Here is a 461373-nt window from a genome sequence, read left to right as displayed (position 1 = left end):
AAAATTATAATGTTAATAATTTATTATTAGTGAATAGATTATAAAAAGTTGAAACATGATTCTTAACTATTACATTTTTTTAAATGAATTTCTCTAATACTATTTCGTCCATTATAGGGATTCCATTCTCAGCAACCATTGGTATTTGTGGTTTAATTAGTCTCGCTTCGTTTACGGCATAGGGAATTATTTCTTTTATTCTGTAGCCCAGTTTTTGATAGAACTTCAAAGCATTTATATTATTATTAGTTGTTATTACTCTAATATTAAACTTACAATTTTTATACGCTAATCGTTCCAAGAAATTCATTAATTGTGTACCGATACCTCTATTTTCAATCACACTATCCAAAGAAATGATTTCAATCGTTTTATCCTTAATAATATATGTTAATAGTCCAGTAATCTTTTCATCTTCCATATAAATTAGACCTGGTAACTCAGCACAATTATATCTCCCAGAAGAAACAATCATTTCTGAAGATCCCCAATGTTCATTAAAGAATTCAATAACTGATGCTCTATTCTGTTCGTTTATTGCTTCAATCATAAAATCCTTCCTCTTTTTTGAATTTGTATAAAGATAATTTATCACTAATTTCTGCCTCACCGTACTTTATAAATCCTAATTTTTGATAGAATTTATGATTTAACACATTACCATGCGGTGTATATACCGTCCATAGTGGAACATCTTGATAAATATTAAAAATTCTTTTAATTGCAGCCGTACCATAACCTGAACCTTGTATTTCAGGATCTATAAATAATTTATAAATATGAATTCTCTCTTTCGGAACTACTTTTAAAACAACAGCACCGACTATTTTTTCTTTATCGTAAATCGTATAAAATTCATCGTTCTTAATGCTATCCAATAATATTTGCTCAGTTTCACAATACGGATTCGTTTCATGATCCTGGTATTTATCAAAATCAGTTATAAATGCTCTCTTTTGAATATTTAATAATACATCAACTTCTGAATGCTTTGTTCGCTCCAGTGTAATCATATAAAATATCCTTTCTTAAGAAATATAGCACAAATTATTAGAATATTCCTATAAATAATTTGTGATTTTTTACATTTAGGGTTAAAATAAATTAACCGGTTTATTTCAACTAACTTAGGAGGCAGCTATGACACAATTTCAAGTTAATACGTTCGAACAATTAAAATGTATTTCAGATGAGTTACGTATGAGAATTTCTATTTTATTGATTGAAAAAGAAATGACAGTTACTGATATATCTAAAAAGTTAAATATTCCTAAAGCAAAAATCTTTTATCACATGAAAGAATTAGAGAAACACAACATGATTGAAATGACACAACAAATTCCTGAAGGCAGCAACATACTAAAATATTACCGAGCCACACACAACGGATTTAATGTCAATCCTGCATTAATTAATAGCGATAATATACATCCATCCAAAAAAATCATAACAGAACAACTAAATAGAACGGTTCAAGTATTAAATCAATTTGGAATAATTGAAGATAATCAATATGTTATCTCAACTACACAGCAAATTAGAATTGATAAAAGTAACGTTACAGCATTTAAGGATGCATTTAATCTCTTGGTTAAAAAATACAGTAAACCAATTGATAATGAAGATAAACTGGAGGGAAAAGAAGAAAATTTATCAAAAAACTATTATATTAATCTCACAGCATTTGAAATAACGAAAGATATATTTGAATAAAATGAGGTGATTCAATGACTTTAAGTCCTTTTCATCGATTATTAATAGGACGAATTTTTACAAATGCAGCAGATAGTATATATTTTATTATTTCATCACTTTATATATTTGAAATTACACAAAGTCCATTGATATCAGGTTTTACAACATCTGCAATGTTAGCGGTGAAATTCATTCAATTATTATATGGACCAATAATAGATCACTTTAATGTAAAAAGAATATTAATTTTCTCTCAGTGTTCACAATCAATCTTAATGATGATATTAGGTATTTTTGTGATGAATCAGAACAATCACTGGCTATTAATCATTATATTAGTAGTTCTTTCAATGTTATGTGGTGAAATGTCATATCCAATTAGTAATAAACTCGTACCACAATTGTTATCTAAAGAAGAATTGGTAAAAGGAAATGCACAGATGACGTTTGCGAATAATACCTTAGATATCGTTTTAAATACTGTAATAGCTGGGTTGTTTATCACAATGAGTGCTGATACCTTCTATTTGATTAGTGCCATGTTATTCTTATTTGCTGCACTTTCATATTTTCAGATACCAATGGTTAAACAAACAAAAATATATGATAATACAAAGTTTAATTATTTCAAATCATTACACTCTGGCATTAGAATAGTAGCATCATCATTCATTTGGATATTTATTATTGGTGCTTTTTCTGTGAATATTGGTATTGGTATCGTTTACGGTGCGTTACCTACATTAGCTCATGAAATTGAAAATCCAGTCTATTATGGTCTATTTTTAGCAACAATGAGTATTGGTATGATACTCTCAACTTTTATAGCAGGTCAATTTAAGTCTAAACCACTCGGGAAATTAATGATATTTCTATTTGTAACAGCTGGGTTAACTATACTGACCGGATTTTTCATTTCTTTACCATTCTATTTAATTTTTTACTGTATAAGTTGGATTATTGTTGGAATTGCTAATATTCTACTCGTTTCTGTTAACCAAAGTATTATTCCGAATGAATATTTAGCGAGAGTTAGTTCTGTCTCTAATAGTGTAGGTATATTAGGGTTACCCTTAGGTTCAATACTTGCTGGTATACTATTGGAGTATGTAAGTGCTATACAACTTATTTCATTGTCTGGCATATGTTATTTTGCACTTTCATTACTCTGGTTATTGATTCCAACACTTCGCAATCAGAAAGAAATAAAGTATATTGCGAGTACTGACTTTGGTATAAAAATAACAAAATAACCAGAACATCAGTTCTAATTATTTTATTTACTCTTTAAAATAGTATTTGTAGATAAGTTTATAGTGGTGGCTAGCCCTAGGGGGTGATGCCTTTGATTTTGTTTGTTAGGTGTTTCTCCTGAAAAGGATAACATGACTGATTTTGAGTTATTGAGTATAATGTTGATGATGTTTGCAATCATTATACCGCTCATTATTAGACTAAATGACAAAGACAAAAAATAACCACTCATAAGCTGGACATAGCTGAGTGGTTATTGAGCAAAAAAATAACTTAGGCTGGTCACCGTATAAACGGATCTACAGGAGGAGTATTACCGCACTCCTCTTTTCATTTACATTTTACAATGGATAGCTTATAAGTACAAATATATTAAAATACGCTTGAGTAATGCAATACTTCATAATCTACTGACATACCCATTTTTTCATATAACCCTTGTGCTTTCACGTTATCTTCACCAGTTTCTAAACATACATATCTTGCATTATTTTCTTTTACGTATTCAAATGATTTTTCAATTAATTTCTTACCTGCTCCACTTGAACGATGATTTGATTGCACAAACAAATCATTATTATTTTATCAAAAATTATAAAGGTGAGTTGTATTTAGACCTTAATAATAGTAAACAGATAATACGTTATATATGCATAAAGTAATACTAAATCTTAAAAGGATATTATATTTCAATCCAAAATCTATTCGTTACGCCACTATCTTCTCTTATATACGATTGATCTTGTACACCACCATTGTTTAATATTACTTTTCTACTCGCAATATTTTCTTCATCACATGTAATAAGTGCTTTTTCTACATTCAAAGATTTCAAAAATTTTAAGGACTCATTTAGAATCTTTGACGCATAACCTTGACCTCTCAAGTCAGGTCTAACTCCATAACCAACATGGCCACCATAATTCATTAAAAACTCATTTAAGTAATGACGTACATTAGAAGAACCTATGATTTTACCATCCTCAATTAAAAATAATGTAGAATTTAATACTTCATATGATCTTTCACGTTCTTCTAAATTATTGATAAAGTCTTGAAAAGATTTATATCGTTTAAAGTTTGTAGCAGATGGTACAATACTTTCCTGTTCTTCTCCCCAAGCATTAAAATATTCCATAAATAATGTTTCATCATTAATCGTCAGTCTTCTAAATTCCATCTTATTAATCTCCTATTATAATCAGTTAAGAATTCTCGAATACATTTCTGATACTTTCACACGTACATCATTTTCATCTAAATAATAATATTCATCAATTGTATTACTTATAAAATCATAACATTCTAGGTATTCATGTAATTCTTTATACAAATAATATCTTCGTTCTTCTATTTCTTCTTCACTAATTAGGAAATCGAAGATATCTCTATAATATTTCACAAAAATACTGATACTGGTGTTTTGTTTTAAAAAATCTTCAATCCAATTTAATAAAATTACCTCATCATCCATACATACTCCTCCTTAAATTATTTTTATCTAAACAAAAATACATTACCTTTCTCTAACACGTCATCAAAAGATGAGTCCATTTCAAAACCTAATGATTCGGCAGTTTTAATTGATGCAATATTATTATATTGTGTTTGTGCAACAAGTTTATACTTACCTTCAGTTATTTGATTTACGTGTTTAATGATTTCATTCGCCGCTTCTTTTACAAAACCTTTACGTGTTTTATCTGAATTAATACGGTAGTATATATTTAAATAAGTATTATCAAGAATTGTTTTAAATTTTAATCCACATGCGCCAAATATTTTTTGGTCTTCTTTATCTATTATTGCATAATATCCAAAACCATGTTGTTCATGGTGTTTTATCCATTCTTTTATACCATTCTTAAAATCCTCAATATCAGTATCAGGACCTTTCGGATTATATAGTTGATTAGCGGGATTATTATGAACTGCGAATAATTCAGGTATATCTTCAAGTGTCGGTGTTTTAATCAGTAATCGTTCTGTTTCTAACATAATTGATCTCCTTTTTTATAAAACATCATCAATATTAATATCAATTCTTTTTAATTGTTCTTCGAAAATTTCTTTCTTCAATATACCGTTTTCTACTTCTTCATTTGTAAAATCTTCTTCCTCAAAAACTTTACATCCATCATTAACCCATTGCTTTAAATATTGTTGAAATGCCCAGTTTAATTGACTTTTGGGTAAGACAATGGCTTTGTGTTCGACTTCAAAATCCTCACTATATCCATATTCAAATCCACAACATGAACAAATGTTATAAGATGGACTACCACCAATTCCATATGGAGGTTCATCTATTTTATCGTATCCACATACGGGATATATATAATATTTCAATTTTCTTATTCCTTTCTCATTAACTTGATCGCGTCAAACTTTCGCTTATTATCCTCATCTTCTAACCATTCTTTTATTATCTCCGCATAGTTATACTTCATATTATTTTGGTGTATACCTTCTGCATTATGTGTATGTATTACATGTGTGAGCATTGTGTCTTCGTATAAATCGAAGTATGGAATCATTTTTATTCTTGATTCATTTAATACTTCATCATAATTATGTACAATGTGTCTATATTCCACAGACCAATTACCGTTTTCTTCGACATTTAAGATTGCATAATTCGACTCTTTTCCTTTGGTTGTAGAAACCGCACCAGGATTGATTATCTTTCTTTCATCCCCAATACCTATTTGTCTCATGACAGGTTGGTGAATATGACCGTATATAGCAACTTTAGCATCAGTATGTTCAAACAATTTTGCAAAGTTTTCTGAAGGTGCTTCTACCACTAAATCTCCACCATTAAATTTATTCGGTAAATTATGTGACAGATGAAATTTTACGCCATATACTTCTTTTTCAACTGTCATTGGTAAATTGAACATAAAGTTTATTTGATCTTCACTTATATTATCAAATACATACTTCACTAACATAAAGATAAATATTTCTTCCGGATCGTCGTAATTAATTGTGTCGTATTCTTCAATAACACTTGTAAAGCACCCATCCCAATTTCCTTTTACAAAAGTTGTTGTATTCGAATCAAGTAGTAAATCTAACAAATCTGAAGTTCCCGGGCCAGGCATAAATAAATCACCTAGAAACCAAAATTCATCTACGCCATTTCTTTTAGCATCTTCTATCACTTCTCTAGCAGCAGTAGTATTACCGTGTATGTCTGAAATAAGTCCGATTTTTTTCATAATTCATTCTCTCTTTCTCATGTCTTAAAATTTCAAAACAAAAAATATAATATCTCAATTAATTATCATATATTCACAATTTCAAATGATATCGAAAATATATTTCACCTTTACTACCTGTTATTAATTCACTTTTTTCAAATCCCAGACTTTCAAATAACTTTTGTGAATTTATATTATAATCAAAAACTTTACTTACTTTTATTTCTTTATAGTCATTATACTTTGCAATTTTTAAGAGTAACTTCATGGCACGTTTAGCTATCCCTTTACCAACATATTTATCTTCACCAATAATTATGGGTACAGTAGTTGGTGAAAGTGTTATATCTCCAATGGGTTTCCAATGTTTATCCAGTATTTCGATGATAAACACAGTACCTTTAGCATTTAAATCATTGTACATTCTTCTAATTGTCAACTCGTTATAACCTGAGACTTTTATACCTTCTGAACCAAGTAATACTCTCCGATTGTTATACCATTTTTCAGCATATTTTATATCTTTATCAATATTTAATAATCTTAATCTTAATCTCATCTGTGGAACCATAGATTCACCTACAATAATTTACTCATATAATATTCATCATAAAATTTCTCATTAATTTTAAGTGATTTTCGTTTTGTGCCTTCTATTTCAAATCCACTTTTCTGATATAATTTAATGCCTGCTTCATTCTCTGTTACGACTGTTAATTCTAATCTCGTTATACCGACAGTTTTAGCCCACTGTTCAACCGCTTCAAATAACAAAGTCCCAACACCTTGCCCTCTGACTTCTTGATGTACGCCTATTACTAAATACGCTGAATGTTTATTTCGAAATGAAGTATTGCCTATCGCGATGAGATAACCACATAATCCATCATTATCAGCAACTAATAATGTGCTATTAGATTGATTATTAAAATGCTCAATCATTTTCGTTTGTTTCTCCACACTATTATTACGCTCTCCCGGTTCCATTAACATAAAGTCAGATGTCGATTCTACATGTGCTATTAAATTCATTAATTGTTCAGCGTCATTAATTGTCGCATGTCTTATGATCATTTTGAACCTCCCAAAAAGTGTTTAATCGTTTTTACAAACAATGTTGTTTCCTCAATATCCGGAAAATGAGCACTTTCTTTAAAGTATTCAACCTGGTAATTTTTTAACTTCGATTGTATTAATTCTGTTGTTGCTATACCAGTATTCTTATCAAATATTCCAGTAATGATTAACGTAGGAATATCGAGAGATGTGATTTGTTCAAGTAGATTTTCACTATTTAACGATTTCACAATTTCATTATAGAATATCCCATCATTAACTAAACCACTTTCTTCCCACAACTTACGATTTAGAATAGCATAATTAGATTTATGAAATAGCAGTTGATCTGTTTCTTCAACACTAGCAATTGACCAGGCATATTGTATAGATTGATAGATATCGTGGTTTTGTAAGTAATCATTTATTAATTTCCTATTTCCATCATTAAAGACTGATAAGAAACCAGAAAGTTGAACTAAATTACTGATGGATAATGTAATTAATGACGGAGATTCTAATATTATTTTAAGAATATGTTGTGGGTGGGTCACAGCATAGTGTAATGCCAACTCACCTCCAAATGAATAACCATGTATATTAAACTGATCAATTTCTAGTTCGATTCTTAATGACTCTAAATCATTAACTAACTGTTTAATATGAATAGTACTAATATCATCAACTTTATCACTTCTACCACAGTGGCGTTGTTCATAATATATAATAGGCATTTTTTGCTCAAGTTCTAGACCAGAAGTACGCTCGAATGTATAATGATTACCTCCTGGACCACCATGAACGATAATTAAAGGGATTTGATTTTGATAATCTCCAATAATTTTTACCCAATGATTACATTGATTAATATTTATGATATGTTCACCTTGTAACATATTATCACCTCTTTTTATCTTCCCACTCACTTCTCAGCATGCCCATTTTAATTGCATCATAATACTGTCCATCAACTATTCTGGCATCACGAATTCTGGCTTCTTCTATCATTCCTACTTTTTCAGCTAATTTCATCATACGAACATTCCCAGACCATGTTGATATCCCGATACGGTGTAAATCACTATGATTAAAGATATAATCAACCCATTGCTGGAATGCAGAAGTACCATAACCTCCACTCCAATATTCAGGATTGAAAATGACGATTCCTATCTCCATCCAATTTGTTTCTTCACTCACCCAATTTGCATGAAGAGTCCCAAGAAATTGTCCTTCGTGGATGATATACATTGATTTCGGAATACCTTGATAGACATATTCTATATTCAATGGCTTGTTCATATATTTCTCTTTTGTTAGCTCCGTTGTTGGTCTCGCATAATAAGTTCCATTCCATTTGGCAGATTCTTGTACTTCATCTTCAAATAACCAATAATATAAATCAGCAATAAATTTTTTATTTGGTAAAATGATAGATACTTTATTAGACATATTGACCTCCGGGTTTATTAATTTTTTGAACAAGCGTACTATTTTAGTTTTTTTATTTACGATTGTTCGTTTGCTCTCGAGCTAGCGAATAATTTTGATTTTTTTATCTCGTATGTTCGTTTACTCACCAAATTTTTATCAATTTAACTTTATTCTGTATATTCTGCTTCCAATTGTGGTTTATGATACACTGCCATTGCTGTTGTTAGTTTTTTAAAACCCAACTTATTATAGAACGCTTCATTTCCTGTTGTTGATATCAAATGGATACACGATAATGATTCAAATTGATCTAATAATTGCTGCACGAGATTTCGAGCAATACCTTGTCCTTGATAATTCGGATGTACAACAACATCATAAATTGCTGCATTAAATACGCCATCAGATAATGCCCTCGCAAATCCAATTACTGTTTCATTGTCTTTCGCAATCATATAATGTGAGCTATTATTATATATTTGTTCAACTTTATTTAAATCATGTCCCATCCATCCGACACTATGATAGACCGCTACTAATTGTTGATACTCATCTTGTTTGATTTGAGATGTATATTGTATGCTACTCATAATCATCACCTACTTAACATATTATATTAATGATATATTATTATCAGATTTTTCAAAAGAATGAATCAATAATATTAGTTAAAAAAATAACCAGCCAGCGCTGGTTAATCTACTGCATTTTCTAATATTGTAAACGTCTTATTGTAAGTATCGAGTTCAGCCTGAGCACCATAAGGTAATATCCCTTTCGGTTCATTATGGCCAAAGCTTGCATTATAAAATACCGGTAAATCTTCTCTGTCGTTTTCTTTAAGTATCTTTTGAAAGACTGCTTTAATTTCTTCATAATAAACCCCATCTTGTGGTCTACCGATAATCATCCCATTGATTATTTTAAAGATTCCCATCACTGCATACGTTCTGATATATTGCTCTAACACTTCAGGATGTGTGTGTCTTTCTGATGTTTCAAGGAATAGAATCGCATCTTTAAATGCTGATAATTCGGGAAAGTATTTCGTTCCTTGTATATGATTTAACGATTCAACACAGCCACCTATTAAGTGTCCTTGAACTTTACCTACGCCATTAATCACTTCGTACCCTGTATTTAGTAAATTTTCTCGTTCAAAATCTTTGGCAATCTCATCCCATAACAATCCAAATTTACGCACAGTTTCTGAAGTATAAATACGTCCAACTGGATTATCAGTAAAAAGTAAATTTAATATTTGACTGATTGTATATTCATCCATCTTTACATTTTCAGCAAAGTCAGTAAGTAGTGCGGGGCCATAATACGTTGTTATACCATGCTGATAGAAATAAAGATGTTGTACTGTCGTATCAGAATAGCCCATAAAAATTTTGGGATTTTGTTTAAACGCTTCTACATCTATATACGGCATAATACGCACTGATTCGGTACCGCCTATTGTACAAATAATTGCTTTAACTTCTGGATCTAACACTGCCTGATTGAAGTCTTCTGCCCTTTTTTCAGGATGTGCATATAAATATTCTGAACCTTTTAATGCATTTGGCATTACTTTATATTTTAATCCAAATACAGATTCAAGTCTTTCTAAACCCTGCTTCGTTCTCCATATGAAATCATCCTCGCCGGCCATGCCACTAGATAAAGATACAATGGCGATTGTATCACCTTTTTTTATTTTTTCTGGTTTTATCATCATGTCACCTATTTTTCATATTTGTTAATAACATTTTATATTAAATTCTGAATTTTTAAAAGTCTTTGTAAAAATTTATTACTAAGGACTTTATTTTTAACGTATAATAATTATTTTGCATAGTTAAATTTATTCAAAATAAAAACAGCTAATGCGCTGTTTTAAGAATTTATCGTAGCATAATATTTCATTGCTTCACTCATATATTCCGCAAGTCCTTCGCCATACTGATTGATGTTATTAGTAAATCGGTCATCAATTATATACATATCACCTAATCCATAAAAGGCATCTCGTGAATAAGTTCCAAAATTTTTATTTAGAAAGTGATAAAATTTTTCAGTATGCTGCAAGACTGTTTGGTCTTCAATAGGTTTATCTTTTAATTGATTAAATGTCACGAATATATCTATCCATTCCTGTGAAAGTTGATCTTTACCATCATCTGAAAGCTGGTTAATTTTCTTTTGTGATATATTTACTGCCTTATCCCCATACTTCTTTCGAGCTTCTTGTTCATACTGGTTATCGTTAAAATTAATGCCTTTAAATTTTTCTTCAGGTGTCATCTTCTTACCCTCTTTTTTTCTTTTTATTGTTTGGTCGATTAGTGTAATCATTGAATGAATCTGTTGTTGTTGCGCTTCCAGTCTTGTTCGTTGATCTGTAAGGACATCTATCATATTTGCATTGTTCTTTAAAAGGGCTTTGATTTCATTTAGTGATAGATTATTTTGCGATAGAGCATTATGTGTTGAAGCCTGTCTAAATCTAAATCATTATATTCACGATATCCGTTATCCTTTTTATTTGGACATAGTAATGCGATTTCATCATAGTAATGCAAAGTTCTTATGCTTACACCTGTTAATTCAGATACTTTTTTAATATTCATATCCTACCTCCTCACAATATTACTTTAAACAATAACGTTACGTCATGGTCAATATATAAATTTAGTTTCTGATATAAATATTTTGAAGTGATATAATATATTAAACATTTTATTAAGATCTTATTTTGTTCAAGGAGCTTTGATTATGCGTAAACGTCTTACAACACTACTTACAGAACGTGCACCGATTCTACCTGAGAAAGTCGCAGACAATGATTTAAAAATTAACAAAGAGCCGATTATTTTAGTCCATGGTTTTGCAGGATTTGCAAGGGACAATACACCGCATGGGTTAATGCCTTATTGGGGTGGTTTAAAAGTTAATATAACTTCTACATTAAATATTGAAGGCTATAATATTTATGAAGCGAGCATAGGTTCTATGACCTCGAGTTATGACCGCGCTGTTGAATTATATTATTATATAAAAGGTGGTCGTGTAGACTATGGTGCTTTTCATAGTAAGAAATTTGGGCATCATCGTTTCGGTAAGACATATGAGGGCATTTTTCCAGATTGGCAGCCAGGTAAAAAAGTGCATTTCATAGGTCATAGTATGGGCGGACAGACAATTCGTATATTAGAGCATATGTTACGTTTTGGTCGTCCTGAAGAAGTAGCCTATGCAAACGCCCACCATTTAAAAGTTGCTCCTCTATTTATAGGTGGACAAGATAATATGATCAATACAATTACGACAATTGGCACACCTCATAATGGAACATATATTGCAGATCGATTAGGTAATAAGAATTTGATTAAATCATTCTTTTATCGTCTTGTTGAGAACGAAGGTTTAGCAAGCTTTAAAGTAGACTGGGGCTTTGGTCAATGGGGGTTACGTCAACAAAAAGGTGAAAGTTACTTTGCATACATTAAACGTGTTAGAGCGAATAAGCTTTGGCAGACTACTGATAACGGCTTTTATGACTTAACATTAAAAGGCTCAGAGGAAATCAATAACAAGCTTTCAATCAATCCCAACATTCGATATAAAAGTTATTCGACTGTTGCTACACATAAAAGTTTCTTCACGAAATATCAAATTGCAAATGTTGGGATGTTTGCCCCTTTCTATCTTACGGGTATGATCAGTACAATATCAGGAACACCAGAATGGTGGGAAAATGATGGACTTGTCCCAGCAATTTCTGCTGAAGGTCCATTCACCGAACCTAAATCTTACAACAAAAAGGTGATGATAGATCGTGGTGTATGGCATGTTGTACCTAGAATGTATGGCTGGGATCATATGGATCAGATTGGCGGCAATATGACAAATTTACTTCATACGCCAGGAGAATTAATTGATTTCTATCGGACACTCGTTAAAGAACTCGTTTTATTTGAAAAATAAAAACCTAGGTCATTCCTAGGTTTATTCTTGTGGGATATTCCATGTCTCAAGATTTTCACACATGTCCCAGAACATATATTCATAATAGCTTGTTTTTACGATAATTTCTTCTAGCTCTGCTAATTCCGCTTCAGGTTTACCTTCAGTTAACTCATCCATCAATCTAATTGCATCGTTTGTTAAATCAGTAAATTCTTCTCCAGAATAAGTTTCTACCCACGCATGATAAGGGTTTGATTGTGATAATCCACCTTTTTCCGCTAAAGACTTTCCAATAAAATTATAACTCCATGCACATGCAAGTAGACATGCAACTACATGTTCTGCACCGCCTCTTTGTGCATGATTTAGCATATAACTCGTATAAGCAGTGTTTGTAGCAGCAGAGTCAGTTGCTTCAAGTTCATCAGAAGATATGCCATATGATGCTGCAAACTTACGATGTAAATCCATCTCCATGAATAATGTACCATGCAATAAATTAGCAAATGTACTCATTGTAGATAAATCTCTTGATTTCGCACTTCCAATTGCCATTAATTTTGCATATTCAATCAAATAGACATAATCTTGTTTCAACCAATGCTGGAACTTTTCATTTGAAAGTGTCCCATCTCCTAAACCTTTCACAAAAGAATGCTCTAAATAAGAACTCCAAATTGGTTCTACTCTTTTCCAAATTCGTTCTGTAAACATATTAATCCTCCTAAAAAATACCTATACACGTAAGGTATAGGTATCATCCCACTTCCCTACGCTGGTGTTAACCATCAGGTTCAAAGGGTCGGAATTTTCCTCTCAGCACAAATTGTGCACCCCTAGTGTATAAGTATAGTATTTACTATAAGTATAACAATGTTTTAACAAATTACAAAATGCCGCTTGGCTCCTCTGGAAGTATTTGTCCTCCGTCTACTACAATACTTTGACCCGTAATATATTTAGTTTCTTTTGATGCAAAGAACACTGCAGCATATCCGATATCTATCGGTTCACCGAGTTCATGCGTTGGCACAATCGCTTTAGTTCCTTCTAAGTAATTTTCACCTTGTGCTTTTAAGCCTGCTGTTAATATATTACCGGGTTGAATTGCATTGATAGTAATACCATACTTTGCATATTCTAATGCAGCACTTCTCATAAAGCCTAACTGACCCGCTTTTGATGCACCATAATGTGCCCATCCTGGGTAACCCGTAATTGGACCGGTCACAGAAGATGTAAGAATGACACGACCATAACCCTTTTCTTTCATCGCTAATAATGCTTGTTGCGTTATATTAAACATCCCTTTTAAGTTAATATTAAGTGTCTTGTCCCAATCTTCCTCAGTCATGTCTTCAATCATCACCTGTGGAAAAATCCCTGTATTTGAACATAATATATCCAATTTACCATGCTCATCAATAATTTCTTTGATGATTGCTTTACAACGATGCTGATCAGTTACATCTAATTTAATAAATTGACCTTGCACATCCTCTGATGCTTTTTGACCATTCTCCTCATCAATGTCAGCGATAATTACGAATGCCCCAGCCTGATATAAAGCTTCTACAATACCACGACCAATACCATTTGCTCCACCAGTAACTAATGCAATTTGATTAGATAAATTAAACATTTGATCTCCTCCTTTTCCTTAAATATAACATGTATCATAAAATAATACATGTAAGAAAGGAGAGATGCTTTAAGAATGTTAAACACAAGATAAAACCATCAGATAATTATCCAACAGTTGCTTTATATGCTTCTACAAATGCTTTTGCTTCCTTTCGATTCACCTGATCAAACAGCCACGATTCACCGTTTTTTTCCATTATCGCGATACGGAATGGGACTGTTGAGATACCGCTTTTGATACTCTTAATTTCATCTAATAAAAAAGTATCCTTTACTTCAGTTCCTGACAAGGGACCCTGTGCTTCAAAAGTTATGACGTTATCATATAAATTTAATTTACCTGGTACTAAAGTTGATCGATATAAAGACATCGATGCATTGACACTCAAGATATGTTTAGTCAATTTATCCACTCCTTCCATTTATTTATATTATATATTATCAGAGAATAGATTTATAGCGAAAGTAATAGCGATATTGTGTATTTTAGTTAGTGATTCCGCTATTACTCTATACTTTTAGCGGTATCTCACTCTTCATACCTTCGATGCCGCTATTACTCTATACCTTTAGCGGAATCTCACTCTTAATACCCTCGATTCCGCTATTACTCACTACCTTTAGCGGTATCTCACTCTTCATACCTTCGATTCCGCTATTACTCACTACCTTTAGCGGTATCTCACTCTTCATACCTTCAATTCCGCTAAATCTCTGCCAGCAAATAAAAAAAGACCAACCCTTCACTCGGGATTGGTCAAAAACTTACTATACTAATTTCCAGATATCAGTTGCATATTGCTGGATTGTTCTATCACTTGAGAATTGCCCTGATTTCAGAATATTCATCAAGCTCATTTGATTCCATTTCTTCTTATCCTGATATGTTGCCATCGCAGTTAAGTGAATATCTACATAAGAATTAAAGTCTTTTAATAAGAAATATGGATCATTATTTGTAAGTACATGATAATATAAATCGTTAAATGCAAAGTCTCGTCCAAACTGTTCGTTTTTAAGTGCATCCATCGCACCTTTAACACGTCCATCTGTTTGATAGATAGCTTCCGCCTGATATCCACCATTGTTCTGGTAGTTAATCACTTCTTCTGAACTTAATCCAAAGATAAAGATATTTTCCTTACCTACTAATTCAGCGATTTCAACGTTTGCTCCATCCATCGTTCCAAGTGTCACAGCACCATTCATCATCATCTTCATATTACCAGTACCAGATGCTTCCATAGATGCTGTAGAGATTTGTTCAGAGATTTCAGCAGCTGGCATAATATCTTCTGCAAGTGTTACATTATAGTTTTCTAAAAATACTACTTTAATTCTGTTATCTACATCAGCATCATTATTGACTACTTGTGCTACAGAATGAATTAACTTAATAATTTCTTTTGCAATATGATAACTTGGTGCGGCCTTCGCGCCAAAGATAAATGTTCTTGGCTGTATTTTAATTGATGGCTTGCGTTTAATTTCATTATATAGATAAATAATGTGTAATACATTCAGCAATTGACGTTTATATTCGTGCAGGCGTTTAACCTGTACATCAAATACTGAATTTTCATCAACTTCGATACCAGTCTTTTGATAGATCACTTCTTTTAATACGCGCTTATTCTCTAACTTTACATCAGCTAATTTATTTAAGAATGATTCATCATTATAATAACGCATTAACTGTGTTAATTCCTGTGGTGATTTATGCCAAGCATCACCTATTGCTTCATTGATCAAATGTGTTAAACCAGGGTTTGCTGTCATTAACCAACGACGGTGCGTAATACCATTTGTTTTATTATTGAATTTTTCAGGTTGTATCTTATAGAAATCATTAAATGTATGATCTTTAATAATTTCAGAATGAAGTGCTGCAACACCATTTACTGAGAACGAACCCACGATAGCTAACTTACTCATATGCACGACATCATTACTAATTACTGCTAAATCAGCTATTTTATCGCGCATTTCTGGATGTTTCTCATATACTTCACGACAGAATCTTTCATTAATTTCATTAATAATCATAAAGATTCTTGGATTTACCTTTTGAACTTGACTTACTGGCCATTTTTCTAATGCTTCCTGCATGATTGTATGGTTGGTATAAGCAAATGTCTTAGTAACAATCGACCAGGCTTCATCCCAACCTAATCCTTCTTCATCCATTAGAATACGCATGAGTTCAGGGATACCGAAAGTAGGATGCGTATCATTAATTTGAATACAATGATATTCATGGAACTGCGTCACAGGTAAATCATATTTTTCTTTAAATTGCTTAATTAATGTCTGAATCGTTGATGATACTAAGAAATATTGTTGTTTTAGACGCAGGAAACGACCTTCTTCAGTCGAATCATCCGGATATAAGAATCCTGAGATACGTTCAACATTCTGCATATGTTCTAATCTATTTTTATAATTGCCATGATCGATGATGTTTGATGGTAATTCAGCGCTCCACAATCTTAACTGGTTCACAACGTCATTGTCATATCCCACTACACCCACATCATATGGGACAGCTAATACTGTTTCCTGATTGTGATACGTGAATTTAAAATTACCATGCTCATCGACTTCACTTGATACTTCACCACCGAAGTTAACATGCACCGCTTCATCTATTTTACGTGTTTCCCAAGGATATACTTCTTGTAACCAGTTATCTGGTAATTCAATTTGCGTACCATTGACGATGCGTTGCTCAAATAATCCATAACGATAACGAATACCGAAACCATTACCTAAATAACCAAGACTCGCGATAGAATCTAAGAAACAGGCTGCAAGTCGTCCTAATCCACCATTACCAAGTCCAGCATCATTTTCTTCACTATATACTTTTTTAGGATCTCTTCCTAATTCAGTTAATACTTCGTTACAAACATCTAACAATCCTGCATTTAGTAAGTTACTTTCAATTAAACGACCAATTAAAAATTCCATAGATAAATAGTTGATTTGACGTTTTTTTCTTTCTATATTAGTTTTTTTCGTTTCAACACTCGCTTGGTTGATTTCATCTTTTAAAATTGAACAAATCGCATAGAATAAATCTGTATCTGTCGTATCTTCTAATGTTGTATTTCTTTTGTTCGTTAATTTCATCTCCAGGCGTTCACGGAATTCTGTTTTTGAATAAGTTTTCATTGAAGTCTCCTTAATAGATCTCTATATATTTTTGAGCTGAAGCATCCCAGCTATGATTTACTTTGGCAATATTCTTAATTAATGATTTGTACTCTTCTTTATTTCTATAGATTGCTAATGAAGCATATAAGCGGTCCAGTAATTCATGTGCATTATAATTAGCGAAACTTAAACCAGTACCCTCATGTGTCACATAATTAAATGGCATAACAGTATCTTTTAATCCACCTGTTTCTCTAACGATTGGTATTGATTTATACTGAAGTGCTATCAACTGACTTAACCCACATGGTTCGAATAATGATGGCATAATAAAGAAATCACTTGCAGCATAAATTTCTCTTGAAAATGCTTCATTAAATCCAAGATGTAAACTCACCTTATCAGGATACTTATCGCTTAAATAATGGAAATATTGTTCATATCGATAATCACCATTACCTAAAATAACAATTTGAACATCTTGCTGAACAAATTCTTCTAATATACGCATAACAAGATCGAGTCCCTTTTGTTCAACCATTCTTGTAATAACCGCGTACATAGGGATATCTTTATTGACTGGTAAATTAATTTTCTCTTGTAAAATTGTCTTATTCTCTTGTTTTTTAGGAATTGAACTTTTGAAATTAACCGGTATTGACGGATCTTTCATTGAATGATAATCATCAACATCAATGCCATTCACAATACCTATTAAATCATGGTGACGCATATTCAGCAAATCTTCTAAACCTTCTCCGTAATAAGGTGTCTTTATTTCATCAGCATAGCTTGGAGAAACCGTTGTAATCTTATCTGCATGGAAGATACCAGCTTTAAGTAAATTTAACATGCCGTTCCATTCAAAGCCTGCAAAATGTGTTCTATCTAAGTTAAACACATCTTCAAAAGCGTCGTACATCAGCAAACCTTGATATTTAATATTATGGATGGTAAAGACAGTCTTAATACCTTCTACCGGTCGTTTAATGTTACAAATTGCTACAGCTGCACCTGCTTGCCAGTCATGTCCGTGTAATACATCAGGTTTATAATCACTGCGATACATAAATTCTATTACTGCATTTGAAAAGAATACAAATCTTTCACAGTCATCTTCATATCCATACATACCATCACGACCGAAATACTGTAAATTATCAACAAAGTAATACTTAATGCCTTCTAATTCTAAAGATAAGATACGTGTATATTGAAAACGCCAGCCAACAGGTGTCTGGTAAACCATTTCTTCTTCTAGCATATCTCGATACTCTTTTTTCAAGCTTGCATACATCGGTAAAATGACACGAACTTCACATTGATTCGTTTGATTTAAATATTTTGGAAGACTACCAATTACATCGGCAAGTCCTCCAGATTTAAAGAATGGTGTACATTCTGAGGCCACAAACAATACTTTTTTCATTATTATCTTCCAACTTTCTGTTAAATTGTTTGTCGTTTGGCAACTACAAATGGTTTATCTGTCGATCCAATTAACTTTTGATGTTCATTAACCGTAACATCCTTATCAAGTATTACATTTTCAATGTAAGCATCTTTATGAATGCAGCAATTTGTCATTATAATTGAATTTTTAATCACTGCACCTTTTTCAACTTCTACACCACGATATAAGATACTATTTTCAACATGGCCTTCAATCACACACCCGTTAGCAACAGTTGAATTTTTAACGATACAGCCATCTTTATACTTTGTAGGTGGTTGATTAGAAATCTTAGTTTTGATACGGTTTTCTTTCATAAATATTTTCTTATATTTATCAGGATCTAAAATATCAAGATTACACTTGTAAAATGCTTTTAAAGAATTGATATACATCGTTGTCTCTTCAATATCAAAAAACATAATATTTAATTCATGCATACGTTCCTGAATACCTTGAACAAAGAAACTATCTTTATAATTTTGAATACAGAAATCCATAATTTCAAACAATTTATCTTTCTTCACGATATAAGTACCTGTAAAAATATGATGATTTTCCTGATCATGATTTAAAAATGTAACACGATCGCCATCTGTATTGACGCGTAACAATGGTTGATGCATTTCTTCCAAGTGCTCTTTTTGTTCTGTAATCAGTGTAATATCAGCATCACTTTCAATATGATGTTTAAAAGCTTCTTTATAATCCGTATTGGCAATAAATTGTGACCCTGAAATAATAACATCTGTTGCTTTTGATCTTGTAAAGAAATCACGGTTATTATGGAAATGACGCAAGTCACCACGAGAAATATCTGTCGGATCATGCCAATCAGGAGGTAAAACGAATAAACGAGATTGTCTATCATCTAATCCAAAGTTATCACCATTTTCCAGATGATCCATTAATGAACGATATTTCTGATTAACAAATAGAGCAACTTCATTTGCACCGCTATTTACCATATTCGATAAACTAAAATCTACAAGACGATAACGTCCTGCAAATGGAACACTTGCACCATTTCTAAAATAAGTTAATTCTTCTAAAAAATCATGTTCATTTTCGATATTGATTAATCCCATTAATGATCTCATTATTTCGTACCCCCTGTGAACTTGCTTAAATTATCTGGTCCAACTACAATTGGTTCTTCACTAGTATTGCCATCTATTACAGTGCCATCAGGAATATTTATTTTATCCATGATAATCGCCTTATCAATTTTACAGTTTTCACCGATTACTGTTTTAGGGTGAATAATAGAGTCTTTAATGAAAGTACCATTACCAACCGTTACTTCACTAAATAAAACGGAGTGTTCAACGTGACCAAAGATAAAAGATCCAGGACAAATTAATGAATCAGTTATATTAGCCTCACTACCGATAAATTGAGGTGGTAAATTAGCTTCATGAGAAAATGTTGGCCATGTTTTACTATTTAATAATTCAGATAAATCTTCATTTAATAAATCCATATTAGCTTCCCAATAAGACTGAATTGTCCCTACATCTTTCCAGTATCCATCAAAACGATAAGCATATAATAATTTATTATCCGCTAACATTTTTGGAATGATATCATTCCCGAAATCATGTTCAGATTGTGTATCTTTTTCATCTTCAACTAAATATTCACGTAATACTTTCCAGTTAAAGATATAAATGCCCATAGAAGCTAGATTATTTTTAGGAACTGCTGGTTTCTCATCAAACTCATAAATTTTAAGATCATCTTCCGTGTTTAAAATACCGAATCGACTTGCTTCTTCAAAAGGTACTTCGATTACAGAAATCGTCGCGTCTGCATTCTTTTCTTTATGATGATCAAGCATTGCCTGATAGTCCATTTGATAAATATGATCTCCTGATAATATTAATAAATATTCCGGATCATATTGATCGATAAAATGAATATTTTTTGTAATTGCATCAGCTGTTCCTTCAAACCATGAAGCACCAGTCTGATTAGCAAACGGTGCAAGAACTGTAACGCCACCATCAAGTTTATCAAGAGACCAAGGTTTACCCATACCAATATGGCGATTTAACATTAAAGGTGCATATTGCACGAGTACACCTACTGTATTAATATTTGAGTTCGTTAAATTACTTAATGTAAAATCAATGATTCTATATTTCCCCCCGAAAGGTACTGCTGGTTTTGCCACATTTTTTGTTAATTGACCTAACCTTGTACCTTTACCACCTGCTAATAACATACCAACAATTTCTTTAGCCATTTTGAAATCCCCTATTCTTAAATTATTTATAGTTTTCTTGCAAAAAATCCTTTACTTAGATTAATTTTTTCGCTCTTTAACTTTCTTATAAATAACAAAACCTAATGGTGGTATTTTCCCTTGTATCGAATGATTTAAACCATGCATAGGGTTTGGATTACTAAATAAATATTTTGATATTATCTGATTTGATCCGCCATATTGCTTAGCATCTGAATTAAATAACTCACGATATTTTCCTGGTTGTGACACACCAACTTTGAAATCATAATACACTTCAGGTGAGAAATTTAATAGTACGATGAGTTCAGTACCATCTTTTGCTCGACGGATATAACTTAATAATCGCTGCTCATTATTATCTGCATCAATCCATTGGAAACCATCGTGACTATAATCCTGTTCAAATAATGCTTTTTCTCTTAAATACAATTTATTAAAATCTTTTATGAAACGTTGTAAGCCGCTATGTACCGGATAATCGAGCAGGAACCAGTCAACTTGTTCTTTATCTTTCCATTCAGCATACATTCCTATTTCACTACCCATAAAATTTAGTTTCTTTCCTGGTTGTGTCAATTGATAGCCATACAATAATCTATATTGTGCAAACTTTCTCCATTCGTCACCTGGCATTTTATCAAGCATTGATAATTTACCATGAACAACTTCATCATGTGAAAAAGGCAATATATAATGTTCATTATATCGATACATCATCGGAAAATTGAGATGATTATGATGGCTTTGTCTGTCTTCCGGAGCTACTTTTAAATAATCTAATGTGTCATGCATAAATCCGAGATCCCATTTATAATCAAACCCAAATCCGCCATCTTTAACTGGTGTTGTAATAGACGTAATATCTGAAGAATCTTCTGCTATCATAATTGCATGTGGTACAGCTTTATGGATTTCATCATTTAATTTCTTTATAAAAGCTACCGCTTCTTTATGTTCATTTGTTCCTTCATCGTTATAAATCTTTTCATGATCTTCATGGTTCTCAAAATTGAGGTCTGTCATACTATGCACTGCATCAACTCTTAAACCATCAATATGATATTCCGTCAACCAGAAAATAGCATTTGAAATTAAAAAGCTCTGAACTTCTGTACGACCAAAATCAAAAGTTAATGTGCCCCAACTACGCTTTTCAGCGCGGTACATATCCTGATATTCAAATAATGGTGTACCATCAAACATGCGTAATCCATGTTCATCCTTACAAAAGTGTGCGGGTACCCAATCAAGAATGACACCGATATTATGCTGGTGACATTGATCGATAAAATATTTAAAATCCTGAGGTGTGCCAAATCTTGAAGTCGGTGCATAATATCCAGTTACCTGATAGCCCCAGCTTAAATCAAAAGGATGTTCAGTTATCGGCATCAGTTCAACATGTGTATAACCCATTTTAACTAAATATGGAACGAGCTTTTCTGCCATTTCAATATATGAAAAGTGCGTTTTATCGGTATAAGTATCTATCGTATCTTCTGGTGTTCGCTCAACATTATGCTTTTTCCATGTTCCGAGATGTACTTCATAAATATTCATCGGAGAAGATAGATGATTATATTGCTTACGTTTATTCATCCATTGCTCATCCTGCCAATTATAATCAATATCACGAACGATTGAAGCTGTAAGTGGTCGTTTCTCTGCATAAAATGCATAAGGATCCGATTTTAAAAACGGTTCTCCATTCCGAGGTGTTATTTTGTATTTATATGCGGTATTCTCCTGTACTTTGAACGTTCCTGAATAAATACCACTATCCTCAACTCGAGTTAGATTAAAATGATTCCCTGTCCAATTATTTTCATCTAATGCAACTGATACTTCTAAAGCATTTGGTGCCCAGACACTAAATGTCGTTTCTTTAGTCTCCGGTTTATAATGTGCACCTAAAAACGAATAAGATTGATAGTGTGTTCCCTGGTGAAATAAATATTTGTCTAAATCTGTTATCATGCCCTCACCCCTTACCGCTTCTATTCTCTATCTTTTATTATATGATAATTTTGTAAATATTACGTCAATTAGTGTAAATTAACCCAAAGAAATCATTACAATCGTGTTAACTTGTATGGCGTTAACCATAATAAAATTTATAACACAAATGCTTATATATTATTAGTATACATCTGTCATCATAATTTTAATAATAATATCATTTTATTTACTAATATCTGAAAAACTCGATATAATAATCGTATCAGGAGGTTGTTATGAGCACAGCATATATTGATGATTTTCAGATTATCACGTTACATTATGATTTAGTCGAAAATCCACAAAACTATTTTAAGACGATTCAACTTGTCAGCAATAAATTTGTACATAATCTCGATTTAATTGAAACGAATCATTTTGAAAATCATTCTTACTATAAGTTTAAAACAGATAGACCCATAGATATTTCAGATAAATTTTTTATTCATATCAAACAGTTAAAAATACCTGTAATCTTAGGTAAAGTTACCCAAACGGATACGTTTGAACAAATGTTTGATGCCCGTGAACATGAGTTTGGTGCAATTGTTCGTGACAATAAAACAACATTTACAGTGTGGTCGCCAGTTGCAAAAGTGATTAAGCTCAATATTAATGATAAGAGTCATACGATGGAGAAATTAAAAGATGGTACACACCGTATCACTTTATATGGAAATTACCATCTCCAAAGTTATCATTATGATGCATATATTAACCACCAATGGATTCAGGTAAATGATCCATACTCTAAAGGTTTGACATTGAATGCTACTGAATCTGTCGTTATCGATTTTAATAAAACGAACATCGACGGTTTCAATGACCTATCACGACCTGAAACAATGCAGAAAGATGCACTTATTTATGAAGTACATGTAAGAGATTTTACGATGCATCCTAATAGTGGGGTTTCTCCAGAGAAAAAAGGTAAATTACTTGGATTAGTCGAACCCCATACAACGACTGCAACAGGTGAATCAACAGGGTTTGATTACTTGACTCAATTAGGTATTACGCATGTAGAATTATTACCTATCAATGATTTTGCGCGTGTTGACGATGTGGAATTTGAAAAAGCATATAACTGGGGCTATGATCCTGAATATTTTCAGACAATCGATGGCAGTTATTCAATACAACCTACTAATGCCGCAAAAAGAATTCAGGAATTAAAACATGTTGTCCATGCATTTCATGAAAAAGGTATTGGCGTCATTTTAGACGTAGTATTTAACCATGTATTCTATATGCCGAATTCAAGTTTTGATAAACTCGTGCCAGGATATTACTTTAGATATCATGAGGACGGTATATTAAGTAACGGAACAGGCGTCGGTAATGACACAAAGACAGAACGTATAATGATGCGTAAGTTCTTTGTTGATACGATTAAATACTACATCCATGAATTTAAAATTGATGGGTTTCGATTTGATTTAATGGGAACGATTGATATTGATACTATGCATGAAATTAAATCTGTTGTCATGCAGGATAATCCAAATGCATTTTTACTTGGTGAAGGCTGGGATCTCGCTACAGCACTTCCGAAAGAACTTAAAACAACACACGAAAACGCATATAAACTTCCAGAGATACATTTTTTCAATGATTATTTTAGAGATACATTAAAAGGTAATAACTTTAATTTGATGGATCGAGGATATTTTAATGGTGGTGGCAGGTATTATGAAAAAATGTTCAATATATTTATTGGACGCAAAGGCGAGTTACCTGTGAACCAAACTGTGAACTATGTAGAAGTTCATGATAATCATACATTATTTGATCGCATCAACTATACAAGTAACAAATCTTTAGCAGAAAAAAATATGATCCATCAGTTAGCAACCGTCTTTACAATTTTATCACTGGGTACTCCGTTTCTTCATGCCGGCCAGGAATTTTACAGAACTAAATATGGCCATGGAAATACGTATAATTTAAGTGACTTCATCAACCGTATTGACTGGAATCGACGCATAAAATACAAAAAAGATATCAATCTGATAAAAAGAGCCATTCAAATTAGAAATGAACATCGCATTTTTAGATCTAAAAATATCGATAAAATCAATAAACGCATTATACCATTTGAATTAGAACATCCTTTGCTCGGTATTTTATTATTTGATTCAAAGTCCGAACTCATTTTACTTTTTAATCCAACACCATTACATCACATCGTCAACCTACCAAGAATGGGTGAATTTAAAGTCATCCTTTCGAACTATAATGAGGACATTGCAATTAAAAACTTTTACGACCTCAGTCCTTTTGAATATGTTGTATTAAAAAAGAAATTATAGGGAAAAGTCCAATAGAAATTAATTGTAAACGATATCATTACCTGTTTTAATAAAAATATGATGATTATTAAGGAGATGGAAGCACATGTCAGTTCGTGATTTATGGGAATCAAATATTGAAAACAGTTTAATTACACAAGAAGTTTATTCGGCCACTTCTGAAGCATTAAAAGAAGATGGCTATGTCGGTGCACTTGCATTCGGTACAGCAGGTATCCGTGGGAAAATCGGTCTAGGTCCGAATCGATTAAATAAATACACAGTTCAAAAAGTTGCTACAGGGCTTGCAAAATATTTAAATGAGGTGAAAAAGGATGCTACTGTCGTTATCGCTTATGATACACGTCATTTTTCGCCTGAATTTTGTGATGTGATTGCATGCGTACTTGGTAGTTATGGCGTGAAAACATTCATGTTTGATCGTTATCATACGACGCCTGAACTTTCTTACTGTGTAAGACACCTTAAAACAGATGCAGGTGTGATGATTACTGCTAGTCATAATCCTCCAGAATACAACGGTATCAAGATTTATGGGCCGGATGGCGGTCAGTTAGCATTAGAAGGTGCTGCAAAAGTAAGTGAATTTATTGATAAGATTGATGATGTGTTCAATTTACAATCTGAAGCTAAAGACGAATTAATTAATAAAGGTTTAATTGAATACGTAGAAACAAACGTTATTGAATCATATAAACAGGAAGTATTTAATTTAGTTGAAAGTATCCCAGCTTCAGACTTAAAGGTTGTATTTACGAGTTTACATGGGACAAGCGTTCCGATCGTGCCTGAGATTTTAGATGCACTGAACTTCACACAATATGAAGTCGTAAAAGAACAGGCTGTACCAGATGCAGATTTCTCTTCTGTAAAATCTGCAAACCCGGAAGATCACGATGCTTTTGATATGGCCATTGAATATGCTAAAAAAAGCAACGCTGATTTACTGATTGCGACGGATCCAGATGCTGATAGAATGGGTATTGTTGCTCAAGTTGATGAACAATTCCACTATTTTAATGGTAATCAAATTGGTGCATTACTTCTAAATTATAGAATTCAATCAACACAAGACACTAAAAATCGTGCAGCAGTAAAGTCTATTGTGACAAGTGAATTAGGTAAAGTCATTGCAGAACAAAATAATGTGAAAATGTTTGATGTGTTGACTGGCTTTAAATTTATCGCAGAAAAAATTGCTTCTTTTGAAGCAAATAAAGATTATAATTATATCTTTGGATATGAAGAAAGTTACGGATATATGGCTGGACCTTTCGTACGTGATAAAGATGCAGTACAAATCGTTCCATTGATTATTAAACATGCGAGCGAACTAAAAAATGAAGGTAAAACAATTGTTGATGCAATGAGTGAGATATATGCTAAATATGGCAACTATCAGGAAAAATTATTCTCACATACATTTGAAGGCCAAGAAGGTAAAGGCAAGATTGATACAATCATGAGTGAAAACAGACAAAATATACCTTCTGAAATTGCTGGATATAAAGTGATTAAAACTGAAGATTTCTTAGCGCAGACAAGCACTACCGCAGAAGGTATCACGAAATTAGAATTACCGCCAGCAAATGTATTAAAGTTCTACTTTGAAGAAGGATGGATTGCACTACGCCCATCTGGAACTGAACCTAAAATTAAATTATATGTATCAATGATTACAGACGAGATTGATACCATTGCTGAAAAAATTAACAATGAAATATTTGATAAGTAATACATTTAAAAATAAAGAGGCTGGGACAGTAGTGTTCTGCCACAAGCAAAAACCGAACAAAACTAATAAATCGCTCTTTGATTTATAGTTTTTGTTCGGTTTTTGTCGTAGTGGCAACTGCTGTGCCGCCGTTTAAGCTGTTAAACAGAAGAGGGCTAAGACTTATGTCTCACCCTCTTTATTTCGTAGGTTCAAACTTAAAGAAGTTTAACCACTCTATATCTTTAGATATAAAGATATAGATTACCATGATAATGATAAAAGTAATATGTAGAGGAAAGACATCCATTTTTAAGTCATTCATTTCACGATATGTTACAAAAAGCTTAAATGGAATTGTCATGATAATTAAAAAACGAATAATGTAAAAAAGCATCACTGTTTCTGGTGAAAAATATAAAGCGATGAGCTCAAATATGACAAATAGATTATATATTGTGTAATAACTGATTGAATCAACAAAAACTTTATAGAAATTATTCGTACGATTCAATGCCACCATTTGAATAAGAAAAGTAATAAATATTGAAATTAACGAGAAAATAGCCCCACTTACAGTCATTCTTAGTCCTGATTCAAAATTAAATTGCGTAGAATGAAATGCACCTAGTGCAAATATTAGCAGTAAATAGACGATAAAGTTCAGTACTGCAAAGAAAAAATATTTACTGCTTTTTGGATTATCAATAATTTTAATCGGCATTGCGATTGTTCTATAAACATAGTTAAAGAAAGAGTCGATTTGGTAATCAAACTCTTTAATAGGTCGTTTGACTTGCGCAATCAATTTATTTTTAGAAAATTTTTCATTATCCTTTATTTCAGTGTCTATTCTTTTTTTCCCAGCCACAGGTGTTGGATTCTTTATAAATTTATTAATATGTCCCCATTTGTCTGCCAAAATCTTCACCTCATAAAAAACTGTTTAATGTAAGTATACATTAAACAGTTTTTTTAACATTATAAAGTGTCACGCCATTCTGTTAAGCCGTCAATATCACTTGCTTCAATTTTGTTCATTTCTTTTGCGACTTGAATTAACGTATCAAAATCACTTAATGTGTAATATTCATAACCACTCTCTGCTAAACGTTCTTTACCTTTAGATAACTGATAGCTAAATATCGCTACAATCCCTAAAACTTCAGCACCATGCGCTTTTAAAGCATCAGCAGCATCGATTGCTGATCCACCAGTAGAAATTAAATCTTCTACAACAACGACTTTCTGCCCACGATCAACTTGTCCTTCAATCTGATTGCCTTTTCCATGTTTCTTACTTGAAGAACGTACATAGCTCATCGGTAAGTTCATCTTTTGAGCAACAAAAGCAGCATGGGGAATACCAGCTGTTGCAGTTCCAGCTAAAACTTCTACATCGCTGAAGTGTTCTTCGATCAATGTTTTTATACCTTCAGCAATTTCATCTCTGACTTCAGGGTAACTCATCGTTAAACGGTTATCACAATAAATCGGACTTTTAATTCCTGATGACCATGTAAATGGATCATTTGGTTGTAGAGATACTGCTCCAATTTCTAATAATGATTTCGCTATATTTTTACTTAACATGATTTTCCCACGCTTTCTTTATTGAATAATATTTTTCTACAGGATTATCGTCTTGAGTGATTGATCTACCAACTACAATATGCGTTGAACCATTCTCTTTAGCGAATTCCGGTGTCGCCACTCGCACTTGATCTCCAACAGCATCAGCTAATGTTCTAATCCCTGGAGTTACTTTTAAAAAGTCTTCACCTAAAGCATCTCTTAACATTTTACTTTCATTAGCAGAACATACAACACCATCTAGACCAGCATCACGTGTTAATGTTGCGTAATTTAATATGCATTCATCAATTGTTAGCGGTATACCTTGTTCATTTTGCATTACTGCTTCCGATGTACTTGTCAATTGCGTTACAGCTATTAATTTCGCTTCACTTCCTGCATCACGCAATCCATTCATCGCTTCCTGCATCATCTTTTTTCCGCCTGCAGCGTGCACATTCACCAATTGTATATCTAGTTTTCCTAATCCTAACATGGCTTGACGCACGGTATTAGGTATATCATAAAGTTTTAGGTCTAAAAATATTTCATGGCCTTGACTACGAATCACTTTCACAATTTCCGGACCATTCTGCATAAATAATTCCATACCGACTTTCACAAATAACGGTTCATCAAATGGTTTTAAAAATTCATTTACTTCATCCATATTTTTAAAATCTAATGCAATAATCGGTTTATGAAACATTTATTTTGCCTCCAATAATTGATGCGTTCTATTTTTTAATTCATGAATATGGTTTACACCAAGTTTATCTAAATAATCTGGTAAATTGTTAATGATATCTATACATACATTAGGATTCTGGAAGTTTGCTGTACCTACTGCAACAGCATCAGCACCTACAGAAATAAAGTCAATTACATCCTGTGCATCAGTAACGCCACCCATTGCAATAATCGGGAATTCAGGTAAGGCTTTACGCACCTCATAAACCATACGCATTGCTACCGGTTTGACTGCAGGTCCACTCAGTCCTCCGACAACATTGGCAATAATCGGAGCACCTGTTTTTTCATTGATACGAAGACCAACAAGTGTATTTATCATAGTAATACCATCAGCATATTCAGCAACAGCTACTGCCATTTCTACGATATTCGTAACGTTCGGTGATAATTTAACATATACGGGTACATGAGAGACTGCTTTAACTTTTCGTGTTAATTCAGCTGCAGTTTTTGGGTCTGTTCCGAACTGTATACCACCCTCTTTTACATTTGGACAACTGATATTCAACTCTAAAGCTTTAACATTTGGTGATTGTGAAATCTTTTCAGCAACCTCAACATAGTCTTCTTCTTTTGAACCCGCAACATTTGCTATAATCGGTGTTTCAAATTGTTCAAGCCATTTCAATTCATGTGCAATAATATGGTCAACACCAGGATTTTGTAACCCAATCGCATTGATCATACCGCTTGAAGTTTCAGCAACACGTGGTGTTGGATTCCCAAAGCGCATCTCAGGTGTTGCAGCTTTTATCATTATGGCACCTAGTTCATTTAAATCATAAAAGTTCGCAAATTCTTTTCCGAATGCGAAACAGCCGCTAGCAGGCATAATCGGATTTTTTAAATCTAATCCTGGTAATTTAACATTTAATCGACTCATAGGGCTAACGCTCCTTTCTCAAATACAGGACCGTCTGTACATATTTTTACATAACCTTCTTCATTATCAGCTTTGCATACACATGCATAACATGCACCGATACCGCACCCCATTCGCTCTTCAAGTGATACATATCCTGGCGTATCAGGTAATGCGTTTTCTATCGCTTTTATCATCACAATTGGACCACATGTATAAAAAGTATCATAAGTCTGAGGTAATGCTTCAATAACATCAGTGACAAATCCTTGCGTACCGAAAGAACCATCGACTGTTGCGATATGTGTTTCACCTAAAGCACTAAACTGCTCCAGGTAAAACATATCTTCTTTTGATTGGAAACCTAATACATGAATTGTTTTAATACCACGTGCATTTAATTGTTTCGATAATTCATATAAAGGCGGAACACCTATACCTCCGCCGATAAGTAATGCAGTATTTCCTGCTGCATCAACAGGGAAACCATGTCCAAGTGGTGCGAGAATATCAACAGTATCACCTTGTTTTAATTGTGATAATGCTTGAGTACCTTTACCATCTGCACGATATAAACAAGTTAATGTATGTTTAGATTGATCAACTTCGCAAATAGAAATGGGACGACGTAGCATAAACTCAGAAGAATTCCCTATTCTAATATGAACAAACTGTCCAGGTGTTGTCATTTCTTTCGTAATTTGACCTTCAAGTACAATTTCAAAAATATTTTTTGCGATACCTTGTTGACTAACGACTCTCATTTCTTCCTGCATTGTGATCCCTCCTACATTTGATTCATATTAAATGTCATACTCTCAATCACTTCAATTAATGCACGTGCAGTATCTAATGATGTTAGGCATGGTACACCATTATCAACAGAATCACGTCTTATCTGGAAGCCATCACGTTCAGTTTGCTTACCATTTGTCATTGTGTTAATAACAATTTGAACATGTCCATCACGAATAACATCTAATAAGTTAAATTCTGTACCTATCTTACTTACTTCTACCGCCGGAATATTATTCTCTTTTAATAGTTTAGCAGTGCCACTTGTTGCCATAATACGGTAGCCAATTTCATGTAATCGTTTTGCAAGGCCTAGCGCTTCCTGTTTGTCTTTATCTGCTACAGTGATTAATGCTGTACCATGATCTTTTACCTGTAATCCACTTGCTACTAATCCTTTGTATAATGCTTTTTCAAGCGTTTTATCTTTTCCCATCACTTCACCAGTTGATTTCATCTCTGGTCCTAATGTAATATCAACATTTTTAAGTTTTGAGAAACTAAATACAGGTGCTTTTACGAATACACCATCTTTGAATGGTACTAAACCTTCTGTGTAACCTTTATCCAGTAATGACTCTCCTAAAATACCTTTCATTGCGATATTTGCCATCGGAACATCTGTAATCTTACTTAAGAATGGAACTGTACGAGATGCACGTGGGTTTACTTCTAATACATAAACTTCTTCATCCGCAATAACAAATTGTATGTTTAATAATCCTACGATTTCTAATCCATGCGCTAAGCGTGTCGTGTAGTCTACTAACGTATCGATTTGTTTTTCAGTTAATGTTTGTGGTGGGTAAACTGCGATTGAATCACCAGAGTGAACCCCAGCACGTTCAATGTGTTCCATAATACCTGGAATCACCACTGTCTTACCATCACAGATGGCATCCACTTCAATTTCTTTACCTGTTAAGTAACGGTCAATTAATACCGGATGTTCTGGACTTGCTTTAACCGCTCTATTCATATAATCCACAAGTTCAGGCTCATTATATACGATTTCCATCGCACGACCACCTAATACATATGATGGACGAACGAGTACCGGATAACCGATAAAGTTAGCATTATCTACCGCTTCTTCTACAGATGTTGCCGTTTTACCTAATGGTTGAGGAATTTCAATTCTTTGCATTAACGCTTCAAATTCTTTACGGTCTTCAGCACGGTCTAAATTTTCTAAAGAAGTTCCTAATACTTTTACACCGTATTTCGTTAATTTTTCTGCTAAGTTGATTGCTGTTTGTCCACCGAACTGAACGACTACACCTTCAGGTTGTTCAAGGTTAATAATGTTCATAACATCTTCTTCAGTTAATGGTTCAAAGTATAATTTGTCTGAGATAGAGAAGTCCGTTGACACAGTTTCAGGGTTATTGTTAATGATAATCGCTTCATAACCCATTTCACGAATTGCCCATACAGCATGCACTGTCGCATAGTCAAATTCTACCCCTTGACCGATACGAATAGGTCCAGATCCTAATACGATGACTTTCTTCTTATCACTTACGATAGATTCATTTTCAGTTTCATATGTACCATAGAAGTATGGTGTATTCGATTCAAATTCTGATGCACATGTATCAACCATCTTAAATACTGGATTGATATTATTAGCTTGTCTTAAATCATAGATTTCACGTTCAGTCATATTCCAGCGATGTGCAATAACACGGTCGCTAAAGCCATATTTTTTCGCCCATTCTAAACGATCAATATCGCCGATATGTTCTTTTAGGTCATGCTCGATATCTATAATATGCTGGAATTTATTTAAGAAGAAGTAATCAATCTTCGTCCATTCATGAATATCATCTAAAGAAATGCCACGACGAATTGCTTCACCAATAAAGAATAAACGCTCATCATCTTGCTCTTTAATACGTTTTTCAATAAAATCTAATTCGAAGTTTTCACCGTTCGGTAATCCTAAATGGTGTACACCATATTCTAAAGAACGAATTGCCTTTAATAATGACTCTTCGTATGTACGTCCGATAGCCATGACTTCACCAGTTGCTTTCATTTGTGTTCCGAGTACACGCTCACCTTTTTCAAATTTATCAAACGGGAAACGTGGAATTTTAGATACAACATAGTCAAGCGCTGGTTCAAATGCTGCATAGCTTGTACCTGTTACCGGATTTAACATTTCATCTAATGTTAGACCTACCGCTATCTTCGCTGCAAGCTTTGCAATTGGATATCCTGTTGCTTTTGAAGCTAAAGCTGACGAACGAGATACACGTGGATTAACTTCGATAATATAGTAATTAAATGAATGTGGATCTAATGCTAACTGTACGTTACATCCACCTTCAATTTTTAACGCACGAATGATTCTTAATGATACGTCACGTAACATGTGATATTCTTTGTCGCTTAATGTTTGTGAAGGTGCTACTACGATTGAATCCCCTGTGTGAATACCGACTGGATCAATGTTTTCCATATTACAAACTACGATTGCATTATCATTTGAGTCTCTCATTACTTCGTACTCAATTTCTTTATAACCTGCGATTGATTTTTCAATTAAACATTGTGTAACGGGTGAATATTTCAAACCATTCGTTACGATTTCAATTAATTCTCTCTCATCGTGACAAATACCGCCACCTGTACCACCCATCGTAAATGCCGGGCGTACAATTACTGGGTAACCAATTTCATTTGCAAAATCAACTGCCTGTTCAACCGTATTCACGATATCACTTTCAGGAACCGGAACATCTAATTCGTACATTAAGCTTCTGAATAAGTCTCTATCTTCTGCCTGGTTGATAGAAGATAATTCTGTTCCTAATAGTTTAACGTTGTTTTCTTTTAAGATACCCGCTTCTTCTAATTGAACAGCCATATTTAAACCTGTTTGTCCACCTAAAGTCGGCAGTAATGCATCGGGTTGTTCTTTACGGATAATACGCGCAACGAAATCTAATGTTAATGGTTCGATGTAAACTTTATCTGCAATTTCTGTATCTGTCATGATGGTTGCTGGATTTGAGTTCACAAGAATAACTTTGTATCCTTCTTCTTTTAAGGCAAGACATGCTTGTGTGCCGGCGTAGTCAAATTCTGCTGCTTGGCCGATAATAATTGGACCTGATCCAATCACTAGAATTGTTTTAATATCATTACGTTTAGGCATTATTTTGCACGCTCCTTAAAGTTAGTCATTAAATCAATAAATTCATCAAATAAGTAGTTCGGATCATGTGGCCCTGGAGATGCTTCAGGGTGATATTGTACTGAAAATGCTGGTAATTTTTTATGTTTGACACCTTCAACTGTACCGTCATTTAATGCAATGTGTGTAATTTCTAAATCTGTGTTTGCAATCGAATCTGCGTCAACTGCATAGCCATGGTTTTGTGACGTGATTTCAATCTTACCTGTTGCTAAGTTTTTAACTGGGTGGTTCGCGCCTCGGTGACCGAATTTTAATTTAAAAGTCGTTGCGCCACACGCTAAGCTGAATAATTGATGTCCTAAACAAATACCGAAGAATGGTACTTTTCCTAAAATTCCTTTAATCATTTCAATGCCTTCAGTCACAACTTCTGGATTACCTGGTCCGTTTGAAAGCATTACGCCATCCGGTTGTACACGTAAGATTTCTTCAGCAGTAGTAGTGTAAGGCATTACAGTCACATCACAACCACGTAAGTTTAATTCTCGAACGATATTTTCTTTTTTACCAAAGTCAATCAGTACAACACGTAAGTCACTACCTGTTGAGATATATGGTGTTTTTGTAGAGACTTGTGCGACTTCATCTGTAGGTAACTCAGTTGTTTTTAATGATGCAATCGTTGCATCAACTTTAGAAGCATCATTGATAAGTGCAGCACGTAAGACACCATGCTGTCTAATGATTCGAGTTAATTGACGTGTATCAACACCGTCAATACCAGGCACATCATAACTTTTTAATGTTTCATCAAGGCTTGCAGTATTTCTAAAGTTACTTGGAAAATCACATAATTCACGAATAACCATCGCCTTTAAAGATGGATTTAATGTTTCAAAGTCATCTCTGTTAATACCATAATTGCCGATTAACGGATAAGTGAATGTAATAATCTGTCCTGTATAAGATGGATCAGACAATGTTTCCTGATAACCTGTCATCGCAGTGTTAAATACGATTTCTCCAACTACTTCTTTATCGCTACCAAATGCATAGCCATTAAATACTGTACCGTCTTCTAATACTAAATATTTTTTATTACGCATGGTGTGCCCCCTCATAAGCTAATTGACCTTCTACAAATGTCTTCGTTACGTTACCGAATACTTTTTCGCCGATAAATGGTGTGTTACTTGATTTTGATAAGAAATCCTCAGCTTTGATTTCATATTCTTGTTCTAAATCAATTACTGTAATATCTGCAATACCACCAACTTCTAATGGTTTGCCATATGGTAAGTTAAATACTTTACCAGGTTTTACTGCTAAATAATCAACTAATTGTTGTAATGACCAGTCCCCGCTTTTAACGAACTTTGTATATAATAACGGGAATGCTGTTTCGCTACCAACGATACCAAAAGGTGCTTTCGTCATCGGTTGTGCTTTTTCATCAGCAGCGTGTGGGGCATGATCTGTTGCGATAAAATCAATCGTGCCATCTAATAACGCTTCAATTAACGCGTCATGATCTTCTTTTGCACGTAACGGTGGATTCATTTTAAGAATCGCGTCATCTTTTGTGATTACTTCTTCATTCAATAATAAGTGATGTGGCGTAACTTCTGCAGTGACTTTAATACCTGCACGTTTCGCATCACGTATAACTCGGACACTTTCTTTACTTGACACGTGACATACATGGTAATGACAATCCGCGGCTTCTGCCAGTAACACGTCACGAGCAATTTGAACCGCTTCACAAATTGAAGGGATTCCAGGAATATTTAATGCTTTACTCACTTTACCTTCATGCATCGCACCGCCATAAATCAGTGAATTATCTTCACAATGTGCAACAATCGCCATATCAAGTGCTGCTGCTTGTTGCATCGCTTCATACATTACTGAAGCAGTTTGTACGCCGACACCATCATCTGTAAAAGCGAATGCACCATGTTCTTTTAATGCTTTAAAATCAACAAGTTCTTCACCTTTTTGTCGCACTGAGATAGAAGCATATGGTAATACACGAACTTTCGCATTCTTTTCAATTGAAGCGTTTAATGCGTCCAGGTTTTCTACTGAATCTGGTACTGGACGCGTATTCGGCATCGGGCATACAGTTGTGAATCCCCCACGTGCTGCAGCTTTTGTACCTGTTTCAATCGTTTCTTTATGTTCGCCACCTGGTTCACGTAAATGAACGTGCACATCGACAAAACCTTGAGATACAAACTGTCCGTTTAGATCGATAATTTCTGAATTATAGACATTTAGTTTTTCACCGATTTCAGTAATCTTTCCATCTTCAATTCTAATATCTCGCTCTGTTAATTCACCATTGATTAATATTTTGCCACCTCTAAGTAATGTTGACATTGTATGCACTCCTTGAAATATGATTTATGTTTATTTTACAATTTTCTTATTCTTATTACACGTTATTACTGATTTCCTTCAATGACTTGAGATAATACACTCATTCGAGTATATACACCGTTCTCCATTTGTTTAAAGATTCTCGCTTTCGGTGCTTCCACGAGGTCGCTTGCTATTTCAACATCGCGATTAACTGGCGCAGGATGTAAAATGATTGCATTATCTTTTAATTTGTCATAACGCGCTTGATTAAGACCAAATCTGTTATTATACGCTTCTTTTGTAAACGATGATGCTTTATCATGACGTTCATGTTGTACACGAAGTAACATGCATACATCCACTTCTTCTATCACATCATCAATATTTACGTAATCAGCGGGTATTGATTTATCGATCCAGGCTTCCGGTGCTACAAATTTAACATCTGCACCTAAACGAGTTAAAGCATCGTAGTTACTTCGTGCAACACGTGAGTTCAAGATATCTCCGCAAATCACTACTTTTAAACCATCGAACTTCCCGAACTCTTCATAAATCGTCATCAAATCTAATAAACATTGAGTTGGATGCTGTCCTGACCCGTCACCACCATTAACAATTGGTATATTTAATCCATCTAACTGTTTATAGTAATCATTCTCTGGATGACGGATGACTAAAACGTTACATCCGATACTTTCCAGTGTTTTGCATGTATCATAAAGACTTTCACCTTTTGTTACTGACGAAGTACCAGTTTCAAACGGTATCACTTGCATACCTAATTTACGTTCTGCCACTTCGAATGAACATTTTGTGCGTGTAGAGTTTTCAAAAAATAAGTTTGCTGCATAAATTTCAGAAAAATTTGCGACATTACCATTTTTTATATCGATTGCACGTTGAATCGTAGTCATGATTGCTTCGTTAGATAAATCTGTGATCGAGTGTAAATGTCTCAAAGTAAATAGCCCCTTTTTATTTTATTGTATTTTTTTAGTAATCTTCATGTGTTTTTGATTCAGGCAAGATAGCGTTTAATATAATACCTGCAAGTGCTGCTAACGCCATACCTTCAATATTTAAATGAATTTGATTCACTGTTAAATCAATGTGGGCTTTACCAATCCCTAAAACTAAAATGACAGAAGCGATGACTAAGTTTCGCTTATCGCCAAAATCCACTTTCGATTCAACGAGCATACGTAAACCACTTGAAGCGATAATACCGAATAACAGGATTGACACACCACCCATTACTGGAGTTGGAATACTTGATACAAGTGCTGTAAATTTACCTACAAATCCTAAGATAAGCGCAAGGACTGCTGCACCACCGATCACCCAGATACTATAAATTCTTGTAATCGCAAGAACGCCAATGTTTTCACCATAAGTTGTACTTGGTGGTCCACCGATCAGTGAAGCGACCATTGTTGAAATTCCATCACCCATTAAACTGCGATGTAATCCAGGATTTTTAAAGAAGTTACGTCCTACAATTTTATTAATTACGATTTGGTGACCAATATGTTCACTAACCGTTACGAATACGATTGGTAACATAATCATTATCAATACCCAATCAAACTGTGGTTCATAATTAACATATGGTAAATATACTTTCGGCGCTTCAAACCATTGTGCTTTTTCTATACCTGTGAAATCTACTACGCCTAGAAAGATAGAAGTTATATATCCAACAATTATTCCAATAAGTACCGGGATAATTGATAAGAAACCTCTCACTGCCACAGAAAAAATAATTACTGTTAACAGTGTAATCAATGCAATACTTAAATATGTAAGGTTATAGCCCTTCATTGCACCACTATCTGTATACATTGCCATATTAACTGCAACTGGTGCTAATCCTAAACCAATGACCATAATCACCGGTCCAACTACAACTGGTGGTAAAAGTTTAAGTAACCAATTGACTCCAACCATTTTGATTATCAGTCCGATAATAACGTACATTAAACCACTCATGAAAAGAGCCATTAACATTTCACCCATCTCATGGGTTTTAAGACCCACGATAATTGGTGTGATGAATGCGAAACTTGAGCCTAAATAGGCAGGAATTTTTCCTTTTGTAATTAATATATAAAGTAACGTACCTAGACCAGATGCAATTAACGCAGCTGACACTGGTAATCCTGTTAAATAAGGTACTAATACTGTGGCACCAAACATTGCAAATAAATGTTGCGAACTCAGTAAGAACCATTGACTTGCTTTCGGTTTTTCGTGTACATCGAGTACTGGTTCAACAGTTCTTTCGTAAATTTCTTCATTTGTAGAATTCATAATTTCCTCCCTTTTTACCATTAAAAAAGTCTCTTTGCACATGCAAAGAGACTTAAGTGTCTATTACTCACTTAAACCCTTTGCAGGCGTCTCGCACCAACTTAAAAGAGTTATTTAATATAAACTTGTGTTCGTTCATCGACTTCATCTAATAAGACTATGACTTCTTCTGAAGTTGCCGTTGGAATGTTTTTACCGATAAAATCAGCGCGTATTGGCAATTCACGATGTCCTCTATCTACAAGCGTTGCCAAACTGATACGTTTTGGACGCACATGATCTAATATTGCATCAAGTGATGCACGAACTGTTCTACCTGTGAAAAGAACATCATCAACAATCACAACATGCTGATTATTCATATCAGTATCAATCTCGTAAGCGATAACATCTGAACTGATGCGATCAGTCTTATCATCACGATAATTTGTTACATCTAAAATACCTGTAGGTACTTTAACACCATCGATACGTTCAATTTTTGACTGAATACGGTTAGCAAGATAAATGCCACGCGTACGAATACCTAGTAGTACCAGATTATCTGCGCCTTTATTATTTTCAAGGATTTCATGCGCAATCCGTGTTAACGTACGGTCAACCGCTTTATCATCCAGTACGATTCTTTTATCCACATTAATTCCCTCCTCAAAAAATCCTCACGTCAAATAGACGTGAGGATTCCTCGACGCCTTTTAAGCCTCTCTGGACTTAATTAAAAGCATTAACGTGTGATTTATTACATTTAATAATAGCACTATTAATTTCAATGTCAATCATCATAGAAAAATTACATTTTATTTTCTCAGTTTCGTTAAGATTTCTTCAAAATATTCAGGTATTGGCGCTGTACGTTCAATGTATTCACCAGTAACTGGATGTTCAAATCCAATTACACCTGCATGCAACGCTTGTCCATCAATATCCATCGTTTTCTTCGGTCCATATTTAGGGTCGCCAACTAACGGGAAACCAATGTGCTTCATATGTACACGAATTTGGTGTGTTCGTCCAGTTTCTAATACACATTCTACTAAAGTATATTTATCAAATGTTTCGATTACATTGAAATGTGTGACTGCCTGCTTGCCATTATCTACAATCGCCATCTCCTGACGATCACGCACATTACGACCAATCGGTGCATCAATTGTACCAAATTCATGTGGAATGACACCGTGCACTAACGCAGTATATTTACGCGTTACAGACTTATCAACCAACTGTTCTACAAGTCCACGATGTGCGATATCATTTTTAGCAATCATAAGTAATCCAGATGTATCCTTATCAATACGATGAACGATACCAGGACGGATCTCGCCGTTAATGCCTGATAGATCTTTAATCGCATACATCAATCCATTTACTAAAGTACCATTCGGATGACCAGGCGCCGGATGCACTACCATACCTTTTGGTTTATAGACAATTGCAACATCTTTATCTTCATAGTAAATTTCAATACCTAAATCTTCAGCTTGCAAATCTATTTCCTCTACAGGTTTTTCAGTAACAACGATTTCATCGTCCAAGCGAAGTTTATAGTTCGCTTTCACAGGTTGTCCATTAACGATTACTAAATCTAGTTTGATCCAGTCCTGAATTTGGTTACGAGACCAATCTTCATTCATATCTGTTAAGTAGCGATCAATTCTTGTCCCTACTTCTTCTTCTTCAATTAAAAAATTATATGTTTCCATTACTTTTCTCCTCTTTTTGGTTAAATAACATGTCATAGAGTAAGACAATTACACCAATTGTTAAACAGCTATCAGCTACATTAAAAATTGGAAAATCATAATTGATAATTTTCGTATCAATAAAATCTACAACATTTCCACGTATTAGACGATCAATAAAATTACCGATAGCACCAGCAAAAATTAAAGTTAAGCCAAGCTGCATTATCGGATTAAACATTGCTTCTTTATAATAAAAGAAAGCAATCGCTACTAACACGACAACTGTAATTATATAAAAGAAAGTCATTTGATTTTGTAACATACCCCATGCAGCACCATGGTTTCTATGTGATGTAATTTCTAAAATATCACCGATAATAGAAATACTGTCACCGATTTTCATTGTTTTAACAATAATATATTTCGTTATCTGATCCATCGCGATTAAAAATATCGCTAAAATAGACATCAATGTTAGGTTATATCGCTTGTTCATAATTTCACTCCAATCTTTAGTATTTTAACACATTTTTATGAGTAAGTCTGTTTTTGTTTTTGAATGTCAATATTAGTTTACATAATATAATTATAATATTTTATTTTAAAAATTTTTTTAAATGATTACGAAACAAGTTAATGAGATTAACAATTAAAAATCCCGAACGCACTTACATCAGTACGCTCGGGAATCACTATATTATTTACTTTCTAAAACACTTAAACATCTTGGACATACATGTGGGTGTTCATGATCTCCTGCTGTAATTTCAGTTGAGTAATTCCAGCATCTTTCACATTTTTCACCGTCAGCACGTTCTACTAATACGTTTAAATTTGTATATTGCGTACCAACAGCACTATCACTTACTTTAGCCTGTGAAACGATAAACAATTGATGTAAGTTATCAAATGATTGAAGCAATGCTAAATCATCAGCATTTTCAGTAAATACAGTAACTTTTGCTTCTAAAGGTTTTCCGATTACTTTTTCATTACGTAAGTTTTCAATACCTTTTAGCACATCATCACGAAGTTCTAAGAATCTAGACCATTTCTCAATTAATGTCTGATCCACATCATGAACTGCAGGCATATCCGTTAAATGAACACTTTCTTCAGTAACGTGTGGTGTGTGACTCCAGATTTCTTCTGCTGTATGTGGAATAATTGGCGCTAAAACTTTCGTTAAAGAAGTTAATACTTCATATACTACCGTCTGCATGCTACGACGAACGTGACTATCTGCTGCTTCGATGTAAAGAATATCTTTACCGTAATCTAAATAGAAGTTACTTAATTCAACATTGATAAAGTTTTGTAATTCCTGATAAATATCAAGATAGTCGTTATTTTCATAATGATTATGTGCATTGTTTATAAAATTATACAATTTATTTAACATAAACTGATCGATTTCTTTTAAATCTTCATAAGCAACTGCATCTGTTGTAGGATTGAAATCATTTACGTTTCCTAATAAGAATTTAAATGTGTTACGGATTTTACGGTATACTTCTGATACTTGTTTTAAAATATCATCAGAAATACGTACGTCTGCTAAATAGTCTACAGACATTACCCATAGACGAATGATATCAGCACCCATTTGTTTTACGACTTTTTCAGGTAGAATTGTATTTCCTAATGATTTACTCATCTTACGGCCTTGTCCGTCCATGACGAAACCATGAGATAATAATTTCTTATATGGTGACATACCGCGTGTAGCAACAGCTGTAGTGATTGATGAGTTGAACCATCCACGATACTGGTCACTACCTTCAAAATACATATCGGCAGGGAATGTTAATTCAGGTCGAGCTTCTAACACACCACGGTGACTTGAACCTGAATCGAACCATACATCCATAATGTCTGTTTCTTTCGTGAATTCGCCATTAGGACTACCAGGATGCGTAAATCCTTCAGGTAATAAATCTTTCGCTTCTCTTTCGTACCATACGTTAGAGCCGTGCTCTTCAAATAAAGTTGCAATATGTTCAATTACCGCTTCATCCATAATGATGTCACCATTTTCTGCATAGAACACAGGTAATGGCACACCCCAAACACGTTGACGTGAAATTACCCAGTCTCCTCGGTCACGAATCATATTATAAATACGCGTTTTACCCCATTCCACTTTAAATTCAGTTTCATCGATCGCATTTAAGATATCCTGACGCACTTTATTGATTGATGCAAACCATTGTGGTGTTGCACGGAAGATTACAGGTTTTTTAGTTCTCCAGTCATGAGGATATGAATGCGTGAAGAAATCTAATTTTAATAATGCTCCAACTTCTTTTAAACGCTCAGTGATCACTGGATTCGCTTTATCATAGAATAATCCTTCAAATTCTCCAGCTTCTTTTGTAAATACACCTTTATCATCAACTGGTGAAATAACCGGTAAGTCATATTTTTGTCCGACGATAAAGTCATCTTCACCATGACCAGGTGCAGTATGAACACAGCCAGTCCCAGCATCTGTAGTAACGTGATCACCTAAGATGATGATTGATTTTCTGTCTTCAATTAATGGATGCTGTGTTTCAATCAACTCTAATTCTGAACCTTTAAATTCTTTTTCAAGTACAACACTTTCTTTATCCCAGCCAATTGCTTCACATACACTATCAAGTAATGCTTGCGCCACGATATATGTGTTACCTTCAATCGTTACTTGTACATACGTTAACTCTGGATTTAAAGAGATCGCAACGTTAGCAGGAATTGTCCAAGGTGTAGTTGTCCAGATTACAAATTTAACACCAGCGTCTACGATGCCACGCCCATCAACTGTATCAAATGCAACATAGATAGATGCAGATTTTTTATCCTGATATTCAATCTCCGCTTCTGCTAAAGATGATTCACTAGATGGAGACCAGTAAACTGGCTTCTTACCTTTATAGATATAACCCTTTTTAGCCATATCTCCAAATAGACGAATTTGTTCTGCTTCAAATTTTTCCTGTAAAGTAATATAAGGATTTTCCCAGTCGCCATTAACACCAAGTCGTTTGAAGTCTGCTTTTTGTAATTCAACTTGTTCTAATGCATATTTGCGACATAATTCACGGAATTCAGCCGTTGACATTTCTTTACGATTAACACCTTTTTTAGTTAAAGCTTGTTCAATCGGTAAACCGTGCGTATCCCATCCAGGAACATAAGGTGTGTAAAAACCATTCATCGCTTTATAACGCGTGATAAAATCTTTAATAATTTTATTTAAAGCATGTCCCATATGAATTTGTCCGTTCGCATACGGTGGTCCATCGTGTAGAATATACGGTGTTTTACCTTCATTTTTCTTTAATAATTTTTCATATAGATTTTTTTCATCCCAGCTACTTTGAATTTGAGGTTCCTTGTTAGGTAATCCACCACGCATTGGAAAATCTGTTTTTGGCATTAATAGTGTGTCTTTATAATCCATTATATATTCCTCCTGAAAAAATAAAAAACACTTAAGCTGATTGCTTCAGGACGAACGAATCCGCGGTACCACCTGAATTAACTCAACTTAAGAGTTCTCTTTAATATATTTAATTGAATATAGACTGATCTTATCTATTTATCAATGATTAGGCTCCCACTCACCCTAATTCGCTGTGCATGTCATCAATAGATACGGTTCTATATGATTATTTTGATTATTCTTTATACTATCACGTTTTTATTCATTTGATAAGTGAAAATAAATAATAAATAAAATTTCTTAAATTATTCTTCTTCTAATGGTTTCATTTCTAAATCATAATTTAATAAATGATCCCAGTCTTCACTCTTCAGAAGATCTAATTGCGCCTCCACCAACATTTTAAAACGCGCTCTAAAAATTTTTGATTGACGTTTCATATCTTCAGTCTGAAAAGCAATTTCTCTCGCTTGCTGCATCGCATCTTTCTTTATGAGTTCTGCGTGATTCTTTGCATCCTGGATAATTACATCAGCCTGCATACCAGCACTTGCTTTAATTTCGTCACCTGCTTTTTGAGCAACGATTAAAGCTTCTGAGATGGTATTTTCAACGTTTTTAAATCGCGTGATATTCTCATCTTTATCAGCAATTAATTGCTCTAACATCTTTTTTTCTCGACGCATTCTTTCAAGTTCATCACTTAAAGATTTCAAATAATCTCTTACTTCATTTTCATTTAACCCTTTATGCACTATATTAAATGATTTATTTTGAATTTCTTCCGGACTAAATTTCATAATGTCACCTCATATTTATTTAAACATCGTACCATAAGTTATGCGAATCTTATCCTTCTTCGTACGATCTCCGATTGTTTCTATTCTACCACGACCATATCCTTTTATTGAAATCAAATCATTCGTTTCAACATTGAAACTTGTCTTGTCAATAACAACATGATTCACTTTTACGTGCTCAGCTTCAATATGTTTTTGTGCGATACTACGTGATTTATTAATCATTAAAGCCACAATATTATCAAGACGTAAACTAGAAACTGTTGACTGATTTGAAGTGAATGGTTCGGAAGTATCTACCATTGCTTCTCTGTCAATTTCAAATAACTTAATACGAGAACCTTTTAATTTCGTTAAATTCTGAAATACAAAGTCTTTTAAATGTGAAGCAATTACAAACTGAATCTTGTCCCCAACGAGTATATCACCTAATAAATCACGTTTGAAGCCGATAGACATAAGTGCACCTAACACATTACGATGTGTTAATGTTACAAATTTATCAGCATATTTAATTTCGATGATTGATAATTCAAAATCCTCAGGACTCACTTCATGATAACCAGGATAAATTAATGCGCGCATACGCTCACGCTCACCACGCCCGCCATTAAAAGATACATTCAGTTCCGTTCGATTAACAAGCGTCGTTAAAATAAACTGCTGACGTGGATCTAAAAAATGCGTTAGAACAGGTGAATACTGAGATTCTGCCCGTTCTACTAAATTTTCTAAATACTTTACAATCTCTATTTCTTCATTTCGAAAATGCTGATATAAATTCATAATATCCTCTTTTACTTTGACATGAAAAAAATCTCATAGCAATGAGATTTTTAAGATTATGCGAAATACGGTATGATAGCGTTAAAAATTGCAGCTAAACCAACTTGTAAAAACTTTAGGAAAATAAGCGCTGCAATGCTTGAAATATCAAACATACCAATCGGTGGTATCATACGTCTGAATGGTTCTAAAAATGGTTCATAAATTTTACCCATCCATTCACCAATTACAGATTCTCTTAATCCTGGAACCCAAGACATAAAGAAATATATTATCATCCCGATTGTATAAATATCAATTGCTTTAAGAATAAAGTTCATAATCAAAATTACTATTTCTAAAGTACTCATTAAAACTCCTCGTGTTCATTATAATCTTCTGGTGCTTCTAACATTTCAGTGATTGATCCAGCTACTTCAACATTATCAGGTGTGCATAAAAAGATGTCTGCACCAATACGTTGAATGTCCCCACCAATCGCATAGACAGTTCCACTTAAAAAATCAATGATACGTTTTGCAGAAATTTTATCGATACGTTGCAAGTTAACAAGTGTCGCACGACGATTTTTAAGTTCATCTGCAATATCTTGTGTATCACTAAAAACGCGTGGTTCAAATAAACACACTTTAGAGATACTTGATGACGGTTGCTCATGCATATTCACAACATTGTTTTGACTCACTTTGCGCTCATTCACTTTCACTTTAGATTTTACAGGTTCAGGTTTCGTGCGATACACCGTTTCTTGCTTGACAATCTTTTTATCTGCTTTGTCATTACTTGCCTGAATTTTTTCTCTTTCAACTGATTCTACAGCTTTTTTCGGTGTGTTGTCTTCATATACGACTTCTTCTTCATCTTCATAAACGAAGAATCCTTTAAATACATCTTTAATAGCCATAAATTCCCTCCTAACCGACGAGTTTCGTTCCTATACGAATAAACGTCGCACCTTCTTCTATCGCGATTTTGTAATCATTACTCATTCCCATTGAAGTTTCAGTACATGGTGCATGTGGTAATGCCAATTCTTGAATTTTAAGTTGTAATTGCTTTAAATGTTTAAAGTAAGCTCTAATTTCTGTTTCATTGGCCTCAAGTGGTGCCATTGTCATTAAACCTACTACTTCAATGTTATCATATTCAGCTAAACTTTGGGTAAATGATTGTAATTCTTCCGGTTTAATACCATGCTTGCTATCTTCTCCACTTACATTCACCTGAATAAAACATTTCACTTTTTTATCTGCGCGTTTTTGAATTTCTTTAGCCAAGCTCATTCTATCTAATGAATGTATATAATCTACCTGATTGATGACTTCTTTAACTTTTCTCGTCTGTAAAGACCCTATGAAATGCATCGTCACGTTGTCGATATTATCTTTTTTTTCAATAAATCCTTCGATTCGATTTTCACCTAAATCTTTAATTCCAGCAGATATAGCTTCTTTCGCACGTTCTGTTGAAACATACTTTGTTACTGCAATAATTGTCGGCGTTTGATGATAAGGTGAATTTGCCTTACTCTCTTCAATATCTTTTAAGATAACTTCTAGATTATCCTTAACTTCCATATTAATCCCTCGTTCCAATATATGCTAACATTCTACCTGTTTTACCTTTTTCTAAACGATATGAGAAAAATGCTTCATTCTCAGTTGATGTACATCGTGTTGTGATTGTTATGTTTTCTTGTTTAATTCCTGCATTCATCGCAATACGTGCATTAATTTCCTGTAGGTTAATATCAAACATATTATTCTCATTGATTTGGAAACAATCTTCTAGTTCTAAATTTAGTTCAGTAAATTGTCGTTTAATATCATCATTCACTTCATAACAGGGTGCAGTGACTGACGGACCAATGATACATTTTAGATCATCTATATTACCAGTATATGCTTTTATAAGTCGGTCAACGATTAAACCGACTGTACCTCGCCAACCTGCATGTCCCAATGCTATAAAGTCATCTTTAACACTATACAGGTAAACTGGTACACAATCTGCAAAACACATTGTTAGTAGTATACCTTTTTCATTCGTATATAAACCATCTACGTCTAACCATTTAGGTGTAAGCTCTAAAACATTTGTCCCTTTGTCTTCTAAAAATACTTCCTGAATATTATTGCCATGCTTTTGAATCGGAAAGACCCAGTCACTCGTCTTAAATCCAATTTCATTCGCTACTAATGCCTGATTATGATGGACATTAAACGGCGCATCATCGATATATAACGCCATGTTTAAACTACCCTCAGGATACTCACTAATCCCACCATGTCGACTCGTAATACCAATCACTTTATTGTAATCATTTGATACGTTATATGTATGCTTCATTCTTTGAAATGGTTCCATTAAGTGCCTCCAAAATGGCATATTATATAAAAACCGAACAAACAGAAATCAAAGAGCGACTTATGTTTGTTCGGATGTATTGTCAATCAATTATTTATGTGAATTATCTTCTACGACGACGTGTACCACGGTCTTTTAAGAAACCTGGAACATCTAAATCATCTCTATTTGATTCTCTTTCAGGTTGTGCTTGTTGTGGTTGAGAAACTGATTCTGAGCGTGTCTCACGTTGTGGTTGAGGCGTTCCAAAACCAGTTGGAGCTACACTACGTGTCGGTTTGTCATTGAAACCAGTTGCAATAACTGTTACAACGATTTCATCTTGTAATTCTGGATTAATCACTGTACCAAAGATCATATTAACATCTTCGTCAGCTGCGTCCTGAACGATATCAGCTGCTTCTTGTGCTTCGAATAACGTTAATGATTCGCCACCAGTAATATTCATTAATACCCCTTGAGCACCTACGATAGATGTTTCAAGTAATGGAGAAGAAATCGCTTTTTTCGCTGCTTCGATCGCGCGGTTCTCACCACTAGATACACCGATACCCATTAAAGCAGAACCTTGGTTACTCATAATTGTCTTAACGTCTGCGAAGTCTAAGTTTACTTCACCAGATACTGCGATTAAATCAGAAATACCTTGTACACCTTGACGTAATACATTATCTGCTTCTTTGAATGCTTCCATCATTGGCGTTGATTTGTCAACGATGTCTAATAAGCGATCATTTGGAATAACGATTAATGTATCTACTGCAGCTTTCATTGCTTCAACACCCGCAGCAGCTTGTGTTTGACGTTTACGGCCTTCAAAAGAGAATGGACGCGTAACGACACCAACTGTTAAAGCACCCATCTCTTTAGCAATTTTAGCTACAACTGGTGCAGCACCTGTACCAGTTCCGCCACCCATACCGGCAGTTACAAATACCATATCTGCGCCCTGGATTGCATCTTCAATTTGTTCACGTGATTCTTCAGCTGCTTTCTTACCGATCTCAGGATTTGCTCCAGCCCCTAAACCACGTGTTAATTTTTCACCGATTTGGATTTTAGAAGTTGCTTTAGATAAGTTTAAAGCTTGGCCATCAGTATTGATTGCAATAAATTCTACATTGTTCATACCGTGATCGATCATTCGGTTTACAGCGTTATTACCGCCGCCCCCTACACCGATTACTTTTAATGTTGCTAAGTGATTAAAGCCCTGTTCAAATTCTAACATTCAATTTTCCTCCTATATAATTGTGGCCAATTATTATTCAAATAATGATTTCATAATTTTTTTCATTACACTTGGTTTTTCATTTTCATCTTTTGGTTGTTCAAAAGTACCATCTTCACGTTCAACGCGTGCGCTGATCGTTTTAGATGTATAAGTTTCTGTTTCAACACCTTTGTTCGCTTTACGTTTAAAGAATCCGTCAAATCCTTTTGATTTTGGTTTCTCTTCCACGTACTCTTCAACATACTCCTCTTCAGAAGTAGTTTCATGATTATTAATTGTAACATAATCTAATAGTTCATCAAAGCTAATACCACTATTGATTGTAGAAATACTTGAAGAAAATTCTGGCTTTCTAATTCCCATTTGTTGTGGGACATGAATTCTCACTTTTTCACTCACCATATCAGACAATAATTCTTTAATGCCTAACATGTTAGCAGTACCACCAGTTAATACAAAGCCACCATTAATTTTATTCAAGCCCATTTCCTGTAGTAAATCAAAAACTTCAAGAAATATTTCTTCGACACGTGCTTCAACGATATCGCTTAAATCTTTTTGGTTAAAGCTCATCGGTTCATTAGTGTCTACTTGATTTACAGTGAATACATCTTGTTCAGAAGCTAAATCATAAAACGCATGTCCATACTGTTCTTTAACTTTCTCAGCCTGATCAAAAGTTGTATTTAACGCTTGTGCAATATCATTTGTAATCTGACTTCCTGCCATTGGAATATTATCAGCGTCAAACAAGTTGCCACGTTCATAATATGCCACCTGAGTTAACTGGTCACCAATATCAATGACTACTGCACCAAGTTCGACTTCAGTTGGCGTCAAGATATGTTTATAATTATATGCATCAGAATAAACATCTAATACATGTACACCACAACTTTCAACACATTTCAATGTATTAATTAAAACTGAACGATTTGTTGTGATTACACCAGCATCAACCGATAAACTTTGCGTTGCAATCATTTCTTTCGGATCACTTACTTCATGTAAGTCATCAACTTTAAACATTTTCGGGAATACACCGATAATTTCAATTTCATTAGAAGTGTTTTTTGCACGAATGCCATCTAATACTTCTTCAATATGCTCTCCAGTAATTTCAGTTGATTCACCATTAAATGTAATTTCATGTTCAATATCATGAATTTCAGAATGAATAATTGGCATTTTTAAAAATACATCTTCAAACTCGATGCCTGATGCAATTTGTGCTTTTTTAATCGTATCTTTAATCGCATGACTTGCAACATCAAAATCATCAATCATACCTTTTTTTATACCATCAGTAAAAGTTTGACCTGTACCTATCACATTAATGCCATTATGAAACTTTTCGCCTACAACTACCTTAACGCTCGATGATCCAATATCTATAGAAACATAGTAATGTTCTTCCATCGATAGGCACCTCCTATTTATGTTTGTTTAACATACACTATCAATATTACATTATAGACTTTATTCAGAAAACTATAAACGCTTTTTTTCAGAATAAAATAATTTTTTTATAAAGTTTAATACAATATATTTTTCATATTAATTTGATGTGTTACTTTGTTTTACGTCATTTAACTGCTTTTGTAAATCTTGTACTGCTTTTTCAACTTTTGCTTTCTCTTTTGCTTCACTTGCTTTCATTTCTGATTCCATTTCTAGTCGTCGTGTTTCAGCTTTCTTTGATTCATATGGAATAAATACAGCGCCGACTTCTAAATCAATTATGCCTGGTTTTATCATTTTACCAGATTCATCGCGTTCAATGTTTTTAGCCATACTTGGATAGTAATCAAGTTTATCAGACATAGTCCTTAAATCTCCAATAACTTCAATACCATCTTTCATAAACATTTGAATACGAGCTGAAGACTGTTCATTTGGAACAAAGTTAATTTCTGAAATTTGATTAACAATCGCCGGTTTTGTATGATTTAATACTTTAACGAGTTGGTTTAATTCTTTTTTTCCAAAATTATTGATTAATGGTGCGTCACTCGGTCTATTAAAATTCATTTGATGTATTATCTGACCATTTTCTAAGACAGGGTGAAATTCGCTTCCGTCTGGTATCACTCCGATTACATTGTATTCATCAACAAAGATTGATACATTATTCGGAAAATGTCTTTTTACAGTCGCTGATTTTACACCATCTAAATATTCAATATTACTTGATATTTCGCCTGTATCTAAACTGTATATTCGGTCACGATTTGAAATTTGAGCTTTCTTTAAAATAGTTTCATTGCTATTTAGTACCGTATTATTGACAGACACTTTGTTCACGTAACTAATATTTGTAAACATGTACAGTAAAATTAATGTAACTACTGCTACGATTGATAAAAATATTGTAAGCTGTATACGTTGTCTTCGTTTGCGACGTTTCTTCTTTTCCTCTACATAGTGAGGTGTTTCTATAATCTGATCTTCCATAGCCTATTGCAGCAACTTCACTTGTTGAATGAAGTCTTCTCCTCTAACTTCATAGGTCGGATATTGGTCCCAGCTGGCACAAGCTGGGCTTAACAGTACCGTATCGCCTGCCACAGTTTTACCTTTGGTTTGCACTACTGCATCTTTTACATCATCGCAAACTGAATATGGTATATGATGTAATTCTGCAAATGCCTTTAATTTTTCAGTCGTCTGACCAAAAATATACATATGTTTTACATTACTGACATGTTCATCTAAATCTTCAAAACCATTCCCTCTATCTAAACCACCACATAGCCAGTGAATCGGAGCGTGAAATGCATCCAGTGCAAAAGTAGTTGCTAAAGTGTTTGTTGCTTTTGAATCATTAAAATATTTAACATTTTCATGTGTCATCACAAATTGTAATCGATGTTTAATGCCTTCAAAAGACTTCAGCGTAGCAATAATACTTTCATTTGGAATGTCACTTAGTTTAGCAGCCGCAATACTTGATAAAATATTTTCAAGATTATGTTTACCAGGTAACACCACTTCATCTACCCCAATTATAAATTCATCCTGAAAATAAATTTTCCCATCGACAATATAACTTCCGTTGACTTTTTCTTCTGTACTGAAATAAATAATCTGACTATCAATTTTAAAATTATTAAGTAGCTCTTTTTGCTTAAAGTTAAAAATTAAATAATCTTCTGCAGTCTGATTTTTTACGATATTTAATTTTGCACTGACATATTCATTTTGCGAGCCATGATAATCCAGATGCGCTGAATAAATATTAGTAATTAAAGCAATATGTGGTTTAAAATGTCTGATGCCCATCAATTGAAATGATGATAGTTCTGTTACTAATGTATCTTCAGACTTAGCATTTTGTGCAACTAAAGATGCAACAAAGCCGATATTTCCACATAAAAGTCCTGTTTGATTACTATGCTTGAACATATCACCAATCAATGACGTTACAGTCGTCTTTCCATTTGTTCCTGTTATACCGATGATTTTGCCTTCATTAATCTCATATGCAAGTTCCACCTCAGTAATAATTTGAATATTACGGTCAAGTGCTTCTTGAATAAAAGGAATACGATAAGGTATACCTGGATTCTTTACGATAAGATCAATACCGTCTAATAACTCAATTGGATGATGTCCACTTACTACTTTAATTTCAAGCGCTTCTAATTCTTTCGCTTCATTCGTTAAGCTAATATCCTTGCCATCATTCACAGTTACTTTCGCTCCAAGTAAATGTAATAACTTCGCAGTTTCATAACCACTTTTCCCGAGACCAAGTACCAAAATATTTTTTCCCTGATAACTTGTAATATGCTTCACTTAATTCACTCCTAAATAAATCCCAATTAATCCAGAAATAATACCGACTGTCCAGAATACAATTACTATTTTCCATTCAGACCATCCACCTAATTCATAATGGTGATGTAATGGACTCATTCTAAAAATACGTTTACCAGTTAATTTGAATGAGGCAACTTGTAACATTACTGATAAGGTTTCCAGTACAAACATCAACCCGATAAAAATTAAAGTTAATTCTTGATTTAACATGATAGAAACAGTAGCAATTACGCCTCCTAAAGCAAGTGAACCCGTATCTCCCATAAATAATCTCGCTTTATATTTATTATAAATTAAGAATCCACATAAACTACCGATAAGAATCGCTAAGTAATACATCATGCCCTGGCTCATCGTGTGATGTGCTAAATAGAAATAACAACTAAATGCAATGATAGACAATCCTGTTGCCAGACCATCTAAACCATCTGTTAAGTTTACAGCATTTGAAAAACCAACTTGCCAAAATATAATAAACACAACATAGAATATTGATAAAGGAATTCCGATATCTGTAAATGGTAAATTAATTTCATTTGATAAAGAAAGTAAACCGAGTCCATTACTTACAACGTAAAATAAAACTGCAATTAATATCTGGAATAAGAATTTTTGTTTTGATGTTAAACCTTGATTATTTTTCTTTACCACAATGATGTAATCATCTATAAATCCAATTAGCCCAAACCCTAAAGTTACTAAAATCAATAATATAATCGGCCCTTTGTCATCAACAAAAAATGTAGCAATAATACTTAAAAGAATTGTACTGATTAAAAATGTTAATCCACCCATCGTTGGTGTACCACTCTTTTGTTGATGACTTTTCGGACCTTCTTCTCTAATGGACTGTCCGAATTTCATTCGTTTGAGTAATGGGATGAACAAAGGGACTAAAATTGCAGTTAATATAAAACTTGCTACTCCAAAAATTAATGCATTCATATTTTTCACATATCAGTTTGATAACTGATTCCTTTCTATTCCGTAGTATTAGATTCTGTAGAAATTGTTTCGGTTGCTATTTCTTCTGTCGTATTTTCTTCTGTTGTATTATCATTTGAGCTTTGACTAGTTTTTTTATTCTTTTTCGTCTCAGTTTCAAGCTGTTTTTTTAATGCTTTTTCTTCATCCTTTTTATTTGCATCAATAATATTATCATAGGCAGGTGATTGTTTTAAAGGATCAAGTGAGTCCATCGAAACCATTACTTTATCTCCTTTTTTAACAGCAGTATCTGGTGTAATTGACTGTCTTACGACATAACCATTGCCATCAAACTGAACCTTGATTTCTGTTAATTGTTCAAATATCAATAAATCACGTTTTGACCATGACGTCATATCGGGCATTGTTATTTTTCCGTCAGTAAGTAAGAATACTTTGTCACCTTTTAACAATTCTGTCTGATGCGGCGTTTGTCCAGTAACTTTATTACCATCACCAATCACAACGGGTACAAAGCCGCTTCCTTCAATTACTCCACTTGCTTTATCGACATTTGATCCAATTACATCTTCCACTTTTGAAGATAACTTTTTACCTTTATCTTTTGTAGCACCAACATCTAAATATTTCAAAGTATTTTCCATCAATGGCTTATAACCTTTAGATACACCTAAATTATAAGCTTCACCAGCATTTTTTTGAGCTAGAGACATACCATAATAAATAATTACTCTAGGTTTTTTTGCAGGCGCATACCCCATAAAACTTACCATATAAGGCTGATAACCTTTTACATAGCCACCATTTTTCGTATCCGGGACTTGTGCCGTACCCGTTTTACCGGCAATTTTATAATCGTCAATACGGTAATTATAGGCATGCATTTCAGAACCGTAAACTACATCATATAAAGCTTTCATCGTTTTATGCGCTGTCGTTTTTGAAATTGGTCGGCCAATCACTTTTTTCTTACCTTTATAGACAACGCTTTTATCAGGACTAATAATATCTTTTACAAAATACGGACTGAGCATATTTCCATCATTAACAATTGCAGTTTCCGCCTGTATCATCTGGGCAGGACTGACAGTTGTCGATTGTCCAAATGCTGAAACTTTCTTACTTAATTCATCACCCCAGGAAATATGTCCGGTAACTTCTGAATCAAACAGTGAGTTTGTGGATTTGCCGAATCCAAACTTTTCGTAGTAGGATTTCATCTTATCCGTTCCAACGTCATCCTGAAGTTTCATCATTAATACGTTAGAAGATAACTGGAAACCTTTATTCATCGAAATCATGCCCCACCCAACATCATTCCAGTCAGAAATAACACTTCCAGCAACTTCTCTTTCACCTGACTTAAACTTTTCATTTGGTTTATACTTACCTTCTTCAATTGCAGCTGCTAAACCATAAGTTTTAAATGTTGAGCCAGGTTCATATGTATTTTGATAAAGATCATTCGCCCATTTATCACCAAAATTTTCTCGTGTTTGCGGATTAAAAGTTGGTCGCTGACTATAGCCAAGAATTTCACCGGTATTAGCATCTGTTACAACTGCAAATAAATCTTTAGGTTGGTATCGTTTCACCATCAGATCAAGTGAATCTTCAACAAATATTTGGATATTTTTATCGATTGTCAACTTAACATTATCACCATTTACAGCAGGTATTACATTACCTGATTTAGGTAGAACATATTGCCAAATATCTTGTTTATAACTCGTTTTACCTGCTTTACCTGAAAGGTAAGTATCAAATATCTTCTCGGTCCCCATCATACCCTGGATTTGATTAGTCTCTGAATTCTTTTCAGCATAACCTATTAAATGAGATGCAAAATTGCCATTAGGATAAAATCGTTTTTTTTCAGAGAAAAATGTTAGTCCTGGTAACTTTAATTGTTCAATTGCTTTCTTCTGATTAAATGTTAAATCTTTACCTGCTTTTCCAAACTCGACTTGAAACGCTTTTTTTGTGCTAAGTGTTTTCAAGATTGATTTATAAGGCATATCAATTATTTTGCTTAATGCTTTTGCAGTTTTCTTTTTATCTACGACATGACGAGATGGCTTACCTTTCTGACTGATTCGTTTGTCGAGTATAGCAACAAGTTTATATGATTCTATGTCTTCAGCAAGGACCTCACCATTACGATCAAGTATTTTCCCTCTTACAGGTTGATTAACGATACTGCGTACATATTTTTCACTTGCTCGCATTGATAAATCTTGTCCGCTGGAGTGCCCAGTAACCATGACAAAAGAATATTTCAAAATCAATGAAAAAAAGAGCAGTCCGAATAACATTACTAAAAGGACCGCTCCTATTTTATTTTTTCTTATTTTTAACTTAGTTCGTGACATCTTTTTGCACTACCTTTACGTTATCATTATTCAACTCAGTCCGAACGACTTCGCTTTACTATAGACACGTTCATAAGAAGATTGTTTCATCGCTTCTGAATTTAACTCACCATTTACAGATTTTTGATGAACAATTTTTTGTTCAATTGCAGCAATCTTACTATTTGTATGATACGCGTCATATTTTAAAGATAGCATATAAATACTAACTAAAGCAATCAATGTCACCAATGATAAATATACTAATTTCTCTAATTTAGATAACGAAACAACATGGGATTTTGTAACTGTTTTTGTTTCAACTTTGGGTTGTGCTTGTGTCTGTTCATAATAATTTGGATTGATGTATTCTACTGCCATGTTGTCACCTCTTATTTTAATATTTCTACGACTCTAAGTTTTGCGCTGCGTGCTCTATTATTCTCTTCTAGTTCTTGTTCTGTCGATACAATCGGTTTCTTATTAATACGTTTTAATTTCGGCTTGTACTCATCCGGGATAACCGGTAAACCTCTAGGAATATCAGGACCTTTTTCATACTCCTGAAAAACTTGTTTACATAGTCTATCTTCTAATGAATGAAAGGTAATAACTGAAATTCTTCCACCCACATTAACAGAATCAATCGCTTGTTCAATCGACTCTTCAAAAGCACCTAGTTCGTCATTTACCGCAATTCTTATGGCCTGAAAAACTCTTTTAGCAGGATGTCCGCCTGTTCTTCTGGCTGGTGCTGGAATTGCGTCTTTAATAATTTCAACTAAATCAGATGTCGTTTCAATTGGCGTTGTTTCTCTCATATTTTCAATTTTTCGAGCGATTTGTTTAGAAAATTTTTCTTCACCATAACGAAAGAATATTGAAACTAACTTTTCATAAGGCCATTCATTGACTACTTCATATGCTGAAAGCGTTTGTGATTGATCCATTCGCATATCGAGCTTCGCCTCCTGGTGATAACTAAATCCTCTTTCTCCAACATCAAGTTGCGGACTAGAAACCCCTAAGTCATAAAGAATGCCATCTACTTTATCAATATTAAGTTCATTTAAGATAGCTCTTAAATTCCTGAAGTTATCTTTAACGAAAGTTACTTTATCTAAATGATCTTTCAAAATGATGTGTGCATTGTCAATCGCTGTCTGGTCCTGATCAATTGAAATCAATCTACCATTCGTTAATTGCTTGACTAAATAAAGACTATGACCCGCTCCACCTAATGTACAATCAACATATATACCATCCGGTTTAATATTAAGTTGATCGACCGTTTCTTCTAATAACACAGTAATATGATGGAACATGTTTACCTCCTATAAATCAAAATCAATTAACTCTTCAGCAATTTCTTCATAGTGCTCTTCAGTATCTTCGTAGAAATTATCCCAGCTATTTCTGTCCCAAATCTCAATTCGAGTTGAAACGCCTATCACTGTACATTCCTTAGATAAACCAGCATATTCCATTAAATTCTTTGGAATATTAATACGTCCTTGTTTATCTAATTCTACTTCTACTGCACCAGAGAAGAATAAACGCATAAATTTTCTGGCATCTCGTTTAGTTATTGGTAAAGTTTTTAATTTTTCTTCAATTCTTTTCCATTCATCTAAAGGATAGCCAAACAAACACTTATCAAGGCCACGAGTAATAACAAAATGTTCTGTTAATTCATCTCGGAACTTAGCAGGTACAATCATGCGACCTTTGGTATCCAATTGATGTTGATATTCACCCATGAACATAGTCATCACCTAGCCTTAATATAAATTTACCACATCCCACCACTTTCCTCCACTAATTATACAAAACTTTTTTATTTTTTATATGAATACGCAAAAAATCCCCCCACCACGCTAAAAAACGGTGGTGGGGGGAAATCCCAAATATAAAGTTGTAATAAGAAGGTATATCATCTATGGTTTCAAAATCGTATGATCGAACGTGTAGTTATCGATGTTATCAATAACTTCATCCAATATGTTAAAACCATACGTATTGATAAACTGAAGAGGATGCATCATTCTCTCCTGTAATCCTCCACTAGGGTTCATCATGTTGCCGATAGCGTTCAACGCTTTAAAATCAATATCATGATGACGTTTAATATCTTGATGATAGCGTTTCTTAAAATATTCAAACTGACGTTTATGATAATTCAAATTATCCTGTAACAATTGCTTTGTCTCCATTGGAATATCTAATAATTGCATCGCTTCATAATCCACTTCAAGATTTGCAATCGTTTCCTGCATTTGACTGAGCAAAAGTCTATTTTCTTTTGAACCTAAAAAATCTTTCTGAAACTTCTCAATACCATTATGGTAAAGCGAATCAATCGTTATATTAAAACGTCGCATATCCTTTAATAACTTATCATTTGTATAAGTGATACGCATACGTGGGACCACTGGAGGCATTTCAACTTTTGCGAAATCAAAAACCTGCTTTAACTCTCCCCAGTATTTAATTTCCGAAGGGCCACCGACAAATGCTAATGTATTAAATAGCATTTCTTCCATCAATGGACGAGTAACAACATTATTACTGAATAAATGTGGTGCTACTTGTATTTTAGCTCTAATTTCAGCTTTAGTAAAAGTGGCATCCGATTTAGAAAGTTTATATTTACCATCCTGGAACTTTAGTAACTGACGTTTGCCTTCAAATGACATAAATAAATGAACATTTGTTTCAGTTAAAATTTGACGTTCTCCGATAAGGGATTCCATCTTCTCTTGTCCATTTCTAAAAGCTTGATTGATTGCTTCATGGTGATCAAACATCCACACAAGTATGTCTGTTTCCAGCGCACGAACTTCTTTGTTCTGGCTATCAATTAACAGTAAACCATAGTCTTTAAATAACGTATGAATAATGTATTGGAAATGATCCGTCCAGTTTTCTGGCAGATTATTTAAAAGTTTATAAATCGATTTTGTTGAATGAGTTTCTGTTAAACTCGTAATAAAGCGGTCAATCGTAAATTTTAATGCTTCCTGTTCAAAGTTAAGTACAGATACACTATCTGTTACTTCTTCAGTTGGATAATATTTAATTTTATGCACGTTATTTTCCGCTGTAAATACATTAATATGATTCACTTCATCAAAATCATGATCTTCACCTGCAATCCAGAATACAGGTATTATCTCAGTACCTAGTTTCGTTGATTGCTCTTTTGCAAGAATAATTATAGAAATAATTTTATGTATTGTATACATTGGACTGACAAACAGTCCTGCTTGTTGCCCACCGATGACAACTTTATTACCTTCGGCTAAAAGATTGATATTTTCACGTTGTTTTTCACTTAGTTCAAACTTCGACATATATTTCTCAATTACTTTTGAAAGCTCAGATTCAAGACCATTTGATTTATTGTTCATACGCAATTTATAACTTTCATCTTTTGTTACATCATATCTATATTGTGATAACACATCATCCTGATGTGTGTAGCGCTCTATAAAAGTCCCTTTGTTATCTGCTAACTGCTTAATTATCTCCACTTGTCTACACCTCGCATTTTATCATTATTTAGTATAATGATATTCAAGCGCAAATACAATTTTACGGCTTACTCAAAAAAATAAGTGTATCGCAAAAGCGATACACTTATAAAAAAATTATTTAGAAACTACTTCTTTACCATTGTATGAACCACATGATGGACATACACGGTGAGATAATTTCATTTCGCCACATGATGGACATTCAACCATACCAGGTACTGATAATTTGAAGTGTGTACGACGTTTTCTTTTCGCTGTTTTAGATGTTCTTCTAAAAGGAACTGCCATTGTATTTTGCCTCCTATCGATCTAGTTTTCAGACATACTGTCTTTTAAAGCTTGAAGTTTTGCAAGCCTTGGATCAACCTTAGGCTTTTCATCTTCTAATTGACTTTCATCAATTACTTCCCAACCTTTACCTTTTGTTAGCTCTAAATCAACATCCTCTTTTACCACACGTACAGGTTTATTGATTACAACTAACTCTTGAATAACGGGTGTTAAGTCTATAACACCATTCAAAATGGCATGTCTATTCTCATCATATTCAACATAATCGTTATCATCAAAATATTCTACTGATTGGATGTCGAATGGAACTTCCACATCTTCTAATGTTCTTGCACAAGTCATAACGAATTGTCCAGTTACATGTAAATCAGCTACTACTTCGTTTGACTTAGGTGTTAATTTACCTTCCACCTTAATAGGTGATATATCAACTAACTGTAAGCTAGATATTAAATGATTTAAGTTGATTTCTGATTCAAATGGATAACCACTATCACGGTGTTTTCTTAATTCAGCTAATGACCATTTCATATGGTTTCACCTCTTACAAACACAAAATTTATTTTACCTCTTTTAATAACAGTTTGTCAAGAGTTTTTCTTAACAGATATTTCTGTTACAATCATCATTATAAACTGATGGGAGGGGAAATACAATGAAGTCAATCGGAATTATTTGTGAATATAATCCTTTTCATAATGGGCATAAATATCAGATAGAACAAGTAAAAAAATTATACCCTAAAGCAAAAATAGTAGCAATCATGAGTGGACAATTCGTTCAACGTGGTGAACCAGCATTTCTAAATAAATTTATACGTACAAAAATGGCACTTGATCATGTGGACTTAGTTGTTGAACTCCCTCAATTCTATGCAGTAAGTTATGCAGATGACTTTGCTCGTGGTGGTATCATGATCGCTAAAAAACTCGGTCTCGAAGGTTTGTCTTTCGGCAGTGAAAGCGGAGACTTTAACAAAATTGATTTTGAGATAAAGTCACCCACACGTGAAGATATACGTACTGGAGCTGCATATCCAAAATTAATGAGTGCTGGTTTAAAATCAAATGATATATTAGCACATGCTTATTTAAAAGCTACGAGAGAAATATACCCTACCCTCACATTAATTCCCATCTCACGCATCAATAATAATTATGCAGATGAAGTTTTGACAGGTACAATTTCTAGTGCAACTGCAATACGGAAAAATTACTTTAATGATAATGACATTAAAGCGACAATGCCTCACAGTGAATTAATCGTCAATGCAGTCTCTTGGGAAGATTATTTTACACTATTAAAATATCGTATGCTATCCATGAATGTATTTGAACTTCAAGAAATATATACGATGTATGAAGGATTAGAAAATCGATTAAAGAAAGTCATTAGTGAAATTGAAACATTCGACGAATTAATTGAAAAGATGGTATCAAAACGATATACAAAAAGTAGAATTCAACGTTTACTTGTCTATATATTGTTAAATATAAAAGAAAAAGATGTTCCTCGATTAAAAGAAATTACAGCTATACGTGTATTAGGGATGAATGACACAGGACGAAAGTTAATTAAATCAATTGAAGATGTTGTAATCGTGACAAATGTAAACAGAGCGTCGCGTGATTACTTTGCTTTGGAAATAAAAGCTACTGAAATATATAACCTTATAAGTGGTAGCTCGATGACAGACTATAATACGCCAGTTATTTACAAGAGATAACGATAGGGACGCATTAGGAAAGCGGTTGTATTATCTAATTTCTATCGCTTACTCTGCCCCTTGCTTTCAACCTATTGGAAAGTATATAAAATTCAACTACTCCATCAAAAAACCACATCATATCCGGATGTGGTTTTTCAATATGATTTACTTTTCTTCTTCTGCTAATTGCTTATACTTTTCTTTTAGTGCAAGCTCAACATTTTTAGGTACAATACTCGAGACATCTCCATCATATTTCGCAACTTCTTTAACCATACTCGAAGAAATAAATGAATATTGGTTGTTAGTCATCATATATAGTGTTTCTATATCATCGTTTAATTTCTTATTCATACTTGTCAGCTGCATCTCATATTCAAAGTCAGATACTGCACGTAATCCACGTACGATTTGTTTAGCACCTACGCTTTCACAAAAATGCACAAGTAAACCTGAAAAATAATCAACTTTTACATTCGGAATATCTTTAACCGCTTCTTCGATGAGTGCAAGACGTTCTTCTATCGTGAAAAAACCGGTCTTTTTAGCATTATTTAATACAGAGACATGTATTTCATCAAACAATTCACTACTTCGTTGTATGATATCTAAATGTCCTTTTGTGATAGGGTCAAAACTTCCTGGTACTACTGCGATTGTTTTACTCATAATTACCTCTTAATATGATTAATTTTGTAATGCCATATGTTTCATTTTTTATCACTTCAAAGTCAAGCGTATCTATAGCTTCATTCTTCTCACATTCTATAAGGATTTGTCCATCCTCTGCAAGTAAATCAAATGCCTTAATCAATGGTAATGCTTCATTTACGATATTCTTTTGATACGGGGGATCTAAAAAGATCATATTAAATTGAATATCTCTTTTATTTAGAGCCTTTAATGCTCGCTTGTAATCATTCTTATAAATTTCGACTTCTTCGTCAAGAAAAGAAGTATTTTTCTTAATCATCTGTATTGCATCAAAACTACCATCTACAAAAATCACTTTAGAAAGTCCTCTGCTTATCGCTTCTACACCTAATCCACCACTTCCAGCAAATAAATCAAGTCCTATGCCATCCATCGGACCGAGAATATTAAACATCGTTTCTTTAATTTTATCTGTTGTTGGTCTTGAAGTTACTCCTTTTGGCGCAGTTAACTGAAATCGTTTATATTTACCACCAATAACACGCATATATTACTCCTTTTAAATTTAATATCACGGTTCTTTTCATGTATAATAATAATATCAATATATAAAGGAGAACCATAATGAAACAAGCTTTTATTTCGCTCGGCGAAGGATATAGTGATCTTTTCGAACTCGAGCAATTAATGAAATATAATCATGGTCGTACTGATTGTGTCTTATTTTTACATACGACTTTGGAAGAACAGCCTAAAACGTCCGTTGTACTGATTATGAATCCAACAGAAGATGGTAACTTCCAGGCGATGTATAGTATTTTTGAAGGGATAAATTATCCATATCCCGATAGTAACAAACGCTTTGAACTCGTAAAGTCATGGACTGAAAAATATCAGATTCCAGTAAAAGAATTTGATGTAAAAGCAAAGCATTTCTTTTATGAAGATGCACTTTATCATCAGTACTTAATTGGTGTGTTACGACTTCAACGTGTTATTAAACCGATGCATTAAGTTTATTATCACTTGAACTGTAGTCTGTCCTTAATTGTTTATATGGTGAGATAAGAACATTTGTCACAAACTTTAATTTTTCCAATTGTGAAAGTGTATGATCTAACTTATCTTCATTGATATACATTGCGACCCATTTTTCCTTACGATTGCTATGCACAATATGACCATATTTTCGAATTTGACGTTCATGTTTATGACTTTTCAAATAAATAATAAGTTGTTCTCTTTGAACTAATGTCATATGTTTCTTTCCTCTCATTCTGCTTTCTTTTATAGTATCATTTGTTCTGTTAAAATTAAAATAACAAATTTCAGTTGGAGGTACATATTTTGAAAAAAAATACTTTATTAAAAACAATCGCTATAACAGGTCTTACATATTCAGCAGCTGTTGCAGCTACTAAAATGACGAGTAAGCAAAGTGCACGCAATATTAAACCTTTCTTCAGCAAACGTTCACCGTACATATTTGCACATCGCGGAGGATTAAAACTTGCTCCTGAACATACGATGGCCGCATTTAACCAATCACATAAATTAGGCATTGACGGTTTTGAGATTGATATTAGATTAACGAAAGATAATGAAATCGTAGTACTTCATGATGCCCTTGTTGATCGCGTTTCAAATGGTTCTGGTAAAGTATGTGATCATACATTAGAAGAATTGAAGCAGCTTGACTTTGGCTATCATTTTAAAGATATCAATGGAGAATATCCATATCGTGGACATGAAGATGCTAAAATAGTTACTTTAAACGAGTTATTAGATGCTTTTCCTGATTTGCTCATCAACATTGATATTAAAGATAGCAAACAATCAACGCCTGGTAAACTAGCACCTGTGCTATTGTACCGCTTAATTCATTCTAAACAGGCCTTTGACCGTGTTTGCGTAACAAGTTTTGAAGATGAACAAACGTTACGTTTTAATGCGTATGCACATGATCGTGTTGCAGTTGGTGCTGGTCAAAATGAAGTTGCTCGTGCATATTATGCTTTTAATTCAGGGATGAAACATATGTATCAACCTAATGTGGATACGTTCCAAATACCGACACATTATCGTGGTATTCCATTAAATAATGAAAAATTCATTCAGTTTCTTCAAAATTTAAATATCGCAGTAGGATATTGGGTCATCAACAGTATCGATGAAATGGATGCTTTACTAAAAAAAGGTGTACACACTATCGTTACAGATCGCCCTGATATTGCAATGCATTTAATCAATGAGAAGTACAAAAAATAAGTTTAATTAATTAGATAAAGGAATGGCTCGATTAAGCCATTCCTTTATTTTTTATTTCATATATTTCTATACCTCGGTAATGCGTAATATTTTCAATTTGTAAACCCACAGCTTCAAACATTGATTCAAGCTGTTGTCTTCTGTTAAAAAAGAGATTAATTTTATAGTATAAAATAATTTTCCCTTTTTTCTTTATTATTCTTTGAAATTCTTTTATAAGTTCTTCTTTTTCAAGAAAAGTATCAAAAGGTTGATTAATTAATATATAATGAAACTTCTTATCTTTATAAGGCAATGCGTTACTGGAAGCTATTTCATAATTAAAATGAGGATATATATGCATTGAAGTTTGCAAATTTCGAATAGACTGATCCAGAATATAACCTTTAATATTTGTCTGATGGTCAATACTATTCACCCATTTACCGGTATGACATCCAATACATAATACTTTTTGATGATATTTTAAAGTTACATAGTTACCAAGAAATTTTTCAAATATCGGAACAAAAATTAAATCACTATTTTTAGCTTTAAATAAATTTTCATCAGGGCGGTTCAAAAATTTAATTTTCTTTTCCCATTTAGAAATGAGTTTCTTCTCATTTATCTCCATATAAACCTCCTAACTACATCCGCATCCGCTGCTGCATGTATGGGATTCAAAAAATGGATTACCTTTTTCTACCTTTACTTCTGCTGAAACTGATGTAGCAATTATGATAAGAACTTCATCCAGTAAAGTTTGTAATTGTGTTTCAAGAAGTTTCACCTGTGCCACTTCAGGGTGCATATCATATTCTTTTTTCTTCCTTCTTGTTTCAAGCATCACACGCTGATAATCAGGATGATAACGGCCAAATCGGTTTACTTCATCATAGCTTTCTTTTATACGGATGAGTTCTTTTTTTAGCTGCTGTACTTCTTCATTAATACTTAAGTCTAAAAATGCTTTTTTATATGCTTGATAAGACTCACTTTGAAGGATCATTTGATTTAATTCGTCTGCAAGATCCATTACTTCTATAAAATCTATATCATAAATCATAATTCCACTTCCTAATCTACTTGTGTATCTCTGTTTTCATTGTTAATAAAAATTAATGAATAATATGAACCAGAAATTCCTCCACCCATTTCATTGATATTTCTGTAAAGCATATTTTCTCTATGCTCATCAGAGTTTAACCAGCTATTGATTAAACTTGGTACATCATCAAAATTAAACGCGATATTTTGAGATAAATGCAAATAATTAATATCCAGTTTATTTAGTTCACTGCCGATTTCATCTTCAACCTGCTTTACTTTCTTTTGCTTTTCCCTATTTAAAGAAGCAACCTGAAATTGTGCTACATGATTGATTAATTCGTTTGTTTCCAGTGGCTGTCTTCCATTTATTTTACGCATATAATTCGTGATTTCAAACATTGTCAGTACTTTATTACTGTTAATTGCAACTTCATCTTTAGTATGAATTTTGTTATTTGCAGTCTTCTCTATCGTCTTACCTTTACTACTCATCGCATAGGGTTGCATCTGAACGAGTGTATCCGGCTCAATATAACGCATCGCCATTACTTTATTTGAAATTCTATCAATATAAACTTGTACAAAAATATCATCATATTGTATTAAAGTCTGTGTTTTAATATCTACCTCAGTTAACTGAAACTGATATTCTGACTGTTTTGTTTTGATTATGGGTTCACTTACAATCGCATTTCCATTAAAGATATTATCTGCACTTTGTCCAATTTTAAACGGATAACTTTTTGCATTTTTACCCGTTGCATAGGCCATTACAATTTTTTTATTAATGACACCAAGTATGTAATATTGATCTTTAAACTCATAAACAAAATTCTTATAATTAAAATTTGAATCATATATTCGTTTTGGATAACCATATTGTTCTGTAAACTGATCTATATTTTTACCGATGTAAACTCCAAGACCTTTACTAAGTTTTGGTCTTTTCACTGTATTTTTAGATGAAGGTTTGATATCTTCATTTGAAATCTTCTCTTTTGCGGGATTTTCTAATACATCAAATTTTAATGAAGGTGAATAAAATAAATAAAATAAAAATACACCCATTAAAAAAATTAGCAGAAGTTTAATTAAAATACTTTTCAAAAACACACCTTCTTTTTCTATTTCTTAACACTATTCTAACATTATTTGAAATGAAATGAATATTCGATTGCATCAATAACGATTTTATCTTAAAATTGAAGATAGAATGATTTAGGGAGGAACTTAGAATGGTATTCACAAATTCAGGGATTGAAACAATCGTAGCTGAACAATCTTTAATCCAGCATGTAATGAATAAACACGGTTTAGTATTAGGGGGACATTGGGATTTTGAACGTGCTACTTATGATTTAAAATATGAATTATCAGAAGGTATTTATTATTTACGTATTCCTGGTTACGCTATTGATGGTGATGTCGGCGCTAGAAATGCTACTTTGCAAATGATGGATCCATATTTAGGTAAACACTATTATCCAACTGGTGTCGAATACGGAGAAGATGAATATTTTAGTGATGCATTAGTTGAACATTGTAAACGTACGATTACTAGCATCTATAATGATATTAAAGCGATTCAAGCATAATTCTAGTTAACTAAGCGTGAACAAATTCATTTGTCTCACGCTATTTTTATTACCAAAGAAGAGGTGATGTCATGGTAAAAAAATGGCTGAATAAACGCACATTACTCATTATTTCTTTAATCGCTATTGCGATACTATTTTTATATTTTATTATCCCAATATCTATTCCTCTTATATCAGCTTTAGTAATTGCATTGATGATAGAACCTTTTGTTAAAATACTCGAGAAGAAAGTTGGAAGCAGAAAGTGGAGTGTTACAATCATTTACTCTACGATACTCGTTTCAATACTATTATTTACTTATTTCTTCTTAACAAAATTAATTGAACACATCATTCAATTCTCTAAAGATTTACCGAATAAGATGAACAATTTGATGGCAGTATGGGACAAGGTAGAAATAAAAATTTCTAAGATGATTCCAGAAAGTATCGCTTCATCTTTATTTGACGAGATCCAGAATTTCTTATTTTCAATGCAAGATTCTATTTTAAATTACTTTAATGTAGAACGCATAACTTCACTTGTTGCCAGTCTTCCAGAGACCTTTATCTCTGGCTTAGTATTTCTCGTTGCTTTATTTTTATTTATGTTAGAAATACCTAAGATGCACCAATTTATTAAAAACCATATGTATGATACAACCTACAACAAGACAAGTTTTGTGTGGAATCGCGTTACGTCTTCCATCTTTGGGATGATGCGTGCTGCTGTAATTCTTTCAGGAATTACTTGGTTTTTTACGTTTATCGGATTACTATTTATTACACCTAAAAATGCCCTTGTCCTGTCATTTATTATTTGTCTAGTCGATCTATTGCCTATTATTGGAGCTACCGGCATAACGATACCATGGGCAATTTACGCATATGTGACAGGGGACGTTGGATTAGCGTTAAAATTAATCGTACTCTCAACATTTTTACTCGTACAACGTAAAGTATTAGAACCAAAAATTATGGGTAACGGTGTTGGACTTAGTCCTTTACCTACATTAATTGCAATGTATATCGGTTTAAAATTAATGGGATTTGTAGGATTCTTTATCGGCCCGATTCTGTTAATTATTATATTAACAATTATTGAATCAGGTGCTATAAAAACGAATATAAAAATTTAACTTCATCTATATCAAAAAAGATCATCTCAATTGAGATGATCTTTTTTAAAATCCTAATATTGCTTTAATTACAGAAGTCGTTTCGCCACCATGGTAGAATACATAAAGTAGTAGGTATACCGCTACACCGGTGATTGCTGTAAAAAACCAGATGATTGATGTGACCGGTCCAAATTTTCTATGAATATTAAGTTTATCTTTCAAGCCTGTATAGATATTTAATATTCCCATTACAGCACCTATCGTTGCTAAAGTAATGTGAAAAATTAAAAATACAGTATAATAAATTTTAATATTATCTGGCCCACCAAATGATGTATTGCCAATAAAAATTGTTCTTGAAGCATATATGATAAAGAAAATTGTCGCTGCAACACCTGCTGCGAGCATCACTTTTTTATGTGCTTCAATTCGTCCTTTAGCCACCAAATACCAGCCGATAGCGACCAGTATAGCACTGATGACAATAAATGTAGTACTGATTGTTGGTAAGATTGGTAAACTCATATTGTCCCCCTATTCAAATTCTCTGAAATAAGCATCTTGCTTTCTTTTTTCTTCTAAGCTCAGACGTGTAATTTCGTCAGGATCTAATCTTTCAGAACGAGACCAGTTGACGAAAATATAATAGAACATAAAACCAAAGAATATTTCTTGTAATACTTTCATGATTACTCCACCAGTTTGCTGATCATCTTTAGGTGTCATATTAGTAAAATATTGTGGACCGCTAATACCTGAATTTTGTAAAACATCATTTAATGTCCCTGTCGGCACACATAAACTCATTGCACTCATCCAGGCTTTCGGATCTGTATAAGTCTTATACATTGGATGCTGTGCAAATATAATCAATCCACATGATGGTGTAAGTAATACACCGATTGCAAAAATATATCCTAATTTCATTAGACCAGATAACTGTTTCTTCGTTTCACCTTTTTGATTAAAAATCGGATACCACATTGTAAAAGCAGTAATCGATAATAAAATCGTATATAGTGAATGTGGTGTTGCATTTTGTTTTAAAAAATCTAGTACAATCGGTAAATGGTACAATGAAAAGAATGCATTGAAAGTAACCAGGGCAATAATTGGTCGTGTCATAAATTGAAATACGGGCTTAACATACGGAAGATTGATTACATATTCTATTAAGTAATTCGGAATTGCAAAATAGAATAACGGCATCATAAGTAAATACAAGACTGCCATCTGTAACATATGAAAGCTAAAAATAATATGACTCAGTAAATCAATTGGTGCACCTTTCATGATATAAAGCAGAATCATTAAGAAAATGAATAAAATCCCTTCTGATTTCTTGAGAGGACGTCCGCCCGGGATATCTTTATACCACTTCACAGTAATTAGAAAAAAGACAATGGTTGCAAATATGATTGCAACTAAGAAAAATGGACTCCAGTTTGCTAAAAATCCAAAAATTGAGATAGATCGAATACTACCCATATTATCACTCCATAAAATATACTGTTACCATTATAACGTAAATTATGTCAGTTAAGTGGATAAAATTTATCAAATTCTTGACGAAATCGTGATAAGAAAAAAACTGAGACAAAGTGTCTCAGTTTTTAAATATTTACTTTAATAATGGCTCACCTAACCAAGTGATATATAATGCCATTACTACAAACGTCCCGGCAATAAACAAACCAGAAAGCATCATTAACTTAGCTGCCCCATGTCCTGGATGTTTCATATGCATGAAGTAATAAAACTGCAAGATGACTTGAATTAAAGCCATTAATAATACTGCAGGAATAACGAATTCTTTACTTAATCCAGCTGCTACCATTGCAAAAGCAATTAATGTTAAGAATATCATAACAGCAAATGTTGTTACCTGCATTCTCATTTCTTCAGTTCTTGTTCTTTTTTCGAAATTATAACGTTCCTGATTAAACTTTAAGTTGTGGTTAGTTTCATTTGACATTATCCTAACACCCCTAACAAGTAAACTACTGTGAAGATAAATACCCACACGACATCAATGAAATGCCAGTATAAAGCAGCAGTATTGAACTTCGCAGCGTTGTATACACTTAATCCACGTTTCATATTACGGATGATTAAAAGTGTAATCCATGTTAAACCTATAATTACGTGGAAACCGTGAGTTCCTACTAAGAAGTAGAAAGCTGAACCGAACGCACTTGATCTAAATGTATGTCCTTGATGAATATATTCAGCGAACTCATAAATTTCTAATCCCAAGAATCCTAAACCTAAAATTACTGTAACAATAAACCATGTAATCATTTTACCGAAATCATAGTTTTTCATATGATAAAGTGCATATACACTCGTTAATGAAGATGTTAATAATAACATCGTCATTACAAATGCTAAAGGTAAATGGAATAAATCTTTAGCTAATAGATGATCTTCACTCGGTACATGATCTTTTAAAGCTAAATAAGTAGCGAATAAAGATGCGAATAATGCAGTCTCTCCACCAAGGAATACCCAGAATCCTAATAACTTATTTTTACCTTCTAAAGAAGCTGTTTCAGGATGACTTGGCCATCTTTCAACCGTCATTTTCTCTTCGTGATGTGCCATTATTTAACACCTCTTTCGTACTCAATTAACTCATCTTTAGTAATATGATAACCTAAATCATCTTTTAGTGAACGCGCAATCATTGCGCCTGCTGTAATCGCTAAACCTAAAGTTAATACAAATGGAGCCCAAGGTTGAGCTGGTAAATCTTTTACTGCATCTAACGCCCATTTTTGACCATCAGCTAAGTATAAAGCACCAAAAGCTGCTACAAATAATCCAAGTGATTGCATAAATGGCAAGATTGAATTATTAGGCATATGAATATCACCTAAAGATTCTGCAGGTAAAATCTCACCGTTACCTTGTTTTTTCTCTAAATCAAATGCATCTAATCCACGCACAAGTGGTGTTTGAGCAAAGTTATAGAATGGAACTGGTTGTGGTAGTGACCATTCTAAAGTACGACCATCGCCCCAAGCGTCACGACCAACTTTTGGCGCTTTAGCTAAAGTGATTACTACGTTGATTAATAAGATAATTACTGCGACAGCCATTGTTAATGCACCGATAGTAGATACTAAGTTAAATGTATCGTAACCTTGACCAGGTAAATATGTGAATACACGTCTTGGCATACCCCATAAACCTAAGAAATGTTGTACTAAGAATGTTAAATGGAAACCAATAACGAATAATACAAAAGAAATTTTACCTAATTTTTCACTTAAAATCTTACCGAACATTAATGGGAAGTAGAAATGGAATCCTGCAAGTAATGCGAATACTACCCCACCTACGATAACGTAATGGAAATGCGCTACGATAAAGTAAGAATCGTGATATTGATAGTCAGCTGGCGCCGAAGCTTGCATTACACCAGTAACACCACCCATAACGAATGATGGGATAAATGCTAATGCATAAAGCATCGGCGTTGTAAATTCGATACTACCGCCCCAGATTGTTAATAACCAGTTAAAGATCTTAACACCTGTTGGTACTGCGATTGCCATAGTAGCTACTGCGAAAATTGCATTTGCTGTTGGACCCATACCTACTGTGAACATATGGTGAGCCCATACCATGAATCCTAAGAAACCGATTAATACTGTAGCGAATACCATCGCTGAATAACCAAATAGTCGTTTTCTAGAGAATGTAGAGAAAATCTCTGAGAAAATACCGAACGCTGGTAATACTAAGATGTATACTTCTGGATGACCAAAGATCCAGAATAAATGTTCCCAGATAATTGTATTACCACCTTGTGAGACTACGAAGAATCCTGTACCGAACATTCTATCGAAAATTAATAAGAATAATCCGATTGTAAGTGGTGGGAATGCGAATACGATTAATACTGAAGCAACAAACGTTGTCCACGTGAATAATGGCATACGCATATAAGTCATACCAGGTGCGCGCATATTCATAATTGTAACGATAAAGTTAATCCCTGCAATTAATGTACCGGCACCAGAAATTTGTAAACCTAAAGCATAGAAATCAATACCGTGTCCAGGTGATGCTAAAGATAATGAAGCATATGATGTCCAACCTGCGTCAGGTGCTCCACCTAGGATCCAAGATAAGTTTAAGAATATTCCACCAAAGAAGAATAACCAAAAACCTAATGCATTTAAGAATGGGAATGCTACGTCACGTGCACCAATTTGTAAAGGTACTGCAGCGTTCATAAATGCGAATAACAACGGCATAGCCGCTAAGAAAATCATTGTTGTACCATGCATCGTAATTATTTCATTAAATAGACCTGCTGAAACAAAATCATTTTCAGGAACAGCAAGTTGAATTCGAATAATCATTGCTTCAATACCACCCATGGCAAAGAATAATCCACCCATGATAAGATATAATATTGCAATTTTTTTATGGTCAACTGTTGTTAAATATTCCATAATTAAACCACGTTTTTTTTGTGTAGCCAATTGTGTAACCTCCCTTTATTTATTACTCTTCAACTTTTCGTTCCATTAAGTATTTAGCTAATGCATCGATGTCTGAATCAGATACTTTATACGCACCAGTCATTTTATTCCCTGGTTTGTATTTTTCAGGATCTTTAATCCATTTTTTTAAGTTTTCTTCGTTATGTTCTAAAACGCCAGCAACTGTTGTTCTTTCTCCGAAAGTTGTTAAGTTAGGCCCTTTTGCTCCTTTACCAGTTGGCGTTACTGCGTGACAACCTTGACAAGATTGTTTAAATACTTCTTCACCTTGTTTAGCATCAGTTGTTGCTACAGGTTTTTTCACATCCTGCATTTTAGATACCCAAGTTTTAAAATCATCTTTAGACATTGTTTTAACTTTAAAGTCCATTAATGCATGTGATGGTCCACATAACTCTGCACATTTACCATAGAACATATTTTTAGCATCTTTAGCTTTATCACCATCAAATACTAAATAGAATTTATTGATGTTCTCAACATTCGTATCCATCTTACCACCAACTGCTGGAATCCAGAATGAGTGTTTAACATCTGCTGAATGCAATTTGAAATAAACTTTTGTATCCGTCGGTACAACAAGTTCTTGGCTTGTCACAATCTTTTGGTTTGGATATTCAAATTCCCACCAGTAAAGATTTGCAGTTACATCGACTATGATTTCTTTATTTTTTCCTTTTGCATCTACTTTATCCATTGCTTTTGTATCAGCTAATTTAAAAGTAAGCATAACCGTAGGAATCGCTAAAATTATTAATAAAATAATTGGAATTGCAGTCCAAATAATCTCTAACTTATGATTACCGTGCACATCTTTCGGTACAAAATTCTCTCCAACTTTACTACGTCTGAATTTTACTACTGCTAAAACGAAAATAACGACAACAACTGCAATAACAAATAGCATGATGTAAACCGCTAACATCATTAAGTTGAATTGATCTTTTGCAACTTCCCCAGCTGGACGTAAAGCTGATAAATGTGGTTCACCACAACCAGCTAAAGTCATTAATAATAATGAAATTAAGCTCATCAACTTTACATTCTTAAATTTGTTTTTCATTAAATTCTAACCCCTCTTTCACCATTCATAATCAAATCATTTGAATTAATGTAACTACTACTATCATAACAAAAAAGATCATCAAATAGTTTAAAGAATAAATAAACATTGTCATTGCCCATCTGTTTTCTTTAACATTTGACTTAAACCCTGATACAGCAAGCAAAAGCCAACCAAGATTTAAGATTGTGGCAAGTACTATAAAAATAGTTCCTAGTTCATCCATTAAAAATGGTGTTGGAAGAAGTAAAGCAACCCAGAAAAGCATTCCAAGTCTAGTTCTTTCAAAACCTTTAACAGATGGCAACATCGGTATCCCCGCCATAGCATATTCTTCTTTACGTTTGATAGCCAGCGCATAAAAATGTGCCGGTTGCCAAATAAACATAATGACGAATAACATCCATGCTACCTTTGAAAGATTAGGATCAATTGCAGCCCAACCCACAAGTGGTGGAATCGCTCCTGGAAAACTACCTATTATAGTATTTGACACTAAATGACGTTTAGACCAAACAGAATACATCACCACATAACCAAATATCCCTAAGAATCCGATTATTCCTGTTTCAATATTTATCATGAAAAGTAAAACTTCTCCGATGAACATCAATAATAAACTTAGCTGGAATAGTGATTGAGAAGCAATTTTCCCAGTAACACTTGGCCGTTCCTGTTTACTTGGCATAATGCGGTCAATATCTTGATCATAAAAATTATTTAATGCACAACTTCCTGCCATAATAAGTGTGGATCCCGTAAGCATCGTTAATAATTCAGGAATGCTATTTAAAAATGAACGTTGTGTCATCATGATAGCAAGAAATGCTCCCGCAAACGTCGGTATCAAATTTCCTTGAACGAGACCTAGTTTGACAATTGCTTTGACATCTTTAAATGTCAATCGCGTTTGTTCGACCGATTTGACGCTCTTTAAGACTTGTTCATTTTGCATTTTCACCCTCCTTTAACAATACTAACGCATATAATAACAATAATATATGAAAACTGTCACATTTTCTATACATTTTCGAAATTAAATTGTGACATTTTTCTATTTCTCTACAATCATAAATAATTCACGAATGTGACACATTTACTTTAAGGTTAGATTGTTATACTATATCTTAAGTATATACTGAAGTCGCGATGTAATAAAGTTTACATTTACACTTCACGAGCATAATGATAATTAGAGGTGAAGGTATTTGTTAAAAGAAAAGAATTTAAAATGGTTATCTTTGTTTACGACCTTACTGATGATCCTTGTTCAAATCGGTGGTGCACTAGTAACGAAGACAGGTTCTGCAGACGGATGTGGCAATAGCTGGCCACTTTGTCATGGTAAGTTTGTACCGACTCATATTCCTATGGAAACATTAATTGAACTTGCACATCGTGGTGTGTCTGGTCTTGCTTTGATTTCGGTAACGTGGCTTGTTGTTTTAAGCATTAAATATATTGGTCATAAAAGAGAAACAAAATTTTTATGCTGGATGAGTATCGGATTTATTTTTGCACAAGCTTTAATCGGTGCAGCTGCTGTTATATGGCAACAAAATGGATTTGTATTAGCATTACATTTCGGAATTTCATTGATCAGTTTTAGCTCTGTGTTTTTACTCACATTATTAATATTTGAAGTAGACCAAAAGTTCGATGCTACAAAATTAGTGATACATTCTCATTTAAGAAGACATACAATAGCATTAACGAGCTTTATTTATATTGTAATTTATAGTGGTGCCCTTGTACGTCATGAAAAAGCTAGTCTTGCATGTTTGAGCTGGCCACTTTGTAAACAAGGACAAATCCGTTTGCCCGAAACATTTTTTGAATGGGTACAGATGAGTCACCGTACACTAGCTTTTATCTTATTTATCTGGTTAAGTTACGTTGTTTGCCATGCCGTAAAAAATTATAGTCAGTATCGTGTTATTAAATATGGCTACTTAATCGCATTTTTATTAATTTGTTTACAAGTAACGACAGGTGCGTTGTCAATATTTACGATGCTAAATTTATATGTGGCATTATTACATGCATTATTTATTACATTATTATTTGGTTTACTGTGCTATTTCTTACTTCTCATTTCTCGTGCAACGCAAAAATAACCTGCCGCGGCAGGTTATTTTTTTGTGCAATTTTTTAAGCCTCTGAAATTTCCACTAATAAATCTGTCGTTTGTATACTATCCCCTGTATTAACATAAACTTTGTCTATAGTACCTTTGAATGGTGCTTGAATTGTCGTTTCCATCTTCATCGCTTCAGTAATAATTATAGGTTGACCTTTCGTTACAACATCACCTTCTTTTACTTTTACGTCACCGACTGTTCCTGGCATTTGTGCACCGATATGACTTCTATTTTTCGGATCTGCTTTAGGAATTGTTGCTAGACTAGGTTCAACGTTTGTATCCTTAACATATACTTTACGACTCATACCATTAAAGTCGAAGTAAACCCATCTATATCCATCTTCATGAACATGTCCTACACTAATTAAATTCACAATCAATGTTTTACCTTCATCAATAGCTATTTCAACTTTCTCATTTTTACGCATTCCATAGAAGAATGTTGGTGTATCTAGTAACGATACATTTGCAAACTTTTCATGTGTTGCAATGTATTGTTCATAAACTTTTGGATATAAGGCATAACTGATAATATCTTGTTCTGTTACTTGTTTATGCTGTTTTTCCTCAAGTTCATTGCGTAACAAATCGAAATCAACCGGTGCTAATAATTCACCAGGACGAACATCGATACTTTCAATATCTTTCAGTACTACTTTCTTAAGTGCTTCCGGGAAACCATTCACTGGTTGGCCAATCTCACCTTTAAAGAACGATACAACAGATTCCGGAAAATCTAATGTTGCCCCACGCTCAATAACTGACGTTTCATCTAAGTCATTTTGAACCATGTATAAGGCCATGTCTCCTACTACTTTAGATGACGGTGTAACTTTAACGATATCCCCAAACATTAAGTTAACGCGTCTATACATATCTTTAACTTCACTGAAACGTTCTCCTAAACCTAAACTCTTTGCCTGCATCCCTAGGTTAGAGTATTGACCACCAGGCATTTCATGTTTATATATTTCTGTATGTGGTGATTTAATATCACTTTCAAAATCTTTATAGTAGTGACGTACGCCTTCCCAGTAATGCGATAATTTTTCCATACCATCAATGTCAGCTCTCATTTGACGCGTTTTACCATTTAATCCATAGAATAATGTATTGGAACTTGGTTGACTTGTTAACCCACTCATTGCTCCAAGTGCTGTATCTACGACGTCAACACCAGCTTCTATAGCTCTTGAATAAAGCATGACACCATTTCCACTCGTATCATGAGTATGCAAATGAATCGGCATATTTACAGTTGCTTTCAATTCACTTACAAGCTCAAATGCAGCTTCTGGTTTAAGCAGACCTGCCATATCTTTAATCGCTAAAATATGGAATCCTTCGCGCTCCATTGCTTTTGCCATTTTTTTATAATAATCTAGCGTATAAATGCTTGAACGTTCTGGGTTTAATATATCACCAGTATAACAAATTGCGCCTTCAGAAATCTTACCGGCTTTCAGAACCGCTTCATTTGCCACTTTCATTTGATCTAACCAGTTTAATGAATCAAATATTCTGAATACATCGATTCCAGCTTTCGCACTTTCTTCTACGAATTTTGTTACTACATTGTCCGGATAATTTTTATATCCAACAGCATTGGAAGCACGGAGTAACATCTGGAATAAAATATTCGGTATAGCTTTACGTAATCGCTCAAGACGTTGCCACGGATCTTCTTTCAGAAAATTATACGCTACATCAAATGTAGCTCCTCCCCACATCTCGAGAGAAAAACTATCCTTTAGATAATGACTAGTCATCGGTGCTACTTCTAAAATATCTTTCGTACGGACACGTGTTGCAAGTAATGATTGATGTGCATCACGAAACGTTGTATCTGTTATTAAAACATCTTTTTGATCAAGCAACCATTGTTTAACATATTCAGGTCCATGCAAATCTAATAACTGTTTCGTTCCTGATTCTGCACTCGGTTCCATTTTTTCAATATAAAGTGGCTCGAAATTAGGTTTTTCTTTTTTCTCAACACCTGGAAAGCCATTCACAGTCACATTTGCAATATATTCTAACGTCTTCGTACCACGGTCACGCGGTGTTTTAATCTCAAATAGTTCTGGCGTATCATCGATAAAATTCGTTGTATAATTGCCACTCACAAACTTAGGGTGTTTCACGACATTGATTAAAAACTGCAAGTTCGTTTTAATACCACGGATACGCATTTCACGTAATGAACGTATCATTTTTTCTTCTGCTTGTTTAAAAGTAATCGCTTGGGTAGAAATTTTTACAAGTAAAGAATCATAATAAGGAGAAATTTCAGCTCCCTGAAAACCATCACCGGCATCTAAACGCACACCAAAGCCTCCGGTAGAGCGATATGCCATAATTGTTCCTGTATCTGGCATAAAATCATTCAATGGATCTTCCGTCGTAACACGACACTGAATTGCATAACCTAATGTAATAATATCCTCCTGCTTCGGCATAGCAATGCGCCCATCATGCATGTTCTCACCGTCAGCAATCAATATTTGTGTTTTTACAATATCAACACCCGTTACCATCTCAGTTATAGTATGTTCAACTTGAACACGTGGATTCACTTCTATAAAGTAAAAATCATTCCCGCTCACTAAAAATTCTACAGTACCTGCATTTATATAATTGATCTTTTTCATCAACTGAACAGCTGCTTCACAAATGCGCATTCTTAAATCATCATTTAAACCAACAGAAGGCGCAACTTCAACTACCTTTTGATGACGACGCTGTACTGAACAGTCACGTTCAAATAAATGAACCAGATTACCATGCATGTCTCCAAGTATTTGAACTTCAATATGTTTTGGTTGTTCAATATACTTCTCTAGGTAAACTTCTGCATTACCAAATGATTTTAATGCCTCTGACTGGGCACGTTGATAGGCATCTTCCAATTCTTCCTGATTGTTAACGATGCGCATCCCTTTTCCGCCACCACCAGAAATGGCTTTAATAATTATAGGGAAACCATATGAATCTGTAAATTCCTTTACTTCTTCAAAAGAAGTAACAGCATCCTTCGTACCAGGAATAATCGGTAATTCTGCCATTTCTGCTGTCGCGCGTGCTTTCACTTTATCTCCAAACATATCTAAATGTTTCGTTTCTGGACCAATAAATATAATACCTTCTTCAGCACAACGTTCAGCAAAAGTCATATTTTCACTTAGGAAACCATAACCAGGATGAATTGCATTTGCACCACATTTTTTTGCTATTTCAATAATTCGTTCGATATGAAGATAACTTTCAGTCGGACCAATATCCTCACCAACTAAATAAGACTCATCCGCTTTGTATCTATGAAGAGAACCTTTATCTTCTTTTGAATAAATTGCTACAGTTGGTATATCTAGTTCGGTTGCTGCGCGGAAAATCCTTATTGCGATTTCTCCACGATTTGCTACGAGTAACTTTTTAATGTGTTTCATACAATTCCTCCTCGGCTTATTATGTTATCCTTTTCACATATATTATATACAATCCTTTACCGAAATAAAATTGTTAAGTCATATTATACATAAAATATTCATTTGCGTCATACTAATATTACAGTGTGTTATACTCATGCAATGTTTTTACATCAATGATTAATTCAAAAATGCATGTGTCAAAAGACACATGCATTCTTGTAAACGTATTCATTTTTTTGAATAAAATTTATTGTTCTAATGATTTCTTTTTCACATCTTTTGCAGCCATTAATAGTAATCCAATTGCTATTGATAAGCTTAACAAACTTGATCCACCATAGCTTAAAAATGGAAGAGGAACACCTGTTAATGGAATTAAACCAGATATACCACCAAGATTAATAAAAGCCTGAATTCCGATATAACTTGCGACACCTACGCATATAAGTTTATAAAAAACAGTATCTGCAAGTGCTGCATACATAAATCCTTTATATACGATAAAGAATAATAACGAAATAATGATGATGACACCAACGAGCCCTAATTCTTCAGAAATAACTGCAAAAATAAAGTCTGTATGGGGTTCAGGTAGATAACCAAGTTTCATCACACCATTTCCTAAACCTTTACCAAATATACCTCCATTACCAATCGCCATTAACGAGTTGGATAAATGGTAACCAGCACCCTCTTCATCTTTAAAAGGATTAGCAAGCACCTCAAAACGTTGCTGTTGATGCGTCGCTAAAAACTTACCAGTGATTAAAAACATACCACTCATAATAAGGACCACAGCACCACTTACTAAACCTATCATAATCATCATGGCACGAAATGCGATACCTGAATATAAAAAGATACAGCCGATTATCATTAAGATTATCATTGTAGATCCAAAGTCATTCTGGATTATAACAAGTCCTGCACAAATACCTACTAAAACAAGTGGTGCAATAATATCCCAGCTCATCTTTTCAAGATTTTCTTTCTTATCATAAATATATGCTAAATAAATAATTACAACAATCTTAAGTAATTCTGAAGTTTGTAACTGCATAAAACCCAGAGGTAACCAACTTTTAGCACCGTTTACTTCTACGCCAAATAAACGCGTAAAAAGTAATAGAATCATTATCGTGATAATCGAGAATTGTTGGACGCGTTTATTTTTAATAATTTTAATGGACATGAAATAGGCCATAAAAAAGACGATACCAAAACTCAAGATAATTGTAACCAGCTGTCTAATATAAAAATAAGATGCATTTACTGGACGACCACCTGTCAACGTCCCACGCGTTGCGGCGACCATACTAGCGCTATATATCATAACGAGGCCAATGAGTACGAGTGCCACATAACTTAAAAGTAGTGGAAAGTCTACATACTTTGTATATTCTTTTATATAATCAATAAAATTTCTTATGTGTTTCAAAAGAATCCGCTCCTGAAATAAAATTAAGTCTAAAGCAAACGCTCTAGACTTTAGACATTTGTGAAGGCATCATGTAATTTAGATAGTTCTTTCTCGAGAGCAGATAAAATCTTTTTGCCTTCATCTTTTTCAATTAATCCGATACGTGTTGCAAAATCTACTTCACGACTTAAACCGAACATCTGTGTATCTAACACCTCTTCATAAAGAGGACATTGTGGCATTGTTAAATTGTCCATTTGAACTTTAATCAACTGCAAAATTTTTTCTGCATCTTGATTGAGTTGGTCATATGCCTTTTGTTTGTAATCTAAATGGTCACGCATAGCATACACCTTCATTTCATTATTCTTATACTTTAAAATTCTATATGACAAGTCCTTAAAAATCAAGCATTTACTTAAATAGAATATGGTATTATAAATATGAAAGGGTGATAGTATGATTATACAGATTAAAGGGAAAGTAAAATTCAATATTACATTAGATCCATCTACTTTTATCTTTGATGATCGTAAAGTTGAAATGGAAGCACTATTACAAGGTAAATCCTCAGGAGAAGAAGCAATAACCTTCCAGGATAATTATGAATGGAACCGTGAAATACTAGAAGGTGGTTCAAAACCTCCGACGCTTGTATCTGAAAAGAAATTTAAGAAACAAGCTTTACTTGAGGGAACATTTTTAATGAACATGCATTCATTTATTATTAATGCAGAACCAGATAGTGACGCAACAAAAGTCGAATTATCGAATGAAGATACTAAAGTGCAAATTACTTTAGATGAATTGAAGGTGTTATACTTCCAGTTTTCTAAAGACGGTAAACGTTTATACGACGATGGCATGGTAGATGCTTATTTATATAACGACGAACTTAAATTAATCATGAAACACGTTACAGGTATTGCGTTAATTTAATTTATAAGATAATCATTCGAAATTTATCATCACAAAAAGAAGCTCAAGACTTTCGTCTTAAGCTTCTTTTTGTTGTCGCTCTTTATGCAATCGATATCGATACAATCCAAGTACAATCGCTGCAATGATTAAACTTTCACCGACAGGTAAAAATACTGCCAGGAAGTTTAATATAATACAGCCCAGGAATAATAGAATATATATGACCACGTTTTGCCAAGGTTTTAACTTTCTCGCAAATCCTAAATTATAAACGATTGCACTTAATATAAATATCGCTATCAGCAAATACCACATGCCAGTCTCTGGATGTTTATCAACTGCAAAAAGTTTAGCAAGAAATGACATTCTTTGTTCAGGATCTACGCTCACTTGCGCATTTCCGATCATAAAATTCATTGATTACTCCTCCTCTTGCATCGCTGCTTTTGCTTTCTTTTGCTCTCTTTCACGTTGAGATTTATCTAACGTTTTCTTTCTTAAACGAATTGATTCAGGTGTAACTTCAACTAATTCATCTTCATTTAAATATTCTAAAGCTTCTTCTAACGTTAAAGTTCTTGGTTTTTTCATTGTTGTTGTTTGTTCTTTAGTAGCACTTCGAATGTTATTAGCAGCTTTTACTTTAGTGATATTTACTGTTAAGTCATTATCACGTGAATTTTCACCAACAATCATACCCTCATATACTTCAGTTCCCGGTTCCATAAAGTTTACACCACGGTCTTCTAAAGCTAAGATAGCATATGTTGAAGCTACCCCTTTATCCATAGAAACTAATACACCATTACGACGTCCGCCGATACGACCTTTTAATAATGGACGATATTCATCAAATGTGTGGTTTAAGATACCATAACCACGTGTCATAGACATGAACTCAGTACGGTAACCGATTAATCCACGTGCAGGTACATTGAAGATTAAACGTGTTTGACCATTACCACTGTTAACCATATCAACCATTTCACCTTTACGTGTTCCTAAAGATTCAATTACAGATCCAGTATTTTCTTCCGGTACATCAATTTGAACGCGTTCATATGGCTCATATTTCTTACCATCGATTTCTTTTACGATAACTTCTGGTTTAGAAACTTGTAATTCAAACCCTTCACGACGCATGTTTTCGATTAAGATAGATAAATGTAATTCTCCACGCCCAGAAACAGTCCAGCTATCAGGTCCAACAGACTCAACGCGTAATGATACGTCTGTCTCAAGTTGTGATTCTAAACGGTCCTGAATATTACGCGCAGTTACAAATTTACCTTCTTTACCTGCAAACGGAGAATTGTTAACTGAGAAAGTCATTTGTAATGTAGGCTCATCGATACGTAAGATCGGTAAAGCTTCCGGAGTATCTACTGGAGTAACCGTTTCACCTACGTTAATGTCTTCCATACCAGATACGGCAATTAAATCACCAGCATATGCTTTTTCAACTTCAACACGTTTTAAACCGAAGAAACCAAAGATTTTAGTAACACGGAAATTTTTAATTGTTCCGTCAATCTTTATTAACGAAACTTGTTGTCCTACTTCCATCGTTCCACGGAATACTCGGCCAATACCGATACGACCAACATAATCATTGTAATCTAATAAAGCAACCTGGAATTGTAATGGCTCGTCACGGTTATCAACTGGTGCTGGTACATAATCGATAATCGTTTCGTATAAGCTTTGCATGTTTTCATCTTGAGTCGACGCATCAAGACTAGCAGTACCATTAATTGCAGAAGCATATACTACAGGGAAATCTAACTGTTCATCATTTGCTTCTAATTCAATAAATAAATCATATACTTCGTCTAAAACTTCTTCAGGTCTCGCTGAAGGTTTATCTATTTTATTTACTACCACTACAGGTTTTAAATTTTGTTCTAATGCTTTCTTTAATACGAAACGTGTTTGAGGCATAGTTCCTTCATATGCATCTACAACTAAACATACACCATCTACCATCTTCATGATACGTTCTACTTCACCACCGAAGTCAGCATGCCCTGGAGTATCCAGAATGTTGATACGCGTTCCTTTATAATCGATCGCTGTGTTCTTTGCTAAGATCGTGATACCACGCTCTCTTTCGATATCATTCGAATCCATCGCACGTTCTTCAACATGTTCATTTGAACGGAATGTACCTGATTGTTTTAATAATTCATCAACAAGGGTAGTTTTACCATGGTCAACGTGGGCGATAATTGCAATATTACGAACATCTTCTCTAAAATTTGTCATTAATTTGTTTCTCCTTAATCGAACTACAGTTTATTATGTAACTGTGATATTATATCATATTATAGGTTAATTATATATCGATAAATTCCAGATTCAAAATATAAGGGGTGTTTTTTTTGAAAAAAAGTAAGTTACCGTTTTTACTGCTCGCAATTTTTGCTGTGATTATGTTAATCGTTTTTAGTATTGGTTTAGCTGAATTAAATTATTTACTAATTGTTATTTCAATTGTTTTATTCATTGCAACTTTTGGATATGGATTTACACTAAAAAGTCAATACCGAAAAAATGATTGGTTATAGTAAATTTGTAAAACTGCAAAGGTATCTTTGCAGTTTTTCTTATATTTTGAATCAAATTTAATTTTCTGTACAATTATTTATTTAAAAATTGAAATGCTGCAATTTGCACACAATTCAATGGTCTATTATATTATCACTGTATTGATTCTATTTAGAGGTGATAACATGATATTAAAGCCAAGACAAAAGAATAAACATCTTGCTTATTTAGAAGCTTTAGAAGGAAGAATTGAATTTTCTGAAGAACAGTTAGAGAGATTAGCATTACTGCGCAATATCGAAAGATTAGAAATTGAATTTGAAACTTTTCTAAATCATTTAAATACCGATTATTTTGATATGATATGGCAATTTAATTATTCAGATTATCATGTTGATGCATTAATCAATGTCATATTAGTATCTGAATCTGCAATCTATCTTTTTAAACTCAACAATTATTCTGGCCCTCATTATGTCAATAATGAAGGCATTCTGGCACACTACATTACTGAACATCCGCAGTTGGATATATTACAGTTAAACTGTGTAAAATATTCGATATATTCAATATTAGATACTAAATACAAACATTTACCAATATATATTAAATGTGTGTGCATGGATGAAACGTTTGAACTTGATTCCAATTCTGATCACTATCCATTTCTTTTTAGACACGATATCATTCCATATATTAATAAAATCAACAAAATGAATAAAAAAAAAGCACTCAGAACGGTGAGTACTTAAAAAGTGCACATATTGAGCCAATCCTCAACAAACAATCTGCTTATAGTACAGGGATTGTCTGTCCAAAATGTAAAGCATTAAATCACATTTCAAAATACAAATCACTTGCATATTGCGGCCAATGCCAGACGATACATACTATCGATGAAATTTTTAATTATACTTTGAATGCATTAATTCAAATTCACTCAGATCAATCGATTACAAAGGCAAAAATACAAAGATTTTCTGATTATTTCTTTACGAATTATCAATTACAAAAACTATTTCCAAAATCCAAAAAGAAACAAATAAAACAAATTATCGTTTAGAAAATCTTCCTTGATGAATTTTTTCTAATTCTAATTTAAACGGACTAAGATAATCATTCATAATTTCAGTATGAAGCGACTTATTCGCTACAACTATAGAATTTGCAGTTAGTAAATTAACCGGTTCTCCTAACTGATTTGTTACGATACCACCAACTTCTTCAACAATAATCAATCCACCTGCAAAATCCCAAGGGTGTAAGCGAAGTGTAATATATGCATTTATCTTGTTTGATGCTACATACGCAAAATCTAATGCAGCAGAACCATAACTTCTTGCACTGCGTGAATCTCTGACAAGCGGGATATAAATATCTCGCGTAAAATCTTTCGTTAACCAATTTGGGTTCATAGAAATAATAGACGTCGCGAGTGGTGTTTCTGTTATATTTTCTAACTTTACACCGTTTTTGTATGCACCATATCCAGCACGCGCTTCAAATAATATGTCTCGCATAACATCATAAACAACACCTGCATATTTTTCACCATCAATAAATATACCGATAGAAATCGCAAAATTTTCTTGTTGATGGACAAAATTTAATGTACCATCTATCGGATCTATAATCCAGATGACGCCGTTTAAATTGTCGATATCTTTTCCACTACCCTCTTCACCAATAATTCGATGGTCCGGATATGTATCTTGTATACGATCAAAAAGAAATTTTTCTGTTGCTTTATCCATATTTGTAACAAGATCATTTGGGTTTGATTTTGTTTCTATTAAAAGTGGTTCATTTAATTGTTTGCGGATATTTTCTCCAGCCTGCAATGTGATATCTTTTAAAAAATTATAAAGTTCCATAAGCACTCCTCCTGTTCCATATATTATACACAAGAATAAATATATGCAAAAATGTTTTATCTTTATGTTTTTTCATGTAATCTTGTATTTATCATGATTCATTTGAATTAAAATTAAAAATAAGCTAGGTTTCTATGGTTAAATATACTTTTACAAAAAAAGATTTCGATGTTTTTAATATTGATGGCCTTGCACCACGTATGGAAGCATTGATTGAAACGACACATCCTAAGCTAGAAGCTCTAGGAGAACACTTTAGTGCATATTTAAGTGAACATACAGATGAAACTTTCTATCCACACGTTGCCAAACATCTACGCAGAAAAACTAATCCCCCAATTGATACATGGGTTGCTTTTGCTACGAATAAACGTGGGTATAAAATGTTACCTCATTTTCAAATTGGATTGTTCGGCAGTCATGCATTTGTATTATTCGGTATTATTTATGAGTCCCAGGATAAAGAACGTATGGCGAAAAAATGGAAGAAACAAATCAAAACAATTCAAGAATTAGGTGATGAATATATCATTAAAGGCGATCATATGAAAGAAAATTATGATCTCATTAAAGATATAAAAAAGAAAGATATCGAAGCTTATATCGATCGGCTTATTAATGTCAAAAAAGGTGAATTAATGTTTGGTAAGGTGTTCTTTCCTAATGATGCTGCTTTAATATCTGATAAAGCATTTATTCAGGAAATTGAGAAAACATACTTTGAATTATTACCTTTATATCAATAAAAAAAACGCCCGAGGCGTTTTTTTATTGATTACGATTATTGTAGCTATCACGACGTTCGTTAACTGCTTCTTTTGTATTATCAACATAAGTTACACGATCACGATCACCATCAAGATTGTTATCAAACGTATTATGTTCATTTGATGCGTTGAAATCATGATCAACATTTGAATGATTTTTCTGCTCTATTACCGTATCACGCTCAGTATCAACTGTACGATTGTTGTAGTTTACTTCACGTTCTTTAGTAACATCAGCATCATATACATAATCATTATTACGCTCACGTTCGATTGTTTCGTCACGTTCAACATAAGTAGGTGCAACATTGCGTTTTCTCTCAACTGTTTCTACTTCACGATGATCTTCATAATAATCATTATTAGTAATTACTTTATCTTTACGTGCAAATAATAAAATTGCTGCGATAAAGAAAAATAAAGGAATAAATCCTAAAATGATTGTTAAGAATAATGGTGCAGTCAGTAATCCTGCTAATAATAACATAACACCAGCTAAAATACGCTTTTTCATTTTAAGTAATCCAATTAAACCAAATAGTAATGGTAAAATTGTGTATGCTACAATCCCCCATACACTCTTTATCATTAATGGAACTAATTCATCTACTGACATGTTTGCTTCATTTAACGAATTTTGAAAATCAGGATTTTTACCAAATTCATTATTTAATGCTTCTTTTAATTGTGTAACAAACTCCGGATTATTACCGTTCACTAATAATTGATAAAGACCAAAGATAGAAAGTGCTAATAATGGTAACCAAGCTAACCACCCAAAGATTTTTTCCGGAACGCGACTTACAGGTTTAACTGTTTGTGTGTATTCTCTACGACTCATATGTTCATCTCCTTATAACTTTACTTAAATATTCTATACCCTACTATAACCTATATATGCATGAATTTAAAAATAAAACAAAAAAGTAAGACATCAGCCTTACTTCTTGTTAATTCAAACTCATCTTAAATTTTAAAAATAGTTCATTATATCTCTTAATATTCTCAAATCCTAAATCTTCGTAAACTTCAAGTTTTTCCTGTACTGACTTACTTGGATAAAAGCGTTCATCTTCTCTCGTTTCTTTATCAAGTAATTTATAACTTGCTGTGTTTGGAGTAGCATAACCAACCCATTCAGTATTCTGCTTACCAATTTTTGCATCTAATAAAAAATTAATAAATTTATGTGCACCATCGACATTTTGTGCAGTTTTAGGAATCACCATATTATCGAACCATAGATTTGATCCTTCTTTCGGTACAACAAAATCTAAATTTTCATTTTCAGTCATAATATCAGCACCCATACCACTCCAAACAACTGCAACATCTGCTTCTTTTTGAACCATCATTGTATTGATTTCATCACCAACAACACCTTTTACATTCGGTCCTAATTTTTCAAGCTTTTGTTCAGCTTTTTCAAGTTTTTGTGGATTTGTTGCATTTAATGACTCACCCATGCTATTAAGTGAAAAACCAAGTGCTTCACGGGCACCATCAACGATGAGTACATTATTTTTAAGACGTGGGTCCCAGAGACTATCCCAACGCGAGAAGTCAATCCCTTTTGTTTTATCAGGATTATATAATATACCTACAGTTCCCCAGAAATATGGAATCGAATATTTATTACCTTTATCAAAATCAAGATTCATAAAATCTGGATTAATATTTTTTAAGTTTGGAAGTTTCTTATGATCTATCGGAATAAGAAGTTTTTCTTCTTTCATCTTCTGAATCGCATATTCACTTGGTACAGCAATATCATAATGTGTCCCACCATTTTTAATTTTTGCGAGCATTGATTCATTAGAATCAAAAGTTTCTAAAATTACACGAATGCCATACTTTTTTTCAAACTTTTTAAGTAATGCCGGATCGATATATTCTCCCCAGTTATAGACATAAAGTATATTACCTTTACCACTTTTGGGTGGTGGATCGATAAACTTTGCTGAGAAAAGTAAAAGTACAGCAACTGCCAGTGATATAAGAATTAACTGCATCAATTGCTTCATTTCACAACACCTGCTTTCACTTTTCTTCTTTTATCATTGTTATTTGAGATTAAGTAATAGATTACAATGATTGTCATCACAATTAAGAATAGTAATGTACTGATTGCATTAATCTCCATAGAAATACCTTTTCTCGCCATTGAATAAATTTCGACTGATAGTACACTAAAACCATTACCAGTAACAAAGAAGCTTACTGTAAAGTCATCAAGACTATAAGTTAATGCCATAAAGAAACCAGCGATAGCGCCAGGTAATATATGCGGAATGACAACCTTTGTAATCGTCTGGTAAGTACTTGCACCTAAATCATAGCTTGCATTGATTAGTGATTGATTCATATCGTATAACTTCGGTAATACTAGTAGTACGACAATCGGAACACAAAATGCGATATGTGATATCAACACAGACCAGAATCCTAAGCCCATACCTGTATAGTGACCGATTACAGTAAATAGAATTAAAAATGATGACCCGATAACGACATCGCTACTCACCATCAATATATTATTTAAAGTAAGTAAACCAACTTTTAATTTTTTATTTCTCATGTAGTGAATACCTAAAGCACCACATATACCTATAACTGTAGAAATACTTGCTGCAATTAATGCAACAGCTAATGTATTAACGATAATGACCATTAAACGCTTATTTTGAAATACAGCTATATAGTGATCTAATGTAAATGATTTAAAATGATTCATATTTCCAGCGGAATTGAATGAATAAAACATTAAGTAGAATATTGGAAAGTATAAAATGAACAATGCAAATGCTAAAAATATTTTAGATTTTAGTTTCATTTGACATCCCCACTTCCCTCTTTTGACTTTGTAATAATCATGACTAACGCCATAGCTAAAATTAAGAATACAGCTATTGTAGAACCCATACCGTAGTTTTGTGTGACAAGAAATTGTTCTTCAATCGCTGTACCTAAGTTAACGACTTTGTTTCCGGCAATAAGACGCGTAATCATAAATAGACTTAATGCAGGAATAAATGTCACTTGAATACCTGTTTTTACACCTTCCCATGATAGAGGCATAATTACTTTTCTAAACGTTGTCATCTCATCTGCACCTAAATCGCGTGATGCTTGTAATAAGTTTTCCGGAATAGCATTCATACTATTAAAAATTGGTAATATCATAAAAGGAATATAAATGTATACCGACACAAAGATAAATGCCGTGTTAGTAAATAATAAACTCGTTGCGGGAAGGTGCATCCAGTTCAATAAATCATTGATGGTACCTTGCTTACTAAAAATACCGATAAAGGCATAAGTTTTTAATAAAAGATTAATCCAGGTCGGCAAAATAATGATAAGTAGCCAGAACTGTTTATTTTTTGCTGTGCGTAAAACCATTGCAATCGGATAAGAAATGATGAGACATAACAGCGTAATTATTACTGCATACCAGATTGAACTGAGTGTCATATTAAAATACGACATCGTAAAGAAATCTTTATAATTTTCTAAAGTAAAATGACCACTATTGTTTGTAAAACTTGTATAGAAAATCATCACTAGAGGCGCAATAATAAATATAACAATCCAGATTAAATAAGGAATAAGAAAATATTTTTTTGCTTTTTCCATATTACACCTCGTAAGATTCGATACGTGCATCAAATTCTTCTTCAGTTTCTCCAGGTAGCATAATATGTATTGCGTCCTCATCAAATGTTAGACCCACATATTCTCCAGGTTTTGCACTTTTTGTTGATTGAATAATCCACTCATTTCCAGCCTCATCAAAACAACAAATTTCATAATGCACACCACGAAATAATTGTGAATCTACGACTGCTTTAACTTTACCTGCATCAGGCGTAGTGATTTCAATATCTTCAGGACGAATGACAACATCTACTTTAGCATTTGGTTGAAAGCCTTTATCAACACAAGCATATTCATTGCCATACATTTCAACAACACAATCGCGTTTCATTACACCAGAAACGATGTTTGATTCTCCTATAAAATCTGCAACATATCGATTGATTGGTTCGTCATAAATGTCAGTTGGTGTACCACTTTGCTCTATTCTTCCTTTGTTCATAACGAAGATATAATCACTCATTGCTAGTGCTTCTTCCTGATCATGTGTAACGAAAATAAATGTCTTACCAAGACGTTGCTGTATTTCTCGTAATTCATATTGCATCTCTGTTCTGAGTTTTAAATCAAGTGCTGATAATGGTTCATCAAGTAGTATAATTTCTGGCTCATTAACGATAGCGCGTGCAATAGCAACACGTTGACGTTGCCCACCACTCATGTCTTTTATTTCACGATTTTCAAAACCATCTAGTTTTACTAACTTTAAAGCATCCATTACGCGCGTTTGCACTTCATTATTATTTACTTTTTTGATGCGTAATCCATATGCGACATTTTCAAATACATTTAAATGAGGGAATAATGCATAATCCTGAAACACTGTATTAACACGTCGTTTATTCGCAGGAATATCATTAATACGATTACCTTCAAAAAATATATCACCTGTCGTTGGCTTTTCAAAACCAGCAATCAACCGTAAAATTGTTGTTTTTCCACAACCTGATGGTCCGAGTAATGTATAGAATTTACCTTCTTCAATTTCAAAATTAATATTATCCAGAACTTTGTTTACGCCGTATGATTTAGATACATTGTTAAATAGAATAAAATCTTTCATGACACACTCCTATAAATATGATTCAGTTGCGACGATTAATACACGTGCATCTTTTTTATATCTGTTAAATAACTGATGTGATTCATTCGCTTTAAAATAAAATGATTCACCACGACGTGCTGTATACTCTTTTCTACCGATTCTGATACTTGCTGTTCCGTCTAACACATAAATAAAGCTATCTGAAAGACTTGGCTCAAACTTTTTGTATTCTGAATCAGGTTTTAATGTAATTATAACAGGCTCCATATCAAATTCGTTTGAATCTGGAACTAGCCACTGAATTAAATAGCCATTATCATATTCATCATATATTGTCTGTTCAGATTTAGGATAATAAATGCGCTGCTCATGCATCTTCTCATTAAAGAAGTCTGATGGTTCTGATCCTAAAACTTCAAGTATATTAAAGAATGTCTCCATAGACGGAGAACATAAATTACGTTCAAGTTGAGAGATATATCCTTTTGATAAATCAGTTCTTTCCCCTAGTTCTTCCTGCGTTAAATTCTTTTGGCGTCGTAAATCTTTTATTTTTTTCCCTATATCCATGTATTCACACCTTAGTTTAATAATTGTAAACAATTTGTTTAATAACGTTTTAAATATAGCAGAAAAAAAGGCATAAAACAACAGTAATACTAAATTTTTAATTCAGAATTACACTTTGAAAGTTTTTTCGTTTGCAGTTTGTGCTTCTTTAAAGCGTTTCGTTACAACATATCCGTCATAATTAGAAACTTCTTTAAATGCTTTATAAATTTTGTTTTCATCTGATTTCATAGGTGCGATCTTTTTAAATGCTTTATATACTGCAGCATAATCATCAGTCTTCACTTTAGATTCATAAGCATCTTCAATAAGTGCTAAAAAATTAACCACATCAATGATTTCTTCCTGTGTCCATTCCGGATCAATTGGATAACTATAGCTCATTTTGCTTCCTCCGTTAAAAAAAGCACTATTCATCTCTGAATAGTGCTTAATATTTTGTAAAAATAAATTACATAGTATGAATTGGATTACCTAAAGCTACTTCTGCAGCTTCCATTGTAATTTCACCTAATGAAGGATGCGCATGAATTGTTAATGCGATATCTTCAGCTGTCATACCAGTTTCAATTGCTAATCCTAATTCAGCGATCATATCAGATGCACCAGAACCAGCGATTTGAGCACCGATTAATAATCCGTCTTCTTTTAATGTGATTAATTTTAAGAATCCGTCAGTTTCGCCGATAGATAATGCACGACCATTTGCTGCATAAGGGAATTTAGAAGCTTTATATTCTAATCCTTCTTCTTTCGCCATCGCTTCAGTATAACCAACTGTTGCTAATTCAGGCTCAGTGAAACATACTGCTGGAATTGCAAGATAGTCAACTTCTGATTTTTCACCAGAGATAACTTCAGCTGCAACTTTTCCTTCGTATGATGCTTTATGCGCTAACGGAGGTCCCGCAACGATATCACCGATTGCAAAGATATTGTCTACTGAAGTACGTCCTTCTTCATTTACTTCTACTAAGCCGCGTTCAGTCATCTTCACGCCTAATGACTCTAAACCGATTTCTTCAGTATTAGGACGACGACCAACAGTTACTAAACAGTAATCTGCTTCAATTGTATGAGTTTCACCTTTAGCTTCATAAGTTACTTTAACACCAGTTTCGCTCTCTTCAGCTGATTTAGCCATCGCTTCAGTAACAATGTCTACACCTTTAGCTTTAAGACCTTTTTTAACTACTTGTGTCATTTGTTTTTCGAATCCGCCTAAAATATCTTTCGCGCCTTCTAGAATTGTAACTTTAGTACCGAAGTTAGCGTAAGCAGTTCCTAATTCAGAACCGATATATCCACCACCAACAACTACTAAGCTTTTTGGAATTTCAGTTAATGCTAATGCACCTGTTGAATCGATTACACGTTTGTTGAATTTGAAATTAGGAATTTCAATTGGACGTGAACCAGTAGCGATAATTGCATGTTTAAAAGTATACGTTTGAGATGCTTTTTCAGTCATAACTTTTAAGTTGTTTTGATCAACGAAATAAGCTTCACCTTCAACGATTTCAACTTTGTTACCTTTTAATAATGCACCAACACCGCCAGTTAATTTCTTAACAACGCCACCTTTGAATTCTTGCACTTTAGAAAAATCAACAGTAACGTTTTCAGCTTTAATTCCGAAATCTTCAGAATGTACAGCTGTTTCATATTTATGTGAAGCTGATAATAAAGCTTTTGAAGGAATACAACCAACGTTTAAACAAACGCCACCTAAACTACCTTTTTCTACAATTGTTACTTTTTGTCCTAATTGAGCTGCACGAATTGCTGCAACATATCCTCCAGGACCTGCTCCGATTACAATAGTATCTGTTTCAATAGGAAAATCTCCAACTACCATGTGCTTACCCCTCCATTAATAATAATTCTGGATTATTTAATAAACGTTTAATATGATTCATAGCGTTTTGTCCAGTTGCACCATCAATTTGACGGTGGTCAAAACTTAATGATAATGCTAATACTGGTGCTGCAACGATTTCTCCGTCTTTAACGATTGCTTTTTGAGCAATTCGACCAATACCTAAGATAGCAACTTCAGGGTGATTGATTACTGGAGTGAACCATTGTCCACCAGCTGAACCTATATTACTAATTGTACATGATGCACCCTTCATTTCGCTAGGAGAAAGTTTACCATCACGTGCTTTTACAGCTAATTCGTTAATTTCATCAGAAATAGCGAACATAGATTTACGATCTGCATTTTTAACAACAGGTACTAATAATCCGCGTTCAGTATCAGCTGCAATACCGATATTGTAGTAATGTTTGTGAACAACTTCTTCTGTAGCGTCATCTATAGAAGTATTTAATGCTGGATATGCTTTAAGTGCAGATACTAACGCTTTAACAACGTATGGTAAGAATGTTAATTTCGTACCTTGTTCTGCTGCAACTTCTTTAAATTTCTTACGATGATCCCATAAAGCTTGTACTTCAACTTCATCCATTAACGTAACGTGTGGTGCAGTGTGTTTAGAGTTAACCATCGCTTTAGCGATTGCTTTACGCATTGCAGGAATCTTTTCACGTGTTTCAGGGAATTCGCCTTCTGGTGCTGCAATTGGTTGTGGTGCAGCTTTTTCAGTTGATGCAGCTGGCGCATCAGCTTTTGGTGCTTCTGTAGCTTGAGTATTAGCGCCACCATTTAAGTAAGCAGTAATATCATCTTTAATTACACGGCCATTTTTACCAGTACCAGTAACCGCTTTAATATTTACACCTTGTTCACGTGCAAATTTACGTACTGATGGCATAGCGATAACACGACGATTTTCATCAACTTCTACATCTTGTGCAGGAGCTTGTGAAGGTTTTTCTTCTTTAACTTCTTCTGCAGCTTTTTCTTCTTTTGCTGGTGCTTCGTCTTTAGATTCAGAAGCTGATTCTTGTGCATGTGCATCATCAGAATCGATTGTAACGATAACGTCACCTAAGTTAGCTACTGTTCCTTCTTCAGCAAAAATCGTATTGATTGTTCCTGATACTGGAGATGGAATTTCTACTACTGATTTATCATTTTGTACTTCACATAAAATATCGTCTTCTGCGATGTTATCGCCAGCTTTAACGAACCACTTAACGATTTCACCTTCAAAAATCCCCTCACCAAGAGCGGGTAATTTAAATTCAAATGCCACAATAAATTCCTCCTAAGAATTAATTTTATAATCATAAAATTCATTTCAATAAATGATGAAAAGTAACATAGTTAAAACAATGTTACTTTTCATATTACCTTCTTACTCAATTTTAAAACTCAAATTAGAACTCTAATGTTTTTTTAGCTGCTGCAATGATGTCTTCTTTATTTGGTAACCAAACATTCTCAGCTTGCGTGTATGGATATGCCGTATCAACAGCTGCTACACGTGCAATTGGAGCTTCTAAAGATAAAATTGCACGTTCAGAAATTTCAGATACTACAGCTGCACCAACACCTGCTTGTTTTTGAGCTTCCTGAACCACTACAACTCGTCCAGTTTTTTCAACTGATGCAATAATCGTTTCGATATCTAATGGTTGAACCGTACGTAAGTCGATGACTTCGATTGAGTGACCGTCTTTTGCTAATTCTTCAGCAGCTTTCAATGATTCCTGAACCATTGCACCATAAGTAATGATTGATAGGTCAGAACCTTCTTGTTTCACTGCTGCTTTACCGATTTCAATTGTGTACTCTTCTTCAGGTACTTCTTCTCGGAATGAACGGTATAATTTCATATGCTCTAAGAATACAACTGGATCGTTGTCACGAATAGCTGAAATTAATAATCCTTTTGCATCATAAGGACTTGATGGAATTACTACTTTTAAACCTGGCGTTTGAGCTACTAAACCTTCTAAGTTATCTGCGTGTAATTCAGGTGTGTGGACACCTCCACCGAATGGTGAACGAATAACAACTGGTGCAGATTTCGTTCCACCAGAACGGAAACTTTGACGTGATAATTGTGCTGCTAATGAATCAAATACTTCGAATACAAATCCGAAGAATTGAATTTCCATTACCGGACGGAATCCAGTTAATGTGAAACCTACCGCTAAACCACCAATACCTGACTCTGCAAGTGGTGTATCGAATACACGATCTTCACCGAATTCTTTTTGAAGTCCTTCAGTCGCACGGAACACACCACCGTTGACACCAACGTCTTCTCCGAATACTAAAACGTTTTCGTCATTTTTAAGTTCAGTTTGAAGTGCATTTGTTATTGCTTGGATCATCGTTAATTGTGCCATGACTTACTTCGACTCCTTCTCTTTATAAATTTCATATTGCTCTTTTAAATGGAAAGGCATTTCTTCTGTATACATTAATTCGATTAATTGAGAAACAGTTTGTTTAGGTGTTGCATCTGCTTCTTTAATGGCATTTTTAATATCTTCTTTAGCTTTTTCAATAATTTCATTTTCTTTTTCTTCAGTCCATAAACCTTTGTTCTCAAGGAATTTACGGAATCGAACTAATGGATCTTTCTTAACCCATTCAGCATCTTCATCTGAAGTTCTATAACGTGTTGGATCATCCCCGGCCATTGTATGTGGACCATATCTATATGTGATTGTCTCGATTAAAGTTGGACCTTCACCAGCAATTGCTCTGTCACGTGCTTCTTTTGTTGCAAAGTAAACAGCTAATGCATCCATACCATCAACAACGATACCTGGAATACCAGCTGCAACTGCTTTTTGAGCTAATGTTTTAGCAGCTGTCTGTTTACTACGTGGTGTAGAGATTGCATAGTTATTATTTTGGATTACGAAAATTGCAGGTGCTTTGTATGCAGATGCAAAGTTGATACCTTCATAGAAATCACCTTGTGAAGTACCACCGTCTCCAGTATATGTGATCGCAACGGCTTGAGTACCACGTTTTTTTAGTCCTAACGCAACTCCTGCTGTTTGAATGTATTGCGCACCGATAATGATTTGAGGTGATAATGCATTCATTCCTTCAGGCATTTGAGAACCTAAATAATGACCTCTTGACCATAAAAATGCTTTTGTTAATGGCAGACCTTGCCAAATTAATTGTGGAACATCACGATATCCCGGTAAAATAAAGTCATCTTTTTCTAGGGCATAATGAGATGCTAATTGAGATGCTTCCTGACCAGCTGTCGGTGCATAGAAACCTAAACGACCTTGTCTGTTTAATGAGATTGAACGTTGGTCTAGCACACGTGTCCAAACCATTCTTTCCATTAATTCTACTAATTGTTCATCCGTTAATTCAGGCATATATGCATCATTAACTACATTTCCGTCTAAATCTAATACTTGAACCACTTCAAATTTTTCTTCGATTTCACGTAAATTTGAAACAGCGTCGAATGGGGCTTTTTTCTTAAGAGCCATTCTTTTCACCAAACCTTTCATAAATGTTTTAATTACATAATCTATCATAGCATATTTGTGTACTACAGATAAAGAAAAAGATATAAAAGAAAAAACAGCGTCACAACAATGGCTGTCGACACTGTATTACTACAATATTTTTACTGTTATATATCAGTAAACGCTTTCATTTTAACAATTTTGTCACAATACTTAGTTCTTATTTAATGTTTCTACAATCGGCTTTTTATTTTGTTCTACAAGTCGTGTTATCTTAGTATAATCATCCGTCTTTGTCTGAAACTGTTTATATAATTTAGAAACAACATTGATTTTTTCATTAACTACGTTTTTATCTAATGTATCTTCTTTTAGATAATTAAATAATTCATTCTCTTTATTAAGAATATTTTGATATGAAGTCATTAAATTTGAGTGTTTAGCATATTTCTCGTCTAGAGCAGAGACTAACTTCTCTACTTGTTGCTTTTGCGTTTTATCTTCTATTGCTTTTGCATCTTTCTTTGAATTATCAAAAATTTCTTTTGATTTTAACATAATTTCTGTTTCTTTTTTAGCGATTGCTTTACGTTCTGACGTATTTTTTATCAGTTGATCTGCAAGACCAGTCATCTCTCCTGATTTCGCTTTATTCACCTTATTAAATAGCTGCAATTTATTATTTTCTAGCTTCTCTAATTTTTCACTTACACTAACTATTTGCTGCTCTTTAGTATTTGCTTCATCAATTTTTTGATAAAAAGCTTCTAAGTTTGCTGTTTTGTTCGTACATGCTGCTAGTATTACAACAAAGAATACTAATATAATACCTTTTACACGCTTCATTAACATTGCCTCCTCTTATTTGCTTATAATGTTATATTTTTTTACATATTATTTCAATGTATATAATGCATTTGCCCTGATTATCTGATATATTTTATAATAATAAAGTGAGGAGATGTTACGATGCTAACAATGAACGACATCATTCGAGATGGCCATCCAACTTTGCGAGAAAAGGCACAGGAAGTTGAACTACCATTATCGAATGAGAACCAAAAATTAATCGATGATATGCTAGAATTTCTTAAAATGAGTCAGGATGAAGAACTCTCAAAAAAATATAAATTGCGTAGCGGTGTTGGTATAGCTGCGCCTCAACTTAATCATAATAAACGTATGCTTGTTATTTATTTTTATGATGAAAAAACTGAAAAATATGTTGAACATCAATTGATTAATCCAAAGATTATCAGTCACAGTGTTGAAAAAGCTTATTTACCTACTGGAGAAGGTTGCCTTAGCGTCGACGAAAACATTCCAGGTTTAGTTCATAGATATGCTCGTATTACTGTTAAAGCATTTAAACCTGATGGCAGCGAAGTAAAATTACGTCTAAAAGATTTTGCTGCGATTGTTGCTCAACATGAAATTGACCATTTAAATGGTATAATGTTCTATGATCATATCAACAAAGAAAATCCGATGGCAGTTCAGGACAACGCTATCGCAGTGCAATAAAAAAAATCTGTTAAAACTTTAATGTTTTAACGGATTTTTTGCATTAAATAAATTCGTCTTTTCTTTTTTCGTAGCGAATACCTACTTCTTCTAAATACGAAATTACTTCTCGCATCGTTTCTACATCCATCAAAACAGGATCATTAACATGTGGTGCTGTGTGCACTTCTACCGGATTAAATTTTTGATAAACAAAGTTCATAATGACTTCGTTATCTCTTCTGTTAAACTCAAGGTGATCTAATATTAAAGTTTCATGATTGGCAGCTCTACTAATGACTTTTTTTATATTTGTTATATTATCCATTTAATCTTCTCCTAATCTATCAGTTTAAAATGTTTAAATGCGTTTGTTAATCCTTCTTCATGTACATCTTCTGTCACATAATCTGCTACTTCTTTTAATGCATCTACTCCATTACCCATTACAATGCCTAGTCCGACACCCTGAATCATTTCCAGATCATTTAAACCGTCTCCGACTGCTATACAATCTTCTATCGGGATATTTAGAGTTTCACTAACCTTTTTTATGCCTTCAAACTTCGAACCGTTTACCGGCACAACATCACGGCTAACTTCATGCCATCTTATAAACTTTATTTTTTCGTATTGATCATCATAAAATTTATCTTCTTCTTCAGTATTGAAGATTAAGGTCTGATAGATTGGTTTATCGAGATAGTAATTTTTTTCGTGTCTTGGATGGTCAAACTTCAATGTACTAATACTTTTCTTTATATGCTCATGATATTCAATATTAGATACCATCTCAAGTTCATTTAAAAATACGAGTGGATGATTATTTGAACTTGCATCTTCCTCTAATTGCTTCAAAGTTTCCATATCTAATGGATTTTCATAGATTACTTCTCCATTCATCACCGCATATTGTCCATTAAATGAAATATAGTTTGTTATCCCGGTTTCTTTAATTACTTCTTGTAACATAAAAGGTGCGCGACCCGTAGCAATCGCTAATATATGTCCATTTTCCTGCAATTTTCTAATGGTTTCTTTCGTATGCTCACTCATCTCTTTATCGTCATTATACAATGTTCCATCAATATCAAAGAATATCAAATGTCGCTTCATGTGTAATCCTCCGTACAGTATATTTACCTTTAGTTTACCTTTTTGTACGCATTAATTCAAAAATGTATTATTATATATATGAAGAAGTTGCATGCAAAGACTTTACACTACCGTATTAATTCATGTAAGATAATAATACTTATACATTTAATATAAATGTCTTGTACGGTTTATGTTTAGCCCTAGACTCCTAGGGCATTCTTTATGTATATAATAATAAGGAGGCTATTTATTAATGGCAATTTTTAAAGTATTTTTTCAAGAAGACAAAAGTGAAGTAATTATTCGTGAGAACACACAAGTTAAATATTTTGAAGCAGTAAGCGAAGAACAAGTTAGAAGATATTTACTCGATCGTCCTTATAACATTGAATTTGTTCAGGAATTAAAAGGTGCTCACTTAGAGTACGAACAAAAAGCTGAAAATTACAGTGTGGAGACTATCTAAATGAAGCCTTTACAAAAAAATGAAGTTGGTGTATTCGCCCTTGGTGGAATGGGTGAAATCGGTAAAAATACCTACGCCGTTGAGTATCAAGACGAAATTATCGTTATTGATGCAGGTATCAAGTTTCCCGAGGACGAGTTACTTGGTATCGATTATGTGATTCCTGATTATACTTACCTTGTACAAAACCAGGAACGAATAAAAGGATTATTTATTACCCATGGACATGAAGATCATATCGGTGGCGTCCCTTTCCTACTAAAACAGTTGAACGTTCCAATTTACGGTGGACCACTTGCACTGGGTTTAATACGAAACAAACTTGAAGAACATGGTTTACTTCGTACTGCGCAGTTAAATCCGATTACAGAAGACAGTGTCTTTGAATTTAAACATTTAAAAGTGTCTTTCTATTTAACGACACATTCTATTCCAGAGGCATATGGTGTTATCGTTGATACTCCAGAAGGAAAAATAGTTCATACTGGTGACTTTAAATTTGATTTCACGCCAGTTGGTGAACCTGCTAATATTGCAAAGATGGCACAACTTGGTGAAGAAGGTGTGTTATGTCTATTATCAGATTCAACAAATGCTGAAATTCCTAACTTTACAATCAGTGAACGTGAAGTAGGTCAAAACGTAGAACAGATTTTCAGAAAATGTACAGGCAGAATTATTTTTGCTACATTTGCTTCAAATATATATCGTGTTCAGCAAGCTATTGAAGCGGCAGTTAAGTTCGATCGTAAAATCGTTATATTCGGCCGTTCTATGGAAAATAATATTAAAATCGGTACTGAACTTGGTTATATTAAAGTACCACCTGAAACATTTGTAGAAGCAAATAAAATTAATAGTATCCCAAAACATAAATTATTGATTTTATGTACGGGTTCTCAAGGTGAACCGATGGCTGCATTATCTCGTATCGCTAACGGAACACATAGACAAATCTCAATCATTCCAGATGATACTGTTATATTCTCATCTTCACCAATTCCAGGTAATACATTAAGTGTTAACCGAACAATCAATGCATTATATAAAGCTGGTGCTGATGTGATTCATGGTAAGCTATCAAATATTCATACATCAGGTCACGGTTCACAGGAAGAACAAAAATTAATGCTTAGATTAATGAAACCTAAATTCTTCATGCCGATTCATGGTGAATATCGTATGCAAAGTTTACATGGTCAACTCGGTATTGATTGTGGTGTAAATCCTGAAAATGTATTTATCCATGAGAACGGAGATATTTTAGCATTGACTAAAGACAGTGCTCGTTTTGCTGGTCGTGTACCATCGGGTAATATACTCGTTGATGGAAGTGGTATCGGTGACATCGGAAATGTTGTCATAAAGGACCGTAAAATATTATCTGAAGAAGGACTTGTTATTGTCGTTGTGAGTATTGACTTTAAAACAAATCAGTTGCTTAGTGGTCCGGATATTATTTCACGAGGATTCGTCTATATGCGAGAATCAGGTCATTTAATTTATGATGCAAGTCGCTTACTGAAAAAGAAAGTAATCGAGAAATTAAATTCTGGTGAAGAACTCGAATGGCATCATATTAAAAATGTCATTACTGAAAATTTATCACCGTATTTATATGAAAAGACGAAACGAAAACCAATGATCTTACCGATGATTATGGATGTTAATAAAAATAACGAACAACTTGTTGAACAAGAAACGACAAAATAAAAATAGACCCGCAAGGGTCTATTTTTATTTCGATAATTTAGTCATTAATAATCTTTTTCTCAAAACGATTTAAGTCATTATCATGGCCAATCATAATTAATATATCTCCATTTTCAATAACTACACTTGGATCTGGTGATACAATTATTTCTTTACCACGTTTAACTGCAATAATATTTAATCCATAATTTGCACGTATATCTAAATCAAGTATAGAATTGCCAGCTAGTGTTTCTCCGGCACGTATCTCAACGATCGAATGCTGATCTGAAAGTTCAAGATAATCCAATACAGAAGAGCTTGCTACATTATGTGCAATTCTTCTTCCCATGTCTCGTTCAGGGTGAACAACTGTATCTGCACCAATCTTATTTAATACTTTCGCATGATAATCATTTTGCGCTTTTGCTGTAACTTTTTTTACACCGATATCTTTTAAGATTAACGTTGTTAATATACTTGCCTGTATGTTATCTCCTATCGCAACGATCACGTGATCAAAGTTACGTATACCTAAACTCTTTAATACGTTCTCATCAGTAGTATCTGCAATAACAGCATGCGTTGCAATATCTGCATATTCATTGACACGCGCTTCATCAGAATCTATAGCCATTACGTCCATATCCAATGCATTTAATTCTTTAACAATGCTCCCACCAAAACGTCCTAAACCGATAACTACAAATTCTTTTTCCATACTACCCCTCCGTTATTTCTTCTTACCTTTAACATATTCAGTATCAAATACGAATAGTCTCAATAATAAATATAAAGAAGGAAGTAATAAAAGTAAACCTAAAATAAACACCACAACTAATCCAAATGCCATCGTTTCATTTACAACAGCTTTGTCCATATTGACATAAGGATATAAAATATAAGGTAACTTAGAAATCCCATACCCATAGAATGCAGAAGCAAATTGCAGAATGACCATGATAAGGCCTATTTCAAGATTTTTTTCAAAATAATATAACGCAAAAGCAATCAAGAAAAATACGATACTTAGTCCAAATAACCACCAGTATTGTCCTGTTGCAACATCGAAATGCTCTTTATTTTGCTGTCTTAAACTCAAAAATGTAAACTGACAAATTACAAGCATAGGTAATGCCCATATTAAAAACCATGTTCGAAGTATCTTATACGCAGGTCTATCTTTTGCTTTGTGTGCATAAACTGTTAAAAATGCTGAAGAAATATATAACACTGAGATGATACATAAAAATACAACACTCCATGCAAATGGACTCATTAATAATTCGAACCATTTCAATTCAACACCTTGAGCAGTCTTTGTGATAAAGCCACCTTCTGATATGGTTAATACTGTTGAAAAAGCTGCAGGAATCAGTAATCCTGAAATACCATATAAGGCTACCCATGCAAGTTTAGAGTCTTTCCCATACGTTTCAAATGCATAAAATGATCCACGTATTGTAAGCAGTATTAGCGCTATACTTACAGGCAGCAACAAAGTTGAACCGAAATAATAAGCTGTATCAGGGAAAAATCCTACAATACCTACGAAGAAGAACACTAAAAATACATTAGTAACTTCCCATACAGGATTCAAATATCTTGATATAACGTCTTTTAATTCATTTTCCTGTGATGTAAGTTTCGCATATAAAATAAAGAAACCGGCACCGAAATCAATTGCTCCTAAAATAACGTAACCAAATAGAAAAGTCCATAATACTAAAATACCAATATGTTGATAATCCATTATTTGGCACCCCCTTTGGCAAATTGCTCTACATCAAATTGTGCCGGCTTATCTTTATACATACGGAGTAATACGTAGCTACATGAAAAACCTAAAACAAGATAAAGTAATCCAAAAGCAACAAGCACAAGGCTCACACCATCTGCATGCGTAGCACCTTCAGCAACTTTCATATAACCTCGTAATAACCATGGTTGACGTCCCATCTCAGCTAGGAACCATCCAAATTCAATAGCTAACATGCACAGAGGTCCAGTTAAAGCAATGAGATATAGCATGAAATTATGCGTTGCTAACTTATTTTTAACTTTATTTAATATTACATATAGTACACTGACAGCAAAACTAAACATACCGAAGAACACCATAAGATCGAAGAAATAATGAATGATCAAAGGGGGTTGTTCATCTTTAGGTATTTCATCTAATCCTTTAACAGTCGTATCAAAACTGTTATCAGCAAGAAAACTTAACATACCAGGTATTTTTATTGCGCCTTTTACTTCCTGTGTTTTTTCATCAAGAACACCAAATAAGACTAAGTCAGCATTTTTATCACTTTCAAAATGCCATTCCATTGCCGCTAATTTTTCCGGTTGTTCATTGTGCAGGAACTTCGCTGATAAATCACCCGCTAATATCGTCAATAAACTAAAAATCAACCCTACAATCATCGCCATTTTTAAAGATTTCATGTGATAATCTTTATCTTCTGGAAATTTATTACGTAATAATTTTACGGCTGCTACACTTGCGATACAAAAAGCTATTGTCATTCCACCTGTTGTTACAACATGGAAAGAACGCACTAAAAATGAGCTATTTAACATTGCTTGAATTGGATCAATATCTACTAGCACTCCATTTTTTACTTTGAATCCTTCCGGTGTATTCATAAATGAATTTACACTTGTGATAAATAATGCGCTTAATGTTGAACCGATAATAATTGGTATATTAAGTAACCAATGTGTCCATTTATTTTTAAAGCGATCCCATGTATATAAATATATACTTAAGAAAATTGCCTCAAAAAAGAATGCAAATGTTTCCATAAAGAGTGGTAATGCTATAACCTGACCACCCAACTGCATAAAAGATGGCCATAATAATGACAGCTGTAAACCGATAATCGTTCCTGTAACAACACCTACAGCTACTGTGATTGTAAATGTTTTTGCAAAACGTCTTGCCATTGCCGTATATTTCGGATTATTATATTTTATGCCTAACCCTTCCGCAATCATTATCATCAGTGGCATTCCAACACCTATTGTGGCAAAAATAATATGAAAACCTAACGTCATCGCTGTTAATAAACGACTTAACACAACACCATCCATGTATATCCTCCTTTTGTGATTGTACTCACATTTCTTTAAGTTTAATACACCTTATAAGGAATATAAAGAGAAACGCCTAACAGTTTTGTGACAAATATGTGATCATCTTCGAACGATTTAAATTACATTTGACCATAATACCATTAATATTGATAATTCTGTCTGAAATCGCTATAGTATTTATAGTTATTAAAAAGTAGTAAAAGAGGTAATGATATGAATATTGAAATATACACACAAGATAATTGTCCACCATGCGAATTTATTAAAAACTACTTCAGACAATCTTCACTTCAATTTAAAGAAAAAAATATCAAAAATATGGCATATAAAATAGAGATGATTGATTACGATGCTTTGAGTACCCCACTTATAAAAATAGATGAAAAATTATTCTATACACCAGATATCGAAGCCATTGAAAAGTATATGGAGACTAAAAATGATTAAGTTATTAATGTATAGCATGATAGACCGCTTCGGAAAAAGTTTAGTACCATTATTCCATTCCAATCCCAAAAATGTTGATGTAGATAATATAACTATTAAAGGCTTGAGATTACACCATGCTCGACCGCTATCAATTGTACATATCTCAGATTTACACGTCGGCTTTCAGTATAATTATCATGATTTAATAGAACACATTAAAATAATCAATAAACTACAACCTGATATCGTCATGATTACCGGAGATTTATTTGATAATTTAGAAGTGTTTAAAGAAAATCCTAATGATTATATACCATTACTAAAAACAATTAAAGCCCCTTTAGGCGTGTACTTTTCTTATGGTAATCATGATCAGCGTACACACTTAACACATGATTTAGAAACAGTATTGACTAATAGTCATATAACAGTGCTGAATAACTTTGGTAAATATATTAATTATGATGGCGAAGAAATATATATATGTGGTACTGATGATATTCTTAATGCTTCCGGAAATATCGAACAGGCAATACGAAACAGAAATCATCCCAATGACTACACTATTACTTTAGTACACGAACCAGATTATGCAGATTTTGTAAAGAAATTCAATGTTGACCTCCAATTATCTGGCCATAGTCACGGGGGACAAATTTTTATTCCTATGCTTGGTGCACCAATTAAACCATCATTAGGAAGAAAATATTTAAAAGGTTTATTTAATTTGAAATATAAAAAACATAGCATGTATCTTCATGTTTCCCGTGGTCTTGGTAGTACACATCTGCCAATCAGGTTTTTCGCTAAACCTCAAATAACAAAAATCTATATCAAATAAAGAAGAAGCTGAAATGATTTCAGCTTCTTCTTTATTTTGTTGAATTATAGATAAGCATCTACTAAAGAGATTACTTCTTCTTGTGTTGAACTATTTAATGCCTGCTCAGCAAGTTTAGACATTTCAACTTGGCTTAAGTTTTTAATTTGGCGACGAGCACGTAAAATACTCGTCGCACTCATTGAAAACTCATCTAAGCCTAATCCTAATAATAATGGAATAGCTGTTGTATCTCCAGCCATTTCTCCACACATACCTGTCCACTTACCTTCTTTGTGACTCGCATCAATGACTTGTTTTACAAGTCTTAAAATTGCAGGGTTATATGGTTGGTATAGATAAGAAACACGCTCAGACATACGGTCTGCAGCCATTGTATATTGAATTAAGTCATTCGTACCGATACTAAAGAAATCAACTTCTTTAGCAAAGATATCAGCCATAGCTGCTGTTGATGGAATCTCAACCATGATGCCTAATTCAATATTATCGCTAAATTTAATGTTTTCCTTCGTTAAGTTAGCTTTTTCATCTTCTAAAATAGCTTTTGCTTCACGGAATTCGTTAATTGTTGCGATCATAGGGAACATGATACTTAAATTACCATGAACAGATGCACGTAATAAAGCTCTAAGTTGAGGTCTGAAAATTTCAGGTTGTGCAAGACATAAACGTATCGCTCTGTACCCTAAGAAAGGATTCATTTCTTTAGGTAAGTTTAGATAAGGTAACTCTTTATCTCCACCAATATCTAATGTTCTTACTACTACACGTTTACCATTCATCTCTTTTAAAACTTTAGCATACGCTTCATACTGCTCATCTTCAGAAGGCATAGTGTCGCGTCCCATATATAGAAACTCAGTACGATATAAACCAATACCTTCAGCGCCATTGTTTACAACACCAGTTAAATCATCAGGTGTTCCAATATTTGCTGCAAGTTCAACATGTTTTCCTTCAGACGTTACAGTTTTATCATTAACAAGTTGTTTAAGTAGTTCTTTCTCCTCAATAAATTGAGATTGCTTCTGTTTATAGGCTGTAATTGTAGCTTCATCAGGATTAAGAATCACTTCACCTTCGATACCGTCTACGATTACAAAATCACCTTGTTTAACTAGTGAAGAAATATTTTTTGTACCAACAACAGCAGGAATTTCTAATGAACGGCTCATAATTGCAGAGTGAGAAGTACGGCCACCGATATTAGTAGCAAATCCCTGAACAAAATCTTTATTTAATTGAGCTGTATCTGAAGGTGTTAAGTCTTCTGCAATAATTACTACTGGCTCATCAATTAACGTCGGATTTGGTAATGTAACGCCTAAAATGTGAGATAAAACACGTTTTGATACGTCTTTAATATCTGCTGCACGCTCTCTCATATATTCATTATCCATCGATTCAAAGATAGTAACAAAATTATTAGCTACTTCAGATAAAGCAGCTGCAGCGTTTGATTGATTATTTTTAATATTTTCTTCAATTGGGTTAATAAGTTCCGGATCTTCTAATACTAACAAATGTGCATCAAATATAGCAGCTTTGTCAGGTCCTAATGCAACTTCAGCATTATTTCTGATTTGCGTTAACTCTACTTTTGATTGATTTACAGCTGCTTTAAATTTTTCAACTTCAGCAGCTGTATCTGTAACTTTTTCATCTGAAAAAGATAAGTCAGGTTCAATCATAAGGTAGGCTTTAGCAATCGCTACACCATCAGATGCGCCTATCCCTTTAATGTGTTCCATTATTTACTTAAACCTTCTTTAACTAAAACATCAGAGATAGCTTCAATCGCTTCTTTCTCATCTGAACCTTCAGCATAGATCGTGATTTCAGCATCTTTGCCAACTCCTAAACTCATTACACCCATAATTGATTTTAAGTTAACTTTTTTTGCATTATACTCTAATTGAATATCTGATTCAAATTTACTAGCAGTTTGTACTAACATTGTTGCTGGACGTGCATGAATACCTGTTTCATCAATAATAACGTAAGATTGTTGTTCCATAATAAAAGTCTCCTTTGGTTGCATTTGCAACAGTTTATTTTATATATAACTTTATTAGTCTATACGATAGATAATATATCAAATAAATCCCTTAACTTCAATTAATTCAACGTATTATATTAGACAATTATCACTACAAATATCAAAATGTCTGAAACTTGTAAAATTTAAATTTTTGATTTACATTAATTCTCTTGCTACTTTTTCACATTTTTCAATATGTGCTTTGCCTAACTTTTGCATCATATAATAGCTTATTGTCCCAGAGACAGCTTGTCCGATAACCGGTACCCATTTCGATTGTTTCAGTACTTCTCTTCGAAGCAGTGTTTTAAATAAAACAGCTACTAATCCTTTAGTAATTTTTTTACCTATGAAATCGCTGCCTGTTTTAGCAGCCGAAAAAACTATTTTTTGTTTCATTTCATCACTATAACCACTCACTTGTTTATGGCTTAAACCATATACTGCATTAATTTCCTCAATAATATCTGACATTAATTTCATATCTGCAGTCACATCAATGCCAGGAATCGGAACAACTGCTGCTGCTGAACTCATTAACGATTTATTATGAATTAATTTTTCCGAGCGTTCACGACGATCAATTAAATCACTTTCATTTTTAGGAAGCTGATTAATTTCTTTCTTAACTTTTTGATCTTTATTCATAGCATTGGTCGCTATATTAATTGCTGAATTTAAAATACCCATATTATCACCTCTAAAATTTAATCAAATTTCTTAAGAGTATATTCCCTAAATAATTTAGTTTTAATCTAAAAGTTTTATTCTGATAAGATTTTAATTGTAATTACTTTTAAATATTTCGAAGCTTTATATTTATCAGTTGTTTTAAAGTCTTTAGGAAGACCCATAATTGATTCAATTTCAAATTGGCATAATGGCGTTAGCGTATCTGTTATCATTTTTTTAAATTGTTTTAACGGTACATTAGAAGCATTCGTCGATAAAATTAAATAACCATTATAGTTCACGAGCGGAACAGCAGCCTCTATGAGTTCATGATAATTATCTTTTACAGAGAATACTTTTTTCTTATTACGTGAAAAACTAGGTGGATCTATGATGATCGCATCAAATGTATTAAGATGACGCGCAAAATATTTCAATGCATCGAACGCATCTAAAGTATAAAACTTCTGAGATTCTAAAGGTAATTCGTTAATAGCGAAATTCTGTTCCATCAGTTCAATAGATCGCTTTGCAATGTCCACATTTGTAGTTTTATAGCTATTCGTTGCTGCAGCAATAGAAAAGCCACCCGAATAAGCAAATAGATTCAGGAAGTCATTTCCTTTCGTCTCAAGCTTCAATAATTTCTTACGTACATCTCGTTGATCCAGAAATAGACCGGTCATAGCACCGTCATTTAAATCAATCATGTAACTGAGATTATTCTCTAAGATCATTATTGGAAATTCAATAGTTTCATCAGTTATTTGGTGAGTCGTCACATTTTTATCATATCTAAGTTTTTCAAATATACTTTTATATTCAAAGATTTGTTGAATTGCTTCTACAATCACAGTTTTAAACTGATAGATTCCTTTTGAATACCACTGAATTAATAAATGTCCATCATAACTATCTATCGTGAAGCCACCTAATCCATCGCCCTCACCGTTGTATAGTCGAAATGCATTTGTATCAGTCGCATTGAATAAAGACGCTCTAAATTCTTTAGCAGTTTCAAATAAATTAATAAAGTATGATGTCTCTAAAGCTGATACATAGCCTTCACTAACTTTCCAGCCAAATCCTCTATTTTGTAATCCACAATAAAATGTACCTAAATGCTGGCCGGTATCACTTTGAACAATAAATAATTCTCCCTCATGGATATCATCTTTTTGATAAATATCATCATTTTCTATTAAAAGATAACCTTGTTTAAATTTTTCCTGTTTATTTTTTTTGAGTAATACGCTTTTCATGTTTGTACTCCTTTAGTTTGATAATTTTACTATAACACAAAAACGGCAGTTGCCATCAGAGGCAACTGCGTGATATATATTCGGAAAAATTAACTCCCATCCCCATGGGTTAATGTTTACTCTTTGATTATATACCGTATTGTTGTAGTACACAACAATAATTTCACAAATTAATTAAGCGGTGTGTTATATCACGCGTATTAATATCGTTTACGTATGTGAATAATATACAGCGGTACAACAAACATAAACATCATCAATAAAATAGGTGGGATAAACAGTGCTAAGTTTATACCTTTAAATACCATTAAATAAATACTCGTCACAATTTTTAGCGTCAAAAAAGAAATTGTAAAAAGTTGACCAAAGTATCCTTTTCTTTTGAAATGAATTCTAATAGAGAAATAAATATATGCTATGATAATCATCAGTAGTCCAACAAGATTAATCCATTCATAGAAATATTGCATTTTTACGACATTAAATTTACTTGCATCAAATAAGATATTACGATTATTCAGTTCAATAACTGTAATGACGAACATTAATGCACTAAGTAAAATTTCAATATGAAATGACCTTATCCATCTTGGACGTTTAAACCACGAAGGTATGTCTTCTTCTTCAAGATTAATTTTATCTTTAATAGAATTAATCGCTCTTTTAAAGCATAATATTATTTTTTCATCAACCTTTAACGACGTTGTTGATAGTTTTTCAATCGTTGAATTTGTTCCTTCCTGTAACTTCTGATTGATTTGTAAATCTCTTTTCTTTTTATTGCGGCGACTTAATTTTTCATGATCATCATTTTTTGTTGGTAATGTTCTTTTCAGGAAAACATAATTAAACAAACATAATGCTGCAATTAAAAGTAGTACTATAAAATAAAAGTTAATACTCATCACATCTAACGGTGATACTTTTTCTTTATTTAAATTATCATAGACAGCAAGTTGTGACATAAAATAAGCTATCCCGTATACTCCAATCAATACCACAAAATGAAATTTACGGTAATGCTCATTGAGTTTACGGCGATTAATCGTATAATAAACAAGAAAGATAAAAAATAATAAATAAAACAATGAAAATATACCATATACTTCAAATAAAAAGATGATGATTACAAGCAAAATGATACTTGCTGCTAAAAGATAATAGTATGCGATCGTTTTATCAAAAATGGTCGTTTCTTTAAGCTTTCTTGAAATATAGATAAATGATAAACCTATAATAATTAATAGAACGCCGTAAATAGCAGGATAATTTTTGATATAATGGCTTAATAGTTTAATTAATTCAAAAATATAAATATTAATAAAATCAAAAAAGTTATACATATGTAATTTATTGATATCTATATCTTTAAAATGCGCAATCTGATTGCCATGATAAATAATAAAAATACCCAAAAATATACTTATGGCAGCTATAAAGTAGCCAATTAGTATTTCAAAATGTGTTTTAATCCAGTTCATAATTCCACCTCTCTACCATTATATGAAAATACTTATTAAATGTCTTTTAAATCATAAAAAATCATCCTTAAGTATGAGAATGTTTAACCTATTTAATTCAGGGAATAAATAAAACATAACAAGTATAGGAGGTAGTTAGTATGACTGACAAATACGAAGAAATTAAAGAAGCTGCTGAAGAAGCAAAAGAAAATAATGATAAGCAAGAGCAAGAGAATGAAAATGGTGGCAACGAGCAAACAAAAGAAGATATCCAAAAAACATTTGAATAATAAATAAAGTCGCCAAATTGGCGACTTTTTTAAATACCTTTATTACCAATATCTGTTCGATAAAACAATCCATCGCTTTTAATATTTTCAACAAGTTTATAGCTATTTGACTGAGCCTCTGCTAAATCATGACCTTCTCCTAGAGCAATCATTACTCTGCCTCCTGTAGTGACCCATTCACCGTCTACTTGTTTTAAAGCCGATACAATATAATCTTGCTGATAATCATATCCTTTAACAACCGTTCCCTTATCATAATTACCCGGGTATCCCTTTGACGCAAGAACTACACCACATATCGTCTTATTTCTCCATACTAAATCAAGAGGTTGTTTTTGATCAACCGCTTCAATCAAATCAATGAAATCTGTTTCTAATCGGCGTAATAAAACTTGTGCTTCAGGGTCACCAAACCTTGCATTAAATTCAATGACTTTCGGACCTTCTGCAGTTACAATAGCACCAACATAAAGTATTCCGAAATAATTGAGTCCTTCTTTATGCATCGCTTCAACGATAGGATAAACAATTTCATTATTTGTGCGTTCGATTATTTCATCACTAATATGACTTACAGGGCAGTATGCACCCATGCCTCCTGTATTTGGTCCGTTATCACCATCATATGCACGTTTATGATCCTGAGCTATCGTATCAAACGGAATACAGAAATCATCGTTTACAAATACCATCAGTGAAAATTCCTCACCTTCAAGGTACTCTTCAAAGACAACTTTAGCATCCTTTTCTGTATAAAAATCATTAATAGCGTCAAAGGCAGTTTCATCATCCATTGCAACTACTACACCTTTACCAGCTGCTAATCCGTCATATTTAATGACGATTGGTGTTCCTTGTGCTTTCACATAGGCGATTGCTTCTGTTTTATAGTTGATTGTTTTATATTTTGCTGTCGGAATATTATATTTTTCCATTAATACTTTTGCAAAATCTTTTGATCCTTCCATTTGGGCTGCATTTGCATTCGGACCAAACGTCTTGATACCTGCTTCTGTTAAACGATCACTTAATCCATCAATTAATGGTTGTTCCGGACCTACAACGACTAAATCAATTTGATTGTCTTTTGCAAACTTCACAATTGCATCATGGTCATTTTCTGCGATATCAATGACTTTAGCTTCTTTTGCCATCGCTTCATTGCCTCGAATTACATATACCTCATCTACGCGTTCAGATTGACCAACCTTACGCGCTAAAGCATGTTCTCTACCACCAGAACCAATAACTAATACTTTCATAACTGCCTCCTAGTGTTTAAAATGACGAACGTCTGTCATAACCATTGTGATACCGAATTCATTTGCTTTATCGATTGAATCCTGATCTTTAATTGATCCTCCTGGCTGAACGATACATTTAATACCGGCAGCATGTGCTGTTTCAACAGTATCACTCATCGGGAAGAATCCGTCACTTGCCATGACTACATTATCATTTATTTCAATTGCACGTTCAATGGCAATCTTAGCTGAACCAACGCGGTTCATTTGACCAGCACCGATACCGACAGTTTGTTTTTCATTCGCTAAAACAATGGCATTCGATTTCACACTTTTTACTACTTTCCAGCCTAATTCGATCGCTTTCCATTGTGCTTCTGTAGGTTGTGTATTTGTTACAACACGCATGTCTTCTTTTTTAACGTTTAATAAATCTTTATCTTGTACTAAATATCCGCCAGAAACAGAAACAAATTCTTTTTCTTTATCTTCAATCGTCATATCAATTTCAAGTAAACGTAAATTTTTCTTTTGCGTAAGCACTGCTAAAGCTTCGTTGCTAAAGCTTGGTGCAATAATAACTTCTAAGAATATTGAATGCATAATTTCAGCAGTTGCTTTATCAACTTCACGGTTCACTGCAACAATACCCCCAAAGATACTTTGTGCATCCGCATCATAAGCATTTTGGAAAGCCTCCTGAATTGTACTGCCCGTTCCAACACCACAAGGATTCATATGTTTTACAGCCACTGCTGCAGGCATATCAAACTGTTTCGCTAAGAAAAGGGTAGCATCTGCATCTTTAATATTGTTAAAGCTTAGCGGCTTACCATGCAATTGTTTCGCACCTGCTAATGTATTATTTGCGTCACTCGTTTTTATGAATTCAGCCGCTTGATGAGGGTTCTCACCATAACGTAATGATTCTTTATTATTGCTAAAGAAGTTTACTATCGCTTCGTCATATTTATTTGTGTGAGAAAATACTTTTACCATTAATGATTTACGGAATTCGTAATCAACCGCATCTGCTTTAATTTTTTCAATTATTGTATTGTAATCTGACGGATCAACTACTGTAATAACATGTTTAAAGTTTTTAGCAGAAGAACGTAACATTGTTGGTCCACCAATATCGATATTTTCAATTGCATCCGCTTCAGTAACATCTGGTTTAGCTACCGTGGCTTCGAACGGATAAAGGTTTACTGCAACAAGGTCTATTGGGGCAATGTTATGGGCTTTTAATGCTGCAACATGTTCGCTATTATCACGATCCGCTAAAATACCACCATGAATTTTAGGATGTAATGTTTTTACTCTTCCATCCATAATTTCAGGAAAGTTAGTTAATTCGCTCACTGATTTTACGGGTATATTATTTTCTTCTAAAGTTTTTTTAGTTCCACCAGTAGAATATACTTCATAGTCATTTGCTACTAAATTTTGTGCAAATTCAATAATGCCAGTTTTGTCAGATACACTTAATAATGCTTTTTTCATTGTCGACTCCTTATTGAATCAATTTTTTTATTACTCTAGGGTACAATTCATATTCAAGATTTTGTACACGCAATTGTAAAGTAGCTTCGGTATCGTCTTCGTAAATCGGACAACTCATCTGATCTATAATCTTTCCAGTATCCATTCCCATATCGACATAATGCACTGTTGCACCTGTCACTTTAACACCGTATTGCAAAGCTTGTCCAACTGCATTCTTGCCCGGAAAACTCGGCAAAAGTGAAGGATGAATATTGAGTATTTTTCCTTCATAAACATCCAGCAAAGTTTCCCCAACAAGTTTCATATATCCAGCAAGAATTATCCATTCTACTTTATCTTTTTGAAGTTGTTCTAATATAGCTTTTTCGTAAGCAATTTTATTGTCATATTGTGCAAGCTCAAAGATTTGAATAGGGGTTCTAAATCTTCTTGCGCGTTCTATAGCAAAAGCTTCTCTTTTGTCAGTATATAGTCCAACTACTTCAATATCTGTTAAATAGTCTGCCTGAATATTTTCCATAATCTTTTCATAGTTAGAACCATTACCAGATGCAAAAATTGCAACTTTCTTCATGTTATACCCCCGTGATTTCTATCTCTTTATCACCTGAGACAACTTTACCAATCGTATAAATTTCTTCATTGAATTGAGATTGAATAATTGATTGAATTTTTTCAACTTCACTTTCATTCACGATAAAGATGAAACCAATACCCATATTAAAAATATTATACATTTCTAAAGCATCGATTTGACCTTTTTCCTGTAATAAATCAAAGATCGGTAATTTAGGTATTGAAGTAACATCGATTTCCGGATAAAAGCCAGCAGGAAATACACGTGGAATATTTTCGATAAAACCTCCACCAGTAACATGACACATGCCATTTACTTTTGCATTTTCTAATACTGCTTTAGCTGCTTTGACATAAATTCGCGTAGGTTCTAATACTGTGTCTAGAAGGGTTTTACCATCAGCAAACTCAGCATTTAAATCTAAATGATTATCTTTAATAATTTTTCTAACTAAACTATAGCCATTAGAATGAATACCGCTTGATGCTAATCCTAAAATAACATCACCTTCAGCAATTTTTGAACCATCGATGTATTCAGGTTTCTCAACAGCACCAACTGCAAATCCAGCAATATCATAATCTCCAGTGTGATACATATCGCCCATTTCAGCGGTTTCTCCACCGATTAATGCACATTCACTTTGTACACACCCTTCAGCTACACCTTTAACAATTTGTTCAACGATGACTGGGTCTACTTTATTTAATGCTAAATAATCTAAGAAATATAGTGGCATTGCACCTGTCGTTAAAATATCATTAACACACATTGCCACAGCGTCAATACCGATTGTATCGTGTTTGTCAGCATCAATTGCTAATCGTAATTTCGTTCCGACACCATCAGTACCTGAAACAAGTACAGGTTGCTTCATGTTTAACTGTGAAAGATCAAATGCAGCACCAAAGCTACCTAATCCACCAAGTACCTCTTTACGCATCGTCCTATCAACGTGTTTCTTCATTCTTTCTACCGCTTCATACCCAGCGTGAATATCTACTCCAGATTCTTTATAACTCTCAGCCATGGTTAGACTCCCTTCTTCTTTTTCTCTTTGTCTTCAGGTAATAAGTGATCAATAATTTCGATCGGATAATTTCCAGTGAAACAAGCGTTACATTCACCTTTTGAATCGAATTGACTAAACACTTCGTGCATACCTTCAACAGATAAATATGTTAATGAGTCTACTTCTAAAATGTCTTTAATTTCTGCTACACTTTTATCGGATGCGATGAGTTCGGCATGTGTTGAAACATCGATACCGTAATAGCAAGGATGAATAAGTGGCGGAGAAGAAATAGCCATATGTACTTCTTTTGCACCCGCATTTTTTAAAGTCTTCACAATAAACTTACTTGTTGTCCCACGTACGATAGAATCATCGATGACAACGACACGCTTCCCCTCAATGACGTCTCTAACTGGTGAGTGCTTCATACGTACCGCACGTTCACGTAGAGTTTGGTTAGGTGCGATAAATGTACGACCCACATAACGATTCTTAATTAATCCTTGTTCATTCGGAATACCAGATTCAATAGAGAATCCTTTTGCTGCTTGTAAAGAGGAATCAGGAACTCCGATAACGATATCAACCTCTATATTCATCTCTTTTGCAAGTTGTTTCCCTAAAGCTTTACGAACTTCATAAATCGAGTGTTTTCTGAATTCAGAATCAGGTCGAGCAAAATATACATATTCCATTGAACACATATGTGATTCAGTGTTCGTTGTATAAGTATCTTCTACTAAACCGTCATGAGAAAATACAAGTACTTCACCTGGTTCTATATCACGAATGTAATCAGCACCTATTGCTGTAAATGCACATGTTTCACTTGCAACACAATAAGCGCCGTCTACTTTTCCTAACATTAACGGACGTACACCATTACTATCACGTGCCACAAACATTTGATCCGGATGTAAAACTAAAAATGCAAATGCACCTTTAATTTGGTTTAGTGCAGCTTTAAAATTAGCTAATTTATTATTTGATTTCGCCTTTAAAAGTAGATGCCCTAATACTTCAGAATCGCTAGATGTCTGGAAGATTGCACCTTCAGATTCTAGTGCTAATTTAATTTGTTCTGCGTTTGTTAAGTTACCGTTGTGTGCTAAACCGATATCACCTTTAGAATGTTTAAAAATAAACGGCTGCACATTTGACAGTTCAGATGCACCTGTTGTTGCATATCGAACATGTCCAATCGCATGATTAAAATCACTTAATGAACTTAGTTTAACTTGACTGATCGCCTCTGGTAATAAACCCATACCACGTGCACCGTAAATATTCGACTCGTCAGAACATACAATACCAGCACCTTCCTGCCCACGGTGCTGTAATGAATGTAGTGCCATATACGTGAGGTCAGCGGCATTTGGGTGACCCCAAATACCGAAAACGCCACATTCTTCATTTAGGCCTCTGATGTCATACATGTTTCGATTGCCCCTTTCCAAGACTGACTGATTGTTTCAACACTTTCAGTAATTTCGCCTTGGTTTGTTTTTAATGTAAATGTATCTCCACCAAATGTTCCAATTTCAACTGCATTTTCAGGAACATAACCTTCTTTTGCGATTAAAATATAATTGCCTTGTGTTTCTGCAAATACTTCTGCGTTTGATGCATCCACTCGAGCATCAATTCCTGTATTAAAGTAAGCAGTGATTTGCGCTAATTTAATCGCTAATCCACCTTTACCTACTGCTTGTACGTGTGATAATTTACTTTCAGTAATCGCTTTACGAATTGTTTCTCCACGTTCTACTTCTTCTATTAAATTTATATTTGACGTTACGTGAGATACTTCATTGAATAATAATTTTTCAATCTGTGATCCACCGAAATCTGGTTTAATATCTCCAACTAAGTAAATTTTCTCACCAGCTTGTGGTTTGAAATCGTTTAAATAATTTACATCTTTAATTAATCCAACCATACCTACAACTGGTGTTGGGAAGATTGCATCACCTTTTGTTTCATTATATAAAGATACGTTACCTGATACTACTGGCGTATTAAGTGCAGCACACGCTTCGGCCATACCTTTAGTAGAATCAGCTAATTGCTGATAAATTTCAGGCTTTTCTGGATTACCATAGTTTAAACAATCTGTCATCGCAAGTGGTAAACTACCAACTGCAATTAAGTTGCGGTAGCTTTCCGCTACTACCATTTTTCCGCCTTCATATGGATTATTAAAGACATATCGTGCTTCACCATCAATTGTTGAAGCAATTGCTTTATTTGTGCCTTCCACACGCGTTACACCAGCTGATAAACCTGGTTTAATAATCGTATTTGCACCAACTTGTTGATCATACTGTGAATATGCCCATGTTTTAGACGCAATTGTTGGATGATTTAACAGGCGAGTAAATACATCTTTTGCATCAATGTTGTCATAGTTATGATCAACATCAGCAAATTCAGCTGCTTTACCTTCTAATACGTAAACAGGTGCTTCATCGCTTAACGGTTGAACAGGAATGTCTGCAAAGACTTCACCTTCATATGTTAAAACGAAGCGATCTGTATCTGTAACTTCTCCGATTACTGCTGCGTCTAATTCGTGGTGTTCAAATAAGTCTAAGAATTTTTGTTCCGTACCTTTTTCTACTACTAGTAACATACGTTCTTGTGTTTCTGATAACATCATTTCGTATGGTGAAATACCCGCTTCACGTGTAGGTACTTTCTCTAAATGTAAGTGAATACCGGACTCACCTTTTGCAGCCATTTCTGAACTTGAAGAAGTAAGACCTGCAGCACCCATATCTTGAATACCGACTAATTCTGGATAAGTAATCGCTTCAAGTGTTGCTTCCATTAACTTTTTACCTACGAATGGATCACCAATTTGTACAGATGGACGTTTCGCTTCACTTTCTTCACTTAACTCTTCAGATGCGAATGTCGCGCCGTGAATACCGTCACGACCAGTTTTTAAACCAACATAAATTACAGGGTTGCCAGTACCTTTAGCAGTTCCTTTTTGAATTTTGTCGTGATCAATAATACCAACACACATTGCATTAACAAGTGGGTTACCATCATAGCGAGAATCAAATTCAATTTCACCAGCTACCGTTGGAATTCCGATACAGTTACCGTATCCACCGATACCAGCAACGACACCTGAGAACAATCGTTTATTTTGTTTTTCGGTTAATTCACCGAAACGTAATGCATTTAATAATTGGATTGGACGTGCTCCGATTGATACGATATCACGAACGATCCCACCAACACCTGTTGCTGCACCTTGGTAAGGCTCGATTGCAGAAGGATGGTTATGAGATTCTACTTTAAATACTACAGCTTGGTTATCACCGATATCAACGACCCCAGCACCTTCACCAGGACCCATTAATACGCGTTCACCAGTTACAGGGAATTGTTTCAAGAAAGGTTTAGAATGTTTATATGAACAATGTTCACTCCACATTACAGAAAAAATTCCGATTTCAGTGTAGTTTGGCTTACGCCCTAATATTTCTACTACTTTATCGTATTCTGTATCTGTTAGGCCCATTTCTGCATATAACTTATTATCTTTAATCTCTTGTTCATTTGGCTCTAAAAATTTAACCATTCTTATTTCCCCCAACTTTCTAAAATTGATTGGAATAACTTCACGCCATCATCTGTACCTAATAATGATTCCATTGCACGCTCTGGGTGAGGCATCATGCCGCATACGTTACCTTCTTTATTCACAATGCCAGCAATATCTTCAATAGAACCATTTGGATTGTTTTTATAAGTTAAGATAATCTGATTGTTGTCCTGTAATTCTTTTAACGTTTCAGGTGAGCAATAATAATTACCTTCACCGTGTGCGATAGGATAGATGACTGTTTCGTCTTTATCATATTGATGCGTAAATTTCGTCTCATTATTAACAATAGTTAATAATTCATTTTGACAAATAAACTTATGACTTGTATTATGCATTAAAGCACCAGGTAATAATCCAATCTCCGTTAAAATTTGAAACCCATTACAAACACCTAATACAGGACGACCTTCTTCTGCTAAACGCTTAACTTCAGGAACAATCGGAGCAACGCGAGCCATCGCGCCACAACGTAAATAATCACCAAATGAAAATCCACCAGGAATTAATACACCGTCAAATCCTTCTAATGAAGTTTTTCTATAATCAACATATTCCGCTTCAAAGCCTGTGTTAAGAGCTGCATTGAACATATCTCTATCACAGTTAGAACCAGGAAATTCAATAACAGCAAATTTCATTATTTTGTCTCCTCATCTTCAATAATTTTGTAGCTGTACTCCTCGATAACTGTGTTTGCAAACAATTTTTCACTTAATGTATTTACAACATTCGCTACTGCCTGCTCACTTGCTTCGTCAACCGTCATATATAATACTTTTCCAACGCGAATGTCATCAACCTGTTTATATCCTAAATCGTGTACTGCACGTGTTAAAGCTTGGCCTTGAGTATCTAATACCTGTGGTTGTAAAGTGATGTGTAATTCAATTTTAGTCATGATTATAATGCCTCCAGTTTATTATAAAATTTAGTATATGTTTCAATTAGTGATCCAGTATCATTGCGGTAAACATCTTTATCGAAGTTCTCATTTGTTTCTTTATCCCAAATACGACAAGTATCCGGTGAAATTTCATCAGCTAACAATATATTGCCAACGCTATCTTTACCAAATTCAATTTTAAAATCAATAAGTTTTAAATTCATTTCATCCATTATCTTAATTAATGTTTCATTTACGATTAATGCCTGACGTTTTAATTCAGCGATATCTGCGTCATTTGCTAGACCTAATAACTTAACATGGTCATCGGAGATAAAAGGATCATTCAATGCATCTTCTTTGTAGTAGAATTCAACGAGCGGTTTTTCAAATGCCTGACCATTTTCAAAGCCCAGTCTTTTTACAATTGATCCTGCAGCAAAATTTCTTACAACAACTTCTAACGGAATAATCGTTACTTTCTTCACGAGTTGCTCCGTGTCACTCATACGTTCAATAAAATGACTATCAACGCCTTCTTTTGCTAATCTTTCAAAGAAATAACTCGTAATTAAGTTATTTAAGCGCCCTTTTCCTTCCATCTTATCTTTCTTTGCACCATTACCAGCTGTTACTTCATCTTTATATTTAATACGATAAATATTACTATCATCAGTATTGAATACGCGTTTAGCTTTACCTTCATAAATTAATGTCATGACATCATCTCCTCATATATAGGATAATACGTATCCTCTTTATCGTCTAATAAAAGGGTAATATGTCCCATTTTACGATTTTCTTTTCTCACTTCTTTGCCATACACATGAACATGCCATTCCGGATGATTATGGAAATAATGCTCCATAGCATCTAAATCTTGTCCTAATAAGTTATACATCACAGCTTTTTCGTGTAGTCTGATTTGTTTAGGTAATGTATAGCCAATTACTGATAGGATATGTGTATCAAACTGTGAATAATCACATGCTTCTATAGAATAATGACCTGAATTATGAGGTCTTGGCGCAATTTCGTTAACGTATAATTCACCAGTCTTATCAATAAAGAATTCAACAGTAAATGTACCAACAAAGTGAATTTTAGAGATAATTTTTTCAACTTCTGCAACTGCTGCATCTTTATATGCATGTTCCTTTTCAACTGTTGTCTTAAAAAGAATTTGATTACGATGAATATTTTCCTGTACAGGAAAATAAACAATTTCCCCTTGTATGTTTCGTGATGCCGTTATAGAAATCTCTCTATCAAGTTCGATCATTTTTTCAGCAACAAGTACTGCATCTTCTACCATTTTATATGCTTCATCCAGCTCAGCATCACTCTTTAATACAAGCTGACCTTTACCATCATATCCACCAAATACAGTTTTCAATACAATCGGATAGTCAAGATCGGCTATCGCAATATCAAGAGAAGCTTTAGAATCAACTTTATAGTATGGTACAACTTTAGCACCGCTTGATGCGATTGCTTCTTTTTCAGAAAGACGATTTTGCAAAATGCCAACAGTTTCATATCCTTGGGGAACATTGTTTTCACTACAGATTTCTTTTAATGTTTCTGCATTGATATTTTCAAATTCATATGTGATTACATCACTAACGTTGCTTAACGCTTTCAAACCTTTTAAATCATTGTAAGGTGATTCAATAAATTGATGTGCAACAAATCTTGCTGGACATGTTGGATCTGGATCTAAAATATTCACTTTAAATCCCATTCTCTGAGCGGACTGTGCCATCATCTTTCCAAGCTGTCCACCGCCAATGATTCCAATCGACTGACCAATTTTAAACTTATTTAAGGTCATGCTGCATCGCCTCAACTTTCTCTACTAATGAAGCTTCATATCGATCTAACTGCTCAATTAGCTTTGCATCTTTTAAGCTCAATATTCGCGCAGCTAGTATACCAGCATTTTTAGCACCCGCTTTACCGATAGCTGTTGTTGCTACAGGAATTCCACCCGGCATTTGTACGATAGAAAGTAATGAATCCATTCCTTTTAACGTCTTCGTTTCGATTGGCACACCAATCACCGGAACAGTAGTCATAGAAGCTACCATACCTGGCAAGTGAGCAGCACCTCCAGCACCAGCGATAATAATATCGATTTCATTATTACGTGCATTCTTTGCAAATTCAACCATTTCTAATGGGGTTCTATGCGCCGAAACAACTTGTTTAATATAAGAAATATCAAAATATTCTAACATTTCGCAAGCTTCCTTCATTGTAGACCAGTCAGAAGAGGATCCCATAATTACTGCTACCTTCACCTTTTATCACCCTTTATGAATTATTTGATAAACGCTTTAAATTAAGTGTATATTACTTATATAGCATAACAATTAGGGTTTGATTTTTCAATGTAAATTACGAACAATTACAAACTTTTTTATGAAAATATTAATATTCGTTCGTATTTTTGATTGTTTTTTTGCTATAATAAACTTAATCGTTCGAAAAAAAGATGGAGGGATTTTTTCATGACAGCAAAAGTGTTAGATGGTAAACAAATTGCGGTAGATTATCGCGCAGGATTAGCAAAAGAAGTAGAAGCGTTAAAAGCACAAGGCGTTACACCAAATTTAACAGTAATCCTTGTAGGAAATGATGGTGCAAGTCAAAGTTATGTAAATAACAAGAAAAAATCAGCAGAAAAAATTGGAATGTCATCTGAAATTATTCACTTAGATGAAACGACAACAGAAGAAACTTTATTAAACGAAATTGAAAAATTGAATAATGATGCAAATGTTCATGGTATTTTAGTACAAGTGCCACTACCTAAGCAAATTGATGAAACAAAAGTATTAGAAAAAATTGCACCAGAAAAAGACGTTGATGGATTTAATCCAATCAATATAGGTCGCTTGTATGCAGGTGTTGAAACATATATTCCATGTACGCCACTTGGCATCATGGAGATCTTAAAAAATGCTGATATGGATTTAGAAGGCAAAGACGTTGCAGTAATTGGACGTAGCCATATTGTAGGACAACCTGTTTCTAAATTATTAACTGATGCAAACGCAACGGTAACATTATTACACTCTCGTAGTAAGAATATGAAAGATGTATTAAAACGTTCTGACGTTATTGTTTCAGCGGTTGGTAAGCCTGGATTGGTTACTAAAGAAGATGTTAAGCCAGGAGCTGTTGTAGTAGATGTTGGTAACACTGTAGTAGATGGTAAATTAACAGGCGACGTGAAATATGATGAAGTAAGTGAAGTAGCCAGTGCAATTACACCAGTACCAGGTGGTGTTGGTCCATTAACAATTACAATGGTATTAAACAATACATTATTAGCAGCAAAACGCAGTATGAAGTAAATATAGACAAAAAAACTGGTACAAATGTACCAGTTTTTTATATTGTTATACTCATTTTTGGACCAAATGGTTCAAAGTGAACTTGGCTACGATCAATATTCATTTCATTGAATACTTCTAACATCGCTTCCATGAAAGCAACAGATCCACACATATAAATTTCCTCATTACCATTTATAATATCCGTTAATTTTGCTTTATTTAAACGACCAACAGATTCTGAATAATTGAAGAAAAATTGAACATTTTCTTTATTATGAAATTTCTTTATTTCTGCTTTAAATGGCACAGCGTCTCTATTATAAGCAGAATGTATGAATTTAATATTACGCCCTTTTTTATCTTCATCTTCTAGCATTGCCATAATTGGTGTCATACCTACACCACCACTGATTAATACGATATCTTTCTCTTGCGGTGCATCTACAGTAAACTCTCCTGCCGGTGCTGATAATAATAATTCATCTCCAACTTTTACATTATCATGTAAGTAATTAGAAACCATTCCTTTTTCACTGCCTGCTACATCACGTTTCACTGCAAATTTAATCCCTTTAGTAGAATCTACTGAACAAATTGAATAATGGCGTAATGCATCATTTTCTTCGTTTTCAGGATGTACTTTAACTGTAATATATTGTCCAGCTTTAATCGGTTGAACTTTAATATCATCAGAAATAACAGTATATGATTTAATTTCTGCACTTTCTTCTTTAATATCAATAACTTTAAACGGTTTAAAATCATGCCATTCTTCTTCTTCATATAACGCTTTTTCCATTTGAATAAAGACATCAGCGATAACGCCATATGTTTTCGTCCATGCATCAATAATTTCTGGTGTCGCTGCATCTCCTAATACATGACCAATCGCCCAAATTAAATTCTCTCCAACGATTGGATAATGTTCTTCTTTAATTTGTAAAGCTCTATGTTTATGTGCTATTTGATTAACATTTGGAATAATGGCTTCTAAATGATCAATATGTTTTGCTGCTGCAATTACTGTTTGAGCTAATGCAGTCTGTTGTCGGCCTAATTTTTGATTTGTTTTATTGAAAATATTCAGTAATTCCGGATGTTCTTCAAACATATGTTTATAAAATGCTGTAGTAATTGCGTCACCATGCTCTTCTAAAACCGGAATCGTTGCCTTGATAATACTTTTTGTTTCTTCTGTTAACATTTTTCTTCCCCCTAAAAGTAGTATTTAAAATATATCTTTAAAACACATCTATAATGTTACATCTATAAAGAGAAAAACTCAACCATAATCCTTTAATAATATTCATAAATTAGTAAAATATTAATTTTTTATTTGATAAAAAAAAGACTATAATAATGGTATGAGGAGAGGATTAACATGAAGCTTACTTTATACTCAGACTATTCTTTACGAGTACTCATGTTTCTGGCGAGATCTGAGCAACGTACACAAATAGATGAAATTGCAAAATTTTATAATATCTCTAAAAATCATTTAACTAAAGTTGTAAATAATTTAGGTACTTTAGGTTATATCGAAACTACCCGTGGTCGTTGTGGTGGTATTACGCTTAAGATGGCTCCTGATGAAATCAATATTGGCAAACTTATCAGAAAAACAGAAGAACATTTCAATATTGTTGAATGCTTTGATAGAGAGACGAATACTTGTCCAATTATTGATCATTGCGGTTTGATGAGTGTGTTAGGAGAAGCTTTGTCTGCATATTTAAAAGTGCTTGATCAATATACTTTAAAAGATATACTTGCGAAAAAAACATTTACACTATAAAAAGCACTAGGATTTCTCCTAGTGCTTTCAATATGTTTATAGGTCAATAAATTTATACAAACCTAACCAATATGCCGGAAGAATATACGCTTCACGGAATGCTTGATCTTTACCTGACTGATATTCATTCCATTTAAGTCCATCTTTACTTTTAACACCGACTACTGAAATATCATAGCCATAATCTTTATTTGCACGATCGTATGCAAGTTTCGTACGCGTTGCATGATAATCACTTGTAACTACTAACGCTGACTTTAAATTATGTTCTTTCATTAATTTTAAAGTTTCCGTAGCATTAGTCCAGGTTGATGTAGCCTTCATCTCTTTTATTATAGCCTTACTTGGTACACCCGCTTCTTCTACTGCTTTAACATTATTTAAACCATTTTTATCTTCAATTGCAGGTGAAATCATGACTTTAGGTGCATAGTTTTCTTCATAGAAACGACCTGTTTCAGTATATCGACCACTATCTCCACCATCAATCATTATGATTACATCGCTTTTCTTCGGTTTATCACCATGATCAACATTGTTATAACTCCATATTCCAATTCCCACTGCAATGATTGCTAATAATAATAACACACCGATAATACCAAGCAATTTCTTCTTCATTGATTTGTTCCTCCTGTTATCGATTTAACCATAGTTTTGGATATTGCCATAACTCATGTTCTGCTGATTTTCTACCTTCAGCTGTTTCTAAATAATTCTTACCTTTTAATTTCACAGACTGATGATAAAAGTTAAATAATGGATTAGTTTTCTCAAATGTTGAAACTAAACGTTTCATTTCATAGTCACGCCCAACAAGAATACAATCATCCATATTTTCATTATGCATAATTTCAGCAGCACTTATCGCTGAATCTTTCATAGAAACACTATAATATTCTGGAATGACGCTCGACTTATTAATGCCTACTTCTTTCAGTAATTGTAAACTATTAACATCATCATTGACAATAAAAGGCGTATATATAAGTTTACTTCCTGGATTTTTAACTAATAATTGTTTTGCAGTGCTTAATATCTCTTTATCTTGCTCAGGGTTATAAACCAATACACAATTACTTGATTTTATATGATCATTTATCGCTAGATGTTTGAATTGATGATGAAAGATTGTAAATACTAATGTACTTCCAATATATAAAAGAATGGTAAATATTAATAATAGTCGCCAAAAGTTTTTCATATAAAACCCACTTTCAACAGCTCATTTTTCACTTTATTCAAAAAAAAACTGAAACTTTCATTTCAGTTTTTAATTGGATTTATTTTTGAATAATTTTCTTAATTGAATCGCAAACAAATACAACATCTTCGTCAGTCATTAATGAAGCTGATGGTAAACATAATCCTCTTTCGAATAAATCTTTGGCAACATCTTCATCATGTGTATAATATTTTGTACCTTCAAATACAGGTTGCATATGCAATGGTTTCCATACAGGACGAGATTCAATATTTTCTTCAGCTAATTTAGCAATTAAATCATTAGGTTGAATACCTAATTTAACTGGATCAATCGTTAAAGCTGTTAACCAACGATTTGATTTCGTTTCTGCTAATTCAGGCATTAATTCAATACCATCGATATCGCCAATTTCACGCGCATAAATATCAAAGATTTCACGACGACGATTTACACGATCATCTAAAACTTCCATTTGTCCACGACCAATACCTGCACATACGTTACTTAAACGGTAATTATATCCAACCACGCTATGTTGATAATGAATAGCCTGATCACGAGCTTGTGTAGATAAGAAACGAGCTTTTTTCGTTAATTCATCATCATCTGTCATCAACATACCACCACCACTTGTTGTGATGATTTTGTTGCCATTGAATGAAAAGATTGAGAACTTACCAAAAGATCCTGATTTCTTTCCTTTGTATTCAGCACCTAAACTTTCAGCTGAATCTTCAATTACTGGTACACCGTATTCATCACATAATGCAAGTAATTCATCGAACTTCGCAGGTTGACCATAAAGGTTTACAATCACAACTGCTTTCGGTAATTTACCATTAACTTTCGCTTCTTTTAATGCTTTTTCTAATGCAACAGGAGACATATTCCATGTTTCGCGTTCACTATCGATAAATACAGGCGTTGCTTTTTCGTAGCAAATTGGATTTGCACTTGCAATAAATGTCAGTGAAGAACAGAAGACTGTGTCTCCTTCTTTAATATCTAACAATTTAATTGCTAAGTGAATCGCTGAAGTTCCAGAATTTAAAGCCGCACCTGAATGTCTTCCTACATAATTAGATACTACTTCTTCAAATTTATCTACGTTAGGTCCGAGAGGAGCAACCCAATTTTGATCAAATGCTTCTTTAACATATTTTTGTTCATTTTCACCGATATGTGCAATTGATAAATGTAAACGTTTATTCATTATAATGCCCTCTTTCATTTATTACGATTTTATTTTGTACCAGTAAATGCCGGTACTGTAGCATGCCCATCCTGACTAATATCTGACTGTTTAAATACTTTTACAACTGTTAAGTATATGATGTATAAATCTAGTATAAAACTTTGATGGTCAACATACCATACATCTAAATCAAATTTTTCTTCCCAACTGATGTTATTACGACCATTTACTTGTGCCCACCCAGTAATCCCAGGTCGAACTTCCATACGTCGTTTTTGATGTTCATTATATAATGGTAAATATTGCATCAGTAATGGACGAGGTCCGACTAAGCTAATATCACCTTTTAACACATTTAACAATTGAGGTAATTCATCGATACTGAGTTTACGTAATGTTTTACCGAAATCAGTTAAACGCTCTGCATCAGGTAATAATTCACCTTGTGTATCTCTCTCGTCAGTCATTGTACGAAATTTATAAATCTCAAATGGTTCACCGTTTTTACCAGGACGAGTTTGCTTAAATAATACGGGTGAACCAAGCTTTTTCTTAATCAGCACTGCAGAAGTTACGATAACAGGGCTAAGTAATACAAGTGCTGTCCCACTTACTGCGATATCAAATAGTCTTTTCATTTTCTATCTGCCTCTTTTCGAATTTCTTCATTAATGATATTGATTTGTTCTTTTTCTTTATCACTGATTGTATCAACTGGTTTTACACCACCGATGCCATTAGCAATGCCTATAACGCGTTTAGGAATATGGATTCGATCAACGATTACATCTCCCTCTTTTCCAATAATACCACCAGATACGATATGGATACCATTAAAATCCTTTTCACCTTTAATATCAGTAAAGAAATTAGAATTATAAGATTGATCTATACCATTTAGTAGGTCATTTGAAATTCGTACGTCTAAACGTAACACATTGATATCTTTTAAATGTGCATTTTTAATAAATCCTTTAGAGAAATTGCCGATGCCTCCGTCGATTGCAAGCGCACCATTTTTAAGGTATGGAATATATGAATCATCAATTACTTCAACTGCAGAAACCATCGAGCATAATACATCTATAGATTCTTCGTTCCATGCTTTAATTTTTTTACTATATTTTGGTAACATTTGATTTATCATCGTTACAAAGTTATCGACCTTTTCTTTATTACGTCCGTGTAAGAAGACATTATAGTTACGTTCTGTTAAACGTATAGCAAGTTTAATACCTATATTTCCTGTACCAACAATTAATACATTTGAATTCTTATCTTTAATTGTTTTGTAGATTAAAATATCTGCCGCTTCCATAGCTAAATCGTTAGGCTTCATTTCACGTAAACGACTTATTTGTATATTCTCTTGTGCAATCGTAATAAAATCTATATCTTGTTTTCTTTCAACATCTACATAAATATATTTTGCAGTACCATCAAAGATTTGAATTACTTCTGTCGCTATCGCTGGATTAGCGATTGAGAAACTCATACATTTCTGACCATTAATATATTTATCAGGTAATCTAAGAAAATCGGAACGATGATTAGAAGTTGTCGCTAGAACAATTGAATCATAACTTTGCGTTTTAAACTCTTCTCTTAATTTTAAGAAATCCATAGGTCACCTCATCTTCTGTTTACAAACTGACTTTTATTTTTCCAAATTTCATGTTTTTCATCTATTTTTTTGCCCCAATTTTTCATATAGAAAATTTTTGCAAATACGAGCAAGATAAATAAGTAGCCTGAAATTCTAAGACGTGAACCTGTACCTAGATTATCATTTGTTATTCCAATAAATAAAAACCAGATTAAACTTTGTGTTAATAACATTTTATCGATATATTCTAATGATTTTCTATTTTTATATATATAAAAGAAAATAATTGTCATAGGAATTGATTCTGTTAAGAATAATACAAGTGTACTAAAACCACGTACTTGAAAAGGTAATGGTCCTAATGCATTACTGATAAGACTATAAACATAACTGAATAAAAAGAAAATGTAATTCGGTTGATCCAGTGAAATATTCAACTGACTTGCACCAGCATACAGTTCTTGTCCGTTTTTACGATAATTTAAGGCATCAGCTAAGCTTAGACCTACAAAAGGAATTTCAAAGTCTTTTAACACAGTATAGTAAATTCCAAGTAATACAAGAACAGTGATCACTACAAGTCCAGTATTTGTAGATTTATTTTTGCGATTAAAGAAGATAAATAATCCTGCCGCACCTAAAAATGAGGCTGCCGCATAATCTCTATAACTAAATAATAGAAACATAGATAACAATATAGGTATTATTAATAAAACTTTTGCAATACTATTTGATTTTAGAAAAATAGCAAATAACCAAACCGTTAACAAGAAGAAATCAAATATCCAAATATCACGGATAATGGAAATGGTTGAAACATAGACGAAACTAATAAATAGTAACATCATCCCTAAAAACAAACTATAAAGATTCATTGCATGTCGATTACCAACTAATGTACGTATTAATAAATACGAAACAATCGCAAACAGTATAACACCTAAAAAGTTAAACATCTTTAAGTAAAATACATATTCTGTATTAAAGAGCTTTAAAACATAGCCTAATACAAGAACATGCACTGAAGTAAGAATGGCATTACCACCATTCTTAATTTCAAGTGCATTTTCTAAATAGAATACTCCATCATCACTACCACCTAAAATGGGGATAGCGAGACCATGGTATCCAGTAGCTAAGCTCACATAATACAAGGCGATGGTTATTAAAAACATTATTGTAATAAACGCTGTAAAAATTACAGCAGTTCGTATTTGACTTTTTTCCATTGCTTGTACTCCTACTCACTTATTTTGTTCGGTTATAATTAAAACTTCTTATTTGCTTCACCGATCACAAGTGCCTTAACATCATCATCAGACATTGACATTAATCGATCAATATCTGCCATTAACGCATCATAGTCTTTAGGTACTGCACGACCAACATAAATTTTTTCATGAACTTGATCTTCAGAAACCTCATTTTCATTCAATAATTCTTCGTACATTTTTTCACCAGGTCTTAATCCAGTGAATTCAATACCAATATCTTCAATTGAATAACCCGCAAGTTCAATAACATTTTTTGCTAAATCGACGATTTTAACTGGTTCTCCCATATCAAGTACAAACACTTCCCCACCATCAGCTAGTACTCCTGCCTGTATAACGAGTCTACTTGCTTCTGGAATCGTCATGAAATATCTTGTGATATCAGGATGTGTGACTGTTACAGGACCACCATTTTCAATTTGCTTTTTAAATAATGGAATTACTGATCCACGACTACCTAAAACATTACCAAAACGAACAGCAACAAATTTAGTTTCAGATCGTTTGTCTAAATTTTGTACAACCATTTCTGCCCAACGTTTCGTTGCACCCATGATATTTGGCGGATTAACTGCTTTATCAGTTGACACCATTACAAATGTTTTAACGCCAAATGCATCACTCGCTTCAGCAATATTTTTTGTGCCAAAAATATTATTTTTAATCGCTTCTTTAGGATTAGCTTCCATTAATGGTACATGTTTATGTGCTGCAGCATGGAAAACGATGTCTGGACGATATTTCTCAACAATTTTAAACATTCTGTCACGATCCTGAATATCGGCAATAACAGGTACAAAATTAATGTGTCCATCCTTAAAACGATTCTTCATTTCCATTGTGATGTTATATATACTATTCTCACCATGACCTACTAATAACACACGTTTCGGACCAAAGCTAGAAGCTTGTCTAACGATTTCAGAACCAATAGAGCCTCCAGCGCCAGTAATTAATATTGTTTTATTATTAATTTCATCTCGAATACCATCTGAATCTAATTTAACAGGATCTCGACCGAGTAAATCTTCTAAATCAATATTTTTAAGATGGGCAACTTCTTTTTTTCCTGTTAATACATCATCAATATTAGGCATTATTTGAACTTTAACGCCTGACTCAATACATATATCATAAAGTTCTTTTAATTTATATTGAGTCAACGATGGAATCGCTAGAATTACTTTATCAATATTATATTTATCGATCGAAGCACGTAAATCATTTCGAGAACCCATCACTTTAACACCGTTAATGACTTGCTTATATTTGTTAACATCATCATCTAAAAATACTACCGGCTTCATTTTCATAGAAGGTACATTTTCCATTTGGCGTGCGAGTGTTGTACCGCCTCGACCAGCACCAAATATTAATACACGTTCAAATTCTTCAGTATTCTCATTATTCTTTTTGAAAACTCTAAAGAAAATACGTGTTGCTCCAATAAAGACGATAAGGCATAACCAAATGATGATTACTGCACCAAAGATAATGTTGTTCGTTTCTTTCATCAAAGTTAAAACTAAATATGTTAATACTGTACCGACAAATACTGCTAATGTTACGGCATAAACAATAGATAATAATTCTTTAACACTTGCGTAAATCCATAATCTATTAAATAAATTAAATAAAAAGGCAAATAAGAGATAGGCTAATAATATCGATACAGCTGTTACTACAAAGTATATATTCGGCTCAGGAGTCGATCCTTTAATAATTAACCAGGCAAGAAATACTGAGCCAATTACTATTAAGGTATCGATTAAGACGAGTAGTAACGTTTTGAAATTCTTATGCATACAAAAAATCCTCTCTATAACTAATTATTGATAAACGTAATATTTATCTGTGTCATACTCGTCATTATTAAATACTATACCTAATAATTTAGAGTTTTCACTTACAGTTAATAAATCACGCGCTTCTTTAACATTGGATTTATTATTTTCTTGTTTATCAATAACTAATACCATGCCATCTACTTTTGCGGAAATAATTTGTGAATCAGTTACAGATAAAACTGGAGGACTGTCAAAGATTATTAAATCATAGTATGTGCATAATTCATCAAGCATTATGTCTAAATTTTTTGAGTTTAATAACTCAGAAGGATTTGGTGGGACAGGCCCAGCTGACATAATATCTAAGTTTTCTACTTCAGTTGGTTGAATAGTTTGTTTCAATGTGCTTTGTTCTGTGAGATATGTCGACAGACCAACAGCATTTTTTACTCCAAACGTATTATGAACAGTCGGTTTTCGCATATCTGCATCAATGAATAAAACCTTTGTATTATTTTGCGCAAATACACAGGCAAGATTTGCTGAAACTGTTGACTTACCCTCTTGTTGTACAGAAGATGTTACAAGTAACTTTTGTAATTGGCTACCTGGTGTCGAAAATGAAATGTTTGTTCGTAAAGTTCTGAATTGCTCTGACACAGGCGATTTAGGATCTTCTAAAGTGATTAATTTTCTAGCTTTTTCCGTTCTATTTTTTATCTTACTTTTACTTTTCTTGAACATAATAAAACTCCTTTGTCATTCAATGATTATTTGATATATGGAATGTTACCGATTACTGAAACGCCAATTTCACGTTCAACTTGCTCTGAAGTTTTAAGAGATACATCCATTAAAGCTTTAGCTAAAACATAGAATAGACTTAATAACAGACCTAAAGCTGCACCAATACCGATATTGATTAAAGGCGTAGGTTCAACTGGTTTTGCATTGCGGATAACACGTGCTTTAGAAGCAACTTTTAAGTTGTTTAAATCTAATGAGTTTTTTTCTACCATTGTCTTCGTAATTTCGTTTGCAATATCTACAGCACGTTTTTGTGAAGGGTTCTCAACTGTAATCGTTAATAATGTCGAGTTTTGAACAGCTGTTGCATCGATATCTTTTGCTAAATCTTCTGGTAATACATTAAGATTCAACTTATCTATTACCGGTAAAAGTGTGTCTGGTAATTTTGCGATACTTGCATATGTAGTAATAGATTGTAAGTTCGTTTGTAAATCTACAGCATCATTACTCTTGCTTGTACGCGTTTCTTGATTTACAAGTAAAGTAGCTTCTGACTTGTACACTGGTGTTAGTAAAAAATAAGAAATTGCTGCAGCGAGTAAAGCAAATAAAATCGTAACACCTAGAATAAATTTCCAACCTTTCTTTAATGCCTCAAAAATTTGAGTGAAATTCATGGTATCTTGCATTTTGTTACCTCCAAAAAGTTCTAATTAATTTTATAATCAATTTATTTTACCATAAGAAATTTATGTTTTTACTACATTTTAGAAATTTTGTTTATAAAATGTCTATTTCAAAATGAATTTACAAAAATTTTAAGTGATATTTACAAAAACTTTACAATAAGATATTCGTCGCTAACTATCCAAATTATTTTCAGTTGCATTAGCTACTAATCGATTTAAATATTTATGAGATACGATAAATACAATGATTGCCATTGTAAATTCAGAAATAAGTGTAGCAAATATAGCACCTTCCACTTTAAATATTGGAATTAATATAATATTTGCAATGAGGTTGATAATTGCAATAATCGCATTGATTCTCATCATTTTATATACCATATGTTGCGTAGAAAGTATTGTGCCATTTACCGCAGTAGCAAATTTAAATAATATCGCCAGACTCAATAGTTGAAGATAAAACACTGAATCTAAATATTTTTCTCCAGCCGTGAACAATATTAAGTACTTCGCTGTGAACCATATAAATACTATCCCTACTACACCAAGTAAAAATAATATAATCGAGCTTCTTTGATTAAACCTTTTTAGCTGAACTGGATCATGGGTTGCCCAGACATGTATTCGTGTATAAAAAATACGTCTAAATATTAAATCAGGAAACATAAATGCAAGTTGAATTATTGCAAATGCAGCATTGTATTCACCTACTGCTACTTTTCCAACTAAAAATGATAATAATAATACATTACTTTGATAATAAATAAAATAAAATATACCTATCAAACCGAAAGGATAAGTTTCTTTAAATGTTTCTAAAACTGTAGCATCTTCAGGAATCTTGGCATCTTGTAATACAGGCACTTTTATTTCGCGAGTATATAACTTTCTAACAACACGCCAAAAAGGAAAAATAGCAAGTATAGATAGAATTACAATATACCATCCTAATGCAATAATATCTTTGAATGTTAATACTGCTAGTACGGCTGCAAAAAAGCGTACAAAGTATAATAAGAAGTTGCTTAATGAAACAGCTTTAAAATTTTCTTCAATTTGGTTGATTGAATTGTTTATGGCATATATACCTTGCAAGAAAATATTCGGTACAATTAATAATAGAAAGTATTTTGTTTCAAAATCATACATTGGTGAGAATACAACTATTAAAAGTATTAACAAGGTGATCGTAAAGCTAATGGTAAATAATGAAATACATGCATTCACATAACGATATGCTCTTCTACCTTCTACAGCGAAACTTTTAACAATAAAATCTGCTACACCAAAGCCAATTATCACTGATAATATATTAATAAAAGTTAGACCTATACCAAAGATACCGTAATCTTCCTTAGCAAGATTACGTGCAAGGAGAATGTTCATGAGTAACCCCATAATGGCACCCATACCAGTGCCTAAAAACATCCAAACAAAATTCATTTTTTTCATCTAGAAAAAACTCCAATCACGTGCATATTAATTAAGATATGCCTGTTCATAATCCTTCATTACAGAATCTAAAGTGAAAGATTCAACCTTTTCCTTACTTTTATCACCCATATTCTTACGTAGATTATCATCTTTTAATAATTTAACAAATGCATAAGTTAAACTTTCATCATTTCCTTTTTCTACGATATAACCATTTTCATTATCATCTACTAAATCTACTAAACCACGTGTATCAGTTACAACACATGGCAAACCTTGTGCCATACCCTCCATAATACTTTTAGGTAAGCCTTCACGATGACTTAATAATGTCATAACATCAGAAATTTGCAATAAGTTAGGAACATCCCTTCTGAACCCTAAGAAATGTACATCTTTTAAGTGATTGTTAGTTTTATACTGTTCATATAATTCCAGATTTGGGCCAATACCAGCAAATAATAATACAGCTTCTGGTACTGCTTCCTTGATATTATTCCAATTTTGTAAAATAAACATTTGATTTTTATTGTCATTCATTTCAGCAACACAAATAATCACTTTGTCTGATGAAGACAAACCTAATTCAGTTCTCAAATTTAATTTCTCTTCATCTGTTAATTGTGGGTGATCAATTTCAACCCCTACACCTTTAATATGTATTAAATTGTCATTTGAAAACCCTAATCGTTTAGCTGTCACAGTATCTTCATTATTAGTAGTAATTAATAAATCAGTTTTTGCAGCAGTCATTTTTTCTAATGGAAAATACAACAACCAGTTCATCAGCGGCGCATCTTTAAAGAAATGAAATCCATGAGCTGTATAGATTAATTTCCCTTTCATATGGGCCGGTTTTGCTAAACGCGTTAAGAATGCTGCTATAGGTGTATGAACATGAACAATATCAAAATCTTCACTTTTCATCGTTTCTTTTAATATTTGATAACTTTTTAAATTATCTGTAGATAGTGGATTACGATTTATCGGTACTTCAATCGTATGTACACCAATTTGATCTAGCTGTTCTTTATGACCGCCATAATCTTCATTCGCTATAGCATAAACTTCATAACCTTTATCCATTAACATTTTCATATACGGCGTATGGAACGCAGTAAAATGACGAAATACATTCGCTGAAAATAATACCTTTTTCATTTTAATCCCTCTTTTATTAATGTTTTATCAATATCGCTACGATTATTTGCCCTTAATTTTTCTGTAGATAGGTAAAACGATACTAAATAATTTAATCGTATTTTTAATACCTATACCACTTATCAATAAATTTATACGTTTCGTTAACTTAGTATATGCATATTGACGCAAATAATCATGAGATTTTAATTCGGCTATTAATTGATTTCGCTCATTTCTATTTAATAGTGCACCATAGATGAAAGCAATAAAATATTTATTCGCTATATTGCACTTCAATTTAAATTCAGTGTTTTCATTCAATTTTATATCATGCTTTTCAAATAAATCATCAACGATTTTTGAAGCATATAGAGGATCAACAATATTTTTGTAACTCATCGTACCCGTAATTTGACCTGCTCGTTGTTGACGGTATTCTAATACCGCTTCATCAAAGTATGCAACTGACTTTGCTAAGGCAAATACAATCGGTGTCCACATCATATCTTCGTAATTCTTATTCCTAATAAAATAAAGTTCATTATCTTTAATAATTTTAGTTTTTACAAAAAATGGCCATGCATACCAACTAAACATCAATTCTTTATCTAAAATCATTTCTAAAACTTGCTTACCAGATAAACCTTTAAAATCTTCTGGCATAAATGGTCTTTTAACACGTTCATGTTTATTATCAAGCATATAAAAGTAATTATAATCAAATAGCACAATATCTGGATGATTATTTTGCTCAATAAAGCTAAAAATATCATCAAAAAATACTTTTGAATAAAAATCATCTGAGTCAAGCATTACAATGTATTCACCCTGTGCTGCGCGAATACCTGTATTTCTAGCAGCAGCTATTCCACCATTAGCCTGACTGATTATTTTAATATTTGAATGATTCTTTTTATAATCTTCTGCAATATGTAATGAATTGTCCGGAGAATCATCATTTACAATAATCATTTCATATAAATTAGGATCGACGTCCTGTTTAAGTATACTTTCTATAGATTCAGGTAAGTATTGTTCAACATTATAAACTGGCATAATTATACTTAATTTCATAAAATGCTCCTTATGTATTCTTTATCACTTTTGCAGGTACACCTACAGCAATTACATTTGACTGAATATCTTTTACGACACTCGCACCACTACCTATAGTGACCCAATCTCCCACACTTATCGTGGGATTCACCACAGCTGAAGCACCGATTTGTGTTCCTTCACCAATTTTGACAGCACCTGTTAAAGTAGCATTTGGAGAAATATGAGCATAATTATTTACAACACAATCATGTTCAACGATTGCCCCACTGTTAATGATCACCTGTTTATTTATTTTTGCATCAGCATTGATTATTGCGCCTGGCATAACTAAAGTACCACTACCTATTTGGGCACTTTTAGAAATAATCGCAAGCGGAGAGAGTAACCGAGCAAACATTTCATCTGTTAAATTTTCTCTTTCAATAATTAATTTACGAACTTTATTATTTCCAATGCCGAAGAAAAGCAATGCGTTTGTTTCTTTTACCATTTCAGAGATGTGATGTGAGTTGCCGTATAACACACCATTCTTTTCAAATCTTTTCTCAAAAGCATCATCAGCGATACCTACTATTGTATAGCCCAAGTGAGCAGCTACTTCCGAAACAACCTTTTTATGTCCGCTATTTCCAATAATGATTAACTTCATTACTTTTGTTTCCTTTTGTGATTTTCATATACTGCTTTAATAAAAGGTATTAATTCAGCTTTATCAAATAATGTATGCCATTCAAAATGACTTAAGTCAGGTGTAACAAAATCGAATTTTTCTAATGCGTCTCGATTTAAATTTGATAAATCACCATTTAATTTGTAAAAACGTGCATTATTTTCTTTCTCAAATTCATTCACCCATTCATAACTTGTCGTTACCACTTTTAAATTTAAAGCGCAATATTCAAGTAATTTCGTGGAAGTTTGTTTGTTAAATGGAAATACATCAGGAATATAATTCATACCATAGCGTGCTTTCGCTGCTGTTAAAGGTAGTTCTTCATATGGTACACGGCCAATGAAATGAACATTCGGCAACTCACCATAATCTTTTTCCAGATTCGGATCAGGTGTTCCGATTAAAATAATTGAAAGGTCACTATTTTTCTTAAACATTTCCAGCATCTTATTGAGTTCTCTTGATGGATCCATCGTACCTATGTATACAAAATCATATTCTTTTTCTACATCATTTTGCAGAAAGTATTGCTTGTTAATCCCCATATCTCTATATATAAATGGTTGATTATCTTTAAAATTAAAAACTTGATGCACCTTTTTATTTTGGAAAATACGACCATCAGGTTTTGCATTTAATAATTTTTTTAGGAAGTCTTTTATTTTAGCATTTTTTCCTACCGTTATCGTGTTATATTCATGAATCAAAGCTTGCTTGTTATTACGTTTACGGTCTAGTCCCATGACTTTCCAGACGATATCGTATTCTTCCGTAATTTGAGCAGCATCTTCTACAACATCAACCAAAAATTCTCCAGATTCATTTAAATAAGAAGCATAAGCACCGATTTCTGGCATATATGCTTTACCTTCATGCAAGATAGCTATTTTTATCACAAGTTAATCCTCCACACATTAGTTTTAAACTTAATTTATTATAGCATTATTTACATAGATATACATCAGAATTCCAATAAAATGGAACTTATGTTATATTGATAGACAAGATATAAAAGGAGGCATATTATGCACAAACAACTTAAAAATCTTTCTATTCTATTTTTGTCATCTACATTATTTCTTACTGCTTGTGGTGGGGATAACGAAGAAGAAAAAGCAATAGAAAAAGCTAAAAAGGAAGCACAAATCGCTAAAGACAAATTAAAAGAAAAAGAAGAAGAATTAAAAGCTGAAAAAGAGAAAAATAGCAAAAACACTTCTACCGAAGAAAAAACAAATGAAACTGTTACTACTGAAACGCCACAAAAAGAAACTAATGATGAACAAACACCGGAAGAAATAAAAACTTCAGTGGCAAATCGTGATGAAGCTATTCAAAATGCCGTATCAACCCGAAATAATGCATTACAAGCTGCTTTATCTGAAAGAAATGCAACGTATCAAAAAGCCGATGCATTATTAAATAGTAGTTCTAATGCAGATGCAGTAAGACAACACGAAGGTATGCGTGCAGAAGCTGACCGTATTTATGAAAATAAAGTAATCGAAATCAATCGTAATTATTATGGTCAAGTGAATGAAGCATATCGCCAATTTAAAGGTCAAATGAATGAAGTAATTAACCAGAACTCATAAAAAACAGAAACAGCGCTGCTGTTTCTGTTTTTTTATGGATTATAAATTTTGGATATTTCCATAGTTGTAGTATTTTACTTCCTTAAATTCATTAGGTACTACGTTTTTCGTATCAAAGATGACTTTATCTTTCATCGCTTTGAAATCTTCATCTTTTAATAATTTAAATTCAGAATGATCACTTAATACTAATACTAATGAACTGCCTTCTAATGCTTTATCGATATCTTTTTCAACCCAATCTAATTGCACATGTGGATCAAATGCAGATACTTCTAAATCTTTTTCAGCTTTAAGCATTTCATAGATGTCAAATGCTGGTGATTCACGAATATCATCAACATCACCTTTGTATGTTAAGCCGAAAACAGTGACTTTGTTACCACCAACTTTAGCTAGTGCTTTTTTAGCATATTCAACTACATATTCTGGCATAGAAACGTTAATATCACGTGATAATTTAATTAATTTAGCAACTTCAGGAGCCTCTGCAATGATAAAGTATGGATCTACTGCTAAACAGTGACCTCCAACGCCAGGACCAGGTGTATGTAAGTTTACACGTGGGTGTTTATTTGCCATAGAAATAACATCATGAACATTAATGTTTAATTTGTTACAAATCTTAGCTAATTCATTAGCTAATGCGATATTTACGTCGCGATAAGTATTTTCCATTAACTTAGACATTTCAGCAGTTTTAGCTTGTGTTTCAATCATTTCACCTTTTACAAAAATACCATATACTTTTTTACCAGCTTCCACACATGCAGGTGTGATACCACCGATAATACGGTTGTTGTATATTAATTCATGCATAATTTGTCCAGGTAATACACGTTCCGGACAGTGAACTAAATAAATATCTTCTCCAATAACAAAACCTTTTGATTCTAAATAAGGTTTTACAAAGTCATCCATTGTACGTGGTGCAATTGTAGATTCAACAATAACTGTATCACCTTTTTTAAGCAATGGTACGATACTTTCTACACCAGCCATTACGATCGAATTATCACAAGATTTGTGCTCGTCATCTTTATTTGGCGTTGGTACAGCAATAATATATACATCAGCTTCTTCAGGTTTAGTTGATGCTCTGAATTTACCACTCGCTATTACTTCATCTAAAGCTTCCTGAAGACCTGGTTCTTCGATATGAATTTGACCACTATTTAATTTATCAACTGCATCTTGTTTAATGTCTACTCCTAATACATCTACCCCATGTTTAGCGAACATAATAGAAGTAGGTAAACCTATGTAGCCTAATCCGATTGTTGTTAATTTCAAAATAAACACCTATCCTTTAGTTTACGCTTTGCGTATATTTTTCATATATTTACTTTTGAAAGAAGTTAAAAAGTTCTATGCGGTAAATATACTTTTCCAAACTTATGTTACATCATTATAGCTATAATTGCTACAATAATCTACTTATATATTTTTTATAAATCTTACATTATTATTTGTAAAATTTATTTTTTATAACCTTAAAATATGTTTATTGATTTTCAAAATTATGGCATATATTTTCGTCTTTTTGAAAATTTATTTTAGATACAATGTCCCCGCTTTAACCCATGACGCCGTAGTTGTTGGTTTGTGGTATAAAATCTCAATTTCATAAAATTGATTTGGTAATAGATGATACCCTTTACTTAAATCGACCGCATCAATAACTTCTTCTTTATTATCATTCAAAATTTTAACACTAATATAATTTTTACCTTTTGGATTGCTATATTTTGAGAAAAGTAAACCTTCTTTTTCTCTCTTGATATCCACTTTGTACTTTAACTTTTGAGTATCCTTTAAATTTACTTTAGGTATTAACACGTACATTTCTTCATCTAAATCAAATTTCATATTTGTTTCATTTAATATTCCACCATGTGCAGCAATCGTTTGTAATATCTCATTACGTTCATGATCATATAAAGTGCCGCTACCATTATCTTCAAAAAAGTTCAGTATTGGCCAATACGTATTGATAAGATCTTTATGGAATAAATTATTCATTCTAATTTCATGTGGTAAATGAAGTAATAAATTTAATGTCTTTCTATCATTTAAATAATTAAAGAAATCCATAACTTTATCTGTCTCTTTTACTAATTGACTATGCCAATTTCCCATTCTTGAATCAATATGGATAATATCTAGTAGTTCAATAAAGTTATCCGTATGAATATTTGTATGTGTTCTTTTTATATAGTCATTCGTCGCATCTACTACTTTATCATAACTTAAATCTTTTAATTGTTTATGATGGATATGTTCATATATATCTTGCATAGATAAATCTTTATTTAAGAACTCTTTTGGATAATCAAATTTTGCATTTGAAAATATAACACTTCTAAATTGTAATACATCATCCAATTCTTTTTCATATTTCTTTTCAAAAATCTCAGCAATGGGATGATTAAAAGTTGTACCTGTCCATTCGAACATATTTTTTGAATAGACTTGATCAACATCATTTACATTAAACTCAATGAATTCATGATTAATATTGATATTTTTTATTAATCTATTAACAATCATTTTGTCATTTTTATAAATTTGTCGTGCTCTTTTATCTTGAATACCATAGATATCTTTCATATACGTAAATGTGCCTACTTTGTTACCTAATGCTTTGGATAGCGCTAAAGTACATTTCGAATCAATCCCACCTGTAATACCAACTAGTAATTTATTATCACGTTCATTTAAAGCAATATTTAAATTTTTAACATGCTTTTTCATCTCTGATAATATTTCTTGATATCGATGATGATTAAAGTTTGGATTTGGAAAAACCCTTTCCGTTTCATTTCCAATTGATAATTTTAGTGAAGGGACAAGCTTATATACATCTTCATATCTAGAATAATCTAATGCATTAATGCGTTGATATTTTTTCTTTTTATTGAATAAATCACCGATAAGTTTGTCGTGTGAAGATACAACCATTAAGTCCGATGTATAATAAGGAGATCTGAAACCAGCAGCATCTGAAAATAATTCTACCAAACCACCCTTAACTTTGATGATAACAAATGAGCCATTTAACATATTTACATAATGGCTTTTCGCTGATAACTTTTCATTAAAGATTCCTTTCAATATATGATATGTAGAATCATTAGGTTTCATAATATCAATTGCATACCCTAATATATGTACCGCATCTTCATTATAAATATATGATTCGAAAGTTACATCTTCTGAAATATAAAGATGATAATCATTTGTTAAATTTACTTTAATCGGTACATTTTCATTATAAATTTCTTTATCCGTTATAATAAACGCTTTATGTAATTTAAAATTCTCCATTATTTTACTCCTTCCTATTAATCAGAAATGATTTCATGTATGATTCTAGTTAAGAATATTGGAAATTTATATTTCAAATTTTGATGTCCTTCATAATGTTGTAAATCTAATGCATATAATTTTTTTCTTTTAGTCAACATTGACATATACGGTCTTAAATGTTTTATATAATGCAAATCTTGATTCCCTGCATGTAAATAGAGTTTTGTTGATTCATTTAAATCAAGCATTTTTTCTTTAATATCTTTTTGAACCTTTTCAAAATCATCTTCACTTAAAAGAATATTATTTATAATCAGGTTTCTAGCTTTTTCATTTATTTCATTTAAATAGTCAAGTGGAAAATATTGAGGTGCACCTGCAATAATGTAACCTGCTTTTAATTCATTACCTATTAATATTGCACCAGTCCCCCCCTTAGAAGAACCTGCTATCATAGTATTCTCAATTAGAATATTATGTTTTTCCATAATTTCTCGAATTAGATTAACACAATCTTCCAAATAACTTGGCTCACTTTTAGTTCCATAATAATATGTTGGAATGTTTTCTACCTCATCCATAATATAAAGTTTATTACATTTTACGTTTAATAATGTTTTTATATAATTAAACTTAGCATTTTCTTGATAGGCTTCTCTACCACTAAAACCTGAAAGGACAACTATCAAATATGGAGAATTTTGTTCTGGAAGAAACATATATTTAATTTGATGTTGTTTGCCATCAAATTTACTTTCTTTTTCTTCTATTAATTTAGCAACACTCAATTGTTTTACTTTATTAAAAAACTTCATTTAATCATCCTTTGAAAAAAGAGCTAAAGAAATAAATGATTAAACTTATCTTTAGCTCTTAAATATATATTATCTAGCAATTAATATTTCCTCATTATTTATTTTCAATTTAATATGATCACTTGTTAAGTCTAGTTCATCAACCTTAATATCTTTCGACTTAATCAAAGTAACAGTTGAAGTTTCAGTACCATTATCTTTAAACTGCAAATGGTTGGTTAGATTAAATTTACTTGGACCTGTTGCATTAATTGCTTGTATTGGATCTTTATTTCCTTCTACTATTTCTGGTGCATTTCTATAATATGATTCGATAATAATTTTCTCATCATTTCTTGTTAATTCAAAAATATTTTCCGATAGTGATTTAACAGCCACTTCATGATGTAAATTATAGTTCTCTATAAAAGTATGATTATGATTAGAATTTCCTTCGTTAACAATAATAAACATTTCATAATCTTTTAAAAATAATATTGTTCGATATAATGAGGTGCCATCATTGAATCCTCTATTCCTACCCTTAACAATAAAATAATTTTTATGATCAAAGTATTTTTCTATCCAGATTTTCTGAGTATATTTATTATCTTTTTCTTTTTGATAGAACTTATTCTCAAGTTGTAAACTTGAATGTGCTCTAGGTGTAACAATATAACGTCTGATCGGACTTTTAGAGTAATCGAATTTCGCTCCATCTTCAATAAAATCAACACCATTGATACTAAAAGTAATACTTAAATCATCTGAGTGCTTATGTGTGATTGTACTATAGCCACATACAAAAGACATATAAATCTTGTTATTCAAATTTTGTTTTATTACCGCAATACCTGCTTCTTCGTCAACAAAGTTCATATAAATTGGTGTTCTTTCAGGTAAAGAAGTATGTCCTGAATCACCTATTGCTGGTAGTCTTCTATTTGGTTTTAGGAGGATGTTCATATAGTTATCTGCTGCTTCCATATGTTTAACAACATCGTTACCTAAAGTTTTATCATGTGCATTTAAATATTCTTCTATACCTACATACATTCTAAGTACCATATTATGATATTCAGGAGAGTTCTCTAAATGGCCACCTTTATAACTAAAACTTTGCCAAAATGTATCAACGACACGATAAAATCCTTTGTTAAATAATAATTCATCATTCATAACAAATCCGAGCATCATTAATCCTCTATCGACCATAATACCGTGATTATTCTTTCTATAATTAGCATCATCCATTAAATACTCAGCATGTTTATATAACAATTCAAAATATCTATCAGAGTTTACTTGAATCTTTTCCTTGTTTAAACTATATAATAAATGAATCAGAATTTGTGTTCTATTACCCACTGGATGATCATACCAAGTCATATCTGTACTCTTTCCACTTTCAACAAATGACATCCAAGATTCCGTAATTTCTTGTGCTTTAAGTAAGTATTTTTTTTCATCAAATTGATCATATGCTGCTAATAATTGTCCCACTATTCTTAAGCTTTGAAGATACAATTGATAACTTACATGATTTTTGTGATGGATATATGACCAATCAAATTTATCATCAAATTGAATCGGATCAAAACCCGGAAACGGAACAATTGTATTTTCTAATGCTAATTTGGCATATTTTAATGTTGATTTATTATATTTCGCTAATGGCAACACATCTTCTTTCTTTATGCTTCTAAAATGTTGTTGATTTTTTTGATGTGTTAATTCTGCTATAATTTTATTTTCTAATGAATCGATACGATTTAATATTTCTTTGTTATTACTAAACAATAAAATTCCTCCTTTAAGAAATAAAGTTATGAATCATTCTAATCGTTTGTTCTTTTGGTAGTGGATTGTGTCCTTCTTTCGGATGCTTATAGAAATAGAATTCAATATTAATATCTTGAATCCCTTTATATTTAGCAATGTTCTTCATAAAAGGATCAACATGACCTCTCATATCCGATATACATGCTCTATTTTGCATATATAAAATTTTTGGCGTATTTTTATATTTTGAGAAAGCTTGAGTCAGACTTAGTCTATACGCATATTTTTCTTTAATCTCATCTAAATTTAGATTGGGATATATCGTTTCTAACAATTTATTTACTGCAACTTCGTGATAATTTAATACATATGTTTGAGGATTATTCACTATTACTTTCGTTCCTTTTAACAATGTACCTAAGTAGATAGACATATAGCCCCCTGCAGAAGACCCATAAAAAGTAGTTTGTTCTTTTGAATAATTCATTGAATGAATAATTGCTTCTATTATAATAGCCATTTTTTCTAATCCAAATGAATCCATAGAACCTTGGCCCCAACCAATTTTCAATCCATTCCCATGAAGTGTTGGATCATCTATAAATAGACAACTAGCTCTAAAACTTCCTTTCCATGATGATCTTTGAAATAAAGGTGGTTTTTTCTTATTTGGATCAATTGCTCCGTTACTAAAGCATATTAAATTTCCATATTTCTCATTAAACTTTAAATGAAAATAATATTTTTTGTTTTCTAATATCACGCAAAAATCATCATTAAAACCATCTTGAAATTTATAATTTTGCAATGCCTCGAAATTAATCTCTAACATTTATTTCACCCCTTATAATTTACCTCTTTTTTAAGCTGAGCAATTGTTTCATTTAATTCAATATCCTGAGGTCGTTTAATACCATCATACAAGCTATAAATATCTAAAAATCTTGTGATAGCCTGATGTCTTTCTTCCGGTTTAATTCTATCAAACCTAACCATGTACCAACCTTTAACGTAAAAATTAAATCTTTCTGTCATGTAAGCATCTAATAATTTATGCTTTTTTAGGAAAGGGATACGTTCCGTCTCTAATTTGTAATATTTATCAAAGAATTTTGCGCCAATTGTATTCGTAACAGACCCTGATACAGCTGCATAATACATATGAACATATACATTCATCGCTTCCACTTTATTTGAATAAAGCATCAACTCCTGGAAGAACATTGTATCTTGTCCAGCAGCCCCTTCAACCATCCTAATATTATTATTTTCAATAATTGATTTTTTAACAATTAATGCCTGAATACTTTGCGCTCTTAAACCAGAATCTTTCATAAACTGATGCGTATTTTCTATCAACAATTGATTTTGATTATATTTTTTTATCGTTTGTGCAAAGTTGAAATTAGAGCGGCGCACGTTATCTTCTTTCATTATATTACCTACTACTAAATCTAAACTAGAATCACTCATTAATCGTTCAAATAATTTAGCATATCCGTCACCCATCGCCTCATTATCTGGATCTAGATATGTTATGTAAGGTGACGTTGCAAGTTCAATACCTACGTTTCTAGGTCGTGATGCAGAGCCTGATCCTTGCTCAAACGCTTTATAAACAATATGATTTGGGTATCTTCTTCGGATACGATTAATGATTTTTATCGTTTCTTCGTCCGTACTACCATCATTTATAAATACAATTTCCATTTTATTAAAAATACTAGAACGTCTTAAACTTGCAAAGCATTTATCTTCTAGGTAAACGCCATTGTTATGAATAGGAACGATAACACTTAATTTTTTAGATGACTTTGGCACGCGTCTGTTATTTTCAATTTCTATGTCATCAGCTAAATAACCATTGGCTAAAGCCTCTTTTTCTTCAATGTTTTTTAAGCTTGATAATTTAAACATCGTTAGTGTCTCATCAGAGAATTGATTGATCAGGTTATGGACTTCACCATTTCCTTTTTTAGTTACAAAATCAACTTCTACAAACTTAAACGGCGTTAACAAGTCCTCTAAATAATATTCTCCATAAACATTTTGTTTACTCATATATGTTATATAATCATATTCATTTAAATTAATTGTTGAGAGTTCTGATGCATTTACTAATGTTTTATCAACGTATAGCTGACGTTCAAAATTTTCTTTTACCACTTCACTATCTTCTATGTTTACCACTAAAATTCGATTATGTTCTTCCAAAAGTGGTGTATCTAAAACAATATTTTCAATATAAGATAAACGATGATAAGTTGTATGTTCTCTAAATACATTACGTATTGCTTTACCTTGGAATTCACGTAAATCTAATTCATTATAATTATTTACAATCGGACTAACATCAGCATTATTATTAATCATAAAAACATTTGGGAACTGATTATTAACGCCTACACTATAGTTAGATAACAACAGGTTACCAAAGGCTTGTAATTCAAAAATACGATTCGCAAACATCGTTTCGCTGTATTTTACAGAATTTAAGTTAATCGCCCATCTATATAATTTATGTGTATTCATTAAATCTTCATGATTCATTGGATAAGTAAGGTATGGAATATATTTTGCAGGGAATAGATAACGATCTTTCTTAAGATTTAAGTTTCTATCAATAATTGTAAACTCTTTTTCTGCATGAATTAAACCGTCTAAAATCATGCTTGTCTCTTTATTACGCGTCGGATATTTTGTTAGCCAGCTTCCAGCAAATAAAACTTCATCTTTAACTTTTTTCGCATAATCTGAACGCGTTCCAATAGGGTTATGGTAATAAGGGTTAATTCCAAACTGAAGACTGTGGACATTAACATGACCACATAATTCAACATACGTCGGTACCATCTCACTTGCACTAGTAAATACTACATCACATAATTCAGCAACATCTTTAAATAAGTTGTAATTGACGGGATCTTCTTTAGAATAAAATACTGTCTTTATTTTTCTGTCCTTAAATTTTTTAATGATGTTATAAATATCTTGTCTCAATTCACTGTTCGGGCTAGCGCTACCTTCCCAGGACATATCAATGCCTCGCCAACTCGTTGCATACATAAAATAATCAACATCTAATGAAGAGACTTTGTCAATATCATTATGTGAAATATATATTAGATCAGAAACATCTTTAAATGAATTATACAAAAACTCATCACAGATAATCGCCACTTTTTTACCCGACTTTTTGAAATAAGTACTTGGTTGAACTTTTTTTAAATTCGGAAAATATGATTCGACTTGATTAAAGAAGTCAATTTTAGCTTTTTCATCAACTAATTTAAAATAATTATGGAAAGAATGATAATCAGAGTCATTCAGTAAATGAAATTTTGCTAGATTATAATTCGTTTCCAGCATATCATAGTATGTTTTATATCTTTCAATTTTAGACATTTCTTCAAAATTAATATCTTCTACAGTTTGCTCAGTTTCAATTGCTTTCTTATCATCATTTACCACAACTAACGTCTCCTCTTCCATATTTGTCTTTGGATTCTTCCTAATTTAGAATTAGATAAATTATTATAAAGTTCTTCTAAACGTGCTTTACGGTCTTCTGCTTTATAAATTTGCTCCGTCAAAGCAATATTTTCATTGATTAATTTTTGTATGATACTTCGCGAAGTTTCTCTCTCTTCATCAAATAAACCGAGAAGATTATTAATTAAACTTGAATTAGTATCTAGTATAGGTTTAGTAAATTCAATTGAAGTGATATCAAAGCCATGTAAATTTTGTGCTTTAGTATAATAATATTTATTTCTATGATGGAAACGAACTAAATCTATTGATGGAAAAGCTAATACAATCGTTATAGGTTCATCACTAAAGTCTATAAATTGACTGAATTGAGATTTTAAATCAGAATCTTTGTAACATACATCTGTAGTAAGATTTTTAGCTATCATCGGCTCGCTCATTTTCTTTGAATAATGAATATCATCTTCATAAACGAAACCTATGAATTGAGATTTTTTATAAAGTCCTAAAGTCATTCTACCTTCTACTTCAAGCGCTACACGAGCTGTAAAACTACCTGTATTAAAAAAGAGCTGATAATCACGTTTCGCATTTATCATTTTATTAATAGGTACAACTTCGAAATGATCTAAGTTTACTTTAACCGTCAAAGGATCGATACTCGTTAATAAAATTGACGAAATAATTTTAATCCATCCTCTAAGCTCGCCGTTTTGTTCAATCAATCCCCAAACTTGTTCATCTATTTTTTCTGTAGTTATTACTTTTACTACTTTCTGATTAAGTTCACTCAATACACCAATCGCTTCAGATTTATCATCTACTGCTGTTATTAATTCATCTTCATTTTCCTGACATAAAATATAGAATGACAAATCTCTCGTCGCATATAATTCTAAAAGATTCATTATTTATTCTCCTTATTAATTAATTCAATCAATGATTTAATATTATTATCCCAAACAAGATGTTTCGTTGTATAGTCGGAACAATTATCACAATAATGTTCATACTTTTCTGAATCTAATTTGAATGTCTGAATGTTTGTAATAATATCATCGATACTGGCTTTCTCTTTTGCATAACCAAGAAAATTATTGTTAATCATCTCTGAAGCTATGTTACCTATATTTGTGATTACTGGAATTCCTAAGCTGATAGAGTCTATAATTTTCCCAGGTAAAATATTCATAAAAATATCATCTTCTATGAGTAAAGATAACGATAAATGCCTTGCTTTCATAAATTTTAAACATTCTAAACGTGGTAAAACGTCGTAAATCGTAACATGTTCTAAATTTAATTTGCGTACATTTTCTTTAAATTCATTTGCATGTAATCCATATACAATCGCATCAAATTTTATATTTAATTGATTCAATCGTTGTGCTATGGCTAAAAGTTCATCAGAATTTTGGGCAAATCCTAAATTACCAGAATAGAAAACTGTAAACTCTTCTACTTTTTTTGTTAATACTGAATTTAATTCTTCTTTATTTATACTGTTAGGTAAATATAGTAAAGGTTTATCTTTTCTTTTCATTCTTTTAAGAATATGATTTTTAAAACCTCGATGGTTATATATAATTTTTGCACTTTGATTATAAATATATCTTTCAAGATAATTAAGAACAGGCTTAAATAAATTAATCCATTTAATATTTAAAGCATAAATACTATCTGGCCATAAATCTCGGACATCTAAAATAATTTCAGCATCAATTTTCTTCCTAAGCGGTGCAATTGCAAGTGGCATAAATATATTTGGACTTGTAACAATAATACTTTCATAATGATTAGCGTTTTTATTAATGAACTTATACGTATGTAGCATAATCTCTATGTAATACATAATACGTTTAATATGAGATTTAGATTGTTTGTCTAATAACGTCTTAATTCTATAAATTTGACGCTTCTTATCATTGATATATGTATCATTCCAATATTCATCAGTCTTGTACATCGAAGCATTGGGATATGAAGGATCAGATGTCAGCACATCTGCTTCGATACCATTCTTATTTAATAATGTAAAAATATTTTTATACCGATTTGCGCCACTACCAATTTCAGGATAAAAATTTTGAGTAACCAATAAAACTCGACCCATAGAATAACTCCAATCATCTAAATAGTTAACGTGAAATTTTGTATATTTAATATATTGTTTATATTATACCAATTAATAAAAGATATTTATAACAATACATTAAAACATTAATTCAAAAATAATACCCGTAAATATAAACATTTACGGGCAATAATTTATAGGGCATTATAAACATCTAATAATTTTTGTTTTTCATTTTCCCAGTTATAGATACTTTTTATCACTTTACATTTTTCACTATATTGATCACGTAATGTCTCATCTGCAACAAGTTTATTTACCGCTTCTGCTATTTGATTGATATCGTGACTATCTACTGAAATACCGACACCTTGATCCACCACTGCTTTAACTTCAGGAAAATTACAACTCACTACTGGTACATGAGCCATAATATATTCAAACAATTTATTTGAGCTTGCAGAATAATGATTAAAACAAATATTTTGTAGTACCTGAAACCCTAAATATGCTTGTTTTGTATATGAAGGAAGTGCTTTGAAGTGAACTTTTTCAACAAATTTAATGCGATCACTTTCAGAACTTTGTGCCGCCATTTCTTTCAGTGTCTTCTCAAGTTTACCTGCCCCTAAAAATACAAGTGTACCTTCTTTAATTTGAGGCATCATTTCAATTAGAAGTTCTAAACCACGACCTTGCTGCAAACCACCTTGATATAATAATATCTTTTCTTCTTTCGGTAATCCTAGCTCAGCATGTAAGTCAACATCAGGTTTTTCTTCAATATCATATAATTCCGAATAATTATATAGTGTTTTTGGATAAAAACCGTATAACTCTTCATTCTTTTTCGCACGTGTATGATTTTCTACCATCATTTCATCAACAAATTTTATCATGAATGACTCAAAAAATTTTATCGTTTTAGGATTATAACCTGTTCTTGAAGTTTGAACTTCATGTGAATCATAAACTAACTTTTTAGGTTTCAATCTAAATTTTGAACAAATAATCCCCTGCGGTAGCGTATTTAAATCATTTGAATGATATATATCGGCATTATCTTTATAACCTTTAATTATCATTCGACCGATAATTGCTGCATTGACAATATTTTTACGAACTTTTCTAAGTTTAACGCTCAGCGCCATCATCAATAATAAAGATGCAAAGTATATTAACAGCATAAGATTAAAATAAAGAAGTGTAACGCCAATGACAGTACTTACTGTACCTACTTTTATCAGAAATGAATTTTTGTCTTTTTGATATGCTGTAATGAAAGAAGGATAGCGTTGCACACGCGATACTTTAAAGTTATCTTTCACGTTTTCTTCTTGTAATACTTTTTCATCTTTAGGATCATCGATCGCTATAAGATGTACATCAAAGTTATTATCAGACAACGCGGTGCACTCTCTATTCACACGAGCATCGTTCGTAAAATGATTCCAGACAAACATCGTAACTTTTTTCAATTCTCTTCACCTTCGAATTCACTTTTTATTATTCTATAATATTTTATCATATTATTCTAATTTACTAACGAATAAAGAAAACACAGGAAAAATTTTTACCTGTGTTTTCTTTATTTGTAATTATTAAAAAGCTGTTTGATTTTGGGATAATTTTTCAGCTTTCTTTTTAGCAATTTTTTCTGCCTTTGCTTCTTTTAAATATGGGAAAACATCTTTAAAAATATAATAACCAAAAGTTGAAGAATATGTATTTGTTAAGTGATGTCTATCTCTAACCATAATAACATTACCTTGAACCGGGAAACAATATTTACCTTTATTACAAATTAAATTTGTATAATCTACATATTTTACGTTTGGTTGTGCTTTCATTCTATCTATCCATGCAGCTCTTGGAGGTATGTGAGATTTAGGTACTGCACACTTAATTGATTTTCTACCATACTTTCTCAAACATTCAGGTATATTTACTTTAAAATAAGGAGTATCTCTTATAGCAAAAACTTTCATATTATTGTCAGCTAATTCTTTAAACTTTTCATTTATTCCTTCATCATGTCTATAACCATTTTGAGTATTATTCGCTTTTGTTAGAACCACTTCCGGTCTGTATCTCTTAATAGCAGGAATAATTTGTTTATTCCAAGCATTACAGCTTTCATAATTCTGTACTTTTGAGGTTGTTAATAAACATCCACTCTTTGTTGCATAAATAATACGAATATCATTTTGTTCAGCATATTTGTTCGCAGCAGCTAACCAGTGTGCAGAATGTGAATCTCCTAATATTGCTAAAGTATATTTATAATCTTTCACTTTTCCATACTTACAAACTTTTTTAGTAATTGATTCTCGTTTTCCAGCATGACAACCGTCTATAAAACCTTGATTATGATCCGTAAAAGCTTGCTTAGTATAAGGTTTTAATGATTTGAATGGATACCAATTTAACCTATTTTCGTATACTCCTGGATGTGTCTTCAAATTTTCAGTTGCAGCTTGAGATTCAGATTGTAGTCCAAAAAATGCTGTAAAAATAAATAAGCTGACTAATATAAATAATTTCTTCATAATAACTCCTTTTTATTAACTTATTTAATTTATATTATAATTATAATTTCAAAAATTGTATAGAAATTTTTGAAATTTACAAAAGTGATACAATTAATCTAAAATATTTTCGAGTTTTAAAAAAAGGAATTACTCAAGGTAACTCCTAAATTAACTTAGTTAGTTATAAAAATACTGTATTATAGTAGAAATAACTGTTCCTAAAGTTAATATAATAAATACAAAAATATTCCTATAATCCAAACTATTCTTTTCACTTTTTGTTAAGTAGCCTATTTGTTGTTTTGCAATCATTTCTCTTTTATATTCATTTTGTTCTTCTTTAGATTTGTTTCTGAATCCACGAACAAATCTTGTATATTTATTTATTATATCAGTTGTATTACCATACTCCACCATTTCACCATAGCTTAACCACAAAGCCTTATCACAAAATTTCTTAATTTGAGGTGTTGAGTGAGACACGAAGAATATCGTCTTTCCTTGTTTTTGGAAATCTTTCATACGTTCTAGACATTTGTTTGAAAATGTTTCATCTCCAACACTGAGAGCTTCATCTACAATTAATACATCTGGTTCCGTATGTATAGCGATTGCAAAACCTAATCTTGATCTCATACCACTTGAATATGATTTTATAGGTTGATATATGAACTTATCAAGTTCTGAAAAAGATACTATATCATCAAATCTTTCATTTATTTGTTGCTCACTTAAACCATGCATAAGACATTTCATTCTAATATTCTCTTCACCTGTCAAATCATTATTAAGTCCAGCTGATATTGCTATCAATGAACTTCTTCCATTGATTTGTATACTCCCAGTAGTTGGTTGTGTCACTTCTGCGATTAAATTACTTAACGTCGATTTTCCAGATCCATTCAATCCTATAATTCCTACAGATTCCCCTTCATTGACAGTGAAACTTATATCCCGCAAAGCATAGTATGGTTTTAATATATTTTTCTTTTTAAAACTAAACAAAGACAAAATCTTATCTTTTTTATTTGTGTTTAAATCATATACCTTAGAAACATTACGTACAATAACTTTTTCCATAATTTATCATTCCAATTTTATTATTTTATAATGTTATTTTATTTATAGATAATCAACCAGTTTATTTCTAAATTTATAATGTACTTGACTTCCAATAAATAATAATAGTAAACAAATCATCCAATAATATAAATGATCATGCCAACTTCCATAAACATTTACATGATCACGGATAAATGCTACACGATAAGTCCCTACTAAATAACCGAATGGATTAAAAGCGTTAATTTTAACCATTATAGGTGTTGCATTTTCAATAGCCCAAAAAATTGGGGTTACAAAGAAAGCCATACGCATAACGTTTTGTAGGATGTTATTGGTATCTCTAACAATAATAACTAATGTACTCATTATTAATGAAATTCCAAAAATTAGTGCATAACTCGCAATAATAAAATAGAAAAACCATAAATAATGCCAAATCGGCACTAGATGATAATACAATGATAGTAAGAATAAAATACTTGTTGTAATCATTAAATTAATTAATGTATTCGTAAAAGAGATTGATAATAATACACTAGACGGAAATTTCATCTTTGTTACTAATCCTAACCTTTGGTAAATCGCTAATGATCCTCCAATAATTGATTGTGATATAAACATCCAAGGAAACAGACCACTAATTAAATGAATAATAAACGGGACTCCTATAACATCATGACGAACACCACGAAGACCTAATCCAAAGACGACATAATATAAACCTACCTGCATTAATGGTTGCAATATATTCCAAAATACACCTAGATAATGATTAGAATATTTACTTTTGATATTATATATTGCAAGTTTTCGTATTAAATGAAAATGCAAAATTTGTTCTTTTATTAAGTTTAATAATTCTTTCAAAAGTAATTACTCCCTTTTACTTTGAAATTTAAAAACAAAGAAGATTGTCAATAGATTTCAATTCAATATTTAATACACTCGATAATATGCAACTTTTAATTTACAACAATTTAATTTTATTTACAATCATTTTCAACATTTAAAAACCTTTATATTGTAGCTTTGATGAAATATTGACGAATTTTTGTCTAAGTGTCTTATTTAATACTCATGTTTTGTATTCTAATCTAATTAGATTAGCATATTACATTATATCGAAAGATAAAAAGATATTATTTTTATTGTTATTTTACATAATTAGCTATATAATTTAATAGTTTATTAAACTAATTTGAGGAGCATAATATGAATAAGACGTTCAGAGCAATATTAATTTTACTCTCTTTGAGTTTAGTAATTGTACCTGTATCCTATGCTGCATATTTATATAGTACAACAAAAGGTGCAATTGATTTGTCGTTTAGCAAAAATAGTGATAAATCTAATTTGAGAGAAAAAGCTGTCGATCCTTCAATGGATCATATTTCTGTATTATTCTTAGGTATTGACGATAGCATTTCCAGAAGAGAAAATGGCCAGAAAGTGTCTGAAGCACGTACGGATGCAATGATACTAGCTACATTTGACCGTAGTAATAAACAAATAAGACTTGTGAGTATCCCTCGTGATACTTTAGCTTATATTCCTTCTGTAAAGCAATATGATAAAATTACGCACGCACATGCTGAGGGTGGTCCAGAAAGCTCTATGCATGCTGTTGAAAACATCTTTAATGTTCCTGTTGATTATTATGCACGTGTAAACATGCAGGCATTTGTTGATATCGTCGATGAATTAGGTGGCATTGAATTTAATGTACCATTTGATATCGATGAACCTACAAAATTAGATAAAGGTAGAATCAAAGTAAAAAAAGGAAAACAATTAATTAACGGTGATGAAGCACTTGCCCTTGTAAGAAGTAGACATGTGGATACAGACTTAGGCCGTGGCAAACGTCAAATGCAAATGATTGAAGCAATCGTTAAAAAAGCGAAAGATACCAACTCTATTTCAAAACTAGATGAACTCGTTGAAATTGTCGGCAATAATGCAAAACATAATTTAACCTTTGAAAATATTACATCATTGGCTTCCTACTATACTTCTAATGATGTAGAGTTCAAACAAATGCAGTTAAAAGGTACAGATTATATGTATAACGGTGTTTACTACTATAATCCAGTATTTGAACATATTTATAAGATATCTAAACTTCTACGCAAAGATTTACAATTACCTGAAGGGAAGAAATCGTCATTACTCGATTATAAAGTTATCGCTTTAAAAGGAAATTTAATACCATTAGAAAAGATTGACCTTGAACAAATTGAAAAAGATTTTAAACAACTGATGAAAGACAAAAAGAAGAAAAATAAGAAAAATAATACAATAGAGAATAAAACAAACGAAACTAATAATGAAAGTTCATCAAAATCTATAGAAACTGAAGCGCCAAAAACTGTAGAAAGTGCGCCTGTTACTGAACAAGCACCACCAGTAATAGAAGAGCCTGCACCTGCTCCTGTTATTACTGAGGCACCAGTAATTCCACAACAAAATAATAATCAGATAATCAATCAGGCACCCGCTACTTCAGAAGTTAATCCAAACAATTCAAATGGTAATTCTGTTACTAATACAAATATTATTAGAAGTGATATCAATGCAAATAGTAACAATCAAAGTGGTCAAGCACCACAAAACGTTGTGAGGCAGCCAGTAAATCAAAATAATACTGTTCCTCAATATCAACAATAAATTGGAGTGATCCTTTATGGCAACTCGTAAAACCTATGAAAAGTATGAACAAATTAACCAAATGTTTGATAAATTACAAGAAATCATTGCTTCACCTCGTGATTTATCAAATAAACGTAAAGACTTTTATTTTGTTGATGATTATCATCAGCAGAATTACGAAGCTTTGTTAATATATTATACTGATGCAGGAAACAATCCTCTTATGGACGGTGCATGCTATATATTAGCAATTCCAGCGATATTCAATCAAATTAATATTTTTGATTATGAAGTGCCATTAGATTTCGTATTTGATGGTGAAAATTTAAGTCAAACATTCACATCACTTGATGTATTTAATCAATACTTAATTGCAGCCGTTTTAGAAGTATCCAACATCCAGATCTTTACACCATCAGGGTATGCGATGGGCATGACTCACTGGGATATGAACCATATGCAATTATTTTGGCAATATACTGCAATATTAAAAATGCATTAAACAAATATAAACCACCACCAATTTCGATATATAAATTGATGGTGGTTTTTTTATTCAACAAAATTTTAAGAAAATAAAAAATGAATTTAATCCTTTAAACGTGTGCATATATTAATTTACATTATGAATTTAGTATTTCATATATTAAAGTAATATTACAATTCAAATCCTTTATATACTAATTGAATAAATGTCCCTATAATAGAAGAGAATGAAATTATGAATTAAATTGAGAAAGGAAGTACACATGGATAATAAATTTTATTACAAAACACCTGCACTAATGTTAATGATGTTTGCTGGTACAACAACAGCTGCTTATGCTGCAGAAAATGAGGTTGTAAAAAAAGACGCAATTGATAGCACGACAAACGAAACAGTTAATCCAAGTACTGCTAATGAATCAAAAGTTCCAGTTAATGTGATTACTACAAATGATTTATCAAATCCTGCATCTATTGCTGAACAATATTCATTAACTCAAGTAAAAAATAATACTGAAACAGCTTCAACTACACAACTAACAACTACGGAAACACCAACGGCTGAAGCAGTTACTACTGAAGCGCCTACTGTAGATACGACAACTACGGAAACACCAACGGCTGAAGCGGTTACTTCTGAAGTGCCTACTATAGATACGACTTCTACGGAAACACCAACGGCTGAAGCGGTTACTACTGAAGCGCCTAATGTAGATACGACTTCTACGGAAACACCAACGACTGAAGCGGTTACTACTGAAATGCCTAATGTAGATACGACTTCTACGGTAACACCAACTGTTGAAGCGCCTACTGCAGCTGTTCAACCTAAAAAAACAGCAATTACTTCAACTACAAAAACAAGAAGTTTAGGAACTACGGCAACAACTAAAGCAAAAAATATCGATTCTATGTCAGTTAATGAAGTCATAAAATATAATAACTGGACAGTTCCTGTGTATGAAAAAAGCTTTTTCAATTCACCAAAAATTGCATATCGCAATGGTGTCGCTAAACCGGAAGGTATCGTAGCACACGAAACAGCTAACCCTACATCTAAAATTGATGGTGAAATTGCTTATATGAAACGTAATTACACGAATGCTTTCGTACATGCATTTATCGATGATAAGCGTATCGTTGAAGTTGCAGATACTGATTATATTTCATGGGGAGCTGGTCCTGTTGCAAACCCCCGTTTCATCAACGTAGAATTAGTTCGTGTATATGGTAAAGAAGCATTTAGCCGCTCTATCAATAATTATGCAGATTACTTTGCTACAAATTTATTATATTACGGTTTACCGTTAGATAATGCTCACTATGATGGTAATGGTACTGTTTGGAATCATAAAGGCGTATCAAACTTCCTTGGTGGAACTGATCATACTGATCCAATCGGGTGGTTCCAGGCCAACAACTATTCTTTCGATGAATTCTACAATCTTGTTTCTGAAAAATATAATTATAAGTTAACTGGCAAGATGCCAGCCACACCTGTGCCAGCACCGGGTAACACACCACCTAAGGTGACTCCTGCACCAAACAATACGGGCAAAGTCGTCACATCGAATGAACGTCGTATTGCCAAAATTAAATGGCAAAATACGGATGTGTATACTTCAGTTGGTAACCCTGCGACAGCGAAAGCAGGTTCAAAATCAAACACCGCTTATTATGTAAACAAGAAAGCTGTGTTAGATGGTGTTACTTATTATTCATTAACTGACAATAAAAACATCCCACGTGGTTGGGTAAAAGCAAAAGATACAAAATCATTTTCGATTACTCCACCATCAAAAACGTCAAAAAGGTTTACATTAAATAGTACTGCTAAAAGTATTTATTCAACACCTTGGGGTAGTTCAAAACAAGTGGTTGGAAGTTTAAAAGGATTAACAGGAAAAGAATTTAAAGCTTCTCAATTTGTAAAAGTAGGTCAAACATCATATTATTTTGGCACAGTGAATGCTTTAACTGGCTGGGTTAATTTAAATCAAATGACCTTAAAATCAGTTTCTCCATCAAAGACTGCCGTTAAAATTACTGACATGAAAAATGTTAAATTAATTGGTCGCACAGATGCTAAGAATACTGTTTTATATACAGATATTAAATCTACAAAAAAAGCACAGACAAAGCCGGTTAATATGCAACTCTACATTAATCAGTCAGCAAAGAAAAATAACAAGCAATATTATGGTGTAGCCGATCCAAAAAATAAATTTTTAGGTTGGATCAGTGATACATTTATTAAAGAAAAGCAATTTAAAACAGTATCATGGACAAAGATGCCTTATACGATTAAGAAATCTTCAGGATATATTTATTCAATTCCTGGTGGTTCTAAATCTCAACGTATTAAAAAATTAAGTACATTATCTTCTAAAACTATACAAGTCATTCGTACAGATAAAGTTGGCAATGCTGTTTGGCATAAAGTATTATTAGATGATAAAACAACTGGATATGTTCCAGATAGCTATCTTTATTCACAAAATGTCGTAAAATTAAAAGCACCTGAAAGTTTAGAAGTTGCTGTTGCGAAACAATCTCGATTAAAAAATCCTGCACGTAATGCGGGCCCTAAAGTAGTATTCTCAACACCAGCAAGAGTATATAACGAACGTTTAGCAGAAGATAGCGAAATTAAAGCGAATATGGATACAAAAAATGCTTTAAATGATCCTGAGTTAAAGTATCAATTTTTAGATTTAGGGCAATCTGAAGGTATTTCAGCTAAAAATTTAAATAAACTACTTGCTGGAAAAGGTGTTTTAGAAAATCAGGGGGCTGCTTTTGCAGCTGCTGCAAAACAATTTAAAATTAATGAAATCTATTTAATCGCACATGCGCTTGTTGAAACAGGACATGGAAAAAGCAGATTATCAAACGGTCTAGGTATCAGTGACGATAATACGCGTATTATTGAAAATGCAACGAAGAAATACTATAATACTTATGGTACTAAAGCTACTGATAATAATGTAGAATTAGGTGGTATTGCATACGCTAAGCAAAACAGTTGGGATTCTGTTTCTAAAGCAATCATCGGTGGTGCAGAATACGTACGTAAAGCATATATTGACAACGGTCAGCGTACGCTTCATCAAATGCGCTGGAATCCAGAAAATACTGCAACACATCAATATGCAACAGATGTTAGATGGGCTGCTAACAACGCGAAAAATATCGCGCGTTTATATAAGTCATTAGGTCTAGATGGATTAAATTATATCGTTCATGAATATATCTAATGTTAAAAAAATAACCTTCCTAATAGTTATTAGGAAGGTTATTTTTTCGGCATTTAGGCTATATAATACTAAATTGAATATTTAAGTCGATTTACTAATAGCTGATGATTTACAATTAAAAACGAAATGGATCTCTAAGAGCAAATGAATGATATATTTTTTCAAGTAACTGAATCAATTCTTCAGACTCTGCAGAATTTAGCTCTCGCATAAAGCTACGTACAACTTTAGCTTTAATTTCTTCTGCACGTTCTAATGCTTTTTCACCTTGTTCAGTTGCAATTAAGACGGTAGATCTTAAATCATAAATACTCTGCTCTTTTTTTACAAAACCGTTATCAACTAATTTTTTTATTGCTCTCGAAACCGCCGTCTGTTCTTTATTTAACTTATAGATTAACTTTTTTTGTGTCATATTTTCTTCTGATGCAATAAGTTCTAGCATATATAATTGTTCACGCGTTAAAGTTACATCAGTTAATTCTGCAGAAGCAATTTCATCAATTTTAGAATCCATAAAATAAATTAATTGTCCAAATCTTTTAAGTCGCTTTTCATCCATGTTATTGTCTCCCAACTTTTTTCTTATATAGATTATAAGCCCAATTATTTAGTTTAGCAACGATATATAATGAATTAATAAAAAATTGTGGGCTATTTATATTTTATCATAGCATATTTAATTTGTAGATTTAATTCATAAGTGTGCAATATAATTAATTTTTTGTGAGAATATTTTTAAGGAGATTTTTTATGAATAAAGAAAGAGATCATTATTTTGATAATGCAAGATTTTTATTAATTGTTTTAGTAGTTTTTGGTCATTTATTACGTTCTTTCATAAATGAAAGCCATTTTTTACAAGCTTTATATATGTTTATCTATAGCTTTCATATGCCTGCATTTGTATTGATTTCTGGTTATTTTGCTAAAGGCATACATAAACCAGGGTATATCAAAAAAGTAACTAAGAAGTTATTATTACCCTATATTATTTTTCAAAGTTTTTATGCTTTTTATTATTATTTTATCGATGACGTAAACACCGTTGATTTAAATCCATTCGATCCGCAATGGGCGATGTGGTTTCTACTCAGTTTATTTTCATGGCAGGTCATGCTATTTATCGTAAAAGATATAAATCCTTGGGTTACCCTAATGGTTTCATTCATCATAGGAATAATCGTCGGCTATTTACCATTTATTAATAATACTTTAAGTTTATCAAGAACATTTGTATTCTTTCCTTTGTTTTTAATTGGGTATTATGCGCAACCAGAACAATTTAAATATATTAGAAATAAGAAGTATATTCCTGTTTCTATATTTATGTTGACGATTGTTTTTATTTTCTATATGTTAACAGATTTTAATTTTGAGTGGCTTTTCGGGAGCAAACCCTATATCAAACTTGAACATGAAGCTTCTGATCTGTATAGTGGCTTAAAACGTGCCATTATTTATGTAATCATTCTAATTAGCACTGCAAGCTTTTTAAATGTTGTACCGAACCGAAAACTTCCTCTAACGTATATAGGCTCAAGAACCATGTTCATTTATCTCTTACATGGTATGTTTATTGGGTTATTCAGAGCAAATAATTGGGGGAAATATTTTAATGATCATGTGGCTTCAATATTAATCTTTATGATTCTTGTTACCATCTTCTTAGTTTATACACTTAGTATGAATGCTACTAAAAAGATAACCTCACCGGTGGTAGAAATTAAAAAACCTCATTAGAGGTTTTTTTAATTTTGTAAATTTAATATGAATTAATTTTATTTAATATTTTTTATTTGTGAAGAAATATGTATAATTATTATAAGAGAGCACGAATATGTCTGATATAAATAAAATTACATATTGCTTTTAAATATGAATTTAAGGAGATTTTTTATGCGTTTACTTTGGCAAACACCAGAAGACAGAATTGCACTTTTAAAAGACCTTGTTAAACATGACAGCATCACAGATACTGAAGGTGAAGTCAACTTTCCTTTTTATATTAAACGGACACTAAAACAATTAGATTATTTTAAACAGCATGATTCACATATTAAATTAATTGAGACGAATGATCACAAGAATGCTGTAGCTGCAATGTATCGTTCACATGTAACAGATGATACGGTGATTATTATGAGCCACTATGACACTGTTGATACAAATGATTATGGATCATTTGAAGCATATGCATTCGATAGTGATGCGTTAGCAAAATCATTTGCTAATAACCTTAATGAATTTAGTGAGTATCATCAATCTGATATATTATCAAATCAGTATTTATTTGGACGAGGCATCATGGATATGAAATCTGGATTAATGATGCATTTAAGCATACTTGAAAAAGCAATCCATGAAGAATGGCCAATTAACATTATTTTATTAACTGTTCCTGACGAAGAAGTAAATTCCTCGGGTATGAGAAGTGCTGTTTCTGAACTATCGGAATTTATTGAACAGGAAAACTTAAAATTATTGCTGATCATGAATGGTGAGCCTGCATTTAGTCAGTTTCCACATGATGAAAATTATTATATTTATAATGGTAGCATCGGTAAAGTCATGCCATCTGTATTTGTTTATGGAAAAGAAACACATGTTGGAGAACCATTAAATGGACTTAGTGCCAATTATTTAATTAGTCGTATTAACTCTGAAATTGAATACAATACACAATTTCTTGAACGATATAAAAATGAAGAAACACCTTTACCTGTTAGTCTCTATTTGAAAGATCTAAAAGAAGATTACAATGTACAGACACCTTTTATGGCATCAAGTTACTACAACGTATTCATATTTGAACAAAGTGCAGCACATGTTTTTAAACTATTTAATCAAATCGTTGAACGTACTGTTGCAGAATGTTCTCGTGACTTAGGATTAGTATTTGAAACATCACCAAAAATAAAAGTAATAACTTTTGAAGCATTAATTAAATCTATGAAAAAGAAACATGGCTATGAAACTATCCATAATATTATCAGTAATACAGAACAATCTGATAATCGTCTATATGCTCAGACAGTTATTAAAGATTTATTGCTTTTAGATAACAGTAATGATTATACGGTCGTGACATACTTTAATGCACCTTATTATCCTTCTGTTAATAGCAGTCAAGATAAATTAATAAAATCAATTACAAAATATGCAATTAAACAAATGAAGAAACAGTTTAATCGCGAGACAACAAAAATTCATTACTTTAATGGAATTTCAGATTTAAGTTATGTTAACTATACACACGATGATAGTGATACTAATATATTTGCTGATAATACACCTGGTTTCAAAACACATTACGATATACCTTTTTCAGCTATGAAAAAATTAAAAGCACCAGTAATTAATATCGGTGCTTTTGGGAAAGATGCACATCAGTTAACTGAGCGTATTCATATTAAAAGTGTATCTGAAGAAGTACCTTTTGTATTAAATAAAATTTTCCACAAATTTTTTATCGACAAATAATAAATTCATTATAATCCTTAAAAACATTTCTAACGGTAATTGCTTAAGTGCAATTGCCGTTTTATTATTTTGGATTGTAAGTCTGCGAGTAACAGTGCTTTTTGATGTTGCTTATGTATAAAATTTATATTTTGAGGCACAATCAATTCCATATTATTTATAAAAAGTATTCTTGTCTGATCCTTCTTACCTTCAAAATGATAAATCATCTGATGCTGTATAAATAATTGAAAATGCGTTTTTGACTGATGGATTGGATAATACATCCATTGAATAGATGGTTCGATAATAATTGGAAGATGATGCATATGCCTGGTTAATACTTTTGCAGACTGCTTACGGGTTTTTATATTACTTCCAAAGAAAATTAATGTTTGATCCAATAACTTTTCTGGCCTTTCATCAACCATTCTAACTTCCCCACAAAAGGAATAAATTTGAGTCTTCCCTTCTGCTTCGGGACTTTGATAAATACACATATCAGTTGCACAAAGCGGCATTTCTAACATAATATTCACCTCTTATCAAATTATCATTTCTACATTATTATAATTAAATCCATCTAAATACTTCACTTTTTAATCAATTTTTGACAATAAAACTATATTTATTTAATAAACTAAACAATTATTATCGAAATGTTAATTTTTAATTAACAAAAATTTTGAATATACTTACTTCATCCGGAAATAAAAATAGAATATCTAGATATTCAATGGGGAAAATATGTTTGAAGAAACAAAGAATAAATATGAAAAGTTAATCTTTCACCTCATTCATAAATATCAATTAACTTATGACTTTGATGAGTTTTATCAAATGGCATTAATAAAACTTTGGGAATTAGATCAATCTTATGATTCCAACAAAACATCTAATAAAGATCACTATGTCTATACAAAACTCAAGTTTTTCTTTATCGATGAAATTAGAAAGTTATCTAAAAGAAATGAACGGTTTATCTTAATGAATGACGACATTATATATCATAGTAATCATTTCAATGATTCATATGATCATTTGACATTAAAAGAAATAAAGCATTATTTAAATCTTGAAGAATATCAGTGGCTGACGTTATTTTTGAAAGGTTATTCAATGAAGGAAATAGCAGATGAGATGAAGGTTAGTGTGTCTACAATAAAAAAATATAAGAAAAACGCACAAAAGAAGTTAACCTTCTTTTATCACAATCATTAAAATAAACTTCATTAAAAATCTATTGAATAATCAATAAATTTTTATGTTCAATATGCATCAAATTTAGTATAATAGCAATTAGCATGTTTTTAAGGAGGAAAAATTATGGCAGCTAAAGTTGGAGATATTATTGAGTTTCACGAAGGTAAACAAGGTATCGTTGAGAAAGTTAATGAGAATTCAGTGATTGTGGATTGTACGATTATGGAAAACTTCGAAAAATTAGAAATCCCTGAAAAAACTGTTATTAACCATAAACGTTATACAATCATTACAGAGGCATAAAATAATGAACATTTTAAAAAAGCCTATCTATGGTTTTTTAATTTTATTTACTATCTTTCACATTATATTGTTCGGAATGAGAAGTGAACATCAGGTGTTCTGGCATTTATATACCGGCTTAATGTTATTCTCTTCTATCGGTTATATCTTCTATGAACGCAATATTCATTCTAAGCGTTTATTAGACGCGATCATCACAGGTATTCTTGCAAGTTTTGTGATCGTTATATTATATACCTTCTTATCTTTCATAATGAAAGATATTACTTATTTTCATTTACTGAAAGTAATTGTAGGACTTGGTGTTTATGTAAAATGGCAGCTTATTATTTCATTATTTATATCTATACCGTTGCAGGAACTGTTCTTTCGTAATATGTTGCAAAATTATCTTGATGATCGATTTAATCAGTTTGTTTCAGCTTGTATCATCAGTTTATGTGTAACAAGCTTATTTATGTATTCCTTAAGTATTGAGTTATTGCTTTTCATCTTTTTAACTCAGTTTATTTTAGCTCTGAGCTATCATAATACGAAACGTTTGATTACACCTATTATAGGTCAAATATTTGCAATAATAATATTAACGCTCATCCATAGATAAAAAATCCTTAGTCACTAAGGATTTTTTTCTTTCTGACAAGTGAATATTCTTTTTCTTCGTAATAAGTGGATTCTTTTAATAAATAATCTTCTTCATATCTAGAAACATCTATAAATTCATATGAACATCCTTTGTTCTCAAAGGAGTCTGTACGTTCTTTAAACATCAGTTTTATATGTAGTAGCGACGAACTTTCTGGTAATTGAATAATTTCAGTGTATTCATGCTCAATACCCTGGGCTATATTATTTGTCAGTAATAAATGAACACCTTCTACACAAAAAATATCTTCTTCTGTAATTAAATCTGAGATTTGTCCATTATGTAATGCAATGACATAATCCGGACTCTCATTATCGTACATGTATCTCATCCAAGTTTTAATCGATGCCATTGGATTGGATGCAATCATTGTTTCATGATCTATTTGCACTGCTTCTGATAAAGCAATCACACCAATTTTAATACCTTTATATTGATGAATAATATATGGGGTATTAAAATACGGCTCTTTCGTAGATTCATTTAAAATATTGCATGATAAAAATGGAAATTCACTCATCGCATGTGCCCGGCTAAAATAATTAAAGCCTAAAGAAAAGTCTTTAATCGTAATATTAGTTGCATTAAATTTCAAAAGATTCATAAGTGATATTAATGGAATGCGTTTATATTCTTTTAAACCTGCATAATACTCACTCACTGGTGAACCTGTGATCAGCTGACCATTATTAATTAACAGAACTTGTCCACTTTGCCTAGCTAATTTAATATAAGTTGCTGCTTTATAAATATTAAATGTATTATTTTCTTGAAACATTGCACCTTTGATGTTATTTGTTGTTATAATATGTATATTAATTAATCCTTTTTTCATGCTTCCACCTCTTTGTGATATTATAGCATGATTTTTAATATGACTTTTTAAATTGGAGAAATATATGAATAATATCAAAAAATACGTCATTTATAATATCATAATTACATTGTTATTTTCGGCATTATTATGGTATTTATTAGCGCATAACGAAGAAGTACATCTTCGTGAAAACATAAAGAAATCTATCGGAATACATACGGAACAGGTTGATTCGTTTTTTAGTGAAACAACTTCTGCAGTTGAAAATGTCGCTACTACTGTTATCTATGAAAAAGATAAAGTAAATATCGATAAAAAGATACAAGTGCTTAAAAATCGTGACCACCGTATCATCAATATTTATGTTCTAGATTATAAAGCAACTGTTATCAACTCAAATTCTGAAGCAATGATTGGTAAAAAAATAGAATCCATGAAATTCTTCAATCATATTGAAAAAAGAACTTTGAATAATGTGGCGATTAGTGACGTTCGTAAAAATAATATGAATAAGAATGTCGTCTACATTACAAAAAATATTACAGATGAGAGAAAAAGTAATCTTGTTGTTGCAGAAATTGATATTAATACGATTGGTACAGTCATTGACTCTCTTCAAAAAGATAATACTGTGACGATTACAGATTTTAAAGATCATATCATTTTTCAGTCAAATCACCCCGTATTTACTAATATAAAAGAATCACAGAAATTTTTAAAAGTTGACTGGAATCTAACAATCAATTCAAATAAGAATGTTTATCGTGAAGTATTTGAAAAAGTTCTACTTGCAGCATTAGTATTTTCATTACTTATTGCGACATTACAACTTTTCTATCATAGCTATAAAGCACAGAAAGAAAGTGAATTATTACTTGCAGATATAAATTCTCAAAAGAAAGAATTGATTGGTCAACTTGCTGCTAACACTGCACATGAAATAAAGAACCCATTAACATCTATTAAAGGCTTTGTAGATCTACTGGAAATGCAATATGATACTAAACATGAAAATCAATATTTTAAAATTGTAAAAACAGAATTAGAACGTATCAATTTAATAGTCAGACAATTCTTGTTACTCGGAAAACCTACAAAACTTGATGTAGAAATTGTAGATTTAAGAGATATTGTGAGAGAGACATTAACATTTCTAGAGTATGACTTATCGATGAACAACATTCGAACGATAAAAAGCTATACCAATCATCAAACGCTAGTTCATGTAGCTGTCGACCAATTTAAACAAATTATCATCAACCTTATTCAAAACGCAAAAGATGCTATGGTGGAACATAAACAAGGGATCATTGAAATCAAGGTGGACCACACGCATAATCAAGCTATTCTTTCAATACGAGATAATGGAAGTGGCATGAATGAGGAGGTACTTGAACAGTTATTTAACCCATTCTTCACAACTAAAGTCACTGGTACGGGCCTTGGATTACCAGTCTCTAAAAGTATCATCGATGCAAATAACGGTGAAATTGAAGTAATTAGTAAAGTAGATATCGGTACAACATTTATTATTAAGCTGCCACTAATCTCTATTCCTTCTGAATATGATCAAAATAATAATAAAATTAAAAAAGACTAGCAAACAAATGCTAGTCTTTCTTGCTATCAAAATATTTTCTATTTATATTAAATATTATTATCCAATCATAATTCTTTCTTTTGGATATCTAAATTTATCAGGTTCTGCTTTACCACCGAGCATAATAATAAATGAGATTAATCCAACACGACCTATAAACATCAATGCCATAATGACCAGCTTACTACCACTTGTTAAATCGCCTGTTATACCAAGTGATAAACCACAAGTTCCAAAAGCACTCATCACTTCGAAGAAAATTGAAAGTAAATCGAATTTATCATTTTCAAAGAATAATATAAATAATAAACCTGCAAAGCAGATAATAGTAGCAAGAACCATTACAGCAAAAGTTCTTTGAATATCAATGGGATCAATTTCTTTATTGAATACTTTAATGTTTGTTCTACCATTACTATAATTCAGTAAAAACAAAATTAGTATCGCAAATGTAGTTGTTCTAATACCTCCTCCTACTGAACTTGGACTAGAACCGATAAACATGAGTCCCCCCATAAAAAAACGTGTGGCCTCTGTTAATTGATTTAAATCTATCGTCGTAAGACCTGCACTTCTAGTTGTTGAAGATTGAAATAATGCATAAAAAAGACCTTTATGCCATGAAATATTTTTAAAAGCGTTATTATACTCAAATAAATAAATAACAACTGTTCCGACAATAAACAATAAAAAATATGTACTAATCGTTAGTTTTGCGAATAAACTAAACCTGAAATTTGGAATTTTGTTTGTTAAATAAGTTTTTATTTCAATAATAACAGGAAATCCAATTGCCCCTAATACAATTAGAAACATCGTAATTGTTTGTACAAAATAATCGTCGGCGTAACTATTAAGTGAATCGCCTGTTATATCTAAACCACCATTCGTAGTTGCAGAAATCGATGCGAATAACCCATGGAATAATGCATCTTTTATTGAATCCATATCTTTATAGAAATAAAATGCTAAAAATAAGGCGCCCAGAATTTCTATAAATAACATCGCCTTCACAATTTCAAGAATCATTGTTACAACGCCAGACATCTTATTTTGATTATGATCCACCATTATTAGTTGTCTTTCACGCATCCCAATCTTCTTACCAAGAATAACCCATAGCAAAGTACCCATCGCCATAACACCAATACCGCCAAGATTAAGAATGACAAGGATGACACACTGACCAAAAGTCGAATAAGTTTCTGCAATAGACACAGGTGACAAACCTGTTACACTGACACCAGACACCGCAACAAATAAAGAATCAATGTAACTAATATCAACGTTTGGTTGATGTACATATGGCATACGGAGCAATAAGAAAGAAATGAATATTGCTACAAGATAATAGAGCACAATACCTTGTTGTGGTGTTAACTTTTGGAATAACTTGTTCATTATTTCACTTCTTTCTTAAATCAATGTAGATTTTATAACTTAATTTTAATATTTTTTTCAGCACCATTGCGAATGATTGTCAAAGTAATTGTATCCCCAATTTTCTTTTCATTAAATAGAATCTTTCTAAAATGAATTTTAGATTTAATTTCTTTATCATCTATTTTTTTAATAATATCGCCTAACTTTAATCCATTTTTCTCTGCTAAAGTGTTTGGTTCTATCTCCATAATTTCTACACCAGTTTGATCAGTCGGAGAGTTAGGATCATTAGGGTTGCTGTGCGTACCCACATCTTCAATCATAATACCCATTTTTGGACGATTTATACTACCTTTTTGTTCAAGCTCCTTTAATACTTTTTTTACTTCGTTCACAGGAATACTAAATGCAATACCTTCTACGCCTTCCATAGAAATCTTCATTGAATTCAGACCAATCATCTTTCCTTCTTTATTTAATAAAGGACCCCCAGAATTTCCTGGATTAATTGCAGCATCAGTTTGTAATACATGCATTTCCCAATCATAAATCTCATCACCATCAATGTCTACCGGTACATTACGTGATAAACCAGATATAATTCCAGAAGATGCACTTCCTGCAAACATTTGTCCTAAGGGACTACCTAATGCAATGACTTCTTGTCCAGGTTCCAAATGATTACTATTTGTCATCTCAATAACTGAGTTTATATTACCTTTAGGCATTGTAAGAATAGCCATATCAGTCCAGACATCATAGCCTATCATCTTTGCTTTTTCTTTCTTTCCTTCATAAGTCACTTCAATTGCATTAGCTTTTCCGACAACATGATAGTTTGTTAGTATATATGCTAAATTCTTTTCTGTTTTATAGATAATACCTGTACCAATCCCCACCTCTTCAGGCGCTTTCACTGCACTCTCAGGATCTATCGTCTCACTATCAGTAGCTTTTTGAAGATTTGTAATACTCACCACATTCTTAATATTTTTCTTAATTGCTTGTTCTGTAGAAGTTTTAACTTCAGATTGTTTAGATACTTCTTGTGGCTTCGAATTAAACAAGCTCATAAGTAATATACCGATCAATATTCCAGCAAGTGTACCCATCAAAATTTTTGGCAGTTGTGAACCAAAAGAACGATTTTCTTTACTATTTTTTAAATCGTCATTTATCTCATTTCTACTGAAAGATGCTTCTACTAATTCATTTTCCTCAGACGTTTTGTTTATATTATTTTCATGTTTTTGGGAATCATTAGTTTCAGGACTTTCTTCATTCTCAATTTGCTTTGTTACATCTACAGTATTTTCCTTATCAATCGCTTCTTCTGTAGCAATTGAATTACTGGTGATCAGTGATTCTTTATTTTCATTAATATGATTATCTTTGTCACTTTTTATTATTGTTTCATCCACAATTTCAATATCTTCTTTTGGTGCTATTTTTTCTAATATATTATCTTTTTTATGTAAATACGGATAAATCATTCTAACTTTCTGACCTTTAAAGAACAATCGTTTAGGTCGACTGTAATTTTTCTTTTTGATGACAATTTTATGTTTACGCTGCATGATTTCCTCCATAAAAAAACTTAGTGTATCTATTATAATATAGATACACTAAGTTTTATATGATATATCAAGTTTTTTATGCATTTGATTGTTTTTTCTTACCACTAAACCAACCTATTGCTAATATCAATAATAATACGCCCCAGAAAGTTAATTGCCATGGCATACTGTGTGGAAATTCGTGTGGCAAGATATGAATTGATTCATGGGCAAGTACCATCACGACTAACTTCACGCCAACCCAACCTACAATTGCAAAAGCTGCTGCTTCTAATGAAGGATTATCATGCAGAAGTTTTACAAACCATGTAGCTGCAAATCGCATAATAATTACTCCTAGCATACCGCCAGTGAACATCACTAAAAATTGTCCTAAGTTCATCCCACCAAATTGTGGTCCAACTTCTGGTAATGTTAAAGCAATTGCTATCGCTGCGAGCATTGAATCGATTGCAAATGCAATGTCTGCAAACTCTACTTTCGCAACTGTCATCCAGAAGCCACTGCCCTTTTTACTATATTTCTCTAGTTCTGCTTCTTCAGCTTCACTTGTGGCATCACCTGTCTTAAAATATTCATATAAATTTTTTATCGACATAAATAGTAAGTATGCAGCACCTAAAGCTTGTATTTGCCAAAACTTAGCAAGATAAGCGATCGCAAACAATGACGCAAATCTAAACACAAATGCTCCGAGTAATCCATAAAATAACGCTTTCTTTCTTTCTTCTTCAGGTAAATGTTTTACCATTACTGCCATAACGATCGCATTATCTGCTGCAAGTAATCCCTCTAAAACGACAAGAACTATTACAACCCACGCGTACGTTATCAATATTGACATATCCATCTTCTCACTCCGTATCATTAATAATAATGTTAATGACTGTATTATACGCTTTTAATACATTTTATATTGTAAATCTGCTTATAACAAACTGTATAACTTAATCTCTGGAAACTTATCCAGGAACCAGCGTGTAGCAAATTCGTTTTCAAATAAAAATACTTTATTCCCATATCGATCATCTACTAATATTGAACGACTTCCGTTCATACTATCTTTAATATCTTCTTCATTTTCAATCCAGCGTGCTATTTTACGTCCAACTGGTTCCATAATGACATCAACGTTATATTCATTTTTCATGCGGTGCTCGAATACTTCAAACTGAAGTTGTCCAACTGCTCCAAGTATAATTTGATTCGTATGCAGTGTTCTATAAAGTTGAATCGCACCTTCTTGTACAAGCTGCTCTATTCCTTTATGGAAATGTTTTTGTTTTAATACATTTTTAGGGCTAACTTTCATAAAGATTTCAGGTGTAAACTGAGGTAACTTTTCAAATTTAAATTTTTGATTCCCCCCTACGAGCGTGTCACCAATCTGGAAATTTCCTGAGTCATATAAACCGATAATATCGCCACTTACTGCATGATTCACCGTTTTTGTATCATCAGCCATAAATGATGTGGAACGAGATATTTTCATCTTTTTATCTGTACGTGTTAGTTTCACATCCATACCACGTTCAAATGCACCACTCACGACACGCATAAATGCAATTCTATCACGGTGTAAAGGATTCATATTTGCCTGAATCTTAAAGATAAATCCAGAAAAATCTGTTTCAAATGGAGATACAACTTCTCCTTCTTCTGTTTTACGTCCACTTGGCATCGGTGCATGATCAACATAGGCATTTAAGAAGTTCTGTACACCAAAGTTCGCTAATGCTGAACCAAAGAACACGGGTGTTAAATCTCCTGTTAATAATTTTTCATTATCGAATGTTTCACCTGCACCGTCAACTAACATCAATTCTTCAACTGCTTGTTCGAAAGCAGAATCATTTGAAATAGCATGCTCTTCAACAAGTTCGTAATCTTCATTTAAATGTAAAGTATTCTCTTCATCACGGAAAGGTTCAATCGTTTTCTCTTTACGGTCAATGATACCGAAGAATGATTGACCCATTCCAATCGGCCAGTTCATAGGATATGTTTCAATTTCTAAAGTCTTTTCAATTTCTTCTAATAATTCAAAGGGTTCTTTACCGACACGATCAAGCTTATTGATAAATGTAAAGATTGGAATACCACGCATCTTACAAACTTTGAATAACTTTAATGTTTGAGGCTCAATACCTTTAGCAACGTCTATTACCATGACCGCACTATCTACTGCCATTAACGTACGATACGTATCTTCTGAGAAATCTTCATGTCCTGGCGTGTCTAAAATATTGATTTTAAAGTTATCATAATCAAACTGCATAACAGAACTTGTTACCGAAATACCACGTTCTTTTTCAACATCCATCCAATCACTCGTTGCAAACTTACCTGTCTTTTTACCTTTAACTGTACCCGCTTCACGAATCGCACCACCGAATAATAACAACTTCTCTGTTAAAGTTGTTTTACCAGCATCCGGGTGAGAGATGATGGCGAACGTTTTTCTTATTTCTACTTCTTGTTTTAATGTCATATTTATACTCCTTATACTTCACTTGTCCACTGGGCGATAGATAAAGCCAGCTGATTTGCTTCTTTTTCGTCTAATATGTTAAATAAATGATGATACAGATGGTCAACTAATGCATCACCATAAATATCATAATCAAATTGAATTGAAAAGAATATATCCGGTACACTTACAAGAATTGTCTCTTCCTTTTTATTCTCATGTATATATACTTTGCATTGTAATGACTCACCATTATTCGTTCTTATTTTCATCCGTTTCTCTCCCATATTTTTCATATGCTGCTTCAAGACCAATTAAATCATCTCTATGCGGCACTTTTTTATAACCTGGCATTATCTGATATGGTTCACGACCTTTAGATGCAAGTACTATCATATCACCAGGTTCGCTCACCGCAATTGCATGACGTATGCCTTCAGCCCGATCTAAAAAAGAAATATATCGATTATGCGTAACACCTTTCTCTAATGCATCTGTTAACTTTTTAGGATCATCATTTGCCGGATTGTCCGGAGTGAATATCACATAATCAGCACGACAAGCAATCGCACCCATTTCAGGCGTCTTTGTTAAATCTCTTTCACCTGCCATACCTACTAGAAAAATAAGCTTTCCTTTCTTAAATGGTTCAACAGCATCAATTAACTTATTCATACCGTCAGGTGTATGTGCATAATCTATAATCAGATCAACCGGTAAATTTCTGTCTAAAACTTCCAGGCGACCTTCTACTGGATTTAAACGTTCAGTAGCCTGTGCTAGTGTCTCAATATCATGCCCTTGTGTCCACATCGCACATAGAGCTGCAAGCATATTATACACATTAAATCGACCAATATAAGGGCAACGAATTAGTGCTTTGCCATCCGGTGTCTGTAAATCAAACTGGATGCCCTCTAAGCTTTCATGTATATTCTCTGCTTTAAAATCACAGTCATTTTCAATTCCATATGTGATTATCTCTCTAGGAGAAGCAATGATAAGTTCAGATAAATAATCATCATCGCCATTGATAATAGCATATTTAGGTTTAGTATAATCATTGCCAAGTTGAGCAAACAATAAAGATTTATGAAATCCGTAACGTTCCATCGTCTGATGAAAATCTAAATGGTCTTGTGTCAGATTAGTGAATATTGCTGCATCAATATCAACACCATTTGTTCTGCCAAGCGCCAGACCATGACTACTCATCTCCATAGACATTGCCTTAGCACCTTTATGATATGCATCCTTAATATGTTGATTTAATGTTATTGTCTCTGGTGTAGAGTTAGAACCTTTAGCGACATCTTCGTTATACTGAAATCCATTTGTTCCTAAATAAGCTGAATTAATTTGTAAGGCTCTATGGATATGATGAATCATCGTGGCAACACTTGTCTTACCATTAGTCCCCGTCACACCATATGTCGTTAATTTCTGACTCGGAAAATCCATGAGAAATTGACCGAAGATATTTGCAACTTTAAGTGTGTCCTTAACAACAACCTGCCCAACATCCTGAGGTAATCCATCAATGAAATGATCAACAACAATCATTCTACAACCTTGTGCAATGACATTCGGAATGAATTTATGACTATCAACGGTATATCCATGACTTGCGACGAATACAGAATCTGCATTTGCCTGTCTTGAATCTACTACAATATTAGTAACTTGTTGAGGAAATTGACCATATATTTTCTTCGCTTTAATCACTTTCAATAGTTCTTTCGTATCCATTCAGTGACCTCCTTTAGTTCAATTCTTAATTATACACTTTTTTAAAACATTCGCCTATACAAGTTAAACATGTTCATTCAAAATAAATAAGCGTATAATAAAAATAAAATTAAGGGAGGTTATTATGTCAAAAGTAATTGTGAGTCAACTTTCAAAATCCTTTAATCATCAAAAAATACTTAATGATATCAGTTTTTCTGTAAATAGTGGTGAACGTATAGCTATAGTAGGCGCTTCTGGTTCAGGAAAAACGACACTTATACAATGTATGCTTGGTATATTAAAAAGTGATAGCGGTAATGTTACGATAGATGATCATTTTATGCCGCATCTTAATTCATTACGAAATATTGGTTATATGGCTCAGTCTGACGCATTATATGAAGATTTAACTGGTCTAGAAAACCTCAGATTCTTCGGTAAACTCTATCGATTGCATAAAAAAGAATTACAAGCAGCAATTGATAATGTAGCAAAAATTACTGAATTGACTTCACATCTCAATAAGCGGGTAGCTCAGTACTCTGGAGGTATGAAGCGCAGATTATCACTTGCAATCAGTTTATTACATCAGCCACAACTTTTAATTTTAGATGAACCAACTGTTGGCGTCGATCCGATATTAAAACGTAAAATATGGCAATCATTGATTGATTTAAATAGAAACGGTACAACAATCATCATTACTACGCATGTAATGGAAGAAGCTGAGGCATGTGATAAATTACTATTGCTGTATAACAGTGAAATGATTGGTTTTGGTACACCTCTTCGTCTTAAATCACATTATCAGGTCGATACAATCGAGGATATATTTATTAAAGTAGGTGAATTGTAGTGAAAATATTAACAATCGCACAACGCATTATCACCCAAATCATTCGTGACAAACGGACGTTACTGCTTTTATTTATAGCACCTATTATGTTACTTACTTTACTTCATTATATATTTCAAACAGTTGATGAAGGAGAAGCACGTGTTGGAATATATCATATTCCTGAAGAACTTAACCGACAGTTAATAGAGAATGATATAGAACGCGTCAAAATCAGTTCGACAAAAAATTTAAAAAATACGATTGAAGATAAAAAACTTGATGGCATTATTATTTCTAATAAAAAAGATATTGAAATTTATTATACGAATCTAGATCCAAACAAAAATATAAAGTTAAAATCAGCAATACAAGGATATAAAATTAAAACAAAATTTTCAAAGTCCCAAATTGTTATTGATAATATGCAACAGAAATTTGAAGATATTAATCAGCAGATGGATAAATTAAAAGATCAATTAAAAAAATTAGGTCCTTTATTAGATCGTATTGGCATAGATTTGCCACAAACTAATAACAAAGACAATCAGATAGTTGTTAATGAAGATGTACTTTTCAAGACGCACTACATTTATGGCGATAAAAATAGTAATTACTTTGATATGATCAATCCAGTATTGATTGCTTTCTTTATCTTTTTCTTTACATTCTTAATTTCAGGAATTACATTGTTAAAAGAGCGCACGACTGGTACATTAAATAAGTTACTTTCAACACCAATCAAAAGATATGAGATTGTAATAGGATATATGCTAGGTTTCTCTTTGTTTGGCACAATTCAAACTGTTATGCTAGTGCTATATGCAGTATATGTATTAAAAATGGAAGTAGCAGGTTCAATTTGGCTACTCATCATCAGTAACATTATACTTGCATTTGTTGCGCTTAGCTTAGGTTTATTTATCTCAACTTTTGCAAAATCAGAATTCCAAATGATACAATTTATTCCACTCATCATTGTACCTCAACTGCTGTTTAGTGGTATTATACCTATAGAGAATATGCACAAACCTTTACAAATCATAAGTTATATAATGCCACTTAAGTTTGGTGCAGATAATTTATCACGTATCATGTTAAAAGGACAAAGTATTGAAATTATCCCTAATATAATTGTTTTAATTTTTATGTTCATCTTTTTAATGATACTTAACATCGCATTATTAAAACGTTATCGCAACATATAACGTACTGATTTAACTTAATAGTATTGTTTTGTAAAGAATAAACAAAATTATTGTAATTTTTATGTAATTTTCAAGAAAAATTACCACATCAATGTGATAATAAGATAGCATTACAATAAATCAAATGAATCGGAGTGTCATTATGCTGATTAAAAATAAAAAAATACTGATTTTGACAGGTTCTTTCGGCAATGGTCATATTTCAGTGACAAATGCACTTGTTAATCAATTTAATAAAATGCACTTACCGAACGTTACTGTAATTGAACATGATTTGTTTCAGGAAGCTCATCCTATCATCAATAGCATCGCTAAAAAATATTATCTTAATAGTTATAAATATTTCAGAAGATCATATGAATATTTCTACTATGCAAGACCAGAGAGAACTGAATCTTGCTTTTATAAATATTATGGATTGAATAAACTTGTCAATCTTATCATTAAAGAAAAGCCGGATTTAATTCTCTTAACGTTCCCTACACCTGTTGTATCCATTTTAAAACGTGATTTCAATATTCATACACCAGTTTGCACAGTTATTACGGACTACCGTCTACATAAAAACTGGATAACACCTGACTCGGAACAATATTTTGTTGCGACAGAAGATTTGAAGCAAGAGTTAGTTGCAGTAGGTGTTCCTATTACAAATATTACCGTAACTGGCATACCTATCCATGAAAAATTTAATTTTTCCGTAGATAGAGATACATGGTTAACTGAACATGGTCTAGATCCAGAAAAGAAGACATTATTAATGGTAGCAGGTGCATTCGGGGTAATGGATGGTTTCAAAGAAATGCTTACTGCATTAGTTGATAAAAGTAATCACCAGTTTGTTGTTGTGTGTGGAAAGAATCAAACACTCGTAAACAATTTACAACAACATTTTAAAGGTAAAAATGTACTGGTTATGGGTTATACGCAGGAGATGGCTGAATGGATGTCAGCATGTGACCTCATGTTAACGAAGCCTGGTGGTATTACCATTACTGAAAGTTTATGTAAACATATCCCCCTTGTATTCTTTGATCCCGCACCTGGACAAGAAGGGGAAAATGCAGTTTATTTTAGCAATAAAGGCTATGCTCGTATTACCCATTCATATGCTGAGACAATTCATGTCACATTAGATTTATTAAATCATGAACGTGAGCTAGAACGCTTAATTCAAAATATGAAAAAAGATTACATTCCAAATTCTGCACAAAACATTTGTAGTTCTATTATCGAAATATTAAACGAATCACTAATCCACAATGATATTCAATCGAAAGCGAGATTATATGCGAGACTCTTCGCGAAGTAGATTTACAGGCAAAAACTTTTGGTTAATGATTTCGATTTTGTTTTTAATGGAATTTGCACGTGGAATGTATGTTTTGAGCTATCTCCCAGTATTGCCGACAACTAATTCAAAAATTACTGTTGGTATCGTTTCTTTTGCCATCACACTTCACTTTATCAGTGATTCGCTCACAAACTTTGGAATTGGATTTATGTTAAAAAGATTTGGTACGAAGAAAGTTTTAAATTTAGGATTTTTATTAGCATTTTTTGGTTTATCTATAGTGGTATGCTTCAATAACCCGATTGCACTAATTATTGCGGCAATACTGACAGGTATTGCTGTAAGTCCAATTTGGGTCATTATGTTAAGTTCAATTGATGATACAAAACGGTCAAAACAGATGGGATATGTTTATTTTGCATGGTTAGTCGGCATGATGGCTGGAATGATTGTTATGAACTTAATATTTAAAATCCATCCGACAAAATTTACTTTTCTCATGCCAGTATTTGTTTTGATTGCATGGTTGCTTTACTTTTTTGTGCATGTAGAAGTCTCATTTTTTGAGAAGAAGTCTATAAAGACACAATTTGCCCACATTAAACATGTTATGATGCGACACTTAGTATTATTTCCTGGTATTGTTTTACAGGGACTTGCCATAGGTATGCTTGTACCTATATTACCAATATACGCAATTAAACACCTTCATGTAACAACACTTGAATATACCTATCTATTAATTGCAGGAGGTATTGGTTGCACGATATCAATGCTATTTATTTCAAAATTTATGGATGAAGTTTCTAAAATTTATTCTCATATCGTTATATTAACTGGATTTGTCATCTTTGGTGTTGCTATATTTACTATGACGCAAATCAATAACTATTATCTGGTACTTATTGCAGCTGTGCTTATCGGTATCTTTTACGGCTTATTATTACCAGGATGGAATGCATTTATGGCGAGTCAGGTTGAAGCTAAATTGAAAGAGGAATCATGGGGTGTATTTAATTCCCTGCAAGGCATTGGCACCATGCTTGGACCTGTTATAGCAGGCATAATTACTGAAGTATTTCATAATACTAATTTTACTTTATTTACTTCAGCTAGTTTATTTTTAAGTCTTGCCTTATTTTACGGGATTTATTTTTTAAGAATGCATCATCAGAAAAACAGAGCTGATCATTAATGAATCAGCTCTGTTTTAATTTTTATTAGCTTGGTAATTAATTTTTGTATTTCTTAACGAGATCTTCTAAAAACGGAATAAGTTGATCTTTCATTTCTGAACGCATCGCGTATTCCATTGTTGTCTTAACAAATCCAATTTTATCTCCAACATCATAACGTTCACCTTCGAAATCATACGCATATACTTCATCATCTTCATTAACACGAGCAATTGCATCTGTAAGTTGAATTTCTCCACCTGCTCCAATATTCTGTTCTTCAAGATAATTAAATATATCTGGTGTTAAAACATAGCGACCCATAATTGCTAATCTAGAATCTGTCGTTCCTAATTTCGGCTTTTCAATTAAAGTATCGATCTCATATAAACGGCCATCCTGTGATTTGGATTCAATCATACCGTATCGTTCTGTATCTTCATATGAAACAGTTTTAGCACCGATTACTGATTTTTGTTTATCATCATAAACATCCATCAGTTGTTTAATTGCCGGTACTTCACCATCAACGATGTCATCACCGAGTAAGACAGCAAAAGGTTCTTCACCTATAAATTGTTTCGCTGTCCAAATTGCATGACCTAATCCTTGTGGTGATTTTTGTCTCACATAAAAGATATTCGCTAGATTCGTTGAATGCTGTACTTTCTCTAGTAAATCATACTTTCCTTTTTCTTCTAAGTTAAATTCCAGTTCCATTTGGGCATCAAAATGATCTTCAATCGCACGTTTATGCTTACCAGTTACGATAATAATATCTTCAATACCTGCTGCAACTGCTTCTTCAACTATATATTGAATTGTCGGTTTGTCTAAAATCGGTAATATCTCCTTTGGCATTGCTTTAGTAGCAGGTAAAAATCTCGAGCCGATACCAGCAGCTGGAATGACAGCTTTTCTAACTTTTGACATATGAGAAACCATCCTTTACTCAAATTAAATTTTCTATTTTATATTCAATCTATTATAGTTTAACATACTTTAATCAAGGATTAATATTAAGAATTTATAAATAATAAAAGGACAACCAAATAAATGGTTATCCTTCTATTAAGTAATATTATTTCTGATGTTCGTTTATAGATTTAACTGCCTCATGAGTTATGTCCTGACGATGCATATAGATGTTGCGTACAATTGTTTTTATGACTGCATATGTTGGAACAGCAACAAGTATTGCCATAAATCCTCCCAAATTACCAGCTGCTAAAATAACGGTAATAATTGTGAGCGGATGAATATTTAAAGATTTACCCATAATATTCGGTGTAATAACATTTCCTTCTAATTGTTGTGCAACAAACATAATGATGATGACATACACGACCATTACCGGATCTTGTATTAAAGCAATGATTATTGCTGGAATTATTGCAAGGTATGGTCCTAAGAATGGAATTAAATTCGTCACCATACCCCACATCGCTAAAATCAATGCATAGTCTAATCCAATGATTAGATAACCTATCAACAATAAAATACCAAGGATAACACTAACAGTAACTTGACCTTGTATGTATGATCTTAACGTTTTATCGATATCTTTAAATAAATTAACGACAAATAATTTTCTTCGTCCTGAAAATGGTGCAGCAACAAAAGGAATAAAACGATCATGATCTTTAAGCATATAAATTAAGAAGAAAGGTACTAAAATAATTAAAAATAAAGTCGAAATAAACTGAGTGATAAATGAAAATGCGTTTGAAACAATTTTTCCTGAAAAACTATTTAATTTTTCAATCCCATTATTGATACCATCCTTAACGTTTTCTGGTAGTTTTTCACGTTGATCTAATGCGATATTAACATAAGATTGAAATTCTTTTTGGATTGTTGGAAAATTATCTACAAAATTATTACCCTGTTTCATAATAATTGGTCCAACAAATGATAAAAATAGACCCGTTAATATAACGAGTGTTAACATAATTGTTGTTAAACTCTGCCATCGCTTGAGATTATATCTCTTCTCCAGTTTATCCTGAAATGGAACAGTTACATAGTAAAGAAAACCGCCTAGTAATAAAGGTAAGATAATCGACTTAACAATTACTATTATAGGGTAAAAAATATGATTAATTTCTAAAAAATACTTGATGATTAGAAATGATAATAATAATGCAACCCCAAATCTAAACCACACTTTTTTTGTCATAATGTCCTCCTAGAAATGATATAGTCTATTATACCCAAAAATAATGATATTATTAATTTAAAATAATAATTATATGAAAAGAGTTGATGATGATGAAAAACGGTCTTATAACACCATTTACTATGAATAGTGAACATTTAAATAGAACAGTAAAACTTGGCATATACTTTCCAGAAGATTACTCTCCATTCGTACAACACACATTGTTTATTTGTTTTGATGGACAGGATTTAAGTCAGATAGGAAGAATTCATCGTAAATATGAAACTTTAAAAGATGATTTTGATAACCCTTCAGTATTTCTTTTCGTACATTATAATAATGTTGATGAGAGAAAAGATGAATATCATCCAGAAGGTATACACCGTGAAAAATTCCAGAAATTTGTGTCTCAAGAATTGCTGGATTACATACAAGACACTTTTAATTTCGTGCATGATAAAAATAATACGATTGTTATCGGAGATAGTTTAGCAGCTAGTATCTCTTTAACACTTGCTATAGAATATTCTGAACTAACTTCAAAATGTTGTCTATTCTCTCCAATGATAACAGATAAAATATTAAATCAAATAAATAATCTTTCCCAAGAAAGAAAAAGCGAATTGAATCTCTATTTAATTGTAGGTAAAGAGGAAGATTATTTTAAACTATTGACTGGAGATTATGCCGATTTTTTAACACCAATTAGACAATTACATCAAGTGCTAATAGATAATAATATTTCACATTATTATGATGAATTGGACGGTGGACACACATGGAAAACATGGCAAAAAGAAATAGAAAAATGTTTAAATTATTACTTAATTTGAAATTCTGATATAATTGAATTATCAGAAAAAAAGGGGGATTCATTATGAAACTAGGCATTGTATTATACCCATCAAAAGCATATCAGGATGAAATCAATCAGTATCGTAAGCGCTATGATTCTCATTATGCGTTAATCACACCACATATTACGATTAAAGAAGCATTTGAGGTAGATGATCATGACATTGACGCTGTTACTGATAAATTAAAAGAGGTAGCAAAAACTATACAACCAGTAGAAATTAACGTAGAAAAAGTATCAGATTTTGCACCTACTCAAAATATCATCTATTTAAAAGTTAATCCAAATGAAAATCTCGTTAAGTTATTCGAATTATTGAATGATGGTTCATTCTATGGTACGAACACATATCCATTCGTGCCACACTTTACAGTTGGACAGGGTTTTTCTTCGCAGGAATTCGAAGACTTAAAAGGTCAATTATCAATGAAAGATGTTACACACTCTGAAGTTATCGATAAGATTAGTTTATGTTATCAATTAGATAATGATACATGGAATGTAAAAGAAACATTTAAATTAGGGGAATAAAAAAAAGCCATTTCGGCTTTTTTTATTTTTATCCAACGATATGATATCCACCATCTACATGAATATTTTCACCAGTAACCCCACTTGATAAGTCAGTTAATAAATATAATGCAGTTTTACCTACTTCAATAGTATCAACATTTCTTCTTAATGGTGCATGCGCTTCAATTTCTTTTAGTATCGTATTAAAGCTACCGACACCTTTGGCACTCAATGTTCTGATTGGTCCCGCAGAAATTGCATTAACTCGAATACCATCTTGTCCTAAATCAGATGCTAAATATTTAACGTTAGCTTCTAACGATGCTTTCGCTACACCCATTACGTTATAGTTAGGAACAGCAAATTCTCCGCCGATATATGTTGTTGTAACGATAGTTCCACCTTCACGCATTAACTTTGAAGCTTCTCTAGCGACAATTGTTAATGAATATGAACTGATGTCCTGAGCCAGCAAAAATCCTTCACGACTCGTATCGATAAAGCGACCACGCAAATCTTCCATATTTGCAAACGCGATAGAATGAAATACACCATCAATTCGTCCGAATTTATCTCCAATTTGTTTAAATGCATTAACAACATCATCATCACTCTGTACATCACATTGTATCATTTCTGCGTTCTGATTATTCTTAAAGTTAGGTAGCAACTTCTCTAATTCATTCTTACTTCTTTCTTTACGATACGTAAATACAAGTTTACAGCCAACTTCATCTAAAACTTGTGCGACCCCATATGCAATACTTCTTTTATTCGCTATCCCCATTATCACGTAAACTTTATCCTTAAAATTTAACATCATCGTTCTCCTTTATATGCAACTTCTAGTATCTAGTACTAATTTATTTAACTATAACATAAATCATTACTCAAAAAAAGCGAATCATATCTTTCCTTTAAACAAAAAACAATCTGGCCATGTCTCTATGGGACATGGCCAGATTGTTGATACTTAAAATAATTCTAATTCACGTTTTATTTCATCTACATAGTTTCTTTCACCAGTAACAATTAATCGGTCTTTAAAGTGAAGTTCCGTTTCACCATGTGGCACAATAGAATCATTTCCACGTAATATTCGCACAAAGATAATATCACCTGAAAATGGGAATTCACGTAATTGCATCTCATGATATTTTGTATTTAACATTTCAATTTCATATAATGAAGTTTCAACGTTAGATAAAAGATTTAACATGTTTGGTGATTCGATTAAACCTTTTAATAACGTTTTTGTACTTTGGAATTCACTGAATACTTCAATACCTGCTTCAGTTAACTTATCGTCTTCCTGCAATGTTTCTAAACGGCAGATTACACGTGGTACGCCTTCTTGTTTCGCCATTTCTGCAACACTTCTATTAATTGATTCATCATTCGCCGAACAAACAACAATGTCAAAATCAAACAGACCAGATGCAGATAATGCCTCGTAACTATATTCATCAAGTTCAATTGTTTCCAGATCCTGAATCGTTCTTTTATCGACATTATTCTTTAAGTAGAATAACGTCGGTAAATATAAATCTGATTTAAAGCTTTGCGCGACAGGTATTGATAACTGGTTCTTACCGATAAATGCCACTTTAATCGTTTTTTCTTCAGTAATTGCAACCGGGAAAGTCTTCTTAAATAATATAGGAACAATGACACAAGTGATTACTGCTGCTAATATTAAAGTACCACTTGTAGCACCATCAATTGTACCTAATCGTTCAGCGATTTTTGCCGAAGCGATAACAAGTGATAGCGTTGATGTCAGTAAGAATGAAGACGCAATAACTGTTTTAGTATCATACCACTTTTTTAATATTGCTATCGGAATGACTTTAGTTAAATAGAATGCAATTAATAAGAATGGAATAATAATTAATCCTGAAGGATCTTTAAATAAAGCTGGTATATCTAAATCAACACCTACCATAATAAAGAACATCGGAATAAAGAAGCCATATCCAAAAGAATCTAGTTTATTAACCATATCTTTATCTGGACCTAGAAGACTCACAACACATCCTGCTAAAAAGGCGCCTAATATATTTTCAGCACCTACACCTTCTGCAAGTGCAACGAGCAGAATAATTAAGGCAAATACTGCACGAATTCCAATTTGAGTGGTCCCTGCCATCAGTTTTTCCAGGAATGGCGCTTTTTTGAAATTCTTACCGGTAATATAAAATAATCCGGTAAATACGATTAATATGCCAATTAACCAAATCGGTGAATCGCCTTCAGCATAAAGCGTACCATATAAGGTTAATAATAAAATTGTGGCTAAATCAGCGATTACTGCTACCAACAATATGATTTGTCCAATTGTAGTCTGCATAATATTCATTTCTTTTAAGGTAGGTACTACCACACCTAAAGAAATGGTAGAAATAATAATGACCATCAATAATACATCGTCTATAATACCCGTCCATTTAAATAAATAAGCTGCAATAATCGACAGTATCAAAATGCCGGTAAATATCATTGATGAGATTACAATTGGGTTGGGTTCTTTTTGTTTTGCTTTTTTCTGTTTCGGTGATGATTTAAATGCTTTAAAATCAATTTCTAAACCACTTAAGAACATTAAGAATATAAATCCTAAAGTTGATAACATATTTAACATCGCTGTACGATCTACCCAGTTAAATAGAGACTTTCCTACGATAATACCCATCAATATCTCTGCGACAACTACCGGTAAGAAATTAATACGTAATCGATTTAGTAATATTGGTGTTAAGAAAGCACAAACGACAACAATTACGAGTGATAATAATTCTGCATGATTTCCCATCTTTTCCTCCTAAGTTAAATAACTCATAAAAGTGGTTGCTAATCCGAAATAGATTAACATACTGATAATATCATTGGTAGTAGATATAAATGGACCACTGGCAACAGCAGGATCTATCTTTAATCGATGCATCACTAAAGGAACCATTGCCCCGGCTAATGTAGCTACCGTCATTGCAATCGTTAAACTAAAACAGACAATCAACCCGAGCACTGGTGTTTTATATAATACGCAAATGATAATAAATAACATAACTGAGCAGCTTAACCCGGTAATAAATCCCGATCCCGCTTCTCGCAATGCTAATTTAAACTTACTTTGTTCATCAATCTCGCCTGTTGAAATACCACGAACTACAACGGCTAAGCTTTGTGTACCGGAATTACCTGCCATCCCACCGATAAGCGGAATAAATGCTGCAAGTAAAGCGACCTTACTTAATGTATCTTCAAATTGTCCTAATATTGATGCTGTGATCATTCCCATAACAGTTAATGCCATAAGCCATGGCAGACGTTTACGGGCTGTCGCAAACATAGAATCATCTGTAGAATCAATATCACTTACCCCGGCAAGTTTTGAGTAGTCTTCACTTGCCTCTTCATCAATAACGTCTAAAATATCATCGATAGTAATGATACCAAGCAAATGATTTTGATAATCTACAACAGGAATCGCTAAGAAATCATAGTCTTTCATAATATTAGCGACATCTTCCTGATCATCAGCAACATTCACGCTAATAACTCTCTCATTCATTATGTCTTCGATATATTCATCATTTTCTGCAACGATGAGATCTCTAAGAGAGATTACGCCGACAAGTTGTTTCTTTTCATTCAGCACAAAGATATAGTAAATCGTTTCCGCTTGAGGTGCTTGTTCCTTCAATTGAATCATTGCTTCACGCACAGTGCTTAGTGAAGATACTGAAATAAATTCAGTTGTCATCAAACCACCGGCTGTATCCTCTTCGTAATGTAACAGTGCTTTGATTTCACCTGCTGTCTCTTTATCCATGAGCAGAAGCAAACTCGCTATCTTCGTCTTTGGTAGCATCTTTAAAATATCAACTGCATTATCGAAAGACATCTCTTCAAACATGCTGCTTGCATAACGTGCGTCCATTTCTTCAAAGATGTGATCATATTCATCATCTTCCATTTCAGTTGTTTCCATAAATTCTGCAACTTCTTTTGGAGATAAATAATGATAAATTTTATCTCGATATTCATCACTGGACTCGGTGAAATACTCACCTTGATCATATGTATGAAGTTCGAGGAATTCTTCTCTAAACTGGTCTATATCACCACTCAACAATAGTTCATCTAATGCTTCTTTGTTATACATTTCTTCTTCTAAAACAACTTCTTCTTCTGACATAATCTCACCTCCAAAATACAATTTATTATAACATATCAAAAAAATGACTTAAATCTTTTGGTAATGATGACTTTATATTTATTTGATTACCGTAAATTGGATGTTTAAATCGGACTTCGTTAGCATGAAGTGCATGTCTATCGATTTTTTTGTCATTCCCATACAATGTGTCACCAATCAGTGAATGTCCTAATGTGTAAAAATGGACACGTATTTGATGTGTTCTACCTGTGTGTAGACGTGCTTTTACCAATGATATATTCATGAATTTATTATATTGAAGTAATTGATATTCAGTTCGAGCATTTTGACCATAGACACTAACCTGCCTGGTGATGATTGAAGTGTCACTTCTTTCAATCGGTATGCAAATATTACCTTTAGGCTTCATTTCACCAAGACATATTAATAAATAATGTTTCTCTATTTCATTCGTCAGCAAATGATGAATCAACTGATGTTTAGCAAATACTACAATACCACTCGTATTTCTATCAAGCCTGCTAACAGGATGAAGCACACTGTTATCAAATTTTTGTTCGAGATATCCATATACTGCTTCTAATAAACTATTATGTGGATGTAATTGAGAAGGTATTGTGTTCATAAAACTAGGTTTATTTACTATGATCATAAAAGAATCATCATATAATATTTCAATTGGAATGTGATTTGTTATTAAGTATGGACTTCTTATTTCCTCAGGAAGTCGCACAGTTAATGTATCATCCTGAGATATATTTGCTCTAACAGTTACAGGATGATTATTTACAAGTAAAGCGCCATTTTGTTTAATGGCGCTTAATGATTTCTTGCTATAACGCTGACTTTGTAAAAATATTTTTACAGTTGTGGCTTCTTTAATCGTGTATCTAATTTGAATCAATCGTTTGCGATAAAAGAATCATGAACTCTTTTCCAGAATGGAAAAGGCCTAAATCTTGCAAAACGAACTTTCTCATCTGCAACACGATATTGTATCGAAGCCACACCTTTATGATCTGCTGTCAGATGATCAAAAGTAAGTTGTAAAGTACTAGGATTAGCTGGAACAACCTTACAAGTATGATGCTTTGGTAATACTAAAGGAGATCCTACTGTACGAAACACCCGATTATTAATCGATGCTATTTCTGTTATTTGCATCGCTTCTAATGAAGGATGGATCAATGCGCCGCCGAGTGCTTTATTATATGCAGTAGATCCACTCGGTGTCGAAATGCATAAACCATCTCCTCTAAAACGTTCAAATTGATCCCCACGGATAAACAAATCAGCTACGAGTGTTGCTCCATTGTGTGTTTTCACTGTTGCTTCATTAAGGGCTAAATATCTTGAAGGTCTTCCTTCCTCATATCTAACAATAACTTCAACTAAAGGGTATTCTATGACTTGAAAAGAATCATTATTTATAGCAAGAATTAATTTTTCAACTTCGTGCGGTAGCCAGTCTGCATAAAAACCAAGATGTCCTGTATGTATTCCAACAAAACTTGTTTCACTCAATCGGTGACTATATGTATGAAAGGCTTGTAATAATGTACCATCCCCACCTACAGAAATAACGATTTCGGGTGTTTCAACATCTTCAGTCATATTAAAATCTTTCATAAATCCTGTCATTTTCTGTTTTAAAGCATTGCTTTTTGAATCACCTTTAGACAATATATTAAAGCGCATTCTCTCACCCTCTTAGTCTCTAATCTCACTACGTTGTTCTGAGTAAAACTTTTGAGCTTCTTTTATTTCTTCTCGAATTTCAGACATTTCTTCATCTAATAGATATGCTGCTTCTGCTGCACGCTCTAAACGATTTTGAATTTCTGGTGGATAGTCTCCTGCATATTTATATCGTAATGTATGCTCAATAGTTGCCCAGAAGTTCATCGCTAACGTTCTTATTTGTATTTCTGCCAGTATAAATTTTTGACCTGTTAATGTTTCAATTGGATATTTAATAATGACATGGTATGAGCGATAACCACTTTCTTTTGTGTCTTTAATATAATCTCGTTCTTCAACTACTTCAAAATCATGTCTATTTCGCAACATCTGTACAACAACATCTATATCATCTACGAATTGACACATCAGTCTAAGACCAGCAATATCGTACATTTCTTCACTTAAACGATCAAACGGAATACCTCGTGTATTTGCTTTCTCAATGATACTTGGTATCGGTTTAACTCTGCCGGTTACAAATTCTATCGGAGATGATTTACCTTCTGATTGAAATTGTTTACGGATACCCTTTAATTTAATTTTAAGTTCGTCGATTGCTTGTTTGTATGGTGATAAAAATAAATCCCATTGGTTCATAACAACACCTCATTCTATAGCTCAAATACCTCTTCAACACGTTCAACAAAAGGTTTACCATAATTAAAATTTCCTTGAATATTTTCAATGAGTTCATCAAATTCTTCTTTAAAATTAATCAGTTCAATTGTACCGTATAAAAACCACGGATATGATTCATAAGCTTTCATCATATGCCATGTCTCTTCAACAAATCGTAAATTAGCGAAGCTCTCGCCACCATCTAATAAATAAACAAATTGAAAATTATCACTATCTACCACCATTGTACCTGTGGCTGTTGCTTCAATTGGTGATTCTTCTGTAAATATCATCACTTTATTTTCTTCTAATTTAATTTCATTGACATGTAAATTCATTTTGTGTCATCTCCTTAACATGAATATTTTAACATAATTATTGTAAATGTTTTAATGATTCTTGATTTAGTCATGAATAGAATGTAATATACTTTACTTCATATATTATGTTGTACATAATTAAAATATATAAAAGGGGGTTCACCATGGAAGAACTTGAAATTGAATTCAAGAATCTACTTGACTATTCAACTTACGAAAAATTAAAAAACGCGTTATTTATCGATGCGCCGATGATTACGCAAACCAATTTTTATATCGATACGAATCAATTCGATTTAAAATCGCAGAAATGTGCACTTAGAATTCGTGATAATGGAGCATCTAAAATGATGACATTAAAAATACCACAAACAATTGGTGTCATGGAGTATTCTGGTGTGATTGATGAGCGTATCATAGATCAGGAATATATCGAACAACGTTACATCCCTGAAAATATTGAACAGCAATTAAAAAAAATGAATATAGCTGATAATTCACTTCGTGTATTTGGTGCGCTATCGACAGAACGTCGCGAAATAGAGTATAAATCCGGTCTACTTGTCCTTGATGCCAGTTATTATCTTGATACGAGCGATTACGAGCTGGAATATGAAGTAAACGACTACGAAGAAGGAAAAGTACACTTTGATGCGTTACTTGAATATTATAACATTGACAAACAAGAAACAATGAGCAAAGTGCAAAGATTTTATAACCACTACAGTAAACTTTCAAGCAAAATACTTTAAAATTGTAATATACATGCTATATTAGTATGAAAGTAAGGAGATGTCAGATGGATACGATTTATGATCGCATCGGCCAGGATAATTTATATCAAATGATAGATATCTTTTATTCTTATGTTAAAGAAGATGAACGTATTAATCATTTATTTCCTGGTGATTTTAATGAAACAGCTCGAAAGCAAAAGCAATTTTTAACACAATTTTTAGGAGGACCAACGCTCTATTCTGACGAACATGGTCATCCCATGATGCGTGCACGTCATATGCCTTTTGTGATTGGAGAATTTGAAAAAGACGCATGGCTCGAAAATATGACGAAAGCTGCATATAAAGTACCGATGGATGAAGATGTTAGAACATACTTATTGCAACGTTTAACACTTACTGCTGAACATATGAAAAATGTCGATTAAAGGATGAAGGTGATGTAGAATGGGACAACTACAATTAATGGTAAATCAAACGCGAGAACAATTATCGCCTAATAAAAAAATAGAGATCTATTCTTTCTTTGATCCTTTTTGTAAAGATTCTTGGAAACTTAAAGCAACTTTACGTAAATTGCAAATTGAATACTATCAATTCGTAGATATTAAACAAATTCTACTTCCTACTTTGAAAGTACTCACAAAATGCCAGGCACAAAGTACAACTTGCGATGATAATATCGCTTTAGCATTTAAAGCAGCTGAATTACAAGGAAGAAAGAAAGCAAATCTATTTTTGAACTTTATACAGAATGAAATAATGCCAAAACAAGATATAATCACAAAAGAATTGATTATGCATTGTGCGCAAAAAGCAGGATTAGATATAGAAGTCTTCACTAATGACATACGTAGTAATCATGTTACTTCCTCATTAAAGTGTGACCAACATATCGCGAATGAAATGGATGTCAATGTTACACCTACACTTGTTTTCTTTAACGAAAATTATGAAGATGAAGGATTAAAAGTTGAAGGTATTCACGCTTATCATATTTACACATATATCATCAATGAACTTGTAGAAACACCGATAGAAAAAAAGTTACCACCAACGCTTTCAGAATATATTCGTGATCAGGAAATGGTAAGTGAACATGAACTCGAAACTGTTTATGAGTGGCCACATCATATTTTGATGAATGAGTTACGAAAATTAAAGCTCCAGAATATTATTGAAGATGTTTATTATGATCATGATTTATTCTGGCGTTATAAATCACTATAATATATCACACAAAAACCGATATCGTATATGATATCGGTTTTTGTGTGTCTGTTTTTCCAAAGAATTTATTAGTACAGTTTCATTGTTTTTCATAACAGTTATTTGTGCACTTAAAATATAATATTAAAAAAACTCATAAAAAAAAATACCGTGTCTGATTACACGGTATTTAAACAAAGGGGATGGGAGAAATTTTTCACTCAAACAAAGGGGTATGTTTGGTATGTGATTAATTTCATGTACTTAATATAACACGTTATTTATTCTGTTTCAAATAAAATGGATACTGTTCACAAATTTGACATATTGTAAACGCATTCACTACTTATTTATTATTTTGATAACTTTATTAATCTTTCAAATTCATCTAATCTTTCTTCAAACACTTTACAAGCATTTTCAATAGCAGCGCTTGATGTCATATCAACACCAGCTTTTTTTAGCACTTCGATAGGATAATCAGAACTACCTGCTTTTAAGAAATGATTGATATAACGATCCACAGCAGGTGCGCCTTCTTCAAGAATTTGCTTGCTTAAAGCAAATGCTGCACTATAACCTGTTGCATATTGATAAACATAATAGTTGTAATAAAAATGTGGTATACGGCTCCACTCATATTGAATATTATCATCCGTTATAACAGCATCTCCATAATATTTCTTATTCAATGCAGCATACTCTTTATTTAATCGTTCAGCAGTTAATGGTTCATTATTTTCAACGATTGTATGGATGATATGTTCAAATTCAGCAAACATCGTCTGTCTGAATACAGTCCCTCTGAATCCATCTAATTGATAATTAAGTAAATATAACTTTTTCTTTTCATCTTCTAAATTTTTATACATATAATCTGCCAGTAATGCCTCATTACATGTTGATGCCACTTCAGCCACGAATATTGAATAACCTGACATATTAGACGGCTGATTCTTTCTAGAAAAATAGCTATGTGCACTATGTCCAAATTCATGCGTCAATGTAAATGTATTGTTTACATTATCCGTCCAGTTCATTAAAATAAATGGATTTGTTCCAAAAGTACCAGATGAATAAGCACCACTTCGTTTTCCTTTATTTTCGTAAACATCTACCCAGCGATTCGTTAATCCTTCTTTAATTACTTCAATATATTCACTACCCATCGGTTCAAGTGATGCCAGCATCCAATCTTTCGCTTCTTCATAAGTTACTTTGAATTCAACATCTTCTATTAAAGGCGTATACATATCATACATATACATCTCATCTAGACCTAATAATTCTTTACGTAATGCTGTGTAGCGATGTAATAATGGCAGATGATCATTAACCGTCTGAACTAACGTATCATATACAGACTCCGGTATATCATTGTTTGATAAAGCTTGATGACGAGCGCTTTCATAATTTCTTACTTTACTTGAAAATACGCTTGCCTTAACTTTTCCTGCGAGTGTTTGTGACAATGTATTATTAAACTCACCGTATTGAGCGTAAACCTCTTTATATGCATTTTCACGTAATACACGATCATCAGATTCTAAATAAGTAATATAGTTACCATGAGATAACGGTAATGAATTACCTTCTTTATCTTTTATGTTATCAAAAGTTAAATCGGCATTGTTAAACATACTAAATGTATTACTTGAAGCAGAAAGTGCTTCCTGAGCTTCAGCTAATATCAATTCTTCCTTTTCACTAAGAACGTGTTCACGTCGTTTATTAATTTTTTCAAGATCAAATTTAAAACGTTCTAACCCTTTATGTTCTGCAATAAATGTATTTAACTGTGATTCATCAATTGTCATCAGTTCCGGTAACATAAAACTCCAGGCAGATGAGAATTGACTTGCAAGTGTTGCAGCGCGTTGCTCAAAAGCAGTATACTTTGCATTCGTTGTATCTTCATCATGTTTAAGATGTGCATATACATAGACTTTACCTAATAGTTCATCAATTTCAGCATCTAATAATAATGCATTTAATAAAGTTTCACTTGAGGTACTTAGTTTACCTTGAAATGCTTTTTCTTTGCCAAGATACTCTGAAAGCTCAGTAAAGGCATTTTCCCACGCGTCATCGGATTTAAATATTGTCGTTAAATCCCATGTATTTTGCTCTTGTTGTTCGCTTCTTGTCATTAATTCTGTCATTTTAAATCCTCCATTTCATTAATACATTTAATTTTCTCATTTTTCAGTCATTAATGCACGCATTTGATTTGATATATGCTGATAAACTTTTAAGATGTGTAAAGCGAGTTCTGGCTGCGATATCAACAAGTTACTTTGTTCGGATAATTTTAAGCAATTCATCCATTTTTCAAAATCAAATTGTTGATTGTGAATCATCACCATCAATTCAACCTGCCATTCTATTGGATGTTTATCAATATAAATCTGTTCAGGTATTACAATGCGTAAGTATTCTGGAATATTTCTATGATCTATTCTCAGTTGATAAAGACCACTTAATGTGGGCTGCAGCACTGACTTTTTGGCTAAGCAATTTTGAATATGCTTTTTCGTTTCTATCTTGCTCAATACACGATGTGTCAACTTTAGCTGATTATCATTAATAATAGAAAGTATCGCTTCTCCATTTATAATCCTAATAATTTTAATTTCAAACTCATTATGATTCAGTACACGGATAATCTGTAAGGCAAAAAAAGATTTTAACTGCGTATGATATGCAAACAATACATTACTTGCTAAATGAATTAATGATTTTTGAAAGTGTGTAAGTTTCATTTGAGTATCATTGATTTTAATATCTTCAAATTTAGCAATCCATATTACTTCTACACCGATTGAATTGTAGCCAGACGTTCTTGTAACAATGTGAGAAACTGGTATTACTGACATCTGCAGTTCAAATGCGATAGAAGAAGTATGATAACAATCAGGTATCTGCTCAATTGATGACAAATAATATTCCATAAAACATGTAGAAGGATGAAACAAATCATATAGGCAATATTTACCTTCTATATGGGCCACTGTTTCTTTTTTGTATGTGTACATAAAACAATCTTTTAAAGTTTGATGTGCAAAATGTGGTAACTTAACTTTTCCTTTTTTTAATACAACAGGTCTGTTGCAAATTGGACAAGTGTATCGTCCTGGCAATGCACGATTTGCCTCAATTAATTCTCCGGCATCATTTAAAGCAACAAGCATAAAAAAGCACCTCCTACTTATATATAGTAGAAAGTGCTTAAGGTATTTTTTACAATTGTGTAAATATTGTAAATCACTACAATTTAAAATATTTTTGTACTTGATGTTTCACATTATGACTCATCACAACTTTTCCATACTCTTCAAGTTGTTCTTTAGAAATACGTGATTCATCAGCATACTCTAATACATGCGCAACATATGTATGTACTTCATCATCTGATAAACGTTCGTCAAACTGTACATAATAATAATATCTTCCTTCATGCATATAAAGCAGGTCTTCAATGTCAATATCAAGATGATCATCATAACTGAACTGGATAACATGCTCAAGATCAGCAAAGTGTGCAATAAATTCATTATCAAAATCATTTATTTCAGATGCTTTCATTAATAAATCACGTAATTCTTTTTCATCCTGAACTGATTTGTTTAAGAAATCGTTTACCTGATATTCAAGATTTTCAGGTGATTCATCATCCGGTAAATGTAAAACATCATCTTGTTTACTTTTTGTTACAACAAATTCAATACCTTTATCAAATGCATGGACTTGTATCCATAATGGTCCTTCAACAAAAAATTCTTCTTCTTCGTTGATTTCTTCCATCATAGACCAAAAGAATTCTTCACCAGCTTTACGGTTCGTCCATAAATCATCGCGTTTAAATCCTCGAGCCTCTATATCTGCATATGTTAAATAAAATTTTAATGTAGTGTCATTGACGCGTTCAATTCTCATGGTCTATTCCCCCTATCAATAGAATTGTAAGTCTATTGTACATTAAAGGGTATATCCTCACAATGAATAAACCTTAAAATGATACATAAAAAAGCTGTCAAATTCGTTCATGTGAACAAATTATGACAGCTTGTTAATTAAAATTAATCTACCATACGTTGTGCTTCTAATAATTGGAACGTACGCACTTTACGTGGTAAGAATCGTCTAATTTCGTCTTCATTGTATCCAACTTGTAAACGCTTTTCATCTAAGATGATTGGACGACGTAATAACCCAGGATTTTTTTGAATAATTTCATATAACTCCTGTAATGGTAATGCGTCAATATCAACATTTAATTTTTGGAATGTTTTTGAACGTGTAGAGATGATTTCATCTGTACCATCTTCTGTCATTCTTAAGATTGCTTTTATTTCATCAATTGATAAGTTTTCTGAAAATATATTACGCTCCGTATACGGAATGTCATGTTCTTGTAACCATGCTTTCGCTTTACGGCAAGATGTGCAACTTGGTGAAGTAAATAATGTTACCATACATCTCACTCTCCTAATTATGTTATTTATCGGTTAGATTATTATTTGCATAATTTATCTTAAACGCTTAGTTATATTTACCCTATACGTGTTAACTTAAACATTGTCAAATAATAAAACTTAAAAATAATTATAAAATTATATTAAGCAATCTAATGTTAAGATAAATGCTATAGAAGTTTGTTCTAACCTGATATTGTTATTATATTATCTGAACATTAAAATTTAATGAGAATTCTCTAATAAAATGAAAATAATTATCTGAACATTCAATCATAAATCACTCAAGATAGTCTCACAAAATTTTATTATTTACTCTTACACTATACACCTTATAAATCCTTATTACAATACGTTTTCATTAATTTTCATTTTTGTCACATAATAAATTAATCATAATATTTATGATATCTGTTTATTTATTATATCCGTTTATATAGTACAATATACTTACTATTATTAAAGGAGTTTTATATATGCAAACATTATTTTCAGGAATTCAACCGAGCGGTGTTCCTACAATCGGAAACTACATCGGAGCATTGCAACAATTTGTTGAAATTCAAAATGACTATGACTGCTACTTTTGTATTGTTGATCAGCATGCGATTACTGTACCACAGGACAAAGCAGCATTAAGGAAAAATATCCGTTCACTGGCAGCACTTTATCTTGCCAGTGGATTAGATCCGGAAAAAGTAACGCTCTTCATTCAATCAGAAGTACCAGCTCATGCACAGGCAGGCTGGATGCTGACAACGATTTCAACAATTGGTGAACTAGAACGTATGACGCAATTTAAAGATAAGGCAAAGGATCGTAAAGAAGGTATTCCTGCAGGATTATTAACTTATCCACCACTTATGGCTGCGGATATATTATTATATGGCACACACATCGTTCCTGTCGGTGATGATCAGAAACAACATCTTGAATTAACGCGTGATCTCGCTGAACGATTTAACAATAAATATAATGATATATTTACGATTCCGGAAATTAGAATGCCTAAAGTCGGTGGACGCGTGATGAGTTTACAGGATCCAACGAAAAAAATGAGTAAATCTGATAGCAATACGAAAGGATTTATTTCTCTCCTTGATCCACCGAATACAGTAGCGAAAAAAATCAAAAGTGCTGTTACTGATTCTGAAGGCATCGTAAAATATGATAAAGAAAATAAACCTGGTATTTCTAACTTACTAGGTATTTATTCAATCTTCTCCGGTAAAACGATTGAAGAACTTGAAAGTAAGTATGAAGGAAAAGGTTATGGCGACTTTAAATCAGACTTAGCAGACGTTGTAGTCGCATTTATCACACCATTCCAGGAAAAATATGAATACTATATGAATTCACCAGAGCTTGATGAAATACTTGACCGTGGTGCTGAAAAAGCAGCATTTAAAGCAAATAAAATGCTTAAAAAGATGGAAAACGCAATGGGTTTAGGCAGAAAAAGAAAATAGATAATTAAAAAAAGCACATCACTGAAATTCAGTGATGTGCTCTTAATATTGTAACTACTTTTTACCTTCGATTGTAACTTCTTTTAATGTAGTATCTCCAGCAAACTTATGTGTTACATAATTTTTCACGTAAGGTTGACGAAGACGTGCGGTACCTCGTTGATACATAGGGATGATTGCGGCATCTTCTAAGAATAAATTTTCAGCTTCTTGTAAAGCTGTCCAGCGTTTTTCTGGATCTGCTAATAATGGACCTTTTGCATCTTTAACTAATTTATCAAATTCTTTGTTTGACCAATCCATTTGGTTATGTGGACCGTCAGTTACGAACATATCGATAAATGTCATTGGGTCTGGATAGTCAGGACCCCAACCAGCAAATGATAATTCATAGTTCTTTTTAGATTCTAAAGCTAATTTTTGTTTAAATGGTTGTTGTTTAATCTTTAAAGTGACACCTGGTAAGTTAGTTTCTAATTGTTCTTTAATATACTCAGCATCTTTTTTAGATGTATCAGCATCATATGTTAAGAATTCAAATGTAAACTTGTCTTTACCTAATTCTTTTTTCGCTTTTTCATAGTACTTTTTCGCTTCATCTTTATCATAGTTTAACGGAGATTTAACTCCATCAATATAATCTTTACCGTCTGGACCTTTAACGAATTCTTTAGGCATTAAAGTATCTACAGCTACAGAACCGTTGTTTAATAAAGTTTTTACGTATTTATCTTTATCGATTGCTTTCGCTAAAGCTAAACGTAAGTTTTTGTTTTGTAAATCTTTGTTTTTAGATTGGTTAATACGTACGAAATAAGTAGATGCATCTAATTCATTAATAAAATGATCTTTATACTTTGCATCATTTTTGTATTTATCTACATTTTCAGCACTTAAAACTACAGAATCAATTTTCCCAGTTGTATATAAGTTTAAAGCTGTTTGTGTTTCTTTAACAATTTGGAAGTTAACTTCTTTTAACTTCACTTTATCTTTATCCCAATACTCTTTGTTTGGAGTTAACTGGAAATTTTTCTCAGTATTCCATTCATTTAATACGAAAGGACCGTTGTATAATGTGTTATCTTTTGTTGTACCGTATTTTTCACCTTTTTCTTTAACGAACTTTTCGTTTTGTGGTAAGAAAGTACCGAATGCTAATAACTCTTGGAAGTAAGGAACATTTGTTTCTAATTGAATCTCTAATGTGTTATCGTCAATTGCTTTAACTCCTAACTCATCAGGTTTTGCTTTACCTTCCATGATTTTGTTAGCATTTTTTAAATCTGCCATAATATATGCATATTCAGCACCTGTTTTAGGATCGATTGTACGTTTCCATGCATATTCAAAGTCTTTCGCTGTTACTGGGTCACCATTAGACCATTTGGCATCTTTACGTAATTTGACTGTCCATGTTTTACCGTCTTTAGACTTTTCAGGATCTCCTTCTGCAACACCAGGAACGGCTTTATCATCTTTATCTAAAGTGTAAAGTCCTTCCATTACTTGGTTGAATACATCAAATGATACTTGGTCAGTTGCCATTGACGAATCCATAGATGGAATATCTGATGATTGTGCAAAGTTTAATACTTGGCTGTCTTTGCCGTCTCCACCAGCAGATTTTTTATCTCCGCCAGAGCCAGAACAAGCTGATACAAAGCCAGTTAAAGCTAATAATAAAACTAAAAACCATTGAAAATTCTTTTTCATTCAACTTCCCCCTACATATAAATTATTCAATCTGCTGTTTAGAATATTCAGAAGATTTGTATTAATTATATTTTATATTTCACGGTATAGCAATACTTTTTTTATACATTTTTTAATTTTTTTGAATATTTTATTATTTTATATTTATTCACATTCTTTTATTAAGTATAACTTTAAATTTCTTTCTGAATGCCTTTATGACGGTAAGTTATATTTCTTATGTTTTGTTAACATTTATAAAGTATGTTTTTTCCTTTTTATTACTTTTTATAAATATATAAAGATTTATGCATAAAAATAAAGGACAATGAGATTAATGCTTCTCATTGTCCTTTATTGTTTAATAATTATGATTATAAGATTTCTTTAATGCTTCGTATTCTTTCGGTGAGCAATATACGTAATGATCTGGAGCAACTTCACGTAACTCTAATACATCGTCTGCAGTATACGCATGAACATCCGGGTTATAAGTTTTACGTACGCGCGTACGCTCTGATTCCGGATCTGGTAATGGAATTGCAGATAATAATGACTTCGTATATTCATGAAGTGGATTGTTATAGATCGCATCCGCTGGTCCTACTTCAACTAATTTACCGAAATACATTACACCGATACGGTCTGAAATGTATTTAACCATTGATAAATCATGGGCGATAAACAAGAATGTAATGCCACGTTCATTCTGTAATTTCTGCATTAAGTTTACAACCTGCGCCTGAATAGATACGTCAAGTGCTGAGATTGGCTCATCGGCAATAATAAACTCTGGTTCTACTGCTAATGCACGTGCGATACCGATACGCTGACGTTGTCCTCCTGAGAATTCATGTGGATAACGGTTAGCATGTTCTTTTGATAAACCTACTGTCTCAAGTAACTCGTAAACACGATTTGCACGATCTTGTTTATTCTTTGCAAGTTTATGAATATCAATACCTTCAGCAATAATATCCATAACTTTAAGTCTCGGGTTAAGTGATGCATATGGATCCTGGAAGATCATCTGCATACGACGATTAAACTTCAATAAATCTTTCTTATTTTTAATCGACTGAATATCAGTCCCATCAAAGATAACTTCTCCGCCTGTTGCATCATATAACTTAATCAGTGTACGTCCTGTTGTTGATTTACCACAACCTGACTCACCTACAAGACCTAAAGTTTCACCGCGATAAATATCAAATGTGATATCATCGATAGCTTTTACTTCATTTTTCTTGCCAACGTTAAAATATTGCTTTAAATTTCTTACTTCAATTAATTTTGTTTTGCCTTCAGCATATGGTTTAATCCTCGCTGCTTTTTTTTCTGCTTCAGTAAGTTTAGTTTTATTCAATTCAGATGCACTATATTGTGACGCATCTTCTTTAATTGCATCTTCACTTACCTGAATTGGACCATCCTCAATTGTATGTTCTACTGTATGATCTACTACAGGTTCTGTCGTATGTGTAACAGTTTTTTCAACTTTAACATCTTGTGTTGTATTTCCTGTATCGTCAATTACTTTAACGCGACCTTCTGTATTGTTATGAACTCTATCGTCTCTCATTAGAAGCTAACCCCCTCAACACGTTTTGGTTCTGCATAGTCACCAGGCATAGGGCGCAGCTTTTGTTTAACCATTTCTGGCGGTTCAACTTTAGGTGCTTGCGGATCCATCAACCAAGATTTCACAAAGTGTGTATCTGAAACCTGGTACCAAGGTGGCTCCTGTTCAAAGTCAATTTGTAATGCGTAATCTGAACGTCGTGCAAAGGCATCACCGACTGGTGGTTTAATTAAATCTGGTGGTGTACCAGGAATAGCAATTAATTCTGTATCCTGATGAGTATCTAAACTTGGCATAGATGATAATAATCCCCAAGTGTATGGATGTTTAGGATTGTAAAATATTTCATCTACTGTTCCTGTTTCAACAATTTGTCCACCATACATTACTGCAACGCGATCTGCTACGTTTGCAACTACCCCTAAGTCATGTGTAATGAAGATAATTGAAGTATCAATTTTCTTCTGTAAATCTTTCATCAATTCTAAAATTTGTGCCTGAATTGTTACGTCAAGTGCTGTTGTAGGTTCATCAGCAATTAGAATTTTCGGGTCACATGCTAGTGCCGTTGCAATAACGATACGTTGACGTTGTCCACCAGAGAATTGGTGAGGATAGTTATTGAAACGACCTTCTGGATTTGGAAGTCCTACTAAACGTAAAATATCTAATGCACGTTCTTTCGCTTCTGCTTTAGATAACTTTTGATGTTTAATCAGCGGTTCCATAACTTGCTTACCAATTTTCATTGTCGGATTTAATGAAGTCATTGGATCCTGGAAGATCATCGAAATATCTTTACCACGCACTTGCTGCATTTCTTTTTCTGATAGCTTTGCAATATCTTTACCATCAAACAAGATTTCTCCTTCTTTAATACGTGAAGGTGGTGATGGTAACAATCTCATAATCGCTTTCGTCGTTACTGATTTACCTGAACCAGACTCTCCAACGATTGCTAATGTTTCTGCTTTATCTAAGTGGAAATCAACTCCACGTACTGCCTGAACTTCCCCCGCGTTAATATCGAAGGAAACTTTTAAATTCTTAACTTCTAAAATTCTTTCTGCCATTCTAATTTCCTCCTTTATTTACGCATTTTCGGATCGAATGCATCACGTACACCGTCACCAAATAAATAGAAACATAAGATTAATAATGATAATACTGCAGATGGAACAAACATTTGATATGGGTGAATCAATAACATTTTACGACCATCGTTTACTAATGCCCCAAGTGATGTCATCGGTGGCTCTAAACCTAAACCGATGAAGCTTAAGAATGCTTCGAAGAAAATCGCTCCAGGGATAGAGAACATTGCCGTTACGATAATTGGTCCTAATGTGTTCGGTAAAATATGTTTGAAAATTAGACTTCCGTTAGAAGCACCTAATGTTCTTGACGCTAAAATATATTCTTGCCCTTTTAATTTTAAGAATTGTCCACGCACGATTCGGCTCATTCCAATCCAGCCCGTTAGTGACATGGCTAAGATGATTGTCCATAGACTACCACCGAAGAGAATTACGAATAAAATCATGATGATTAAGTTAGGAATCGATGCAATAATCTCGATGATACGCTGCATCAATGTATCTACCCAGCCACCAAAGAAACCTGAAATAGATCCATAAGTAATCCCGATAACAACGTCTAAGAATGCTGCTACGATACCAATAAAGATAGAAACTTGTGTACCTTTCCAAGTACGTGTAAAGATGTCACGTCCAAGCGAGTCTGTACCAAACCAATAAGCTTCTTTAACATTCTTAGATTCATAAACATCGAAACCATCTTTATCTTTACCATCGAAAGGTAAGAATCCTACATCTTTAAGTGCCATAATTTTTGGCGGTAAGTTTGAATGGTCAACGTTTTGTGCACGATACGTATGACCACTGATCATTGGTCCGATAAATGCCATTAACGTCAATAAGATTAAACCAATTAATCCAAGGATAGCTGCTTTGTTAGCTTTTAATTGTAACCATGCATCCTGCCAGAATGTTTTCGATTCACGCTCAATTTTTTCTTCATTGATTTCGTCACGATTTGCTAATACAAATGAACCAGGAGGTGTCGCTAAATTTTGATTTAAATTTGCATGACTAACATTTTCTTCTACTTCATTAAATTTTGCCATTAATCTTTACCTCCTTGTACACGGATACGTGGGTCAATGATGCCGTATAAAATATCAACGATAAATAATACTGCTACGAATAATGCACAGATAAATACTGTAAGTGCCATAATAACTGGATAGTCATTCATTTGAATAGAACGCACGAATTGATCTCCAAGACCAGGAATACCGAAGATCGTTTCGATCGTAAGTGCTCCTGTTAAGATACCAACTGTCATTGGACCAATTAATGTAATGATAGGAATTAATGCATTACGTAATGCATGTCCAAATAATACTTTAGAAGTTGAATTACCTTTAGCACGTGCTAAAGTAATATAGTCTGAACTTAAAACCTCAATCATTTCTGAACGGATATACCTTGCGATAGTTGCAATAACACCCGCTGATAGTGCAATGGCTGGTAATACTGCATAATCAAATCCTTCCCAACCTGCAACCGGGAACCATTGTACTTTAACTGCTAAGAAATATTGTAATAAAACGGCTAAAACGAATGATGGTACTGAGATAGCAAGTACAGAGAATACAGTTGCTAAGTAATCCACCCATGTATTTTGTTTCACTGCAGCAATAACGCCTAATATAATCCCAAGCGTTACACCGATGATCATTGCGTAAAGACCAATTTCAGCAGATGGTCCAAGACGAGGAATAATTAATCCTAATACGTCTTTATTATCATATTGGAATGATACTCCGAAATCACCTGTTGCTGCTTTCTTTAAATAATTAAGATATTGCACTCCTAATGGATCGTTTAATCCATATTTTTCATTCACGATTGCTTTCTGTTCAGCTGATAACTTTTCATCGTTAAACGGTGAACCAGGCATTAATTTCATTAAGAAGAACGTAGCCGTTGTAACAATGAACAATGTTAAAAGCATATAAGAAATTCGTTTAATCGTATATTTTAACATGCACTTCTTCCTCCTTATAATCATATAGCGCAAAATCATTTTTTGCTCTAATACTATAATAACTAAATTTTCTCATAATTCATACAACTTTTTTTATTTATTTAAAAAGAAGGATATAAGTTGCATATCCTTCCTTCTAAATTGGTTTCAAGATACTATTTCTTAATTTCAGTTTCTTTGAATGAATAATCTCCAGCAAATTTATGAGAAACAATGTTTTTCACGTATGGTTGCGTTAAGAATGCGCCACCACGTTGATAGATTGGAATAATTACTGCATCATTTAAGAATTCAGTTTCAGCATTTTGTAATGTTGTCCAACGTTTTTCAACATCTGTTAATAATGGACCATTCGCTTCTTCAATTGCTTTGTCATACGTTTTTGAAGACCAGCCAGTTTGGTTATGTGGACCGTCAGTTACAAACATATCTAAGAAAGTCATTGGATCTGGATAGTCAGGACCCCAACCACCTAATGATAATTCATAGTTACCTTTAGATTCTAAATCTAATTTTTGTTTGAATGGCTGTTGTTTAATTTTTAATGTTACACCTGGTAAAGTTGATTCAATTTGTTCTTTAAAGTATTCAGCATCTTTCTTAGAAGACTCTTGGTCGAATGTTAAGAATTCAAAAGTGAACTTATCTTTACCTAAAGCTTTTTTCGCTTTTTCATAAGAAGCTTTTGCTGCTTTTGCATCGTAGTTTAATGGAGATTTAACACCATCAACATAGTCTTTACCTGCTTTGTCTTTAACAAAGTCTTTTGGCATTAATGTGTCAATTGCTACAGAACCATTATTTAAGTTGTTTTTAACGTATTTTTCTTTATCGATAGATTTCGCTAAAGCTATACGTAAATCTTTGTTTTGTAAATCTTTATTTTTTGTTTGGTTCATTCTAATGAAGAATGTTGAAGCATCTAATTCTGTAGAATAGTTTTTATCATTTTTGTATTTATCGATAAATTCTGCAGGTAAACCGACACGATCAATTTTACCTGTTGTAAATAAGTTAACACCTGAGTTAGCATCTTTTAAAACTTTGTAAGTAATTTTATCTAATTTTACTTTATCTTTATCATAGTATTTATCATTTTTCGTTAAAGTAAATTTGTCTTCAGTTTTCCATTCGCTTAATACGAAAGGACCATTATATAATGTATCTTTTTCTGTTGTACCGTATTTTTCGCCTTTTTCTTTAACGAATTTTTCGTTTTGAGGTAAGAAAGTACCGAATGCTAATAATTCTTTGAAATAAGGCTTAGATTTTTCTAATTCAAATTCTAAAGTTGTATCATTAACTGCTTTAACACCTAATTCAGAAGGTTTCATTTTACCTGTATTAACAGCTTCTGCATTTTTTAAGTCGTACATGATGTAAGCATATTCTGCAGCTGTTTTTGGATCTAATGCACGTTGCCAAGCAAATACGAAGTCTTTAGCTGTAACAGGATCACCATTTGTCCATTTTGCATCATCGCGTAATTCTACTGTCCATTTTTTACCGTCAGCTGAAATTTTTGGTTCACCTTTAGCAATTGCAGGAACCGCTTTGTCATCTTTATCTAATGTATATAGACCTTCAATCGTTTGGTTATATACATTGAATGATACGGCATCAGTTGCTAAAGATGAGTCCATTGTTGGGATATCACTTGAAGCAACTAAACGTAATGTTTTATCGTCGCCACCAGCAGTATCACCAGAACCACCTTTTTTACCTGAACATGCAGCAAGTACCATAGTAATTGCTAGAAATAAAACTAATAAAGATTTTACCTGTCTTTTCATTTCTTTCCCCCATTTCTAAAAATGCCTCTGTTAATTTTCAGAAGATTAACTTTATTATAAATGTTATAGTAAATAAATAGCAATAACTTTTTATACATTTTTCTTAATATTTTTAATACTTTTTATACATGTATAGTGCACTAAAGCGTTGAATTATATGTATATTTATACTTTATTGTGTATATAAAAATTTCATTAATGTTGTTGTTATCAATAATTGTAATATATTTTAAAATGATTATTCATTTTTATAACATTTTATATGCATTTAAAGAAATAAAAGATATAATAAATAAAGTTAATACAGGAGGAATATATGTGAAAAATTACATGATTATTTTTGCGATAGAAACAGGTTTAGCTGTTATATACGCATTGTTTAGTGGTCTAAAATTATTAAATTTTTTAAACGGTATCTTTACTGTTTCAATGATCGGTTTGTGTATCGGATTATTTATGATGATGTATAGTGATGGGGCATATAGTATTATGGGACATTCCTTTAGAAAGTTTAATTACATGATGGCACCGAAACGAATTAAGGAAACGATGGATGAAGATCCAGACTTCAATAAAGAATTGCGCATCAGACAGGAAAAGTATTTATGGACTAATCCGATTTTATTTGTATCGCTTGGATTAGTGATTATAAGTTTAATTGCTATGTATTGCAGTGTGTAGCATATTGATGATAATGATGATGGCCGATATTTTTAATTTATCGGCCATTATTCTTTACATAACTTCTGTTTTTATTGCTCCCTTGAGAATGATAATTCTGTTTTAAAAATCTTCGCACACTTCTCTCTGGTACGCCGCTCCAATAAACCACGTCTTTTGTCTTAATAATACCTTGATTAATATGAAAGAGATCATCAATTATGTTGTGTAGCATCTCTGATTTCTCATATGTATGTCCACATGCACATGATACAGTTTTAAATTTGTTCAATGCTTCTACCTTATTAAGTTGTAGACATTTTGGACAACGTGGACCTGATTTCATCTTTTCGAATGGATAATAATAAATCCTTTCAAATACTTTCGGATTATTTAATTCAACAAGTTTTTCTGCTACGTAAAGATCTTTTTTATATGTTTTTCTTTTTAATAAATACTGAATAAAACTATCGATTTGATTATGAAAGAGTATCAATGGATTACCATCATAATTTCGAATAGAGAATTGTTTATTAATAAATATAATTTTACTTTCCACTTTATATCCCCAATTGTTTAACTCCACAATTCTAATGAGTCTGTCATGTGCTGCATCGAGCTGTACCATAATATTTTTATAGTTTCGTCCATTTTCACTAATGAAATTATCATTTTTGTATGTATATACACCACTATAGTTCTTAACGTCAAAATGATAGATCACTTTATCAACCACTATTAGAAAGTCATATTGTGATGAACCATTATTATCCAAAGTAATGTCCCAAATTTTTATACCTTCAAGTATATTTTTTAGAAGGTTATAAAACATTCTTTCTCCAGATAATCCACTTTTATATCTGAAAAGATTGATGCGATCATTTTCTTGTAATGTAATTCTATCTTCTACTGCAAGTAAATATTGAATATATTGGTCTAGATGATGTACTTTAATAAACATATATTCACCTCATCCACATTATAAAAATTAACATTTGTTAACACAAGAAAAAAGTGAGAAAAATTAATTTCTCACTTTTTTCCTATTCACTATATTTTTTTAAGATAAGAACTGCATTATGACCACCAAATCCCAAACTATTTGTCATCGCATATTCAATGTCGCGGTCAACGCTTTTATTTGGTACAAAATTCAATCCGAAAGCATGTTCATCTTCCTGATGGATTGTTGGTGCAATTTTCCCTGTTTCAATAGAAAGTGCTGTAATAATTGTTTCGATTGCACCTGTTGCACCTAATAGATGACCCGTCATTGATTTTGTAGAAGATACTAATAGATTTTCTGCATGTTCTCCGAATGTTGTCTTAATCGCTAACGCTTCATATTCATCACCAATTGGTGTACTCGTACCATGGGCATTTAAGTAATCAATCTTATCCGCTTCAATGCCGGCATCTTTAAGTGCCATCCTCATCGTACGCACGCCACCTTCACCATTCGGTGCTGGTGCTGTAATATGATGTGCATCACCATTATTACCGTATCCTACAATTTCTGCATAGATATGAGCGCCTCGCGCTAATGCGTGGTCTAAATTTTCTAGTACGACGACACCTGCACCTTCACCCATAACAAACCCATCGCGTCCTTCCTGATATGGACGACATGCTATTTCAGGATCTGCATTTGTACTAAGTGCACGATTAGATGTAAAACCAGCGATACTTAGACGTGTAATTGGCGCTTCTGTACCCCCTGCTATCATAACATCAGCATCTCCATATTGTATCATTCTGGCAGCATCACCTATAGAGTTCGTTCCTGTTGCACATGCTGTAACAGTACATCCATTTGGTCCCTTTGCACCTAAATCAATAGAAACTTGTCCTGCAGCCATATCAGGAATTAACATCGGAACAAAGAATGGACTAACACGTCTAGGTCCTTTATCAACTAATGTTTGATGTGCATTTTCGAAAGATTCAATGCCACCAATTCCCGAGCCAATCCAAACGCCCACACGATCACTATTATCATCAGTAATTTCTAGTTTCGAATCATTTAATGCTTCACGTGCTGCTACCACTGCATATTGCGTAAATCGATCCATTCGACGTGCTTCTTTCAATGGCATATGATCTTCAATATTGAAATCCTTCAATTCACCCGCTACTTTCACTGCCATATCTTCATGCTCAATACGTGTAATAGGCGCTATGCCGTTAACGCCATTCACAGCATTTTCAAATGTAGTATGTGCATCATTACCGATAGGGCTAAGTGCACCGATTCCAGTAATTACAACTCTATTTTTCATTATTTTCTCTCCTTATCTCCCCAAATTAATGTCATAGCACCGTATGTCAGACCTCCACCAAACCCAACAAAAACTAATTTAGAACCGTTTTTAATCTTCCCTTGTTCTAATTCATGGAATAATGAAAGCGGTATGCTGGCTGCTGATGTATTACCATATCTATCGACAGTAACACTCATTTTCTCTGGAGGTATCCCTAAACGTTCACGTGCTGATTCCATAATACGTATATTGGCCTGATGTGGAATAAACATATCAATTTCTTCTGGCTTTAGACCCGCTTTCTCAACTGACTTCAATGAAACATCACCCATAATACGTACCGCAAATTTAAATACTTCACGACCATTCATTTCAAGTAATCCAGTTTCTTTATTATCAAATAAATATTTACCGCCAGAACCATCGCTTCCCCATTCATGAGATAGGAAGCCATATCCTTCAGCAACTTCACTCACAATGACAGCTGCAGCCCCATCTCCAAATAAAATTGCTGTATTACGATCATTTAAATCTGCAATTTTAGTTAACTTTTCTGCGCCTACTACTAAAATATTTTTACATAACCCTGTTTTAATGAATTGTTCTGCTGTAATTAAACTATAGATAAAGCCTGTACATGCTGCGAGTTGATCCATTGCGGGAACATTTCTTAATCCAAGTTTATCCTGAAGCATCGTTGCTACAGACGGGAATTTATGATCGCCTGTTGCAGTTGCTACAATAACCATATCTATTTCTTCTTTCTTTATTTTAGCATTTTTAATTGCATTTTCACATGCAATGTATGCTAAATCACTCACATCCTGATCAGCTCTTGCAAATCTTCTTTCTTTAATACCTGTCATTTGTGAAATCCATTCATCAGAAGTGTCCAGATAACTTTCAAAATGTTCATTCGTTACTATTTTTTCCGGAATATATACCCCTATACCTTTAATACCGACATTCATATTCGCACCTCTTATATCTACTTTTAGTATCTGGTACTAATTTACCACAAAAAATAAAGAACTTCAAATAGAAGTCCTTTATTTTTCAGCATCGATTTCGAGATAAACATTCGCATTATTTTTAGGTGCTTTTTTGCCATTTGGCAGTTTATCTGTTTTCTTATATTCCTCAATCATTTTTTCTATTTTTTCAATCGTGCTTGATGATACTAACGGAGAATAACCCTGCAGCTCACTAATATTATCTTTCATACCATAATATTTTGTTCCACCCACAAGCCTACCTTCTGAGTATTCTCTTGCAATATCCTGATACAACGTTGAAATATCCTGCACAGTACTTGCCAGAACAAAGTCTCCGAGATAGCTTTGGTCCGTGATATATCCAATTGCTTTACGATCATAATCTTTAACAATTCCCATGACTTCACTGTTAATTCCATCTGCTGCCGGATAAAATACATCCACATCATTTTCAATCATTTTTTTTGTGATGACACTTACATCATTATTATATTCCCAAGTCTTCACAAAAGAAGCCTGAATGACAGTTTTGTTATTTTCATAATATGCACCATCCATAAATCCCTTAACTTCAGGCTGATAATCGAATGCACCTATCACGCCGATTTGATGTGTCTTTGATTCGTGACTAGCTAAGTAACCAGCAAAAAAGCCCATGCTATACGCTTCTATATTAAGTGCAGAAACATTTTTGTGTTTACTTATCCCGTTTGTAAAAACAAAGTGAACATCAGGATATTTTTTTGCATATTCATTAAAGATTTTTTCATACATTGATCCTTGTCCATAAATAATAGAGACATCTCTATCAAGAAATTCATTCAGTACTAGTTTAGTTTTTTCATCATTATCTATATTTTCCTGTATGTAAAAGTTTGAATCATATTCCTGAACAATATCCAGTACTGCTTTATAACCTTTAGTCCCCCAAGTCTGATCATTGATTGATTCAGGAAAGATAAAACCGACACTATTTATTTCATGATATTTTGGGATTTTAATATAAACTATCGTACCAAGTACTGTAATAAGCACTACTAGAAAAACGAGAAATTTTTTCATTTTTTATTCCTTTCAATGTCAGGGGTATACAATTTGCGTACACTCTTTTATAATAATTAATATAACATCTTTCATGGGGGATAAACATATGCAATATATTATGACATTTGTTTGGGCTTTTATTTTAGTTCAAATGGGTAACTTCGTATTAATGAGTTTAGGTGGCGGAAATGACTTAAACTTACCATTCGCAACAATTATTAGTGTTATCTTTGGTATATTAGCAATTATTATTGCACACCTTGTTCCAAATGAGCCAATTCCAGCACACGAAGAGCATTAAAAAAACGAGACAGCTGTCTCGTTTTTTTATACCATAAATTTAACTTCATCATTTACGCGATCTACTTTAATCACTGTTCCTTCTGAATAATCTTCTTTAATCAGTAATCTAGCTAATGGCGTTTCGATTTCTTTTTGAACAAATCGCTTCAATGGTCTTGCACCAAACTGTGGCTCATAAGCTGTGTCGGCAATCCATCGCTTGATTTCATCCGTTAATTCAACTTTTACACCACGACTATCTAAACGCGTATTTAATTCACGCACTATTTTATCAACAATAAATGTCATATCATTTCTACTCAATGGTTTAAATAGTACAATATCATCCATACGGTTTAATATTTCTGGTTTAAAGTGTAAATGTAATGCATCCATTACATTCGTTCTTGCTGTCTCTGTAATTTCTTCATTTTCAATGCCATCTAATAAATATTGTGATCCGATGTTACTTGTCATAATGATAATAGTATTTTTAAAATCTACGATTCTTCCTTTAGAATCTGTTAAACGGCCTTCATCTAATAATTGTAATAATACATTAAATACATCGCTATGTGCTTTTTCAATTTCATCTAATAAGAGCACTGTATATGGATTTCTTCGAACCGCTTCAGTTAATTGTCCACCTTCTTCATGGCCAATGTAACCAGGAGGCGCACCTATTAATCGAGAAACTGCATGTTTCTCCATATATTCACTCATATCAATGCGTACCATATGTTTTTCAGAATCGAATAAAGTGCTGGCTAACGTTTTAGCAAGTTCAGTTTTACCGACCCCTGTTGGCCCTAAGAATAAGAAACTTCCGATAGGACGATTAGGATCTTTAATTCCAGCTCGTGCACGTACGACTGCATCTGCTACTAAATCAACCGCTTCATCCTGACCAACGACACGTTCATGTAGAATCTCAGATAATTTTAATAATTTCTCTTTCTCAGTTTCAACTAATTTACTTACTGGAATGCCCGTCCATTGTGAAACAATATAACCAATTTCTTCTTCAGTTACAACTTCTCGAATTAAACGGTCAGTGCCTTTCGTTTCTTCAATCAAACTGTCTTCCAGATCAGCTAATTCTTTCTCAACTTGCGGTATTTTACCATATTGTAATTCAGAGGCTTTACCTAAATCATAGTTACTTTGAGCTTCTTCCAGCGCTGTACGATATTTATCAAGTTCAGCTCGTTTTTCCTGAACGATACTAATTTGAGATTTTTCTTTTTCAACACGTGCCTGTAAAGTCTGCTGTTTCTCTTTCTCATCTGCAAGTTCACGTTGAAGTTCAGATAAACGGCTTTGACTCTTACTATCTGTTTCATTTTTTAATGCTTTTTCTTCAATCTCGAGTTGTAATACACGACGATTCACAGCATCTAGCTCTGTAGGATTAGAACCCATTTCCGTACGAATCGTAGCACATGCCTGGTCTACAAGGTCGATCGCTTTGTCCGGTAGAAATCTATCTGTAATATAACGGTCTGATAATTCTGCTGCTGCAACAAGTGCTGTATCCTGAATTCTTACACCATGATGCACTTCATAACGTTCCTTTAAACCACGTAAAATTGAGATCGTATCTTCTAAATCAGGTTCAGCTACATTTACTTTCTGGAAGCGACGTTCTAAAGCTGAGTCCTTTTCAATATATTGTCGGTATTCATTTAAAGTTGTTGCACCGATACAATGTAACTCACCACGCGCGAGCATTGGCTTTAACATATTACCTGCATCCATGGCACCATCTGTTTTACCTGCGCCGACTAACATATGGATTTCGTCGATGAATAATAAAATTTTACCATCTGATTCTTTAACTTCTTTTAGCACTGCTTTTAAACGTTCTTCAAACTCACCACGGAATTTTGCGCCTGCAACAAGTGCTGATAAATCAAGTTCAAATATCGTTTTATCCAGTAATGCATCAGGTACATCTTTTTTTACAATACGTTGCGCTAATCCTTCAACAATTGCTGTTTTACCTACACCTGGTTCACCAATTAAAATCGGATTATTTTTTGTTTTACGGCTTAATATACGAATCGTATTACGCACTTCTTCATCACGTCCGATAACCGGATCCATTTTTCCGTTCCTTACTTCTTCTACTAAATCACGTCCATATTTCTTTAATACCTCATATTGAACTTCCGGATTTTGTGTCGTCACGTGGTTTCCTCCTCTAATCTGATTTAAGATTTCAAATACTACTTCAGCTTTATTACCAACAAATGATCTTGTAGGTGCATGTGTTTCAATTGCAGCTAATATAATATGTTCTACAGAAATATAATGATCATCCATTTCATTCATCTTTTTTTCTCCTGCATTCAGTAGCTGATTAATGCCATTGCTTAAATATTGTCCATACTGGACATTACCCTCTACTCGGGGCATTTTAGTTAATGCCTCATTTAAAATGCTCTCATATGCTTTTATATCTAAATTACTGCGTTCAAATATAGTATTTAACATGCTGTCACTTTGTATTACAAAATGTTTCATTAGATTTTCTACTTCTATCGTTTGAAGTTTTTCTTCTACTGCGTCATTTTGAGCAAATTCTAAGGCAGCCTGTACGTTATATGTCATCTTATCTATATTCATCAAATCACCTCATCAATAGTTTGACTATCTTTGACTATAATAGTATTATAAAACCAATTCACAGAAAAAACAAATTATCCACCTTGTATCTAACACAAAGTATTATTTTTACAAGAAATCATTATTTCTTGTATGATATAATATATTCAATCTAATAAAGATACGGGTGATAAAAATGGTACATACTGAATACCATGAAGCAATAAGTATAATCAATTACATAACTGAAGAAGGTAAGCTTGAGACATATGAACAAAATCAATATATTTATCAGGCAGAGGATCCTGCGAATGCAATATATGTCATTAAAAGCGGTAATGTAGTTATTCATCGTGTATTAGAAGATGGAAAAGAATTTTCAATGAAATTACTAGGTCCAAGAAATATCTTTGGTTCTACAACTTTATTTTGCGGATTAAAAAAACATTCATTATTCGCTAAAACAAAGACAAAAGTTTCTGTTTATAAGATGGATATCGAACAGTTTGAAAATGCTATATTAAATGACGAAGTGTTAAACTATGAATGGTTATTGTGGATTCAAAATGAGAATGCAAAGCAGGAATATAAATTAAGAGATTTATACACGTTAGGTAAAAAAGGTGCAGTGTACTCTACACTAATAAGATTATCAAATACCTATGGTACTTCAACTGAAGACGGCATCCAGCTTAATATTGATATGACGAATAATGAGTTAGCTAACTTTGGCGGTACAACACGTGAAGGAGTCAACCGAATTATCAGCGAATTGAAGTCTAAAAATATCATAGCGACACAAGGTAAAAGGATTACGATAAAAAATATTGACTATCTTAAAGATCAGATTAATTGTGAAAATTGTCCGATTAATATTTGCAAAATGGAATAAAAACAGAGACATGAAAATGTCTCTGTTTTTAGCTTACACCTAATGCTATCTTAGCGTAACGGCTCATCATGTCTTTTGACCACACTGGATTCCAGACGATATTTACTTCAACATCTTTTACTTCTGGTAATTCTCCTAGTGCAGTTTTAACCTGATCGATAATTTGTGGGCCCATCGGACATCCCATTGATGTTAATGTCATATCTACATTGACTAATCCATCATCATCCATATCTACGTGATAAACTAGTCCTAAATTTACGATATCTATACCTAATTCTGGGTCGATAACATTCTCTAATGCACCCATAATACTATCTTTCATTGCTTCTTCCATTTATATCACCTCATTCTTTGTTATAATCTAAATATAACAAATATCAAACTTATTTCAAATTAATAAATTTTCATACTGATTAAAGGAGTTTTTACTTTGGAACAACATCTCATTTGCCTCGATTTAGATGGTACACTACTCAATAACAATCAACAGATAACGCCTTATACAAAAGAAATCATTAAGAAAGTACAAGCGTTAGGTCATCAGTTTATGATTTCAACAGGACGACCATATCGTGCAAGTCAGATCTATTATACAGAGCTTGGACTGACAACACCGATCGTTAATTTTAACGGTGCTTTCGTTCACCATCCTACCGACATGAAATTTGAAACTTTCCATCAGCCTCTAGACTATAAAGTGGCACGTGAAATATTCGAAAAGATTCCCCATTTAAATATTCAAAATATCGTTGCAGAGGTAAAAGATCATGTTTATCTTCATTATCATGACGAATATTTATTTGAAGGATTTAGTATGGGTAACCCGCTAATTGAAGTCGGCAATCTTTTAGATAGCATTAAAGAACCACCAACATCAATTCTCATTCAGGCAGAAGAGAAAGAAATACCAAATATTTATCAACATCTGGATGATGTTTATGCTGAGCACTTAGAACATAGACGATGGGGTGCTCCTTTCCCGGTTATTGAAATCGTCAAAAAAGGTATCAATAAAGCTGTCGGTGTTCAAATTGCATTAGATTATCTTAACATTAAAAGAGAAAATACGATCGCTTTCGGTGACGAAGATAATGATCATGAAATGATTCAGTTTGTGAATACTGGTGTTGCAATGGGCAATGCAATTGATGATTTAAAAGAAATTGCAGATGATATTACCGATTCAAACAATGAAGACGGTATCGGAAAATATTTAGCGCGTTATTTTAATATAGAATAGAGGCTTTAATTATGAAGGTTATTGTTATAGGCGCTGTAGCAGGTGGTGCGACTGTGGCTTCTCAACTTAGAAGATTGAGTGACGCAGAAATTACTGTATATGAAAAAGATCGTGATATGAGCTTTGCAAACTGTGGGTTACCCTATTATTTAGGTGGGGAGGTAACACCTCGAAATAAACTGATTGCTGCAACTGAATCTTCTTTTAAGACGAATAAATCAATTACAGTGAAAACATATCATGAAGTTGTTTCAGTATCAGCTGAAAATAAGGAGATTGTTGTAAAAGATATTAAAAATAATCGTACTTTTACTGATACATTTGATTATTTAATCTTATCACCTGGTGCAACTCAAGTTAAATTACCTGTTTTACAAGGTAATCATGTGTTTACACTGCGTAATTTAGAAGACACTGATAAAATCAATAATTTTATTGAAACTGAAGGTGCTAAAGATATCCTAATTATCGGTGGAGGATACATAAGTTTAGAACTAATCGAAAATTTAAAAAATCGTGGATTAAATATAACAATGCTTCATCGCAGTTCGCATCTACTTAAATCCGTCGATCCGGATATGACGAAGCACATCCCTGATATACTCGAAGCACATGGAGTACGTGTTTTATTAGACGATGAAGTGAAGACATTGGATGGTAAAACTGTACAGTTAAAATCCGGTCGCAAATTTGATTATGATATGATCATTACAGCACTTGGTATTAAACCAAACACACAGTTTTTAGAATCTAGTAAGATTGAACTGACTGAAAGCGGACATATTAAGGTCAATGCGTATTTCGAGACAAATATCCCATATATCTACGCTTTAGGTGATGCAATCCAGACAAAATATCGTCATGTTGATTATCCAGCTCAAATTGCACTTGCCTGGGGTGCGCATCGTGCGGCAAGTATTATCGCACATAATATCGTTAACCCTCAGTCCACAAAGTTCAACGGTCTGCTTGGAACGAACATCATTCGATTATTCGATTATACATTCTCAAGTGTCGGTATAACGCCGAATATGCTGGATAACTTTGATTATGAAATCGTTCAACAAACACAAAAACATCATGCAGGTTATATGCCTGACGCAGAACAAATTTCAATCAATGTTTATTTCGATAAGAAGACGCGTAAAATATTACGTGCTTCAGCATTCGGTAAATATGGTGTGGATAAACGTATCGATATTATCGCAACTGCTATGATTGGTAATCTGACAATAGATGATTTTAAGGATATAGAGATTGCATACAGTCCTGTCTATAGTAGTCCAAAAGATATTATCAATATGCTCGGCTATAAAGCAGAACAAAAATAAAAAACCGCATTTTGCGGTTTTTTTATTTTTGATTATTTTGCTGATTCGCTATATATCTTTTTCTATTTCGAGTTGCGCCGATAATAAATAAAGTGAATAATATGATAATCGCACCAGCAGCAATTAGGTAACCATTGTTAAATCCTTGATTCTTCACAACTGCGTATAGTTCCGCTTCTTCACGATTTGTAATCAGTGAAAACTTATTATCTTTATAATGAATACGGTCTCCTATTAATAATCCACTTAACATTTTATCTTTAGGCACGCGTTTGCTATCCAGCTTAATATTCGTTGCCTTGCTCGTATTATTAATGTTATAGATAAAGTCGACCTTGTTAGTATCAAAATAAATTAATTGATTACCTTCTTTATTATAGATAACTTCGGATTTACCATCAAACATTTCATCATACTTTTTATAAACACCACTTGTAACTTCTAAATATTCAATAACTTCTTTATCAACGCGGAAATCAAGTAACTGATGAATATCAGGTGCCTTATCTCCATTCATCGCTATTTCAGTACCATATGTCATACTGATAGGCATTTTTTGAACCATTAAATAACTCATCAGCTGTTTAATACGTGTACCAGGAAACATATTTTCATTCGCTGCGTAATTTGTAAACCTCGGCATAAAGAAGTTATCACTTGCTAGTAATTCATTCTTTTCGTACTTTTCAGGGATTTCCTGATCTGTTGTCTTAAAAGCGTTAGCGATTGCCTTCGTAGTAGCTAATTTTTGAATATGTTTGAAGCCACTAACAGTAATATCTTCATTTAATATTGCGATTGTTTCAACATTTTCAGGGAATATTGCTTTTGCATCAATACCATCCTGCATAACGTACATCGAAACACCGTCGATATGATATTTATCAACAAATTGTGTCACTGATGTTTTGAATTTTTTTTGGTTATTACTATTTTTTAAGTCGATGATTTTCATGTCCTTAAAATAAGCTTTTTGAAAGTCATTCATCTTCGTGTCATTTGTCTCAGTATAACCTTCTGTTACAGTAGATGGAATATCTACAATAACTTTCATCTTTTTATCATGAGCGAGTTTAATCATTTTTTTAAATTGTTTCTCGCCACCGTAAACATCATCAATCGTATTATAATTCTTAACTTTATAACCTAAATAATCATTTTGATCTTTTTCGAATACCGGAGAAAGATGAATTGTATTAAATCCCATCTTCTTAATATAATCCATCTTATTGATAACACCATTTAAATCTCCACCATATGGTAGTGTATTATCTTTTTCGTTATGAATATGTTTGTTATTCGCATCATTGGCATTCATAAAACGATCGATTATTAAACTATAAATACGTAAATCCTGTTTTGTAGCGGCATCTGCATTCTGGTGAAACGTTAACAATAAAAGAATGCTTGCTAGTAGCGTTATTAATTTTTTCATTATAATTACCTCACTTTAGTCGTTATATTTGATTATACTAAAATAAATAGAACGTGGGGAGAAATTCATAAAAAGTTCATGAATGAAAAAAAGAACCTCAATTCTGAGGTTCTTAATGGATTATTTAAACATACCTGTGATTGGTCCAAGTGGTAAATGAACACCTAGTCCAATCGTAATGATTGCAACTAAAATCACAATATAGAAGAAGTTTCTTGAAGGTTTCTTTCTCTTCTTACGTGCTAAAGTTACTTCCATCAATGCAATTGTTGCTAATCCTAATAAAAATTTAAATCCATACATCATTGCATCTGCATTCATTGCTTTAAAGAAGATGTAACATCCACTTACTAGAGCAAGTAAAGCAAAGATACGTAATAACATCATCAGTGGTTTAAAATATTTGCTTGGTCCTAAACGATCTGAGAAGTTTTCATATGCTGCAAAAAAGACGATTAATAAAACAACCCAACTCATGATGTGTAAATGTAACATACCAGTGATCATCATTGTTCCCCCTATCTATAATACATACTCATATAGTTTAACATATAATTAATATTTTCGTTACTAATGCGTTTAGTTTCTTCACTATAATTAAATTTTTCCATAAAAAAGACAGTCCGTTTTAAAGACTGTCTCTCTATTAAAATTTTTATTCTCCAACTGTGTTCATTAAAGTACCGATACCATCAATCGTTACTTTAATTTCATCGCCACGTTTTAAGTAAACAGGAGGATTCATACCTGCTCCAACACCACTTGGTGTACCCGTTGCAATAATGTCTCCTGGGTGAAGCGCAACATATTTTGAAATTTCGGCAATTAAATCATCAATCTTTAATACCATATCTTTCGTATTACCATCCTGACGAATTTCATTGTTAACTTTCGTCACGATATTTGCATTCTCAGGCATAAGTAATTCATCTTTTGTAACGATGTATGGTCCCATCGGACAACCACCCATTAAACTTTTTGAAAGAAATGCCTGTGAATGTGCTTTCTGTAAGTCACGTGCTGTAATATCATTGATAATTGTATAACCATAAACATAATCCAATGCCATCGCTTTTGGAATTTTATGTCCATATTTACCGATAACAACACCCAATTCACCTTCGTAATCCAGTGCGTTCGTTACGTCACTATGTGAAGGAATTGCGTTACCATCACCGATTAAACTTGATGGTGCTTTAGTAAATACATATAACTGATCTACTTCATTATTTAACTCAGATGCATGTTCTTCATAGTTACGACCAATAGCAATAACATTATTTGTAGGTGTAACAGGTGGTAAGAACTGAATCGCTGTAAATTCATATTTATAATCAGCTTTATTTTCAGAAGCTTCAACTTTTTCAATTGTTGCACGCACTAACTCCTGAAAATCTACTGTATTATTTTGCTGTAAAGCTTCAAGTAGTGTTTTAGGATAATCCCCTTCCTTGAAATCAGCAAATACTTTTACTAAATCCCAGGCTGCATCCTCACGTTTAACTTTGACACCATATGTTTCTTTATCGCCAATCTTAAATGTTAAAAACTTCATTCTGCTTCCACTCCTCTTTTGTGTTGCCCTCATTATACAGAATATTGTCATAACTTTCATGCTTTTTAGATTTATCTATGATTATTTTTATAATTTTTGTCACTCACGTTACTTAAAACAATGAATAATATAGCTATAATAAGTGCAACAATCACAGAATACTGCAATAAATTTACGATAGATGGTGCTGGATACGGTAAATTATATATTCCAGTAAATAAACTATAAATGACTAGCTCTATTATACAAATTGTACTGATATATAGTAATGCATGCATTGTCATCTCTTCTGCCTTATACTGCCTCTCAATGTACTTTACACATAAGATAATTAATAACATTAATCCTATTCCCTGTAGGCTTGAACCGAGAATGGTCAGTGAGAATTGCAGAAAGCTATAACTAAATTTAAAGATAAGTAGCTTTATAGCTGTTCCACTAATTAAAAAAATGAGGGCATGAATGATGATATTAATTGGTGCTTCTCTTTTATTACGATGATACATGCCCATTAACAATCCCGGTATCATTCCGATAAATATCACTAAGATATAATGTAATAAATGAGAAATAAATAAGGTAATATTTAAACGTATAAAATCAAACAATTGATGTTTATTATAAATCTCTATAAACTGCTGAAATTGATTTACATTTAAAAATGCTTCATAATCTTTAAACAGAATCATTAATGGAATGATGAAAATCAATAAAAATCCAGCATATATACTGCCAGACAATAATAAATATTGTCTGGAAGATATTTGCTTTCTGCTTAAAAACTTTAATATAGGCAACATGACTGCTAGCCCTAATAGCACACTCATTCTTGTGATAAATAATGAAAATAATAAACTAAATAGTATAAATAATAGCATCGATTTATTATTGAGTTTACTTAAAAGAGAAAAACGATACGCAATAATAAATCCGAACATACTAAAACTTACAAAAATAATCATCATGATATATAAAGATAAGGTTGGCATCTCCATTGCATTATAATATTCAAACGGATTAATCAGTTCAATCGGCTGATTGACTAAAAATGCCACACTTAATGTATATAATATAAGTGGTATTGCATATAGCACATGTACTAAAGTTGGTTTCATGCTTTCACCTCTACTAATCCACCTTCAAAGAAATACAGATAAGGTTTTACAGGTGCATTTAACACCGTTTCCAATGCTGCTTTATAATAAGTCATCTGAACGAGATAGTTCTCTGCCATAGCATGTATTGTTTCCTCAATCGTTCTGCCTAACCTTGGCACAACTTTATCTGTCTTATAATCTAATAGATAATATTCATCATGATATTTAAACACACAGTCGATCATCCCTTGTACAAGTTGATCGGGATGTGCATCGACTAAATATTGTTTGCCGATAACAAATGGCAGTTCATGATAAACTTCATCAGCTTCCAAAAACATACTGAAAATTTCAGATGACATAAAATTCTTAATATGACTGATATTAATATATGATACTTCTTCAGCAGTAATCAGTTTCCTATCTACTAAACTCAGTATGAAATCATGTAACTCGGAATCATCCATTCTTTTCTGTGGTAGATGCTGCATAACGAGATGCATTAGTGTTCCAATTTCCTGTGATGTTTTTTTCTGTTCAGTCATAAACTTTGGACGCTCAAATTGTTTCTTACCAAGTTTATATCGATTGACATATGTCCACATTGTTAAGTCATCTTCCTGTTCTGCTCTTTTGATATCAGACACACTTTCTTTTGTCGGTAAAGTAAATTCTTCCTCATATGGATAACGATAATTTTCTAGGTCAGTTAACCATTTTAATGCTTCTGTATCTGCATCGACTGAAGGTTCAGTAATATCTGGTTGAATAAATTCAAGTTCAGTAATCATAGTGACCGGAATAGGAAGCGGCGCATCAGGCTGTAATATCGCTGGCAGGATAAAAGCAAGCGGTGTCGAAGCATTCATACGATAGAAAAGATCAAGTTTATCGTGCATGTCAATATTGTGATACTTCTCTAATGCTTCTTCCGTTCGAACAGAACCAAGTAAAATTAATTTCTCACGTGCACGTGTAAATGCTACATACATGAGACGTAATTCCTCAGATACTTGCGACAATCTGAGCTGATGCTTGAATATACCGTTTAACATTAAAGGAAATGAAACATTTGCTTTTGCATCGAAATAATTAATTGACAATCCCATATTCTGGTCTATTAAAACATCTGAATTCATATCTCTTAAGTTAAATTTTTTATTTAGCCCTGCATAGATTACGAATGGAAACTCTAACCCTTTAGAAGCATGGACTGTCATCATTCTTACGACATCCGCTTCATCCGATATGATATTCACTTCACCAAAATCCTTTTGGTTATTTAACATATTATCGATATATCGGATAAACTGGAAAACACCGCGATAAGTTGATTGTTCAAAGTTATCAGCTAAACTAAGTAACTTATTTAAATTTGCTTCTCGCTGTTGCCCACCAGCTAGTAATAAATATTTCTCAATAAAATGGGTATCCTCATAAATATATGACAGTAGCTGACTTACACTCATCGATTGCTGACAGTTACGATAATCTTCAATATCACTTAATACTTTTGTTACTTTTGTTTTTAAAGTATCATTGCTGCCACTCTCTTTATACTGCAATAAGTTTTGATAAAGATAGATTGAAGTATCGATAGACCGAATCGTTGCAAGGTCATCTGCGCTAAACTGATAGATGATGCTACGTAATATACCTGCTAACGGAATATCCTGCAATGGATTATCAATAACGCGTAAAAAACTCATGATAGACTCAATTTCATCTGTCTTAAAATAACCTTCTTTACTGCTTACATGAAACGGTATGTTATATGCTTTCATCACCTGCATATGCGTCACCGCATTACTAAAACCACGTTCAAGAATCGCAATATCTTTATATGTTGCTTTACGGTATTGTTGTGCTTTTACATCATATACCTGCTCATTTTCAATAATTTGCTGAATACGCTGCGCAATATAATGACTTTCTGGATGTTCTAGCGCAATATGCGCTTTATTGATGACTACCATTTCTGTTGATTGTGGTTCATCGTCAAATGGTGCACCGTAATATAGTTTTTGTGCATCATCGTACTCGATATCACCTATCGTCGTGTCCATAATACGTTCAAATATTGCATTCGTATCATCAATAACAGAAAGTCGTGACCTAAAGTTTCTGGAAAGTTCTACAACTTTGCCGGTTTTCTCTGTTTTAAATTCAGCATATTTTTGCAGGAATAACTCAGGTTCAGCTTGTCTAAATTTGTATATCGATTGCTTAACATCACCAACCATAAATAGATTACCTGAAGATTCCGGATGTTTTTTGATTGCCTGAATAATACTTTCCTGCACACGGTTAGTATCCTGATATTCATCGACTAAAATTTCATGATAATGTTCACGTAAATTTTGTGCAATTTCGGTTGGTTTACCGTCAGATAATAATATCTTTAATGTAAAATGCTCATAATCACTGAAATCAATTACTTTACGTTCGCGTTTTAATATTGCGAAACGCTCAATCACTTGAGCTGTTAGTTCAGTTAGTGCTGATACTTCACCGTACATTGCATGTATATCTTCGGCCATTTCTTGTGGTGCAGCATACAACATGCTTTGAAGACTGGCAATAATTCCTTTTACTTCTGACAGATCTTTAGTGATTAAATCATTCATCATCTTCGCTTCAGGATCATCTTTAGTCTTTACAGTTGGTTTACGTCCAAACTTAATATTCTTAATCACTTCATATTGAGCGTTTAATCCACTCGGCATTTCAAGACTTTTATCGATGTTCTGTAAGTAATCTAACGTCTTCTCAAACACTTCATCCATGCAGTAACTTTCTGAACGTCTGATAAGATATCGTGCATGCTGAATAGACGTGTCGATAATCTCAGCTAAACGTTTGAAATTTTCATCTTCTGTGTGCGCATTTCTGTATGCTAATCGAATATCTTGCAACCATCGTAGCGGTTCACTATTAGCAATCGTAAAGTAGTATAATTTCGACAGTAAGGTGCGTAATTCATTGTCGCTTCGTTCATTTGTTAAATGTAGGATTAACTTTAAATAGTCATCATCCAAACGTTCATACGCTTCTTCTAAAACTTCATCAATCGCCTGCATCAATAATAGTGACATTTCTTCATCGTTTCCTGTCCTGAAAGTAGGATCCAGATCGATTGTATAATAATATTTCTCGATTAAATTTAAACAGAAACGATGAAGCGTTGATATTTCTGCCTGATGAATTTTAATGAGCTGGTTTTTAAGATGTTCCGTTGGATTATCTTTTAATTCGCTTAATATTCTTGCATGAATACGTTCGCGCATTTCTTTGGCACTCGCATTGGTAAAAGTCACAATCAGCATTTCATCGATATTTATTTTCTGATCGATTATTTTTCGAATAATACGTTCAACGAGAACAGCAGTCTTACCACTACCTGCTGCCGCTGATACTAAAGTATCCTGACCGACTGTTTCTATCGCAAGTAATTGGTCTTTAGTCCACGTCATCGCCATCAGTTTGTTCTCCTTTCATTATTTCTTGAATAGCATCTATCTTCTCATTCTTCACACGTATATCCTGTGCATTTAAGATTGGATCGATATGACATACCGGTTTGAAATCACAAAAGTCACACGGTAATTTATTATCATAGGATAACGGTGTAATACTGCAATCTCCTGATAATACATTTTGTGCAGTATTTTTAAAATTGTTACGATTATGTTCAATAAATCGATTAAGCACATCGACAGGTAATACTTTAGATGCAGCAGTAAATTCTCCTGATTTTTTTAAACTAGCAGGCACAATATCTGATTTATTCGATTCACTTATCGCTTCATCAAAATAACTCACCAGGTCTAAATCATCAATAATATAACCGTCCATCTTATATGCCGCAGCTCTTTTCTTTAACAGATCCTGAGACATTTCATTTTTATGATTCAATTTAAGCTTTGGTTCATAAACATGAAAATACAGCATACCTGCAGGAAGTGTTGTCTCTTTAAGTCCAAGTGCTGATTTATTTTGTAGGACGACATCCATATAGGTCATCATCTGCATCTGAATGCCATAGTAAACTTTACGTAGGTCAAGTGCAGTAGATCCAGATTTATAGTCTATGACAGAGACATAATCCTGATTCATATGATTTAATATATCTATTCTGTCTATCTGACCACTAATTTCGACCTTTTTTCCAGCAGGTAAATTAATCTTTTGACTTTCAAGTGCTCCGCCTTTACCGAATCGTGTTTCAAACTTAGCCATCTTAAATTTACTCTGTTTCTGATGTGACTGAATCATGCTAAATGTATCAGTCAGCATCGCTTCAATCTTAAGCATCATAAAACGATAATGTTGTTTAGAATACATTATTTCAAACTGTACATTCGGTAAATGTTGTGCTAAAAATTGACGTACTGCTTGTCTGATATCCTCTTTAGAGACATTAAATAACTGGTCTTTAAACGTTTCTCCTAAATATGCTAATACTTCATGATAAATATTTCCGAGCTGGAAACTTTGCATTTCATAATTATCACGAGGTCTTAGTTTTAATCCGTGATCAGCGAAATGTTTAAAAGCACACTGATTATAGCTTTCAAATCGTGACACACTCGCTTTTATTACATCACCATATAGTGTATCAATATTTATTTCATTTAGCGGTTTTGTCTGGTTACGGTATTTACCTAAATCAAATATATCGCTGTAGCCATTGTTATTGTAGAAGTTAATAATAGCCTGCCACTCAGCATCCTGATAATGGTGTGCTGCAACATTAATACCAGTATTTATCGTCGTTATACGTTCGTTTGGTTTAAATTGTGAAGTGTTAACTGTATGTGTAAGACTGATGCCTTTAATATCGTTAATATAAGGAGAAGGGCGCATCGCTTCATAAGACTGATTCATCAAACTATATGACAGGAAAAGCAATTCAGATGCATTGGTCATTGCAATATACGCAACAAAACGTTCATCTTGCGTCAATAAATCAGTGGTTGGTGCTAATTTTAAGCCACCGATATCTGATATATTTCTTTTTTCATAATCAGTAATAATTGCATCTTCTTTGATGCGACGTGGTAATATTTCATCATTCAGTCCACAAATAAAGATAACTTTTTTATTTTCAACTTTAGCTAAATCTAAGTTCAAAATTTGTATTTGGTCCAAGCCTTGTGGCGCAGCACTATATTCTAAAGCAACAAGTCCAACATCTAAGATTTCTGCCATTACTTGATAAGGTAAATCTTTATCACGTAGTACTTCAACAAAATCGTCTAACACTTGGTTAATACCTGTTAACAATTGATCAAACTCAAGCGCCTTATAATTTTGTCCCACTTCATGCATCTTATCACGGCTTGCCATCAAATATTCAGGTAACTGAATATTTAAAAGGAATTGATATAAGTGTGTAGCAAATTCATTCGCATTCTTAGCATTCATTAAACTAATTCTTAAAGGTTCAATAATTTCCAGTGTTGTTTCTATGTATTGTGAAAACTGCTCCCAAACTTCCGTGGAATACATGTCATCCTTATTAAATTGAAGCTTTCTTCTTTGAATCAAGTCTTTATATTGCATACCTCGTGTTATCATTACATTTTCAAGCATATCAACAAACTGTATGTCTAATCGTTCAACATTTTTCGTGAGTAAACCTGTTTTTAATGCTCTAAACAGATGATCGACTTGATAAGTATTTTTGAAGAAATCAAGTAAAGAACGGATTAATTCTATACTATGGTGATGATGCATCACTTCTTTTTTATCTGTGTGATAAGGTATATTCAGTTGATTTGCTCTTTTAATCAAAGCATCCGCATAAGATTGATCTCGATATAATACGGCGATATCTTTATATCTGTATTCTGATTTTCCTAAGTTGTATATTTTATGCATTATTGCATTCACTTCAGAGTGGATGTTATCTGATTCTAATAATTCAATAGTAGTTTCAGGTAAAGCATCTACATGAATTGCATCGAAATTTTCTTCTAAATGGTTTAAAGCTGCATTTTTAAAACGAAATTTCGTAATAAATTTTTTGATTTCAAAATCAATTTGGGCAGTCTTTAAATATTCTGTAATATCATGATAAGTTTCTTCTGTTTTACGAAATAGATCACTTCGCTTTTCCGGATCAATCGTCAATGCAATCGTCACAGATTTTGCATGTCTACACAGTGCTAAAATAACTAAATATTCCATAGTCGTAAAATTATAAAATCCGTCTATATATATTTCAGATTGCTTTATTGATGCAGATGATTCTATCAGCTGAATTAAATGATAGAGTGTGTCTTCGGATTGCATAAATTCATTGTTCATTTCATTATTTAAATGATCATAAACAAGTGCAATATCATGTAGTTTATCCTGCGTTCTTACTTCTAAGTTAGCAGTTGATAATGCTTTTAATTGCTCAACAGTAACATTATATTTTTTTAATTCACTAATCGTCTGACTGAGTTTTTGACTAAATCCATAATACTGGCTCGATGTCTGGAAACGACGTAATTTTGTTTGTTGCTGTAATAATACATCATACGTCAACATCTCAATACCCGCTTTTGAAATCAATGATAAATCCGTACCACCAAGTTCACTTTTCAGACGCCAATATAATCGATCAAAAGAATATATTGCCGTGCGCATACTTCCTTTAATTAATTCATCATGACTTAACGCCTGTTCAATTGAAAATGTACTCTGTCTCGGTGCTATCATAATAATTGGATCACCTAATGCTTGCTCTTTAAGTTTATCTTTAATAGATTCGATAATATAATGCGTTTTACCGGTACCACGTCTACCCATCAAAAATTTAACGGACATAAAATTTACCTCCTAAAAAAAATGCACTTCTTATAATAAATTATAAAAAGTGCAGTAGTTTTTATTTTGAATCAAAATTGTAATGAAAACTATTGAATGGCCAGTAGCGTAATGCAACTTCACCGACCACCTGATCCTCTTTAATTAAACCAAAATAACGGCTATCTTTACTTACTTCACGATTATCACCCAATACTAATAAGCTACCTTCTGGTATCTTATTTTTCCCATTTGCATTTACTAGATCTTTAACACTAAAATTTTCAGTTAATAATATATTTGTTTTTGCTACTTTATTTTCTTCTAGATATGGTTCATCTACTTTTTTGCCATTAACATATAATTGGTCATCTTTATATTCAACTGTATCACCAGCATTACCGATAACACGTTTTACATAGTCTGCTTTTTCATCTGCATGGAAAACAATCACATCTCCATTGTCAATATTTCCTAATGTGTAACCAATCTTGTTCACGATAACTTTTTCACCGTCTTTTAAAGTAGGATCCATTGAATCTCCTTTAACGGTATACGTTACAAATAAAAACTGATTAATTACAAATATTAGCGCTACTGCAACTGCTATCGCAATCAACCATTCTACGATTTCCTTTTTCAAATTGCCACCTCTTATTTTTTATTCTGCCAATACGTATATATCACTTTTCCTAACATCTGATTTCGACTGATACATCCATATGTTCTTGAGTCAGTACTATCATCTATATTATCTCCAAGAACTAAGTAACAATCCTGCGGAACAGTACGATATTTTCTCATCTTATCATCTAGCAATAGCTGCATCGACGCATCACTGTATCTTGACTTCTTTCCATTAATATAAAGCGTGTTCTTAGATATTTTTATGTAATCACCCGGCGTTGCAATAATACGTTTTATCATAGTTTCATTTTCATTCAGTTTAAAAAAGTATACATCATCTATTTGCGGTTCAATTATAATATCAATGAATTGATTGACGAGTACGCGATCACCATCATGATATGTTGGTTCCATTGAATGACCAGCAATTATATAGTTAGAAATAAAAAAAGAACGTAATAACATGATAAAAATCAGTGAAAATACTAACGAAAAAACAATACTTTTAATTTTCATCGTTTGGCCTCGTTATGTGTAATACTCCTTTCAATAAGCTTTCCGATCATCCATAAAATGAATAAAGCTATAGCTACAATTATACTCTTTTTCGGCTCTCTAACAAAGGAATATATATCGTTACCGATAAAACTTAATATGAATAGCATTACTGCTTTTCCACTTAAAACAGCAATAAGATATTGTTTCAAGGGTATTGTACTTAACCCAGCGACAACGTTTATCACACTTGATGGTGTAAAAGGAAAACACAATAAAATGAATAACGGCATGACACCTTTTTCATCAATACGTCTAATGAATTTCAAAGTATGAGGGTGGTTATTGAGGTGTCTCAGAAATTTGTGTTGTCCGTATTTCCTTATTAATAGAAATACGATATATGCACCACAAAAAGCACCCAACCAAGTAATAATAAACCCCCAAAAAAGACCATATGTATTTACATTAACAACTGCAAATAAAGCAATCGGTAATATCGGTAAAAATGCTTCGATAAAAGGTAGTAAGAATGCAATGATGATACCAAATGATTCAAAAGTATCAAAGTATCCTTTGATTGCTTCTTCACTAAAATACTGCATTATAAAATCCATAACGCCACCTACTCTCATCTCATTTTATCGAAATTAAAGAAAAAGTGCATTAAAAAAGCTAAGGCAATACACCTTAGCTCAATTAGACAACGATATTATTTATTTAAGCGTGCTTCAAGTTCAGCTTTTTTATCTTCGAATCCTGGTTTACCTAATAATGCGAACATATTTTGTTTATATGCTTCAACACCAGGTTGGTTAAAAGGATTCACACCTAATAAGTAGCCACTCATCGCTACACTTAATTCGAAGAAATAAACCATATAACCAAACGTGAATGCATCCAGTTGTGGTACTTCAACTACCAAGTTTGGCACACCACCATCACTATGCGCTAAAATTGTACCCTGGAATGCTTTCGTATTAACAAAATCTAATGTTTTACCTGCTAAGAAGTTTAATCCATCTAAATCATTATCATCTGCTTCAATCGTGATATCCGCTCTTGGATTTTGTACTTTCACAACTGTTTCAAAAATATCACGACGACCTTCCTGAACATATTGTCCTAATGAATGTAAGTCAGTAGAGAAGTTGGCACTTGATGGATAAATACCTTTAAAGTCTTTACCTTCAGATTCACCGAATAATTGTTTCCACCATTCATTAAAGTACTGAAGGCTCGGCTCATAGTTGATTAACATTTCGATTGTGTAACCTTTATTATAAAGAACATTACGAATAACGGCATATTGATATGCAATATTTTCTTTTAAGCTATCTGAACCTAAATCGATACGCGCTTGATCTGCACCTTGCATCATTGCTTCAATATCATGACCACTTGCTGCAATCGGTAATAATCCTACAGCTGTTAATACTGAGAAACGTCCTCCCACATCATCAGGTACAACAAATGTCTCATATCCTTCAGTTGTTGCAAGTGATTTTAAAGCGCCTTTAGCTTTGTCAGTAGTCGCATAAATTCTAGACTTCGCGTCTTCTTTACCGTATTTTTCTTCTAATAATTTCTTAAATACACGGAATGCTACAGCAGGTTCAGTTGTCGTTCCTGATTTTGAGATAACGTTAACTGAGAATTCTTTATCTTTTACATATTCGATTAAGTCGCTTAAGTATGAAGAAGATAATTGGTGGCCTGCAAAGATGATTTGAGGTTTACCTTGTTCAGTTTTTAAATGATCAAACGATTTGTTTAACATTTCAATCGCTGCACGCGCTCCTAAATAAGACCCGCCGATACCGATAACTACCAGCACTTCACTATCAGACTGAATCTTTTTCGCAGCAGCCTGAATACGTGCAAATTCTTCTTTGTCATAATCTTTCGGTAAGTTCACCCATCCTAGAAAGTCGCTACCTGCACCTGTTCCATCATGAATTGTGCTATGTACATTCTTAACAATCGACTGCATTTGCTCTAATTCGTGCTGACCAAAAAAAGTTTCAGCTGTACTGTAATCAAATTTAATATGTGTCATCATAAATCCTCCTGTTTGTAAATTCACATTTATTGTACTCTAACCAAACATACATCTCAATGGAATCGCATTTTGTAAGCGTATACATATTTATAAAATTTAAATTTTTATGACATTTGATTCTTTCTTAGAATACTTGTTATAGAGCACTTAAATAATAATTAAACAAAATTATTATTCTATAATTATGCACTTTTATGAATAAAACACTTGAAATCAATTTTCTATTCTGCTATCTTTATATGTATATTAATTCATAATATCAAATATTTATTATAAAGGGGTTTTTATTTATGGCAAAAGAAAAAGTTGTACTTGCATATTCAGGAGGTTTAGATACAAGTGTTGCTATTCAATGGCTTATTGAAAAAGGTTATGATGTCATCGCTTGTTGTCTAGACGTTGGCGAAGGTAAAGATCTTCAGACTGTAAAAGAAAAAGCTCTTACAGTTGGAGCAATTGAATCCATTATGTTAGACCAGGTAGAAGTTTATGCACAAGATTATTTAAGCTATGCGATTAAAGGTAATACTTTATATGAAAATACATATCCTTTAATTTCTGCCCTTAGCCGTCCACTTATCGCTAAAGAACTTGTAAAAGTTGCACATCAGTTCGATGCGCAATATATCGCACATGGTTGTACAGGAAAAGGAAATGACCAGGTACGTTTCGAGGTTGCAATCCATAGTTTAGATCCGAGTATAAAGACGTTAGCACCTGTGCGTGATTGGGGATTTAGTCGTGAAGAAGAAATTGAATACGCTAAAGTACATAACATCCCGATTCCAATCAATCTTGATTCACCGTATTCTATCGATCAAAATTTATGGGGAAGAAGTAACGAATGTGGTATTTTAGAAAATCCATATATAGAACCACCAGAAGATGCCTACGAATTAACAAAGTCACCCGTTGATGCTCAAGACAATCCAGTTTATCTCGAAATTACGTTTAAAGACGGACTGCCAACTGCAATCGATGGAGAAAACTTACCATTACATACACTGATTAAACAACTGAATAAAATAGGTGGGGAACACGGCGTCGGTAGAATTGATCACGTTGAAAATAGACTTGTCGGTATTAAATCTCGTGAAGTGTATGAAGCACCAGGTGCTATGATTATTATTAATGCCCACCAGGCTTTAGAAACAATAACGCTTACGAAAGATGTGCAACACTTTAAACCATATGTTGAACAACAATTTGCAAACCTCATCTATAATGGACTATACTTCTCTCCATTATCAGATCATATTAGAAATATGCTCAATGATATGCAGCAATATGTAAATGGAAAAGTTAAAGTTAAACTGTATAAAGGTAATATTACTGTTGTTGGACGTACAAGTGATAACTCACTATATAATGAGAAACTCGCAACATATACAAAAGAGGATGCGTTTAATCAACAAGCAAGTGTCGGCTTTATTGAAATATACGAATTACCTACAAAATTAGCAACAGAGGTTTACAGAGGTGATTTTAATGAGTGATGCATTATGGGGAGGACGCTTTGAAGCATCCATGGATGCGCTCGTTGAGAAATTCAATCAGTCTATCGATGTTGATCAGGCTCTATTTTATGAAGATATTGAAGGCAGTATTGCTCATGTCACAATGCTTGGTGATAGTAATATCTTAACGCATGATGAAACAAAACAAATTAAAGAAGGACTCGAATCACTTAAGCTGGATCATCAAAACAATACACTTACTTTTTCATCAAAGTATGAAGATATTCACTTGAATATTGAACATCTGTTGACTGAAAAAATTGGGCCAGTTGCTGGAAAACTGCATACTGGGCGTTCACGTAATGATCAGGTGGCGACAGATATGCATTTATTTACTGTGAAAAAAGTGAAGTTAATGATTGATGCGCTCACAAAACTTCAGCAAAGTATCCTTCATGTTTCAGAAGATAATATTGAAGTCATTATTCCAGGCTATACACATCTACAACGTGCACAACCGATACTATTATCACATCATTTGATGAGTTATTTCTGGATGTTACAACGTGATAAAGAAAGATTAGAGGAAAGTCTATCACGTATTAATATCTCACCGCTTGGTTCAGGTGCTTTAGCAGGAACTACTTATCCAATCAATCAGCAACAGACTGCTGAACTATTAAACTTTGATCACATTTACCCAAATAGTATCGATGCAGTAAGTGATCGAGATTATATTCTTGAGACAATGAACAATATCAATCTAATCATGATGCATCTATCCAGATTATCAGAAGAAATCATCATTTGGTGTTCTCATGAATTTAACTTTATTACGTTGAGTGATGCTTATTCTACAGGATCATCTATTATGCCTCAAAAGAAAAATCCTGATATGGCAGAACTCGTACGTGGCAAATCCGGAACAGTCGCTGGCAATTATATTGGTATGCTAATGACACTTAAATCATTACCGCTTGCCTATAATAAAGATTTACAGGAAGATAAGAAATCATTCTTCGACTCAATTGAGACTTGTTTAGATAGTTTAACAATTTATAGCGGCATGATCGATACAATGCAAATTAATAAAGAAAATATTTCAAATACGCTTGAACAAGACTTTTCAAATGCAACTGAACTTGCTGATTACCTCGTCGGATTCGGTATACCATTTAGAGAAGCACATGCTATAACAGGTAAACTCGTCGCTGAATGTATAAAAGAGAACATATATTTAAAAGATGTTTCGTTAGAAAGATACAAAGCAATTCATCCTGAAATTAATGATGAAATTTATATAATATTAGCTCCAAAATCTGCCGTTGAACGAAGAACAAATTATAACGGTACAAGCACGCAATCAGTTTTAGCACAAATAAAACAAGGCAAGTCTAAGTTAAATTAGACTCGCCTTGTTTTTATTTTTCATTTGAAATACGTTCATAAACGTCCGGGTAATTTGTGAATACACCATCGACACCATAATCATTTAAACGTAGCATATCTTCTTCTTTATTAACTGTATAAGGATGTATTTCAAAACCAATTGATTTTAGTAATGCTGTATTTTCTTTCGTTAAGTCCTGAAAGCTTGGACCAAAGCCATCAGCATATGTTTTAATTTGACGTAATGTTGCTTCTGTTGCTGAAGACATAAATCCTTTACTTGTTAATTGTACCAAAGGAACATCTGAATTGAGTTGATGCATTTTTAATAAACTCTCGCTTGAGAATGATTGTACTAAAACATGTCCTTGTTTTAAACGCCCTTTTTTAAGTAAACCATGTTGATCTAGCACTGCTAATAAAGCTTCTTCCATTCCAGGGTAAACGTCCGGTGACTTCGTTTCAATATAGTAATTAGCATTTTTCCCGTATCTACTGATCACTTCATCCAATGTTGGTACTTGAGCGCCAACATATGCTTCATTTGCATACTCAGGATACTTTTCATTAAACCATGAGCCAGCATCTAGTTGTTTAATTTCCGCTAATGTATGGTCTTTAACTAAACCTGTACCGTTTGTCGTACGATCTAACTTTTCATCATGCAATGCAATTAAATGACCATCTTTCGTCATTTGTAAATCAATCTCAATATAATCTGCACCAATTTCATAATGCCCTTTGTCATATGCAAAGAACGTGTGTTCAGGTGCGTAACCACTAGCTCCACGATGTGCAACATTCATAAATGCTTCGTGTTTCAACGTTTTTGCATTGACTGAAAGTGGTGTAGTTAAAGTAATACCTAATAACGTAGCAATGATCACTCGAATTGTTTTCCTCATTGTATAACCTCCGCAAAATTTAATTAATGTAACAAATAAATTTTAATAGAAGTTAATCAATAAATGTGAATTAAGAAATAAACTTTAGAATTTTTACATTTAGCTTACAAAATTAATCAAAAATCTAAAAAAAGAAAGCCTATGTTAGGCTTTCTAAGATTTATAATGCGGCTTGATAAATTGCCATAATATCTTCTTTTTGAAGTTTATAGAAGTTACCATAAGGTCCATAGATTAAAGTTTTCTTTGCAAATACTTCTAAGTCTTCTTCTTTTACGCCAACTTCGGATAATTTCGTTGGTGCACCAAGAGAAGTCCAGAAATTAGAAATCGCATCAATTCCGAAATTAATTTTCTCTTCATCAGATAAACGACTATCGACATCAAATACATCCTCAGCAAACTTAACGAATCGCGCTGGAGATTTCTTGCTCACATAACGCATCCATTCCGGGAAGATAATTGCTAATCCGACACCGTGTGGGATATCATATACAGCACTAACTGCATGCTCTAAATTATGTGTCGCCCAGTCCCCAGCATATCCTAATCGCATGAAACCATTTAATGCAACTGTTGCGCCAAGCATTGTTGTCTCGCGTGCTTCGTAGTTTTCAGGTTGTTCCATTGCTACAGGACCAGCTTTCATGATTGCTTTCATTACCCCACTGATCATCGCATCTCCGATTTCAGTATTTGACGCTTCATTGAAATATTGCTCCAGTAAATGACTCATACTATCGATAATACCATTTGCTGTTTGATTTTTAGGTAATGTATATAGTAATTCTGGATTTAACAAGCTAAATTTAGGAAATACAAGTGGAGAACCCCAACCAAGTTTTTCATTTGTTTCCCAGTTAGTTATCACACTACCTGAATTCATTTCTGAACCAGTAGCTGAGATTGTAAGAATCGTTCCAAAAGGAACTGCACTTTCAACAGTTGCCTTTCTTGTAACGATATCCCAAGGATCAACATCACTTGTTGAAGCAGCAGAGATTAACTTAGTACCGTCAATAACTGAACCCCCACCTATTGCAACAATAAAGTCAATATTGTTATCTTTTACTGCCTGCACACCTTTTTTTATAGTTGAAAGACGTGGATTTGGTTCAATACCAGCAAGTTCAAACACATTGTAGCCTTCTAATAATTTGATAACACGATCATAAAGACCTGTTTTCTTAATGCTACCTCCACCATATGTTAATAAGATGTTCTTACCCTCAGTAAATTTTTCAATCATTTGTGGTAATTGGTCAGTACTCTCTTTACCAAAGACTAAAGTCGTTGGATTTTGAAATGTAAAATCATTCATTTTTTATAATCTCCTTTCTATTTGTGTTTATTGTATTAGAAATATTCGATTTTTGGTATTTATTCGACTTAAAAATGACTCTTTACATAGAATATCCAATTTTGAAATTGGTGATTCCCCAATTTCAGTCCACTTTTTATTTCGAAATTGGTGATTCCCCAATTTCAGTCCACTTTTTATTTCGAAATTGGTGATTCCCCAATTTCAGAACTTATTAATAAAAAAGACACACCCATAAAAGAGTGTGTCTCAATAATCTTATGCCCATCCACGGTAACGTGCAGCTTCTGCTGTACGTTTAATACCTACGATGTATGCTGCTAAACGCATATCTACTTTTCTAGCTTCTGCTAATGAATAAACATTATCAAACGCTTTAACTAATTTTTCACGTAATTTTTCATTTACTTCTTCTTCTGTCCAGTAGTAACCTTGGTTATTTTGTACCCACTCGAAGTAAGATACAGTAACACCACCAGCACTTGCTAAAACGTCTGGTACAAGTAAGATACCACGTTCAGTTAATATCTTAGTTGCTTCTGGTGTAGTTGGACCATTTGCTGCTTCAACTACGATTTCAGCTTTAATATCATGTGCGTTATCTTTCGTAATTTGGTTAGAGATTGCTGCTGGTACTAAAATATCACAATCTAACTCAAATAATTCTTTGTTTGTAATTGTATCTTCAAAAAGGTTCGTTACAGTACCGAAGCTGTCACGACGGTCTAATAAATAGTCGATATCTAATCCGTTTGGATCATGTAATGCACCATGTGCATCAGAGATACCTACAACTTTAGCACCCATGTCATATAAGAATTTCGCTAAAAAGCTTCCTGCATTACCGAAACCTTGTATAACAACACGTGAGTCTTCAATTTTTTTTCCACGACGTTTCGCCGCTTCTTCAATCGCAATTACAACACCTAATGCAGTAGAACGGTCACGTCCTTGTGATCCACCTAATACAATCGGTTTACCTGTAATAAATCCTGGAGAGTTGAACGCATCCATCATGCTATATTCATCCATCATCCAAGCCATGATTTGTGAGTTTGTAAATACATCCGGTGCAGGAATATCTTTTGTTGGTCCAACAATTTGAGAAATTGCACGTACATAGCCACGTGATAAACGTTCTACTTCGTGAATACTCATTTGACGTGGGTCACAAACGATTCCACCTTTACCACCACCATATGGTAGATCAACGATACCGCATTTTAAAGTCATCCACATTGATAAAGCTTTAACTTCATCTTCGTCAACATCTGGATGGAAACGAACGCCACCTTTAGTAGGTCCTACTGCATCGTTATGTTGTGCACGGTAACCTGTAAAAGTTTTTACTGTTCCATCATCCATCTTAACTGGAATACGCACTGTTAATAAACGTAAAGGTTCTTTAACTAGATCGTACATTCCTTCATCGAAACCAAGTTTATCCAATGCTTCATGAATTATATTTTGTGTAGATGATACTAAACTTGTAGTGTTTTCTGACATGTTATTCGCCCTCTTTTTCATTCTTAAGTACTTCAATTTTTATTGTAACATATTTAAAATCTTTTAAAAGCCCTTTTTGAAAACGCTACCATTTATTTTTCGAATACAGATTTAACTTTTTCAATCGCCCAGTCTAAATCTTCTTGAGAAATAATTAATGGTGGCGCAAAACGAATTACAGTATCATGTGTTTCTTTACATAATAAGCCTAATTCTTTTAATTGTTCACAATATGGACGTGCATTTTCAGTTAATTCAACACCGATAAATAATCCTTTACCACGAACTTCTTTAATAATTGGATTGTCGATTTCTTTTAATTTAGATTGGAAGTATTCCCCTAATTCTAAAGAACGTTCAGATAACTTCTCATCAACCAGAACATCTAAAGCTGCCATTGAAACTGCACAAGCTAATGGGTTACCACCGAATGTAGAACCGTGGCTTCCTGCATTAAATACTTCTAGAATTTCTTTATCTGCTAATACACATGAGATAGGGAATACTCCGCCACCCAATGCTTTACCTAAAATGTACATGTCTGGCACTACGTTATCCCAATCAGTAGCAAACATTTTACCAGAACGTCCAAGACCAGCTTGAATTTCATCAGCGATAAATAATACATTGTTTTCAGTACAAAGATCACGAACTTCTTTTAAGAATCCGTCTTTTGGAATATTGATTCCTGCTTCACCTTGAATTGGCTCAAGTAATACTGCAGCTGTATTAGGTGTAATTGCTGCTTTGATTTGTTCAATATCACCAAATTCAACTAATTTGAATCCACCTAATAATGGACCGTATCCACGTTGATATTCTGCTTCACTTGATAAAGATACTGCAGCCATCGTACGACCATGGAAATTACCTTTCATTGCGATAATTTCAGCTTGATCTTTTGCTACACCTTTAACATCATATGCCCAACGACGTGCAGCTTTAATAGCAGTTTCAACCGCTTCAGCCCCAGTATTCATAGGTAATACCATTTCTTTACCAGCAAGCTTACAAATCTTTTCATACCAAGGACCTAATTGATCACTGTGGAATGCACGTGAAGTTAAAGTAACACGATCAGCCTGGTCTTTTAATGCTTGAATAATTTTAGGATGACGGTGCCCTTGGTTAACTGCTGAATAAGCAGATAACATATCCATGTATTTATTCCCTTCAGGATCCTTTACCCATACTCCTTCAGCTTCAGAGATAACGATTGGAAGTGGGTGATAGTTTGGTGCACCGTAATGATTTGTAATTTCAATGATATCTTGTGATTTAGTCATTATTATTCCCCTTTTTACAATTTTTTATAAAAGCAGTAGTGAATTCACACTACTGCTTTATTAAATTAATTATTTGATTGTTAAAGTACAAACATCGAAATTAAAGCATTTCTGAAGTTGTTTTACCTTGCATGTGAAGTACTAAGTAATCAGGTCCACCAGCTTTAGAGTCTGTACCTGACATTTTGAATCCACCAAATGGTTGGTATCCAACAATCGCACCAGTACATCCACGGTTGAAGTATAAGTTACCTACATGGAAGTCACGACGTGCTTCTTCTAAATGTTCACGATTATTTGTAATGACTGCACCAGTTAAACCGTAGTCAGTATCGTTTGCAAATTTAATCGCTTCTTTGAAATCTTTTGCTTTAGCAATTCCTACAACAGGACCAAAGATTTCTTCCTGCATAATACGATCATCATGTTTAACATCTACAAATACAGTTGGATTCACGAAGTTACCAACAGACTCTTCTGTCGTTCCTCCAACTAATAATTTACCTTCTTGTTTACCAATTTCAATGTATTCTTTAATTTTGTTTAAAGATTTTTCGTCGATAACAGGTCCCATGAAGTGTTCGTTCGTTTCTGGATTACCTACAGTTAATTTTTCAGTTTTTTCTTTTACTTTTGCAACAACTTCATCATAAACATCTTCTAATACAATTGCACGAGAACATGCAGAACATTTTTGACCTGAGAATCCGAATGCAGATTTAACAATTGATTCAGCAGCTAACTCTAAATCAGCTTCGCTATCAACAACGATCGTATCTTTTCCACCCATTTCAGCGATAACACGTTTTAAGTTTAATTGACCTTCGTGTACTTTTGCTGCGCGCTCATAAATATGAACACCAACATCACGTGAACCTGTGAATGAAATGAAACGTGTGTCAACGTGATCCACAATGAAGTCTCCAATATCACGGCTTGAACCAGGAATGTAGTTTACTACACCTTTAGGCATACCCGCTTCTTCTAAAACTTCTACGAATTTATATGCAACTACAGAAGTGTTTGAAGATGGTTTCAATAATACTGTGTTTCCTGTTACTAATGGTGCAACAGTAGTTCCTGCCATAATCGCTAATGGGAAGTTCCATGGTGAGATAACCACACCAACACCTAATGCGATGTAATCATATCTATTGTATTCACCTGGACGGCTTTCAACTTTAACACCGTCTTTTAAACGTAACATTTCACGCGCATAGAATTCTAAGAAGTCAATACATTCTGCAGTATCAGCATCTGCTTCATTCCATGGCTTACCAGCTTCTTTAACTAAAAGTGCTGAGAATTCCATTTTTCTGCGACGAATAATCGCTGCTGCACGGAATAAGATATCTGCGCGCATAGCTGGATTAGTTGATCTCCAAGTTTCAAATGTTTCTTTTGCAATAGCCATAGCTTTCTCAGCATGTTCTTGAGTTGCTTGAGATACATGACCAATAGTTTCTTCTCTATTTGAAGGATTGAAAGAACGTAATTTTTTATCAGTCATTACACGTTCTCCACCAATTACTAATGGATAATCTTCTCCTAAATATGCATTTACTGTTTCTAAGCCTTTTAACATCGCTTGTTTGTTTTCTTCGACGCTAAAATCTGTGAATGGTTCGTGTTTGTACGAAATCATTACATTGCCTCCTCTTTGTTTGTTTAATAGAAAACCCTTACATACTATATAATGACTAATTTTAAGAAATACTTCAACCCTTAATACTTAAATTTTGCAAAATAATTTTTTATGCACAAACATGCATAAATTAAAGAAAGAAACCACTGTACTATTGTAGTTTTTTTCCCTTTTCTACCCATTCTGGCAGTTTTTCTCGTAACGATTCGAAACCAATATTTTCTGGTTGTTTAAGTTCTTCAAGTACTGATTTCTTTTCCTTTTTTCGTTCCTGACGTTTAAAATAATCGTTTTCTTTTAAAGATAAATTTAATTTACCATCTTCAGAAATGTCGAGAATTTTCGCTTTAACAATTTGACCCACTGAGAGAAATAAATTTAAGTTGTGGACATAATCATTCATCACTTCAGAAATGTGTATTAATCCCTCTGTATGCTGATCAGTCTCAACAAATGCTCCATATGGTTGTATGCCTGTCACTTTAACTTTAATAAACTGTCCCTTTTTGTACTTTTTATTCATCATATTTATCCCTCATTTTTAATATCATTATTTTACCATAAAAATGAGTATAAAAAAATCATGTAGCTAGTAAGTTGCTACACGATTTCACAAGTTGCACGTAATTTATAAATTTCATTTAAAATATCTTTAATTTCTTGTTTATCAGGTGACTGTTCAAAACTATGCATGAAAATTTCTGATATTCTCTGAATTGTTTCGTCAATAGATAATTTTTGATGTACGATATCCATTATTTCGTAATATTCCATATCTCCTTGAGAAGCATCTTCAAGTTGCATCGGGTTCCAGTTGTTTAAAATTTTGTACATTGCTATATTAAAATCTGGATTCATGGCGTTCATCCTCAAGTTTTCGCATCACTTCAGCTTCAAATATTTTAAACTTTTCTTCTTGTTTCAGTGAATTTCTTTTAAACATTTTAAAAGAAATATACGCAAGTGTCATAAAGAATATTAATGATAACACTGCCGGGACATATTCCCACTTATTTTCCGGAAAATATAAAAATTCCATCATCATGCATCACCCCTAATCTAATAAATTATTATATCATTAAAAATTCACAAAAAAAGAATAAGTCATGAACATTTCATGACTTATTCCAGGTCGTCGACAAAGCGTTTAGACGCAAGCAAACTGGAAACAATGCTAAAAAATCACTCTTTGATTTTGAATGCTTTGTTGAAGTTTGCCTAGCGTCTGCTTTGAAGACGCCGTTTATTCCAGGTCGTCGACAAAGCGTTTTGCCCTATGCAACATTTATTTTAATACGTTAATCTTTTCAATCACTACGTCTTCTACCGGCTTGTCTTGTGGACCAACCTGAACATTAGCGATTGTTTCTAATACATCAAATCCTTCAACGACTTGACCAAATACTGTATGCTTTTGATCTAACCAAGGTGTTCCACCAACTTCAGCATATTTATCAACAATCTCTTCTGGCCATCCACCTTGTTTTAATTGTGATAACATTTGAGCTGGTACTTGTTTCATCTGAACGATGAAGAATTGAGAGCCATTAGTGTTTGGCCCAGCATTCGCCATAGATAAAGCGCCATATAAGTTGAATGCTTCCATAGAAAATTCGTCTTCAAACTTATCTCCGTAAATGCTCTCTCCACCCATACCAGTGCCAGTTGGGTCTCCACCTTGAATCATGAAATCATTAATAACACGGTGGAAGATAATACCCTCGTAGTATCCTTTTTCAGATAACTGAATAAAGTTTTCTACAGTTTTAGGTGCAACTTCCGGGAATAATTTAATTTTCATAGTCCCTTTTGTTGTTACCATTTCTACTAAACGTTCATTTTCTGAAATTTCTGTATTTAATTGCGGAAAATTAGTCATTTTTAAGCTCCTTCATGATATGATTATTACCATAATATATTAACACAAAAAGGATGAGAAATATGTATTTTAGACTTATGCACAAATCTGGTATTTATATTGTAGAGAAAGTTCAGGAACAGCCAAATGGTGTTCTGGTTAGCGTTGAAAGTGTTATCACCCACCCAATGCAGGGAGATTTGCATAATAGAGGAGAGGTTGAAAATGTATTTTTCCATGAACGTAAAGCACTCTCTCATAAAGAAAAACGTATCGTAGATGAAAATTTACTGAAACATTATACAGATGAAATACTCCCATATGTCGATTCATTAATTCAGGCAGTATCAAAAATGGAGCAAAAATTAATGAGCGAAGACACTCCATTTAATAGGAAAGCGCTCGAAACATTAACAAATTTAAAGCATGATTATGAACGTCAGTACAAGTTTTCTTTCCCGGAATAAAAAAGTGACAATTATATGACGATTTTTTAATTTTAATCTGTTTCTTCTTATTTAAGGAATAGATGATACGTTGTCATCGAATTAAACCATTAGAAATAAATCCGTGTATTTTTCTTGTATAATAAAATATTAAAGGAGGTTTTAAGATGACTTTATGGATAGTATTGCTGCCGTTTATAGCAGCGTTATTTCCAATTATTCTACAGAAACAACTTCGTACTATTCATACGGGTTGGTTTGTACTACCCATTCCTGTAATTGCTTCAATATTCTTTATCAGCAAATTATCTTCATTAGGCCAGACATTATTTGAAAAAAATAACTGGATGTCACGTGTAGGATTAAATTTAAACTTTAAAATAGATGGCATTAGTTTACTTTTTGCTCTACTTATTTCTGTGATAGGTATGCTCGTAGTATTCTATTCTATTTCATATCTTAGTAAAAGAGAGGAACTTGGAAAGTTCTATACATATTTATTGTTATTTATGGGTGCAATGTTTGGCGTTGTACTAAGTGATAATATTTTAGCGCTTTATATGTTCTGGGAACTGACAAGTATTTCAAGTTTCTTATTGATATCATTCTGGTATTTTAAAGAAAAATCAATTCAAGGAGCTTTGAAATCGATGTTAATCACCGTCTTTGGTGGTTTAATGTTACTTGGTGCTATTGCCATCTTAGTAAGTATTACGCACACGACTTCAGTAGATGCAATGATTCAAAACGCAAATATAATTCAGCATCACAAATTATTTCCGTTAGCTATCGTATTAATCTTATTAGCAGCATTTACTAAATCAGCTCAGTTTCCATTTCATATATGGTTACCAGATGCTATGGAAGCACCAACACCTGTCAGTGCATATCTCCATTCAGCGACAATGGTTAAAGCCGGTATTTATCTTGTAGCAAGATTTACTCCTATTTTTGCAGTCAGTAATATGTGGACAAACAGCTTAATCTTTATCGGCTTATTCACAATGTGTTTTGCATCGATGAAAGCTGTTAATCAGAAAGATCTAAAAGGAATTCTTGCATTCAGTACAATCAGTCAGCTGGGACTCATTATGTCTTTACTTGGATTTGGCTCATTTGCACTAAAAAATAATCATAATGAACTTTTCATTATTGCAGTTACGGCTAGTGTGTTTCACATTTTAAATCATGCTTCATTTAAGGGTGCGCTATTTATGGCAGTCGGTATTATCGACCATGAAGCAGGATCACGTGATATCCGTAAGCTTAATGGATTACTCACATTAATGCCTGTAACGTTTACAATTGCAGTGCTTGGCTTATTAAGTATGGCAGGTGTTCCACCTTTTAATGGCTTCTTAAGTAAAGAAATGTTTATTACATCTGTATTAAATGCAGTAAATAGTAGTTTCTCAGGTCAACCAATACTTTCAAGTATTTCATTAATACTCATGTTTATAGGAAGTATGTTTACTTTTATATACTGTATAAAGTTAATCATCGATATATTCTTTGGCTCCCCTAAAGATAATTCAACTGAGAAAGCGCCACACGAAGCTCCAAAGTTATTACTCGCTTCACCTATAGTATTAATTAGCATCATGGTTGTGATCTCACTTGTTCCAAATATGTTTTTACCATTACTGAGCGCTGCAACAAACAGTATATTAAATCAATCTGTTCATATAGAGCATATTCATCATTTTCATGGATTTAATGCACCACTATTTATTACATTAGCTATCATTATTTTTGGTGCACTACTTGTTGCTACATTTAAATATTGGGAAAAAATATATACTATCTTGCCTGCTCAATTCAGCCTGAATAGAGGTTATGATATGTTACTTGCACAATCACAAAAGAAAAGTAAGATGATTAATCAGTTTTTAGTGTTAAGAACAATTCGTTTTAGTATGTCTGCAATACTGCTTACGCTTATCATCATGACGATCTATGTATTTATTAATAATCCGATTCAAATTAATTTTGAGTCGCTCGGTTCAATCCAGCCATATGAGTTGATTCTCGTTGGCATCATATTAATTGCGATTGTTATGATCTTAAAATCAAAATCACGTTTATTTAGTATTATCATGCTCAGTGCTATCGGTTATTCAATTGCTTTATTATTCGTATTCTTCGATGCACCAGACTTAGCGTTAACACAATTAGCAATCGAAACAATTTCAACCGCATTATTCTTAATGTGTTTCTATCATCTGCCACGTCAGTATCGCCATGAAGAAAGTTCAAGATTTAAAATTTCGAATTTTGTAATTGCATTACTTTCTGGTATTTGTGTCACAATCATTGCATTAGCAGCATATAGTAACAAATTTTATCCATCCATTGCAGAATACTATATTAAAAATGTATATGAACTTGCTGCAGGAAAAAATATGGTCAACGTAATTTTAGTAGATTTCCGTGGATTTGATACATTATTCGAATCAAGTGTACTAGGAATAGCTGGTATAGGTATCTATACATTAATTCGATTAAGACAGAACAGAGGTGATAATAATGAAAAAGCAAAATAATGATGTTATTTTACAGTTTTGTACACTTGTTGTCTTCTTTATTATTATCACTTTTGCCTTTGCCATATTTATGGGTGGTCATTACACACCAGGCGGAGGATTTGTAGGAGGACTACTCATATCATCTGCTCTTCTTATTATTTTAATCGCGTATGATATTAAAACTTTACAACAGATTATTCCTATTGATTTTAAAAAGGTCATCGCTATCGGTTTAATGTTTTGCTATGGTACACCGTTAATCAGTATTCTACAAGGCAAGCCGTTTTTCACACATACGTTTGGCGACCTGCATTTACCGCTCCTGGGTGAACTACATCTTCATACTGCAGTATTATTTGACACTGGAGTAATGCTTGCCGTAATTGGAACGACTTTAACGATAATATTAACGATTGGAGAGAATGAATAATGGAAATATTAATCATTATATTAAGTGGCATACTTGTTACTTGTGGAGTATATTTGATTCTCTCTAAAAGTTTGCTCAGAATTATTATCGGATCATCTATCATTTCTCATGCAGTCAATTTAATATTACTTACGAGTGGTGGCTTAAAAAAAGGTGCATCACCCATCTATGAAGAGGATCAGCATTTTTATACAGATCCAATTCCACAAGCTTTAATATTAACAGCAATTGTAATTAGTTTCGCTGTTACTGCATTTTTCTTAGTACTAGCTTTTAGAAGTTATAAAGAATTAGGTACTGACAATGTATCTGATTATAAGGGGGTACCTGAAGATGAGTAATTTAATTGTATTCCCTATTATTATTCCTGCAATAACCGCAATAATATTAATTTTTATCGGAAAACAACCTATTATTAAAAGAATGGTAGCTTTTTTTGGTACTTTAATAACATTTTTTGTTGCACTTTATCAGTTTATACAGGTCTTTAAACACGGCACAATATATTTAGAACTCGGTAACTGGAAAGTACCATATAGTATTGTGCTCGTTTCTGATATGTTATCTGTACTTTTAGTGCTAACAACAACATTAATTACGTTGATTATGATCTATTATTCATATCAATCTATTGGTATCGATCGTGAAACCTACTACTATTATACTTCCGTAATGTTTATGCTAACTGGTTTAAATGGTGCATTTACAACTGGAGATATCTTTAACTTATTCGTATTCTTTGAGGTATTCTTAATTAGTTCATATGTATTGATGATTATCGGAGGAACGAAGATACAATTACAGGAAAGTATAAAATATATCCTTGTAAATGTTACGAGTTCGGCATTTTTTGTACTCGCAATCGGTATGCTGTATTCAGTTATCGGCTCATTAAACATGGCTGATATGAGCAGCAGAATTGATAGTCTTGAAAACCAAAATATCATTGTAATCTGTGCGATACTATTTATTTTTGTATTTGCTACAAAAGCAGGAATGTTTCCTTTATACTTCTGGTTACCTGGCGCTTATTACGCTCCACCAATACCAGTTCTTGCTTTATTCGGCGCATTACTTACTAAAGTCGGTGTTTATGCATTATACAGAACGTACAGTTTATTCTTCAGTCAGTCTGGAGAATTCGTGCACAACATACTCCTTATATTAGCACTTCTCACAATTATATTTGGTTGTATCGGAGCACTTGCTTATCGTGATATGAAGAAAATTATCATCTATAATATTATGATAGCTGTAGGCGTGATTATCGTGGGACTTGCAATTTTTACAAAAGAAGCTACAATTGGCGGCATTTATTACTTAATTCATGACATGATTATTAAAGCGAGTTTATTTATGCTTATCGGTATCATAATGAAAGTTACGAATGAAACAGACATTAGAAAGATTGGTGGTCTTATAAAAGATTATCCGCTGCTTGGCTTTACGTATTTTATTGCAGCCTTATCCCTTGCAGGTATTCCACCATTAAGTGGTTTCTACGGAAAATACTTTATCGTAAAAGCAGCGATGAATGAAGGATATGTGATGACTGCTATCATCGTATTAATCAGTAGTTTAGTCGTATTATATTCAGTGATCAATATCTTTTTACAAGTTTTCTATGGTACTGGTGAAAAATACATAAAACCTGCAATCAACAAGATGATGTTTGCGGCAGTATTGATGACAGTTCTCGCAGTATTATTCGGGGTTATGAGTGACGCGCTATATCCTGTCATTGAAAAAGCTGCATTATCAATTCATTCACCAGAAACTTATGTCAAAGCATTAGGGGTGAAATAATGGCGATACAAATGATTATACATACAGGACTAGTCATACTATGGTGTATCTTAACTGGTTCTGTATCTTTCGGTAATATGTTACTAGGTTATTTATTCGGACTCATAGGGATATATATCATGAGACCATTTTTACCTGGTGGGTTTTATCTCATTCCATTCTTAAAAGTGCTACGTTTAATCGTAATATTTATTATCGAATTATTTAAAGCAAATATCAGTGTTTTAAAAATCGTTATTGCACCAAAAATCGATATACAGCCTGCATTCTTTATGTATCCAACCGATTTAAGAAAAGATTGGGAAATCAGTTTATTATCTTTACTGATTACGTTAACACCAGGAACCGTCGTTGTAGCAGTGAGTGATGATAAAAGCAAGCTTTATATCCATGCAATTGACTTCAGTGATTTAGATTCAGAAATAGATGGCATTAAGCATTCTTTTGAAGATGCGATAAAGGAGATTGGATTAACATGACAATAGAATTTACCAATATTATCATCATTATCGCATTGATCATCGTTTCTTTATCGATGCTCGGTATATTATACCGTGTCATTAAAGGACCAACTTTAGCCGACAGAGTTGTTGCACTTGATGCTTTAGGTATATCTCTCATGGCTATGATTGCTCTATTCTCTGTACTGTTAAATACTAAATATTATATCAGCATCATTATGCTACTTGGCGTACTTGCTTTCTTAGGAACAACTGCTTTTGCGAAGTTTATAGAGAAAGGAGAAATCGTTGAATATGATCGACACAATCGTCATCGTCATTAGTATGTTCTTTATTATTATCGGTGCATTGCTGACAGTAATAAGTGCTATCGGTTTAATCCGCTTACCAGACGTGTATACTCGTGCACATGCTGCCAGTAAATCTTCAACGCTTGGTGTTATGTTTATGATGTTCGGCGTATTTCTTTACTTTTTAGGTCGAGATCATCATTTTGAACCGACATTGATTCTCGCAATTCTATTTATATTCTCTACGGGACCGATTGGAGCTCATTTAATTATGCGCAGTGCTTATTATTCTGGTACTGCTTATACAAATTCAACTGTTAGAGATGACCTTAAGAATGCAGAATAGTAAGGTTAAAAATTTAAAATAAATAAGCTGAGATAAGGATTTCGTCCTTATCTCAGCTTTTTAATTGCAACGGTACATCGTGACGTGGAAATTAATCTATCTCTGTCATCATATACTTTTATTTCCCAAACATGAGTCGATTTTCCTTGATGAATAATCAATGCTTTAGCATATACATCGCCTGACTTTGCGCTTGATATATGATTAGCATTAATCTCTAGACCTAATGGAATCTCATCTTTACCGATAAGTAACGATGAGCCATATGATGCTGCTGTTTCACAAAGTGCAACAGTTGCTCCTCCATGTAGGTAACCAAATGGTTGACGGACAACATCAGTAATTGGCATTTTCATCACTAATAAATCACCATCAAAACTTACTTGTTCAATCTTAAAATGTGTTATTAAACTTGGTACAGATAATAAATTTGAATCCATGATATCCTCCATGACTTCTTTTTATCTATAATACCATTGCTGCAATAAATCCGAAAATAATGAGCGGTATATTAAACAATAAGAATGTCGGTACACACGTATCCCAAATATGGTTATGCTGACCATCCATGTTAAGCCCTGCTGTTGGACCAAGTGTAGAGTCACTAGCCGGACTACCTGCATCACCAAGTGCACCTGCAGTACCAATAATAGCTATAATCGCCATACTGCTAAGTCCAATAGAATCTCCTAACGGAATAAATAATGCAGCAATGATTGGAATGGTTGCAAACGAAGATCCGATACCAAGTGTCACAATGAGACCAACGATTAACATAAAAATTATTGTTAATACTTTTGAACCATCAGTGAATGCTACCATATCCTGAACTAGACGTTCTACATCTCCAGTAGCGCTCATAAGACTCGCAAAACCATTTGCAGTAAGCATCACCACTCCAATGTAAGCCATAATCTTAATACCATCTGTTAAAGTTTCATCTAACGCTTTCCATTCATATGCAAATGATACAAAGAAAATTAATATCCCTGCTAATGCACCAAAAATCATTGATTCAGTCATAGTCTGCACAATAAATGTACTTAAAATCGCAAGAATTGTAATAAATATGACATATGGTCTAAGCGGTGGTCTATTCTCAGTCGGTGCTAAAGCTACGGTATGATATGTTCTCGGTTTTCTAAATATTATAAAGGCAAGAATGAGTCCTACAATAAATCCCATAGAAGGTATAATCATCGCTTTATATATATCACTAAATTCAATCGCATAGTTTGCTTTATCGAATCCTTTTTTAATAATACCGTGGAAGATGTATCCATAACCGTATGGCATCAATACATATGGAAAGTTTAATCCAAAACAAAGGATTACTGCTAATAATCTTCTATCTATCTTTAACTCATTAAATAAACTAAGTAAAGGTGGTATGATAATCGGAATAAATGCAATATGCACCGGAATAATATTTTGAGACATACAAGAAATAATAATTAAAGAAACAAGTAATATTACTTTAGTGTATATTCTCGTATTTTTTTTATTTTCAACTTTAAGTTTATTTATTATTTTTTCAACAAAATAATCTGTAATACCACTATAAGAAATTAATGCTGCAAAACCTCCGAGTAAAGCATAGCTTAATGCGACTTCACTTCCATCCACTATACCTTCAGTGAATATTTTAATGGTCTTTTCAATTCCCAGCCCTGAAACAAGACCACCTGTTAACGCTCCTATAAAAAGTGATAGCACAACGTTAAGCCTACATAAACTTAATATAACCATCACTAGTACTGCGATTAAAACTGCATTCATAAATAAATAACCCCCAAACACTTTAGTTCGCTAATGTACTACCATGATAAAGGAATTATTTATTTTCGTCAAGCGCTATATGCATTAATTTTATAATATGGGAATAAACATGTTGATTATCAGGATAATTGATTAAATCAACTTCAAGAACATTTGGACTTATAACATTAAGGCCAAATTGTTCAAGGGTAATTAAATCCAGAACATCTTTAGGTTCTATCTGATGCCGAAATTGATACGTAAACTCAAAGTTTTCCTGGATAAGTTTCGAAATGAATTGTAAATTATTATGTTTTATAATTATCTGTCTTTTGTCAATTTGGCTCATACTTCTTATCTGTTCTACTTCATATTCATGATTTTTTAACTGTATACAAGCTGTATTTAAACGATATTGTTTTGCATAGAACAACACATCATATAATATATTAAAGTAATTTTGACGATGTGTTCTGACAGTCTTACCATTGAAAGCAATGCGTTCTTCACTTTCTTGCAGCAATTCACTGTATTGAATATAGATCATACCAACAGAAGATGGTAATAATGCTTTTAGTAATGTTTCAGGAACAGAACTGACATGACCTATAACGATAAATAATGTAGTGGCACTTTTGGGAATATATTCATACATCTTAATATTTTCATCATTGATTAAACATATCGTTCTTTCTGTAACTTCTTCTGGAATTGCTGTTAGCGTATTTACCGCGTCGCTATCATTAATATATATTTTAAATAAGTTAAACAACGCTGCTTGTATCATCATCACTTGTTCATGTGACAAATATTTTGTAAGTAATGCCAGATGAATGTCTACATGAGCAGCTCGTTTTACTAACTCTGAATTTTCAAGATATAAATTTTCAATTACTGTAACGAGATCAATAATCTTCTGCATATTAAAATGCTTTATATTTCCGACCGGTATAAATAAAAATAGAGTATTCTCCGATGAAATAAAGTATGGTAATGCCTTATCCCGTAAAGGATACTGTGCTTCAATAATTGCTTTATGGTTTTCCAGTAACGGTCTTAACTGACTGATTTGTGATGGTAAAAAACACACATAGCTCGTGTCTATGTGTGTCTGTATATGTTTATTTAGCATATGCCCACTCCTTAAAACATTGTATATCCGCTGCGTCTTAAATTTCTAATAACAAAACCCGCAGTGATTGCTCCTATCAAGCCACCTGATAACATAATAATATCCGCAGGTAAAAGGTGGGTTAAGCCTGTCCATAATTTATTAAAAGCGAACTTTGGTTTTAATAAATAATCCGCTGTAGAAATTTTATCGACAATTGCAAATACAACAAAAGGATAAAGAGCCGTCATAATCCAAGTTGATTTCAGTAACATATTTAAAATAAATGCGATACCAAAAAATAAAACAAAAAATAAAAGTGTTGAAATAATCAACTGAATAAGTGCTGTCAAAAGTGCCCCTCCTAAGTAAATAAGTGATAATGTGTATAATTAAAATGTGCTCCAGGAGACTCAGTACTTGTAAGCGTTATTGCTTCGCTTTTTTCCTGTAAAAGATGATGAATCATCGGTGACACAGTTTTGTCCTGAAGAATTGCTTCTGGTGTTCTCCATGCTACAACTTCAATTTCATCATTTGGAAACTGAATAGTAATATCCGTTGTAAGCGGTTTGACAAGAAATAATATCATATTATCAGATATTTCATTATTAATAACACCACTTCTTAGTCCGATTACACCTTGAACTTCTCCTTTAATACCTGTCTCCTCATATAATTCTCTTATTACAGCCTGATCTGCAGTTTCACCATTATCAATAAAACCTGCAGGTGTACTCCACATGCCACGCATACCGCTATATTGTTTCTTAAGTAAGAGCCATTCACCTGCATCATTAATTACTATTGCATTGACCCCTAACCAAACTTTATCTCGTGCCATAATCTTCTCCTTACTTATAAAAAAAGTGAGGTAGGCAATCATTATGCCCCGCTCACTTTTTAAGCATTTAATATTGAGACAATATTAAAATTTACCTTTTTTATATGCAACACCAGCGCCACCAATTTTGAATAAAGCACGTGTATCGATTAATTTTTTCATGAATGCAGCTTTTTTACCAGTAATTTCTTTACCGAATACAACACCAACACCATCATGAGAACCTAAAGAACATACAGTTCCTTTATCATCATAAGCAAATGCTGATAATTTCTCACCATTTAATAATTTTTGGATAGCAGAAGCAGTAAATTCACCTTGTTGCATAGCAATTTGAGCAGTCGTTGGTAAAGGACGCTCTCCGCTCATTACTGCTGAACAGTCACCAATTACAAAGATATCATCATAGCCATCGATACGTAAATCTTCACGTACTACGATACGACCACGTTTAACACCATCAAATGATTCTTCCATTAATTTAGAACCACGAACACCCGCAGCCCAAATAACAGTGTTTGCATATAATTGTTCTTCCTGCTCATTAACTTTAACAACAAAACCATTTTCGTTAGCAGCAACGATAGGTGTAGCGATTTTAAATTCAACACCACGTTTTTCTAAGTAATCCATAACATATTTCACTAAATCTTCAGAGAACATTGGAAGCATTTTCGGTGCCGCTTCAACACATGTTAATTTCACTTTAGATTGATCAATATTGTATTCTTTACATAAAGCAGGTACTTTTTCTACTAATTCCCCTAATAATTCGATACCAGTAAAGCCGGCACCACCAACTAAAATTGCTAAATCTTTTTCATCTTTTTCTGTACTGTTTGCATAGTGTGCAAAACGTTCTTCAATATGCGCAGCAATACGACGCGCAGTATTAATATTTTCAATTTGGAATGCATGTTCTTTCATGCCTGCAATACCAAATGTTTCTGATTCGAAACCTAATGCTACAACTAAAATATCAAACTTGTAAGTACCGTTTGTTGTTTCTACAGTTTTTTCATCTTTATTGATTTTAGTAACTTCGTCAACGACGAAATCTACTTTTGAATGATTTAAAACACTTGCAATAGGATATAAACAATCCTGATATTCACGCGTACCAGCTGAAGCTTCATGTAACCAAGTTGCTTCATAATGATATTCATTTTTGTTGATTAGTGTAATATCACAATCTTGTGTTGAAACTAATTTCTGTAATTTAGTTACAGTTTGTAGACCTGCATATCCTCCACCTAATACAACAACTTTTTTTCTTTCAAATCCCATTTGTATTCACCCATTCTCAATAATTTTTTAATATATCAATCTTTCAACTCATAAAATGTGATTTTTGTCACAAATTTATTTTTGAATATTCCAACTTATATATTAAGACTTTTACACTATAAATACAAGTGTATTGTAAATTTTTAATTAAAGGGGCTTAACAATTTTCTGGTGTACCTGCGACATCTTTTGTTCTAAATGAACTACCACATCCACAAGATGCAATCGCATTTGGATTTTCAATTGCAAATCCTCCACCCATTAATGATTGTTTAAAATCTACAGTCGTTCCATTTAAAATAGGCGCATCTGATTTATCAACTAATACTTTCACACCATAATAATCTAAAACTTCATCATTTTCGTTAGGATTTTCTTCTGCACTCATACCGTATGATAAACCAGTACATCCGCCTCCTTTTACTGAAATTCGTAAGTAACCATTCGGTAAACCATTGCTTTCCATCATTGATTTAACTTCATATGCAGCTGCTTCTGTTAAAATTACAGTACTCATAATCAATTCCTCCTTAAAATAACCATGTTTCTTCGATATGTTTGTAAATATTTTGTTTTAATAATTCTGGTGTGTCACCTGTGACGATATCCCCGTTCACAAGCGCATAAAGACTATCATTACACTGCCCACAATATGTGAGACAACCATAGTCTAACACATCAATATTTGGATCATTAGATAATTCATCAAACACACTTTGACTGCCTTTGGCTAAATTTGAAATACAAAACTCCACAATTGGATTCATTTTCATCTTCCTTAATAATGATAACTTTTACTTATCATTTTATATCAACTTTTATTATCGTTAGTATTATATAATCGCTATAATTTAATGGTAATCTATATTATAATTTAGATTGAGGAAAAACAATAGAACTTTGACTTACGAAGGGGATTAAAACAATGAAAAATTTAGTATTACTTGGTGGGGGCTATGGTAACATGCGTATTATGCAAAGACTCCTGCCGAATACATTACCAGCGGAATACAATATCACATTAATCGATAAGATTCCATTTCATGGTTTAAAGACAGAGTTTTATGCACTAGCTGCCGGAACAGAATCTGATAAAGATGTACGTGTAGAATTTCCACAAGATAAGCGTCTAAATATTGTCTATGGAGAAGTTACTCAAATTGACCTTGAGAAACAAATTGTATCTATCGGTGAAAATCATGTGGATTATGATGAGTTAGTAATAGGTCTTGGCTGTGAAGATAAATATCATAACGTTCCTGGTGCAGAAGAATATACATACAGCATTCAGACAATGACAAAAGCACGTAAAACTTATCAAGCGATAGCTGACTTGCCATCTGGCTCTACAGTGGGGATTGTAGGTGCTGGCTTAAGCGGTATCGAACTTGCTAGTGAATTACGTGAATCAAGAAAAGATTTAAAGATACAACTATTTGACAGAGGTGAAAGAATTTTACCGGCTTTTCCTGAGAAATTAAGTAATTATGTTAAGAAATGGTTCGATAAAAACGATGTAGAAGTTATTCCTAATTCAAACGTCGTTAAAGTTGAACCTGGTACGCTTTATAATAATGACGTTTCCTATTCAGTAGATATTTGTGTATGGACGGCAGGTATACAACCTGTTGAAATTGTACGTAATCTACCTGTTGAAATCGGTGATGGCAATCGTGTTAAATTAAATCAATATCACCAAATCCCGACGCATCCAAATGTCTATGTCGTTGGTGATTGTGCAGCTTTACCACATGCACCAAGTGCTCAACTTGCTGAAGTTCAGGCAGAACAAATCATCGATGTTATGAAAATGATCTGGACAGATAAACCATTACCTGAAGTGATGCCAGAACTAAAATTACAAGGGTTTATGGGATCTTTAGGAGAAAAAGAAGGCTTTGCTTATTTAATGGAGAAAACAGTGACTGGAAGACTCGCACGATTAATGAAATCAGGTGTCTTATGGTTATATAAATATCATAATGGATAAAATAAAACGATTAGGTCATCCTAATCGTTTTATTTTACATAATGTTCTTCTACGAATTTAGTAACCTGTGGTAATTGAATATATCCATCAGCCACTATTTCATCATCCATCGTAATTAACGGATAGAATAACTCATCGTTGTTAATCTGCTCAATGATATTTTCATCATGATCTGTTAAGTTTTCGGATTTATTAATGTCGATATAGTTATAGTTAAATTGTAAATCCGGAAACTTTCGATCTAAATTCGGTTGAACCCAGTCATAAATATCTTTAGATGTCGGTGCATTTACACAACTTGCACATACAACATCAGCGCCGTAAATGATAACATTTATCATTTATAATACATCCCCCTTTAAACTATCGTATTTATATGCTATATTGATTATACTAAAAAAGTTAGAGTAAACCACTACATTTACTCGAAAGGAGTTAAAATGACAACTGAACAACAAACAATGTTTGATGCTGTGAATGAAGTATTAGAGAAATTACGTCCATTCTTATTAAGAGATGGTGGCGATTGTGAATTAGTAGATGTTGAAGATGGAATCGTTAAACTTCGCCTTTTAGGTGCATGTGGTACTTGCCCTTCATCAACAATTACATTAAAAGCTGGTATTGAACGCGCGTTACTTGAAGAAGTACCTGGCGTAGTAGAAGTAGAACAAGTATTTTAATGATAATTTGAACCGAGACTATTGTCTCGGTTTTTTATTTTGACCGTTTTAGCGGTATTTTGACAATAATATTATCAATTCCGCTATATCTTTAATACAAAATAAATGAGATTGATAAATAAATAACTTAAATCAATTTTATGACCTACTACTCATTTAATCTCCACCTATTGTAAACCTATGATATAATTTAGTTAACTAATTATTAGGGGGACTAAAATTGAATTATGCAGAAAGTGTTATTAATGGCTATACGTTAACAAAAGAAGAAGCACTCCAAATACTACAAACACCTGACCATCATTTATTATCATTATTAAATGATGCTTACCAAGTACGTTATCACTATTATCAAAACAAGGTAAAACTTAATATGATCTTAAATGCAAAAAGTGGTCTCTGTGCGGAGGACTGTGGCTATTGTGGTCAATCAATCAAAGTAGATAAAAATGAAACAGGTTGTACACCCTACGCTTTAGTCGATGAGAATAAGATTATTCAAGGGGCAGATAGTGCAGTTAAAAATAAAGTAGGTACTTATTGCATCGTTATGAGTGGACGTAAGCCTACAAACCGTGAAGTAGACCGAGTTACGAACGCTGTTGAAGCGATCAAAGCAAATCATCCACAGCTTAAAATTTGTGCTTGTCTTGGATTAACGAATGATGAGCAGGCAAAAAAATTAAAAGCTGCAGGCGTAGATCGATATAACCATAATCTCAACACGAGTAAACGATATCATGAAGAAGTCGTTTCTACACATACATATGAAGATCGCGTAAATACTGTTGAAATTATGAAAGCTAATAATATCTCACCTTGTTCCGGCGTAATTTGTGGTATGGGGGAAACAGATGAAGATATCGTTGATATGGCATTTGCACTTAAAGCAATTGATGCTGATAGTATCCCGGTAAACTTCTTACATGCAATCAAGGGAACAAAGTTTGAAGATAAAGATGAACTGACTCCAAATAAATGCTTAAAAATTTTATCTTTATTCCGTCTTGTTAATCCAACGAAAGAAATTCGCGTTTCAGGCGGCCGTGAAGTCAACCTTCGTTCTTTACAGCCTCTTGCCTTGTATGCTGCAAACTCTATCTTTGTTGGTGATTATTTAGTAACTGAAGGTCAACCGAACAAAGAAGATTATCAGATCATCGAAGATTTAGGTTTTGAAATTGAATCAAATGCCTTTTTACAGTCTCCCGATAAAATAGAAAATAAAGACAGAAAAATAGAAATTTAATAGTAATATAATCACTAAAAAAGAATGATCCTGATAATGGATCATTCTTTTAATTATTTTTCACTTCACTTACAGGCTTCTTACCTTCAATAATTAACTCAGCATTTTTTATACACAGCTCAATCATCGCATTTCTCGTATCTACTGTTGCACTTCCGATATGCGGAAGCACTGTAATGCGCTTTTCAGATAGAAATGGATGTTCTTTCCCTACAGGTTCGTTATTTAATACATCAATCCCTGCTGCATAAATCTCTTCGTTTTGAATGGCTTCCAGTAAGTCATTTTCAACGACATGCCCACCACGACCAATATTTATAAATATCACACTTGATTTCATCTTTTTAAATGCATCTTTATTAAATATATTTTTTGTTTCATTAGTTAATGGTGCAGTACATATGATAAAGTCACTTGTTTCAAGTAATTCATTAAAAGATACATAATTTGCTCCAAGTGCTTTTGCAGCTTCGCTTTCACTACGGTTATGATATTGAACATGCATGTTTAGTCCGATGCAGCGTTTCGCTAATGCCGTACCGATATTTCCCATACCAAATATTCCGACTGTCTTTTTATACACATCAAGTCCGGCAAGTAAATAAGGAGACCATCCAACCCAGTTACCCTCTTTTACTAATTCATTTGCTTCAATGATGCGTCTTGCTGTTACAAACATTAAAGTAAATGCGAGTTCAGCAGTTGTTTCTGTAAGTACGTCAGGTGTATTACATACCGTTATATCTTTACTACGTGCATAATCGATATCAATATTGTCATAACCAACGGCAAGATTGATCACTGCTTTAAGGTCCGGGTTATTATCGATAAATTCTTTATCAATAGTATCACTTAGCATTGAAATAACAATAGATTTATCTTTTGATGATTCTAGTAATGCTTCTCTTGGCATCGGTTTAATCGTCTCTGGATAAACTTCTACCTCTGCAACAGATTCTAATTGCTCAACATAATGCTTTGGAATACTTCTTGTAATCAATACTTTCATATTATTCCCCTTCATACATGTCGATTACTTCTAATAGGTTCTTAACACTATAAGTTGGTGGTACCGCTTCAGCCATAACCTGTTCATAACTTGATACACCTGTCTGTACATGAAGTGTATCGATATCACTATTAATACCACTCATAATATCTGTCATATATAAGTCACCAATCATAACAAGTTCTGACTTATCCAGGCCAATCATTTCAACAGCTTTATTCATAATTGTAGGCATCGGTTTACCGATAAACTTAGGTTCCACGCCAGTTGAAACAGTAATAACACTTGTTAATGCACCGTTACCAGGTAAGAAACCACGTTCAGTTGGAATCGATGTATCTGGATTAGTAGAAATAAATTTCGCACCATTTCGTACAGCTAAACAAGCGATCGATAATTTTTCATAGTTGATATCTACATCCAGACCGATTACAACATAATCTACATGTTCATCTTCTTTGATCTCTAAACCTTCATCTTCTAAGGCTTGACGAATACCTGTTCCACCAATAACATAGACCGTTGCCCCAGGTTTTTCATCAGCTATATATGATGCTGTAGCCATCGCGCTTGTCACTACGTTATCAGCATGTGCTACAAATCCCATCTTAGAAAGTTTATCTGCTACTTCATCCGGTCTTTTTGATGCGTTATTCGTTACAAATAAATAAGGTAAGTTATTATTCGCTAAATAGGCAATAAATTCTCTAGCACCTTCAATGACTTCTGTTCCGGCATACATCGTGCCATCTAAATCTAATAAGTATCCACTATATTTTTTCATTTTTACTACCTTTCCCAAATGCTGATACAGGACCAAGTTCATTTGCTATAAACGTATCAACATCGTTTTTGAATTTTTGATAGGCATTGATGTTCTCCATAAAAATACGCTTTACTTCTGCATGGTTAATATCAGTATAGTTTCGAACAAACCATTGACGTGTAGGTAATGTCTTACTAATTTCATCTTTAGATATCGAAGAAATCACCTTTTCCATCTCTAAAATATCAATGACATCCTGATAACTACCAGGATCACGCATAACAAATCCATCAATAATCATGTTTCCTACATCAACAACTGCTTCTATAAGCATATGACATACACGTTCTAATGCGAATCCTTCAGAATTTACTACTTCTTTTGATAACTTATCAATATACACGAGTTTTTCTTCTAATTCATCTCTATCTACAAAATACATCTGATCGCCTCCACCACTATTCTATCAAATTTTGAAAAGCAATACACAACATGTATAATAAAATTACTGGAGGAATGCTTAATGATAGATATGTTTTTATACGATGATACTGAAAAGGCAAATATACGATTTGTAAGCTTTGTTGGTGAAAATCGACATGACTTAGCACTGATTCAAACAGATAGACATTATGGCAAAACGATTGTGCTCAATACTCAGTCGAATAAATTCGGTATTATTGGTCGCGATGACCTCGATGAAGAAGGTTATATTGCCCATGTATTTGGCATTAATGACGCTGATGCTATAGAAATTACTGAATTCCTTAACGAAGTGATCCATTAAAAATTCCAGCTTACCGAAGTAAGCTGGAATTTTTTTTATTTAATGAAATTACTAAATGTCTTCATATTCTTTTCTTTTAATGCATGATGACTTTCGTCTGCAATTTCATTGTCGGCAGTCGGTTTTGAATCATCAGCAACTTCATCTACAACGCTATCTTCTATTTCCTCTTCAACTATCACTTCAGTAAGATCATCATGTTCATTTGATTCTATATCTGTTATTAATTCTGGTTGTGTTAATTTCACAACTTCACTTTCAGTTAAACGTTTTAACACGAAATAGGCACATCCAAAATTGCAGTATTCTAGTAAGTAATCCTGAATTGCAGAAAATCTCTTACTAATATCTGCACCTTTTTTCTTATCATCAAAGAATCCTTTTAACCTTAATTGTTCAAATCCGATATCTCCTACGATATATGGATATCGGTCTAAAATTTCTGAGTAACGTCCTTCGAACATTTCCTGATTAAATGCATCTTTATGATTTTCTATAATATGAAAGTAATGTTGATTCACGTTAATAATCATAAGTCACCTACTCGCTTGCAGCTTCACCTAGTCTGTGTTTTTCTTTTGCAGCAGCATTAACTTGTTCATCGGCATGGTAAGAACTACGTACCATCGGTCCAGCCTGACAATGTTTAAATCCTTTTTCCATTGCTATTTTACGCAATTTACCGAACTCTAATGGTGTATAATATTTTTGAACTTTTAGATGCTTACGTGAAGGTTGTAAATATTGACCAATTGTCATAATATCAACATCATTTGCACGTAGATCATCCATAACTTCTAAAATTTCTTCCCAAGTTTCACCTAAGCCAACCATTAAGCTTGATTTTGTAGGAATATCTGGTTGCAATTCTTTTGAACGACGTAATACTTCTAATGAACGATCATATTTCGCACGCGCACGAACTCTTGGCGTTAAACGACGCACTGTTTCAATATTATGATTCAAAATATCAGGACGTGCATTCATTAAACGTTCCCAGTTATCAAAACTTCCACCCATATCTGATGGTAAGACTTCTATTGTTGTATAAGGATTTACTTCACGTACTTTACGAATCGTTTCAGCATATACTTCAGAACCGCCATCTTTTAAGTCATCACGTGCAACTGCAGTAATTACAACGTGTTTAAGATTCATTAGACGAACAGATTCTGCAACACGTTCCGGTTCGTTTAAATCAAGTTCATTGGGTAAACCTGTCTTAACGGCACAGAAACGACATGCACGCGTACAAACTGCCCCTAAAATCATAATCGTAGCTGTACGACGTTCACCCCAACATTCATGAATATTAGGACATTTTGCTTCTTCACAAACTGTATTTAAATTATGCTCACGCATCATTTTCTTCAGGCCAGTGTAATTCTTATTTGTATTTAACTTAATTTTAAGCCATTCGGGTTTTCTTAAGATTTCTTCGTTCTTAGTCGCCAATTCAATCCCTCCAATTAATTATTCTACAATTATAACATAAAGTTATTATTTTGAAATTCTAAGATTTTATTGTTCAAAAATTGTACTCATTATTTTCAATTGCTGTTTGCATTAAATCACGCAAAAATTCAGGCATGAAATATTCTTTTTCATTTTGAACAAACTGTGGGAAGAATCGGCCAAAAGTATACATGTCTAATGTTGCTAATTTGTAATTCTGATGATTATCAATTTCTTCTGTACCAATAAAATATCTTTGCTGTGATTGTATGTATCCGATATTATGTAATACATACATACCAAATAAATCGCCTCTAAAACCAAACCCTTTAACGATCTCATCTTTATATTCATGTTGTTGACTAACATTTATCACTTCTTTTAACTCACGTCCGGTCAAAGTAATTTTTACAGGATTAATCGGATGTGGCAACATTTTATGCAGTTCATATTTTGTAAATTGATTGCCGGTATATCCATTAACGATAAGTCCAGTATTGATTAACGCACATTCTCCACCAGTAAATTGCATTAGTTTATCCGCTAATATGTATGTCGTATATGATGCACTATATAATCTTCTCGGTAAATCAATTTGCCTTTCTGTAATCGGTTCTGATAATAACGTTTTACCTTGTGCATAATAATCATCTTCAGTATTACGTATATCATCTGTGTTAATTAATCTCGCTTTTTTATTCACAAGCTTCTTACCATCAAAAGACAATGTAACTTCCCCTAAGTACTCACCGTATCTTCCTGCAGCTCCGATTAGAACTCCGTTAATTTGCTCACCATGTTCAAAATAATGATGTGTGTGTGCACCGAGAATCAAATCGATTTCCGGATGACTTTCTGCAAGCGTTCTATCAAAGAATTTACCTAAATGACTTAAAACGATAACGACATCGACATTCGGTCGTAAATTTTGAATTTCTTCTGAAATAGCCGTCATCGGATCAGTAACAATCCATCCTAAAGCCTTATAAAAAGGTGTGAATTCCGCCGTAGCACCAACGATACCAAATTTGATACCATTCTTTTCATAAATCACAGATTTATCAATATTGTTAGGTAAATGTCCAGCTTCATCAAATAAATTACAGCATGTCACTTTAAAATTTGCATTCTGATAAAGTCGATTGAAATCCTCAAAATTTAAAGTAATTCCTTCATTATTACCAAGTGTTACGACATCCACCTGCGCTTCGTTTAACAACTGAACATTTGCCTGACCAAGCGTTGCTTCTGTAAATGGATGACTTCTATCAACATGATCACCTAAATCTAAATAAAGCATGTTTTGAGATTCTGACTTTATGTCCAGAATATATCGTGTGATTTTCTTATAGTTTGATAAATAACTATGCATATCATTCGTATGAAATATTTTTATATCCATTCAATTGCCTCCTTATCATCCAGTGAAGCTTTTAATAATTAAATATATTCCTAATAGCATTAATATAATACGTAACATCAGTACAACTGTAGCTGATTTCATGCGCTTATTAATCTGCACACCGATCTTTGCACCAATAAAACTAGCAATAATTAGTATAATTGCATATGGCCATATAATATTTCCTTGTATTATATGACTTGTTGCGCCACTGACACTTGATACAAAAATCATAATCATGCTCGTGCCTACTGCAATATGAGGCGGAAATCTAAAGATAATGATCATCAGAGGTGTCATCAAAGCTCCTCCTCCGATTCCAAAAAGACCTGTTAAACATCCTACCAGAAATGTTAATAAAACAGCTGGTATTGGTGCAATACTATAATGATAAGTATCACCTTTTATATCGGTATATGATTTTTCATATTTTTTATTCTGGAAGAATTTAATCGGTTTTATTTTATCCCTTACCATTAAAACAATACTCATAATAATTAAGAAGATACCGAAATAAAGATTAAAGCGGTGAATCGTTAAATACTGACTTAAATGAGCACCTACTAATGCTCCGGGAATAATACCCACCATAAAAATAACAGCATTTTTAAGATCTGCCTGTTTATTTTTTATATAACCAAGAGATGCTGATAAACCTGTTGAAATTAAAATCACAGTAGATGTTCCAATCGCTTTCTGTGGTGTAATACCATCTATTAATCCAATTTCCATACCTAAATATATTAATGCCGGCACAATAATGATACCACCACCGATACCAACGATTGATCCAATAATACTTGAAAATAAACCTAAAAATATTAAAACAAAAATTGCAGTCATACTCATTTCAACACTTCCTAAAAAAGTTTTAGTTGTTTAAAGTTTAAACCTGTATATTCGATATTTAAAATTTCACACATCCGTTTCGCATTGCCGGCTGCATGGCCACCTGAATTATTATTAAATACAACATATACATTTCTGGCTTTCTGATTGAGAATTTGAAGCTCTTTCGCTAAAAATTTTAATTCAGTTTCGTTATAATCATAAAGATAGCGTACATCTCGCCATTCCTGGTCAGACAAATCTTTTTTCGTCCATCCGCCAACATTTCTTCCGTGAAAGCGAACAAGCGCATCCTCATGTGTGATACGATTTACGAATGGTATACTGCCATGACCCGCTTGTGGTTCATCACATACAGAATGGATTAATTGATGTTCATATAGAAAATTAAGTGTATGTTCTTTCATGTCAGTTGTAAACCAGCTATCATTTCTAAATTCAATACAAATAGGAAATTGTTTAAAATGGTTTTTCAAGTAAATAATATAATTGATATTTACTGTAGTACAATCATACCAAGGTGGAAACTGAATGAGTAAACATCCAAGCTTTCCAGCGTCATATATAGGTTGAAGCATTGTTTTAAATTGTTCAATGAGCTCCATTCTCGATGCAGCAAAATCTTCTACTGCAGCATGTCCTGTGAGTGCTTGATGAATTTTAACGATAAATTTAAAATTATCCGGTGTTTCTTTTATCCATTTTTGAATATTACGTTCAGGTTGAACAGAATAATACGTAGCGTCCAGTTCAACTATCGGAAAATGCGCACCATAATGATAAAGCTTTTCATTTTTATTTGTGAGATCTGCATATAATGTATCATGATCTCCCCAACCAGTAAGTCCTATATATATCATTTCATCACCTAACTGTTATTTTATCATAAACTTATCAAAATATAGATTGGAGAACTTATGACTACCATTACCCTTAATGATGTAAATTTTTCTGTTAATGATAAACATATTATAAAAAATGTATCGACAAATTTTCATTCCGGTAAGATCACCGCTTTAATCGGTCCCAGTGGTGCCGGCAAAACGACTATTTTAAAAATGATCAACGGATTAATCAGTCCAACTTCTGGTGATATATTAATTGATGATCAATCTATTCAATCACTTGATTTAGTTGAGCTGAAAAAACAAATTGGATTAGCACTTCAAAGTGCACCAATGATACAAGGCACAGTATACGATAATATCAATCTACCTAAAACGCTTTTTAATCAGAAGTTACCCGTTGAAGCAGCATCGAAACTGCTCGACCAGCTAAATTTAGATACAATTGACCTCAATACAAATGTAAAAAGTCTTTCAGGAGGACAGCGTCAACGTCTTTCTATCGCACGAACATTAGTTAACCAGCCTAAAGTCTTATTACTCGATGAAATTACATCGAGCTTAGATCCACGAAGTGTACGTGAAGTAGAAGCATTGATTCACAAAATCAATGAAAGATATAACGTCACGGTTATCTGGATAACGCATGACGTTGATCAGGCGAAACGGGCTGCAGACTACTACTGCATGCTTAAAGATGGTGAAGTTGTTACTACAGGTGAAGCAAGTCAATTATTTGAATCCAATAATGGAACCTTGAATGCTTTTCTGAAAGGAGAAATAGAATGACATTAACACAACTGGCATTAACACTTATATTCGTACTGATACCATTAGTCTTAAGTTATACATTGAAACTCGGGCTTGAAAAAGATATTATCATCGCAACGATTAGAAGTACAATTCAGCTTATTTTCATCGGTTATTTACTAACTTTCGTTTTTGATGGCAATCACCCAATCTACATCCTGCTGATGATATTATTAATGATTACAGCCGCAACGCAAAATATTATAAAAAAAGGAAAAGGAATAAAAGGTATCACCTGGAAGATCGTGCTGACGTTAATCACAGTAGAAGTAGTAACGCAAACCATTCTACTAGGCTTTCATATCATACCATTTGAAGCGCGTTATGTAATACCGATTAGCGGAATGATGATTGGTAATGCAATGGTATTATCGCTACTATTTCTCAATCGTTTCTTAAGTGAACTTGATCAAAATGAAGAACAAATCGAATTAATTCTCTCACTTGGAGGAAATCCAAAACAAGCCATTCATAGAGTGCTTATGGCATCTATAAAAAATTCAATGATACCGACAATCGAAAGCCAAAAGACAATGGGGCTCGTGCAACTTCCCGGAATGATGAGCGGACAAATTATCGGTGGGGCAGATCCTATCGTTGCTGCACAATTCCAATTACTTATTCTGTTCTTATTATTGACAGCAGCAACACTTTCAAGTGTGATGGTCGGATTTTTAAGTTATCCGACTTTATTTAACGACAAACAGCAGTTCATTGGTAAATATTACAACACAGAAAAAAATGCCTAAGACATAGCGTCTTAGGCATTTATTTATATTTTAACCGATAGAACCTTCCATTTCAAATTTAATTAAACGGTTCATTTCAACTGCGTATTCCATTGGTAATTCTTTTGTAAATGGCTCAATGAAGCCCATTACGATCATTTCTGTCGCTTCTTCTTCTGATATACCACGGCTCATTAAGTAGAATAACTGTTCTTCTGATACTTTAGAAACTTTCGCTTCATGCTCTAAAGAAATATTATCATTTAACATTTCGTTATATGGAATAGTATCTGAAGTTGATTCATTGTCCATGATTAATGTATCACATTCAATGTTTGAACGCGCACCAGTCGCTTTACGTCCGAAATGAACGATACCACGGTAAACTACTTTACCGCCTTGTTTAGAGATCGATTTAGAGACGATAGTTGAAGAAGTGTTTGGTGCCATGTGCATCATTTTCGCACCAGCATCCTGAACTTGTCCTTTACCTGCTAAGGCGATAGATAATGTCATACCACGTGCACCTTCACCTAATAAGTAACATGCAGGGTATTTCATTGTTAATTTAGAACCGATGTTACCATCAATCCATTCCATCGTTCCATTTTCATAAACGAATGTACGTTTTGTAACTAAGTTGAATACATTATTTGCCCAGTTTTGAATTGTCGTATAACGGCAATATGCATCTTTTTTAACGATGATTTCTACTACAGCTGAGTGTAAAGAATTCGTCGTATAAACTGGAGCTGTACATCCTTCAACGTAGTGTACACTTGCGCCTTCGTCAACGATGATTAATGTTCTTTCAAATTGTCCCATATTCTCAGAGTTAATACGGAAGTACGCTTGTAACGGTGTTTCTAATTTTACACCTTTTGGTACATAGATGAACGATCCACCTGACCAAACTGCAGAGTTTAATGCAGCAAATTTATTATCTGCCGGTGGAATTACTGAAGCAAAATGCTCTTTAAAGATATCTTCATTTTCACGTAATGCAGAATCTGTATCTTTAAAGATAATGCCTTGTTCTTCTAAATCTTCCTGCATATTATGGTATACAACTTCAGATTCATATTGTGCTGATACTCCAGCTAAATATTTTTGTTCCGCTTCAGGGATACCTAATTTATCAAATGTTTGTTTAATCTCTTCAGGAACTTCGTCCCAAGAACGTTCTGTATGTTCAGATGGTTTTACATAGTACGTAATTTCATCGAAGTTTAATTCTGATAAATCCCCACCCCACATCGGCATAGGCATTTTATAGAATTGTTTTAAAGATTTTAAGCGGAAATCTAACATCCACTGTGGCTCTTCCTTCATCTTTGAAATTTCTCTTACGATATCTTCAGTTAGTCCACGTTCTGAACGGAAAATAGAAACGTCTTTATCATGGAAACCATATTTGTAATCACCAACATCGGGTGCTTGTTTAACCATTTCATTCACTCCTTTTAGTTTTCATTCTTTGTGCCACGTTCTAATGCTTTCCAGGCAAGTGTCGCACATTTAATACGCGCCGGAAACTTAGCTACACCAGAAAGTGCTTCAATATCTCCAGCTTCTTCATCTATTTCATAATCTTCACCAAGCATCATCTTAGAGAATTCATCACTCATCTTTAATGCTTCTTCTATTGTCTTACCTTTTATTGCTTCAGTCATCATTGATGCGCTAGACATTGAGATAGAACAACCTTCACCATCAAACTTTGCATCCTGCACAATATCATCAACAATATCAAGTGTAAGACGAATTCTATCTCCACATGTTGGATTGTTCATATCTATTGTTAAGGCACCATCTTCGATAACACCTTTGTTACGAGGATTCTTATAATGATCCATTATGACAGAACGATAAAGTTGATCTAAATTATTAAAACTCATAACTGAAAAACTCCTTTGTTTCTTTCAAGCTTTGAACAAGTTGATCTACTTCTTCTTTTGTGTTGTAGATGTAGAAACTTGCACGTGCTGTAGAGGACTGTCCCAACCATTTCATTAAAGGTTGTGCACAATGATGCCCTGCACGAATCGCAATACCGTGTGAATCTAATGCAGTTGCTAAATCATGCGGATGTACACCTTCTAAATTAAAAGTAATTAATCCTGCACGTTTATCTACAGTTGGACCGTAAATTTCTAAACCTTCAATTTCACTCATCTTTTCATAAGCATATGCCGTAAGCTCATGTTCGTATGCTAGCACATTGTCCATGCCAATGTTACTTAAATAATTAATAGCTTCAGCTAAACCTACTGCTTCAGCGATAAGCGGTGTACCCGCTTCAAATTTAGTCGGTAATTCTGTCCATGTAGAGTCCTGTAAGCCTACAAAGTCAATCATATCTCCACCAAATTCAATCGGTTCCATTTGATTTAAATATTCTCTTTTACCATATAAAACTCCGATTCCTGTTGGACCAAGCATCTTGTGTCCACTGAACGCATAGAAGTCACAATTTAAATCAGTCACATCAACATTCATATGAGGTATTGCCTGCGCACCATCAACTACCATCACAGCACCATTTTCATGTGCAATTTCAGCGATGCTTTTCACATCATTGATTATGCCTAGAACGTTAGAAACATGTGCCATTGCAACAATTTTTGTCTTGCTTGTAACTGTTGCACGTACATTTTCCAACGTAACCGTGCCATCTGATTCAAGTGGAATATATTTAAGCACTGCTTTCTTACGTTTCGCAAGTTGTTGCCACGGAACTAAATTTGCATGATGTTCCATCTCAGTAATGACAATTTCGTCACCTTCACTAACCGCAATATCACCATAACTGTGTGCTACAGTATTAATTGCTGTTGTCGTACCGCGTGTGAATATAATCTCTTCAAAATATTTCGCGTTGATAAAATTGCGTACTGTTTCGCGTGCATTTTCATACCCATCCGTAGCACGCGTACCTAAAGTATGTACACCACGGTGTACATTCGCATTCATATGCTCATAATAATATTTTGTTTTCTCTATTACACTTGAAGGTTTCTGACTAGTCGCTGATGAATCTAAATAAATGATATCTTTTCCGTTTACTTGTTCAGTTAGAATCGGAAAATCTTTTCTGATTGCTTCAACATTTAAGCTGGTCATTTTGTATCAAGACCTTTCAAAACTGTATTTTATAATTTACCCATTACTTTTTCTTCAATAACGTCTGTTAATTGACGTTTTACTGCTTCAATTGGTAATTCAGTTACTACTGGAGCTAAGAAACCATGAATGACTAAACGTTCTGCTTCCTGTTTAGAAATACCGCGACTCATTAAATAGAATAATTGCATCGGATCCACACGGCCTACAGAAGCTGCATGTCCTGCTGTAACATCATCTTCATCGATTAATAATATCGGGTTAGCGTCTCCACGTGCTTTCTCTGATAACATTAATACACGTGATTCTTGTTGTGCGTCTGCTTTTGTACCACCATGTTTAATGTGGCCGATTCCATTAAAGATTGAAGATGCTGAATCTTTCATTACACCGTGTTTTAAGATATGACCTTCACTAGATTTACCATATTGTATGATTTGAGTTGTAAAGTTTAATTTTTGTTCTCCACGACCTACTACAACAATCTTTAAATTACTCTTAGAATTGTCACCATTTAAGTAAGTCGTATTATCATTGATTGTATCTCCATCATTCATCAAACCTAAAGCCCAGTCAATCGTTGCATCTTTTGCAGCCATACCACGACGAATCACATGTCCTGTAAATCCTTTGTTTAAGAAGTCAACGGCACCGTAAGTGATCTTAGCATTATCTTTTGCGATAACTTCAGAAACTAAATTTAACTGTGCATCTTTTGTTTCTACAGTTGATAAATAGTTCTCAACATATGTTACTTCAGCACTTTCTTCAGCAACAATGATTAAATGGTTGATGATATTTACATCTGCATTATCATGTAATACTACATATTGAACTGGATTTTCAACAACTACATTACGTGGAACGTATACGAATAGTCCACCATTCATCATAGCAGCATGCAATGCAGTCAGGCGGTGTTCATCTACTTTTACAGCTTCAGTCATATAGTATTGTTTTACTAAATCACTGTTTTCAATTAATGCAGTTTCAATATCTTTTACGATTACACCTTGATCAATTAAAGACTGTTCAACTTTTACTAATGCAGGTGTATTGTTATGTTGCACAATAAGGTTTTCTACATTCTCCATATCCAATAAATTTTTAACCGCTTCAGGTAAAGCATCAGTTGAAGCATAGACATCACTTTTGATTGCTTTATGGTGAACATCAAAGACCCATTTATCAAGTTTTGTTTTATCTGGTTTTGGCATTTCAATTGTATTTAATTTATTAAAAGCGTCAGCACGTAATTCTGCCATCCAAGTTGGCTCATTGCGTGATGCTGAGAAATTTTTAATCATATCGTTTGTTACATCGATTGTACTCATCACATTTTCCTCCTATTTAATTATCAGGTATTACGCGTTAATTGTTTCATCTTGAATGTTAAGCTCTTGTTTAATCCAGTCATAACCTTCAGCTTCAAGACGTTTCGCTAACTCTTCTCCACCTGATTTAACAACTTTACCTTGCATCATAACATGTACGAAGTCAGGCGTAATGTAGTTTAATAAACGTTGGTAATGCGTGATAATTAAGCAACCGAAGTTTTCTCCGCGCATTTCGTTAATTCCTTTAGATACAACTTTTAATGCATCGATATCTAAACCTGAATCGATTTCATCTAAGATTGCAAATTTAGGTTCTAGCATCATTAATTGAAGAATTTCGTTACGTTTTTTCTCCCCACCAGAGAATCCTTCGTTTAAGTAACGCTGTGCCATATCTAAATCCATTTCTAAAAATTCCATATTTTTGTCTAATTTCTTGATGAACTGCATTAAATTGATTTCATTACCTTCTTCACGTTTAGCATTAATTGCTGAGCGTAAGAAGTCTGCATTCGTAACACCAGAAATTTCTGATGGATATTGCATCGCTAAGAAAAGACCAGCTTGTGCGCGTTCATCAACTTCCATTTCTAATACATTCTCGCCATCAAGTAAAACTTCACCTTGCGTAACTTCATATTTAGGATGACCCATAATTGCTGCTGATAAAGTTGATTTACCAGTACCATTAGGCCCCATGATTGCATGAACTTCATTTTGTTTAATCGTTAAATTTACACCTTTTAAAATTTCTTTCCCTTCAATTGAAACGTGTAAATCTTTAATTTCTAAAACTGATACCATATTGAATTCCCTCCGATATATATAATAATTTCATCTTATCTAGTTTATAATAATTTTAATCTGAGGTCAAAGACCTATGACTTAAATCACAGTACTTATTATAACCTAAATAAGGTATTAGTTAAATTAATCGGGCTAAATATTTTTAATCAGTGAGAAAATATGTCTTTTGATTGAAAATAAAGAAACATGAATACAACCTTAATCTTCAATATAGTTTAAAAATCTCTTTCAAACTAACTCTTCATTCTATATCATCTTCACATTAATAAAAAAAAGAGATTAAGACAAATGTCTTAATCTCAAATGTCTTAATCTCTTTTTTTTACTATTTTGCTGGAATTACTTTTCCATCATATTTTTTATTAATGAAATCCTGGATTTCTTTTGATTGTAATACTTTAACTAATGCTTTGATCTTAGCATCATCTTTATGTCCTTCTTGCACTGCAATTAAATTTGCGTATGGAGAATCTTCACCTTCAATTGCAATTGAATCTTTAACTGGATTTAATTTATTTGCTAAAGCAAAGTTAGAGTTGATGATTGTTGCATCACCTTCACCATTGTTATAAGTTTTAGGAACAAACTCTGCTGCTTGTTTGTTGTTGAATTGAATATCTTTTTTATTTTCAACGATGTCTTTAAATGTCGCTTTTACAGGATCTACTCCGTCTTTAAGTTTAATTAAACCTGCTTTTGTAAAGAATGATAAGAAGCGTCCTTCTTCAGCCGGGTTATTAGATACATACACTGTTGCACCTTTTTTTAATTCATCTAAGTTTTTCACTTTTTTTGAATATACCGCCATTGGTTCAACGTGGACATTACCTGCTGATTCAATTTTGTATCCTTTAGCTTTTTTCTCAGTTTCTAAATACGGTGTATGCTGGAAGTAGTTCGCATCGATGTCCCCTTCTGATAACATACGGTTTGGTGTTGTATAGTCATTGATGATTTTAATTTTTAAATCATAACCTTCTTTTTTAAGTGCTGCTTTTGCTTCTTCTAAAATTTCTGCATGTGGTGCGGGTGAAGCCCCTACTGTGATCGTTTTGTCATCTGACTTTGAAGTTTTGTTGTCGTCAGATTTATCATTACCACAAGCTGCAAGAATTAATATTAATGATGCAGTAAGAAATACGTAAAATAATTTTTTCATTTTTAACGCTCCTCTTTTTTGTATTATTTTTATAAAAATCCATTATGGATAATTAACGTTTATCAACTTTCTTCGTAATAATGTCACCGACGAATTGAATGAGGAATACAATAATTAAAATAATTACTGTAGAAACAAAAATTACGTCATTTTGTCCTCTTGTGAATCCAACTAAGTAAGCTAAGTTACCTAAACCACCGGCACCAATAACGCCAGCGATTGCTGTAGAACCAACGAGTGCAATCGTTGTGACTGTAATACCAGATACAATTGCTGGTAAACTTTCAGGAATTAATACTTTTTTAATTAATGTCCATGTATTTGCGCCCATTGATTCAACAGCTTCGATTACACCTTTATCTATCTCTTTCAATCCAATTTCAACAAGACGTGCGTAGAAAGGTGCCGCACCAATAATTAAAGCTGGCAGTGCTCCTTTTACTCCACTGATTGTCTGCATGATTAAATTTGTAAATGGAAATAGCAATAAAATCAAGATAATAAATGGGATTGCTCGGAATAAATTGACGATAAAAGCTGTAACACTATAAAATACACGTGCTGCTTTTGACTTACTGCGAGAAGTTAAGAACAATATAATACCGATAATTAACCCAAATATAAATGTGAATATTGCAGAAATAAAAGTCATTGATAAAGTTTCAACGGTTGCAGTCCATACATCTGCCCATACCACATTTTTCATGCTTAACATATCTGTCAATGTTTTAATAAAATTATCCATGTCTTTCTACCTCCATCTCAACACCATGGCTTTTTAATTCTTCAGCGATAGGTTGAAGTGATCCGTTAACTTCTTTAACATGAACAATTAAATTACCGAAAGATCCTGATTGAGTATGTTTAACATTTCCTGCTAAGATATTCATCTCGATGCCGTACTTCTTAATTACTTTACTTACGATAGGCTGGCCAGTTGAAGAGCCAACAAATTTTAATTTCATGATACTGCCATGTGGATATGCTTGTTTAATCTCTTCGATTGAAGTCTCAGTTTCATTATCCTGGATATCATCACGTACAAAACGTTTTGTGATAGTTGTTTTTGGATTATTAAATACTTCTATCACTGATCCTTCTTCAACCACTTTCCCTAACTCCATGACAGCTACTTTGTGACAGATCTTGCGAATAACTTCCATCTCATGGGTGATTAAAATTATGGTTAAGTTCAACGTTTTATTAATATCAACTAATAGTTCTAGAATTTCATCTGTCGTCTGTGGATCTAAAGCACTCGTTGCTTCATCACAAAGTAAAACGTCAGGATCATTACTTAATGCACGGGCAATACCTACACGTTGTTTTTGCCCTCCTGACAATTCTGAAGGATAAGCATTTTCTCTGCCTTCTAATCCAACAAGTTTAATCAAAGATTGCACTTTAGGACTAATGTCGCTCTTTTTAACGCCGGCTATTTCAAGAGGTAATGCAATATTGTCATAAACCGTTCTACTCCAAAGTAGGTTAAAATGCTGGAATATCATTGATATTTTTTGACGTTCTTTATTCAGTTGCTGCTTTGACAGTTTATTGATGGTACTGCCATTTACAATCACGTCACCACTCGTCGGTAATTCTAATCCGTTAAACATTCGAATTAATGTACTTTTCCCGGCACCACTGAAACCAATAATACCGTAGATCTCACCGCTTTGAATTTCAAGATTTACGTTATCGACAGCTTGTATATTTCCTTTTTTTGTTGTAAATGTCTTTACGACATTGTTTAATGTAATCAAATTTGGCCTCCTAACAAAAAAACGTCTCTCCTATGTGAACATAAGAAAGACGATAATTATCTATTTTCGACTCTCTCATCTTCTAAAGTTAATATAACTTTATGTGAATTGGCACCATGTCATTATTGACGGTTGCCGGGTTTCATAGGGCACATCCCTCCACCACTCTGGATAAGAGTTTATTTAGTTGTTTTATGAATATGTTCTTTATCTTAAGTCAATTTGAAGTATTCGTCAACAGTAAATTTAAATTTTCATACAAAGTTGTTACGGACTCAAATTGATAAGAAATATTTTCGACTATCCCATTACGAATAAACAATAGCACAGGTACACTTTTTATTTCATAATACTGACTTAAATTTTCATAATAATTTAAATCAATTTTTATAACGGGTATATTTAGAGATGCAGCAGTAATATCTAACATCTTTTCTGCAAGCTTACATGTACCACAAAACGGGGTATATCCAAATAGAATAAATGGTTGATCTGAAATTTCAAATTGCAAAAGCTGATTTAAGTTCATATTGCGCGGGCTTACCTTTCCATATCAATTGTTGTTTTACATCAAACTGATGTTTCATCATCGTTCTTGCTAAATAATCTAGTGGACAATTACCCACCTCACCGTATTTCGGATCAATATGAATATGATTACTTTCACTCACATGGCGTTTAAACCAAGATCTAATTTTACGTCCAGCTTTATCACTATCGGTCATAATATAAACTTTATGATGATACAAATCTTCAATCATATCATCCAGTTTTCCGATACCCATCGTGCCATTGGTGCATATAATATGTACAGGTTCCGTTAATACTTCTTGTAATCTTAGTTTGTCACGCTTTCCTTCTACAACGATAACTTTAGTAATTACAGACATGTCCATCACCTTTTTATCATATTGTATTCAGTTTTAGCAATTTGATAATAAAAAAATTCCTTGATAAATTATTATCAAGGAAATTATACCATTTATGCGTTAATCATTTCATCATATTGTGCTTGATCCATTAATTCTTCAAGTGCAGCATCGTCAGCTTCAACTTTAATCATCCAAGCTTGATCCATTGCTGATTCGTTTACTAATTCAGGAGAATCTTCTAATTCAGAGTTAACTTCAATAACTTTGCCTGAGATAGGAGCATATAATTCAGATACAGTTTTTACTGACTCAACGCTACCAAAAGGAGCACCAACTTCGATTTCATCTCCAACTTCTGGTAATTCAACGAATACGATATCCCCTAATTCAGATTGTGCGAAATCTGTAATACCGATTGTTTTAACATTATCTTCTGATTTTACCCATTCGTGATCTTTTGAAAATTTTAAGTTTGACATTATAAACCCTCCGTTTAATTAAAGTACTATCACTATAATAATGACACATTGTAAGCGTTTATTCAATCATTTTTATAACCAAGTATCGCTATATTCTTTTTCTTTAAAGCCTAAAGTAATTTTATTGCCATTAACAGCTAACGGTCTTTTAACTAACATACCATCTGAAGCAAGTAATTCAAACTTTTCATCATCTGACTTTTCGCTTAATGTTTCTTTAAGGTTTAATGCTTTAAATTTAGCACCCTGTTTATTGAAAAGCGCATCAATATCAACATTTGTCTGTTCTACAATCGCTTTAAATTCTGCAGCCGTGGGAGTAAGTTCAACGATATGGATAGGTTCAAAACTAACGCCATGTGTTTCTAAATATTTTGCTGCCTTTCTACATGTACTACAATTTGGTAACTGATAAAATTTTATCATCATAGGCCTCCTTCTTAATTTAACCTAATATTAACAATTATTCTTAAAGGTTACAACTGCAATCCTTATCGTTTAATAATTTATTAAAAAGGTATATAATTATCATATAAATAAATTATATAAAACACTGTGAGGGAATAATTATGAGAACAATAAGTCAATATGAAGAATTTAAAGAAATTATAAATCAAGATGAGAAAGTAATCGTAAAATTCTTTGCAGATTGGTGTCCCGATTGTACACGTATGGATTTCTGGATTGATCCTATTGTAGATGAATACAATGACTATACATGGTATAAAATCAACCGTGACCAAGTACCTGAAGCTGCTGATGAGAATGAAGTGATGGGTATCCCAAGTATCCTTATCTTTGAAAAAGGTGAAAAATTAGCACATCTTCATTCTGCTAACGCAAAAACACCTGAATCAGTTAAAGCATTTTTAGCCGAGAACTTAAAATAAAATTTTAAATTTATAAACCATCCATTGATGAAATGGATGGTTTTTTTAATATGCTGAAATTAAATTATTATTCTTTCGTGCCTTATATTCTGATTCCGTTTGAGCTGTTAAATAAACCGCTCCATAAATCATTTCATCAGTCTCGCAACCTAGATGTTTTGATAACTCTGGGTGTAGTAAAGGTGGTTGTGTTTTAATACAGCTCCCTATCTTTTCTTCATATAAAGCTAATGAAAGCGTCTGCATAAAACCGCCAATCGCAAGAACATCTTCTAAATTTTCTTTTTGACGTCGATCGCGTGGACCAACGACTAACAATATACCAGCAAGTATTTTTGTTTTGTCTACATGCTGAATTTTTTTCTCTGCATTATTCTTAAATGCAACGTCAGCAAACGTCTGAGCATAGTTTTCTAATCTTTCTTTTTTCACCCACACAATGCGCCAAGGTTCACGCATACCGTGGTTAGGTGCATATGTCGCTAATTCAATCGCACGTTCTACAGCGCTATCTTCAACAGTTGTATCGACATACTGTTTAATACTTCTTCTATTTTTTATCGCATCTTTTAATTCCAAAAAAATACCTCCTCATAAATGATAACCATTATCAATTATAAAGAAGTATCATTAATTTGTAAATCATGACTTATAAAGTACAATCTGATCATGTAAATCTTTAATATGAATTTGACCTGGTGCAACAGGATTGCCAACATAGCCAAAGGTCATAGATGATCCAAATATCCCACACGCCACTCGTGTAATCTTTCCAATTTCTCCCATCGCTATACCGATAATATTTAAATTACAGTTTTGTTTTGTTTCATAAACTGCTGACATTAAGTTAAGCACATCTTTACCATCATTCGGTTTAACCGCTAGTTTACAGTAATCTGCATCTAGTTTAATCATGCGATTATATATCGCGAGCATATCTTTAATACGTGGAGTGAATTCATATTCATGGTGACTGATTAACACTAAAATATTATTCGCACGTGCCAAAACCAATAATTTATCCATATAGTCTTCGTACATCATCAATTCTAAATCGATAATATCACATAACTTTTTCTCTATCACTTCTTTAATAAGTTCAAAATAAGCATCCATCGTAATTTTTGTCTTGTTATTCATATCTTCTGTGCGATATGTAAATAAAATTTGTTTTGATGGAAACTTATTCTTTATAAAAGCAATCTCAGATTCATAAAATTCAATTGAACCTTGTGCTAAGTCAGCTCGATATTCAACGACATCGAAATAATCGATATATTCAACCGCTTCTTTAATCACTTTTTCATCTGTGTTCTGTACATCTGATAACGTCAATATTACCTTTGGAATTGCACTACTCTGCTCTGTCAAAATAAGTCCTCCTCTTATTCATCCAATAATTAAAGTGAAAGTATGGTAAAATAGATAAGTGCTGTTAATTATTGAACAATCTCTTAAGTCTATTTTACCTTACTTGATTAATAAATTGTATCAATTATACCCATATTATAAGTTCACAATAATTTAATTTGGAAAGCATAGTGATTAATATATGGAGGATAATAATGAAAACACTATTTGATTTAAAAACGTTACCAGGATGGAAAATAGATAACCACACGAAGATAGCCATTCGTTTAGTAGAAAACGAAGACTATATCGCGATTACAAAACCCATATACAAAAGCCATAGCATAATGGACGTTATCGAATTCACTAAAGATAGTGAAGATAATATCACTTTTAAAAATATGAACAATAATAATCAGATTATCGTATCTATTGATGAAAATGATAAGACCATTCATATCCATAATAAAGCATAGTACCTATAAGGTATTATGCTTTATTATTGAAATATGTGTTTCAATTTGTTATATTTAAATATGCTAGTTATTTTATTCATACTATCTCGGGGGCGTTACGGATTCGACAGGGGTCACTTGGGTTGGTATAGCGTGTCGGAGGGTTGTCTTCGTTATCAACACAACAGTTATAATAACTGGCAAAACAAACAATTTCGCAGTAGCTGCCTAATCGCACTCTGCACCTCTCTCAAGCATCGCCTATGTGCCTGATGTAGAGGTTCAACTTTAGTAGGATACGACGAACACTTCCGCCTGGAGTCTGTTCGTAAGAGATTAATCGGGCTAGCGATACATTCGGATGTCCGTTTTCAGATGTATCGTGAAATTCAATAACAGGACTACACACGTAGAAGTATCAATTGCAGGATCTTTGGACGCGGGTTCGACTCCCGCCGTCTCCATACATAAAGAAAAGCTTATACCTTAAGGGGTATAAGCTTTTTTATTTCTGCTTATTCAGTTCTTGGCGCTTGTTCAGGAGTAATAATCTCTATTTTATAAGCTGCCGATTTAAATTTCTCTGTAAGTAATTTTATTGTACGTTTTTCATTGTTAACAACCTGTACATATACTTTATTAGACATGATGTTCGTACCATATCCAGCAACTTTTAGATTGTTTGCAGCAATGTATTTTTCTAGATGATTTTTAGCTTTTACTAATCCTTGTTCAGAATATGATGCAGTTTTAAAGATTAAATTATTTTTACCGAATTTTTTGATGATCCCATTTTTATACTTTACATTTTTCGTTAAATTTTTAATAACTACAGTAATTGTTTGTTTTTGTGGATTAATATAGTAACCAGCTCTAATATTTACTGGAATCTTAGTATATTCTTTTTTGACAGTTTGAACTTTATTAATAAAAGCTTTTTCTGACATTTTTTGAACAGACACTGTCGTTGCACTCGCATCAACTTGAGTTGATAATGCTGGTAACGTTAATGACGTTGCAATAATCGTTGATACTGCTAATTTCGTAATTTTCATATTTAACATCTCCTTTTCATATTCATTTTACACTTTTTTTGTATCGTACAAGTTTTTTTGTGAAATTACTAAATTACGCAACTTGATTGATGTACTTGGGACTACATCATTCGGACATCTAGTACATCACCAAACAAAAAACTACCGAATTTCTCCGGTAGTTAGTATTTCTCTTTCATCGCACGATCCATTTCACGTTTCGCTTCTTTTGCTTTCAATGCATGTCGTTTATCGTAGTCTTTCTTACCTTTGGCAAGTCCTACAAGCATCTTACAGTAGCCATTCTTAATATATAACTTAAGCGGCACTAACGCATAACCCTGCTCACGTGTCTGTCCGAATAATTTATCGATTTGTTTACGTTTCATAAGCAGTTTACGTGTTCTCAGAGGATCATGATTAAATCGATTTCCTTCTTCATACGGTGCGATATGCATGTTATACACATACATTTCACCGTTATACACTCTTGCGTAAGAATCTTTTAAGTTCGCACTGCCGCGTCTTATCGATTTAATTTCTGTCCCTTGTAACACAATTCCCGCTTCAAATGTTTCTTCAATGGTATAATCATGACTTGCTTTTCTATTTTGTGCTAATGTCTTTCCGTCACCTTTTGGCATAACTTCACCTCTATTTCTTTTTGCCTCTACCTGCATTTTTCACTGCTTTGGATTTATAGAATGGTTTCTTTCCACCATTTTTCTTCGCTGCTTTACTAAACTTTTCGCCAGCTGCTTTTCCACGACCTTTTTTACGTGGTTTTTGGTTATTATTGTTACCACCACTTTTACGTTCAGCTTTAATCTTAACTTCACGTATTTTACTTTCAATTTTAGCCATGTCCATACCGACTATCGCAAAATCAATCATGCGTTCATCAACATTTACATTCACGACTTTTACTTTTACTTTTTGACCGATTTTAAACACTTTACCATGACGTTCACCAATCATCGCCATATGACGTTCATCAAAGTGGTAATAATCATCTGTCATATTAGAGTTATGTACCATACCTTCGATTGTATTCTCAAGTTCTACAAACATACCGAAGTTAGCAACAGAGCTAATAATACCCTCAAACTCTTCACCTAAATGTTGAATCATATATTCTGCTTTTTTCAGATCATCTGTATCACGTTCTGCATCAATCGCACGGCGTTCACGTTTAGAAGTATGTTCACTGATATCAACAAGCTTGTCTTCCCATATTGCTTTTTGTTCTTCATTCATTGAATGTTCGATTAAGTATTTGCGGATTAATCTATGAACAATTAAGTCCGGATAACGTCTGATTGGTGATGTAAAGTGTGTATAGTATTCAGCAGAAAGTCCAAAATGTCCTAAATTCTGTTCAGAGTATTTCGCTTGCTGCATTGAACGTAACATAAGTGTAGAGATAACTAATTCCTCTGGTTTATCTTTAATTTCTTTACCGATATTCTGAAGCGTTTTTGGATGAATATTTTCAGTACCGCCTTTAACGATTAAACCGAAATTTGTAATGAATTCAAAGAATCGCTTTAATCTGTCTGCTTTCGGTTCTTCATGGACTCGATAAATAAATGGTACTTTTAATTTTGCAAAGTGCTCGGCTACGGTTTCATTGGCCATTAACATAAATGATTCAATTAATCGTTCACCTAATCCGCGCTCGCGAATAACAACTTCTTTAGGCACACCTACTTCATCTACTAAAATCTTAGCTTCTTTAAGGTCGAAATCAATTTCTCCACGATTTACACGCATTTGTTTTAATATATCAGCTAAATCTTTTGCGTGTATCAACAGTTCATGAATATGTTTATACTCATGTATTAAGATTTCATCATTATGCTCTAATATCTGATTGACAGCATCATACGTCATTCTTTCATCAGAGTTTATCACACTTTGATAAATTTTATGATTTACAACACGTCCTGTATGATCGATTTCCATCTCACAGCTTAACGTCAATCGATCGACTTTAGGATTTAAGGAACAGATACCATTACTTAATCGATGTGGAATCATAGGTATTACGCGATCGACTAAATAGACACTCGTCCCACGCTCAAATGCATCCTGATCTAGCATTGATCCTTCCGTAACATAGTGACTAACGTCAGCAATTGAAACGATTAATTTATAATTGCCATTTTCTAACTTTTCCACACTAATCGCATCATCTAAATCTTTGGCATCAGCACCGTCAATTGTAATGGTTAATACGTCACGTAAATCTACACGATCTTTATAATCATGTGGTTCAATTTCATCCGGCACATTGTTCGCTTCTTCAATAGTTGCAGGATTGAAATCAATATTAATACCATGTGTATAGATAATGGATAATATATCTACACCAGGATCATTTTTATGTCCAAGGATTGCTTTAACCATACCTTCAGGATTGTTCGTGCCATCAGCATATTGTGTCAATTCCACTAATACTTTATGTCCTTCTACAGCACCAAGATTTTTACCTTTAGGAATAAAGATATCTTGTGTAATACGTTTATCATCCGGAAGTACAAACCCAAAATGTCTCGCTTCAGTATAGGTTCCGACAACTTGCGTTATCGCACGTTTCTGTATTGCTTTAACTTCACCTTCGTTACGCCCATCACTTGCTTTTGACACACTCACTAATACTGTATCGCCATCCATCGCTCTGTTGATCTTATTTGGCGGGATAAATACATCTTCTATCGCCTCATTTTCCGGACGAACGAAAGCGAATCCTTTTTTGTGCTGACTTAGAGTACCTTGTACTAAGTCTCCCGGACTACCCGGTATATAGTATTTATCATTTTTAGTGCGATTGATCTTGCCTGACTGCTCAAGCGCTACTAAAGTTTTTACAAGTCCAGTAAAGGCATCTGCATCTTTTAAACCAAGATGTTTTTCTATATCTTCTACCGTAATTGCATTCCCTTTTAATGATTGTAAATATGCAATAACTTCTTCTTCAAATAGATGCATATATATTGCCTCCTTTTTAATTTGACCATTCAAGCTTTTCTAAAAATGCTAAAAAGTCATTAAACAATTGTTCTTTCTCAATATCTATTGTAACAACATGACCACTTTTCTCATACCAATGTATCTCTTTTTCTTCACTTTCAGATTCATTATATATAATATTCGCTGAATCAATATCTATCATTGTATCTAAACGTCCTTGTGCAACGAATAAAGGCGCATATACATTATCTAAAGTTGGTCTTATTTCAGCTAATGTCGTCTGTAATTCTTCAAGCATTGATGTTGGATGAAAGGCTGACATCTCGCTCTCAATTTGTTCAGGCGTCTTTCCTTCACGCTTTTTAAATTCACGTGCATATGCAAGCACACCATCAAACATATTCCCTGTCGTCTTTATATGCATTGGTGAACACATCGTCCCAACACCCATTACATCTCGATATTGACTCAATTTTAAACTAAATACGCCTCCCAGTGATACACCAGCTACTGCTATTTCCTCATATCCTTTTGATTTCAGGAAATCATAAGCTTCTATAACCTGACTCCACCAAACATGTGGACTGGACTGTAGCAGCTCCTCTGGAGGTACACCGTGTCCTTCATAATGCGGTGCATAACATGTATACCCTTGTTTCTGTAAAAAACGTCCTAATTGACGCACATCAGAAGAGTTTCCAGTAAAGCCATGTAATAACAACACTGCTCTTGGGCCTTCTTCAAAAAAGAATGGTTTAGGTAATTGAATTTTCATTTTCATCAAAAATATCTCCTTATATATTTATTGTATGTGTTTTAAGTACAAAATAAAAATAAAAAAGCCCGAACAATGTGTCCGGACCCCTTATTAAATACCAAAATAACCGATTGCAATTGTAATTAAGAAAAGTAAAACAGACGCAACAATAGTAATTCTATTTAAAATTAAATCAACACCACGTTGTTTTTGTTTTCCGAATAATTGTTCAGCTCCACCACTAATTGCTCCTGATAAGCCATTACTCTTACCTTCTTGTAATAACACAACAGTGATCAATACAAGACAATCAATAATTAGTAATACTGTAAGTAAAGTATTCATTGATGGTCCTCCTCAATTTCTAATAACTCATATTATATTAACATATTCACTTGTAAAAAGAAACATAAAGAAAAGGAACGTCGTCACGTTCCTTTTCGATGTATAGACTATAAAGTTATTATTTACTGATGTTGTAGAAAGAGTTTAATCCTTCAAATTTAGCAGTTTCAAATAATTCATCTTCAATACGTAATAATTGGTTGTATTTCGCAATACGGTCTGTACGTGATAATGAACCAGTTTTAATTTGACCTGCATTTGTAGCAACTGCGATATCAGCAATTGTAGTATCTTCAGTTTCACCAGAACGGTGAGAAACTACTGCAGTATAACCAGCTTTTTGAGCCATTTCGATTGCTTCAAATGTTTCAGTTAAAGTACCAATTTGGTTAACTTTGATTAAGATTGAGTTACCAACACCTTCGTTGATACCACGCTCTAAAATTTTAGTGTTCGTAACGAACAGGTCATCTCCAACTAATTGAACTTTATCTCCTAAACGTTCAGTTAAAGCTTTCCAACCGTCCCAGTCGTTTTCATCCATACCATCTTCGATAGAGATAATTGGATATTTATTAACTAATTCTTCTAAGTAATCTACTTGTTCAGCTGAAGTACGTTTCGCACCGCCTTCACCTTCGAACTTAGCATAATCATAAGTACCGTTTTCATAGAATTCAGATGAAGCACAGTCGAAACCTAAGAATACATCTTTACCTGGTTCAAGACCTGCTGCTTTAATTGCTTCTAAAATCGTTTCAACTGCATCTTCAGTACCTTCGAATGTTGGAGCGAATCCACCTTCGTCACCTACTGCAGTTACTAATCCACGAGATTTTAAAATTTTCGCTAAGTTATGGAAAATTTCTGCTCCCCAACGTAAAGCTTCTTTAAAGTTAGGTGCGCCAACTGGTAATACCATAAACTCCTGGAATGCGATAGGTGCGTCAGAGTGAGAACCACCGTTAACGATGTTCATCATAGGCACTGGTAATTGTGTACCGTTAAATCCACCTAAGTATTTGTATAAAGGCATACCTAAGTATTCAGCAGCTGCGCGCGCTACAGCGATTGAAACACCTAAAATAGCATTTGCACCTAATTTACCTTTGTTTTCTGTACCGTCTAAAGCGATCATCATTTTGTCGATTGATACTTGGTCTAAAACTGAAAAATCACCTTCGATAATCTCTGGAGCGATAATTTCATTAACATTCTCAACAGCTTTTAATACACCTTTACCCATGTAACGGTCTTTATCACCATCGCGTAATTCAACAGCTTCATGTTCACCAGTAGAAGCACCAGAAGGTACTAATGCACGACCTAAAGCACCACTTTCTGTAAATACTTCAACTTCAATTGTAGGATTACCTCTTGAATCTAATACTTCACGTGCATAAACATCTGTAATAATTGGCATGTGTAAAACTCCTTTGTTTGTTTTATTTTCTATTTTATTATTCCCGATTTGTCAGGAATAATCAATTAATTAAATTAATTTTAGTAATACTTTTAATCTAAGTGTGAATTACTTTTGAATTAATGATTCACCGGTCATTTCGACAGGCTTTTCAACACCTAATAAATCAATTAATGTTGGTGCTAAATCAGCTAAACGACCACCACTACGCAGGGTAACATCTTCACGTGTTACAATTACTGGCACCGGATTAGTTGTATGCGCAGTCATAGGTGTTCCGTCGATTGTTAATACTTCATCTGAGTTCCCATGGTCAGCTGTAATTATTGCAGTGCCTCCCATTTCTATAATCTTATCAACGACAGCACCTAAACATTCATCGACTGCTTCTATAGCTTTAATTGTAGGTTCAAGCATCCCTGAGTGACCTACCATATCAGGATTGGCAAAGTTTAATAAAATTAAATCCAAATCACCTTTATTAAGTTCTGCAAGCAATGCATCTCGTACTTCGTATGCACTCATTTCAGGTTTCAAATCATATGTTGCAACTTTTGGTGAGTCAATTAATACACGACGTTCTCCATCAAACGCTTCATTACGTCCACCACTCATGAAATATGTCACGTGTGGATATTTTTCAGTTTCTGCAATACGTAATTGTTTTAAGCCATTTTTACTTGCAACTTCACCAATGGTATTGACTAAATCTTCTTTAACAAACACAACATCAGCTTTCACTTGATCATTATACTTAGTAAATGTTACAAATTTGATGCCGATTAATCGTTTATCCATTTTAAAACCATCAAATTCCTCATTCGTGTAGACTTCTGATAATTGTGCTGCACGGTCAGGTCTGAAGTTGAAGAAGATCATTGCATCTCCATCATTAACACCTGTATTTTCTGAACCAACTTCTTCGTCTTTTACTACGAATGGTACTACGAACTCATCGTTAACACCTTCAGCATAACTTGCTTCAACACCAGCTTTAGCTGTTTTGTATTCGACACCTTTACCGTATGTCATCGCATCATATGCTAACTGTTCACGATCCCAACGCTTATCTCTATCCATCGCATAATAACGACCTGAAACAGATGCAAATTGTCCAACACCAATTTCTTTAAATTGACGTTCAGTTTCCTCAATGAATTGTAATGCTGTTTGCTGACCAACATCACGACCATCTAAAAATGCATGAACATAAACTTTTTCAACACCTTGTTCTTTTGCAAGCTTTAATAATGCAAACAGATGTTTGTAATGACTGTGTACACCACCGTCAGATAATAATCCCATTAAGTGTAACGCTGAATCATGTTCTTTTACATGTTTCATCGCATCTAATAACACTTCATTTGTAAAGAAGTCACCATCTTGGATTGATTTATTGATACGTGTTAATGATTGATACACAATGCGGCCGGCACCAATGTTTAAATGGCCAACTTCTGAATTACCCATTTGTCCTTCTGGTAATCCTACATCAAGTCCACACGCCATTAATTGCTCATGTGGATATTTGTTGTAGTAACGATCAAAATTCGGTTTATTTGCTTGAGCTACTGCATTACCGAATGTCTCTTCTCGGCAAGCAAAGCCATCAAGTATGATTAAAGCAGTTGGGCTTTTCATTACTTAGCACCTTCTAACAATTTTACGAATGAATCTACTTCTAATGACGCTCCGCCTACTAACGCACCGTCAATATTTTCATTTGCCATGTATTCTTTAATGTTTTCAGGTTTAACAGAACCACCATATTGAATACGTACAGCTTGTGCTACTTCTGTATTGAAGTCTTTTTCAACAACTGAACGAACGAATTTACAAGATGACTCAGCATCTTCACTTGTAGCAGATTTACCAGTTCCAATTGCCCAGATTGGTTCATAGGCAATGACAGCAGATTTAACTTGTTCTTCAGTAAATCCTTTTAATGCGTTAGAAACTTGAGAACCAACACGAGCTTCAAATTGACCTGATTCACGTTCTTCATCTGTTTCACCACAGCAGATAATTGGCGTCATACCGTGTTTAAAAACAGCTAATGCTTTTTTATTTACATCTTCATCTGTTTCACCAAAGTACTCACGACGTTCAGAATGCCCTAAAACTACATACTTAACACCTAAGTCTTTTAAAGCAGCTGGTGATGTTTCTCCAGTATATGCTCCATTATCTTCAAAATAACAGTTTTGCGCGCCGATATTTAAACCTTCAACGTTCGCATTTACTAATGCATCTAATTGAATTGCTGGTGCACAAATAACTGCATCAACGCTATCCGTGCTTGGTAAAGCAGGTAAATTAGCGACAAAATCTTTTGCTTCCTTAACTGTTTTGTTCATTTTCCAGTTTCCTGCGATAATTGGTTTTCTCATTTTAATAGCCACCTTTTTATTTTTCAGAGATTGATTTAATACCAGGTAGTTCCTTACCTTCTAAATATTCTAATGACGCTCCGCCACCTGTTGAAATATGTGTAAATTTATCTGCAAATCCAAGATCCATAGCAGCTGCAGCTGAATCTCCACCACCGATAATTGTAGTCGCACCATCTAAATGTGCAATCGCTTCACAAACACCGATTGTACCTTTAGCGAAGTTGCTCATTTCAAATACACCCATTGGTCCGTTCCAAACTACTGTTTTAGCGCCTTCTAATTCTTTTTTGAATAATTCAATCGTAGCTGGTCCAATATCTAACGATTGTAAATCTTGAGGAATTTCATCAACTGAAACAGTTGAAATTTCTCCATCATTTGAGAATTCTTTCGTTACAACTGCATCAACTGGTAATACGATCTTACCTTCTCCTCGTGCTAATAAATCATTCGCTAATTCAATCTTATCTTCTTCTAATAATGATTGACCGATTTCTTTACCTTGAGCTTTTAAGAAAGTATAAGCCATACCTCCACCGATCAATACTTTATCAGCTACTTTTAATAAGTTTTCGATAACGCCAATTTTGTCAGAGACTTTCGCGCCACCTAAAATTGCTACAAATGGGCGCTCAGGATTTTCTACTACGCCACCTATGAATTTAATTTCTTTCTCCATCAGGAATCCAGCAGCAGTTTCTAAATGTGTAGCTACTCCTACGTTTGATGCATGCTCACGATGAGCTGTACCAAAAGCATCATTGACAAACACATCTCCTAAAGAAGCCCAGTACTTACCTAATTCAGGATCGTTTTTACTTTCTTTCTTACCATCTACATCTTCAAAACGTGTGTTTTCAAATAATAAAACATCTCCCGCAGCTAATGCATCAATTGCTGATTCTAATGCTTGTCCACGTGTTTCAGCTACAAATTTAACATCTTTCCCTAATAGTTCAGTTAATCGTGTTGCTACAGGTTGTAATGATAACTTCGCTTTATCCTCTTCTGCTTTCACTTTACCTAAGTGAGAGAATAAAATAACCTTACCACCTTGTTCAATAATATATTTAATAGTAGGTAATGCTTCTACGATACGATTATCATTAGTAATCGCACCATCTTTCATAGGTACGTTAAAATCTGCACGTACTAAAACCTTTTTATCTTTTAAGTCTAAATCTGAAACAATTTTTTTAACCATCTTTGTGGCCTCCTATAAAATATTAGTGTTTACGATGTTAATTATAACAATGAACCCCTAATAATAAAATAAGCAGGAGAAGCGAAATCTTCCCCCGCTTACGCGTGAATAAAATGTTATTTAGATTGTGCTTGTTCAGCTAAGAATTCTAAAGTACGTACTAATTGAGCAGTATAACTCATTTCGTTATCGTACCAAGCTACTGTTTTAACCATTTGGTGTTCACCAACAGTCATTACACGTGTTTGTGTTGCATCGAATAATGAACCATAAGTAATACCGATAATATCAGAAGAAACGATTTCATCTTCAGTGTAACCGAATGATTCGTTAGAAGCAGCTTTCATTGCAGCGTTTACTTCTTCAACTGAAACTTCTTTTTCTAAAATTGTAGTTAACTCAGTTACAGAACCTGTTGGTACTGGAACACGTTGTGCTGATCCGTCTAATTTACCTTTTAATTCTGGAATTACTAAACCGATTGCTTTTGCAGCACCTGTTGAGTTAGGTACGATGTTGTTTGCTGCTGCACGTGCACGACGGAAGTCACCTTTAGCATGTGGTGCATCTAATGTGTTTTGGTCACCTGTGAATGCGTGAACTGTCATCATTAAACCTTCGATAATTCCGAATTCATCGTTTAATACTTTAGCCATTGGTGCTAAACAGTTAGTCGTACATGAAGCACCTGAAACGATTTCTTCTGAACCGTCTAATACGTCATGGTTAACGTTATATACTACAGTTTTTAAGTCACCTTTTGCCGGTGCTGAAATTAATACTTTTTTAGCACCTGCTTCAATATGCGCTTGTGCTTTTTCTTTATCAGTGAAGAAACCAGTACATTCTAAAACAACATCAATTCCAAGTTCGCCCCATGGTAATTCAGCAGGGTTTGGATTTTCGAATGATTTGATTTCGCGACCGTTTACACGGAATCCACCTTCAATTACTTCTACTTCTTCTTTGAAACGACCTTGCGTTGTATCATATTTTAATAAATGCGCTAACATTTTATCGTCTGTTAAATCGTTAACTGCTACTACTTCAATACCTTCTACTTCTTGTAATCTTCTGAATGCTAAACGTCCAATTCTACCAAATCCGTTAATTGCTACTTTTACTGCCATGAGTAATGGCCTCCTTTATATATCATATATATTTTATTAGGGGATACCCCTAAGTGAATCCAATTCTTTTAACACATTAATCAAATACACAATTTGTATACTTTCACTAATTATTTCACGTTATACAACATAATTTAATTATAACCATAAAAGTCATTAAAACAAAAATATTACGCATATAACTTAAATTATGTAACTGGTAAAGTCTGTTGTTTAATTTGTTTCACCAGCCAATGCGCTACAGTTGAATCAATAATTAAAATCGTATGTTTGGGTGCAACATTTAAATATGCTTCAATCGCATATTGTTTAGTACTTCCACCTGCAACTGCGATAATTTTCATAGATTCATTTAAATCTTCTAGTTGAATACCGACCGTTCTAACTTTATGGACGACTTCACCAGCTGCATCAAAGTAATAACCGAATGCTTCTGCGACAGCATTCTTTTGTTTTAAAATTTCGAAATCATTACTAGATGAATGTCTACGCTTTGCCATCTTCATCGCATCCCCGATACCATGAATTAAAATGTTTGCATTTTTAATATGATCGAGTACACGCTTTACAGATGGTTCATTTACAAGTGTATTATATGCTTCTTCACTTACCTGGTCAGGTACATATAATACTTCAAATTGACATTTCCCGTGTTCAGCCATTTGCTGAACAATTGCATTCGCTTGAAAAGACAAGTCTTCACCTAATCCACCTCGGGCAGGTGTGAAGATAACGCGTTTATTGAGCGGTTTTAACTGATTCGCTACGCTGAGCATCGTTGAACCACCAGTTACAGATACGATATCACCGTTAATCACTAATCTTTGCAAAACATTACTAGCTGCTTCACCAAGTCTGTTCTTAACAACTTCATCAGTATCTACATTACCATTCACTACAATCACTTCTTCTAAACCATAATATTGTTTGATTTGTTGAGATAAACTTTCTAATGCTGCATAACCTTCCATTAAAGATTGAAGATCTGCAAGTACGTCTATCCCTTCATCAGTAATTGTCATACCTTTAGATGAAATATTAACTAAACCTTGTACTTTCAATAAATCAATCTCAGTTCGGAGTACTCTTTCAGTAATCAAAAGAATATCACTTAAAGATCTACGACCAATCGGCTGATGAAGATGAATCGTATCTAAGATTAAATAACGGCGATACATCTTTTCAATTAAATCGGGAATCAGTAATTGTTGAACCTTTAATAAATGATTCATATGACTCCTCCTTTAATCGATAACAATTAGTTGGACTAAATACGACCCGCACGGGTCAAAAACTAACTAACGTTACAATGCAATAATAACAAGACTAAATAAGTTTTGCAAGTAATTAGAAAACTTAAAAACGTTTACATTTTATATTATTTTAATTTATTTATATTTACTTTGAAAATAATCAATAATTGTTACAAAATCGACATTACCTTCCTGTATTGTTGCACCAGTATCTTTATCGATCAACACAGGTACACTTAAACAATATAATTCATTAAGCTTATCATCTTGCTGAATATTAACTTCAGTCACATTAATATCGATATCTTCCTGTGCAAATGAAATCTGAAACTTTGCATCATCACATAAATTACAGTTTGGTTGTGTATAAAAAATAATATGTTCCATAATGACCTACCTTTATATTTTAATAAGCGTCTTTTATTGTTATTTAATGTTTATTCTTTAATATTCATTTTTTTATTATTTATTATTTGTATATTAATAAACTTCATAGCACTTCACTATCAATATGTAATATCTACTATTATAATGAATAACAAGTAAATTAAAAAATTTTATAATACAGTTTCAAATCTTTGACTATATTTGACGTTATAGTGTATATTATTTTTAACAGTAAACAAGGAGGCAATAAATTATGAATTTAATTCCAACAGTTATCGAATCAACTAACAGAGGTGAGCGTGCTTATGACATTTATTCTCGCTTACTTAAAGATAGAATCATTATGCTAGGATCTGCTATTGATGATAATGTAGCAAATTCAATTATTTCTCAGTTATTATTCTTACAAGCACAGGACGCTGAGAAAGACATCTACCTATACATCAATTCACCAGGTGGAAGTGTCACTGCTGGTATGGCAATCTATGATACGATGCAACATATTAAACCAGATGTTCAAACGATTTGTATTGGTATGGCTGCATCAATGGGTTCATTCTTATTAGCAGCAGGTGCAAAAGGGAAACGTTTTGCATTACCTAATGCAGAAGTAATGATTCATCAACCTTTAGGCGGTGCGCAAGGTCAAGCAACTGAAATTGAAATTGCAGCACGTCATATTTTAAAAACACGTGAAAAACTTAATCGTATTCTTTCTGAACGTACAGGTCAACCTGTTGAAAAAATTGAAAAAGATACTGATCGAGATAATTTCTTATCTGCTGATGAAGCTAAAGAATATGGATTAATTGATGAAGTTATGCATCCTATTGATGAGAAGAAATAATCAGAATATAGGTACAGATTATTAACTGAATAAATTATTTATACTAAGCACTTAGACATTTGTATGTCTAAGTGCTTTTTCAATTTTACGCGAATCTATTTATTATATTATAATAATAAATAGATTAAAAAGATTAACACAAATAATAACTATTCCTAATAGTAATTAATCCTATTAGGAATAGTTACTATTTATAAAAAGTAATTTACAAAACTTTTACACAATCACACTCATTTATTTACAAAGTTTTGATAAATTTAGAATGCATTAAAAAACTATTAACTTTTTGGAGGATTATCATGAAGAAAATCAACAAAGTATTAGCTACAACTTTAACTGCTGGTTTATTAGCAACTTCTCTGCCAGTAACTGATGCATCACACACTGCAAAGGCTGCAACAAAAGTATGTAAGCCAAGTTCAACACCTAAAAACGTTATCTTTATGATCGGAGACGGAATGGGTCCATCTTTCGTTGCTGCTCATAGATATATGCGTGACAATGCTGCTACTAAGAAGTTAGACAGAATTTCATTTGATGACTATTTATTAGGTGCTCAAACTACAATTGCAGATGATGAACATCAAAATATTACGGATTCTGCTTCTGCTGCAACAGCAATGAGTGCAGGTGTTAAAACTTACAATAGTGCAATCGCAGTAGACGTTAATAAGAAAGAAGTTAAAACAGTATTAGAGCAAGCTAAAGCAAAAGGTAAATCAACTGGTTTAGTTGCAACAAGTGAAGTAACACATGCAACTCCAGCTGCATTTGGTGCGCATGATGAGTCTCGTAAAAACATGGCTGCAATCGCTGATGATTACTTTGATGAAATGATTAACAAACAACACAAAGTTGATGTTATCTTAGGCGGCGGAAGAGATTATTTCGAACGTGAAGATCGTAACTTAATTAAAGAATTCCAAAAAGATGGATACAAATTCGTATCAAACAAAAAATGGTTAAAGAAAGTTTCAAGTAACTCTAAGCAAAAGAAAGTTATCGGTTTATTCTCTCCTGGTGGAATGCCAAAAATGATTGACCGTGATAAAAATATGCCATCATTAAAAGATATGACAAATACAGCACTTAAAAAATTAGGTTCTAACAAAAAAGGATTCTTCTTAATGGTAGAAGGTTCTCAAATTGACTGGGCTGGTCATGCAAATGATATCACTGGTGCAATGAGTGAAATGCAAGATTTCGATGCTGCATTCCAGGAAGCAATTAAATACGCTAAAACTGACTGTAATACATTAGTTATCGCAACAGCTGACCACTCTACTGGTGGTTTATCAATGGGACAAGGTGGAGAATATAACTTCTTCGTAGATCCAATCAAAAAGATGAAACATACACCTGAATATTTACGTGCTCAAATGATGAAAGATGGCGCTGACATCGATGCTATCATTAAAGACAATATCGGTTTCGAATTAGAAGCTGAAGAAATTCAAGCTATTAAAGATGCAGTAGCTTCTAAAGAAGCTGTGAAGATTGAAGACGCTATCGAAAAACCTGTAAACAAAAGAAGTTTTACTGGTTGGACAACTGGCGGACACACTGGTGAAGACGTATACATTTACGGATATGGACCAGGTAGTGAACAATGGCGCGGTAGCATGGATAATACAGATAACGCGAAACGCATCTTTAAATTCTTCAAATAGTCAACTTATTTAAAGAATATCCAGGCACAAATTGTGTCTGGATATATTTTTTTATACTTAAATCAGAAGGAGTTTTAAAATGAAATCTCTATCTACATTATTCTTATCTACTACACTTTTGTTAACTGCATGTAATGCAGATCATTCCTCTCAAGTTAAAAAAGAAACGTCTACAGAAAGTACTACTGATACAAAATCAAATATAGATAAGTCTAGTAATTCAGCAAATAAAAACATTAAACCTTATACAGAGCAGCAAGCTAAAAAAATATTTGGTTCCGTTGAAAAATTAAGACCAGGAAAAATAAAAAAATATCCGGTTAAAGGTGTAGAATCAAAAACCATTAGTAAAGTGATCAAAGTTAAAGATAATGACACAATCATCTATTCAGAAGATACAGGGCACGGAATTCCAACGATACCTGCAGGTGAAAACCATGAATTTACGGCTATTTCTGAAGTAACATATAAGGATCTAAAAATGTATATGCTGCAGGATGGTCGCTTTATTACTGCTGATCCAAAGCATGTTGAAATTGTTAGTAGCGATAAATCAGCACATTTTTATCCAAAGTTTGAAATGCACGAAGAAGATTATAAATATTTAGATACGCTAAATAAAAATGATAAAGATTATATAGCTTATGAGAATTATGCAAAAAAATTCGGCGCAACGCAATACGACAGTAAACGTGAATTATTAATGTTTACAGCAATTCATCAGGTTAATAATGAAACAGAAGGAAGTTTTGTAATAGAAGATACTCCTTTTAAATCATTTGAAAACTTCAAAAGTTCCAAATAGGAATCTTTACAATTTATTAATATGAAATTTACTGCTTAGAAATAAATCCTTTACATTATACTGATATATTAAAGCTATCAAATATTAGGAGGATTTATCCACATGGTTAATTTCAAGTCAATTGCAGCATCAACTTTAATCGCAACAACAGTAGCTTCAACAGTAATCCCTTTCAATGCACCAACTGCTGACGCAGCGACAGCAAAGAAAGCAACTTGTTCTAAAACACCTAAAAATGTAATCTTAATGATTGGTGATGGTATGGGGATTTCACAATTAGGTGCTTACCGCTACTACAAAGACAATGAAAAAACACCTGGTTTAGACAAAATTTTCTTTGATCAATATTTAGTAGGTTCTCAATTAACAATCAGTGACGATGAAAAATTAAACATCACTGATTCAGGTGCTGCTGGTTCTGCATTAGCAACAGGTGTAAGAACTTACAATGGGGCAATTTCAGTTGATAAAAACAAAAAACCTGTTGAAACTGTATTAGAAGCTTATAAAAAAGCAGGTCGTTCAACTGGTTTAGTTGCAACAAGTGAGTTAACACACGCAACACCTGCAGTATTTGCTGCGCATAATGAATCTCGTAAAAATGAAATGGATATTGCTAAGCAAATGTCTCGTACTGTAAAAGTAGGAAAATACAAACGCCCAATCGTTGATGTCATGCTTGGTGGGGGTGTTGATTTCTTCAAACAAAAAGATGAAAACGGTAAAGTGACTTTAGACTTAGTAAAAACTTTAGAAAAACGTTCTAAATTTAAATACGTTACAACACGTGATGCAATGTTAAAAGAAAAAGCATCTAAATCAAGTCGTTTAATTGGTTTATTCGCTCCATCTGCGATGAGTAAAGACATCGATCGTCCAGCTGAAGAGCCTTCTTTAAAAGAAATGACAGATACTGCAATCAGCAAGTTATCTAAAAACAAAAAAGGTTTCTTCTTAATGGTAGAAGGGTCTCAACCTGATTGGTCAGGTCATGCTAATGACTTAACTGGTATGATGAGTGAAATTGCTGCTTTCGATAAAGCATACCAATCAGCTGTAAATTATGCTAAAAAAGATTGTAATACATTAGTAATTGCTTTAGCTGACCACGCTACTGGTGGTTTATCAGTAGGTACAGGTGATAAATATGAATTCCATCCAAAAGTAGTTAACAATATGAAGATGACTGCTGAAGGTTTAACAGCTAAATTAATTGAAGACGGGGCTAATATTGAAAAATTAATCTCTGATAACATCAAATTTGAAGATTTATCTGCTGAAGAGCGTCAAGCAATCGTCAATGCTGCCACAGCAAAAGACGAAACAGCAACATTAAAAGCAATCAATAAAGTTGTAGACGTTCGTGCAAATGCTGGATGGGGATCATTAGTTCATACTGGTGAAGAAATCCATGTTTACGCATATGGCCCAGGTAAAGAGAAATTTGCAGGTGTTCAACATAATATCCAAAATGCTACGAACATCAAATCATTCTTAAAGAAATAATAATAGAACGAATGAAACCGGATGAGCAACATTGCTCATCCGGTTTATTTTATTTCTTCAATTCAATTGACTCTCCTGAACGTAGTTTATCAGCTATTTCATCTAGTTTTCTTAGACGATGATTCACGCCTGATTTAGATATAACACCTGTAGAAACCATTTCACCTAATTCCTTAAGTGATATGTCCTGATGTAATACCCTTAGACGTGCTATTTCTCTAAGTCGCTCCGGTAATTCATCGATTCCAATTTCCTGGTCGATTAATTTAATATTCTCTACTTGTCTCATCGCTGCGCTGATTGTTTTATTTAAATTTGCTGTTTCACAATTCACAAGACGATTAACAGAGTTACGCATATCTCGTACAATTCTTACATCTTCAAACTTTAATAGCGCCTGATAGCCACCAATGATACTGAGAAATTCAGAAATCTTCTCTGCTTCTTTTAAATATGAAATATAACCTTTTTTACGTTCTAAAGTTTTTGCGTTTAATTCATATTCATTCATTAATGCTGTTAAACCAAGTGAGTGGCTTTCATATAAAGAAAATATTTCAAGATGGTAAGAAGATGTCTCAGGATTATTAACTGATCCCCCTGCCAAAAAAGCACCGCGTAAATAGCTGCGTTTACAGCATTCATCTGATACTAAAGACTTATCGACAATTTGTTTAAACTCACCATCAGTTAATATTTTAAGTTCGTCCAGAATTTCTTTCGTTTTCATTTTTATTCTACAGATATAGACATTATTTTTTTTAAGTTTCATCTTCTTACGAACGAGCAATTCAATATCTACACCAAAGATTTTCTTCGTTAAACTATATACTCGTCTTGCAATCGCAGCATTTTCAGATTGAACATTGATTACCCATTTCATGTTCTGAATGCTCAAATTACCATTCATACGAATTAGCGCTGATAATTCTGCTTTACTACAGCACATATCTGTTTCAATCCGCGTTAATTCATTTTTCATTTCTGAGGCAAAAGACATATTACTCGCCTTCTTTCTGGTTAAACTCTATTGTACTGATTTCACTTAATGCAAGTTCATATATCATATCAGCGAGGATTTCATTATTATGACGTACAATACCGTCTAAATTGATATCAACAAGTTCGTTATCAGTAATCAGTTCAATGCCCATTTTTCGGATGCTATCATAATCGCAATGAACAAAAGTCGAATTGTTTCGTGCATAGTTATCATGAATTTTATTATCAAATGTAGTATCATTTGCAATAACAAATTGTATAAATGGCTGCCCAACATGCTTATGAATCGCTTCAATATGATCACCGACTGTATAATCAATCGTTTCACCGCGTTGTGTCATGATATTAGAGACATAAAGTTTTTTAGCATCACTTTTTACAATCGCTTCAGCAAGTTCATCCAAAACTAAATTCGGGATGATACTTGTATATAGACTACCTGGTCCCATTACAATCAAATCAGATTCAAGTAAAGCTTCTACCGCTTCTTTCATCGGTTTAATGTTTGAAGGTGTCAAAAATACACTTTCAATTTTTTTATCTTTTAAAGGTATTAAAGATTCTCCGACTACAATTTCTCCGTCCTCCATAATTGCATTGAGAATAGGGCTCGTATTTGTAGAAGGTATTACTGTACCTTTAACATTTAATATTTTGCTCAGCTCTTTGACCGCATGCCCAAAATCACTTGTTACATCTGTCATTGCAGCAAGCATCAAATTTCCAACTGGATGCCCACCTAAAGTTTCATCATTAAAACGATACTGAAACAATTTCTCAAGCATCGGCTCCACATCGCTTAATGCTGCAAGTACATTACGCACATCTCCAGGTGCGGGTATATCCATGACATCACGAATTTTACCAGTACTTCCACCATCATCTGCTACTGTTACAATTGCCGTTATTTCTACAGGATAATGCTTTAAACCTCTCGCCATTACGGATAATCCTGTACCACCGCCAATCAGACAAATCTTAAGCCTTCTCATCAATGATTCCTTCTATTAATGCATCTCTGTGGCGAGTATTCAATTCAAAATCAAAGAAATCTATCAGTTCATTGCTAATACGTTCTGCTAAAGCAACAGAACGGTGTTGACCACCTGTACATCCAATCGCAATTACAACTTGTGACTTTCCTTCACGCATATATCCAGGAATTACAAATTTCAATAAGTCCATCAGCTTCGTATAGAATATTTCAGTTTCTTTCCATTTCATCACATAATCATAAACACGTGCATCCATTCCAGTTAAAGGACGTAGTTCCTCAATATAATAAGGATTCGGTAAAAATCGTACATCAAATACAATATCTGCATCTATTGGCACACCATGTTTGAAACCAAAACTCATCACATTGATAGAAAATATATTATCTTTTCCAGAGCCGAATAATTCAATCACTTTTGAACGTAATTCTTTAGGCTTAAAATCTGATGAATCAACAATATGGGTTGCAACGCCTCTTAAATCTGCTAGCAATCTGCGTTCTTCATTTATTGCTTCTAAAGGTGTTCCACCAGATGAAATAGGATGCGTTCGACGTGTCGCTTTATAACGCGAAACAAGTACATTATCATTTGCTTCAATAAATAATACCTGAACGAGTATATCTGTTAAATTTGTTATATTTTGAAGTTCTTCACGTAAATTGTCAAAAAAATCTTTACCACGTAAATCTACACCTAATGCAACACGTGAAAGTGACTGATTATTATCCTGCATCAATTCAACAAATTTAGGTAATAATATTGGCGGTAGATTATCAACACAGAAATAACCTAGATCTTCTAAACACTGAATAGCAACAGATTTTCCAGCGCCGCTCATTCCTGTTACAACGACTAATTTTTTAAAATTTTCTTCATTATTCACTGAAATCCCCCTCAAAAAGCTATTACTTCTATAATACATGAATTCATAAAAATAGACACGCGAATGCGTATCTATTTTCTGGTTATCATTAGTCGTTTAAAGATTCAATATAGTGTTGTGCATTTTGTGCGGCAATACTACCATCACCTGTTGCAGTAACAATTTGTCTTAATTTTTTAACACGTACATCTCCTGCAGCATAAATGCCAGGAATGCTTGTTTCCATTTCATCATTTGTAATAATGTATCCTACTTCATCAGTAATACCTAAATCTAAAAATGGTTTCGTTAATGGCTGCATTCCGATATATACGAACACACCGTCTGTTGGTACAGTTGATTCAACACCATCATTATCAACTAACGTTACAGAACTCACTTTTGTATCTCCGTTAATTGATTTTAATGTTGAATTCCAGATGAAATCAACTTTTTCATTTTTAAAGGCACGATCCTGTAAGATTTTTTGTGCTCTTAATTTATCTCTACGATGGACGATTGTAACTTTGTCTGCAAACTTAGTTAAGTATACACCTTCTTCAACTGCAGAATCTCCACCACCGATAACGATTAAGTGTTTCTGTTTAAAGAATGCTCCGTCACATACAGCACAATATGAAACGCCTCGGCCACCTAATTCCTGTTCACCAGGTACACCAATCTTTTTATATTCAGCACCAGTTGCTATGATTAGTACTTTTGCTTTTAATTGTTTCTCACCTAGATCGATAATTTTCATATCTCCGTCTAATGTTACAGATTTAATATCTCCATATGCATATTCAGCACCAAATTTTTGCGCATGATTAAACATTTTTGTAGATAAATCTGGTCCAGTGATTAAATCAAATCCCGGAAAGTTTTCTACATCTGCTGTGTTTGCCATTTGTCCACCTGGCATACCACGTTCAATCATAATTGTTGATAGATTAGCTCGCGATGCATAAACTGCTGCAGTCATTCCTGCAGGGCCTGCACCAACGATTACTACATCATATTCTTTTATTTCAGTCATTTTCTTACCTCCATTATTTCAATTCGTAAGTTCAATATACAACAACTTATTAATTTTAAATATTATTTTGCTTAAAGGCATCATATACTTTTACAAAATGATAACGCGTCGTATTAAATTTTTCGATAACTTCTCGCTTAGTTATTTTATCATTCGACATCCTCATATATAAGAAGTAACATACTGCAGTGTATGCCTGGATATTTTTCAGATCCATCTTAGCATCAATAATTGCTTCAGCTTTTTCAATCCAATAATCAAATAAAGCAATATCATATACTTCATCGATTAACACTTTCAATCCTTTATGGATAAAATCAAGTTTTATTAGATTAATATTATGAAAGATATATGAAAGGTAGAGCTTTTCAAAGTCAGGCATACCTTCTAGAATTTCCCATACTTTACGATTGATAATAAGTGTCTTATCATTCATCTGCGAAATTAAAAAGATGCCGATCAAACGATGATTGCGATCGATATGTTCAAGAAGGGGTAAAATTTCATCACTCAAATATTGTTGGCCATCATAAATTTGCCTCGGACTAGGTCCTGGATTCTGTACCATTTCAGTAAGATTTGCCCACAATTGATCAGACTGACTGTGATGACCTAAAGCAAAACTATTAAAACTAAGTGCGTGTAACATTTGACTATTCACAAATTTACCCTTTTTGTACAATGGTAAAAGTAAATCTTGAGATGATTCAAATTTTTTCAGGAAACTTAGCACGATACCTAGCTTAAACTTCTCTTCATCATTAATCGGTACAATTTTTTTTAGACGTTTTAAATATAATTCATACTGTTCTGTTTGATTCGTATTATATAGCAGTAGAGTATAATGACAAAGTGCATGTATATCTGTCGCATCTTCATATAATAGCTGCTCTAATATCGCGCCACTTTCCTTGTATTGTCCGATAAAAAGTAAAGTCATCGCTTTTAAATTACGTATTTCTGAACGTTCCTGTATATCAACAGGCTGATAATTAATCCAGTCCAGCGCTAATTCATAATGAAAGTTCTGAAAGAAATTCTGAAAGATATAGTGCACAACAAAACTTTCACTTTCACTTTCAACCTTTGACTGATCTTCGTAAAATACTTCAAACAATGTCTGTAGTTCATCAAGATATGAAATATCATCTGAATGCAAGCAGTAGTACATACCAAATAAAAAAGCCTTATTAGGATCGCGACGTTTTACGAACAGTTGACTGAGTTCATAAAACACATCTATACAATCAAAATCCGTACTTAAATACTTAATTAACGTTTGTTCTGCATCATCAAACTTACCAATCATCTGTAAACATTCTGATAAGCTTTTATTTACTTTCCATTTGTTTTCTTTTTGAAGGGATTTTATATAAAATGAGATGGCTTCATCATATGATTGCTGGCTCTGTTTTTTTAAACCGATCTTATAAAATTCATCATCATTACTAGGAAATTTTATAATGTTATCCATCCATCACACCCCTTTTTATGTCGATACTTCAATTATACCTTATTTTTAATAATCATTGGATTACCATATGCAAATGAATTTTCCGGCACATCTTTGGACACGAGTGTCATCGCTCCAATGATTGCATTATCACCGATTGTTACGCCAGGTAATACGAGTGCATTAGCACCTATTAATACATTTGATCCGATTTCAATATTTCCAATACGATACTCGTCGATTAAATATTCGTGTGTTAACAAAGTAGCATTGTAGCCTATTACTGAATTATCACCGATTGTAATTCTTTCAGGAAACATCAAGTCAGGCATCGCTTTATATGCAATTGAAGTTTTATTGCCGATTTTCATACCGAGAAATATGCGATATAAATGACGTTTTAATTTAACTGAAGGACATATTCTGCCACTTTCTATCACAACAAAATTCTTGGCTACTTTAATAAATGAAACTGTGCGATACATATGCCATAAAGGATTAACTCCATTTGATCTAATGCTTGACGTTTTGCGCATCACTTGAACTCCTCATCGGAAAATTAACGTCTTTATATTTAGGCAATTGATATTTAAAATTACGATAAATCCATATCGCAAGTGCAGCAATGATAATCGTAATTGAAATCATCTGTGCAATTCTTAAATGTTCCGTTAACATTAAACTGTCCGTACGCATACCTTCGATGAAAAAACGTCCGATTGAATACCAAATGGCATAGCTAAGTAACGTCTGGCCAATCTTCAAATGTTTGCGGAGTAATAATAAAATAACAAAACCCGTGAAATTCCATATCGATTCATAAAGAAAAGTAGGATGATAATAAACGCCGTCTATCTTCATGTTGTTAATGATGAATTCAGGTATATGAAGTTGCTCTAAGAAACTTCTTGATACTTCCCCACCATGCGCCTCCTGATTCATAAAATTCCCCCAGCGTCCGATTGCCTGACCAAGAATAATACTTGGTGCTGCAATATCACCAAGCTGGAAAAATGATACATGCTTCTTGCGTGTTAAAAAGTAAGCCATCCCAAGTGCTCCAATCAAGCCACCATGTATCGCTATACCACCGTTCATAATCATCGGTATCTCAGACAGATGTTCTTTATAATATGACCATTCAAATACAACATAATAGATTCTCGCACAAATTATGCCCGAAATTACTGAACTGATCACAATATCTATCAGCGTATTTTCAGGAAAATGCTTCTTTTCTGTTTCACGTTGTGCGAGTAGATATCCAAGTAATATACCTACCGCTATAATGACGCCATACCAGCGAATTTGTATCGGACCAAGCTCTAGTGCTATAGGGTTAAGCGTTAACAGCATTTTAAATCTCCTTTAATGATTGATTTTTAATTTGTGCATTTAACCTGTCATTAAAATCTTTTGCAGTATTTGTACCCATCTTATTTAATCGATAATTCATCGCTGCAACTTCGATTATAACAGCTAAGTTACGTCCAGGTCTTACCGGTACAGTTTTCTTTGTAATCTTAGAGTCAAGTATCGTTAATGTTTCTTCTACTAAACCCACACGATCATACGTTTTATCTTTCGCCCAGAATTCAAGATTGACATTTAACATTAGTCTTTTTTCAGGTAATACACTACCAGCTCCAAAAAGTGTCATGACATTGATAATACCTAAGCCACGAATTTCAAGCAGATGTTCAATAAGTTTCGGTGCTTTTCCCATTAAAACATTTCTTGAAATTTCTTTAATTTCAACATTGTCATCAGCAACCAATCTATGTCCACGTTTAACAAGCTCCAATGCCGTTTCACTTTTCCCTACACCAGAATCACCCGTGATGAGTACACCGACTCCGTATACATCAACCAAAACACCATGAAGACTTGTTTCAGGTGCGAGCTCTCTTTCCAGGAATGAAGAAATTTTATTGATTAAACTTGTCGTAACATCACTACTACTTAACAATGGTGTTCCTTTACGGTTACAAGCATCCACTAGTTCTTCAGGCGCATCAATATCTCGCGTTAAAATAATACAAGGTGTTTCTTTTCTACATAGTTTTTGCATACGTTCTCTTCTGTCTTCTTTACTCAATGTTTCGAAAAACGACATTTCAGTTGTTCCGAGCACCTGTATTCTATCAGAAGAATAATGTGAAAAGAATCCTGCCATCTCTAATCCTGGTCTCGATATATTCGTATTGATAATAGGAATTTCTATCGCTACATTACCTGCAATAATTTCTAAGTCAAACTTCTCGATCAATTCTATACTTGTTATCATGTTAAACCTCCATCATCCAATACTTTCATATTAAATAACTTTACGCAATAATACAATTTAAAACGACAAAGAGACACTGACAAATTCATGTCAATGTCTCTTTATTATTTACTGACGTTCTACATGTCGTTTTAAATATCTTCCTGTATAAGATGCGCTTGATTCCATAATTTGTTCCGGGGTACCAATGGCGATAATCTTACCGCCATTGTCACCACCTTCCGGTCCTAAATCAATAATATGATCTGCTGTTTTAATTACATCTAAATTATGTTCGATAATCAGGACAGTATCACCATTTTCTACAAGCTTCTCTAATACTTTAAGTAATCTCGCAATATCATCGACATGAAGACCTGTTGTCGGCTCATCCAGAATATATAAAGTCTTACCGTTACTTCTACGGTGTAACTCACTGGCTAATTTAACACGTTGTGCTTCTCCACCCGATAATGTAGTAGCAGGTTGTCCCAACTTCACATAACCTAAACCAACATCTACTATCGTTTTTAGTTTACGTTTAATTTTAGGAATATTTTCGAAGAAGTGATATGCATCTTCTACTGTCATATCTAATATATCAGCAATATTTTTATCTTTATAGGTTACTTCTAATGTTTCGCGGTTATAGCGTTTTCCGCCACACACTTCACACGGTACATATACATCTGGCAAGAAGTGCATTTCTATCTTGATGATACCATCACCTCGACAAGCTTCACATCTGCCGCCCTTAACATTAAAGCTAAAACGGCCTTTTTGATAGCCGCGTAACTTCGCTTCATTCGTTTGACTGAATACATCGCGTATATCATCAAATAGTCCTGTATATGTGGCTGGATTTGATCGTGGTGTACGTCCGATAGGTGATTGATCAATATCAATAATTTTATCAATATGCTCAATACCTGTCACTGCGTCATGGGGACCAGGTTTTGCTTTTGTTTTATATAATTTTTGAGCAAGTGCTTTATACAACACATCATTAACTAAGCTACTTTTACCTGAACCTGATACACCAGTGACTAAGGTCATCATACCTAATGGAATATTGACAGATACACCCTTTAAGTTATTACTTGTCGCATTTTCGATGGTTATAAAACGTCCATCTGGTTTACGACGCGTTTCAGGCATTTCTATTTGTTTTTTACCACTTAAATATTGCCCTGTTAATGACTTTTTATTTTTCATGACTTGATTCGGTGTACCTTGCGCTACAATTTCACCACCATGTACACCCGCGCCTGGTCCGATATCAATTAAATGGTCTGCAGCAAGCATCGTATCTTCATCATGCTCTACAACAATCAATGTATTTCCCATATCTCGCATAGACTTCAATGTATCAATTAGCTTATCGTTATCTCGTTGATGTAACCCGATGGATGGTTCATCCAATACGTACATTACACCTGTTAAACGAGAACCAATTTGCGTTGCTAATCTAATACGTTGAGCTTCTCCACCTGAAAGCGTTCCAGCGGCACGGTTTAATGTTAAATATTCAAGACCAACATTGTTTAAGAAACTCAAGCGTTCAGTAATTTCCTTTAATATAAGTTTAGAGATTTGCTGCTCTTTCTCAGTTAATTCAATCGAATCATAATATTTCAATGCTTCACCGATCGAAAATTCTACAACTTGTCCAATGTGTTGGTCTTTTATCTTCACACTCATCGCTTCATTTGAGAGTCGATAGCCATGGCACGTATGACAAGCTTCATCCACCATATATTTACGCATTTGTTCGCGTGTATATTCAGAAGGACTTTCCTTATAACGACGTTCGATATTATTTAATACACCTTCATACTGCATTACACGTTTACGCGTAACTCCATTATCCTGTTTAAATGTAAAAGATATTTCGTCATTATGACCATATAAAATAATATGCTGTTCTTCTTCTGTTAACTTTTCGAAAGGTTTTTTCATACTGATATTAAAATGTTTACATGCTTGCTTTAGCAAAGTTGGATAGTAGTTAGAACTAATCGGTTCCCATGGCAGAATCGCTCCTTTATCAAGTGTGAGCGATTTATCCGGAATAACAAGGTCGACATCAACCGATAATTTAGTGCCTAATCCATCGCAATCAGGACAAGCACCAAACGGCGAATTAAACGAGAACATTCTCGGTTCTAGTTTCTCAATTGAAAAACCACAAATCGGACATGCATGATGTTCAGAAAACTTTACCTGCTCACCGCCAATAACATCTACCACGACATTCCCTTCTGCAAGTTTTAAAGCATTCTCTAAAGAGTCTGCAAGTCTTGCTTCGATACCTGGCTTTACAACAAGACGATCGACTACTACATCAATATCGTGATTTTGATTTTTATTTAAATCAATTTCGTCGGTAACATCATATACTTCGCCATCAACCTGTATACGTGCATAACCTTTTTTAGAAATTTCTTCTATCAACTTCTTATGTGTCCCTTTTCGCCCACGAATAACTGGTGCGAAAATCTGAATCTTTGTACGCTCTTCCATCGCCATAACTTTATCTACCATCTGTTGAATCGTTTGTGATTCAATCGCAATACCGTGAATCGGACAATAAGGTATACCGATACGTGCATATAACAATCTCAGATAATCATAAATTTCAGTAACTGTCGCAACTGTACTTCGTGGATTCTTGCTCGTCGTTTTCTGATCAATTGATATCGCAGGCGATAACCCTTCTATCACATCGACATCAGGTTTATCCATTTGGCCTAAGAACATTCTGGCATAAGCACTTAGTGATTCTACATATCTTCTTTGACCTTCAGCATAAATAGTATCGAAAGCTAAACTTGATTTACCCGATCCTGAAAGTCCAGTCATAACGACCAGTTTATCACGCGGTATTTCTATATCTATATTCTTTAAATTATGTGCTCTCGCACCTTTAACTACGATTGATTTATTTTTCATATTGTCACCCTTCAGCTTTAAGCTCAAATAAAATGTCTCTCAGCTCAGTAGCACGTTCAAAATCAAGTGCTTTTGCTGCTTCTTTCATTTCATGCTCAACTTTTTCAATCATTGCATTACGCTCTTTTACTGTTAATTTTTTCTTTTTCTTATCTTTAGTCGGTAAATCTTCTGCAACATCTGGTGTTGCACTAATTATATCGCGTACTTTTTTATTAATGGTCATCGGTGTGATGCCATGTTCTGTATTATAACGCTCCTGAATTTCACGACGACGATTGGTTTCATCAATCGCTATCTTCATTGAATCAGTCATTTTATCTGCGTACATGATAACTTTCCCTTGATCGTTACGTGCAGCACGACCGATTATCTGAATTAAAGAACGATGACTGCGTAAGAAACCTTCTTTATCCGCATCAAGAATTGCAACGAGAGATACTTCAGGAATATCTAATCCTTCTCTTAATAAGTTGATTCCGACAAGTACATCGAAAACACCTAATCTTAGATCACGAATGATTTCTATACGTTCTAAAGTTTTTATTTCAGAATGAAGATAGTTAACTTTAATTCCTGCTTCCTTTAAATAGGTCGTTAGATCTTCACTCATCTTCTTCGTTAATGTCGTAATGAGTACACGTTCATTTTTTTCAATACGTTGTCTAATTTCTTCCATTAAGTCATCAATTTGATGTTCAGATTTACGTACTTCAACAATTGGATCAAGTAATCCAGTTGGTCGAATAATCTGTTCTACCATTTCATCTGTATGTTCAATTTCATAAGGCCCTGGTGTTGCAGAAACATAGACAAACTGATGTCCTTTTGCTTCAAATTCTTCAAATTTAAGCGGTCGGTTATCAAGCGCACTCGGCAATCTGAATCCGTGATCTACCAACACATTTTTACGTGCCTGGTCACCATTATACATACCCCTAACCTGTGGCAATGTAACGTGACTTTCATCCATCATGATTAACCAGTCATCACCGAAATAATCAAGTAAAGTATAAGGTGTTGCACCTAGTGGACGTAATGTCAAATGCACAGAATAATTCTCAATGCCTGAACAGAATCCCATCTCACGCATCATTTCTAAATCATAGTTCGTACGTTGCTCTAGACGTTGTGCTTCAAGTAATTTACCTTCTTTTCTAAATTTTTTCAGCTGTTCTTCCAATTCTTTCTCGATACGTTCAATTGCAATCTGCATTTTTTCTTCACGTGTAACGAAGTGACTGGCTGGGAATAATGTGAAATGCTCACGTTCCTTAAGTACTTCTCCTGTTAAGTAGTTAATTTCACGAATTCGTTCAATCTCATCTCCAAAGAATTCAACACGTACACATTGCTCGTCACGAGAAGCCGGAAAAATTTCGACGACATCTCCACGCACACGGAATGTACCACGTTTAAAATCGATGTCATTTCGTGCATACTGAATATCAATTAATTTACGTAATAATTGATTGCGTTCAACCTCCATCCCTACACGCATACTTACAACCATATCTTTATATTCTTCAGGGTTTCCTAATCCATAGATACAGCTTACTGAAGCGATGATGATCACATCATCACGTTCAAATAAAGCACTCGTTGCCGAATGTCGTAATTTATCGATCTCATCGTTAATCGATGCATCTTTCTCGATAAAAGTATCTGTAGAAGGCACATACGCTTCAGGTTGATAATAATCATAATAACTCACGAAATATTCAACACGATTATCAGGGAAAAACTCTTTAAACTCACTATATAATTGACCTGCTAAAGTCTTATTATGGGCCATAATTAACGTAGGTTTACCAACTTCTTTAATAACATTACTCATTGTAAACGTCTTACCTGTACCTGTTGCACCAAGTAAAGTCTGATGACGCTTACCTTCTTTAATACCTTCTACGATTTTTTTAATCGCTTCTGGCTGGTCGCCAGCAGGCTTATAATCTGATTTAATAACAAACGGATGATGTTCCATATGCGCCCTCCTTTTCGATAATATTTTACCAAAAAAAAAATAAAAAATACAAACATTTGTTCGGACGAGATATTACACTAACTTTATCATATAAAAAGAAAACAGCTCAGAACATAAAATGTTTGAACTGTTAGTCATTTCCTTTATCTAATTTATAAAAGTCCACAATTAAATAACCAATAATTAGACTCATCGTATCTAAAAATACGATCATCTGTGAATGAAAAAATCCTTTATAGACTGATACACCGATTACTATAGTAGATAGTATCATGCCCGTGTATTTATTTCTGACAATCATACTAAATATAACGACCATAAGCGCTGGTAATAATGAGGCTAACCAATACCATATCGTCATAGATCTGACTCTTTTACTTCTAATATTGATACCGTTAATTCCTTTAATTCTGAACGTGGAATAAATTTTTCCTGTAACATTTCAGGAAGTATATTTTCAAGGAAATCCTGTACACAATGTAAGTGGTCAAATTGTATAATTGTGCGTAAGCTCTTTTCATATATTTCAAAGAATAGCGGTTCTGGATTTCTTTTCTGGATCTCTCCAAAAGACTCGTATAGTAAATCAATTTTATCAGCCACTGAAAGGATTTGACCTTCTATCGTTTCATCTTTTCCTTCTTTTAATCGTTCATGATAAATCGCTCGATAGCTTTCCGGAAATTCAGAGTCTATAAAACGTGCAATCATCTGTTCTTCCACATCACTGAATAATTGCTTAAGCTCTTTAGAAGCATATTTAACAGGTGTTTTTATATCACCTGTAAAAATTTCAGGATAATCGTGGTTGAGTGCTTTTTCATAGACATTTTTCCAGTTAATCTCAGTGCCATGATATTCTTCAACTGTAGCAAGATACTGAGCAATTTTTGTAACTTTAAATGAGTGACTTGCTACATTATGCTCCTGATATTTGAACTTACCTGGACAGCGTATTAGCTTTTCTAAGTCAGATAAACTTTTAAAATATTGATGTACACCCACTACAATCACTCCTCTTTATTTTAAATCTGCTATTATTTTTTCTAACTTATTTCTATTGAGTTCACCAATATAAGTTTTTAAAACCTTACCATTTTTATCAACAAAAATTGTTGTAGGAATATTGTTAATCTTATATTGTTTCATTTGTGCTTCATCTAAAACTAACATCGGGTATTTCGCTTTATACTGCTGTATAAACGCAGTTCGCTTTTTCTCTTTGTCCTGCACATTCATACCGATTAATCCTACATGATTAGGTTTCTCGTTATCAAAAGCAACAAGTTCAGGCATCTCTTCATTACATGGGCCACACCATGATGCCCAGAAATTAATGATATTGATATCATGTTTTAATTGTTCTTTCAATTTAAATTGATTTGATTCTAAATCATTTACCGTTACATTACTAATATTTTGATTGTTGATAGGATGTTCATGGGTTGTTACCTGCTTTGCATCATCTGAAGCTGTATTAAATTGTGTCGCTTGATAAATACTATATCCCACTAAACTTAAAAATATAAAAAGAAGTATTGCCGTGATTAAATGCTTCATCTTTCCACCTCAATAGTTATTATGTCTATCATAACGTAATTAGAAATAAGTTTAAACCTAAGTCAACTTAAAAACAAAAAAGAAGATGAACCATTTAATGTTCATCTTCTGTATAATTTTAATAAATATATTGATAGTTTCCTTTTTGATATTTAGAAATCACACGATAAGTCTTAACACCTTGACGAGGATAATTCATTTCTGATACTAAAATTGATCCATTACTATATGTTCTTTCCACTACTGCAACATGACCATAATATCCACTTCGAGAAACAAGTACAGCACCTTTAATTGGTGATCTTCTAACTTTATATCCTGCATAACGTGCTTTATATGCCCAGTTTGCCGCATTGCCCCAATACTTACCAACCGGTCTTCCTAATTGTGCACGACGTTGGTATGCATAATATGCGCAACTTCCCCAGTAATAAGGATTTGAATATCCATAAGAACCAGCCTCAGCTGTTTTAACTTGTGATTGTGGCATAACTTCAGTAAACTCGGCAGTAGTCAATAACATCATAGTAGTAATAAATGATAAAACGATTTTTTTCATGATTTCTTTTTCCTCCGAATAATATATTTATGTATAAATAATGAATTATTTATCAACAGAAATTATATTACCATAAAGAAAGTATTAAGAATTCAATGTTACGGATATGTAATACAAGTGTCATGACACACGTAATTTTTTGCATCAATATTACAAAAGTATGTTCAGTTTGTAATACTATAGTAGATTTATGCTCTAAATATTACTTCTCTCATTAAGATTTCAAATTTTCAAATTATTATATATATATATTTATATTTTATTAATTTATAGCATCTAAAATCGGAAAAACTAAAAAATAAAAACGCATGACATAATAGACACGCGCTTCTATTAAACACCATATTAATAACGATAATATCCTGTAATCGTTCCACTAATGTAATTTACTGCTCGCTGGCCCACTCCAGCTTTTGGATTCAATGCATCAACCATCTGGCCATTGCCAATGTAAACTCCGACATGACTGCCATTATTAAAAAATACAAGGTCTCCCGGCTGTGGCTGTAGAACTCTTGTACCGACTGCCATCTGTTCATAAGTTGTTCGTGGAATTGATTTACCTAAAGCTTTTAAGACTTGTTGCGCAAATGCTGAACAATCTACAGCATTATTACTGTTGGCACCATAAACATATGATTTACCTTCAGCAATGCGATGGGCTATTCGTGCAACATCGCCTTCAATCATATTGAATGGTTTTTTTTGAGTCGACTTATCTACTAGTGTATTTAATTGAGTATTTTCTTCTGATATTGCATTCGATGACTCATTCAATGACTGACTATTTTGAGTATAATATTCAGCATCAATATTTTGGACATCCGATTCAGATGAATAGTTTTCATCTACTGTGACTTGAATATCATTACTATCCATTTCTTCATTAATATCAGTTTCTTCGTTGTTTAAAGATTCTTTTAATTCTTTTTGATCAATTTCATCAAGTATTCTTGCCGAATCCGGTGAAAGCGCCGGCGTTACATGATGGTTTTTACGTTTTTTTTCTTTATATTTACGATAAGCATCTTCAGAAACAATTAGTTTTTTACCTATTGTCAACTCATTTGAAGATAATCTGTTCCAGAATCTAACTTCAAATGGTGTAATCTTAAATTTCTTCGCGATACTCTGTACTGTATCATCTTTTGTCACTTTATAGTAATCTGATGAAATCTTTATTTTTTGTCCTGGCGTAAGCTGTGTTTCATTCAAATTGTTTAAAAGCTTTAATTCATAGACACTTGTACCATTTTCTTTTGCAATCGTATAAAGTGTATCACCTTGCTTCACATGATAATTACTTGCTTGTGCCTGTGAAGCAACTGTAATGATTGTTGTTAAGCCAACAATCGATAAAACTAATCTTTTCATATTGTACAAATGCCTCCTGTAAGCCCATGTGTTTACTTAAAAATAATATAGCATATGTTCATCTAATTTCAGGCATTTGTTACGTACTTGTAATATTATCTTTAAGTATTCTATAAAATTTTATTATTTTTGTTTTGCTAAATACTTCGCTATATTTTCTGCATCTTTACCTTCAACTAAATTCTTTGGCATAGAGCCTTTACCATTCTTTATAATTTCTAAAATTTCCTGTTCAGAATATTTTCCTCCGACCTTTGTTAAGTTTGGTCCGCTTCCACCTTCTAAGTCTTTACCATGACATCCAATACATGAACTATTGGCAAATGCTTCTCTGCCTGGATCATTTGAAGTTGTTTTGTCCGTTGTTTTTTCTTCTTCACCATTTCCACATGCCCCGAGTACTAATGCTGAAAGTGCAAGTCCTGTAAATAATTTTTTCATGATAATACCCCCATATTTTATATTACTTTAATTATACCCAAAAAAGAGATAGTGACAAATGATTGTCTCTATCTCTTTTATCGTTAATACTTTTATTAAACATTTGGAATGCTTATAATTGGCTTTTTAAATAAGCATCAATAAATAAATCAAGATCGCCATCCATCACTGCTCCTGTATTTCCAGTTTCCGCATTTGTTCTGTGATCTTTCACCATTGAATAAGGATGGAATACATAAGAACGAATTTGTGATCCCCAGCCGATTTCTTTTTGTTCACCACGAATTGCCGCGAGCTCAGCTTCTTGTTCTTCAATCTTACGCTGATATAATTTCGCCTTTAACATTTTCATAGCCTGATCTCTGTTCTTAATTTGAGAGCGTTCATTCTGGCAAGTAACAACAATTCCTGTTGGAGTATGGGTGATTCGGACAGCAGAGTCTGTCGTATTGATGTGCTGTCCACCTGCACCACTAGCACGATACGTATCGACTTTAATATCTTCTGCCCTAACCTCAATTTCAATATTCTCATTATTTAGTTCTGGTGTTACATCGCATGATACAAATGATGTATGACGTCTTCCAGAAGAATCAAATGGAGAGATACGCACTAATCGATGAACACCTTTTTCAGCTTTTAAATAACCATAAGCATTATGGCCTTTAATTAAGATTGTGACACTCTTTATTCCAGCTTCATCCCCCGGTAAATAATCAAGTGTTTCAACTTTAAATCCACGTTTATCTGCAAATCGCTGATACATACGTAAGAGCATTTCTCCCCAGTCTTGTGACTCTGTTCCACCAGCACCTGGATGTAACTCTAAAATCGCATTATTTGCATCAAACTCACCATTCAGTAACATTTTAAGTTCAAATTCATTTGTATCTTCGGTTAAACTTTGAAGTTGTTGAATCAGCTCTGCTTCACTTTCTTTATCTGATTCTTCCTTCAACATTTCTATTAATACTTCAATGTTTTCATACTTTTCTACTAATGCATTAAAGCCATTTACAACTTCTTTTAAAGCATTATTTTTATTGATAATCTCTTGGGCTTTATCCCCATCATTCCAGAAATCCGGATCAGCCATCATCTCTTCATATTCTTGAATGTTTGTCTCTTTTTCTTCTAAGTCAAAGAGACCCCCTAAAGCTATCTATTTTCTCTTTAATCTCATTTAAAGCATTGTTAATTTCAAATTGTTCCATTCAGACTACTCTCTTCCGTGACAGTTTTTATACTTTTTACCGCTACCACATGGACATGGATCGTTTCGACCAATGTCTGGCTCAGTTTTTGTTTTCGGTTGTTTCTTCACTTTTTCTTTTCCGTCATTTGCAACCATTGCTTGTCCTACTGCAACTTGTTCACGTTCAACATGTTCATCTTTTTCGACGATAGATTTTAATACATATTTACTCACATCGTCTTCAATATTTTCAAGCATTGCATCAAACATCGTTAAGCTTTCATTTTGATATTCACGTAACGGGTTAATTTGTCCATAACTTCTTAAATGGATACCTGTACGTAACTGATCCATTGTATCGATATGATCCGTCCATTTCATATCAATTGTGCGAAGCAGAATCATACGTTCAAATTCTAAGAATTGTTCGCCCAATTCATCTTGTTGATGTAATAATTGTTTCTCAACAGCTTTCATAACAATTTCATATATTTCATCATTATCTCGTCGATTAATATCTTCAACATTCAGTGCACCTTCAGTAAGGTACATATCTTCAACATAATTGATAAACGTTTCATAGTCATGCGTATCTTCTTCACCAGCAAAATGGAAGTCAACTGCGCGTCGTACAGATTGCTCAATCATGCCATGAACCATTGCTGAACAATCTTCAGTTTCTAGGATTTCGTTACGTTCTTCATAAATAATTTCACGTTGTTTACGTAAAACATCGTCATATTCTAATACACGTTTACGGCTATCGTAGTTGTTACCTTCAACACGTTTTTGTGCGGATTCAACTGCGCGTGAAACCATTTTTGATTCAATCGGTGCTTCATCATTCATACCTAGCTTTGTCATCATTGACTGCATACGTTCTGAACCGAAACGCACCATCAGTTCATCCTGAAGTGAAAGGTAGAATCTTGAGAAACCTGGATCACCTTGACGTCCAGAACGACCACGTAACTGATCATCGATACGACGTGATTCATGACGTTCAGTACCAATAACAGCTAATCCACCTAATTCTTTAACACCTTCACCTAATTTAATATCCGTACCACGACCAGCCATATTGGTAGCAATCGTTACAGCACCTTTTTCACCGGCATATTGAACGATTTCTGCTTCTCGTTCATGGTTTTTAGCATTTAATACATTATGTCGAATACCGCGTTTCTTAAGTAAATCAGAAATATATTCACTCGTCTCAACTGCAACAGTACCAAGTAACACTGGTTGTCCTTGTTTATGACGTTCAATGACTTCATCGACTACAGCATGGAATTTACCTTTTTCAGAAGCAAAGATTAAGTCAGCTGCATCGACACGGGCAATCGGATTATTCGTCGGGATTTGTGTAACTGCCATATTATAGATATTCATTAATTCTTCTTCTTCTGTTTTTGCTGTACCTGTCATACCAGACAATTTATTATACATACGGAAGAAGTTCTGGAATGTAATTGAAGCCATTGTTTTTGATTCGTTTTGAATTTCAACGGCTTCTTTCGCCTCAATTGCTTGATGTACCCCATCTGAGAAACGACGACCAGGCATCGTACGGCCAGTAAACTGATCGACGATAACAATCTCGCCATCCTGTACAACATAATCTACATCTTTCAGCATTGAACGATTTGCTTTTAAAGCGATATTAATATGATGCATTAAGTTAACGTTCTTAACATCATAAAGGTTATCTACTTTAAACATTTTCTCAGCTTTATCTATACCCTGCTCAGTAAGCTGAATCCCTTTAGTCTTCTCATCATAGTTATAATCTTCTTCATCACGTAACATCTTGACAAAGACATTCGCCTGAATATAAAGACTCGTTGATTTTTCAGCCTGACCTGAAATAATTAATGGCGTACGTGCTTCATCAATTAAGATTGAGTCAACCTCATCAATGATAGCGAAGTTTAAAGGACGCATAACACGTTCTTCCTTATACGTAACCATGTTGTCACGTAAGTAATCGAATCCTAATTCATTGTTCGTACTATACGTAATATCTGCATTATATGCAGCACGTTTTTCTTCAGTAGATAAATGGTTTAAGTTAACACCTACTGATAGGCCTAAGAAATTATATAACTGAGACATTTCTTCTGCTTGTGTGCTAGATAAGTATTCGTTGACAGTTACAACGTGAACGCCTCGTCCTGTTAATGCGTTTAAATAAACCGGCATTGTAGCAGTTAACGTTTTACCTTCCCCAGTTCTCATTTCCGCAATATCTCCACGATGTATCGCAGTACCACCCATAATTTGAACTTTAAATGGACGCATACCTAACACACGCGTTGAAGCCTCACGGACAATCGCATATGCTTCAGGTAGAATATCATCTAAATATTTTTCTTGTTTTCTATAATCTTCAATCTCTTTTAAATCAGCTTGAAATTTCGCTGTTCTATTTTTAAGGTCTTCATCGGATAATGAAGCAATTTCTTCTGCAAATGTTTCTACTTTATCAGCAATTTTAGATAACGTTTTAAGTTCTCTTTTATTGCCATCTAACATCTTTTTAATGAATCCCATTGTGTTCTCTCCTTTTAATACGTATACATACGTCTTCAACTAATAATAATAGCACTTATCGTGATTTTATAAAAATATTTCGTATATTTTATCTGTTAAAATAAACCATAAAAATTAAATATAAATAAATGATATATATTTATAGCGAGAAAAAAACTGAAGCGAAAAATCGCTTCAGTTTGATATATACTTTAATTCAATTATTGGTTAACGCTTGTTTCAATAAGGCCATATTTACCATCTTTACGTTTGTAGACGATATTTGTATCGTTTGTTTCAGCATCATTAAAGATGTAGAAATCATGTCCTAAAAGATTCATTTGTAAAACCGCCTCTTCAGCATCCATCGGTTTTAAGTCAAACTGTTTAGAACGGATGATTTCAATTTCATCCTCTTTTTCAGCTGGTACTTCTTCAACTTCCGGTAAACTTGGGAAAACTTCTTTTTCAATACCTTTTTCACGGAATTTACGATTTACTTTTGTTTTGTGTTTACGTACTTGACGCTCTAATTTTTCAACAATTAAGTCAACTGCTGCATATAAATCATCGTGACGTTCTTCGGCACGTAATGTAACATTTTTAAGAGGAATTGTTACCTCTACTTTAGATTTTCCATCTTGATAAGTTTTAATCTTTACGTGTGCATTCGTATCCGGCACGTTTGTAAAGTATCTTTCAAGTTTGCTTAATTTCTCTTCGATGTAATTTCTGATCGCTTCTGTTACTGAGATGTTATCTCCATGGATTTCATATCTAATCATAATGAATCGCTCCTTTGAAACTATTCTTGTTGTTTCTTCCTACTTATATTTTACCAAATATTCAGGCTCTTGCAAACGCTAACACTTTGATTTCACAATGTTTATAGGATAAAAATACACTACGCGCATGGCTGATCGTCAAACCTGTCGTATAAATATCATCAACTAATAAGATGCGTGAATTATCTTTAATAGGATGATTTAATCGAAAAGGATTTTCTTGACGCATTCGTTCAGTTTTACTAAGATTCATTTGTTTCTCACGAAATTCTGTCTCAATTATTTGATGATATGGCACTTTAACATATTTCATAATTTCTGTTATATGATTGAACCCTCTCACCTTTAGACGTTCTGCTGATATAGGCAATGGGATAATATAATCAAACTGTCTGAAATAGCGCCGATTAAATTTGGCATTTATACATGATGCAAATGCTTGTGCAAGTAGAATATCGCCATTCGATTTATACTGATGTATTAGATTAGCTGCCATTTCATGATAATCGCACACATAGTCGACTTTATTCACAAATCCGAAATGTTTCTCAATAAACATACAGTCCAGACAGTTAGTTTCTCCTTCTTCAAGTTTTTTCTTGCAATTTGGACAACGTCTACACTCCGTTGTCATAAGCATTTTATCAATACAACTTTGACAGACAACATCAAGCTTTGAAAATAGATTGTCAATGGTTAAGGGATTGGCTATTCTCTCATGACAAATAATACATTGATTATGATACATGAGCACCCCTTATATTCATCTGTCGTATGTCTCTAACTGCTGCTAACATTGATAAACTAATGCCATCATGAAAGAAGATGACTTCTCCATTACGTTCATCACCTTTTCGATCTACCCTACCTGCAATTTGAATTAAACTGTCACTTCGAAATAGATGACTATTCATAACCCAGACACTTAATCCATGCATCGTAAACCCTCGTTCCAGTATCGTCGTCGTAAAAACAAATTGATAGCTTGCATTTCTAATCGCTTCAATTTTCTCGTGACGTTCATCATCACCTGAATATACACATACAGTCTTTGTTTGTATATTTTTATTTAAAGAACGAAAAGTCTGTTCCATTAATCGTATATCATGGAAGAAGATTAAAATGATTTTATCTCCTTTGATATTTCTTAACATATCATCAAGTTTCTTCTTTACTGATCCATGACTTAAATATTTAAACTGTGGGACAGGTAATGGTCTTTTGTGATGTCTCAACGGTAAATAAACAATATTTCCATTACAAGCGCGAATAATATTTTTTGGTGGTGTCGCTGACAAGTACACAAAAATACCTTTTGGCGTCAATGCTCTTTCTAATAATTTCATCAATCTAGGATCGTGTTGTGCTGGAAAGGCATCAATTTCATCAACAATAATCAAATCGAAGTGTGATTTAAAATACATCAACTGATGAATCGTACTGATAATAAGGTACGGCTGTGTTATTTCAGAATGACCCGCATATAACGTACTGATTTGCTCTGTCTTCAAATAAATATTAAGTCGTAACGATAATTCTTTTACAACATCTGTACGTGGAGAAACAACAGCAACGTTTCCTCCTTCTCCTCTAACTTTCACGATACCTTCAAGGATCATCTCCGTTTTACCTGCACCGGTTACTGCATATAATAAACAAGATTGCTGAAGTGTTATTTGTTCTTTAATAAATTGAGAGGCATTACGTTGCTGTTCAGTAAGCTTAAATGGTAGATCAATCTTTATCTGTTCACTATTTTGTGGTGTTTCGTAATAGTGAATAAATAGCCTGGAATTTATACTTTGTGTGATACAGTTTCTGCAGTAATATATTATTTCTTTAAAGCCATGGTGATAATAGTGATAGAATAGTTTTTTATCTTCATTCAAACAAAAATTACACTTTATTTTTCTTTCTATTTCGATTGCCGAAATCTCTGACTTCTGTTCTGAAACTAATATTCTCATCATTTCCTCCATAAAAAAAAGCACACAAATAAATGTGTGCCGGTAATATAAAATATAAGACGATTAATGTTATAAAATATCAAACTTTTTATTCGTAAATCCAAGACCTATCGACTTTTCTCCAAGGTGCGTTCCGATAACAGGTCCGAAATAACTTTTAATAAATTTAACATGTGGAAATTCTGCTTTTAAATCAGCGAGTATTGCATCCGCTTCTTCTTCAGCATTGGCGTGAATTAATACAGCCGTTACATGTTCGTAATCTTTAATTTCCTGTGCAAACAAATCTTTAATCTGCTTAAGTGCTTTCTTCTTTGTACGCACTTTATCAAATGGTACAATTTTAGTATCTTCAAAATGAAGTATCGGCTTAACTTGTAGCATACTGCCTATTAATGCCTGAGCTCCAGTGAGTCGTCCACCTTTATGCAGATTTTTTAAATCATCTACAATAAAATAAGCATTTGTATGTTGCTTCATCTCTTCTAAATCAGCAATAATCGCTTCAGGACTAAGTTTATCTTTCAGTTCTGATGCACGTTGAACATAAAAGCCCATTGCCATCGCTGCAATTTCTGAATCAAACGCATGAAGATTAATACCATCAACCATCGATCCAGCTGTTATGGCATTTTGATAAGTACCACTGATACCACTAGATAGATGTATTGCAATACAATCGGTAAAACCTTCTGCTTTCAATTCCTCTAAAAGAGCGACATACGCACCTGTTGTCGGTTGACTTGTCGTTGGCAATTCTTTTTCAGTACGCATTCTTTCATAGAAAGTTTGCGCATCATACTTTTCTTCTAAATATATTTCATCCTTAAAGATAACATTCAGTGAAATGATACGAATATCCTCTGACTTCAGGATTGATTCAGGAATATATGCAGTTGAATCTGTAATAATAGCTGTTTTCATAAAATACCTCCGTCCCAATACATCCCAATATATATTTTATACCGTTTATTACTAAAAATAAAGTAATACAAATATTATAATAATATTTTGATGACTCTGTTAAAATGATATTACAAATAATTAATCAGTTATGAGGGATAAGATGCAAAATTATATCACGATAAAAAAAGAAATTGAAAATGAAGAGATTATTAATAAATCTCGTTTTATCACCTATCTATTTAAGATAGAAAATGAAGATGAAGCAAAAGAAAAAATTGCTGAAATTAAGAAAAAACATAAGGATGCTAATCATAATTGTTCAGCATATACTATCGGTGACCAGCATCAGATTCAAAAAGCAAGTGATGATGGGGAACCAAGTGGTACAGCGGGAGTCCCTATGCTTGAAGCATTAAAGAAGAATGATGTGCATAATACACTTGCTATTGTCACACGCTATTTTGGTGGCGTTAAATTAGGTACAGGAGGACTTATTCGTGCTTATCAGGGTGGCGTCGTTGAAGGGATTAAGGTCGCTGAAAAAGTTATTATAAAAAATGCATTAAAATATCATGTGATATTGAATTATGAGAACACCGGTAAATTTGAGCATCTGATAGCAAGTGAACCTTTCGTTATTCTCGATACAATCTATACCGATAAAGTTACGTACGTTGTCCAGATCACAGCTGAGGATAAAGAGCAGTTTGAGCAGTTTATTATTGAGACAACACAGGATTCAGCCCAATACTCAATTGAAGAAGAAATGATGCTGCCCTTTGACCTGTAAAAAAAGCAAGGAGAACAATATAAGTTGTTCCTCTTGCTTGTTTAATTTATGTAATAAACATTATTTTAATAAACGACGTATCGTCTTTAACATCGGTTTATGATCATCGTCTATTAAACCAGTAAATTCTACAATTAATTCAATCGTTATAATAATAAGTGTCACAATTAAGATTGCTCCAATTCGTGTAGAAAGATAAAGAATTATTGATGCGATGCTAAATAAAATCGCAATTGAATAAATTAAAATGACAGTTTGGGCATGTGTATAGCCTAAGCCGAGTAATTTATGATGTAAATGAGATTTATCTGCCTGCATAATGGGTTTACCTTGACGATACCTTCTAATCATCGCAAAACTCATATCAATAAATGGAACCGCTAATATAATAATTGGAAAGAACAGTGAGATTAAAGTGATGTTCTTAAACCCAAGTAAACTTAATACACCTATTATGAATCCTAGCATTAAAGCGCCATTGTCACCTAGAAAAATCTTTGCTGGATAAAAATTATATCGTAAAAATCCTATTAATGAACCTATTAATACACTGCATATCATCATAATAAAAATATTTTGTTGTAGTATCGCAATAAAACCTATCGTTCCTAAAGCAATCATCGATACGCCCGCAGCAAGTCCGTCTAATCCATCGACTAAATTGATTGCATTTGTAACAGCTACAATCCAGAGAATCGTCATCGGTATACTTAAATATCCGAATTCTATAACGACACCAAAAGGTAACGTTATGAGATCCAGCGTGATACCATGCATCACAACAATTAATGCCACACCTATTTGACCAATTAATTTAACAATTGCTGATAAATCAAACAAATCATCAATGATGCCAAGGATATTAATTAATACTGCACCAATAATAATCGGTTTAATTTCAGGTTCAACAGGACGTCCTATCCAGATTCCAATAAGAAAAGAAATTAGAATGACTACGCCACCCAATACTGAAACTGGCTTTGTATGTACTTTACGAAAATTAGGCTTATCCAGTGCACCAACAACATGTGAAAATTTGATAATAACCGGTGTTAGAATAAACGAAATTATAATTGTTATCATTATTAATTTTAATGTAAACATAAGCCACCTCAAGCTCTTCATTCTTTTTTACTATAGCACATTATACGTATGTCGCCTATCAAATTATATGTAATAAATATGAAACAATATATTTTTAAGTTGAACATTTGTTTGACGAATGCTTAAATTTGTTACATAATAATACGGTTAAAAGAAAGTATCTTCAATTTAATGAAGGAGTTTTATTATGAGTTCTCGCGCACGAGTTAGAACACAAAGAAAACTATTTTTTATACTTGCCTCACTATTTATGGTTTGTATATTTATATTTGCATTACTTTTTATATATGTTTTTTTTCAGCTGAAACATACAACGGATACTTTACAAGATCCAAAATATTCACGTACAACATCTGAACTTCGCAACGCTAATATTGACTTAAATTCTGGTCAGCCTATTTCAATTGCTTTATTTGGTCTTGACTCGGATGCCGGTAGAGCTTTTCGTCAGGAAGGTAAGCGATCAGATACAATGATACTAGCAACGGTTAATCCATCTAAACAGCTTACGACAATTATAAGTATACCAAGAGATACGAAAGCAGATATTGTCGGGCATGGTACTAAAGAAAAAATAAATCACGCTTATGCTTATGGTGGCCCTAAAATGGCGATAGATTCAATTGAAAAATACTTCAATATGCCAATTGATTATTATGCAACTGTCGATATGGATGATTTTGTATTTATCATCGATAATATCGGAGGGATAGATGTAACAAGTCCACATACCTTCAAATTTGCTGAGTATGACTTTAAGGCCGGCAAGCAATATCACCTAAATGGAAAAGATGCATTAGCTTTTGCACGTAGCCGAAAAGAAGCGGGTGCAATGGGAGACGAAGGTCGTCAATTACGTCAACAGGTCATTGTAAAAGCTGTGACTGATAAACTACTCAGCATAGAGTCCGTACCCAAATTCAATCAAATATTAAAGACGATTTCTGCTAGTGTTACAACAAATATAGCCTTTCAGGACATCAATAAATTAAGAAGACATTATCCCCCTGCTATCGGTACAATTAAGAAGTTGCAATTAAACGGTGAAAATAAAATTGATTCAGATGGTCTATGGTACTTCATCCCTAACGAAGCTTCTAAAGAAGATGTCAAACAGCAGATGAAAGATAATCTCGGGATTTAATCTTCAAAAATGTGTAAAGCAATGATCACACTGCTTTACTATTTTTTTGACAAAAAGGAGTAAAGATATGAATAAAACAGTGCTTATTGATATTTTATATACAGTAATAGGTTCAATCATCGTTGGTATTAGCTATAATTTATTTTTACTACCTGGTCAGATTGCAGCTGGTGGTATTTCGGGTCTGAGTACCATTTTAAATAAAATGATAGGATCAGATCCTGCAATGATTCAATTTCTATTTAATATCCCTATATTCATTATCGGTTGGTTTACATTAGGAAAATCATTCAGTTTAAAAACTGTTATCGCAACATTTATTGTACCACTCACAATATTTTTAACATCTAGCCTCGTCGAAAAAGGAACAACTGATGCATTATTAGCATCACTTTATGGTGGCATTGTGCTAGGTATTGGTCTAGGGCTCGTTTATCGTGGTAATGGTTCCACTGGTGGTACTGCTACGCTTGCTCAAATCGTAAAAAAATATACTGGTTTATCAAGTGGGTTCTGTCAATTAATCGTAGATGCATTTGTAGTAATTCTTAGTGCATTCGTATTTAATTTTGAACTTGCATTATATGCACTAATCTCAATATATGTTACAAGTAAAGTCATTGATATCGTACAATTACATGCTGGAGATAATAAACTTGTATTTATCATTACAACTAAAGAACAGGAAATCATTAAACTCATACATGAGCATGTTGAACGTGGTGTTACAAGCGTTAATGCATTCGGTGGATATAATCGAGAAGGAAAAAGTTTATTATTTTCTGTGATGGAACAAAAAGAAGCGATTTATTTCAAGCAGATTATTACACGCGAAGAACCGGATTCATTTGTCATCTTCATCAATACATCTGAAATAATTGGCAGAGGCTTTTCTAAGGCAAAAATTTATCGTAGTAAGTAAGGAGGAATTTTATGATTGAAGCAATTATCTTTAATGCTGCTGTCACTGTTAGTGGAATCTATTTATTTCATAGATTTCAATTTTTTGAAGAGAAAGAAATCGTTTTTTCAAAAAATTATATTACATTACTGATGACACTTATTTCATTTTTACTAATGACTTATCCCATTACATATCATACGATAGCGTTTCATCTGGCTTTTATTCCACTTTTATTTCTTGGCCGCTATACTAATTTTTTCTATACAATATTTAGTGCCATTATCTTAGTCCTTGCAGAAATTTATATTTTTAATGAACCGCCAGTCGAAACATTCGATCTATTGATTATCGCAACACTTGCTAGTATGATTGGTCCCTTTATTAAACAAAGTGATTTTAATGCAGTTCAGTGGTTAACTTTAATGAGTATTCTTATCACAGGTATATACAATTTTTATAACCATTCCTTTAATGGTTTAGAAATAATTCTGCTCGCTATTTCCAGCTTTATTTTATCTGTAACGTCAAGTATGATGTTCGTAGATATATGGCGCATATACAAAGTGATACAACGCTATGAAAAAGAAGATGAAATCGATCATCTAACTGGCCTAGGAAATGTTCGTGAGTTTGATCGTTATCTCAATATCGTGAGTAAAAATGCATCGGAAACGAAACATTCATTATCTTTACTATTAATAGATATTGATGATTTTAAAGAGGTCAATGATCGTTTTGGACATGATGCAGGAGATGCTGTATTAAAACAAATGGCACAAGTTGTAAAAAATTATGTGCCGACAGATTCCAAAACATTCAGAAATGCCGGTGAAGAATTTAGTGTCATCTTTACGAATCACTCACTTGATGATACTGTAAAAATAGCTGAAAGTATTCGACTCGGCGTAATGAACGCAACATTTCATCTCCCAAACAAAGAAGTGATTAACTTATCTGTAACAATTGGTATAGGTTATATTACGAATGAAGAGGTCAAGACGCACCGTAAAATATTTAAAGAAGCAGATGAAATGTTACATGCTGCAAAGCATCAAGGACAAAATACTGTAATGTTTAATCCCATCATAAAATAACAGGAAGTATACTTTCTGTTATTTTTTTATTAAGGAGGTCTATATGGTTTCTATTCAGTTATATGATGAAAAAAAAGTAAAAGATGTTGCAATGCTTGCCGGTAAAATATTATTGGAGTCTGGTGCTGAAACCTACCGAGTTGAAGATACAATGACCCGTATTGCCTCACACTATGGTTTACACAATACACATAGTTTCGTAACGCCCACAGCAATTATATTTTCACTCAATGAAAAAAGTTCTACGCGATTATATCGTATTTCCAGTCGTACCACCGATCTCGAAAAAATCTCAGAAGTTAATGATATTTCCCGTGCGATTACGAGTGGAAAAGTGACGTTAGAAGCCGCGAAACTTGCATTAGATGAATTGGAAAAAGCAAATTTGCAATATCCATTTTGGTTAAAAGTATTATCGAGTGCGCTTGTCTGTGCATTATTCCTTTTAATGTTCAAAGGTCAACCTGCAGATATTGTACCCGCTTTTATTGCTGGAGCGATTGGGTATTTTGTCTGTGATTATTTTAGTAAAATATATAAAATCCAGTTTTTCGCAGAATATGCCGGTGCGATGGCCATCGCACTTTTCGGATTATTCTTTGTAAATTATATATATAAAGGGGAATTTGATAAGATTATTATTTCAGCAGTGATGCCCCTTGTACCAGGGGTACCGATAACAAATGCTATACGTGATATGATGGCGGGTCAATTAATAGCTGGTATTTCTAAAGGGGTAGAAGCTGCCTTAACCGCATTTGCCATCGGTGCAGGTGTTGCCACAGTTCTTATAATATTCTAGGAGGATTAATCGATGACGTTATTATTTCAAACAATCATTAGTTTCTTTGCATCTGTATTTTTTGCAATCGTATTTAATGCTCCGCGTAAACTACTGATGGCATGTGGATTTGTCGGTGCAATTGGCTGGATGGTATTTACGATTGCAGAATCTACAAAACTTACTCTTGCTGTCGGTGTATTTTTAGGATCCCTATCGCTCAGTTTATGTGCACATCTTTTTGCGAGATATTATAAACGTCCTGTAATTATCTTTAACGTTGCAGGTATTATTCCACTCGTACCAGGAGGCGTTGCCTATGATGCAACAAAGAATCTTATTATTTCGGACTTTAGTGAAGCATTAGCGAAAGGTATGGAAGCCACACTTGCATCTGGTGCAATTGCATTCGGATTATTAATCGCAGAAATATTGTTCCAGACATTTCTTAAAGGTTATTCCCGTTTTAAATATAATAAACATCGCAGAAAGAAAGGTCAAAAACCAATCAAACTATAAATCGCATTTATTTTTAGTTTTCTATTTTCAAGAAAATTAAAAATAAGTGTGATTTTTTGACATTTAAGATTAAAATAATTATATTAACTTATATTCACAACAGGAGGATTACAAATGAAAGATAAATTAATTGAACGATTAACACGCTATGTAACAATTGATACGCAATCGAATGCAGCAAGCACCACTACCCCATCAACAGAAAAACAATGGGATTTACTTAACTTGTTACAAAATGAAATCGAATCTTTAGGTCTTGAAACTGATATCGATGAATATGGTTATTTATTTGCTACACTACCAGCAAATACAGACAAAGAAGTACCGACTATCGGGTTACTTGCACACGTTGATACTGCTACTGATTTCACAGGGACGAATGTGTCTCCACAAATTATCGACAACTTTAATGGAGAAGATATTACCTTAAAGAGTGGTTTAGTCATTGAAAAAGCAAAGTTCCCTGAACTAGAAATTTATACAGGTCATACATTGATGACAACTGACGGAACAACACTTTTAGGTGCTGATAATAAAGCCGGAATTACTGAAATCATGACAGCAATTGAATACTTAATCAATCATCCAGAAATCAAGCACGGAAAAATTCGTTTCGGTTTCACTCCTGATGAAGAAATTGGTCGCGGACCGCACAAATTTGATGTTGAACGTTTTGGTGCACAATTTGCATATACTATTGACGGTGGACGTCGTGGTGAATTGCAATATGAAAGCTTTAACGCTGCAGGTGTTGAAGTTGAATTTAATGGTGTTAACGTGCATCCAGGAAGTGCGAAAGACAAAATGGTTAACGCATTAAACTTAGCTGTGCGTTTCCAAAGTACATTACCTGAGCAGGAGCGTCCAGAGCATACAGAAGGATATGAAGGATTCTATCACTTAATGGATATGAACGGTAACGTCGAACATGCGAAACTTTCATACATTATCCGTGATCATGACCGAGAAAAGTTTGAAGCACGTAAAGCAACTATGGAAGAGATTATTAAATCATTCCAAACTGAATATGGTAATGATGCAGCGAGCATTTCAATTAAAGATCAATACTTCAATATGGGCGAGAAAATCACACCTCATAAAGCGCTAATCGATGTACCGTTAGAAGTTATGAAATCATTAAATATCGAACCAATTGTTGAACCGATACGAGGGGGTACAGATGGTAGTCAGTTATCATTTATGGGGTTACCTACTCCAAATATCTTTACAGGGGCTGAAAACTTCCATGGACCATATGAATACGTATCAATCGATGATATGGAAAAATCAGTGATGACGATTGTTGGTATATTAGCTAAATTTGAAGAAATCGCATAAATCATATAAAAAGGGAAGAGGGCTAAGACTTATGTCTCACCCTCTTCCCTTTTAATAAATAATTATTGTTTTCTTGTAGCCATCACAATTTGCTTTGCAGTATTCTGTAATTGAATACCGATTTGAATATCTTCAGTATCCGAGCTTACTTCAGGATAAATATTAAGCTCAATCGCTTCTTTATCATTACTCATTTGCTTATATTGTTTTCCACCCATTAAATATATGTTTATCTTATCAGGATTCTGCAGCTTATTAATTTCACTAACGACTAGTGAACCCGTCGTTTCATTCATACTTCCACCACCATATATCACCATATCTGCTTCGTTTATCAAACTGCCGATGTGTGTACGCATAAAAATTAGTTCAGCAGATGTTTTCGTCTTAGCATTGAATAGCTGTTCAAACACAGCGCGAAGGCCACCACCATCGCCACCATAAATTGAAGCATTTAAATCAATACCAAATTTCTTAAATTGCTCTGAAATATACCAAATACTATTATCTATAGTCTGTTTCGTTTCAAAATCAAACTCACTATTCGCAATATGACTTTCTTTACCATATATCTTATACTGGTGGTCACTCACTACTGTAAATGAAACTTCTTTTAAACGATCATCCATATCACCCAACTCAATATGTCTAATTTCTTTTAGATCACTCTGTTTAAGTGGACCATCTATTAATATGTAATCTCGATTATAGAATTTTGCACCGAATGCATTGAGCATCCCAAGACCTGCATCAAAAGTGGTGATGCCACCAATTGATATGATAAATGATTTTACCCCCATATCTAACCCTTGTGTAATCAATTGGCCAAGACCATAACTCGAAGCTGCTAATGGATTTTTACTGCTTAAAATCGTCTTTCCATCAATGAGCATAGTGTCCTGTTCTAAAATAGCCACTTCTACTTCAATCGGCATTAATAAATCACTGCTGACATTTCGTTTAATTTTACGACCTTTTTCCCATACTAATAAAGCGTCTATCATATTTTTATCGCTCTCAAATAACGGGACCATTACGATATTTGCAGTATTATCAACTGCTTTAATACCATCAAAAACATATTGATTCGCGTGATGAGAGAATAAAATATCAAAAAATGAATCCATAGCAACTAATATCTTCATCTTTTCCTCCAAAATAAATAACTAATAGTAGCACTATTAGTTAATATAATTATTATTTATTTCTGAATCTTCTTCACTATTCTTCTGCTTTAGAAAGATTTGCAATTGTTATATTTTTATGACTGTCATGCCACATAACTTCTCCATTATTAAAGTAAAATGCTTGAGGTGATTCATGTTTGATGTTTGTCTTCGCTTCAATATAATTGGATAAATCACGTGCATCCTGAACGATTAAATAATATGCGTTAATATCGCGTTCATAAGCAAAATTATCAAATTGATCATATGCACTCGCAGATATTGGGCATGTGTTTGAATGCTTCAGAAAAAATACCTTACTATTCGATTCAAGCATCTCTTCAAACTGTTCAATCGTATTCAATTTTATAATCATGATTTCACCCCATAATTGTGCTTTCGATTTTTAAAATATATCATGGTAAGATTATTTTTGCAATGTATTATTTAATATTACCCCTATCTCAAATAATTACACATTGGTATAATGACTTTAACAAATATTTGGAGGTTACACGATGAACAACAATAAATTCCCTCTTAAACGCTGGACCTTTATCGATACATTAAATACTTGCGTTTTAATTTATGTGTTACTCTTTTTTAAGGATATTAATAAAAATCCTACGCTTACTATCGTTATATTTATTGCAATAGCAATATGGATATTAACCGTGATTGCAAAGAATATCATTATTTCTAAGCATGATAAAAATGAAACACTCAAATAAAAGTATAAAAGGCAGTTGCCTTTTATACTTTTATTGTTTTGCTTCTAAACTATTTAAAGCATCATAATACTTTTCATCAATCGACTTAATATATTTCGTATTTTCTAAAATATTTTGAATCGGTAATTTTTGAAGTTCACTTTCTGTCTTCATGGCAACTTTTCGTTCTTTATAATAATTAATTAAACTGTAATATGTTTCAATTGTAGCTTTGCGCATCCCGATTACATTTTTAGATTTCAGTTTCGTTTGATTCAATTTATTGACGCTTGATTTTAGTAATGGAATTAACGTTTCATCAATATACACTTGTTTCTCGTTCACACTTCCACTTGATGTTAAATAGGCTACTTTTTCTTTTAAAATATCGCTATTGTCATTTAATAATTTAGTTAATGTATCAAAATCTTCGGACTCATTACTATTGCTTTCTGCTTTTTTTGCATACTTTTCATTTAAAGCTTTATTTTTTTCAAATACTTTCGTATATTCTAAAATTTTTTCATTGGATAATATTGACTGATTAAATAGCTTCATATATCGATCAAGTTCAGAAATGAATTGTTTCTTTTTATTTAAGTTTCTCACGTATATACTATGAACATCTTTAACTTCTTTCGTATCAGGATTAACGGCCATAACTTTTTTCTCATAAGCTTTAAGTTGTGGTTTTATTTTTTCATTGATATCTAATTCAATCTTTTTTAACTTTTTCTTTTTCTCTTCTGTAACTTCTGAGCCTAGTAATTGGTCGGCTTTATCCAATCCTAAACCATCGATTTGTTGAACAAGTTTCTTTTCTTCAGATTGTACATCTTTCATTTGAGCTTTATAATCATTAATATCAGACTTTACTTTATTACCGCAACCTGCAATAACTGTACTTATAAATAATATTAATACAATAGAATATAATTTTTTCATATATGCTCTCCTCAATATCAATATTATACCTAATTTAGCCGAGAAATAAAACCTACATTCATTAATCAAAGGGCTATAGTTACTTATGAAAGGAAAAATGGTACATGCAAAAACAGAAACCAATACTTACAATCAATAATAGAACAGAACAATACAGAAAAAAATTTGAAGAGATTAATAAAATGCTAATCACACTATTAGACACTCCTATTATCAAAACATTGCATATCGGTTCTACTTCCGTAGACGGAGCCTTAACAAGTGGTATTATTGATATACTTGTTGTAGTAAAAAGTTTGCATGCAATGACAACACTTGATGAAAAACGTCTAAACCTGCAACACTTTTATCGATTACATCACCCCTATCAAAAGAAGTGTGTATATGCACAGTTTAGTGATTTACAATCACTAACTGAAGTTGTGCGTTTACATATCGTAGAAGAAGACAGTAAAAAATTAAATCATTACTTAATTGGCCAAGCTATTTTAATAGAACAAATTCAAGCGTTTAATCAATATAAGAAAGATCTTAATCATGAAATTTCTGTGAAAGAATATGAAAATAAAAAGTCAGAATGGTTCAAACGTAAACTGTCAGTTTAAAATCATTCCTTTAACTGATATAATTAAGTTTGAATTCACCGAAAGGGCGTAATAAGAATGCAAGTAACTGAAATATATAATCAATTGACTACAATTATCGATCCTATCCATATTAAAATGAATGAACCATTAAAAAATTACACGTATACAAAAACAGGTGGTAATGCTGATATATATATTACGCCGATAAAATATTCCGAAATACAAAAAACAATTCAGTACGCTAATGAAAACAATATAACAGTAACTTTCCTAGGCAACGGATCAAACATTATCATCAGAGATGGTGGCATACGTGGTATCGTTATTAGCCTGCTCGGATTAACGGATGTACAGGTTGAATACGATACGATTATTGCCAGCAGTGGTGCAGCGATTATCGACGTATCACGTATTGCACGCGACCATCATTTAACAGGATTAGAATTTGCCTGTGGAATACCTGGTTCTGTTGGAGGGGCAGTTTATATGAACGCTGGTGCTTATGGCGGAGAAGTTAAAGATGTTATTGAAAGTGCCACTGTAGTCGATCAGCACGGAGAAATCCTTACATTAACGAATGAAGCGCTAGCCTTAGATTACAGAACTAGTATTATTCAATCAGAACATTATGTCGTACTTGAAGCAACATTTAAATTACAACGTGGCGATATTAATTTAATACAATCTCAAATGGATATCTTAACAGAACGTCGTGAAGACAAACAACCATTAGAATATCCTTCTTGTGGTAGCGTTTTTAGAAGACCACCAGGACATTTTGCCGGTCAACTGATACAAGAAGCTGGGTTACAGGGCTATCGTATCGGAGGCGTGGAAGTCTCTAAAAAGCATGCTGGTTTTATTGTAAATGTCGATAATGGTACTGCAACAGATTATGAAGAAATGATTGCGCATGTACAAAAGGTCGTATTAGAAAATAGTGGTATTGAATTACAGCCTGAAGTTCGCGTTATTGGTGATAAGATTTAAAGGGATATGGACACGCGTGTCCACATCCCTTTTTATAATACAATAATAAATTTTAGAACTTATTCAACAACGATATCTGCATTAGGCATCGTATGTTGATTGTGTGCAGTCACATGACTGATGACATTATAGTTTCCTTTTTCTTTAAATGTATATTCTAAAGTATATACGCCATCTTTAGCTTTTTTAACTTTTTCTTTCACAGAATTTTTCATATCTTTATCTTTAATGATTTCAAACATGACTTCATCCGCTTCGTTTACAAAAGTCTTACCATGTTTAACCGTTGCAGTTATCTTCACTGAATCACCTGCTTTTGCTTTAGCAGGCACCTTTAAATCAACAGTTAAAGGTGTTACTGATTTAGATTCTGAATGCGTTCCGTGCCCTTCATGACCTTCTTGTTGTGTTTCCTGACCACATGCAGTAAGCATTAATGCACTTGCTGCAATGATGAATAATTTCTTCATAGTTATCCCCCTAAAATTTAATGTCCATATAATTATCATGAACTTCATTCTGCTATTCAATGAACAAACTGTGACAAAGCATAAAAAAACAAGCTAATGCAAAATTTGTCATTAGCTTGTCAAATTAATTTAATTTTCGAAGACAAAATCTTCATCAGTCAAAGCTTCAACATTTAATGCTATAACATATCCATCACCTTTTACACTAAAGAAATCGTGATTTTTCGTCGATGTATTTAAAGCATTTTCAATGATCGGATTAAAATCCTTTTCGTCAAAGTATGGTTCGAATCCTAAATTCGCTAAAGCTTTATTCCCATTGTATTGTACATAGTTTAAGACATCTTCAGTTAAACCTACACGATCATACAACATCTTTGTATAGCTTTCTTCATTCGCATATAACTTTTGAAGCATATCATACATATCTTTATCCGCTCGTAGCTTCTCATCATCTGTTAATTCATTGCGCAGACTTTGTGCGTCAAGACCTGTAAACACACCGTGAATAGATTCATCAAGTAAAATTTTTCGGATAATTTCTCCTGAAGTTGTCATTTTCCCTTGTCCAGCTAGGAATAATGGGTAATAGAACCCACTATAGAATAAAAATGTCTCAAGAAATACTGATGCTACACGTGCCATGTACTGATCATATATAGAGGCATCTTTAGCCCATAATTTATGGTAACGACCAACGATTAAATCGGATTTAAATTTAAGATGTGGTTCATTAACTACCCAGTTGTCTAATAAATCATTTGTTTCAGAAGACGGTAGTAATGTTGTAAAAATATGTGAATAACTCTTCGCATGAATTTGTTCCATCATGCCCATAAATGAGTACACTGCCTTTTTACGTAAATCCTGTGTGTGTAATCCGATTAACGGCATACCATCATCTGCCTGATGCGTATCTAGCCCTGTTAAACCTGCAAGTGCATGATTAAACGTGTACTTCTCATCTTCAGTTAGTTCTTTCCAGCTTGCAATATCTTTTGATACTTTAAATTCAGATTCTACCCACATTTGTGAGATATTTTGACGCCAGAACATATTCGTCATATCTTCTTGTGTATTCCAGTTAACAGCTTTCATTTTGTCAGTCCTTTGTATAAGTGATTTTAAAAGCAGTAATAAGAGACCTTGCGGCCTCTTTATAATTTAATTATTCATTGTAGTTATCGTTTATTATTAATACAGATATTACACTGCACAGCTTGTACATTCTTCTACACTTAATAATTTATTACGTGTATAGTACAGAGATTTTAACCCTTTATGATGCGCATAGACATAAAGTCTAGATAATTCTCTTGTAGAAATATCAGAGTTAACAAATAAAATTGTTGATATCCCTTGATCCACGTGCTCCTGAATTGTTGCGATTAAATCAATCAATTTCATTTGGTTCGTATTGAATGCTGATTTATAGAACCACATAGACTCAGGAGATAAGAATGGCATTGGATAGAATGTCTCTGCATTACCATATGTTCTACGTTCAATCTGATCAACTATCGGCATTACTGAACTTGTTGCATTTTGAACATATGAGATACTTTGCGTTGGTGCAATCGCTAAACGGTATGCATGGAATAAACCATTTTTCATCACAGCTTCTTTTAATGTCGTCCAGTCTGCTTGTGTCGGTACATCCATACCTTCAAATAAAGCTTTCACTTTATCTGATTTCGGTGCATAATCAGTCGTTTCATATTTCACGAAGTACTCACCTGTTGCATAGTTTGATTTTTCAAAATCTGCATAACGTTCGTTGCGTTCCATCGCAATCTGCATTGAACGTTCAATTGAATAATAGTTCATCATCATAAAGAATGTTGCAGCAAATTCCTTCGCTTCTTCACTTTCATAGCCAATTTTATTTTTTGCTAAGTACCCGTGTAAGTTCATCACACCTAGCCCTACAGAATGTAGTTCACGGTTTGCTTTTGCAACACCAGGAGCGTTCTTAATATCAGCAGCATCACTAACTGTCGTTAATGCGTCCATACCGATATGTACTGAATCCTGGAATTTCTTAGATTCCATAACATTAACGATATTAAGTGAGCCCAGGTTACACGAAATATCACGTTTAATTTCATCTTCTGTACCATAATCATTAATCACTGAAGTTTCTTGTAACTGGAAGATTTCAGTACATAAGTTACTCATCTTAATTTGACCGAGGTTAGAATTTGCGTGAACTTTATTCGCGTTATCTTTAAACATTAAGTAAGGATACCCTGATTGTAATTGTGTTTGGGCGATTAAGTTTAACATCTCACGTGCGTCTTTTGATTTCTTCATCACATTCGGATTTTGAACAAGCTCTTCGTACATTACTTCGATATCTAAATCGTCTAATGTTTGCCCATATTCACGCTCTACAGTATGCGGCGCAAACATAAAGAATTCTTTTCCTTCTTTAGCGAGTTCAAAGAATTTCGATGGAACGATTAATCCAGTAGAAATTGTTGATAATCTTAAATCTTCATCCGCATTTACTTTCTTAGTGTCCAAAAATTCTAATACATCATAATGGAAGATATTTAAATATACAGCACCAGCACCTGGGCGTTGTCCTAATTGATCAGCATAGCTAAATCCACCTTCTAAAGCTTTCGCTACAGGTAACACACCTTTTGCTACACCTTTAATACCTTTAATAGCTTCACCACGTGCACGTAACTTTGATAAGTTAATCGCTACACCGCCACCAATTTTAGATAATTGTTTCGCTGTGGAATCGATATAGTTGATTGAATTTAGACTGTCATCTACTTCAAGTAAGAAACAAGACACTAGTTCACCACGACGCGCACGACCTGCATTTAAAAATGTCGGTGTCGCCGGCTGATAACGCTGTTCAATCATTGCAGAAACTAATGCTTTTGCTTTTTCTTTATCGCCTTTTGCTAAGTATAATGCAACGATAATAACGTGTTGTTTATAGTCCTCTAAATATTGTTTCTTATCGTTTGTCTTTAATGCATAATCTTTAAAGAATTTACTTGCAGACATGTAGCTTGCAAACTGGAAAGGAATGTTCTCAGCATATTTAATGATTTCCATTAAATCTAATTCCGAATATTCTTCAAACAAATTATAGTAAAAATCCTGATCTACTAAAAAACGTAAACGCTCTAATGGCGTGTCAAAATGGATTGTAAAGTCATGAATTTCTTCTAAATAAACAGCTAATGCCTCCTGATCTTTCTCTAGATCAAAGAAACCATCTTCACGGCGCTTTGTAACCTGGTTATTTAATTCAATATGATTGTATTGTTTCTCTTCTACTGTTTTCATAACATTCTTCCACCTTTTTATTAAATAATTCTACGTCTCGATTATTTCCATGAAGTTCAAACTTCATAAGAAGCGGAACGTGGTATGTTTCACTAATCGTATCACCAGCTTTGGCGAAGTTTTGTCCCCAATTACGGTTTCCACTTCCTACTACTGCCGTTAAATGAAGATGATATCTTTCTAAAAATTGCGATACTGCATCTGGAACTTGTCCAAAACCAATAGTACCAGTGACGATGATAAATGGTTCTGACACACCTTCTTCCATGGCAGTTTCAAGAGGTATCACACGAGGTTGTCCTGACTTTTGAATAAAACGACGCACATTCCCTGTTAATGAATAATATACAATTAACATTGGCCTCACTCCTAACTGTAAGGAATGTCACTAAAAAATACATGAAACATTTCAAACCAATAATGTATGTATTATGAAACGTAATTTTCTATTTTTAGTTTAATATTATCTTGTGTTGTTTTTCTTTTTTAACACAAGATATAGTGGTGCGTTCGAAACACACACACAAGATATACGATTAATTATAGCACTTAAAAATTGCTTTTCAATCTTAACAACTCCAAAAAAAATTAATTTTAATGTTGACTTTTTATCAAATTTTTTAATCCATTGATACGACTATATTTAATTGACTTGAAAATTTGTAAGGTTAATAATGAAATTTAATTCTATAAAATTCTGTTGAAATTTCATTTAAAAAATGATATTAAATAACAACTTCTCTTCACTAAAGGTGTATATATGTTTTTTTACATATATCGAGATATCTATTATAATAGAACAATCAAAAATATCGGAGGCAAAAAATGACTGGCAGACAAAAAGAAGAACTACAAGATATCACATTACTCGGTAATCAAAATAATAAATATCTTTATGAATACGATCCATCAATTTTAGAATCGTTCGATAACAAACACCAGGGCAGAGATTATTTCGTAAAATTCAATTGTCCTGAGTTTACAAGCCTTTGCCCTATTACAGGTCAACCTGATTTTGCAGCCATCTATATCAGCTACATCCCAAATATAAAGATGGTCGAGTCAAAATCTCTTAAACTTTATTTATTCAGCTTTAGAAATCATGGTGACTTTCATGAAGACTGTATGAATATTATTATGAATGATTTAATTGATCTTATGGATCCACACTACATCGAAGTATGGGGAAAATTCACGCCACGTGGTGGAATTTCAATTGATCCTTATACAAATTATGGACGTCCAGGGACGAAATATGAAGAGATCGCGAATTATAGATTAATGAACCATGATCTATATCCTGAAACAATTACTAATAGATAAATTTCCTTTTTTAAAATGATTACCATTCAAAAAGTTGAATTGTCTTAAAATTAAAATAAGTGTATTATATATGAATAGTTTATGTGTATAAACTATTCGTCTTTTATTTGTACAACTTTATTTGAAACAAGGGGGAAATGGTATGGCGCAACACACGCGCGAAGAAGTGGTCAACAGTATGCCGAGAACTGGTTTCTTCGGTCATCCTAAAGGCTTATTCACTTTAATGCTGACTGAGTTCTGGGAAAGATTTAGTTATTATGGAATGAAAGCTATTCTTTTATTCTATCTTTATTATTCTGTGAATAAAGGTGGATTTGGATTAGATGAAGGATTTGCGATGCAAATTGTATCTATCTACGGTGCATTAATTTATATGAGTGGTGTTATCGGTGGATGGTTAGCTGATAGATTCATCGGTACACGTAAAGCAATACTATATGGCGCAATCCTTATCATGATTGGTCACATACTTTTATCTTTACCAAACAACTTCACTTTATTACTTATTGCATTGTTATTCATCATTTTGGGTACAGGATTATTAAAACCAAATATTTCAACAAATGTAGGAGAATTATACGAAAAAAATGATCCAAAGGTAGATTCAGCTTTTACACTATTTGTTATGTCAATTAACATGGGTGCATTAATTTCACCATTACTTGTTGGCTGGTTACAAGATAATGTAGGCTTCCATTATGGATTTGCAGTTGCAGCTATTGGTATGTTCTTCGGATTAATCATCTTTATGTTACGTTCTAAACAAACATTAGGACTTTCAGGGTTAGATGTTCCTAATCCAGTGACGGAAGCTGATAAAAAGAAAACAATTACAATCACTGGTATCGTTATAGCTGCATTCCTGCTTTATTTCTTAGTTACAGGCCTTATGGGTAATTTATCTCTTGAAAGTTTTATGAACTTTGTAACAGTACTTGGAATGGCGTTACCATTCTATTACTTTATTACAATGATCGTATCGAAGAAAACTACGAGAGATGAAAAAGCACGCGTATTTGCATATGTGCCCCTTTTCTTAGCATCTGTTACATTCTGGTCTATTCAGGAACAAGGATCAACAGTACTTGCACATTTTGCTGATAAAAATACGCAGCTTAATCTAGGTGTCTTAACAAATAATGCAATTGATTTTAAAATCCCGGCAGCGTGGTTCCAGTCACTTAATCCTTTATTCATTGTAACTTTAGCACCATTATTTGCCTGGTTATGGGTTAAACTCGGACGATTTAATCCACCGACAGTCATTAAATTCAGTATCGCGCTATTCCTAGCGGCAATGAGCTATTTAGTAATGGTTTATCCGTTAACACATAATGGCGATCAGTTGATGAATCCAGGTTGGTTAATCCTTAGCTATCTTCTAGTAACAATGGCTGAGCTTTGCTTATCACCTACGGGTTTATCCGTTACTACGAAATTAGCACCACAAGCTTATACATCACAAATGATGAGTGTATGGTTCCTGGCAAATACAGTAGCACAATTAGTTAACAGTAAACTTGTACTTTATTATGAAGCTGTAGATAATCACCAGTACTTTAACAATATCGGTTTAGTAACACTTGCTATAGCTGTTGTTTTATTGCTTGTCAGTCCATTTATGAAAAAATTCATGCGTGGTATTCATTAATAAAGAATCAATTACTATTGAAGCATACGATTAAGTATGCTTCTTTTTTATTGCAATATATTATTTTTATAAATATATAATTGTAAAAATAATGATTGTTACAAACAATTGAACAATTCTTGTTTAGAAAATTTCGACTATTAACTGAAAGATTGAATGTGACAATAATAATGGTAAAATAATATTCTAAAATAATATAAATTTTCGAAATATTTATAAATCGAAAGGGATGAAAAAATGAAGTATACAAGAGAACAGATGGTTGAAAGTGTGCCTCAAACCGGTTTCTTCGGCCATCCGAAGGGGTTAGGAATTCTTTTCTTCGTAGAATTCTGGGAACGATTTAGTTATTATGGGATGAGAGCGATATTAGTTTACTACATGTATGATACTGTAGCTAACGGCGGTTTAGGAATGAGTGAAACTACAGCTGCGAGTATTGGATCAATGTATGGTGCTTTAATCTTTATGACTGGTATATTAGGTGGATGGCTTGCTGACCGAATATTAGGTTCAAGACGTGCCTTACTATACGGTGCGACACTTATTATGCTGGGTCATATTGCAATGAGTTTACCATTTGGTATTCCTGCATTTTTAGCTTCAATGTTTTTAATTATTGTTGGATCAGGTTTAATGAAACCTAATATTTCAAATGTATTGGGTGGTTTGTATCACAAAAATGACAACCGTATGGATGCTGGTTTCGTAATTTTCTATATGTCAGTGAATATGGGTGCATTTTTATCACCATTAATAGTTGGTGAACTACAAAAGCAATATAACTATCACATCGGGTTTTTAGCCGCTGCGATTGGTATGGCATTAGCTTTAATTGCATATGTTATCTTTAACCGTAAATCTCTAGGTTTAGTTGGTGTTGAACCAACACACATTCTTGAAGGTGAAGAAAAATCAAAATATAAAAAATTATTTTCAATTGGATTTTTAGTCATCGTTTTACTTGTTGCTATTGGTATTTATAGTGGATTCCTTACCTTTAATACTTTCTCAATAATAGTAACGATTCTAGGTGTAGTTCTTCCAATCATTTACTGGACAACAATGTATCGTAGTAAAGATGTAGATGATATCGAGCGCTCTCGACTAGTTGCATATGTTCCATTATTCTTAGCGAGCGTTATGTTCTGGTCTATTCAAGAGCAAGGTGCTAATACGTTAGCAATATTTGCTGCGAAATTTACTCAGCTCGACCTTAATAAAGTTTCAGGAATTGATTACTTAGTACCTGCAGCATGGTTCCAGTCACTGAATCCATTATTTGTTGTCGCTTTAGCACCTGTCATTTCTGCTTTATGGTCTAAATTAGGTAAATATAATCCATCTACTCCGATTAAATTTGCGATAGGAATATTAATGGCAGGTATCAGTTTCTTAATCATGGTTATCCCTGCCCAAGATGCAAGTTCTACGAATTTAATTAACCCAATGTGGTTAGTTGCTTCATTCTTTATCTGTGTCATCGGTGAACTTTGTTTATCACCAACAGGTTCTTCAACGTCAGTTAAATTAGCACCTGTTGCGTTTAACTCTCAAATGTTAAGCTTGTGGTTCCTATCAAATGCGACAGCACAAGGTATTAACGCTCAATTAGTTAAATTAATCGAGCCACTTGGTTATGCGAACTACTTCTTATTTATCGGAAGTTTAGCAATAGCATTGTTTGTTATTATTTTCTTATTAAGTAGATTTATCTCTAGAAAGATGCAAGGTATACACTAATTAATCTTGCCTAACCAATAATTATATAAAGATAAAAGATAAGGACATTGAATATTTTTCAATGTCCTTATCTTTTATTTTTTATATTAATTTAGCTTTTTCAAGCAACTCTTCAATAAAAGTGTCTTTTACTTTTTTCATGCGTCTTTTCTCTACAATCTTTTCATAGAATGGCATATCCAATTCTTCTAACTTCTTACCATCATTTAATACCGAAATAGCATGAAGTAACATGCGTATATCATATACTGAACCAAAAACTTCTGGTACACCACGATCTTTATCAAGCAATTTATAAACTGCTTCCATTGCGGTTCTTACAGAATATTCCGTTGCAAATACTGTGTGTTGTTACTTTTGCTTTTTATCGGTGGATACTTTTTCAATAATCATCAAGAATCGAAAAAAATTAAAATAAAAGCTCGAAAGATGCAATAGCGTTTAATGTGAAACTGCATCTTCAGTGATTATTTATTTTATAGTGATTTATACCATTCAGCAGCATGCTGTACTTCTTCTTGTGTTAGAGAATGTCCTGATTGATGCCAGAAAATCTCAACATCTGCACCAGCCGCTGTTAATGTTTGTGCAAGTTCTTCAGTTTCTTGTCTCGGTGATATTGGATCATTCACCCCAGCACCGATAAATACTTTCTTACCTGTTAAATCAGGTAATTCAATATTACGAAGTGGTACCATCGGGTGGAATAGAATTGCAGCATGTAATGCATCTTTATCATGATACATTAAACTTGCTGCAATATTTGCACCATTAGAGTATCCTACTGCTACAACATTATTACGGTTTAAATTATTCTCCTGAGCAGTTGTTGTAATAAAATCATTAAGTTCGTGTGTACGTTTCACTAAATCTTCTTCGTCGAATATACCTTCAGCGATTCTGCGGAAGAAACGAGGCATACCTTGCTCACTGACATTTCCTCTTACGCTTAATACGTTTGCATCATTATCTATTAAACCACTAAGAGGTAACATGTCTTGTTCATTACCACCAGTCCCATGTAATAATAACAATGTTGTATCATTATTACCGTTGTTTATAATATGTTTCATCGTCATATTAATCTCCCTCTCTTCTTCATTAAAGAAGTGTTATTTAATATTATTCCCCTGCTGTTGCAAGTATATCATCATATTTACTATCATTTGTCATAACCTGTTTCGCAAACGGGTATACAGGTATAACTTTCAAATTGTTTTCTCTCGCATAATTTGCTGCAAAATCTACTAGAGATTGACCGACATGTTGCCCTTACAGTTCGCTAGACAGTACAGTATGATTTATAATCATATGACCTTCTTTAGATTGAAAATAAGTCATTAACGCTTTAGGTGCATGTACATGACCGATATACATCTGGACCTGTTCTTATCACTGTAGTAGGATAACTTTCCTCAAAATGGTCGTCTCTTGTAAATGTCAATGCACCACTAGAACAACTTATTACTTCTGTAATTTCCTCTTTCGATGCATTGTAACATCAATTCAGGGTCGTATATTCACATCGAAAACTTGTGGTAAACCTTCCCTACATTCAGTACCATGTATACATCTAGAAGCTTCGAAATGAACTGTAATGTCATTATTTTGATATGATTTAATAAATATAAAACGGGAATAGTAGGATATGATAAAATATTGAGAATGGGGTGAAACTTTATGCAAAAATTTAAAACAGGTATATTATTCTATCATGATCATGCCGGCCAAGGCGATGTACATCAAATCATCGGTGAAGTATCTAAAAGTTTAACAAGATTTATCGACCATTTAACAATTTATCGCAGTGGAGAACAAGGTGAAATATATACTTACTTAAAAGAAGGTAAATCAGATTTTGATATTTATCTTATCTTAGGTGGGGATGGTACTGTACATGAACTCATCAATGGTATTATCGATGGGGATCACCATGTTCCAATCGGTATACTGCCTGGCGGTACATTTAATGACTTTACAAAGACTTTAAATCTCCATCCAAACCCAGTAAGAGCGGTAGAGCAATTATTAACTGCAGAAGTGAAATATTATGACGTTATGCAAACGAATGAGCGATATGCACTCAACTTTGCAGGAATGGGTCTTATCGTTGAAAATTCAAATAGTGTTAATCCTGATGCTAAAAGTAAAATCGGGAAATTCAGCTATCTTTTTTCAACGATAAAAAATGTTACAAACCCAACTTTCTTTAAATATGATATCGAGATTGATGGTACAAAATATCATGGAGAATCTTCTATGATTGTTGTAGCGAACGGTGCTTTCGTCGGTGGTAATAAAATTCCTTTAATTGAACTATCACCTAACGACGGCAAGCTAAATGTATTTATCTTCAGAGAAAGTGGTTTGAAGCTATTTACTGAAATGATTGCTATGAAGTCAGAAATTAACTGGAATGAAATCAGCCAGAATATCGAACATTATTCGGGAGAAAATATTACGATCAATACAAATAAAGCGATGGATGTCGATGTGGATGGCGAAATTGATCTTGAAACACCACTTTCAATTCAAGTAATACCTAGTAAACTAAAAATACTCACGGCAACAGATCGTGTTGTTATCAATGAATAATATTTAAGGCAAGTGACTTTTGTCACCTGCCTTTTATTTTTATATTAGATTAACGCATTAATCTTCAAAGAAATACTTTTCAACATCCAGCCAGCTCTTCATTCTGTCGTATTCCTTTATACTTTGGTTATGCACAGCATCAAAGATTAGACCAGTACCTTTAAAAGCTGCCAGTTGTCTTGGGTTATCATCAATTAAATAATCTGTTCCTACAACACCTTTATTACCACAGAAAATGAAATGCTGAGGATCTAAAAATGGAAAGTGTTCGCGTAACCATTCATACTTCGCATCAAATGAAGTTGGAACATCCATCGCTGCTGTTGCAATATAAACATCAAAATGCTCATTTAATTTTTCAACGACACGAATTGCATCAGGTAAAACTTCTAAATCTCTAAAAAATGCACGATCAAGTAATAATTCATCTAGTTTATCGACATGCTCTGGATATTCAGTACGCAATTTTTTCTCATATAAATCTTCTTTCGTTAAAGACATTCCCGTACTTTCATTAAATTGAAAGATTACTTTCTTTAGCGTATCAGCTAATACTTCATCCATATCAATTGCAATTGACTTTTTCATTCTTACACCTCATTTATATTTTTAAAGAAATTTATCGCTTAATTTCTATTATAAATCAATGCATTAAAAAAGCTAAACGATACGTTTACCATATCGTTTAGCTTAGTATTATTCACCAAAGAATGCTGTTAAGGCAGCATCAATCTTTTTATTATCCTCAATTTGTCCAATGGTTACGCGAACACCAATTGGCATAGGACGAGATATGACACCATGTTGAATGAAAGTGTCAAACAACGCTTGTGGCTGATTTGTCTTAATAAAGATAAAGTTCGTCTGACTCGGCAGAAAATGTTTGCTGTATGGTTTTGCAAATAATTGCTCACGTTGTGCTTTATTTAATGCAACATATTTCTTTAAATGGGCCTGATCTTCTAAAGCAGTAATAGCAGCCAGTAAAGACAAAGTAGTAACATTAAAAGGTAGCTTTACCTTATTAAATTCACTTACGTATGCTTTCGAAGTCATTGCGTAGCCTACACGCATTGCTGCTAATCCATACGCTTTAGAAAATGTACGTAATATAATTAAATTTGGAAATTCTTTTAATAACTTGACGCCATCCGGATAATCTTTTGCATCTACAAATTCAAAGTAAGCTTCATCTAACACAACAGTAATTGATTGAGGTACTTTACTTAAGAATGTTCTTAATTCAGTTTCAGTTACATACGTTCCAGTAGGATTATTCGGATTACAGATCCATATTATATTCGTATTATCTGTTATCGCTTCCGCCATTGCATCTAGATCAAAGTAACCATCTTTTAGTGGGACTGTTTTTAAATGTGTACCTTCAATTAATGCATGTGTAGCATACTGTACAAAAGTACCTTCACTTGTTAAAACGTCGCCTTCAGGAACCAGTACTGCTCGAGATATCGACATAATGACTTCATCAAGACCTGCACCGACAAAAATCTGTTCAGCCGGTACATCATAAAATGCAGATAATTTTTCTTTTAATGCATTGGCTTCTGGATCTGGATAATAATTTAAACCTGTCAAAGACTTTGCTAACATTTCTTTTACTTTAGGCGTTGGGCCAATTGGATTTTCATTTGAAGCAAGTCTGCTAAATTCACCTTCATAACCGGTCTTACGCTTTAAAGCTTCATCAGATAATCCAGCCGAATACACTTGTAATGATTTTAATTGTGGTTTCAAAAATATCCCTACCTTCTCTAATATATAAAAGTATATTAGAATCATGATATATGAAATGACAATTTGATACAAATATTTCGATGATCTGACCTTTATTACCTAATCAGTTTTTCTTTCTTTAAATACGCACGCGCTATACTTTCCGGTGATTTATTCTGATAAGTTACAGCATAGTTCATCGTCTGCATTTCTTCATCAGTGATCTTACCGGCTAATTGATTGAGTGCCTTCACCACTTCCGGATGTTCTTTAATCGTTTCATCTTTTAATAATGGTGCCCCTTGATAAGGAGGGAATAGATGTTTATCATCTTTTAATACGACCATGCCATATTTTTTTAATTCAGCATCAGTAGAATATGCATCAATCAGATCAATTTTTCCTTGCTCGATTGCCTGATAACGAATTTTCGGTTCCATCGTTCTTACATTATCAAACTTAATCCCATATTTCTTCTGAATCCCTTTATAACCATCCAAACGATCGTTAAATTCTAAAGTAAAACCTGCACGGACTGTGGATTCTACTTTTTGTAGATCACTGATTGATTTCAATTGATATTTATCTGCATATTCTTTTTTTACAGCCAGTGCATACGTATTATTATATTGCATTGGCTTTAATAGTGACATCTGATACTTTTTATTGATACTATCATTTGCCTGTTGATATACTTCTTTTTCAGTCGTAAATTTTGCATCTTCTTTTGTAATCTCACCTAATACTGTCCCCGTAAATTCCAGGTAACCATCAATATCATCTGATTTCAAAGCGTTAAATAAGAACGTTGTCTTACCCATACCAGGTTCAATATCAACATTAACATCGGTCTTGTCTTCAATGATTAATTTATACATGTTGGTAATGATTTCTGGTTCTGTACCTAATTTCCCTGCAAATTTCATTTGATTATCCTTCTGGAAGAATAATGGCCAAATCGCGACTAATAGAAATGTTAATAACAGTAAACCTGTAACAATCATCATCTTACGATAACTTAATTTCTCCATACGTTTTAGTACAAAATCAAATAACAGCGCAAGTAAGGCTGCAGGTATTGCACCGAGCAATAATATATTCATATTATTTCTATCGATACCCAGTAAAATTAAATCTCCCAGACCACCGGCACCGATAAATGCTGCAAGTGTTGCTGTACCTATGATCAGCACCATAGCAGTTCTTATACCAGCCATAATAACAGGCATAGCAAGTGGAATTTCTACATTTTTTAACTGTCGGTATGTATTCATACCAATACCTTGTGCAGCTTCTTTTAAAGAAGGATCCACTTCTTTAATACCAGTATACGTATTACGCAGGATGGGTAGTAAGGCATAAATTACTAAGGCAATAATAGCAGGAACTCGACCAATACCGAAAAACGGTATCATTAAACCAAGCAGTGCTAATGAAGGTATTGTCTGCATGATAGCAGCAATATTAATAATTGGTTCAGCGATTTTTGTATGTCTTGTTAGCCATATACCAATCGGAATAGCGATTAAAGTTGCAATCAGTAAAGCAATAAATGATATTTGAATATGCTCAAATAATGTTTGTAGCAATTCCCATTTACGTTCTTGAAAAGTATTAATAAATGCCTTCATTATTTCGCCTCCTGACTTAATTGTTTAAATACATTGTCACGCGAAATAACACCGATTGTTTGTCCCGCTTCAGTAACAGTCAAATATTCATGCTGACTTAATAGTATAAACATTTCTTTAGCAGATGCATTGGCATCAATAGCAGCAGTAGTAACAACATTTCTATCAGATTCAATATAATTGCGTACGTATGTAACATGATTTGCATTATCACCGATAAATGATTTTACGAATTCATTGTTTGGATGATTGATAAAAGATTCTGGTGTACCAATCTGCTCAATATGTCCTTCGTTCATTAAACAAATACGATCTCCTAATTTCAATGCTTCACTAATATCATGTGTAACAAAAACGATTGTCTTATGTATTTCTGATTGCAGGCGAATTAAATCATCCTGTAACTTCTCTCTTGATAATGGATCAAGTGCGCTAAAGGGTTCATCCATCAGTATAACAGGTGGATCAGCCATTAAAGCACGGACTACACCTACACGTTGTTGTTGTCCTCCTGACAGTTCACTTGGATATCTGTTTTTAAATTCAGCAGCAGGCAAACCAACCATATCAAGCAGACGATCCGCTTGTGCATCTATCTTATCCTTAGACCATTTCTTCATCAATGGCACCTGACTAATATTTTCTTTAATCGTCATATGCGGAAATAATGCTATTTGCTGTAGCACATAACCAATATCCCAGCGCATTTGATCTAGTTGATAATCACTTATCGGTCTATCTTTAAAATAAATATATCCTTTCGATAATGGTATCAATCGATTGATCATCTTAAGCGTCGTTGTCTTGCCACTACCGGAAGGACCAATTAAAACAAAAAATTCTCCTTCAGCAATATCAAAGGAAATATTATCAACAGCAATTTTATCATTATACTGCTTTGTCACATTTTCAAAACGTATCATATGCCACCTCTTAAAAAGTTAATGTTTAACTTATAGCCTATTATATTGAATTAAAACACATATTTTTAAAAAAAGACATGACAATTGCTTGTCATGCCGAATATGTTTTGATTGCGTCAATAAATTCTGGACAGTAATGTTTTAATTTATATGATCCTACACCTTCAATAAGAATCATTTCATCTTTTGACACTGGTTTTTTCGTGGCAAATAACTGCAACGTATGATCTGAAAATATCGTAAATGGCGGCACAGATAAATCATCAGATAAACATTTACGCACATCCTTTAAAGTTTTCAGTAATATTTCATCCACTGTTTCAATCGTAGTGATTTTTACACGTTCATTATAAGATGCGTGCTTGTAATATGTCATCACCTGCTTATCTCCGGTTAATATTTCCCTAGCACTTTCGTGACAAAATAGTTTACCTTTTTGTTCAATGATATATCCATTGAATAATAACGTTTCGATAAATGACTGAATTGCATTTGTAGGATAATCTTTCAATAATCCAAATGTACTGAGCTGATGGTATCCCGGATGCGTCACTGAATCATCTTTCTCACCATGCAATACTTTAGTAATCAATAATTTATGAACCGGTTGCTTTATACGAATCATACAGCTTAATATTTTCTTTGCTTCAGTCGTCATATTATAATTTTCTATTTCATGTATACAGTTAGAACATTTCCCACATTTATTAAGATGTTCATCAGGGTTAAAATAATGAATAATGGTCGACTGTAAACATTGTTTCGTCTTTGTATATGCGATCATCTTGTTTAGCTTTTCTTTTTTTAGCTCCTGCACATTTTCATCATTGCTCGTCTCGATAAAAAACTGCTGTAATTTAATATCCTGCTCACCAAACAAGAGTAAACATTCACTATCTAATCCGTCCCGTCCCGCACGACCTGCTTCCTGATAATAACTTTCGATGTCCTGAGGTAGATTATAATGGACAACGTAACGCACATTGGATTTATCGATACCCATGCCAAAAGCATTGGTAGCAATCATGACTTTAACATCATCTTTAACAAACTTTGATTGATGTTCATCTTTCATATCTTTATTTAAACCTGCATGATAGATGACATGATCAATAGCTTCTAAATGTAGCACTTCACTTAAACTTTCGACTTGTTTTCTCGTATTGGCATATATAATGCCTGAATCTTCTTTATGTGTTCCAATGAATTCTAATAGTCGCTTTTGCTTCTGATACGTTGGGTCGATCATAAACTTTAAATTATCGCGTTTCGTACTTGTTTCAATCACATATTGGTTTTCAATATGTAATAAATTACATATATCTTCTTTGACATCCACAGTTGCTGTTGCAGTAAGCGCCATTATAGTAAACGGATGCGGTAAGCTCATTACAGCTTTGATCGATTCGCGATAGCTTGGTCTAAAGTCGTGTCCCCACTTTGAAATACAGTGTGCTTCATCAAAAGCTATCAAATTGATATTTAATTGGTACAACAAATGAATAAACTGACGTTGATTAAATCGTTCAGGTGCCACATAAAGAAACTGATAATCACCGTTGATCAAACCCGTTTCTATCTGTTTTGTTTCCTTTATTTTTTGTGTTGAATTTAAAAATGCTGCATGAATACCACTCGCATTCAAGCTATCAACCTGATCTTTCATCAAAGAAATCAAAGGACTTATCACAAGCGTTAATCCGCCTTTTAATATGCCTGGTATTTGATAACAGATTGATTTACCTCCACCTGTCGGCAAAATACCTAATGTTGCATGATTATCCAATGCATTTTGAATCAATTCGCTTTGACCAGGTCTGAACGTTTCATAACCATAGTACTCTTTTAATACTTTCTCCATGATTTACTCCATTCGCTCACTTAATTCGTCCCATTCTTCATAGTATGTTTCATATTCCTCTTCCAAAGCCTGTCTTTCATTCGTTAATTGATTGAGTTTATCATAATTTGTCGTCTCTGCTGCAATGGATTGATCGATTGCTTCTAACTTAGTTTCCAGTGTTTCAATTGCTTCAGATAGAAACTCAAAACGACGTTTATCTTTATAAGATACACGTGTTGATTGCTTAGCTTGTTCTGGCATTGCTTTCTCCTGAACAAGCGCATCCTGTTTCTTCTGCTCATCTGCTATTTGTTTAAAACTTAAATAATCGTTAAAATCTCCAAGTACTTTATCAATATGCTGATGATTAACAAACCAGTATGTATCCACTACTTTATTTAAGAAGTAACGATCATGACTAACAGTAATGACTGCACCACTAAAATTTTCTAAATAATCCTCTAAAATCGTTAATGTCTCTGTATCAAGATCATTTGTCGGCTCATCCAGTAATAAAACATTTGGTCCTTCAATCAATATACTGAGTAGATATAATCGTTTACGTTCTCCACCACTTAAACGATGAATATATGTACCATGCATACTTGAAGGAAATAAGAATCGTTCAAGTAGTTGGGTAACAGATATTTTTTCTCCAGTCGATGTCGTTGCAGCTTCTGCCTTTTCACGCAGGAAATCTATGACACGTAAATCCTGATTTAACTTAACATCTTCCTGTTTATAATAACCGAGCTTTACTGTCTGACCTGTGATCATCTCTCCGTATGTTGGCTTCATTACGTTTGCAATAATATTTAGCAATGTAGATTTTCCAGTACCGTTTTGTCCGACGATACCGATACGATCTGATGTTTGAACGATTGTGCTGAAATCTTTAAATAAGATTTTATCTTCAAACTGCATTCCGATTGATTCGAATTCAAAGACTTGTTTCCCTAAACGTTTGTGCGCAAGATTGATTTCCATCGTCTCTTTCGTTTGATGCTGTTTAACTTTATCCTCAATATTTGCGAAACGGTCAATACGTGCCTGTTGTTTTGTAGTACGTGCCTTTGCTCCTTTTCGCATCCAGTCCAGCTCTTGTTTATATAGCTGTCTCTCTTTTTGTTCCTGTTTGCTTTCAATGATTTCTAATTCTGCTTTGTGTGTGATGTAATCGTTGTAATTACCTTTATATAAATAAAGTTTTCCGTTTCTTAGTTCGACGATACGATTCGTTACTTCATTCAGGAAATAACGATCATGTGTCACAACTAATACAGACTTTTTATACTGTTTAATAAATGTAATCAACCAGTGAATCGATTCGAAATCAAGATGGTTTGTAGGTTCATCAAGCAGTAATAAATCTGGTGCTTTTAAAAGTGACTTCGCAAGTGCTACACGTTTTTTCTGACCACCAGAAAGTGAGGTAATGGGCTGAGACAAATCTTTTATACCAAGTTTCGTTAAGATTGATTCTGCTTCAGCACGATAACTGAAACCATCAAGCTGTTCTATTTGTTGTTGAATAATACTTAACTGTTCAATAAGTTGATCATTCACTTCTGTTTCCATTTGCTTGAGCAATGCATCGTACTTTTTAAATTTCTGCATAACCGGATGTGTTTCATCGATTACGTTATCTACGATCGAAAGCGACTCATTTAACACTGGTTGTTGCGCTGCGTACTCAATTGTAAAATCTTTCGGATGCGTTACTACGCCATGGTGATCTTCTATTTCTGCAATACATTTCAGAAGTGCACTTTTTCCTGTTCCATTTATACCTACAAGTGCAATTTTATCTCCAACAGATATGCTTAATGATATATCATCAAATACTGTTTTAAGACCGTATTGTTTAGTTAAATTTTCTATTTTATATGCTTCCATATTCGCTCTCCTCACATATAATACATTTCAATATCTCACAGTATGATATTCAAATTTGATATTCTGGTTTGTTTTTTTATGATATATTAATGTATTATAAACTTCAGTATTATATTATACACTTTTTTACTATAGGAGGTACACATGTTCGAATGGTTTAGTCAATTGTCTCCTGTTGCTCAGGCCGGAATAGCCGGTTTATTTACCTGGTCTATGACTGGACTTGGTGCAGCAGTTGTATTTTTATTTAAATCTGTAAATATGAAAGTATTAAACACAATGCAAGGATTTGCTGCAGGTGTGATGATCGCGGCATCATTCTGGTCACTATTAGCACCTGCAATTGAATTCAGTGAAGAAAATGGACAGATTCCCTGGATTCCTGCAGCAATCGGATTTCTATTAGGTGGTATGTTTATCAGATTACTCGATGTCATCATCCCACATATCCATCCGAAAGCTCAGCCTAGCCATATGCACGAAGGTCCGAAAACGAATTTAAAGAAGTCAACTTTATTATTCTTAGCGATTACTATGCACAATATACCTGAAGGACTTGCCCTTGGTGTTGGGTTTGGTGGTGTTGTTTCAGGCAATGAACAGATGCTCCTAGCAGCTATCGGTCTTGCTATCGGGATTGGTATACAAAACATCCCTGAAGGAAGTGCTTTATCTTTACCGATACATGGTGACGGCAAATCAAAATGGTTTTCTTTTAATATGGGGCATGGATCCGCAATCGTAGAGCCTATCTTTGCAATGATCGGTGCTGGTGCTGTACTATTAATTACACCGATGTTGCCCTATGCATTAGCATTTGCAGCTGGCGCGATGATATTCGTTGTCGTTGAGGAGTTAATTCCTGAATCACAATCTGGAGATAATACGGACCTTGCAACATTAGGTTTGATGCTAGGTTTTACAATCATGATGATATTAGATGTGTCGTTAGGATAATCATTACATAGAAAAAGACGAGGAAAATTTTCCTCGTCTTTTTGAATTTTATTTTTCTTTCCCTTTAGTACCATTGATGTACTCATATTTTGATGGGTCAACTTTTTTGAAGTCTTTATTTTTATAGAAGCGTAATAAGTCACCATTTAATAATGAATCTGACATTTCTAATTCTTTTTCTACACTTCTTTTAATTTCAACTGCTTGTTGCTTTTTAGCTACATCTTCAATCGGTAAGTTCGTTTTATTATCATAATAAACGCCATTGATAGATTTAACTTCTGGACTAATAAAGTCACCATTTCTAAACACGACAGTATCTTTATGCGCTTTAGAAAGTAAGTCTGTACCAAACATAACGTATGGTTTAGCATCAATTCCTAATAAGTGTAATAGCGTTGGTGCGACGTCGACTTGTCCAGCATAAGTATGATCAACTCTTCCTTCTATGCCTGGTACTTTCATAAATAATCCAGTACGTTGTAAATCCATAAATTTAGTAGGCGTAATCTCTTCACCTAATAATTTTTCCATCGCTTTGTTATGATTTTCAGAAATACCGTAATGGTCACCGTAAATAATGATTACAGAATCATCATACAGACCTTCTTTCTTCAAATCATTGATAAAATCATGTACAGCTTCATCTAAATAACGTGCTGTCTGAACATATCCATCAACCGTTGGATTACCTGTATTCGGTGAATCAATTGTTGCTTCTGTTTCATCGATAGTAAATGGATAATGATTTGTTAAAGTAATTAAGTGTGAATAGAATGGTGCTTTCTCTTCTTTTAGGAATGGAATAGATTCATCGAAGAATTCTTTATCTTTTAATCCTAAATTTTCTAAGTTCTTTTCTGACATATCATAATAAGAAGCATCATAGAATTTATCTACACCGAAATGCTTATAAATTTGATCGCGGTTCCAGAATGTTTTGTAGTCTCCGTGCATCACTGAAGTTGAATATCCTTGTTGTTGATGCATGATTGCTGGTAATGACTGATATGTGTTATCGCCTTTTAAGCTGAAGGCTGAACCTTGAGGTAAACCATATATACTGTTATCCATCGTAAGTTCTGAGTCACTCGTCTTACCTTGTCCAGTTTGATGGAAGAAATTATCATAATAGATAAAATCCTTTTGTCCACTTGCGAGTGAATTTAAGAAAGGTGTTACTTCTTCACCATTGACTTTGTAATTGATTAAGAAAGTCTGGAAACTTTCTAAATGAATTTTAATGACATTTTTCTCTTTAGCAATCCCAAATGTTGCGCCATTTGGTGCAGCATATTTTGTCTTTGTATAAGATTGTACTTTTGCTAAGTCATCTGAACTTGCTAATGCTTTTTGCTGGTTATTTTGAATCGTCTTTACCCCGTCATATACCGTAAAATTAAACGGTCCTAAATATTTCACTAAATATTTATGATCAAATGTTCTTGTTAAAAGCTCTGGTCTGTCTGTTTCAGCAAATGCTAAGTTTAAGAAAAATAATGAAATTGAAACTCCCATTAATACAGGGACATATTTTTTCTTAAATGATTTAGTTGATAACTTCTCTTTTCTAAACAATAAAATAAACAGAAAAGCAAAAGTATCAATAAAGTATACAAAATCATACCACTCAAACGAACTCCATAAAGCCCCGCTCATTGATTCAACATTACTTACTTGATTTAATGTACTGAAAGTAATGAAATCCGAGAAAAATCTAAAGTAAACGACATTAGCATACAATAAGAATGTCAGTAAGAAACCACCAATAAACACAAACCAATAAGATTTTCTACCTTTAAAAAATAGAAAAACACTTAAGATTAACGCTACTAAACTATAAGGGTTCATGAGTAATATTAAATTTTGAACGAGTCCTTTAACACCTAGTGACAAATCAATATAATATGCAAAATATGTTTTTAGTGAGACAGCAAGTACTGTCAACAAAAAAAACATAAATATCGATATTTTCTTTTCTTTCATACGTTTTCCTCCATTAAACAAACATTTCTTTCGTGATGCTATTTATAATATTAATCATAACTTAGTTACATTTACACTTTATTATATATTGTAACATAAACGTAATGTTTTTTCTGTGTACAATATATTAATTTATACCGTTTCCACAAAATTTTCAAGTGTTTTTACTTCATAAGTATCTTTTTCGTGTAAAAAGTGACCGAATTGTGACAAACTTGTCTATACATTCAATTCCTTTTGATGGAGAAACTCAATTTGTGCTAATACCGTCTTTAGCCAGTTTTCATAACTCTTTTGTTGTCGTTCTAATTCACTTTTGGAAACCCATTTAAAGTACAATTTTGACCCAGGTTTCTTTTGGGAAAGTTTTGGTAAATGATACGGTGCAATATTAGCGATATATGAGAAATCATTGTCCTGATGCATACTCTTTAATACAATAACAAGATCCCCGTCCTGTGTGAGCTGTAAAGCGCCACTTTGTTTTATACGGATATCTGTGGTGCATGCTGGACAATTTATCATATTCCCTTCAAGAATAAAGCCGGTTCTATCAAACCGATTCGTTACGATATAAATATCTTCCTGTAATGCTTGTTTCGTTTCACCTGATAATTCATTCTCACTTACTGACTCCAGATGAAAAACATCTGAATAATAAATGCGTGCCAGTGAATAAGCATCAATACCCCATGTCGTTTCTTTTCGTTTCGCTATATTTTCGAACAATTTTTTCTGAAATGGTGTGTAACTACGCGCCAATTCAAAACGAGCACCTGCTTGAATAATATAATCTTCTGTATCTTTTAAACGACAACTATCGATTTGCAGACCACCGGCAATTGCCATATAAACACGTGTACCTTTTTTAGGTTGACCAAAATAAAGCGTTTCTCCTCTTTCCATAAGATGCACTTTCATTGGCATAATACGTCTTTCATCAGTATAAGCGTAAAACTCAGCTCCCATTAAAGCGATTAACGTCGGTTCACGAAAGTGTATGGTCGGCGCCTGGAAAGTCATTTCAATCGTTGGTGTATTAACCGGATTACCTACTAATGCATTTCCTAATATATGAGATAATGCATCACATGGGCCATCTAAAGATAATGAAGCATTTTCTTTAGTTTCTAACTGTTGAAAAGTTGTATAAATACCTGCTGTTTGAAATATGATAGACATCGTTATATTTCCCTTCTCATTTAATTTACAATATTAATATAACCTTTACATCGGCCAAAAGTCGTAAAAAAATTCTACCGCTTATGATCGGTAGAATATATTGGTGATATCAATCAATATGGTTCTAAAACAAAAAGCGATAAACGTAACAATTATTATAGATGCGATCATCGTCACATATAACATCACCAGAGCATTATTCGTCTTATCATCTTTAAAAAGTTTGATGATATATCGATTCATTATATAGACTAATAGCGATAAACCTGCTAGTAGAAATAAAATCATGAGGAAATTCATCATTCGCTTCACCTATTTTCGGATTTTACACTTTAATAGCATTTATTATAACGCTTTTGAGTGTATTAATAAACCAGGAATATATTATTTTAATTGTAATGTTACCTGAACCCATTCTCTTAAACTATTAATCATATATAATTTAACTTCTCCAGCGCGATACTTTTCAATAAACGTCGCTACTTCAATTTGCGCTTCTTTCACTTCACCACGATCCAGTAGCGCACTTCTCATACATCCATTCAGTATGTAGTCATGCTTTGGGGTATAGTACACCCCTTTACTTTCGATAACCGCATTGCCAATATTAAACTCAAGTAGATATGTATCATCATGAAATAATGTTAAGCCCTCAGATGCATATTGACTACGCACTGACGTTTTATTTTGATGGAACGCTTTTTTATTAAAATGCATCAAACGTAATGCTGCTTTATGATTAAATGTGCCAATGGACTTAATTGATGAAGAAATATTACCATTACAATCAACTGTGATTCGCAACATGAAAGGTTCAACTTCTTTTATATCATGAAAGGTTGAATCAAAGAGACTATCTAGTTCATTTTCATCATAATCAATCTTAAAATGATTCAATGCTTTCATCATTCGAGCTTTATGATACGCTTTTCTTTTAATTTCTCCACGTTCAACACGCATCGTTTCAATAAGATGGAAATCATCTGGTAAAGTTACGCTTGTATCACGGATATAATCTAGTATTTTGGACTTAGCTACCATTTCGTCATACTCAAGTTCAGAATTCGAATCAATTGTGATTCCTCCACCGACGCCATATGTCACTACTTCCTCATTATGCTTATATTCAAGCGTTCTAATCGGTACGTTAAAGATTGCAACTTCATTTGGTACGATTAAACCTATTGTGCCGCAATATACTGAACGTTCTGTGTCTTCAAGACGATTGATGATGTTCATCGTTGACTGTTTCGGTGCTCCTGTGATCGAACCACACGGAAACAATGCTTTCATGATATCATATAAACCTTTGTCTTCTAATGTAGCAGTGATTGTTGAAGTCATTTGGTAGACCGATTTAAATCGCTCAATCGTAAAGAGATGTGGTACCTTTACACTACCTTTCTTTGCGATTTTACTCAAATCATTGCGTAATAAGTCGACAATCATCACATTTTCAGCTCTATCTTTGACTGAGTCTTTTAAAAACTGAAAGTTTTGTGTGTCTTTCACTGGATTGCTGTCCGTTGGCATCGTACCCTTCATCGGTTTCGTCAGAACCTCTTTTGTGCTGAAATCATACTGAAAGAAAAGTTCTGGCGAGATACTGACGATTGTTTGTGTGTCATCTTCAATATATGCAGTATAATCACCATGCTGCTTTGAGAGCTTTTCATAAACGTGATAAAGATTGCGTTCATTATTCTTCGCCAGCAGTCTTGTCGTGTAATTCACCTGATACGTATTGCCTAATCTGATTTCCTGCTGAATAGCTTCAATCTGTTTTATGATATGTGCTTTATCATTCATAAATTGAAAATCAAGAGTTATATTTGGTGCCTCTTCATTGAAAGACTTATTTATCAAACTCTCACGATTGAAATAATAAAATTTTATTAACTGGTCGCTATCTTTTGTACTAAGCAAAGGATCGAACAATCTACTCGCTTCATATTTCATCACTGTAAGCACAATATATCCACTTGTTTCCGCTTCACGCAGTGCTGCTTCAACTTTATCTGCATCGTTAACAACAACAATCTTAAATGGTTGTTCGAACTTAAAATGATAGTTCCTATTTTTTTCAGCAATATATTTAAAGTTAATTTCAGCTTTCATATATATCTCCTTTAATGAATGATGCTAACATCTTTAATCCATCAGTTGTAAGAATCGATTCCGGATGAAACTGAATGCCGTAAATCGCTAACGCTTCATGACGAATACCCATAATAATGTTATCTTCTGTCCAGGCAGTCTTTTTAAGTGGTAATTCTACTTCTCCATTTTGCCCTAACGAGTGATATCTAGCTACTTTTGTAGGTGAAGCAATGTCTTTAAAAATCATATTACCATCATGAAAGATATCTACCTGATGACCGTGTACCGGTCTTAACTGCTTTATTACATTATTATAATGCATCATAATAACCTGAAACCCTAAACAGACACCAAGTATCGGTATTGTTCCACCAAATTTATCTAAAATGTCATGTGCCAATTTCGCTTCTCTAGGATGACCTGGTCCTGGCGATAAAATAATATGCGATGGATTTATTTTTCTTATATCTTCTATAGTGATTTCATCTATTGTCTTTGTCACGACATTTTCATCTAACTGCTCTATGTAATGCACAATATTATATGTAAACGAATCGTGATGATCAATCATAAGTATCATTTAAATGCCTCATTTATTTTTTTAATGGAAAACGCTTTTATTGATTTAATGATTTTATTATAGCTTTAATATGTTATAATGAGAAACGAAATTTAATAAGAGGTTCCTAGCACATACCCTCTATAAAAAACTAGTTTGACATCTTGCTAGGGGAAGGTGTCTTTTTTTATTGAAAAGAGGAATTATAATGGAAAAACAATTAAACAACAACAAAGCACTTGTCGTATTCAGTGGTGGACAAGATAGTACAACTTGTCTATTCTGGGCGATGGAAAGATATAGTGATGTTGAAGTTGTGACATTTAATTATGGTCAACGACATGCTCTAGAAATTGATATCGCCAAACAAGTTGCAAATGAGCAAGGCATAAAACATCATATTTTAGATCTGTCATTGTTATCGCAGCTCTCACCTAATGCATTAACACATCATAATGTTGCAATCACTCATGATAATAATGTTCCGAATACGTTTGTGCCGGCACGTAATTTATTATTTATGAGCTTTGCTGCAGCACTTGCTTATCAAATAGAAGCAAAACACATTATTACAGGTGTATGCGAAACAGACTTCTCAGGATATCCTGACTGTCGGGATAACTTTATAAAGTCATTAAATGTAACGATAAATTTATCGATGGATGTTAACTTTGAAATTCACACACCTTTAATGTGGCTCGACAAGAAAGAAACATGGGCACTCGCTGATGCACTCGGTAAACTAGATTACGTTAGAAATAAAACGCTCACTTGTTATGAAGGGATACCTGCAGACGGTTGTGGAGAATGTCCAAGCTGTAAACTTCGTAACAAAGGTCTCAATGATTATTTAAATGAAAAGGAAGTTTTATCATGATGCAACAGATATATCCTCAAGTTAATCATAACTATGCGTTTGAATTAAATAAAGATATGAACTTTTCAGCAGCGCATTATATTCCTGACGAACGCGCTGGTGTATGTAGCAGAACGCATGGACATACGTACTTTGTCAATGTGACAATCGCTTGCAATCACTTAGATGAAATGGGTTTCTTAGTGAATTTCAGAGATATTAAATCCATTATTAATGATACATTTGATCATACTCTAATCAATGATTTACCCGAGTTAAAAGATAAAATGCCATCAACAGAACTTGTCGCGAAAACCATCTTCGATATGATTGACAATCATTTAAATACACTGCCACATGCACCAAAAGTGTTACAAGTCTTCTTACGCGAAACACCAACAAGCTATGTTATTTATAGAGGTGTACGATGAAAATACCAGTACTCGAAATATTTGGCCCTACAATACAAGGTGAAGGTGCTGTTATCGGCCGTAAAACAATGTTTGTTAGAACAGCTGGCTGTGACTTTAAATGTGATTGGTGTGATTCAAAATTTACATGGGATGGTAGCGCAAAAGATGACATTGAAATGCTTACAGCAGATATTATCTTTGAACGCCTGCAGCAACTCGCACCGAATAACTTTAATCACGTAACGATTTCCGGTGGTAATCCTGCATTAATTAAAAATATTGCTGCACTCGTCGAATTATTACACGCACATAATATAGAAGTCGCACTTGAAACACAAGGGAGTAAGTTTCAGCCATGGATGACTGAGATTGATCAATTGACACTAAGTCCAAAACCGCCAAGTTCAAAGATGCAACAGGATATCAATCAACTCGATTTTGTCATCAATCAATTAGAATATAATAAAGTCTCGTTAAAAATAGTAATTTTTAATGATGATGACTATAAGTTTGCACAGATGATTCATCATCGTTATCCGAATATAAAATTTTACTTGCAGGTTGGTAATCCATATTTAGATGAAACTGTTAATGACCACACAGAAAAATTACTCGCTAGATATGAAGCATTGATTGACAAAGTGATGCAGGATAATACGATGAATGATTGCTATGTTTTACCTCAACTACATACATTATTATGGAGTAATAAAAAAGGCGTTTAATCTATGCATTAAACGCCTTACTTGTTATAATTCTTTTATGTGGCTAAAAAAGGAGGTAGAAATGATGGAAAAAGTAATATTACTCAATATTTTCATTACATGCACCTTATTTCTATACTTCTATAAAAAAGAATTAAAACCTTCCTATATACCACTCATATTTAGCAGTTTGCTTGTTACGCTCATCAACTATCCTGTGATAGGAACAAGTAACTTTATATCAAAGACAGTTGTATTATTTGTAATGGTGACAAGCATCGTTCATATTTATTTAAGATATTATCATTATGAACATTATCATATTTATATTCATAATCGTTTCATACATTTGATATTTGCGATAATATTTAATATATCTATACCATTTATCTTGATAACATCACCACAATCTATCTATCAATCTAGTGCATATTTAAGTGTGTCAGTTTTTATACTTGGATTGATTCTATATCAGCTTTCAGAAATTGATCGCCCTGTACGTTGGTTCCAAATCGAACGCATCAATACATATCGCTACATTAAACACCCGAAGCAACTAGGTGAAATATTTTTTGTAATAAGTTATTGCTTACTCACGCTATTTCTACCATATAGTTTCTTCTATGTCATTATCGGAATAACATACATATTCTATATAAAGAAAAACCACCTATTCAAGGAAACCTAAATAAATTGCATATAAATGTTTATACAATTTTCGTACGGGTATTAACTACTATAAGCAAAAGCTTATTATGTTTTTATTCTATACTTAAATTATTAGGAGGTTTATCATATGGGCTTAATTATTATGTTAATTGTCGGTGGACTTGTAGGTTGGGTTGCCGGAATGATTATGGGAACTGATATCCCAGGCGGAAAAATTGGTAACATTATCGCAGGTTTACTTGGCGCATCTATAGGTGGCTATTTAATCCCAGGATTCGGACCTGAATGGGGTGGCGTTCATATTATTCCAGCATTAGTTGGTACAATATTATTAATCGCTATCGTGTCTATCGTTTTACAAATGATGCACAAACGTCGTTAATAAAAAAGCCCATTTGGGCTTTTTTTATGCATTAATTTAAATATTGTGTGATAAAAATTCCAACAAAGACTGTTATAAATACGGCATTCGCAATTTCTGCAATCCCAATCTTCATTGGTTTCATCTGTTTACCATAAAATAAGACTGCTCTTATTAAACTTGGAATAAATGCGACACCTATCAATGGATGTACAATAAATGCGAGTAACAGCCCTATTAAGTGATAACTAAATGAAATATATTTATATTTAATATTTTTCTTCTCACGAATCATCGTCTTCACATAAAATGTTGTTCCTACAAAATAAAGAAAACTAATCAAAAAGATATAACTCATCTTTGTATCAAATTGACCTTCTCCGATAAAGTATGATAGTAATCCCGCAATCGAAAAAATTGTAATTGCACTAAAGTCATTAAGTAGATGACGTTCATTACGTTTAGAGGCAAAATATAAGTTAATCGCTCCAAACGGAAGCATTGCAGCGAAAAATAATAATATACGGTAATCATATAATACAACAGGAATAAGCAACACAATAGCAATCGTTAAAAATAATAGACTTCCTTTAATATAGGCAAAATTTTTCTTACGCTGTTTGACATAAAATAATACATTATCGATAAAGAAGAAGATCATAAACCAGGCAGCAAAAAATAATAATTGATACACATTAAATTGACTTGCAAACATTCCGAACAATACCGGCATAATAATCATTGCCCATGCACCGTGTTGATTTGGCTTTTTAAATTTCATCATTATCACCTCAACACCTATTGTACTAAAAGGTGTATATAAAATACCTCTTTAAATATATCAATTTAATGACGATATTAAAGAGGTATGAAAAATATGAATAAACATTAGCAATTATTTCAAATCTCCCATATTCACTACATCAGGATCTTTAAACTGTCTTTCATTCTTGTTTAGTGTATCAATTGCTTGTATATCCGCTTCATTTAATTCGAAATCAAAAATATCATAATTCTCTGCTATTCTTTCAGGATTGCTGGATTTAGGAATAACGATACGACCACTATCAATATGCCAGCGTAAAATAATTTGAGGCACAGTTTTGTTATATTGCTCTGCGATACTTTGTAACACTTCGTTATTAAACATATCGCCACCTCGCATTAACGGACTCCATGCTGTCACTAAAATATCCTGCGCCTCACAATACGCTTGTAAATCTTTCTGATTAAATATCGGATGATATTCGATTTGATTGACTACAGGTTTAACTTTAGCTACTGCTAGTAATTTTTCCAGGTGATGTTGTTTAAAGTTCGCAACCCCTAAAGATTTTATCTTACCTTCAGCGTATAACGCTTCCATCGCCTGATAACTTTCGATAAATAGATCATTATCCGGACATGGCCAATGTATTAAATATAAATCGATATAATCAAGTCCTAACTTCTCTAAAGAATCATTGAACGCTTGCTTAGTATTCTCATAGCCTTGATCATCATTCCAGAGTTTCGTTGTCACAAATAAAGATTCACGCGGTACACCACTATTTTTCAATGCTTTACCAAGAGACGCTTCATTAAAATAAAAGTGTGCTGTATCAAATGCTCGGTACCCTGCTTTGATTGCAGCGTCAACTGCATCCTGCATCTCTTCATCCGTTATTTTGTATACACCTAGCCCTAACATTGGCATTTCAATACCATTGTTTAATGTCACTGTCTTTGTCATATGATTCACTCCTTTACTTAATAGTACGACTAACATATTATTTATTCAAAAGTTATGTGTTTATATAAGCGAAGAAATCAATTGTTTTGTATAATGAAAGTGAAATAATATATTGGAGGCGACTATTGTGAATAACCACGAAATTGATTACAAGATTTACGGCGATGATATGCAATATGTAGAAATCGAATTAGATCCGAACGAAACTGTCGTTTCAGAAGCTGGATCAATGATGATGATTAATCCATCGATTGAAATGCAAACTATCTTTGGTGATGGTTCTTCATCAGGTGGCAGTGGATTTATGGATAAATTATTTGCAGCAGGTAAACGAACGTTAACTGGTGAAAGTTTGTTTATGACAACATTTACGAACCGTGGACACGGCAAAGAACATGTATATTTTGCAGCGCCATATCCAGGTAAAATCATTCCTATAGATTTATCTGAAGTTGATGGGGAATTTATTTGTCAAAAAGATGCGTTCTTAGCAGCAGCTCAAGGTGTAAGCGTTGGTATTGCGTTCCAAAAACGATTAGGTGCAGGCTTCTTCGGTGGTGAAGGTTTTATTATGCAACGTTTGCAAGGTGACGGTATGGCGTTTATTCATGCAGGTGGTGCAATCATGCGTAAGAATTTACAACCCGGTGAAGTATTACTTGTCGATACAGGATGTCTTGTAGGTATGTCTAAAGATGTTGATTATGATATTCAAACCGTGCCAGGACTTAAAACAAAATTGTTTGGTGGCGAAGGTATCTTCTTAGCAAGGCTACAAGGTCCAGGCACTGTATACATTCAATCTCTACCATTCTCTAGATTTGCATCAAGAATCTTTGCTGCAGCACCAGTGACAGGTAAACAAACAGGCGAAAGCGGTATCGGTGGATTATTCGATATGTTTAGTGATTAATTGATTAATTATAATATTTGAAAAAGCATCCCTTGGTTGAGGGATGCTTTTTTAGGTGATGAAACTCATGTTATTTATTATTTGATTGAATGAGATGGTATTAAACTGCCTTCTTCTACAACACTCTTACCTATCGCTTCGGTGTATATCCTAACATATCAAAGAGTTCATTTTTCTCACTATCCGTTAAATCTTTCCACTGCCCTAACTTCAAGTCATCAACTAGTATATTCATCACACGTAGTCGACGTAACTGCTTTACTTCATATCCTAACGCTTCACACATACGTCGAATTTGTCTGTTAAGTCCTTGCGTGAGTATAATTTTAAAGGTCTTCGCATTCACTTTTGTAACGACAGCAGGTAAAGTTACTGTATCTAAAATTTCAACACCTTCAGACATTTGCTTGATAAAGTCCGCTGTTATCGGCTTATCTACTGTCACAATATATTCTTTCTCATGTTTGCCTTCTTTACGCAGAATTTCATTAACAATATCTCCGTCATTCGTCAGTAATATTAAACCTTCACTATCCTTATCTAAACGCCCAATATGAAATATACGTTCAGCGTGTCCAACGAAATCCACAATATTGCCTTTTATATGACGTTCTGTTGTAGATGTAATACCTCGTGGTTTATTGAGTTTAATATAGACATAGCCTTTATCAGTGTTTAAAGTCACTACTTTATTATCCACTTCAACAACATCACTTTCTGAAACTTTGCTACCAAGTTCTGCTTTCACACCGTTTATCTTAATGCGTCCCGCTTCTATCCATTTATCCGCACCACGTCTCGAACAAACCCCTGCTTCAGATAAAAATTTATTGATTCTCATCATAAATGCCTCCAAAAAAAGAAAGAGCATCTCAGCTCTTATCTTTAATAGTATTTTGAACGTACAAAATAGTGATCATATATAAATGTACCAAAAGGTATAAACGCCACGATGAAACCTGCAAGGGGCCATTTCCAGTCCCATTTCACCTTTATCGTCATCAACACTAAAGTCACAATATAGATCGTAAATAAAAATCCATGAATTGATCCTACTACTGTCACTACTTCAGGTTTACCAGCCATATATTTTAATGGCATTGCGATCCCCATTAACAATAGCAGTGACCCACCTTCTAAAAATCCAAAAAATCGAAATACACTTTTTAATGTTTGATTATTCATCTATAACGTCCTCATCTTCTTCTGTTACTGAACGAGATGCATTAAATTCTTTGTGCAATGCAACAGATTTAATCTGGTGGTTTTCAGCATCCAATACAACCCATTTATCATATTTAGTATCAACATAATCATCTTTATCGATATCTGGATTTTGAGCTTGCATCCACCCACCAATGGTATCTATATCTTCCGAATCTTCAAAAACGATGCCAAATTTCTCTTCGATATCATCCAATAATACACGACCATTTATCTGGTATGTGTTATCACCTGTTTTGATAATATCATTAACTTCATCTTCATCGAATTCATCTCGAATTTCACCAACGATTTCTTCTAAAATATCTTCCATCGTTAAAATACCAGCTGTTCCACCATATTCATCAATAACTAATGCGATATGTACACGCTCGCGTTGCATCTTAATCAGTGCATCACTAATACGCGTTACTTCATGAATCAATGGCAGGTCATGAATATGATCTTTAATACGTACAGGATCCCCTGAAGCATATTTCGTTAAAAATTCTTTTACGTTAATAAACCCGATAATATGGTCTTTATCACCATCTTCTGAAATTGGATAACGTGTAAATTGATGTTCATTAATAACTTCTAATAATTCATCAATATTAAATGGTTGTGTTAACGTAATCATTTGTGTACGTGGTACCATAATATCTTTTGCTAAACGTTCATCAAAGCTGAAGATATTTTGCATATATGCCAGTTCAGTATGATTAATTTCACCGCTTTGATAACTTTGCGTCATAATAATTTTAAGCTCTTCTTCACTCATCGCCTGTTCATGGTCAGCAGGTTGTACACCAAATATTCTTAAAATTAAACGTGCCGTACCATTCATTGAATAAATTAATGGTTTCATAATAATCCCGAAGAAATATAAAGGTCTGGCAAATGCTAAAGTCATCTTTTCTGCATATTGAATCGCTAATGACTTCGGAGCTAATTCACCTATAACGACATGTATAAACGTAACGATAAAGAAACTTAAAAATACAGTAAGCGGCTTACTCATATCAGTTGGGATGTGTAACAAATGAAGCACCGGGTGAATTAAAGATTCGAATGTCGATTCTCCAATCCAACCTAAACCTAATGCTGTTACTGTAATCCCTAATTGACATGCAGATAAATAGTAATCTAAATGATGGACCATATGCTGTACAATTTTAGCAGCACTATTCCCTTCACTAACAAGTTGATCTATACGTGACGTTCGAACCTTTACTAAACTAAATTCTGATCCAACGAATAAAGCAGTAAGCAATATTAATAAAGCAAATAATAATAAACTTGATATGGTATGTATGTCCAATTAATTCCCTATGACTAGGGATTCACCTCCGGTTTTTGTTTAGTGACTACTGAAGTCACAAATGTTTGTTTGATATTTTTTAAAAGATTAAATGGAATGAAGTTAGTATCATGTAAATTTATGGCCTTCCCAATGGTAGTCACCTCCTGAGATAAAATTGAAAGACTAGGGTTATTTTAACACAAAAATACTCCTTTGTGTGAGAAAGGAGTATTACAATCCTTACGAATATGTAGCGATAAATTTTTGACTTAATGTATTAAAAGCTTCTGGCTGATCTATATTGCAAACATGCCCAGAATCTTTAATAATTTCTAAACCGAAGTTGGAATAATTATCAACTACTTTTTGTACAGGTGGAATAAATAAATAATCTTCGTCACCCATTAAAAAAAGTGTTGGAATCCTTTTTGTTGAAACTTGTAAATGACTTAAATATGGATTGATCAGTCGCGTTAAACTGAACCATTTCACAAATTGTTTCTGACTCATTTTCTTAGCTTCATTGATAAAAGCAAGACGAGATTCCTCATGCTCTTTACGAGGCATAATAATATAAGCAAAAAGTTTATATAATAACATATACGGAATAAAATTCTTTGAAATACGACCAACCATTAACAAAAACTTTGTGCGAATATCCAGACTGATAATCGCACCACCTAATACAAGAGAACGTACTCTATCCGGATATTCATCAGCAATCGTCTGAGCAACGATTGTCCCTAAACTCAAACTAATGATATGCGTACTTTTAATATTTAATTCATCAAGTACTTCAATTACCTCTGCAGCAAGTGTCTTAAACGAATCTGTCTTCTTCCATACAACTTCTGTCGACTTACCATGTCCTCTTAAATCGACAAGTAAGATATTGTAATCTTTACGAAAATATCTGATTTGTTTAAACCAAATGGTAGAGCTCCCACCAGCCCCATGGATAAAAGTAATCCAAGGGGCATTTTCATCTTTTATATACGTTTTATGATATAACATATTGATCATCCGTTCTCTAATTATGTAGCTTTAATTATTAATATTAAATTATACCCTATTATCATTATATTATACCACGGTTCTATATATTTTTTTGTGAACGTTTTCAATATTTCTCAGGAAATATCGTAAAATTTTATAAATCAAAAGAACACTTGAGTTATATTCAAGTGTTCTTTTGATGATTAAAATACTTTTATGGATTATGCTAATTCTACTTCTTCTTCTAATTCCGCTTCTGTTGGTTTCTTTTTAAGCAAGCCATAAATCACTGCTGACACAACAACACCAATGAATAATGCTAATAAGAACATTGGCCAATGACCTTTATCTAATCCAACTACGAAGATACCACCATGTGGTGCTGGTACACGACATCCAAATGCCATAGCGAGTGCGCCTGCTGTTGCACTACCAGCAATCATTGATGGAATAACACGCGCAGGATCAGCTGCTGCGAAAGGAATTGCACCTTCAGTAATAAATGATAATCCCATAACGATATTTGATAATAATGAACCTTTTTGAGTTTTTGTAAATTTATTTTTGAACATAATCATTGATAATGCGATAGCTAGTGGTGGTACCATACCACCAATCATAGCTGCAGTAATCGGCGCATAGTTACCTGCTTCAATTGCTGCAAATCCAAATGCGTATGATGCTTTGTTAAATGGACCACCCATATCGATGGCCATCATACCACCTAATACTAAACCTAGAATTACAATGTTTGTGCCGTTCATGCTGTTTAATGTATCTGCCATTAATTTATTTAACCAGCTTGCTGGTGGATTAACAACGTAGTACATTAATAACCCAGTACTTGCTACCCCTAATAACGGGAATAATAGTGTTGGTTTTAAACCATCTAATGATTGAGGCATACCACTTAATAATTTTTTAATACCTTCAACTAAATAACCTGCTAAGAAACCTGCAATTAAACCTCCTAAGAATCCTGAACCACCACTTACCGCTAACATACCACCAACCATACCTGGCGCTAAACCAGGACGGTCCGCAATACTCATAGCGATGAAACCTGCTAAGATGGGTACCATTAATGCGAATGCTGATTTGTTACCAACAGTCCATAACGCTTCAGCAAATGGATGATAATCTGATTTAGTAGGATCAAATGATGTAATACCAAACATGAAAGCAATCGCCATTAAAATACCACCCGCTACAACAAACGGTAACATATTTGATACACCTGACATTAAGTGTTTATAGAATCCTTTTTTCTCTTTGCTGCCTGAAGATTTCGCTTGTCCGCCTTTTGCTTCAAATAATGGACGTGTGTCATCCTGAGCCATATTGATTAACTCCTCAGGTCGTTTAATACCATCTGCTACAGGTACCATGACAACGTTCTTACCATGGAAACGATTTGTTTCAACGTTAACGTCTGCTGCTACAATGATTCCTTTAGCACGTGCTATTTCTTCATCAGTCAGACGGTTCTTAATCCCACCAGAACCATTCGTCTCAACTTTAATCGGTACGCCCATTTTCTTCGCCTGGTTTTTAAGTGCATCTGCTGCCATATACGTATGCGCAATTCCTGTTGGACATGCTGTAACTGCTAATACTAAATTGTCATTTGTAGCATTGCCAGTTGGTGCTAACACTACTTCTTCTTTTGTTTCTACTTCATCATTTTGTTCAATAATTTCTAATACTTCTTCTGCTGTTGCTGCATGTAATAATTGCGCGCGTACTTCTTCATTCATCAATATGCCTGATAACTTAGCTAATGCATCTAAATGTGTTTGTGCTCCACCGGCTGGCGCTGCAATCATAAAGAATAATGTTGCGGGTTGTCCATCAAGTGATTCATAATCAACACCTTCAATCGATTTACCGAAACCAATCGCAGGTTTAGCCACTGCATCCGTCTTAGCATGGGGAATTGCTACACCTTCTCCGACACCTGTTGTACTTTGAGCTTCACGTGCATGTATTGCTTCTTTATAGGCTTGTTTATCGTTTAATACACCAGCATTATAAAGTGTCTCAACTAATTCATCGATAACACCATCTTTAGTTGTAGCTGTAAGATCCATTGCAATCGTAGATTCTTTTAATAAATCTGTTATTCTCATGTTTACACCCCTATTTTCCTTCAATTTTTGTAATTGTAACTTTATTTATTATTGCAGCGATTTGCTCGCTTGTTGCCAAATCTTCTGTAAATGCAGTTGCAGTGCCGCATGATACTGCCTGTCTGAAACTTTCTTCTATTGACTTATTTTGTGCAAATCCAGCAACCATCCCAGCCACTGTTGAGTCTCCTGATCCTACTGTGTTAATGACCTTACCGTTAGGCACTGTAGCTTTATAACAAGCATCAGCTGTAACAAGTATGGCACCTTCTCCACCAAGAGATACAAGAACATGTTTTGCACCTTGTTCCATCAATAACCGTGCTGCCTGAATCGTATCATGATCATCCTTTATAGTAAGATTAAACATTTCTTCTAACTCTACTTTATTAGGTTTTACGAACTCTGGATGATACGGTAAAGTTTGAGTAAGCAATGATTTCTCTGCATCTACGACAAATGGAATGTGTTTCTCAGCACAAATTTGAGCAATCGTTGCATAAATATCATCTGGCATCGACTTTGGTACAGATCCTGCAATGATGACATAGTCTTCTGTCGTGAGTACTTTTATCTGATTCAGTAATGCTTCAAGGTTCGTTGCATTGACATCTGGCCCTGCAGCATTAATTTCTGTTTCAGTATCACCTTTTAACTTAACGTTAATGCGTGTATCCTCTTCAACAAGAATGAAGTCTGTGTGAATGTATGCAGATTCAAGTTCATTCTTAATAAATGCGCCAGGGAATCCTCCGATATACCCGAGTGCAGTGGATGGTTGATCTAATGCTTTTAATACACGAGATACGTTGATTCCTTTTCCTCCAGCGAACTTATGGGTCCTTGTTGCACGATTTAAACCACCTAAATCAAAATCTTGTGTAAACATGACATAATCAATCGATGGGTTTAATGTTATTGTATAAATCATATGTGCTCCTTTATATTAAGTATTTTTCATAGGGCTTAGTCTTCTCATTTTGCGCATTCGTAATAATAATGGTCTTTCCTTTTTCCAGATCACAAATTTTAGCAAATGTATATTCATCAAATTTTGAATCATCTATGAGAAAAAAAGATTTCTGTGCAATTTTCACAGCAAGTTGCTTTATATACGCTTCTTCAATATCCGGTGTAGATAATCCATGTTGAATGTGGATACCGTTTGCGCCCATAAAAGCTTTATCAAATCTGAATTGCTTTAAATTTTCAATTGCCTGAACACCGATAGATGCATATGTATCTTTTTTAATAAATCCACCAATCATATAAACTTCTATCCCTTTATCAACAAGCTGCGGAACGTGTGTTGCACCATTCGTAACAACGGTAATGTGTTGCTGTGATAAATACGGAATCATCGCTAATGTTGAACTACCAGCATCTAAATAGATACAATCATGATCTTTGACTTGTAAAGCAGCAATTTTTGCAATTTCATTTTTTTCTTCTACTTTGGTCGTCGATTTGACTGAAAACGCAATATCTCTATGTTTTTCAGTAAGTTTCTTCGCACCACCATGGACACGAATAAGTTTGCCTTCATTTTCTAATGTAGATAAATCTCTGCGAATCGTTGATTCACTACTTGAAGTTACATCCATCAGTAACTGTAGTGATATCACATCATGTGCCTCTAATAGATTAAGGATGGTTTCATGTCTTTTAATCGTTAGCACGTTCATCCCTCCTTGAATACACTCATATCTTAATTTATCCGAACATCAAAGTCAATCTTTTTCATCCAAAATCATTCATGATAAATTAATTTTCTTATAAAACGTCATAAAACGGTCATAGTTTATGAATAGATATAAAAAAACGTATGTTGTCAGTTAACAACATACGTTTTTTTATTTCTAGCATACTTTATTTACAGAATATCTCTGCCTAATGCTGCGGTATAGATCATAAACCATTCATTATCAGTCAGACTGTGATTTTGTGCTTGTAAAGCAACTTTCGTGCGTTCTAAACTTTGCGAACCGACAATCGGATGTATATTGTATGGCAAATGATTAATGAAACGATATGCAATATCATCAACTGTTGTGTTGTATTGATTTGCAATACCATTTAATACAGTCTGAACTTTTCCGGTTTCAAATATTTTTCCACCTGCCAGTGGGCTCCAAGCCATAATATCAACTTGCTTTGCCTTCATCGTTTCTAATGTGCCATCTTCGATATTTTCAAGGTTGAGTGGTGATAATTCAACCTGATTATAATCAAGTGACAATCCTTCATGCTGCATTGCTTGATTTAAACGGTCAAACTGATGTGCTTTAAAATTTGAAACGCCAAATTGTTTCACATAACCTTTTTGTTGTAACTGCTTTAAAGTTCCAGCCACAACTTCAGCATCAAGTAATGGAGAGGGGCGATGTAATAATAATAGATCAATTTCATCCACCTTAAGTTCTTTCAAACTTCTTTCAACAGATGCTTCAATATGCGCTTTACTATAGTCATATTTATGAAAATCAAATTGTGGCATTGTCTTTGATCTTAGCACAATACCACATTTCGTAACGATCTGCATTTTCTTTCTTAGTTCCGGCGTTAAGCTTAGCGCATCACCAAAAATCGTTTCGCACGTATAGTCTCCATAAATGTCAGCGTGGTCCATCGTAGTTACGCCTAGTTCAATGAGCTCATGTAAATATCTATTTAAAGCTTCCTTATTATATTGCCATGTATTCAATCTCCAAAATCCCTGAACTACTTTAGACATTTCCATAACGTATTCCCCCGTCTTTTATCCAAATTGTAATAGATCTAATTGATTTAATAACTTTTCTTTATTTAGTTGTTCACCGATAATGACTAACTTTAATGGCAAATTCATCATTTCTTCTTCGTATTGAGGTATGCCATATGCATATTGGAAGAGCACAACCTGTGTAGGGTTTTCTCTAAATTTTATAAATCCTTTAATCCGAAGAATTTCATCCGGTAAAGTTCTCAGCCACTCTACGAATTGTCGTGCGTCTATTGCACCACTAAACTCATATACGATTGATTGTATACCGTGATGCATATGGTTATGTGCATCAATATGAGCACCATAATATTCAAGCTGTGCTGTGTCTAAGGCACAATACGTAGTTTGTATCTGCTTTGCTTTTGGATTTAGGTCTGTTACTTGCTGAATAATTTGTTGCTGCTCATCTTCAGTGACTAAATCCATCTTATTTAATATGACAACATGTGCATATTTCACTTGTTCTTCCATTAAATGCTTCACAGTGTATGAGAATTTATTACGATCCAAAAATCTTGAACAATCCAGAATCGTTGTTATATTTAAAACTTGAGCAATTTTAGTCACTGTTGGTTCGGTACATGCATCATATATTTCTACAGGATGAGCCACTCCTGTTGCTTCTATAATAATAAGTTCAGGATGATGACGATGATAGAGGTCATTAATTTGAATTGCAACATCACTTTTAAGATCACAGCATATACATCCATTCAATAATTCATTATATGGTGTTTCCTCACCAAGAATTTTAGAATCAATATTAAAACCACCTAATTCATTCATAAGGATAGCAATTTTTTTGTTTTGATTCTTTTTTATGATTTGCGCAAGTAAAGTTGTTTTTCCGCTTCCCAAAAATCCACTTATAATTAAAATATTCATTTTTCTCTCTTGATTCAAAATATTCATCTCCATTATATAAATAATATGTATTGTATTTAAAGACTTATTTATGTAATAAGTATAGACCTTTGAACATATTAACAATTTACATACAAAAAGATTGTAAATTAGCTTGAAAAATGTTTGTAAATATAATATGTTAATTAAGAACAAATTAGGTTATTTCGTGTTTATAGAGTATACTGATATTAAGATATATACCTTTACATGACATTAATTGTTTAGCATACATATATAGGAGGCACAAAATGACAGAACATTTCAAGCTAGACAATCAGCTTTGTTTTAGCTTATACAACGCGCAAAGACAAGTAAACCGATATTATTCCAACAAAATCTTTAAGCAATATAACCTAACCTACCCACAGTATCTTGTTTTACAAATACTTTGGACATCATCTCCAGTTAACGTGAAAAAATTAGTCACTGAACTTTCATTAGATACAGGTACAATTTCACCGTTACTAAAACGTATGGAAACGAATGGTTTAATTATGCGTGTACGTTCAGAATTAGATCAACGTGAAGTATTTGTCCATCTTACAGATAAAAGCAAAGAAATTCAATCACACCTTGAAGGTGCTACAGATATATTAAAAGAAGTTTCTCAATTTACTGATGATGAATATAATGAATTCGGTAAGTTATTGAATAAATTAATCCACAGCTTACGAGAACAAGAATAAATGAAGATACCGAACACAAATTTAGAATTTGTGCTCGGTATTTTATTATCGTTTAATCCATGAGATACCAATTGTCCCATATCCTAAATGTACACCTGCTACAGGTACTAATATTTCACTAACGATATTAATTTCAGGATACGCTTCTCTTAACCACTCGATATAAATATTTGCTTCCTCTTTGTCGCCAGCATATACAACACAAATTTCTTTCGGTTTAAATTCAGCAAGATTTTTCTCAACCTGCTTTTTTACAGCATCTACTACTTTTTTCTTCGTTCTTACTTTATCTACCGGATATATACTGCCATCTTCAAATTGTAATACTAAATGAATATTTAATAATCCAGCCATAAAACTTTGTGTTTTTGACACTCGACCACTTTTCTTCATTTGATCTAAATTTTTAGGATTTAATACTAATACTGCATCTTCAGCATATCTTTTTAAAGTTTCCACAATTTCTTCGAATGATTTACCTTCAGCATTCATCTCTTTACCAGCTTCAATCATTGCTTTTATCGGATAGCTACCAATCTTACTATCAATTACTGCTGAAGTGATATTCACTTCTTGGCTCGCTATCACTGAGCTTTGAAATGATCCAGTAAGTTTACTAGAAGGATGTATTGCGATGATATGCGTATATCCTAACTTTTCAATTTCTTCATACACATCGTGAATCGCCTTAAAATTAGGTTGAGTCGTTTTTGCACCATCACCATATTCTTTAAGCAAGGTATAAAATTCTTCTACAGATAATTCTGCCTGATCCTGATAATGTTTTTCGTTCAAAATAACACCCATCGGCACTACAAATGTATCTTTTTCACCTATTATACAGCCTGATGACGTGTCAGTTACCCAAGCAATCTTGTTCATGATGTACCTCCTTTTATTTATTTCATCATATCATAAAATGATTCAAATATTTAATTTATATAACAATATTTTATTTCAAAAGTTATAATCTTGGTTATGAATAAGAGTATTATTAATATATTATTTTATACTGATAACAATTGTTGCTGAAGTAACTGATAAAACCTTGAATTTTGTTCGTGTAATAAAGATCCTGCACCCTCTTCAATCATTTGCCCATCCTCAATGAGATAAAGCTTATCACAATGATTAAATACCGATAAATCATGCGAAACCATTATAATCGTTGTTGATTGTAATTGATTTAAATAATCAAGCATAATCTTCTGATTCGCTTTATCAACACCATTAAATGGTTCGTCCATTATCCAGACATCTTTATTGCGTAAAATCATGCGTATAAAATGTAATCGTTTCTTTTCTCCACCTGATAAATTCTCGCCAAATGAGTGTATCATTGTTTCACTGTTAAATGGCAATTGAAATTGTTCTAAAAGCTGATTTAACTGATGAGGATTTACATCTACAAACATATTTTCTGCAACAGTTCCATTGATAAAATGATTATGCTGTTCCATTACATTAAACATCTGTAAAAGATTAGCCGGTGTTTTTATCATCTTTCCATTTAATAAATAATCACCTTTAATTTTTTCTAATCCAAGCATCGTTTTTAATAACGTAGTTTTACCTGCACCACTTTGCCCGGCGATACCCACAAATTCACCCTGATGAACAGTCATATTAATATTAGAAAGGCGTTGATCGACGATTACATCTGCGAGCTGTATTGTATGAACCTTTTCTTCTATATTTTGATAGTGGACGCGTTCATTCAATGTGTCAAGATGATTAATCGATTGGTCCGTTTCTACTTTATGATATGGATAGTGAATCATAGGAATACTCATTTCAAAAAGTGTTATCGCTACCATTACGATACTTAAATACATCAGTGTATTTCGGGTTGGATCAAACATCATTACATATATTACTAAAAATATAGCAATCATCGCGATAAGATTTAATAAAAAATCATACAGGATAATGATACTATGTTCTTTCTTAATTGCCTGTTCCATATTGCGTTGTTTTTGTACAAGCTGTTGCTGATAATTATCCGATTTATCAAATACTGCCAGTGCTTCCTGGGCAAGATGATAATCTAAAAGGTGATGTTCAAATTGATTTGTTGCTTCTATTTTTTTATTCACTACCCTTTTTAAAAATCTTGTAATCACAGTCGGCAATAATATGGTTAATAACAACATCGCAATAAATAATACGATAACTGCATATATACTATACTGAGCATAAATACAAGTTACAATTACTGTAGTAATCATAGCGATGACAGGTGGATAAATGACTCTGAGCAGAAGATTCTGTAGTTTCTCAACATCATTTACAGTGCGATTTAATAATGTTGATAAATGATATTTTGAATGAATTGTTATAAAGTTTTCGAGTAGATGACGCACAGTTGTTACACGCACATCTTTTAACATTTCAAATGTAGCTTCATGACTAATGAGACGTTCGAAATATTTACAGATCGCACGGACGACGCCAAATAATTTAATAGTCGCTACTAACGTCATTAAAGTATAGAGCGGTACTTGATAGGCACTCTTTGACAACATTAGCCCGCTAAGACTGAACATCCCGATTGCAGTGAGACCACCAATCGTTCCTATGATTATAGCGATGATAAGTGATTTTCTTGTCATTTTTGAAATATAGCGCACTATATCACCTCCGAAACTTTCACTTTGTCATGTATACTTACTTGACCATTTTTCACGCGCACTACATGAGATGCTGATTCTATCGTATTTTTATTATGTGCAATAACAAATACAGTACTTATGTCTTTAAGTTTATTGATTGCTTCATTTATGATGTGTTCACTGTCTATATCTAACATCGCTGTCGGTTCGTCAAAGATAACGAGTGCTTTAGGTTGAACGAAGACTCTCAGTAACATTAATCGTCTTGCTTCGCCACCCGATAATTGTCGGGCACCTTGACCGATGATGGTATCGTATCCTTCAGGCATATTCTTAAACAAGTCATGTAATTTTAATTGTTCTGCATACTGATACACAATATTCTCGTCGATATGCTGAAACATCGTAATGTTATTCATTATCGATGTGTTTAATATAATCGGGTCCTGAGATAAATAGACGATATTATCTTTCAAATATTCAGGTAATTTCATTTCACCTGTTGCATACTGCAGCTGAGCAATCACTTTAGCAAGCGTTGATTTACCAGCGCCACTCGGTCCTGCAATTACATAATGATGCATCGGTATTTCAGTATCGATAGATAATAGATAATCACTATCTGGGTACCTCACTTTCATATTGTTAAATGCGATTGTGTTTTTTTGGTGATACGAAATATTTGTTGTCTGCACCTGTTCATCTAACGAAGATTCAATAAGGTCACCGTAACCACTTGATTGTTTACCTGTATGAAATGCGAGCCCTAAATCTTTTAAGGCATTGTAAAATTCAGGTGCTAACATAAGCACAACTACCGCCACATAAAATGATACTGTTTTAAATACGATGAGTGATAATCCAATTTCCAGAGCAATGATACCGATGGATAACATAGAGACAAACTCAAGCATCAACGTAGATAAAAATGCCGTCTTTAATATTTTCATTGTATTATCTTTGTACTGTACGGAGTAATCTTCAATTTTCCCCATCGCTTTATCATCATATTTAAATAGTTTAATTGTCATAATTCCTTTCATGACATTTAAAAAATAATTTGAAAAATGATTTAATGAAAGCATCTGATCCGTTGCTTTTTTAGCAGTATTGATACCGATAATAACATAGAATATCGGTATAAAAGGCGCTGTGATACACATAATCAGTGCTGTTTGGTAATGAAAGTTAAATAAAAATAAGATGATCATCAATGGAATTAACATCGATTTATATACTTGTGGTAAATAATCTGCAAAAAATGGATGAACTCCTTCCACCCCCTGCTGACTAAAATTCATCAGTTCACCTGCATCATTATTTTTAAATAAAATCCTGTTTCTTAATTTATTTTTTATCTTATGACTTAACAGATGTCCACTGTACTTTATTAGAGACTGGATGACTGCTCTGGAGACTAATATCAATAAAATTACAACTAAAGTCTGAGAGATTTGATATTGGTGGTTTGTTAAAATAAAATCAATGACTTTACCAATTTCTAAACTTTGCGTAATGATAATGACACTTAACATGATACTTAAAATGAATAACAGTATATGAATACCGATAAATGGTTTAGTGAGTTGTGTTAAAAATTTCACATAATCCCTCCTCGAATGCATTATAGCATTTATTCTTCATTAAGTATAAATAGTGCATTCTGACGGATTATGCTATAATTTTATAGAATTTAAAAAGTATATTAAAGGTGGTTCACTCATGGAATTTTTCGAATTAATTAAAGCGCTCATCCTTGGTATCGTTGAAGGATTAACAGAGTTCGCTCCCGTATCATCAACCGGACATCAAATACTTGTTGATGATATGTGGTTACAAACAAAACAAGTACTTGGCAGCCAGGAATCTGCAAACACATTTAAGATTGTGATTCAGCTTGGTTCAATTTTTGCAGCAGCCTGGATTTTCCGTCATCGTTTCTTAGAAATGTTTCATCTTGAAAAAGATAAAACACCACATCCATCCGGAAAAAAACTAAATTTATTACATGTCTTTATCGGGTTATTACCTGCAGGAATTATGGGTCTATTATTTGATGATTTTATCGATGAGCATTTATTTTCTGTACCAACTGTATTAATCGGTTTAGCATTAGGGGCATTCCTAATGATCGCTGCAGATCTTTATGCTAAGAAAGTCCCTAATCCAACAACAGTAGATGAAATCAGTTACAAAAATGCATTAATTATCGGTATCGCACAATGTTTAGCATTGTGGCCAGGTTTCTCTAGGTCAGGTTCTACTATTTCTACAGGTGTTCTGTTGAAGATGAATCATAAAGCAGCAAGTGACTTTACTTTTATTATGGCAGTACCCATTATGTTTGCGGCAAGTGCTAAAAGTTTAATCAGCAATATCGATTATATCCAGAGCAATCAGATTATGTTCTATATCGTAGGTTTCATCGCTGCATTTATTTTCGGTGTATTATCCATTCAATTATTCTTAAATTTAATCAATCGTGTTAAATTAATTCCTTTCGCAATTTACCGTTTAGTATTAGTTGCTGTCATCGCAATTTTATATTACGGATTCGGCATTGGACATGGAATTTAACGATACTTTTTATACAACTCACACGTGAGTTGTATTTTTATTTCACTTTTTCATAGTGAAAAAAGTGATTTTTATTATATTTCTGATTCAATAAGTGATATAATAAATCTATTATTTACACCACACCTTTAAGGAGCATTTATGCCACAAAATTCGTTAGACTATCAAATGTATCTTGCGCAGCGTGAGATTATTAAATTTTATAATCGAAATTTATTAAAAGACAAACAATTAAGTTACCAACATTATCTCGTATTAATGGTATTGCATGAAGAAAAAGTGATGCCGGTTCTTCAACTTGGTGAACGCCTGGCATTTCAATCTGGAACGATTACTCCCATCTTAAAAAAGATGGAAGCACGTGGTATCGTCTCTCGTCATAGAAGTGATGCGGATGAACGTATCGTGATGATTCAACTGACTGAGGAAGGTGAATCATTAGTCAAAGATTTATATAAAGTGCCTCTACAAATGTTTAAAGCAAGTAAATTAGAAGCTGAAGACTATAAAAAACTTATGGCATATAGCAAGAAAATAGTAGACAATGTCACATATGAATAGTTTTAAAAGATAACGAAGTTATATAAATAACTTCGTTATCTTTTTATATATAAGGGTAAATACTATATAATAATGACTATTAATAGGTTAAAAGGAGAATCAGGCTATGAAAAAAGAAACGATAAAATCAGTAATAAATGTAGCTGCTTTAATATTAGTACCCCTTTATAATGAACGTCATCGCATAAAAGATCATGAAGAAGTTCAAAAAGCGACTGCTTTATCTTTGAAAGTGATGGATACTACAAAAGAAGTTGGCGTTAAAACGAAAGACAAAGTTGTACATACCTCTCATAATGTGGCGAAGGCTGCTCATACTGTTAAAAGTGCAACAGCGGGTACAGCTCAATTTGTGAGCCAAAAAGCACAGGATAGTAAGAAAAAACACCAATATAACCAACAAATGAATTTATATAAAACGAACGAGAAATTAGCTCAAAAAAATGAAAAAAAACTTCAAAAAGAAATGAATAAGTTAGACAAGAATTTATCTAAACATATTGAAGATCGTCGTAATGAAGAAGATAAAAATATAAATGCACGACAAAAAGAGCTAAAAAAAGAAATGAAACAATATAAAAACTATGAAGCAAAACTACCTGAGGAAAATATTAATTTTTCGCCAGTGCAAGTGAAAAAAGTAAATCACAAAGATCAAAAAGCTATAAATCATCTTGCAAAGAAATTAGAAGCAACAATGAACACACGTCACGCAGAAGAAGATAAAATAATCAAAGCGCAACAAAGCGCGATGATCAAAGAAATGAAAAAATACAAAAACCATAAGTTTAACACGCCAAAACAAAAGCGTTCTCTATTTAACTTTAATCAAAACGTTTCAAACAGTCGTGAAGAAACAAATGCTAGTAATAAAATCCAATCACTATCACAACCATTTGTAAAAAATACAAATGTATCTGCTACGCCACAACAAGAAAAGACACAAAAAACTGCTGTAAAAGCTGAAGAAAACTATGATAATGCGCAGTTATTTGAAAAGCATCGTCAGTTGATGGCACAGCAAATTGACAATCGTTAATCGGATTATTGTCGATGCAGATAGTTCTCCTGTCATTCAGGAAGTGATTCATGTCGCTGAAAAGTACAAGCTCAAAGTGTTGCTCGTTAAAGACTTCTCACACTTTACAATGCAGGATTTTCCTGATTTTGTTGAAACGAAATATGTTGATACAGGAAACGATAGTGCAGATTACGAAATTAAAAGGATTGCTACGAACCATGATATCGTCGTTACTGGAGATTACGGTTTAGCGAGTCTATTAATCAATCATGCTATCGTGATGCATCACAATGGCAATATGTATACGAAAGATAATATCGATTTATTGTTATTAACACGTTATCATAATCAGATTGAACGCAATGCAGGAAAAAGAATTAAAGGTCCTTCAAAGTTTACAATGAATGATCGCCATAGTTTTGTAACTCATTTAGAACAATGTATTGAAAAAAACTTAGCACCTTAACTGCTAAGTTTTTTTGATAATACTTTTAATTTTGATAATCCTTGACGCACAATGCGTTTCTCATCTTTAAATCCTGATTTAATAAAAGCATAATATGCATCATTATTTACATTTACCATTAAATAAATCGCTGTAATTTCTGGATGATGTTCTAATAAATATCGCTCTAGTGCTGCAAGCGATGCTTTAAAATAACCTTTATTCTGCTCAGAAAAATTAATTGAAAGGCCACGTAAGTATACTGCATGTTGAGGTGCACCAATCTTCTCTAATATCTCGCCTGCCTCTAATGCAAATACACCGATGAGACGGTCCTGTTCTTCAATGATAAATGGGATGTATTGTGGTTTATTTCGTGTTAGTATAAATCTTGGATGACCTGCATACACCATTTGTCTTGCTGGTAATTCATAATGACTCAAATCGATGTCAGTTATTGTGTCTACCGGTTTAATGTTAATCAAGATATTCACTCCATTTCATTACAACTTATAATACCATAAAAGAAAGGATTTTTTACATGAAAAATATCGCTGTATATTGCGGATCAAATAAAGGCGTTCATCCTAACTATGAGATATTTGCTTCTGAACTTGGCAAAACACTCGTAAAAAATAATATAGGATTGGTTTTTGGTGGCGGTAAAGTTGGTTTAATGGGTGTTATTGCTGATAGTGTCATCAATAACGATGGTCGCGCAATTGGCGTAATCCCAAACTTTTTACAGGAAAAAGAAGTGGCACACCCAAATCTAACGGAACTTTATACTGTAGATACGATGCATCAACGTAAAGATATGATGTCTTCATTATGTGATGGTTATATCATGATGCCAGGTGGCGCCGGAACGCTTGAAGAATTTTTCGAAATATTTACTTGGGCGCAACTCGGCTTGCATCAAAAACCAATTGGCATCCTGAATGTCGATGGTTTCTATAATCCATTAATCGAAATGTTAGAAAAAATGATGCAGGATGGATTTATCGGTGAACATTATCGTCATCTTGCCATCGTTGAAAGTGATCCTGATACATTGATTGACAAGATGAACAATGCAACACCCGTAAGTGTTAAGCGTTATGATGAAAAATAATCTTGTTCGCTCAACACTTTAATACCATTTCTAATTAACAAGGCGGTTGTAACACCTACGCCTTGTTTTTTTGTGCCGCTAAATGTGCCATCATAGATTTGATTGTTACCACAACTTGGACTATTAGCCTTTAATATAACAGTATCTATATTTTCAGTTAATAGTATCTTTAATGTTGCTTCTGCACCTTTTACAAATGCTGCAGTTACATCTTTATTGCCAGCCGTCATCACTTTTGCCTGTCCATCTAATACATCAAATCCGTCTCCACCGATAATCTCTGCTGGTTCACGTGGTACATTTAAGCCACCCAGAAGTTCGGGACAAGCATGTATCGCCTTGCCTTCATTTATGAGTTCTATAAGACGTGTATCACCTTGCGAGCCACCATCATATCTTACATATGCTCCTATTAAACAACTACTGATTAATATCATTTATATCACTTCCAGATAAATATTTATGAAATAACACTTGTTCATTCAATGGATGACGCTCATTTATCAATGGATGTTGAAATGAACGAACAAATGTCATATTTAACTTTTCCATTATTCTTCTGCTCGGTCTATTCATTAAACTTGTATAACTATATACTTCTTTAATGCCTATTTGTTGAGCATAGTGTAATACACCTCGTGCTCCTTCAGTAGCATATCCTTGATGCCAAAATGCTTTTCTTAGACGCCAGCCAATCTCATAACAAGGCATAAAGGGTAGATTAAAATGCCTTGTCGGAATTAAATACTGCATCCCGATAAAACCGATAAATTCATTTGTTTCTTTCAAGGAAACTGCGAAAAGACCTAACTCATGTTGTGTAATTTCAGCCTGCATGATATAAAAGGCAATTTCACTTCTCGCACTGCTCATTACATCCGGAAAATAACGTCGTACATCAAAATCACTATTCATTGCCTGAAATTTCGGTAAATCACTTTCCTGCCAATCTCTAAATAATAATCTCTCGGTCTCAAAATATATCATGATATCCTCCTGTTGATATAAATATACCAAATTCAACGTCTAACTTAAATGAAGACATTGAAAAAGAGTGAAACAAATAAAATTGTTTCACTCTTATAATGAATTATTTATAAACAATAATTTTTGCTGTCGTTTTATCTTTTGATTCTCCAACAACTTTTACTTTTAAACCATGTTTTGGTAAGATTTTACCTGCATGAGGTTGTGCTTTATTTGAATAATCTTTGCTGTCATCAAATAAAGCATTTGCAACTAATGATTTATCCACTAACGTAGATGTTTCATCTAATGTAATTTTCAGTGGATCTTGTTTTGTTAGACTAAATGCTGCATCACGCATCTGCCATTGTGTTGATGCTGGTCCTGGGCTTTCTCCATCCCAAACAAGTGCGTTTTGATCGGCATCAACGACACCTACATAACCTTCACCTGGATGTTTACCAACGTGGTTGTCACTAAATGATTCATCGACATATTCTACGATTAAACCTGGATTGTATGTTAAGAATCCGTCGCCACGTTTAATATGTGCTAAACCACCATCAATCTTATTATGACTTCTCCATTGTAATAAATAATAGTTTTTACTGTATTTCTTACCGTCAGATACACTGAATCCATTTAATTCAAACTTCGGTATAGTTTCAGCGCCATCTTCTAAGACGACCTTACCATCTGCAGTTACTTTTAAGTTATCTAAATATAATCCTGGTGCAATAAATCCACTATCAGTTTTATAAAGTACACGCAACTGAACTTTTTGACCGGCAAACTGATCTAGATTGAATTTAGCTTCAACAAATCCATCACTTTTACCATCGATACCATTACCCATATTAGATCCGCTATTATCAGGGTCATCATTATTCGTAATATTACCTTCTAGATTAGTCCATTTCTCACCATCAGTAGAAGCCTGAACATATGCATAGTCATAACCTTTTTCAATATCATACCACGCATCAAATGTGAATTCAGCAGATTTAGCGGCTGTTAAATCAACAGAAGTTGACAGTGTTGTTTCTAAATCATTATCAGAACCACTATGATACAATTTAGAACCAGATTTAGGCGTTACAATGTTAGTAACTTTATCTGGTAACGTTACTTTCACTGCATCATTATTCGTACCTTTCGTTGTCGCTTCATCCAATAAAAACTCCTGAGGCACACTTGTTACATCTTTAATATCTACTTCACTACCTGTCTGCCAGTTACCACCATGAAAATCCTGTAACATTTCCTTCATGTATGGATCAAATCCTGATGGTTCTGTACCTGGGATTTTACCAGCCCAGCTACCACTTGACATGATTGACCAGAATGAAACAGGTTCACCTTTACCTGAGTAAATTGTATCGTACTCATCTGGCAAGCCTAAGTCATGTCCAAACTCATGTGAGAATACGCCTGCAGCACCATCCTCAGGTTGAATCGTGTAATCAATTACTGCAAGCTCTCCTCCGAAGCGATCCTGACCTGATTTCGTATTTGGAATAGTATATGGCTCACCTTGTTCGTCAAAGTCTAAACTCCAGCGATGACTCCAGATAGCATCTGTACCTAGACGACCCCCACCAGCATCTTCACCAGGTGATGCGTGGATAATCATAACGTGGTCGACGATACCATCCTTTTCATTTAATACACCATCCCCATCTAGATCATATCGATCCCACTGATCATATTCCTCTAAATTGACGTTAGGATCTTTCGCTGCTGCTTCAAGCGCTTCTTTCACAAGTTCCTTCGGTCGTTGATCATTTCCATCAGCATCCGGATAATTTCCACCGTAATATGCTGCTTCATGTTTTGCTGTATACCAGCCATGCACTTCTCCGTCCAACGCGTAACTGCCACCTGACTGATTATTATAATATTGTTGCATACTTACTAATGTTTCACCATTAGGACCTTTATATCCATCTTTACTAAACACCATGTCCTGGAAATGACTCATCGGATAGTCTTCATAGAACATATCTGATTCTTCTTTAGTAATTGTAGAGTTTTTATAATCTGGAAAGTCGATTGCTAAAAGTAAGACTTTGTCTGTACGCTTTTCACCTGAATATACTTCAGGTACTACTGATGGTAAATTTTTAGCGTGTCCTAATTTTTTCCCTTTACCTTTTGTATATTTATTTTGTGCATTTTGTGCATTTTTCTTTGTTGTGACTTTATTATATTTCTTATCGAATGCACCTTTATTTCTTATGTATTTATTAGACTGTTCCTGCTTATGTTTTAGAAATTGTTGTACTGCTTTCTCTGCTTCAGCTCTCGATGCTGTTTTAGAAAGTATCCCTTCTTTTTGTAACATCTTAATTAATCGTTCTTCATTTGCAACACCCGAATCGAAACCACTGCCACTCATCGTCTGTACTTTTGTATCAGCATATGCTGCACCGCTTGTTAAACCAAGACTTGAAAACCCTAAAGATAACGCAAGTAGTGAAGAAAATAATTGTTTTTTTCTCATCGCTTAGCCCCCGAATGTTTTTAATTTTTGTTTCTGAAATTATTATCTTCTAAATTTTCAGAATTGTAAATATATTTTTTAACATTTTTATTATTACAAATATGTAACAAAAAAAACAGGACAGCAATTACTGTCCTGTTCTATCAAAATATTTACTTGAAAATACTGATTTTCGCTACTGTTCCATCAGTATTTTGATCTTCAACTTTAATCTTTATACCAAGTTGTGGCAATATACGACTACTGTCTGGTACCTGCATGCGCTCTCTAGCAGATAAACTATAGCGTTTATCTGTAAATAAAGTTACAGGTTTAGTCGATTTTTTCTTAAAGAAATAATTTTTTGCTTTGTTAAACTGACCATAACTTTTCGTATTAAATGGTGCATCAAACACTTGCGTATCTGACATCGGTATTAAACCATCTGGTGTTGTGATATTAGATGGACTAGCATCAACGACACCAACTAAACTTTTACCAAAGTGTTTAGATAAATTTGCGTTATCCGGGTACGTTTCATTTACATACCAGATTAATAAACCTTTACCATATTGATTGATGCCAAAAGGATCCTTAATATGCGAAAGTCCTTTATCCACACCGTTATGTGAACGCCATTCTAACAGATAATAATGATTGTAGTTTTTCACCTTACCATTCTTATCTTTCTTTCTTATAGGTGGTAAATTCACTTTCACAACATCATTATTAACACCTTTAATACTTGCCTGATCTAATAAATAATATCTTTTTTTCGAAGAAATATTCTTATAGTTTACTTCACTACCTAGTATCCAGTTTCCACCGTAAATTTGTTGTAAATCTGACTTTGCAAATGGACTTAAGCCGACTGGTTCCATACCGGGAATAATGCCGGCATCTGCGCCATAACTCATCAACGACCAGAATCTTACTGGTTCTCCGGCATGACTATTTGCATTCGGCGCTGTGTCATATTCATCAATTAAACCAAGCATATGGCCAAATTCATGTGAGAATGTGCCTACCGTACTATCTTCAGCTAAAATACCATATTCAGCGATTCCAAGACGATTTTTATAGAATTTTGAATGTTTGCTATATGTTCCAGGGATTGATTTTGGATTGCCATTTTTTGATAACGCTACTTCAGAAACATGTTCCCAAATCGAATTCTGTAAGAACTTACCACCGCCTTCACTCTCACCGATACCACTAAATACTACGACAAATTTATCGATGATGCCATCCGGTTCTTTCATGTTACCGTCCTGGTCTAAATCATAATAATCATATTGATCGTATTTACTCATATCGATACTTTTATCTTGAGCTGCATGCGTAGCTGCTTCCATAATTAATTCAGTTACTTTTTCATCTTCATTATGTCCATAGTAATTTAGAGGATGTTTCGCACGATACCATCCTGTTACTTGTCCTTGTAGTTCTAAACTATTTCCAGACACGTTCTGATAATACTTTTTGATAGAATCATACTGTTTCTGATCAGGTCCTGTAATTGAATCACCAAAGAATAACTGCTCATAATATGACTTATCATAAACTTTACGATAGTTTTCAGTATCAGCTTTTGTCAAAGTAGAAGCTGGACTATTGCTAAAATCCATCATCACGACAAGCACGTTTTCTTTCATCGGTTGTTCACGATAAATCCTTTTCTTAAATGCCGGCACTTTATTTGCAACAGTAGAACTCGATTTAAGTACTGGTTCATTCACTTTAATCTTATCGGTATTATCAAACTTAATTTCTTCTTCTGTCTTTGGTACTTGTGTATTAGTGGCATATACCATACTCGTTGGTAACAATACAGTCGAAATAGCTGCTATTGATAATGTTTTAATGAATTTATTCACTGCCTTACCTCACAATCATCTTTTCTTTTTGTATTAATTGATTTTTCGCATATATATTAATCGTAATCTCACCGTTCGCTTCTCTAGCTATCTTACCATGAAAATAGCTATGAAAACGATTTTCATTTTTTTTAGTATCATAAGCGCGCGATGGTCCGGGCGGATTGCCATCAAAAAGGCCGACTTGCTCACCATCAGCATCAATCAGTTCAATTGAAACTTGATTTAGCTGTTCCTGAGTATATACATCCACGATGAAACGCTGACCGATACTTACCGTCTTTGGATACTGTACGTCAATTTTATTTCCTGTTGTCGTTTTATCCTGTGTGGTTTTATTATCTGTATTATCTTTTTTATTTGTTGATTTATTATTCTGTTGATGCTCGCTACTTGATACAGCTATACGCTTTGTGTCTTTGCCAAAACTACCCGGTTCAAAAGTTGATGGATCATACCATTTATAATCATGTCCAGGTGTTCCCCAAGGTTCACGTTTCGGTTCAGTTGATTGCTCTGGTATTTCAAATTTTAACACTTTCGTAGGTTTATCTAAAGAAACCTTACCCTTTAACGAAGAATAGTCTTCTTGTTTCATCATCCACTGTATGAGATTTTCCATTAAAACTTGATGATCCATCTCGCGAATTCCATCGTATGTCTGCTTTTCCTGAGCATTATCTTCACGCACATATTTTGGGGTGCTATCTTCAACGATTGATGAATCACCGATAAATAAGGCTTTACCTTTCCCTAGTTTACTAATCGCAATAAAGGCCCCCTCATCTTTAAAACCATTTGTATAGACCCCTTGATCTACCGCATGCGACCATTTATCATGTTTTGATAATTTTTCAGGGTAGATGATACCTTTAGCGATTTCAGGATTAGTTATCATGATTGTGCTGCCGGCATGCATATTTACTTTCTCAACATCATCAAGCAAACCGAAAGCATTATCTTCATCCTTCGCCGACAATACGACATCATCTAATGCATTATATCTGAAACGTACTCCAAATGTTTCACTTAGAAAGTCGCTTGAAATAACATCTTGCATTCTATCAGCATTTATTTCATCCTGCGACATACCTTTTGTAATATTGTGAAATGCACCACGTCGGTATCCATTAAAAATTTCCGAAGCATCAAAGCGATTTAAGTTTCTGTCAGCGTTATAATGATCTGCAATCATCATGATGCTACCACCACTATTGACATACTCTTTAATCGCTTGTTGCTCACTTGCTTTTAAAGGTATATTAGGTTCTGGCATAATAAATGCTTTATATCGTTTTAATAATTTCAGTGTAATCTCTGTCTGATAATCTGTAGAAGCAGTAGTAAAACCTAACTTATTAATGTCATCATTAAACGTAGAAAAGCCACCATCGATAACCCAATCCGCTTCACCAGCAGTCACGCCATGTGAAGCATCAAATAATATTTTGCTTACGTTATTAGATTTAAGATTTGTTGTGTTAGATTCATTTGATGAATTACATGCAGTCAGAAATATCGTTGCTGCAAATAGTACTGTGATTTTTTTCATAAGTATCCTCATTAAAATAGTGTATTAATATATATTATGACATATACATTAACACACTACTGTAAATTTATTATTTTTATTTTGTATTGTAAGAAATTAATCTCACTTTCACTTTGTCAGTTTGCAGATTGACGTCAGCATCTTTCGGTGTTGTTACTGTTACATCCGTTAAATCATCAGATTCATTGAATTCATAAGTAACTAAATAACTTTCAAAATCCTGATCAAAGTTTGGTTTCTGTGCAACGATGCGATTGATATCTCCGTAGCTATCTTTAACAGTATAACCCGTGATTGCTTCAAGTTCACGCGCTATCTCTGATAATGTAAATGATTTACCTTCCAGCAGTACAAATTTCTCTTCATGCATATTGAACGCCTCCGTAGTCTTTTCTTCTATATTCCCGATTCTATCAGTAAAAAACATTCAAAATATCCATCTTTTTAACTACTGAATTACATATCCTTTTGACTGCGTATCTGTTTTATCATTCATATCTTGTGATTGGGATACGCCACCTTTAATAAACAGAAGCGCTTTACCAGTTTCAACTTTTTTATAATCTTCCTTATTAATTGCGATTGATTTATAGCTTATCGTTTTTTCCTTTGGCGCATATTCAGTATAGTTATTTTTACTTTTCTTCATTGAACTTTCCTGTAATTCTGGTGGTATGAAAGAAGCGTTCTCAGAAAATATTTTCTTATCTCCTAAATCCAGGACACCGATATTATTATAATATAACGGCTTATCTAAAGTATTCTCTGCAGTTACTTCATAGATTAGTACATAACCTTCTGTCTCACCATCAAATAGAACGACCTGATCTTTAGGCATATCTGTTACTTTAAATATTTGTATACGGTTAATTGATGTCTTCATGCCGGCATCATTAAAATCCAGACCGACGTTACGAATCGATTTAATCGTTTGAATTTTACCATTTGTACTTGCTGCAATTGTATTGGGCATGGTTGCTTTATTTCTTGCCTGTGCTATTTTCTTTTCTTTTTGTGCACGCACTTTAGCTTCCTGTTCAGCTTTTTGTTTTGCGATTAATCGATTGCGTCTATCGATAGCCTCCTGCTTTTTCTTCGCAGCTTCTTCACGCTTAATCTGTGCTTTTATTTCAGCTTCTTTTTCTTTTTTCAGCGTATCTATTTCAGACTGCTTTTCTTTAATTTCTTTATCAATCGATTTATTATCTTCCTGTAACGATTTATATTCTTTTTCTGATTTATCTTTTTGCTGCTTTAATGATTCAATATCTTTTTTAATTGCTGTTGTATCATCATTACTACAGCCCGTTAAAAATAAAGCACCTGAAATTGCTAAGTACGCAAAGTTTTTCAAGTTAATCCCACCTTCATCATTCTGTCTTTATTTTAACATAGAATATAAATTTCGTATGGAATTAACATTTGGTTAAAATCTTATCTTTTGCTTTATAAAAAGAAATAACGAACAATAAGAATATATCAATACGAGGAGGAATATTTATGAAATATAAAATTATTCATAGCCCTGTATCAAAAAGCACACCGAATCACATGATTCTGCCAGTTATCGTCTATCAGAATGTTGAAGGAGATTTTACTGAAATATTTAAAAATAATCAATGGACAGATATATGGACAAATGGTGTATTTGACTATCATCATTTCCATCCTAATACACATGAAGTGCTTGGTATCGCTTCAGGTGAAGCAACTTTGATGATTGGTGGTGAATCAGGAAGTCAGTTAAAAGTAAAACAAGGTGATGCATTATTACTCCCTGCAGGCTATGGTCATAAACGTATCGCAGCAAGTGAGGATTTTAAAGTTGTCGGTGCATACCCAACAGATATTGATGTTGAATCGTTAACAAGTTATGAAGACATCCAAACAATTAACAGTACGATAAATAGTGTAATGTTACCAGAACATGACCCTATCGAAGGTGACAAAGGTATAATGTTTAAAGAATGGCACAATATTTATCATTGTAGTACTTACGTGAAATAATGATAAAAGGAGCAGAAATTTAATTCTGCTCCTTTTATATTAAAACCACTTCTTTATTCGGAAATAGCCTATCATTCCAACCGTAATAGCAATCATCACAATCCATACTGCCAAATATCCGTATTTCCAGTGCAATTCAGGCATGACATCAAAGTTCATCCCGTAAATACCTGCAATTAAAGTCAGTGGCATAAAGATTACTGAATATATTGTTAAAATTTTCATGATATTATTCATTCTAAAAGAGTTCAGCGAAATATAATTATCACGAATATCCGCTGTCATCTCACGGGAAGATTCAATCATCTCTACCTGCTTAATTAAATGGTCATTAATATGATGCAGAAATATTTTCTGTTTCTTACTTAATGCCAATACTCTGCCTTCTAATAGTCGATATACTAAGTCGCGCATCGGCAATACTGTACGTCTAATCAATAAAAGATCTTCTCTCAAATCAAACGTCTCATCTATTAGATTCTCGGTTGAGATATCTACTGAATGTCTATCTTCAAACGAGAATACTTTGTCTTCTAAGTCATATACGAACGGGAAATAGTTATCGACGATGGCGTCAAGCGTTTTATACATCACTTCATTTGTCGTAACCTTTTCATTCGGCTTTTTGTTCAGCATTGAATGCCAGACTTTATCGACCTCTTCAGAAGCCTCTTTATGATAGGTCACAATAAGGGTTGAATTGATAAAGATATCAATTTCTTCAGGTTTCATCGTACGCAAGTCAATTGCATGAAAGACGAAAAATAAATAATCATCATATTCTTTATATTTCGGACGTTGCTTAACCGTCGTTGCGTCTTCAATAGATAATGGATGAAAGTGAAAAAACTGACTCAGTAGTAGATTCTCTTCTTTTGTAGGTTCACTCATATCCACCCACAGCCATTTCGGCGTTACTTCTATATCATAGGGTGAATCACAAACATGCAACGTATTCATTTCATCAATATAAAGCGTTCTAATCATTTTGCACCTCTATTATTTTTATCATTCGATTACTATGCTCTTTAAATTGATAGCCTAATCTCTCATTTAATTGTCTCATCGCAAAATTTTTAGGGTCAACGTCACTGTAAATAATACCAATGTGTTGTTCTTTTGCGATTGTTTCAACATAGTACTTAAGTTGTATCGCGTATCCTTGATTACGATATTTCGGATAAACAAATGTTGATTTAATATGTATTGCACCATCTATTGCATACCAAATATATGCACAGATTTTGTTGTTGTGTTCTATGACTGTAATCTGATCATGCTTATGCTTCATCAGTAATTGAATTGATTCATATCGCAAATCAATATCCAAAGGTGTTACCTTATATGATGAATCGTAAGCTAATGGGATATTTTCATGTAATGCTGCAATTTCTTTTATCTTATTTGTTTCAGTTAACGATAATTTTCTCATGTTATTTCACCTTTTTTATTGTACATGGATATGTTTGATAACTCCACACTAAACTTGAATGTTATTGCAATCTAAAGCTCTAACTCTTAGCTGTTATATATACAAAATTCAAAAAACTAGTGTGTACCATTACAGATAAAAAGCTTTAAATCAATGTTTCTAAAAAAATTAACCGTTTTCAAAATAAATGTGATTATTTTCACGAAAGTTGTTATAATAGTATTGTGAAGTAATTAACATAATGAAAATTTGGAGGGATTAATATGTTTAAAGAAGAAACTAAAAAAACACATGCTTGGGAAGGTTTTAAAACTGGTAAATGGAACAAAAGAATCGACGTTCGTGAATTTATCCAATTAAACTACACTTTATATGACGGTAAAGATGAGTTTTTAGCAGGGCCAACTGAAGCAACGAAGACATTATGGGATCAAGTTATGCAATTAACAAAAGAAGAACGTGAACGTGGTGGTATGTGGGATATGGATACAAAAATACCATCTACGATTACATCGCATGACGCAGGTTATTTAAATAAAGATCTTGAAACAATTGTCGGTGTTCAAACTGAAAAACCTTTCAAACGCTCTATGCAACCATTTGGTGGTATTCGTATGGCAAAAGCTGCTTGTGAAGCATATGGCTATGAATTAGATAAAGAAACTGAAAAAATATTTACAGATTACCGTAAAACACACAATGCTGGTGTATTCGATGCTTACTCTAAAGAAATGTTAGCTTGTCGTAAAGCTGGTGTCATTACAGGTCTTCCAGATGCTTACGGACGTGGACGTATTATCGGTGACTACCGCCGTGTTGCATTATATGGTGTCGATTTCTTAATGAATGAAAAACAAAAAGACTTCAATAACTTATCATCAGTAATGTCAGAAGACATTATTCGTTTACGTGAAGAAGTTTCTGAACAATATCGTGCATTAAATGAATTAAAAGAATTAGGTAATATTTATGGATTTGATATTTCTCGTCCAGCAGAAAACTTTAAAGAAGCTGTTCAATGGACTTACTTAGCATACTTAGCAGCAATTAAAGAACAAAACGGTGCTGCAATGAGTTTAGGTCGTGTATCTACATTCTTAGATATTTATGCAGAACGCGATTTAAAAGCTGGTACAATTTCAGAAATCGAAGTACAGGAAATCATCGACCACTTCATTATGAAATTACGTTTAGTTAAATTTGCACGTACACCAGATTACAACGCATTATTCTCTGGAGACCCTACTTGGGTAACTGAATCAATCGCTGGTGTCGGTATTGACGGCCGTCCTTTAGTTACTAAAAACTCTTTCCGTTTCTTACATTCATTAGATAACTTAGGTCCAGCACCAGAACCAAACTTAACTGTATTATGGTCTACACGCTTACCTGAAAACTTCAAAAAATACTGTGCAAAAATGAGTATTAAAACAAGCTCAATTCAATATGAAAATGATGATTTAATGCGTGAAAGCTATGGCGACGACTATGGAATTGCTTGTTGTGTATCTGCAATGAAGATTGGTAAACAAATGCAATTCTTCGGTGCGCGTGCCAACTTAGCAAAAACATTATTATATGCAATCAACGGTGGGGTTGACGAAGTAAGTGGCGCTCAAGTTGGACCAAACTTCGCTCCTATTACTGATGAAATTTTAGATTACGATAAAGTGTACAAACAATTTGATCAAATGATGGAATGGTTAGCTGGTGTTTATATCAACTCATTAAACGTGATCCATTACATGCATGATAAATATAGCTATGAAAGAATTGAAATGGCTTTACATGACACTGAAATTATTCGTACAATGGCTACAGGTATTGCAGGGCTATCAGTTGCAGCCGATTCATTATCAGCAATCAAATACGCTAAAGTTAAAACAATCCGTAACGAAGAAGGATTAGTTGTAGACTTTGAAACTGAAGGAGAATTCCCTCAATACGGTAACAATGATGCACGTGTCGATGATATCGCTGTACAATTAGTAGAATCATTTATGGGCAAATTACGTAAACACAAAACTTATCGTGATTCAGAGCATACAATGTCTGTACTTACTATCACTTCAAACGTAGTTTATGGTAAGAAAACAGGTAATACACCTGACGGTCGTAAAGAAGGAGAACCATTTGCACCAGGTGCTAACCCAATGCACGGCAGAGATAAAAATGGAGCTTTAGCTTCATTATCATCAGTTGCAAAATTACCATATGACTGCTGTAAAGATGGTATTTCTAACACATTCTCTATCGTTCCTAAGTCTTTAGGTAAAGAAGATGATGCTCAGCAACAAAACTTAGTTGGTGTACTTGATGGATATGCGATGCAACATGGTCACCACTTAAACATTAACGTATTTAACAGAGAAACTTTACTTGATGCGATGGAACATCCAGAAGAATACCCTCAACTTACAATCCGTGTATCAGGATATGCTGTAAACTTTATTAAATTAACAAGAGAACAACAATTAGACGTAATTTCAAGAACATTCCACGAAAAAATGTAGAATATAACAAAGCACTAAGTAGTTAAAGGACGGGGATTTAAATGATTAAAGGACATATTCATTCAGTAGAAAGTTTAGGTACGGTAGACGGACCTGGTTTACGCTATATATTATTCACACAGGGTTGCCTACTGCGTTGCCAGTTCTGTCATAACCCTGATACTTGGGAAATCGGTGCACCTTCAAGAGAAGTTACTGCTGATGAAATTGTAGAAGAAGTAGTTCCTTATATCCCCTACTTTAACGCTTCAGGTGGTGGCGTAACTGTTAGTGGTGGTGAACCGTTACTGCAGTTACCATTCCTTGAAGAGTTATTTCCAAAGTTAAAGCAGCATGGCATATCTACTTGTGTTGATACATCAGCAGGTTGCTTTAATGAAACCCCAGCATTTATGCATCACTTCGATGAAATGCAGAAAAATACTGATTTATTTCTATTAGATATTAAACATATTGATAATGAGAAACATTTGAAACTTACAGGAAAACCGAATACTCATATTTTAAGATTTGCTCAAATACTTTCAGAAAGAAAACAACCTGTCTGGATCAGACATGTACTTGTGCCAGGTATAACAGACGATAAAGAAGATTTAATCAAACTCGGCGAATTTATCAATCGTCTAGAGAACGTAGAAAAATTTGAAATACTTCCTTATCATCAACTTGGGGTACATAAATGGGAAGCATTAGGTATTCAATATCCTTTATCTGATATTGAACCACCGAGTGATGAAGATGTAAAACATGCATATGATCTTGTAAACTTTAAAGGTAAGACGCCACTAAGTAATTAAAAGAAGCTTCCAGCATTTGCTGGAAGCTTCTTTCGTATTCACTATTTCTATGTTAGTCATCCTCATATGTATCGAGCAACATCATTTCATCATAATTAATCGATTGTCTGAGTTCTACTGCTAAACTTGTCGTTATTTTTCCTCTAGCTAACAGACGGTTGACTAAATCTTTCTCAGCATTTAATACATCTAGTGCAAATAACGTTTCGTCATCTTCTAATGTCTCACTTGTTGCATTTCGTTTTAATTGATTCACCCTATTTAAATAATTATCTGATACTAATGCAATTTCCACACGATTGTCTAAAGTCATTTCTTCACTTAAACGCTGGACGACATTGTAATGAACACGCGCAGCGATCTTTTGAATTTCATATAAATTATTCTTTATCGACAAAGAACTTGCCTGATTAATACGATTTGCAAACTCTTTACGTTTGCGGTGCATTCTAAATAGAAACAGCATACGTCTAAAAAAGTTTGTGGAATGGAATATTTTCGAACGCTCAATATATTGAACATAGTTATTAAATGAACTTTGAGTAATTTCATTTGAATCAATCATCTCATCTAAAGTCTTCATTTCAACATTCATCGCAATCGCATGCAGGCGATCAATTTCTTTAGGACTATGATTTCTATCAGTTACTTCACTATAGAAACCAACCTGCATTGTATATTGTCTGATTAAATTTCCAGCTATCATACTATTTTCTTCAGTCGTATTGTCATGAATATATTTAATACCGTATTCTTTTAACTTAATACGTGCATCATTAAAGCTAAGCATTGATTCATCAACAGCTTCTTTAACTTTCGGCGTCAATATTGGCAGGAAGATTTGTGCGACTACTAAACTGATGACAATAACACCTGCTGCGATAAATAATAAATTATCTCTATAATTAAATACTTCTCCATTAACAATTTCTCGGGGAATCGTCAATGCGATGGCCATAGAGATCGTCCCATGTACACCACATACAGTTGCAATCAATGCATACTTAAAACGATTTGGTCGAACTTCTTTCTGATCAATATTCTCTCGTTTTAAGATACGCTCGAAACGACTTTCCCGAATATAGAACATATCATATAGGAAAAATACCCAGATAAATCTAAAGAAGTAGACAAGTAGTGCAATAATAAGCATATACATCACTGTTGAAAAGATATCTTCATTACCATGTTCAACTAAAGAAGTAGTCACTTCAGGTATTAAATAACCAAGTAACGTAAAGACGAATCCATTTAGTACAGTTGATAATAATCCCCACGTATTGTTATAACCCATCTGTAAACGCGTCGTTGCCTGACTCATCCTATCACGTTCGATACCGTGTACGATACCACCAATTACAGCCGCGATTACGCCTGACGCGTGAACTTGTTCCGCAATTACATAAATAATAAACGGTGTTAAAAGCTGAATTAAAATAAAGATATATTCATTAAAAAATCCTTTTCTGATTAAGAAAATTCTTAGCTGTACAAACAATAGACCGACAAATAGACCTATCAGTAAACCACCTACAGTTGCAATAAAAAACTGTGAGACAGATTCACTAACGCTGAATGCACCAGTTGTTAACGCGAGCAAAGCAATCTTAAAGCTTAAAATACCAGCAGCATCATTAAGTAATGACTCCCCTTCAAGTATCGTCATCAAACCTTTAGGCAGCTTCTTACCTTTAGCGATTGCCTGCACTGCTACAGCATCAGTAGGACAAATGATTGCAGCGAGTGCAAAACTTGCAGCGAGTGGCAGAAATGGCATCATCCAGTGGACAATATAACCTAATCCAATCACTGTTGTAAATACCAGTCCCATTGCCATTAAGATGATTGGCTTTAAATATTTTATAAAAGTTAATCTTGATACATGATAGCCTTCTAAAAATAATAGTGGTGCGATAATGCCCATTAAGAAAAGTTCCGGTTCAAATTCTACATGTAAAGGTACTGGTGTTAAGAATATTAGCATCCCGATAATGATTTGGATAAATGCTAACGGTACCTTCGGAAAATAGTAATTAACAATCGTAGAGACAATGATTGCAAATACAAGACTTAAAATAATAATAAAACTTTCCATTTGTCACCTCTATTTATCTTTAATGATAAATAATTATACCCCTAAACGAATCAATATCACATAAAAGTTTATCAAAATTAAAAAAAGTAAGTAGTCTACAATCAACTACCTACTTTTAAATTAATCTATTAGCAAATTATTGTGTATCACGAGATGGTCCGTAAATAGGAGGTACTCTTAAATCAGCTTGTCTCATTAATACTGTCATTTGACCTCTATGATGTGCCTGATGAGCAATCATAGAATAAAGCAGATGACCTTTCGGCATATTTTGACCGAAGAAATCAACATCTTCAATTAAACTTTCGTCTGTTAATGAAGCATCGTAAGCTGCTAATGTATTATTATATATTTCTTCTGCTGCACTTACCATTTCAGCAACCGTTTCTGGTTTAGCAGAATCAAATGTTGCACCTTCTACTTTTAAACCGGCACGTTCGGCAAAACCTCCGACACTTGAAATGACGTGCCATGCAATCTCACCTAAAGTACGATCTAATTCTGATACCGCTTGATCTAAAGACTCATCAGTTAACTCTTTTAAACACGCGATTGTCGTATTTGCTTCCATGCGATATTGATTAATAAAATCCTGTTTAATACGAAACATTGAAATGCCCCTTTCTTAGTAATACTTTTAATATACCCTCATTCCTAATGAAATACCATTAAAACGAAAGAACCACACATTATAATTATATAATTTGTAATATTGACACAATATAATAAATTAATATATGATATTAAAAAAGGAAGGAGTGATGTTTTATGGCGAAATTTAATCTGGTAAATGCTACATTTTATTTCGTCATGGACATTACTCGCTAATTTATTGCTCGTATACCCGTGACGAATAATCGCCACGGGTATTTTTATATATAAAAGGAGCAATATAATGGAAATTTTAACTCAATTAGGATATAACGAAGAACGAAAGAAACAAGCAAACGCTATCGATGAAAAATTACTTAAAGCACGAATAACTGTACAACATAAAGGGATGTATCGCGCACTCACTGAAAATGGCGAATACCTCGTTCAGCTCTCAGGTAGAGATAAATTTAGCAGTCGCAATCTTATAGAAGTACCGGCAGTCGGAGATTTTGTGTTAATTAAGCCATTTCCAAATGAATATAAAGGTATTATTCAACATATATTACCAAGAACACAACAATTCATCAGAAATGCTGCAGGCAATCAAACGAAACCACAAATAATCGCGACGAACATTGACTATGCATTCCTTACGATGAGCTGTAATGATAATTTTAACACTAATCGATTAGAACGTTATTTAATCGCAACATATGATTCAGGTGCAACACCAATTATCATTATGACAAAAGCTGATTTAATTACAGAACTAGATAAAGAAATTATGATTGCAGAATTGAGCAATGTAGCTCCTACAGTACCAGTATTTTTTGTGCGTCATGATAGTGATAATCATATAGAAACAATTAGAACTTATCTAAAAGAACATAAAACAGGCACTTTACTCGGTTCTAGTGGTGTAGGAAAATCTACGTTGATCAATCGATTATTAGGAAAAGACGTTATGGATACAGGCGAAATCAGATTAACTGATGATAAAGGAAAACATACGACGACTCATCGTGAACTCCTTGTACTAGATGATGGAGGAATATTAATCGATACACCAGGAATGCGCGAATTCCAGCTTTGGAGTACCGGTGAGAATTTAGGACTCGTAACTGAGTTTGAAGATGTTGAAAATCTAATAATACAATGTAAGTTCAATGACTGTACACATACGAATGAGCCAGGATGTGCGATAAATACGGCGATTGAATCTGGAGCATTAACTGAAGATCGATTTGAACGATATAATAAATATCTAAGAGAACTAGCTTTCATTGAACGACGAAATGATGAAGCGAAGATGAGTGCTGAACGTAATAAGTGGAAGAAGTTGACACAACAAGGTAAAGCAAATCGTAATGCGAAGATGGGAAAAAGAAAATAGTTGAATGAATTGGTGTGAGTGGGCTGAAAATGATGTTTTTAGCCCACTCACAGTTATTTTTAATAGAATTTTAACTTCGAGTGGGCTGAATACCATAAATTCAGCCCACTCGAATTATTTAAAACCATATTTGACATCTAAAACGAGAAGTTATATATTATAAATAAGCTACTTGGTAATACAAAGTAGCTTTTAAAAGATTAGCTATCTTGTATTACAAAATAGAGGTGAAACATATGAGTATGCGCACTCAATTATTGAAAGGACTACTCGATGCATGCGTTCTTTCGATTATTAAAGAAAAAGAAGTCTATGGTTATGAACTCTCACAGAAGTTACTTGATTCCGGACTTGGTAACATCAGTGAAGGTACAATCTATCCAGTTCTTCTTCGTTTACAAAAGAAAAATTTGATTACAAGTGAAATGCGTGCAAGTGATGTCGGACCGAAACGAAAATATTACTTTATTACGCCTGAGGGTGAAGAAGAACTTGAAAACATGGTCGAAGAATGGAATTCAATTGTCAAGCCAATAACGAATTTGATTAATAAGGAGTGAATGTCATGAGCAAACTAAATGAGATGGATATAATTTATCAAAGAAAATTAAAACAGCTCACCTTAAATAATAAAGAAGCATTCCTTAAAGTTAGGAATGAATTAAAAATGGACTTTAAGCTGCAAGAGCGTGAAGTTGATAATATCTTATCTGATATCCTAGATCATCTAATAGATGCACAAAATGATGGTGTAACTACACAAGAATTCTTTGGTAATGATACAAAACAATTCAGTAAAGACTTATTTGAAGAATTACCTAAAAATAAATTCACACATCCATTGTGGTATATCTTGTTTACGAGCACACTAACAATCGCTGCAATCTTAATACCCTTTGGATTCCTTAGCCAATTAAAGTATTGGATTACAGGCAGCTATGTTCCTGTAAACTATAATTTGTCTTTAATTTCAATATCACTATTCATAGTTTTATTAACGCTCGCTATCTTTATAACCATTCATTTAATGAAGAATAACACTTTCAGTTCAAATAGAGGAAAAACTTTAACGCTACCAATATATTTTTTAATGATATTTTTGCCAATTAGCATTTATTTATTTGGTTATGATAAAAACTTATCTGAACCTACTGGATATATCCTTGTCTTATTGGGCATTCCTTTTCTAATTACTTGTATATTTACTTATAAAAAGAAAATTTCCTATTAAGGAGGACTAAAATGACGAATTTAAATGAAATGAATATAAATTACATAAGAAAAGTGAATCAACTGAAACCTCATAACAGAAAAGCGTTTGATTATATCGCAAATAAGATTACGACAAAAGTAACACTTTCAGAAGATGAATCGGATGAATTATTATTAGAAATTTTAGATGATTTACTAGTTGCTCAAAGAAATGGTAAATCAGCAAATTCTTTTTTTGGTGAAGATTTAGATCAATTTGTTGATGATATTTCAATAGAATTACCTAAAAGATCTTTTAAATCAATTTTACTATTTGGTACATTTACATTTTCTATTATATTCAGTATATTATTTGTTATTTTCGGGTTTGCTGATTTTTTAAGTTGGATAAGTATCTCTCATCATATTAAAATTCCTGTACTTGCTGCTTTATTAATTGTTTTTGTTTTCTTAATCTTCAGCTTGCTAAGTATATTTTTAGACTCAAATGCACAAAATAGAACGAAGACTCAAAATATTATCCAAGCGTTATCTTTGTTTCTATCTTATTCAATCACATATTTTATTTTTAACTTTGTTAAACAAGGACCTTATTTTAGTTTTCCTTTTTATTTATCATTACCCTTGGCTATTGTCTTTATAGTTACAACTATCTATATCAAGAAGAAATATTTTCCGAAAAAACAATTCATTTAGGAGTGAGTGTCATGAAAACAAAAGATATTATCGAACAAAATAATTTAAAACGTGAAGAACTGACGCCGGAAAATTTAAAGGTTTATGAGCAGGTATTAATGTATTTACGCTGTGATTTATCGATTTCAGAGCGCGTTACAGAAGTGACTTTAATGGATTTATTAGATCACTTACTAGAAGCACAGATGCATGATGTAACGACCGAAGAATTCTTCGGCAATGATCCAGAACAATTTGCTAAAGATTTAGTTGCTGAGATTCCAAAAGAATCGAAGCGTAATATGTGGATGTTCGGTGCTTCAATGTTATTTCTACTATTTGCAATATTTAGAGGTATTTCAGGTATTGCTGATTTTATCACCGTTAATCTGTTACACAAAGACAATGCGATTTATCTCGGTAGTGAATTAACTGCTAATCTTATAACTTCACTTGTTATCGGTGCAATCATTTTCGGTATCTTCAAATATTTACAACTTAGCGCTTTTAAAGATGATGAAACAAGAGGACAAAAAATTACAATATTTTTTGTATTATGGATTGTGATGGTTATTCCATTCCTTGTTTCGATGTTCTTACCAGATTTAGTACACATCGGCCCAGTTGTTCATATCCCCTGGTATGTTAATATCAGCATTGGCGTAGCGTTTTACTTACTCTATAAGCTATTATTTAATGCTTCACGAAACGATAAGGAAGTTGCCTTTATGAAATAAAAAAATCATCCCAAAGTTTATGCTTTGGGATGATTTTTTTAAATGATGATATCAAATATAAACCATATAATCATAATAATTAAAATGATAAACTTAGCCAACGTGCTTGTAAGGAAGCCTAATAACGATCCAATACTTGCATCCATCGCACGTTTAAAATCTTGCTGAATCAGTAGTTCTACAATGAATACTGCAACAAACGGTATTATGATAATACCGAATGGTGGGAAGAAGAAGCTACCGAGTATAATCCCGATTGCTGCCGTAAGCTCCCCTGCTTTACTTCCGCCAAACTTCTTAACAAAGCGACTTCCTAATACATAATCACTTATTAAAATAATAATCGTAAGTGTTGCCATCGCTATCCAGAAGAACCATGATAGTTCATTATTGTTAATCGCGAAATGGTAGATAAAAAAGCCAACCCACATCATCAGTATACCAGGTATCATTGGCATCACTAATGCTACGAATGCTGATAAAAAAGCTAATATAACGAATGTCCATAGTATGAATGTCATGCTAAATCCTCCATCTTAACAGGTTTAGTGAATATTAATAAAACGAATGCAAGCAACATGAATGTTGCTGATACAAAGAAAACATTACCTAGCCCAACAAACCCACTCATAACGCCACCTAATAAATTACCAACTAATTGCCCGACAATCATCGCGTTTGAGAACAATGTAGATGCATAACCCGGGAAGTCTGGTAGAATATCCTGAAAATAACTTATCCCTAATCCAAGTAATATCGCAAGGAAGAACGCAAGCAATACCTGACCGATTAACATCGCTGTTACATTATCAAATACACCGATTGAGAAATAATAGGCACCACCAGAAACTGCACCAATCATCAATAATGTCCTTGTCTGAAATCTACTTGCAAGTACGCCAAGTATGATCATAAAAGGCACTTCAAGTCCCGCACATAAACTTGCGAGATAACCTACATTGGCTTCATCTTCTTTTATAAATTCTGTTACAAAAAGCGGCATATTTAATGTATACATCCATTGCCCTACATGTAAGAATACAAATGCTAGAAATGGAATCAATAAATACATATCTTTAGCTAAGTTTGGTGCAACGGGTTCAATTCTATTAGAATTGTAGACAACTTTCTCAGGTTTCACTTCGTGGAAAAAGATTAAGAATGAAATCAATACAATCCAGTAAATGATTACTGTTCCTCCAAAAATGCCCCCAAAACCGAAATGTTTAAGTAAGACCGTCCCTACTAATGGTCCAAACAAGAATCCAAAACTAAACATTGAACGTAAAACAGTGTTTGCAAATACTGCATTTTTACTTGAGGCAGAAGCATTGATACTCTCTCTTGCAGAAGCATACATTTGTGGCATCGCAGGAGCAGACATACCACCAAAGAATACATATAATGCAATAAAGAGGTAAGGATTAGAAACAAGATAATACATACTAAATGCAACTGATGCCATTGCTAAACTGAACATGATCATATACTTTCTGTTAAATCCTGCTCTATCAGAGAATCTAGCAACAATCGTATTTACACCAAATCCAGCAAGTGCAAATAATGCCATCATAACACCATACAGACCACGTGTCATACCCAGTTCTTGTGTCGCGTAAAGCACAAAGAATGGCACAGTAATCGCTAATGCCATACCAAGTAATGTCATATTAATAAGAAATAAGACATAATTTTTAATACTTAATAAATTTTTAAACATATATACACTTACTTTCTATTTATTATAACCACATATAATACTGTTATATTATAAAGCAAAAATATCATTTGTATAGTCACGTCTATTTATAACGTGATTAATACCGCTGCTTTATCATCATGCAATTTCACTCGTGGATAATGAATCTTCTCGATATCTTCTAATTCTTTCGTAATCATATATTCGAGCATGGCATCTAAGCCATCATGAATAAATTTCTGAACGAATTTCTGAAGACCAAGTCTTTCTATATCAAAGAAACCATCTGTTGTAATCAGGATATGTGATAAATTTGATAATTCAAATTGTCCACGATTATATGACTGATTGAAATTTACATCACCATTCATCACCGAATATCCACCTGGAATATTTGCTGTACTTTTAGCATTATCAATGGCTTCGATCATTTCTTTCGGCAATATATTTGATTCGTAAACACCAGGATATTTTTCCTGCCAGTACTTCACACGATCACTTTCATTCTTCTTACTATAATCAGGAACAATTTGAGATACTTTATTTTCTTTCGTAATTGTGTAGATAACACAGTCGGCTGAACTGGAATAATCGGCTATATTGTTATGAAGCTTTACAACAGCGTGGCAACACTGAAATCTATCTTTCGGATGATTAATAGCGATATTGAATGCTTCCATCTCTGTTTGGATGCTGGCATTTGCAAATTCAGTCGCATTATTTAAAGTAATGCTTTTATCAACTTGCTCAAACGTAGCTTTTACAGCATCCGTAGCACGTTTTCCAGGTGTGATATTATCAATCATAATACCTTTCAAACTTGTTACTCCGTCAATAACCCCATAAATATTTGCTGCTTCATTGATGACAACATCATCTTCATTCATTATTCCTACTCCTTGAGCCAGTACGGATGTTATCATGTTTACACCTACCCTAGTAGAATTGTATTTCGTACTTCAGTCATCTTACGATCAAGTTCTGCTGATGCATCTGCAACTTCTCTTAATTCTTTTCGGATTTCATCACTTAATTGTTTTGTATTATATTTATACTGTAACTTATGTTCAGTTGATGCGAAAAAGTCCATTGCGAGTGTTCTAATTTGAATTTCAGCAGGTATCCACTTCACACCTTCTGACAGTACAAGTTCAGTCTCCACTATAAGATGCAAACTTTTATAGCCACTTGGTTTTGGATTTTTAATGTAATCTTTTACACGTACAATCCTTAAGTCACTTCGTCCACTGAGAAGCTCGCATATTTTATAAACATCCTCTTCAAATGTCGTTACAATGCGTACACCAATAATATCGAATATATTTGCTCTGATATCATCTAGTGTAATAGGAATACCTTTACGATTTAATTTATCGCGTAAAGAAAGTGGTGCTTTTATTCGCGATTTAACATGTTCGAATGGTGAATAGCCATGTCGTGCCTGCCATTCAAGGTCAATAATTTCAATATCACTTGTAAGTTCTAGAAGCCCCATTTCATATTCTTTAAAGAAATATTGAAATTCTTCTGCCATTTTTACAAACTCAGTCTGTTCTTCAATTTTGCTAAATATTTGATTTACGTCCATATTTACTCCCTCTCTTCTAGACTAATATACCAAATTTACACAGAAAAAAGTACGAATACACATCGTATTCGCACTATATAATAGGTACATATTTCTTTATATCAAGATATTCAGCAGTTACTTCTTTCATCAATTCAATATAAGCACTCACTTGCGGTAAACTTAACATATCCGTTTCATAACAAAGATAAGTTTCACGCAGTAATGGATTATTTGCGACTTCTAACAGCTGAATTTCGAACTGATCATTATCTATGTCTTTCATAACGATTTCCGGCAATACGGTCATACCTACACCATTTAATAACAGTGATTTACAAGTAGAAATTTGATCAGTCTTTATTTGCGGAGCATATTCCTTATTAAATTGCTCTGTATACCAATGTTCAATTTCCTTTAAGTAAATGGGATCTGCCTGAAATTCAATCATCGGTAACTGATCAAGCTCATGTGCTTTGTTCTTAGGATAGATAAAGTAATGCTTTTCACTCATTAACAGTTCATTGTGCAAATTCATAATCTTGCTCCCACGTATTACCGACACATGAAAGTCATGACGATTGTTTGTAATGCGTGTAGATGAACCGACTTGCAGCTGTATCTTTACATTCGGATAACGTTCTACAAATCTTCCTAGAACTATCGGTAATATTGTATGTCCAATCAAAGAAGATACACCTATTGAAAGCTTACCGTTGACCACACCGTCAGAAGAATGAATCATCTCCTTTAGATTCGTTTCTTCTTTTAACATCTTTCTGGCATGCTGAATAATCATTTCTCCATTTGTCGTAACAATTAATTTCTTTTTCGTACGAATAAAGATTTCAGTACCCCACTCTGTTTCAATAGATTTAAGACGTTGACTCACTGCAGGCTGTGATATATATAATGTGTCTGCTGCTTTACGTAACGTCTCTTCATCAGCAAGCGCAACGAGTAATCTGTAATCATCAATTTTCATATACAATCCTCAATTCTAAAGATTATAAAATCGAATCGTATTCTCTTCTATTGTCAGGTTAACAGTTTCAGTATCGATTGATTTTATATGTCCAATTTCTTCTATTATAGCAGATAACTGAGCATGAATGTGATGCGCCTCAAAACCATCATGGGGCCATGGACCATCCGTTTCAATCATTAATCTTTCAAGCGGGAAAGAAGTGACAACTTTACGTGTCTTTGGATTCCACAATACATCAGGTGTAATGCTCACCATATAATCTGTAGCTAATAATCGATCGATTACAGCATCACTCGCTTTAAACCAGTGAAAGTGCGCTTTTTCAATTGCATGTTTATGCAGTAAGTCTAGCATTACAAGTGCATCATCGTACACAGCATGCAGTACGATCGGTAAACGATATTGTTTCGCTTTAATAATAAATTGTTCGAATACTTCTATATAAGGTTGTATATTTAACTTTGGCTGTTCTCGTTTTAAATATTGAGGTAAACCTACCTCTCCGATAGCAGTTAATTGATTATGATGATTATCGATTAGGGATAATATCTTATCGATTTCAGTGTGGTTTAGCCTTTGTTCAGGATGAAATCCGAGCGCGATATTAACTTTTGGATAATCGACTAAATCGAGTAACTTTTGAGAACCATGATAATCCATGGCAACAGCAATCAAACCATTAATCGCTTCGTTTTGAAGTATATGTTGCTGCTTAGATTCAGAATATTTATCTAAATGAATATGTGCGTCGTACATATTAGTGTTCTCCTTTTAGCAATGATGTGTCCAATATCACCTACTTATTGGACACTTCTAATTCAATAATTCAACATTTTATCTTTCAGTTGGCCAACTTTCTTTTGAGCTTGTTCACACACGATTACTTTATTATTCTCTAATATTGTATCAATATATTTATAGTCATCCAATAATTCGAAATATCTCTCACGTTTGTCTTTCAATTCGTTATTAATCACTTCAAATAATGTCTTCTTCAAATTTCCATAGCCAACGCCCGCTTCAAATTGTCGCTTTACCTCAATCATTTCACTTTTATCCAGGAATGCTTCGAATAAAGTGTAAACAATTGAGTTATCTGTTGGGATTGATTCTCCTAATGGAATAGAATCTGTTTTAATCTTCATAATGTTTTTATATAATTCTTTTTCGGTCGAAAATAGCGGTATCGTATTTCCATAACTCTTACTCATTTTACGACCATCATTTCCTGGTAATAACATTGTCGTTTCGTCCACTTGAGCAATCGGTAACTTAAATATATCGCCATATTGGTGATTGATACTTTGTGCAATATCTCGTGTTATCTCAATATGCTGTATTTGATCTTTACCAACTGGCACAATATCAGTATCCATTATCAATATATCCGAAGCCATTAATACCGGATAATTAAACAGCCCCATATTTATATTTTTATCAGAATCAAAATTGTTTCCAATATTTTCTTGTACTTTAGCTTTGTAGGCATGTGCACGATTAAGCAGTCCTTTAGCTGTTTCATTCATTAAATAAAACGTCATTTCAGTAATTTGGGGTATATCAGATTGTTTATAGAAAAGACATCTATCTGTATCTAAACCTAACGCAATAAATGCTGCTGCTATTTTATGAGACAATGTATTGATTGCCCCTTCTTTACGAATCTGATCATTGTTTAAAGCATGTATATCTGCGATAAAATACGCATAACGATTTGCTGTATCCTGAGATAAATCGATAGCCGGTTTAATAGCACCTAAATAATTACCTAAATGCAACTCTCCAGTTGGTTTAATACCTGTAAGTATCGTTTTCATAATCATCACTCCTATTTTTTTATAAAAAAGAGACCCGTCCCTGAATAAGGACGAGTCTCTCGCTTTACCACCTAATCGCTACTATCATAACGTACATGTTGTATCGGTCATGTTTCCGACTGGTATATGTGTTAACCAGTATTCAAACGATGAGCCCATTCACTTTTAACTTATACATGTTTCCACCAGCCACATGCTCTCTATCATAAGTCAATAAGTTACTCTTCTCATCTGAAGAAATTCTTATTGAATTGTATATATATTAACTCAACTTAATCTAATTTTCAATTCTAATTTTGCACGTCGTTTCATAGAATGCTTTCAGGGAATAATATAAACATACTTACTTAGGAGGCGTTATTGATGGATAAATTCGAGAAGATTGACAAAGAGATTAAAGGTTACACTCAAGAGCATCAACCTGGTAGTGAAAAAGATATGGATCCTAAGCCAATCGCTGAAGATGAGAATTATAAAGCAAGTGGTAAATTAAAAGGTAAAGTTGCACTGATTACCGGTGGTGACTCTGGTATTGGTCGTGCTGTCGCTATTCTGTATGCTAAGGAAGGTGCTGATGTTGCAATCGGGTATTTCGATGAAGCTACGGATGCTAACGATACGATTAAGAGATTAGAAGCGCTCGGTGCAAAAGTAAAAGCTTATCAACATGATTTAAAATCAGAAGTTGATTGTAAACAATTGATTGATAATGTGATTAATGACTTTGGCAACCTAAATATATTAGTTAATAACGGTGGTGTACAATTCCCACAAGATAGTCTTTTAGATATTACAGCAGATCAAATTCAGGAAACATTTGCGACAAATGTATTTGGTATGATGTATTTATCAAAAGCAGCACTTCCTCACCTTTCTAAAGGAGATACGATCATCAATACAAGTAGTGTTACTGCTTATCGTGGTTCTAAGACTTTAATTGATTATTCAGCGACGAAAGGTGCAATCACTGCATTTACACGCTCATTATCACAAAGTCTTGCTGATGATGGTATTCGCGTAAACTCTGTTGCTCCAGGTCCTATCTACACACCACTAATCCCCGCAACTTTCCCGGCTGAGAAAGTTGAAAAGCATGGTGAAGAAACTGCATTAGGGCGTCGTGGTCAACCAAGTGAAAATGCACCGGCTTACGTATATCTTGCAAGCAATGATTCTACGTATGTTACAGGTCAAACAATCCACATCAATGGTGGAGATTATATTTCAAGCTAAAAAAATGTGCCTATCATCCTCGATAGGCACATTTTATTTTTCTATTTTTTCTTTGCAATAGACCGCTAACTTTTCCAGATCACCAAAGTTTGTCTTTACATGCTGCATTATCTCATTTGCTGTCTGATACGCAAAATCATATTGTGCTTTCGTAATCTCTTTCTTACGTAATGCACGTTTAGCATCTTGTTCATCGACCAGTTCATATCGACCATCAGGTAATACTAATACATCTAAATAAAGATCATGCGTTCTTGCCTGACCAAGTTCAGGAAAATTTTCTTCATTTATATCGATGTAATATTGAATAGGTTGACTTTCACGATTATACATCACTGTTATACTGTAATGTTTATCTTTCGGTAATATTTGTAGCCAGCGATAGCCATCATCTGCAACGACAATGTCTTCTCCAATAATATTTACCACTAACGGTGACTTTACTTTCTCCATAATAATTTCCCCGATAATGCCTTCAAACTGTTCATCTTTGACAGCAATTTCATGATATTCTTTTCTGATTAAACGGCGCCAGCTGCGTTTATCAATATACTTGGTTTTCATACAACCCACTCCTTACCAATCATTATATAAAAATAAACAAGGATGATAAATCATTTTATCTCCTTGTTTATAAAAATATTCAATTATACTTCGTCTGTTGTATAATGATCTTTTCCTTTTAAGAAAAATGCCAGCACAAATGCAAGTAAGCTTAATGCAGTTGCGACCCAGAATGCATCATTAATACCGTTAATTGTTGCCATCTTCTGTATTTGTCCCATAACAACTTGTGTACCAAGATTACTACTACCCATCTGCTGTCCAATCTGTGACATAGAATTCGCTATTGCAGGATTCGTTTTATCTAATTGGTTAGCAATGTCTCCCATATGCGCAGTTGTTTGCTGTGTCATTACTGTAACTAAAATTGCTGTTCCGATAGAACCAGCTAACTGTCGAATTGTATTACTAATTGCATTACCATGAGGTATCATACGAAGTGGTAATGCGTTCATCCCTGCTGTCATAATCGGCATCATAATGAAACTCATACCAAATGAACGCAGAATATAGATGCTTAATATATGTCCATAACTTGTGTCCATACTTAACTTCGTGAGTTCCCATGTTGCATAGGTCATAATTGCTAGACCGAAGATTGCAATCGGCTTAATACCAATCTTATCAAGTAATTTACCTGATATCGGTCCCATCAGACCCATTAAAAGAGATCCAGGTAATAAGAGCAATCCAGAATCAAGTGGTGAGAAGCCACGAATAGATTGTAAGTAGACAGGTAATAAAAGCATACCTCCAAATAAACTCATCGTAACAATAATATTGATCAGTAACGTAAATGAGAAGCCACTATATTTCAAAGCACGTAAATCCATCATCGGAATCTTCATTGTCATTTCTCGATAAATAAATAACACGATGAAGATCATACCTATGATCATTGTTGAAATTACGATGCCTGAATCCCAGCCTTTATTTCCTGCTTCAGAGAATCCATAAAGTAAACTACCAAATCCAAGTGTACTGAATATTACGCCGGGAATATCAAGTTTAACGTTTTTAGTCGGTTGATAAATCTTAAACCAGAAGAAACCAATAATTAAGGAAATAATACCGATAACACTCATTCCATAGAACATGACATTCCAATGATAGTTCTGAATAACCCAACCTGTTAATGTTGGACCAATGGCTGGTGCTAAAATCATTGCAATCCCCATCATCCCCATTGCAGCACCACGTTTATCAGGTGGGAATAACGTCATAAATACGTTTGTTCCTAACGGCATTAATATCCCTGCACCTACTGCCTGAATGACACGTCCAAGCATCATTAGCGGGAAGTTGAATGAAATGGCACAGATCATTGATCCTATTGTAAAGAACAACATCGCAGTTAAGAAAAGCTGACGATATGTGAATCGTTGAATCATGTATGCACTAATCGGTACTAAAATACCATTGACGAGCATAAATCCTGTTGTTAACCATTGTGCTGTAGATGTTGAAATACTAAAATCATTGATTAATACCGGTAATGCTACATTAATAAGCGTCTGGTTAAGTATCGCTACAAACATACCGATCATTAAAGCAGTAATAACTTTACCAAGCGTTATACCTTTACCATATTCAACAAGTGCACCTTGTGGTTTTACCTGCTCATGTACAGGTTTATTAACATCCAGTTCAGTATGTTCTGCTTGTGTTGTTTCATCTGTTGACTTCGCTGTGTAAGTAGTACTTTTCACTGTTTCATTTGGTGTATCCAACTTACTTTCTGTTAACGGTGTCGTTGTTTTTAAGTTATCTTTTTTCTTCGTACTTCGCATCATGAATCTGTTTAAAGCCCAGAACACGAGTAAGCTAAATAATATATATAGAATATACATAGAGGTCATACAAAAACCTCCTTAGTTTTTATGAATGCGTACAGTTACATTCATTCCTGGAATAATGTCTAATGATTTATCTTTATCTAGTTCAATTTTTACAGGTACTACTTGTGTTACTTTTGTATAGTTCGCATTACCATTTGAAGAAGGTAGCATAGAAAAACTTGATGCTGTTGCTAAACCAATTTCTTTTACTTCACCTGTTAAATCAGTATCTTTGTAACCATCTACATATACATCCACGTCTTGACCAACTTTAATACCATCGATTTGTGTCTCTTTAATATTTGCTGTGACAAATAAATCGTTTAAGTCATATGCATAAGCAATCGGTGTACCTGCTCCAACAAATCCATTTTCAGTGGCTTGCGTTTTAACGATTGTTCCGTCCTGAGGCATAGTGATATCAGTTTTTGATGGTTTCCCGTCTTGACCCATACCTACAACAGTACCGATTTTATCATCTTTTGAAATTTTGTCTCCTACAGTTTTGTCTAATGCTGTCAGTTTACCTGCTGTCGGACTCGCAATGACTAATTGCGTACCATCTACTTTAGCATTGTCTGTTTTGACATAGTTCGTTGCTTCATTATAGAAATGAAACGCTGCAAATCCTCCTGCAACAAGAATGATTAAAGTTAAAATATTAATTAATACGAGTTTTTTCATAATATATTCCTCCTTATTTTTTTCGCATAACCATTATTATAATCCGATTTAACTTTCATTCAACCAACAAAATTTGTTTAATTGTTGGATTTTGATTACAATGAAGTATTGATAACGCTATCATCCAAAAGAAAGAGTGAAACAATGACAGATAAAAAAACTTTAATAGAATATTCATTTATTCAATTGATGGAACACTATCGATTTAGAGATATTACAATAAAAATGATTTGTGAAGAAAGTAATATAAACCGTTCAACATTCTATGCTTATTTTGAAGACAAATATGCTCTGTTAGACGGTATGATTGATTTTCATATTCACAATATCGAACAATTCATGACCGATAATCTAAATAATTTAAAAGACGAAGAAGACAAGCGACCATATGTCGAAAAGTATTTAAAAGAAACATTTCAATATATTTTCGATAATAAGCAATTCTTTAAAATCTTACTTACACTTCATCCTGCTCAAAACTTCACACAAAAATTATTAAGCAGCTGGAGAGAAAATTATTTAAATGTACTAAATAATACAATTTCATTAAACTATCCTGATTATTTCGTCAGTTATACAATCGGGGGCCAATTTGGTATTTTATATTTTTGGCTGCAAAATGACTGTCCGGAATCTCCTGAAGTCATCGGTAAAATTATTTATAATAATATCCTCAAAATTAACCGCTAAATTAAAAGTGTTTTATTTCACTCATGTCAAATATCGAGTATAATAATATAGATATTAAATAAATGGAGGCACACAATGAAGTTATATCAATCACTTACAATTGGAGCATTAGCGACTGCTTCACTTTTTGCATTACCTCACATTGCTAAAGCTGATAGTCTTAAAGTCGGTAAGATTAAAGACGAAAATGCAATCATTATTACAAATAAAACAGCGATGTCAAAGAAAGTTGCCGGCGACTTTGCACAGTACACGTTATATATTAACGATCAACATACGATTAACGGTGAGAAATATTATCGCGTTCAGACAACGGATGATATCAACAATGCGATTGGTTATGTGAAAGCAAGTGACCTTAAAATCAATACAACGAAAATTGTCCCTACAAAAATGAAGACATATACGATGAAAGCCGCTTCTACAAAACTCTTCGAAGTGCCAAACGGTAGTTCTAGACAAGTGATTGATAGAATCAGTAAAAATGAAGTGATCAAAGTTGAAAAGACCATTCGTGTTAACGCTTCAACTTATATTTACGGAACACTACCAAGCGGTATGAAAGGCTGGATTAACATTACGAATGATGTTGGGCGAAAGCCGGTGAAGCGTAATCCTATCCAGCAGAAAGCTAAACCTCAAGTTAAACCTGAAAATAAAAAATCAATGGATGCTGAAGCAGAAGAAACTTTAGTAGATATCGCTGCACAGCCAAGACCTGTAGGTGAAGGCATCAACCATATCGAATTACCAATCTCAATTAAAGATGCCTTAAAAATTCAAATGTCACTACATCCAAAACCACAAAGCTCAAACGGCATCAAATGGAAGAATGCACATCGTAAAGATGTACTAAATGCGATGAATCCAGAAGAGGCTATGATTGATCCTGTACAAAAATATCAATTTCTAGTTCTAAACGAACCGCAACATCTCACTGCAGACCAGCTTAATATATTATTACAAGGTAAAGGCATTTTAGAAGGACATGGGGAAGCTTTTAGACAGGCAAGTATAAAGTATAATATTAATGAAATCTATTTAATCAGCCATGCCTTCTTAGAAACTGCAGAAGGTACAAGTACATTAGCTAAAGGCGTTAAAGTTAAAGGTGAAGATAAGAACAAACGTTTCTATAATATGTATGGTGTTGGTGCATACGACAAAGATGCAGTGAAATATGGCGCAAAATATGCAGCAAATATCGGTTGGGATACACCGAATGAAGCAATTATTGGCGGTGCAGAATTTATTTCAAAAGGGTTCGTTTCTGAAAATCAAAACACATTATATGCAATGCGCTGGAACCCATTTGCTCCAGGAGATAGCCAATATGCTACAGATATATTATGGGCACGCGCAAATGCAAACTACATGCATGCATACTATCAAAAGTTAGGCATTTCAGGTGGAAAGTTCAATTTCGTACATTATGCAAAATAATATATTCATATAATCCAATCATCACAAAACCCCTTATCAGCTGGATAAGGGGTTTTGTTTGGGATGGGTATGGAGTTAAAGGGGGTGTTCACTTAGAGTCTCACTAAGTGAACATTAATTGCCGAGGAGCAACCTGTCTATTTCAAACCCTCTTCAATCTTATTGATTTCATCTTGTGATAAGTTTTTCGCAATTTCTCCGTCTTTCGTATCTTCTTTTAATGCCTCTTTAGCTAAATCAGAGTGATATAATTCAACGATTTTCTTATATGTCTTGTTATCTTTATCTTCTGTTTTCGCTGCAATCACATTAATGTATGGTGCGACATCTTTATTATCCGCATCTTCCAGATAAATCGGATCATCTTTTGGATTAAGTCCAGCACGTGCAGCTACACCATTATTAATGATAGATACTGCTACATCTTCTAATACTCGTGGTGTTTGTTGAGCATCAATCGGTTTGATTTTTAGATCAAGTTTATTTTCTTCAATTTTGTCTGGTCCACCAAATAAACCGAAGTCGCCAGATAATTTAATTAATCCAGCTTGTTCTAATAATTTTAATGCACGTGCCTGGTTTGTTACGTCATCAGGAATTGCAATTGTATCGCCTTTTTTAACATCTTTAATGTCTTTAATCTTTTTAGAATATACCCCAAGTGGTGCAAATACTGTTGTACCTACTACAGATAATTTTAATTTATGGTCTTTTTTAAACTGATCAAGGAAAGCGAAATGCTGGAATGCATTTAAATCAATTTCACCTTCTGCTAGCGCATTGTTTGGTGCAGTGTAATCCTGGAATTCAACAAATTCAATTTTTATGCCATCTTTCTCCGCTTCTTTCTTAACAACTTCCCAGACTTTAGAGTCTACGCCAGTTACACCGATCTTAACTGTCTTTTCATCTTTCTTACTACCACATGCTGCTAGCACTACGATTAAACTTAAAAATAATACGAATAATTTTTTCATCTTTTCATTCTCCTTTTTTTATAAACGACTTGTATATATGCTTGCTACTTTGTTACCAATAAATTGTGTGATTTGTACTAAGACAATCAAAATTAAAACTGTAATAAACATGACTGCAACGTCAAAACGCTGGTAGCCATATGTAAAAGCGAGATATCCTATACCACCAGCACCAACTAGACCTGCTACTGCAGAGAACTCGATAAGTGATACGGTAGTAAACGTTAAGCCTAGAATGAGTGCTCCTGCTGCTTCCGGAATTAATACTTTGAATAAAATATCAAATTTACTTGACCCCATAGATTGTGCCGCTTCAATTACACCTCGATCTACTGAAACGATATTGTTTTCCACAACACGTGCAATAGATAATGATGCAGCTAACGTCATCGGAAATATCGCTGCCCAGATTCCGATAGATGTACCTACTAAAAATCTTGTAATCGGAATCAGTGCTACGAGGAAAATAATAAATGGAATCGGTCGAATCGTATTGATTATTGCATTCAAAATTGTATTTAACACTTTATTTTCTAAAATATTACCCTTACCAGTTGCATAGAGCAGTATGCCTAAAGGTAAACCAATCAGTGTAGCCAGCACTAAAGTAATTGCTACCATGATGAGTGTACTGATCGTGTGCTCTAATATTACTGGCCAGAATGTACTTAAATCAGTTTTCAAATCCTTCTACCTCCCTTACTTCTATGCCGTGCTGTGTAATTTCTGATAAGGCACTTTGAATATTTTGAACATCACCAACTGCTTCAATTAATAAATTACCAAATAATCTATCAGTTAACTCGGTTATACCGCCATACAAAATGTTAAAATCAACATGATTTGCTCTACCAATCTTACTCAATACCGGCTCAAGAATTTGCTCATGATTAAAGATAAAGCGATATAGTTTACGATTCGTAACATTAATATCTTTAGGAATGTCATCATTTAGTACACTATGCACAAAACGCTTTGTTGTTGGATGAACAGGTGTAGTAAATAGTTCAAATACTTTGTTACTCTCAACCACTCTGCCCTTTTCCATTACAGCCACTTCATCACAAATTGATTTCACAACTTCCATCTCATGGGTAATGATCACTATCGTGATATTAAGCTTTTCATTGATATCTTTTAGCAGGTTTAATATTTCATCTGTCGTTTCAGGATCCAGCGCACTTGTTGCTTCATCACAAAGTAATATATCAGGATTTGTTGCTAACGCTCTTGCAATACCTACACGCTGCTTCTGTCCACCGGATAATTGATTTGGGTAATCGTCTTTCTTATCAGCAAGACCGACAAATGCCAGTAATTCGTCTACTCGCTGCTCGATTTCAGCTTTAGTATATTGTTTCGTTAGCTTTAAAGGATAACGAATATTATCACTGATAGTCTTTGCTTTAAATAAATTAAACTGCTGAAATATCATGCCGATATTTTGACGCTGTTTACGTAAATCCTTCTCTTTTAATCCAACGATATCTCTACCTTCGACATAAACATAACCAGAAGATGGTGCTTCAAGTCGATTAATTAACCTGAGTAAAGTAGATTTCCCAGCACCTGAATATCCAACAATACCGTATATTTGACCCTTCTCGATTGAAAGCGATACATCATCTAGCGCATTAATCAGACCTTTCTTTGTTTGATACGTTTTAGTCACGTGATCAATTTCAATGATTCCCATTTTTTCTCCTCCCAAAATAAAAAACGTGCACTCAGCTGGTAGCTAAATGCACGTTACACGTCCGAATTTATCTGCCAAGCGTGAGCTTGATGGAATTAGCACAGTGCTCTAAATTAGAGTCCGCTGCTGAGACTTCATCGGGCCATATCCCTCTGTCTCTCTTGATAAAATATTTATTAAGTTGTTTTACATGTTACAGTGAATCAAAATATCTGTCAACACAATTTTTTAAAAAATTTTGAGATGGTTTTTTTGACCGATAAATCCTGTTTGTCGGCCATCATTTTCGATTTCCCTCTATTTTTGTGGATTCTTGGCCGATAAATCCAGTTTGTCGGCCATCATTTTTGATTTCCCTCTAATTTTGTGGATTCTTGGCCGATAAATCCAGTTTGTCGGCCATCATTTTTGATTTCCCTCTAATTTTGTGCATTCTTAGCCGATAAATGCTGTTTGTCGGCCATCATTTTCAATTTCCCTCTAATTTTGTGGATTCTTGGCCGATAAATCCAGTTTGTCGGCCATCATTTTCGATTTTCTTCTAATTTTGTGCATTCTTGGCCGATAAATCCAGTTTGTCGGCCATCAAATACTATTAAAAACTTGATAATCCACTAAACTCCTGAATGCGATAAATCACGGATTTTAAGAATGAAGGATCCTTCTTTACATCATAATGATCTGTCACATGCGCATATGTATTATCCCATTTCGCATCAAAATCCTGATCAATCTTAGTAAATACTGGTAAGCTCGATTGTCCAGAAATCATAACATCCGTCTCTAGATTTAAGTCACCGACATTACGTCTTGTTAAATTCGCACTACCTAAAATTAAAGTCGATTTATGCTTATCCTTATCCTCAAGTAATGTAAATTTCGCATGATACTGTTCGCCATGACTCACTGCCCATTTAATCTTGATGTTATCATCTGACTTTGCAATTAATTCATGCGCTACAGGTTTATTCGGAATGCCCGGTTTTTCTTTACCGAATGCTTCTTTGTTCACATCTAGTATCAACTGCACATCAACACCACGTTTACTTGCATTGATTAAAGATTTTACAATATCACGGTCAGATATATAGAACATGCCCATCTTAACAGAATCTCCATCGCTCATTCGACCAATCTCTTCTAACAGCGCAGCTTTAATCTTTCCTTCAGTAACTAGTGTTGTCGTATAATCCATGCCGTTATTAAATGCACGTTTATTGATCTCAAAGTCACCTATCCTTAAATCTGCACCACTCATGTTCATCGCATGTACTTCACTATTGATTAAATCTTCCTGTATTTGCCCACTTACTTTTAAAGCAACATTCTGATGATGACCACTCGGATCATGTGGGTTACTTGAAGCGATAATTGCAGTTTTCTCCGTTACTAACGTTTTACGGTGATTGGCTTTCATATTGAGCAATCTACCAAATCCACGAACTGTTACATTCGGTTCATCTTTTGAAAATATATTGGTGATTAAACCATTCTCATTATTGCCAAACCAACGTAATGTCGGACGCCAAAAACCTGAATAAACTGGATTAGAGTCTCTTAGAGCTACTAAATTCGTCTCGTATAAATTAATACCATTTGCGCGCAACTTTTTATAATGCTCTGGTGTATAACTACCGTAGAATGAATTGATTGGGTCAGTTAACATGTAAATTCTGATATTCGGTTGAGCCTTCTTTTTAGCAATTAATGCATCCGTTAATTGTTCAGTTAATTTAGGAAATTTAATTTCACCATCATAAGCATTATTAAACAAAAACATATCCAGAATAATAAAATCCTGTGCATCGCGAATTGCCTGTAATTGTGCTTTAAAGATTTCATGATCATAATGCATCACTTTATTCTTCTCATATGTGTTATCGATTAACACTTCAGCATTGTTCGTCCTACTGTAATCGTACCACTTTGAAATACCGCCTGGCAGCGGCTTTAATGCACCGTAAATGGCACAGATTATATAAATGCCAAAACAAATTAAAATTATTTTTTTAAATCCAATTTTCTTTTTCTTGCGTCTATTTTTGCTCTTTTTCACTACTGTATTCGAAGATTTTTTAGGCATAGTACACCCCCATATTTTCTTTATTATAACAAAAAACAAAGCCCGGAAGGACTTTGTTCATTACTTTTTCATTACGACGTACTGGTAACTTTCATCAAAGAAATATAAATGATTTCCTTTCGCGTCAGCACCGTTTTCATTAAATTCTTTATTGAACTTACTACGATCTATTTTCTTTGCAAAAGGTAAATCTCTCACATCGCTACTACCGATTTTACTGTAATTCGATATATTACCCAGGTCATATACTTTGCCTAGTGGTAATGCTGAACTAGGACTTTCAATAATATTTTCTTTCACTAAAAAATTAATAATATCTTTATCATAAACTGAGATATAAATTGCTTCTTCATATCCATCTTCATTACTTTCATTAAATGTAAAATGTAATGCTGAATTATTTGATGGTACACCTTGTAAAACTTTAAAATGATTATATTTATGCTTCAATAATTTTAATAGCATCTGTTTTTGCTTGTTATTCAATGACGTTCCAGCATAAGAACTATCAGAAGTTTCAATATTTAAATATATATTTTTATTAAATAATTTTTCCCAGGGTATATCATTCGAAATACGTGCAATATTTTCCTGCGTCGCTACTTTTTTCATATAACGATCATATATTTTTTCTTCAATTTGATAAAATCTATTAATTTTTCTGCCATCATTTAATTTGTAATCAATATTGATGGTCATTGTACTGGTATCATTATTAAAAGATGCTTTATTAGCTTGAATCAAATCTTTATGCGCATCTATCACAGTTTGAATAATTTTCTTATCTTTTATAGCTGATTGACTTAATATACTTTCTTCTGCCAATGTATTATTTTCATCGATAGAGGTTTTTACACTTGCGATGTCTTCTACTTTTGGCACATATTGCTCTCTCATCTGCCCAGAGACAAATACACCAGCAAAAGCTATTATGACAAGCCCAAGTGTAAGTAGAAACAATTTTTTATCATATTGTATGCGCACTGATTTTTGTGCAACCATTTCAAGAAAGATGTATACAACTACAAATGATACGAGGTAAATAAAGATTGTCAGTATTTTTTGTTCAAAAAATATTGAATTAAAAATAATACCACCAAGCATTGTTGCAATAAACATTGAAATAAAAAATGTGATGAAGTGAGCATAATTTGTTGAATATGCTTCATTAATTCTTTCATTCTTTCTGTGTTGATATATAACAAATAATAAAATCGAGATGATAATAGTGACAATTAACAAAATTATTAAATATTGAATACTAAACTGATCTGTCACAACATCATTAATAAAACGAATCGGAACAGTCAGATTGGTCATTATTTTATCAGGATATTGTTGTAATCCTTTAAACATGAACATATGTGTTGTATAGATTAATGTCATCACGATAAAAGGTGAAGCAATCAATATTACTGATGAAATGATATGGTTTAGCATATTGTTAATGTATAATCCGAATAACAATGTAACCGTAAAGATAAAGAAATCTATCAAACAATTTAACAATATCCATATCACTACTTTTTCTAGTTCGATAGATAAGTATTTAAATCCAAAAATCCATGATATGAGTCCGTTAACGAATAAATTAAGCATCAAATGTGAAAAAAACACAGCATAAATTGTAACGAGAATACTTTCACGTTTAATCGGCAAGCTATGAATAAAGTCAGATGCAGCTTGAGACTTAAAGAAATATGTCATAAACACCGCACATAACAGTGCATAACTCATCGAACCTACAAAATAAATAGGGCTTGTCATCATTTCACCAATCAAATATTTACTATGCTGGTGGTCGCTATTTACACTATCAAGATGTGCAATAACATATGAGAATGGCACAAGAATAAAAGTACATATGATATTAATAATTGTAAGTGCAATGATTGAACGTGATAAATTACTGAATAGTGCCTTATTCAACGATAATGTTTTCAATTGCATAACCATAGCCTCCTAATTCGTATGTAAATATTTCTTCAAGTGATAATGGTAATATGTCGTACAGTAAGGGATGACCGGATGTAATATACTGCTCTAAATCATCAAATTTTCCTTTAACGATACATGTAACAACACGACCTTTTACAGTCTTTTGTATTAAATTCATTCCTTCAAAGAACTGATCATCTGGAATACGCTCAAACGCCATTTGAATTTTAGCGACATTTCCTTTTAAATCATCTAAATCTCTCGCCATTAAAATCTTTCCCTCATGCATTAAAGACACTGAATCACAGAAATCTTCCATTTCACGTAAATTATGACTGGAGACAAACAGTGACATGTTATGATTACTCACATCCTGTATAAGTATATTTTTTATCGTATGTCGAACGATTGGATCAAGTCCATCAAATGGTTCATCGAGTAACATCACTTCTGGTCTAGCTGCAATTGCTAATATAAAGGCACATTGACGTTTCATTCCTTTAGATAATTTAGACAATTTTTTATTTGGATTCAGCTTAAGCAACTCAATCAACTGTTCGAAACGTTCATAACTAAAATTTGGGTAAAGATTTTTAAAGAATTCTCCCATTTCTTTTAAGTTGGCATGATTAAAGAAATATGGAATATCAGATATAAATATCATCTTTGATTTATATGATTCATTTTCAAATACAGGTTGATCATTAAATAAAATCTCTCCTTGATCTGTGCGGTAAATTCCTGCAATCATCTTAAGAAGTGTCGTCTTTCCTGCGCCGTTACTTCCGAGTAATCCTTGAATTGTTCCTGGAAGAATCGTTAAAGTGGCAGCGTCTACTGCAGTATATGTTCCGAATAATTTTGTTGCATGATTAATTTGAATCATTGGAATCACCCCTCACGTTCTGAATTTGTTGAATAATCTCTTCCTTTGTTAACCCTAGGAATAGTAGTTCCTGTACAATTTTCTCTAATGATTCAGATAACATGTTTATACGCTCCTTGTGCATCGTATCCTCAATTTTATTTACAAAACTGCCTTTGCCAGGTACTGAATATGTAAATCCTAAATGTTCTAACTCTCGATAAGCCTTTTGAATCGTATTTGGATTTATCGTGAGCTCTTGTGCAAGCTGTCTGACTGAAGGTAGCTGATCATCTGTTTGCAGCACACCATTTATGATTTGTAACTTAAATCCATTAACGAGTTGTTCATAAATGGGGACACGACTACGATTATCGATTGATATCATTGTATCTCTCCGTTCTACTGTATTAACTGTACTACTCATTATAATACACCTATAACAGAAAAATGCAAGTGGAAATGACAAAAATTACACAAAAAAAGAACACACAAACGTGTGTTCAACATTATTGCTTATAAGCTCGGTGATTTCCCGCCATCGATATTGACTGCTACACCTGTCACATAACTTGCCGCTTCACTGACTAAGAATGAAATAACATTCGCTGCTTCACGTGTATCACCAATACGACCTAACGGAATATCAAACTTCGGATCTCTTGCATATTCTTCCCAAGTTAATTCTGGTGCTTCTTCCTGCCAGCGTTTCTCAATTTGTCCGCTACGAATTAAGCCGATACATACAGCATTTACTCGAATATTGTATTGTGCTAAATCTTTGCTGAGTGTCTTTGTTAATGCCAATCCTGCTGCACGTGTAACAGAGGTTGGTGTTGTGTTAGCTGGTGGATTCTTACCTGCGACAGCTGTAAGATTAACGATTGCCCCACCATTTTTCTTAAGTTCTGGAATCGCGGCATGTAACATATGCACTGCTCCAAATAGTTTAAGATCTAAATCCTCCTGCCAATCATTCAGAGAAACTTCTTCAAAATTTTTAGCAAACGCACTACCTGCATTATTGATTAATATATCAAGCTTGCCATAAGTATCAATTGCCTTTTGTACGAATGCTTTACAATCTGCTTCTTTTGTTACGTCACATACTTGATATGCGACTTCTTTGCCTGTTTTCTCTTTAATTTCTTTTACCACTTCAATCAGTTCATCTTCATGACGGCTGGCGATAACAACGTTTGCCCCTTCTTCAGCCAGAACTGTTGCTGTTTCTTTCCCGATACCTTTACTAGAACCTGTGATCACTGCGACTTTATCTTGTAAACCTAAATCCATTTTATCAGCTCCTTTTACCTAAAATATATCAAAAATCATGCTGTGATAATAGGAATTAACTTTTTGCGAAACTAAAAAAAAAAATGCATCTTTTCCGGATACTCAAAGTATCGAAAAGATACACAATTTCAATCCTTATTCACCAAATGTCCTTCTAAAACCATAAAATGGTCTGAAACTTTTTTCATAATAGCCTTTAGAGTCACTTGTTGCCAGCAATTCCATACGTGTGGTCGGGTATAACTGGTGAATATGTTCAACCAATGCCTTTGCAATACCACGGCCTCTATAATCATGATGTGTAATTAATTCACAAAGATAGAGACTAATATGTCCATCTGTAATAGCTCTGGCACAACCAACAACCTGTTCTTCTTCAATATAGACGTAACTCTCACTATTTAACCATGCAGCAAGTGTCTGTTCATGACGTGCAACTAAATTGTCCCAACCTTCTGCTGCATTCATCTTTTGTATGGCATCAATATCATTTTCTTCAAACTTTCTAATCATTTTTTATCCTCTTTGTTTGATTTCGTCTTTTTAAGTAACGGCATTAAATCCGATTCGATGTGTGGTGCTAAAGTTTTAACAAAACTTTGTGTCATATGACCTTTATCTGAATACGCTATGACACCATCTATAACTGGTTCGCATCGCTCTTTTGGACAAATGTATTGAGTATAATCATAGTAATGTACATTCGAAGGTTTTTCTTTAAGTTTTGACCAGTCTGTCGTTTTTGGTACGACTTGATTTTTCGGTACAGTACATTTGATATTTTTTGCACCATTTTGAGCGACACATTCAGGTACACTATTTCTAAAGTAAGGTGTATCTCTTACACCAAATATTTCAATGCCTGCGCTCTGTAATTTATGAAACTGTTTAATATACCCTGGTGGTACAGTAGTGATATTAAAATATGATTTCTCAGCAGTTGTAAAGACGAGATCAGGATTCAACGCTTTTATCTTATCAATAATCGAATCATTCCATGCTTTACAGTCTGGACGTGCAACTGCTTTCTCTTCAAGGCTGCAGCCACTTTTCGTCATATTAACGATACGTATAGGATACTTTTCAGATATCGTTTGCAATGCCCCTAACCAATGCGCTGAATGTGAGTCTCCAACGAGTGCTACTGTATATTTATAGTTATCTTTCTTACCATAGATACAGCTTTTAACTGTTTTCGATTTATCCTGAATATGACAACCATCTTTATAACTTTCCGGTATATCTTCTTTAGCTGACAAAACATTCTCACGTTTGGCTTTTATATCTTCTAATATTGGCATCATATCTTTTTCAACGTAAGGTGTTAGTGTTGATACAAATGTTTTTGTCATATGTGATTTATCAAAATAGGCGACAACATTCCCTACAACAGGTTCACAATAATCATCCGGACAGATTTTATCCGTATAATCTACAAAATGAACACCTTTTGGTTTTTCAGCAAGTTTTGACCAATCTGTTGTTTTTGGCACAACAAGTGCTTTCTCAACCTTGCAAAGATCACTATCACGTCCATTTGCCTGAATACATTCAGGTACGTCCTTCCTGAAATAAGGTGTATCTCTTATTGCAAATATTTCAATACCACGCTCTGTAAAGGCATTAAACTGTTCGATGTAACCTTGCGGAACTTCAGTCACGTCGAAATACGAAATTTCGGCCATGGCTAACACAAGATCTGGCTGCTCTGCGCTTACTTTCTCTACAACTTGCTCATTCCACTTATCACAAGATGGTAAGCCTTTTCTATCAGTAGATAAACGACACCCACTCTTTGTTACGTTTAATAAGCGAATCTTATGCTTCCTAGCAATATCATGAACAGCTGTAAACCAATGTGTAGAATGGCTTCCACCAACAACTGCAACCGTATAATCATACCCTTTAGTAACACCATATTCGCAAATTTTCACTTCAGGAGAATTACTCGATACGTGACAACCATCTTTATACGTTTGTGCCTGATCTTCTTTAATATTAGCATCCCGTGGGATATAAGGCTTTTCTTTAAAATCATTCATTTCAAAGACTTTTGCACCAGGATATTGATTTGATTTAGCAAGTGCTTTACTTTTTTCTATTTCCTGATGCATATGGTTTTGCCATAATGAATTCAGCCCAAGAACCGGTGCTAAGCAAAGTAATATCACTAACAATACTGGCCATGAATTATTACGAGCTTTAAGTAAACGAATCGGACGCTCAATTAAGTGTGTGACTAATACTGATAATAAAAGTGACGCAGCCATAATTAGACATCCATGCAAAATAGACACGTGTTCATTGTTAAAGATTACATGATAAAATGTCAGCAATACCCAATGCCATAAATAAAAGCCATATGAATAGCCGCCAAGTTTAACCATCCATTTTGAACCAAGTAATCGTTCTACACCAAATTTTGTAGCATTCTCTCCGGAAAGTAATATTAACACAGCAGATAACGTGGGCCATAATGCAATATAACCTGGGAACATTGTGGAAACTTCAAGTAAAATACCACAAAGTATCAACATGATTAATCCAAACCAACCTGCTACTGCAGACAAAAATGATGGCAACTTAATGCGTTGTATCATTAGACAGAGTATGCCACCTAAACTAAACTCCCATACGCGTGTACGTGTATCAAAATATGCCCATGGCTGATTAACTTGTGTAAGATAAATAGAGTAGCCTAGTGATACACTAAACAATATTACGAGTAGTACAAACAAAGGTTTTTTTATCTGTTGTTTAAATAAACGTGATAGTAAAATAGCGCACCATATTACAAAGAACCAAATCAAATAAAATTGTCCCTGTATACTCATCGCCCAGAAATGCTGTACAGGACTCTTCTCATTGCCTGCATCTAAATAATCTACTGAATTAAAAGCCAGTTGCCAGTTCTCATAGTACAATGCAGAAGCAAATACCTCTTTTATCGTCTGCATCCATCTCGCACCTGGCAAATAGAAATAACTTAATATAATCACAGTAAACAAGACAAAAAATGCTTGAGGCATCAACCTTTTTAACAGTCCCATAATAAACTCAAAGAAATTTACTGTGCCTGTCCTACGAAATTTAGAAAGTAGACTCGTCGTAATTAAAAAGCCACTTACGACAAAGAACACATCAACCCCACCAGAAACTTTACCTAACCATATATGATAGATTGCAACAAGCAATGCAGCAACTGCACGAAGACCTTCTATTTCTGGTCTGAACTTCTTTTTTGATACCGATTGGTCCTGAATCATTTTATCACCTGTACGATTTTATTTTGCATAAAAATAAGTCAGGATTCATCCTGACTTCAAATCAATTATAATTCCACATTGTGATGTACTGTTTGTACATCTTCTAAATCTTCGATTGCATCGACTAGTTTCTCAAATACTTCTAAGTCGGCATCTGATAACTGTAATTCGTTTTGTGCAAGCATTGAAAGCTCTGCTACTGTAAACTCTTCAACGCCTGCTTCTTTTAACGCATTTTGGACAGCTGCAAATTGATCAGGTTCAGCATAAACGATTACGTGTCCATCTTCTTCTAACACGTCACGGACATCGATATCGGCTTCCATTAATAATTCTAATGTTTCGTCAGCTGTCTTACCATCAAAACCAAATACTGCAGTGTTTTCGAACATATAGCTTACTGAACCAGAAACACCCATGTTACCGCCATTCTTACCGAAAGCTGCACGCACATCACTTGCTGTACGGTTGACGTTATTCGTTAACGCATCAACAATTAACATTGATCCACCTGGCCCAAAACCTTCATAGCGTAATTCATCGAAATCCTCTTCGCCGCCACCTTTAGCTTTTTCAATGGCACGATCAATGATATGTTTTGGTACAGAATATGTTTTTGCACGTTCAAGTACGAATTTTAAATTTTGGTTTGATTCTGGATCTGGTTCACCAGATTTTGCTGCAACATAAATCTCACGACCAAATTTTGCATAAATACGACTCGTATTTTTATCTTTTGCTGCTTTCTTATCTTTAATATTGTTCCACTTACGACCCATTATATACACGCTTCTTTCAAATTAATATGTCATTATTATACACTTATATTTTCAATAGCACAAAACAAAAAAAAGGAAACACGACAAACGTGTATCCTCAAAATTCTTTAATGCTAATCTCTTAAAATACTTGCTAAACGTAAAATATCCATGATGATATTTAACAAGTTAATAAATAAGTTAAAGCCCATTTCACGTGGGGAAAATTGACCACGTTTCATTCTGTTAAAATCATAAATTGTATATAGTAAGAAAATCGCAAGACCTGCAATCGTAATCACGAGATGGAACATCGGTATTTGAATGAAAATTCCCGCAAAGCTTGCTAATACTAATACAATAAGCGCCGGGAATAATAGACGACCTAAGTTGGTTGCATCACCAACAACGAAGTAACCCATTGCACCGAATGCTAGGAATGCACCAATTGCTAACCCTACGTTCTGATAGAATACAGTTGGCCCGAGCGTTCCGATATAATACATAAATGAAGCATAACTTACTACGCCAAGTGCAAATGCCATTACGTTTGAAATGACTGCGCCAAATTTTCTTGAAGCTTTAACAAATAAAGAAATGATTACTAAAGCGAATATTAAGACTGAAACCATCATACGCATACCTGGTGGCACGAACTGTCCGACAAACGTTCCAGCCGCAAAAACCACCCAGTAATACATGAAATAAAGCCATGCATTTCTTATTGCAGAGCCATGTGACATTTGTCGTGGAGCCTGATAACTATAATTATTCATTAAATCCCTCATTCTTTTAAAAATTATTATTTTTGTATATATTATTGTACTTTGTTTCGTCATATTACACAAATATTGTGGACTTTATAGTTAAACTCTATACTATAAGGATATCCTATCAATATATTAAATTAATACTCAAAGTAAAAAAGACAACCCAAAGGCTGTCTAATCTAAACAAACATACTAAATATTAATATAAAGATGAGTCCACTCACTGAAATAATTGTTTCAAGCAATGTCCATGTTAACACTGTTTCTTTCACAGTTAATCCAAAGTACTCTTTAAACATCCAGAATCCTGCATCATTGACATGAGAGGCAATAACACTACCTGCACCTGTTGCGAGTACAACGAGCGCTAAATTCACATCACTTGATTCTAAGATTGGAATAACGATACCTGTCGTTGATATCGCAGCAACTGTCGCTGATCCTAAAGCGATACGTAATACTGCTGCAACCAGCCATGCCAGTAATATTGGAGAGAAGTCTGAATGCGTAAATAAAGTTTCAACATGTTTACCGACACCCCCATCAATCAAGACTTGTTTGAAAGCGCCACCTGCACCGATAATCAAGATCATCATCCCGATTGGATAGATGGCATCTGTCACTGACTGCATTACATCTTTCATTTGTCTGCCGCGATTTAATCCCATCGTAAATATCGCTAATATAATTGAAATCAACATTGCAGTTGATGCATCACCAATTAAGTAGATGGTTTTCATCAATGCATTTGGTGCTACGCCACCCGCTTCAACAATCAATTTCACTACTGTAGCAATTAACATTAAGATAACCGGGAATAAAGCAGTTAATGTACTGATAAAAAATCCTGGTGTGTCTTCAATTTTAAAATGTACATTTTTACCGAGTGATGAAATATCACCTTCACGTGTATAAGCAGTCGGTGCAATTTTCTGAGCAATTTTATTGAAGATTGGTCCCGCAATTATTGCAACCGGTATTCCGATAATAAAACCATATAATAATACTTCACCTAAATTTGCACCATACTCTTTGGCGATCATAACCGGCCCTGGATGGGGCGGTAAGAATCCGTGTGTTACTGATAACGCTGCCGCCATTGGAATACCTAAATAAAGTGCTGGTAATTTCGTTTCTTTTGCGATTGTATAGACGATTGGAATAAGCAATACTAATCCAACTTCAAAGAATAATGCGATACCAATAATAAATGATGCAACGACAACAGCCCACTGAATATGTTTTAAACCAAACTTGTCGATCAATGTGTGCGCGATACGCGTTGCACCACCACCATCAGCAAGTAATTTCCCGAGCATCGCACCAAGTCCAAAGATAAGTGCGATATGTCCAAGCGTTCCGCCCATGCCTGCCTCAATTGTTGCCACTACTTTATCTAGCGGCATCCCTAATAACAATGCTGTCGTAAATGCTGTAACAATTAATGAGATAAAGGTATTTAACTTCAGTCCCATAATAAGAAATAACAATAGTAGTATTGCGATAAATACCGTGATTAGCGGCCATTGTGCTGTCATAAAATTCATTCTGTTTCATTCCCTTCATGATTTCTCTGGAAGTTTGCCATATCTAGATAAACATCCATCAATTGATTCGTTACTTTCATATAAATCGGTAATATTTCACGGTAGAGCACTACATGCTCGTGAATCGGTTTGTGCGGTTTTGTAACGCCCACCATATCACTGATGTGATTGAAATCCGGTTTAATACCAAGTGCCACTTGTCCAAGTGTAACTGCGCCTAAACATGAACTTTCAACACTTTCAGGAACAATCACTTCATGTTCAAATATATCAGCCATCATTTGACGCCAGAGTGCACTTTTCGCAAATCCACCTGTTGCTTTCAACGTCTTTACTTCACCATCCATCAATACACCTAATGCGATAAATACGGTATATAGATTAAAGATGACACCTTCTAAAGCAGCACGTATCATATGCTCTTTTTTATGTGATAATGTCAGTCCGAAGAATGAACCGCGTACATTGGCATTCCAGTAAGGTGCACGTTCTCCGGCTAAAAATGGATGGAAGATCAACCCATTACTCGCTGGTGGTACACGTTCAGCAATCTTTGTAAGCACTTCATAGCTATCTATACCTAGACGTTTTGCAGTTTCTACTTCACTGGATGCAAATTCATCACGAATCCAGCGTAACACGACGCCACCATTATTCACCGGTCCGCCAATAACCCACTTATCTTTCGTTAATGCATAGCAAAATAATCTGCCGTGTGCATCTGTCTTCGGTGCATCGATCACAGTACGAATAGCACCACTCGTACCGATTGTTACAGCAACTTCTCCAGGTTTGAAGGCATCAACACCTAAATTACTTAATACACCGTCACTTGCTCCAATGACAAATGGTGTATCAGGGCTAATCCCCATCAGTCTCGCATATTCAACATTAAGACCAGTAATGACTTCTGTCGTATCTACCGCTTCTGAGAAATTGGCTTTTGTAAGTCCAAGGAGCTCAAGCACGGCTTCATCATAGTCTAATGTATTGATATTAAATAATCCTGTCGCACTTAATATCGAATAATCTTCTACGTAACGATTAAATAATTTGAAGAACACATATCCTTTAATACCGATAAATTTATTCGCAGCACGAAATGTATCTACCTCTTCATGTTTAAACCACATCAGTTTACTTAAAGGACTCATTGGATGAATTGGTGTACCTGTGCGCTGATAAATGGATAGACCATCATATTCTCGATTGAGCAGTTCACTGTATTTATAACTACGATTATCGGCCCATGTAATACTATTCGTCAGTGGTTGATGTGCCTCATCCATTAATATCAGACTATGCATCGCACTCGAAAAACTTACAAAAGCTATTTCATCTTCTTTAGCTTTACTTATCTTTACAACGTGAGCAATCGTCTCTATCACTGCATCAAATATTTGCTGGACATCTTGCTCAGCTATATCACTATGTGGGGTAAGTAATGGATATTCTTTATGATGGACTGCAATGATTTCTCCACGCATGTTATAAAGTACACTCTTCGTACTTGTCGTACCGATATCAACACCGATCATATACATTTAAATATCCTCCTTCGTTTGAGAGTAGAATAAATCATCCACCTCATCATTTAAATCATCAAAATTAATGTGCAGCACTTTCTTATATAACTTTCTGTCCTGGGTACGTACTGCTTTAATATACATCTCATGATTATTAAATATTCGTTCAAAATCTGCTTTATCTTCATTCATTCGTTGCTGCATTGAAATGAGATTAAGGATTAACATATTGGGTTTAATCGCCTGCCATAGTTTTTCTAACTGCTGATGATGAATGGATTCAATCATCGTCTGATGAAATAAAATATCCTGCATCGCAAATTCTGCAGCATCATTAAATTTAACCGCAACACGCATCATCTCAAGTTTCTTTTCAAGTTCGAGTACTAATGTTTCTATTGTTGCATGATCAATTTTCTCAAATGCAAACCCTTCAATCATAATACGCATATCGTACAATTCCTGAATATCTTTATCCGATAAAGCACACACTACAGCACCCATACGTTCTAATCGAATCAGGTGATCATTTGCGAGAATCTTTAATGCATCACGAATAGGTGACCGACTCACTTCATATAATGTAGCTAATTGATTTTCAGAAAGTTTTTCGTTGCCTTTTACCTCACCTGAAATAATCTTATGTCTTAAATGAAAAGCGATACGTTCTCCTGACGATAAATTTTCTATCCACTGTTTCGGTAGCATTCTTTCCACCCCGTCTACTTGTATACAAGTATATTACTTTAAAGTTTTATTTTTGTAAACGGTTACTTTGAAGCGTTTACAAAATTGTCACTAAAAAAGATATAAAAAATACACGGTTTAAACATTAAACCGTGCAAATATCTCTATTTTAAAAGTTGATTGAGGGCTTGAATACCATCATGGAATTCATGTTTGCCACTTTGTTCTGTAATCAACTGAATTTCCGGGAACTTTTCTTGCCAGCATTTCTGATGACTGATATGAACGCGGTCATCATCTTCTGACTGTATATGATATAAGGGGGCTGCTACTTTTAATTCACCAGTTATGATATTTTGTGAATCACTAAATTTCTCATCGCAGCCGAAATATGGTGAACCAATCATGATTACTTTTTCGATGTTGTGCTGTACTGTGTTTTCGGTTAAATATTTTGTAATAACCGTGCCACCAAACGAATGACCAATTAATATAACCGGTTCATCCATCGGTACTTCAGCTAAACTCTGTATGAATACTTTCACCCAGTTATCATAAATTTGTCCGATGTCTCTTGGATAATCACCTGCATGCCAGATGTATTCCGGTATCTCTTCTTTCGTCTTTCTAATGAGTGGATTACTACCACTCGTAACCGACTGTACGCCGGCACTATGCACAAATACAATGTGTTTCATCTTCATCCCTCCATAAAAAAATTCGGATAAACTAATATTAGTTTACCCGAATATGTATCATTTAATTAAAAGATATGTGTAACAAAATTAACGATATAAAAAACAATTGCTGCAAGTAAAGCTGAAATTGGCATCGTAATTACCCAAGTAATGATCATACGTTGTGCTGTTGTCCATTTTACACCTTTCACACGGTGACTTGACCCGACACCTAAAATTGATGATGATACAACGTGTGTTGTTGATACTGGTAAATGTGTATAAGTAGCGCTAAAGATAATTAAAGCTGATGATAAATCTGCCGCTACACCGTTTGCTGGTCTGATCTTCATAATGTTACCACCAACAGTTTTAATAATCTTCCATCCACCAACTGCTGTACCAAGTCCCATTGCTGCAGCACATGATAACTGTACCCACGTTTGTGGTTCAGTACTTCCGGTCTGCATGCCTGCTGAGATTAATGCCATCGTAATAATCCCCATCGCCTTCTGGGCATCGTTAGAACCATGGGCAAAAGCTTGAGCTGCTGCTGTAAAGATTTGTACAACTCTGAAACTACGATTTGTTTTAGTCAGATTCGCATTTTTAAATACTGTTTTAATAATCGTATACATAATATATCCGACGATAAATGCAAGTAGTGGTGAAATAATTAATCCGACAACAATTTTCGTAAATCCAGCATATTCTAATATGCCAAATCCACCAGAGGCAACTGCAGCACCTGCAATTGATCCGATTAATGTATGAGATGATGAACTTGGAATTCCATAATACCAAGTAAGTAAGTTCCAAGTGATTGCACTAATTAATGCCGCTAATATTACAACTTGACCATTTTGTAACGTAAACGGGTCAACGATATCTTTTGTTACTGTCTTAGCTACACCGTGAAAGAGAATCGCTCCGATGAAGTTCAGTACAGCTGCCATTAGAATTGCATGACGAGGCTTTAACGCTTTAGTAGAAACTGCTGTTGCTATTGCATTCGCTGTATCATGGAAACCATTGATAAAGTCAAAGGCTAACGCGAAGAACACAATCGCAAACGTAAAAATAATAATCGGTTCCATAAAAATGCTCCTTAACTATTTTTCATAATGATTGATTCAAGTATATTTGCTACTGCCTGACATTTATCAGCGATATCTTCTAAAGACTGATAGATGTCTTTAACTTTCATCACAGTTAAAGGATCTGTTTCTACAGATAAGATATGTTTAATTGATTGTCTTAAAATACCATCACAGTTTGTTTCATGCTCTTTAATATTAATAGAGTGTACACGCACGTGAGATAACTTCTTCTCAGCAACAAGTGTCACTGCTGTCTTAATTTCCTTTGTACAACCTTGAATGTTCTGAACAAATTCAGCCATATACTCATCTGAATATTCGATAGAATACATTTCAAACATCGCTGACGTCTCTTCCATACCATCCATAACATCATCAATAGCATTGGATAAAGCAAGAATATCTTCACGTTCAATTGGTGTAATAAATGTTTGATTTAAGTCAGAAATCATCTGATGCATTAACTCATCACCATTTGTTTCGTATGCTTTAATATTGTCTGCATATTTTTTCAGATCAAACGCATTATGAAACGTCATCTCACCAAATGCAATCGCTGCACGATCCAGATTTTCTGCCATCGCTTCTAATTGCACTGCAAACTTATCTTTCTTTCTGTTAAACATCGTAAATCCTCCCATTAATAAAAAACATATTTTATGACTACAACGATATTCTATAGGAAAAAACAGTGAAAGCATAGTGTTTTGTAAAAATAAAGTAAACTATTTATAGTAAACGTTTACTATATTACAGTATTGTAAATTTAGTATTTCAGTATTGTAAACTTGTCTGAAAAGTAAAAAAATAGACACCCTGATGCATAGTACATCAGGATGCCATTTTGCCTTTATTTTGTATATTTCTTCTCAATACCTTTTTCCTTTTCTTCCTGGAAACGTTCGATACGCATCTCCACATCAAATATCTTCATCGTTAAATGATGAATGGGTGCCTGCGTAAGCATATAAACAAGCCATGGTAACGTCGGCTCATAATCATGTAGCGCAATGATTAACGTATCCGTACCTTTTAGTCGTCTGAATTCCATACGTGCCCTACTATCAACGTGTGCATGATGTAATACACCGCCTGTTATATTATAGACAATGCGATTGTCATCAGATTTCTCATCATCTTTTTCAAGCGTTAAGATATGCTTCTTAACACCATATATTTCAAAGCGACCGTCATTTTCTTTTACTTCTACAAAGTCCAGTGCCATGTCACTTAACCATGCAAAGTAATGTTTACTCACACGTTCAACCGTCCAGCTGGAAGGCATTAATGTACGCTGAATGCTACGGACATCATTCGATTTAGAGTTTTGGGTTTGCGCAACGATACCTTTTCGTTTAACGGGTGTCTTTGTGATTTGAACTGGTGTTTTATAGCTTTTCAGGATATTAATCGTTTCTTCATCCTCACCTGTACCGCTCACGTAAATGATCGCCTTTAAGTTTGTCGCTTCTGCCGCACGTGCAAAGTTATCAGCACTGATTGCATTAATATCCTGAAACGTCGCATCATTCAGCTTGTTAGAGCGTTTTGTCGGGTCTAAAAAATATACACCAAAGTCCACTTGACCGAGTGCATCTATACAGTCATTCAATGAGAACATATCTCCTGTGACCCAATGCATATCTGCTTTGCTGTCTTCAGCAGGATATTTACTCATCGCATAAATTTCATAATCATCTTTTAAATATTCATATAAGTTTTTACCGATATAACCTGTCGCACCTGTTAGTAATAAACGTGGTTTCATCTTTTGACCTCCATACGGTTATTTCTTATATTGTACCCAATTTCTTATATGCATAAAAATGATTTATTAATTTTTATCCTGTTTTATCTTAATTTCAGGTATCTTCTCTTTTACAGTATTTGATGAATAAGGTGACTGACTTGTATGATTACCGAGAAACATCATGAGTTTACGATATGTCAGACGAGATTCTTTCAGCTCCATATGAAACTGATATTGATGGCGTAATCCATGCGTGTCATCAAAAAATGAATAGGCGTATGGTACATTGCTTGCTTTTAGCACTTTCACCAGTTCATGCGCCTGAGAATCAAATGGATCAGCATCGCCAACCGTTAGAAAGGTCGGTGGATATCGCTTCGTAATATTTGCTGTCGTACTGAGCTGCTCTATCGGTTTGAATTGCTTCTCCCAATGCTTTTCACCGGTATAGCTCTCCATAAACAGTTCTATACGTGGGAACTTTGTCGCACGCACAGTCTGCATATTATATAGCCCTCCAAACAATACTACTGCTTTCAGTTGATTGGCTTTAAACACAGGCTTTTGCTGCATATCATGCATCAGTTTATTATTCGTATGCATCGCTGCAAACTGACTTGCAATTTGAGCACCAGCAGAATCACCACCGATGATAATCTGAGTAAAATCAATCGGTAATTGATGATCATTTTTCTTTAAGAATTTTGCCGCTGCTAATTCCTGCAGGATAGGTGTTGGATATTGGTTTCCCGGTGCCAATGCATAATTGATATTCGCTACAATAAATCCCTTCTCTGCAATCTGTGCAAGATACGGATTTTTATGGCGTTTATCTCCAGCAATAAATCCACCACCGTGTGTCCACATAATAAGCGGTAATTTATCACCTTTTTTGATGTTTTTCGGCATAATGATATCCATCTGTGATAACGGGGCAATATCGCTATATGTAACGTTTCTTAGCATCTTTACATTTGATGCTTCTATCGCACGCTCATTCAGTAAAGCATTTTCTGATAATCTCGCATCATCACTAATATGCCATCCCATCATCACACTGATTCCCATCGTTATCAACGCAATTAAAATGATGTAAATTAAATATCTTTTCTTCAATGCAACCGCCCTTTCTCGTAGGTCATTATTATAGCATAACACCTAAAATGATAAAAAAATAAAATGGGGCAATCCCCATTTTATCTTTATGCGATATGATTTTTACCTTTTTTCTTTCGATCAAAGTATTTCTTTGCAATACCGATACATAAAATAATACCGACATAGCCTAATAATGGATAAGCAGTTTGTACTAATTTAGAAAATCCTACAAAACTTAATAAGTATGATAGTCCCATTAAACTAAATAGCATTATTTTATATTTTTTAGAATATGGTTCAGAAAATCTTGCAATAAATGAGTACATTAATCCTGCAATCGTATTATATATTACCATCAACATAATTATACTTAAAGCAATTCCAAGAATTGGATGAATCGCTTTACCTAATATTAATGTTGGTATTGCAGAATTATTAATCTTATCTAATTCACTTAATAATCCTGAGTTCACCATCAATAATAGTATTAATAACGTAATTCCACCAATTGTTGCACCTTTTCCTGCAACTCTCATACGACTAGCGTCTCCACCTATCGCTGCGAGTATACTAAATCCACTTGCAAAAGCAAGACCTCCATAATTAAGTCCTGACCACCACCACAATGAACTTTCTGGTAAGAATGAAAGTTTAAATGGTTGTTTATCAGTATTAATATGACTTTGAATCTCTCCAAATGATATCGAACCTTTAAAGAAATAATATACAGCAATCGTAGTTACTGCAATTATTAAAAAAGGTGTTACTATACCTAACGCACCAATTATTTTACTAAAATCTAATAATAAAGTAATAATAATCGCTATTACCATAATTAGTGATCCTAACCATATAGGTAGACCAAAACTTTCATGTGCTGCACTACCTGCACCAGCAACCATGATTGTAGCTAAACCATATAAGAAAAATACTAAAAGATAGTCAATCACTTTTCCAAATTTTTTACCAAATAGGTATTGAATCGTAGATTCATGATTCTCTGCATCTAAACCATAACCTAACTTTACAGTTTGGCGTCCAAAGAAAGTGAGCATCAAGCCAGCGATTAATATAGCTAGGTAACTATATATACCATAGTTCGTAAAAAATGTTAAAACTTCTTGACCTGTAGAAAAACCTGCACCTACAATAACACCTACATACGCGAAGCCAATTTTTATTGCTTCTATATTATTTTTACTCATCAAAACGCTCCTTTATCGTATTTAAAAAACATGCCTGTTAAGACAGACATGTTTGTTTACCCTGCTATTATATTAATAAAACATTATTTTGAATGTTCTTCCGGAAGTCCGAACGTTTCACCCTCAGGTGCCACAGATTTCGTAATAAATAATGCTGTGATTAGACCGATAACTGTTAAGGCAATCGCAAACCAATATGCATGATGCACCCCTGTCGTTAATGCTTCATTAACTTGGGTCATCGATGGGTTTGAAATCCCTTCTAGCGCTTTCTTTTGACCATGTGTCATAATACTTACGAACACTGAAATACCCATTGCACCAGCAATTGGCTGAATCATATTACCGATTGCCGTACCATGTGGGTATAGTTTCTTCGGTAACTGATTGATTGCATTCGTGTGACTCGGCATCATAATCATTGAAATACTCACCATTAATACCATATAGACAACGATGAAGACATAAACGCTGATACCAGGATGAATGGTTGAATAGAATAGCATGACAAGTGCCAGTACAAACATTCCAGGAATAATCATTTTTCTTGGCCCTAGTTTATCAAAGATACGTCCCATAACAGGACTCATCGCACCATTTAATAATGCCCCGGGTAATAAAATCATACCTGCCACTTTTGCACTAAATGCCATCGGACCTTGTAAATACATCGGCATCACGATTTCTGAAGCAAACATAGCCATTACAACGACAACAAAGATGAACATCCCACGCGCATAGTTTGCATATTTAAATACAGAAAGATCAAGTAATGGATCAGCAAGTTTACGTTGTCTTAATGCAAACAATACCATCGCTACAATTCCGACAATAATAAATGTAAGAATCATCGGATTACCAAATCCACCTTTAGCTGTACTTACTGAACTGAACCCATAAATGATACCAGCAACACCAATAGTCGATAACACGACAGATAAAATATCAATCTTCGGTTTCGTTACTTCACCGACATTTTCTAGGTAACGCATAGCAAATACAATTGAGAAGATGACAAATGGCACAACCGAGAAGAATAACCAGCGCCAGCCTAAAGTATCAACGATAACGCCTGATAACGTCGGACCAATCGCTGGAGCGAACATCATCACAAGACCAAAATTCCCCATTACTTTACCACGCTCATGCGGCGGAAATAAATTCAGCATCGCATTCATGATCGTTGGAATAAGCAGTCCCGTACCTGCAGCCTGTATCATACGACCTGCAAGAATCATCGGAAAGTTGACAGCAAAACCTGCAATCAATGTTCCGATTAAAAATAAAGACATTAAACCGATAAATAACTGCCTCGTTGTAAACCATTGTATAAGTGATGCAGATAACGGCATCAATACGCCCATCACCAGCATAAATCCAGTAGCCAGCCACTGAACGGTAGGTGCATCTACATTAAATACGCGCATTATTTCCGTTAATGCGATATTCAGTAACGTTTCATTTAAGAACGTAAAGAATGCACCAATTAAAAAAGTAATCATTATAATTGTTGATTTTTTCATGTTTCCTCCAAAAAAATAATGAGCTAGCGCTCAATACTCTCCTTTTATTTGTCTATACATCTTACAACATTAAATAATACGAATCAATAACAAAACATCATGTTAGTATAAAATTACATTATCACCACTAAATTTTACAAACTAAATAATAATTATACAATCAATAACTTTGTGAATCAGTAAAATAATATTATAATGAAGATAACTTATATTAAGGGAGCGATTAGAGTGGAATTAAACAAACAAGTTGTACATATGTTCTTGAAAGAAGCGCATGTAAGAGATTTTGAAGATATGTCACCAGAACCAACAACAATGCACCGATTAGATTATGAACAAAGTGAACAAGATCCAAGTCTTTATGAATTTAGATTAACATTTATGTTCGGACACTTTGGTACTCAAGTAGACGGCGTTATCGAAGCAGCAATCCTGATCCAAAGTGAAGATGGCAGTGAAGTTGATGTTATTTCAGAAATTAAGAAGGAAGAAGGCATGTTTGCAATTCCTTTATATGCGAAAGCGTCATCAATTATTACAAAACTATCTGAAGACCGTGGACAATTCCCGATTATCGTCCCGATTGAGTTATGGTTAGAAGAATAAAATAGGCGTTAGACAAAGCGTTCAGCCTTGAGGTTGCTTTGTAGTCGCCGTAAATAGGCGTAAGACAAAGCAAAAGCGTAATGACATCGGTCATTACGCTTTCTTTGATATTTGATTGAAATCAACGACCACTTTATCTAACTTTTTAGCAGCTTGCTTTAACATATTTCTTGCAACCTGATTTTTAGGATCAAGCTTTAATATTTGTTTCGCTGTATCAAATGCTTCTTTATCCGTAATCACCGGCTCTGGCACAGCATATAAAAATAAGAGTTGTAACAAACTTTTCACTTCATTGCTATCGGTCATTTCAACAGAACGCATTGCATGATAATATGCACTATTAAATGCGCCGTTTACTTCACTTAAAGGATAAACTAACAGTAAGAATGCTAAATCGTGTAGTTCCACTGTTTCTGTATCTTTCATACATTCTAATATAAACGTATAATACATCACAGATTCACTATCATGACAGGCACTTACAAATGCTTCTTCAAACATCATAAAGTCAGTCGATTGCATCAATGCTTTAGCAGATTCAAAATCTCCACTTAACACGTAATATTCTATTTTTCCCTGTAATTCTACGCGCATTTGATGCACCTCCTCATGATTGAATAGCCATGTTATTGTAACATAGAAACGCGTAAATTCCTATTTAAAAAATTCATTGCAATAATGACATTATTTCATATAGGTAATCTTGCGCCAAATCCATTCGAGAGGGCCCTGTTTAAACTTTTTGAAATAAATACTTGTAAAAATCATCTGGAACAACACGATTGCAAGTGCAACAAGATATACTTGTGCAATTGATAATTGACCATATTGTCTAAATACATAAAATACGATGAACATTAATAAACTCTGCATAATATATAATGTAAAGCTCATCTTCCCCATACGTTGAAATGGCTCAAATAATTTCTTTACTGCTGGATACTCGCACAGTAACGTGACCCATATAATGTAGCTTATAAATAACAATACCCCACCATAATAAATAAAATCATAAGAAGCCATCACATTGATTTCGTAAGCAATCATTAAATATTTCAAAGTAATGCCTACAAATGCAAAGACAAATGAAATCACGAACATCGTCACTTTATGTTCTGTTATTTCCTTCAATAGATTCGCACGTTTCACAAACATCCCTAATAATATAAAAGGCATGATCGTTAAGAAATAACTCAGCGTAGTACCTGGATTAATGATTGCAAACCCCTGATAGAAGAAATCACTATTATATTGAACAATATTGCTTAAGTTACCGCTCGACATCACTTTAATCCATTCATTTTGTGAAGTTTCAAAACTTACGAGTTCTTTACCGAAGAAATCCGGCTGCATAAATATCGCAAACATACTCGGTAATGCTCTCATCATATTCAATACAATTAATATTATCGCTGTGATGAGCGTAATAATATTTGGAAACAGTAAAAATATTATTGCAGCAAGTCCTATGACAGCATAGACATTTAAAATATCGCCATAGAACAAGAAGAAACCATGTAAAAGTCCAAATACGAGTAATGCTGCCATCCTTCTATATAACACTGGAATAAAGTTACCACCACGACCTTTAATATTTTCGGCCATTATGGCTAAACCGAAGCCAAATAAAAACGCGAATATCGGATAAAATGAATTATGAATAAAAATAATATTTAACTTATATAACCACTGATCAAGCGGCGATTTAAAATACACTAAAGGATCCGTATAAACTTCATTCATATGGAAGCCCACGATATTCATAAATAATATCCCGATAATACTCATACCTCGAAGTATATCAATGCTATCGATACGCTTATTCATTTAACTTTTTCACAACTTCACTTTTTAAGTTTAACTGACCAAAGCCATCCACTTTACCATCAATGTCATGACCATTTTCCGGTTCGATAATACGGATACTTTTTACTTTCGTACCTTTCTTAATGACGGATGAAGTCCCTTTAACCTTTAAATCTTTTATAATAGTAGCACTATCTCCATCATTTAAAATATTTCCTACACTATCCTTAATAACCGCTGTCTCTTCAACTTCAGGATTAATCGGCCATTCATGTGCGCACATTGGGCATACATAATTTAAGCCATCCTCGTATGTATATTCTGAACCACATTTCGGACAATTTGGTAAACTCATTATTTTTCCTCCTATTAATTAACGTATGGTATACCTTCTATAACTAATAATTCTATCTTCATATCTAAACCACCACTGAAACCAGTGAGCTTACCGCTCTTTCCGATTACACGATGGCATGGTACTACAATCATAACAGGATTTGCACCAATTGCACCACCGACAGCACGAATCGCTTTCGGGTTATCAATCATCTCACTGATATCACTGTAACTTCTTGATTCACCGAAAGGTATATTTAAAAGTGCTTCCCAGATTGATTTCTGAAATTCAGTACCATGCAGATCAAGCGGCCAGTTAAAGTGCTTTAACTCACCTTGAAAATAACGTTCGATATCTCTTATATACTCATTATTTTTCTCATCAGCAGGGTAACCTGTTACACGCTCTGCATCAGGAATAAATCGCTTGATATGATGATCAACATATTCTGTCGTGTCATCATTTGCAAAGAAGATAACACCTAAGTCGCTTGATGCTAATACGTAACCGCGTTCATTAATATCAAACTGACTAATATAAATATTCATATTACGCTCCTTTTAACGGTGAATTCAAACCAAAAGCAGGACGCTCCATATCAACATGTGGAATTAAATCGACAAAGTAGACGTCAGATACTGTGTTAAATCCGAAACTACCGTAAAATCTTTCTAAATGTGCCTGCCCTTGGAGATGTAAATTTAAATAATGATGATGTGTATCAATATATTGTAACGCCTGATCCATCAATTCTTTAGCAAGACCCGTACCACGGAAATCAGGATGCACGATAACACGACCAATATGCACCGTATCCGCTTCAGGAATAATTCGCGCATACGCAGCAATTACACCATCAACCTCTTTATACATATGCACGCATGATAAATCCTTCTCATCGATTTCTTCATAATAGCACTGCTGCTCTACGATAAAAGTATCTACCCTAAGTTTATATATCTTGTAAATCTCCAAAGGTTTAAGCTCTTCAAATAATTTATAATGCCACATATCCCTCAACCCCTTTATATGTTTATTTGATTGTATTATAAGGATAGAAAATAATAAAGTTTAAATAGAAAAAGTCCGATAATTTGAGCATATCGGACTTGTTTTTTGATTTTACGCGATTATGAGGTGCGTCTTGTCCGATTTAAGTCGTATATCGGACTTGTTTTTTGATTTTACGCGATTATGAGGTGCGTCTTGTCCGATTTAAGTCGTATATCGGACTTGTTTTTACTCTGTTCTCTCACTTATAAATACATATTTACTAATCGCGTATATTAAAAGCATAATTGGAATAATCCATGCTATAACCGATAGATTTATTGAATCTATTCTTAGCCATTTTAGAATAAAATAGCTCGCCATTACTGTTGCAGTGATGAACAATAAAAAACGATGATCAAATTCATATTTTAACTTTATCGTAAATTCGTCTTCTATAATTACTTCTCCATTTTCATTCATGTTTTGTTTATGTTTTTTGTATCTATTCCATGTCCCTAAGCATACACCACCTAAATAAAATATTAAAAAATCATAATGAATCTTTTCGTTTAGAATAATATGATCTAACAATTCTAAAATAATTAATAATGAAAAGATTATAATCAAATTTTTATAATAAGTTTTTTTCGTCGCTTTCTTTACATACATTTTACACACGCTCCAAATTATGATTTAGCATTTCTATATAACCAAAAGCCAATTGCATACGATGCCATCATTAACAAAAGTACAATCGATAAATTTCCAACTGAAACCGTTTCTATTTTTAACGGTATCGCTATAAATAAGAAAATTACTGGGATATAAAATAGGAGTACAGGTAACGCTAAAGTATTATATTTATTAGCTATTAATTCATCTCGTTCATCTGTAAGTTTTGTATCAAGATTACCTGGATTCTTTTTCTTAGAGATAATAAAAATGAAAATATAGGCTATTATTGCACCTGTCAATGGTGGTATATAACTATCAATATCATAAGCTGAATTAGGATCTTTAAAATATTTAATATAAAAAGTAGATAATACTAATACTGCACAATAAACGACTGCATTACGAATCATCTTCCTTCTCGTCATTCCTTTTTTCATTTTAATCCTCCTCCAGTTTAAATAGCGCATCAATTGGTACATCGAAGTACTGCATAAGCTTTAAAGCAAGTTCTAAACTTGGATTATATTTATGATTTTCTATTGCGTTAATCGTTTGGCGTGTAATATCTAGATCCTTGGCCATTTGAACCTGAGAAATATTACGTGACGTCCGATGTTCTTTAATATAATTGATAACGATGGTGATCACCTACTTAGTTAATACTTATTTTACGAGTTAATTTTATGAAATATAGTATATCCGATTGCGTAAATCATTAATAAAATCCACCATGCAATCGAAAGTTGAAAAAAAGATATGCTTTCAATTTTAAATGGTAATGCTAACAACATAAATAAACATGGCAAGTATAAAAATAGAAAAGGAAATACTAATGTATTATATTCCTTTGATAACATTTCATCTCGCTCATCCGTAACTTTAGTATTCAAGTTTCCCGGGTGTTTCTTTTTTGATATGAAGTAGACAATAATAGTTCCTGTTAATGCTCCTATAAACATCGGCATATAAGCATTTATATCATACAATTTTTCTGGATGCATACAATAATTAATATAATAATTACTCATTAATATTCCTAAACAAGCTATCAGTGAATTTCTAATTTGCTTTTTTCTCGTTAAATTTTTGGCAATCATAATAATCCCCCTTTGTTAAAAGTGTAAAGATATCTTTACAGATAATATACAATAATTAACATCATATGTAAAGATATCTTTACATAAATTTTTCCCCAAAAAAATATCCCTCACTAATATTCAAGTGAGAGATAATTGAAATTAATATTAAGTTCTAATTAGAATCTGTAGTATCCATCAACTGATCCTGAGATGTATGATACTGCACGTTGACCGATTCCTGCTGATGGGTTTAAAGCATCAACCATTTGTCCACCACCGATATAAACTCCTACGTGGCTGTAGTTGTTGAAGAATACTAAGTCACCTGGTTGTGGATTTGATACTTGTGTACCAGCTGCTGCTTGAGCATAAGTTGTACGTGGAATTGATTTACCCATTGCTGCTAATACTTGTTGTGCAAATGATGAACAGTCAACTGCTGATGCAGAGTTTGCACCATATACATATGATTTTCCTGCTGCAATTGATAATGCTACTGAAGCTACATCATTATTTACAGCTACTGAAGTTGGTGCTTTTTGTACTACACGTGTGCTTTCAGTTACTGCGTTAGTAGAAATGTTTGAAATTGTATTATTTGTGTTATTTGTGTTATTAGTATTAAAAGTATTATTTACTGTTGATGTTTGTGCAACTGGTGCATGGTAAGTATTTGTAGGTGCAGAGTATGTTGATGTTTGAACTGGTGCTGAATATGTAGAAGTTGTAGAGACATCAGTTCTTAGTTCTGCTGCTGCATCTGCTGAATTCGTCGGTGCTAATGTTGCTACTGTCGCTGCTGTCGTTAATGTTAATAAAGTTTTCTTCATAATGTTTAATTCCTCCAAGAATTGTTTATATATTAGTATAGTATTTAATTAAATGATTTAATTCGTGATTTTGTCGAACTCGATACAAAATTTCAACTCGTCGTAATCACATGTCCAACTATAACATGGATAAACATGAAAAAGTGCGATGTAAATGTTTTGTTAACGAAGTGATATAATTTTTCAGACCTTGTAATATTATTAACTTTGTCGAAAAGCCCATACCTATAGTATAGAAAGAAGCTATTCAAATATAGAATTTGTAAACTTTATCCAAGAATATTACGAAACTTTAATTCAAAAAAGCGCACTGTAACATTGTTGTTACAGTGCGCTTTTACACGTTTTTTGTATCATTACTTATTATTTAAATATTTTTTATTAAAATTTATTGATCGGATTTTCTTATATTTACTGAAATGCTTCCGGATAAATGACAGTTCCTTGTATACCTTTTTCTTTAACTTCTTCTGATGCACGAATCATAAATACATCATCAGGCACTTCAAACGGCGCTTTAATATTATATGTTGATGCTTTTATAAAACCAAATTTAGTGTAATAACTAGGATGGCCTAATATTACGACTGGAACTGATAATGGGATTTTCGATAATGTATAATGCATTAAGGCAGTACCTATACCTTGTTTTTGATAATCAGGATGAACTGATAATGGTGCCATCGCAACGCCATCATATTCATCTATTTTTATTTTCGAGTACATAATATGTCCTACAATCTTATTACCAATGGTTGCGACTACCGTTAATTCAGGAATATAACTATCTGAATGCATTAATTCTTCAACCAAAGTATGTTCCTGATTATCACTCATCGGTTCATTTTCAAAAGCGAGTTCTGTTGTATACATGATATCTTTTAAATCTTGCAAAGTAGCCTGTCTTATTTTCATATTATTACTTCCTATACTTTTTATTTAATACGATTAAAATAATAATCATTGTAAAAGGCATAATAAATTCATATTGTGGTGCTGTCATACGTGTAATAAATGAAATGACTGCAAATATTATAAATGTATATCCCATATACAAATATAACTTTCTATAATTCTCTTTTTTGTATTTCGTATTCACATTCGCATTAACAATTTGTTTACTGAGATATATCAAATATCCCCCCATCGCTAACATTAATATGTACATTAAATAATTTAAAATCATTATGAAAATCTCCTTTACTTCTATTATAATGCAATAATTTTATTTAACAAAAAAATACACCACATGACGTGATGTATCTTAAACATAAGTTATTAGAATCTGTAATATCCTGTAACTGTTCCGTAGAATCCTCTGATTGAACGTTCACCAACACCAGCTCTAGGGTTAAGTGCGTCAACCATACGTCCGTTACCGATGTAAACTCCTACGTGGCTTCCACCGTTGAAGTATACTAAATCACCAGGTCTTGGATTATAAACACGTTTACCTGCTGCCATTTGTGCATAAGTTGTACGAGGGATTGATTTGCCCATTGCACGCATAACTTGTTGTGCAAAAGCTGAACAATCTACTGCGTAACGGTTGTTTGCACCGTATACGTATACTCTGTTCGCTGCGATTGAACGTGCTACTGATGCTACATTATATGAATTGTATTTTTTGTATTTTTTATAAGTTGTCTTTTTAGTTGCTGCGTCTGCGTCATGCGTTGGTACCGATGTGAATACTACTGCTGATGTAACTGCTGCTAATAATAATTTTTTCATTATATATATTTCCTCCAGAATTTTCTTTTATAAGTTTGATTGTCTGTGCGACTTCTTGAGATAATCATAACACCGAAAAATATCGAAATGTGCATTGTAATAGACTTGTTACATAACATATACGTTTTATGACACATTGTTACAAAATTGCATTAGGCTTTGTAACATTCGTAAAAGCCTGATATGACAAGCTTTAAAGGCATTTACGCATTAATATTGATTCATTTTCTGAGATTAAATATTACAAAATGTAATATAAATATGATGTTTATTTAGATTGATTTCAATGTCCAAACTGTTTTTTTGCAATATTTAATTACTATCGTTTATAATTATGTAAGCACTATCATTAAAATAACTGTTAAATATAGGAGGAAAAAACATGAGTAACATATTAAAAGAACAATATGGTTTATTTATTAACGGAGAATTTGTTGATGCAGAAAACAAAGAAACGTTAGAGGTTAAGAGTCCTGCAACAGGTGAAGTTTTAGCGCATATTGCAAAAGCGACTACAGGAGATGTAGATAAAGCTGTTAAAGCTGCTGGTGAAGCTTTTAAAACATGGAGACATACAACAAGCACAGAGCGTGCTGCCTTATTAAATAAGATTGCAGATATTATGTATGAAAATAAAGATGATTTAGCGATGATTGAATCTATGAACTCTGGTAAAGCGATTCGTGAGTCAGCAAATATTGATATTCCAATGGCTGCCGATCACTTCCGTTACTTTGCTGGTGTAATTTTAGCAGATGAAGGTACAAATAAAGACTTAGCTGAAAATACTTTAAGTATTATTCGTCATGAACCTATCGGTGTAGTTGGGGCAGTTGTAGCATGGAACTTCCCAATGTTACTTGCTGCATGGAAACTTGCACCTGCATTAGCTGCTGGTAACGCTGTTGTTATTCAGCCATCTTCTTCTACACCACTTTCTTTATTACATTTAGCAGAGTTAATCAAAGATGTATTACCTAAAGGTGTATTAAATGTATTAAGTGGTAAAGGGTCAGAATCTGGAGATGCAATCTTCAATCATGAAGACGTTGCAAAAGTTTCATTCACTGGATCTACTGAAGTTGGTTACGGTGTAGCCAAAGCTGCAGCTGAACGTTTAGTACCTGCTACTTTAGAGTTAGGTGGTAAATCAGCGAACATTATCTTTGATGACGCTAATATTGAGCAAGCCATCGAAGGTGCACAATTAGGTATTTTATTTAACCAAGGTGAAGTATGTTCAGCTGGTTCAAGACTTTATGTTCAAGAAGGCATCTATGATGAATTTGTTGGTAAATTAAAAGAAGCTTTCGAAAAAATCAATGTCGGTGATCCATTAGATCCAAACAATCATTACGGTTCTCAAACTGGACAAGCCCAAATCGATAAAATCGAAGAATACATTGAAATTGCGAAGCAAGAAGGATTAAACATCGTTACTGGTGGAGAACGTTTAATGGATAATGGACGAGATAAAGGATTCTTTTTCCCTCCAACAATTATTGAATTCGATGACAACAAATCACGTTTAGTTCAAGAAGAAATTTTTGGACCAGTAGTTGTTGTTTCTAAATTCAAAACACAAGAAGAAGTAATTGAGAAAGCGAATGATTCAATCTACGGTTTAGCTGGTGGTATCTTTACTTCTAACATTAATCGTGCATTACAAGTTGCAAATCAAATGGATACTGGTCGTATCTGGATTAACACTTATAATCAAATTCAAGCTGGTTCACCATTCGGTGGTTACAAAAAATCAGGTATCGGTCGTGAAACGTATAAAGAAACTTTACGTCACTATCAACAAGTTAAAAACTTATACATCGATTATTCTGATGCAGCAAAAGGTATCTATAAATAAGTTAGTTTAAAATGAAATGTCCCGCTACAAATTTGTAGCAGGACATTTTTTCATTTTATTTAGTAGTAAAGATTTGTACAGCGTAATAGTAGTTACGTTGTTTGTTAGTGTCATATGCAACTTTCATTGCAATAGAACTTCTTTTGAAATTTGGACGTAACATATTTGCTCTATGATCTTTAGATTGTTTCCATTGATTAAACATTAATTGCGCTAAATATTTTTCATCCGTTGATGGCGTTTCAGTACTTTTAATGCTACGTTTCATAACATTCTCACCTTTAATGATCGGTTGAACAGATTTAGGAAACGCTGTTTTAAAAAGTGTACCATCTGGACGGTAATGAGAGAATACTTTTGTTACTTCTTCTGCTCTTTTATTCGTACCAGTTTTAATCTTTTTATCGCTGATGTATTTAATAGGCGCAACACCGTTTGCTTTTCTTTCTTTATTAATAAGCTTTAATAACTCAACATTCAAACGGTAGTTACTTAATTTGTTACTCGTATTAAATTCTGAATTTGTTGCAGCATCTGCTGATTTTGGAGCATCGTAAGATACACCTGAGAATAGAATTGCACTTGTAAGTGAAACTGATAATAATTTTTTCATTATAAATCTCCTCTTTTGATATGTATGACCGAATACATATTATATTCATGAGAATAATATTACTTTAATTAGAGTAAATGTACAATGACAAAGTATATAATTTAAAAATTTATAAAAAAATATCATACAATATTAAATAACGAAAATAATATAGATTAATATATTAGATTATTTTTCATCTTTTCCGGATTCTCTTAGTATCCGGAAATGTTGGACTAGATTTTATGTTTATTCCCTTCATCTTTTCCGGATTCTCCAACTATCCGGAAATGTTGGATCATATTTAATGCTTATGCACTTCATCTTTTCCGGATTCTCCAACTATCCAGAAAAGATGAAACGTTAAAATCCTAAAAATCATATTCGATATAACAAGTTGATCTTGCTTCACCGACTTTTTGATAGTGCTTCGATAAAAAATATCGTATCGTTCTTTCATTTAAACCTGTCCATTTGGCAATTTCAGTCGTTTTAGCCCTTCCTTTCTTTATCGCTGCAATGGCATCAAATGTTCTTATCATCACTTCTTTATTCTTCTCTTTATGACCACAGCTACAAATAAAATATTGTTTCTTAAACTTATGACTCATCCCTAGTTTTCCACACTTACTACATTTTATCCCGACTTTCATTCGTTCAAAATCATAGTAATTTATCTCCTCATGTTCAGAATCATTTTTATGCTGTTCGACCAATATATTTGCAAAACGCTGCATCTCTGAATTAATATGCTGATAACGCTTAAGATGATTCACTATTTTATGTACATCAAAATGAAAATTTATATCTTTACTTCCCGGAAAGTTCCTTAAGTCCAATGTCTCATTGATAAATATGATTTTACTAATTACATTAAAGTGAAAACTATTCTCCTTAACGATTTGTTTCAATTTCTTATGTCCCTTCATTAATGAAGACACAAGATCTTTTTCCACATATCCATTCTCACTCGTAAATATTCCATCTTCATAATCATATCGACCACTAAAGTTCTTCACATCAAAATGAAATACAGTATCTTCAGTTATAACGATAAAGTCATATTGTATTTCACCAGGCATTTCTATTCTGATGTCCCATAAGATAATAATATTTTCTATATCGCTTATTAGATGAAGAAACTTTTCTTCACCTTCTAATCCTTTCTTATAATGTGATAATGCCAGGTAGTCTCTTTTCTTAAAGAATAAGCGCTGATCAACTTCTAATAAATATGATATATACCGCGATGGATGATGTGACTTGAGTAACATTTTAAGCCCTCCTTTCGCTCATCATATAAAGGAAAGAAATTGTGTGCAAATTGTAGCAATTCAATAATTGTGCATCGTTCAACGCAGAAAATGAATTTTGGAACAAATTAAAAAAGAAACTGCAGCATTTTCGTTGCAGTTTCTTAAAATTAGCATTTCATTCAAATTTTTTTAATGGCTACATTGTTTATGCATGTCAATAACCATACGACCTTGTATTTTACCGTCATGCATTTCTTTAAATACATCGTTCACTTCATGTAGACAACGTGTTTCAACAATCGGTACAACTTTACCTTCTGCACCGAATTCAAATGCTTCACGTAAATCTTCATTTGAATATAATTGATCGTGATTTATTGAACAATAAGTGAAAGTATATAAACAATATTAAAGGTAAATTACATACAAACAAAATAAAAATTTTAAATAAATTACTTTCTTCTAAAATCATTTCGAGTATGGTACTTTGATGAAAAGGGAGTGAAAATATGTTTATTATTCAACCAATGACACTTACAGATGCTAAAGAAATATTAACATGGCAATATGATTCACCTTATGATTTCTACAATATCAATAATACTGATAAAAACCCTGCAGAAATACTGAATGATACAATTCGTACTAATCATTTCTATAGTGTGTATCAGCAAGAACTTATCGGACTTATAGAATTACATCACAATAAAAATACCTGTACACTCGGGCTTGGACTTAAGCCAGAATATACAGGTAAAGGTTATGGTGAAACTTTCGTCAGAGAGGCGATCACTTTCATTCGAACGACATATCCAGAAACTACAATTATCGAGCTTGCAGTTGCTACTTTCAATGAACGTGCGATTAAAGTGTATGAACGATGTGGTTTCGAAGCACTCGACTATGAACTAATGGCAGCTCACGGTGTATTACATGAATTTCTGAAGATGCGAAAAATATTAAATAACATCTAAATGATGTTCTTTGATCGGTCTTTTCTTCTCAAGCTGGGTACTCACAATACTTGCTAAAAGTTGCTGAAAGAGCATGCCAAAAGCAACTGGTAAGGCAACTTTAGGCGGAAAATAAGTTGTCGCGACAATAACTCCGGTCGAAATATTTCGCATGCCACATAAAAATGTAATACTGACATGACGTGCATAACTACATTGCATAAAGTGACTCATCACACTGCTAATCACATAACCGCTCACTACAACAACGAATACAACAGCAATGATAATAACTAATTCTATCGAGAAATCTTTCATATACGGTGCAATCGCCCCACCATTGACAAAGATAATACCAAACAATGCAAGTCTACTGAAAGGATTTAGTCTGTTACCTATCTTGTCAGGTATTTTTCCATGACTCGCTTCATTGATGACAATGGCAACTATTGTTGGAACGACAATCATCAATATGAGATCCATGATTAAGTCACTCGTATTAATCTTCACAGTTTCACCTGAAACAATATGCATCGTCAGTGGAATGATCACTGGTGCTAAAAATGTATCAAGTAATACAACAGCTAAACCTAATGGTAAGTCTCCTCGACCAACATTTATCCAGATGATGCTCGTAACACCCGTTGGTATACACATCAACATCACAAAACCAATCACAAGTAAATGATCATCAAAAATTAGATTGGCAATGAGATAACTTAACACCGGCATAATCAAATGCAGAACAATCATACAAAACAATATGTCTCTCGGTGCTTTGTAGAAAATATTCAAATCACTAAACTTCATCTTCATACTGCCGGAAAACGTTATAAATGCGAACAAATACGGCACTACAATTAAAAAATGATGCCCAAATTCATCGAAAATGACACCTAAAGATAAACTAATTAATGTAAGCAAAGCGATATTTTTCTGTAAAAATTTATTCATTAAATCAATCAACGATTTTCTCCTAAAATAATAATTATTATCTATCATTTATTATAAAAATCTGGGTATGATAAAAGTGTAGCACAATATATAAATGATATGATTAAAATGACAACATTCGAAATCCTTCTCTATATTGTTATATTCAAACTTGGCATCATAATACTGGTTAATTTCTCTAAAAAAAATTATTATATTTATCAATGAAAAACAAACACATTCAAATGATACAATATTTGATGGTTCTACTAGTACTTCAATCTGGCACTGTTGATAAAGACTGCAATGATTCATCTTTCTTCGAGGCTGGTTGTGACGCTTGCAGAGGAGATGGTGGCGACTAAAATCATCAAAATTAGTATAAGGCAATGCCAAATCTGGCATTGCCTTATCTTTATTATTTCTCTTTTAAACCTAAAGTTTTAGCAGTATTTGCATTAATTTCTTCAAATAGATCTTTGTGCTCTGCTAACTTCAAGCCATATGATGGAATCATCTTCTTAATATGAGGTTCCCATTCAGGCATTCTATCTTTAAAGCATTTATCGATCACTTGTAACATAACATATACCGCAGTAGAAGCACCAGGAGAAGCACCAAGTAAGGCTGCAACACTGCCATCTTCAGCAGTAATCACTTCAGTACCAAATTGTAGTGTACCCTTACCACCAGCTTCAGTTTCTTTAATGACTTGCACACGTTGACCAGCAACAACGATTTCCCAATCTTTCGATTCTGCATTTGGAACAAATTCACGTAACTCTTCCATACGTTGTTCATGTGTTTGTAATACTTGAGAGATTAAGTATTGTGTTAATTTCATCTCTTTACCACCAGCTGACAACATGTTTGTTACGTTTCCTGGATTTACTGATGCTAATAAATCTGTATATTTACCCGTCTTTAAGAACTTCGGACTAAATCCAGCGAATGGTCCGAATAATAACCCGCGTTCACCATCGATATAACGCGTATCTAAATGAGGTACTGACATCGGTGGCGCACCAACTTTAGCTTTACCGTATACTTTGGCTAAATGTTGTTCTACGACTTCCTGATTCTTACACACTAAGAATAAACCACTTACCGGGAATCCACCAACGCCACGAGCTTCAGGAATCTTTGTCTTTTGCAATAATGGTAATGAATAACCACCTGCACCGATAAAGACAAATTTAGCATTGTGGATTTCTGTTTGTTTACTATTTTGATCATATACTTTAACATTCCAGCTGCCATCTTCAGCACGCTTAATGTCTTTTACTGTATGTTCGTAGTATGTCACTGCACCATCAAATGATTTCATCACATCAAATAAGTCTTGTGTTAATGCACCGAAGTTTACATCACTTCCAGCTGCCATACGTGTGATAGCAATTCGCTCATTCGGGTCGCGACCTTCCATCATTAATGGCACCCATTCACGCATCTTATCATGATCTTCAGTTAACTCCATACCTTGGAATAATGGATTATCTTTAAAAGCTGCTAAACGATTCTTTAAGAAACGAATATCGTCTTCACCTTCAACAAAACTTAAATGCGGTACCGGCATGATAAAGTCCTGAGGATGCTTCAATTTGCCTTCATTCACTAAATAAGACCAGAATTGTTTAGATAATTGAAACTGCTCATTAACATTCACAGCTTTATCGATATTGATATTCTTATCTTTATCTTCAGTCGTATAGTTTAATTCACATAATGCAGAGTGACCCGTTCCTGCGTTATTCCATACGTTTGAACTTTCCAGACCAGGTGCTGAAAGTTTTTCAAATACTTTAATATTTATTGCCGGATCAAGTTCTTTAAGTAATACACCTAAAGTCGCGCTCATTATCCCGCCACCGATTAATATTACGTCAGTTTGTTTAAATACTTTTTTCATTTTATATCCCCCAACACATCTATAATATATTTCCATTATAGACCTTTTTTCATCATTTGTAATACTAGTATAATGAAAATCCAAAAATATTGTAACCGTATTCATTATTTTATTATTATTTCTTCAAATAATAGCTGATTGAAGCCTAAAAAAGACCTCAATCAATGAGGTCTTCAAAAATTATATCTTCTTTCTTAAATCGTCTTTAGGAACTGTAATTTGAATGGCAACAAAAGAAATGATAGCCATCACAGCATTCGCAAGTATTCCAACCATTGCACTTTTCTCTAATCCAAATTTCATACAGAAACTATAGATTGCCATACTAATTGCGATACCAAATGCGCCACCTAAAGCAGAAGCCATCTTATAAATACCTGAAGCAACTCCCGCTTTCTCTACCGGTGCTGTTGCAACTGCAGTATCAGTAGATGGTGTGGCATATAGACCAAGTCCTAATCCAAATAAACCAAAGCCTAGCACACAGCTTATGATATAAATATTCTCCGGTAAGAATGTCAGTGAAATCATCACAATACCTGCGAATACTATCGCAGAACCAAGTAACATCGGTTTTTTAGCTCCCATCTTCTGCAATAACTTTTCACCAACGATAATCATTGATAAAACCATTACGACATATAAGATAGAAAGCATACCGGTCTTACTTGAAGAAAAGCCTAAACCTTCCTGAATATATGTATTCGCTACAATCAATGTACCAGCAACTGCATTTAATAAAAAGTTTGAAATAACAGCACCTAAATATGGTTTATTCTGGAACAGATGAAAATCGATCAACGGATTGATTTGACGTTTCTCAATCATTATAAATGCAATAAAGCTCACGATACTTAAAATAATCAGTCCAATAAATAGAGGTGATGTAACACCAAGCGTACCACCCTGCGTAATCACGATATTTAAACTTAGCAACAGAACGATCAATGTAATTAAACCAATTAAATCAAACTTCATATCGTTCGGTTCATCAGATTTTGTTTCCGGTGTGCCGTGAATTAATATCATCGCAAGACCTGAGAAAATAATTGAAATAATAAATATCCATTCCCATCCAAAGTTCTTAGCAATCATCCCCCCAAATAAAGAACATAAACCAGAACCACCCCAAGAACCAAATGACCAATAACTTAACGCTCTCTGACGATCTTTATCATCATAATATGCTTTAATAATTGATAACGTAGCTGGCATGATACATGCTGCAGAAATACCTTGAATGATACGACCAATTAATAAAAAAGCAGTCATATGCGTAGCGATCATTGTAAATGAACCGATGATACTTAATATTAAACCGATCTGCGTCATCTTTACACGACCGACTTTATCCGCTAAACCACCAGCACCAACGACAAGCATTCCTGAAAATAATGCCGTTAAACTGACAGCGATATTGATGACATCAAGGCTACTGTTAAAATGATGCTTCAAATCTAGTACAACAATAACAAGCGACTGAGCAAATAACCAATATGTTAATATACCAAGCACAATACCTAGAACTAATTTTCTACCACCCTTATAAGGTGTATCCATGCGAAAGACTCCCTTTTTTATTTTTATACAGTTAATCTATACCCACATTTTTATTATTTTAGCATAACAACAAGTAAGTTTTTTCTGAAAATTTAGTTTAAAACTAATGAAATATTATAAAACTTTTATCTCCGCAATTTAAATTTGAATATATGAAAAAAATACCTTACGATTAAAATAGATTAGAATAACGATGCATCAAACTCTGAAAGGAGCATAAAATGAGCCTATTAGAACATATTCAACAACCCCAAAAAACAGCTTATTACGAAAAAGATATCTTACTGAACCTGACCTTCACATTTACAACGAACAACCGTATCTTCTTTCCAAACGGCAAACATAAAGATTTATTCAATCATAACTACAAATTTGATATTAGCATCAAAAGTCCAGTTGATACATATGGCCTCGCTATAGACTTCTATCAAATAGAACGTGACTATAATGAAAAAATTGCACCACTATTAAATGCACCCATCCTCAACGAATCACTACCAGAAATGAATACAACTGTTGAGAATATCGCTTATTTCATATGGGAACAGTTTGAGCATCTACTTGACCACGTATCTTCTATTCAAACTCTAACATTATACGAAACAAAGAATCACAGCGTAACTATAAATAAAAATTAAAAAAGTACTACGGATATCAAATACTATCCGTAGTACTTTTAAATTTATTTGTTGGTAACGCACAATAATATAACAAAAATATAAATCTTAGACCAAAAAATAAAAAAATGATAGGTAATATTATTTCATCTTTAAATAATTTAATGTCAGAAAAAAAATATAATAATCCATAAATCATGAAAATCACTCCAAAAAACATATAAAAAATATTGAAGTATTTATATATTTTTGAGTCTTTTCCTACATCAAGCATCCTTCTTTGAAAAGCACTATATATTGGTATTAATACTACCGGCATTACTATCATAACAAACAGCAATCTTCCAAGTATGTTTTCCCCTTCTTCTGCCTTTATTAAAGGCAACAAGATTACAATACAAATAAACATCTGTATTAAAAATGGAAGCCAAAATTGTTGTCTCGAATCTTTAGAATCAAAATCAAATGCATGTTTAATAAATCTCAGATAGGATTGCATCACATTTCACCTCTATATTAATTAATAAATAATAATATTATTTATTTAATTCTTTCAATGAATTATAACCGTTATATCGATTACTAGGCAGTGTGCAATACCACAATATAAAAATGATATAGCTCGAAAATACCATCATCATATAAGCATTGAAATGACTTATTTCTAATAGCTTGATATTAAAAAATATTTTTAATAAATAAATTAAAGCCCCACCTAATAATAATATAGAATATAAAAATCTCATACTCTTAAACAAAGACGAGTTTATTCCAACATCATTCACTCTTCGCATTGCTGCACTTGCAGTTGGCCAGATAATGACCATAAAACCAATTAAAAATACAAGCAACCAGACAAAAGAAAGTAGGAAACGATTTGTAAATAAAAATGTAAAGATTCCGGTAAATAATAATAATA

The 461373-nt window shown here is 33.4% G+C and carries 460 protein-coding genes, 1 other RNA gene, 6 pseudogenes and 3 riboswitches (1 of these 470 cut by a window edge); of the genes and pseudogenes, 113 read left to right on the top strand and 354 right to left on the bottom strand.

Going from position 1 to position 461373, the window contains the following annotated elements; all coding sequences use genetic code 11:
* Positions 1-79 precede the first annotated feature (79 nt).
* Both BHU61_RS03035 and BHU61_RS03030 read right to left on the bottom strand, forming a co-directional pair.
* Positions 80-550, bottom strand: coding sequence for a GNAT family N-acetyltransferase (locus BHU61_RS03035; protein ID WP_111714557.1), 471 nt, complete (start codon positions 548-550; stop codon positions 80-82).
* Positions 543-1013 carry a GNAT family N-acetyltransferase gene (locus tag BHU61_RS03030; RefSeq protein WP_111714556.1) on the bottom strand — a complete coding sequence of 157 codons (471 nt, stop codon included), beginning with the start codon at positions 1011-1013 and terminating at the stop codon, positions 543-545. The genes BHU61_RS03035 and BHU61_RS03030 overlap by 8 nt, the downstream gene beginning before the upstream one ends.
* Positions 1014-1140: 127 nt before the next feature.
* Between BHU61_RS03030 and BHU61_RS03025 the strand changes: the two genes are divergently transcribed.
* Complete coding sequence (locus BHU61_RS03025; RefSeq protein ID WP_111714555.1) at positions 1141-1713, top strand: ArsR/SmtB family transcription factor; 573 nt, start codon at positions 1141-1143, stop codon at positions 1711-1713.
* A 14-nt stretch (positions 1714-1727) separates the two neighbouring features.
* Positions 1728-2948 (top strand): MFS transporter, encoded by a 1221-nt coding sequence (locus BHU61_RS03020; protein WP_111714554.1) that lies wholly within the window; start codon positions 1728-1730, stop codon positions 2946-2948.
* Between the two features lie 373 nt (positions 2949-3321).
* Here BHU61_RS03020 and BHU61_RS03015 read toward each other — a convergent pair whose 3' ends face one another.
* The 14 genes from BHU61_RS03015 to BHU61_RS02950 all read right to left on the bottom strand — a co-directional run bounded on the left by BHU61_RS03015 (position 3322) and on the right by BHU61_RS02950 (position 11263).
* A complete protein-coding gene (locus tag BHU61_RS03015; protein ID WP_170122438.1) occupies positions 3322-3513 on the bottom strand; it encodes a GNAT family N-acetyltransferase in 192 nt (63 codons plus the stop codon).
* Positions 3514-3631: 118 nt separating this feature from the next.
* Positions 3632-4129, bottom strand: coding sequence for a GNAT family N-acetyltransferase (locus BHU61_RS03010; RefSeq protein ID WP_111714552.1), 498 nt, complete (start codon positions 4127-4129; stop codon positions 3632-3634).
* Between the two features lie 21 nt (positions 4130-4150).
* Positions 4151-4423 (bottom strand): hypothetical protein, encoded by a 273-nt coding sequence (locus tag BHU61_RS03005; RefSeq protein ID WP_111714551.1) that lies wholly within the window; start codon positions 4421-4423, stop codon positions 4151-4153.
* 23 nt (positions 4424-4446) lie between these two features.
* Positions 4447-4947 carry a GNAT family N-acetyltransferase gene (locus BHU61_RS03000; protein WP_111714550.1) on the bottom strand — a complete coding sequence of 167 codons (501 nt, stop codon included), beginning with the start codon at positions 4945-4947 and terminating at the stop codon, positions 4447-4449.
* Between the two features lie 15 nt (positions 4948-4962).
* Positions 4963-5298: a hypothetical protein gene (locus BHU61_RS02995; protein WP_111714549.1), complete on the bottom strand. Its 336-nt coding sequence runs from the start codon at positions 5296-5298 to the stop codon at positions 4963-4965.
* Positions 5299-5303: 5 nt separating this feature from the next.
* Entirely contained in the window at positions 5304-6173 is an 870-nt protein-coding gene (locus BHU61_RS02990) for a metallophosphoesterase family protein (protein ID WP_111714548.1), read from the bottom strand.
* 73 nt (positions 6174-6246) lie between these two features.
* Positions 6247-6726, bottom strand: coding sequence for a GNAT family N-acetyltransferase (locus tag BHU61_RS02985; RefSeq protein WP_111714547.1), 480 nt, complete (start codon positions 6724-6726; stop codon positions 6247-6249).
* A gap of 8 nt (positions 6727-6734) precedes the next feature.
* A complete protein-coding gene (locus BHU61_RS02980) occupies positions 6735-7229 on the bottom strand; it encodes a GNAT family N-acetyltransferase (RefSeq protein WP_111714546.1) in 495 nt (164 codons plus the stop codon).
* A complete protein-coding gene (locus BHU61_RS02975; protein ID WP_111714545.1) occupies positions 7226-8107 on the bottom strand; it encodes an alpha/beta fold hydrolase in 882 nt (293 codons plus the stop codon). Before BHU61_RS02975 ends, BHU61_RS02980 begins: the two co-directional genes overlap by 4 nt.
* A gap of 4 nt (positions 8108-8111) precedes the next feature.
* On the bottom strand, positions 8112-8663 hold the full coding sequence (locus tag BHU61_RS02970) for a GNAT family N-acetyltransferase (RefSeq protein WP_111714544.1): 552 nt from the start codon (positions 8661-8663) through the stop codon (positions 8112-8114).
* Positions 8664-8812: 149 nt separating this feature from the next.
* On the bottom strand, positions 8813-9235 hold the full coding sequence (locus tag BHU61_RS02965) for a GNAT family N-acetyltransferase (protein WP_111714543.1): 423 nt from the start codon (positions 9233-9235) through the stop codon (positions 8813-8815).
* A gap of 104 nt (positions 9236-9339) precedes the next feature.
* Positions 9340-10368 (bottom strand): S66 family peptidase, encoded by a 1029-nt coding sequence (locus BHU61_RS02960; protein WP_111714542.1) that lies wholly within the window; start codon positions 10366-10368, stop codon positions 9340-9342.
* A gap of 161 nt (positions 10369-10529) precedes the next feature.
* Positions 10530-11051 carry a TipAS antibiotic-recognition domain-containing protein gene (locus tag BHU61_RS02955; RefSeq protein ID WP_111714541.1) on the bottom strand — a complete coding sequence of 174 codons (522 nt, stop codon included), beginning with the start codon at positions 11049-11051 and terminating at the stop codon, positions 10530-10532.
* A gap of 35 nt (positions 11052-11086) precedes the next feature.
* The gene (locus tag BHU61_RS02950; RefSeq protein WP_111714540.1) at positions 11087-11263 is read right to left on the bottom strand and encodes a MerR family DNA-binding transcriptional regulator; all 177 of its coding nucleotides are present in this window, start codon (positions 11261-11263) and stop codon (positions 11087-11089) included.
* 145 nt (positions 11264-11408) lie between these two features.
* Here BHU61_RS02950 and BHU61_RS02945 point away from each other — a divergent pair, with 145 nt between their 5' ends.
* Positions 11409-12620 (top strand): esterase/lipase family protein, encoded by a 1212-nt coding sequence (locus BHU61_RS02945; RefSeq protein WP_111714539.1) that lies wholly within the window; start codon positions 11409-11411, stop codon positions 12618-12620.
* Between the two features lie 21 nt (positions 12621-12641).
* Here BHU61_RS02945 and tenA read toward each other — a convergent pair whose 3' ends face one another.
* The 8 genes from tenA to glgB form a co-directional block, all read right to left on the bottom strand.
* Complete coding sequence (gene tenA, locus BHU61_RS02940; protein WP_111714538.1) at positions 12642-13316, bottom strand: thiaminase II; 675 nt, start codon at positions 13314-13316, stop codon at positions 12642-12644.
* Between the two features lie 36 nt (positions 13317-13352).
* Positions 13353-13450: riboswitch (TPP riboswitch) on the bottom strand.
* A 38-nt stretch (positions 13451-13488) separates the two neighbouring features.
* Entirely contained in the window at positions 13489-14244 is a 756-nt protein-coding gene (fabG, locus tag BHU61_RS02935; RefSeq protein WP_111714537.1) for a 3-oxoacyl-ACP reductase FabG, read from the bottom strand.
* A 106-nt stretch (positions 14245-14350) separates the two neighbouring features.
* A complete protein-coding gene (locus BHU61_RS02930) occupies positions 14351-14650 on the bottom strand; it encodes a hypothetical protein (RefSeq protein WP_379883778.1) in 300 nt (99 codons plus the stop codon).
* 364 nt (positions 14651-15014) lie between these two features.
* Positions 15015-17420, bottom strand: a complete 2406-nt coding sequence (locus tag BHU61_RS02920; protein ID WP_111714534.1) for a glycogen/starch/alpha-glucan phosphorylase — start codon at positions 17418-17420, stop codon at positions 15015-15017.
* A 10-nt stretch (positions 17421-17430) separates the two neighbouring features.
* The gene (locus BHU61_RS02915) at positions 17431-18831 is read right to left on the bottom strand and encodes a glycogen synthase (protein WP_170122437.1); all 1401 of its coding nucleotides are present in this window, start codon (positions 18829-18831) and stop codon (positions 17431-17433) included.
* Positions 18832-18851: 20 nt separating this feature from the next.
* Positions 18852-19955 (bottom strand): glucose-1-phosphate adenylyltransferase subunit GlgD, encoded by a 1104-nt coding sequence (gene glgD, locus BHU61_RS02910; protein WP_111714532.1) that lies wholly within the window; start codon positions 19953-19955, stop codon positions 18852-18854.
* Positions 19955-21103: a glucose-1-phosphate adenylyltransferase gene (locus BHU61_RS02905; protein ID WP_111714531.1), complete on the bottom strand. Its 1149-nt coding sequence runs from the start codon at positions 21101-21103 to the stop codon at positions 19955-19957. The genes glgD and BHU61_RS02905 overlap by 1 nt, the downstream gene beginning before the upstream one ends.
* 60 nt (positions 21104-21163) lie before the next feature.
* Positions 21164-23083, bottom strand: a complete 1920-nt coding sequence (gene glgB / locus BHU61_RS02900; RefSeq protein WP_111714530.1) for a 1,4-alpha-glucan branching protein GlgB — start codon at positions 23081-23083, stop codon at positions 21164-21166.
* A 257-nt stretch (positions 23084-23340) separates the two neighbouring features.
* Between glgB and pulA the strand changes: the two genes are divergently transcribed.
* Both pulA and BHU61_RS02890 read left to right on the top strand, forming a co-directional pair.
* Entirely contained in the window at positions 23341-25416 is a 2076-nt protein-coding gene (gene pulA / locus BHU61_RS02895) for a type I pullulanase (RefSeq protein ID WP_111714529.1), read from the top strand.
* Positions 25417-25501: 85 nt separating this feature from the next.
* Positions 25502-27151, top strand: a complete 1650-nt coding sequence (locus BHU61_RS02890; RefSeq protein WP_111714528.1) for a phospho-sugar mutase — start codon at positions 25502-25504, stop codon at positions 27149-27151.
* A gap of 178 nt (positions 27152-27329) precedes the next feature.
* Here the strand turns inward: BHU61_RS02890 and BHU61_RS02885 are convergent, their stop codons facing one another.
* From BHU61_RS02885 to BHU61_RS02730, 32 genes and pseudogenes are all read right to left on the bottom strand, one after another.
* The gene (locus BHU61_RS02885; protein WP_111714527.1) at positions 27330-28052 is read right to left on the bottom strand and encodes a hypothetical protein; all 723 of its coding nucleotides are present in this window, start codon (positions 28050-28052) and stop codon (positions 27330-27332) included.
* Positions 28053-28111: 59 nt separating this feature from the next.
* Positions 28112-28723, bottom strand: a complete 612-nt coding sequence (gene pyrE, locus BHU61_RS02880; RefSeq protein ID WP_111714526.1) for an orotate phosphoribosyltransferase — start codon at positions 28721-28723, stop codon at positions 28112-28114.
* Positions 28713-29414 (bottom strand): orotidine-5'-phosphate decarboxylase, encoded by a 702-nt coding sequence (gene pyrF / locus BHU61_RS02875; RefSeq protein ID WP_111714525.1) that lies wholly within the window; start codon positions 29412-29414, stop codon positions 28713-28715. The genes pyrE and pyrF overlap by 11 nt, the downstream gene beginning before the upstream one ends.
* On the bottom strand, positions 29415-30341 hold the full coding sequence (locus BHU61_RS02870) for a dihydroorotate dehydrogenase (RefSeq protein WP_111714524.1): 927 nt from the start codon (positions 30339-30341) through the stop codon (positions 29415-29417).
* Positions 30338-31102, bottom strand: coding sequence for a dihydroorotate dehydrogenase electron transfer subunit (locus BHU61_RS02865; protein ID WP_199798208.1), 765 nt, complete (start codon positions 31100-31102; stop codon positions 30338-30340). The genes BHU61_RS02870 and BHU61_RS02865 overlap by 4 nt, the downstream gene beginning before the upstream one ends.
* A 5-nt stretch (positions 31103-31107) precedes the next feature.
* Positions 31108-34281 (bottom strand): carbamoyl-phosphate synthase large subunit, encoded by a 3174-nt coding sequence (carB, locus tag BHU61_RS02860; RefSeq protein ID WP_111714522.1) that lies wholly within the window; start codon positions 34279-34281, stop codon positions 31108-31110.
* Entirely contained in the window at positions 34281-35369 is a 1089-nt protein-coding gene (gene carA, locus BHU61_RS02855; protein ID WP_111714521.1) for a glutamine-hydrolyzing carbamoyl-phosphate synthase small subunit, read from the bottom strand. Before carA ends, carB begins: the two co-directional genes overlap by 1 nt.
* On the bottom strand, positions 35362-36645 hold the full coding sequence (locus BHU61_RS02850) for a dihydroorotase (protein ID WP_111714520.1): 1284 nt from the start codon (positions 36643-36645) through the stop codon (positions 35362-35364). Before BHU61_RS02850 ends, carA begins: the two co-directional genes overlap by 8 nt.
* A 65-nt stretch (positions 36646-36710) precedes the next feature.
* Positions 36711-37589 carry an aspartate carbamoyltransferase catalytic subunit gene (locus tag BHU61_RS02845; protein WP_111714519.1) on the bottom strand — a complete coding sequence of 293 codons (879 nt, stop codon included), beginning with the start codon at positions 37587-37589 and terminating at the stop codon, positions 36711-36713.
* Between the two features lie 34 nt (positions 37590-37623).
* A complete protein-coding gene (locus BHU61_RS02840) occupies positions 37624-38940 on the bottom strand; it encodes a uracil-xanthine permease family protein (RefSeq protein ID WP_099580810.1) in 1317 nt (438 codons plus the stop codon).
* A 110-nt stretch (positions 38941-39050) separates the two neighbouring features.
* On the bottom strand, positions 39051-39575 hold the full coding sequence (pyrR, locus tag BHU61_RS02835) for a bifunctional pyr operon transcriptional regulator/uracil phosphoribosyltransferase PyrR (protein WP_096076836.1): 525 nt from the start codon (positions 39573-39575) through the stop codon (positions 39051-39053).
* 162 nt (positions 39576-39737) lie between these two features.
* A complete protein-coding gene (locus tag BHU61_RS02830) occupies positions 39738-40643 on the bottom strand; it encodes an RluA family pseudouridine synthase (protein ID WP_111714518.1) in 906 nt (301 codons plus the stop codon).
* On the bottom strand, positions 40630-41121 hold the full coding sequence (gene lspA, locus BHU61_RS02825) for a signal peptidase II (RefSeq protein WP_111714517.1): 492 nt from the start codon (positions 41119-41121) through the stop codon (positions 40630-40632). The genes BHU61_RS02830 and lspA overlap by 14 nt, the downstream gene beginning before the upstream one ends.
* A 201-nt stretch (positions 41122-41322) precedes the next feature.
* Positions 41323-44070 (bottom strand): isoleucine--tRNA ligase, encoded by a 2748-nt coding sequence (gene ileS, locus BHU61_RS02820; RefSeq protein ID WP_111714516.1) that lies wholly within the window; start codon positions 44068-44070, stop codon positions 41323-41325.
* A 287-nt stretch (positions 44071-44357) separates the two neighbouring features.
* Positions 44358-44852 carry a DivIVA domain-containing protein gene (locus BHU61_RS02815; protein WP_111714515.1) on the bottom strand — a complete coding sequence of 165 codons (495 nt, stop codon included), beginning with the start codon at positions 44850-44852 and terminating at the stop codon, positions 44358-44360.
* A gap of 15 nt (positions 44853-44867) precedes the next feature.
* Entirely contained in the window at positions 44868-45638 is a 771-nt protein-coding gene (locus BHU61_RS02810) for a YlmH family RNA-binding protein (protein WP_111714514.1), read from the bottom strand.
* Between the two features lie 56 nt (positions 45639-45694).
* Positions 45695-45988, bottom strand: a complete 294-nt coding sequence (locus tag BHU61_RS02805; RefSeq protein WP_099580796.1) for a YggT family protein — start codon at positions 45986-45988, stop codon at positions 45695-45697.
* A complete protein-coding gene (locus tag BHU61_RS02800) occupies positions 45988-46542 on the bottom strand; it encodes a cell division protein SepF (protein WP_111714513.1) in 555 nt (184 codons plus the stop codon). Before BHU61_RS02800 ends, BHU61_RS02805 begins: the two co-directional genes overlap by 1 nt.
* Before the next feature lie 10 nt (positions 46543-46552).
* The gene (locus tag BHU61_RS02795; RefSeq protein WP_111714512.1) at positions 46553-47215 is read right to left on the bottom strand and encodes a YggS family pyridoxal phosphate-dependent enzyme; all 663 of its coding nucleotides are present in this window, start codon (positions 47213-47215) and stop codon (positions 46553-46555) included.
* Position 47216: 1 nt separating this feature from the next.
* Positions 47217-48005 (bottom strand): peptidoglycan editing factor PgeF, encoded by a 789-nt coding sequence (pgeF, locus tag BHU61_RS02790; RefSeq protein ID WP_111714511.1) that lies wholly within the window; start codon positions 48003-48005, stop codon positions 47217-47219.
* 103 nt (positions 48006-48108) lie between these two features.
* A complete protein-coding gene (gene ftsZ / locus BHU61_RS02785; protein WP_111714510.1) occupies positions 48109-49236 on the bottom strand; it encodes a cell division protein FtsZ in 1128 nt (375 codons plus the stop codon).
* A gap of 33 nt (positions 49237-49269) precedes the next feature.
* Positions 49270-50658, bottom strand: a complete 1389-nt coding sequence (ftsA, locus tag BHU61_RS02780; protein WP_111714509.1) for a cell division protein FtsA — start codon at positions 50656-50658, stop codon at positions 49270-49272.
* Positions 50659-50796: 138 nt separating this feature from the next.
* Positions 50797-51693 carry a cell division protein FtsQ/DivIB gene (locus BHU61_RS02775; RefSeq protein WP_111714508.1) on the bottom strand — a complete coding sequence of 299 codons (897 nt, stop codon included), beginning with the start codon at positions 51691-51693 and terminating at the stop codon, positions 50797-50799.
* A gap of 3 nt (positions 51694-51696) precedes the next feature.
* Positions 51697-53037, bottom strand: coding sequence for a UDP-N-acetylmuramoyl-L-alanine--D-glutamate ligase (gene murD / locus BHU61_RS02770; RefSeq protein WP_111714507.1), 1341 nt, complete (start codon positions 53035-53037; stop codon positions 51697-51699).
* On the bottom strand, positions 53038-54006 hold the full coding sequence (gene mraY, locus BHU61_RS02765) for a phospho-N-acetylmuramoyl-pentapeptide-transferase (protein ID WP_111714506.1): 969 nt from the start codon (positions 54004-54006) through the stop codon (positions 53038-53040).
* A gap of 35 nt (positions 54007-54041) precedes the next feature.
* Complete coding sequence (locus BHU61_RS02760; protein WP_111714505.1) at positions 54042-56381, bottom strand: penicillin-binding protein; 2340 nt, start codon at positions 56379-56381, stop codon at positions 54042-54044.
* Positions 56368-56741 (bottom strand): annotated as a pseudogene (gene ftsL / locus BHU61_RS02755) (cell division protein FtsL). The gene BHU61_RS02760 and the pseudogene ftsL overlap by 14 nt, the downstream one beginning before the upstream one ends.
* A gap of 11 nt (positions 56742-56752) precedes the next feature.
* The gene (gene rsmH, locus BHU61_RS02750; RefSeq protein ID WP_111714504.1) at positions 56753-57685 is read right to left on the bottom strand and encodes a 16S rRNA (cytosine(1402)-N(4))-methyltransferase RsmH; all 933 of its coding nucleotides are present in this window, start codon (positions 57683-57685) and stop codon (positions 56753-56755) included.
* Between the two features lie 9 nt (positions 57686-57694).
* The gene (gene mraZ, locus BHU61_RS02745) at positions 57695-58126 is read right to left on the bottom strand and encodes a division/cell wall cluster transcriptional repressor MraZ (protein ID WP_099580773.1); all 432 of its coding nucleotides are present in this window, start codon (positions 58124-58126) and stop codon (positions 57695-57697) included.
* A 171-nt stretch (positions 58127-58297) separates the two neighbouring features.
* Positions 58298-59893: a bacillithiol biosynthesis cysteine-adding enzyme BshC gene (gene bshC, locus BHU61_RS02740; RefSeq protein WP_111714503.1), complete on the bottom strand. Its 1596-nt coding sequence runs from the start codon at positions 59891-59893 to the stop codon at positions 58298-58300.
* A gap of 117 nt (positions 59894-60010) precedes the next feature.
* The gene (rpmF, locus tag BHU61_RS02735; RefSeq protein ID WP_041635879.1) at positions 60011-60184 is read right to left on the bottom strand and encodes a 50S ribosomal protein L32; all 174 of its coding nucleotides are present in this window, start codon (positions 60182-60184) and stop codon (positions 60011-60013) included.
* Positions 60185-60205: 21 nt separating this feature from the next.
* The gene (locus tag BHU61_RS02730) at positions 60206-60718 is read right to left on the bottom strand and encodes a YceD family protein (protein WP_099580767.1); all 513 of its coding nucleotides are present in this window, start codon (positions 60716-60718) and stop codon (positions 60206-60208) included.
* 124 nt (positions 60719-60842) lie between these two features.
* Here BHU61_RS02730 and BHU61_RS02725 point away from each other — a divergent pair, with 124 nt between their 5' ends.
* The gene (locus BHU61_RS02725; RefSeq protein ID WP_111714502.1) at positions 60843-61913 is read left to right on the top strand and encodes a tRNA(Met) cytidine acetate ligase; all 1071 of its coding nucleotides are present in this window, start codon (positions 60843-60845) and stop codon (positions 61911-61913) included.
* 147 nt (positions 61914-62060) lie between these two features.
* Here BHU61_RS02725 and coaD read toward each other — a convergent pair whose 3' ends face one another.
* A complete protein-coding gene (gene coaD / locus BHU61_RS02720; RefSeq protein ID WP_111714501.1) occupies positions 62061-62564 on the bottom strand; it encodes a pantetheine-phosphate adenylyltransferase in 504 nt (167 codons plus the stop codon).
* Positions 62557-63096, bottom strand: a complete 540-nt coding sequence (gene rsmD / locus BHU61_RS02715) for a 16S rRNA (guanine(966)-N(2))-methyltransferase RsmD (RefSeq protein WP_099580761.1) — start codon at positions 63094-63096, stop codon at positions 62557-62559. Before rsmD ends, coaD begins: the two co-directional genes overlap by 8 nt.
* 77 nt (positions 63097-63173) lie before the next feature.
* On the opposite strand from rsmD, the gene BHU61_RS02710 reads away from it, so the two are divergent.
* Positions 63174-63563 (top strand): DUF7147 family protein, encoded by a 390-nt coding sequence (locus tag BHU61_RS02710; RefSeq protein WP_111714500.1) that lies wholly within the window; start codon positions 63174-63176, stop codon positions 63561-63563.
* Here the strand turns inward: BHU61_RS02710 and BHU61_RS02705 are convergent.
* The gene (locus BHU61_RS02705; RefSeq protein ID WP_099580757.1) at positions 63547-63807 is read right to left on the bottom strand and encodes a DUF2129 domain-containing protein; all 261 of its coding nucleotides are present in this window, start codon (positions 63805-63807) and stop codon (positions 63547-63549) included. The two genes, BHU61_RS02710 and BHU61_RS02705, sit on opposite strands and share 17 nt — an antisense overlap.
* Before the next feature lie 89 nt (positions 63808-63896).
* Between BHU61_RS02705 and BHU61_RS02700 the strand changes: the two genes are divergently transcribed.
* Positions 63897-64817, top strand: coding sequence for a glycerophosphodiester phosphodiesterase family protein (locus tag BHU61_RS02700; RefSeq protein ID WP_239242902.1), 921 nt, complete (start codon positions 63897-63899; stop codon positions 64815-64817).
* Positions 64818-64848: 31 nt separating this feature from the next.
* Here BHU61_RS02700 and BHU61_RS02695 read toward each other — a convergent pair whose 3' ends face one another.
* From BHU61_RS02695 to BHU61_RS02685, 3 genes are read right to left on the bottom strand one after another with little or no spacing between them, the layout of a single operon-like run.
* Complete coding sequence (locus BHU61_RS02695; protein WP_111714499.1) at positions 64849-65433, bottom strand: methyltransferase domain-containing protein; 585 nt, start codon at positions 65431-65433, stop codon at positions 64849-64851.
* A gap of 9 nt (positions 65434-65442) precedes the next feature.
* Positions 65443-65865 carry a YlbF/YmcA family competence regulator gene (locus BHU61_RS02690; RefSeq protein WP_239242901.1) on the bottom strand — a complete coding sequence of 141 codons (423 nt, stop codon included), beginning with the start codon at positions 65863-65865 and terminating at the stop codon, positions 65443-65445.
* 11 nt (positions 65866-65876) lie between these two features.
* Positions 65877-66956, bottom strand: a complete 1080-nt coding sequence (locus BHU61_RS02685; protein WP_111714498.1) for a CAP-associated domain-containing protein — start codon at positions 66954-66956, stop codon at positions 65877-65879.
* A 128-nt stretch (positions 66957-67084) separates the two neighbouring features.
* Here BHU61_RS02685 and BHU61_RS02680 point away from each other — a divergent pair, with 128 nt between their 5' ends.
* Both BHU61_RS02680 and ytvI read left to right on the top strand, forming a co-directional pair.
* Positions 67085-67444, top strand: coding sequence for a YugN family protein (locus BHU61_RS02680; RefSeq protein WP_096076864.1), 360 nt, complete (start codon positions 67085-67087; stop codon positions 67442-67444).
* Positions 67445-67515: 71 nt separating this feature from the next.
* Entirely contained in the window at positions 67516-68565 is a 1050-nt protein-coding gene (ytvI, locus tag BHU61_RS02675) for a sporulation integral membrane protein YtvI (RefSeq protein WP_111714497.1), read from the top strand.
* 45 nt (positions 68566-68610) lie between these two features.
* On the opposite strand, the gene BHU61_RS02670 is transcribed toward ytvI, so the two are convergent.
* From BHU61_RS02670 to cyoE, 7 genes are all read right to left on the bottom strand, one after another.
* The gene (locus tag BHU61_RS02670; RefSeq protein WP_111714496.1) at positions 68611-69072 is read right to left on the bottom strand and encodes a DUF420 domain-containing protein; all 462 of its coding nucleotides are present in this window, start codon (positions 69070-69072) and stop codon (positions 68611-68613) included.
* Positions 69073-69081: 9 nt separating this feature from the next.
* Positions 69082-70035, bottom strand: a complete 954-nt coding sequence (gene ctaG, locus BHU61_RS02665) for a cytochrome c oxidase assembly factor CtaG (RefSeq protein ID WP_111714495.1) — start codon at positions 70033-70035, stop codon at positions 69082-69084.
* A 133-nt stretch (positions 70036-70168) separates the two neighbouring features.
* Entirely contained in the window at positions 70169-70522 is a 354-nt protein-coding gene (locus BHU61_RS02660; protein WP_111714494.1) for a cytochrome C oxidase subunit IV family protein, read from the bottom strand.
* Entirely contained in the window at positions 70522-71151 is a 630-nt protein-coding gene (locus tag BHU61_RS02655; RefSeq protein ID WP_111714493.1) for a cytochrome (ubi)quinol oxidase subunit III, read from the bottom strand. The genes BHU61_RS02660 and BHU61_RS02655 overlap by 1 nt, the downstream gene beginning before the upstream one ends.
* Positions 71151-73013 carry a cytochrome c oxidase subunit I gene (gene ctaD / locus BHU61_RS02650; RefSeq protein WP_170122476.1) on the bottom strand — a complete coding sequence of 621 codons (1863 nt, stop codon included), beginning with the start codon at positions 73011-73013 and terminating at the stop codon, positions 71151-71153. Before ctaD ends, BHU61_RS02655 begins: the two co-directional genes overlap by 1 nt.
* Before the next feature lie 52 nt (positions 73014-73065).
* A complete protein-coding gene (gene coxB, locus BHU61_RS02645) occupies positions 73066-74127 on the bottom strand; it encodes a cytochrome c oxidase subunit II (protein WP_111714491.1) in 1062 nt (353 codons plus the stop codon).
* A 31-nt stretch (positions 74128-74158) separates the two neighbouring features.
* Positions 74159-75082, bottom strand: coding sequence for a heme o synthase (gene cyoE, locus BHU61_RS02640; RefSeq protein WP_096076873.1), 924 nt, complete (start codon positions 75080-75082; stop codon positions 74159-74161).
* Positions 75083-75335: 253 nt separating this feature from the next.
* Between cyoE and BHU61_RS02635 the strand changes: the two genes are divergently transcribed.
* Positions 75336-76244: a COX15/CtaA family protein gene (locus BHU61_RS02635; RefSeq protein WP_111714490.1), complete on the top strand. Its 909-nt coding sequence runs from the start codon at positions 75336-75338 to the stop codon at positions 76242-76244.
* A gap of 34 nt (positions 76245-76278) precedes the next feature.
* Here BHU61_RS02635 and BHU61_RS02630 read toward each other — a convergent pair whose 3' ends face one another.
* From BHU61_RS02630 to BHU61_RS02620, 3 genes are all read right to left on the bottom strand, one after another.
* On the bottom strand, positions 76279-79716 hold the full coding sequence (locus BHU61_RS02630) for a pyruvate carboxylase (RefSeq protein WP_111714489.1): 3438 nt from the start codon (positions 79714-79716) through the stop codon (positions 76279-76281).
* Positions 79717-79945: 229 nt separating this feature from the next.
* Entirely contained in the window at positions 79946-81136 is a 1191-nt protein-coding gene (locus tag BHU61_RS02625) for an FtsW/RodA/SpoVE family cell cycle protein (protein ID WP_111714488.1), read from the bottom strand.
* Positions 81137-81186: 50 nt separating this feature from the next.
* A complete protein-coding gene (locus BHU61_RS02620; RefSeq protein WP_096076877.1) occupies positions 81187-81462 on the bottom strand; it encodes an Fpa/YlaN family protein in 276 nt (91 codons plus the stop codon).
* A gap of 118 nt (positions 81463-81580) precedes the next feature.
* On the opposite strand from BHU61_RS02620, the gene BHU61_RS02615 reads away from it, so the two are divergent.
* Complete coding sequence (locus tag BHU61_RS02615) at positions 81581-82057, top strand: hypothetical protein (protein WP_170122475.1); 477 nt, start codon at positions 81581-81583, stop codon at positions 82055-82057.
* A 57-nt stretch (positions 82058-82114) separates the two neighbouring features.
* Here the strand turns inward: BHU61_RS02615 and BHU61_RS02610 are convergent, their stop codons facing one another.
* Both BHU61_RS02610 and typA read right to left on the bottom strand, forming a co-directional pair.
* Positions 82115-82456: a YlaH-like family protein gene (locus tag BHU61_RS02610; protein ID WP_099580732.1), complete on the bottom strand. Its 342-nt coding sequence runs from the start codon at positions 82454-82456 to the stop codon at positions 82115-82117.
* A 3-nt stretch (positions 82457-82459) separates the two neighbouring features.
* Positions 82460-84304: a translational GTPase TypA gene (gene typA / locus BHU61_RS02605; protein ID WP_111714486.1), complete on the bottom strand. Its 1845-nt coding sequence runs from the start codon at positions 84302-84304 to the stop codon at positions 82460-82462.
* 116 nt (positions 84305-84420) lie between these two features.
* Here typA and BHU61_RS02600 point away from each other — a divergent pair, with 116 nt between their 5' ends.
* Positions 84421-84606 (top strand): DUF5325 family protein, encoded by a 186-nt coding sequence (locus BHU61_RS02600; protein WP_111714485.1) that lies wholly within the window; start codon positions 84421-84423, stop codon positions 84604-84606.
* Positions 84607-84771: 165 nt separating this feature from the next.
* Entirely contained in the window at positions 84772-85338 is a 567-nt protein-coding gene (locus BHU61_RS02595) for a hypothetical protein (protein WP_111714484.1), read from the top strand.
* 300 nt (positions 85339-85638) lie between these two features.
* Here the strand turns inward: BHU61_RS02595 and BHU61_RS02590 are convergent, their stop codons facing one another.
* Entirely contained in the window at positions 85639-86460 is an 822-nt protein-coding gene (locus BHU61_RS02590) for an inositol monophosphatase family protein (RefSeq protein WP_111714483.1), read from the bottom strand.
* A gap of 134 nt (positions 86461-86594) precedes the next feature.
* Here BHU61_RS02590 and BHU61_RS02585 point away from each other — a divergent pair, with 134 nt between their 5' ends.
* Positions 86595-87206, top strand: coding sequence for a YktB family protein (locus BHU61_RS02585; RefSeq protein ID WP_111714482.1), 612 nt, complete (start codon positions 86595-86597; stop codon positions 87204-87206).
* Positions 87207-87228: 22 nt separating this feature from the next.
* Here the strand turns inward: BHU61_RS02585 and BHU61_RS02580 are convergent, their stop codons facing one another.
* The 12 genes from BHU61_RS02580 to BHU61_RS02525 all read right to left on the bottom strand — a co-directional run bounded on the left by BHU61_RS02580 (position 87229) and on the right by BHU61_RS02525 (position 98706).
* Positions 87229-88068 (bottom strand): DUF4064 domain-containing protein, encoded by an 840-nt coding sequence (locus tag BHU61_RS02580; protein WP_111714481.1) that lies wholly within the window; start codon positions 88066-88068, stop codon positions 87229-87231.
* A gap of 109 nt (positions 88069-88177) precedes the next feature.
* Entirely contained in the window at positions 88178-89251 is a 1074-nt protein-coding gene (locus BHU61_RS02575) for an ABC transporter substrate-binding protein (protein ID WP_111714480.1), read from the bottom strand.
* Complete coding sequence (locus BHU61_RS02570) at positions 89248-90060, bottom strand: ABC transporter permease (protein ID WP_111714479.1); 813 nt, start codon at positions 90058-90060, stop codon at positions 89248-89250. Before BHU61_RS02570 ends, BHU61_RS02575 begins: the two co-directional genes overlap by 4 nt.
* Positions 90057-90863: an ABC transporter permease gene (locus BHU61_RS02565; RefSeq protein WP_111714478.1), complete on the bottom strand. Its 807-nt coding sequence runs from the start codon at positions 90861-90863 to the stop codon at positions 90057-90059. Before BHU61_RS02565 ends, BHU61_RS02570 begins: the two co-directional genes overlap by 4 nt.
* A gap of 1 nt (position 90864) precedes the next feature.
* Complete coding sequence (locus BHU61_RS02560) at positions 90865-91947, bottom strand: ABC transporter ATP-binding protein (RefSeq protein ID WP_111714477.1); 1083 nt, start codon at positions 91945-91947, stop codon at positions 90865-90867.
* Between the two features lie 9 nt (positions 91948-91956).
* A complete protein-coding gene (locus BHU61_RS02555; RefSeq protein WP_099580713.1) occupies positions 91957-92499 on the bottom strand; it encodes a helix-turn-helix domain-containing protein in 543 nt (180 codons plus the stop codon).
* 108 nt (positions 92500-92607) lie between these two features.
* Positions 92608-92883 carry a UPF0223 family protein gene (locus BHU61_RS02550; RefSeq protein ID WP_111714476.1) on the bottom strand — a complete coding sequence of 92 codons (276 nt, stop codon included), beginning with the start codon at positions 92881-92883 and terminating at the stop codon, positions 92608-92610.
* 67 nt (positions 92884-92950) lie between these two features.
* Positions 92951-94357 (bottom strand): dihydrolipoyl dehydrogenase, encoded by a 1407-nt coding sequence (lpdA, locus tag BHU61_RS02545; RefSeq protein ID WP_111714475.1) that lies wholly within the window; start codon positions 94355-94357, stop codon positions 92951-92953.
* A gap of 4 nt (positions 94358-94361) precedes the next feature.
* Positions 94362-95660, bottom strand: a complete 1299-nt coding sequence (locus tag BHU61_RS02540) for a dihydrolipoamide acetyltransferase family protein (RefSeq protein ID WP_111714474.1) — start codon at positions 95658-95660, stop codon at positions 94362-94364.
* Positions 95661-95784: 124 nt separating this feature from the next.
* On the bottom strand, positions 95785-96762 hold the full coding sequence (locus tag BHU61_RS02535) for an alpha-ketoacid dehydrogenase subunit beta (protein WP_111714473.1): 978 nt from the start codon (positions 96760-96762) through the stop codon (positions 95785-95787).
* A gap of 3 nt (positions 96763-96765) precedes the next feature.
* Positions 96766-97881 (bottom strand): pyruvate dehydrogenase (acetyl-transferring) E1 component subunit alpha, encoded by a 1116-nt coding sequence (pdhA, locus tag BHU61_RS02530; protein ID WP_111714472.1) that lies wholly within the window; start codon positions 97879-97881, stop codon positions 96766-96768.
* A 192-nt stretch (positions 97882-98073) separates the two neighbouring features.
* Positions 98074-98706, bottom strand: coding sequence for a YkyA family protein (locus BHU61_RS02525; protein ID WP_170122436.1), 633 nt, complete (start codon positions 98704-98706; stop codon positions 98074-98076).
* 123 nt (positions 98707-98829) lie between these two features.
* On the opposite strand from BHU61_RS02525, the gene def reads away from it, so the two are divergent.
* The gene (def, locus tag BHU61_RS02520; RefSeq protein ID WP_111714470.1) at positions 98830-99384 is read left to right on the top strand and encodes a peptide deformylase; all 555 of its coding nucleotides are present in this window, start codon (positions 98830-98832) and stop codon (positions 99382-99384) included.
* A gap of 43 nt (positions 99385-99427) precedes the next feature.
* On the opposite strand, the gene BHU61_RS02515 is transcribed toward def, so the two are convergent.
* Positions 99428-99691, bottom strand: a complete 264-nt coding sequence (locus BHU61_RS02515; protein WP_111714469.1) for a hypothetical protein — start codon at positions 99689-99691, stop codon at positions 99428-99430.
* 11 nt (positions 99692-99702) lie between these two features.
* The gene (locus BHU61_RS02510) at positions 99703-100479 is read right to left on the bottom strand and encodes a Cof-type HAD-IIB family hydrolase (RefSeq protein WP_111714468.1); all 777 of its coding nucleotides are present in this window, start codon (positions 100477-100479) and stop codon (positions 99703-99705) included.
* Between the two features lie 235 nt (positions 100480-100714).
* On the opposite strand from BHU61_RS02510, the gene BHU61_RS02505 reads away from it, so the two are divergent.
* Both BHU61_RS02505 and rnjA read left to right on the top strand, forming a co-directional pair.
* Positions 100715-100927 (top strand): DNA-dependent RNA polymerase subunit epsilon, encoded by a 213-nt coding sequence (locus BHU61_RS02505; RefSeq protein WP_099580694.1) that lies wholly within the window; start codon positions 100715-100717, stop codon positions 100925-100927.
* A complete protein-coding gene (rnjA, locus tag BHU61_RS02500) occupies positions 100928-102640 on the top strand; it encodes a ribonuclease J1 (RefSeq protein ID WP_111714467.1) in 1713 nt (570 codons plus the stop codon).
* Between the two features lie 37 nt (positions 102641-102677).
* On the opposite strand, the gene BHU61_RS02495 is transcribed toward rnjA, so the two are convergent.
* Genes BHU61_RS02495 through BHU61_RS02485 form a run of 3 tightly spaced genes read right to left on the bottom strand, consistent with a single transcriptional unit; the run spans position 102678 to position 105715 of the window.
* The gene (locus BHU61_RS02495) at positions 102678-103340 is read right to left on the bottom strand and encodes a potassium channel family protein (RefSeq protein ID WP_099580690.1); all 663 of its coding nucleotides are present in this window, start codon (positions 103338-103340) and stop codon (positions 102678-102680) included.
* A gap of 12 nt (positions 103341-103352) precedes the next feature.
* Complete coding sequence (locus tag BHU61_RS02490; protein WP_111714466.1) at positions 103353-104372, bottom strand: cytochrome d ubiquinol oxidase subunit II; 1020 nt, start codon at positions 104370-104372, stop codon at positions 103353-103355.
* Positions 104372-105715 (bottom strand): cytochrome ubiquinol oxidase subunit I, encoded by a 1344-nt coding sequence (locus tag BHU61_RS02485; protein WP_111714465.1) that lies wholly within the window; start codon positions 105713-105715, stop codon positions 104372-104374. The genes BHU61_RS02490 and BHU61_RS02485 overlap by 1 nt, the downstream gene beginning before the upstream one ends.
* A 216-nt stretch (positions 105716-105931) precedes the next feature.
* Here BHU61_RS02485 and BHU61_RS02480 point away from each other — a divergent pair, with 216 nt between their 5' ends.
* The gene (locus BHU61_RS02480; protein ID WP_111714464.1) at positions 105932-106165 is read left to right on the top strand and encodes a glutaredoxin domain-containing protein; all 234 of its coding nucleotides are present in this window, start codon (positions 105932-105934) and stop codon (positions 106163-106165) included.
* Positions 106158-106988: a metallophosphoesterase gene (locus BHU61_RS02475; RefSeq protein WP_170122435.1), complete on the top strand. Its 831-nt coding sequence runs from the start codon at positions 106158-106160 to the stop codon at positions 106986-106988. The genes BHU61_RS02480 and BHU61_RS02475 overlap by 8 nt, the downstream gene beginning before the upstream one ends.
* Positions 106989-107032: 44 nt before the next feature.
* Here the strand turns inward: BHU61_RS02475 and ptsP are convergent, their stop codons facing one another.
* The 5 genes from ptsP to auxA form a co-directional block, all read right to left on the bottom strand.
* Positions 107033-108745 (bottom strand): phosphoenolpyruvate--protein phosphotransferase, encoded by a 1713-nt coding sequence (ptsP, locus tag BHU61_RS02470; protein WP_111714462.1) that lies wholly within the window; start codon positions 108743-108745, stop codon positions 107033-107035.
* Positions 108742-109008 carry a phosphocarrier protein HPr gene (locus tag BHU61_RS02465; RefSeq protein WP_099580678.1) on the bottom strand — a complete coding sequence of 89 codons (267 nt, stop codon included), beginning with the start codon at positions 109006-109008 and terminating at the stop codon, positions 108742-108744. Before BHU61_RS02465 ends, ptsP begins: the two co-directional genes overlap by 4 nt.
* A 180-nt stretch (positions 109009-109188) precedes the next feature.
* Positions 109189-109722 carry a DUF697 domain-containing protein gene (locus BHU61_RS02460; protein ID WP_111714461.1) on the bottom strand — a complete coding sequence of 178 codons (534 nt, stop codon included), beginning with the start codon at positions 109720-109722 and terminating at the stop codon, positions 109189-109191.
* Positions 109723-109796: 74 nt separating this feature from the next.
* A complete protein-coding gene (locus BHU61_RS02455) occupies positions 109797-110966 on the bottom strand; it encodes a class I SAM-dependent rRNA methyltransferase (RefSeq protein ID WP_111714460.1) in 1170 nt (389 codons plus the stop codon).
* Between the two features lie 200 nt (positions 110967-111166).
* Positions 111167-112447 carry a lipoteichoic acid stability factor AuxA gene (gene auxA / locus BHU61_RS02450; RefSeq protein WP_111714459.1) on the bottom strand — a complete coding sequence of 427 codons (1281 nt, stop codon included), beginning with the start codon at positions 112445-112447 and terminating at the stop codon, positions 111167-111169.
* Between the two features lie 140 nt (positions 112448-112587).
* Between auxA and BHU61_RS13645 the strand changes: the two genes are divergently transcribed.
* The gene (locus tag BHU61_RS13645; RefSeq protein WP_255724817.1) at positions 112588-112719 is read left to right on the top strand and encodes a hypothetical protein; all 132 of its coding nucleotides are present in this window, start codon (positions 112588-112590) and stop codon (positions 112717-112719) included.
* A 29-nt stretch (positions 112720-112748) separates the two neighbouring features.
* Here BHU61_RS13645 and purD read toward each other — a convergent pair whose 3' ends face one another.
* From purD to purE, 11 genes are read right to left on the bottom strand one after another with little or no spacing between them, the layout of a single operon-like run.
* Positions 112749-113981: a phosphoribosylamine--glycine ligase gene (gene purD, locus BHU61_RS02445; protein ID WP_111714458.1), complete on the bottom strand. Its 1233-nt coding sequence runs from the start codon at positions 113979-113981 to the stop codon at positions 112749-112751.
* A gap of 9 nt (positions 113982-113990) precedes the next feature.
* On the bottom strand, positions 113991-115469 hold the full coding sequence (purH, locus tag BHU61_RS02440) for a bifunctional phosphoribosylaminoimidazolecarboxamide formyltransferase/IMP cyclohydrolase (protein ID WP_111714457.1): 1479 nt from the start codon (positions 115467-115469) through the stop codon (positions 113991-113993).
* Between the two features lie 10 nt (positions 115470-115479).
* Positions 115480-116046: a phosphoribosylglycinamide formyltransferase gene (gene purN / locus BHU61_RS02435; protein ID WP_111714456.1), complete on the bottom strand. Its 567-nt coding sequence runs from the start codon at positions 116044-116046 to the stop codon at positions 115480-115482.
* A 1-nt stretch (position 116047) separates the two neighbouring features.
* Positions 116048-117079, bottom strand: coding sequence for a phosphoribosylformylglycinamidine cyclo-ligase (gene purM, locus BHU61_RS02430; RefSeq protein ID WP_111714455.1), 1032 nt, complete (start codon positions 117077-117079; stop codon positions 116048-116050).
* 2 nt (positions 117080-117081) lie between these two features.
* The gene (purF, locus tag BHU61_RS02425) at positions 117082-118500 is read right to left on the bottom strand and encodes an amidophosphoribosyltransferase (protein ID WP_111714454.1); all 1419 of its coding nucleotides are present in this window, start codon (positions 118498-118500) and stop codon (positions 117082-117084) included.
* On the bottom strand, positions 118479-120659 hold the full coding sequence (purL, locus tag BHU61_RS02420) for a phosphoribosylformylglycinamidine synthase subunit PurL (RefSeq protein ID WP_111714453.1): 2181 nt from the start codon (positions 120657-120659) through the stop codon (positions 118479-118481). The genes purF and purL overlap by 22 nt, the downstream gene beginning before the upstream one ends.
* 2 nt (positions 120660-120661) lie before the next feature.
* On the bottom strand, positions 120662-121324 hold the full coding sequence (purQ, locus tag BHU61_RS02415) for a phosphoribosylformylglycinamidine synthase subunit PurQ (protein ID WP_111714452.1): 663 nt from the start codon (positions 121322-121324) through the stop codon (positions 120662-120664).
* Complete coding sequence (gene purS, locus BHU61_RS02410) at positions 121324-121584, bottom strand: phosphoribosylformylglycinamidine synthase subunit PurS (RefSeq protein ID WP_099580658.1); 261 nt, start codon at positions 121582-121584, stop codon at positions 121324-121326. Before purS ends, purQ begins: the two co-directional genes overlap by 1 nt.
* 2 nt (positions 121585-121586) lie before the next feature.
* Complete coding sequence (purC, locus tag BHU61_RS02405) at positions 121587-122288, bottom strand: phosphoribosylaminoimidazolesuccinocarboxamide synthase (protein ID WP_111714451.1); 702 nt, start codon at positions 122286-122288, stop codon at positions 121587-121589.
* Complete coding sequence (purK, locus tag BHU61_RS02400) at positions 122285-123403, bottom strand: 5-(carboxyamino)imidazole ribonucleotide synthase (RefSeq protein WP_111714450.1); 1119 nt, start codon at positions 123401-123403, stop codon at positions 122285-122287. The genes purC and purK overlap by 4 nt, the downstream gene beginning before the upstream one ends.
* On the bottom strand, positions 123390-123872 hold the full coding sequence (gene purE / locus BHU61_RS02395; RefSeq protein WP_111714449.1) for a 5-(carboxyamino)imidazole ribonucleotide mutase: 483 nt from the start codon (positions 123870-123872) through the stop codon (positions 123390-123392). Before purE ends, purK begins: the two co-directional genes overlap by 14 nt.
* A gap of 210 nt (positions 123873-124082) precedes the next feature.
* Here purE and folD point away from each other — a divergent pair, with 210 nt between their 5' ends.
* A complete protein-coding gene (folD, locus tag BHU61_RS02390) occupies positions 124083-124931 on the top strand; it encodes a bifunctional methylenetetrahydrofolate dehydrogenase/methenyltetrahydrofolate cyclohydrolase FolD (RefSeq protein WP_111714448.1) in 849 nt (282 codons plus the stop codon).
* 37 nt (positions 124932-124968) lie between these two features.
* Here the strand turns inward: folD and BHU61_RS02385 are convergent, their stop codons facing one another.
* Positions 124969-126117 carry a globin domain-containing protein gene (locus BHU61_RS02385; protein ID WP_111714447.1) on the bottom strand — a complete coding sequence of 383 codons (1149 nt, stop codon included), beginning with the start codon at positions 126115-126117 and terminating at the stop codon, positions 124969-124971.
* A gap of 177 nt (positions 126118-126294) precedes the next feature.
* Between BHU61_RS02385 and BHU61_RS02380 the strand changes: the two genes are divergently transcribed.
* Positions 126295-126708 carry an RrF2 family transcriptional regulator gene (locus tag BHU61_RS02380; protein ID WP_111714446.1) on the top strand — a complete coding sequence of 138 codons (414 nt, stop codon included), beginning with the start codon at positions 126295-126297 and terminating at the stop codon, positions 126706-126708.
* Between the two features lie 36 nt (positions 126709-126744).
* Here BHU61_RS02380 and BHU61_RS02375 read toward each other — a convergent pair whose 3' ends face one another.
* The 14 genes from BHU61_RS02375 to BHU61_RS02310 all read right to left on the bottom strand — a co-directional run bounded on the left by BHU61_RS02375 (position 126745) and on the right by BHU61_RS02310 (position 140421).
* Entirely contained in the window at positions 126745-127329 is a 585-nt protein-coding gene (locus tag BHU61_RS02375; protein WP_111714445.1) for a YdcF family protein, read from the bottom strand.
* Positions 127330-127345: 16 nt separating this feature from the next.
* The gene (locus BHU61_RS02370; protein WP_111714444.1) at positions 127346-127912 is read right to left on the bottom strand and encodes a YdcF family protein; all 567 of its coding nucleotides are present in this window, start codon (positions 127910-127912) and stop codon (positions 127346-127348) included.
* Between the two features lie 79 nt (positions 127913-127991).
* Complete coding sequence (locus BHU61_RS02365; RefSeq protein WP_111714443.1) at positions 127992-129128, bottom strand: DegT/DnrJ/EryC1/StrS family aminotransferase; 1137 nt, start codon at positions 129126-129128, stop codon at positions 127992-127994.
* Between the two features lie 29 nt (positions 129129-129157).
* Complete coding sequence (locus tag BHU61_RS02360) at positions 129158-129748, bottom strand: sugar transferase (protein ID WP_099580641.1); 591 nt, start codon at positions 129746-129748, stop codon at positions 129158-129160.
* Positions 129745-130734: an NAD(P)-binding domain-containing protein gene (locus tag BHU61_RS02355; protein WP_111714442.1), complete on the bottom strand. Its 990-nt coding sequence runs from the start codon at positions 130732-130734 to the stop codon at positions 129745-129747. The genes BHU61_RS02360 and BHU61_RS02355 overlap by 4 nt, the downstream gene beginning before the upstream one ends.
* An 8-nt stretch (positions 130735-130742) precedes the next feature.
* Positions 130743-131945, bottom strand: a complete 1203-nt coding sequence (locus BHU61_RS02350; protein ID WP_111714441.1) for a hypothetical protein — start codon at positions 131943-131945, stop codon at positions 130743-130745.
* Positions 131946-131983: 38 nt separating this feature from the next.
* The gene (locus BHU61_RS02345) at positions 131984-133795 is read right to left on the bottom strand and encodes a polysaccharide biosynthesis protein (protein ID WP_111714440.1); all 1812 of its coding nucleotides are present in this window, start codon (positions 133793-133795) and stop codon (positions 131984-131986) included.
* Positions 133796-133819: 24 nt separating this feature from the next.
* Positions 133820-134521 (bottom strand): CpsD/CapB family tyrosine-protein kinase, encoded by a 702-nt coding sequence (locus BHU61_RS02340; protein WP_099580633.1) that lies wholly within the window; start codon positions 134519-134521, stop codon positions 133820-133822.
* Positions 134522-134547: 26 nt separating this feature from the next.
* Positions 134548-135216 carry a YveK family protein gene (locus BHU61_RS02335; protein ID WP_099580631.1) on the bottom strand — a complete coding sequence of 223 codons (669 nt, stop codon included), beginning with the start codon at positions 135214-135216 and terminating at the stop codon, positions 134548-134550.
* Positions 135217-135387: 171 nt separating this feature from the next.
* On the bottom strand, positions 135388-136668 hold the full coding sequence (locus BHU61_RS02330) for a flippase (protein WP_111714439.1): 1281 nt from the start codon (positions 136666-136668) through the stop codon (positions 135388-135390).
* 27 nt (positions 136669-136695) lie between these two features.
* Positions 136696-137811, bottom strand: a complete 1116-nt coding sequence (locus BHU61_RS02325; protein WP_111714438.1) for a glycosyltransferase family 4 protein — start codon at positions 137809-137811, stop codon at positions 136696-136698.
* A gap of 42 nt (positions 137812-137853) precedes the next feature.
* Positions 137854-138867, bottom strand: a complete 1014-nt coding sequence (locus tag BHU61_RS02320) for a glycosyltransferase (RefSeq protein ID WP_111714437.1) — start codon at positions 138865-138867, stop codon at positions 137854-137856.
* Between the two features lie 10 nt (positions 138868-138877).
* The gene (locus BHU61_RS02315) at positions 138878-139501 is read right to left on the bottom strand and encodes an acetyltransferase (protein ID WP_111714436.1); all 624 of its coding nucleotides are present in this window, start codon (positions 139499-139501) and stop codon (positions 138878-138880) included.
* Positions 139501-140421, bottom strand: a complete 921-nt coding sequence (locus BHU61_RS02310) for a glycosyltransferase family protein (RefSeq protein ID WP_111714435.1) — start codon at positions 140419-140421, stop codon at positions 139501-139503. The genes BHU61_RS02315 and BHU61_RS02310 overlap by 1 nt, the downstream gene beginning before the upstream one ends.
* A 129-nt stretch (positions 140422-140550) precedes the next feature.
* Between BHU61_RS02310 and BHU61_RS02305 the strand changes: the two genes are divergently transcribed.
* Entirely contained in the window at positions 140551-141120 is a 570-nt protein-coding gene (locus BHU61_RS02305; RefSeq protein WP_111714434.1) for a hypothetical protein, read from the top strand.
* A 39-nt stretch (positions 141121-141159) separates the two neighbouring features.
* Here the strand turns inward: BHU61_RS02305 and BHU61_RS02300 are convergent, their stop codons facing one another.
* From BHU61_RS02300 to BHU61_RS02245, 12 genes are all read right to left on the bottom strand, one after another.
* Positions 141160-142413, bottom strand: coding sequence for a nucleotide sugar dehydrogenase (locus BHU61_RS02300; RefSeq protein WP_111714433.1), 1254 nt, complete (start codon positions 142411-142413; stop codon positions 141160-141162).
* A 258-nt stretch (positions 142414-142671) separates the two neighbouring features.
* Positions 142672-144447, bottom strand: coding sequence for a hypothetical protein (locus tag BHU61_RS02295; RefSeq protein ID WP_111714432.1), 1776 nt, complete (start codon positions 144445-144447; stop codon positions 142672-142674).
* 17 nt (positions 144448-144464) lie between these two features.
* On the bottom strand, positions 144465-145244 hold the full coding sequence (locus BHU61_RS02290; protein WP_111714431.1) for an accessory Sec system protein Asp2: 780 nt from the start codon (positions 145242-145244) through the stop codon (positions 144465-144467).
* A gap of 69 nt (positions 145245-145313) precedes the next feature.
* A complete protein-coding gene (locus BHU61_RS02285) occupies positions 145314-147023 on the bottom strand; it encodes a heparinase II/III domain-containing protein (protein ID WP_111714430.1) in 1710 nt (569 codons plus the stop codon).
* Between the two features lie 13 nt (positions 147024-147036).
* Positions 147037-147837, bottom strand: a complete 801-nt coding sequence (locus BHU61_RS02280; protein WP_111714429.1) for a glycosyl transferase — start codon at positions 147835-147837, stop codon at positions 147037-147039.
* Between the two features lie 5 nt (positions 147838-147842).
* Positions 147843-150476 carry a glycosyltransferase gene (locus BHU61_RS02275; protein ID WP_242444211.1) on the bottom strand — a complete coding sequence of 878 codons (2634 nt, stop codon included), beginning with the start codon at positions 150474-150476 and terminating at the stop codon, positions 147843-147845.
* 2 nt (positions 150477-150478) lie between these two features.
* The gene (locus tag BHU61_RS13535; RefSeq protein WP_239242853.1) at positions 150479-151405 is read right to left on the bottom strand and encodes a hypothetical protein; all 927 of its coding nucleotides are present in this window, start codon (positions 151403-151405) and stop codon (positions 150479-150481) included.
* Positions 151405-152610: a glycosyltransferase family 4 protein gene (locus BHU61_RS02265; RefSeq protein ID WP_111714428.1), complete on the bottom strand. Its 1206-nt coding sequence runs from the start codon at positions 152608-152610 to the stop codon at positions 151405-151407. The genes BHU61_RS13535 and BHU61_RS02265 overlap by 1 nt, the downstream gene beginning before the upstream one ends.
* Positions 152611-152765: 155 nt before the next feature.
* Entirely contained in the window at positions 152766-154049 is a 1284-nt protein-coding gene (locus BHU61_RS02260; RefSeq protein ID WP_111714427.1) for a glycosyltransferase, read from the bottom strand.
* A gap of 123 nt (positions 154050-154172) precedes the next feature.
* The gene (locus tag BHU61_RS02255) at positions 154173-155120 is read right to left on the bottom strand and encodes an SGNH hydrolase domain-containing protein (protein ID WP_111714426.1); all 948 of its coding nucleotides are present in this window, start codon (positions 155118-155120) and stop codon (positions 154173-154175) included.
* 159 nt (positions 155121-155279) lie between these two features.
* Complete coding sequence (locus BHU61_RS02250; RefSeq protein ID WP_111714425.1) at positions 155280-156182, bottom strand: ABC transporter ATP-binding protein; 903 nt, start codon at positions 156180-156182, stop codon at positions 155280-155282.
* Positions 156183-156224: 42 nt separating this feature from the next.
* Positions 156225-157034 (bottom strand): ABC transporter permease, encoded by an 810-nt coding sequence (locus BHU61_RS02245; protein ID WP_111714424.1) that lies wholly within the window; start codon positions 157032-157034, stop codon positions 156225-156227.
* 345 nt (positions 157035-157379) lie between these two features.
* On the opposite strand from BHU61_RS02245, the pseudogene BHU61_RS02240 reads away from it, so the two are divergent.
* The 3 genes and pseudogenes from BHU61_RS02240 to BHU61_RS02230 all read left to right on the top strand — a co-directional run.
* Positions 157380-158570: pseudogene (locus BHU61_RS02240) on the top strand (LCP family protein); the annotation flags it as partial.
* Between the two features lie 280 nt (positions 158571-158850).
* Positions 158851-159318: a DUF2538 family protein gene (locus BHU61_RS02235; RefSeq protein WP_111714422.1), complete on the top strand. Its 468-nt coding sequence runs from the start codon at positions 158851-158853 to the stop codon at positions 159316-159318.
* Between the two features lie 247 nt (positions 159319-159565).
* Positions 159566-162559, top strand: coding sequence for an N-acetylmuramoyl-L-alanine amidase (locus tag BHU61_RS02230; RefSeq protein ID WP_111714421.1), 2994 nt, complete (start codon positions 159566-159568; stop codon positions 162557-162559).
* Between the two features lie 115 nt (positions 162560-162674).
* On the opposite strand, the gene BHU61_RS02225 is transcribed toward BHU61_RS02230, so the two are convergent.
* Positions 162675-163121 (bottom strand): MarR family winged helix-turn-helix transcriptional regulator, encoded by a 447-nt coding sequence (locus BHU61_RS02225; RefSeq protein WP_111714420.1) that lies wholly within the window; start codon positions 163119-163121, stop codon positions 162675-162677.
* A 191-nt stretch (positions 163122-163312) separates the two neighbouring features.
* Between BHU61_RS02225 and BHU61_RS02220 the strand changes: the two genes are divergently transcribed.
* Together BHU61_RS02220 and BHU61_RS02215 are read left to right on the top strand one after the other, a co-directional pair.
* Positions 163313-164302: an acyltransferase family protein gene (locus tag BHU61_RS02220; protein ID WP_111714419.1), complete on the top strand. Its 990-nt coding sequence runs from the start codon at positions 163313-163315 to the stop codon at positions 164300-164302.
* A gap of 156 nt (positions 164303-164458) precedes the next feature.
* Entirely contained in the window at positions 164459-166042 is a 1584-nt protein-coding gene (locus tag BHU61_RS02215) for a M20/M25/M40 family metallo-hydrolase (RefSeq protein ID WP_170122433.1), read from the top strand.
* A 29-nt stretch (positions 166043-166071) separates the two neighbouring features.
* Here the strand turns inward: BHU61_RS02215 and BHU61_RS02210 are convergent, their stop codons facing one another.
* Entirely contained in the window at positions 166072-166551 is a 480-nt protein-coding gene (locus tag BHU61_RS02210; protein ID WP_111714417.1) for a competence protein ComK, read from the bottom strand.
* A 217-nt stretch (positions 166552-166768) separates the two neighbouring features.
* On the opposite strand from BHU61_RS02210, the gene BHU61_RS02205 reads away from it, so the two are divergent.
* The 3 genes from BHU61_RS02205 to BHU61_RS02195 all read left to right on the top strand — a co-directional run bounded on the left by BHU61_RS02205 (position 166769) and on the right by BHU61_RS02195 (position 168131).
* The gene (locus tag BHU61_RS02205) at positions 166769-167242 is read left to right on the top strand and encodes a sigma-70 family RNA polymerase sigma factor (protein WP_111714416.1); all 474 of its coding nucleotides are present in this window, start codon (positions 166769-166771) and stop codon (positions 167240-167242) included.
* Between the two features lie 102 nt (positions 167243-167344).
* Positions 167345-167527: a YkvS family protein gene (locus tag BHU61_RS02200; RefSeq protein ID WP_111714415.1), complete on the top strand. Its 183-nt coding sequence runs from the start codon at positions 167345-167347 to the stop codon at positions 167525-167527.
* Between the two features lie 4 nt (positions 167528-167531).
* Positions 167532-168131, top strand: a complete 600-nt coding sequence (locus BHU61_RS02195) for a CPBP family glutamic-type intramembrane protease (protein ID WP_111714414.1) — start codon at positions 167532-167534, stop codon at positions 168129-168131.
* 7 nt (positions 168132-168138) lie between these two features.
* On the opposite strand, the gene BHU61_RS02190 is transcribed toward BHU61_RS02195, so the two are convergent.
* Positions 168139-169008, bottom strand: coding sequence for a bifunctional UDP-sugar hydrolase/5'-nucleotidase (locus BHU61_RS02190; RefSeq protein WP_111714413.1), 870 nt, complete (start codon positions 169006-169008; stop codon positions 168139-168141).
* Positions 169009-169072: 64 nt separating this feature from the next.
* Here BHU61_RS02190 and BHU61_RS02185 point away from each other — a divergent pair, with 64 nt between their 5' ends.
* Positions 169073-170590 carry an ATP-binding protein gene (locus BHU61_RS02185; protein WP_111714412.1) on the top strand — a complete coding sequence of 506 codons (1518 nt, stop codon included), beginning with the start codon at positions 169073-169075 and terminating at the stop codon, positions 170588-170590.
* Positions 170591-170647: 57 nt separating this feature from the next.
* On the opposite strand, the gene BHU61_RS02180 is transcribed toward BHU61_RS02185, so the two are convergent.
* The 6 genes from BHU61_RS02180 to BHU61_RS02155 form a co-directional block, all read right to left on the bottom strand.
* Entirely contained in the window at positions 170648-171991 is a 1344-nt protein-coding gene (locus tag BHU61_RS02180; RefSeq protein ID WP_111714411.1) for a TrkH family potassium uptake protein, read from the bottom strand.
* 32 nt (positions 171992-172023) lie between these two features.
* Positions 172024-173550, bottom strand: a complete 1527-nt coding sequence (locus BHU61_RS02175) for a S1C family serine protease (protein ID WP_170122432.1) — start codon at positions 173548-173550, stop codon at positions 172024-172026.
* A gap of 76 nt (positions 173551-173626) precedes the next feature.
* The gene (locus tag BHU61_RS02170; protein WP_111714409.1) at positions 173627-174400 is read right to left on the bottom strand and encodes a TerC family protein; all 774 of its coding nucleotides are present in this window, start codon (positions 174398-174400) and stop codon (positions 173627-173629) included.
* Positions 174401-174478: 78 nt separating this feature from the next.
* Positions 174479-176041: a peptide chain release factor 3 gene (locus BHU61_RS02165; RefSeq protein WP_111714408.1), complete on the bottom strand. Its 1563-nt coding sequence runs from the start codon at positions 176039-176041 to the stop codon at positions 174479-174481.
* A gap of 11 nt (positions 176042-176052) precedes the next feature.
* On the bottom strand, positions 176053-176292 hold the full coding sequence (locus BHU61_RS02160; RefSeq protein ID WP_096076963.1) for a YueH family protein: 240 nt from the start codon (positions 176290-176292) through the stop codon (positions 176053-176055).
* Complete coding sequence (locus BHU61_RS02155) at positions 176273-177769, bottom strand: UDP-N-acetylmuramoyl-L-alanyl-D-glutamate--L-lysine ligase (protein ID WP_111714407.1); 1497 nt, start codon at positions 177767-177769, stop codon at positions 176273-176275. The genes BHU61_RS02160 and BHU61_RS02155 overlap by 20 nt, the downstream gene beginning before the upstream one ends.
* A gap of 124 nt (positions 177770-177893) precedes the next feature.
* Here BHU61_RS02155 and BHU61_RS02150 point away from each other — a divergent pair, with 124 nt between their 5' ends.
* The 4 genes from BHU61_RS02150 (at position 177894) to ltaA (ending at position 182283) form a co-directional block, all read left to right on the top strand.
* Positions 177894-178607, top strand: coding sequence for an ABC transporter ATP-binding protein (locus BHU61_RS02150; protein WP_111714406.1), 714 nt, complete (start codon positions 177894-177896; stop codon positions 178605-178607).
* Positions 178607-179794 carry an ABC transporter permease gene (locus BHU61_RS02145; RefSeq protein WP_170122431.1) on the top strand — a complete coding sequence of 396 codons (1188 nt, stop codon included), beginning with the start codon at positions 178607-178609 and terminating at the stop codon, positions 179792-179794. Before BHU61_RS02150 ends, BHU61_RS02145 begins: the two co-directional genes overlap by 1 nt.
* Positions 179795-179936: 142 nt before the next feature.
* Positions 179937-181106 (top strand): diglucosyl diacylglycerol synthase, encoded by a 1170-nt coding sequence (locus BHU61_RS02140; protein WP_111714404.1) that lies wholly within the window; start codon positions 179937-179939, stop codon positions 181104-181106.
* Positions 181084-182283 carry a lipoteichoic acid biosynthesis MFS flippase LtaA gene (ltaA, locus tag BHU61_RS02135; protein WP_111714403.1) on the top strand — a complete coding sequence of 400 codons (1200 nt, stop codon included), beginning with the start codon at positions 181084-181086 and terminating at the stop codon, positions 182281-182283. Before BHU61_RS02140 ends, ltaA begins: the two co-directional genes overlap by 23 nt.
* 37 nt (positions 182284-182320) lie before the next feature.
* Here ltaA and galU read toward each other — a convergent pair whose 3' ends face one another.
* Positions 182321-183196, bottom strand: a complete 876-nt coding sequence (galU, locus tag BHU61_RS02130) for a UTP--glucose-1-phosphate uridylyltransferase GalU (protein ID WP_111714402.1) — start codon at positions 183194-183196, stop codon at positions 182321-182323.
* Positions 183197-183344: 148 nt separating this feature from the next.
* The gene (locus BHU61_RS02125) at positions 183345-184442 is read right to left on the bottom strand and encodes an AI-2E family transporter (protein ID WP_111714401.1); all 1098 of its coding nucleotides are present in this window, start codon (positions 184440-184442) and stop codon (positions 183345-183347) included.
* Between the two features lie 92 nt (positions 184443-184534).
* Between BHU61_RS02125 and BHU61_RS02120 the strand changes: the two genes are divergently transcribed.
* Both BHU61_RS02120 and BHU61_RS02115 read left to right on the top strand, forming a co-directional pair.
* Positions 184535-185257: an alpha/beta hydrolase gene (locus BHU61_RS02120; RefSeq protein WP_170122430.1), complete on the top strand. Its 723-nt coding sequence runs from the start codon at positions 184535-184537 to the stop codon at positions 185255-185257.
* 44 nt (positions 185258-185301) lie between these two features.
* Entirely contained in the window at positions 185302-185811 is a 510-nt protein-coding gene (locus tag BHU61_RS02115) for a YjcG family protein (protein ID WP_111714399.1), read from the top strand.
* Between the two features lie 28 nt (positions 185812-185839).
* Here BHU61_RS02115 and fabI read toward each other — a convergent pair whose 3' ends face one another.
* The 7 genes from fabI to BHU61_RS02080 form a co-directional block, all read right to left on the bottom strand.
* A complete protein-coding gene (fabI, locus tag BHU61_RS02110; RefSeq protein ID WP_111714398.1) occupies positions 185840-186613 on the bottom strand; it encodes an enoyl-ACP reductase FabI in 774 nt (257 codons plus the stop codon).
* Between the two features lie 153 nt (positions 186614-186766).
* Positions 186767-188605, bottom strand: a complete 1839-nt coding sequence (locus BHU61_RS02105; RefSeq protein ID WP_111714397.1) for a monovalent cation:proton antiporter family protein — start codon at positions 188603-188605, stop codon at positions 186767-186769.
* 9 nt (positions 188606-188614) lie between these two features.
* Positions 188615-189991 (bottom strand): magnesium transporter, encoded by a 1377-nt coding sequence (gene mgtE / locus BHU61_RS02100; protein ID WP_111714396.1) that lies wholly within the window; start codon positions 189989-189991, stop codon positions 188615-188617.
* Between the two features lie 25 nt (positions 189992-190016).
* Complete coding sequence (locus tag BHU61_RS02095; RefSeq protein ID WP_242444210.1) at positions 190017-190877, bottom strand: RluA family pseudouridine synthase; 861 nt, start codon at positions 190875-190877, stop codon at positions 190017-190019.
* Complete coding sequence (locus tag BHU61_RS02090) at positions 190874-191671, bottom strand: NAD kinase (protein WP_111714395.1); 798 nt, start codon at positions 191669-191671, stop codon at positions 190874-190876. Before BHU61_RS02090 ends, BHU61_RS02095 begins: the two co-directional genes overlap by 4 nt.
* Positions 191672-191683: 12 nt before the next feature.
* Positions 191684-192313, bottom strand: coding sequence for a GTP diphosphokinase (gene yjbM, locus BHU61_RS02085; RefSeq protein ID WP_111714394.1), 630 nt, complete (start codon positions 192311-192313; stop codon positions 191684-191686).
* Positions 192314-192327: 14 nt separating this feature from the next.
* Complete coding sequence (locus BHU61_RS02080) at positions 192328-192672, bottom strand: UPF0738 family protein (RefSeq protein ID WP_111714393.1); 345 nt, start codon at positions 192670-192672, stop codon at positions 192328-192330.
* Positions 192673-192818: 146 nt separating this feature from the next.
* Here BHU61_RS02080 and BHU61_RS02075 point away from each other — a divergent pair, with 146 nt between their 5' ends.
* The 3 genes from BHU61_RS02075 to BHU61_RS02065 are packed head-to-tail and all read left to right on the top strand — an operon-like array spanning position 192819 to position 194621.
* On the top strand, positions 192819-193406 hold the full coding sequence (locus BHU61_RS02075; RefSeq protein WP_170122429.1) for a CYTH domain-containing protein: 588 nt from the start codon (positions 192819-192821) through the stop codon (positions 193404-193406).
* Between the two features lie 47 nt (positions 193407-193453).
* On the top strand, positions 193454-193819 hold the full coding sequence (locus tag BHU61_RS02070; RefSeq protein WP_111714391.1) for a globin domain-containing protein: 366 nt from the start codon (positions 193454-193456) through the stop codon (positions 193817-193819).
* Positions 193820-193838: 19 nt separating this feature from the next.
* The gene (locus tag BHU61_RS02065) at positions 193839-194621 is read left to right on the top strand and encodes a DsbA family protein (protein ID WP_111714390.1); all 783 of its coding nucleotides are present in this window, start codon (positions 193839-193841) and stop codon (positions 194619-194621) included.
* 332 nt (positions 194622-194953) lie between these two features.
* On the opposite strand, the gene pepF is transcribed toward BHU61_RS02065, so the two are convergent.
* From pepF to spxA, 4 genes are all read right to left on the bottom strand, one after another.
* Complete coding sequence (gene pepF, locus BHU61_RS02060) at positions 194954-196762, bottom strand: oligoendopeptidase F (RefSeq protein ID WP_111714389.1); 1809 nt, start codon at positions 196760-196762, stop codon at positions 194954-194956.
* Positions 196763-196798: 36 nt separating this feature from the next.
* Positions 196799-197791 (bottom strand): competence protein CoiA, encoded by a 993-nt coding sequence (locus BHU61_RS02055; RefSeq protein ID WP_111714388.1) that lies wholly within the window; start codon positions 197789-197791, stop codon positions 196799-196801.
* 76 nt (positions 197792-197867) lie between these two features.
* Positions 197868-198536, bottom strand: a complete 669-nt coding sequence (gene mecA, locus BHU61_RS02050; RefSeq protein WP_111714387.1) for an adaptor protein MecA — start codon at positions 198534-198536, stop codon at positions 197868-197870.
* 143 nt (positions 198537-198679) lie between these two features.
* Positions 198680-199075, bottom strand: coding sequence for a transcriptional regulator SpxA (spxA, locus tag BHU61_RS02045; RefSeq protein ID WP_096076985.1), 396 nt, complete (start codon positions 199073-199075; stop codon positions 198680-198682).
* Positions 199076-199551: 476 nt separating this feature from the next.
* On the opposite strand from spxA, the gene trpS (BHU61_RS02040) reads away from it, so the two are divergent.
* Entirely contained in the window at positions 199552-200544 is a 993-nt protein-coding gene (gene trpS, locus BHU61_RS02040) for a tryptophan--tRNA ligase (RefSeq protein ID WP_111714386.1), read from the top strand.
* Between the two features lie 54 nt (positions 200545-200598).
* Here trpS (BHU61_RS02040) and BHU61_RS02035 read toward each other — a convergent pair whose 3' ends face one another.
* From BHU61_RS02035 to BHU61_RS02010, 6 genes are all read right to left on the bottom strand, one after another.
* Positions 200599-202260: a peptide ABC transporter substrate-binding protein gene (locus BHU61_RS02035; protein ID WP_111714385.1), complete on the bottom strand. Its 1662-nt coding sequence runs from the start codon at positions 202258-202260 to the stop codon at positions 200599-200601.
* A 340-nt stretch (positions 202261-202600) separates the two neighbouring features.
* The gene (locus BHU61_RS02030; RefSeq protein ID WP_111715505.1) at positions 202601-203560 is read right to left on the bottom strand and encodes an ABC transporter ATP-binding protein; all 960 of its coding nucleotides are present in this window, start codon (positions 203558-203560) and stop codon (positions 202601-202603) included.
* Positions 203561-203820: 260 nt separating this feature from the next.
* Positions 203821-204894 (bottom strand): ABC transporter ATP-binding protein, encoded by a 1074-nt coding sequence (locus BHU61_RS02025; RefSeq protein WP_111714384.1) that lies wholly within the window; start codon positions 204892-204894, stop codon positions 203821-203823.
* A 14-nt stretch (positions 204895-204908) separates the two neighbouring features.
* Positions 204909-205967 (bottom strand): oligopeptide ABC transporter permease, encoded by a 1059-nt coding sequence (opp3C, locus tag BHU61_RS02020; protein ID WP_111714383.1) that lies wholly within the window; start codon positions 205965-205967, stop codon positions 204909-204911.
* On the bottom strand, positions 205967-206893 hold the full coding sequence (gene opp3b, locus BHU61_RS02015; RefSeq protein WP_111714382.1) for an oligopeptide ABC transporter permease: 927 nt from the start codon (positions 206891-206893) through the stop codon (positions 205967-205969). The genes opp3C and opp3b overlap by 1 nt, the downstream gene beginning before the upstream one ends.
* A 155-nt stretch (positions 206894-207048) precedes the next feature.
* Complete coding sequence (locus BHU61_RS02010; RefSeq protein ID WP_111714381.1) at positions 207049-208686, bottom strand: peptide ABC transporter substrate-binding protein; 1638 nt, start codon at positions 208684-208686, stop codon at positions 207049-207051.
* Between the two features lie 318 nt (positions 208687-209004).
* Here BHU61_RS02010 and BHU61_RS02005 point away from each other — a divergent pair, with 318 nt between their 5' ends.
* Positions 209005-209367, top strand: a complete 363-nt coding sequence (locus BHU61_RS02005) for a DUF3899 domain-containing protein (protein WP_170122428.1) — start codon at positions 209005-209007, stop codon at positions 209365-209367.
* A 37-nt stretch (positions 209368-209404) separates the two neighbouring features.
* Here BHU61_RS02005 and BHU61_RS02000 read toward each other — a convergent pair whose 3' ends face one another.
* The 4 genes from BHU61_RS02000 to BHU61_RS01985 form a co-directional block, all read right to left on the bottom strand.
* A complete protein-coding gene (locus tag BHU61_RS02000; protein WP_111714379.1) occupies positions 209405-210307 on the bottom strand; it encodes a nuclease-related domain-containing protein in 903 nt (300 codons plus the stop codon).
* An 82-nt stretch (positions 210308-210389) separates the two neighbouring features.
* Entirely contained in the window at positions 210390-211625 is a 1236-nt protein-coding gene (gene fabF, locus BHU61_RS01995; RefSeq protein WP_111714378.1) for a beta-ketoacyl-ACP synthase II, read from the bottom strand.
* On the bottom strand, positions 211625-212578 hold the full coding sequence (locus BHU61_RS01990; RefSeq protein ID WP_111714377.1) for a beta-ketoacyl-ACP synthase III: 954 nt from the start codon (positions 212576-212578) through the stop codon (positions 211625-211627). Before BHU61_RS01990 ends, fabF begins: the two co-directional genes overlap by 1 nt.
* A gap of 78 nt (positions 212579-212656) precedes the next feature.
* Positions 212657-213664, bottom strand: coding sequence for a BMP family ABC transporter substrate-binding protein (locus BHU61_RS01985; RefSeq protein WP_111714376.1), 1008 nt, complete (start codon positions 213662-213664; stop codon positions 212657-212659).
* Positions 213665-213752: 88 nt separating this feature from the next.
* On the opposite strand from BHU61_RS01985, the gene BHU61_RS01980 reads away from it, so the two are divergent.
* Complete coding sequence (locus tag BHU61_RS01980; RefSeq protein ID WP_099578644.1) at positions 213753-213947, top strand: YjzD family protein; 195 nt, start codon at positions 213753-213755, stop codon at positions 213945-213947.
* 26 nt (positions 213948-213973) lie between these two features.
* Here BHU61_RS01980 and clpB read toward each other — a convergent pair whose 3' ends face one another.
* The gene (clpB, locus tag BHU61_RS01975; protein WP_111714375.1) at positions 213974-216556 is read right to left on the bottom strand and encodes an ATP-dependent chaperone ClpB; all 2583 of its coding nucleotides are present in this window, start codon (positions 216554-216556) and stop codon (positions 213974-213976) included.
* A gap of 175 nt (positions 216557-216731) precedes the next feature.
* Between clpB and BHU61_RS01970 the strand changes: the two genes are divergently transcribed.
* Positions 216732-217427 (top strand): Crp/Fnr family transcriptional regulator, encoded by a 696-nt coding sequence (locus tag BHU61_RS01970; RefSeq protein WP_111714374.1) that lies wholly within the window; start codon positions 216732-216734, stop codon positions 217425-217427.
* Between the two features lie 28 nt (positions 217428-217455).
* Here the strand turns inward: BHU61_RS01970 and BHU61_RS01965 are convergent, their stop codons facing one another.
* Positions 217456-217764, bottom strand: coding sequence for a metal-sulfur cluster assembly factor (locus tag BHU61_RS01965; RefSeq protein ID WP_099578638.1), 309 nt, complete (start codon positions 217762-217764; stop codon positions 217456-217458).
* Positions 217765-217860: 96 nt separating this feature from the next.
* Here BHU61_RS01965 and BHU61_RS01960 point away from each other — a divergent pair, with 96 nt between their 5' ends.
* Together BHU61_RS01960 and BHU61_RS01955 are read left to right on the top strand one after the other, a co-directional pair.
* Positions 217861-218670, top strand: a complete 810-nt coding sequence (locus BHU61_RS01960; protein ID WP_111714373.1) for a Cof-type HAD-IIB family hydrolase — start codon at positions 217861-217863, stop codon at positions 218668-218670.
* 8 nt (positions 218671-218678) lie between these two features.
* Entirely contained in the window at positions 218679-220001 is a 1323-nt protein-coding gene (locus tag BHU61_RS01955) for a CoA-disulfide reductase (protein WP_111714372.1), read from the top strand.
* A gap of 22 nt (positions 220002-220023) precedes the next feature.
* Here the strand turns inward: BHU61_RS01955 and BHU61_RS01950 are convergent, their stop codons facing one another.
* The 10 genes from BHU61_RS01950 to BHU61_RS01905 form a co-directional block, all read right to left on the bottom strand.
* Entirely contained in the window at positions 220024-221436 is a 1413-nt protein-coding gene (locus tag BHU61_RS01950; RefSeq protein ID WP_111714371.1) for an alpha-amylase family protein, read from the bottom strand.
* Between the two features lie 120 nt (positions 221437-221556).
* Positions 221557-221943: a YisL family protein gene (locus BHU61_RS01945; protein ID WP_242444209.1), complete on the bottom strand. Its 387-nt coding sequence runs from the start codon at positions 221941-221943 to the stop codon at positions 221557-221559.
* 148 nt (positions 221944-222091) lie between these two features.
* Entirely contained in the window at positions 222092-222991 is a 900-nt protein-coding gene (locus BHU61_RS01940) for a fumarylacetoacetate hydrolase family protein (RefSeq protein ID WP_111714370.1), read from the bottom strand.
* A gap of 71 nt (positions 222992-223062) precedes the next feature.
* Entirely contained in the window at positions 223063-224106 is a 1044-nt protein-coding gene (locus BHU61_RS01935) for a hypothetical protein (protein WP_111714369.1), read from the bottom strand.
* Complete coding sequence (addA, locus tag BHU61_RS01930) at positions 224103-227567, bottom strand: helicase-exonuclease AddAB subunit AddA (protein ID WP_111714368.1); 3465 nt, start codon at positions 227565-227567, stop codon at positions 224103-224105. The genes BHU61_RS01935 and addA overlap by 4 nt, the downstream gene beginning before the upstream one ends.
* Positions 227548-230907: a helicase-exonuclease AddAB subunit AddB gene (addB, locus tag BHU61_RS01925; protein ID WP_111714367.1), complete on the bottom strand. Its 3360-nt coding sequence runs from the start codon at positions 230905-230907 to the stop codon at positions 227548-227550. The genes addA and addB overlap by 20 nt, the downstream gene beginning before the upstream one ends.
* Positions 230908-230968: 61 nt before the next feature.
* A complete protein-coding gene (lepB, locus tag BHU61_RS01920) occupies positions 230969-231529 on the bottom strand; it encodes a signal peptidase I (protein WP_111714366.1) in 561 nt (186 codons plus the stop codon).
* Between the two features lie 11 nt (positions 231530-231540).
* Positions 231541-232029: a signal peptidase I gene (lepB, locus tag BHU61_RS01915; protein ID WP_111714365.1), complete on the bottom strand. Its 489-nt coding sequence runs from the start codon at positions 232027-232029 to the stop codon at positions 231541-231543.
* On the bottom strand, positions 232026-232625 hold the full coding sequence (locus tag BHU61_RS01910) for a TVP38/TMEM64 family protein (protein ID WP_111714364.1): 600 nt from the start codon (positions 232623-232625) through the stop codon (positions 232026-232028). The genes lepB (BHU61_RS01915) and BHU61_RS01910 overlap by 4 nt, the downstream gene beginning before the upstream one ends.
* 95 nt (positions 232626-232720) lie before the next feature.
* Positions 232721-234067, bottom strand: coding sequence for a glucose-6-phosphate isomerase (locus BHU61_RS01905; protein WP_111714363.1), 1347 nt, complete (start codon positions 234065-234067; stop codon positions 232721-232723).
* A 293-nt stretch (positions 234068-234360) separates the two neighbouring features.
* Here BHU61_RS01905 and BHU61_RS01900 point away from each other — a divergent pair, with 293 nt between their 5' ends.
* Together BHU61_RS01900 and argH are read left to right on the top strand one after the other, a co-directional pair.
* Complete coding sequence (locus BHU61_RS01900; RefSeq protein WP_111714362.1) at positions 234361-235566, top strand: argininosuccinate synthase; 1206 nt, start codon at positions 234361-234363, stop codon at positions 235564-235566.
* On the top strand, positions 235559-236935 hold the full coding sequence (gene argH / locus BHU61_RS01895) for an argininosuccinate lyase (protein ID WP_111714361.1): 1377 nt from the start codon (positions 235559-235561) through the stop codon (positions 236933-236935). Before BHU61_RS01900 ends, argH begins: the two co-directional genes overlap by 8 nt.
* 13 nt (positions 236936-236948) lie before the next feature.
* On the opposite strand, the gene BHU61_RS01890 is transcribed toward argH, so the two are convergent.
* The 9 genes from BHU61_RS01890 to BHU61_RS01850 form a co-directional block, all read right to left on the bottom strand.
* Complete coding sequence (locus BHU61_RS01890) at positions 236949-237821, bottom strand: glycerophosphodiester phosphodiesterase (RefSeq protein WP_111714360.1); 873 nt, start codon at positions 237819-237821, stop codon at positions 236949-236951.
* 160 nt (positions 237822-237981) lie between these two features.
* Positions 237982-239142, bottom strand: a complete 1161-nt coding sequence (locus BHU61_RS01885) for an iron-containing alcohol dehydrogenase (RefSeq protein WP_111714359.1) — start codon at positions 239140-239142, stop codon at positions 237982-237984.
* A gap of 258 nt (positions 239143-239400) precedes the next feature.
* Positions 239401-240648: a Glu/Leu/Phe/Val family dehydrogenase gene (locus BHU61_RS01880; RefSeq protein ID WP_111714358.1), complete on the bottom strand. Its 1248-nt coding sequence runs from the start codon at positions 240646-240648 to the stop codon at positions 239401-239403.
* Between the two features lie 92 nt (positions 240649-240740).
* Positions 240741-241934, bottom strand: coding sequence for an ornithine--oxo-acid transaminase (locus BHU61_RS01875; protein ID WP_099580466.1), 1194 nt, complete (start codon positions 241932-241934; stop codon positions 240741-240743).
* Between the two features lie 100 nt (positions 241935-242034).
* Positions 242035-243579: an L-glutamate gamma-semialdehyde dehydrogenase gene (gene pruA / locus BHU61_RS01870; protein ID WP_111714357.1), complete on the bottom strand. Its 1545-nt coding sequence runs from the start codon at positions 243577-243579 to the stop codon at positions 242035-242037.
* Positions 243580-243730: 151 nt separating this feature from the next.
* On the bottom strand, positions 243731-244102 hold the full coding sequence (gene ygs, locus BHU61_RS01865) for a S1 domain-containing post-transcriptional regulator Ygs (protein ID WP_096078102.1): 372 nt from the start codon (positions 244100-244102) through the stop codon (positions 243731-243733).
* Positions 244103-244179: 77 nt separating this feature from the next.
* A complete protein-coding gene (locus BHU61_RS01860) occupies positions 244180-244437 on the bottom strand; it encodes a DUF1871 family protein (RefSeq protein ID WP_170122427.1) in 258 nt (85 codons plus the stop codon).
* Positions 244421-244621, bottom strand: coding sequence for a hypothetical protein (locus tag BHU61_RS01855; RefSeq protein ID WP_111715502.1), 201 nt, complete (start codon positions 244619-244621; stop codon positions 244421-244423). The genes BHU61_RS01860 and BHU61_RS01855 overlap by 17 nt, the downstream gene beginning before the upstream one ends.
* A 243-nt stretch (positions 244622-244864) precedes the next feature.
* On the bottom strand, positions 244865-245458 hold the full coding sequence (locus tag BHU61_RS01850) for a peptidylprolyl isomerase (RefSeq protein ID WP_111714355.1): 594 nt from the start codon (positions 245456-245458) through the stop codon (positions 244865-244867).
* Between the two features lie 62 nt (positions 245459-245520).
* Between BHU61_RS01850 and kapB the strand changes: the two genes are divergently transcribed.
* The 8 genes from kapB (at position 245521) to mnhG (ending at position 251741) form a co-directional block, all read left to right on the top strand.
* On the top strand, positions 245521-245904 hold the full coding sequence (kapB, locus tag BHU61_RS01845) for a sporulation phosphorelay system protein KapB (protein WP_111714354.1): 384 nt from the start codon (positions 245521-245523) through the stop codon (positions 245902-245904).
* 146 nt (positions 245905-246050) lie between these two features.
* Positions 246051-248426, top strand: coding sequence for a Na+/H+ antiporter subunit A (locus tag BHU61_RS01840; RefSeq protein ID WP_111714353.1), 2376 nt, complete (start codon positions 246051-246053; stop codon positions 248424-248426).
* Positions 248410-248838, top strand: a complete 429-nt coding sequence (locus BHU61_RS01835; RefSeq protein ID WP_111714352.1) for a Na(+)/H(+) antiporter subunit B — start codon at positions 248410-248412, stop codon at positions 248836-248838. Before BHU61_RS01840 ends, BHU61_RS01835 begins: the two co-directional genes overlap by 17 nt.
* Positions 248838-249179 carry a Na(+)/H(+) antiporter subunit C gene (locus BHU61_RS01830; RefSeq protein ID WP_096077027.1) on the top strand — a complete coding sequence of 114 codons (342 nt, stop codon included), beginning with the start codon at positions 248838-248840 and terminating at the stop codon, positions 249177-249179. The genes BHU61_RS01835 and BHU61_RS01830 overlap by 1 nt, the downstream gene beginning before the upstream one ends.
* Complete coding sequence (locus BHU61_RS01825; RefSeq protein WP_111714351.1) at positions 249172-250644, top strand: Na+/H+ antiporter subunit D; 1473 nt, start codon at positions 249172-249174, stop codon at positions 250642-250644. The genes BHU61_RS01830 and BHU61_RS01825 overlap by 8 nt, the downstream gene beginning before the upstream one ends.
* Positions 250644-251123 carry a Na+/H+ antiporter subunit E gene (locus BHU61_RS01820; protein ID WP_111714350.1) on the top strand — a complete coding sequence of 160 codons (480 nt, stop codon included), beginning with the start codon at positions 250644-250646 and terminating at the stop codon, positions 251121-251123. Before BHU61_RS01825 ends, BHU61_RS01820 begins: the two co-directional genes overlap by 1 nt.
* On the top strand, positions 251120-251428 hold the full coding sequence (locus tag BHU61_RS01815; protein ID WP_111714349.1) for a Na(+)/H(+) antiporter subunit F1: 309 nt from the start codon (positions 251120-251122) through the stop codon (positions 251426-251428). The genes BHU61_RS01820 and BHU61_RS01815 overlap by 4 nt, the downstream gene beginning before the upstream one ends.
* Entirely contained in the window at positions 251400-251741 is a 342-nt protein-coding gene (mnhG, locus tag BHU61_RS01810) for a monovalent cation/H(+) antiporter subunit G (protein ID WP_111714348.1), read from the top strand. The genes BHU61_RS01815 and mnhG overlap by 29 nt, the downstream gene beginning before the upstream one ends.
* A 47-nt stretch (positions 251742-251788) precedes the next feature.
* Here the strand turns inward: mnhG and BHU61_RS01805 are convergent, their stop codons facing one another.
* The 8 genes from BHU61_RS01805 to BHU61_RS01770 form a co-directional block, all read right to left on the bottom strand.
* Positions 251789-252181 carry a PaaI family thioesterase gene (locus BHU61_RS01805; RefSeq protein ID WP_111714347.1) on the bottom strand — a complete coding sequence of 131 codons (393 nt, stop codon included), beginning with the start codon at positions 252179-252181 and terminating at the stop codon, positions 251789-251791.
* A 25-nt stretch (positions 252182-252206) separates the two neighbouring features.
* Positions 252207-253520 carry a Na+/H+ antiporter family protein gene (locus BHU61_RS01800; protein ID WP_111714346.1) on the bottom strand — a complete coding sequence of 438 codons (1314 nt, stop codon included), beginning with the start codon at positions 253518-253520 and terminating at the stop codon, positions 252207-252209.
* Positions 253521-253575: 55 nt separating this feature from the next.
* Positions 253576-254631: a hypothetical protein gene (locus BHU61_RS01795; protein ID WP_111714345.1), complete on the bottom strand. Its 1056-nt coding sequence runs from the start codon at positions 254629-254631 to the stop codon at positions 253576-253578.
* Between the two features lie 11 nt (positions 254632-254642).
* Positions 254643-254963 (bottom strand): YuiB family protein, encoded by a 321-nt coding sequence (locus BHU61_RS01790; RefSeq protein WP_099580438.1) that lies wholly within the window; start codon positions 254961-254963, stop codon positions 254643-254645.
* Positions 254964-254974: 11 nt separating this feature from the next.
* Entirely contained in the window at positions 254975-255454 is a 480-nt protein-coding gene (locus tag BHU61_RS01785; RefSeq protein WP_379883784.1) for an NUDIX domain-containing protein, read from the bottom strand.
* A gap of 84 nt (positions 255455-255538) precedes the next feature.
* A complete protein-coding gene (locus tag BHU61_RS01780; RefSeq protein WP_111714344.1) occupies positions 255539-256741 on the bottom strand; it encodes an NAD(P)/FAD-dependent oxidoreductase in 1203 nt (400 codons plus the stop codon).
* Between the two features lie 157 nt (positions 256742-256898).
* Positions 256899-257258 (bottom strand): HesB/IscA family protein, encoded by a 360-nt coding sequence (locus BHU61_RS01775; RefSeq protein ID WP_111714343.1) that lies wholly within the window; start codon positions 257256-257258, stop codon positions 256899-256901.
* A gap of 13 nt (positions 257259-257271) precedes the next feature.
* A complete protein-coding gene (locus BHU61_RS01770) occupies positions 257272-257508 on the bottom strand; it encodes a YuzB family protein (protein WP_099580433.1) in 237 nt (78 codons plus the stop codon).
* Positions 257509-257666: 158 nt separating this feature from the next.
* Between BHU61_RS01770 and BHU61_RS01765 the strand changes: the two genes are divergently transcribed.
* Entirely contained in the window at positions 257667-258731 is a 1065-nt protein-coding gene (locus tag BHU61_RS01765; RefSeq protein WP_111714342.1) for an NAD(P)/FAD-dependent oxidoreductase, read from the top strand.
* A gap of 29 nt (positions 258732-258760) precedes the next feature.
* Here BHU61_RS01765 and BHU61_RS01760 read toward each other — a convergent pair whose 3' ends face one another.
* Complete coding sequence (locus BHU61_RS01760; protein WP_096077041.1) at positions 258761-259072, bottom strand: YuzD family protein; 312 nt, start codon at positions 259070-259072, stop codon at positions 258761-258763.
* A gap of 24 nt (positions 259073-259096) precedes the next feature.
* On the opposite strand from BHU61_RS01760, the gene BHU61_RS01755 reads away from it, so the two are divergent.
* Positions 259097-259414 carry a NifU family protein gene (locus tag BHU61_RS01755; RefSeq protein WP_372486722.1) on the top strand — a complete coding sequence of 106 codons (318 nt, stop codon included), beginning with the start codon at positions 259097-259099 and terminating at the stop codon, positions 259412-259414.
* Between the two features lie 220 nt (positions 259415-259634).
* A complete protein-coding gene (gene bioB / locus BHU61_RS01750) occupies positions 259635-260663 on the top strand; it encodes a biotin synthase BioB (protein WP_111714341.1) in 1029 nt (342 codons plus the stop codon).
* Positions 260664-260712: 49 nt separating this feature from the next.
* Here bioB and BHU61_RS01745 read toward each other — a convergent pair whose 3' ends face one another.
* From BHU61_RS01745 to BHU61_RS01735, 3 genes are read right to left on the bottom strand one after another with little or no spacing between them, the layout of a single operon-like run.
* Positions 260713-261672: a 2-hydroxyacid dehydrogenase gene (locus BHU61_RS01745; RefSeq protein WP_111714340.1), complete on the bottom strand. Its 960-nt coding sequence runs from the start codon at positions 261670-261672 to the stop codon at positions 260713-260715.
* A gap of 1 nt (position 261673) precedes the next feature.
* A complete protein-coding gene (locus BHU61_RS01740; RefSeq protein ID WP_111714339.1) occupies positions 261674-262456 on the bottom strand; it encodes a TIGR01457 family HAD-type hydrolase in 783 nt (260 codons plus the stop codon).
* Positions 262443-262880: a DUF86 domain-containing protein gene (locus BHU61_RS01735; RefSeq protein WP_099580425.1), complete on the bottom strand. Its 438-nt coding sequence runs from the start codon at positions 262878-262880 to the stop codon at positions 262443-262445. The genes BHU61_RS01740 and BHU61_RS01735 overlap by 14 nt, the downstream gene beginning before the upstream one ends.
* An 81-nt stretch (positions 262881-262961) precedes the next feature.
* Here BHU61_RS01735 and BHU61_RS01730 point away from each other — a divergent pair, with 81 nt between their 5' ends.
* Positions 262962-263225, top strand: a complete 264-nt coding sequence (locus BHU61_RS01730; RefSeq protein ID WP_111714338.1) for a DUF3055 domain-containing protein — start codon at positions 262962-262964, stop codon at positions 263223-263225.
* Between the two features lie 152 nt (positions 263226-263377).
* On the opposite strand, the pseudogene BHU61_RS01725 reads toward BHU61_RS01730, so the two are convergent.
* From BHU61_RS01725 to BHU61_RS01705, 5 genes and pseudogenes are all read right to left on the bottom strand, one after another.
* A pseudogene (locus tag BHU61_RS01725) lies at positions 263378-263755 on the bottom strand (YutD family protein); the annotation flags it as partial.
* 10 nt (positions 263756-263765) lie between these two features.
* Positions 263766-264680: a lipoyl synthase gene (lipA, locus tag BHU61_RS01720; RefSeq protein WP_096077047.1), complete on the bottom strand. Its 915-nt coding sequence runs from the start codon at positions 264678-264680 to the stop codon at positions 263766-263768.
* Positions 264681-264753: 73 nt separating this feature from the next.
* Positions 264754-266082: a bifunctional metallophosphatase/5'-nucleotidase gene (locus BHU61_RS01715; RefSeq protein ID WP_111714337.1), complete on the bottom strand. Its 1329-nt coding sequence runs from the start codon at positions 266080-266082 to the stop codon at positions 264754-264756.
* A 15-nt stretch (positions 266083-266097) separates the two neighbouring features.
* Positions 266098-266931, bottom strand: coding sequence for a sulfite exporter TauE/SafE family protein (locus tag BHU61_RS01710; protein ID WP_111714336.1), 834 nt, complete (start codon positions 266929-266931; stop codon positions 266098-266100).
* An 11-nt stretch (positions 266932-266942) separates the two neighbouring features.
* Positions 266943-267791, bottom strand: a complete 849-nt coding sequence (locus BHU61_RS01705; protein ID WP_111714335.1) for a DUF72 domain-containing protein — start codon at positions 267789-267791, stop codon at positions 266943-266945.
* A 57-nt stretch (positions 267792-267848) separates the two neighbouring features.
* Between BHU61_RS01705 and BHU61_RS01700 the strand changes: the two genes are divergently transcribed.
* Both BHU61_RS01700 and BHU61_RS01695 read left to right on the top strand, forming a co-directional pair.
* On the top strand, positions 267849-268565 hold the full coding sequence (locus tag BHU61_RS01700) for an ABC transporter ATP-binding protein (protein ID WP_111714334.1): 717 nt from the start codon (positions 267849-267851) through the stop codon (positions 268563-268565).
* Positions 268562-269335 carry an ABC transporter permease gene (locus BHU61_RS01695; RefSeq protein WP_111714333.1) on the top strand — a complete coding sequence of 258 codons (774 nt, stop codon included), beginning with the start codon at positions 268562-268564 and terminating at the stop codon, positions 269333-269335. Before BHU61_RS01700 ends, BHU61_RS01695 begins: the two co-directional genes overlap by 4 nt.
* Before the next feature lie 30 nt (positions 269336-269365).
* Here BHU61_RS01695 and sufB read toward each other — a convergent pair whose 3' ends face one another.
* From sufB to BHU61_RS01635, 12 genes are all read right to left on the bottom strand, one after another.
* Positions 269366-270763 (bottom strand): Fe-S cluster assembly protein SufB, encoded by a 1398-nt coding sequence (gene sufB / locus BHU61_RS01690; protein ID WP_111714332.1) that lies wholly within the window; start codon positions 270761-270763, stop codon positions 269366-269368.
* Positions 270764-270777: 14 nt separating this feature from the next.
* The gene (gene sufU, locus BHU61_RS01685; protein WP_111714331.1) at positions 270778-271212 is read right to left on the bottom strand and encodes a Fe-S cluster assembly sulfur transfer protein SufU; all 435 of its coding nucleotides are present in this window, start codon (positions 271210-271212) and stop codon (positions 270778-270780) included.
* On the bottom strand, positions 271202-272437 hold the full coding sequence (locus BHU61_RS01680; protein WP_111714330.1) for a cysteine desulfurase: 1236 nt from the start codon (positions 272435-272437) through the stop codon (positions 271202-271204). The genes sufU and BHU61_RS01680 overlap by 11 nt, the downstream gene beginning before the upstream one ends.
* A gap of 29 nt (positions 272438-272466) precedes the next feature.
* Positions 272467-273771 (bottom strand): Fe-S cluster assembly protein SufD, encoded by a 1305-nt coding sequence (gene sufD, locus BHU61_RS01675; protein WP_111714329.1) that lies wholly within the window; start codon positions 273769-273771, stop codon positions 272467-272469.
* Between the two features lie 30 nt (positions 273772-273801).
* Entirely contained in the window at positions 273802-274578 is a 777-nt protein-coding gene (gene sufC / locus BHU61_RS01670; protein WP_096077056.1) for a Fe-S cluster assembly ATPase SufC, read from the bottom strand.
* Positions 274579-274906: 328 nt separating this feature from the next.
* Positions 274907-275740, bottom strand: a complete 834-nt coding sequence (locus BHU61_RS01665) for a MetQ/NlpA family ABC transporter substrate-binding protein (RefSeq protein ID WP_111714328.1) — start codon at positions 275738-275740, stop codon at positions 274907-274909.
* A gap of 52 nt (positions 275741-275792) precedes the next feature.
* A complete protein-coding gene (locus BHU61_RS01660) occupies positions 275793-276485 on the bottom strand; it encodes a methionine ABC transporter permease (RefSeq protein ID WP_111714327.1) in 693 nt (230 codons plus the stop codon).
* Positions 276478-277503 carry a methionine ABC transporter ATP-binding protein gene (locus tag BHU61_RS01655; RefSeq protein ID WP_111714326.1) on the bottom strand — a complete coding sequence of 342 codons (1026 nt, stop codon included), beginning with the start codon at positions 277501-277503 and terminating at the stop codon, positions 276478-276480. The genes BHU61_RS01660 and BHU61_RS01655 overlap by 8 nt, the downstream gene beginning before the upstream one ends.
* 72 nt (positions 277504-277575) lie before the next feature.
* Positions 277576-277681, bottom strand: a riboswitch (SAM riboswitch).
* 39 nt (positions 277682-277720) lie between these two features.
* Entirely contained in the window at positions 277721-278032 is a 312-nt protein-coding gene (locus BHU61_RS01650; RefSeq protein WP_111714325.1) for a thioredoxin family protein, read from the bottom strand.
* Positions 278004-278393 carry a toprim domain-containing protein gene (locus tag BHU61_RS01645; RefSeq protein WP_111714324.1) on the bottom strand — a complete coding sequence of 130 codons (390 nt, stop codon included), beginning with the start codon at positions 278391-278393 and terminating at the stop codon, positions 278004-278006. Before BHU61_RS01645 ends, BHU61_RS01650 begins: the two co-directional genes overlap by 29 nt.
* A 92-nt stretch (positions 278394-278485) precedes the next feature.
* Positions 278486-278854, bottom strand: coding sequence for a glycine cleavage system protein GcvH (gcvH, locus tag BHU61_RS01640; protein WP_111714323.1), 369 nt, complete (start codon positions 278852-278854; stop codon positions 278486-278488).
* A 72-nt stretch (positions 278855-278926) separates the two neighbouring features.
* A complete protein-coding gene (locus BHU61_RS01635) occupies positions 278927-279280 on the bottom strand; it encodes a Spx/MgsR family RNA polymerase-binding regulatory protein (protein WP_111714322.1) in 354 nt (117 codons plus the stop codon).
* Between the two features lie 143 nt (positions 279281-279423).
* Here BHU61_RS01635 and BHU61_RS01630 point away from each other — a divergent pair, with 143 nt between their 5' ends.
* Positions 279424-279744, top strand: coding sequence for a thioredoxin family protein (locus tag BHU61_RS01630; protein WP_096077065.1), 321 nt, complete (start codon positions 279424-279426; stop codon positions 279742-279744).
* 45 nt (positions 279745-279789) lie between these two features.
* Here BHU61_RS01630 and BHU61_RS01625 read toward each other — a convergent pair whose 3' ends face one another.
* Together BHU61_RS01625 and aroD are read right to left on the bottom strand one after the other, a co-directional pair.
* Positions 279790-280323, bottom strand: a complete 534-nt coding sequence (locus BHU61_RS01625; protein WP_170122426.1) for a nitroreductase family protein — start codon at positions 280321-280323, stop codon at positions 279790-279792.
* Between the two features lie 63 nt (positions 280324-280386).
* Entirely contained in the window at positions 280387-281115 is a 729-nt protein-coding gene (gene aroD, locus BHU61_RS01620; RefSeq protein ID WP_158554284.1) for a type I 3-dehydroquinate dehydratase, read from the bottom strand.
* Between the two features lie 194 nt (positions 281116-281309).
* Between aroD and BHU61_RS01615 the strand changes: the two genes are divergently transcribed.
* Complete coding sequence (locus tag BHU61_RS01615; protein ID WP_111714320.1) at positions 281310-281570, top strand: hypothetical protein; 261 nt, start codon at positions 281310-281312, stop codon at positions 281568-281570.
* An 88-nt stretch (positions 281571-281658) separates the two neighbouring features.
* Positions 281659-282016, top strand: a transfer-messenger RNA (tmRNA) gene (ssrA, locus tag BHU61_RS01610).
* 48 nt (positions 282017-282064) lie between these two features.
* Here the strand turns inward: ssrA and BHU61_RS01605 are convergent.
* From BHU61_RS01605 to BHU61_RS01550, 12 genes are all read right to left on the bottom strand, one after another.
* The gene (locus BHU61_RS01605) at positions 282065-282604 is read right to left on the bottom strand and encodes a hypothetical protein (protein WP_111714319.1); all 540 of its coding nucleotides are present in this window, start codon (positions 282602-282604) and stop codon (positions 282065-282067) included.
* A 161-nt stretch (positions 282605-282765) separates the two neighbouring features.
* Positions 282766-283227, bottom strand: a complete 462-nt coding sequence (gene smpB / locus BHU61_RS01600) for an SsrA-binding protein SmpB (protein ID WP_099580384.1) — start codon at positions 283225-283227, stop codon at positions 282766-282768.
* A 10-nt stretch (positions 283228-283237) separates the two neighbouring features.
* Positions 283238-285574: a ribonuclease R gene (rnr, locus tag BHU61_RS01595; RefSeq protein ID WP_111714318.1), complete on the bottom strand. Its 2337-nt coding sequence runs from the start codon at positions 285572-285574 to the stop codon at positions 283238-283240.
* A gap of 16 nt (positions 285575-285590) precedes the next feature.
* Positions 285591-286331 (bottom strand): alpha/beta hydrolase, encoded by a 741-nt coding sequence (locus BHU61_RS01590; RefSeq protein WP_111715497.1) that lies wholly within the window; start codon positions 286329-286331, stop codon positions 285591-285593.
* A gap of 93 nt (positions 286332-286424) precedes the next feature.
* Positions 286425-286658 (bottom strand): preprotein translocase subunit SecG, encoded by a 234-nt coding sequence (secG, locus tag BHU61_RS01585; protein ID WP_096077071.1) that lies wholly within the window; start codon positions 286656-286658, stop codon positions 286425-286427.
* 118 nt (positions 286659-286776) lie between these two features.
* On the bottom strand, positions 286777-288081 hold the full coding sequence (gene eno, locus BHU61_RS01580) for a surface-displayed alpha-enolase (RefSeq protein ID WP_096077072.1): 1305 nt from the start codon (positions 288079-288081) through the stop codon (positions 286777-286779).
* Between the two features lie 108 nt (positions 288082-288189).
* Positions 288190-289722 carry a 2,3-bisphosphoglycerate-independent phosphoglycerate mutase gene (gene gpmI, locus BHU61_RS01575; RefSeq protein WP_111714317.1) on the bottom strand — a complete coding sequence of 511 codons (1533 nt, stop codon included), beginning with the start codon at positions 289720-289722 and terminating at the stop codon, positions 288190-288192.
* Positions 289722-290471, bottom strand: a complete 750-nt coding sequence (tpiA, locus tag BHU61_RS01570) for a triose-phosphate isomerase (RefSeq protein WP_111714316.1) — start codon at positions 290469-290471, stop codon at positions 289722-289724. Before tpiA ends, gpmI begins: the two co-directional genes overlap by 1 nt.
* A gap of 16 nt (positions 290472-290487) precedes the next feature.
* The gene (locus BHU61_RS01565) at positions 290488-291678 is read right to left on the bottom strand and encodes a phosphoglycerate kinase (protein ID WP_111714315.1); all 1191 of its coding nucleotides are present in this window, start codon (positions 291676-291678) and stop codon (positions 290488-290490) included.
* A 116-nt stretch (positions 291679-291794) separates the two neighbouring features.
* Entirely contained in the window at positions 291795-292808 is a 1014-nt protein-coding gene (gene gap, locus BHU61_RS01560) for a type I glyceraldehyde-3-phosphate dehydrogenase (protein WP_111714314.1), read from the bottom strand.
* 188 nt (positions 292809-292996) lie between these two features.
* The gene (locus tag BHU61_RS01555) at positions 292997-294040 is read right to left on the bottom strand and encodes a sugar-binding transcriptional regulator (protein WP_111714313.1); all 1044 of its coding nucleotides are present in this window, start codon (positions 294038-294040) and stop codon (positions 292997-292999) included.
* A gap of 156 nt (positions 294041-294196) precedes the next feature.
* Positions 294197-294448 (bottom strand): glutaredoxin family protein, encoded by a 252-nt coding sequence (locus BHU61_RS01550; protein WP_111714312.1) that lies wholly within the window; start codon positions 294446-294448, stop codon positions 294197-294199.
* Positions 294449-294701: 253 nt separating this feature from the next.
* Here BHU61_RS01550 and clpP point away from each other — a divergent pair, with 253 nt between their 5' ends.
* From clpP to BHU61_RS01530, 4 genes are all read left to right on the top strand, one after another.
* A complete protein-coding gene (clpP, locus tag BHU61_RS01545) occupies positions 294702-295295 on the top strand; it encodes an ATP-dependent Clp endopeptidase proteolytic subunit ClpP (RefSeq protein WP_099580368.1) in 594 nt (197 codons plus the stop codon).
* A 299-nt stretch (positions 295296-295594) separates the two neighbouring features.
* The gene (locus BHU61_RS01540; RefSeq protein ID WP_111714311.1) at positions 295595-296965 is read left to right on the top strand and encodes an alkaline phosphatase; all 1371 of its coding nucleotides are present in this window, start codon (positions 295595-295597) and stop codon (positions 296963-296965) included.
* Positions 296966-297044: 79 nt separating this feature from the next.
* Entirely contained in the window at positions 297045-297770 is a 726-nt protein-coding gene (locus tag BHU61_RS01535) for a hypothetical protein (protein WP_111714310.1), read from the top strand.
* 102 nt (positions 297771-297872) lie between these two features.
* Positions 297873-299276: an alkaline phosphatase gene (locus BHU61_RS01530; protein ID WP_111714309.1), complete on the top strand. Its 1404-nt coding sequence runs from the start codon at positions 297873-297875 to the stop codon at positions 299274-299276.
* Positions 299277-299325: 49 nt separating this feature from the next.
* Here BHU61_RS01530 and whiA read toward each other — a convergent pair whose 3' ends face one another.
* The 22 genes from whiA to BHU61_RS01420 form a co-directional block, all read right to left on the bottom strand.
* A complete protein-coding gene (gene whiA, locus BHU61_RS01525) occupies positions 299326-300276 on the bottom strand; it encodes a DNA-binding protein WhiA (RefSeq protein WP_111714308.1) in 951 nt (316 codons plus the stop codon).
* Between the two features lies 1 nt (position 300277).
* Positions 300278-301270 carry a gluconeogenesis factor YvcK family protein gene (locus BHU61_RS01520; protein WP_111714307.1) on the bottom strand — a complete coding sequence of 331 codons (993 nt, stop codon included), beginning with the start codon at positions 301268-301270 and terminating at the stop codon, positions 300278-300280.
* Entirely contained in the window at positions 301257-302198 is a 942-nt protein-coding gene (rapZ, locus tag BHU61_RS01515) for an RNase adapter RapZ (protein WP_111714306.1), read from the bottom strand. Before rapZ ends, BHU61_RS01520 begins: the two co-directional genes overlap by 14 nt.
* A gap of 49 nt (positions 302199-302247) precedes the next feature.
* Positions 302248-303174, bottom strand: coding sequence for a thioredoxin-disulfide reductase (gene trxB / locus BHU61_RS01510; RefSeq protein WP_111714305.1), 927 nt, complete (start codon positions 303172-303174; stop codon positions 302248-302250).
* A gap of 55 nt (positions 303175-303229) precedes the next feature.
* Complete coding sequence (locus BHU61_RS01505; RefSeq protein WP_111714304.1) at positions 303230-304648, bottom strand: tetratricopeptide repeat protein; 1419 nt, start codon at positions 304646-304648, stop codon at positions 303230-303232.
* A 32-nt stretch (positions 304649-304680) separates the two neighbouring features.
* Positions 304681-305163 carry an acyltransferase gene (locus BHU61_RS01500; protein WP_111714303.1) on the bottom strand — a complete coding sequence of 161 codons (483 nt, stop codon included), beginning with the start codon at positions 305161-305163 and terminating at the stop codon, positions 304681-304683.
* Positions 305141-305983: a prolipoprotein diacylglyceryl transferase gene (lgt, locus tag BHU61_RS01495; protein ID WP_111714302.1), complete on the bottom strand. Its 843-nt coding sequence runs from the start codon at positions 305981-305983 to the stop codon at positions 305141-305143. The genes BHU61_RS01500 and lgt overlap by 23 nt, the downstream gene beginning before the upstream one ends.
* Position 305984: 1 nt before the next feature.
* Positions 305985-306914 (bottom strand): HPr(Ser) kinase/phosphatase, encoded by a 930-nt coding sequence (hprK, locus tag BHU61_RS01490; RefSeq protein ID WP_111714301.1) that lies wholly within the window; start codon positions 306912-306914, stop codon positions 305985-305987.
* 108 nt (positions 306915-307022) lie between these two features.
* On the bottom strand, positions 307023-309845 hold the full coding sequence (gene uvrA, locus BHU61_RS01485; protein ID WP_111714300.1) for an excinuclease ABC subunit UvrA: 2823 nt from the start codon (positions 309843-309845) through the stop codon (positions 307023-307025).
* A gap of 4 nt (positions 309846-309849) precedes the next feature.
* Positions 309850-311829: an excinuclease ABC subunit UvrB gene (gene uvrB / locus BHU61_RS01480; RefSeq protein WP_111714299.1), complete on the bottom strand. Its 1980-nt coding sequence runs from the start codon at positions 311827-311829 to the stop codon at positions 309850-309852.
* A 130-nt stretch (positions 311830-311959) separates the two neighbouring features.
* Positions 311960-312190, bottom strand: a complete 231-nt coding sequence (locus BHU61_RS01475; RefSeq protein ID WP_099580343.1) for a CsbA family protein — start codon at positions 312188-312190, stop codon at positions 311960-311962.
* Positions 312187-312834 carry a YfbR-like 5'-deoxynucleotidase gene (locus BHU61_RS01470; RefSeq protein WP_096077093.1) on the bottom strand — a complete coding sequence of 216 codons (648 nt, stop codon included), beginning with the start codon at positions 312832-312834 and terminating at the stop codon, positions 312187-312189. Before BHU61_RS01470 ends, BHU61_RS01475 begins: the two co-directional genes overlap by 4 nt.
* 15 nt (positions 312835-312849) lie before the next feature.
* Positions 312850-313389, bottom strand: a complete 540-nt coding sequence (locus BHU61_RS01465) for a TlpA family protein disulfide reductase (RefSeq protein ID WP_096077094.1) — start codon at positions 313387-313389, stop codon at positions 312850-312852.
* 118 nt (positions 313390-313507) lie between these two features.
* Positions 313508-313948: a CHAP domain-containing protein gene (locus BHU61_RS01460; RefSeq protein WP_111714298.1), complete on the bottom strand. Its 441-nt coding sequence runs from the start codon at positions 313946-313948 to the stop codon at positions 313508-313510.
* Positions 313949-314293: 345 nt separating this feature from the next.
* Positions 314294-315322, bottom strand: a complete 1029-nt coding sequence (locus BHU61_RS01455; RefSeq protein WP_111714297.1) for a C40 family peptidase — start codon at positions 315320-315322, stop codon at positions 314294-314296.
* A 123-nt stretch (positions 315323-315445) separates the two neighbouring features.
* On the bottom strand, positions 315446-315763 hold the full coding sequence (gene cccB / locus BHU61_RS01450; RefSeq protein WP_096077097.1) for a cytochrome c551: 318 nt from the start codon (positions 315761-315763) through the stop codon (positions 315446-315448).
* Between the two features lie 112 nt (positions 315764-315875).
* A protein-coding gene (gene prfB, locus BHU61_RS01445) for a peptide chain release factor 2 (protein WP_242444208.1) occupies positions 315876-316977 on the bottom strand; the annotation gives its coding sequence in 2 pieces (ribosomal slippage) (positions 315876-316913 and positions 316915-316977; 1101 coding nt in all).
* Between the two features lie 5 nt (positions 316978-316982).
* A complete protein-coding gene (gene secA / locus BHU61_RS01440) occupies positions 316983-319511 on the bottom strand; it encodes a preprotein translocase subunit SecA (RefSeq protein WP_111714295.1) in 2529 nt (842 codons plus the stop codon).
* Positions 319512-319711: 200 nt separating this feature from the next.
* Entirely contained in the window at positions 319712-320275 is a 564-nt protein-coding gene (gene hpf, locus BHU61_RS01435) for a ribosome hibernation-promoting factor, HPF/YfiA family (protein ID WP_111714294.1), read from the bottom strand.
* 61 nt (positions 320276-320336) lie between these two features.
* On the bottom strand, positions 320337-321023 hold the full coding sequence (locus BHU61_RS01430) for a phosphoribosyltransferase family protein (RefSeq protein ID WP_111714293.1): 687 nt from the start codon (positions 321021-321023) through the stop codon (positions 320337-320339).
* Entirely contained in the window at positions 321013-322242 is a 1230-nt protein-coding gene (locus BHU61_RS01425) for a DEAD/DEAH box helicase (RefSeq protein ID WP_170122425.1), read from the bottom strand. The genes BHU61_RS01430 and BHU61_RS01425 overlap by 11 nt, the downstream gene beginning before the upstream one ends.
* Before the next feature lie 69 nt (positions 322243-322311).
* Positions 322312-323166 carry a DegV family protein gene (locus BHU61_RS01420; protein WP_111714291.1) on the bottom strand — a complete coding sequence of 285 codons (855 nt, stop codon included), beginning with the start codon at positions 323164-323166 and terminating at the stop codon, positions 322312-322314.
* 142 nt (positions 323167-323308) lie between these two features.
* Here BHU61_RS01420 and BHU61_RS01415 point away from each other — a divergent pair, with 142 nt between their 5' ends.
* Entirely contained in the window at positions 323309-323938 is a 630-nt protein-coding gene (locus BHU61_RS01415; protein WP_111714290.1) for a YigZ family protein, read from the top strand.
* A 60-nt stretch (positions 323939-323998) separates the two neighbouring features.
* On the opposite strand, the gene BHU61_RS01410 is transcribed toward BHU61_RS01415, so the two are convergent.
* On the bottom strand, positions 323999-325042 hold the full coding sequence (locus BHU61_RS01410; protein ID WP_111714289.1) for a glycosyltransferase family 4 protein: 1044 nt from the start codon (positions 325040-325042) through the stop codon (positions 323999-324001).
* Positions 325043-325229: 187 nt separating this feature from the next.
* Between BHU61_RS01410 and BHU61_RS01405 the strand changes: the two genes are divergently transcribed.
* The 6 genes from BHU61_RS01405 to pepT all read left to right on the top strand — a co-directional run bounded on the left by BHU61_RS01405 (position 325230) and on the right by pepT (position 330822).
* Positions 325230-326186 carry an LCP family protein gene (locus tag BHU61_RS01405; RefSeq protein ID WP_111714288.1) on the top strand — a complete coding sequence of 319 codons (957 nt, stop codon included), beginning with the start codon at positions 325230-325232 and terminating at the stop codon, positions 326184-326186.
* A 67-nt stretch (positions 326187-326253) separates the two neighbouring features.
* Positions 326254-327108 (top strand): YitT family protein, encoded by an 855-nt coding sequence (locus BHU61_RS01400; protein WP_111714287.1) that lies wholly within the window; start codon positions 326254-326256, stop codon positions 327106-327108.
* An 11-nt stretch (positions 327109-327119) separates the two neighbouring features.
* Positions 327120-328184, top strand: a complete 1065-nt coding sequence (gene gdpS / locus BHU61_RS01395; protein WP_111714286.1) for a GGDEF domain-containing protein GdpS — start codon at positions 327120-327122, stop codon at positions 328182-328184.
* Between the two features lie 43 nt (positions 328185-328227).
* A complete protein-coding gene (locus tag BHU61_RS01390; RefSeq protein WP_099580312.1) occupies positions 328228-328986 on the top strand; it encodes a threonine/serine exporter family protein in 759 nt (252 codons plus the stop codon).
* A 12-nt stretch (positions 328987-328998) separates the two neighbouring features.
* The gene (locus BHU61_RS01385; protein ID WP_111714285.1) at positions 328999-329484 is read left to right on the top strand and encodes a threonine/serine exporter family protein; all 486 of its coding nucleotides are present in this window, start codon (positions 328999-329001) and stop codon (positions 329482-329484) included.
* Positions 329485-329598: 114 nt separating this feature from the next.
* Entirely contained in the window at positions 329599-330822 is a 1224-nt protein-coding gene (gene pepT, locus BHU61_RS01380) for a peptidase T (protein WP_111714284.1), read from the top strand.
* A gap of 62 nt (positions 330823-330884) precedes the next feature.
* On the opposite strand, the gene BHU61_RS01375 is transcribed toward pepT, so the two are convergent.
* Both BHU61_RS01375 and ytxJ read right to left on the bottom strand, forming a co-directional pair.
* Positions 330885-331967 (bottom strand): glycerate kinase, encoded by a 1083-nt coding sequence (locus BHU61_RS01375; RefSeq protein ID WP_111714283.1) that lies wholly within the window; start codon positions 331965-331967, stop codon positions 330885-330887.
* Between the two features lie 76 nt (positions 331968-332043).
* On the bottom strand, positions 332044-332364 hold the full coding sequence (ytxJ, locus tag BHU61_RS01370) for a bacillithiol system redox-active protein YtxJ (RefSeq protein ID WP_111714282.1): 321 nt from the start codon (positions 332362-332364) through the stop codon (positions 332044-332046).
* A 142-nt stretch (positions 332365-332506) separates the two neighbouring features.
* Here ytxJ and BHU61_RS01365 point away from each other — a divergent pair, with 142 nt between their 5' ends.
* Complete coding sequence (locus BHU61_RS01365) at positions 332507-332719, top strand: hypothetical protein (RefSeq protein WP_111714281.1); 213 nt, start codon at positions 332507-332509, stop codon at positions 332717-332719.
* Between the two features lie 30 nt (positions 332720-332749).
* Here the strand turns inward: BHU61_RS01365 and BHU61_RS01360 are convergent, their stop codons facing one another.
* A complete protein-coding gene (locus BHU61_RS01360) occupies positions 332750-333643 on the bottom strand; it encodes an EMYY motif lipoprotein (protein ID WP_111714280.1) in 894 nt (297 codons plus the stop codon).
* Positions 333644-333747: 104 nt separating this feature from the next.
* On the opposite strand from BHU61_RS01360, the gene BHU61_RS01355 reads away from it, so the two are divergent.
* Together BHU61_RS01355 and murB are read left to right on the top strand one after the other, a co-directional pair.
* The gene (locus BHU61_RS01355; RefSeq protein WP_111714279.1) at positions 333748-334248 is read left to right on the top strand and encodes a GrpB family protein; all 501 of its coding nucleotides are present in this window, start codon (positions 333748-333750) and stop codon (positions 334246-334248) included.
* Positions 334249-334305: 57 nt separating this feature from the next.
* Positions 334306-335220: a UDP-N-acetylmuramate dehydrogenase gene (gene murB / locus BHU61_RS01350; protein WP_111714278.1), complete on the top strand. Its 915-nt coding sequence runs from the start codon at positions 334306-334308 to the stop codon at positions 335218-335220.
* Positions 335221-335279: 59 nt separating this feature from the next.
* On the opposite strand, the gene BHU61_RS01345 is transcribed toward murB, so the two are convergent.
* The 4 genes from BHU61_RS01345 to nrdI all read right to left on the bottom strand — a co-directional run bounded on the left by BHU61_RS01345 (position 335280) and on the right by nrdI (position 339360).
* A complete protein-coding gene (locus tag BHU61_RS01345) occupies positions 335280-335690 on the bottom strand; it encodes a FixH family protein (RefSeq protein ID WP_111714277.1) in 411 nt (136 codons plus the stop codon).
* Positions 335691-335819: 129 nt separating this feature from the next.
* Positions 335820-336788 carry a class 1b ribonucleoside-diphosphate reductase subunit beta gene (gene nrdF, locus BHU61_RS01340; protein ID WP_111714276.1) on the bottom strand — a complete coding sequence of 323 codons (969 nt, stop codon included), beginning with the start codon at positions 336786-336788 and terminating at the stop codon, positions 335820-335822.
* 108 nt (positions 336789-336896) lie between these two features.
* Positions 336897-339002, bottom strand: a complete 2106-nt coding sequence (gene nrdE, locus BHU61_RS01335; protein WP_111714275.1) for a class 1b ribonucleoside-diphosphate reductase subunit alpha — start codon at positions 339000-339002, stop codon at positions 336897-336899.
* Entirely contained in the window at positions 338965-339360 is a 396-nt protein-coding gene (gene nrdI, locus BHU61_RS01330; protein WP_111714274.1) for a class Ib ribonucleoside-diphosphate reductase assembly flavoprotein NrdI, read from the bottom strand. Before nrdI ends, nrdE begins: the two co-directional genes overlap by 38 nt.
* Positions 339361-339827: 467 nt before the next feature.
* Between nrdI and queF the strand changes: the two genes are divergently transcribed.
* The 3 genes from queF (at position 339828) to BHU61_RS01315 (ending at position 343722) form a co-directional block, all read left to right on the top strand.
* Complete coding sequence (queF, locus tag BHU61_RS01325; protein WP_096077122.1) at positions 339828-340325, top strand: preQ(1) synthase; 498 nt, start codon at positions 339828-339830, stop codon at positions 340323-340325.
* A 142-nt stretch (positions 340326-340467) separates the two neighbouring features.
* Entirely contained in the window at positions 340468-341979 is a 1512-nt protein-coding gene (locus tag BHU61_RS01320) for a peptide MFS transporter (RefSeq protein ID WP_111714273.1), read from the top strand.
* 237 nt (positions 341980-342216) lie between these two features.
* The gene (locus BHU61_RS01315; RefSeq protein ID WP_111714272.1) at positions 342217-343722 is read left to right on the top strand and encodes a peptide MFS transporter; all 1506 of its coding nucleotides are present in this window, start codon (positions 342217-342219) and stop codon (positions 343720-343722) included.
* An 81-nt stretch (positions 343723-343803) separates the two neighbouring features.
* Here the strand turns inward: BHU61_RS01315 and BHU61_RS01310 are convergent.
* From BHU61_RS01310 to BHU61_RS13735, 4 genes and pseudogenes are all read right to left on the bottom strand, one after another.
* Positions 343804-344067: pseudogene (locus BHU61_RS01310) on the bottom strand (oleate hydratase); the annotation flags it as partial.
* Positions 344068-344198: 131 nt separating this feature from the next.
* Positions 344199-344795, bottom strand: coding sequence for an alpha/beta hydrolase (locus tag BHU61_RS01305; RefSeq protein ID WP_170122473.1), 597 nt, complete (start codon positions 344793-344795; stop codon positions 344199-344201).
* Positions 344796-344844: 49 nt separating this feature from the next.
* Positions 344845-344982: pseudogene (locus tag BHU61_RS13720) on the bottom strand (GNAT family N-acetyltransferase); the annotation flags it as partial.
* 246 nt (positions 344983-345228) lie between these two features.
* Positions 345229-345408 carry a (4Fe-4S)-binding protein gene (locus BHU61_RS13735; protein WP_111714269.1) on the bottom strand — a complete coding sequence of 60 codons (180 nt, stop codon included), beginning with the start codon at positions 345406-345408 and terminating at the stop codon, positions 345229-345231.
* Here BHU61_RS13735 and BHU61_RS01290 point away from each other — a divergent pair.
* A complete protein-coding gene (locus tag BHU61_RS01290; protein ID WP_111714268.1) occupies positions 345403-346317 on the top strand; it encodes a diacylglycerol/lipid kinase family protein in 915 nt (304 codons plus the stop codon). The genes BHU61_RS13735 and BHU61_RS01290 overlap by 6 nt on opposite strands.
* Before the next feature lie 57 nt (positions 346318-346374).
* On the opposite strand, the gene BHU61_RS01285 is transcribed toward BHU61_RS01290, so the two are convergent.
* The 6 genes from BHU61_RS01285 to BHU61_RS01260 form a co-directional block, all read right to left on the bottom strand.
* Positions 346375-346905: a 5' nucleotidase, NT5C type gene (locus BHU61_RS01285; RefSeq protein ID WP_099580267.1), complete on the bottom strand. Its 531-nt coding sequence runs from the start codon at positions 346903-346905 to the stop codon at positions 346375-346377.
* A gap of 108 nt (positions 346906-347013) precedes the next feature.
* Complete coding sequence (gene hisC, locus BHU61_RS01280) at positions 347014-348072, bottom strand: histidinol-phosphate transaminase (RefSeq protein ID WP_199798204.1); 1059 nt, start codon at positions 348070-348072, stop codon at positions 347014-347016.
* 95 nt (positions 348073-348167) lie between these two features.
* Positions 348168-349682 carry an ABC transporter permease/substrate-binding protein gene (locus BHU61_RS01275; protein ID WP_111714267.1) on the bottom strand — a complete coding sequence of 505 codons (1515 nt, stop codon included), beginning with the start codon at positions 349680-349682 and terminating at the stop codon, positions 348168-348170.
* Positions 349682-350605 (bottom strand): ABC transporter ATP-binding protein, encoded by a 924-nt coding sequence (locus tag BHU61_RS01270; protein ID WP_111714266.1) that lies wholly within the window; start codon positions 350603-350605, stop codon positions 349682-349684. The genes BHU61_RS01275 and BHU61_RS01270 overlap by 1 nt, the downstream gene beginning before the upstream one ends.
* Before the next feature lie 91 nt (positions 350606-350696).
* Positions 350697-352466: a DNA helicase RecQ gene (recQ, locus tag BHU61_RS01265; RefSeq protein WP_111714265.1), complete on the bottom strand. Its 1770-nt coding sequence runs from the start codon at positions 352464-352466 to the stop codon at positions 350697-350699.
* A 3-nt stretch (positions 352467-352469) separates the two neighbouring features.
* Complete coding sequence (locus BHU61_RS01260) at positions 352470-354344, bottom strand: ABC-F family ATP-binding cassette domain-containing protein (protein WP_111714264.1); 1875 nt, start codon at positions 354342-354344, stop codon at positions 352470-352472.
* Between the two features lie 144 nt (positions 354345-354488).
* Here BHU61_RS01260 and BHU61_RS01255 point away from each other — a divergent pair, with 144 nt between their 5' ends.
* Positions 354489-355301, top strand: coding sequence for a ZIP family metal transporter (locus tag BHU61_RS01255; RefSeq protein ID WP_111714263.1), 813 nt, complete (start codon positions 354489-354491; stop codon positions 355299-355301).
* Positions 355302-355349: 48 nt separating this feature from the next.
* Here BHU61_RS01255 and ltaS read toward each other — a convergent pair whose 3' ends face one another.
* The 4 genes from ltaS to BHU61_RS01235 form a co-directional block, all read right to left on the bottom strand.
* Positions 355350-357287, bottom strand: a complete 1938-nt coding sequence (gene ltaS, locus BHU61_RS01250; protein ID WP_111714262.1) for a polyglycerol-phosphate lipoteichoic acid synthase LtaS — start codon at positions 357285-357287, stop codon at positions 355350-355352.
* 219 nt (positions 357288-357506) lie between these two features.
* Entirely contained in the window at positions 357507-358469 is a 963-nt protein-coding gene (locus tag BHU61_RS01245; protein WP_111714261.1) for a 5-oxoprolinase subunit C family protein, read from the bottom strand.
* A 384-nt stretch (positions 358470-358853) separates the two neighbouring features.
* A complete protein-coding gene (locus BHU61_RS01240) occupies positions 358854-360587 on the bottom strand; it encodes a bifunctional chorismate-binding protein/class IV aminotransferase (RefSeq protein ID WP_111714260.1) in 1734 nt (577 codons plus the stop codon).
* Complete coding sequence (locus BHU61_RS01235) at positions 360577-361149, bottom strand: anthranilate synthase component II (protein WP_111714259.1); 573 nt, start codon at positions 361147-361149, stop codon at positions 360577-360579. The genes BHU61_RS01240 and BHU61_RS01235 overlap by 11 nt, the downstream gene beginning before the upstream one ends.
* A 187-nt stretch (positions 361150-361336) precedes the next feature.
* On the opposite strand from BHU61_RS01235, the gene queC reads away from it, so the two are divergent.
* The 5 genes from queC to BHU61_RS01215 all read left to right on the top strand — a co-directional run bounded on the left by queC (position 361337) and on the right by BHU61_RS01215 (position 364152).
* Positions 361337-362005, top strand: a complete 669-nt coding sequence (queC, locus tag BHU61_RS01230; RefSeq protein ID WP_111714258.1) for a 7-cyano-7-deazaguanine synthase QueC — start codon at positions 361337-361339, stop codon at positions 362003-362005.
* On the top strand, positions 362005-362415 hold the full coding sequence (gene queD / locus BHU61_RS01225) for a 6-carboxytetrahydropterin synthase QueD (protein WP_199798206.1): 411 nt from the start codon (positions 362005-362007) through the stop codon (positions 362413-362415). The genes queC and queD overlap by 1 nt, the downstream gene beginning before the upstream one ends.
* Positions 362412-363122 carry a 7-carboxy-7-deazaguanine synthase QueE gene (gene queE, locus BHU61_RS01220; RefSeq protein WP_111714256.1) on the top strand — a complete coding sequence of 237 codons (711 nt, stop codon included), beginning with the start codon at positions 362412-362414 and terminating at the stop codon, positions 363120-363122. The genes queD and queE overlap by 4 nt, the downstream gene beginning before the upstream one ends.
* Positions 363123-363186: 64 nt before the next feature.
* Positions 363187-363789: a hypothetical protein gene (locus BHU61_RS13300; protein ID WP_146608855.1), complete on the top strand. Its 603-nt coding sequence runs from the start codon at positions 363187-363189 to the stop codon at positions 363787-363789.
* 108 nt (positions 363790-363897) lie between these two features.
* A complete protein-coding gene (locus BHU61_RS01215) occupies positions 363898-364152 on the top strand; it encodes a GlsB/YeaQ/YmgE family stress response membrane protein (RefSeq protein ID WP_111714255.1) in 255 nt (84 codons plus the stop codon).
* Between the two features lie 31 nt (positions 364153-364183).
* Here BHU61_RS01215 and BHU61_RS01210 read toward each other — a convergent pair whose 3' ends face one another.
* Together BHU61_RS01210 and BHU61_RS01205 are read right to left on the bottom strand one after the other, a co-directional pair.
* Positions 364184-364912, bottom strand: coding sequence for a YwiC-like family protein (locus BHU61_RS01210; protein WP_170122424.1), 729 nt, complete (start codon positions 364910-364912; stop codon positions 364184-364186).
* 114 nt (positions 364913-365026) lie between these two features.
* Positions 365027-365863, bottom strand: coding sequence for an aldo/keto reductase (locus BHU61_RS01205; protein ID WP_111714253.1), 837 nt, complete (start codon positions 365861-365863; stop codon positions 365027-365029).
* 127 nt (positions 365864-365990) lie between these two features.
* Between BHU61_RS01205 and BHU61_RS01200 the strand changes: the two genes are divergently transcribed.
* Positions 365991-366776, top strand: coding sequence for a TIGR00266 family protein (locus tag BHU61_RS01200; RefSeq protein ID WP_111714252.1), 786 nt, complete (start codon positions 365991-365993; stop codon positions 366774-366776).
* A gap of 130 nt (positions 366777-366906) precedes the next feature.
* On the opposite strand, the gene BHU61_RS01195 is transcribed toward BHU61_RS01200, so the two are convergent.
* The 9 genes from BHU61_RS01195 to BHU61_RS01155 all read right to left on the bottom strand — a co-directional run bounded on the left by BHU61_RS01195 (position 366907) and on the right by BHU61_RS01155 (position 376074).
* The gene (locus BHU61_RS01195) at positions 366907-367617 is read right to left on the bottom strand and encodes a pseudouridine synthase (protein WP_111714251.1); all 711 of its coding nucleotides are present in this window, start codon (positions 367615-367617) and stop codon (positions 366907-366909) included.
* A gap of 44 nt (positions 367618-367661) precedes the next feature.
* Positions 367662-367961 (bottom strand): DUF3817 domain-containing protein, encoded by a 300-nt coding sequence (locus tag BHU61_RS01190; protein WP_111714250.1) that lies wholly within the window; start codon positions 367959-367961, stop codon positions 367662-367664.
* Positions 367954-369300 (bottom strand): hemolysin family protein, encoded by a 1347-nt coding sequence (locus BHU61_RS01185; protein WP_111714249.1) that lies wholly within the window; start codon positions 369298-369300, stop codon positions 367954-367956. Before BHU61_RS01185 ends, BHU61_RS01190 begins: the two co-directional genes overlap by 8 nt.
* A gap of 222 nt (positions 369301-369522) precedes the next feature.
* A complete protein-coding gene (locus BHU61_RS01180; RefSeq protein ID WP_111714248.1) occupies positions 369523-370296 on the bottom strand; it encodes an alpha/beta fold hydrolase in 774 nt (257 codons plus the stop codon).
* A 203-nt stretch (positions 370297-370499) separates the two neighbouring features.
* Positions 370500-372407 (bottom strand): PTS fructose transporter subunit IIABC, encoded by a 1908-nt coding sequence (locus BHU61_RS01175; RefSeq protein WP_111714247.1) that lies wholly within the window; start codon positions 372405-372407, stop codon positions 370500-370502.
* 10 nt (positions 372408-372417) lie between these two features.
* Positions 372418-373338, bottom strand: a complete 921-nt coding sequence (pfkB, locus tag BHU61_RS01170) for a 1-phosphofructokinase (RefSeq protein ID WP_111714246.1) — start codon at positions 373336-373338, stop codon at positions 372418-372420.
* Positions 373339-373348: 10 nt separating this feature from the next.
* Positions 373349-374092 (bottom strand): DeoR/GlpR family DNA-binding transcription regulator, encoded by a 744-nt coding sequence (locus tag BHU61_RS01165; RefSeq protein ID WP_239242366.1) that lies wholly within the window; start codon positions 374090-374092, stop codon positions 373349-373351.
* Between the two features lie 188 nt (positions 374093-374280).
* Positions 374281-375147: an aldo/keto reductase gene (locus BHU61_RS01160; protein WP_111714244.1), complete on the bottom strand. Its 867-nt coding sequence runs from the start codon at positions 375145-375147 to the stop codon at positions 374281-374283.
* An 18-nt stretch (positions 375148-375165) separates the two neighbouring features.
* Positions 375166-376074 carry a CobW family GTP-binding protein gene (locus BHU61_RS01155; protein ID WP_170122423.1) on the bottom strand — a complete coding sequence of 303 codons (909 nt, stop codon included), beginning with the start codon at positions 376072-376074 and terminating at the stop codon, positions 375166-375168.
* Between the two features lie 251 nt (positions 376075-376325).
* Here BHU61_RS01155 and BHU61_RS01150 point away from each other — a divergent pair, with 251 nt between their 5' ends.
* Entirely contained in the window at positions 376326-376763 is a 438-nt protein-coding gene (locus tag BHU61_RS01150) for a MarR family winged helix-turn-helix transcriptional regulator (RefSeq protein ID WP_111714242.1), read from the top strand.
* Positions 376764-376808: 45 nt separating this feature from the next.
* Here BHU61_RS01150 and BHU61_RS01145 read toward each other — a convergent pair whose 3' ends face one another.
* From BHU61_RS01145 to BHU61_RS01135, 3 genes are all read right to left on the bottom strand, one after another.
* The gene (locus tag BHU61_RS01145; protein WP_111714241.1) at positions 376809-377645 is read right to left on the bottom strand and encodes a DegV family protein; all 837 of its coding nucleotides are present in this window, start codon (positions 377643-377645) and stop codon (positions 376809-376811) included.
* Between the two features lie 125 nt (positions 377646-377770).
* A complete protein-coding gene (locus tag BHU61_RS01140) occupies positions 377771-379393 on the bottom strand; it encodes an amino acid ABC transporter ATP-binding/permease protein (protein WP_111714240.1) in 1623 nt (540 codons plus the stop codon).
* Positions 379393-380979, bottom strand: a complete 1587-nt coding sequence (locus BHU61_RS01135) for an ABC transporter ATP-binding protein/permease (RefSeq protein ID WP_170122422.1) — start codon at positions 380977-380979, stop codon at positions 379393-379395. Before BHU61_RS01135 ends, BHU61_RS01140 begins: the two co-directional genes overlap by 1 nt.
* Positions 380980-381097: 118 nt before the next feature.
* Between BHU61_RS01135 and BHU61_RS01130 the strand changes: the two genes are divergently transcribed.
* The 4 genes from BHU61_RS01130 (at position 381098) to BHU61_RS01115 (ending at position 384000) form a co-directional block, all read left to right on the top strand.
* Positions 381098-381952: an undecaprenyl-diphosphate phosphatase gene (locus BHU61_RS01130; protein WP_111714238.1), complete on the top strand. Its 855-nt coding sequence runs from the start codon at positions 381098-381100 to the stop codon at positions 381950-381952.
* Between the two features lie 141 nt (positions 381953-382093).
* The gene (locus tag BHU61_RS01125) at positions 382094-382513 is read left to right on the top strand and encodes a MarR family winged helix-turn-helix transcriptional regulator (protein ID WP_111714237.1); all 420 of its coding nucleotides are present in this window, start codon (positions 382094-382096) and stop codon (positions 382511-382513) included.
* Positions 382514-382619: 106 nt separating this feature from the next.
* Positions 382620-383552 (top strand): hypothetical protein, encoded by a 933-nt coding sequence (locus tag BHU61_RS01120; protein ID WP_111714236.1) that lies wholly within the window; start codon positions 382620-382622, stop codon positions 383550-383552.
* On the top strand, positions 383539-384000 hold the full coding sequence (locus BHU61_RS01115; protein ID WP_242444206.1) for a YaiI/YqxD family protein: 462 nt from the start codon (positions 383539-383541) through the stop codon (positions 383998-384000). The genes BHU61_RS01120 and BHU61_RS01115 overlap by 14 nt, the downstream gene beginning before the upstream one ends.
* Here BHU61_RS01115 and BHU61_RS01110 read toward each other — a convergent pair.
* Positions 383997-384464, bottom strand: coding sequence for a GNAT family N-acetyltransferase (locus BHU61_RS01110; protein WP_111714235.1), 468 nt, complete (start codon positions 384462-384464; stop codon positions 383997-383999). The two genes, BHU61_RS01115 and BHU61_RS01110, sit on opposite strands and share 4 nt — an antisense overlap.
* A gap of 56 nt (positions 384465-384520) precedes the next feature.
* Between BHU61_RS01110 and BHU61_RS01105 the strand changes: the two genes are divergently transcribed.
* Positions 384521-385093 carry an LOG family protein gene (locus BHU61_RS01105; protein ID WP_111714234.1) on the top strand — a complete coding sequence of 191 codons (573 nt, stop codon included), beginning with the start codon at positions 384521-384523 and terminating at the stop codon, positions 385091-385093.
* Here BHU61_RS01105 and BHU61_RS01100 read toward each other — a convergent pair.
* From BHU61_RS01100 to BHU61_RS01070, 7 genes are all read right to left on the bottom strand, one after another.
* Complete coding sequence (locus BHU61_RS01100) at positions 385078-385530, bottom strand: 2-thiouracil desulfurase family protein (RefSeq protein WP_111714233.1); 453 nt, start codon at positions 385528-385530, stop codon at positions 385078-385080. The two genes, BHU61_RS01105 and BHU61_RS01100, sit on opposite strands and share 16 nt — an antisense overlap.
* A complete protein-coding gene (locus tag BHU61_RS01095) occupies positions 385514-386083 on the bottom strand; it encodes a GNAT family N-acetyltransferase (RefSeq protein WP_111715493.1) in 570 nt (189 codons plus the stop codon). Before BHU61_RS01095 ends, BHU61_RS01100 begins: the two co-directional genes overlap by 17 nt.
* A 100-nt stretch (positions 386084-386183) precedes the next feature.
* Positions 386184-388562, bottom strand: a complete 2379-nt coding sequence (locus BHU61_RS01090) for an immune inhibitor A domain-containing protein (protein WP_111714232.1) — start codon at positions 388560-388562, stop codon at positions 386184-386186.
* A gap of 152 nt (positions 388563-388714) precedes the next feature.
* On the bottom strand, positions 388715-390418 hold the full coding sequence (locus BHU61_RS01085) for an immune inhibitor A domain-containing protein (protein ID WP_111714231.1): 1704 nt from the start codon (positions 390416-390418) through the stop codon (positions 388715-388717).
* A 4-nt stretch (positions 390419-390422) separates the two neighbouring features.
* Complete coding sequence (locus tag BHU61_RS01080) at positions 390423-391970, bottom strand: putative periplasmic lipoprotein (RefSeq protein WP_111714230.1); 1548 nt, start codon at positions 391968-391970, stop codon at positions 390423-390425.
* 76 nt (positions 391971-392046) lie between these two features.
* Positions 392047-392340 (bottom strand): hypothetical protein, encoded by a 294-nt coding sequence (locus BHU61_RS01075; protein WP_111714229.1) that lies wholly within the window; start codon positions 392338-392340, stop codon positions 392047-392049.
* 78 nt (positions 392341-392418) lie between these two features.
* Positions 392419-393324, bottom strand: coding sequence for a DUF5068 domain-containing protein (locus BHU61_RS01070; RefSeq protein ID WP_111714228.1), 906 nt, complete (start codon positions 393322-393324; stop codon positions 392419-392421).
* A 146-nt stretch (positions 393325-393470) separates the two neighbouring features.
* On the opposite strand from BHU61_RS01070, the gene BHU61_RS01065 reads away from it, so the two are divergent.
* Complete coding sequence (locus tag BHU61_RS01065; protein WP_111714227.1) at positions 393471-393977, top strand: cupin domain-containing protein; 507 nt, start codon at positions 393471-393473, stop codon at positions 393975-393977.
* A 39-nt stretch (positions 393978-394016) separates the two neighbouring features.
* Here BHU61_RS01065 and corA read toward each other — a convergent pair whose 3' ends face one another.
* Both corA and BHU61_RS01055 read right to left on the bottom strand, forming a co-directional pair.
* The gene (gene corA / locus BHU61_RS01060; protein WP_111714226.1) at positions 394017-394964 is read right to left on the bottom strand and encodes a magnesium/cobalt transporter CorA; all 948 of its coding nucleotides are present in this window, start codon (positions 394962-394964) and stop codon (positions 394017-394019) included.
* On the bottom strand, positions 394957-395409 hold the full coding sequence (locus BHU61_RS01055) for a GNAT family N-acetyltransferase (protein ID WP_111714225.1): 453 nt from the start codon (positions 395407-395409) through the stop codon (positions 394957-394959). Before BHU61_RS01055 ends, corA begins: the two co-directional genes overlap by 8 nt.
* 263 nt (positions 395410-395672) lie before the next feature.
* On the opposite strand from BHU61_RS01055, the gene pflB reads away from it, so the two are divergent.
* Positions 395673-397922: a formate C-acetyltransferase gene (gene pflB / locus BHU61_RS01050; RefSeq protein WP_111714224.1), complete on the top strand. Its 2250-nt coding sequence runs from the start codon at positions 395673-395675 to the stop codon at positions 397920-397922.
* 41 nt (positions 397923-397963) lie between these two features.
* Positions 397964-398719 (top strand): pyruvate formate-lyase-activating protein, encoded by a 756-nt coding sequence (gene pflA, locus BHU61_RS01045; RefSeq protein ID WP_111714223.1) that lies wholly within the window; start codon positions 397964-397966, stop codon positions 398717-398719.
* A gap of 52 nt (positions 398720-398771) precedes the next feature.
* On the opposite strand, the gene BHU61_RS01040 is transcribed toward pflA, so the two are convergent.
* Positions 398772-400814, bottom strand: a complete 2043-nt coding sequence (locus BHU61_RS01040) for a Na+/H+ antiporter (protein ID WP_111714222.1) — start codon at positions 400812-400814, stop codon at positions 398772-398774.
* Positions 400815-400950: 136 nt separating this feature from the next.
* Positions 400951-401424 carry a DinB family protein gene (locus BHU61_RS01035; protein ID WP_111714221.1) on the bottom strand — a complete coding sequence of 158 codons (474 nt, stop codon included), beginning with the start codon at positions 401422-401424 and terminating at the stop codon, positions 400951-400953.
* 285 nt (positions 401425-401709) lie between these two features.
* Between BHU61_RS01035 and rsgA the strand changes: the two genes are divergently transcribed.
* The 5 genes from rsgA (at position 401710) to BHU61_RS01010 (ending at position 405425) form a co-directional block, all read left to right on the top strand.
* Positions 401710-402801 carry a ribosome small subunit-dependent GTPase A gene (gene rsgA, locus BHU61_RS01030; RefSeq protein WP_111714220.1) on the top strand — a complete coding sequence of 364 codons (1092 nt, stop codon included), beginning with the start codon at positions 401710-401712 and terminating at the stop codon, positions 402799-402801.
* 236 nt (positions 402802-403037) lie between these two features.
* Positions 403038-403361: a PadR family transcriptional regulator gene (locus BHU61_RS01025; protein ID WP_111714219.1), complete on the top strand. Its 324-nt coding sequence runs from the start codon at positions 403038-403040 to the stop codon at positions 403359-403361.
* A gap of 5 nt (positions 403362-403366) precedes the next feature.
* Positions 403367-404032: a DUF1129 family protein gene (locus BHU61_RS01020; protein WP_111714218.1), complete on the top strand. Its 666-nt coding sequence runs from the start codon at positions 403367-403369 to the stop codon at positions 404030-404032.
* An 11-nt stretch (positions 404033-404043) separates the two neighbouring features.
* Positions 404044-404709 (top strand): DUF1129 family protein, encoded by a 666-nt coding sequence (locus BHU61_RS01015; protein ID WP_111714217.1) that lies wholly within the window; start codon positions 404044-404046, stop codon positions 404707-404709.
* A gap of 11 nt (positions 404710-404720) precedes the next feature.
* The gene (locus BHU61_RS01010; protein WP_111714216.1) at positions 404721-405425 is read left to right on the top strand and encodes a DUF1129 family protein; all 705 of its coding nucleotides are present in this window, start codon (positions 404721-404723) and stop codon (positions 405423-405425) included.
* A gap of 38 nt (positions 405426-405463) precedes the next feature.
* Here BHU61_RS01010 and BHU61_RS01005 read toward each other — a convergent pair whose 3' ends face one another.
* The 7 genes from BHU61_RS01005 to trpS (BHU61_RS00975) all read right to left on the bottom strand — a co-directional run bounded on the left by BHU61_RS01005 (position 405464) and on the right by trpS (BHU61_RS00975) (position 411496).
* Entirely contained in the window at positions 405464-405946 is a 483-nt protein-coding gene (locus BHU61_RS01005; RefSeq protein WP_111714215.1) for a DUF456 domain-containing protein, read from the bottom strand.
* Positions 405943-407145: a sugar efflux transporter gene (locus BHU61_RS01000; protein ID WP_111714214.1), complete on the bottom strand. Its 1203-nt coding sequence runs from the start codon at positions 407143-407145 to the stop codon at positions 405943-405945. The genes BHU61_RS01005 and BHU61_RS01000 overlap by 4 nt, the downstream gene beginning before the upstream one ends.
* 86 nt (positions 407146-407231) lie before the next feature.
* Positions 407232-408011 carry a hypothetical protein gene (locus tag BHU61_RS00995; RefSeq protein WP_111714213.1) on the bottom strand — a complete coding sequence of 260 codons (780 nt, stop codon included), beginning with the start codon at positions 408009-408011 and terminating at the stop codon, positions 407232-407234.
* 44 nt (positions 408012-408055) lie between these two features.
* Positions 408056-408712: a GTP pyrophosphokinase gene (locus BHU61_RS00990; protein WP_111714212.1), complete on the bottom strand. Its 657-nt coding sequence runs from the start codon at positions 408710-408712 to the stop codon at positions 408056-408058.
* Between the two features lie 73 nt (positions 408713-408785).
* Entirely contained in the window at positions 408786-409676 is an 891-nt protein-coding gene (locus BHU61_RS00985) for a LysR family transcriptional regulator (RefSeq protein WP_099580153.1), read from the bottom strand.
* A gap of 15 nt (positions 409677-409691) precedes the next feature.
* The gene (locus BHU61_RS00980) at positions 409692-410435 is read right to left on the bottom strand and encodes a TatD family hydrolase (RefSeq protein ID WP_111714211.1); all 744 of its coding nucleotides are present in this window, start codon (positions 410433-410435) and stop codon (positions 409692-409694) included.
* A gap of 62 nt (positions 410436-410497) precedes the next feature.
* Positions 410498-411496: a tryptophan--tRNA ligase gene (gene trpS, locus BHU61_RS00975; protein WP_170122421.1), complete on the bottom strand. Its 999-nt coding sequence runs from the start codon at positions 411494-411496 to the stop codon at positions 410498-410500.
* A 363-nt stretch (positions 411497-411859) separates the two neighbouring features.
* Here trpS (BHU61_RS00975) and BHU61_RS00970 point away from each other — a divergent pair, with 363 nt between their 5' ends.
* Complete coding sequence (locus BHU61_RS00970) at positions 411860-412729, top strand: SDR family oxidoreductase (RefSeq protein ID WP_111714209.1); 870 nt, start codon at positions 411860-411862, stop codon at positions 412727-412729.
* 33 nt (positions 412730-412762) lie between these two features.
* Here BHU61_RS00970 and BHU61_RS00965 read toward each other — a convergent pair whose 3' ends face one another.
* From BHU61_RS00965 to BHU61_RS00955, 3 genes are all read right to left on the bottom strand, one after another.
* On the bottom strand, positions 412763-413293 hold the full coding sequence (locus tag BHU61_RS00965) for a ribonuclease FAU-1 family protein (protein ID WP_111714208.1): 531 nt from the start codon (positions 413291-413293) through the stop codon (positions 412763-412765).
* Between the two features lie 83 nt (positions 413294-413376).
* Positions 413377-415152, bottom strand: a complete 1776-nt coding sequence (locus BHU61_RS00960) for a DHA2 family efflux MFS transporter permease subunit (RefSeq protein WP_111714207.1) — start codon at positions 415150-415152, stop codon at positions 413377-413379.
* A 12-nt stretch (positions 415153-415164) separates the two neighbouring features.
* The gene (locus BHU61_RS00955; RefSeq protein WP_111714206.1) at positions 415165-415815 is read right to left on the bottom strand and encodes an HlyD family secretion protein; all 651 of its coding nucleotides are present in this window, start codon (positions 415813-415815) and stop codon (positions 415165-415167) included.
* Between the two features lie 144 nt (positions 415816-415959).
* Between BHU61_RS00955 and BHU61_RS00950 the strand changes: the two genes are divergently transcribed.
* On the top strand, positions 415960-416505 hold the full coding sequence (locus BHU61_RS00950) for a TetR/AcrR family transcriptional regulator (protein WP_111714205.1): 546 nt from the start codon (positions 415960-415962) through the stop codon (positions 416503-416505).
* A 75-nt stretch (positions 416506-416580) separates the two neighbouring features.
* Positions 416581-417948, top strand: a complete 1368-nt coding sequence (locus BHU61_RS00945; protein WP_111714204.1) for an N-acetylglucosaminidase — start codon at positions 416581-416583, stop codon at positions 417946-417948.
* A 137-nt stretch (positions 417949-418085) separates the two neighbouring features.
* On the opposite strand, the gene BHU61_RS00940 is transcribed toward BHU61_RS00945, so the two are convergent.
* From BHU61_RS00940 to BHU61_RS00835, 22 genes are all read right to left on the bottom strand, one after another.
* Positions 418086-418925 carry a MetQ/NlpA family ABC transporter substrate-binding protein gene (locus BHU61_RS00940; protein ID WP_111714203.1) on the bottom strand — a complete coding sequence of 280 codons (840 nt, stop codon included), beginning with the start codon at positions 418923-418925 and terminating at the stop codon, positions 418086-418088.
* An 18-nt stretch (positions 418926-418943) separates the two neighbouring features.
* Positions 418944-419609, bottom strand: a complete 666-nt coding sequence (locus BHU61_RS00935) for a methionine ABC transporter permease (protein WP_099581150.1) — start codon at positions 419607-419609, stop codon at positions 418944-418946.
* Entirely contained in the window at positions 419599-420615 is a 1017-nt protein-coding gene (locus tag BHU61_RS00930; protein ID WP_111715491.1) for a methionine ABC transporter ATP-binding protein, read from the bottom strand. The genes BHU61_RS00935 and BHU61_RS00930 overlap by 11 nt, the downstream gene beginning before the upstream one ends.
* Positions 420616-420685: 70 nt before the next feature.
* Positions 420686-420792: riboswitch (SAM riboswitch) on the bottom strand.
* Between the two features lie 424 nt (positions 420793-421216).
* Positions 421217-422704, bottom strand: a complete 1488-nt coding sequence (locus BHU61_RS00925) for a phospholipase D family protein (protein ID WP_111714202.1) — start codon at positions 422702-422704, stop codon at positions 421217-421219.
* 60 nt (positions 422705-422764) lie between these two features.
* Entirely contained in the window at positions 422765-424654 is a 1890-nt protein-coding gene (locus BHU61_RS00920; protein ID WP_111714201.1) for a hypothetical protein, read from the bottom strand.
* Positions 424626-425528, bottom strand: a complete 903-nt coding sequence (locus tag BHU61_RS00915) for an ABC transporter ATP-binding protein (RefSeq protein ID WP_111714200.1) — start codon at positions 425526-425528, stop codon at positions 424626-424628. Before BHU61_RS00915 ends, BHU61_RS00920 begins: the two co-directional genes overlap by 29 nt.
* Positions 425515-425895, bottom strand: a complete 381-nt coding sequence (locus BHU61_RS00910) for a GntR family transcriptional regulator (RefSeq protein ID WP_111715489.1) — start codon at positions 425893-425895, stop codon at positions 425515-425517. The genes BHU61_RS00915 and BHU61_RS00910 overlap by 14 nt, the downstream gene beginning before the upstream one ends.
* Positions 425896-426023: 128 nt before the next feature.
* Entirely contained in the window at positions 426024-426803 is a 780-nt protein-coding gene (locus tag BHU61_RS00905) for an SDR family NAD(P)-dependent oxidoreductase (RefSeq protein ID WP_111714199.1), read from the bottom strand.
* Positions 426804-426938: 135 nt separating this feature from the next.
* Positions 426939-427316, bottom strand: coding sequence for a GNAT family N-acetyltransferase (locus BHU61_RS00900; RefSeq protein WP_111714198.1), 378 nt, complete (start codon positions 427314-427316; stop codon positions 426939-426941).
* Positions 427313-430069 (bottom strand): acyltransferase family protein, encoded by a 2757-nt coding sequence (locus BHU61_RS00895; RefSeq protein ID WP_111714197.1) that lies wholly within the window; start codon positions 430067-430069, stop codon positions 427313-427315. The genes BHU61_RS00900 and BHU61_RS00895 overlap by 4 nt, the downstream gene beginning before the upstream one ends.
* A 65-nt stretch (positions 430070-430134) precedes the next feature.
* Entirely contained in the window at positions 430135-430848 is a 714-nt protein-coding gene (locus BHU61_RS00890) for a YebC/PmpR family DNA-binding transcriptional regulator (protein WP_099581170.1), read from the bottom strand.
* Positions 430849-430961: 113 nt separating this feature from the next.
* Entirely contained in the window at positions 430962-431603 is a 642-nt protein-coding gene (locus BHU61_RS00885; protein WP_111714196.1) for a Bax inhibitor-1/YccA family protein, read from the bottom strand.
* 173 nt (positions 431604-431776) lie between these two features.
* The gene (locus BHU61_RS00880) at positions 431777-433135 is read right to left on the bottom strand and encodes a gluconate:H+ symporter (RefSeq protein WP_133454260.1); all 1359 of its coding nucleotides are present in this window, start codon (positions 433133-433135) and stop codon (positions 431777-431779) included.
* Between the two features lie 5 nt (positions 433136-433140).
* Complete coding sequence (gene gntK, locus BHU61_RS00875; protein ID WP_111714194.1) at positions 433141-434688, bottom strand: gluconokinase; 1548 nt, start codon at positions 434686-434688, stop codon at positions 433141-433143.
* A complete protein-coding gene (locus BHU61_RS00870; protein WP_111714193.1) occupies positions 434689-435378 on the bottom strand; it encodes a GntR family transcriptional regulator in 690 nt (229 codons plus the stop codon). It abuts the gene before it with no gap.
* Between the two features lie 143 nt (positions 435379-435521).
* Positions 435522-436055 carry an alpha/beta hydrolase gene (locus tag BHU61_RS00865; protein WP_170122419.1) on the bottom strand — a complete coding sequence of 178 codons (534 nt, stop codon included), beginning with the start codon at positions 436053-436055 and terminating at the stop codon, positions 435522-435524.
* Between the two features lie 65 nt (positions 436056-436120).
* A complete protein-coding gene (locus BHU61_RS00860; protein ID WP_111714191.1) occupies positions 436121-437131 on the bottom strand; it encodes an inorganic phosphate transporter in 1011 nt (336 codons plus the stop codon).
* An 11-nt stretch (positions 437132-437142) separates the two neighbouring features.
* A complete protein-coding gene (locus BHU61_RS00855) occupies positions 437143-437760 on the bottom strand; it encodes a DUF47 domain-containing protein (protein ID WP_111714190.1) in 618 nt (205 codons plus the stop codon).
* Between the two features lie 224 nt (positions 437761-437984).
* Positions 437985-438902 (bottom strand): NAD-dependent epimerase/dehydratase family protein, encoded by a 918-nt coding sequence (locus tag BHU61_RS00850; protein ID WP_111714189.1) that lies wholly within the window; start codon positions 438900-438902, stop codon positions 437985-437987.
* A gap of 66 nt (positions 438903-438968) precedes the next feature.
* Positions 438969-440000 (bottom strand): alpha/beta hydrolase, encoded by a 1032-nt coding sequence (locus BHU61_RS00845; RefSeq protein ID WP_242444204.1) that lies wholly within the window; start codon positions 439998-440000, stop codon positions 438969-438971.
* 86 nt (positions 440001-440086) lie between these two features.
* Complete coding sequence (locus BHU61_RS00840; protein WP_111714188.1) at positions 440087-441187, bottom strand: YkvI family membrane protein; 1101 nt, start codon at positions 441185-441187, stop codon at positions 440087-440089.
* Positions 441188-441270: 83 nt separating this feature from the next.
* Positions 441271-442710 (bottom strand): DHA2 family efflux MFS transporter permease subunit, encoded by a 1440-nt coding sequence (locus BHU61_RS00835; protein WP_111714187.1) that lies wholly within the window; start codon positions 442708-442710, stop codon positions 441271-441273.
* 228 nt (positions 442711-442938) lie between these two features.
* On the opposite strand from BHU61_RS00835, the gene BHU61_RS00830 reads away from it, so the two are divergent.
* Positions 442939-443316, top strand: coding sequence for a hypothetical protein (locus BHU61_RS00830; protein WP_099581192.1), 378 nt, complete (start codon positions 442939-442941; stop codon positions 443314-443316).
* 93 nt (positions 443317-443409) lie between these two features.
* On the opposite strand, the gene BHU61_RS00825 is transcribed toward BHU61_RS00830, so the two are convergent.
* The 13 genes from BHU61_RS00825 to BHU61_RS00765 all read right to left on the bottom strand — a co-directional run bounded on the left by BHU61_RS00825 (position 443410) and on the right by BHU61_RS00765 (position 450773).
* Positions 443410-443913, bottom strand: a complete 504-nt coding sequence (locus tag BHU61_RS00825; RefSeq protein WP_111714186.1) for a hypothetical protein — start codon at positions 443911-443913, stop codon at positions 443410-443412.
* A gap of 90 nt (positions 443914-444003) precedes the next feature.
* Positions 444004-445146 (bottom strand): DUF418 domain-containing protein, encoded by a 1143-nt coding sequence (locus tag BHU61_RS00820; RefSeq protein WP_111714185.1) that lies wholly within the window; start codon positions 445144-445146, stop codon positions 444004-444006.
* Complete coding sequence (locus BHU61_RS00815) at positions 445139-445483, bottom strand: zinc ribbon domain-containing protein YjdM (protein ID WP_146608854.1); 345 nt, start codon at positions 445481-445483, stop codon at positions 445139-445141. The genes BHU61_RS00820 and BHU61_RS00815 overlap by 8 nt, the downstream gene beginning before the upstream one ends.
* An 11-nt stretch (positions 445484-445494) precedes the next feature.
* Positions 445495-446010: a methylated-DNA--[protein]-cysteine S-methyltransferase gene (locus BHU61_RS00810; protein WP_111714184.1), complete on the bottom strand. Its 516-nt coding sequence runs from the start codon at positions 446008-446010 to the stop codon at positions 445495-445497.
* Position 446011: 1 nt separating this feature from the next.
* Positions 446012-446473 (bottom strand): GNAT family N-acetyltransferase, encoded by a 462-nt coding sequence (locus BHU61_RS00805; protein WP_111714183.1) that lies wholly within the window; start codon positions 446471-446473, stop codon positions 446012-446014.
* 228 nt (positions 446474-446701) lie between these two features.
* Positions 446702-447124, bottom strand: a complete 423-nt coding sequence (locus BHU61_RS00800) for a hypothetical protein (protein ID WP_111714182.1) — start codon at positions 447122-447124, stop codon at positions 446702-446704.
* 17 nt (positions 447125-447141) lie between these two features.
* Positions 447142-447567 (bottom strand): DUF2178 domain-containing protein, encoded by a 426-nt coding sequence (locus tag BHU61_RS00795; protein ID WP_170122418.1) that lies wholly within the window; start codon positions 447565-447567, stop codon positions 447142-447144.
* Between the two features lies 1 nt (position 447568).
* Entirely contained in the window at positions 447569-447778 is a 210-nt protein-coding gene (locus BHU61_RS00790; protein WP_232508185.1) for a helix-turn-helix transcriptional regulator, read from the bottom strand.
* A 20-nt stretch (positions 447779-447798) separates the two neighbouring features.
* Complete coding sequence (locus BHU61_RS00785) at positions 447799-448227, bottom strand: hypothetical protein (protein WP_111714180.1); 429 nt, start codon at positions 448225-448227, stop codon at positions 447799-447801.
* Positions 448228-448385: 158 nt separating this feature from the next.
* Positions 448386-449039, bottom strand: a complete 654-nt coding sequence (locus tag BHU61_RS00780) for a C40 family peptidase (RefSeq protein WP_111714179.1) — start codon at positions 449037-449039, stop codon at positions 448386-448388.
* 411 nt (positions 449040-449450) lie between these two features.
* Positions 449451-449954: a GNAT family N-acetyltransferase gene (locus BHU61_RS00775; RefSeq protein WP_111714178.1), complete on the bottom strand. Its 504-nt coding sequence runs from the start codon at positions 449952-449954 to the stop codon at positions 449451-449453.
* Between the two features lie 4 nt (positions 449955-449958).
* Positions 449959-450225 (bottom strand): hypothetical protein, encoded by a 267-nt coding sequence (locus tag BHU61_RS00770; protein WP_111714177.1) that lies wholly within the window; start codon positions 450223-450225, stop codon positions 449959-449961.
* A 92-nt stretch (positions 450226-450317) separates the two neighbouring features.
* The gene (locus BHU61_RS00765) at positions 450318-450773 is read right to left on the bottom strand and encodes a C40 family peptidase (RefSeq protein WP_099581212.1); all 456 of its coding nucleotides are present in this window, start codon (positions 450771-450773) and stop codon (positions 450318-450320) included.
* A 382-nt stretch (positions 450774-451155) separates the two neighbouring features.
* Between BHU61_RS00765 and BHU61_RS00760 the strand changes: the two genes are divergently transcribed.
* A complete protein-coding gene (locus BHU61_RS00760; RefSeq protein ID WP_111714176.1) occupies positions 451156-452634 on the top strand; it encodes an aldehyde dehydrogenase family protein in 1479 nt (492 codons plus the stop codon).
* Between the two features lie 55 nt (positions 452635-452689).
* On the opposite strand, the gene BHU61_RS00755 is transcribed toward BHU61_RS00760, so the two are convergent.
* The 3 genes and pseudogenes from BHU61_RS00755 to adhP all read right to left on the bottom strand — a co-directional run.
* A complete protein-coding gene (locus tag BHU61_RS00755; RefSeq protein WP_111714175.1) occupies positions 452690-453247 on the bottom strand; it encodes a CAP domain-containing protein in 558 nt (185 codons plus the stop codon).
* A gap of 350 nt (positions 453248-453597) precedes the next feature.
* Positions 453598-454500, bottom strand: coding sequence for a nuclease-related domain-containing protein (locus BHU61_RS00750; RefSeq protein WP_111714174.1), 903 nt, complete (start codon positions 454498-454500; stop codon positions 453598-453600).
* Positions 454501-454671: 171 nt separating this feature from the next.
* Positions 454672-454839: pseudogene (adhP, locus tag BHU61_RS13530) on the bottom strand (alcohol dehydrogenase AdhP); the annotation flags it as partial.
* 152 nt (positions 454840-454991) lie between these two features.
* On the opposite strand from adhP, the gene BHU61_RS00740 reads away from it, so the two are divergent.
* Positions 454992-455456: a GNAT family N-acetyltransferase gene (locus BHU61_RS00740; RefSeq protein ID WP_111714173.1), complete on the top strand. Its 465-nt coding sequence runs from the start codon at positions 454992-454994 to the stop codon at positions 455454-455456.
* Here the strand turns inward: BHU61_RS00740 and BHU61_RS00735 are convergent.
* From BHU61_RS00735 to BHU61_RS00725, 3 genes are all read right to left on the bottom strand, one after another.
* Positions 455442-456401 (bottom strand): bile acid:sodium symporter family protein, encoded by a 960-nt coding sequence (locus tag BHU61_RS00735; protein WP_111714172.1) that lies wholly within the window; start codon positions 456399-456401, stop codon positions 455442-455444. The two genes, BHU61_RS00740 and BHU61_RS00735, sit on opposite strands and share 15 nt — an antisense overlap.
* A gap of 385 nt (positions 456402-456786) precedes the next feature.
* Positions 456787-458277 (bottom strand): malate dehydrogenase (quinone), encoded by a 1491-nt coding sequence (gene mqo / locus BHU61_RS00730; protein ID WP_111714171.1) that lies wholly within the window; start codon positions 458275-458277, stop codon positions 456787-456789.
* A gap of 180 nt (positions 458278-458457) precedes the next feature.
* Positions 458458-459837, bottom strand: coding sequence for an MFS transporter (locus BHU61_RS00725; protein WP_111714170.1), 1380 nt, complete (start codon positions 459835-459837; stop codon positions 458458-458460).
* Positions 459838-460058: 221 nt separating this feature from the next.
* Here BHU61_RS00725 and BHU61_RS00720 point away from each other — a divergent pair, with 221 nt between their 5' ends.
* A complete protein-coding gene (locus BHU61_RS00720; protein ID WP_111714169.1) occupies positions 460059-460475 on the top strand; it encodes a 6-pyruvoyl trahydropterin synthase family protein in 417 nt (138 codons plus the stop codon).
* A gap of 16 nt (positions 460476-460491) precedes the next feature.
* Here BHU61_RS00720 and BHU61_RS00715 read toward each other — a convergent pair whose 3' ends face one another.
* Both BHU61_RS00715 and BHU61_RS00710 read right to left on the bottom strand, forming a co-directional pair.
* Complete coding sequence (locus tag BHU61_RS00715) at positions 460492-460953, bottom strand: DUF805 domain-containing protein (protein WP_111714168.1); 462 nt, start codon at positions 460951-460953, stop codon at positions 460492-460494.
* A 37-nt stretch (positions 460954-460990) separates the two neighbouring features.
* On the bottom strand, positions 460991-461373 hold the 3' portion of the coding sequence (locus BHU61_RS00710) for a hypothetical protein (protein ID WP_111714167.1). The gene runs 100 nt beyond the window's last position; only the last 383 of its 483 coding nucleotides appear in the window; its start codon lies beyond the right edge, outside the window — the gene reads right to left on this strand; the stop codon is at positions 460991-460993.

The sequence above is a fragment of the Macrococcus epidermidis genome (genome assembly GCF_003259695.1).
In the GTDB taxonomy this organism is placed as follows: Bacteria; Bacillota; Bacilli; order Staphylococcales; family Staphylococcaceae; genus Macrococcoides; species Macrococcoides epidermidis.
This window is presented reverse-complemented; position numbering and strand designations above follow the sequence as displayed.

Coding starts and splice junctions, on each gene's coding strand:
- BHU61_RS03035 (WP_111714557.1), bottom strand. CDS start 550: ATGATTGAAGCAATAAACGAACAGAATAGAGCATCAGTTATTGAATTC.
- BHU61_RS03030 (WP_111714556.1), bottom strand. CDS start 1,013: ATGATTACACTGGAGCGAACAAAGCATTCAGAAGTTGATGTATTATTA.
- BHU61_RS03025 (WP_111714555.1), top strand. CDS start 1,141: ATGACACAATTTCAAGTTAATACGTTCGAACAATTAAAATGTATTTCA.
- BHU61_RS03020 (WP_111714554.1), top strand. CDS start 1,728: ATGACTTTAAGTCCTTTTCATCGATTATTAATAGGACGAATTTTTACA.
- BHU61_RS03010 (WP_111714552.1), bottom strand. CDS start 4,129: ATGGAATTTAGAAGACTGACGATTAATGATGAAACATTATTTATGGAA.
- BHU61_RS03005 (WP_111714551.1), bottom strand. CDS start 4,423: ATGGATGATGAGGTAATTTTATTAAATTGGATTGAAGATTTTTTAAAA.
- BHU61_RS03000 (WP_111714550.1), bottom strand. CDS start 4,947: ATGTTAGAAACAGAACGATTACTGATTAAAACACCGACACTTGAAGAT.
- BHU61_RS02990 (WP_111714548.1), bottom strand. CDS start 6,173: ATGAAAAAAATCGGACTTATTTCAGACATACACGGTAATACTACTGCT.
- BHU61_RS02985 (WP_111714547.1), bottom strand. CDS start 6,726: ATGGTTCCACAGATGAGATTAAGATTAAGATTATTAAATATTGATAAA.
- BHU61_RS02980 (WP_111714546.1), bottom strand. CDS start 7,229: ATGATCATAAGACATGCGACAATTAATGACGCTGAACAATTAATGAAT.
- BHU61_RS02975 (WP_111714545.1), bottom strand. CDS start 8,107: ATGTTACAAGGTGAACATATCATAAATATTAATCAATGTAATCATTGG.
- BHU61_RS02970 (WP_111714544.1), bottom strand. CDS start 8,663: ATGTCTAATAAAGTATCTATCATTTTACCAAATAAAAAATTTATTGCT.
- BHU61_RS02965 (WP_111714543.1), bottom strand. CDS start 9,235: ATGAGTAGCATACAATATACATCTCAAATCAAACAAGATGAGTATCAA.
- BHU61_RS02960 (WP_111714542.1), bottom strand. CDS start 10,368: ATGATAAAACCAGAAAAAATAAAAAAAGGTGATACAATCGCCATTGTA.
- BHU61_RS02955 (WP_111714541.1), bottom strand. CDS start 11,051: ATGATAGATGTCCTTACAGATCAACGAACAAGACTGGAAGCGCAACAA.
- BHU61_RS02950 (WP_111714540.1), bottom strand. CDS start 11,263: ATGAATATTAAAAAAGTATCTGAATTAACAGGTGTAAGCATAAGAACT.
- BHU61_RS02945 (WP_111714539.1), top strand. CDS start 11,409: ATGCGTAAACGTCTTACAACACTACTTACAGAACGTGCACCGATTCTA.
- tenA (WP_111714538.1), bottom strand. CDS start 13,316: ATGTTTACAGAACGAATTTGGAAAAGAGTAGAACCAATTTGGAGTTCT.
- fabG (WP_111714537.1), bottom strand. CDS start 14,244: ATGTTTAATTTATCTAATCAAATTGCATTAGTTACTGGTGGAGCAAAT.
- BHU61_RS02920 (WP_111714534.1), bottom strand. CDS start 17,420: ATGAAAACTTATTCAAAAACAGAATTCCGTGAACGCCTGGAGATGAAA.
- BHU61_RS02915 (WP_170122437.1), bottom strand. CDS start 18,831: ATGAAAAAAGTATTGTTTGTGGCCTCAGAATGTACACCATTCTTTAAA.
- glgD (WP_111714532.1), bottom strand. CDS start 19,955: ATGAGATCATTAATGGGATTAATCAATATCGAAAATGAACATGATTTT.
- BHU61_RS02905 (WP_111714531.1), bottom strand. CDS start 21,103: ATGGCTAAAGAAATTGTTGGTATGTTATTAGCAGGTGGTAAAGGTACA.
- glgB (WP_111714530.1), bottom strand. CDS start 23,083: ATGATAACAGATTTAGACAAATATTTATTTCACCAGGGAACACACTAT.
- pulA (WP_111714529.1), top strand. CDS start 23,341: ATGAGCACAGCATATATTGATGATTTTCAGATTATCACGTTACATTAT.
- BHU61_RS02890 (WP_111714528.1), top strand. CDS start 25,502: ATGTCAGTTCGTGATTTATGGGAATCAAATATTGAAAACAGTTTAATT.
- pyrE (WP_111714526.1), bottom strand. CDS start 28,723: ATGTTAAGTAAAAATATAGCGAAATCATTATTAGAAATTGGAGCAGTA.
- pyrF (WP_111714525.1), bottom strand. CDS start 29,414: ATGTTTCATAAACCGATTATTGCATTAGATTTTAAAAATATGGATGAA.
- BHU61_RS02870 (WP_111714524.1), bottom strand. CDS start 30,341: ATGAGTCGATTAAATGTTAAATTACCAGGATTAGATTTAAAAAATCCG.
- carB (WP_111714522.1), bottom strand. CDS start 34,281: ATGCCTAAACGTAATGATATTAAAACAATTCTAGTGATTGGATCAGGT.
- carA (WP_111714521.1), bottom strand. CDS start 35,369: ATGCGTAATAAAAAATATTTAGTATTAGAAGACGGTACAGTATTTAAT.
- BHU61_RS02850 (WP_111714520.1), bottom strand. CDS start 36,645: ATGTCAACATTACTTAGAGGTGGCAAAATATTAATCAATGGTGAATTA.
- BHU61_RS02840 (WP_099580810.1), bottom strand. CDS start 38,940: ATGAATTCTACAAATGAAGAAATTTACGAAAGAACTGTTGAACCAGTA.
- BHU61_RS02830 (WP_111714518.1), bottom strand. CDS start 40,643: ATGGAAACATATAATTTTTTAATTGAAGAAGAAGAAGTAGGGACAAGA.
- lspA (WP_111714517.1), bottom strand. CDS start 41,121: ATGAACAAGCGATATAACCTAACATTGATGTCTATTTTAGCGATATTT.
- ileS (WP_111714516.1), bottom strand. CDS start 44,070: ATGGATTATAAAGACACACTATTAATGCCAAAAACAGATTTTCCAATG.
- BHU61_RS02815 (WP_111714515.1), bottom strand. CDS start 44,852: ATGAAATTTAGTCCGGAAGAAATTCAAAATAAATCATTTAATATAGTG.
- BHU61_RS02810 (WP_111714514.1), bottom strand. CDS start 45,638: ATGAATTTATATCAGCATTTTCGAAATGAAGAAATAGAGATTGTAAAG.
- BHU61_RS02805 (WP_099580796.1), bottom strand. CDS start 45,988: ATGAGTACTTTAGAAATAGTAATTTTGATTATGAACTTTATTCTTAAA.
- BHU61_RS02800 (WP_111714513.1), bottom strand. CDS start 46,542: ATGGCTATTAAAGATGTATTTAAAGGATTCTTCGTTTATGAAGATGAA.
- BHU61_RS02795 (WP_111714512.1), bottom strand. CDS start 47,215: ATGGAAGTTAAGGATAATCTAGAAGTTATCTTAAAAGATATTGAAGAG.
- pgeF (WP_111714511.1), bottom strand. CDS start 48,005: ATGGAACCATTTCAAAGAATGAAGCATACATATAACGTATCAAATGAT.
- ftsZ (WP_111714510.1), bottom strand. CDS start 49,236: ATGTTAGAATTTGAACAGGGCTTTAATCACTTAGCAACATTAAAAGTA.
- ftsA (WP_111714509.1), bottom strand. CDS start 50,658: ATGGAAGAACATTACTATGTTTCTATAGATATTGGATCATCGAGCGTT.
- BHU61_RS02775 (WP_111714508.1), bottom strand. CDS start 51,693: ATGGAAGATCAGATTATAGAAACACCTCACTATGTAGAGGAAAAGAAG.
- mraY (WP_111714506.1), bottom strand. CDS start 54,006: ATGAATGCATTAATTTTTGGAGTAGCAAGTTTTATATTAACTGCAATT.
- BHU61_RS02760 (WP_111714505.1), bottom strand. CDS start 56,381: ATGTCACGAACTAAGTTAAAAATAAGAAAAAATAAAATAGGAGCGGTC.
- rsmH (WP_111714504.1), bottom strand. CDS start 57,685: ATGTTCCATCATATTACTGTGTTATTAGAAGAAACGGTCGATCAACTT.
- mraZ (WP_099580773.1), bottom strand. CDS start 58,126: ATGTTCATGGGTGAATATCAACATCAATTGGATACCAAAGGTCGCATG.
- rpmF (WP_041635879.1), bottom strand. CDS start 60,184: ATGGCAGTTCCTTTTAGAAGAACATCTAAAACAGCGAAAAGAAAACGT.
- BHU61_RS02730 (WP_099580767.1), bottom strand. CDS start 60,718: ATGAAATGGTCATTAGCTGAATTAAGAAAACACCGTGATAGTGGTTAT.
- BHU61_RS02725 (WP_111714502.1), top strand. CDS start 60,843: ATGAAGTCAATCGGAATTATTTGTGAATATAATCCTTTTCATAATGGG.
- coaD (WP_111714501.1), bottom strand. CDS start 62,564: ATGAGTAAAACAATCGCAGTAGTACCAGGAAGTTTTGACCCTATCACA.
- rsmD (WP_099580761.1), bottom strand. CDS start 63,096: ATGCGTGTTATTGGTGGTAAATATAAACGATTTCAGTTAACTGCGCCA.
- BHU61_RS02710 (WP_111714500.1), top strand. CDS start 63,174: ATGAAACAAGCTTTTATTTCGCTCGGCGAAGGATATAGTGATCTTTTC.
- BHU61_RS02705 (WP_099580757.1), bottom strand. CDS start 63,807: ATGACATTAGTTCAAAGAGAACAACTTATTATTTATTTGAAAAGTCAT.
- BHU61_RS02695 (WP_111714499.1), bottom strand. CDS start 65,433: ATGGAGATAAATGAGAAGAAACTCATTTCTAAATGGGAAAAGAAAATT.
- BHU61_RS02690 (WP_239242901.1), bottom strand. CDS start 65,865: ATGATTTATGATATAGATTTTATAGAAGTAATGGATCTTGCAGACGAA.
- BHU61_RS02680 (WP_096076864.1), top strand. CDS start 67,085: ATGGTATTCACAAATTCAGGGATTGAAACAATCGTAGCTGAACAATCT.
- ytvI (WP_111714497.1), top strand. CDS start 67,516: ATGGTAAAAAAATGGCTGAATAAACGCACATTACTCATTATTTCTTTA.
- BHU61_RS02670 (WP_111714496.1), bottom strand. CDS start 69,072: ATGAGTTTACCAATCTTACCAACAATCAGTACTACATTTATTGTCATC.
- ctaG (WP_111714495.1), bottom strand. CDS start 70,035: ATGGGTAGTATTCGATCTATCTCAATTTTTGGATTTTTAGCAAACTGG.
- BHU61_RS02660 (WP_111714494.1), bottom strand. CDS start 70,522: ATGTCAAATGAAACTAACCACAACTTAAAGTTTAATCAGGAACGTTAT.
- BHU61_RS02655 (WP_111714493.1), bottom strand. CDS start 71,151: ATGGCACATCACGAAGAGAAAATGACGGTTGAAAGATGGCCAAGTCAT.
- ctaD (WP_170122476.1), bottom strand. CDS start 73,013: ATGGAATATTTAACAACAGTTGACCATAAAAAAATTGCAATATTATAT.
- coxB (WP_111714491.1), bottom strand. CDS start 74,127: ATGAAAAACAAATTTAAGAATGTAAAGTTGATGAGCTTAATTTCATTA.
- cyoE (WP_096076873.1), bottom strand. CDS start 75,082: ATGCAAAATGAACAAGTCTTAAAGAGCGTCAAATCGGTCGAACAAACG.
- BHU61_RS02630 (WP_111714489.1), bottom strand. CDS start 79,716: ATGAAACACATTAAAAAGTTACTCGTAGCAAATCGTGGAGAAATCGCA.
- BHU61_RS02620 (WP_096076877.1), bottom strand. CDS start 81,462: ATGCGTGACCATTTAGATTACAAACAAAAGGCATATGACCAACTCAAT.
- BHU61_RS02610 (WP_099580732.1), bottom strand. CDS start 82,456: ATGAATTTTATGATCGGAAATGCGCAAGTGAGCGTAGATCCTGAACAA.
- typA (WP_111714486.1), bottom strand. CDS start 84,304: ATGACAAATTTTAGAGAAGATGTTCGTAATATTGCAATTATCGCCCAC.
- BHU61_RS02595 (WP_111714484.1), top strand. CDS start 84,772: ATGATATTAAAGCCAAGACAAAAGAATAAACATCTTGCTTATTTAGAA.
- BHU61_RS02590 (WP_111714483.1), bottom strand. CDS start 86,460: ATGGAACTTTATAATTTTTTAAAAGATATCACATTGCAGGCTGGAGAA.
- BHU61_RS02585 (WP_111714482.1), top strand. CDS start 86,595: ATGGTTAAATATACTTTTACAAAAAAAGATTTCGATGTTTTTAATATT.
- BHU61_RS02580 (WP_111714481.1), bottom strand. CDS start 88,068: ATGAGTCGTAGAGAATACACACAAACAGTTAAACCTGTAAGTCGCGTT.
- BHU61_RS02575 (WP_111714480.1), bottom strand. CDS start 89,251: ATGAAGCAATTGATGCAGTTAATTCTTATATCACTGGCAGTTGCTGTA.
- BHU61_RS02570 (WP_111714479.1), bottom strand. CDS start 90,060: ATGAAACTAAAATCTAAAATATTTTTAGCATTTGCATTGTTCATTTTA.
- BHU61_RS02565 (WP_111714478.1), bottom strand. CDS start 90,863: ATGGAAAAAGCAAAAAAATATTTTCTTATTCCTTATTTAATCTGGATT.
- BHU61_RS02560 (WP_111714477.1), bottom strand. CDS start 91,947: ATGAAAGATTTTATTCTATTTAACAATGTATCTAAATCATACGGCGTA.
- BHU61_RS02555 (WP_099580713.1), bottom strand. CDS start 92,499: ATGGATATAGGGAAAAAAATAAAAGATTTACGACGCCAAAAGAATTTA.
- BHU61_RS02550 (WP_111714476.1), bottom strand. CDS start 92,883: ATGAGCTATAGTTATCCAATTGATCCGGAATGGACACAGGAAGAAATC.
- lpdA (WP_111714475.1), bottom strand. CDS start 94,357: ATGGTAGTTGGAGATTTTCCTATTGAAACAGATACTATTGTAATCGGA.
- BHU61_RS02535 (WP_111714473.1), bottom strand. CDS start 96,762: ATGGCACAATTAACGATGATCCAAGCAATAACAAATGCACTTCAAACT.
- pdhA (WP_111714472.1), bottom strand. CDS start 97,881: ATGGCTCTTAAGAAAAAAGCCCCATTCGACGCTGTTTCAAATTTACGT.
- BHU61_RS02525 (WP_170122436.1), bottom strand. CDS start 98,706: ATGAAGCGTGTAAAAGGTATTATATTAGTATTCTTTGTTGTAATACTA.
- def (WP_111714470.1), top strand. CDS start 98,830: ATGCTAACAATGAACGACATCATTCGAGATGGCCATCCAACTTTGCGA.
- BHU61_RS02515 (WP_111714469.1), bottom strand. CDS start 99,691: ATGGATAATATAACAAATATAAAAAAAGTCATTAGTAGAGCTGCCAAT.
- BHU61_RS02510 (WP_111714468.1), bottom strand. CDS start 100,479: ATGAAGCGACATTTGATATTCTTTGATATTGATGGAACATTGTATAAT.
- BHU61_RS02505 (WP_099580694.1), top strand. CDS start 100,715: ATGGCAATTTTTAAAGTATTTTTTCAAGAAGACAAAAGTGAAGTAATT.
- rnjA (WP_111714467.1), top strand. CDS start 100,928: ATGAAGCCTTTACAAAAAAATGAAGTTGGTGTATTCGCCCTTGGTGGA.
- BHU61_RS02495 (WP_099580690.1), bottom strand. CDS start 103,340: ATGGAAAAAGAATTTGTAGTTATCGGTTTAGGACGTTTTGGTGGGAGC.
- BHU61_RS02490 (WP_111714466.1), bottom strand. CDS start 104,372: ATGGATTATCAACATATTGGTATTTTAGTATTATGGACTTTTCTATTT.
- BHU61_RS02485 (WP_111714465.1), bottom strand. CDS start 105,715: ATGGATGGTGTTGTGTTAAGTCGTTTATTAACAGCGATGACGTTAGGT.
- BHU61_RS02480 (WP_111714464.1), top strand. CDS start 105,932: ATGAATATTGAAATATACACACAAGATAATTGTCCACCATGCGAATTT.
- BHU61_RS02475 (WP_170122435.1), top strand. CDS start 106,158: ATGATTAAGTTATTAATGTATAGCATGATAGACCGCTTCGGAAAAAGT.
- BHU61_RS02465 (WP_099580678.1), bottom strand. CDS start 109,008: ATGGAACAACAATCTTACGTTATTATTGATGAAACAGGTATTCATGCA.
- BHU61_RS02460 (WP_111714461.1), bottom strand. CDS start 109,722: ATGGGTATTTTAAATTCAGCAATTAATATAGCGACCAATGCTATGAAT.
- BHU61_RS02455 (WP_111714460.1), bottom strand. CDS start 110,966: ATGAAAAGCGTATTACTCAAAAAAAATAAACAGGAAAAATTTAAACAA.
- auxA (WP_111714459.1), bottom strand. CDS start 112,447: ATGAACTGGATTAAAACACATTTTGAAATACTAATTGGCTACTTTATA.
- BHU61_RS13645 (WP_255724817.1), top strand. CDS start 112,588: ATGACTGACAAATACGAAGAAATTAAAGAAGCTGCTGAAGAAGCAAAA.
- purD (WP_111714458.1), bottom strand. CDS start 113,981: ATGAAAGTATTAGTTATTGGTTCTGGTGGTAGAGAACATGCTTTAGCG.
- purH (WP_111714457.1), bottom strand. CDS start 115,469: ATGAAAAAAGCATTATTAAGTGTATCTGACAAAACTGGCATTATTGAA.
- purN (WP_111714456.1), bottom strand. CDS start 116,046: ATGAAGAAAGTTGCAATTTTTGCATCTGGTAATGGTTCTAACTATGAA.
- purM (WP_111714455.1), bottom strand. CDS start 117,079: ATGGCTGAGAGTTATAAAGAATCTGGAGTAGATATTCACGCTGGGTAT.
- purF (WP_111714454.1), bottom strand. CDS start 118,500: ATGTATGACATCAGAGGCCTAAATGAAGAATGTGGCGTTTTCGGTATT.
- purL (WP_111714453.1), bottom strand. CDS start 120,659: ATGGTTAAATTTTTAGAGCCAAATGAACAAGAGATTAAAGATAATAAG.
- purQ (WP_111714452.1), bottom strand. CDS start 121,324: ATGAAATTTGCTGTTATTGAATTTCCTGGTTCTAACTGTGATAGAGAT.
- purS (WP_099580658.1), bottom strand. CDS start 121,584: ATGACTAAAATTGAATTACACATCACTTTACAACCACAGGTATTAGAT.
- purC (WP_111714451.1), bottom strand. CDS start 122,288: ATGACATTAATTTATGAAGGTAAAGCTAAACGCGTATTCAATACTGAT.
- purK (WP_111714450.1), bottom strand. CDS start 123,403: ATGACCTTAAATAAGTTTAAAATTGGTCAGTCGATTGGAATCATTGGC.
- folD (WP_111714448.1), top strand. CDS start 124,083: ATGACAGCAAAAGTGTTAGATGGTAAACAAATTGCGGTAGATTATCGC.
- BHU61_RS02385 (WP_111714447.1), bottom strand. CDS start 126,117: ATGTTAACAGAAGAAACAAAAAGTATTATCAAGGCAACGATTCCGGTT.
- BHU61_RS02380 (WP_111714446.1), top strand. CDS start 126,295: ATGAAGCTTACTTTATACTCAGACTATTCTTTACGAGTACTCATGTTT.
- BHU61_RS02375 (WP_111714445.1), bottom strand. CDS start 127,329: ATGAAGAAGAAATTGCTTGGTATTATCGGTGTGTTATTATTATTAGCA.
- BHU61_RS02370 (WP_111714444.1), bottom strand. CDS start 127,912: ATGAAAAACTTTTGGCGACTATTATTAATATTTACCATTCTTTTATAT.
- BHU61_RS02365 (WP_111714443.1), bottom strand. CDS start 129,128: ATGAATAAACGTTTACATTTATCAATTGCACATATCGGTGAAAATGAA.
- BHU61_RS02360 (WP_099580641.1), bottom strand. CDS start 129,748: ATGAAAAGACTATTTGATATCGCAGTAAGTGGGACAGCACTTGTATTA.
- BHU61_RS02355 (WP_111714442.1), bottom strand. CDS start 130,734: ATGGATTTCTTAAAATTAAGAGAAGAGTTTAAAACGCAAAGTTATGAT.
- BHU61_RS02350 (WP_111714441.1), bottom strand. CDS start 131,945: ATGGAAAAAAGTCAAATACGAACTGCTGTAATTTTTACAGCGTTTATT.
- BHU61_RS02345 (WP_111714440.1), bottom strand. CDS start 133,795: ATGCATAAGAATTTCAAAACGTTACTACTCGTCTTAATCGATACCTTA.
- BHU61_RS02340 (WP_099580633.1), bottom strand. CDS start 134,521: ATGTTCAAGAAAAGTAAAAGTAAGATAAAAAATAGAACGGAAAAAGCT.
- BHU61_RS02335 (WP_099580631.1), bottom strand. CDS start 135,216: ATGCAAGATACCATGAATTTCACTCAAATTTTTGAGGCATTAAAGAAA.
- BHU61_RS02330 (WP_111714439.1), bottom strand. CDS start 136,668: ATGAAAAAAATGAATTTTGTTTGGATGTTTTTAGGCACTGGTATGGGT.
- BHU61_RS02325 (WP_111714438.1), bottom strand. CDS start 137,811: ATGAAAAAGGTATTATTTTCAGCGAATGTATTTCGTCATTTTACTGCG.
- BHU61_RS02320 (WP_111714437.1), bottom strand. CDS start 138,867: ATGAAATTAAGTATAATTATGCCAGTTTATAATGTTGAACAATACTTA.
- BHU61_RS02315 (WP_111714436.1), bottom strand. CDS start 139,501: ATGAAGTTAATCATTATTGGAAATAGCGGACATAAAAAGGTTGTTTCG.
- BHU61_RS02305 (WP_111714434.1), top strand. CDS start 140,551: ATGCACAAACAACTTAAAAATCTTTCTATTCTATTTTTGTCATCTACA.
- BHU61_RS02295 (WP_111714432.1), bottom strand. CDS start 144,447: ATGGAGAATTTTAAATTACATAAAGCGTTTATTATAACGGATAAAGAA.
- BHU61_RS02290 (WP_111714431.1), bottom strand. CDS start 145,244: ATGAAGTTTTTTAATAAAGTAAAACAATTGAGTGTTGCTAAATTAATA.
- BHU61_RS02280 (WP_111714429.1), bottom strand. CDS start 147,837: ATGTTAGAGATTAATTTCGAGGCATTGCAAAATTATAAATTTCAAGAT.
- BHU61_RS13535 (WP_239242853.1), bottom strand. CDS start 151,405: ATGAATCTTTTAGAATTATATGCGACGAGAGATTTGTCATTCTATATT.
- BHU61_RS02265 (WP_111714428.1), bottom strand. CDS start 152,610: ATGGGTCGAGTTTTATTGGTTACTCAAAATTTTTATCCTGAAATTGGT.
- BHU61_RS02255 (WP_111714426.1), bottom strand. CDS start 155,120: ATGAAGAAATTATTTATATTAGTCAGCTTATTTATTTTTACAGCATTT.
- BHU61_RS02250 (WP_111714425.1), bottom strand. CDS start 156,182: ATGGAAAAAGTTATTGTACGTAATGTTTCTAAGGTATATGATTTAAAC.
- BHU61_RS02235 (WP_111714422.1), top strand. CDS start 158,851: ATGGCAACTCGTAAAACCTATGAAAAGTATGAACAAATTAACCAAATG.
- BHU61_RS02230 (WP_111714421.1), top strand. CDS start 159,566: ATGGATAATAAATTTTATTACAAAACACCTGCACTAATGTTAATGATG.
- BHU61_RS02225 (WP_111714420.1), bottom strand. CDS start 163,121: ATGGATGAAAAGCGACTTAAAAGATTTGGACAATTAATTTATTTTATG.
- BHU61_RS02220 (WP_111714419.1), top strand. CDS start 163,313: ATGAATAAAGAAAGAGATCATTATTTTGATAATGCAAGATTTTTATTA.
- BHU61_RS02215 (WP_170122433.1), top strand. CDS start 164,459: ATGCGTTTACTTTGGCAAACACCAGAAGACAGAATTGCACTTTTAAAA.
- BHU61_RS02210 (WP_111714417.1), bottom strand. CDS start 166,551: ATGTTAGAAATGCCGCTTTGTGCAACTGATATGTGTATTTATCAAAGT.
- BHU61_RS02205 (WP_111714416.1), top strand. CDS start 166,769: ATGTTTGAAGAAACAAAGAATAAATATGAAAAGTTAATCTTTCACCTC.
- BHU61_RS02195 (WP_111714414.1), top strand. CDS start 167,532: ATGAACATTTTAAAAAAGCCTATCTATGGTTTTTTAATTTTATTTACT.
- BHU61_RS02190 (WP_111714413.1), bottom strand. CDS start 169,008: ATGAAAAAAGGATTAATTAATATACATATTATAACAACAAATAACATC.
- BHU61_RS02185 (WP_111714412.1), top strand. CDS start 169,073: ATGAATAATATCAAAAAATACGTCATTTATAATATCATAATTACATTG.
- BHU61_RS02180 (WP_111714411.1), bottom strand. CDS start 171,991: ATGAACAAGTTATTCCAAAAGTTAACACCACAACAAGGTATTGTGCTC.
- BHU61_RS02175 (WP_170122432.1), bottom strand. CDS start 173,550: ATGCAGCGTAAACATAAAATTGTCATCAAAAAGAAAAATTACAGTCGA.
- BHU61_RS02170 (WP_111714409.1), bottom strand. CDS start 174,400: ATGGATATGTCAATATTGATAACGTACGCGTGGGTTGTAATAGTTCTT.
- BHU61_RS02165 (WP_111714408.1), bottom strand. CDS start 176,041: ATGACATTAAAACAAGAAGTAGAAATAAGAAAAACGTTCGCCATCATC.
- BHU61_RS02160 (WP_096076963.1), bottom strand. CDS start 176,292: ATGAAAATAAGAACGAATAATGGTGAGTCATTACAATGCAAAGTATAT.
- BHU61_RS02155 (WP_111714407.1), bottom strand. CDS start 177,769: ATGGATACGAAAGAACTATTGAAAGTGATTAAAGCGAAGAAAATATAT.
- BHU61_RS02150 (WP_111714406.1), top strand. CDS start 177,894: ATGTCAAAAGTAATTGTGAGTCAACTTTCAAAATCCTTTAATCATCAA.
- BHU61_RS02140 (WP_111714404.1), top strand. CDS start 179,937: ATGCTGATTAAAAATAAAAAAATACTGATTTTGACAGGTTCTTTCGGC.
- ltaA (WP_111714403.1), top strand. CDS start 181,084: ATGCGAGACTCTTCGCGAAGTAGATTTACAGGCAAAAACTTTTGGTTA.
- galU (WP_111714402.1), bottom strand. CDS start 183,196: ATGTCAAAAGTTAGAAAAGCTGTCATTCCAGCTGCTGGTATCGGCTCG.
- BHU61_RS02125 (WP_111714401.1), bottom strand. CDS start 184,442: ATGACAAAAAAAGTGTGGTTTAGATTTGGGGTTGCATTATTATTATCA.
- BHU61_RS02120 (WP_170122430.1), top strand. CDS start 184,535: ATGAAAAACGGTCTTATAACACCATTTACTATGAATAGTGAACATTTA.
- BHU61_RS02115 (WP_111714399.1), top strand. CDS start 185,302: ATGAAACTAGGCATTGTATTATACCCATCAAAAGCATATCAGGATGAA.
- fabI (WP_111714398.1), bottom strand. CDS start 186,613: ATGTTAAATTTTAAGGATAAAGTTTACGTGATAATGGGGATAGCGAAT.
- BHU61_RS02105 (WP_111714397.1), bottom strand. CDS start 188,605: ATGGGAAATCATGCAGAATTATTATCACTCGTAATTGTTGTCGTTTGT.
- mgtE (WP_111714396.1), bottom strand. CDS start 189,991: ATGTCAGAAGAAGAAGTTGTTTTAGAAGAAGAAATGTATAACAAAGAA.
- BHU61_RS02090 (WP_111714395.1), bottom strand. CDS start 191,671: ATGCGCTTTAATATATTGTCTAAAGGTGATTCAAAAAGCAATGCTTTA.
- yjbM (WP_111714394.1), bottom strand. CDS start 192,313: ATGAACCAATGGGATTTATTTTTATCACCATACAAACAAGCAATCGAC.
- BHU61_RS02080 (WP_111714393.1), bottom strand. CDS start 192,672: ATGAATTTACATGTCAATGAAATTAAATTAGAAGAAAATAAAGTGATG.
- BHU61_RS02075 (WP_170122429.1), top strand. CDS start 192,819: ATGGAAGAACTTGAAATTGAATTCAAGAATCTACTTGACTATTCAACT.
- BHU61_RS02070 (WP_111714391.1), top strand. CDS start 193,454: ATGGATACGATTTATGATCGCATCGGCCAGGATAATTTATATCAAATG.
- BHU61_RS02065 (WP_111714390.1), top strand. CDS start 193,839: ATGGGACAACTACAATTAATGGTAAATCAAACGCGAGAACAATTATCG.
- pepF (WP_111714389.1), bottom strand. CDS start 196,762: ATGACAGAATTAATGACAAGAAGCGAACAACAAGAGCAAAATACATGG.
- BHU61_RS02055 (WP_111714388.1), bottom strand. CDS start 197,791: ATGCTTGTTGCTTTAAATGATGCCGGAGAATTAATTGAGGCAAATCGT.
- mecA (WP_111714387.1), bottom strand. CDS start 198,536: ATGAGAATTGAACGCGTCAATGACACTACATTAAAATTTTATTTAACA.
- spxA (WP_096076985.1), bottom strand. CDS start 199,075: ATGGTAACATTATTTACTTCACCAAGTTGCACATCTTGCCGTAAAGCG.
- trpS (WP_111714386.1), top strand. CDS start 199,552: ATGCAAACATTATTTTCAGGAATTCAACCGAGCGGTGTTCCTACAATC.
- BHU61_RS02035 (WP_111714385.1), bottom strand. CDS start 202,260: ATGAAAAAGAATTTTCAATGGTTTTTAGTTTTATTATTAGCTTTAACT.
- BHU61_RS02025 (WP_111714384.1), bottom strand. CDS start 204,894: ATGGCAGAAAGAATTTTAGAAGTTAAGAATTTAAAAGTTTCCTTCGAT.
- opp3C (WP_111714383.1), bottom strand. CDS start 205,967: ATGGCAAAATTTAATGAAGTAGAAGAAAATGTTAGTCATGCAAATTTA.
- opp3b (WP_111714382.1), bottom strand. CDS start 206,893: ATGTTAAAATATACGATTAAACGAATTTCTTATATGCTTTTAACATTG.
- BHU61_RS02010 (WP_111714381.1), bottom strand. CDS start 208,686: ATGAAAAGACAGGTAAAATCTTTATTAGTTTTATTTCTAGCAATTACT.
- BHU61_RS02000 (WP_111714379.1), bottom strand. CDS start 210,307: ATGTTTATTAAAGTACATCATCTAGACCAATATATTCAATATTTACTT.
- fabF (WP_111714378.1), bottom strand. CDS start 211,625: ATGAAAAATAGAGTTGTAATTACTGGAATCGGTGCACTTAGCCCTATC.
- BHU61_RS01990 (WP_111714377.1), bottom strand. CDS start 212,578: ATGAATGTCGGTATTAAAGGTATAGGGGTATATATTCCGGAAAAAATA.
- BHU61_RS01985 (WP_111714376.1), bottom strand. CDS start 213,664: ATGAAAAAATTTCTCGTTTTTCTAGTAGTGCTTATTACAGTACTTGGT.
- BHU61_RS01980 (WP_099578644.1), top strand. CDS start 213,753: ATGCAATATATTATGACATTTGTTTGGGCTTTTATTTTAGTTCAAATG.
- clpB (WP_111714375.1), bottom strand. CDS start 216,556: ATGAATATAGATAAGATGACATATAACGTACAGGCTGCCTTAGAATTT.
- BHU61_RS01970 (WP_111714374.1), top strand. CDS start 216,732: ATGGTACATACTGAATACCATGAAGCAATAAGTATAATCAATTACATA.
- BHU61_RS01965 (WP_099578638.1), bottom strand. CDS start 217,764: ATGGAAGAAGCAATGAAAGATAGTATTATGGGTGCATTAGAGAATGTT.
- BHU61_RS01950 (WP_111714371.1), bottom strand. CDS start 221,436: ATGAAAAAATTAATAACGCTACTAGCAAGCATTCTTTTATTGTTAACG.
- BHU61_RS01945 (WP_242444209.1), bottom strand. CDS start 221,943: ATGATCACTGGTATGTTACATTTACACATCATGAGTTGGGTTGTTTTA.
- BHU61_RS01940 (WP_111714370.1), bottom strand. CDS start 222,991: ATGAAGTTTTTAACATTTAAGATTGGCGATAAAGAAACATATGGTGTC.
- BHU61_RS01935 (WP_111714369.1), bottom strand. CDS start 224,106: ATGAAACCAACTTTAGTACATGTGCTATATGCAATACCACTTATATTA.
- addA (WP_111714368.1), bottom strand. CDS start 227,567: ATGGCGATGACGTGGACTAAAGACCAATTACTTGCGATAGAAACAGTC.
- addB (WP_111714367.1), bottom strand. CDS start 230,907: ATGTCCGTTAAATTTTTGATGGGTAGACGTGGTACCGGTAAAACGCAT.
- lepB (WP_111714365.1), bottom strand. CDS start 232,029: ATGAAAATTAAAAGTATTGTTTTTTCGTTAGTATTTTCACTGATTTTT.
- BHU61_RS01910 (WP_111714364.1), bottom strand. CDS start 232,625: ATGGATTTTATAATGCAGTATTTTAGTGAAGAAGCAATCAAAGGATAC.
- BHU61_RS01905 (WP_111714363.1), bottom strand. CDS start 234,067: ATGACACATATTAAATTTGATTACAGTACAGCTGAAACTTTTTTTGGT.
- BHU61_RS01900 (WP_111714362.1), top strand. CDS start 234,361: ATGGCAAAAGAAAAAGTTGTACTTGCATATTCAGGAGGTTTAGATACA.
- argH (WP_111714361.1), top strand. CDS start 235,559: ATGAGTGATGCATTATGGGGAGGACGCTTTGAAGCATCCATGGATGCG.
- BHU61_RS01890 (WP_111714360.1), bottom strand. CDS start 237,821: ATGAGGAAAACAATTCGAGTGATCATTGCTACGTTATTAGGTATTACT.
- BHU61_RS01885 (WP_111714359.1), bottom strand. CDS start 239,142: ATGAATGATTTTACATTTCAAAATCCAACGACTTTAGTCTTTGGTAAA.
- BHU61_RS01880 (WP_111714358.1), bottom strand. CDS start 240,648: ATGTCAGAAAACACTACAAGTTTAGTATCATCTACACAAAATATAATT.
- BHU61_RS01875 (WP_099580466.1), bottom strand. CDS start 241,934: ATGACTAAATCACAAGATATCATTGAAATTACAAATCATTACGGTGCA.
- pruA (WP_111714357.1), bottom strand. CDS start 243,579: ATGATTTCGTACAAACACGAACCATTCACAGATTTTAGCGTCGAAGAA.
- ygs (WP_096078102.1), bottom strand. CDS start 244,102: ATGAATAAAAAGTACAAAAAGGGACAGTTTATTAAAGTTAAAGTGACA.
- BHU61_RS01860 (WP_170122427.1), bottom strand. CDS start 244,437: ATGAATCCAGATTTTAATATAGCAATGTACAAAATTTTAAACAACTGG.
- BHU61_RS01855 (WP_111715502.1), bottom strand. CDS start 244,621: ATGATGGAATTTTTATATTTTCCGGAAAATAAGTGGGAATATGTCCCG.
- BHU61_RS01850 (WP_111714355.1), bottom strand. CDS start 245,458: ATGACTAATTTTCCGCAATTAAATACAGAAATTTCAGAAAATGAACGT.
- kapB (WP_111714354.1), top strand. CDS start 245,521: ATGTATTTTAGACTTATGCACAAATCTGGTATTTATATTGTAGAGAAA.
- BHU61_RS01840 (WP_111714353.1), top strand. CDS start 246,051: ATGACTTTATGGATAGTATTGCTGCCGTTTATAGCAGCGTTATTTCCA.
- BHU61_RS01835 (WP_111714352.1), top strand. CDS start 248,410: ATGAAAAAGCAAAATAATGATGTTATTTTACAGTTTTGTACACTTGTT.
- BHU61_RS01830 (WP_096077027.1), top strand. CDS start 248,838: ATGGAAATATTAATCATTATATTAAGTGGCATACTTGTTACTTGTGGA.
- BHU61_RS01825 (WP_111714351.1), top strand. CDS start 249,172: ATGAGTAATTTAATTGTATTCCCTATTATTATTCCTGCAATAACCGCA.
- BHU61_RS01820 (WP_111714350.1), top strand. CDS start 250,644: ATGGCGATACAAATGATTATACATACAGGACTAGTCATACTATGGTGT.
- BHU61_RS01815 (WP_111714349.1), top strand. CDS start 251,120: ATGACAATAGAATTTACCAATATTATCATCATTATCGCATTGATCATC.
- mnhG (WP_111714348.1), top strand. CDS start 251,400: ATGATCGACACAATCGTCATCGTCATTAGTATGTTCTTTATTATTATC.
- BHU61_RS01805 (WP_111714347.1), bottom strand. CDS start 252,181: ATGGATTCAAATTTATTATCTGTACCAAGTTTAATAACACATTTTAAG.
- BHU61_RS01800 (WP_111714346.1), bottom strand. CDS start 253,520: ATGAATGCAGTTTTAATCGCAGTACTAGTGATGGTTATATTAAGTTTA.
- BHU61_RS01795 (WP_111714345.1), bottom strand. CDS start 254,631: ATGCTAAATAAACATATACAGACACACATAGACACGAGCTATGTGTGT.
- BHU61_RS01785 (WP_379883784.1), bottom strand. CDS start 255,454: ATGGCACGAGATAAAGTTTGGTTAGGGGTCAATGCAATAGTAATTAAT.
- BHU61_RS01780 (WP_111714344.1), bottom strand. CDS start 256,741: ATGGGATTTGAAAGAAAAAAAGTTGTTGTATTAGGTGGAGGATATGCA.
- BHU61_RS01775 (WP_111714343.1), bottom strand. CDS start 257,258: ATGAGTACTGTAATTTTAACAGAAGCAGCTGCATATGAAGTTAAATCA.
- BHU61_RS01770 (WP_099580433.1), bottom strand. CDS start 257,508: ATGAATCCAATTGTGGAGTTTTGTATTTCAAATTTAGCCAAAGGCAGT.
- BHU61_RS01765 (WP_111714342.1), top strand. CDS start 257,667: ATGAAAAATTTAGTATTACTTGGTGGGGGCTATGGTAACATGCGTATT.
- BHU61_RS01760 (WP_096077041.1), bottom strand. CDS start 259,072: ATGATAAATGTTATCATTTACGGCGCTGATGTTGTATGTGCAAGTTGT.
- BHU61_RS01745 (WP_111714340.1), bottom strand. CDS start 261,672: ATGAAAGTATTGATTACAAGAAGTATTCCAAAGCATTATGTTGAGCAA.
- BHU61_RS01740 (WP_111714339.1), bottom strand. CDS start 262,456: ATGAAAAAATATAGTGGATACTTATTAGATTTAGATGGCACGATGTAT.
- BHU61_RS01735 (WP_099580425.1), bottom strand. CDS start 262,880: ATGTATTTTGTAGATAGAGATGAATTAGAAGAAAAACTCGTGTATATT.
- BHU61_RS01730 (WP_111714338.1), top strand. CDS start 262,962: ATGATAGATATGTTTTTATACGATGATACTGAAAAGGCAAATATACGA.
- BHU61_RS01715 (WP_111714337.1), bottom strand. CDS start 266,082: ATGGATATAAAAATATTTCATACGAATGATATGCATAGTTATTTATCA.
- BHU61_RS01710 (WP_111714336.1), bottom strand. CDS start 266,931: ATGAGTATGACTGCAATTTTTGTTTTAATATTTTTAGGTTTATTTTCA.
- BHU61_RS01705 (WP_111714335.1), bottom strand. CDS start 267,791: ATGATATATATAGGACTTACTGGTTGGGGAGATCATGATACATTATAT.
- BHU61_RS01700 (WP_111714334.1), top strand. CDS start 267,849: ATGACTACCATTACCCTTAATGATGTAAATTTTTCTGTTAATGATAAA.
- BHU61_RS01695 (WP_111714333.1), top strand. CDS start 268,562: ATGACATTAACACAACTGGCATTAACACTTATATTCGTACTGATACCA.
- sufB (WP_111714332.1), bottom strand. CDS start 270,763: ATGGTTAAACAAGCACCCGATGTTGGTGATTACAAATATGGTTTCCAT.
- sufU (WP_111714331.1), bottom strand. CDS start 271,212: ATGAGTTTTAATAATTTAGATCAACTTTATCGTTCTGTCATAATGGAT.
- BHU61_RS01680 (WP_111714330.1), bottom strand. CDS start 272,437: ATGACCAGCTTAAATGTTGAAGCAATCAGAAAAGATTTTCCGATTCTA.
- sufD (WP_111714329.1), bottom strand. CDS start 273,771: ATGAGTACAATCGATGTAACAAACGATATGATTAAAAATTTCTCAGCA.
- sufC (WP_096077056.1), bottom strand. CDS start 274,578: ATGGTATCAGTTTTAGAAATTAAAGATTTACACGTTTCAATTGAAGGG.
- BHU61_RS01665 (WP_111714328.1), bottom strand. CDS start 275,740: ATGAAAAAATTATTTTACGTATTTCTTACTGCATCATTAATATTAATT.
- BHU61_RS01660 (WP_111714327.1), bottom strand. CDS start 276,485: ATGGATAATTTTATTAAAACATTGACAGATATGTTAAGCATGAAAAAT.
- BHU61_RS01650 (WP_111714325.1), bottom strand. CDS start 278,032: ATGAACTTAAATCAGCTTTTGCAATTTGAAATTTCAGATCAACCATTT.
- BHU61_RS01645 (WP_111714324.1), bottom strand. CDS start 278,393: ATGTCTGTAATTACTAAAGTTATCGTTGTAGAAGGAAAGCGTGACAAA.
- gcvH (WP_111714323.1), bottom strand. CDS start 278,854: ATGTCAAACTTAAAATTTTCAAAAGATCACGAATGGGTAAAATCAGAA.
- BHU61_RS01635 (WP_111714322.1), bottom strand. CDS start 279,280: ATGATAAAATTTTATCAGTTACCAAATTGTAGTACATGTAGAAAGGCA.
- BHU61_RS01630 (WP_096077065.1), top strand. CDS start 279,424: ATGAGAACAATAAGTCAATATGAAGAATTTAAAGAAATTATAAATCAA.
- BHU61_RS01615 (WP_111714320.1), top strand. CDS start 281,310: ATGAAAACACTATTTGATTTAAAAACGTTACCAGGATGGAAAATAGAT.
- BHU61_RS01605 (WP_111714319.1), bottom strand. CDS start 282,604: ATGAAAATTACGAAATTAGCAGTATCAACGATTATTGCAACGTCATTA.
- smpB (WP_099580384.1), bottom strand. CDS start 283,227: ATGCCAAAAGGTGACGGAAAGACATTAGCACAAAATAGAAAAGCAAGT.
- rnr (WP_111714318.1), bottom strand. CDS start 285,574: ATGCATCTATTTGAAGAAGAAGTTATTGCATATTTACAATCATTAAAA.
- BHU61_RS01590 (WP_111715497.1), bottom strand. CDS start 286,331: ATGAAAATTCAATTACCTAAACCATTCTTTTTTGAAGAAGGCCCAAGA.
- secG (WP_096077071.1), bottom strand. CDS start 286,658: ATGAATACTTTACTTACAGTATTACTAATTATTGATTGTCTTGTATTG.
- eno (WP_096077072.1), bottom strand. CDS start 288,081: ATGCCAATTATTACAGATGTTTATGCACGTGAAGTATTAGATTCAAGA.
- gpmI (WP_111714317.1), bottom strand. CDS start 289,722: ATGAAAAGCCCAACTGCTTTAATCATACTTGATGGCTTTGCTTGCCGA.
- tpiA (WP_111714316.1), bottom strand. CDS start 290,471: ATGAGAAAACCAATTATCGCAGGAAACTGGAAAATGAACAAAACAGTT.
- BHU61_RS01565 (WP_111714315.1), bottom strand. CDS start 291,678: ATGGTTAAAAAAATTGTTTCAGATTTAGACTTAAAAGATAAAAAGGTT.
- gap (WP_111714314.1), bottom strand. CDS start 292,808: ATGGCAGTAAAAGTAGCAATTAACGGATTTGGTAGAATTGGACGTTTA.
- BHU61_RS01555 (WP_111714313.1), bottom strand. CDS start 294,040: ATGAATCATTTATTAAAGGTTCAACAATTACTGATTCCCGATTTAATT.
- BHU61_RS01550 (WP_111714312.1), bottom strand. CDS start 294,448: ATGGAACATATTATTTTTTATACACAACCAAACTGTAATTTATGTGAT.
- clpP (WP_099580368.1), top strand. CDS start 294,702: ATGAATTTAATTCCAACAGTTATCGAATCAACTAACAGAGGTGAGCGT.
- BHU61_RS01540 (WP_111714311.1), top strand. CDS start 295,595: ATGAAGAAAATCAACAAAGTATTAGCTACAACTTTAACTGCTGGTTTA.
- BHU61_RS01535 (WP_111714310.1), top strand. CDS start 297,045: ATGAAATCTCTATCTACATTATTCTTATCTACTACACTTTTGTTAACT.
- BHU61_RS01530 (WP_111714309.1), top strand. CDS start 297,873: ATGGTTAATTTCAAGTCAATTGCAGCATCAACTTTAATCGCAACAACA.
- whiA (WP_111714308.1), bottom strand. CDS start 300,276: ATGTCTTTTGCCTCAGAAATGAAAAATGAATTAACGCGGATTGAAACA.
- BHU61_RS01520 (WP_111714307.1), bottom strand. CDS start 301,270: ATGAGAAGGCTTAAGATTTGTCTGATTGGCGGTGGTACAGGATTATCC.
- rapZ (WP_111714306.1), bottom strand. CDS start 302,198: ATGTATTATAGAAGTAATAGCTTTTTGAGGGGGATTTCAGTGAATAAT.
- trxB (WP_111714305.1), bottom strand. CDS start 303,174: ATGACTGAAATAAAAGAATATGATGTAGTAATCGTTGGTGCAGGCCCT.
- BHU61_RS01505 (WP_111714304.1), bottom strand. CDS start 304,648: ATGGATAACATTATAAAATTTCCTAGTAATGATGATGAATTTTATAAG.
- BHU61_RS01500 (WP_111714303.1), bottom strand. CDS start 305,163: ATGCGCAAAACGTCAAGCATTAGATCAAATGGAGTTAATCCTTTATGG.
- lgt (WP_111714302.1), bottom strand. CDS start 305,983: ATGCTGTTAACGCTTAACCCTATAGCACTAGAGCTTGGTCCGATACAA.
- hprK (WP_111714301.1), bottom strand. CDS start 306,914: ATGATAACAAGTATAGAATTGATCGAGAAGTTTGACTTAGAAATTATT.
- uvrA (WP_111714300.1), bottom strand. CDS start 309,845: ATGAAAAATAAATCAATCGTAGTTAAAGGTGCGAGAGCACATAATTTA.
- uvrB (WP_111714299.1), bottom strand. CDS start 311,829: ATGGAACATCATCCGTTTGTTATTAAATCAGATTATAAGCCTGCTGGC.
- BHU61_RS01475 (WP_099580343.1), bottom strand. CDS start 312,190: ATGACGATATGGTATTGGTTAGCCTCATTATTACCAGCGCTTATGGTC.
- BHU61_RS01465 (WP_096077094.1), bottom strand. CDS start 313,389: ATGAAGCATTTAATCACGGCAATACTTCTTTTTATATTTTTAAGTTTA.
- BHU61_RS01460 (WP_111714298.1), bottom strand. CDS start 313,948: ATGAAAAAAATCGTTTTATCATTTATTACTACTATGATGTTATTGACT.
- BHU61_RS01455 (WP_111714297.1), bottom strand. CDS start 315,322: ATGAAAAGATTAGTTTTATCGATTGTTGGCTTAACAACAATCATTACA.
- cccB (WP_096077097.1), bottom strand. CDS start 315,763: ATGAAAAAATTATTTACAGGACTTGCACTTTCAGCATTAGTACTCGGG.
- secA (WP_111714295.1), bottom strand. CDS start 319,511: ATGGGATTCATTAAAAAGATGTTAGATGGCAATAAAAGAGAACTTAAA.
- hpf (WP_111714294.1), bottom strand. CDS start 320,275: ATGATTAGATATGAAATCCATGGAGATAACATCTCAGTAACAGAAGCG.
- BHU61_RS01430 (WP_111714293.1), bottom strand. CDS start 321,023: ATGTATCATAATCAATGTATTATTTGTCATGAGAGAATAGCCAATCCC.
- BHU61_RS01425 (WP_170122425.1), bottom strand. CDS start 322,242: ATGAGAATATTAGTTTCAGAACAGAAGTCAGAGATTTCGGCAATCGAA.
- BHU61_RS01420 (WP_111714291.1), bottom strand. CDS start 323,166: ATGAAAACAGCTATTATTACAGATTCAACTGCATATATTCCTGAATCA.
- BHU61_RS01415 (WP_111714290.1), top strand. CDS start 323,309: ATGCAAAATTATATCACGATAAAAAAAGAAATTGAAAATGAAGAGATT.
- BHU61_RS01410 (WP_111714289.1), bottom strand. CDS start 325,042: ATGTTTACATTAAAATTAATAATGATAACAATTATAATTTCGTTTATT.
- BHU61_RS01405 (WP_111714288.1), top strand. CDS start 325,230: ATGAGTTCTCGCGCACGAGTTAGAACACAAAGAAAACTATTTTTTATA.
- BHU61_RS01400 (WP_111714287.1), top strand. CDS start 326,254: ATGAATAAAACAGTGCTTATTGATATTTTATATACAGTAATAGGTTCA.
- gdpS (WP_111714286.1), top strand. CDS start 327,120: ATGATTGAAGCAATTATCTTTAATGCTGCTGTCACTGTTAGTGGAATC.
- BHU61_RS01390 (WP_099580312.1), top strand. CDS start 328,228: ATGGTTTCTATTCAGTTATATGATGAAAAAAAAGTAAAAGATGTTGCA.
- BHU61_RS01385 (WP_111714285.1), top strand. CDS start 328,999: ATGACGTTATTATTTCAAACAATCATTAGTTTCTTTGCATCTGTATTT.
- pepT (WP_111714284.1), top strand. CDS start 329,599: ATGAAAGATAAATTAATTGAACGATTAACACGCTATGTAACAATTGAT.
- BHU61_RS01375 (WP_111714283.1), bottom strand. CDS start 331,967: ATGAAGATATTAGTTGCTATGGATTCATTTTTTGATATTTTATTCTCT.
- ytxJ (WP_111714282.1), bottom strand. CDS start 332,364: ATGATTATAAAATTGAATACGATTGAACAGTTTGAAGAGATGCTTGAA.
- BHU61_RS01365 (WP_111714281.1), top strand. CDS start 332,507: ATGAACAACAATAAATTCCCTCTTAAACGCTGGACCTTTATCGATACA.
- BHU61_RS01360 (WP_111714280.1), bottom strand. CDS start 333,643: ATGAAAAAATTATATTCTATTGTATTAATATTATTTATAAGTACAGTT.
- BHU61_RS01355 (WP_111714279.1), top strand. CDS start 333,748: ATGCAAAAACAGAAACCAATACTTACAATCAATAATAGAACAGAACAA.
- murB (WP_111714278.1), top strand. CDS start 334,306: ATGCAAGTAACTGAAATATATAATCAATTGACTACAATTATCGATCCT.
- BHU61_RS01345 (WP_111714277.1), bottom strand. CDS start 335,690: ATGAAGAAATTATTCATCATTGCAGCAAGTGCATTAATGCTTACTGCA.
- nrdF (WP_111714276.1), bottom strand. CDS start 336,788: ATGAAAGCTGTTAACTGGAATACACAAGAAGATATGACGAATATGTTC.
- nrdE (WP_111714275.1), bottom strand. CDS start 339,002: ATGAAAACAGTAGAAGAGAAACAATACAATCATATTGAATTAAATAAC.
- nrdI (WP_111714274.1), bottom strand. CDS start 339,360: ATGTTAATTGTATATTATTCATTAACAGGGAATGTGCGTCGTTTTATT.
- queF (WP_096077122.1), top strand. CDS start 339,828: ATGACTGGCAGACAAAAAGAAGAACTACAAGATATCACATTACTCGGT.
- BHU61_RS01320 (WP_111714273.1), top strand. CDS start 340,468: ATGGCGCAACACACGCGCGAAGAAGTGGTCAACAGTATGCCGAGAACT.
- BHU61_RS01315 (WP_111714272.1), top strand. CDS start 342,217: ATGAAGTATACAAGAGAACAGATGGTTGAAAGTGTGCCTCAAACCGGT.
- BHU61_RS01305 (WP_170122473.1), bottom strand. CDS start 344,795: ATGAAACATATTATAAACAACGGTAATAATGATACAACATTGTTATTA.
- BHU61_RS01290 (WP_111714268.1), top strand. CDS start 345,403: ATGCAAAAATTTAAAACAGGTATATTATTCTATCATGATCATGCCGGC.
- BHU61_RS01285 (WP_099580267.1), bottom strand. CDS start 346,905: ATGAAAAAGTCAATTGCAATTGATATGGATGAAGTATTAGCTGATACG.
- BHU61_RS01275 (WP_111714267.1), bottom strand. CDS start 349,682: ATGAAGGCATTTATTAATACTTTTCAAGAACGTAAATGGGAATTGCTA.
- BHU61_RS01270 (WP_111714266.1), bottom strand. CDS start 350,605: ATGATACGTTTTGAAAATGTGACAAAGCAGTATAATGATAAAATTGCT.
- recQ (WP_111714265.1), bottom strand. CDS start 352,466: ATGGAGAAAGTATTAAAAGAGTACTATGGTTATGAAACGTTCAGACCT.
- BHU61_RS01260 (WP_111714264.1), bottom strand. CDS start 354,344: ATGGAAGCATATAAAATAGAAAATTTAACTAAACAATACGGTCTTAAA.
- BHU61_RS01255 (WP_111714263.1), top strand. CDS start 354,489: ATGTTCGAATGGTTTAGTCAATTGTCTCCTGTTGCTCAGGCCGGAATA.
- ltaS (WP_111714262.1), bottom strand. CDS start 357,287: ATGAAAGAAAAGAAAATATCGATATTTATGTTTTTTTTGTTGACAGTA.
- BHU61_RS01245 (WP_111714261.1), bottom strand. CDS start 358,469: ATGTCTATCATATTTCAAACAGCAGGTATTTATACAACTTTTCAACAG.
- BHU61_RS01240 (WP_111714260.1), bottom strand. CDS start 360,587: ATGAAAGCTGAAATTAACTTTAAATATATTGCTGAAAAAAATAGGAAC.
- BHU61_RS01235 (WP_111714259.1), bottom strand. CDS start 361,149: ATGATACTTATGATTGATCATCACGATTCGTTTACATATAATATTGTG.
- queC (WP_111714258.1), top strand. CDS start 361,337: ATGGAAAAACAATTAAACAACAACAAAGCACTTGTCGTATTCAGTGGT.
- queD (WP_199798206.1), top strand. CDS start 362,005: ATGCAACAGATATATCCTCAAGTTAATCATAACTATGCGTTTGAATTA.
- queE (WP_111714256.1), top strand. CDS start 362,412: ATGAAAATACCAGTACTCGAAATATTTGGCCCTACAATACAAGGTGAA.
- BHU61_RS13300 (WP_146608855.1), top strand. CDS start 363,187: ATGGAAAAAGTAATATTACTCAATATTTTCATTACATGCACCTTATTT.
- BHU61_RS01215 (WP_111714255.1), top strand. CDS start 363,898: ATGGGCTTAATTATTATGTTAATTGTCGGTGGACTTGTAGGTTGGGTT.
- BHU61_RS01210 (WP_170122424.1), bottom strand. CDS start 364,912: ATGAAATTTAAAAAGCCAAATCAACACGGTGCATGGGCAATGATTATT.
- BHU61_RS01205 (WP_111714253.1), bottom strand. CDS start 365,863: ATGACAAAGACAGTGACATTAAACAATGGTATTGAAATGCCAATGTTA.
- BHU61_RS01195 (WP_111714251.1), bottom strand. CDS start 367,617: ATGAGAATCAATAAATTTTTATCTGAAGCAGGGGTTTGTTCGAGACGT.
- BHU61_RS01190 (WP_111714250.1), bottom strand. CDS start 367,961: ATGAATAATCAAACATTAAAAAGTGTATTTCGATTTTTTGGATTTTTA.
- BHU61_RS01180 (WP_111714248.1), bottom strand. CDS start 370,296: ATGTTATATCATAAAACGTATATAAAAGATGAAAATGCCCCTTGGATT.
- BHU61_RS01175 (WP_111714247.1), bottom strand. CDS start 372,407: ATGAGAATAACAGATTTATTAAAAGAATCTACGATTGCAATGGATCTT.
- pfkB (WP_111714246.1), bottom strand. CDS start 373,338: ATGATTTATACAATAACATTAAACCCATCGATTGATTATGTCATGTTT.
- BHU61_RS01165 (WP_239242366.1), bottom strand. CDS start 374,092: ATGAACGTGCTAACGATTAAAAGACATGAAACCATCCTTAATCTATTA.
- BHU61_RS01160 (WP_111714244.1), bottom strand. CDS start 375,147: ATGGAAATGTCTAAAGTAGTTCAGGGATTTTGGAGATTGAATACATGG.
- BHU61_RS01150 (WP_111714242.1), top strand. CDS start 376,326: ATGACAGAACATTTCAAGCTAGACAATCAGCTTTGTTTTAGCTTATAC.
- BHU61_RS01145 (WP_111714241.1), bottom strand. CDS start 377,645: ATGAACAAGATTGCTTGGGTAACTGACACGTCATCAGGCTGTATAATA.
- BHU61_RS01130 (WP_111714238.1), top strand. CDS start 381,098: ATGGAATTTTTCGAATTAATTAAAGCGCTCATCCTTGGTATCGTTGAA.
- BHU61_RS01125 (WP_111714237.1), top strand. CDS start 382,094: ATGCCACAAAATTCGTTAGACTATCAAATGTATCTTGCGCAGCGTGAG.
- BHU61_RS01120 (WP_111714236.1), top strand. CDS start 382,620: ATGAAAAAAGAAACGATAAAATCAGTAATAAATGTAGCTGCTTTAATA.
- BHU61_RS01105 (WP_111714234.1), top strand. CDS start 384,521: ATGAAAAATATCGCTGTATATTGCGGATCAAATAAAGGCGTTCATCCT.
- BHU61_RS01100 (WP_111714233.1), bottom strand. CDS start 385,530: ATGATATTAATCAGTAGTTGTTTAATAGGAGCATATGTAAGATATGAT.
- BHU61_RS01090 (WP_111714232.1), bottom strand. CDS start 388,562: ATGAGAAAAAAACAATTATTTTCTTCACTACTTGCGTTATCTTTAGGG.
- BHU61_RS01080 (WP_111714230.1), bottom strand. CDS start 391,970: ATGAAAAAAATCACAGTACTATTTGCAGCAACGATATTTCTGACTGCA.
- BHU61_RS01075 (WP_111714229.1), bottom strand. CDS start 392,340: ATGCATGAAGAGAAATTTGTACTGCTGGAAGGTAAATCATTTACATTA.
- BHU61_RS01065 (WP_111714227.1), top strand. CDS start 393,471: ATGAAATATAAAATTATTCATAGCCCTGTATCAAAAAGCACACCGAAT.
- corA (WP_111714226.1), bottom strand. CDS start 394,964: ATGATTAGAACGCTTTATATTGATGAAATGAATACGTTGCATGTTTGT.
- BHU61_RS01055 (WP_111714225.1), bottom strand. CDS start 395,409: ATGAGAAAATTATCGTTAACTGAAACAAATAAGATAAAAGAAATTGCA.
- pflB (WP_111714224.1), top strand. CDS start 395,673: ATGTTTAAAGAAGAAACTAAAAAAACACATGCTTGGGAAGGTTTTAAA.
- pflA (WP_111714223.1), top strand. CDS start 397,964: ATGATTAAAGGACATATTCATTCAGTAGAAAGTTTAGGTACGGTAGAC.
- BHU61_RS01040 (WP_111714222.1), bottom strand. CDS start 400,814: ATGGAAAGTTTTATTATTATTTTAAGTCTTGTATTTGCAATCATTGTC.
- BHU61_RS01035 (WP_111714221.1), bottom strand. CDS start 401,424: ATGTTTCGTATTAAACAGGATTTTATTAATCAATATCGCATGGAAGCA.
- rsgA (WP_111714220.1), top strand. CDS start 401,710: ATGGAAATTTTAACTCAATTAGGATATAACGAAGAACGAAAGAAACAA.
- BHU61_RS01025 (WP_111714219.1), top strand. CDS start 403,038: ATGAGTATGCGCACTCAATTATTGAAAGGACTACTCGATGCATGCGTT.
- BHU61_RS01020 (WP_111714218.1), top strand. CDS start 403,367: ATGAGCAAACTAAATGAGATGGATATAATTTATCAAAGAAAATTAAAA.
- BHU61_RS01015 (WP_111714217.1), top strand. CDS start 404,044: ATGACGAATTTAAATGAAATGAATATAAATTACATAAGAAAAGTGAAT.
- BHU61_RS01010 (WP_111714216.1), top strand. CDS start 404,721: ATGAAAACAAAAGATATTATCGAACAAAATAATTTAAAACGTGAAGAA.
- BHU61_RS01005 (WP_111714215.1), bottom strand. CDS start 405,946: ATGACATTCATACTATGGACATTCGTTATATTAGCTTTTTTATCAGCA.
- BHU61_RS01000 (WP_111714214.1), bottom strand. CDS start 407,145: ATGTTTAAAAATTTATTAAGTATTAAAAATTATGTCTTATTTCTTATT.
- BHU61_RS00995 (WP_111714213.1), bottom strand. CDS start 408,011: ATGAATGAAGATGATGTTGTCATCAATGAAGCAGCAAATATTTATGGG.
- BHU61_RS00990 (WP_111714212.1), bottom strand. CDS start 408,712: ATGGACGTAAATCAAATATTTAGCAAAATTGAAGAACAGACTGAGTTT.
- BHU61_RS00985 (WP_099580153.1), bottom strand. CDS start 409,676: ATGAAAATTGATGATTACAGATTACTCGTTGCGCTTGCTGATGAAGAG.
- BHU61_RS00980 (WP_111714211.1), bottom strand. CDS start 410,435: ATGTACGACGCACATATTCATTTAGATAAATATTCTGAATCTAAGCAG.
- trpS (WP_170122421.1), bottom strand. CDS start 411,496: ATGAAAACGATACTTACAGGTATTAAACCAACTGGAGAGTTGCATTTA.
- BHU61_RS00970 (WP_111714209.1), top strand. CDS start 411,860: ATGGATAAATTCGAGAAGATTGACAAAGAGATTAAAGGTTACACTCAA.
- BHU61_RS00965 (WP_111714208.1), bottom strand. CDS start 413,293: ATGAAAACCAAGTATATTGATAAACGCAGCTGGCGCCGTTTAATCAGA.
- BHU61_RS00960 (WP_111714207.1), bottom strand. CDS start 415,152: ATGACCTCTATGTATATTCTATATATATTATTTAGCTTACTCGTGTTC.
- BHU61_RS00955 (WP_111714206.1), bottom strand. CDS start 415,815: ATGAAAAAACTCGTATTAATTAATATTTTAACTTTAATCATTCTTGTT.
- BHU61_RS00950 (WP_111714205.1), top strand. CDS start 415,960: ATGACAGATAAAAAAACTTTAATAGAATATTCATTTATTCAATTGATG.
- BHU61_RS00945 (WP_111714204.1), top strand. CDS start 416,581: ATGAAGTTATATCAATCACTTACAATTGGAGCATTAGCGACTGCTTCA.
- BHU61_RS00940 (WP_111714203.1), bottom strand. CDS start 418,925: ATGAAAAAATTATTCGTATTATTTTTAAGTTTAATCGTAGTGCTAGCA.
- BHU61_RS00925 (WP_111714202.1), bottom strand. CDS start 422,704: ATGCCTAAAAAATCTTCGAATACAGTAGTGAAAAAGAGCAAAAATAGA.
- BHU61_RS00920 (WP_111714201.1), bottom strand. CDS start 424,654: ATGCAATTGAAAACATTATCGTTGAATAAGGCACTATTCAGTAATTTA.
- BHU61_RS00915 (WP_111714200.1), bottom strand. CDS start 425,528: ATGATTCAAATTAATCATGCAACAAAATTATTCGGAACATATACTGCA.
- BHU61_RS00910 (WP_111715489.1), bottom strand. CDS start 425,895: ATGATATCAATCGATAATCGTAGTCGTGTCCCCATTTATGAACAACTC.
- BHU61_RS00905 (WP_111714199.1), bottom strand. CDS start 426,803: ATGGATTTAGGTTTACAAGATAAAGTCGCAGTGATCACAGGTTCTAGT.
- BHU61_RS00900 (WP_111714198.1), bottom strand. CDS start 427,316: ATGATTAGAAAGTTTGAAGAAAATGATATTGATGCCATACAAAAGATG.
- BHU61_RS00895 (WP_111714197.1), bottom strand. CDS start 430,069: ATGATTCAGGACCAATCGGTATCAAAAAAGAAGTTCAGACCAGAAATA.
- BHU61_RS00890 (WP_099581170.1), bottom strand. CDS start 430,848: ATGGGTCGTAAGTGGAACAATATTAAAGATAAGAAAGCAGCAAAAGAT.
- BHU61_RS00885 (WP_111714196.1), bottom strand. CDS start 431,603: ATGAATAATTATAGTTATCAGGCTCCACGACAAATGTCACATGGCTCT.
- BHU61_RS00880 (WP_133454260.1), bottom strand. CDS start 433,135: ATGACAGCACAATGGCCGCTAATCACGGTATTTATCGCAATACTACTA.
- gntK (WP_111714194.1), bottom strand. CDS start 434,688: ATGTATATGATCGGTGTTGATATCGGTACGACAAGTACGAAGAGTGTA.
- BHU61_RS00870 (WP_111714193.1), bottom strand. CDS start 435,378: ATGCTACCGAAACAGTGGATAGAAAATTTATCGTCAGGAGAACGTATC.
- BHU61_RS00865 (WP_170122419.1), bottom strand. CDS start 436,055: ATGAAACACATTGTATTTGTGCATAGTGCCGGCGTACAGTCGGTTACG.
- BHU61_RS00860 (WP_111714191.1), bottom strand. CDS start 437,131: ATGGAACCGATTATTATTTTTACGTTTGCGATTGTGTTCTTCGCGTTA.
- BHU61_RS00855 (WP_111714190.1), bottom strand. CDS start 437,760: ATGTTTAACAGAAAGAAAGATAAGTTTGCAGTGCAATTAGAAGCGATG.
- BHU61_RS00850 (WP_111714189.1), bottom strand. CDS start 438,902: ATGAAACCACGTTTATTACTAACAGGTGCGACAGGTTATATCGGTAAA.
- BHU61_RS00840 (WP_111714188.1), bottom strand. CDS start 441,187: ATGAGTAAAAATAATATAGAAGCAATAAAAATTGGCTTCGCGTATGTA.
- BHU61_RS00835 (WP_111714187.1), bottom strand. CDS start 442,710: ATGAAAAAATCAACAATTATAATGATTACTTTTTTAATTGGTGCATTC.
- BHU61_RS00825 (WP_111714186.1), bottom strand. CDS start 443,913: ATGCGCGTAGAATTACAGGGAAAAATAGAATATTACGTGTTAAGTGGA.
- BHU61_RS00820 (WP_111714185.1), bottom strand. CDS start 445,146: ATGAATAAGCGTATCGATAGCATTGATATACTTCGAGGTATGAGTATT.
- BHU61_RS00810 (WP_111714184.1), bottom strand. CDS start 446,010: ATGAATATTTATATTAGTCAGTTTGATATTAATGAACGCGGTTACGTA.
- BHU61_RS00805 (WP_111714183.1), bottom strand. CDS start 446,473: ATGTGGCATTATAAATTATTTGAAGAGCTTAAACCTTTGGAGATTTAC.
- BHU61_RS00800 (WP_111714182.1), bottom strand. CDS start 447,124: ATGTATGTAAAGAAAGCGACGAAAAAAACTTATTATAAAAATTTGATT.
- BHU61_RS00795 (WP_170122418.1), bottom strand. CDS start 447,567: ATGAAAAAAGGAATGACGAGAAGGAAGATGATTCGTAATGCAGTCGTT.
- BHU61_RS00785 (WP_111714180.1), bottom strand. CDS start 448,227: ATGATTGCCAAAAATTTAACGAGAAAAAAGCAAATTAGAAATTCACTG.
- BHU61_RS00780 (WP_111714179.1), bottom strand. CDS start 449,039: ATGAAGAAAACTTTATTAACATTAACGACAGCAGCGACAGTAGCAACA.
- BHU61_RS00775 (WP_111714178.1), bottom strand. CDS start 449,954: ATGAAAATAAGACAGGCTACTTTGCAAGATTTAAAAGATATCATGTAT.
- BHU61_RS00770 (WP_111714177.1), bottom strand. CDS start 450,225: ATGATTTTAAATTATTTAATGTACATATTAATGTTAGCGATGGGGGGA.
- BHU61_RS00765 (WP_099581212.1), bottom strand. CDS start 450,773: ATGAAAAAATTATTATTAGCAGCAGTTACATCAGCAGTAGTATTCACA.
- BHU61_RS00760 (WP_111714176.1), top strand. CDS start 451,156: ATGAGTAACATATTAAAAGAACAATATGGTTTATTTATTAACGGAGAA.
- BHU61_RS00755 (WP_111714175.1), bottom strand. CDS start 453,247: ATGAAAAAATTATTATCAGTTTCACTTACAAGTGCAATTCTATTCTCA.
- BHU61_RS00750 (WP_111714174.1), bottom strand. CDS start 454,500: ATGTTACTCAAGTCACATCATCCATCGCGGTATATATCATATTTATTA.
- BHU61_RS00740 (WP_111714173.1), top strand. CDS start 454,992: ATGTTTATTATTCAACCAATGACACTTACAGATGCTAAAGAAATATTA.
- mqo (WP_111714171.1), bottom strand. CDS start 458,277: ATGAAAAAAGTATTTAAACAAACTGACGTAATATTAATCGGTGGCGGG.
- BHU61_RS00725 (WP_111714170.1), bottom strand. CDS start 459,837: ATGGATACACCTTATAAGGGTGGTAGAAAATTAGTTCTAGGTATTGTG.
- BHU61_RS00720 (WP_111714169.1), top strand. CDS start 460,059: ATGAGCCTATTAGAACATATTCAACAACCCCAAAAAACAGCTTATTAC.
- BHU61_RS00715 (WP_111714168.1), bottom strand. CDS start 460,953: ATGCAATCCTATCTGAGATTTATTAAACATGCATTTGATTTTGATTCT.